The organism is Microlunatus speluncae (genome assembly GCF_009299835.1).
GTDB classification, from domain to species: domain Bacteria; phylum Actinomycetota; class Actinomycetes; order Propionibacteriales; family Propionibacteriaceae; genus Microlunatus; species Microlunatus speluncae.
In genome coordinates, this window is the sequence record NZ_VKCZ01000020.1 from 284,449 (window position 1) to 738,138 (window position 453,690).

General features: G+C 69.8%; 419 protein-coding genes, 1 tRNA gene, 2 pseudogenes and 1 riboswitch (2 of these 423 cut by a window edge). Of the genes and pseudogenes, 229 read left to right on the top strand and 193 right to left on the bottom strand.

What is annotated here, in order from left to right; all coding sequences use genetic code 11:
• The 3 genes from FNH24_RS26795 to FNH24_RS26805 all read left to right on the top strand — a co-directional run.
• Positions 1–496 carry the final stretch of an ABC transporter substrate-binding protein gene (locus FNH24_RS26795; RefSeq protein ID WP_161606332.1) on the top strand. 782 nt of this gene lie to the left of the window's left edge, so 496 of the gene's 1,278 nt are visible here — the last part of the coding sequence; its start codon lies off the left edge, out of view; the stop codon is at positions 494–496.
• Positions 497–638: 142 nt separating this feature from the next.
• Complete coding sequence (locus tag FNH24_RS32515) at positions 639–827, top strand: mycothiol transferase (RefSeq protein ID WP_152365302.1); 189 nt, start codon at positions 639–641, stop codon at positions 825–827.
• Positions 828–893: 66 nt separating this feature from the next.
• Positions 894–2,180, top strand: coding sequence for an ABC transporter substrate-binding protein (locus FNH24_RS26805; protein ID WP_152365303.1), 1,287 nt, complete (start codon positions 894–896; stop codon positions 2,178–2,180).
• Between the two features lie 9 nt (positions 2,181–2,189).
• Here FNH24_RS26805 and FNH24_RS26810 read toward each other — a convergent pair whose 3' ends face one another.
• The 3 genes from FNH24_RS26810 to FNH24_RS26820 form a co-directional block, all read right to left on the bottom strand.
• On the bottom strand, positions 2,190–5,834 hold the full coding sequence (locus FNH24_RS26810; RefSeq protein ID WP_152365304.1) for a bifunctional glycosyltransferase/CDP-glycerol:glycerophosphate glycerophosphotransferase: 3,645 nt from the start codon (positions 5,832–5,834) through the stop codon (positions 2,190–2,192).
• A gap of 106 nt (positions 5,835–5,940) precedes the next feature.
• The gene (locus FNH24_RS26815) at positions 5,941–7,056 is read right to left on the bottom strand and encodes a glycosyltransferase (protein WP_152365305.1); all 1,116 of its coding nucleotides are present in this window, start codon (positions 7,054–7,056) and stop codon (positions 5,941–5,943) included.
• Positions 7,053–9,800 (bottom strand): CDP-glycerol glycerophosphotransferase family protein, encoded by a 2,748-nt coding sequence (locus FNH24_RS26820; RefSeq protein WP_152365306.1) that lies wholly within the window; start codon positions 9,798–9,800, stop codon positions 7,053–7,055. The genes FNH24_RS26815 and FNH24_RS26820 overlap by 4 nt, the downstream gene beginning before the upstream one ends.
• Positions 9,801–9,980: 180 nt before the next feature.
• On the opposite strand from FNH24_RS26820, the gene FNH24_RS26825 reads away from it, so the two are divergent.
• Both FNH24_RS26825 and FNH24_RS26830 read left to right on the top strand, forming a co-directional pair.
• Positions 9,981–11,024 (top strand): alpha/beta hydrolase family protein, encoded by a 1,044-nt coding sequence (locus tag FNH24_RS26825; RefSeq protein WP_152365307.1) that lies wholly within the window; start codon positions 9,981–9,983, stop codon positions 11,022–11,024.
• Positions 11,025–11,078: 54 nt separating this feature from the next.
• Positions 11,079–11,423, top strand: a complete 345-nt coding sequence (locus FNH24_RS26830; protein WP_152365308.1) for a cupin domain-containing protein — start codon at positions 11,079–11,081, stop codon at positions 11,421–11,423.
• Positions 11,424–11,438: 15 nt separating this feature from the next.
• On the opposite strand, the gene FNH24_RS26835 is transcribed toward FNH24_RS26830, so the two are convergent.
• On the bottom strand, positions 11,439–13,043 hold the full coding sequence (locus FNH24_RS26835; RefSeq protein WP_246187085.1) for a molybdopterin-dependent oxidoreductase: 1,605 nt from the start codon (positions 13,041–13,043) through the stop codon (positions 11,439–11,441).
• Positions 13,044–13,137: 94 nt separating this feature from the next.
• On the opposite strand from FNH24_RS26835, the gene FNH24_RS26840 reads away from it, so the two are divergent.
• Entirely contained in the window at positions 13,138–14,559 is a 1,422-nt protein-coding gene (locus FNH24_RS26840; protein WP_217428560.1) for an MFS transporter, read from the top strand.
• Between the two features lie 2 nt (positions 14,560–14,561).
• Positions 14,562–15,242 (top strand): ArsR/SmtB family transcription factor, encoded by a 681-nt coding sequence (locus tag FNH24_RS26845; protein WP_152365309.1) that lies wholly within the window; start codon positions 14,562–14,564, stop codon positions 15,240–15,242.
• Between the two features lie 7 nt (positions 15,243–15,249).
• Here the strand turns inward: FNH24_RS26845 and FNH24_RS26850 are convergent, their stop codons facing one another.
• Positions 15,250–17,949 carry a beta-N-acetylhexosaminidase family protein gene (locus FNH24_RS26850; protein WP_152365310.1) on the bottom strand — a complete coding sequence of 900 codons (2,700 nt, stop codon included), beginning with the start codon at positions 17,947–17,949 and terminating at the stop codon, positions 15,250–15,252.
• A gap of 231 nt (positions 17,950–18,180) precedes the next feature.
• Here FNH24_RS26850 and FNH24_RS26855 point away from each other — a divergent pair, with 231 nt between their 5' ends.
• On the top strand, positions 18,181–18,753 hold the full coding sequence (locus tag FNH24_RS26855) for a hypothetical protein (RefSeq protein WP_152365311.1): 573 nt from the start codon (positions 18,181–18,183) through the stop codon (positions 18,751–18,753).
• 26 nt (positions 18,754–18,779) lie between these two features.
• Here FNH24_RS26855 and FNH24_RS26860 read toward each other — a convergent pair.
• Positions 18,780–19,190 (bottom strand): annotated as a pseudogene (locus FNH24_RS26860) (phosphotransferase); the annotation flags it as partial.
• A 240-nt stretch (positions 19,191–19,430) separates the two neighbouring features.
• On the opposite strand from FNH24_RS26860, the gene FNH24_RS26865 reads away from it, so the two are divergent.
• Together FNH24_RS26865 and FNH24_RS26870 are read left to right on the top strand one after the other, a co-directional pair.
• Positions 19,431–21,329: an ATP-binding cassette domain-containing protein gene (locus FNH24_RS26865; protein WP_152365313.1), complete on the top strand. Its 1,899-nt coding sequence runs from the start codon at positions 19,431–19,433 to the stop codon at positions 21,327–21,329.
• A complete protein-coding gene (locus tag FNH24_RS26870) occupies positions 21,326–23,110 on the top strand; it encodes an ABC transporter ATP-binding protein (protein WP_152365314.1) in 1,785 nt (594 codons plus the stop codon). Before FNH24_RS26865 ends, FNH24_RS26870 begins: the two co-directional genes overlap by 4 nt.
• Before the next feature lie 390 nt (positions 23,111–23,500).
• On the opposite strand, the gene FNH24_RS26875 is transcribed toward FNH24_RS26870, so the two are convergent.
• The 3 genes from FNH24_RS26875 to FNH24_RS26885 all read right to left on the bottom strand — a co-directional run bounded on the left by FNH24_RS26875 (position 23,501) and on the right by FNH24_RS26885 (position 28,020).
• Positions 23,501–25,498 (bottom strand): ABC transporter ATP-binding protein, encoded by a 1,998-nt coding sequence (locus FNH24_RS26875; protein WP_152365315.1) that lies wholly within the window; start codon positions 25,496–25,498, stop codon positions 23,501–23,503.
• A complete protein-coding gene (locus FNH24_RS26880; protein WP_152365316.1) occupies positions 25,495–27,234 on the bottom strand; it encodes an ABC transporter ATP-binding protein in 1,740 nt (579 codons plus the stop codon). Before FNH24_RS26880 ends, FNH24_RS26875 begins: the two co-directional genes overlap by 4 nt.
• 111 nt (positions 27,235–27,345) lie before the next feature.
• Positions 27,346–28,020: a TetR/AcrR family transcriptional regulator gene (locus tag FNH24_RS26885; protein ID WP_152365317.1), complete on the bottom strand. Its 675-nt coding sequence runs from the start codon at positions 28,018–28,020 to the stop codon at positions 27,346–27,348.
• A gap of 302 nt (positions 28,021–28,322) precedes the next feature.
• Between FNH24_RS26885 and FNH24_RS26890 the strand changes: the two genes are divergently transcribed.
• Positions 28,323–29,003 carry an HAD family hydrolase gene (locus FNH24_RS26890; protein ID WP_217428561.1) on the top strand — a complete coding sequence of 227 codons (681 nt, stop codon included), beginning with the start codon at positions 28,323–28,325 and terminating at the stop codon, positions 29,001–29,003.
• Between the two features lie 45 nt (positions 29,004–29,048).
• On the opposite strand, the gene FNH24_RS26895 is transcribed toward FNH24_RS26890, so the two are convergent.
• The 3 genes from FNH24_RS26895 to FNH24_RS31765 form a co-directional block, all read right to left on the bottom strand.
• The gene (locus FNH24_RS26895; protein WP_152365318.1) at positions 29,049–29,243 is read right to left on the bottom strand and encodes a DUF5302 domain-containing protein; all 195 of its coding nucleotides are present in this window, start codon (positions 29,241–29,243) and stop codon (positions 29,049–29,051) included.
• A gap of 32 nt (positions 29,244–29,275) precedes the next feature.
• On the bottom strand, positions 29,276–30,082 hold the full coding sequence (locus FNH24_RS32040; RefSeq protein WP_217428562.1) for a YbjQ family protein: 807 nt from the start codon (positions 30,080–30,082) through the stop codon (positions 29,276–29,278).
• 67 nt (positions 30,083–30,149) lie between these two features.
• Positions 30,150–30,839 carry a hypothetical protein gene (locus FNH24_RS31765; protein ID WP_170304529.1) on the bottom strand — a complete coding sequence of 230 codons (690 nt, stop codon included), beginning with the start codon at positions 30,837–30,839 and terminating at the stop codon, positions 30,150–30,152.
• 104 nt (positions 30,840–30,943) lie between these two features.
• Between FNH24_RS31765 and lysS the strand changes: the two genes are divergently transcribed.
• From lysS to FNH24_RS26945, 7 genes are all read left to right on the top strand, one after another.
• Complete coding sequence (lysS, locus tag FNH24_RS26915; RefSeq protein WP_152365319.1) at positions 30,944–32,452, top strand: lysine--tRNA ligase; 1,509 nt, start codon at positions 30,944–30,946, stop codon at positions 32,450–32,452.
• Complete coding sequence (locus FNH24_RS26920; RefSeq protein WP_246187087.1) at positions 32,449–32,970, top strand: NUDIX hydrolase; 522 nt, start codon at positions 32,449–32,451, stop codon at positions 32,968–32,970. Before lysS ends, FNH24_RS26920 begins: the two co-directional genes overlap by 4 nt.
• 61 nt (positions 32,971–33,031) lie before the next feature.
• Positions 33,032–34,603 carry an ABC transporter substrate-binding protein gene (locus FNH24_RS26925; RefSeq protein ID WP_152365320.1) on the top strand — a complete coding sequence of 524 codons (1,572 nt, stop codon included), beginning with the start codon at positions 33,032–33,034 and terminating at the stop codon, positions 34,601–34,603.
• Positions 34,600–35,577 carry an ABC transporter permease gene (locus tag FNH24_RS26930; protein WP_217428563.1) on the top strand — a complete coding sequence of 326 codons (978 nt, stop codon included), beginning with the start codon at positions 34,600–34,602 and terminating at the stop codon, positions 35,575–35,577. The genes FNH24_RS26925 and FNH24_RS26930 overlap by 4 nt, the downstream gene beginning before the upstream one ends.
• Positions 35,578–35,623: 46 nt before the next feature.
• A complete protein-coding gene (locus FNH24_RS26935; protein WP_152365321.1) occupies positions 35,624–36,544 on the top strand; it encodes an ABC transporter permease in 921 nt (306 codons plus the stop codon).
• A 19-nt stretch (positions 36,545–36,563) separates the two neighbouring features.
• Complete coding sequence (locus FNH24_RS26940; RefSeq protein WP_246187131.1) at positions 36,564–37,511, top strand: ABC transporter ATP-binding protein; 948 nt, start codon at positions 36,564–36,566, stop codon at positions 37,509–37,511.
• Positions 37,511–38,473, top strand: coding sequence for an ABC transporter ATP-binding protein (locus FNH24_RS26945; RefSeq protein WP_217428564.1), 963 nt, complete (start codon positions 37,511–37,513; stop codon positions 38,471–38,473). The genes FNH24_RS26940 and FNH24_RS26945 overlap by 1 nt, the downstream gene beginning before the upstream one ends.
• Before the next feature lie 3 nt (positions 38,474–38,476).
• On the opposite strand, the gene FNH24_RS26950 is transcribed toward FNH24_RS26945, so the two are convergent.
• Positions 38,477–38,983: a DUF4395 domain-containing protein gene (locus FNH24_RS26950; protein ID WP_152365324.1), complete on the bottom strand. Its 507-nt coding sequence runs from the start codon at positions 38,981–38,983 to the stop codon at positions 38,477–38,479.
• A gap of 105 nt (positions 38,984–39,088) precedes the next feature.
• Here FNH24_RS26950 and FNH24_RS26955 point away from each other — a divergent pair, with 105 nt between their 5' ends.
• Entirely contained in the window at positions 39,089–39,553 is a 465-nt protein-coding gene (locus FNH24_RS26955) for a PaaI family thioesterase (RefSeq protein ID WP_152365819.1), read from the top strand.
• Positions 39,554–39,588: 35 nt separating this feature from the next.
• Here FNH24_RS26955 and FNH24_RS26960 read toward each other — a convergent pair whose 3' ends face one another.
• Positions 39,589–40,164, bottom strand: a complete 576-nt coding sequence (locus tag FNH24_RS26960) for a GNAT family N-acetyltransferase (RefSeq protein ID WP_152365325.1) — start codon at positions 40,162–40,164, stop codon at positions 39,589–39,591.
• A 128-nt stretch (positions 40,165–40,292) separates the two neighbouring features.
• Here FNH24_RS26960 and FNH24_RS26965 point away from each other — a divergent pair, with 128 nt between their 5' ends.
• Positions 40,293–41,291: a TIGR01777 family oxidoreductase gene (locus tag FNH24_RS26965; protein WP_152365326.1), complete on the top strand. Its 999-nt coding sequence runs from the start codon at positions 40,293–40,295 to the stop codon at positions 41,289–41,291.
• Positions 41,292–41,542: 251 nt separating this feature from the next.
• On the opposite strand, the gene FNH24_RS26970 is transcribed toward FNH24_RS26965, so the two are convergent.
• Genes FNH24_RS26970 through FNH24_RS26980 form a run of 3 tightly spaced genes read right to left on the bottom strand, consistent with a single transcriptional unit; the run spans position 41,543 to position 44,424 of the window.
• Positions 41,543–42,631, bottom strand: a complete 1,089-nt coding sequence (locus FNH24_RS26970; protein ID WP_152365327.1) for an S-adenosylmethionine:tRNA ribosyltransferase-isomerase — start codon at positions 42,629–42,631, stop codon at positions 41,543–41,545.
• Positions 42,628–43,314 carry an SDR family oxidoreductase gene (locus tag FNH24_RS26975; protein ID WP_152365328.1) on the bottom strand — a complete coding sequence of 229 codons (687 nt, stop codon included), beginning with the start codon at positions 43,312–43,314 and terminating at the stop codon, positions 42,628–42,630. Before FNH24_RS26975 ends, FNH24_RS26970 begins: the two co-directional genes overlap by 4 nt.
• 54 nt (positions 43,315–43,368) lie before the next feature.
• Positions 43,369–44,424 carry a LacI family DNA-binding transcriptional regulator gene (locus tag FNH24_RS26980; RefSeq protein WP_152365329.1) on the bottom strand — a complete coding sequence of 352 codons (1,056 nt, stop codon included), beginning with the start codon at positions 44,422–44,424 and terminating at the stop codon, positions 43,369–43,371.
• Positions 44,425–44,532: 108 nt separating this feature from the next.
• Here FNH24_RS26980 and FNH24_RS26985 point away from each other — a divergent pair, with 108 nt between their 5' ends.
• Positions 44,533–45,990, top strand: a complete 1,458-nt coding sequence (locus FNH24_RS26985) for an aldehyde dehydrogenase (NADP(+)) (RefSeq protein WP_152365330.1) — start codon at positions 44,533–44,535, stop codon at positions 45,988–45,990.
• On the opposite strand, the gene FNH24_RS26990 is transcribed toward FNH24_RS26985, so the two are convergent.
• From FNH24_RS26990 to tyrS, 3 genes are read right to left on the bottom strand one after another with little or no spacing between them, the layout of a single operon-like run.
• Complete coding sequence (locus tag FNH24_RS26990) at positions 45,943–46,401, bottom strand: type II toxin-antitoxin system VapC family toxin (protein WP_152365331.1); 459 nt, start codon at positions 46,399–46,401, stop codon at positions 45,943–45,945. The two genes, FNH24_RS26985 and FNH24_RS26990, sit on opposite strands and share 48 nt — an antisense overlap.
• Positions 46,398–46,676 carry a type II toxin-antitoxin system Phd/YefM family antitoxin gene (locus FNH24_RS26995; RefSeq protein ID WP_152365332.1) on the bottom strand — a complete coding sequence of 93 codons (279 nt, stop codon included), beginning with the start codon at positions 46,674–46,676 and terminating at the stop codon, positions 46,398–46,400. Before FNH24_RS26995 ends, FNH24_RS26990 begins: the two co-directional genes overlap by 4 nt.
• Before the next feature lie 27 nt (positions 46,677–46,703).
• Positions 46,704–47,918, bottom strand: a complete 1,215-nt coding sequence (gene tyrS / locus FNH24_RS27000; protein WP_152365333.1) for a tyrosine--tRNA ligase — start codon at positions 47,916–47,918, stop codon at positions 46,704–46,706.
• A gap of 164 nt (positions 47,919–48,082) precedes the next feature.
• On the opposite strand from tyrS, the gene FNH24_RS27005 reads away from it, so the two are divergent.
• Both FNH24_RS27005 and FNH24_RS27010 read left to right on the top strand, forming a co-directional pair.
• On the top strand, positions 48,083–48,625 hold the full coding sequence (locus FNH24_RS27005; protein ID WP_152365334.1) for an HIT family protein: 543 nt from the start codon (positions 48,083–48,085) through the stop codon (positions 48,623–48,625).
• A gap of 71 nt (positions 48,626–48,696) precedes the next feature.
• On the top strand, positions 48,697–49,365 hold the full coding sequence (locus tag FNH24_RS27010) for a class I SAM-dependent methyltransferase (protein ID WP_161606334.1): 669 nt from the start codon (positions 48,697–48,699) through the stop codon (positions 49,363–49,365).
• 220 nt (positions 49,366–49,585) lie between these two features.
• Here the strand turns inward: FNH24_RS27010 and FNH24_RS27015 are convergent, their stop codons facing one another.
• Complete coding sequence (locus FNH24_RS27015; RefSeq protein ID WP_246187088.1) at positions 49,586–51,292, bottom strand: YibE/F family protein; 1,707 nt, start codon at positions 51,290–51,292, stop codon at positions 49,586–49,588.
• A 51-nt stretch (positions 51,293–51,343) separates the two neighbouring features.
• Here FNH24_RS27015 and FNH24_RS27020 point away from each other — a divergent pair, with 51 nt between their 5' ends.
• Genes FNH24_RS27020 through FNH24_RS27035 form a run of 4 tightly spaced genes read left to right on the top strand, consistent with a single transcriptional unit; the run spans position 51,344 to position 54,518 of the window.
• Positions 51,344–52,285: a DUF3152 domain-containing protein gene (locus tag FNH24_RS27020; RefSeq protein WP_161606335.1), complete on the top strand. Its 942-nt coding sequence runs from the start codon at positions 51,344–51,346 to the stop codon at positions 52,283–52,285.
• Between the two features lie 18 nt (positions 52,286–52,303).
• Positions 52,304–53,080, top strand: a complete 777-nt coding sequence (locus FNH24_RS27025) for a YaaA family protein (RefSeq protein ID WP_152365337.1) — start codon at positions 52,304–52,306, stop codon at positions 53,078–53,080.
• Positions 53,077–53,556, top strand: coding sequence for a GNAT family N-acetyltransferase (locus FNH24_RS27030; RefSeq protein ID WP_152365338.1), 480 nt, complete (start codon positions 53,077–53,079; stop codon positions 53,554–53,556). Before FNH24_RS27025 ends, FNH24_RS27030 begins: the two co-directional genes overlap by 4 nt.
• On the top strand, positions 53,550–54,518 hold the full coding sequence (locus tag FNH24_RS27035; protein ID WP_246187089.1) for a DNA-3-methyladenine glycosylase family protein: 969 nt from the start codon (positions 53,550–53,552) through the stop codon (positions 54,516–54,518). Before FNH24_RS27030 ends, FNH24_RS27035 begins: the two co-directional genes overlap by 7 nt.
• Before the next feature lie 80 nt (positions 54,519–54,598).
• Here the strand turns inward: FNH24_RS27035 and FNH24_RS27040 are convergent, their stop codons facing one another.
• From FNH24_RS27040 to FNH24_RS27050, 3 genes are all read right to left on the bottom strand, one after another.
• On the bottom strand, positions 54,599–55,474 hold the full coding sequence (locus FNH24_RS27040; protein WP_161606336.1) for a hypothetical protein: 876 nt from the start codon (positions 55,472–55,474) through the stop codon (positions 54,599–54,601).
• Positions 55,398–55,976, bottom strand: a complete 579-nt coding sequence (locus tag FNH24_RS27045; protein WP_152365340.1) for a SigE family RNA polymerase sigma factor — start codon at positions 55,974–55,976, stop codon at positions 55,398–55,400. The genes FNH24_RS27040 and FNH24_RS27045 overlap by 77 nt, the downstream gene beginning before the upstream one ends.
• A gap of 352 nt (positions 55,977–56,328) precedes the next feature.
• A complete protein-coding gene (locus FNH24_RS27050; protein ID WP_161606337.1) occupies positions 56,329–57,318 on the bottom strand; it encodes a phosphotransferase in 990 nt (329 codons plus the stop codon).
• Positions 57,319–57,436: 118 nt separating this feature from the next.
• Here FNH24_RS27050 and FNH24_RS27055 point away from each other — a divergent pair, with 118 nt between their 5' ends.
• Positions 57,437–58,198, top strand: a complete 762-nt coding sequence (locus FNH24_RS27055; protein ID WP_152365342.1) for a PIG-L deacetylase family protein — start codon at positions 57,437–57,439, stop codon at positions 58,196–58,198.
• Positions 58,199–58,236: 38 nt separating this feature from the next.
• Here FNH24_RS27055 and FNH24_RS27060 read toward each other — a convergent pair whose 3' ends face one another.
• Entirely contained in the window at positions 58,237–58,962 is a 726-nt protein-coding gene (locus FNH24_RS27060) for a DinB family protein (RefSeq protein ID WP_170304532.1), read from the bottom strand.
• Between the two features lie 195 nt (positions 58,963–59,157).
• Here FNH24_RS27060 and FNH24_RS27065 point away from each other — a divergent pair, with 195 nt between their 5' ends.
• Positions 59,158–59,709, top strand: a complete 552-nt coding sequence (locus FNH24_RS27065; protein WP_152365344.1) for a DUF805 domain-containing protein — start codon at positions 59,158–59,160, stop codon at positions 59,707–59,709.
• A 100-nt stretch (positions 59,710–59,809) separates the two neighbouring features.
• On the top strand, positions 59,810–60,634 hold the full coding sequence (locus tag FNH24_RS27070; RefSeq protein ID WP_152365345.1) for a class I SAM-dependent methyltransferase: 825 nt from the start codon (positions 59,810–59,812) through the stop codon (positions 60,632–60,634).
• A gap of 136 nt (positions 60,635–60,770) precedes the next feature.
• On the opposite strand, the gene FNH24_RS27075 is transcribed toward FNH24_RS27070, so the two are convergent.
• From FNH24_RS27075 to FNH24_RS27090, 4 genes are all read right to left on the bottom strand, one after another.
• Complete coding sequence (locus FNH24_RS27075) at positions 60,771–61,532, bottom strand: phosphotransferase (protein WP_161606338.1); 762 nt, start codon at positions 61,530–61,532, stop codon at positions 60,771–60,773.
• Positions 61,533–61,893: 361 nt separating this feature from the next.
• Positions 61,894–63,339, bottom strand: coding sequence for an ATP-binding protein (locus FNH24_RS27080; protein WP_152365822.1), 1,446 nt, complete (start codon positions 63,337–63,339; stop codon positions 61,894–61,896).
• A 46-nt stretch (positions 63,340–63,385) separates the two neighbouring features.
• Positions 63,386–64,081 carry a response regulator transcription factor gene (locus tag FNH24_RS27085; protein WP_152365347.1) on the bottom strand — a complete coding sequence of 232 codons (696 nt, stop codon included), beginning with the start codon at positions 64,079–64,081 and terminating at the stop codon, positions 63,386–63,388.
• Positions 64,082–64,110: 29 nt separating this feature from the next.
• Positions 64,111–64,752 carry a TetR/AcrR family transcriptional regulator gene (locus FNH24_RS27090; protein ID WP_152365348.1) on the bottom strand — a complete coding sequence of 214 codons (642 nt, stop codon included), beginning with the start codon at positions 64,750–64,752 and terminating at the stop codon, positions 64,111–64,113.
• 174 nt (positions 64,753–64,926) lie between these two features.
• On the opposite strand from FNH24_RS27090, the gene FNH24_RS27095 reads away from it, so the two are divergent.
• From FNH24_RS27095 to FNH24_RS27130, 8 genes are all read left to right on the top strand, one after another.
• A complete protein-coding gene (locus tag FNH24_RS27095; protein ID WP_152365349.1) occupies positions 64,927–67,647 on the top strand; it encodes an MMPL family transporter in 2,721 nt (906 codons plus the stop codon).
• A 17-nt stretch (positions 67,648–67,664) separates the two neighbouring features.
• A complete protein-coding gene (locus FNH24_RS27100) occupies positions 67,665–70,421 on the top strand; it encodes a YhgE/Pip domain-containing protein (RefSeq protein WP_152365350.1) in 2,757 nt (918 codons plus the stop codon).
• 182 nt (positions 70,422–70,603) lie between these two features.
• Positions 70,604–70,712, top strand: a riboswitch (TPP riboswitch).
• Between the two features lie 46 nt (positions 70,713–70,758).
• Positions 70,759–71,406, top strand: a complete 648-nt coding sequence (locus FNH24_RS27105) for a YkoF family thiamine/hydroxymethylpyrimidine-binding protein (RefSeq protein ID WP_152365351.1) — start codon at positions 70,759–70,761, stop codon at positions 71,404–71,406.
• Entirely contained in the window at positions 71,387–72,019 is a 633-nt protein-coding gene (locus FNH24_RS27110) for an ECF transporter S component (protein WP_217428565.1), read from the top strand. The genes FNH24_RS27105 and FNH24_RS27110 overlap by 20 nt, the downstream gene beginning before the upstream one ends.
• Positions 72,009–73,790 (top strand): ABC transporter ATP-binding protein, encoded by a 1,782-nt coding sequence (locus tag FNH24_RS27115; protein ID WP_161606339.1) that lies wholly within the window; start codon positions 72,009–72,011, stop codon positions 73,788–73,790. Before FNH24_RS27110 ends, FNH24_RS27115 begins: the two co-directional genes overlap by 11 nt.
• Entirely contained in the window at positions 73,787–74,572 is a 786-nt protein-coding gene (locus tag FNH24_RS27120; protein ID WP_152365353.1) for an energy-coupling factor transporter transmembrane component T family protein, read from the top strand. Before FNH24_RS27115 ends, FNH24_RS27120 begins: the two co-directional genes overlap by 4 nt.
• A gap of 509 nt (positions 74,573–75,081) precedes the next feature.
• A complete protein-coding gene (locus tag FNH24_RS27125) occupies positions 75,082–75,654 on the top strand; it encodes a hypothetical protein (protein ID WP_152365354.1) in 573 nt (190 codons plus the stop codon).
• 78 nt (positions 75,655–75,732) lie between these two features.
• Positions 75,733–77,142, top strand: a complete 1,410-nt coding sequence (locus FNH24_RS27130) for a hypothetical protein (RefSeq protein ID WP_152365355.1) — start codon at positions 75,733–75,735, stop codon at positions 77,140–77,142.
• 1 nt (position 77,143) lies between these two features.
• Here the strand turns inward: FNH24_RS27130 and FNH24_RS27135 are convergent, their stop codons facing one another.
• The 3 genes from FNH24_RS27135 to FNH24_RS27145 form a co-directional block, all read right to left on the bottom strand.
• Positions 77,144–77,695, bottom strand: a complete 552-nt coding sequence (locus tag FNH24_RS27135; RefSeq protein ID WP_152365356.1) for a hypothetical protein — start codon at positions 77,693–77,695, stop codon at positions 77,144–77,146.
• Positions 77,696–77,867: 172 nt separating this feature from the next.
• Positions 77,868–78,425, bottom strand: coding sequence for a dihydrofolate reductase family protein (locus tag FNH24_RS27140; protein WP_152365357.1), 558 nt, complete (start codon positions 78,423–78,425; stop codon positions 77,868–77,870).
• Positions 78,426–78,429: 4 nt separating this feature from the next.
• On the bottom strand, positions 78,430–78,990 hold the full coding sequence (locus tag FNH24_RS27145) for a dihydrofolate reductase family protein (protein WP_152365358.1): 561 nt from the start codon (positions 78,988–78,990) through the stop codon (positions 78,430–78,432).
• A gap of 101 nt (positions 78,991–79,091) precedes the next feature.
• Here FNH24_RS27145 and FNH24_RS27150 point away from each other — a divergent pair, with 101 nt between their 5' ends.
• Positions 79,092–79,601, top strand: a complete 510-nt coding sequence (locus FNH24_RS27150) for a winged helix-turn-helix transcriptional regulator (protein WP_152365359.1) — start codon at positions 79,092–79,094, stop codon at positions 79,599–79,601.
• A gap of 20 nt (positions 79,602–79,621) precedes the next feature.
• Here the strand turns inward: FNH24_RS27150 and FNH24_RS27155 are convergent, their stop codons facing one another.
• Positions 79,622–80,110, bottom strand: a complete 489-nt coding sequence (locus tag FNH24_RS27155) for a low molecular weight protein-tyrosine-phosphatase (RefSeq protein WP_152365360.1) — start codon at positions 80,108–80,110, stop codon at positions 79,622–79,624.
• Positions 80,103–80,492, bottom strand: coding sequence for a phage holin family protein (locus tag FNH24_RS27160; protein WP_152365361.1), 390 nt, complete (start codon positions 80,490–80,492; stop codon positions 80,103–80,105). Before FNH24_RS27160 ends, FNH24_RS27155 begins: the two co-directional genes overlap by 8 nt.
• Before the next feature lie 292 nt (positions 80,493–80,784).
• Between FNH24_RS27160 and FNH24_RS27165 the strand changes: the two genes are divergently transcribed.
• Both FNH24_RS27165 and FNH24_RS27170 read left to right on the top strand, forming a co-directional pair.
• Positions 80,785–81,426 (top strand): HAD family hydrolase, encoded by a 642-nt coding sequence (locus FNH24_RS27165; RefSeq protein WP_152365362.1) that lies wholly within the window; start codon positions 80,785–80,787, stop codon positions 81,424–81,426.
• On the top strand, positions 81,416–82,414 hold the full coding sequence (locus FNH24_RS27170; protein ID WP_152365363.1) for a phosphoribosylaminoimidazolesuccinocarboxamide synthase: 999 nt from the start codon (positions 81,416–81,418) through the stop codon (positions 82,412–82,414). Before FNH24_RS27165 ends, FNH24_RS27170 begins: the two co-directional genes overlap by 11 nt.
• Positions 82,415–82,423: 9 nt before the next feature.
• On the opposite strand, the gene FNH24_RS27175 is transcribed toward FNH24_RS27170, so the two are convergent.
• A complete protein-coding gene (locus FNH24_RS27175; RefSeq protein WP_152365364.1) occupies positions 82,424–83,038 on the bottom strand; it encodes an MBL fold metallo-hydrolase in 615 nt (204 codons plus the stop codon).
• Positions 83,035–84,120 (bottom strand): S-(hydroxymethyl)mycothiol dehydrogenase, encoded by a 1,086-nt coding sequence (locus FNH24_RS27180; RefSeq protein ID WP_152365365.1) that lies wholly within the window; start codon positions 84,118–84,120, stop codon positions 83,035–83,037. The genes FNH24_RS27175 and FNH24_RS27180 overlap by 4 nt, the downstream gene beginning before the upstream one ends.
• Positions 84,121–84,799: 679 nt before the next feature.
• Here FNH24_RS27180 and FNH24_RS27185 point away from each other — a divergent pair.
• Entirely contained in the window at positions 84,800–86,026 is a 1,227-nt protein-coding gene (locus FNH24_RS27185) for an FAD-dependent oxidoreductase (protein WP_152365366.1), read from the top strand.
• A gap of 10 nt (positions 86,027–86,036) precedes the next feature.
• Here the strand turns inward: FNH24_RS27185 and FNH24_RS27190 are convergent, their stop codons facing one another.
• On the bottom strand, positions 86,037–86,492 hold the full coding sequence (locus FNH24_RS27190; protein ID WP_152365367.1) for a carboxymuconolactone decarboxylase family protein: 456 nt from the start codon (positions 86,490–86,492) through the stop codon (positions 86,037–86,039).
• Between the two features lie 80 nt (positions 86,493–86,572).
• Between FNH24_RS27190 and FNH24_RS27195 the strand changes: the two genes are divergently transcribed.
• From FNH24_RS27195 to FNH24_RS27205, 3 genes are all read left to right on the top strand, one after another.
• Positions 86,573–87,502 carry a sigma-70 family RNA polymerase sigma factor gene (locus FNH24_RS27195; protein ID WP_246187092.1) on the top strand — a complete coding sequence of 310 codons (930 nt, stop codon included), beginning with the start codon at positions 86,573–86,575 and terminating at the stop codon, positions 87,500–87,502.
• Positions 87,503–87,573: 71 nt separating this feature from the next.
• Positions 87,574–88,722, top strand: coding sequence for an aldose epimerase family protein (locus tag FNH24_RS27200; RefSeq protein WP_152365368.1), 1,149 nt, complete (start codon positions 87,574–87,576; stop codon positions 88,720–88,722).
• 2 nt (positions 88,723–88,724) lie between these two features.
• Positions 88,725–89,426 carry an Imm52 family immunity protein gene (locus FNH24_RS27205; RefSeq protein WP_152365369.1) on the top strand — a complete coding sequence of 234 codons (702 nt, stop codon included), beginning with the start codon at positions 88,725–88,727 and terminating at the stop codon, positions 89,424–89,426.
• A 38-nt stretch (positions 89,427–89,464) separates the two neighbouring features.
• Here the strand turns inward: FNH24_RS27205 and FNH24_RS27210 are convergent, their stop codons facing one another.
• The 5 genes from FNH24_RS27210 to FNH24_RS27230 all read right to left on the bottom strand — a co-directional run bounded on the left by FNH24_RS27210 (position 89,465) and on the right by FNH24_RS27230 (position 94,766).
• Positions 89,465–89,707 (bottom strand): hypothetical protein, encoded by a 243-nt coding sequence (locus FNH24_RS27210; protein ID WP_152365370.1) that lies wholly within the window; start codon positions 89,705–89,707, stop codon positions 89,465–89,467.
• Positions 89,704–90,396, bottom strand: coding sequence for a DUF2306 domain-containing protein (locus tag FNH24_RS27215; protein ID WP_152365371.1), 693 nt, complete (start codon positions 90,394–90,396; stop codon positions 89,704–89,706). Before FNH24_RS27215 ends, FNH24_RS27210 begins: the two co-directional genes overlap by 4 nt.
• Positions 90,393–91,076 (bottom strand): hypothetical protein, encoded by a 684-nt coding sequence (locus tag FNH24_RS27220; RefSeq protein WP_152365372.1) that lies wholly within the window; start codon positions 91,074–91,076, stop codon positions 90,393–90,395. The genes FNH24_RS27215 and FNH24_RS27220 overlap by 4 nt, the downstream gene beginning before the upstream one ends.
• Before the next feature lie 134 nt (positions 91,077–91,210).
• Positions 91,211–93,967 (bottom strand): winged helix-turn-helix domain-containing protein, encoded by a 2,757-nt coding sequence (locus FNH24_RS32520; RefSeq protein WP_152365373.1) that lies wholly within the window; start codon positions 93,965–93,967, stop codon positions 91,211–91,213.
• A 25-nt stretch (positions 93,968–93,992) separates the two neighbouring features.
• Positions 93,993–94,766 carry a CPBP family intramembrane glutamic endopeptidase gene (locus FNH24_RS27230; protein ID WP_152365374.1) on the bottom strand — a complete coding sequence of 258 codons (774 nt, stop codon included), beginning with the start codon at positions 94,764–94,766 and terminating at the stop codon, positions 93,993–93,995.
• Between the two features lie 322 nt (positions 94,767–95,088).
• Between FNH24_RS27230 and FNH24_RS27235 the strand changes: the two genes are divergently transcribed.
• A complete protein-coding gene (locus FNH24_RS27235; RefSeq protein WP_152365375.1) occupies positions 95,089–96,927 on the top strand; it encodes an ABC transporter ATP-binding protein in 1,839 nt (612 codons plus the stop codon).
• Positions 96,924–98,804, top strand: a complete 1,881-nt coding sequence (locus tag FNH24_RS27240; RefSeq protein WP_152365376.1) for an ABC transporter ATP-binding protein — start codon at positions 96,924–96,926, stop codon at positions 98,802–98,804. The genes FNH24_RS27235 and FNH24_RS27240 overlap by 4 nt, the downstream gene beginning before the upstream one ends.
• 71 nt (positions 98,805–98,875) lie before the next feature.
• Here the strand turns inward: FNH24_RS27240 and FNH24_RS27245 are convergent, their stop codons facing one another.
• Positions 98,876–99,400: a cobalamin biosynthesis protein gene (locus FNH24_RS27245; protein ID WP_152365377.1), complete on the bottom strand. Its 525-nt coding sequence runs from the start codon at positions 99,398–99,400 to the stop codon at positions 98,876–98,878.
• Between the two features lie 172 nt (positions 99,401–99,572).
• Between FNH24_RS27245 and FNH24_RS27250 the strand changes: the two genes are divergently transcribed.
• The 3 genes from FNH24_RS27250 to FNH24_RS27260 all read left to right on the top strand — a co-directional run bounded on the left by FNH24_RS27250 (position 99,573) and on the right by FNH24_RS27260 (position 106,333).
• Positions 99,573–105,101 (top strand): ATP-binding protein, encoded by a 5,529-nt coding sequence (locus FNH24_RS27250; protein WP_152365378.1) that lies wholly within the window; start codon positions 99,573–99,575, stop codon positions 105,099–105,101.
• Positions 105,101–105,523, top strand: coding sequence for an MmcQ/YjbR family DNA-binding protein (locus FNH24_RS27255; RefSeq protein ID WP_152365379.1), 423 nt, complete (start codon positions 105,101–105,103; stop codon positions 105,521–105,523). The genes FNH24_RS27250 and FNH24_RS27255 overlap by 1 nt, the downstream gene beginning before the upstream one ends.
• Before the next feature lie 135 nt (positions 105,524–105,658).
• Positions 105,659–106,333, top strand: coding sequence for a potassium channel family protein (locus tag FNH24_RS27260; RefSeq protein ID WP_246187093.1), 675 nt, complete (start codon positions 105,659–105,661; stop codon positions 106,331–106,333).
• Between the two features lie 1,018 nt (positions 106,334–107,351).
• Here FNH24_RS27260 and FNH24_RS27265 read toward each other — a convergent pair.
• Positions 107,352–107,618 carry a hypothetical protein gene (locus FNH24_RS27265; protein ID WP_152365380.1) on the bottom strand — a complete coding sequence of 89 codons (267 nt, stop codon included), beginning with the start codon at positions 107,616–107,618 and terminating at the stop codon, positions 107,352–107,354.
• 159 nt (positions 107,619–107,777) lie between these two features.
• Between FNH24_RS27265 and FNH24_RS27270 the strand changes: the two genes are divergently transcribed.
• Positions 107,778–108,719, top strand: a complete 942-nt coding sequence (locus FNH24_RS27270; RefSeq protein ID WP_152365381.1) for a phosphotransferase family protein — start codon at positions 107,778–107,780, stop codon at positions 108,717–108,719.
• Between the two features lie 11 nt (positions 108,720–108,730).
• On the opposite strand, the gene FNH24_RS27275 is transcribed toward FNH24_RS27270, so the two are convergent.
• The 4 genes and pseudogenes from FNH24_RS27275 to FNH24_RS32525 form a co-directional block, all read right to left on the bottom strand.
• Positions 108,731–109,696, bottom strand: coding sequence for a permease prefix domain 1-containing protein (locus FNH24_RS27275; RefSeq protein WP_152365382.1), 966 nt, complete (start codon positions 109,694–109,696; stop codon positions 108,731–108,733).
• 1 nt (position 109,697) lies between these two features.
• Entirely contained in the window at positions 109,698–110,033 is a 336-nt protein-coding gene (locus FNH24_RS27280) for a PadR family transcriptional regulator (protein WP_152365383.1), read from the bottom strand.
• A gap of 278 nt (positions 110,034–110,311) precedes the next feature.
• Positions 110,312–111,085 (bottom strand): uroporphyrinogen-III C-methyltransferase, encoded by a 774-nt coding sequence (cobA, locus tag FNH24_RS27285; protein ID WP_246187133.1) that lies wholly within the window; start codon positions 111,083–111,085, stop codon positions 110,312–110,314.
• Positions 111,065–111,370 (bottom strand): annotated as a pseudogene (locus FNH24_RS32525) (precorrin-2 dehydrogenase/sirohydrochlorin ferrochelatase family protein); the annotation flags it as partial. The gene cobA and the pseudogene FNH24_RS32525, both read right to left, overlap by 21 nt.
• Before the next feature lie 188 nt (positions 111,371–111,558).
• Between FNH24_RS32525 and FNH24_RS27290 the strand changes: the two are divergent.
• Positions 111,559–112,305: a hypothetical protein gene (locus FNH24_RS27290; RefSeq protein WP_152365385.1), complete on the top strand. Its 747-nt coding sequence runs from the start codon at positions 111,559–111,561 to the stop codon at positions 112,303–112,305.
• Positions 112,306–112,682: 377 nt separating this feature from the next.
• Here the strand turns inward: FNH24_RS27290 and FNH24_RS32045 are convergent, their stop codons facing one another.
• Both FNH24_RS32045 and FNH24_RS27300 read right to left on the bottom strand, forming a co-directional pair.
• Complete coding sequence (locus tag FNH24_RS32045) at positions 112,683–113,531, bottom strand: phosphotransferase family protein (protein ID WP_217428566.1); 849 nt, start codon at positions 113,529–113,531, stop codon at positions 112,683–112,685.
• Between the two features lie 58 nt (positions 113,532–113,589).
• On the bottom strand, positions 113,590–114,054 hold the full coding sequence (locus tag FNH24_RS27300; RefSeq protein ID WP_217428567.1) for a hypothetical protein: 465 nt from the start codon (positions 114,052–114,054) through the stop codon (positions 113,590–113,592).
• A 71-nt stretch (positions 114,055–114,125) separates the two neighbouring features.
• On the opposite strand from FNH24_RS27300, the gene FNH24_RS27305 reads away from it, so the two are divergent.
• From FNH24_RS27305 to FNH24_RS27345, 9 genes are all read left to right on the top strand, one after another.
• Positions 114,126–114,740, top strand: coding sequence for a TetR/AcrR family transcriptional regulator (locus FNH24_RS27305; RefSeq protein WP_152365386.1), 615 nt, complete (start codon positions 114,126–114,128; stop codon positions 114,738–114,740).
• Between the two features lie 62 nt (positions 114,741–114,802).
• The gene (locus FNH24_RS27310) at positions 114,803–116,302 is read left to right on the top strand and encodes a glycosyltransferase family 39 protein (RefSeq protein WP_152365387.1); all 1,500 of its coding nucleotides are present in this window, start codon (positions 114,803–114,805) and stop codon (positions 116,300–116,302) included.
• Between the two features lie 190 nt (positions 116,303–116,492).
• Positions 116,493–118,325 (top strand): ABC transporter substrate-binding protein, encoded by a 1,833-nt coding sequence (locus FNH24_RS27315; RefSeq protein ID WP_152365388.1) that lies wholly within the window; start codon positions 116,493–116,495, stop codon positions 118,323–118,325.
• Positions 118,326–118,362: 37 nt separating this feature from the next.
• Positions 118,363–119,394, top strand: coding sequence for an ABC transporter permease (locus tag FNH24_RS27320; RefSeq protein ID WP_152365389.1), 1,032 nt, complete (start codon positions 118,363–118,365; stop codon positions 119,392–119,394).
• Positions 119,391–120,299, top strand: coding sequence for an ABC transporter permease (locus FNH24_RS27325; protein WP_152365390.1), 909 nt, complete (start codon positions 119,391–119,393; stop codon positions 120,297–120,299). Before FNH24_RS27320 ends, FNH24_RS27325 begins: the two co-directional genes overlap by 4 nt.
• The gene (locus tag FNH24_RS27330; protein WP_152365391.1) at positions 120,299–121,978 is read left to right on the top strand and encodes a dipeptide ABC transporter ATP-binding protein; all 1,680 of its coding nucleotides are present in this window, start codon (positions 120,299–120,301) and stop codon (positions 121,976–121,978) included. Before FNH24_RS27325 ends, FNH24_RS27330 begins: the two co-directional genes overlap by 1 nt.
• A 54-nt stretch (positions 121,979–122,032) precedes the next feature.
• Positions 122,033–123,250: a metal-dependent hydrolase family protein gene (locus FNH24_RS27335; protein ID WP_217428568.1), complete on the top strand. Its 1,218-nt coding sequence runs from the start codon at positions 122,033–122,035 to the stop codon at positions 123,248–123,250.
• 93 nt (positions 123,251–123,343) lie between these two features.
• Positions 123,344–123,979, top strand: coding sequence for a nucleotidyltransferase domain-containing protein (locus FNH24_RS27340; RefSeq protein ID WP_152365392.1), 636 nt, complete (start codon positions 123,344–123,346; stop codon positions 123,977–123,979).
• A 53-nt stretch (positions 123,980–124,032) separates the two neighbouring features.
• Complete coding sequence (locus FNH24_RS27345) at positions 124,033–124,380, top strand: hypothetical protein (protein ID WP_152365393.1); 348 nt, start codon at positions 124,033–124,035, stop codon at positions 124,378–124,380.
• Here FNH24_RS27345 and FNH24_RS27350 read toward each other — a convergent pair.
• Entirely contained in the window at positions 124,338–125,357 is a 1,020-nt protein-coding gene (locus tag FNH24_RS27350; RefSeq protein WP_152365394.1) for an EamA family transporter, read from the bottom strand. The genes FNH24_RS27345 and FNH24_RS27350 overlap by 43 nt on opposite strands.
• An 82-nt stretch (positions 125,358–125,439) precedes the next feature.
• Here FNH24_RS27350 and FNH24_RS27355 point away from each other — a divergent pair, with 82 nt between their 5' ends.
• Positions 125,440–125,982 carry a CGNR zinc finger domain-containing protein gene (locus FNH24_RS27355; protein ID WP_152365395.1) on the top strand — a complete coding sequence of 181 codons (543 nt, stop codon included), beginning with the start codon at positions 125,440–125,442 and terminating at the stop codon, positions 125,980–125,982.
• Positions 125,983–126,004: 22 nt separating this feature from the next.
• Here FNH24_RS27355 and FNH24_RS27360 read toward each other — a convergent pair whose 3' ends face one another.
• Entirely contained in the window at positions 126,005–126,790 is a 786-nt protein-coding gene (locus FNH24_RS27360) for an endonuclease I family protein (RefSeq protein WP_152365396.1), read from the bottom strand.
• Between the two features lie 409 nt (positions 126,791–127,199).
• Between FNH24_RS27360 and pdhA the strand changes: the two genes are divergently transcribed.
• From pdhA to FNH24_RS27375, 3 genes are read left to right on the top strand one after another with little or no spacing between them, the layout of a single operon-like run.
• On the top strand, positions 127,200–128,324 hold the full coding sequence (gene pdhA, locus FNH24_RS27365; protein ID WP_246187094.1) for a pyruvate dehydrogenase (acetyl-transferring) E1 component subunit alpha: 1,125 nt from the start codon (positions 127,200–127,202) through the stop codon (positions 128,322–128,324).
• Positions 128,321–129,298, top strand: a complete 978-nt coding sequence (locus FNH24_RS27370; RefSeq protein ID WP_152365398.1) for an alpha-ketoacid dehydrogenase subunit beta — start codon at positions 128,321–128,323, stop codon at positions 129,296–129,298. Before pdhA ends, FNH24_RS27370 begins: the two co-directional genes overlap by 4 nt.
• 15 nt (positions 129,299–129,313) lie before the next feature.
• Positions 129,314–130,762: a dihydrolipoamide acetyltransferase family protein gene (locus FNH24_RS27375; protein WP_152365399.1), complete on the top strand. Its 1,449-nt coding sequence runs from the start codon at positions 129,314–129,316 to the stop codon at positions 130,760–130,762.
• Here the strand turns inward: FNH24_RS27375 and FNH24_RS27380 are convergent.
• The 5 genes from FNH24_RS27380 to FNH24_RS27400 are packed head-to-tail and all read right to left on the bottom strand — an operon-like array spanning position 130,756 to position 134,014.
• A complete protein-coding gene (locus FNH24_RS27380; protein WP_152365400.1) occupies positions 130,756–131,190 on the bottom strand; it encodes a type II toxin-antitoxin system VapC family toxin in 435 nt (144 codons plus the stop codon). The two genes, FNH24_RS27375 and FNH24_RS27380, sit on opposite strands and share 7 nt — an antisense overlap.
• Positions 131,187–131,426: a FitA-like ribbon-helix-helix domain-containing protein gene (locus FNH24_RS32740; protein ID WP_152365401.1), complete on the bottom strand. Its 240-nt coding sequence runs from the start codon at positions 131,424–131,426 to the stop codon at positions 131,187–131,189. Before FNH24_RS32740 ends, FNH24_RS27380 begins: the two co-directional genes overlap by 4 nt.
• Positions 131,427–131,481: 55 nt before the next feature.
• Positions 131,482–131,802 carry a hypothetical protein gene (locus FNH24_RS27390; protein WP_152365402.1) on the bottom strand — a complete coding sequence of 107 codons (321 nt, stop codon included), beginning with the start codon at positions 131,800–131,802 and terminating at the stop codon, positions 131,482–131,484.
• A complete protein-coding gene (locus tag FNH24_RS27395; RefSeq protein ID WP_152365403.1) occupies positions 131,802–132,731 on the bottom strand; it encodes a DUF6772 family protein in 930 nt (309 codons plus the stop codon). Before FNH24_RS27395 ends, FNH24_RS27390 begins: the two co-directional genes overlap by 1 nt.
• A 2-nt stretch (positions 132,732–132,733) precedes the next feature.
• Positions 132,734–134,014: an MFS transporter gene (locus FNH24_RS27400; RefSeq protein WP_217428569.1), complete on the bottom strand. Its 1,281-nt coding sequence runs from the start codon at positions 134,012–134,014 to the stop codon at positions 132,734–132,736.
• 140 nt (positions 134,015–134,154) lie between these two features.
• Here FNH24_RS27400 and FNH24_RS27405 point away from each other — a divergent pair, with 140 nt between their 5' ends.
• The 3 genes from FNH24_RS27405 to FNH24_RS27415 are packed head-to-tail and all read left to right on the top strand — an operon-like array spanning position 134,155 to position 136,523.
• Positions 134,155–135,114 (top strand): DUF6772 family protein, encoded by a 960-nt coding sequence (locus FNH24_RS27405; protein WP_152365405.1) that lies wholly within the window; start codon positions 134,155–134,157, stop codon positions 135,112–135,114.
• Between the two features lie 9 nt (positions 135,115–135,123).
• Positions 135,124–135,456, top strand: coding sequence for a hypothetical protein (locus tag FNH24_RS27410; protein ID WP_152365406.1), 333 nt, complete (start codon positions 135,124–135,126; stop codon positions 135,454–135,456).
• Between the two features lie 23 nt (positions 135,457–135,479).
• Complete coding sequence (locus tag FNH24_RS27415; RefSeq protein ID WP_152365407.1) at positions 135,480–136,523, top strand: LacI family DNA-binding transcriptional regulator; 1,044 nt, start codon at positions 135,480–135,482, stop codon at positions 136,521–136,523.
• 51 nt (positions 136,524–136,574) lie between these two features.
• On the opposite strand, the gene FNH24_RS27420 is transcribed toward FNH24_RS27415, so the two are convergent.
• From FNH24_RS27420 to FNH24_RS27430, 3 genes are all read right to left on the bottom strand, one after another.
• On the bottom strand, positions 136,575–137,690 hold the full coding sequence (locus FNH24_RS27420; RefSeq protein WP_152365408.1) for a DUF4282 domain-containing protein: 1,116 nt from the start codon (positions 137,688–137,690) through the stop codon (positions 136,575–136,577).
• Between the two features lie 49 nt (positions 137,691–137,739).
• On the bottom strand, positions 137,740–142,020 hold the full coding sequence (locus tag FNH24_RS27425) for an ExeM/NucH family extracellular endonuclease (protein WP_161606340.1): 4,281 nt from the start codon (positions 142,018–142,020) through the stop codon (positions 137,740–137,742).
• Positions 142,021–142,157: 137 nt separating this feature from the next.
• Positions 142,158–143,042 (bottom strand): LysR family transcriptional regulator, encoded by an 885-nt coding sequence (locus tag FNH24_RS27430; protein ID WP_152365410.1) that lies wholly within the window; start codon positions 143,040–143,042, stop codon positions 142,158–142,160.
• 87 nt (positions 143,043–143,129) lie between these two features.
• On the opposite strand from FNH24_RS27430, the gene FNH24_RS27435 reads away from it, so the two are divergent.
• From FNH24_RS27435 to FNH24_RS27445, 3 genes are all read left to right on the top strand, one after another.
• A complete protein-coding gene (locus FNH24_RS27435) occupies positions 143,130–143,645 on the top strand; it encodes a hypothetical protein (RefSeq protein WP_217428570.1) in 516 nt (171 codons plus the stop codon).
• On the top strand, positions 143,642–145,228 hold the full coding sequence (locus FNH24_RS27440; RefSeq protein ID WP_152365411.1) for a multicopper oxidase family protein: 1,587 nt from the start codon (positions 143,642–143,644) through the stop codon (positions 145,226–145,228). Before FNH24_RS27435 ends, FNH24_RS27440 begins: the two co-directional genes overlap by 4 nt.
• 143 nt (positions 145,229–145,371) lie before the next feature.
• On the top strand, positions 145,372–146,004 hold the full coding sequence (locus FNH24_RS27445) for a DsbA family protein (protein ID WP_152365412.1): 633 nt from the start codon (positions 145,372–145,374) through the stop codon (positions 146,002–146,004).
• Positions 146,005–146,039: 35 nt separating this feature from the next.
• On the opposite strand, the gene FNH24_RS27450 is transcribed toward FNH24_RS27445, so the two are convergent.
• The 3 genes from FNH24_RS27450 to FNH24_RS27460 all read right to left on the bottom strand — a co-directional run bounded on the left by FNH24_RS27450 (position 146,040) and on the right by FNH24_RS27460 (position 148,901).
• Positions 146,040–146,552 carry an HNH endonuclease signature motif containing protein gene (locus FNH24_RS27450; protein WP_246187095.1) on the bottom strand — a complete coding sequence of 171 codons (513 nt, stop codon included), beginning with the start codon at positions 146,550–146,552 and terminating at the stop codon, positions 146,040–146,042.
• Between the two features lie 4 nt (positions 146,553–146,556).
• Complete coding sequence (locus FNH24_RS27455) at positions 146,557–147,831, bottom strand: DUF222 domain-containing protein (protein WP_152365414.1); 1,275 nt, start codon at positions 147,829–147,831, stop codon at positions 146,557–146,559.
• A gap of 173 nt (positions 147,832–148,004) precedes the next feature.
• The gene (locus tag FNH24_RS27460; RefSeq protein ID WP_152365415.1) at positions 148,005–148,901 is read right to left on the bottom strand and encodes a GntR family transcriptional regulator; all 897 of its coding nucleotides are present in this window, start codon (positions 148,899–148,901) and stop codon (positions 148,005–148,007) included.
• A gap of 133 nt (positions 148,902–149,034) precedes the next feature.
• Between FNH24_RS27460 and FNH24_RS27465 the strand changes: the two genes are divergently transcribed.
• Complete coding sequence (locus FNH24_RS27465; RefSeq protein ID WP_152365416.1) at positions 149,035–150,444, top strand: amidohydrolase family protein; 1,410 nt, start codon at positions 149,035–149,037, stop codon at positions 150,442–150,444.
• A gap of 93 nt (positions 150,445–150,537) precedes the next feature.
• Here the strand turns inward: FNH24_RS27465 and FNH24_RS27470 are convergent, their stop codons facing one another.
• Entirely contained in the window at positions 150,538–152,391 is a 1,854-nt protein-coding gene (locus tag FNH24_RS27470) for an acyl-CoA dehydrogenase (RefSeq protein ID WP_152365417.1), read from the bottom strand.
• A 433-nt stretch (positions 152,392–152,824) separates the two neighbouring features.
• Here FNH24_RS27470 and FNH24_RS27475 point away from each other — a divergent pair, with 433 nt between their 5' ends.
• Entirely contained in the window at positions 152,825–153,340 is a 516-nt protein-coding gene (locus tag FNH24_RS27475) for a DUF1697 domain-containing protein (RefSeq protein ID WP_152365418.1), read from the top strand.
• A 6-nt stretch (positions 153,341–153,346) separates the two neighbouring features.
• Here FNH24_RS27475 and FNH24_RS27480 read toward each other — a convergent pair whose 3' ends face one another.
• Complete coding sequence (locus tag FNH24_RS27480; protein WP_152365419.1) at positions 153,347–153,754, bottom strand: VOC family protein; 408 nt, start codon at positions 153,752–153,754, stop codon at positions 153,347–153,349.
• A 54-nt stretch (positions 153,755–153,808) separates the two neighbouring features.
• The gene (locus FNH24_RS27485; RefSeq protein WP_152365420.1) at positions 153,809–154,225 is read right to left on the bottom strand and encodes a helix-turn-helix domain-containing protein; all 417 of its coding nucleotides are present in this window, start codon (positions 154,223–154,225) and stop codon (positions 153,809–153,811) included.
• Between the two features lie 61 nt (positions 154,226–154,286).
• Between FNH24_RS27485 and FNH24_RS27490 the strand changes: the two genes are divergently transcribed.
• A complete protein-coding gene (locus FNH24_RS27490; RefSeq protein WP_217428571.1) occupies positions 154,287–155,366 on the top strand; it encodes a DUF4037 domain-containing protein in 1,080 nt (359 codons plus the stop codon).
• Here FNH24_RS27490 and FNH24_RS27495 read toward each other — a convergent pair.
• Positions 155,336–156,004, bottom strand: a complete 669-nt coding sequence (locus FNH24_RS27495) for a nucleoside/nucleotide kinase family protein (RefSeq protein ID WP_152365422.1) — start codon at positions 156,002–156,004, stop codon at positions 155,336–155,338. The genes FNH24_RS27490 and FNH24_RS27495 overlap by 31 nt on opposite strands.
• A gap of 100 nt (positions 156,005–156,104) precedes the next feature.
• On the opposite strand from FNH24_RS27495, the gene FNH24_RS27500 reads away from it, so the two are divergent.
• Positions 156,105–156,716: a hypothetical protein gene (locus FNH24_RS27500; protein WP_152365423.1), complete on the top strand. Its 612-nt coding sequence runs from the start codon at positions 156,105–156,107 to the stop codon at positions 156,714–156,716.
• Positions 156,717–156,826: 110 nt separating this feature from the next.
• Here the strand turns inward: FNH24_RS27500 and guaB are convergent, their stop codons facing one another.
• Positions 156,827–158,335, bottom strand: a complete 1,509-nt coding sequence (guaB, locus tag FNH24_RS27505; protein ID WP_152365424.1) for an IMP dehydrogenase — start codon at positions 158,333–158,335, stop codon at positions 156,827–156,829.
• 599 nt (positions 158,336–158,934) lie between these two features.
• On the opposite strand from guaB, the gene FNH24_RS27510 reads away from it, so the two are divergent.
• The gene (locus tag FNH24_RS27510) at positions 158,935–160,305 is read left to right on the top strand and encodes a cryptochrome/photolyase family protein (RefSeq protein ID WP_152365425.1); all 1,371 of its coding nucleotides are present in this window, start codon (positions 158,935–158,937) and stop codon (positions 160,303–160,305) included.
• A 3-nt stretch (positions 160,306–160,308) separates the two neighbouring features.
• Here FNH24_RS27510 and FNH24_RS27515 read toward each other — a convergent pair whose 3' ends face one another.
• Both FNH24_RS27515 and FNH24_RS27520 read right to left on the bottom strand, forming a co-directional pair.
• A complete protein-coding gene (locus FNH24_RS27515; protein ID WP_161606341.1) occupies positions 160,309–160,971 on the bottom strand; it encodes a pentapeptide repeat-containing protein in 663 nt (220 codons plus the stop codon).
• 113 nt (positions 160,972–161,084) lie between these two features.
• Positions 161,085–161,981 carry a phosphotransferase family protein gene (locus FNH24_RS27520; protein ID WP_161606342.1) on the bottom strand — a complete coding sequence of 299 codons (897 nt, stop codon included), beginning with the start codon at positions 161,979–161,981 and terminating at the stop codon, positions 161,085–161,087.
• Positions 161,982–162,186: 205 nt separating this feature from the next.
• Between FNH24_RS27520 and FNH24_RS27525 the strand changes: the two genes are divergently transcribed.
• The 3 genes from FNH24_RS27525 (at position 162,187) to FNH24_RS27535 (ending at position 166,502) form a co-directional block, all read left to right on the top strand.
• Positions 162,187–163,227 (top strand): phosphotransferase, encoded by a 1,041-nt coding sequence (locus FNH24_RS27525; RefSeq protein WP_161606343.1) that lies wholly within the window; start codon positions 162,187–162,189, stop codon positions 163,225–163,227.
• 88 nt (positions 163,228–163,315) lie between these two features.
• Complete coding sequence (locus FNH24_RS27530; RefSeq protein WP_152365429.1) at positions 163,316–165,619, top strand: asparagine synthase-related protein; 2,304 nt, start codon at positions 163,316–163,318, stop codon at positions 165,617–165,619.
• 178 nt (positions 165,620–165,797) lie between these two features.
• The gene (locus FNH24_RS27535; RefSeq protein WP_152365430.1) at positions 165,798–166,502 is read left to right on the top strand and encodes a DedA family protein; all 705 of its coding nucleotides are present in this window, start codon (positions 165,798–165,800) and stop codon (positions 166,500–166,502) included.
• Positions 166,503–166,592: 90 nt separating this feature from the next.
• On the opposite strand, the gene FNH24_RS27540 is transcribed toward FNH24_RS27535, so the two are convergent.
• The gene (locus FNH24_RS27540; protein ID WP_152365431.1) at positions 166,593–167,420 is read right to left on the bottom strand and encodes a hypothetical protein; all 828 of its coding nucleotides are present in this window, start codon (positions 167,418–167,420) and stop codon (positions 166,593–166,595) included.
• 34 nt (positions 167,421–167,454) lie between these two features.
• Positions 167,455–168,102, bottom strand: a complete 648-nt coding sequence (locus FNH24_RS27545) for a class I SAM-dependent methyltransferase (RefSeq protein WP_175047926.1) — start codon at positions 168,100–168,102, stop codon at positions 167,455–167,457.
• Positions 168,103–168,246: 144 nt separating this feature from the next.
• Here FNH24_RS27545 and FNH24_RS27550 point away from each other — a divergent pair, with 144 nt between their 5' ends.
• From FNH24_RS27550 to FNH24_RS27565, 5 genes are read left to right on the top strand one after another with little or no spacing between them, the layout of a single operon-like run.
• Positions 168,247–168,816 carry a GNAT family N-acetyltransferase gene (locus FNH24_RS27550; RefSeq protein WP_152365432.1) on the top strand — a complete coding sequence of 190 codons (570 nt, stop codon included), beginning with the start codon at positions 168,247–168,249 and terminating at the stop codon, positions 168,814–168,816.
• On the top strand, positions 168,806–169,342 hold the full coding sequence (locus FNH24_RS27555) for a GrpB family protein (protein WP_152365433.1): 537 nt from the start codon (positions 168,806–168,808) through the stop codon (positions 169,340–169,342). The genes FNH24_RS27550 and FNH24_RS27555 overlap by 11 nt, the downstream gene beginning before the upstream one ends.
• A gap of 55 nt (positions 169,343–169,397) precedes the next feature.
• Entirely contained in the window at positions 169,398–169,838 is a 441-nt protein-coding gene (locus FNH24_RS27560) for a VOC family protein (protein WP_246187096.1), read from the top strand.
• A gap of 53 nt (positions 169,839–169,891) precedes the next feature.
• A complete protein-coding gene (locus tag FNH24_RS31615; RefSeq protein ID WP_161606344.1) occupies positions 169,892–170,536 on the top strand; it encodes a nucleotidyltransferase domain-containing protein in 645 nt (214 codons plus the stop codon).
• Between the two features lie 16 nt (positions 170,537–170,552).
• Positions 170,553–171,695 carry a DUF2332 domain-containing protein gene (locus FNH24_RS27565; RefSeq protein ID WP_161606345.1) on the top strand — a complete coding sequence of 381 codons (1,143 nt, stop codon included), beginning with the start codon at positions 170,553–170,555 and terminating at the stop codon, positions 171,693–171,695.
• Positions 171,696–171,714: 19 nt separating this feature from the next.
• Here FNH24_RS27565 and FNH24_RS27570 read toward each other — a convergent pair whose 3' ends face one another.
• Both FNH24_RS27570 and FNH24_RS27575 read right to left on the bottom strand, forming a co-directional pair.
• A complete protein-coding gene (locus FNH24_RS27570) occupies positions 171,715–171,894 on the bottom strand; it encodes a hypothetical protein (protein WP_152365435.1) in 180 nt (59 codons plus the stop codon).
• A 9-nt stretch (positions 171,895–171,903) separates the two neighbouring features.
• Positions 171,904–172,449, bottom strand: a complete 546-nt coding sequence (locus FNH24_RS27575; protein ID WP_217428572.1) for a DUF6624 domain-containing protein — start codon at positions 172,447–172,449, stop codon at positions 171,904–171,906.
• A 415-nt stretch (positions 172,450–172,864) separates the two neighbouring features.
• Here FNH24_RS27575 and FNH24_RS27580 point away from each other — a divergent pair, with 415 nt between their 5' ends.
• The 4 genes from FNH24_RS27580 to FNH24_RS27595 all read left to right on the top strand — a co-directional run bounded on the left by FNH24_RS27580 (position 172,865) and on the right by FNH24_RS27595 (position 175,295).
• Entirely contained in the window at positions 172,865–173,569 is a 705-nt protein-coding gene (locus FNH24_RS27580; protein ID WP_152365436.1) for an HAD family hydrolase, read from the top strand.
• Positions 173,570–173,580: 11 nt separating this feature from the next.
• Entirely contained in the window at positions 173,581–174,117 is a 537-nt protein-coding gene (locus FNH24_RS27585; RefSeq protein ID WP_152365437.1) for a mycothiol transferase, read from the top strand.
• 74 nt (positions 174,118–174,191) lie between these two features.
• Positions 174,192–174,947, top strand: a complete 756-nt coding sequence (locus tag FNH24_RS27590; protein WP_152365438.1) for an SAM-dependent methyltransferase — start codon at positions 174,192–174,194, stop codon at positions 174,945–174,947.
• An 18-nt stretch (positions 174,948–174,965) separates the two neighbouring features.
• The gene (locus FNH24_RS27595) at positions 174,966–175,295 is read left to right on the top strand and encodes a nucleoside triphosphate pyrophosphohydrolase family protein (RefSeq protein WP_152365439.1); all 330 of its coding nucleotides are present in this window, start codon (positions 174,966–174,968) and stop codon (positions 175,293–175,295) included.
• Positions 175,296–175,697: 402 nt separating this feature from the next.
• Here FNH24_RS27595 and FNH24_RS27600 read toward each other — a convergent pair whose 3' ends face one another.
• Complete coding sequence (locus FNH24_RS27600; RefSeq protein ID WP_152365440.1) at positions 175,698–176,099, bottom strand: FAD synthase family protein; 402 nt, start codon at positions 176,097–176,099, stop codon at positions 175,698–175,700.
• Between the two features lie 161 nt (positions 176,100–176,260).
• On the opposite strand from FNH24_RS27600, the gene FNH24_RS27605 reads away from it, so the two are divergent.
• The gene (locus FNH24_RS27605; protein WP_152365441.1) at positions 176,261–177,157 is read left to right on the top strand and encodes a transglutaminase-like domain-containing protein; all 897 of its coding nucleotides are present in this window, start codon (positions 176,261–176,263) and stop codon (positions 177,155–177,157) included.
• Between the two features lie 94 nt (positions 177,158–177,251).
• On the opposite strand, the gene FNH24_RS32530 is transcribed toward FNH24_RS27605, so the two are convergent.
• Positions 177,252–179,858, bottom strand: coding sequence for a helix-turn-helix transcriptional regulator (locus FNH24_RS32530; RefSeq protein ID WP_161606346.1), 2,607 nt, complete (start codon positions 179,856–179,858; stop codon positions 177,252–177,254).
• 121 nt (positions 179,859–179,979) lie between these two features.
• Here FNH24_RS32530 and FNH24_RS27615 point away from each other — a divergent pair, with 121 nt between their 5' ends.
• Entirely contained in the window at positions 179,980–180,582 is a 603-nt protein-coding gene (locus FNH24_RS27615; protein WP_152365443.1) for a dihydrofolate reductase family protein, read from the top strand.
• Here FNH24_RS27615 and FNH24_RS27620 read toward each other — a convergent pair.
• Complete coding sequence (locus tag FNH24_RS27620; RefSeq protein WP_152365444.1) at positions 180,575–181,612, bottom strand: ABC transporter substrate-binding protein; 1,038 nt, start codon at positions 181,610–181,612, stop codon at positions 180,575–180,577. The genes FNH24_RS27615 and FNH24_RS27620 overlap by 8 nt on opposite strands.
• 82 nt (positions 181,613–181,694) lie before the next feature.
• Between FNH24_RS27620 and FNH24_RS27625 the strand changes: the two genes are divergently transcribed.
• Positions 181,695–182,585 (top strand): siderophore-interacting protein, encoded by an 891-nt coding sequence (locus tag FNH24_RS27625; RefSeq protein WP_152365445.1) that lies wholly within the window; start codon positions 181,695–181,697, stop codon positions 182,583–182,585.
• Between the two features lie 180 nt (positions 182,586–182,765).
• Here FNH24_RS27625 and FNH24_RS27630 read toward each other — a convergent pair whose 3' ends face one another.
• On the bottom strand, positions 182,766–183,734 hold the full coding sequence (locus FNH24_RS27630) for a helix-turn-helix transcriptional regulator (protein ID WP_246187097.1): 969 nt from the start codon (positions 183,732–183,734) through the stop codon (positions 182,766–182,768).
• A 54-nt stretch (positions 183,735–183,788) separates the two neighbouring features.
• Here FNH24_RS27630 and FNH24_RS27635 point away from each other — a divergent pair, with 54 nt between their 5' ends.
• Entirely contained in the window at positions 183,789–184,907 is a 1,119-nt protein-coding gene (locus FNH24_RS27635; protein WP_152365446.1) for an epoxide hydrolase family protein, read from the top strand.
• A gap of 108 nt (positions 184,908–185,015) precedes the next feature.
• Positions 185,016–186,158, top strand: coding sequence for a Gfo/Idh/MocA family protein (locus FNH24_RS27640; protein WP_152365447.1), 1,143 nt, complete (start codon positions 185,016–185,018; stop codon positions 186,156–186,158).
• A 343-nt stretch (positions 186,159–186,501) separates the two neighbouring features.
• Here FNH24_RS27640 and FNH24_RS27645 read toward each other — a convergent pair whose 3' ends face one another.
• From FNH24_RS27645 to FNH24_RS27675, 7 genes are all read right to left on the bottom strand, one after another.
• Positions 186,502–187,518, bottom strand: coding sequence for a LacI family DNA-binding transcriptional regulator (locus FNH24_RS27645; protein ID WP_152365448.1), 1,017 nt, complete (start codon positions 187,516–187,518; stop codon positions 186,502–186,504).
• On the bottom strand, positions 187,518–189,647 hold the full coding sequence (locus FNH24_RS27650) for a GMC oxidoreductase (protein WP_152365449.1): 2,130 nt from the start codon (positions 189,645–189,647) through the stop codon (positions 187,518–187,520). Before FNH24_RS27650 ends, FNH24_RS27645 begins: the two co-directional genes overlap by 1 nt.
• Complete coding sequence (locus tag FNH24_RS27655) at positions 189,625–190,500, bottom strand: carbohydrate ABC transporter permease (RefSeq protein WP_152365450.1); 876 nt, start codon at positions 190,498–190,500, stop codon at positions 189,625–189,627. Before FNH24_RS27655 ends, FNH24_RS27650 begins: the two co-directional genes overlap by 23 nt.
• The gene (locus FNH24_RS27660) at positions 190,497–191,453 is read right to left on the bottom strand and encodes a carbohydrate ABC transporter permease (RefSeq protein ID WP_152365451.1); all 957 of its coding nucleotides are present in this window, start codon (positions 191,451–191,453) and stop codon (positions 190,497–190,499) included. The genes FNH24_RS27655 and FNH24_RS27660 overlap by 4 nt, the downstream gene beginning before the upstream one ends.
• 16 nt (positions 191,454–191,469) lie before the next feature.
• Positions 191,470–192,801: an ABC transporter substrate-binding protein gene (locus FNH24_RS27665; protein WP_152365452.1), complete on the bottom strand. Its 1,332-nt coding sequence runs from the start codon at positions 192,799–192,801 to the stop codon at positions 191,470–191,472.
• 241 nt (positions 192,802–193,042) lie between these two features.
• A complete protein-coding gene (locus tag FNH24_RS27670; protein WP_152365453.1) occupies positions 193,043–193,432 on the bottom strand; it encodes a VOC family protein in 390 nt (129 codons plus the stop codon).
• A 783-nt stretch (positions 193,433–194,215) separates the two neighbouring features.
• On the bottom strand, positions 194,216–194,518 hold the full coding sequence (locus FNH24_RS27675) for a hypothetical protein (RefSeq protein ID WP_152365454.1): 303 nt from the start codon (positions 194,516–194,518) through the stop codon (positions 194,216–194,218).
• A 395-nt stretch (positions 194,519–194,913) separates the two neighbouring features.
• Here FNH24_RS27675 and FNH24_RS27685 point away from each other — a divergent pair, with 395 nt between their 5' ends.
• The 8 genes from FNH24_RS27685 to FNH24_RS27720 all read left to right on the top strand — a co-directional run bounded on the left by FNH24_RS27685 (position 194,914) and on the right by FNH24_RS27720 (position 202,156).
• Complete coding sequence (locus FNH24_RS27685; protein ID WP_161606347.1) at positions 194,914–195,462, top strand: MarR family winged helix-turn-helix transcriptional regulator; 549 nt, start codon at positions 194,914–194,916, stop codon at positions 195,460–195,462.
• 11 nt (positions 195,463–195,473) lie between these two features.
• The gene (locus FNH24_RS27690; protein ID WP_161606348.1) at positions 195,474–196,382 is read left to right on the top strand and encodes an arginase family protein; all 909 of its coding nucleotides are present in this window, start codon (positions 195,474–195,476) and stop codon (positions 196,380–196,382) included.
• Complete coding sequence (locus FNH24_RS27695) at positions 196,379–196,714, top strand: DMT family transporter (RefSeq protein WP_152365457.1); 336 nt, start codon at positions 196,379–196,381, stop codon at positions 196,712–196,714. The genes FNH24_RS27690 and FNH24_RS27695 overlap by 4 nt, the downstream gene beginning before the upstream one ends.
• Positions 196,707–197,117, top strand: a complete 411-nt coding sequence (locus FNH24_RS27700) for a DMT family transporter (protein WP_152365458.1) — start codon at positions 196,707–196,709, stop codon at positions 197,115–197,117. The genes FNH24_RS27695 and FNH24_RS27700 overlap by 8 nt, the downstream gene beginning before the upstream one ends.
• A 32-nt stretch (positions 197,118–197,149) precedes the next feature.
• Positions 197,150–197,758 (top strand): TetR/AcrR family transcriptional regulator, encoded by a 609-nt coding sequence (locus FNH24_RS27705; protein ID WP_152365459.1) that lies wholly within the window; start codon positions 197,150–197,152, stop codon positions 197,756–197,758.
• Positions 197,742–200,321, top strand: coding sequence for a PEP/pyruvate-binding domain-containing protein (locus tag FNH24_RS32050; RefSeq protein WP_152365460.1), 2,580 nt, complete (start codon positions 197,742–197,744; stop codon positions 200,319–200,321). The genes FNH24_RS27705 and FNH24_RS32050 overlap by 17 nt, the downstream gene beginning before the upstream one ends.
• The gene (locus FNH24_RS27715; protein WP_152365461.1) at positions 200,314–200,898 is read left to right on the top strand and encodes a DNA-3-methyladenine glycosylase; all 585 of its coding nucleotides are present in this window, start codon (positions 200,314–200,316) and stop codon (positions 200,896–200,898) included. Before FNH24_RS32050 ends, FNH24_RS27715 begins: the two co-directional genes overlap by 8 nt.
• 262 nt (positions 200,899–201,160) lie before the next feature.
• Positions 201,161–202,156, top strand: coding sequence for an SH3 domain-containing protein (locus tag FNH24_RS27720; protein ID WP_152365462.1), 996 nt, complete (start codon positions 201,161–201,163; stop codon positions 202,154–202,156).
• A gap of 71 nt (positions 202,157–202,227) precedes the next feature.
• Here the strand turns inward: FNH24_RS27720 and FNH24_RS27725 are convergent, their stop codons facing one another.
• The 5 genes from FNH24_RS27725 to FNH24_RS27745 form a co-directional block, all read right to left on the bottom strand.
• Entirely contained in the window at positions 202,228–203,526 is a 1,299-nt protein-coding gene (locus FNH24_RS27725; protein ID WP_246187098.1) for an RNA polymerase sigma factor, read from the bottom strand.
• The gene (locus FNH24_RS27730; RefSeq protein WP_152365463.1) at positions 203,523–203,864 is read right to left on the bottom strand and encodes a YciI family protein; all 342 of its coding nucleotides are present in this window, start codon (positions 203,862–203,864) and stop codon (positions 203,523–203,525) included. The genes FNH24_RS27725 and FNH24_RS27730 overlap by 4 nt, the downstream gene beginning before the upstream one ends.
• 12 nt (positions 203,865–203,876) lie before the next feature.
• Complete coding sequence (locus tag FNH24_RS27735; protein WP_152365464.1) at positions 203,877–204,500, bottom strand: dihydrofolate reductase family protein; 624 nt, start codon at positions 204,498–204,500, stop codon at positions 203,877–203,879.
• 87 nt (positions 204,501–204,587) lie between these two features.
• Complete coding sequence (locus FNH24_RS27740) at positions 204,588–205,469, bottom strand: transglutaminase domain-containing protein (RefSeq protein ID WP_152365465.1); 882 nt, start codon at positions 205,467–205,469, stop codon at positions 204,588–204,590.
• A 58-nt stretch (positions 205,470–205,527) separates the two neighbouring features.
• Entirely contained in the window at positions 205,528–206,124 is a 597-nt protein-coding gene (locus tag FNH24_RS27745; protein ID WP_152365466.1) for a hypothetical protein, read from the bottom strand.
• A gap of 790 nt (positions 206,125–206,914) precedes the next feature.
• Between FNH24_RS27745 and FNH24_RS27750 the strand changes: the two genes are divergently transcribed.
• Complete coding sequence (locus FNH24_RS27750) at positions 206,915–208,855, top strand: HNH endonuclease signature motif containing protein (protein WP_152365467.1); 1,941 nt, start codon at positions 206,915–206,917, stop codon at positions 208,853–208,855.
• 103 nt (positions 208,856–208,958) lie between these two features.
• Here the strand turns inward: FNH24_RS27750 and FNH24_RS27755 are convergent, their stop codons facing one another.
• Positions 208,959–209,693 carry a DUF6081 family protein gene (locus tag FNH24_RS27755; RefSeq protein ID WP_152365468.1) on the bottom strand — a complete coding sequence of 245 codons (735 nt, stop codon included), beginning with the start codon at positions 209,691–209,693 and terminating at the stop codon, positions 208,959–208,961.
• Between the two features lie 152 nt (positions 209,694–209,845).
• Between FNH24_RS27755 and FNH24_RS27760 the strand changes: the two genes are divergently transcribed.
• Positions 209,846–210,328, top strand: coding sequence for a hypothetical protein (locus FNH24_RS27760; RefSeq protein WP_152365469.1), 483 nt, complete (start codon positions 209,846–209,848; stop codon positions 210,326–210,328).
• 73 nt (positions 210,329–210,401) lie between these two features.
• Here FNH24_RS27760 and FNH24_RS27765 read toward each other — a convergent pair whose 3' ends face one another.
• Both FNH24_RS27765 and FNH24_RS27770 read right to left on the bottom strand, forming a co-directional pair.
• Positions 210,402–211,538, bottom strand: a complete 1,137-nt coding sequence (locus tag FNH24_RS27765; RefSeq protein WP_152365470.1) for a serine hydrolase domain-containing protein — start codon at positions 211,536–211,538, stop codon at positions 210,402–210,404.
• A 33-nt stretch (positions 211,539–211,571) separates the two neighbouring features.
• Positions 211,572–212,081: an SRPBCC family protein gene (locus FNH24_RS27770; protein WP_152365471.1), complete on the bottom strand. Its 510-nt coding sequence runs from the start codon at positions 212,079–212,081 to the stop codon at positions 211,572–211,574.
• A gap of 149 nt (positions 212,082–212,230) precedes the next feature.
• On the opposite strand from FNH24_RS27770, the gene FNH24_RS31780 reads away from it, so the two are divergent.
• The gene (locus FNH24_RS31780; RefSeq protein ID WP_170304534.1) at positions 212,231–212,386 is read left to right on the top strand and encodes a hypothetical protein; all 156 of its coding nucleotides are present in this window, start codon (positions 212,231–212,233) and stop codon (positions 212,384–212,386) included.
• A gap of 91 nt (positions 212,387–212,477) precedes the next feature.
• Here the strand turns inward: FNH24_RS31780 and FNH24_RS27775 are convergent, their stop codons facing one another.
• The gene (locus tag FNH24_RS27775) at positions 212,478–213,215 is read right to left on the bottom strand and encodes a M50 family metallopeptidase (protein WP_246187099.1); all 738 of its coding nucleotides are present in this window, start codon (positions 213,213–213,215) and stop codon (positions 212,478–212,480) included.
• Positions 213,216–213,220: 5 nt separating this feature from the next.
• Entirely contained in the window at positions 213,221–214,789 is a 1,569-nt protein-coding gene (locus FNH24_RS27780; protein ID WP_152365472.1) for a deoxyguanosinetriphosphate triphosphohydrolase family protein, read from the bottom strand.
• A gap of 109 nt (positions 214,790–214,898) precedes the next feature.
• On the opposite strand from FNH24_RS27780, the gene FNH24_RS27785 reads away from it, so the two are divergent.
• From FNH24_RS27785 to pgi, 3 genes are all read left to right on the top strand, one after another.
• Positions 214,899–215,456 (top strand): hypothetical protein, encoded by a 558-nt coding sequence (locus FNH24_RS27785; RefSeq protein WP_152365473.1) that lies wholly within the window; start codon positions 214,899–214,901, stop codon positions 215,454–215,456.
• Complete coding sequence (locus FNH24_RS27790) at positions 215,449–215,757, top strand: transcriptional regulator (RefSeq protein ID WP_152365474.1); 309 nt, start codon at positions 215,449–215,451, stop codon at positions 215,755–215,757. The genes FNH24_RS27785 and FNH24_RS27790 overlap by 8 nt, the downstream gene beginning before the upstream one ends.
• A gap of 783 nt (positions 215,758–216,540) precedes the next feature.
• A complete protein-coding gene (gene pgi / locus FNH24_RS27795) occupies positions 216,541–218,214 on the top strand; it encodes a glucose-6-phosphate isomerase (protein ID WP_152365475.1) in 1,674 nt (557 codons plus the stop codon).
• A gap of 310 nt (positions 218,215–218,524) precedes the next feature.
• Here pgi and FNH24_RS27800 read toward each other — a convergent pair whose 3' ends face one another.
• Both FNH24_RS27800 and FNH24_RS27805 read right to left on the bottom strand, forming a co-directional pair.
• Complete coding sequence (locus FNH24_RS27800; RefSeq protein ID WP_281351105.1) at positions 218,525–219,361, bottom strand: hypothetical protein; 837 nt, start codon at positions 219,359–219,361, stop codon at positions 218,525–218,527.
• Between the two features lie 86 nt (positions 219,362–219,447).
• Entirely contained in the window at positions 219,448–220,098 is a 651-nt protein-coding gene (locus tag FNH24_RS27805) for a SanA/YdcF family protein (RefSeq protein ID WP_217428574.1), read from the bottom strand.
• Between the two features lie 32 nt (positions 220,099–220,130).
• On the opposite strand from FNH24_RS27805, the gene FNH24_RS27810 reads away from it, so the two are divergent.
• A complete protein-coding gene (locus FNH24_RS27810; protein ID WP_152365836.1) occupies positions 220,131–220,919 on the top strand; it encodes an Fpg/Nei family DNA glycosylase in 789 nt (262 codons plus the stop codon).
• Between the two features lie 53 nt (positions 220,920–220,972).
• Here the strand turns inward: FNH24_RS27810 and FNH24_RS27815 are convergent, their stop codons facing one another.
• The 5 genes from FNH24_RS27815 to FNH24_RS31835 all read right to left on the bottom strand — a co-directional run bounded on the left by FNH24_RS27815 (position 220,973) and on the right by FNH24_RS31835 (position 226,287).
• Positions 220,973–222,901, bottom strand: coding sequence for an amylo-alpha-1,6-glucosidase (locus FNH24_RS27815; RefSeq protein WP_152365476.1), 1,929 nt, complete (start codon positions 222,899–222,901; stop codon positions 220,973–220,975).
• Between the two features lie 116 nt (positions 222,902–223,017).
• Entirely contained in the window at positions 223,018–223,842 is an 825-nt protein-coding gene (locus FNH24_RS27820; protein ID WP_152365477.1) for an aldo/keto reductase, read from the bottom strand.
• Between the two features lie 77 nt (positions 223,843–223,919).
• The gene (locus FNH24_RS27825; protein ID WP_152365478.1) at positions 223,920–224,867 is read right to left on the bottom strand and encodes a sucrase ferredoxin; all 948 of its coding nucleotides are present in this window, start codon (positions 224,865–224,867) and stop codon (positions 223,920–223,922) included.
• Positions 224,864–226,003 carry a JmjC domain-containing protein gene (locus FNH24_RS27830; RefSeq protein WP_246187100.1) on the bottom strand — a complete coding sequence of 380 codons (1,140 nt, stop codon included), beginning with the start codon at positions 226,001–226,003 and terminating at the stop codon, positions 224,864–224,866. Before FNH24_RS27830 ends, FNH24_RS27825 begins: the two co-directional genes overlap by 4 nt.
• A gap of 14 nt (positions 226,004–226,017) precedes the next feature.
• Positions 226,018–226,287: a hypothetical protein gene (locus FNH24_RS31835; RefSeq protein WP_161606349.1), complete on the bottom strand. Its 270-nt coding sequence runs from the start codon at positions 226,285–226,287 to the stop codon at positions 226,018–226,020.
• A gap of 171 nt (positions 226,288–226,458) precedes the next feature.
• Between FNH24_RS31835 and FNH24_RS27840 the strand changes: the two genes are divergently transcribed.
• Entirely contained in the window at positions 226,459–227,091 is a 633-nt protein-coding gene (locus tag FNH24_RS27840) for a methyltransferase domain-containing protein (protein ID WP_161606350.1), read from the top strand.
• Here FNH24_RS27840 and FNH24_RS27845 read toward each other — a convergent pair.
• Entirely contained in the window at positions 227,088–227,669 is a 582-nt protein-coding gene (locus tag FNH24_RS27845; protein WP_152365481.1) for a hypothetical protein, read from the bottom strand. The two genes, FNH24_RS27840 and FNH24_RS27845, sit on opposite strands and share 4 nt — an antisense overlap.
• A gap of 42 nt (positions 227,670–227,711) precedes the next feature.
• On the opposite strand from FNH24_RS27845, the gene FNH24_RS27850 reads away from it, so the two are divergent.
• Positions 227,712–228,704, top strand: a complete 993-nt coding sequence (locus FNH24_RS27850; RefSeq protein WP_161606351.1) for a UbiA prenyltransferase family protein — start codon at positions 227,712–227,714, stop codon at positions 228,702–228,704.
• Here the strand turns inward: FNH24_RS27850 and FNH24_RS27855 are convergent.
• Positions 228,688–229,299, bottom strand: a complete 612-nt coding sequence (locus tag FNH24_RS27855; RefSeq protein WP_152365483.1) for a diacylglycerol/polyprenol kinase family protein — start codon at positions 229,297–229,299, stop codon at positions 228,688–228,690. The genes FNH24_RS27850 and FNH24_RS27855 overlap by 17 nt on opposite strands.
• Positions 229,296–229,805, bottom strand: coding sequence for an AAA family ATPase (locus tag FNH24_RS27860; protein WP_161606352.1), 510 nt, complete (start codon positions 229,803–229,805; stop codon positions 229,296–229,298). Before FNH24_RS27860 ends, FNH24_RS27855 begins: the two co-directional genes overlap by 4 nt.
• 97 nt (positions 229,806–229,902) lie before the next feature.
• Here FNH24_RS27860 and argS point away from each other — a divergent pair, with 97 nt between their 5' ends.
• A complete protein-coding gene (gene argS, locus FNH24_RS27865) occupies positions 229,903–231,540 on the top strand; it encodes an arginine--tRNA ligase (protein WP_152365485.1) in 1,638 nt (545 codons plus the stop codon).
• 128 nt (positions 231,541–231,668) lie between these two features.
• On the opposite strand, the gene ppgK is transcribed toward argS, so the two are convergent.
• From ppgK to FNH24_RS27895, 6 genes are all read right to left on the bottom strand, one after another.
• A complete protein-coding gene (gene ppgK / locus FNH24_RS27870; protein ID WP_152365486.1) occupies positions 231,669–232,454 on the bottom strand; it encodes a polyphosphate--glucose phosphotransferase in 786 nt (261 codons plus the stop codon).
• 9 nt (positions 232,455–232,463) lie between these two features.
• Positions 232,464–234,842, bottom strand: a complete 2,379-nt coding sequence (locus FNH24_RS27875; protein WP_152365487.1) for a PH domain-containing protein — start codon at positions 234,840–234,842, stop codon at positions 232,464–232,466.
• Positions 234,843–234,857: 15 nt separating this feature from the next.
• A complete protein-coding gene (locus FNH24_RS27880; RefSeq protein WP_152365488.1) occupies positions 234,858–235,349 on the bottom strand; it encodes a PH domain-containing protein in 492 nt (163 codons plus the stop codon).
• 45 nt (positions 235,350–235,394) lie between these two features.
• Entirely contained in the window at positions 235,395–236,078 is a 684-nt protein-coding gene (locus FNH24_RS27885; RefSeq protein ID WP_152365489.1) for a DUF1707 SHOCT-like domain-containing protein, read from the bottom strand.
• 143 nt (positions 236,079–236,221) lie between these two features.
• Entirely contained in the window at positions 236,222–236,575 is a 354-nt protein-coding gene (locus FNH24_RS27890; protein ID WP_152365490.1) for a VOC family protein, read from the bottom strand.
• A gap of 37 nt (positions 236,576–236,612) precedes the next feature.
• Positions 236,613–237,416, bottom strand: coding sequence for a MerR family transcriptional regulator (locus tag FNH24_RS27895; protein ID WP_152365491.1), 804 nt, complete (start codon positions 237,414–237,416; stop codon positions 236,613–236,615).
• Positions 237,417–237,512: 96 nt separating this feature from the next.
• On the opposite strand from FNH24_RS27895, the gene FNH24_RS27900 reads away from it, so the two are divergent.
• Positions 237,513–237,586 (top strand) — tRNA-Gly (locus FNH24_RS27900).
• A 152-nt stretch (positions 237,587–237,738) separates the two neighbouring features.
• On the opposite strand, the gene FNH24_RS27905 is transcribed toward FNH24_RS27900, so the two are convergent.
• The 4 genes from FNH24_RS27905 to FNH24_RS27920 form a co-directional block, all read right to left on the bottom strand.
• Entirely contained in the window at positions 237,739–238,191 is a 453-nt protein-coding gene (locus FNH24_RS27905) for a YybH family protein (protein WP_152365492.1), read from the bottom strand.
• Positions 238,192–238,319: 128 nt separating this feature from the next.
• Entirely contained in the window at positions 238,320–239,174 is an 855-nt protein-coding gene (locus FNH24_RS27910) for a DMT family transporter (RefSeq protein ID WP_152365493.1), read from the bottom strand.
• A 7-nt stretch (positions 239,175–239,181) separates the two neighbouring features.
• Positions 239,182–240,255, bottom strand: coding sequence for a glycoside hydrolase family 130 protein (locus tag FNH24_RS27915; protein ID WP_152365494.1), 1,074 nt, complete (start codon positions 240,253–240,255; stop codon positions 239,182–239,184).
• A gap of 74 nt (positions 240,256–240,329) precedes the next feature.
• Entirely contained in the window at positions 240,330–241,151 is an 822-nt protein-coding gene (locus FNH24_RS27920) for an LLM class flavin-dependent oxidoreductase (protein ID WP_152365495.1), read from the bottom strand.
• A 78-nt stretch (positions 241,152–241,229) separates the two neighbouring features.
• Between FNH24_RS27920 and FNH24_RS27925 the strand changes: the two genes are divergently transcribed.
• The 6 genes from FNH24_RS27925 to FNH24_RS27950 all read left to right on the top strand — a co-directional run bounded on the left by FNH24_RS27925 (position 241,230) and on the right by FNH24_RS27950 (position 247,810).
• On the top strand, positions 241,230–242,906 hold the full coding sequence (locus tag FNH24_RS27925; RefSeq protein ID WP_161606353.1) for a glycoside hydrolase family 32 protein: 1,677 nt from the start codon (positions 241,230–241,232) through the stop codon (positions 242,904–242,906).
• Between the two features lie 192 nt (positions 242,907–243,098).
• A complete protein-coding gene (locus FNH24_RS27930; protein WP_152365497.1) occupies positions 243,099–243,728 on the top strand; it encodes a M15 family metallopeptidase in 630 nt (209 codons plus the stop codon).
• Positions 243,725–244,867, top strand: coding sequence for an alanine racemase (gene alr / locus FNH24_RS27935; protein WP_152365498.1), 1,143 nt, complete (start codon positions 243,725–243,727; stop codon positions 244,865–244,867). Before FNH24_RS27930 ends, alr begins: the two co-directional genes overlap by 4 nt.
• Positions 244,864–245,820 carry a D-alanine--D-alanine ligase family protein gene (locus FNH24_RS27940; RefSeq protein WP_152365499.1) on the top strand — a complete coding sequence of 319 codons (957 nt, stop codon included), beginning with the start codon at positions 244,864–244,866 and terminating at the stop codon, positions 245,818–245,820. Before alr ends, FNH24_RS27940 begins: the two co-directional genes overlap by 4 nt.
• A gap of 71 nt (positions 245,821–245,891) precedes the next feature.
• The gene (locus tag FNH24_RS27945; protein WP_152365500.1) at positions 245,892–247,145 is read left to right on the top strand and encodes a sensor histidine kinase; all 1,254 of its coding nucleotides are present in this window, start codon (positions 245,892–245,894) and stop codon (positions 247,143–247,145) included.
• Positions 247,145–247,810 carry a response regulator gene (locus FNH24_RS27950; RefSeq protein WP_217428616.1) on the top strand — a complete coding sequence of 222 codons (666 nt, stop codon included), beginning with the start codon at positions 247,145–247,147 and terminating at the stop codon, positions 247,808–247,810. The genes FNH24_RS27945 and FNH24_RS27950 overlap by 1 nt, the downstream gene beginning before the upstream one ends.
• A 74-nt stretch (positions 247,811–247,884) precedes the next feature.
• Here FNH24_RS27950 and FNH24_RS27955 read toward each other — a convergent pair whose 3' ends face one another.
• On the bottom strand, positions 247,885–248,436 hold the full coding sequence (locus tag FNH24_RS27955; protein ID WP_246187101.1) for a TetR/AcrR family transcriptional regulator: 552 nt from the start codon (positions 248,434–248,436) through the stop codon (positions 247,885–247,887).
• Positions 248,437–248,526: 90 nt separating this feature from the next.
• Between FNH24_RS27955 and FNH24_RS27960 the strand changes: the two genes are divergently transcribed.
• Positions 248,527–250,044: an MFS transporter gene (locus tag FNH24_RS27960; RefSeq protein WP_161606354.1), complete on the top strand. Its 1,518-nt coding sequence runs from the start codon at positions 248,527–248,529 to the stop codon at positions 250,042–250,044.
• On the opposite strand, the gene FNH24_RS27965 is transcribed toward FNH24_RS27960, so the two are convergent.
• Positions 250,045–250,695, bottom strand: a complete 651-nt coding sequence (locus FNH24_RS27965; protein WP_152365504.1) for a hypothetical protein — start codon at positions 250,693–250,695, stop codon at positions 250,045–250,047.
• Positions 250,696–250,978: 283 nt separating this feature from the next.
• On the opposite strand from FNH24_RS27965, the gene asnB reads away from it, so the two are divergent.
• The 4 genes from asnB (at position 250,979) to FNH24_RS27985 (ending at position 255,309) form a co-directional block, all read left to right on the top strand.
• Positions 250,979–252,868 carry an asparagine synthase (glutamine-hydrolyzing) gene (asnB, locus tag FNH24_RS27970; protein WP_152365505.1) on the top strand — a complete coding sequence of 630 codons (1,890 nt, stop codon included), beginning with the start codon at positions 250,979–250,981 and terminating at the stop codon, positions 252,866–252,868.
• A 149-nt stretch (positions 252,869–253,017) separates the two neighbouring features.
• Entirely contained in the window at positions 253,018–253,536 is a 519-nt protein-coding gene (locus FNH24_RS27975) for an NUDIX hydrolase (protein WP_152365506.1), read from the top strand.
• A gap of 124 nt (positions 253,537–253,660) precedes the next feature.
• A complete protein-coding gene (locus FNH24_RS27980; protein WP_217428575.1) occupies positions 253,661–254,377 on the top strand; it encodes a GH25 family lysozyme in 717 nt (238 codons plus the stop codon).
• An 11-nt stretch (positions 254,378–254,388) separates the two neighbouring features.
• Positions 254,389–255,309, top strand: a complete 921-nt coding sequence (locus FNH24_RS27985) for a nucleotidyltransferase domain-containing protein (RefSeq protein WP_152365508.1) — start codon at positions 254,389–254,391, stop codon at positions 255,307–255,309.
• A gap of 489 nt (positions 255,310–255,798) precedes the next feature.
• Here FNH24_RS27985 and FNH24_RS27990 read toward each other — a convergent pair whose 3' ends face one another.
• Entirely contained in the window at positions 255,799–256,761 is a 963-nt protein-coding gene (locus FNH24_RS27990; protein WP_152365509.1) for a phosphotransferase family protein, read from the bottom strand.
• A 133-nt stretch (positions 256,762–256,894) separates the two neighbouring features.
• On the opposite strand from FNH24_RS27990, the gene FNH24_RS27995 reads away from it, so the two are divergent.
• Complete coding sequence (locus tag FNH24_RS27995; protein WP_152365510.1) at positions 256,895–257,614, top strand: GNAT family N-acetyltransferase; 720 nt, start codon at positions 256,895–256,897, stop codon at positions 257,612–257,614.
• Here the strand turns inward: FNH24_RS27995 and FNH24_RS28000 are convergent.
• The 4 genes from FNH24_RS28000 to FNH24_RS28015 all read right to left on the bottom strand — a co-directional run bounded on the left by FNH24_RS28000 (position 257,603) and on the right by FNH24_RS28015 (position 260,396).
• A complete protein-coding gene (locus FNH24_RS28000; protein ID WP_152365511.1) occupies positions 257,603–258,058 on the bottom strand; it encodes an HIT family protein in 456 nt (151 codons plus the stop codon). The genes FNH24_RS27995 and FNH24_RS28000 overlap by 12 nt on opposite strands.
• Positions 258,059–258,086: 28 nt before the next feature.
• Entirely contained in the window at positions 258,087–258,686 is a 600-nt protein-coding gene (locus tag FNH24_RS28005) for a ribonuclease FAU-1 family protein (RefSeq protein ID WP_152365512.1), read from the bottom strand.
• Positions 258,687–258,840: 154 nt separating this feature from the next.
• A complete protein-coding gene (locus FNH24_RS28010; protein ID WP_152365513.1) occupies positions 258,841–259,392 on the bottom strand; it encodes a dihydrofolate reductase family protein in 552 nt (183 codons plus the stop codon).
• Positions 259,393–259,457: 65 nt separating this feature from the next.
• Positions 259,458–260,396 (bottom strand): hypothetical protein, encoded by a 939-nt coding sequence (locus FNH24_RS28015; RefSeq protein ID WP_152365514.1) that lies wholly within the window; start codon positions 260,394–260,396, stop codon positions 259,458–259,460.
• A 117-nt stretch (positions 260,397–260,513) separates the two neighbouring features.
• On the opposite strand from FNH24_RS28015, the gene FNH24_RS28020 reads away from it, so the two are divergent.
• The 6 genes from FNH24_RS28020 to FNH24_RS28045 are packed head-to-tail and all read left to right on the top strand — an operon-like array spanning position 260,514 to position 269,537.
• Complete coding sequence (locus FNH24_RS28020; protein ID WP_246187102.1) at positions 260,514–261,494, top strand: ABC transporter permease; 981 nt, start codon at positions 260,514–260,516, stop codon at positions 261,492–261,494.
• Positions 261,494–262,390, top strand: a complete 897-nt coding sequence (locus FNH24_RS28025; RefSeq protein WP_152365515.1) for a carbohydrate ABC transporter permease — start codon at positions 261,494–261,496, stop codon at positions 262,388–262,390. Before FNH24_RS28020 ends, FNH24_RS28025 begins: the two co-directional genes overlap by 1 nt.
• A gap of 20 nt (positions 262,391–262,410) precedes the next feature.
• Positions 262,411–264,084: an extracellular solute-binding protein gene (locus FNH24_RS28030; RefSeq protein ID WP_152365516.1), complete on the top strand. Its 1,674-nt coding sequence runs from the start codon at positions 262,411–262,413 to the stop codon at positions 264,082–264,084.
• Complete coding sequence (locus FNH24_RS28035) at positions 264,081–266,363, top strand: family 78 glycoside hydrolase catalytic domain (RefSeq protein WP_152365517.1); 2,283 nt, start codon at positions 264,081–264,083, stop codon at positions 266,361–266,363. The genes FNH24_RS28030 and FNH24_RS28035 overlap by 4 nt, the downstream gene beginning before the upstream one ends.
• The gene (locus FNH24_RS28040; protein WP_152365518.1) at positions 266,360–268,345 is read left to right on the top strand and encodes a family 20 glycosylhydrolase; all 1,986 of its coding nucleotides are present in this window, start codon (positions 266,360–266,362) and stop codon (positions 268,343–268,345) included. Before FNH24_RS28035 ends, FNH24_RS28040 begins: the two co-directional genes overlap by 4 nt.
• 31 nt (positions 268,346–268,376) lie before the next feature.
• Complete coding sequence (locus FNH24_RS28045; protein WP_152365519.1) at positions 268,377–269,537, top strand: ROK family transcriptional regulator; 1,161 nt, start codon at positions 268,377–268,379, stop codon at positions 269,535–269,537.
• Here the strand turns inward: FNH24_RS28045 and FNH24_RS28050 are convergent.
• From FNH24_RS28050 to FNH24_RS28080, 7 genes are all read right to left on the bottom strand, one after another.
• Positions 269,534–270,379 carry a phosphoribosylaminoimidazolesuccinocarboxamide synthase gene (locus FNH24_RS28050; RefSeq protein ID WP_152365520.1) on the bottom strand — a complete coding sequence of 282 codons (846 nt, stop codon included), beginning with the start codon at positions 270,377–270,379 and terminating at the stop codon, positions 269,534–269,536. The two genes, FNH24_RS28045 and FNH24_RS28050, sit on opposite strands and share 4 nt — an antisense overlap.
• Positions 270,380–270,395: 16 nt before the next feature.
• Entirely contained in the window at positions 270,396–270,827 is a 432-nt protein-coding gene (locus tag FNH24_RS28055; RefSeq protein ID WP_152365521.1) for a TIGR03668 family PPOX class F420-dependent oxidoreductase, read from the bottom strand.
• Positions 270,824–272,272: a S10 family peptidase gene (locus tag FNH24_RS28060; RefSeq protein WP_246187103.1), complete on the bottom strand. Its 1,449-nt coding sequence runs from the start codon at positions 272,270–272,272 to the stop codon at positions 270,824–270,826. The genes FNH24_RS28055 and FNH24_RS28060 overlap by 4 nt, the downstream gene beginning before the upstream one ends.
• 70 nt (positions 272,273–272,342) lie before the next feature.
• The gene (locus FNH24_RS28065; RefSeq protein WP_152365523.1) at positions 272,343–273,722 is read right to left on the bottom strand and encodes an extracellular solute-binding protein; all 1,380 of its coding nucleotides are present in this window, start codon (positions 273,720–273,722) and stop codon (positions 272,343–272,345) included.
• A 164-nt stretch (positions 273,723–273,886) separates the two neighbouring features.
• Positions 273,887–274,714, bottom strand: a complete 828-nt coding sequence (locus tag FNH24_RS28070; RefSeq protein WP_246187104.1) for a carbohydrate ABC transporter permease — start codon at positions 274,712–274,714, stop codon at positions 273,887–273,889.
• A 3-nt stretch (positions 274,715–274,717) separates the two neighbouring features.
• Complete coding sequence (locus FNH24_RS28075) at positions 274,718–275,695, bottom strand: carbohydrate ABC transporter permease (protein WP_217428576.1); 978 nt, start codon at positions 275,693–275,695, stop codon at positions 274,718–274,720.
• A 147-nt stretch (positions 275,696–275,842) separates the two neighbouring features.
• Positions 275,843–276,625, bottom strand: a complete 783-nt coding sequence (locus FNH24_RS28080; protein ID WP_217428577.1) for a sulfite exporter TauE/SafE family protein — start codon at positions 276,623–276,625, stop codon at positions 275,843–275,845.
• A gap of 200 nt (positions 276,626–276,825) precedes the next feature.
• Between FNH24_RS28080 and FNH24_RS28085 the strand changes: the two genes are divergently transcribed.
• Complete coding sequence (locus FNH24_RS28085; RefSeq protein WP_161606355.1) at positions 276,826–277,743, top strand: phosphotransferase family protein; 918 nt, start codon at positions 276,826–276,828, stop codon at positions 277,741–277,743.
• Positions 277,744–277,770: 27 nt separating this feature from the next.
• Positions 277,771–278,427 (top strand): Type 1 glutamine amidotransferase-like domain-containing protein, encoded by a 657-nt coding sequence (locus FNH24_RS28090; protein ID WP_161606356.1) that lies wholly within the window; start codon positions 277,771–277,773, stop codon positions 278,425–278,427.
• Positions 278,428–278,463: 36 nt separating this feature from the next.
• On the opposite strand, the gene FNH24_RS28095 is transcribed toward FNH24_RS28090, so the two are convergent.
• The 4 genes from FNH24_RS28095 to FNH24_RS28110 are packed head-to-tail and all read right to left on the bottom strand — an operon-like array spanning position 278,464 to position 280,280.
• Positions 278,464–278,814 carry a cupin domain-containing protein gene (locus FNH24_RS28095; RefSeq protein WP_152365527.1) on the bottom strand — a complete coding sequence of 117 codons (351 nt, stop codon included), beginning with the start codon at positions 278,812–278,814 and terminating at the stop codon, positions 278,464–278,466.
• A gap of 41 nt (positions 278,815–278,855) precedes the next feature.
• Entirely contained in the window at positions 278,856–279,404 is a 549-nt protein-coding gene (locus FNH24_RS28100; protein ID WP_152365528.1) for a P-loop nucleotide/nucleoside kinase family protein, read from the bottom strand.
• 19 nt (positions 279,405–279,423) lie between these two features.
• Positions 279,424–279,930, bottom strand: coding sequence for an SRPBCC family protein (locus tag FNH24_RS28105; protein ID WP_152365529.1), 507 nt, complete (start codon positions 279,928–279,930; stop codon positions 279,424–279,426).
• Positions 279,927–280,280: an ArsR/SmtB family transcription factor gene (locus FNH24_RS28110; protein WP_152365530.1), complete on the bottom strand. Its 354-nt coding sequence runs from the start codon at positions 280,278–280,280 to the stop codon at positions 279,927–279,929. The genes FNH24_RS28105 and FNH24_RS28110 overlap by 4 nt, the downstream gene beginning before the upstream one ends.
• A gap of 100 nt (positions 280,281–280,380) precedes the next feature.
• On the opposite strand from FNH24_RS28110, the gene FNH24_RS28115 reads away from it, so the two are divergent.
• The 3 genes from FNH24_RS28115 to FNH24_RS28125 all read left to right on the top strand — a co-directional run bounded on the left by FNH24_RS28115 (position 280,381) and on the right by FNH24_RS28125 (position 283,211).
• The gene (locus tag FNH24_RS28115) at positions 280,381–281,340 is read left to right on the top strand and encodes a sigma-70 family RNA polymerase sigma factor (protein ID WP_152365531.1); all 960 of its coding nucleotides are present in this window, start codon (positions 280,381–280,383) and stop codon (positions 281,338–281,340) included.
• A 7-nt stretch (positions 281,341–281,347) separates the two neighbouring features.
• Complete coding sequence (locus FNH24_RS28120; RefSeq protein ID WP_152365532.1) at positions 281,348–281,836, top strand: GyrI-like domain-containing protein; 489 nt, start codon at positions 281,348–281,350, stop codon at positions 281,834–281,836.
• A gap of 166 nt (positions 281,837–282,002) precedes the next feature.
• Entirely contained in the window at positions 282,003–283,211 is a 1,209-nt protein-coding gene (locus FNH24_RS28125; protein ID WP_152365533.1) for an MFS transporter, read from the top strand.
• On the opposite strand, the gene FNH24_RS28130 is transcribed toward FNH24_RS28125, so the two are convergent.
• Positions 283,212–283,571 (bottom strand): HIT family protein, encoded by a 360-nt coding sequence (locus FNH24_RS28130; protein ID WP_152365534.1) that lies wholly within the window; start codon positions 283,569–283,571, stop codon positions 283,212–283,214.
• A 60-nt stretch (positions 283,572–283,631) separates the two neighbouring features.
• On the opposite strand from FNH24_RS28130, the gene FNH24_RS28135 reads away from it, so the two are divergent.
• The 3 genes from FNH24_RS28135 (at position 283,632) to uppS (ending at position 286,007) form a co-directional block, all read left to right on the top strand.
• Positions 283,632–284,639: a hypothetical protein gene (locus FNH24_RS28135; protein WP_152365535.1), complete on the top strand. Its 1,008-nt coding sequence runs from the start codon at positions 283,632–283,634 to the stop codon at positions 284,637–284,639.
• Between the two features lie 85 nt (positions 284,640–284,724).
• Complete coding sequence (locus tag FNH24_RS28140) at positions 284,725–285,231, top strand: GNAT family N-acetyltransferase (RefSeq protein ID WP_246187105.1); 507 nt, start codon at positions 284,725–284,727, stop codon at positions 285,229–285,231.
• A complete protein-coding gene (gene uppS, locus FNH24_RS28145) occupies positions 285,228–286,007 on the top strand; it encodes a polyprenyl diphosphate synthase (protein ID WP_152365536.1) in 780 nt (259 codons plus the stop codon). Before FNH24_RS28140 ends, uppS begins: the two co-directional genes overlap by 4 nt.
• A 196-nt stretch (positions 286,008–286,203) precedes the next feature.
• Here the strand turns inward: uppS and FNH24_RS28150 are convergent, their stop codons facing one another.
• The 4 genes from FNH24_RS28150 to FNH24_RS28165 form a co-directional block, all read right to left on the bottom strand.
• On the bottom strand, positions 286,204–286,665 hold the full coding sequence (locus FNH24_RS28150; protein ID WP_170304535.1) for a YdeI/OmpD-associated family protein: 462 nt from the start codon (positions 286,663–286,665) through the stop codon (positions 286,204–286,206).
• 16 nt (positions 286,666–286,681) lie between these two features.
• A complete protein-coding gene (locus tag FNH24_RS28155; RefSeq protein WP_152365537.1) occupies positions 286,682–288,064 on the bottom strand; it encodes an alkaline phosphatase PhoX in 1,383 nt (460 codons plus the stop codon).
• A gap of 608 nt (positions 288,065–288,672) precedes the next feature.
• Positions 288,673–289,716, bottom strand: coding sequence for a class I SAM-dependent methyltransferase (locus tag FNH24_RS28160; RefSeq protein ID WP_152365538.1), 1,044 nt, complete (start codon positions 289,714–289,716; stop codon positions 288,673–288,675).
• A gap of 2 nt (positions 289,717–289,718) precedes the next feature.
• On the bottom strand, positions 289,719–290,735 hold the full coding sequence (locus tag FNH24_RS28165; protein WP_152365539.1) for an adenosine deaminase: 1,017 nt from the start codon (positions 290,733–290,735) through the stop codon (positions 289,719–289,721).
• 127 nt (positions 290,736–290,862) lie between these two features.
• Between FNH24_RS28165 and FNH24_RS28170 the strand changes: the two genes are divergently transcribed.
• From FNH24_RS28170 to dcd, 4 genes are all read left to right on the top strand, one after another.
• A complete protein-coding gene (locus tag FNH24_RS28170; protein WP_152365540.1) occupies positions 290,863–291,717 on the top strand; it encodes a siderophore-interacting protein in 855 nt (284 codons plus the stop codon).
• A 205-nt stretch (positions 291,718–291,922) separates the two neighbouring features.
• Positions 291,923–293,275, top strand: a complete 1,353-nt coding sequence (locus FNH24_RS28175; RefSeq protein WP_152365541.1) for an FHA domain-containing protein — start codon at positions 291,923–291,925, stop codon at positions 293,273–293,275.
• A gap of 68 nt (positions 293,276–293,343) precedes the next feature.
• Positions 293,344–295,041, top strand: coding sequence for an RDD family protein (locus FNH24_RS28180; protein WP_152365542.1), 1,698 nt, complete (start codon positions 293,344–293,346; stop codon positions 295,039–295,041).
• Positions 295,042–295,110: 69 nt separating this feature from the next.
• Positions 295,111–295,686: a dCTP deaminase gene (dcd, locus tag FNH24_RS28185; protein WP_152365543.1), complete on the top strand. Its 576-nt coding sequence runs from the start codon at positions 295,111–295,113 to the stop codon at positions 295,684–295,686.
• Positions 295,687–295,756: 70 nt separating this feature from the next.
• On the opposite strand, the gene FNH24_RS28190 is transcribed toward dcd, so the two are convergent.
• Positions 295,757–296,542: a DUF4097 family beta strand repeat-containing protein gene (locus FNH24_RS28190; RefSeq protein WP_152365544.1), complete on the bottom strand. Its 786-nt coding sequence runs from the start codon at positions 296,540–296,542 to the stop codon at positions 295,757–295,759.
• Complete coding sequence (locus FNH24_RS28195; RefSeq protein ID WP_152365545.1) at positions 296,530–297,189, bottom strand: hypothetical protein; 660 nt, start codon at positions 297,187–297,189, stop codon at positions 296,530–296,532. The genes FNH24_RS28190 and FNH24_RS28195 overlap by 13 nt, the downstream gene beginning before the upstream one ends.
• A 106-nt stretch (positions 297,190–297,295) precedes the next feature.
• Here FNH24_RS28195 and FNH24_RS28200 point away from each other — a divergent pair, with 106 nt between their 5' ends.
• Entirely contained in the window at positions 297,296–298,720 is a 1,425-nt protein-coding gene (locus FNH24_RS28200) for a dihydrolipoyl dehydrogenase family protein (protein ID WP_152365546.1), read from the top strand.
• A 176-nt stretch (positions 298,721–298,896) separates the two neighbouring features.
• Positions 298,897–299,370, top strand: coding sequence for a carboxymuconolactone decarboxylase family protein (locus tag FNH24_RS28205; RefSeq protein WP_152365547.1), 474 nt, complete (start codon positions 298,897–298,899; stop codon positions 299,368–299,370).
• A 19-nt stretch (positions 299,371–299,389) separates the two neighbouring features.
• Here the strand turns inward: FNH24_RS28205 and FNH24_RS28210 are convergent, their stop codons facing one another.
• Positions 299,390–300,607, bottom strand: a complete 1,218-nt coding sequence (locus FNH24_RS28210; RefSeq protein ID WP_152365548.1) for an MFS transporter — start codon at positions 300,605–300,607, stop codon at positions 299,390–299,392.
• A gap of 87 nt (positions 300,608–300,694) precedes the next feature.
• On the opposite strand from FNH24_RS28210, the gene FNH24_RS28215 reads away from it, so the two are divergent.
• Positions 300,695–301,270 carry a CGNR zinc finger domain-containing protein gene (locus tag FNH24_RS28215; protein WP_152365549.1) on the top strand — a complete coding sequence of 192 codons (576 nt, stop codon included), beginning with the start codon at positions 300,695–300,697 and terminating at the stop codon, positions 301,268–301,270.
• A 72-nt stretch (positions 301,271–301,342) separates the two neighbouring features.
• Here the strand turns inward: FNH24_RS28215 and FNH24_RS28220 are convergent, their stop codons facing one another.
• Positions 301,343–303,532 (bottom strand): (Fe-S)-binding protein, encoded by a 2,190-nt coding sequence (locus FNH24_RS28220; RefSeq protein WP_170304543.1) that lies wholly within the window; start codon positions 303,530–303,532, stop codon positions 301,343–301,345.
• Positions 303,533–303,746: 214 nt separating this feature from the next.
• Here FNH24_RS28220 and FNH24_RS28225 point away from each other — a divergent pair, with 214 nt between their 5' ends.
• The 9 genes from FNH24_RS28225 (at position 303,747) to FNH24_RS28265 (ending at position 313,413) form a co-directional block, all read left to right on the top strand.
• Entirely contained in the window at positions 303,747–304,730 is a 984-nt protein-coding gene (locus tag FNH24_RS28225; protein WP_152365551.1) for a hypothetical protein, read from the top strand.
• A 124-nt stretch (positions 304,731–304,854) separates the two neighbouring features.
• A complete protein-coding gene (locus tag FNH24_RS28230; RefSeq protein WP_152365552.1) occupies positions 304,855–306,522 on the top strand; it encodes a peptide ABC transporter substrate-binding protein in 1,668 nt (555 codons plus the stop codon).
• Between the two features lie 38 nt (positions 306,523–306,560).
• The gene (locus FNH24_RS28235; RefSeq protein WP_152365553.1) at positions 306,561–307,565 is read left to right on the top strand and encodes an ABC transporter permease; all 1,005 of its coding nucleotides are present in this window, start codon (positions 306,561–306,563) and stop codon (positions 307,563–307,565) included.
• A 12-nt stretch (positions 307,566–307,577) separates the two neighbouring features.
• Positions 307,578–308,516 (top strand): ABC transporter permease, encoded by a 939-nt coding sequence (locus tag FNH24_RS28240; RefSeq protein WP_152365554.1) that lies wholly within the window; start codon positions 307,578–307,580, stop codon positions 308,514–308,516.
• Positions 308,517–308,625: 109 nt separating this feature from the next.
• Positions 308,626–309,621, top strand: a complete 996-nt coding sequence (locus FNH24_RS28245) for an ABC transporter ATP-binding protein (protein WP_217428580.1) — start codon at positions 308,626–308,628, stop codon at positions 309,619–309,621.
• A gap of 249 nt (positions 309,622–309,870) precedes the next feature.
• On the top strand, positions 309,871–311,202 hold the full coding sequence (locus FNH24_RS28250) for an ATP-binding cassette domain-containing protein (protein WP_161606357.1): 1,332 nt from the start codon (positions 309,871–309,873) through the stop codon (positions 311,200–311,202).
• Entirely contained in the window at positions 311,199–311,864 is a 666-nt protein-coding gene (locus FNH24_RS28255) for a hypothetical protein (RefSeq protein ID WP_152365556.1), read from the top strand. Before FNH24_RS28250 ends, FNH24_RS28255 begins: the two co-directional genes overlap by 4 nt.
• Positions 311,861–312,502, top strand: a complete 642-nt coding sequence (locus tag FNH24_RS28260; protein ID WP_152365557.1) for an ABC transporter permease subunit — start codon at positions 311,861–311,863, stop codon at positions 312,500–312,502. The genes FNH24_RS28255 and FNH24_RS28260 overlap by 4 nt, the downstream gene beginning before the upstream one ends.
• The gene (locus FNH24_RS28265) at positions 312,502–313,413 is read left to right on the top strand and encodes a glycine betaine ABC transporter substrate-binding protein (RefSeq protein ID WP_152365558.1); all 912 of its coding nucleotides are present in this window, start codon (positions 312,502–312,504) and stop codon (positions 313,411–313,413) included. The genes FNH24_RS28260 and FNH24_RS28265 overlap by 1 nt, the downstream gene beginning before the upstream one ends.
• Before the next feature lie 293 nt (positions 313,414–313,706).
• Here the strand turns inward: FNH24_RS28265 and FNH24_RS28270 are convergent, their stop codons facing one another.
• The 4 genes from FNH24_RS28270 to FNH24_RS28285 form a co-directional block, all read right to left on the bottom strand.
• Positions 313,707–314,711, bottom strand: coding sequence for a DoxX family protein (locus tag FNH24_RS28270; RefSeq protein WP_152365559.1), 1,005 nt, complete (start codon positions 314,709–314,711; stop codon positions 313,707–313,709).
• 96 nt (positions 314,712–314,807) lie between these two features.
• Positions 314,808–315,767, bottom strand: a complete 960-nt coding sequence (gene ligD / locus FNH24_RS28275; protein WP_152365560.1) for a non-homologous end-joining DNA ligase — start codon at positions 315,765–315,767, stop codon at positions 314,808–314,810.
• Positions 315,768–315,851: 84 nt separating this feature from the next.
• Positions 315,852–317,171, bottom strand: coding sequence for an MFS transporter (locus tag FNH24_RS28280; protein WP_161606358.1), 1,320 nt, complete (start codon positions 317,169–317,171; stop codon positions 315,852–315,854).
• 408 nt (positions 317,172–317,579) lie between these two features.
• Complete coding sequence (locus tag FNH24_RS28285; protein ID WP_152365562.1) at positions 317,580–318,467, bottom strand: aminoglycoside phosphotransferase family protein; 888 nt, start codon at positions 318,465–318,467, stop codon at positions 317,580–317,582.
• A 110-nt stretch (positions 318,468–318,577) separates the two neighbouring features.
• On the opposite strand from FNH24_RS28285, the gene FNH24_RS28290 reads away from it, so the two are divergent.
• A complete protein-coding gene (locus FNH24_RS28290) occupies positions 318,578–320,275 on the top strand; it encodes a bifunctional 3'-5' exonuclease/DNA polymerase (RefSeq protein WP_152365563.1) in 1,698 nt (565 codons plus the stop codon).
• Positions 320,276–320,346: 71 nt separating this feature from the next.
• Here FNH24_RS28290 and FNH24_RS28295 read toward each other — a convergent pair whose 3' ends face one another.
• Complete coding sequence (locus tag FNH24_RS28295) at positions 320,347–321,702, bottom strand: FAD-binding oxidoreductase (RefSeq protein ID WP_152365843.1); 1,356 nt, start codon at positions 321,700–321,702, stop codon at positions 320,347–320,349.
• A gap of 63 nt (positions 321,703–321,765) precedes the next feature.
• On the opposite strand from FNH24_RS28295, the gene FNH24_RS28300 reads away from it, so the two are divergent.
• On the top strand, positions 321,766–322,779 hold the full coding sequence (locus tag FNH24_RS28300; protein WP_152365564.1) for a helix-turn-helix transcriptional regulator: 1,014 nt from the start codon (positions 321,766–321,768) through the stop codon (positions 322,777–322,779).
• A 721-nt stretch (positions 322,780–323,500) separates the two neighbouring features.
• Here the strand turns inward: FNH24_RS28300 and FNH24_RS28305 are convergent.
• Entirely contained in the window at positions 323,501–324,388 is an 888-nt protein-coding gene (locus tag FNH24_RS28305; protein WP_152365565.1) for a LysR family transcriptional regulator, read from the bottom strand.
• 122 nt (positions 324,389–324,510) lie between these two features.
• On the opposite strand from FNH24_RS28305, the gene FNH24_RS28310 reads away from it, so the two are divergent.
• The gene (locus FNH24_RS28310) at positions 324,511–325,533 is read left to right on the top strand and encodes an aldo/keto reductase (protein WP_152365566.1); all 1,023 of its coding nucleotides are present in this window, start codon (positions 324,511–324,513) and stop codon (positions 325,531–325,533) included.
• A gap of 249 nt (positions 325,534–325,782) precedes the next feature.
• Here the strand turns inward: FNH24_RS28310 and FNH24_RS28315 are convergent, their stop codons facing one another.
• Positions 325,783–326,259, bottom strand: a complete 477-nt coding sequence (locus FNH24_RS28315) for a hypothetical protein (RefSeq protein WP_152365567.1) — start codon at positions 326,257–326,259, stop codon at positions 325,783–325,785.
• Between the two features lie 93 nt (positions 326,260–326,352).
• On the opposite strand from FNH24_RS28315, the gene FNH24_RS28320 reads away from it, so the two are divergent.
• The gene (locus FNH24_RS28320) at positions 326,353–327,084 is read left to right on the top strand and encodes a class I SAM-dependent methyltransferase (protein ID WP_152365568.1); all 732 of its coding nucleotides are present in this window, start codon (positions 326,353–326,355) and stop codon (positions 327,082–327,084) included.
• 161 nt (positions 327,085–327,245) lie between these two features.
• Here the strand turns inward: FNH24_RS28320 and FNH24_RS28325 are convergent, their stop codons facing one another.
• Positions 327,246–328,229 (bottom strand): Gfo/Idh/MocA family protein, encoded by a 984-nt coding sequence (locus FNH24_RS28325; RefSeq protein ID WP_217428581.1) that lies wholly within the window; start codon positions 328,227–328,229, stop codon positions 327,246–327,248.
• 97 nt (positions 328,230–328,326) lie between these two features.
• Positions 328,327–328,971 (bottom strand): response regulator transcription factor, encoded by a 645-nt coding sequence (locus FNH24_RS28330; RefSeq protein ID WP_152365570.1) that lies wholly within the window; start codon positions 328,969–328,971, stop codon positions 328,327–328,329.
• A 77-nt stretch (positions 328,972–329,048) separates the two neighbouring features.
• Between FNH24_RS28330 and FNH24_RS28335 the strand changes: the two genes are divergently transcribed.
• Positions 329,049–329,813, top strand: coding sequence for an alpha/beta hydrolase (locus FNH24_RS28335; protein WP_152365571.1), 765 nt, complete (start codon positions 329,049–329,051; stop codon positions 329,811–329,813).
• A gap of 28 nt (positions 329,814–329,841) precedes the next feature.
• Here the strand turns inward: FNH24_RS28335 and FNH24_RS28340 are convergent, their stop codons facing one another.
• Complete coding sequence (locus FNH24_RS28340) at positions 329,842–331,167, bottom strand: sensor histidine kinase (protein WP_161606359.1); 1,326 nt, start codon at positions 331,165–331,167, stop codon at positions 329,842–329,844.
• A gap of 324 nt (positions 331,168–331,491) precedes the next feature.
• Between FNH24_RS28340 and FNH24_RS28345 the strand changes: the two genes are divergently transcribed.
• Positions 331,492–334,272, top strand: a complete 2,781-nt coding sequence (locus FNH24_RS28345) for an ATP-binding protein (RefSeq protein WP_152365573.1) — start codon at positions 331,492–331,494, stop codon at positions 334,270–334,272.
• On the opposite strand, the gene FNH24_RS28350 is transcribed toward FNH24_RS28345, so the two are convergent.
• Both FNH24_RS28350 and FNH24_RS28355 read right to left on the bottom strand, forming a co-directional pair.
• Positions 334,233–334,598 carry a hypothetical protein gene (locus tag FNH24_RS28350; RefSeq protein ID WP_152365574.1) on the bottom strand — a complete coding sequence of 122 codons (366 nt, stop codon included), beginning with the start codon at positions 334,596–334,598 and terminating at the stop codon, positions 334,233–334,235. The genes FNH24_RS28345 and FNH24_RS28350 overlap by 40 nt on opposite strands.
• A gap of 254 nt (positions 334,599–334,852) precedes the next feature.
• Positions 334,853–335,461, bottom strand: coding sequence for a hypothetical protein (locus tag FNH24_RS28355; protein WP_152365575.1), 609 nt, complete (start codon positions 335,459–335,461; stop codon positions 334,853–334,855).
• A 228-nt stretch (positions 335,462–335,689) separates the two neighbouring features.
• On the opposite strand from FNH24_RS28355, the gene FNH24_RS28360 reads away from it, so the two are divergent.
• Positions 335,690–337,591, top strand: coding sequence for an ABC transporter ATP-binding protein (locus FNH24_RS28360; protein ID WP_246187135.1), 1,902 nt, complete (start codon positions 335,690–335,692; stop codon positions 337,589–337,591).
• Between the two features lie 712 nt (positions 337,592–338,303).
• Here the strand turns inward: FNH24_RS28360 and FNH24_RS28365 are convergent.
• Entirely contained in the window at positions 338,304–339,491 is a 1,188-nt protein-coding gene (locus FNH24_RS28365) for an ROK family transcriptional regulator (RefSeq protein WP_152365577.1), read from the bottom strand.
• A gap of 281 nt (positions 339,492–339,772) precedes the next feature.
• On the opposite strand from FNH24_RS28365, the gene FNH24_RS28370 reads away from it, so the two are divergent.
• The 6 genes from FNH24_RS28370 to FNH24_RS28395 are packed head-to-tail and all read left to right on the top strand — an operon-like array spanning position 339,773 to position 346,063.
• Positions 339,773–341,482: an ABC transporter substrate-binding protein gene (locus tag FNH24_RS28370; RefSeq protein WP_246187106.1), complete on the top strand. Its 1,710-nt coding sequence runs from the start codon at positions 339,773–339,775 to the stop codon at positions 341,480–341,482.
• 18 nt (positions 341,483–341,500) lie between these two features.
• Positions 341,501–342,487, top strand: coding sequence for an ABC transporter permease (locus FNH24_RS28375; protein WP_152365578.1), 987 nt, complete (start codon positions 341,501–341,503; stop codon positions 342,485–342,487).
• Between the two features lie 12 nt (positions 342,488–342,499).
• Entirely contained in the window at positions 342,500–343,384 is an 885-nt protein-coding gene (locus FNH24_RS28380) for an ABC transporter permease (protein ID WP_152365579.1), read from the top strand.
• A complete protein-coding gene (locus FNH24_RS28385; RefSeq protein WP_152365580.1) occupies positions 343,381–344,349 on the top strand; it encodes an ABC transporter ATP-binding protein in 969 nt (322 codons plus the stop codon). The genes FNH24_RS28380 and FNH24_RS28385 overlap by 4 nt, the downstream gene beginning before the upstream one ends.
• The gene (locus tag FNH24_RS28390) at positions 344,346–345,197 is read left to right on the top strand and encodes an ABC transporter ATP-binding protein (RefSeq protein ID WP_152365581.1); all 852 of its coding nucleotides are present in this window, start codon (positions 344,346–344,348) and stop codon (positions 345,195–345,197) included. The genes FNH24_RS28385 and FNH24_RS28390 overlap by 4 nt, the downstream gene beginning before the upstream one ends.
• A 20-nt stretch (positions 345,198–345,217) precedes the next feature.
• The gene (locus FNH24_RS28395) at positions 345,218–346,063 is read left to right on the top strand and encodes a LacI family DNA-binding transcriptional regulator (protein ID WP_152365582.1); all 846 of its coding nucleotides are present in this window, start codon (positions 345,218–345,220) and stop codon (positions 346,061–346,063) included.
• Between the two features lie 11 nt (positions 346,064–346,074).
• On the opposite strand, the gene FNH24_RS28400 is transcribed toward FNH24_RS28395, so the two are convergent.
• From FNH24_RS28400 to FNH24_RS28410, 3 genes are all read right to left on the bottom strand, one after another.
• The gene (locus FNH24_RS28400) at positions 346,075–346,770 is read right to left on the bottom strand and encodes a DUF899 domain-containing protein (RefSeq protein ID WP_152365583.1); all 696 of its coding nucleotides are present in this window, start codon (positions 346,768–346,770) and stop codon (positions 346,075–346,077) included.
• Between the two features lie 86 nt (positions 346,771–346,856).
• A complete protein-coding gene (locus tag FNH24_RS28405; RefSeq protein WP_152365584.1) occupies positions 346,857–347,402 on the bottom strand; it encodes a GNAT family N-acetyltransferase in 546 nt (181 codons plus the stop codon).
• 39 nt (positions 347,403–347,441) lie between these two features.
• The gene (locus FNH24_RS28410; protein WP_152365585.1) at positions 347,442–348,398 is read right to left on the bottom strand and encodes a hypothetical protein; all 957 of its coding nucleotides are present in this window, start codon (positions 348,396–348,398) and stop codon (positions 347,442–347,444) included.
• Between the two features lie 151 nt (positions 348,399–348,549).
• Here FNH24_RS28410 and FNH24_RS28415 point away from each other — a divergent pair, with 151 nt between their 5' ends.
• Entirely contained in the window at positions 348,550–349,485 is a 936-nt protein-coding gene (locus tag FNH24_RS28415; RefSeq protein WP_152365586.1) for an aminoglycoside phosphotransferase family protein, read from the top strand.
• On the opposite strand, the gene FNH24_RS28420 is transcribed toward FNH24_RS28415, so the two are convergent.
• The 6 genes from FNH24_RS28420 to FNH24_RS31625 all read right to left on the bottom strand — a co-directional run bounded on the left by FNH24_RS28420 (position 349,486) and on the right by FNH24_RS31625 (position 357,277).
• Positions 349,486–351,546, bottom strand: coding sequence for a GMC oxidoreductase (locus tag FNH24_RS28420; RefSeq protein WP_217428582.1), 2,061 nt, complete (start codon positions 351,544–351,546; stop codon positions 349,486–349,488).
• 292 nt (positions 351,547–351,838) lie between these two features.
• Positions 351,839–353,395, bottom strand: coding sequence for a sensor histidine kinase (locus tag FNH24_RS28425; protein WP_152365846.1), 1,557 nt, complete (start codon positions 353,393–353,395; stop codon positions 351,839–351,841).
• A 67-nt stretch (positions 353,396–353,462) separates the two neighbouring features.
• Positions 353,463–354,197, bottom strand: a complete 735-nt coding sequence (locus FNH24_RS28430; RefSeq protein ID WP_152365587.1) for a response regulator transcription factor — start codon at positions 354,195–354,197, stop codon at positions 353,463–353,465.
• 106 nt (positions 354,198–354,303) lie between these two features.
• Positions 354,304–356,460, bottom strand: a complete 2,157-nt coding sequence (locus FNH24_RS28435; protein ID WP_152365588.1) for a hypothetical protein — start codon at positions 356,458–356,460, stop codon at positions 354,304–354,306.
• A gap of 62 nt (positions 356,461–356,522) precedes the next feature.
• A complete protein-coding gene (locus FNH24_RS28440; protein ID WP_152365589.1) occupies positions 356,523–357,035 on the bottom strand; it encodes a DoxX family protein in 513 nt (170 codons plus the stop codon).
• Positions 357,036–357,124: 89 nt separating this feature from the next.
• Complete coding sequence (locus FNH24_RS31625; protein WP_161606360.1) at positions 357,125–357,277, bottom strand: hypothetical protein; 153 nt, start codon at positions 357,275–357,277, stop codon at positions 357,125–357,127.
• On the opposite strand from FNH24_RS31625, the gene FNH24_RS28445 reads away from it, so the two are divergent.
• Positions 357,276–357,920 (top strand): LysE family translocator, encoded by a 645-nt coding sequence (locus tag FNH24_RS28445; protein WP_152365590.1) that lies wholly within the window; start codon positions 357,276–357,278, stop codon positions 357,918–357,920. The two genes, FNH24_RS31625 and FNH24_RS28445, sit on opposite strands and share 2 nt — an antisense overlap.
• 12 nt (positions 357,921–357,932) lie before the next feature.
• Here FNH24_RS28445 and FNH24_RS28450 read toward each other — a convergent pair whose 3' ends face one another.
• A complete protein-coding gene (locus tag FNH24_RS28450) occupies positions 357,933–358,694 on the bottom strand; it encodes a DUF1345 domain-containing protein (protein ID WP_152365591.1) in 762 nt (253 codons plus the stop codon).
• Positions 358,695–358,902: 208 nt separating this feature from the next.
• Here FNH24_RS28450 and dnaK point away from each other — a divergent pair, with 208 nt between their 5' ends.
• The 6 genes from dnaK (at position 358,903) to FNH24_RS28480 (ending at position 365,865) form a co-directional block, all read left to right on the top strand.
• A complete protein-coding gene (dnaK, locus tag FNH24_RS28455; RefSeq protein WP_152365592.1) occupies positions 358,903–360,801 on the top strand; it encodes a molecular chaperone DnaK in 1,899 nt (632 codons plus the stop codon).
• Positions 360,798–361,532: a nucleotide exchange factor GrpE gene (gene grpE, locus FNH24_RS28460; protein WP_152365593.1), complete on the top strand. Its 735-nt coding sequence runs from the start codon at positions 360,798–360,800 to the stop codon at positions 361,530–361,532. The genes dnaK and grpE overlap by 4 nt, the downstream gene beginning before the upstream one ends.
• Before the next feature lie 70 nt (positions 361,533–361,602).
• Positions 361,603–362,766, top strand: a complete 1,164-nt coding sequence (gene dnaJ, locus FNH24_RS28465) for a molecular chaperone DnaJ (protein WP_152365594.1) — start codon at positions 361,603–361,605, stop codon at positions 362,764–362,766.
• 6 nt (positions 362,767–362,772) lie between these two features.
• Positions 362,773–363,192 (top strand): heat shock protein transcriptional repressor HspR, encoded by a 420-nt coding sequence (locus tag FNH24_RS28470; protein WP_152365595.1) that lies wholly within the window; start codon positions 362,773–362,775, stop codon positions 363,190–363,192.
• Positions 363,193–363,321: 129 nt separating this feature from the next.
• The gene (locus tag FNH24_RS28475) at positions 363,322–364,293 is read left to right on the top strand and encodes a GlxA family transcriptional regulator (protein WP_152365596.1); all 972 of its coding nucleotides are present in this window, start codon (positions 363,322–363,324) and stop codon (positions 364,291–364,293) included.
• 207 nt (positions 364,294–364,500) lie between these two features.
• Positions 364,501–365,865 carry an FAD-binding oxidoreductase gene (locus FNH24_RS28480; protein WP_152365597.1) on the top strand — a complete coding sequence of 455 codons (1,365 nt, stop codon included), beginning with the start codon at positions 364,501–364,503 and terminating at the stop codon, positions 365,863–365,865.
• 37 nt (positions 365,866–365,902) lie between these two features.
• On the opposite strand, the gene FNH24_RS28485 is transcribed toward FNH24_RS28480, so the two are convergent.
• Entirely contained in the window at positions 365,903–366,652 is a 750-nt protein-coding gene (locus FNH24_RS28485; RefSeq protein ID WP_217428583.1) for a TetR/AcrR family transcriptional regulator, read from the bottom strand.
• A gap of 112 nt (positions 366,653–366,764) precedes the next feature.
• Between FNH24_RS28485 and FNH24_RS28490 the strand changes: the two genes are divergently transcribed.
• The 3 genes from FNH24_RS28490 (at position 366,765) to FNH24_RS28500 (ending at position 369,069) form a co-directional block, all read left to right on the top strand.
• Positions 366,765–368,138, top strand: coding sequence for a serine hydrolase domain-containing protein (locus FNH24_RS28490; protein ID WP_152365599.1), 1,374 nt, complete (start codon positions 366,765–366,767; stop codon positions 368,136–368,138).
• Between the two features lie 113 nt (positions 368,139–368,251).
• Entirely contained in the window at positions 368,252–368,431 is a 180-nt protein-coding gene (locus FNH24_RS28495) for an antitoxin VbhA family protein (RefSeq protein WP_152365600.1), read from the top strand.
• Positions 368,428–369,069 (top strand): Fic/DOC family protein, encoded by a 642-nt coding sequence (locus FNH24_RS28500; RefSeq protein ID WP_170304536.1) that lies wholly within the window; start codon positions 368,428–368,430, stop codon positions 369,067–369,069. The genes FNH24_RS28495 and FNH24_RS28500 overlap by 4 nt, the downstream gene beginning before the upstream one ends.
• A gap of 23 nt (positions 369,070–369,092) precedes the next feature.
• Here FNH24_RS28500 and FNH24_RS28505 read toward each other — a convergent pair whose 3' ends face one another.
• Together FNH24_RS28505 and FNH24_RS28510 are read right to left on the bottom strand one after the other, a co-directional pair.
• Positions 369,093–369,659: a phage tail tip lysozyme gene (locus FNH24_RS28505; RefSeq protein WP_152365601.1), complete on the bottom strand. Its 567-nt coding sequence runs from the start codon at positions 369,657–369,659 to the stop codon at positions 369,093–369,095.
• 188 nt (positions 369,660–369,847) lie between these two features.
• Entirely contained in the window at positions 369,848–370,480 is a 633-nt protein-coding gene (locus tag FNH24_RS28510) for an SGNH/GDSL hydrolase family protein (RefSeq protein WP_152365602.1), read from the bottom strand.
• A gap of 106 nt (positions 370,481–370,586) precedes the next feature.
• On the opposite strand from FNH24_RS28510, the gene FNH24_RS31630 reads away from it, so the two are divergent.
• Together FNH24_RS31630 and clpB are read left to right on the top strand one after the other, a co-directional pair.
• On the top strand, positions 370,587–370,754 hold the full coding sequence (locus FNH24_RS31630) for a hypothetical protein (protein ID WP_161606361.1): 168 nt from the start codon (positions 370,587–370,589) through the stop codon (positions 370,752–370,754).
• Positions 370,755–370,851: 97 nt separating this feature from the next.
• Positions 370,852–373,428: an ATP-dependent chaperone ClpB gene (gene clpB / locus FNH24_RS28515; protein ID WP_152365603.1), complete on the top strand. Its 2,577-nt coding sequence runs from the start codon at positions 370,852–370,854 to the stop codon at positions 373,426–373,428.
• Between the two features lie 75 nt (positions 373,429–373,503).
• Here the strand turns inward: clpB and FNH24_RS28520 are convergent, their stop codons facing one another.
• Positions 373,504–374,976: a hypothetical protein gene (locus FNH24_RS28520; protein WP_152365604.1), complete on the bottom strand. Its 1,473-nt coding sequence runs from the start codon at positions 374,974–374,976 to the stop codon at positions 373,504–373,506.
• Between the two features lie 218 nt (positions 374,977–375,194).
• Between FNH24_RS28520 and FNH24_RS28525 the strand changes: the two genes are divergently transcribed.
• From FNH24_RS28525 to FNH24_RS28535, 3 genes are read left to right on the top strand one after another with little or no spacing between them, the layout of a single operon-like run.
• Positions 375,195–376,139, top strand: coding sequence for a DMT family transporter (locus FNH24_RS28525; RefSeq protein WP_161606362.1), 945 nt, complete (start codon positions 375,195–375,197; stop codon positions 376,137–376,139).
• A complete protein-coding gene (locus FNH24_RS28530; protein WP_152365606.1) occupies positions 376,136–377,920 on the top strand; it encodes an ABC transporter ATP-binding protein in 1,785 nt (594 codons plus the stop codon). Before FNH24_RS28525 ends, FNH24_RS28530 begins: the two co-directional genes overlap by 4 nt.
• Complete coding sequence (locus FNH24_RS28535) at positions 377,917–379,665, top strand: ATP-binding cassette domain-containing protein (protein ID WP_152365607.1); 1,749 nt, start codon at positions 377,917–377,919, stop codon at positions 379,663–379,665. The genes FNH24_RS28530 and FNH24_RS28535 overlap by 4 nt, the downstream gene beginning before the upstream one ends.
• A 448-nt stretch (positions 379,666–380,113) precedes the next feature.
• On the opposite strand, the gene FNH24_RS28540 is transcribed toward FNH24_RS28535, so the two are convergent.
• Positions 380,114–380,368, bottom strand: a complete 255-nt coding sequence (locus FNH24_RS28540; RefSeq protein ID WP_152365608.1) for a hypothetical protein — start codon at positions 380,366–380,368, stop codon at positions 380,114–380,116.
• A 128-nt stretch (positions 380,369–380,496) separates the two neighbouring features.
• Between FNH24_RS28540 and FNH24_RS28545 the strand changes: the two genes are divergently transcribed.
• The 5 genes from FNH24_RS28545 to FNH24_RS28565 all read left to right on the top strand — a co-directional run bounded on the left by FNH24_RS28545 (position 380,497) and on the right by FNH24_RS28565 (position 385,216).
• Positions 380,497–381,408 (top strand): transketolase, encoded by a 912-nt coding sequence (locus FNH24_RS28545; RefSeq protein ID WP_217428584.1) that lies wholly within the window; start codon positions 380,497–380,499, stop codon positions 381,406–381,408.
• Complete coding sequence (locus FNH24_RS28550) at positions 381,405–382,373, top strand: transketolase family protein (protein WP_152365609.1); 969 nt, start codon at positions 381,405–381,407, stop codon at positions 382,371–382,373. Before FNH24_RS28545 ends, FNH24_RS28550 begins: the two co-directional genes overlap by 4 nt.
• On the top strand, positions 382,366–383,169 hold the full coding sequence (locus tag FNH24_RS28555) for an SDR family NAD(P)-dependent oxidoreductase (RefSeq protein WP_152365610.1): 804 nt from the start codon (positions 382,366–382,368) through the stop codon (positions 383,167–383,169). Before FNH24_RS28550 ends, FNH24_RS28555 begins: the two co-directional genes overlap by 8 nt.
• Positions 383,170–383,360: 191 nt before the next feature.
• Positions 383,361–384,383 carry a sugar-binding transcriptional regulator gene (locus FNH24_RS28560; protein WP_152365611.1) on the top strand — a complete coding sequence of 341 codons (1,023 nt, stop codon included), beginning with the start codon at positions 383,361–383,363 and terminating at the stop codon, positions 384,381–384,383.
• 80 nt (positions 384,384–384,463) lie between these two features.
• Positions 384,464–385,216, top strand: a complete 753-nt coding sequence (locus FNH24_RS28565; protein ID WP_152365849.1) for a spermidine synthase — start codon at positions 384,464–384,466, stop codon at positions 385,214–385,216.
• 7 nt (positions 385,217–385,223) lie between these two features.
• On the opposite strand, the gene FNH24_RS28570 is transcribed toward FNH24_RS28565, so the two are convergent.
• The gene (locus FNH24_RS28570; RefSeq protein WP_152365612.1) at positions 385,224–385,586 is read right to left on the bottom strand and encodes a hypothetical protein; all 363 of its coding nucleotides are present in this window, start codon (positions 385,584–385,586) and stop codon (positions 385,224–385,226) included.
• Between the two features lie 63 nt (positions 385,587–385,649).
• Between FNH24_RS28570 and FNH24_RS28575 the strand changes: the two genes are divergently transcribed.
• A complete protein-coding gene (locus FNH24_RS28575; protein WP_152365613.1) occupies positions 385,650–388,847 on the top strand; it encodes an AfsR/SARP family transcriptional regulator in 3,198 nt (1,065 codons plus the stop codon).
• Here the strand turns inward: FNH24_RS28575 and FNH24_RS28580 are convergent, their stop codons facing one another.
• Entirely contained in the window at positions 388,848–389,678 is an 831-nt protein-coding gene (locus tag FNH24_RS28580) for an ABC transporter permease (protein WP_152365614.1), read from the bottom strand.
• Entirely contained in the window at positions 389,675–390,679 is a 1,005-nt protein-coding gene (locus tag FNH24_RS28585; RefSeq protein WP_152365615.1) for an ATP-binding cassette domain-containing protein, read from the bottom strand. Before FNH24_RS28585 ends, FNH24_RS28580 begins: the two co-directional genes overlap by 4 nt.
• Before the next feature lie 90 nt (positions 390,680–390,769).
• On the opposite strand from FNH24_RS28585, the gene FNH24_RS28590 reads away from it, so the two are divergent.
• Positions 390,770–391,516 carry a hypothetical protein gene (locus tag FNH24_RS28590; protein WP_152365616.1) on the top strand — a complete coding sequence of 249 codons (747 nt, stop codon included), beginning with the start codon at positions 390,770–390,772 and terminating at the stop codon, positions 391,514–391,516.
• A 2-nt stretch (positions 391,517–391,518) separates the two neighbouring features.
• Here the strand turns inward: FNH24_RS28590 and FNH24_RS28595 are convergent, their stop codons facing one another.
• Genes FNH24_RS28595 through FNH24_RS28605 form a run of 3 tightly spaced genes read right to left on the bottom strand, consistent with a single transcriptional unit; the run spans position 391,519 to position 393,352 of the window.
• Positions 391,519–391,932 (bottom strand): PIN domain-containing protein, encoded by a 414-nt coding sequence (locus tag FNH24_RS28595; protein WP_217428585.1) that lies wholly within the window; start codon positions 391,930–391,932, stop codon positions 391,519–391,521.
• Positions 391,929–392,159 carry a CopG family transcriptional regulator gene (locus FNH24_RS28600; RefSeq protein WP_152365617.1) on the bottom strand — a complete coding sequence of 77 codons (231 nt, stop codon included), beginning with the start codon at positions 392,157–392,159 and terminating at the stop codon, positions 391,929–391,931. Before FNH24_RS28600 ends, FNH24_RS28595 begins: the two co-directional genes overlap by 4 nt.
• Positions 392,160–392,188: 29 nt before the next feature.
• Positions 392,189–393,352 carry a pyridoxal phosphate-dependent aminotransferase gene (locus tag FNH24_RS28605; protein ID WP_281351107.1) on the bottom strand — a complete coding sequence of 388 codons (1,164 nt, stop codon included), beginning with the start codon at positions 393,350–393,352 and terminating at the stop codon, positions 392,189–392,191.
• A 140-nt stretch (positions 393,353–393,492) separates the two neighbouring features.
• Here FNH24_RS28605 and FNH24_RS28610 point away from each other — a divergent pair, with 140 nt between their 5' ends.
• The 12 genes from FNH24_RS28610 (at position 393,493) to fbaA (ending at position 404,790) form a co-directional block, all read left to right on the top strand.
• Entirely contained in the window at positions 393,493–394,254 is a 762-nt protein-coding gene (locus tag FNH24_RS28610; protein ID WP_246187107.1) for a class E sortase, read from the top strand.
• Between the two features lie 9 nt (positions 394,255–394,263).
• Positions 394,264–394,815 (top strand): orotate phosphoribosyltransferase, encoded by a 552-nt coding sequence (pyrE, locus tag FNH24_RS28615; RefSeq protein ID WP_152365618.1) that lies wholly within the window; start codon positions 394,264–394,266, stop codon positions 394,813–394,815.
• A gap of 70 nt (positions 394,816–394,885) precedes the next feature.
• Positions 394,886–395,686: a LemA family protein gene (locus FNH24_RS28620; protein WP_152365619.1), complete on the top strand. Its 801-nt coding sequence runs from the start codon at positions 394,886–394,888 to the stop codon at positions 395,684–395,686.
• 32 nt (positions 395,687–395,718) lie between these two features.
• Entirely contained in the window at positions 395,719–396,669 is a 951-nt protein-coding gene (locus FNH24_RS28625; protein WP_343031915.1) for an aldo/keto reductase, read from the top strand.
• A gap of 297 nt (positions 396,670–396,966) precedes the next feature.
• Positions 396,967–397,833 carry a DUF2510 domain-containing protein gene (locus FNH24_RS28630; protein ID WP_152365620.1) on the top strand — a complete coding sequence of 289 codons (867 nt, stop codon included), beginning with the start codon at positions 396,967–396,969 and terminating at the stop codon, positions 397,831–397,833.
• 62 nt (positions 397,834–397,895) lie between these two features.
• Positions 397,896–398,531, top strand: coding sequence for a TrmH family RNA methyltransferase (locus FNH24_RS28635; protein WP_152365621.1), 636 nt, complete (start codon positions 397,896–397,898; stop codon positions 398,529–398,531).
• A gap of 139 nt (positions 398,532–398,670) precedes the next feature.
• Positions 398,671–399,030, top strand: a complete 360-nt coding sequence (locus FNH24_RS28640) for a YciI family protein (RefSeq protein WP_152365622.1) — start codon at positions 398,671–398,673, stop codon at positions 399,028–399,030.
• A gap of 8 nt (positions 399,031–399,038) precedes the next feature.
• Complete coding sequence (locus tag FNH24_RS28645; RefSeq protein ID WP_246187109.1) at positions 399,039–400,274, top strand: RNA polymerase sigma factor; 1,236 nt, start codon at positions 399,039–399,041, stop codon at positions 400,272–400,274.
• 649 nt (positions 400,275–400,923) lie between these two features.
• On the top strand, positions 400,924–401,727 hold the full coding sequence (locus FNH24_RS28650; RefSeq protein ID WP_246187110.1) for a GntR family transcriptional regulator: 804 nt from the start codon (positions 400,924–400,926) through the stop codon (positions 401,725–401,727).
• 97 nt (positions 401,728–401,824) lie between these two features.
• Positions 401,825–403,006 (top strand): sialidase family protein, encoded by a 1,182-nt coding sequence (locus FNH24_RS28655; RefSeq protein ID WP_152365624.1) that lies wholly within the window; start codon positions 401,825–401,827, stop codon positions 403,004–403,006.
• A gap of 98 nt (positions 403,007–403,104) precedes the next feature.
• Complete coding sequence (locus FNH24_RS28660) at positions 403,105–403,638, top strand: hypothetical protein (protein WP_152365625.1); 534 nt, start codon at positions 403,105–403,107, stop codon at positions 403,636–403,638.
• 126 nt (positions 403,639–403,764) lie between these two features.
• On the top strand, positions 403,765–404,790 hold the full coding sequence (gene fbaA / locus FNH24_RS28665; protein ID WP_152365626.1) for a class II fructose-bisphosphate aldolase: 1,026 nt from the start codon (positions 403,765–403,767) through the stop codon (positions 404,788–404,790).
• 78 nt (positions 404,791–404,868) lie between these two features.
• Here fbaA and FNH24_RS28670 read toward each other — a convergent pair whose 3' ends face one another.
• Positions 404,869–406,164 carry a helix-turn-helix transcriptional regulator gene (locus FNH24_RS28670; protein ID WP_152365627.1) on the bottom strand — a complete coding sequence of 432 codons (1,296 nt, stop codon included), beginning with the start codon at positions 406,162–406,164 and terminating at the stop codon, positions 404,869–404,871.
• Here FNH24_RS28670 and FNH24_RS28675 point away from each other — a divergent pair.
• From FNH24_RS28675 to FNH24_RS32745, 4 genes are all read left to right on the top strand, one after another.
• Entirely contained in the window at positions 406,154–408,145 is a 1,992-nt protein-coding gene (locus tag FNH24_RS28675; protein ID WP_152365628.1) for a hypothetical protein, read from the top strand. The two genes, FNH24_RS28670 and FNH24_RS28675, sit on opposite strands and share 11 nt — an antisense overlap.
• 93 nt (positions 408,146–408,238) lie before the next feature.
• Positions 408,239–410,521 (top strand): putative sodium/potassium/calcium exchanger, encoded by a 2,283-nt coding sequence (locus FNH24_RS28680; RefSeq protein WP_152365629.1) that lies wholly within the window; start codon positions 408,239–408,241, stop codon positions 410,519–410,521.
• Positions 410,522–410,729: 208 nt separating this feature from the next.
• Positions 410,730–411,734 carry a magnesium transporter CorA family protein gene (locus tag FNH24_RS28685; protein ID WP_152365630.1) on the top strand — a complete coding sequence of 335 codons (1,005 nt, stop codon included), beginning with the start codon at positions 410,730–410,732 and terminating at the stop codon, positions 411,732–411,734.
• A gap of 41 nt (positions 411,735–411,775) precedes the next feature.
• Positions 411,776–412,537, top strand: coding sequence for a DUF3151 domain-containing protein (locus FNH24_RS32745; protein WP_217428586.1), 762 nt, complete (start codon positions 411,776–411,778; stop codon positions 412,535–412,537).
• Between the two features lie 13 nt (positions 412,538–412,550).
• Here FNH24_RS32745 and FNH24_RS28695 read toward each other — a convergent pair whose 3' ends face one another.
• Positions 412,551–413,798, bottom strand: coding sequence for an MFS transporter (locus FNH24_RS28695; protein ID WP_246187136.1), 1,248 nt, complete (start codon positions 413,796–413,798; stop codon positions 412,551–412,553).
• 76 nt (positions 413,799–413,874) lie between these two features.
• On the bottom strand, positions 413,875–414,231 hold the full coding sequence (locus FNH24_RS28700) for a YciI family protein (RefSeq protein ID WP_152365632.1): 357 nt from the start codon (positions 414,229–414,231) through the stop codon (positions 413,875–413,877).
• A 172-nt stretch (positions 414,232–414,403) separates the two neighbouring features.
• Between FNH24_RS28700 and FNH24_RS28705 the strand changes: the two genes are divergently transcribed.
• From FNH24_RS28705 to FNH24_RS28715, 3 genes are all read left to right on the top strand, one after another.
• Positions 414,404–414,742: a YciI family protein gene (locus tag FNH24_RS28705; protein ID WP_152365633.1), complete on the top strand. Its 339-nt coding sequence runs from the start codon at positions 414,404–414,406 to the stop codon at positions 414,740–414,742.
• Positions 414,739–416,007: an RNA polymerase sigma factor gene (locus FNH24_RS28710; protein ID WP_152365634.1), complete on the top strand. Its 1,269-nt coding sequence runs from the start codon at positions 414,739–414,741 to the stop codon at positions 416,005–416,007. Before FNH24_RS28705 ends, FNH24_RS28710 begins: the two co-directional genes overlap by 4 nt.
• Positions 416,008–416,074: 67 nt before the next feature.
• Positions 416,075–416,584, top strand: coding sequence for a hypothetical protein (locus tag FNH24_RS28715; protein WP_152365635.1), 510 nt, complete (start codon positions 416,075–416,077; stop codon positions 416,582–416,584).
• A 251-nt stretch (positions 416,585–416,835) separates the two neighbouring features.
• On the opposite strand, the gene FNH24_RS28720 is transcribed toward FNH24_RS28715, so the two are convergent.
• A complete protein-coding gene (locus FNH24_RS28720; RefSeq protein ID WP_152365636.1) occupies positions 416,836–417,189 on the bottom strand; it encodes an MmcQ/YjbR family DNA-binding protein in 354 nt (117 codons plus the stop codon).
• Between the two features lie 99 nt (positions 417,190–417,288).
• Here FNH24_RS28720 and FNH24_RS28725 point away from each other — a divergent pair, with 99 nt between their 5' ends.
• Positions 417,289–418,020 (top strand): class I SAM-dependent methyltransferase, encoded by a 732-nt coding sequence (locus FNH24_RS28725; RefSeq protein ID WP_152365637.1) that lies wholly within the window; start codon positions 417,289–417,291, stop codon positions 418,018–418,020.
• Here the strand turns inward: FNH24_RS28725 and FNH24_RS28730 are convergent.
• The 4 genes from FNH24_RS28730 to FNH24_RS31845 all read right to left on the bottom strand — a co-directional run bounded on the left by FNH24_RS28730 (position 417,972) and on the right by FNH24_RS31845 (position 420,544).
• Positions 417,972–418,454 carry an NUDIX hydrolase gene (locus tag FNH24_RS28730; protein WP_161606363.1) on the bottom strand — a complete coding sequence of 161 codons (483 nt, stop codon included), beginning with the start codon at positions 418,452–418,454 and terminating at the stop codon, positions 417,972–417,974. The two genes, FNH24_RS28725 and FNH24_RS28730, sit on opposite strands and share 49 nt — an antisense overlap.
• Positions 418,455–418,741: 287 nt before the next feature.
• A complete protein-coding gene (locus FNH24_RS28735; protein WP_152365639.1) occupies positions 418,742–418,999 on the bottom strand; it encodes a hypothetical protein in 258 nt (85 codons plus the stop codon).
• A 5-nt stretch (positions 419,000–419,004) separates the two neighbouring features.
• On the bottom strand, positions 419,005–419,853 hold the full coding sequence (locus tag FNH24_RS28740) for a hypothetical protein (protein ID WP_152365640.1): 849 nt from the start codon (positions 419,851–419,853) through the stop codon (positions 419,005–419,007).
• Between the two features lie 52 nt (positions 419,854–419,905).
• On the bottom strand, positions 419,906–420,544 hold the full coding sequence (locus tag FNH24_RS31845; RefSeq protein ID WP_161606364.1) for a hypothetical protein: 639 nt from the start codon (positions 420,542–420,544) through the stop codon (positions 419,906–419,908).
• A 219-nt stretch (positions 420,545–420,763) separates the two neighbouring features.
• On the opposite strand from FNH24_RS31845, the gene FNH24_RS28750 reads away from it, so the two are divergent.
• From FNH24_RS28750 to FNH24_RS28760, 3 genes are read left to right on the top strand one after another with little or no spacing between them, the layout of a single operon-like run.
• The gene (locus tag FNH24_RS28750; RefSeq protein WP_152365641.1) at positions 420,764–422,050 is read left to right on the top strand and encodes an adenylosuccinate synthase; all 1,287 of its coding nucleotides are present in this window, start codon (positions 420,764–420,766) and stop codon (positions 422,048–422,050) included.
• Positions 422,047–422,715, top strand: a complete 669-nt coding sequence (locus tag FNH24_RS28755; protein WP_152365642.1) for a hypothetical protein — start codon at positions 422,047–422,049, stop codon at positions 422,713–422,715. The genes FNH24_RS28750 and FNH24_RS28755 overlap by 4 nt, the downstream gene beginning before the upstream one ends.
• 37 nt (positions 422,716–422,752) lie before the next feature.
• Positions 422,753–423,799, top strand: a complete 1,047-nt coding sequence (locus tag FNH24_RS28760; protein ID WP_152365643.1) for a LacI family DNA-binding transcriptional regulator — start codon at positions 422,753–422,755, stop codon at positions 423,797–423,799.
• 389 nt (positions 423,800–424,188) lie between these two features.
• On the opposite strand, the gene FNH24_RS28765 is transcribed toward FNH24_RS28760, so the two are convergent.
• The 4 genes from FNH24_RS28765 to FNH24_RS28780 are packed head-to-tail and all read right to left on the bottom strand — an operon-like array spanning position 424,189 to position 428,593.
• The gene (locus FNH24_RS28765) at positions 424,189–425,463 is read right to left on the bottom strand and encodes a glycoside hydrolase family 32 protein (RefSeq protein ID WP_152365644.1); all 1,275 of its coding nucleotides are present in this window, start codon (positions 425,461–425,463) and stop codon (positions 424,189–424,191) included.
• Entirely contained in the window at positions 425,460–426,257 is a 798-nt protein-coding gene (locus FNH24_RS28770; protein ID WP_152365645.1) for a carbohydrate ABC transporter permease, read from the bottom strand. The genes FNH24_RS28765 and FNH24_RS28770 overlap by 4 nt, the downstream gene beginning before the upstream one ends.
• A gap of 54 nt (positions 426,258–426,311) precedes the next feature.
• Positions 426,312–427,202 carry a carbohydrate ABC transporter permease gene (locus FNH24_RS28775; protein ID WP_152365646.1) on the bottom strand — a complete coding sequence of 297 codons (891 nt, stop codon included), beginning with the start codon at positions 427,200–427,202 and terminating at the stop codon, positions 426,312–426,314.
• Positions 427,202–428,593, bottom strand: coding sequence for an extracellular solute-binding protein (locus FNH24_RS28780; protein ID WP_152365647.1), 1,392 nt, complete (start codon positions 428,591–428,593; stop codon positions 427,202–427,204). The genes FNH24_RS28775 and FNH24_RS28780 overlap by 1 nt, the downstream gene beginning before the upstream one ends.
• Positions 428,594–428,770: 177 nt before the next feature.
• On the opposite strand from FNH24_RS28780, the gene FNH24_RS28785 reads away from it, so the two are divergent.
• The 3 genes from FNH24_RS28785 to FNH24_RS28795 all read left to right on the top strand — a co-directional run bounded on the left by FNH24_RS28785 (position 428,771) and on the right by FNH24_RS28795 (position 435,352).
• Complete coding sequence (locus FNH24_RS28785; protein WP_152365648.1) at positions 428,771–429,448, top strand: alpha/beta fold hydrolase; 678 nt, start codon at positions 428,771–428,773, stop codon at positions 429,446–429,448.
• Positions 429,449–429,618: 170 nt separating this feature from the next.
• On the top strand, positions 429,619–432,996 hold the full coding sequence (locus FNH24_RS28790) for a glycoside hydrolase domain-containing protein (RefSeq protein ID WP_161606365.1): 3,378 nt from the start codon (positions 429,619–429,621) through the stop codon (positions 432,994–432,996).
• A gap of 148 nt (positions 432,997–433,144) precedes the next feature.
• On the top strand, positions 433,145–435,352 hold the full coding sequence (locus FNH24_RS28795) for a discoidin domain-containing protein (protein ID WP_152365650.1): 2,208 nt from the start codon (positions 433,145–433,147) through the stop codon (positions 435,350–435,352).
• A gap of 25 nt (positions 435,353–435,377) precedes the next feature.
• Here FNH24_RS28795 and FNH24_RS28800 read toward each other — a convergent pair whose 3' ends face one another.
• Complete coding sequence (locus FNH24_RS28800) at positions 435,378–436,280, bottom strand: helix-turn-helix domain-containing protein (RefSeq protein WP_152365651.1); 903 nt, start codon at positions 436,278–436,280, stop codon at positions 435,378–435,380.
• A 64-nt stretch (positions 436,281–436,344) separates the two neighbouring features.
• On the opposite strand from FNH24_RS28800, the gene FNH24_RS28805 reads away from it, so the two are divergent.
• The 4 genes from FNH24_RS28805 to FNH24_RS28820 are packed head-to-tail and all read left to right on the top strand — an operon-like array spanning position 436,345 to position 440,841.
• Positions 436,345–437,682 (top strand): glycoside hydrolase family 36 protein, encoded by a 1,338-nt coding sequence (locus tag FNH24_RS28805; RefSeq protein WP_152365652.1) that lies wholly within the window; start codon positions 436,345–436,347, stop codon positions 437,680–437,682.
• Positions 437,669–438,661 (top strand): carbohydrate ABC transporter permease, encoded by a 993-nt coding sequence (locus FNH24_RS28810; protein ID WP_246187111.1) that lies wholly within the window; start codon positions 437,669–437,671, stop codon positions 438,659–438,661. Before FNH24_RS28805 ends, FNH24_RS28810 begins: the two co-directional genes overlap by 14 nt.
• 11 nt (positions 438,662–438,672) lie before the next feature.
• Positions 438,673–439,497, top strand: coding sequence for a carbohydrate ABC transporter permease (locus tag FNH24_RS28815; RefSeq protein WP_152365653.1), 825 nt, complete (start codon positions 438,673–438,675; stop codon positions 439,495–439,497).
• Positions 439,498–439,521: 24 nt separating this feature from the next.
• The gene (locus FNH24_RS28820; protein WP_152365654.1) at positions 439,522–440,841 is read left to right on the top strand and encodes an ABC transporter substrate-binding protein; all 1,320 of its coding nucleotides are present in this window, start codon (positions 439,522–439,524) and stop codon (positions 440,839–440,841) included.
• Positions 440,842–441,259: 418 nt separating this feature from the next.
• On the opposite strand, the gene FNH24_RS28825 is transcribed toward FNH24_RS28820, so the two are convergent.
• From FNH24_RS28825 to FNH24_RS28835, 3 genes are read right to left on the bottom strand one after another with little or no spacing between them, the layout of a single operon-like run.
• Complete coding sequence (locus FNH24_RS28825) at positions 441,260–441,706, bottom strand: DinB family protein (RefSeq protein ID WP_152365655.1); 447 nt, start codon at positions 441,704–441,706, stop codon at positions 441,260–441,262.
• Positions 441,707–441,735: 29 nt separating this feature from the next.
• Entirely contained in the window at positions 441,736–442,734 is a 999-nt protein-coding gene (locus FNH24_RS28830; protein ID WP_152365656.1) for an ABC transporter ATP-binding protein, read from the bottom strand.
• A gap of 6 nt (positions 442,735–442,740) precedes the next feature.
• Entirely contained in the window at positions 442,741–443,793 is a 1,053-nt protein-coding gene (locus FNH24_RS28835) for an ABC transporter ATP-binding protein (protein ID WP_425486916.1), read from the bottom strand.
• Positions 443,794–443,938: 145 nt separating this feature from the next.
• Here FNH24_RS28835 and FNH24_RS28840 point away from each other — a divergent pair, with 145 nt between their 5' ends.
• The 7 genes from FNH24_RS28840 to FNH24_RS28870 are packed head-to-tail and all read left to right on the top strand — an operon-like array spanning position 443,939 to position 451,911.
• Positions 443,939–445,147 (top strand): dipeptidase, encoded by a 1,209-nt coding sequence (locus FNH24_RS28840; RefSeq protein ID WP_152365657.1) that lies wholly within the window; start codon positions 443,939–443,941, stop codon positions 445,145–445,147.
• The gene (locus FNH24_RS28845) at positions 445,147–446,790 is read left to right on the top strand and encodes an ABC transporter substrate-binding protein (RefSeq protein ID WP_217428587.1); all 1,644 of its coding nucleotides are present in this window, start codon (positions 445,147–445,149) and stop codon (positions 446,788–446,790) included. Before FNH24_RS28840 ends, FNH24_RS28845 begins: the two co-directional genes overlap by 1 nt.
• Positions 446,791–446,794: 4 nt before the next feature.
• Positions 446,795–447,751, top strand: a complete 957-nt coding sequence (locus FNH24_RS28850) for an ABC transporter permease (RefSeq protein WP_152365658.1) — start codon at positions 446,795–446,797, stop codon at positions 447,749–447,751.
• Positions 447,748–448,629, top strand: coding sequence for an ABC transporter permease (locus FNH24_RS28855; protein ID WP_152365659.1), 882 nt, complete (start codon positions 447,748–447,750; stop codon positions 448,627–448,629). The genes FNH24_RS28850 and FNH24_RS28855 overlap by 4 nt, the downstream gene beginning before the upstream one ends.
• 9 nt (positions 448,630–448,638) lie before the next feature.
• Positions 448,639–449,931 (top strand): M24 family metallopeptidase, encoded by a 1,293-nt coding sequence (locus FNH24_RS28860; protein ID WP_152365660.1) that lies wholly within the window; start codon positions 448,639–448,641, stop codon positions 449,929–449,931.
• Positions 449,932–449,956: 25 nt separating this feature from the next.
• Positions 449,957–450,868, top strand: coding sequence for an alpha/beta fold hydrolase (locus FNH24_RS28865; RefSeq protein WP_217428589.1), 912 nt, complete (start codon positions 449,957–449,959; stop codon positions 450,866–450,868).
• Positions 450,869–450,876: 8 nt separating this feature from the next.
• Positions 450,877–451,911 carry an Lrp/AsnC family transcriptional regulator gene (locus FNH24_RS28870; protein ID WP_217428590.1) on the top strand — a complete coding sequence of 345 codons (1,035 nt, stop codon included), beginning with the start codon at positions 450,877–450,879 and terminating at the stop codon, positions 451,909–451,911.
• 4 nt (positions 451,912–451,915) lie between these two features.
• Here FNH24_RS28870 and FNH24_RS28875 read toward each other — a convergent pair whose 3' ends face one another.
• Entirely contained in the window at positions 451,916–452,341 is a 426-nt protein-coding gene (locus FNH24_RS28875) for a PPOX class F420-dependent oxidoreductase (RefSeq protein WP_217428591.1), read from the bottom strand.
• A gap of 66 nt (positions 452,342–452,407) precedes the next feature.
• Between FNH24_RS28875 and purD the strand changes: the two genes are divergently transcribed.
• Positions 452,408–453,655 carry a phosphoribosylamine--glycine ligase gene (purD, locus tag FNH24_RS28880; protein WP_152365663.1) on the top strand — a complete coding sequence of 416 codons (1,248 nt, stop codon included), beginning with the start codon at positions 452,408–452,410 and terminating at the stop codon, positions 453,653–453,655.
• Positions 453,655–453,690, top strand: the beginning of a protein-coding gene (gene purB / locus FNH24_RS28885; RefSeq protein ID WP_217428621.1) for an adenylosuccinate lyase. Its footprint extends 1,398 nt past the window's final position; 36 of the gene's 1,434 nt are visible here — the first part of the coding sequence; it begins with the start codon at positions 453,655–453,657; its stop codon lies off the right edge, out of view. Before purD ends, purB begins: the two co-directional genes overlap by 1 nt.

Consider the following 453,690-nt stretch of genomic DNA (forward strand, 5'->3'; position numbering starts at 1 on the left):
GACCACCGGGTTCGCGATCTTCTGGTCCAATCAGCTCGCCGCGCTGACCAAGGCGGCCGGGACGGAGATCGCGATGCTCCGGCTGCCGACTGTCACGGGATCGTCGGCGGACCTCAAGGCCTGGTATCGGCCGTCGATGTTGTGGTCGGCGTCGAGTCGTTCCAAGCATCCGGACGAGGCCGGCCGGCTGATCGACTGGTGGGTGAACAGCGTCGAGTGCGCGTCGATCTGCCTGGACGAGCGCGGCTATCCGGCCAGCACCGAGGTCGCCGCGGCGATCTCGGCCAAGCTGACTCCGGAGGGCCGGCGGGTCGCGGAGTTCATCGCGGCCGTGGAGCCCGAGCTCGGTGACACCCCGCCCGCTCCGCCGCCGGGCGGTGGCACGGTCCTCGGCGACATCCTGACCCGGGTCCACGCCGACGCCCTGTTCGGCAAGATCAACGCCAAGGCCGCGGCCGACCAGCTGCTCACCGAGTCCCAGTCCGCCCTGACCTGACGGCGCTCGACCCCGGACCCGCAAATCGGGGTGCGGGATCGACCGGAAACGGCTGGGATGGGGCGATGACGTGGATCGCTCCGGAGGTGGAACTGCTTCGTGAGCGCCCGATCCGGACCAAGCCGACCGGGATTACGCGACCTTGCTGGCGGAGTGGGAGTTGTGTCGGGCGGCGGCCGCCGGGCAGCCGCTGGACCGGACGTTCAGCCATCATCGCTACGGCGAGCTGTCGCTGCGCTGGCTGTATCTCCATCTGATCCGGGAGTACGCGGGTCACCTCGGTCACGCGGATCTGCTCCGGGAGCGGATCGACGGCCGCACCTTCGACTGAATATTGACCCAGCTCTGCATCGTCATTACTCTGACTGAGAAACCACTTTCTCAGCGTGGAGGAACGATGGCAGAAATGACTCGGCGGGCCCTGCTCGGAATCACCGGTGGGCTGGCGGCGGCCGGCCTGGCCGGCTGCGGCCGCAACAGCGGCGCCCCGACGAGCGGAACGACGACGTTGCAGTTCGGCTGGTGGGGCAACGAGTTGCGTAACGCCCAGACGAGCCAGGCGATCGCCGCCTACCTCGAAGATCATTCCGAGCTGGCGATCGATCCGTTGCCGGCGGAGTTCTCCGCCTACTGGGAACGGCTGGCGACGCAGACCGCGGCCAACGACGCGCCGGACGTGATCCAGATGGCGGACGGCTTCATCGGCGACTACGGCTCCAAGGGTGCGCTGCTCGATCTTGCTGATCTTGTCGACACCTCGAAGTTCGGCCCCGGGACGCTGGACTCCGGCCGGGTCGACGGCAAGCTGGTCGGGATCAACGCCGGCATCAACACGCCGGTGATCATGGCCAACCCGAAGGTGCTGGAGCGGGCCGGCGTCGAGCTGCCCGATGATCAGACCTGGACCTGGGACGACTATCGCGATCTTGCTGCCGAGGTGACCGCGAACTCACCGAAGGGTACGTTCGGCACGGCGAGCCCGTTCAGCGACAAGACGATGCAGGCCTGGTTGCGGCAGCACGGCGCCGACCTGTTCACCGCCGACGGGCAACTCGCCTTCACCGCGGCGGATCTCGAGCCCTACTTCGCCCTGCTGCAGAGCTACGTCGACGCGAAGGCGCTGCCGCCGGCCGAGATGATCACCGAAGAGGAGGGCCGATCGCTGGAGCAGTCGAGCCTGGCCGAGGGCCGGACCGGCTTCGCGATCTTCTGGTCCAATCAGCTGGCCGCGATCAGCAAGGCCGCCGGCGGGGAGGTCGCGATGCTCCGGTTGCCGAGCGTGACCGGGAAGGCAGCGGACCTGAGGGCCTGGTATCACCCGTCGATGCTCTGGTCGGCGTCCAGCCGGACCGAGCACCCGGATCAGGTCGGTCAGCTGATCGGCTGGTGGGTGAACAGTGTCGATTGCGCGTCGATCTGCCTGGACGAGCGCGGCTATCCGGCCAACACCGAGATCGCCGCCGCGATCGAGTCCAAGCTGACCCCGGAGGGCCGGCGGGTGGCCGAGTTCATCGCCGAGCTGGAGCCCGCTCTGGGCGACACCCCGCCGGCGCCGCCGCCCGGCGGCGGCACCATCCTCGGCGACGTGCTGGGCCGGGCGCACGCGGACGTCCTGTTCGGCAAGATCACCGGCAAGGCCGCCGCCGAACGTTTCGCCGCCGAGTCCCAGGCCGCCCTGGCCTGAGTCGGTCCGTCACGGCAACTGCGTGAGAGCGATTTCTCGGGCTGAGGTGTCGGATTTCTGCTCGAACACCGCCTCGACCAGCCGGGCGGCGGCGTGGCCGTCGTCCAGGTCGAGGTAGGTCTCGCGGAACTTCTGGTACGCCTCCCGGTGTTCGACCGCGACCTCGTCCAACCGGCGCAGGGCGGCGGCGGTCTCCTCGGTGCTGCCGACAAACGGCCCGGGCGCGGTCGGCTCGAAGTCGAAGAGCCAGCCGCGGGTCTCGACGTACCGCTCCAGGTCGGGGACCAGGAAGATCATCGGCTTGCCGGTCAGGGCGTAGTCGAAGCGGAGCGAGGAGTAGTCGACGATCGCGGCGTCCGAGGCGAGATACAGGTCGGCGACGTCGGGATAGTCCGACACGTCGATCACCCGGTCACCGGAGAACCGGCTGCCGGCCCGCGCGTTGAAGGCGTGTCCCCGGACCAGCAACACGAAGTCGTCGCCGAGCGACTCGGTGAGTTGATCCACCTCGATGAACCGCACTGCCTCGGCCGAGGTGTCGTTGGTGGACAGGTAGTCGCGGAACGTCGGCGCGTAGAGGACGGCGGTCTGCCCGTCGGCCACCCCGAGCACCGAACGGACGGCGTCTCGCCGCGGACCGGTCCCGGGCGTCAACAGCACGTCGTTGCGCGGGTAGCCGATCTCCAGCACCTCGCCGTCGTACCGGAAGTCGCGGCGCAGCAGCGGGGTGGCGTAGCGGGCGGGCGAGACGAGATAGTCCCATTCGGCGGCCCGGCGATCGAAGGTCTCGATCCGGACCCGGCTCAACCCGAGGTTCTCCCAGTGGGCGTGGCCCATCACCTTGAACGGATATCCGTGGAAGGTCTCGATCACCTTCTGGCCGGGCGACTTGACGTGGTAGATCGGCTGATGGGTGTTGTCCATCACGAACTCGGCGGTCCGCAACAGCCGGTAGTACTCGCGGCTTTCGAAGATCACCGGAATGCCGCCCTCGGGCACCGGCACCGAATGATCGGTCACGGTCCAGTGGACCTGGATGTCGCTGTCGCGGCGGCGCAGCTCGGCGTGGGTGGCGCCGGCGTTGCAGGCGGTGTTCTCGCCGTAGTACGAGCGGAACAGGGCCACCCGGGGTGTCACCGTCGGCTCGAGCGCGGCGTGCCAGTCCTGCAGTTGCCGTTGCTGCCGCGCGCCGCGCTCCGTCAGGGCCAGCGGGCGCACCACGACCAGCATCAATTGGTTCCGGGGCGTTCGCTCGACCCGGAGGTGCAGCTTGTCGCCCAGGACGTTCTGCGGCAGCCGGCTGACCAGCTCACGGCCGAGGTCGACCTGGATCCGGTCCTCGGCGCCGCCGGTCACGGCCAGCCGATACCGGCCCAGCGGCAGCGGCAGGCCGTCCTCGGGCCACAGCCGGGCGCCTCCCCACCGATCGGCGGTCAGCGGCAGCCGGACCGAGCTGCGACCCGGCTGGAGTTCGACGGTGCCGGCCACGGTGGTGGCCGCCCCGGCCAGCTCGAACCGGGCCGCCGGCACGGCGCGCCCGGTCACGTCGCTGGTGACGGTGAGCTGCGGCCGCCCGGTCTCGGGATCCTCGTCGACCTCGAGGTCGACGATCTCGATCATGGTCTCGGCGAGGTCGACGCCGAGGTTGCAGGCCCGGGTACGGAAGGTCCGCGGCCCGACGCCGTCATGCACGGGCACCGGCACCGACTCCGGCCAGACGATCGGGCTGGCCGTCCCGGAACTCTTCACCGCCCGGACCAACCACGCCTCCGGCCGGTCGTCCTCGGCCAGCTCCGGCAGCGTGAAGGAGGCGGACAGCTGATGGTCGGCGTCCCGCCGCAGGGCGACCTCGACCACCTCGCCGGCCGACCGGTGGGTCAGCCGCAGCGTCCGGTAGCCCCGGCCGGTGACGCTGAGCTCGGTCCGCGGCCCGTCCTGACTGATCGCGCTGAGCACCAGCGGCGGCTGGCTCAGCCCGATCTCCAGGTTGCGGGCGGTGAAGCGCGGGGTCAGCCGGATCCGGTCCTCGATCAACCGGCTGAACGGATAGCTGGCCGACCCGCCCTGAGCGCAGCCGGCCAGCCGGCCCACCGCGGTCAGTCCGGCCGCCTCGGCGGTCAGCTCCAGCTGCCACGCGGACCGCCGGCGGTCGCCGATCAGCGCGGCCGACGTCCGCAGGTCGATCCGGAATCCGGCGGACTCGTAATCGCACCAGCGCTGCTTGGAGATCCGGCTGACCTCCGGGTCGGGGCGCGGGTCGACCGCCAGCTCGATCCGTTCGCCGGTGCCGAGGTCGACCAGGGCCGCGGTCAGCCGGACCGGATAGCGCGCGTGGTCGACGTTGTTGACGTACGCCCAGCCCTCGATGGTCAGCGTCTCGGCGTCGCTCCACCAGAGCCGCCGCACGGCGGTGACCAGCTTGCGCTGCCGGGGGAGCAGCTCGAACCGGCTCCGGGGGATCGGCGAGTCCTGGTCGTCATAGTGCGGCAACCGGGCGTAGAGCCGGCCGTCGACGATCTCGGTCGGGCTGTTGGCCAGGTTGCCGCCGCCGCCGTCGAAGAACTCGACCACCTGATCCCGCTCGCCACGCAGGACGAGCTCGTAGCCGATCCGGTGCTGCGGCGGAATGGCGGCCCAGATCCAGTCGTCGTCACCGCCGGACTCCGACGTCCGGGCGATGGTGAACATCCGGTGCAGGCCCGCGGTCAGCAGGTCCCAGTACTCGTCGTCGCCGCGCCCGACCGCGGCGATGGCGAAGGTGAAGTCGTTGCCGAGCAGCTGCGACAGCCGGTGCGACGCCAGGTCCTCGGTGCCGTACTGGAGGTAGTGGTCGAGGGCCGCCTCCGCCGCGGCGAGCCGGTGCCGGAGGTCGTCGGCGGTGCCGAGCTGCTGGCTGATCGAGGAGCCGTCCTCCCGCGCCCGCCAGCCGAGGAAGGTCCGGTCCAGGACGTCGATCGCGTCGGCGACCGCGTACGCCTTGGCCAGCACCGGCTGGTCCTCGTACTTCACCCCGACCGGGAACTTCAGCTCGTGCCGGTGCCAGAACTTCTGCCGGTAGAGCTTGGCGCAACTGATCGTGTTGGCGATCACGTCCGGATAGTCCGCGGCCCTGATCCCGACCTGGCGGCGCTGGTGGATCTGGGTGATCCACGGCGCGGCGGACCAGCGCCGGGTCGAGTTGAACCGGTAGTAGCCGAAGACGGCGAAGTCGGATCCGGAGCGGTCCAGTTGCTGCACCGTGGCCGCGCAGGCGTCCGGCGCCAGGACGTCGTCGGAGTCGACGAAGCACAGGTAGTCGCCCCGCGCCTTCGCCACGCCGGCGTTACGGGCCGCGCTGAGCCCGCTGTTGCGGGGTTGGCGGATGATCTTGATCCGCCGATCCACGGCCGCATAGCCGGCGGCGATCTCCATCGAGGAGTCCGGCGAGCAGTCGTCGACCAGGATGATCTCGATGTCGGGCAGGGTCTGGGCGATCAGGCTGTCCAGGCAGGCCGCGATGTAGGCCTCGACGTTGTAGACCGGGACGATGATGCTGACCCGCGGCCGGACCAGCGCCGGTGGCGCGTGCCGCCGGAGGGTCCGAACGACCCGTACCCGCTCCCGTCCCGCTCGATCCCGGACACGTCGCAATAAGCGTGCCAGCCTGGTCTTCACCCGTTTCCGAACCTTCCCGACTTGCTTTCCCCGGCCGTCGACCAGGCATCCTAGTGCCCCCGTGCTCGTGCCCCCGTTGCACTGCGGTCAGCGCAGTGCACTGCGGTCAGCGCAGCGCGGTGCGCATCAGGTCCTCCCAACGGTCGGCGATCGGTTCGGGCGCGTACTGCTCCGCCTCGGCCCGGGCCGCGCTTCCGAGCCGGGTGCGCAGGTCGGCGTCCTCGATCAGCTCACCGAACGCCGCCGCCAGCGCGTCGACGTCGTTCTTCGGCACGATCCGTCCGGTGGCGCCGTCCCGGACGATCGCCCGGATCCCGGGCGAGGAGTCGTACGTGACGGTCGGTACGCCGGCCATCGCGGCCTCGATGATCGAGATCGGCAGCCCTTCGGTCTGGGAGGACATGGCGTGCAGGCTGCTCCGGGCCAGCACCCCGCCGACGTCGGCCGCGATCCCGTCCAGGGTGACGACGTCGCCGAGGCCGAGCCGGTCGATCAGCTCTCGCAGCAGTGGTTCCTTCGGTCCGGCGCCGTAGAGCCGGAGCCGCCAGTCCGGATGTCGCTCGGTCACCGTCCGCCAGGCCTTGATCAGGTGGTCCAGCGACTTCTCCGGGCTGTACCGGCCGAGGCTGACCACGACCTTGTCCCGATCGCCGTCCCGGGCGTCGTTCAGCGGCACCGGGTTCGGCATCGCGATCACGTTGTTCAGCCCTGCTCGCCGATAGCTGACGGTGTCGGCCTCGGTGAGGCAGCAGAACTGGTCGACGTCCTTGAAGATCTTCTTGATCCGGCGCAGGTCGCGGCCGGACTCGGCGGCGTGGAAGGAGCCGTGGTACTGGCCGATGATCACCGGCCCGGTCCGGTCCCGCGGGTTCAGCCCGCCGGCGATCATGATCTCCATCGGCCAGACGTGACAGCAGATGATCAAGTCCTCCGGACCCCAGTCGGCCTTGACCGCCGCGAACCGTTCCAGCCCGTACGCGTGCGCGTCGAGCTCCGGATCGGCGTCGCGTTCGGCCTGGGTCGGAAACAGCACCGTCTGTTGCCAGTCGGCCGGCCGGATCAGCGGATAGTTGCCGCGCGGTTGCTCGACGCCGAGCAGCCGGATCTCGTAGCCGCGCCCGGCCAGCGCCCGGCCGAGCACCGTGATGAACGACGACACCCCGCCCAACCGGTCCGGATCGGTGGCGACGAACCAGACCCGGCGGATCCCGGTGCCGGTCATCGGTCTAGCCCCAACAGGAACCGGGCGGACCGCTCGGCGGCGTGGCCGTCCTCACCGGAGCAGAACCGCTCGAAGAACTCCTTGCGACGGACCCGGTAGCGGTCGTCGCCGGCGGTCCGGATGCCCTCGGCGAGCTGGTCCGCGGAGGTGACGAACGGTCCCGGCGCGATCTCCTTCAGGTCGAGGTAGGTGCCCCGCTCGTCACGCGTGTAGTCGTCGTAGTCGTAACAGAAGAAGAGCATCGGGCGGCGCAGGGTGGCGTAGTCGAACATCACCGAGGAATAGTCGGTGATCAACAGGTCGGACGCCAGATAGAGCTCGTTGATGTTGTCGACGTCGGACACGTCGAGGCAGTACGGCGCCAGGTCGCGGCCGATCTCGACCCGGTTCAGGTAGTGCGCCCGGACCAGCAGGTAGTACTCCTGCCCCAGCTCCTCGCGCCACCAGTCAAGATCGAACGGCAGCTGGATCGCGCTGGACCGGTTGGCCAGCGCCTTCCGGAACGTCGGTGCGTAGAGAATGATCTTGCGATCCGTCGGCAGGTCAAGCCGCCGCCGGTACTCCTCGGCCAGGCCGGCGTCCGTGACCAGGACGTCGTTGCGCGGGCTGCCGTACCGCAGCAGCCGGCCGCGGTAGCCGAACGCCGGGACGAAGGTCTTCTCGAAGTGCTCGTTCGGCACCACCAGCGCATCCCAGCGGTTCGCCCGGTCCACGGTGCCCTGCTTGGCCGCCGCGGATCGCTTGGCGAAGTTGGGCTCGTCCAGCCCCATCGTCTTCAACGGGGTGCCGTGCCAGGTCTGCAGATAGCGCTGGCCGGGTCGTTGCCAGAAATAGGTGGGCAGCGACTGGTTGTCGATCAGGAACTCCGACCGCGCCAGCGCCAGCACGTAGCCGAGGCTGTTCTTGATCACGGTCGGGAACGGCACCTGTTCGGAGGGGAATCCGGGCTTGGTCACCCAGATGATCTTGAGGCCGGGCCGGAGCCGGCGCAGCTCCTCGACCACGTAGCGGGGATGGTCCCAGCCGCTCTGGCCCATGTGCGACTCGACCAGCACGGTGTTGCGGTGCAACGGCAGGCGCTGCAGGCGGGGGAAGTTCGCCACCACCCATTCCCGGCTGGGCTGCCGGTCGAGATCGAGCCGCGGCAGCCGGGTCCGGACCCGGTTGCCGGCCCCGGTCAGCAGCCGGTCGACCTGGCCGCGACGACCGCGGGCGGGCTGCAGCCGCAGCCCGACGTTGCCGCCCTTGGTCCGGTAGAGCCGATAGCCGCGCCGCAGCAGCCGCTGGGCCTGGCCGCCGGCCGGGATCGGCCGGGTCAGGGCGCGGCTCAACCGGTGCCGCAACAGTCCGACCGTCTCCCGGTCGTCGACCAGGAACCGCAGATACAGTCCCCAGACCTGCGGCCGGTCCCAGGCCAGCCCGGGCGGGAAGGCGAACTCGGCCTCCCACTCGAGCGTCTGGTCGGGCCGCGCGGTGAAGGTGAGCGGGACCTCGAACCGACCGTCGGCGTTGCGCCGCTCGGCCAGCACCGACCCGGTCACCGTCCCGGCCAGCTTCCGCAGCGGGTCGTGGGTGACGCCGCGCAGGGTGACCCGCCCGCCCCGGCGGACGACCGAGGTCAGCATGTGATTGAAATGGACCGCGCGCAACGGGCGGTCGGTGAACCGCGGATCCTCGATCCGCAACAACCGCTCGGCGACCGACCCGGGCTCGGGCGGGGTGAAGCCGGGGACGGCCGGCTGCCAGGACCGGCCCTGGTCGTCGGTCACGATGCGCCCGGCGAGGGTGCAGTCGCGGCGGCGATACATCAGGGCCTGGCGCAGCCCCTCCGGCTGGTCGAGCAGCACCATGGCCCAGGCCGCCCGGAGCATCGGCGGTGCCTCGTCGAACGCGTCCTCCGGCGCGGCTTCGACCAGCGGGCGCAGCGTCGCCAGCCGCTGCCGGCGGTCCGGGCCGGACAGCTCGTAGGCATCGCCGAGGAAACCGATCAGCGGGCCGCGGATCAGGTCGCCGATCCAGCTCCCGGCCAGCCCGGCGACCGCCGGATCGTCCGACTCGGCCAGGCCGATCAGCTCCGCGACCAGGGCGGACACCTCGGCTTCGGCGCCGAGCCGAGCCGGCCCGGCCTGGTAGACCAGCTCGGGCACGTGCCCGATCCGGGCGGCCGCGCGATAGCAGTGGGCCAGCAGGGCGTGACGTCCTTGGCCGTCGGTGGCCTCGATCGCCCGGCGGAGCAGGTCGGTGCCGATCAGCCGACCGGTCAGCCGCCGGTCCCGGCCGAGACCCGGTTCGTCGGCCAGCGTCGCGGCGCCGCGCGGCCGATCCAGCTCGGCGTCCGTGTCGGCGCTCGCCGACGGCTCGACCCGGCCGATGACCAGCTCCGTCCCCGGGGCGGACTCGGCCGCCAGCAGCAGGTTCTTCGCGGCGTGCAGTTCCAGCGAGCCGCCGGGATCGACGAAGATCACGAACCCGTCCCCGGCGTGCTCGGCGACGGCCCGCTCGACCGCGAGCGGCTGCTCCGCGGTTGCCTGGTCAACGGTCAGATCGAGCAGCTCGGCCCGCGGCTCGGCGGCGATCAGCTCGGTCAGCGCCGGCCGGTCCTCCTCGGTCCGGAGCAGCACGACGATCCGCTCAGTGCGCAGGGTCTGATCGGTGATCGAGGCGAACGACCGCCGCCGCCCATCCGGACTGGGGTCGGGGTCGAACACCACGGTGACGGTGCCACCGGACGGGGCCTTGCTCATCGATCTCCTCGGATTTCGTACCTGGTTCGACGTCGGTTCGATCGAGGTCTACCTGGTCACTGAATCAAATCAGCCTCCCACAGATCCCGGCCCCGCCCGCCCGGACCACCGGCCGCGGCTGTCGCGGTTACAGTGGGAGAGCGGTTTCTCAGGTCCACGACGGAGGTGCAGGGATGATCGATGGTTGAGTTCAGCGCCGAGGAACTGCTCGCCGACCTCGACCGGTCGGCCGCCCGACGCCGGGCCGAGCTGGGCGCCGGCCCCGACCACGGCCAATTGATCAAGGAATATCTGCACCGGCTCGCCGAGCCGTTCGCCGGCCGGCGGCTCGCGGCGGCACCGACGGTCATCGAGCAGGTCGAGTGCGACGGCTATCGCCGGGACCGGATCGAGCTGTCGACCGTGGCCGGGCTGCGATTCCGGGCCTATGTCCTGGTCCCCGGCGGGCCGCCCGGTCCGTGGCCGACCGTGCTCGCGGTGCACGGTCACGGGTACGGCAGCCGACAGCTCTGCGGCCTGCTGCCGGACGGCAGTCCCGACCCGGATGATCATGACGGGCATCACCACTTCGCCGTGTCGCTGGTGCGGCGCGGGTTGCTGGTCGTCGCGCCGGACGTGGTCGGCTTCGGCGAGCGCCGGAGCGCCGCTGATCAAGCCTTCGATCCGGAGGCCGGCAGCGCCTGTTACCGGCTGGCCACCGCCCTCGCGATGGGCGGGGCGACCCTGACCGGACTGCGGGTCGCCGAACTGCTCGGCGTGGTCGACCACCTGGCCGACCGGGACGAGGTCGACCCGGAGCGGATCGGCATCGTCGGGCACTCCGGCGGCTCGATGCTCTCCATGATCATCTCCGCCCTGGATCAGCGGATCGCCGCCACTGTGCTCTGCGGCTATCCGAACACCTTCGCCGGCTCGATCCGCTCCGTCCGGCACTGCCTCTGCAACTACCTGCCGGCGTTGCAGCCGCTCGCCGAGCAGCCCGACCTGCTCGGCCTGATCGCGCCCCGGCCGCTGTTCCTGGAGTCGGGCGCGCGGGATCCGATCTTTCCGCGGGCCGGCTTCGAGGAGGCGGTGCTTCGGGTCGGCGCCGCCTACACCGCGGCCGGTGCCGCCGATCGCTTCGGCGCCGACCTGCACCCGGGCGGTCACGAGGTCAGTGGCCGGCGCGCGTTCGACTGGCTGGCCGACGCCTTGACCGGCCGGTTGGCGTTCTGGCCCGGCTGACCCTCCGGCCGGGAACGTCGGCGGGGCCGCGGGTTGTCGATTACCCTCGGGCGCATGGACGGCTTCGTGATCACCCGGGCGGACGGCGGCGACGACGGCGAGAACTGGGAGCAGAACTACACCCAGCTGCCGGGCAACGCCAACATCTCGATCATCCTCGAGTCGACGACGGCGGAGGGTGTCGGACCACGGCTGCACAAGCATCCGTACGCCGAGACCTTCATCATCCGGCGCGGCTCGGCCACCTTCACCGTCGGCGAGGAACAGCTGGTCGGGAAGGCCGGCCAGGTGCTCGTCGTGCCGGCCGAGGTGCCGCACAAGTTCAAGACCAACGCCGGCGGCTACGAGGCCGTCCACATCCACGCGGGCAGCGAGTTCGAAACCGACTGGCTCGAGTGATCAGCGGCGGCGGAGTCAGCTGACGTTGATCGAGACCGTGTGGTAGCCGGAGGCGCCGTCGGGGGCGGGTGGGGCCGACTGTTCGGTCTGGACCTGGCCGGTGGCGTCGGTGGCGCGGACAGTGATCATGTGGTTGCCGGGGCTGGCTGACCACTCGTAGGACCACTGGCGCCAGGTGTCCGGGCCGGTCACGTCGGCGATCCGGGCCTCCTGCCAGGCATCGTTGTCGATCTTGACCTCGACCCGGCCGATCCCGGTGTGCTGGGCCCAGGCGACGCCGGCGATCATGACGGTGCCGGCGGTCACGCCGCTGCGCGGGGTGTCGATCCGGGACGCGATCTTGATCGGGCCGAGGGCCGACCAGCCGAGCGGGGTCCAGTAGCCCATGTCCGCCGCGAAGGTGGTCACCTTCAGCTCGACCACCCACTTCGTCGCCGAGACGTAGCCGTACAGGCCGGGCACGACCATCCGGACCGGGAAGCCGTGCTCCACCGGCAGCGGCTCGCCGTTCATGCCGATCGCCAGCAGCGACTGCCGGTTGCGATCGGTCAGCACCTCGAGCGGCGTCCCGGCGGTGAAGCCGTCCTGGCTCTTGGACAGCACCATGTCGGCGCCGGCCTTCGGGCGGGCGGCGGCGAGCACGTCGCGGATCGGATAGCCCAGCCAGCGGGCATTGCCGATCAAGGAACCGCCGACCTCGTTGGAGACGCAGCAGAGGGTGACCAGGTGCTCCTCCAGCGGCTTCTGCAACAGCTCGGCGAAGCTGATCGTGATCTCCCGCTCGACCATCCCGTAGACCCGCAGCGACCAGTTCGCCGGGTCGATCCGCGGCACCTGCAGCGCCGTGTCGATCCGGTAGAAGGCGTCGTTCGGAGTGACGTACGGCGTCAGGTCGGGGATCCGGAGGTCGGCCCCGGCGGGCACCGGGGCGGCGGGCCGGGAGGGTGCCGGCAGCAGCACCCTGTCCCGGGCTTCGGTGATCGCCTGAGAAGCGCCGGCCAGGGCTCGGCCGGCGACCGTGCCGACCGCGCCGAGGGCGGCGACCAGGATGGTGCTGCCCAGCAGGTTGCGGCGCCCGGCCGAGACCGGGCCGGTCTGCCGCGGCCGCAGTGAGGCCAGCAACGCCCGCAAGATCAGATACGCGACCACGCTGCCGATGATCATCGGGACATACGCCAGCGCCGAGTCCGGACCGCGGGCGCCGATCGCGAACAACGCCAGCCCGGCGAGCACCGCGACCGGCACGATCCCGGCGAACCGCACCCGTAGCTCGGACCAGCCGGCGAGGCCGGCCACGGCCAGGCTGACCAACGCGATGATGATGATCAACACCGGCTTGTCTGCGGTGCCCAGCACGGCCTTGCCGAAGTTGATCATCGGGCCGGGCAGGGTGGCGATCACGGCATCGCCGACCGCGACCAGCGGCGAGCCGTCGGGAGCCAGCAGTGCGGCGCCGAGCTCGGCGATGCCGAGCCCGAGCAGTCCGGTGGCGAGGCCGACCAGCACCGCGGTCCCGCCCCGTGCGGCCGGTGCCGGTCCGGGTGGTCGCGACCCGGGCCGGGGCGGCTCGGCGGGCCGGTGTTCGGTCGCCCGAGACTCGGTGTCTCCTGCGGTGGTCACCTCTCCATGGTGCGCCCGGGCGCCCGACCGGGCAATGCCGGGGCGGCCGCCGTTACCGTTTGACAATATCTCTTATTCTAACGATCCTTGGATTATGAGTCAGAAGGTGATGCCCGAACGCGGGCCGATCGGTGCCGGCGACCGCTGGCGGGACCTGTTCGGACCCGGAGCGCGCGGGCCGGTGACCGTCCTCGCCGGCGGCGTCTCGTTGTATGCGATCAACGTTTATCTGACCACCAGCCTGCTGCCGAGCGCGGTCGCCGAGATCGGCGGGATGGAGCTCTACGCCTGGGCGATGACCAGCTTCCTGATCGCCTCGGTGATCACCTCGATGCTGGTCAGTCGCACGCTGGCCCAACGCGGCCCTCGGCACTCGTACTGGATCGGGTTGGGTCTGTTCGGGGCCGGCAGCCTGGTCGCGACGCTGGCCCCGAGCATGCCGGTGTTGTTGGCCGGCCGGGCCTTGCAGGGTCTGGGTGGCGGGCTGCTGGCGGGCCTGGCGTTCGCGGTGATCAGGCGGGTGCTGCCGGAGCGGCTGTGGAAGCGCTCGTACGGTCTGCTGTCGGCGATGTGGGGCATCGGCAACATCGTCGGCCCGATCCTGGGCGGCCTGTTCGCCCAGCTCGGGGCCTGGCGGGGCGCCTTCCTGTTGTTGGCGGTCGGTTCCGTCGCGCTGGCGCTGCTGGCCCGGCGGGCGATGCCGAACGACTCGACCGGCGGCCGGCCGGGCCGGATCCCGATCCCCTCGTTGGTGCTGTTGACGCTGGCCGCGACCGCCGTCAGCATCGCCTCGATCGCCGGACTGTCGCCGATCATGATCGTGTTGATCATCGTCGCGGCGGTCCTGATGATCGGATTCTTCCTGGTGGAACGGAACGGATCGACCCAGGTGCTGCCGGCCGGGACGTTCCGCCGCGGGTCGGTGCTGATCTGGATCTACCTCAGCGTGGCCGCGCTCGCCGTCACCTCGACGGTGGAGGCGTTCCTGCCGCTGTTCGGCCAGCGGATCGGCGGCCTGTCACCGCTCGGTGCCGGCCTGCTCGGCGCGTCCCTGTCCTGGGGCTGGAGCTTCGCCTCGATCCTGAACAGCGGCATCTCCCACCCGGGGGCGACCAGGGCGGCGCGGATCGCCGGGCCGATCCTGGTGGCGGTCGGGCTGGCCGGCTACACGGTGCTGCAGGTCGAGGCGGCCGGGCCGGTCCGGATCGGCCTCTGGTTCGTCGCGCTGTTCGTGGCGGGCTCGGGCATCGGCATGTCGCTGGTGCACTGGCTGCCGGCGGTGATGTCGAGCTCGAGCGACCCGGCCGAATCGCAACAGGCCGCGGCCGGGGTGAACACGGTCCAGTTGATCGCGAACGCGTTCGGCTCGGCGCTGGCCGGGCTGCTGGTCGGCGTCGGCGGTCCGGGGATCATCGGATCGGCCCACGCGTTGGGCTACGGCTACGCTGTCGTCGGCGTCCTGGCCTTGGTGATCGGGCTCCGAGGATTGCGAGCGGCGTCGTCGCGGAGGGGATGATCATGAACCGACCGGAACCGAGTGAACTGCAGGACAGCGGGGTCTACGAACAGCTGGCCCGGCTCGGCAAGGCGCTGTCCAATCCGGTCCGGCTGCGGCTGCTCGACCTGCTGGAGCAGGGCGAGCACACGGTCGAGGAGCTGGCCCGCGCGGCCGAGCAGCCGGTCAAGAACACGTCGGCCCAGTTGCAGCAGCTCCGCGCCGCGCAGCTGGTCGAGACCCGCCGGGAGGGGGTCCGGATCCACTATCGGCTGGCGGGCCGGAAGGTGTCGAAGTTCCTCGGCGACTTCCAGGGCTTCGCCGAGGAGACGCTGGCCGAGATGAAGGTCGAGCTGGCCGAGCTGAGCCGCCAGCCGGGCGGGCTGCAGCGGATCTCGATCAAGGAGTTCCGGCAGCGGCTTCGGGACGATCAGACGGTGATCATCGACGTCCGCGCGGCCGAGGAGTTTGCCCGTGGCCACATCCCGGGCGCGGTCTCGATCCCGCTGGCCGAGCTGCGGCAGCGGATGGACGAGCTGCCCGATGATCATGACGTGATCGCCTACTGCGAGGGCCCGTACTGCTTCGCGTCCGGCAAGGCCGTCGATCAACTGGAGCGCGCCGGCTTCCCGGTCCGTCGGCTGGATGGCGGCCTGGCTCGCTGGGTCCGTTCCGGCGGCCGCCTGCAAGCCACCACCCCCTGAGACCGGCTTACGGGCGGCCCCAGGTGGTGGCGGGGTCGGCGTGGACCACGTAGTAGGGCTGGTTGGCGAGGTCGGTCGCGAGGCCGGGGTGCGGCCAGGCGGCGTTGGCGGCGAGGATCTCGAAGAAGTACTGCACCGGGTACGGGCCGCCGGTCAGCTCGGCCGGAATCGATCCGCTGAAGGTGTCGCCGTCGCGATCAAGGTCGACCACCTGGTAGGCGAGCGCCTGGTTCACCGGCCGAAAGCGCAGCCGCACGCCGGTCACCCGGTCGTCGTCGGTCCGCCAGCTGACCGGCAGGGCCGCGCCGGGCTCGAGCCGCTCCGGCGGCGTGTGGCGTCCGAGCGGTGCCGGCGCGGTGATCAAGGACGCCTCGACGCCGTCCGGATCCACCCGGCCGTCGTCGGGCGTCGCGGCCAGCTCCCGTTCCAGGGTAGCCAGATCGGCCGCCAGCACCGGCCGTCGGGCGGCCCAGGCGCCCCGGGAATAGTCGGTCTGCCCGAACGGAAGATCATCGACGTACGGCTCGGCCGCCGTGATCACCGCCTCCCAGGCCGTGATCGCCGTCCGGTAGTGATCAACGGCCCGGGCCAGCATCGGCCGGCCCAGCGAGCGCAGGGCGTAGGCGACCCCGGCCCGCAACGAGGCGGCGAAGTGCCGGGCCAGCCCGGCCTGGATCCGGATGTCGGTGGCCATGATCACGAACTCCGGATCGCCGGTGTCGGGCACGGCCGCAGCGGCTGCGGCGAGACGCACCAGCGCGGTGTCGGCCAGGTCGTCCAGCCGGGCCGCGATCTCGATCGGTGTGTGCTTGCCGCGCCGGCGACCGGCCAGCACGTCCGCGGCGAACTCGTCCACGCCGTAGATCAACTCCGGGTCCAGCGGGCTGACGTTGCCGAAGCCGTACGGCGGGATCATGTCGAAGTCGGAGCTGGCCGGCCAGCCGTGCTCCTCCCGGAACGGATCCGAGACCGGGCCGGTCCGCGGGACCAGCGGCACCGGGGTCGCCACCTCGGGCCAGTAGACGTTGCAGGCCGTCGACGGCGCGTGCGCCACGGTGATCAACGGCAACACTCGGGCGGCCGCACCGAGCGCGTCGGTGATCATGGCGGCCGCCGCGCCGAAACTGCCGCGCAGTGATCGGGTCAGCTCCTCGACCGGGGTGTCGGGCTCGTAGCCGGCCCGGCCGAGCAGTCGATAGGTGTAGCGAAACTTGCGCCAGTCGTCGCCGGCCGCCTGCAGGGCGGGGTCGCGATAGAGCGCGCGGCTGGTCCGCGGCCCGCCCGGCGAACCGGTGGCCGAGCTGTCCTTCTTACCGAAGAACGACAGCGGCTCGAACCACTCCAGGCCGAGCGCATCGGCGAAGCTGCCGTGCCGGCCGTAGCCCGCGGCCAGTGCCGGATCGCCCCAGAGCAGCACCCGCTGGGTGCCCGGCCAGACCCGGTGCAGCAGCGAATACGGCCGGTCGGTGTGCGCGAAGTCGCCGTACCCGTAACGGGTGAAGCTGCGCTGGCTGGTGGTCTGCGTCCCCCGGGCCCGGGCGTCCGGATGACCGGTCCCGCGGGCGGTGGCCGGCCCGGGATCGCTGCGGCGACGGCCGAGTCGCTCCTTCTCCCGGATCGACGCCTGGTGATACGGCAGCCCCTGGTGCTCGCCCCAGTGCTTGGCCGACAGGGTCAGCGGGAGGCCCAGGTCGGTGGTGATCGCCAGCAGGTCGTCGCCGACCCCTTTGGCATGCAGGTCGAGGCCGATCGTCCGGCCGACGTCGGGCAGCCCGCCCAGCACGACCCGCCAGAACTCGTGCGTCGGCTCCGGCACACCGCCCTCGAAGTGCACCCGGAAGGTCAGCCGGCGGACGTCCGGCACCGCGGTCAGCAGCGTTTTCAGCGCCGCGCGGCAGTAGGGCGCATGACTCTCGGCGTCCAACCCGGTGATCGGCCAGCGCTCGGTCTCGGCCGCCGGGTCGTAGCGGTAGGCGTGGTTCCACAGCCCCAGCCCGAACTCGATCCCGCGCCGGGTCGCCTCGGCGCCGATGAACCGCAACGTCGCCAGGTTGAGGTCCCGCTCCGCGTCGTCGACCCCGGCGGCCCGGACCTCGTAGCCGGGCACGTCGAGCAGGAACGGGTAGGCGAAGCACAGGTAGTTGTCGGCGACCCGGCGGTCGATCAGATAGTCGTAGCCGGTGCCGAGACCGAGGTTGAACCGGTTGAACCGCTGCCCGGCGAGCTCGGACAGATACTCGGTCCAGAACGCCCGGTCGTGCAGCCAGGCCAGGTCGGTGGCCGCCGAGGTGAAGATCCGGGTGATCGCGCGGACCGGGTTGTACGGCCGCTCCAGGTAGTCCCGCAGTTCGCGGAAGGCGGCCGGCACGTCGTCGGCGTACCGGGCGAGATCGGTCAACTCCTGCAGTGCGTACCCGAGACCGCGGTCGTCGGACCCCGTGATCGTCACCGTCGCGCCGTCGCTGCCCATCGCGAACGACTCCGGCGTCGCCGCGAGCTCCGCACCGTGCCGCTGCCGCCACCGGGTGACCAGGGCCCGGGCCGGCTCGCTGTCCGGTGGACAGATCAGCAGCCGCAGTTCCGGCGGTGATCCCGACGCGGGAGTCGCGATGCCCCGCTCCAGCAGCGTGGCCGCCAACTGCTCCTCGGCCCACGGCGCCACCGGCCCTCGATCGAACTGGTCAAGGATCATCGTCGGCCCGGGCATCCACGGCTCCTTCGATCTGCGGACTCAAGATTCCGTTGTGTGGAGTCGACACTAGGTTGCGGGCGCGCGCTGCGGGCTGCACGTTCCGGTCCTCGGTCCGGGAGTGTCGCGAAAGCTCTTCGTACGGGGTATTGCCACGCGGTAATGGCCGTTACCGACCAGTACGAAGAGAAATCGCGACAACGCCCGTGGGAACCCGCAGTCTCTGGCACGCTGCCTCCAGGAGGCGAGATGGCGGGATCACCGACTTCGGTCAGGACGACCATGATCATGGCGGCCGCGGCTCTGCTGCTGAGCGGCTGCACGGGGCTCGCCGACCCCGACCCACCCGATCCGACGCCGAACGGGACCGCGTCCGCGCCGGCGGAGAGCGGCAGCCCGAGTGCCCGCGCCGCCAAGCCCTACGACGAAGATCGACAGTGGGGTCGGCATCGCTGGTCGGACGGGCTCGAGCTGGCGGTCGTGGACTGGCAGGACTGTGTGCCCAGCGGCAACGCGCAGCCGAAGGACGTCGAACGCGCCGTCGTAATCACCGTCCGGGCCAGCAACGGCGGCACCAAGCCGTACGAGCCGGACGATCAGCAGCTGAGCATCGGCGCAATGGTCGACGGAAGGCCGGCGGTCGAGGTCAACGATCGCGGCGGTCCCTGCTCGAGCAACCTGTACGACTTCGGGGGCCTCGACCCGCAGGAGGAGAAGGACTTGACGATCTCCTTCGCGGTGCCCGAGGCCGGAGGTGCCCTCCTGCTCGAATTCCGGCCGATCCTCGACGGCGAGGCCTACACCGGCCGGATCGATCTCTGAGCCTGCCGGGCCCTGCCGTCCGCGGGTCACTCGGCGGCGATCACCCCATGGTGGACGAGCATCCGGCGGGCGTCGTTGAGACCCTTCCAGTTCTCGGCCTCGTCGTCGATGCCGGTGAGGTCGGACGTCGCGAGTCGGATGGAGAAGACCATCGCCTGGATCGCTCCACGGAATCGGCGGAAGGCCGGGCGGTGGGTCTGGAATTCCTCACGCCGGTCGGCCGGGACCCGATCGAGGTAGGCCGACCAGAAGGTCTGCGCCGCGTCGAAGCCGCCGAGATACATCTCCACCGACGCCAGATCGAACAGGGCCGGACCCCGCTCCGACCCGGTCCAGTCGATCAACCCGACTGTGCCGGTCCGGTGATCATGGAAGAAGGCCTCGGGCGTCGGGTCGACGTGCACGATGCCCCAGGTCAGCGGTGGCAGTCGGTCATACTCCGCCCGTACGGCTCAGGGGACGAGGGCCCCGAACCTCAGCACCTGATGCGCCGCTCAGGTCGTGCCACTGAGCCTGTCGAAGGGTCGAGGTGATCATCACTCAACGGACCACAACGCACCATAGCGGTCAACTTGGCCGCGACTACCCGGCCAAGTTGACCGGTATATCGGTGAAGGGACGGAGCTTGCCGGATTAATCCGGTGCGCATGGCCGCGACCGCGCTCTAGATTGCCTTCGTGACCGCGGACGACGACGTGCCCTCGGACACCGAATCGCTGCGGGCCAGGCTGTGGGGGTCCGTGTCGCGCACGGTGATCTATGTCCGCCTGTTGTGGGCGGCGGGTCCGGGCTGGGCCGCGGCGGCGTTGCTGCTGACGGTGGCGAGTGCGGCGACGTCGACGGTGTTGCTGGTGGCGATCGGGGAGCTGGCGAACGCGCTGGTCGCGGCGGTCGGCCAGGGCGCGGGATCGGTGGCGGCCCAGGGGATGTGGTGGCGGCTCGGGCTGGTGGGCGGGTTGCTGCTGCTCGGGCCGGCGCTGGGGGCGGCGCTGGGCTGGGTGACCGAGGTGGTGACGGCGCGCTACATCGTGCACGTGCAGACCCTGGTGGCCGAGACCGGGGTCCGGCCGCCGGGACTGACGGAGCTCGATTCGCCCGGATTCTCGGGCCGGCTGGAGTCGGTCGTCGCGGCCACCCGGGACTGGACGTTCTGGTTCGGCACCCAGAGCACCTGGTCCGTGCTGAGCGTTCGGCTCGGCGGCGTCGGGGCGTTGGTGATCTTGCTGTCCTGGCGCTGGTGGGTGGGGCTGCTGGTGGTCGGCGCCTTCGTGATCGTTTCGCGGAGCTTCACCCGGTGGATCGAGTCGTCGTTCGATCAGGTGCTGACCACGGGGTCGGCGGACATGCGGCGGGCGAAGTACGCGCGCGGACTGCTGGTCGAGCCGCCGGCCGCGAAGGAGGTGCGGATCTTCGGCCTGACCGACTGGCTGGTCGAGCGCTACCGCTCCCACTGGTTCGCCGCGATGACCGAGCTGTGGCCGAAGCGCCGGGTCGGGCTGCGGCCGGTCTACCTGGCCTGCCTGGCGATGGCGGTGGTGATCGGCGGCGCCCTGGCGCTGCTGGTCTGGGACGTGTCGACCGGAGCGGTCGGGGTCGGCGGCGTGGTCACGATCGTGCCGGCCATCTTGGCGTTGGAGGCGTTCGGGATCCTCGGTGATCAACAGACCTCGCTGACCCAGAACATGACCACCGCGGCCGCGGCGGCCAGGCTGCGCGAGCGGGTCGGGCTGCCGCCGACCCGGCCGGCCCCCGAGCTCGGGGCGGCCCGGAGCACCCTGACCGCGCCGGCCGAAGTTGATCTTGAGGCAGTCAGCTTCAGCTACCCGACCCGTGATCAACCGGCGCTGAGCGCGGTCAGCCTGCACATCCCGGCCGGCCAGTCGGTCGCCATCGTCGGGGTGAACGGGGCGGGCAAGTCCACCATCGTCAAGCTGCTCTGCGGCCTGTACGAGCCCGATCGCGGCCGGGTGCGGATCGGCGGCCTGGACCCGGCCGACCCCGGCGCGGCCGGCCGGGTGGCGGCGATCTTCCAGGACTTCGTCCACTACGAACTCCCGCTGCGGGACAACGTCGTGCTCCGTGCCTCGGCCACCGAGCCCACCGAGAACCACGAGCAGGTCCGGGCCCGGGCGCTGCGCCGGGCCGGTGGCGATGCCGTCCTCCAGACTCTGCCCGACGGCTGGGACACGATCCTCTCGCCGGAATACGAGGGCGGCACCGAGCTGTCCGGCGGCCAGTGGCAGCGGGTCGCGCTGGCCCGGGCATTGGCCGCGGTCGAGCAGGGTGCCGGCCTGTTGATCTTGGACGAGCCGACCGCCGCCCTCGACGTGCGCGCCGAGGTGGCGCTGTTCGACACGGTGCTCGACGTCGGCCGGTCGGTGACCACCATCCTGGTCAGCCATCGGCTCTCCGGGGCCCGGCGGGCCGACCGGATCGTCGTCCTCGACCCGGAGCGCGGCATCGTCGAGGACGGCAGCCACGACGAGCTGATCCGGGCCGGCGGCGAGTACGCCACGATGTTTACGTTGCAGGCCAGCCGATTCACCACGCCCGACGGGGCGGGTGATCAAGAATGAAGCAGCACCCGTTGCGCGGCCTGGGCCTGGTGCTGGCGATGTCGTTCACGGTCAGCCCGCGGCTGGCCGTCCTGACCTTCGGTGAGCTGGTCGGCAAGGTGCTGTCGGCGCTGGTCCCCTTGTTCATCGGGATCTTCGCGGCCGGTGCCGTCGCCGGTGATCTTCGCCAGATGCTGCTGGCCGCCGCCGCGCTGGTCGGCTCGACCGCGGTCAACAACTACCTGCAGGTGGTCGGCACCAGCGCCCGGGTGGACCTGATGGAGCGGGTCGGTTTCGCCTTCGACGAGAAGATCGCCCGGATCACCGGTGAGAGCGAGACCGTTGATCATCTCGAGTCGCCGAAGTACCTTGATCAACTGCAGATTCTCCGCGACGAGGGCGATGCTCTCGGCGCCGCGTACAACATGACGCTCAACATCGTGAACACCGTGGGCTACACGGTGACGATCCTGATCGTCGCCGGCACCGCCGACTGGCGGCTGCTCGCGCTGGCCCTGTTCGGCGCCCCGCGCCTGTTGGCTTCCAGCCTGCTGTCGCGGTGGGGCCGGCAGGCGGAGGAGCAGGGCGCCGCGCCGAGCCGGCTCGCGCGACACCTGGTCGATCTGACCACCACCCCGACGCCCGGTGCGGAGCTCCGGGTCTTCGGCCTGCAGCGGCGACTGGTCGCCCGGACCCGCGAGGCCCTGACGGCGTGGCGCCGGCCCGGCATCCGGCTCGCGGGCCGGGCCGGCTGGCTGGACGCGGCCTTCTCGATCCTGTTCTTCGGCGCCGCCGCGGGCCTGCTGGTCTGGATGACGTCCGACGTGCTCGGCGGCAGCGCGACCATCCAGTCCCTGGTCGTCGCGCTCACCGTCGTCCGCAGCCTCGAAGGCGTCAGCGGCACCGTGTCCAACACCGTGCAGGGCCTGCTCCGGGTGGTCCGCAACACCGATCGCTATCTGTGGCTGGAGGGCTACGCGGCCGAGGTCGCCGGCCGGCACCAGGGTCGCGCGCCGCTGCCGGCCGCGCTGACCGGCGGCCTCCGGCTGGACCGGGTGTCCTTCCGATACGGCGGTGCCGAGCGGGACAGCCTGTCGGAGGTGACCCTCGACCTCGCCCCCGGCACGGTGATCGCGGTCGTCGGCGAGAACGGCGCCGGGAAGTCCACCCTGGTGAAGGTCCTGGCCGGCTTGTACGAACCCACCGCCGGCCGGGTCATGATCGACGGGGTCGACCTCGCCGATTACGACACCCCGGCCTGGCGGCGGAACATCGCGGCCGCGTTCCAGGACAACGCCCGGTTCGAGTTCACGGCGGGCACGGCCATCGGTCTCGGGGACGTCACCGCGCTGACCGACCGGTCTCGGATCGATCGGGCGGTCGAGATCGGCGCCGCCGGCCCGGTGCTGGCGGCGCTGCCCTGGGGCCTCGACACCCAGCTCGGCACCAGCTGGGACGACGGCGTCACCCTGTCCGGCGGCCAGTGGCAGCGGCTGGCGATCAGCCGGTCGATGATGCGCCCGAGCCCGCTGCTGCTGATCCTCGACGAGCCGACCTCGGCCCTCGACGCGGCCACCGAACACGAGCTGTTCGACCGCTACGCCGCGGCCGCGCGCCGGGCCCGCGAACGCAACGCGATCACCCTGCTGGTCACCCACCGCTTCTCGACCGTCGCGGCCGCCGATCTGGTGGTGGTGCTGGAACACGGCAAGATCACCGAGCTCGGCAGCCACGCCGAGTTGATCGCCGCCGGCGGCCACTACGCCGAGCTGTACGAGCTCCAGGCCGCCGGCTACCGCTGACTCCAACGTTGCCCCAACCGGTCGGACGGCATGCATCGGTGCCCTGTCGGATCGGCCTACCGGCGGGGAAGACGCGCCAAGGACGGGCGGGTCAGGGTTCGGGTCCGGAAGTCGCCACAGGTAGAGAAACGGTCCGGTCGGGGGCGGGTTGGGGGTGCGGAAGTCGCCACAGGTAGAGAAATGTCCAGCCCGGCCGCCTAACCCAGGAAGCGCCATCACCCACCCGTCCTTGGCGCGTCTTTCGGGCCGCCAGGCCGAGAACCGGACAGGCGCACCGACTGGCTTGCCCCTTCGACAGGCTCAGGACATGCTTCGACCGGCTCACGGGACGAACGAGCGGACCCGGCGCCCGATGGGGCGCCGGGTCCTGAGCTTGCTACTTCGGGTTGATCAGCGGCGCATCGCGGGCACGGCGGCGGCCGGGGCGCCACCGCCCTGGCCGTCGGCCTGGTCGTCGACCTCGATCGCTCCGGCGAACTGCGAGTTGTAGAGGTCGAAGTAGTGACCGCGACGGTCCAGCAGCTCGTTGTGCGTGCCCTGCTCGACGATCGCGCCGTGCTCCATCACCAAGATCACATCGGCGTCGCGGATGGTCGACAACCGGTGCGCGATGACGAAGCTGGTCCGGTCGGCACGCAATGCCGACATGGCCTGCTGCACCAGCACCTCGGTCCGAGTGTCGACCGAGCTGGTCGCCTCGTCCAAGATCAACAGAGCCGGATCGGCGAGGAACGCCCGGGCGATGGTGAGCAACTGCTTCTCACCCGCGCTGACGTTGCTGCCTTCCTCGTCGATCACCGTGTCGTAGCCGTCCGGCAACGAGTGCACGAACCGGTCGACGTAGGTCGCCTCGGCGGCCGCGATGATCTCCTGCTCGGTCGCGCCCGGTCGGCCGTACGCGATGTTGTCCCGGATGCTGCCGTGGAAGAGCCAGGTGTCCTGCAGCACCATCCCGATCTGGGAGCGGAGCTGGTTGCGCGGCACCGAGGCGATGTCGGTGCCGTCCATCGTGATCCGGCCACCCTTGAGCTCGTAGAACCTCATGATCAGGTTCACCAGGGTCGTCTTACCGGCACCGGTCGGCCCGACGATGGCCACGGTCTGGCCCGGCTCGGCGGTCAGCGACAGGTCGGTGATCAGCGACTGCTCCGGCTCATAGCTGAACGACACGTTCTCGAACGCCACCCGGCCACGGGCCGGGGCCAGCTCACCGGTCGCCTCCGGCGTCTGCTCCTCGGCGTCCAGCACCTCGAACACGCGCTCGGCCGAGGCCACTCCGGACTGCAGCAGGTTGGCCATCGACGCGACCTGGGTCAGCGGCTGGGTGAACATCCGGGTGTACTGGATGAACGCCTGCACGTCGCCCAGGCTGAGCGTCCCGGTGGCCACCCGGAGGCCGCCGACCACCGCGATGATCACGTAGTTCAGGTTTCCGATGAACATCATCGACGGCATGATCGTGCCGGAGACGAATTGGGCACCGAAGCTCGCCTTGAACATCCGCTGGTTGCGGTCGCCGAACTCGGTCTCCACCTCCTTGGACCGGCCGAACACCTTGACCAGGGTGTGGCCGCTGAAGGCCTCCTCGATGTGGGCGTTGAGCTCACCGGTGCTCTTCCACTGCTCGACGAACAGCTTCTGCGACCGCTTGCCGATCAAGGTGGTGATCACGATCGTCACCGGTACGGTGATCAGCGCGATCAGCGCCAGCACCGGGGAGACGACGAACATCATCACGATCACGCCGATCACGGTCAGCAACGCGGTGAGCAGTTGGCTCAGCGTCTGCTGCAGCGACTGGGAGATGTTGTCGATGTCGTTGGTCACCCGGCTGAGCAGCTCGCCCCGCGGCTGCTTGTCGAAGTAGCGCAGCGGCAGCCGGTTGATCTTGGCCTCGACCTCGCCCCGCATCCGATAGATCGAGCGCTGGATGGCGCCGTTGACGATGTAGCCCTGGAACCACAGCACCAGCGAGGCGATCAGGAAGAGCCCGACCCCCAGCGCCAGGATCTGCGCCAGCCGGGCGAAGTCGACGCCCGCGCCGGGGATGATGTCCAGCCGGGCCGCGACGTCCTGCGGCACCTGCGCCGGCGGCAGCTTGCTCAGGAAACCGGCGAAGATCACGTCCGTCGCGGCGCCGAGGATGACCGGCCCGACCACGTTCATCACGATGCCGACGATGGCCAGCAGGATGGCGCCGGTGAGCAGGAAGCGCTCCGGGCCGAGGTGGCCGAGCAGTCGCTTCAGCGACGGCAGGAAGTTCATCGACTTCTCGGTCGGCTTGGGTCCGGGCGGGCCGAGGCTGGGCCCGGTCGGCCGGTACTTGGGCCGCTCGGGCGCCTTGGCCTTCGGTTGTTCCGAGATCTCGGTGTTGGTGTCTTCGGTCATGCCGCAGCCTCCTCGGCGCTCAGCTGGGAATCGACGATCTCGGCGTAGGTCGGGCTGGTGGCCAGCAGCTCGTCGTGGGTGCCGCGGCCGACGACGGCGCCGTCCTCCAGGACGATGATCACGTCGGCCTCGGCGATGGTGGCGACCCGCTGGCCGACGATGATCACCGCCGCGTCCCGGGTCTCGGCGCGCAGGGCCGCGCGGAGCCGGGCGTCGGTGGCGACGTCGAGCGCCGAGAAGGAGTCGTCGAAGATGTAGATCTCCGGCTTCTTCACCAGCGCCCGGGCGATCGCCAGCCGCTGCCGCTGACCGCCGGACACGTTGGTGCCGCCCTGGCTGATCGCCGCTTCGAGCTGGTCAGGCATCTCCCGTACGAAGTCCTCGGCCTGAGCCACGCGGAGCGCGTGCCACAGCTCCTCGTCGGTCGCCTCCGGGTTGCCGTACCGGAGATTGCTGGCGACCGTGCCGGAGAACAGGTACGGCCGCTGCGGCACCAGTCCGATCTTGGACCAGAGGGTGTCGCCGTCAAGATCACGGACCTCGGCGCCGTCCACCGTGACCGATCCGCCGGTCGCGTCGAACAACCGGGGGATCAGCGAGATCAGCGTGGTCTTGCCGGCACCGGTGGAGCCGATGATCGCGGTTGTCTGACCCGGGCGCGCGGTGAGCGAGACGTCCCGGACCACCGGATGATCGGCCCCCGGGTAGGTGAACGTGGTCCGCCGCAGCTCGACCTCGCCGTAGCGCTCCGCCCTCAGCGGGATCGGGTTCGGCGACATCTCGACCGACGATTCGGTGTTCAGCACCTCCGAGATCCGTTCGGCGCAGACGATCGCGCGGGGCGCGATCATCAGCATGAAGGTCGCCATCATCACCGACATCAGGATCTGGATCAGGTATGTCAGGTAGGCGGTCAGCGAGCCGACCTGCATGGCTCCGCTCTCCACCCGCTGGGCGCCGAACCAGAGCACCGCGACGCTGGACAGGTTCATGATCAACATCACGATCGGGAACATCGAGGCGAACAGCCGGCCGACCGCGATCGCGGTCCCGGTCAGCTCGCCGTTGGCCTTGTCGAAGCGCTCGATCTCCTGCGGCTCGCGGACGAACGCCCGGACCACCCGGATGCCGGTGATCTGCTCCCGCAGCACCCGGTTGACGGCGTCGATCTGGGTCTGCATCACCCGGAACAGCGGGCCGAGCTTGCGCACCACCAGGCCGATCGAGACGGCCAGCACGGGCACCGCGACGGCCACCAGCCAGGACAGCCCGACGTCCTCCCGCAGCGCCATCACGATGCCGCCGATCATGGTGATCGGGGCCATCACCAGCAGGGTGCAGGTCATCAGCACGAGCATCTGCACCTGCTGCACGTCGTTGGTGTTGCGGGTGATCAACGACGGCGCGCCGAAGTGGTTCAGCTCGCGGGCGGAGAACAGCAGCACCCGGTCGAAGATCGCGGCCCGCAGATCCCGGCCGAACGACATCGCCAGTCGCGCGCCGAGGTAGGTGGCGCCGACGGCGGCGACGAGTTGTACGGCACTGATGGCCAGCATCACCATGCCGGTGCTGGTGATGAAGCCGGTGTCGCCCTTGGCCACGCCGTTGTCGATGATCGAGGCGTTCAGGCTGGGCAGGTAGAGCGAGGCGACGGTGCCGATCAACTGGAACAGCACGACACCTGCGACGAGAGGCCAGTAGGGCCTCAGATAGATCCGGAGAAGCTTGATCAGCATCGGGGCCCCCGCGGGAACGTGGAGCGAAGCGGAGCGTTTTTGTGGGGTGATTTCATGAGCGTCCTTGGAGTTCGGTGGTCGGTCGTGGAGCGCGGACGCGCGACGAGGGGGTCAGGGACATGTCTGGGCTCCCGGTTGGGAGAGGGCTTCGAAGGCGGTGGCCAGGTCGACCCGCTCGCCCGGTGGGCCGGTGGCGTCGATGCCGTGCAACAGCAGGTCGACGATCGCGGCCGGATCGGTGGCCTCGGTGGAGGTGCCGTGCATCCAGTTGATCATCGGGTGCGACAGCGCGAACACCACCGAACGGAGCAGGTGCGCCGCCGCCGGGGCGTCGACCAGGAGCTGATCGTCGTCGCTCCCGATCAGGTCGATGATCGTCTCGTTCAACAGCGTGTTGTCGGCGATCATCTTGTCCCGGAACTTCCGGCGTTCGTCGGCCTTGGGCTCGGCCGGCGGGCCGAGCGCATGCATCAGGGTGAAGCTCTCGATCATCCGCTGCTGCATGATCCGGGCGGCCTCGATCAGCCGCTCGACCAGGCCGTCGTCGGGCGGGATGCGGAGGATCCGTTCCCGGGTCACCTCGGAGCTGAACGCGCGCTCCAGGACGGCATCGATCAGGGCCTGCTTGCTGTCGAAGACGCGGAAAATCGTGCCCTCGGCGACGCCCGCCGCCTCGGCGATCTGCTTGGTGCTGACGGCGCGACCGTGCTCACGGAGCAACGGCTCGGTCGCGTCGATGATCATGGCGCGGCGGTCGTCCGCGGACATCGGATTGGCTCTGGGCACGAACCGAGAGTATATGAGTGAGTACTCACTCACAACTGGAATTCGGAAGATTCTTGCAGCGGATCGACACTACGCCCGTCGTCAGCACCCGCGCACCCGACTTTCCCCCGGACCCACCCCACACCGAGTTGTCAGAACTGAGTAGCCCCCTGGCACAACTCAGTTCTGACAACTTGGTGGGGGTGGTCCTCGTCGTGGTGCGGTGGGGTCACCTTCGGCAGGAGCTGGGTGAGGGTCCCCGGTTCGCCGGCGGCTGATTCAATGATCGGGTCGGGTGGGTCGAGGAGAGAAGGAGCGGGCGAGTGGGGCAAGGCGTGCAGGGGCTGGCCGGCCGGCGCTTCGCGGGGGTGATCTTCGACCTGGACGGGACCTTGATCGACTCCACCCCGGCGGTGATCCGGTCCTGGACCGCCTGGGCGATCGAGTTCGGGTTCACCGCCGCCGACCTGGCCGGCTTCCACGGCGTACCGTCGGCCGACGTGGTGCGGCTACTCCTGCCGAAATCCCAACAGGAGAAGGCGATCGCGCGGATCGACGAACTCGAGTTGACCGATGTCGGCGACATCGTGGTGCTGCCCGGTGCGGCTCAGGCGCTGCTCGATCTGGCGACCGCCCGGACCGCGATCGCGACCTCGGCGAACCGGATCCTGGCCAAGGCGCGGATCGGCGCCGCCGGGCTGCTGCCGCCCACCGTGATCATCACCATCGACGACGTGAAACGCGGGAAGCCGGAGCCGGACCCGTTCCTCGAGGCGGCCCGGCGGCTCGACCTCGATCCGGCCGACTGCCTGGTGGTGGAGGATGCGCCCAAGGGAGTGCAGGCCGCGCGCCGTGCCGGCTGCGCCACGCTCGCCGTACTCACCACGTCGCCGGCCGAGGAACTGGCTCAGGCCGACGCGATCATCCCCGACCTGTCCACCATCCGCTTCGCCACCGCCAATGACGGCACCATCACCCTGACAACCCCAAGTTGTCAGACGTAGACCACGCTCTGGCGTGGTGTGCGTCTGACAACTCGGGGTTGGGGGTCAGCCCGTTTTGCGGCGGAAGGTGCGCTTGGCCTCGATCTGACCGTGCGGCTGGACCTGGGGGTCGTTGCTGTCGATGTGGTCTTCGCCCTGGCGGGCCTGCTTGGCCTCGAGTGCCTCCCGGAACTTCCGCTTGGTCTCGCTCTCGGCCCCGCCCGCCGGTTGCTTGGACTTCTTGTTCTTGTCGGCGCTCATGGGTCAATTCTTACCAGTCGCGGCCGTGACGGCTAGCCGGCGGGCGGCCAGGAGGACGGCGGGTCCGGACGCTTCAGGGTGGTGGCGTCGGACTCGGTCGCCGACCGGGCCGAAACCGGCGTGATGTGCTCCGCCGGCGAGCCCAGCGCGGCGGAGGTCGGGGTGCCGGCGCTCCCGCCGCCCGGGCCGGTGTCGTCGGCGGCAGCCCGGAGCGGAGTCGCCTCGGCCTCGTTCCGGTCGTGATCAGCGGCCTCGGCGGGGTCCAGCTTCACCGCGGTGCCGTACGCCGAGACCTCACTCAGCGACTGGGTGATCTCGCTGGAGTCGAAGCGCAGCCCGACCACCGCGTCGGCCCCGGCGGCGGTCGCCATCTCGATCATCCGGCCGACCGCGTCCTGCCGGGACCGGGTCAGTAGCGCGACGTAGCTCTCGGCCGGGTTGGCGGTCCGCAGTTCGCGCGGCAACTCCCGGGCCCGGGCGACGACGCCGACCACCTCGCCGAGGATCTCGGTCACCGCGCGGCCGGGCACGGTATCGGTCGTGCTGACCGGGATGGATCGCTTGATCAACTCCGGCGGCTGTGGTCGCTCCGGCTGCTGCGGCCAGGGCTGCTGTTGCTGCTGGCCGTAGGGCTGCTGACCGTACTGCTGCTGGCCCGGCTGTCCCTGTTGTCCCCAGCCGGGCTGCTGCCCGTACTGGCCGGGCCGCTGCTGCTGTTGGCCGCCGTACGGCTGCTGCGGTTGTTGGTACGGCTGCTGACCGCCGGGCTGCTGCGGGTACGGATTCGGCTGGCCGTACGGGTTCTGGCCGTAGGGCGGCTGCTGGCCGTAGTTGCTCATGCGGCCAAGATAGTGGTCCGGCGAGCCCTGCGGCCATGCTTCACCGAGGCCGGTTAGGAGGGTGCTCCTAGCCGGCGATGGCGGACACGATGCCGACCACGATCAGCAGCAGGATCAGTGCGACCGGGATCGAGATGATCACGATCCACGCGACCATGCCCGGTCGCGGCTGCACCTCGTACCCCATCCGGCCGGAGCCGAACGTGACCACCGGGCCGGTGTAGTGCACCTCGACCGACTGACCGGGCGGGATGTCCAGGGTCATCGACCCCGGCCCGAACTGCCACATGTAGTTGGAGGAGCAGTCGATCTGGTGGTGCCCGGCATGGGTCGGATAGAAGTTCTGACCCCAGCGCGCCGTGGCCTGATGGCCGTTGATCCGCACGATCGGGCTCACCATCTGGTCGGCGAGCAGTCCGAACGGCTTACGCAGGTTGACGATCAGTTGGGATTGACCGACCGGCTGTTGCGGCTGCTGGCCGGGCTGGGGCTGCTGCCCGTAGCCGGGCCCTGCCTGCTGTCCGTAACCCGGAGGGCTCTGCTGCTGTCCGTAACCCGGAGGGCTCTGCTGCTGGCCGTAGCCGGGCGGGGCCTGCTGCTGCCCGTAGGCCGGAGGGCTCTGTTGCCCGTGGGCCGGTGGACTCTGCTGCCCGTGGCCGGGCGGAGCCTGCTGCCACTGGCCGGGTGCGTTCTGCTGTCCGGGGCCGGGCGGGGTCGGCTGCCCGTAACCCTGCGGGCCATGCGGTGGTTGAGCCATGGGGCCACAGCGTAAGGGGTGCGGTGGTCAGCCGGGTGAACCGCCGGTCCGCAGCGGCGACAAACCCCGCGAAACCGCCCGATGACCATCGCTACGCTGTCCCGGTGAGCCACGAGAGCGACGTCGAGGAATCCGAGCAACAGCAGATCCGGACCCAGAAGCGGGCCGACCTGCTGGCCGAGGGGATCGCCCCCTATCCGGTCGCCGTGCCGCGCACTCACACCCTGGGCCAGATCCGCAAGGACTGGGCCCACCTGAGTGCCGGGGAGGAGACCGACGACGTCGTGTCGATCACCGGCCGGGTGATCTTCGTCCGCAACACCGGCAAGCTGTGTTTCGCCACCCTGCAGGAAGGCTTGTCCTTCGACGATTCCGGGGTACGGCTGCAGGCGATGCTGTCGCAGGCCGAGGTCGGCGAGCAGGCGCTGGCGGACTGGAAGCGGATCGTCGATCTCGGCGACTTCGTCTCGGTCACCGGCCGGGTGATCTCGTCCAAGCGGGGCGAGCTGTCGGTGCTGGCGACCTCGTGGCAGCTGGCCAGCAAGGCGCTCCGGCCGCTGCCGACCCTGCACAGCGAGCTCTCCGACGAGTCCCGGGTCCGCCGTCGTTATGCCGACCTGATCGTCCGCGAGGAGGCGCGCGACATGGTCCGGACCCGGGCGATGATCATGCGCAGCATCCGGGAAACCCTGCACGAGGGGGGATTCCTGGAGATCGAGACCCCGGTGCTGCAGCTGTTGCACGGTGGCGCCCATGCGCGCCCCTTCGGCACCCACCTGAACGCCTTCGACATCGACATGACGCTGCGGATCTCGCTCGAGCTGTTCCTGAAGCGGGCCGTCGTCGGCGGCATCGAGCGGGTCTACGAGATCGGTCGGATCTTCCGCAACGAGGGGATCGACTCCACCCACAGCCCCGAGTTCACCATGCTCGAGGCGTACGTGGCCTGGGGTGATCAACGCACCGTGGCCGACCTGTTGCGCAAGATCATTCTCGACATTGCCGACAAGCTCGGCAGCCGGGTGGTGCAAACCGCGGCCGGTCCGGTCGACCTCGGGGTCGAGTGGCGCTGGCTCGGGGTCTATCCCGGGCTGTCCGAGGCGCTCGGCGAGGAGGTCACACCGGACACGACGGCCGAGCGGCTGCGGGAGATCGCCACCGAGCGGTCGATCCCGTTCGAGCCGGCCTGGAACGCCGACAAGCTGATCATGGAACTGTTCTCCGAGCTGGTCGAGCCGACGCTGATCCAGCCCACCTTCATCCACGATCTGCCCGCGTCGAAGGAGCCGCTGGCCCGGCCGCACCGCAGCGATCCGCGGCTGATCGAGGCGTGGGATCTGATCATCGGCGGCACCGAACTGTGCACCGCGTTCTCCGAGTTGATCGATCCGGTGATCCAGCGGGAGCGGCTCTATCAGCAGTCGCTGGCCGCGGCCGCCGGCGATCCGGAGGCGATGCAGCTGGACGAGGACTTCCTGACCGCGTTGGAGTACGGGGCGCCGCCGATGGGTGGCCTCGGAGTCGGCATCGACCGGTTGGCCATGTTGTTCACCGGGGCCGGGATCCGGGAGACGATCTTGTTCCCGTTGCTCCGGCCGGAAGCGCAGCGGTGACCGGATCAGCCAGCGCAGCGGTGACCGGAGCGGCCGTTCAGCGATTCACGGTCGTCCCGGCCGCGTACCTGATCTTCCGGCGCGGCGAAGAGGTGCTGCTGCAGTACCGGTCCGGCACCGGCTACCGCGATGATCACTGGGCGATGGCCGCGGCCGGGCACGTCGAGGCCGGGGAGTCGGTGCTCGCCGCCGGGGTCCGGGAGGCGGCCGAGGAGCTCGGTCTCGTCGTCCGGGAGTCGGACCTGATCCCGCTCTGCACCCTGCACCGGACCAACGACGACCCGGCCGACCGACGCGGCACCTACGAGGACGAGCGGTGCGACTACTTCTTCGTCGTCACCGCCTGGCAGGGCGAGCCGGTGATCATGGAACCGGAGAAGGCCGGCGACCTGCGCTGGTTCGGCCTGGACCGGCTGCCGGAGCCGGTGGTGCCGCATGAACTGATGGTGCTGGAGGCGCTCCGGGACGAGTGCGCCGGCGGCCCGCGGGTGCCGCCGATCATGCTGCACGGCTGGTAGGGCTTGCCACCTCCGGCGGTTCGGTGGAGAGTGTCCTGACCTCGAAAGGTGGCCCCCGATCATGCCTTCGCCCCGTACGTCCTCGCGCCCGACCTCCGTCTGGGCGCCGGTCGCCGCCCTGACCCTGCTCGCCGTGACCGCGCTGGCCGCCTGCTCGCCCGGGCCGGCCGGCGGAGGCACCAATCAGCCGGGCGGTGATCAGGGCGGCGGTGCGCTGGTGGTCGGCGTGACGTCGGACCCGGACACCCTGTTTCCCTGGAAGGCGACGCAGTTCCAGGCGATCAACGTGGTGCAGAACCTGTACAGCACGCTGACCGAACTGGACACCAACCTCGAGGTGGTGCCGGGGCTGGCCGAGGAGTGGCAGACCGCGCCGGACGGGACGTCGATCACGTTCCAGCTGCGGGACGGGATCAAGTTCGCCGACGGCTCCGAGCTCGACTCGGCCGACGTCAAGGCGTCGCTGACCCGGATCCAGGACGAGAAGACCGCCGCCGTGGCCGCGGCCACCCTGGCCTCAGTGACCGGCATCGAGGCGCCGGATCCGGGCACGGTCACACTCGAGCTGAGTGCGCCGGACGCCGGCCTGCTGTCCGGCCTGGCCAGCATCAACCTGGCGATCATCTCGACCGAGGACAGCGAACAGAGCCTGACCACCAAGGCCAACGGCAGCGGACCGTTCACCCTCGGCGAGCGGGTGCCGAGCGAATCGCTGACCCTGCAGGCCAATCCCGGCTACTGGGGCACCGCGCCCAAGATCGACTCGGCGGAGTTCCGGGTGATCCCGGACGAGGCCTCGATCGTCTCCGCGCTGCAGTCGGGCAACGTCCAACTGGCCGTGTTCGACGACCCGCTGGTGGCCAAGACGGCCGAGTCCGGTGACGTGTCGTTGATCAAGACGCCGCAGTTGAGCTACCACGCGCTGCAACTGAACGCCCGCCGCAAGCCCTTGGACAACAAGTTCGTCCGGCTGGCGATCCAATGCGCGATCGACCGGCAGGCCGTCCTCGACACCGCGGCGATGAGCGAGGGTGAGGTGACCGGCCCGATCACCTCGCCGGCCTACAAATCCGATCCGAACGCCCGGCCCTGCCCGCAGCGCGACCTGGCCAAGGCCAAGGACTACCTGGCCCAGGCCGGTCACCCGGACGGGTTGACGATCAAGACCATCGTCTCCCAGGGCGAATACGCGACCTCGGTCGCCGAAGCGCAGGCGGTCGCCGCGCAGCTGGCCGAGGCCGGCATCACGCTGACCATCGAGCCGATGGAGATCGGCACCTTCGTCGACCGCTGGGTCGCCGCCGACTTCGACACCGCGATCGCGCTGAACGGCGGCCGCCCCGATCCCGACGGGATGTACGGCCGCTACTTCACCAGCACCGGGAACCTGAACAAGGTCGCCGGCTTCGCGTCGCCGGAGTTGGACGCCCTCTTCGCCGAGGGCCGGGTGAGTCAGGACGAGGCGAAGCGGAAGCAGCTCTACGCCGACGTGTCCCGGCAGCTGGAGGACAACGCGGTCTGGATCTGGCTGTTCACCAGCTTCAGCTACACCGCCACGACCGGCGACGTCGGCGGGTTCACCCCGATGGCCAACGGATCGATGCAGAGCCTGCGCGACGTCACCTTGAAATGATCATGCTGCGCCGGCTGGTCCGGCACTCGATCGCGCGCCGAGTGATCGAAATGGTGCTCACCCTGCTCGGCGTCGCCGTGCTGGTGTTCATCATGCTCCGGGCGATCCCCGGTGATCAGATCACCGCGTCGCTCGGCACCGAGGCGGCGGCGCTGACCCCGGAGCAACGGGACGCGCTCGCCGCCTACTACGGCATCGACCAGCCGCTGCCGGTGCAGTTCCTGTCCTGGTTGGGAAATCTGCTCACCGGCAACCTCGGCGTCTCCCAGCGGACCGGGCAGACCGTGCTGGACATGACGGCCCACGCGTTGCCGATCACGGTCGAGCTGGGGGTGCTGTCGCTGCTGGTCGGATTGATCATCGGCGTCCCGCTGGCCATGATCAGCGCCTCCCGGCCGGATTCGCTGCGGGACGGGGCCGGGCAGGCGGTCGGCCTGGCCGGGCTGAGCATCCCGGCCTTCCTGCTCGGCTCGGCGCTGCTCGCCGCCTCGGCCCGGTTTCTCGGCTACAACCCCAACGCCGAACGCTTCGCCACCCTGCTGCAGGACCCCGGCCGCAATCTGCAGCAGCTGCTGATGCCGGCTCTGGTGCTCGGCTTCGGCATTGCGGCCCCGATCATGCGGACCGCCCGGTCGGCGCTGCTCGAGGTCCGGGCCCAGGACTTCGTCCGGACCGCCGAGGGCAAGGGTGTGCCGCCGGGACGGATCCGGCTCCGGCACGTGCTGCGGAACGCCCTGGTGCCGATCGTGACCATGACCGGCATCCAGTTCGGCTATCTGCTCGGCGGCGCCGTCGTGGTGGAACAGATCTTCTCCGTCCCCGGCATCGGCCGCCAGGTGCTGACCGGGATCAACCAGAAGGAGTACGCCGTCGTCCAGAGCACCGTGCTGGTGATCGCCTTGGCCTTCGTCCTGGTCAACCTCGCCACCGACGTGCTCTATCGCATCATCGACCCCCGGGTTCGGGCCGAATGATGACGCACTCCCGTTCGTTTCCTGAGCCTGTCGAAGGGCAGGTTCGATGAGCGTCGAGGGGTCGGCCGCGGCCGAATTGGAGGTGGCCGTTGGTGCGGCCGCGCGAGGTCGGGGCTCGCTGTTCGGGCGGCTGGCGCGGAGCCCGTCCGGGCTGGCCGGTTTGATCATCACGGTGATCGTGATCATGGTCGCGCTCGGCGGGTTGCTGGGCCTGTTCGGCCACGATCCGGTCGCCCAGGATGCGCTGGCGCGGCTCCGGCCGCCCTCCGCGGAGCACTGGCTCGGCACCGATCAGTTCGGTCGGGACGTCTTCGTCCGCTCGGCCGTCGGCGCCGCCAACTCACTGCTGGTCGCGGTCACCGCGGTGGCGATCGCGACCGTGCTCGGCACCGCCGGCGGAGTGCTGGCCGGCTACTTCCGCGGGCCGGGATCGCGATCCGTCCTCGGCCTGAGCAACGTCCTGTTCGCGTTCCCGCCACTGCTGCTGGCGCTGGCCCTGGCGTCGGCGTTCACCCGGACCTGGTTCACGGTGGCCGTTGCGATCGCGATCGTCTATCTGCCGATCTTCGTCCGGGTCACCCGGGGGCCGGTGCTCTCACTGCGCGAGACCAACTTCGTCCGGGCCGCGGTGGTGCTCGGCTTCGGCGTGCCGCGGATCCTGATCCGGCACGTGCTGCCCAACCTGGCGGCGATCGTGATCGTACAGGTGACGCTGTCGCTGTCCTGGGCCGTGCTGACCGAGGCGGCGCTGAGCTTCCTCGGCCTCGGCACCCCACCGCCGGCGCCGTCGCTCGGCTCGATGGTGCTGGAGGCACGCTCGCTGGTGACAGCGGCCTGGTGGACCATGGCCGCGCCCGGCCTGGTGATCGTGATCATGGTGGTCGGGCTCAACCTGCTCGGCGACGGTCTCCGAGACGCCCTCGACCCCCGACTTGTCAGAACTAGGGGACGTCATGACGTGCCCTAGTTCTGACAATTCGGGGTTGGTGTTGCGGGTGGAGGATCTTGCGGTGGCGGCCGGTGGGGTGGAGATCATCCACGGCGTGGATCTGACGTTGCGGCGCGGCGAGACCGTCGGCGTGGTCGGCGAGAGCGGCTCGGGCAAGTCGGTGACCATGCTGGCGGTGATGCGGCTGCTCGGCACGCTGGCGATCACCCGGGGCAAGATCGAGTTCCAGGGTCGTGATCTTGCTCGGCTGGGTGAGGCCGAGCTGCGCTCACTGCGCGGCCGGGAGCTGGCCATGGTCTATCAGGACCCGATGACGTCACTGAACCCGTTGATGCGGGTCGGCGCCCAGGTGACCGAGGCGCTGCTGGTGCACGGGGTGGCCAAGGAGGAGGCCCGGCAGCGTTGCCTGGAGCTGTTCCGCCGGGTCGGCATCCCGGATCCGGAGCGGACCGTGCGGGCCTTTCCGCACGAGTTCTCCGGCGGCATGCGGCAACGGGTGGTGATCGCCATGGCCCTGGCCCTGCGGCCGGCGCTACTGATCGCCGACGAGCCGACGACGGCGCTCGACGTGACCATCCAGCAACAGATCCTGGCCCTGGTCGCCGAGCTGCAACAAGAGCTCGGGATGACCACGATCTGGGTCACTCATGATCTTGGGGTGGTGGCCCGGCTGGTCGAACGGGTGATCGTCATGTACGGCGGGCGGATCGTCGAGGACGCCCCGGTCCGGGACCTGTTCGCCCGGCCGCAGCACCCGTACACGGAACGGCTGCTGGCCTCGCTGCCCAACCCGGCCGACGAATCCCGGCCGCCGCTGGCGCAGATCCCCGGCCGGCCGCCGGCGCCGGGTGATCATGACCCCGGCTGCCCGTTCCGGCCCCGCTGCGCCCAGGCCCGTCCGGAATGTACGACCAACCCGCCGCTGACCCGGCGCGGCAACACCCGGGCGGCCTGCTGGGTCCCGGTCGAGGAATGGGTCCGCTGATGCTCGAGGCGATCGAACTGATCAAGCGCTTCCCGGTGCGGGATTCGAGCGCGGAGGTGCACGCGCTCAACGGGGTCTCGCTCACCGTCGCGCGGGGCGAGACGCTGGGCATCGTCGGCGAATCCGGCTGCGGCAAGTCGACGCTGGCCGAGGTGCTGGTCCGGCTGCAACAGCCGACCTCCGGCCGGGTGATCTTGGACGGCGTGGACCTGACCGCGCTGCGCGGTGCGGAGTTGCGCCGGCAGCGGCGGAAGATCCAGCTGGTCTTCCAGGACCCGTACTCCTCGCTGCAGCCGCGGCAGACGATCGGCCGGACCCTGACCGAGGTGCTGCGGGTGCACCGGATCGGCGCGACCGCCGCGGCGCGGGCGGGCCGGATGCGTGAGCTGCTTGATCAGGTCGGGCTCGCGCCCGGGCATGCCGATCGCTACCCGCACGAGCTCTCCGGCGGTCAGCGGCAGCGGGTCGGCATCGCCCGCGCCCTCGCGGTCGAACCGTCCGTGCTGCTGCTCGACGAGCCGGTGTCGGCGCTGGACGTCTCGGTCCGGGCCGAGGTGATGAACCTGCTGGCCCGGCTGCGCGACGAGCTCGACCTGGGCTTCCTGTTCATCAGCCACGACGTCGCGATGGTCCGCCAGCTCAGCGATCGGGTGGCCGTGATGTATCTCGGCCGGATCGTCGAGCAGGGTCCGTGGCGGCCGGTGCTGGACGCCCCGATCCATCCGTACACGTCGGGATTGCGAGGCGCGGTGCCGATCCCCGATCCGGCGATCGAGCAGCCGATCACCGCGACGGTGATCGGCGAAGTGCCCAATCCGGTCGATCCGCCGGCCGGCTGCACGTTCCATCCGCGCTGCCCGTTGGCCGAGGAGCGCTGTGCCGAGGAGGAACCGAGCCTGACCGAGCTGGCGGCCGATCATGCCGCGGCGTGCCATGTGATGGCACGGCGCTTGATCAACTAGCGATCAGCTGCGGGTGATCACCGAGCCGGTGCCGTACCGGCTCCAGACGTCGTTGCAGGCCTCGCAGGCGCTGGCCGGGATGATGCCGACCCGCATCAGCAGCGCGAACATCCAGCAGCCGGCGCAGAACCCGACCACCGACTCCAGGGTGGCGAAGATCAACAAGATCACGATCAACACCGTCGCGGCCGTGGTCAGGCCGAAGGCCAGGCTGAGCACCGCGGCGACTGTGGTCAAGATCAACCCGATCGCCTGGGCGAACCGTTTCGGCGGGCCCGGAACGAACTTCGGCAGCCCCAGTCGTGGCGCGATCACCTGCGTCGCCAGCCGGCCGAGCAGGCTGAACCGCGGACCGGACGCGACCCGAGCCGCGAATCCGACTGCCAGCAACACGATCAACCAGGGCCAACCGGTGATCAAGGTCAGCCCGGCCAGCAGGACCACACCGCCCGCAACGACCCGCGCCGCCTTCTCGTTGACCGGATTGGGGAATTCCCACACCGACGCCATGGAATAACCCTAGGGCGATCCCGCGGCCGCCGACCAGGCGTCCGGTCCGTGAGACACCGGTCTCGTTCGTGGTCGTACGGACCCCTGATGACGGACCGTGCAGGGATGACCGAGCGACCCGACCTGACGCAACGGACCGGCCCCTTCTGGGACGGCGTGAACGGACGGCTGCCGATCCCCCAGGCGGCCCTGACCCTCGGCTTCGAGTTCCTCGACGCCGATCCGGACCAGGGCACGATCGAGCTCGCCTTCACGGCGAGCGACGCGTTCACCAACCCGGCCGGCAACGTGCTCGGCGCCTTCGTCGCGGCCATGCTGTACGACACCCTGGGGCCGGCCCTGCTGGCCACCCTCGAACCGGATCGGTTCCAGGAGACGCTCGACCAGACCACCCATTTCCTCCGGCCGACCCGCCCCGGCCGGCTGCTCGGGCACGGCCGGGTGCTGCGCCGGGCCGGCGACATCGCCCATCTGGAAGCCACCCTGACCGAACTCGACGGCACCCTGATCGCCACGGCCACCGCGACCGCCCGGGTCATCCCCCTCACCGACGCCCGCACCGCCGTCTGATGCCCCACTTGTCAGAACTGAGTTGTGCCATGGGGCTACTCAGTTCTGACAACTCGGTGTTCGTCGCGGAGGAGGCCGTAGATGGCGCCGTCGTGGAAGGTGCCGTCGTCCTCCCAGGAGTAGGACCGGCGGAGGCCGTCGCGTTGGAAGCCGAGCCGGCCCAGCAGCCGTACCGACTCGTGGTTGTCGGCGATCGTCTGGGCCTCGACGCGGTTGAGCCCCATGGCGCCGAATCCGAACCGCAGCATCGCGTCCAGGGCCTCGGTCGCGATCCCACGCCCCCAGTAGTCCCGGCGCAGGTCGTAGCCGATGTCGGCGCGCCGGTGGCCCCGCTCCCAGCCGGCGAAGCCGAACAGCCCGACGGCGCGGCCCTCGTCCCGCAACGTGACCGCCCACGGGATTCCCGTCCGGCTCGCGTACTCCTGGCGTAGCTCCTCGATCAGGGCGGCGGCCTCGGCCACCGCGCGCATCGGCTCGGAGTTGTACTTCTGCACCACCGGGTCGCTGCGCCAGACGAACAGGTCGGCGGCGTCGTCGGGGCTCAGTTCGCGCAGCACCAACCGGTCGCTGGTCAGCGTCGGAAAGGTCGAGAAGTCGAAGACGTCACTCACCCCGGGTGCCTCCTGTGGTCGCCTGTCGACAGCCTGGCAGACCGGTGACTGCGCGGACAGCACCAAGGACCATTTGAGCGGTCGCTCAAAAGCTGGGCTAAGCTTGGGGTACGGACGGAGAGGACCAGATGAAGATCATCATCCCCGGTGGCAGCGGGCACCTCGGGCGCATCCTGGCGGCCGAGCTGGCACGGGCGGGGCACGAGATCGTCGTGCTGACCCGGCAACCGCCGACCGACCGCATCCCGGGCATCGTCGAGCGCGGCTGGGACGGACGGACGCTCGGCGCCTGGGCCGCGGAGCTCGACGGCGCCGACGCGGTGATCAATCTGGCCGGGCGCAGCGTCGGCTGCCGCTACACCGCGGCCAACCTGCGGCAGATGATGGACTCCCGGGTCGAGTCGGCCCGCGTGATCGGTCAGGCCATCGCGGCCGCCGCCCGGCCGCCGGCGGTCTGGCTGCAGATGAGCACCGCGACGATCTACGCGCACCGCTTCGACGCCGCCAACGACGAGGCCACCGGCGTGATCGGCGGTGCCGAGCCGGGCGTGCCCGACTACTGGGCCTACAGCGTCGACATCGCCCGAAACTGGGAGGCCGAGCAGGACCGGGCCGACACTCCGGACACGCGGCGGGTCGCGCTGCGCACCGCGATGGTGATGAGCCCGGGCCGCGGCGGCGTCTACGAGATGCTGCGGCGGCTGGCCCGGCTCGGCCTGGGTGGTCCGGTGGGCGGCGGCCGGCAGTACGTGTCCTGGATCCATGATCATGATCTGCTCCGGGCCGTACTGTTCCTGCTCGACCGCCCCGACCTGGTCGGCCCGGTCAACCTGGCCTCGCCCCATCCCTTGCCGCAGAAGGAACTCATGCGGGTGCTGCGGCGGGCGATCGGCCAGCCGATCGGCCTGCCCGCGACCCGCTGGATGGCCGAGCTCGGCGCCTTCGCCCTGCGCGTCGACACCGAGCTGCTGCTGAAGAGCCGACGGGTGGTGCCCCGCCGCCTCCTCGACGCCGGCTTCACCTTCGACTTCCCCGACTGGCCCGCAGCCGCAACTGACCTAGAACGCAAGACCCCGCCGACCCGTCACATCCGCGGCCGTTCTGGCGGCGTGTCGCAGCGGTTGTGACGGGTCGCCGGGGTTGGAGGTCGGGGCCAGTAGACGCTTGATTCGGCTCGGAGCGCCGGCTTCTCGGGAGGTGGAAGGGCGGTCGGGTGCCGGTGGACGGCCGGCAGCGACGGCAGAAACCTGGTCGCCCGCGTCCTCAGCTCGATCGGCAGGATCACCCACCGGCATCGCCAGGTCTGCCCTTCGACAAGCTCAGGGAACGGAACAAGCGGTGCGGCTTCGTCGTTCACGGCCGCCGGGCCGCGCGCCGATCAAGCCGAACGGTGTGGGATGACGGGGAGCAGGAGGGAGGAGTCGCCGAACTCGTGCCAGAGATAGCCGCGGCCGACGGCGGCGTCGTAGGCGCGCTGGGTCAGGTCGGGGCCGGCGACCGCTTCCACCAGCAGCAGGTGGGAGGCGTCGGGGTTGTGCCAGCCGGTGATCAAGCCGGACACGGCCCGGACCGGGTGGCTGGGGGAGATGATCAGATCGGTCCAGCCCATCCGCGGCCGTACGGTCCCGTCCGGATCGACCGCCGACTCGACCGCCCGGGTGGCGGTGGTGCCGACGGCGATCACCCGCCGGCGCCGGGACCGGGCGGTGTTGATCATCCGCGCCGTGGCGTCGGGCACGGAGAACCACTCCGGCATCGGTGCCTCGCCGGCCTCGGTCGAGGAAACCGTGGTGTGCAAGGTGATCGGCGCGAACTGGACGCCGGCGGAGATCAGCCGGGTCACCAGTTCAGTGGTGAACGGCCGGCCGGCGCTGGGCATCTCGGCCGAACCGGGTCGCAGTGCGAACACGGTCTGATAGCTGGCCATCGGATAGGTGCGCTTCAGATAGCCGTAGCTGATCGGCCGGGCATGATGATCAAGATGCGCCTGCGTCGCGACCGGAGTGTGTACGGCTCCGCGCCAGAGGCGATTGCCGACGCCGGTCGGCGACGAGCCCGGCTCCGGATACGGTTCGATCAGGGTCACCGTGCCGCCGGAGGTCAGCGTGATCACCTCACCCGCCTCGCCGTCGAGCACCGGCGCGGCGGCGTCCGGGTGACTGCGCAGTTCGATCACCCGGCGGCCGTCGGCCAGCCGGTTGGCGATGTGCACCACGACCGGGCCGTGGCCGGCTCGCTCGGCGTCCAGCTGGCCGGGCAGGGTGCCCGAGTTGTTGATCACCAGCAGGTCGCCGGGCACCAGCACGTCACCCAGCTCGCGGAACCGGAGATGATCGATCCCGGCGGAGCGGGCGACCAGCAACCGGACCCCGTCGCGGGTCAGGCCGCGCAGCTCCGGCGGCTCCGGGGCGGTGCCGTCGTCGGTGACCTGGAACGTCGTCCGCGGATGCTCACGCAGGATGCTCACCGGTCGGCCCCGATCAGCTCGGTCGCCCGATAGCGGCCGCTGGCCGGGCGGTCGCGGATCAGTTGCAGGAAGGCGGGAGTGATCGTCTCCGGCAGCGGCCGGTCGCTGATGTCTTCACCGGGGAACGCGGCCTGGTGCATCGCCGTCCGCAGGTCGCCGGGGTCGATCGCATACCAGCGCCGGTCCGGCTCCTCCGCGGCCAGGGTCAGCGTCAGGTGATCCAGTGCCGCCTTGCTGGCCCCGTAACCACCCCAGCCCTCGTAGTGATCGGCGGCGGCGTCGGACGAGATGTTGATGATCGTCGCGTCCGGCGCGAGATGGGGCCGGGCGCTGTTGATCAACTCCAGTGGGGCGACCAGATTGACGGCCAGGATGCGCTCGAAGGTGGCTCGGTCCAGATCCCGCAGCTGCGGCTGCGGGCTGCCGCCGAGCTCGCTGGCGTTGTTGATCAACACGTCGACCGGGCCGTCGGCGGCGGCCAGCGCGACCAGCCGGTCCCGGTGGTCCGGATCGGTGACGTCGCCGGCGAGCTGCCGGACCCGGCCGCCGAGGTCGGCCGCGGTGGCGGCCAGCGCGTCGGCGGTCCGGGCGGTGATCGTGACCGTGAACCCGGCACCGAGGAGTTCCGTGGTCAGGGCCCGGCCCAATCCGGCGGAGCCTCCGGTGATGATGGCGTTCGGCATGGTGTCCTCCTTGTGCTGGGAGGATCCAGTATTGAACTTGAAGTCAGCTTGAGATCAAGAGCGAACGCCGGGAGTGCTCTCCCGGATCACCACCGACGACTTCGCGGTCCAGGCGATGCTCATCTCACCCGCCGGGCCGGTCGGTGCACTCAGCGCGTGCCGTACCGCTTCCCGGCCGATGTCGGCGAGCGGGATCCCGACCGTGGTCAGGCCCGGGGTCACGTCCTGCACGGTCGGGATGTCGTCGTAACCGGCCACCGCGATGTCGATCCCCGGCCGCAACCCGGCCGAACGCAGTGCCGACATCGCGCCGACCGCCATCACGTCGTTGACCGCGAAGATCAATTCCAGGTCGTCCGTGCCGTCCTTGATCAACTCAAGGGCGCCGGAGTAGCCACCGTCCCGGGTGAACTCGGTGCTGATCACCCGGTGCTCCGACAGCTCGACCCCGTGCGCGGCCAGGCCATCGCGGAAGCCACGGGTCCGTTCGTTCGAGGTCTCCAGGGCATCGCCGCCACGCAGCACCGCGAACCGCCGATAGCCGAGCTCGGCCAACGCTTCGGCGAGGTGCCGGGCGCCGGCCACGTTGTCCATCGCCACGGTGCGGAACGGCAGCACCGGCTGACTGATCATGATCACCCGGCCGCCGGACCGCTCCAGCGAGGCCAGCTCCTCGATCAGCGCCGGCTGGTCGGGGTTGTCGGCGATCCGGCTGCCGGCGACGATCATGATCCGCGGCCGCTGGGCGGCCATGGTGCGGACCAGGTCGAGCTCGCGGCCGGCGTCCCGGCCGGTCGCGGCCATGGTCACCGCGAGCCCGGCGACGTCGGCCGCCTCGATCACGCCGGCGGCGATCCGGGAGAAGTACGGGTCGGACACGTCGCCGACCAACAGCCCGACGGTGGAGGTGGTGCCGCGGGCCACCGCCTGCGCGGCGTAGTTCGGCTTGTAGTTGAGTCGTTTCGCGGCAGCGAGCACCCGGGCCCGGTAGTCGTCCCGGACCCGGCGAGCGCTGCCGTTGATCGCGCGAGAGGCGGTCGCCAACGAGACGCCGGCCTCCCTGGCGACATCGTGCAGCGTGATCGGGCTCGGCCCGTTCGGTCGCGGCATGGGGTCATTGTTGCAGTCAGGACGCCGCGAGGCCGGGCAACGCGGCCAATGAAATGATGGTGGCGCAGGCTGACCGGGATCGAATCGTCGTCCCAGGAGAGGGGACCCATGTCAGATCGTCCGCCCATCACCCAACCCGGACTCGACCAGGCACTACGCTCCGCCGCGCGCGCGGCGACCGCGCTGGCCACCGCCGAACCGGCCACCCGGGCGAGCTGGCTGCGGGCGATCGCCGACGAGCTCGACGCGCACTCCGACGAGCTGGTGGCGCTGGCTCAGGAGGAGACCCGGCTGCCGCAGGCGCGGCTGGCCGGCGAGGTCAAGCGGACCACCTTCCAGCTGCGCTTGACCGCCGACGCGGTTGAGGAGGGCTCCTGGCTCGAGGTCGCGATCGACCACGCCGATCCGGACTGGCCGACCGGACCGCGGCCCGACCTGCGCCGGGTGCTGCGGGCGCTCGGCCCGGTGCTGGTGGTGGCCGCCAGCAACTTCCCGTTCGCCTTCAGCGTCGCCGGCGGGGACACCGCCTCCGCGCTCGGCGCCGGCTGTCCGGTCGTGCTCAAGGTGCACCCGGGCCATCCGCGACTGTCCGACCGCACCGGTGAACTGGTGCTCGCCGCCCTGGCCGAAGCCGGAGCGCCGGCCGGCACGTTCGCGCTGATCAGCAGCGAGGAGGATGCCCAGGCGGCGCTTCGCGACCCGCGGATCAAGGCCGGGGCCTTCACCGGATCGATCCGCGGCGGCCGGGCGCTGTTCGACATCGCGGCCGGCCGGCCCGACCCGGTGCCGTTCTACGGCGAGCTGGGCAGCGTCAACCCGGTCTTCGTCCTGCCGTCCGCGCTGCGCCGGCAGTCCGAGACCCTGTCCGGCTTCGTCGGCTCGTACACGCTCGGGGTGGGTCAGTTCTGCACCAAGCCGGGCGTGCTGTTCGCGCCGCGGAGCCAGGGCATGCTGGACGAGTTGGCCGAGCTGGTCGGCGGCGTCGCCCCGGCCCGGCCGCTGAACGACCGGATCGCCCAGGGCTTCACCGGCCGGCTGGCCGAGCTGAGCGAGCTGTGGCAGCCGGTCCGGGAGGGTTCGCACGGCGAGGACGGGCTGACCCCGTCCCTGTTCGCGACCACCATCGACGAGGCGCTGAACGATCTGGACGGCCTGTTCGAGGAGGCCTTCGGGCCGGCCTCGGTGGTCGTCGGCTACGACGATCCGGCCGAGCTGGTCGCGCTGGCCCGGCGGCTGCCCGGCCAGCTGACCGCGACCGTGCACGGCGACGAGGACGACCCGGTCGCCCCGGAGCTGCTCGGGGTCCTCGCCGCCCACGCCGGCCGGGTGATCTGGAACGGCTGGCCGACCGGCGTCTCGGTCACCTGGGCGATGCAGCACGGCGGCGGCTGGCCCGCGACCACCGCCTCGGTGCACACCTCCGTCGGCCCGACCGCGCTGCGCCGCTTCGTCGCACCGGTCGCCTTCCAGGACGTACCGGAGGCGCTGCTGCCGGCGGCCGTCCGCGACAGCAACCCGCTAGGCATCTGGCAGCGGATCGACGGCAAGCTGACGCCGCCCGCCTGACCGCTGGGCGCCGTCGGTCCCCGGTGCGATCACCTCGAGCCCGGTAGCCCTGGCGGCCTCGCCCAGTCTGCGGTCATAGGTGAGGACGGCAGCGACGTCGAGGCGTATCGCTGCCTCCAGGTGCAATGCATCGAGGGTGCGCAGATAAGGCATAGGCAGGAATCCGGCGCCGCGGTAGACAGCCCGGTCCAGTGCTGCGAGAGCCACGCCCTCGAGGATGCGGCTCACGTCCGGTTGCTCGAGCCCCTCCCGGATCGCCACTCGGCGCAATTCGGTCTCGAGCAGGTCACTGGAGACCAGCGTTGCCGGAGTCCGGTCGAGCCAGTCCAGGAGCGCTTGGCTCTCGGGCTGGTCGATCAGGAGCGCGCCGAGGGCGGACGTGTCAACATAGACGACCGGAGGAGCTGTCACAGTCGGTCCTCGCGCAGATCGTCGAGGATCGCTGCGTTGTCGCGGCCGGTCTTTCGCTCGATGGCCAGGGCTGCCCAACCGCCCTTGCGGCGTGCCGGACGAGCGATCGCCAGGGTCGGGGCGGGTGCGTCGAGCGGCACGATCCGGCCAACCGGCACTCCGCTGTTGGTCAGGACGAACGAGTGGCCCTCACTGACCGCGCGAAGAACGCGGCCGGATTCGTTGCGCAACTCTCGCTGCGAAAGGCTTTCAGGCCAAGGTTCGGCGGCGCTCATGCGACGAGCGTAGCACGCGTGCGACACCTAGCTCCCCGCTCGGCGCCGAAGTCGCCGCCGGTCCCGCTTGCCGAGCTTGATCACGTCGCCGGTGCTGATCGAGATCGACGCGTCCGGATCGGTCAGCTTGGTGCCGTTGACGGAGACACCGCCCTGGGTGATCAGCCGCAGCAGCTCGCTCCGGCTGGCTTCCGGCCGGGCCCGGCGCAGCAGTTCGATCACCGTGAGTTGATCATGATCGAGGGCGAGCGTCGGCAGGTCGACCGGTAGCTCACCCGCCGAGAACAGGCTGAGGAAAGCGGATCGTTCCCCGGCGGCCGTGGCGGCGCCGTGGTAGCGGGCGACGATCGCCTCGGCCAGATCGAGCTTCGCGTCCCTGGCCTCCCGGCCCCCGGCCGCTGCCCGCCGGGCGAGCTCGGCGACCCGATCGGCGGGTAGGTCGGAGTAGATCGTCGCGTAGGTCCCGATCAGCGGATCCAGCAGCCGCATCAGCTTGCCGAGCTTGTCGGTCGGGCTGTCGATCAGGCCGACGTAGTTGCCGAGCGACTTGGACTGCTTCGGTCCACCGTCCAGCCCCGGCGTGATCTTGGTCGTGATCACAGCCTGTGGTTCGGCGCCGAGGCGTTGTTGCAGGTGCCGGCCCATCATCTCGTTGTAGAGCTGATCGGTGCCGACGATGGTGAGATCGCTCTCCAGGGCGAAGCTGTCGTAGCCCTGCAGCACCGGGTAGATCAACTCGTGCCCCGCGATGTCCATCCCGGCGGCGATCCGCTCGGCGAACATGTCCCGCGCGATCAACCGGCCGTGAGTGACCAGGGCCAGCACGTCCAGCAGTCCGCCGACGCCGAGCGGCTCCAGCCATTCGGAGTTGCGGCGCACCTCGAACAGGTCGTCGTCGGATCGCAGCACAGTGCTGACCTGATCAAGGTACGCCGCCGCGTTCCGATCGATCTCCTCCCCGCTGAGCACCGGCCGGGTTTCGGACCGGTCGGTGGGGTCGCCGATCCTGGTGGTCACGTCGCCGAGCAGGAAGATCACCCGGTGACCGCGATCCTGCAGGTAGCGCATCAGCCACAGGTTGACCGCGTGGCCGAGATGAAGATCGGGAGCGGTGCAGTCGACGCCGTACTTGATCCGCAGCGGCCGGCCGGACTCGAGCCGTTGGACGAACGTCTCCCGGCCGACGATCTGTTCTGTGGTCCGGGCGAAATGATCAAGGATGTGCTGTGCTGCTGAAGACATGGGATTCCCTCGGTGAGCCGGATGATCAAGGATCGGGGACGGCTCTGCGGAGGGCGCCGGACGGCTAGGAGCAGGACGACAGGACCGGAGCTCCTCCCAGAGCCCGGCTATAGTCGATCGCTCGCTGCGGCACGGGCCGACCATAACATGCGACGGAGGATGCGGTGGGCGTCGACGACGAGCGGCCGGATGGCTACTCCGACCGGGAATGGCGGGACTGGCAGCGGCGCCGCGGCAACCGCGATGCCGAGGTGCGGCGGCTGCAGGCGGCCGGGCAGTGCTACCAGTGCCATGATCAACTCCTCGGCGGGACACTGCTCGGCCGGGACACCGTGATCGCCCGCCGTGGCCCGGTGCAGGCCGCGCTGTCGGCCGACCCGCGGGCCCCCGGCCACACGATCGTCGGCTGGCTGCCACACGTGCAGGACTTCCTCGGCTTGGACGAGGCCGAGACCGCGACGCTTTTCACCGCCGCCCGCGAGGTCGGACTGGCCCTGCGGGAGGCGGTCGGCTGCGAGCGGGTCTACCTGGTGACCATGTCCGACGGCGAGCTCAACCACCTGCATCTGCAGCTGATCCCGCGCTACGCCGGCACCCCGATCGGGTCCCGCCGGCTGCTCGATCCGCGCCGGCCGCTACGCGGGGCGGCCGAGCTCACCGCTGCCGTACGCACGCGCCTCGGACCCACCTGGACCGCGCCCTCCTGACCGGATCGGCGAGGCTCGACGAGCGGGAAGTTGATCTTGGTTTGAGGTGGGATTCGGGTAGGATGTTGATCATGACCTCGACGATCTCCCGGTACGACGACCATGCCGACTGGTATGTGGATTACACCCGCGAATGGGGCTCGGCCGCGACGGATTTCCTGCCCGAACCGCTGGTCGGGCAGCGAATCCTCGACCTCGGCTGCGGCTGGGGACAGCTGAGCCGGGTCCTTGCCGACCGAGGTGCCCGAGTGACCGGCGTCGACCTCTCCGAACGGCTGCTCGGGCGGGCGCGGGAGCTCGAGGCGGAGCGGCCGGCCGGCATCGAGTACCGGCACGGCGACGCGACCCGGGCGGATTGGTGGGACGGCGTCGGGTTCGACGGGGCGGTCTGCAACATGGCGCTGATGGACATGGACGACCTGGCCGGCGCGCTGTCCTCCGTGGCGACGGTGCTGGAGCCGGGCGGCTGGTTCGTCTTCACCCTGTTCCACCCGTGCTTCCCCGGTCGCCCCGGTGACGGGGCGACGCTGTCCAGCTGGCCGCCGGAAGGCGGCTACGCGACCGAGGGCTGGTGGAGCACCGAGCAGACCGGCGTCCGTGGCCACGTCGGCGCCAACCACCGGATGCTGTCGACGTACCTCAACGCCGTGCTTGCGGCCGGCCTGGAGTTCGTCCGCTTCACCGAACTCGGTGACGACATCCCGCAACGGCTCGTCGTCCACACCCGCCGCCCTGCCTAGCCCACTTGTCAGAACTGAGTTGTGCCAGGACACAACTCAGTTCTGACAACTCGGAGTTAGGAGGGCGGTGTCAAACGGTGGCCGCTGCGAGCGGCGCCCGGGCACGCACTGGACAGCGTTGTCGTCGGTCGACGTAGAACACCGCTACGCCTCCCTCCTCCGCCTTGTCCAGCACGCACCCGGGCACCGCTCGCAACGACCACCGTTCGACACCACCCTCCTAGCGCTTGCTGCCGCCGCCCTGGGTGTCGTCGTCGGACTCGCGGAGATGGGAGAAGTCGCCGAACTCGGCCTCCTCCTTGGCCTCCCGGGCTCGGCGGGAGCGGCCGTGGTCGGTGTCGCCGCGGCGGAACAGCCGGCCGATCGCCGTCTGCGTCATCGTCGACTCGACCTCCGGCTCGCTCGCGCTGGGCGCGGTCCGGCCGGACTGAGGCTCCTCCCGGCCGGTCTGGGACTCCTTCCGGGCGGCGCGGCTCGCGCCGGCGCCACGGTCGGCGCGCCGGCCGGGAGCCGAGGGAGCGGAGCGGACGGCCCGGGTGGTCTCGGTCTTCGGGTCTGCCGCGCTGGGTGATTCCGCGGACCGGGCCGCCGTGCCCGGCGACTCGGCCGACCGACCGGACCGGCCGGTCCGGGCCGAGAACGGGGTGGCCCGGGAAGCCCGGGGCTTGGCGGGGCTGGCCGGAGTGCCGGAGCCGGCGGGCGCCAGGGCGGCACCGCCGGAGCGATCGCTGACCCGGACCACGGCGACGCCGATCACGGTGGTCAGCGGTACGGCCAGGATCAGGCCGATCGAGCCGATCAGGGTCCGGATCACCTCACCGGCAAACTGCTCGGTCTGCACCACGTCGATCAGCGGCCGCTGATAGATCACGATCAGCAGCAGCACCGGCAGCACCGCGCCGGCGGTGGCGAAGGCGATCGTGTAGACGGTCGAGGCGATGTGGTCCCGGCCGATCCGCATCGCCCGGGAGAAGAGGCGCTTCCGATCCGGGTCGGCGTCGGCCAGCTCCCAGACCGCGGAGGCCTGGGTGATCGTGACGTCGTTCAGCACGCCGAGCCCGGCGATGATGATGCCGCAGATCACCACCGAGGTCAGTTGCATGTTGGGCGCCGTCGCGGCCAGGACATAGTCGTCCTCTGCGGAGACGCCGGTCAGGTGCGCCCATTCGGTTGCCATCCAGCCCAGGAACGCGCTCAGCACCAGGCCGAACAGCGTGCCTAACAGTGCTGTTGTGGTTCGCGCGCTGAAGCCGTGCGCCGCGTACAGCACGACGAACATGATCGCCGCCGACCCGATCAGCCCGACCAGGATCGGATTCGACCCGGACACCAGGGCCGGGAACATGAACTTGATCAGGATGAACCCGGCGAATGCCAACCCGATCAGGGACGCGAAGCCGCGCCATCGCGCCACCGCGACGACCAGCACCGCGAAGATCAGGGCGAACACGGCCAGCGGCAACGTACGTTCGAAATCGGAGAACTGATACGCCGGTGGTTGCCCGCTCTCGGCCGGCACCCGCATCAGTTTCAACTTCTGCCCGATCGAGACCCCGGACTTGTAGATCGTGTCCGAGACGGCGATCTGGACGGTCTGCCCCTGCTCCGGCCCCTCGCTCAGCTCGACGGCGAGGTCGGCGCAGACCTGGGTGCTGCCGCCGGTCACCGAACCGGGCAGCCCCTCGCAGGAGATCTCGGTGATGTTGGTGACCTTGCCGGTGACGAACGTGATGTCCGGCGGATTCGCGAGGCTCGGATCGATCTTGGATTCGACGTCACGCGGCCAGAGGAAAATCAGCCCCGCGATGGTCCAGATCAGCAGCGGAATCAGGACGACCACCATGATCCGCAGGGCCTTGCGGTGCCGATCCTTGTCGGTCTCCGTCAGCTCCCGGTCATCGTTGTGGTGAGTATGTGTGTCCGTCACGCTCTCCGCCTTGTGTCGTGTCTCAGACGCACGACACTAGTCTTAGTCCCCGTGAGCCAGATTCCGAAGGGTCAGAAGAACGCTACCCGGTCGAGTTGGCCCACTGCGAAACGCGATGAAGGTCAGGGCTGGCCGCGGGACGACTGGGATCACGACGATGACCGGTCCGACTCCCGGCGCTATGTCGACACCCAGTCGCGCAGGGGGCCGATGGTGATGGTGTGCGCCGTCCTGGTCTGGTGTCTTGCGGTCACGATCGGCATCGTGGCGTGGGCCAACCGGGCCGAGCCGAGTGCCGGTGCCGGTCCGCAGAGCGCCCTGCCGCCGGGAAGTACGCAGCCGTCCCAGCCCGTGGCGTCGAGCCCGGGCGACGCGGAGTCCGTACCGGAGCCGGATCGGTCGGACCGGCCCTCCCGGGACGCGCCGGACGAGGAGGACGAGGGTCCGGTGATCCCGGCCGCCGGCAGCGGGACCTACGTGCGGCAGCAGCAGAGTGCGGAGCCGCGGACGGACAGCGGGCTGGTGATCACCTACGACGTACGGGTCGAGAAGGGCCTGCCGTTCGACGTCGACGAGGTCGCCAGCACGATCCACCAGATCCTGAACGACAAGCGGTCCTGGACCGGCACCGGTGAGTGGCGGTTCGAGCTGGTCGGGCCGGGAGAGAAGGCCGACCTGCATGCCTACCTGGCCACGCCGAAGACCACCGACAAGCTGTGCGCACCGCTGCTGACCGGCGGTGAGGTGTCCTGCCGCAACGGCGACAAGGTGGTGCTGAACGCGAAGCGCTGGGCCTTCGGCGCAGAGGCGTACGGCAAGGACGTCACCAACTACCGCCGCTATCTGGTCAACCACGAGTTCGGTCACGCGCTCGGCTTCGGCCACGTCGACTGCCCGGGCGAGGGCAAGCCGGCGCCGATCATGATGCAGCAGACGAAGGGACTGGACGGCTGCAAGCGCAACCCGTGGCCGGCCGGGAACGACGACGACTGAGCCGCTGGGACCGCTGAGATGTTGATCTTGCTGCCGCCCTCGGAGGGCAAGGCGGCCCCGACCCGACGCGGCCGGCCGGTCGAGCTGGACCGCCTGTCGCACCCCGAGCTGACCGACGCCCGGCTCGCGGTGCGGGACGCGTTGATCAAGGTCAGCGGGCACCCCGACGCGCTGCGGCTGCTGGACGTCAGCCCGGGGCTCGCCGCCGAGGTCGACCGCAACACCCGGCTGGAGACCGCGTCGGGACTGCCGGTGGCCCGGGTCTACACCGGCGTGCTGTACGACGCGCTCGACTACGCCGGGCTGTCGGCCGCGGGCCGGCGCCGGGCGAATCGGGTGGTCCGGGTGCAGAGTGCCCTCTGGGGCCCGGTCGGGCCGACGGACCGGATCGCGCCGTACCGCTTGTCGATGGGGGTTTCGCTGCCCGGGCTCGGGTCGCTGGCCCGGCACTGGCGGTCCCGCCTCGGGCCGGTGCTGGGCCCGCTGGCCGGGACCGGCGCGGTGATCGACTGCCGTTCGTCGTCCTACACCGGGGCCTGGCAGCCGGGCCCGGACGCGATCCGGCGCTATGTCGCGATCCGGCCGTTCACCGAGATCGACGGCCGCCGGGTCGCGATCTCCCATCAGGCCAAGCACACCCGCGGGCTGGTGGCCCGGTTGCTGCTCGAGGCCGACAGCCGGCCGCGGACGCCGCAGGCGGTGGCCGAGCTGGTCGGCACCGAGTTCCGCTGTGAACTGGTTGATCATGGTCGGCGCGGGTTCAGCCTGGATGTGATCCACGGAGCGGTTCCATGATCAGCTTGCGCCGGCTGGACCAGCGGGACCGGCGCGCGTTCGAGGCGTCCGGGATGTTGCCCGGGCCGGCCGACGGGCTGCGCTGGCATCCGGAATATCCGACCGAGAACACGATGATCGGCTACCGGTTGTCGCTCGACGCCGGCCAGCCCGAGCCCGACGCCACTCCCTGGTGGATGTATCACGTGGTCCGTGACGGCGAGGTCGTCGGCAACATCGGCTTCCACGGCCCACCGGACGAGCACGGCGCGGTCGAGATCGGCTACGACATCGTGGAATCGCTGTGGGGGCAGGGAATCGCCTCCGGCGCCTGCGCCGCGATCATCACCATCGCCCGCGCGGCCGGTGCCGTCGTCGTGTTGGCCGAGACCGAGCCGGGCAACCTCGGCTCGCAGCGGGTGTTGATCAAGAACGGCTTCCGGACCGAGTCGCCCGCCGGCGACGATCCGGCGGTGAGATTCCGGCTGCGATGGTGAGCCCCGATCTGGTGACGTCGGCCGCCACCCGGACCGTCGTGCTGGACTTCGAGGTGATGCTGGATTCGATCATGCTCGGGTTGCGGCGCGGGCCCGGAGATCCGACTCACCGCCGAGTCGGCAACGGCTGGCTGCGGGCGTCCCGTACGCCGCTGGGGCCGGTGTTGATCATGCTGAGTCCGGCCGGAGCGACCGCCCGGGCCAAGGCGTGGGGCGACGGGGCCGACTGGGCGCTGGAGCAGCTGCCGCGGTTGCTCGGCGGGCTGGACGATCCGTCCGGGTTCCGGCCGCTGCCCGAGCATCCGCCGCTGGTCGAGGCGCAGCGGCGCTTCCCGCAGTTCCGGGTGGGCCGCACCGAGCTGGTGCTGGAGGCGCTGGTCCCGGCCTGCCTGGAGCAGGTGGTCACCGGCAAGGAGGCGTTCCGGGCCTGGCGGCTGCTGGTCGGTGAGTTCGGTGAGCTCGCGCCCGGCCCGGCGGCGGATCCGGAATCGCCGGCGTACCGGATGCGGGTGCCGCCGGCCCCCGAAACCTGGGCCCGGGTGCCGACCTGGCGCTTCCTGGCCGCCGGGGTGGAGCAGCGCCGAAGCCGGCCGCTGGTCCGCGCCGCCGGCCGCGCGGCGGCCCTGGAACGTACCCTGACCAGGAGTAACGCCGACGCGGACCGGGCCCTGCGCAGCCTTCCGGGGATCGGCCCGTGGACCTCGGCCGAGGTACGACAACGGGCCCACGGCGACGCCGACGCCTGGAGCATCGGCGACTATCACGTCGGCAAGGCGATCACCTGGGCGCTGACCGGGCAGAAGCTCGACGACGACGCCTGCACCGAACTGCTCGAGCCCTACCGCGGCCACCGGTTCCGGGTCCAGTCCCTGCTCGGCCTGGCCGGCCTCCGCCCACCCCGCCGCGGCCCCCGCTTCACCCTCCCGACCCACACCCCCTACGCCACTCGCGGCAAAAGCTGAAACACCCCGACTTGTCAGACTCTGGGCACGCTATAGCGTGCCCTGCTTCTGACAAGTCGGGGTTGGGGTTGGGGTTGGGTTTACAGCTTCAGGGTTAGGCGGGGGTCGGTGGCGATCTTGAGCAGGTCGTCGGCGTCGAACGGGAAGCCGTCGATCGGCTTCAGGTAGTTGTTGGTGAAGGACTGGTCGGCGATCACCAGCACCGCTTCGCCGTCGGTCCGCTCGATGATCACCGCGAAGCCGTTCTCGAAGGTCGCGACCCGACCCGACTTGACGTTGTCGTGCCCGCTGACGTCGATCGTCTTGCAGCTCCAGGTGCCGCCGCAGTCCATCACGCTGCCCTCGAGTGCCTTCAGATCGGACCCCACCTCGACCTCGATCCGCCCGCCGCCCTTACCGTCCTCCCAGCCGAACTTCGAGCCCAGATTCCAGCGCACCTCGCGACCGTCATCGCATTCGAGCCCTCGATGCCCGCTGCTCGACCCCTTCTGCAGGTGCCGAAGCTCCGGATCGAGGGCCCGTACGGCCGCCTCGTAGCCCTTGCGCAGCCGGATCTCCGCCGAGTCCTTCGGCCCCGGCACAGGCTTGCCGGTCGAGTAGCCCTCGCCGGGCATCGACTTGGCCATGTCCGCGCAGGTGTATTCCCAGGCCGGTGGCTTGGCCGCGGGCTTGCGGACCGGGGTCGGCTTCGGGGTCGGCTGCGCGTACACGGTGGGATCCGTGCCACCGGTCACCGCGCCGCCGAGCAACGGGCCGGCGAACTGCGCGGCCACGATCACCGCCACGGTGCCGAGCACCAGGCCACCGGCCACTCGGAGTCGTGATCGCCGGACCGATTGCTGGGCCCGGGCCAGGTCGGCGGCCGGGTCGACGTCGCCGTCACCGGCCCGATCGGAAAGCTGGCGCAACTCCGTGCTCAGCGCTCGTTCGGTCTCGTCGTGTGGGTTGTGCATCATCGTTCTCCCGATCCGTTGGTCGCGCCAGGACCGCCCGGAGCGCGCGCAGCGCATCGAAGGTCTGGCTCTTCACCGTCCCCGAGCGCACGCCCAGGTCCGCTGCGGTCTCTTCCACCGAGAGACCCCAGTAGTGGCGCAGCAGCACCACGCGGCGCTGCTTCACCGGCAGGGCGCGCAGTGCCGCCCAGAGTTCGGCCGAGTCCTCGGCCGAGACCCCGGCGGGCTCGGCGGCCCGGTCGATCAGCTCGACGCCGGTACGCTCTCGCCGCCAGGGCAGCCGGGCCTCGTCGACATGACTGTTGACGATGGCCCGCCGGGCGTAGGCCTGCACATTGCCGGCCCGGTGCACGCGGTGCCAGCTCCGGTACAGCCCGATCAGCGCCCGCTGGACGATGTCCTCGGCCTGATGCGTACCGCCACAGAGGAGGTACGCGAGCCGGAACAACCGTGGTCGTTCGGCAGCGACGAAGGCCGTGAACTCGGCGTCCCGACTCGGCCGCATCCCGTACTCCCGTCAGTCATCCGCCCTGGCCGCCGGGCCTTTCGCGCCCGACCGCCCTGTTCACTTCCTAGACGGTGCCCACCTCGGATCGGTTGGGTCAGGTCAGAATCTCAGGTTGCCGCCACTCCCGGTAGCTCCGGCGAGCTCGGCCCTGCTGCGCGCCGGGGTGGGCCACGGAAGTCGACCCTGGTCGAGTTACGTGCACCGTTGAGGCCTTACGGGGTGCGGAAGTCGACCCCGGTCGAGAAACGTACGGGCCAGGGCGTGGGTTGGGCTGCGGAAGTCGACCTCGGTCGAGAAACGTACGGGCCAGGGCGGGGTGGGGCTGCGGAAGCCCTCAGCGGTCGAAGGATCAGGCCAGCTGTTCGCGCAGCCGGGCGGCGAGCCAGGGGACCTGGTCGATCCGCTCCAGCGTCCAGCGGAACCCCGGATGGTCCAGCGGACGGCGGCCGGCCGCCACGCGGCCGCCGAAGCCGACCGCGGCGGCGACCAGCAGTCGGAAGGCCATGGCCTCGGGCAGGGCGTCGAGGTCGGCCTCGGTCAGCCGCACCTGCTCGCGGTAGCCGGCGGCGACCGCCGCCAGCCGGGCCGGATCGAACGGCACCGGCGGCTCGGAGATGAACCCCCGCGCGCAGGACAACGCCAGGAACGCCAGATCGATCACCGCGGGTCCGGGACCGGCGGCGTCCCAGTCGATCAGCGCCACCGAGCCCGCGGGCGTCAGCACGCTGTTCCGGGGATGGGCGTCGCCGTGCAGAAACACCCTGGTCAGGCCGTCGTTCGGGTCGCTGCCGAAGCTCCGGCCGGCGTAGCAGGCGTCGACCAATCGTTGCCAGAGCGCGCGGTCGGCCGCCTCCACCCGGTCGGCGACCGGCTCCAGCCGGCTCAGGCCGAAGCGGAGCTCGTTGGCGGGCAGCATCACGGCCCGGTCGATCCTGGGCAGGCCGGGCGGCGGTTCGCCGGCGACCGTGGTCGCCGCCTCGCCGGCCCGGTGCAGCCGGCCCAGCGTCGCGGCCAACCGGCCCAGTGGCACCGGCGAGAACGGGGTCGGCTCGCCCGCCACGTAATCCATGATCAACAGCTCGAGCTCGTCCAGCGGGGTGATCAGCCGGCCGGAACGATCCGGGATCACCCGCGGGCCGGGCACCCCGGCGCGGCCCAGGGCCGCCAGCACGGCCGCGTATCGTTCCAGACCGCGGCCGATCCGGATCACGGCGTGCCGGTCACCGGCGATCACCCGGAACACCGGATGATCATCGGAGAAGCGGCTGATGACCGGGTCGGGCAGTTCGTACCGGTCCGTGATCAGCTCACGCAGCCGTTCCGGGTCCGGGGTGATCACCCGACGAGCCAATCCGAGATCGCGGTGCGCGGCAACTGAATAGGGTGGCCGGAACGAGCTCGGAGGTGATCATGAACGAGGTGCTGCTGGATTCGTTCCGGCACAACAGCGTCCTGCGGTGATCTTGGATCATGGGGCGATGCGGTTTCCTTTGCCGAACGGTCCGAGGTCCCGGATCACCGCCGTCTTCGCGCACCCGGATGACGAAGCCTTCTTCGCCGGAGCGACTCTGGCCGGCTATGCAGCCGCGGGCTGCGACCTCCACCTCGCGACCTTGACCGGCGGCGAGGCCATCGGCCCGGCTCAGCTGCGCAACTACGCGCAGGCGGCCCGGTTGCTGGGCGCCGCTGAAGCCCGCCAATTGCGGCCGGGGAGGTGGCAGGACCTTGGCCGAGCAGGGGCGCCGCGTTCGCCGGCGGCCGCGCCGCTCACCGACATCGTGACGGCGATCGAGGAGTTCCTGCGGGAGGTCCGCCCGGACGTACTGATCACGACCGATGGCGACGGAGTGACCGGACATCCCGACCACCGCCGGGCGCAGGAGGCGGTCCTGGCGGCCCGAGGGCCGGTCCCGGTCGTGCTCGCGAGCTGCGTGCGCGGTGCCGATGTTCGAGCGGCAACGTCGCGGCTCAGCGCACTCGCGCCCAACGCGACGATCGGCTCCGGCGGGATCCGCGGTGTCGAGTTCGACCCGCTCGAAATCGAACCGACCGCTACGGCGATCCAGTCGCGGGCGGCAGCACTGGACACCTACTATCCCGGCCTCGGTTCACGACCGTTGTCTGAGCTGGTGGACCTGGCCGGCCCGGTCGGCGACGGGCTTGTCCTCCGCGCGGTCGCCGAGGCGGCTCAGCACCGCGAGTACTTCCGCGAGGTCTAGTGGCGTGGTCAGGAGCGACAACTGTCAGGCGATCGGAATCAGGTCAGGGGTGGCGGTGCACTCGTGATCAAGTCGAGGTCGCGGACGCAGAATCTGTGGTGCTCGAAGGTCTCGTTGAGCACCGTGCCGAGACACCGCCGCACCGAGCGGCCCCTGGCGTACGGCGGCCAGACGTCGTCGGGTGGCACCGGCGCAAGCGTGTCGAGCTGCTCGGCGGTGGCGTCGTCGAGCCAGCCGTCGAGTTCGGCTGCCTGTGCGTTGCGCACGCTGATGACCTCGTCCAGGGTCGGATCGAGCGAGAGATCAATCCCGTGCGCATCACGGTAGGGCTCGACGGCCGGCCCGATGCCCATCGGCGAGAACAGCTCCGTGGAGCCCAGGCAGCAGCGACGGAACCACGAGTCGTGGACGAAGATCAGATGGCGCAACGTCTGGACGGCCGACCACTCGTCGTTCACGCTGCGGCGTTCGATGCCGGGCGAGCGGCGGATTCGCTCAATCGTGGCGGCCCAGTCGGCGTGGAGTTGACGAGCTGCCTGGCGCAGATCGGCTGGATCCTCGGAGCGGAGCAGCGCGCGCACCGGATGGCGCCGGTCGAGCTCTGCTTCGACGTACCCGGTGACCTCGACTCCGTTCACCACGAGGTTGGTGACGAGTCCGTCGATCGTGGCGTTCTGCATGACGACGCCGACCAGGCGTGCCCCGGTCAGATCGCACTCGCGGAACTCCGCTCCGCCCAGGTCCTCGTCCAGATATCGCGTCATTCTCCGCATGCTAGGTCAGCGCACCGACAGTGAACGGACGCTCCTGGGTTCGTCAACCGGGGATCTGGCCAGTCCCCGGCCCACGGCCGCTATGGGGCCATCACGATCAGTCGCTGCCGCGGCGGGGGAGATCGGACCGCCCGATCGTTACGTTGCCGGACTCAGGCAACCACGATCGGTCTACGGAGCTGCGCCATGGACGAGCGAACGAACACCACGCCGACCCGCCGGGTCGCGATCTGGATCTCGGATCCGGTCGACGCGCCGTTGTACGGCTGCACGTTCGGGCAGGCCGTGGGCCGGTTCTTTCGCCGCTACGCCGGCTTCTCCGGTCGATCCAGCCGCAGCGAGTACTGGAAGGTCAATCCGCTGATCGGCGGCATCCTGCTCTTCGGTCAGCTGGCCGCCACCGGCGGGTTCGAGGAAGCTCACACCGTGACCAAGGTGATCATCGTCTCGGCCCTGGTGCTCGGGGTGGTGACGTTCGTACCGTCCCTCGCCCTGTTGGTCCGCCGGCTCCACGACGTCAACTTCTCCGGCGGGTGGGCGGTGCTGGTGTTCGCCCCGTCGCTGATCTTGGCCGCGATCCCGTTCCTGGACGTCGATGTCGGCTTCTTCACCGTGCTGCTGGGACTCGTCTCCGTGGTCGGTGGACTGTTCGTGCTGATCCTGCTGCTGCTGGACAGCAATCCGGTCGGCGCTCGGTTCGACAACGCGATCCAACGCTGGGTGCGACCCGGACCGTAGCAGCTCGCACCGGGCCGGAAGCAAGATTCACTCACGGTTCGGTTACTTGCCTGGCGCGGATTAGGAGGCGTACGGCGCGAGGGGTGTACCTTGCTGACTCATGTCAGTGCGGAGCGCCTGGGACTCGACCCTCTTTCTCGGAGCCGCGGAGTTCTACGAACTGGGGCGATTGCCCTACGCCGAGAACCTCGCCGGCGCGTTCCGGGCTGCCCTCGGCGCGGACGGTTCCGGTCGATTGCTCGACGTCGGTTGCGGGCCGGGTTCGATCGCGTTCCGGCTGGCCGGCGTCTACCGCGAGGTGGTCGGGCTCGATCCCGATCCCGGGATGATCTCCGAGGCGTCCCGTCTCGGCCGCGAGCGCGGGGTGGACAACGCCCGCTTCGTCCGGGCGGTCGCCGAGGACCTGCCGTACGGGCTGGGCGAGTTCGACACGATCACCTTCGGCGCGTCCTTCCACTGGATGGACCGCGAGCTGGTCGCCGACGCGGTGCGTTCGATGCTGCGGCCCGGTGGCATGGCGGTGCAGATCGATTCCGGCCCGCTGGCGGACGGTCCGGCCGGGGCGTTTCCGGCGCCGCCGCAGGAGCTGATCCGGGATCTGGTGCGGCACTACCTGGGCCCGGAGCGCCGGGCCGGGCAGACCTACGGCTTCGTCTCGCCCTCCGATGAGCGCGAGGTCTGGCGGGCGGCCGGCTTCGTCGCGGTCGCCGACGTGCGGGTGCCCGACCGGCGGATCCTGACCCGGACGATCGACGAGGTGATCGCCGGCACCCTGTCGCTGTCCAGCTCGGCGCCACACCTGTTCGAGGACCGGCTGTCGCAGTTCCGCAACGACCTGCGCTCCCTGCTCGAGGCGGCCTCGCCGTCCGGCCGGTTCAGCGTCCCGCTGGCCGACAACACGCTGCACATCTGGCGCCCGGCCTGACCCGGCTCTGACCAGTTCGGGCCGGTCAGACGGCACGGCTCCTGGTCAGCTCGGCGGCCCGCTGACCGGAATCCAGCACTCGTTCGCGAAATGGGCCGGGAATGGGTCGACTCCGCCAACGGTTGCTGGATTTCGGTCAGTACGGCTCGAACAACCGGTCCTCGGCGACGTCGAGGTGCCAGTCGACCACCTCGGGCGACTCGAGCTGCAACGCCCAGTGCAGTTGATAGAGCATCCGGTGCGCCCAGTAGCGCCGTAGGTCCGGCGCCTTGAGCCGCGCGCTCAACACCCGATCGAGCCGCTCCGCCGCCGCGACACTCGCCGGAGCCGGATGATCGGACCGCAGCGCCCATTCCAGGTCGAACCGCGTCTTGACCAGGGCGAGGTGCCGGTCGCCGCGATAGGCGCCGAGATTCCAGTCGACGATGCCGGTGACGGCGCCGGTGTCGTCGACCAGCACGTTGGGCGGCGTGAGGTCGATGTGGACCAGGTCGTCGCCCGGCAACTCGCCCGGGAGCTCCCGGCCGACGGCCCGGATCGCGGCCAGGATCCGCCGGCTCCGATCGGAGTGGCCGGCCAGCACCTCATGTCGCGGGTACGGATCGCCGCTCGCGGTCAGGCAGAGCGGCAGGCTCGGCACGTCCGGCCGGTCGGCCAGCAGGTGGGCGAACCGGTCGTTGAGTTCGATCATGGCCTCGACCACCGCCGGGGTGATCTTGGTCGGCGGCGACCCCGGCAGTCGCTGCTGCACCACGAAGACGTCCTCGCCCACGGCCACGACGAGGTGGTGCCGCGGGACCGGCAGTCCGCGGCTCCGGGCCAGGTCGAGCACGGAGGCCGTACGTCTAGTGGCGTGGTCAGGACGTTCTGTGACGTTTGCCGGCGCCCAGGCACGCACCTCGCGGCGTTCTCCTCGGTCGATCTATGACCCGATAGGTCTTCCTCGTCGGCCTTGCGATGCACGCACCTGAACACCGGCAAACGTCACACAACTTCCTGACCACACCACTAGCCTCGGCCAGCGAACCCAGGTAGTAGGTGACGACCCCGGCCGCACCGTCGGGCAGCTCGACGAAGATCGCCCCGCCGAGTGTCCCCTCGTCGGCCCGCCCGGTCCGCACCAGCCCGGCCCCGGTGTGCGCGTTGATCGTGTCGACCACCGCCCCGTCATCCACAGGCTCCACCTTTCCACAGCCCCCCGAAGCCGAGTTGTCAGAACTGAGTTGTGCCCTGGCACAACTCAGTTCTGACAAGTCGGCTCAGGAGGAGGAGGAGGACGAGGAGGAGGAGTTGCGGCGGTTGGTCGGGTCGGTGGCGGCGAGGCCCTCGAGGGTGGTGGAGCCGGGGAGGCGCATGGTGAACTCGGCGCCGCCCTGGGCCGATCGGCCGGCGACGACGCGGCCGCCGTGGCGGTGTACGGCCTGGGCCACGATGGACAGGCCGAGGCCGGTGCCCGGGGTGTTGCGGGAGGTGTCGGAGCGGTAGAACCGGTCGAAGACGTACGGCAGGTCCTCTTCGGCGATGCCCGGGCCCTGGTCGGCGACGCGGAGCCGGTCCCCCTCCAACTGCACCCGGACGGTGCCGCCGGGCGGGCTCCATTTCACCGCGTTGTCCAGCAGATTGGTCACCGCGCGCTCCAGGGTGTCCGCCTCGCCGATCACATAGAACGGGTTCAGCTCGACGTCGAAGGTCAGGCTGCGCCCTTCGGTGGGGCCCACGCCCCGGGGCCCACGTCGGCGCACCCGGTCCAGCGCCGCGTTGACCACGTCCCGGAAGTCGATCGGCTCGGGCGCCGGGATCACCCGGTCCTCCCGGGCCAGCTGCACCAGGTCGCCGATCAGGGCGGTGAACTCGGCCAGCTGGGCCGAGACGTCGTGCAGGATCTCGGACCGGTCCGCGCTGGTCAGCATCCCGGTGCCGGCGTCGGACACCAGCAGTTCGATGTTGGTCCGCAGGCTGGTCAGCGGCGTCCGCAGCTCGTGCCCGCTGTCGGCGATCAGTTGCCGCTGCCGTTCCCGGGACAAGGCCAGCGAACGCAGCATCCGGTTGAACGACTCGGCCAGCCGGCTGATCTCATCGTTGCCGGCGGCGACCTCGATCGGCTTCAGCTCATCGGTGACGGCGACCCGTTCGACGGCCCGGGTCAGGGCGCGCACCGGCCGCAGGCTGGACCGGGCGATCGCGGCTCCGGCGGCCGCGGAGATGATCACTCCGGCGCCGCCGAAGATGATCAACACCAGCCAGAGTGAGCTGAGCGCGTCCCGGGTCGGCTGCAGCGGCCGGCCCAGCACCAGGGCGTACGCGTCGAGGCCGTTGATCGGCACCGCGACGATCCGGTACGGCTCACCGGCCGTCGTCTCGCCGGTCCGGGCCGACGGTTCACTGTGCAGCCGGGCGACCGCGAACTCCTTCGGGCCGAGGACGAGCCGGGTCTGCTCGCCGGGCAGGTGGAAGGTCTTCTTGTCCGCCCGGACCACGGTGACCGCCATGCTGCCGACCCGCAGGCCTTCCTCGGTCAGCCCGCCGAGGCGCTGCGGATCCCGGGCGACGATCGCGGTCAGGTCGTTGGCGATCTCGATCAGCTCGACGTCGACGGCCCGGTAGAGCGACAGCCGGATGGTGACGTAGCCGGCGATGCTGCTGACCGCGACGGCCAGGGCGACGGCGACCGAGGTGAGGTAGGCGACCCGGCTGCGCAGCGGCAGCTTGCGCCACTTCTTCCTCAGCGGGTCGACCACGAGGCCTCCATGATCACGGCGGGGTCTCGCGGAGGACGTACCCGACGCCGCGGACGGTGTGGATCAGCCGCGCCTCGTGCTCGGCCTCGGTCTTGCGGCGCAGGTAACCGATGTAGACCTCGAGCGAGTTGGCCGTGGTCGGGAAGTCGAAGCCCCACACCTCGTTCAGCAGCCAGCTGCGCTCCAGCACCCGGCGCGGATGCTCCAGGAACGCCTGCAGCAGCGCGAACTCGGTCCGGGTCAGGGTGATCGAGCGCGGCCCGCGGAGCACCTCGCGGGTGTGCGTGTTGAGGATCAGGTCGGAGAACGCGAGGCTCTGCTTCGACGGGTCGGACGACTCGGCGGTGGTGCCGGCCCGCCGGACCAGTGCCCGCAGCCGGGCCAGCAGCTCGTCCAGCGCGAACGGCTTGACCATGTAGTCGTCGGCGCCGGCATCCAGCCCGTCCACCCGGTCGCCGACCGCGTCCCGGGCGGTCAAGATCAGGATCGGGACGTCGTTGCCGGCCGCGCGGAGCATCTGGGTCGCTTCCAACCCGTCCACCCGGGGCATCATCACGTCCATGATCACGGCGTCCGGCCGGACCGCGGCCAGCCGGGCCATCGCCTCGGCACCGTCACCGGCGGTGCTCACCTCGTAGCCGTTGTAGGTGAGGGAGCGCTTCAGAGAGTCGCGAACGGCCTGATCGTCGTCGACTACGAGGATGTGCATCGTCTAAGAGTGCCAAACGCTTCCGCCGGTCAGGACACGACCGGCCGGGTGATCGCCCGGATCAGCAGATGAAGTGGCCCCAGATCGGGTTTGGTCTCATCCAGGGCCGCCAGCACATGGGCGTGCTGGTGTACGGCGGCGCACAGGGTCACGGCATCGCCGACGGGGATGGTGAACTCCTGGCCGACCTCGTGCAGCAGGTCGTTGATCAAGACCCCGATCCGGGCCAAGCACTCGTCCTTGTACGCCGCATACTGCCGGCGGACGCCCGGTTGCCGCGCGGCATAGAGCATCAACTCCTGCTGGATGAAGATCAACTCGGGGTCCGGTTGCGCCGCTCCCTGCAGTACGTCGAGGGCCGGCGCGATCAGGGCGTCGATCGAGTCGTCGGCATGCCGCGGCAGGTCGGCGATCTTCGCCAGCGCCACGTACTGCTGCTCGACCTGGCGCCGCAGCAGCGCCATCACCAGCTCGTCCTTGTCGGCGAAATTGGAGTAGAAGGCGCCCCGGGTGAAGCCGGCGGCCTCGGAGATCTCCTCCACCGACGCGCCGATGATGCCGCGCGCGGCGAAGACGCCGACCGCGGCGGCCATCAGCTTGTCCTGCGTCTGCGCCCGCCGGGCCGTCAGCTGTGGGCTGGGCTCGGCCCGCTCGGCTCCCGCCTCCGACATCTCTGCTCCCCCCTTCGACAGGCTCAGGACACGCTTCGACAGTCCAGGACCCTACCGGTCGGATCCGGCCGCGTGTGGTGACGATCACGACCGCCGGACTTTTGAATACACTTCTGTATTCAGTACATTACTGTATCGAACGTTGTTCCTGGCGGTTCAAGACGGGGGTGGGACATGTCGACACTGCTGTACCGGCTCGGTCGGTACGCGGTCCGGCGCCGGCTCACCATGCTGATCGCCTGGCTGGTCATCCTGGCCGCGGTCGGCGGCCTGGCCGGGCTGCTCGGCAAGTCGTTCGACGACGCGTTCACGCTGCCCGGCACCGAGTCCCAGGCCGCCCTCGACTCGCTCTCCCGCACCTTCCCGGAGGTCAGCGGCTCGGCCGCGCGGATCATCGTGGTCGCGCCCGAGGGCGAATCGGTCCGTGATGCCGCTGTCCGGGATGCGATCGAGGACAGCGTCGACCGGATCGACGACCTCGACCTGGTCAAGTCCGTGGCCTCGCCGTTCGACAAGAACATCGACGGCGCCATCTCCGACGACGACAGCGCCGCGATCGTGTCGGTGCAGTTGGAGGGCGCGGCCGCCACGATCCCGGAGGACGTCCGCGAAACGCTGAAGCACGAGGCCGACTCGATCGCCGCCGCGGTGCCCGGCTCGACCACCTCGATCGGCGGCGAGGTGTTCAGCGAGAACATCCCCAAGCTGACCCCGACCGAGGCGATCGGCGTCGTGATCGCGTTGATCGTCCTGTTCTTCACCCTCGGGTCGCTGCGGGCGGCCGGGATGCCGCTGCTCACCGCGGTGCTCGGCGTCGGCATCACCATGGCGTTGATCTTCGCCGCCACCGGCCTGGCCACGGTCTCGTCGACGACGCCGATGCTGGCGCTGATGCTCGGCCTGGCCGTCGGGATCGACTATGCGCTGTTCATCCTGTCCCGGCACCGTGATCAACTCGCCGCTGGGATGGCGGTCGAGGAATCGATCGCCCGCGCGGTCGCGACCGCCGGCTCGGCCGTCGTCTTCGCCGGGCTGACCGTCATGATCGCGCTGGCCGGCCTGGCCGTGGCGCAGATCCCGTTCCTCACCGTGATGGGCATCGCCGCCGCGATCGGAGTGGCGATCGCCGTCGCGGTCGCACTGACCCTGCTGCCGGCGCTGGTCGGCTTCGCCGGTGAGGCCTTGCGGCCCAAGGAACGGAAACGCCGGAAGAGCCGCGCCGCCCGCGCCGCCGAGCCGGCGGAGGGCACCGAGCCGGCCGAGATCCCGGCGCCGGCCAAGCCGTCGCTGGGCGCTCGCTGGGTCCGGCTGGTGACCAAGGTCCCGGTGATCACCGTGGTGATCGTGGTCACCGGCCTGGCCGTGATGTCCTTCCCGGCCAAGGATCTGCAGCTGGCCCTGCCGAGCGACGGCGCCGGCGCTCCCGGGGCGCCGGCCCGGGTCACGTACGACCTGATCAGTGATCATTTCGGGCCCGGGCACAACGGGCCGTTGATCGTCTCGACCACCATCGTCACCTCCGACGACCCGCTCGGCGTGATGGACGGCATCGCCGACAAGCTGCGCGCGCTGCCCGGCGTCGCCGAGGTGCCGCTGGCCACGCCCAACCAGAACGCCGAGGTCGGCATCGTCCAGGTGATCCCGGAGACGGCGCCGGACAGCGATGAGACCAAGGACCTGGTGCTGCGGATCCGGGCGCTCAAGGCCGAGATCCAGGAGGAGTACGGGGTGACCATCGCGGTCACCGGCTACACCGCCGTGGCGATCGACGTCTCCGACCGCCTGGGCAACGCGCTGCTGCCGTTCGGCGTGCTGGTGGTCGGCCTGTCCCTGGTGCTGCTGACGATCGTGTTCCGGTCGATCGCGGTGCCGATCAAGGCCACCGTCGGCTATCTGCTCAGCGTCGGCGCCTCGTTCGGTGCGACTGCCGCGGTGTTCCACTGGGGCTGGCTGTCCGGGCCGCTGAACGTGCACCAGACCGGCCCGGTGATCAGCTTCCTGCCGATCATCCTGATGGGCATCCTGTTCGGCCTGGCGATGGACTACGAGGTCTTCCTGGTGTCGCGGATCCGCGAGGATTACGTGCACGGCGGCGACGCCCGGGCCGCGATCGGGACCGGCTTCACCGCCTCGGCCAAGGTGGTGACGGCGGCCGCCGTGATCATGTTCGCGGTCTTCGCCGCCTTCGTGCCGGAGGGTGAGGGGGCGATCAAGGCGATCGCGTTCGGGCTGGCCGTCGGTGTGTTCGTCGACGCCTTCCTGGTCCGGATGACCCTGGTGCCGGCGGTGCTGGCGTTGCTCGGCAAGACGGCGTGGCGGTTGCCGCGCTGGCTCGATCGGCGACTGCCGACCTTCGACGTGGAGGGCGAGGCGCTGGCCCACCAGCTCTCGCTCGCCGACTGGCCACGGCCCGACGATGATCACCTGATCTACGCCGAGGGGATCCGGGTCGGAGCCGGCGATCCGCTGTCCATCGCCGTCCGGCCCGGTGACCTGTTGATCATGGACGGCCCGGACGCCGCCGCGCGGCGGTCGCTGCTGCTGACCCTGTCCGGCCGGATGAAACTGCCGGCGGGTCGGGTCAAGGTGGTCGGCCTGGTGTTGCCGAGCCAGGCCGGCGAGCTGCGGGCCCGGACGGCCGTGCTGGACGGCGCCTGGACGGCGGCCGAGCTGGACGAGGCGGTCCGCAGCCGGGCGGAGTTGATCTTCGTCGACGGTGAGGGCAGCCCGGACGGCCGCGCCGTGCTCGGTGATCAGCTGGAGCTGTTGCGCGAGCTCGGCCGGGCGCTGGTCTGGTCGGTGCCGGACCGGGCCCGGGTCGAGGACCTGGTCGGCGGCCCGTACAGCTATCTCACTCTCGGTCGGGAGCATGACCTGACCCCGACCCACTCCTGATCAAGGAAGAACCGACGATGTTGAAACTGGAACGAGTCAGCTCCGGCGGCCGGGTGCGGCCGCTGGCGATCATCGGCCTGATCCTGATCCCGTTGATCATCGCCGGCGGCATGCTGCTGGCCACCTGGGACTCCGACGCCCGGCTGGATCGGGTGCAGGCGGCGATCGTCAATCAGGACGAGGCGGTCAAGATCAACGGGCAGACCGTGCCGCTGGGCCGGCAGCTGGCCGGGGCCCTGGTCGACGGCGATCCTGATGACCCGGATCTGCCCAACTTCGACTGGGTGCTGAGCGACGAGGAGGATGCGGCCGACGGCCTGTCCTCCGGTCGCTATGCCGCCGTGGTCACCATCCCCGAGTCGTTCTCGGCCGACGCGACGTCGTACTCGAAGAACGACGGGGACCAGGCACGGAAGGCGACCCTGCAGGTGGCCACCTCGCAGGTGGCCGGGATCGCCGACCCGGTGGTCGGCCAGGCGATCGCCGCCGCCGCGCAGAGCGGGGTGAACAAGCAGCTCACCGAGGAATACCTGAAGAACATCTACGTCGGCTTCAACGACACCGGCAAGCAGTTCGCCGAGGTGGCCGACGCCGCCGGGCAGCTGTCCGACGGGTCAGGCGACCTGGCCGACGGCCTGAAGCAGACCAAGGACGGCACCGGTCAGCTGGCCGATGGGCTGGGTCAGCTGGACACCGGGGCCAGGGGTCTGGCCGACGGGGTGCGGGAACTGGACAGCGGGGTCGGCGACTTCGCCGAAGGGGCCGGCGAGTTGGCCCGGCAGACCGCCCAACTGCCGGACCAGGTCGGGCAGCTCGCCGGCGGTGCCCGGAAGTCGGCCGACGGCGCGGGTGAGCTGGCCAAGGGGACCGCGGCGAGCGCCCAGGGCGCGCGGCAGTTGGCTGCCGGGAGCCGGGAATCGGCTGGTGGGGCGGAGAAGCTGGCCGACGGTGCGAAGCAGACCGCGGGCGGCGCCGAGGATCTCGCCGGAGGCATCCGGCAGTCCGCGGCCGGGGCCAAGGAACTGGCCAAGGGCGCGCGGGCGACCGCCGACGGCACTGAGCAGCTGGCCGGCAACGCCCGGAAGTTGGGCGAAGGGGGCGAGCAGCTCGGGGCCGGAGCGAAGGACGTCGCCAAGGGCGCACGCGACTTCGCCGCGGGGACCGAGCAGCTGGTCGGCGGGGCGGAGGACAACGCTGCGGGGGTGAAGAAGTACGCGTCCGGAGTCGCGGACTATGCCGACGGGGTCGGTGGACTTGATCAAGGTCTGAACCAGTATCAGAGCTCGCTGGAGAAGTTGGCCGCCGATTGTCCGGCGGACCTGACGAAGGAGGAGTGTGCCGGGTTCAAGCAGGGCATCGGTGCCGCGCTCCAGGGCCTGAAGAAGAAGCAGGGTGACAATCCGAGCCTGATCGGGCTGTCCGGTCGACTGGCCGAGCAGGGGCCCGGGCTGGCGCAGGGTGGCGAAGAACTGGCCGCCGGCGCGGCCGAGCTGGCCAAGGGCCTGGCCGGGCTGCCCGCGGGGGCCAACAAGCTCGCCGCCGGGATCGAGGAGTTCACCAAGCCGATCCAGCAGTTCGCCGGCGGCTTGATCAAGTTGGCCGCCGGGGCTGATCAACTCGGCGGCGGTTCGGGGCAGGTCGCCGACGGGATCACCGGTCTCGCCGGTGGCCTTGATCAACTCGCCGACGGTGGTGATCAACTGGCCGGTGGAGTCGGGCAGCTGGCCGGCGGAAACCAGCAGCTGGCGGTCGGCCTGGACAAGCTGGCCGACGGCGGCGAGGGCCTGGCCGACGGCAGTGATCAACTCGCGGCCGGCACCAAGTCGTTGGCCGGCGGCCTTGATCAACTGGCCGACGGCACCGACCAGCTGGCCGGCGGGATGCCCGCGCTGTCCGACGGGATCGGGCAGCTGGCGGCCGGTGCGGCGGACCTGAAGTCCGGCACCGCGCAGCTCAGCGACGGCGCCGGCCAGCTGGCCGACGGCACCGGACAGTCCGCCCAGGGTGCGGCCGACCTGCACAGCGGGATGGTCCAGCTCGCCGACGGCGGGGCCAAGCTGGCCGACGGCACGAAGCAGTTGGCCGACGGGCTGGCCGACGGCGCCGAGCAGGTGCCGACCTACGACAAGTCGTCGCGGACCGCGCTGGCCGACGTCGTCTCCACCCCGGTCACCTCGGAGCGGCCCGAGCAGGCCTTCGCCGACAGCGCCACCACGACCTTCCTGGCCGTGATCGCGCTCTGGATCGGCGCGCTGGCCACCTATCTGATCGTCCAGGCGGTCAGCTCCCGGGTGCTCACCTCGATGAAGTCCTCGGTCCGGATCGCGTTGGAGAGCCTGCTGCCGGGCCTGATCATCGCCGCGATCCAGTCGGTGATCCTGGCGACCATGCTCAAGGTGCTGCTCGATCTGTCGGCGGCCCAGACGGCCGGGCTGATCGGCTTCACCCTGCTCGGCGGCGCGGCGTTCGTCGCGGTCAACCACGCCCTGGTCGCCTGGTTCGGCGGCGTCGGCCGGTTCGTCTCGGTGATCATGGCGGTGCTCGCCACCGCCGGCGCGATCACCGCCGCCGTGCCGCCGATCTTCGACGTGATCCGACCCGCCCTGCCGCTGACCCCGGCCCTGGACGGGATGCGGGCGATCGCCACCGACGGCCCGGGCGCCGGTGCCGCCGCGGCGGCCCTGCTCGGCTGGCTCGTCGTCGGCGTCGCGGCCGGCTTCCTCGCCGTCGCTCGCCGCCGGATCCTGCGGCCGCTCGCCGTACCGGCGACGTAGCGGTCCGTTCCCTGAGCCTGTCGGACCGTTCGTTCCCTGAGCCCGTCGAAGGGTAAGCCCGATCCCTACCCCGAGCCCAGATCGAACGGCATCACGGCTGAATCTGCCCTGCCCTTCGACAGGCTCAGGGAACGAATCCCGTCGGGCTGGGCGCGGACACGGGGATCGCTGCTGTTACCGTGGGGGCAGTGCACGGGAGTCCGGTGAGCCGGGCTGAGAGGGAGTACTCCAACTCCGACCGTTGAACCTGATCTGGATCATGCCAGCGCAGGAAGCGATGCAGGAAGGGAACACCGTGTTCCCGCCCTCCCGTGCCAGGACGCAAGGGGGAGGAAGCATGTCCGAGACCACGGTTCCTGCTGTTGATCAACGCGATGATCCGCTGCGGTTCGGGGTTGGTGCGCGGGTCACGGTGGCGGTGATGACCGACCGGTACGTCGACGTGATCATGGACGCGCTGCGCCGGGCCGACGCGACCGGGCTGGTGGTGCAGACCGGCGACGTCAGCACCTACCTGGGTGGCGCCGAGCCGGAGCTGCTGCGCTACCTGACCGAGCTGTCGGCCGCGATCGCCGAGTCCGGCGAGCACGCGGCGATCACCGTCCACCTCTCCCGGGGCTGCCCGGGCGAAGTGATCTGCGAACTGCCGGGCGGGGCCGGGCCGCGGGCCGTCGAGGTGGCGCCGGGCCGGGTGACGGGGCGGTACGCGGCCGCCGAGTGGGCGCTCTATCCGTTGGCCGACGACGTCCGGGCCGGGGTCGAGCCCGATCACATGCGCGACATCTACGCGGCGATCGAGCTGGCCAAGGACAACGGGACGTTCCGCGCCTCCGAGCACTTCGTCACCCGGCTGGAAGGCGATCTTGGCACGGTGCTGGCCACCGTGTTCGCCGGCTGGACCATGGTCGGTCGCGGCGTGCAGCACGTGACCAGTCACCTCACCCTCTCGGTCAACAGCCCGAGTCATGATCATGTCGCCGGCTGAGCCGGCGGGCCGGCGGCGGCTGCCGCTGCGCGACATCGTGTTGCTGGTGATGCTCGGGGTGGTCTTCGGCTTCCTCTACTGGGCTCTCGTCCAGGGCTGGAACCTGCTGGCGGTCGCGATGGGCCCCGCCGGTGATCTTGCTCAGCACGTGCTGCTGGGCGGCTGGTTGCTGGTCGCGCCGATCGCGATCGCGATCATCCGGCGGCCGTTCGTCGGGATCATCGCCGAGGTGATCGCCTCGGTGGTCGAGGTGGTGTTCCTCGGCTCGGCCGTCGGTCCGCTGCTGGTGGTCGCCGCCGCGCTGCAGGGTGCCGGCAGCGAGCTGCCGTTCGCGTTGACCCGCTATCGGCGGTTCGGCTGGCTGACGTACGCGCTGTCCGGGCTGCTCGGCGCGGGCTTCGTGTTCGTCTTCTCCGCGTTCCGGTTCGGTTGGTTCGGCCAGGATCTGCTGCTGCTCCGGTTGGGGCTGCAGCTGTTGTCCGGCATCGTCCTGGGCGGGCTGCTGGCCAAGGTGATCATCGGTGCCCTGGTCCGCACCGGGGTGCTGGACCAGTTCGCGATCGTCCGTGAGGACGGGTCGGCGCGACCGGCCACCGTCCGTCGTGAACGGTGATCATCCGGTCGTCGCGACCGCCGCGCTGACCGCCGTCTATCCGACCGGCGACGGCATCGGTCCGGTCGACCTGACGATCGACGCGGGCGAGTACGTCCTTGTCCTCGGCCCGTCCGGATCGGGTAAGTCGACCGTGCTGCGGATGCTGCACGGCGCCGTCCCGCAGGCGATCCACGCCGAGGTCACCGGCGAGGTACGGATCGCCGGCCGGCGGGTCGCCGACGCCGGCGTGGCCGACCTCGCCGAGCTGGTCGGCGTCGTGGCCCAGGATCCGGAATCCGGCGTCTGCCTGCCCGACGTGGCCGACGAGGTCGCCTTCCCGCTGGAGAATCTGGCCGTCGACCCGGCCGCGATCGGTCCGGCCGTCGACCTCGCGCTGGCCCGGGCCGGGGCCGGCGGGCTGCGCGACCGGGCCACCGGAGAGCTGTCCGGTGGAGAGTTGCAGCGGATCGCCCTGGCCGCGGCGATCGCTGCCCAGCCGCGACTGCTGCTGCTCGACGAACCGACCTCGATGCTGGACGCCGCCGGGATCGACGCGGTCCGCCGCGCCATCGCCGGCGCCCGCCGGTCCACCGGAGCCGCCTGCGTCGTGGTCGAACACCGGCTGGACGAGCTCGCCGATGATCATGGCGCCGATGATCATGGGGCCGATGATCATGGGTTCGGCGGACTGCCGGGACGCTGGATCGTGATCGGCCGGGACGGCCGCGTCCGGCACGACGGGCCGCCCGGCGCGCTCAGCCGCGCCGACCTGCGGGACCTGGTCGGACAGGGCTGCTGGCTGCCGATCGACCTCGAGCTGCGCGCCCTCCTCGATCACGGCCCTGATGATCAAGATCCGGTCGGCGTCGGAGCTGATCATGGTCGCGGCCTCGATCACCCCGAGATCCTCGAGACACTGCTGAGCTCCGGCCTGCCCTGCGACCGGCTCGGGGAACGGTCCGGGGCTCCGTCCTCGGACGGGGATCGTACGGGCGAGCGGCTGATAGCGCGGGCGGTGGTGGTGGGGCGAGGCTCGCGGTCGCGGCGGCGGGTGGTGCTGGCCGGGGTCGACCTGGAACTGCGGCCGGGGGAGACGGTGGCGTTGGTCGGGGCGAACGGGAGTGGCAAGTCGACACTGCTGACCTGCCTGGCCGGGCTGGAGCGGCCCGACGCGGGCGAGGTGTCCGGACCGCGGCCGGGGCTGGTGTTCCAGAATCCTGAGCACCAGTTCGCTGACGCCACGGTCCGGGCCGAGCTGGCCTTCGGGCTGCCGGAGTCGGAGGCGCCACGGGTGGCGGCGATGCTGGACCGGTTCGGGTTGACCGGGGTGGCCGACCACAACCCGTACCGGCTCTCCGGCGGCCAGCAGCGCCGGGTCAGCCTGGCCGCGATGCTGCTGCACGACCGTCCCTTCCTGCTCGCCGACGAACCCGGCTTCGGGCTCGACCGGCAGGCGACGATCACCGCGCTGCGCACCCTCCGCGACACCGCGCGGGCCGGCCGCGGGGTGCTGTTCTCCAGTCACGATCTGCGCGCCGTCGCCGGCTACGCCGACCGGGTGCTGGTCCTCGGCGCCGGCCGGCTGCTGGCCGACACCACCCCGCTGCGTCTGCTCCGCGACAGCGCCCTGCTGACCGAGGCGCGACTCCGGCCGCCCCGGCTGCTCCGCCGTCTCGCCGACCGGGTCACGACGGACGCCGATCTCCGCGCGATCCTGCAGCACCTGGACACGCTGGCCCTCCGGCTGGCCGCCGGGGTCGGGGCCGGGGCGAACGGGGTGTTCCGATGAGCCGGACCATCCCGGCCGGAGCGGGCGACGGGGCCACCGGGAGTTGGCTCGCGCGCCGAAATCCGACGGTCAAGGTGGCGGTGTTGCTCGCCGTGTCGCTCGGCACCCTGGGCCTGTTCGATCCGGGTCCGCTGGTCGCGCTCTACCTGCTCGCCGTCGCGGCAGTCCGGCTGGCGGCGCGGGTCGAGTGGCGGACGCTGCTGCTCGGCCAGGTGCCGTTCCTGCTGTTCGGGATCGGCCTGGTCGCCGTGAACGCCCTCAGCCGGCCCGGCCCGTCGCTGCTGCCGGACGGGCCGCTCCGGATCACCGCCGACGGGCTGACGATCGGGGTCGCGCTGGCGCTGCGCGGCCTGGTGATCGGGGTGCTGACGATCGGGTTCCTGGCCAGCACGCCGCCGCGGGAGCTGATGGTGAGCCTGATGAGGCAGGCCCGGCTCAGCCCGCGCTATGCGTACGCCATCCTCGCCGGGCACCGGATGCTGCACGCGATGCCGAGCCGGTGGTCGACCATCCGCGCGGCCCACGCTGTCCGCGGTCCGGCGCGGCGGGACGGTCGGCCGCGGTTCGGCCCGGTGGAGTTCGGCCGGGCCGCCTTTGCCCTGCTGGTGGCCTCGATCCGGTCCTCCGAACGGATCGCGCTAGCCCTGGAATCCCGCGGCCTCGGCGACGGACCGCGGACCGTCTGGCGTCCGGTGCCGCTCGGTGGTCGAGACGCCCTGCTCGCGGTGATCGTGCCCGTCACCTTCCTCCTCGTCGTCCTGGCTCAACTCCTGCCGCTGTAGCCCGGCCCCTCCCCGACCGATCATCCGGCCGGGAACGCGGCGCGCTCTCCGAGAACCCTGGTGGTGCGGAACTCGCCACAGGTAGAGAAATGTGCGCTCTGGGGCCTGGCTGGGGTGCGGAACTCGCCACAGGTAGAGAAACGCACCTGCGCGTAGGGCCGAGGGCCTGGTTGGGGTGCGGAACTCGCCACAGGTAGAGAAACGCACACCTGCGCGTAGGGCCGAGGGCCTGGTCGGGGTGCGGAACTCGCCACAGGTAGAGAAATGTGCGCTTGGGGGCCTGGTTGGGGTGCGGAACTCGCCACAGGTAGAGAAGCGCACCCTGCGCGCTGGGCCGAGGTCTGCGTTCGATCCGGCCGGGAACGCGGCGCGGTGATCATGGTGTCGGTTCACCCGGGCAGGGGAGCCGACTTCGTTCGTCGGAGGGAGGCCCTGGTCGGCGGCGACGGGCAGGCTGGAGGCCGAGGGTGCCGGATTGCCATGATCGGGACCCGATGACAGGAGACGACATGATCAACGCGCCGGCACCGGTGAAGCGGGCGGCCGCCCCGACTCGGGGCCTGCGCCGGGTGGCCTGGGCCGCGGCCGCCTGGTGCGTCGGCTTCGCCGCGGTGAACCTGATCCAGGACGCGTCGGGGCGGTTCGATCACGGCGCGCTGGTCGACTACGCCGCCGGTCTGGCCGTGATGGGCTGGCTGGTCGTCGCGCTCAAGCTGCTCGGTGCCGCGGCCGCGTTGCTCACCGTCCACGAAGGCCCGCGATGGGTCCCGGCGCCGCTCCGGCTGCTGCTGATCTGGGGCGCGTTCGCCCTGCTGGCGCTGTATTCGGCGGGCAACCTGGTCGAGGCCGGCTATCTGCTGATCACGAACCCCGGGCTGATCACCGGACGGTCGCTGGGCTATGTCGCCTTCTTCCTCGCCGGCGCGGCCGCCTTCGGCGCGCTCGCGGTCTCGTATCGGCGCCGGACCGGGCAGGGCCGTCGCCTGATCATCGTCGGGGTGGTCGGGGCACCCGTGCTGCTCGGGCTGCTGCTCGTGGTCGCCCCGGCGATCCTGGCCGCGGCCGGGCTGTTGCCCGGCTGACCGGAGCGCGCCACTACTGACTCACGGCACTAGGGTCGTCACGGCACAGAGTGCCGGACCGGCCCGAGGAGGATGTGGATGAGGCGACGGTGGATCGCGATCCCGGTGGCGTTGATCATGGTCGCCCTGGCGGCCTGCGGCCCGGAGGACAAGCCCGGCGCTCCGGTCACCCCGGTGGCCTCGGACACCGCGGCACCGACCCCCAGCGCGCCGCCGCCGCAGAGCCACGACCTCACGCTGGCCAAGAAGTTCGCGCCGCTGGTCCGGCTCGGTGCGGCCGAGGAGTTCCTGCCGATCGATGCCGTCACCTTCATCGACCGGTCCGAGCTCCGCTGGAACCGGAAGGCCGGTCTCGTCTGCCCGGACCAGAAGGTGGACAAGGATCCGACGGCGCAGAAGCTGGCCGACCCGGCGAGTTACCGGACCCGGCGGACCGCCCCGCGCGTCTGCACGGGCCGGGTCGGCGACGAGTTCAACACGACCGAGAAGACCCGGCCGTACACCAACGACAAGCTCGGCGCCGAGGGCTACTTCCTGGACGCGGACAACGACGTGCACCAGGACGGCAGCGCCTCGGCCCCGGCCTACGTCGAGTACGTCGACGGGAAGGATGCGGGCAAGCCCGGCTGGACCGGCTACGTGTACTGGTTCTTCTATCCCTACAACCGCTGGACCAACCCGATCGGCGGCTTCGGCGGCAACCACGAGGGTGACTGGGAACGGGTCACCGTGGTCATCGATCCGTCCGGGAAGGCGGACGGCGTCGTGTTCTCCCAGCACCGCAAGAAGTGCCGGATGGCGTGGCCCGAGGTCGCGGGGAAGGACGGGCACCCGGTGGTCTACGCCGCGGTCGGCACCCACGGGTCCTACCCGGTCGGCGACGCGCGCTACGCCATGCACGTCGAACCGCTGCCCGACCAGGAGGTGCTGGAGGACGAGACCAGCACCAAGGGCGAGCAGTGGAAGACCTGGGACACGCTGCGCGAGGTCAAGGCCGAGCCGTGGTGGGGCTACGGCGGCGGCTGGGGCGAGGTCGGCAGCGGCATCCCGAAGCTGAGCGAGCTGCAGACCGGTCCGGCCGGACCGAGCACGTACAAGAGCATGACGGCCGAGGCCTTCAGCACCGACTCCTGCCCGAAGCCGGTCTCGGTCGGGGCCAAGCCGACCGCCGATCCCAAGCTGGCCGCGGTCAAGCGGCTGGAGGAATACCTGCATGCCGTCGGTCGCGAGGACGCCGAAGCGGCCTGCAAGATCTCCGTGCCGGAGTCGCGGCCGCTCTGCCGGATGGCGCTGCCGATCGCGTTCGGGGAGCTGAGCAAGAAGGAACGCTCCGCGTTGAAGACCGCCACCGTGGACCTCGGCAAGGTGCGGAAGGCGGCGAAGGATCGCTACGAGATCCCGACCGACGCGATCCCGGCCGACGTCGGCGGCTCCGAGGGCACGTTCGTGATGGTCCACCGCGACGGCGAGTGGTACCTGACGGAATGACTCAGCGGAAGGAGCGCAGCGCGGCCGGGAAGGCGGTCGGGCTGAGGTAGGTGCTGCTGGACAGCTCGAGGGCGAAGCCGTCGACGGGACGGCTGAACTCCCCGCGATACGGCAGCACGACCAGTTCGTGCAGCCCGCGCCGCCAGGCCCCGGCCAGCTCCTCGACGTACTTGCCCTCCGGGCTCTCCTGCGCGGCCCGGCTGCGGTCGGAGTCGATCAGGGTCGTCTTCCAGGCGGTGAAGGCGTCCCGTTCGAAGTAGGTCCCGAGCTCCATCGGCCACAACGGCGGCTTCCCGATCCGGGTGAACAGGCCCTGCATCGTGCCGGAGTTGCGGCAGCCGTCGAGCCGGTGCCGCCAGGCCCAGAGGTCACGCCAGTTGCGGTCCCAGGCCGCATCCCAGTCGGCCCGCTGCTGCCGGGACAGCGGCCGGGTGCTCTGTGGCGGCTCCGGCTCGAGCTCCGGGATCCGGGTCGCCGGCTGCAGCCCGTACGCGGAGTGCAGGAACAGGAACTGCAACAGGAACTCGTCATCGACCGTGGTCGTGATCCTCATCTCGCTCGGCCACGGATCGTGCCAGGCCGCAGCATATTTCTCGGCAAACCGCATGGTCCCACCCCTCAATTCGACCAACGCTGTTCCCCGATCTGCCTATCTTGCGTCAGATTCGCACCGATTGGGAGGCCTGGCCGAAAGATCATGCGTGCGGGGTACGGCCGCCGGGCGATCAGCGGGGCCGGTAGCGCAGGTGCAACGTGCCGTTGCCGAAGCGGTGCACCAGGTCCAGGTCGAGGTCGAGGTGGACGCCGTCGGGGAGGTAGGCCAGCCCGCCGCCGACCACCGCCGGGACGGCGAACAGGTTGAACTCGTCGACCAGCCCGGCGCGGATCGACTCGGCGGCGAGGGTGGGCCCGCTGATCACCAGATCGTGGTCGACCGACTGCTTGAGCTCGCGCACCCGGTCGGTGGTCAGCCGAGGCTCGATCGTGGTCCGCGCGGTCGGCGCCTCGGTCAGGGTCGCGGAGAAGACGATCTTGTCGGCCGCCTGCCAGATGTGCGCGAAGTCGATCATCAGCGCGGTCTGCCCGGGCTCGGCGTCCAGCGTCTCCCAGCCGATCATCATCTCGTACATCCGTCGCCCGTAGAGATAGGTGCCGGCGCTGCGTTCATGATCATTGATGTAGCCGAAGACCTCGTCGTCCGGCTCGGCCCAGTCGAACTTTCCTTCCTGGTCGGCGAGATAGCCGTCCAGTGAGGCGATCGCGGTGTAGATCAGTCGTCCCATCGGGTCAGCCCTTCCGCTGGAAGCGCAGGTGCAGCACGCCGTTGGCGAACCGGCGCTCGGACACCAGGTCGAGGTCGAGCCGGACTCCCTCGGGGAAGAACCGGTTGCCGCCGCCGACGATCACCGGGCAGACGATCTGATGGATCTCATCCACCAGCCCCGCCTTGATCGCCGTCGCGGCCAGGGTCGGGCCGTCGACGGTGAGATCGTGGTCGCTCTCGGCCTTCAACCGCCGGATCTGCTCCGGGTCGAAACTGCGCTCGAGTCGGGTCCGTTGACTGGCCGTCTCGGTCAGCGTGGCCGAGTAGACGATCTTGTCCGCGGCCTGCCAGACCCGGGCATAGTCGTATATCACCTGTGGCTGGTCGGGCAGTTGATCGGCGGTCTCCCAGTAGACCATCGTCTGATACATCCGGCTGCCGTAGAGGTAGGTGCCGACGCCGGCGTACTCCTCGGTGACGAACGCGTGCACGTCGTCCTCGGTCGCGGTCCAGCCGAAGTCGCCGTTCGCGTCCTCTGCGTAGCCGTCGAGCGAAGTGATCATCGAATAGATCAGGCGGCCCATGGTGATCCTCTTCCTTCCGGGTCTGCTTGCGGGATGCAATCGGAAGAATCGTAAGCTAATATGATTGCAGAACGCAACTAGTCCTATCCGGAGGAGCGGACATGGCCGAAGGGCATCGATCGGGCTGCCCGATCAACCTTTCGCTCGAGGTGTTCGGTGACAAGTGGAGCCTGTTGATCCTGCGGGACATGATCTTCGGCGGGCGTCGGCACTTCCGCGAACTGCTGACCAAGTCGGACGAGGGGATCGCCTCCAACATCCTTGCCAGCCGGATGAAGCGTCTGGTCGAGACCGGCATGCTGACCAAGGCCGACGACCCGAGCCACAAGCAGAAGGCGATCTACAGCCTGACCGAAGCCTCGATCCAGCTCGTCCCGATCATGGCGGCGCTGGGCACCTGGGGCACCCGCTGGCTGGACGTCAGTGAGGAACTGTCGATCCGGGCCCGGCTGCTCACCGACGGCGGCGAAGAGTTGTGGGACCGGTTCATGGAGGAGCTGCGGGCCGAGCAACTCGGGAAGAAGATCACTCCCGCCCCGGACGGCAAGTCGGTCCGGGAGCGGCTGCAGGAGGCCTACCTCGAGGTCGTCGCCGCCCAGCAGGCTTCCTGATCTTGTTCCGATCGACTGGCTCAGGTGCGCGCCGAGGCGAGGTCGCGGGCTCGGTCGATGATGGCCGGCATGGCCGCCTCGACGGCGCGCAGGGTGTCGTCGAAGCCGGTTTCCTCGCCGTACCAGGGATCGGGGACGCCCGAGCCGGGCTCCGCGTCGGGATCGAAGTCGGTCAGCAGGGCCACGTCGACGTCGGGGTCGACGGCGTGCAGCTTGCGGACGTGCAGGTCCTCCATCGCGATCACCAGGTCGGCGCCGGCCAGCTCGGCGGCATCGATCCGGTGGGCGACATGATCATCGGCGTCGTAGCCGTGCCGCCGCAGGGTCCGGGCGGCGCGCGGATCGATCGGCGCGCCCAGCTCCTCGCTGCTGGTCGCGGCACTGGTGAACTCCACGCCGGTCAACCCCGCCTCGCGGGCCTGCCGGACGGCGACCCGCTCGGCCATCGGCGAGCGGCAGATGTTGCCCCAGCAGACGAAGATCACGCGGACCGGATCGCGGTCAGCCACGCCGGGCCTCGTTCTTGTCCTTCAGGAACGCGTTCAGGATGAAGCTGACGACCGATACGATCAAGGCGCCGAGGACGGCCCACCAGAAGTTGGACACCTGCCAGCCGAGCCCGACCAGGCCGGCGATCCACGAGGTGAGCAGCAGCATCAGGGCGTTGATCACCAGCAGGAACAGGCCGAGGGAGAGCAGGACGATCGGCGAGGTGACCAGGGTGAAGATCGGCTTCACCACCGCGTTCAGCACGCCGAAGATCAAGGCGATGATCAACAACGCGATCACCTGGTCGGTCAGCGAGTCGGCGGTCAGCGAGATGCCGGGCAGCAGCCAGGTGGCGACGGCGAGTGCGGCCGCGTTGGCCAGCAGGCGGAGAATCATCCTCATGGTTCGATCGTGGCACGTTCGGCCAAGGAGTGCCTCCGGGACGCGCGCGCCCGCACCCTGCGACCGGCTCAGGGTGCGATCAGGGTCCCCGACCCCTAGTGCCCCCCGCCAGGGATCCGTCACATAATTCGGCGCGCTGAAGCGGCGATCTGCCGCGTTGTCGTCAGTCGCCGTACGACCCGGTACGCCTTCCTCCTCCGCCTTGCAGCTCACCACTTCATCCCACCGACTTATGCAACGGATCCCTGGCGAGGGACACTGGCGGCAACGTCCGCCGGAAAGGATCACGAGGGTGAAGAAGTACGTGCTCTTCGATCATGACGGCGTCCTGGTGGACACCGAGTTCTGGTACTTCACCGCCGGCGAGCGCGCACTGGCCGACGTCGGCTTCACGCTGGACCGGGAGCAGTATCTGCGGGACATGCCGCAGGGCCTGGCCACCTGGGCCCAGGCCAGGGCGGCCGGTGTCGATGAGCAGACCATCAGCCGGCAGCGTCCGGTCCGGGACGCCTACTACCAGGAGTATCTGAGGACCGAGGCGATCGAGATCGACGGCGTGGTCGACACCCTGGCCGAGCTGTCCCGGCACGTCCGGATGGCCATCGTGACGACGTCCAAGCGGGTGGATTTCGACCTCATCCATGAGTCTCGGCAGATCCGGCCGTTCATGGAGTTCGTCCTGGCCCGCGAGGACTACGAGCACGCCAAGCCGCACCCGGAGCCGTACCTGGCCGGACTGGAGCGCTTCGGCGCCGGCGCCGCGGAGACGTTGGTGGTCGAGGATTCGGCCCGGGGGCTGAGCTCGGCCGTGGCGGCCGGCATCGACTGCGTCATCGTCCACAACGAGTTCACCAAGGCTCAGGACTTCTCCCGAGCCGGCCACCGGATCGAATCACTGAGTGAACTGAAGGAGATCATTCTTCATGCCGCCTGAAGGAACCCGACCGTCCGTCGACCAGCAACTCCTGGACCATTGCCTGACCGATGCGGAGTTCGAAGAACTGCCGGGCTTCTCGCGCAACAAGGTGCGGGACACCTACCGGCTGCCGGGCCGGCGCCGGTTGTTGATCTCCACCGACCGTCAGTCCGCCTTCGACCAGGTCCTGGCCGCCGTGCCGTACAAGGGCCAGGTGCTGACCCAGACGGCCCGCTACTGGTTCGACCAGACCGAGACGGTGTGTCCGAACCAGGTGATCTCCTACCCGGACCCGAACGTCGTCCTGGTCCAGGACCTCGACATGCTGCCGATCGAGCTGGTGGTGCGGTCCTACCTCACCGGGTCCACCAACACCAGTGCTTGGTCGCTGTACGAGCGCGGCGAGAGAATGCTGTACGGCCACGAGTTTCCCGACGGGCTGGTGAAGAACCAGCAACTGCCCGCGCCGATCATCACGCCGACGACGAAACCCGCCCAGGGCGGGCACGACGCGCCGATCACGGCAGCGGAGATCCTCGAATCCGAACTCGTGACGCCCGACCAGTGGCACGAGCTGGCGGAGAAGAGCCTGGCCCTGTTCGCCCGCGGGCAGGAGCTGGCGGCCGAGAAGGGCCTGATCCTGGTCGACACCAAGTACGAGTTCGGTCTTGATCACCACGGCACGATCGTGATCGCCGACGAGATCCACACGCCGGACTCCAGCCGCTACTGGATCGCCGACACCTATCGGCAGCGGTTCGAGGCCGGGGCGGAGCCGGACAGCCTGGACAAGGAGTTTCTGCGGCTGTGGATAGCCGCTCGCTGCGATCCGTACCGGGAGCCGATCCCGCCGATCCCGGCCGAGACCTTGATCGACTTCAGCAACACCTACATCGCCCTGTACGAGCGGTTGACCGGGTCGGAGTTCGAGCGACCCGACGCGCGGATCCCCATCCGGGCTCGGATCCGCGCCGCCCTGGCCGAGGCGCTGCCGGAGTATTTCTGACCGGGATGATCAAGCGTCGGCCAGGGCCGCCCGCTCCGCGCCGATCGTGGTGTCGTCGCCGTGCCCGGTCTTGACCACGGTCTCGTCCGGCAGCGCGAACAGCTTGGCCCGGATCGAGGCCACGATCGTGTCGTGGTCGCTGTAGGACCGGCCGGTCGCACCGGGGCCGCCGTTGAACAGGGTGTCCCCGGTGAACACGACGCCCAGCTCGGGGGCGTGGAAGCAGACCGCGCCCGGGGCGTGGCCCGGAGTGTGCAGCACGGTCAGCGTCGTGCCGGCCACCACGACCCGCTGCCCGTCGGTCAACTCGCCGTCCGGCTCGGTGTCGTGGGTCAGCCGCCAGACCACCAGGTCCTCTGGGTGCAGCAGCACCGGCGCCTCGAACCGCGCGGCCAACTCCGGCGCGAACCGGACATGATCATCGTGGGCGTGGCTGCAGAGCACGGCCAGCACCCGGCGATCACCGATCACCGCGGCGATGGCGTCGACATCGTGCGGCGCGTCGATCACCACGCACTCGGCGTCGTCGCCGATCACCCAGACGTTGTTGTCGACGTCGAAGGTCTGCCCGTCCAGCGAGAACGTGCCGGCGGTGACGGCATGATCAATGCGGACCGAGGTCACCAGACCACCACCGAGCGCAGCACGTCGCCGCGGTGCATCTTGTCGAACGCGGCCTCGATCCCGTCGATCCCGATCTCCTCCGAGACGAAGGCGTCCAGCGGCAGCCGACCCTGCAGATAGAGGTCGATCAACATCGGGAAGTCCCGGTCGGGCAGGCAGTCGCCGTACCAGCTGGACTTCAGCGCGCCACCGCGACCGAACACGTCCAGCAGCGGCAGCTCCAGCTTCATCTCCGGGGTCGGCACGCCGACCAGCACCACGGTGCCGGCAAGATCACGACCGTAGAACGCCTGCCGGTACGTCTCCGGCCGGCCCACCGCCTCGATCGCGACGTCGGCACCGAAGCCGCCGGTCAGCGCCTGCAGCTGCTCCACCGGATCGCCGGTCGAGGAGTTGATCACGTCGGTCGCGCCGAGCTCCTTGGCCTTGCTCAGCTTCCGATCATCGATGTCGATCGCGACGATCTTGCTCGCGCCGGCCAACCGGGCGCCGGCGATCGCGGCCGAGCCGACCCCGCCGCAGCCGATCACCGCGACCGTGTCGCCGCGACCGACGTTGCCGGTGTTGATCGCCGCGCCGAGGCCGGCCATCACGCCACAGCCGAGCAGGCCGGCGGCGGCCGGGCGGGCCGCCGGGTCGACCTTGGTGCACTGGCCGGCATGCACCAGCGTCTTGTCCGCGAACGCGCCGATGCCGAGCGCCGGGGACAGCTCGGTGCCGTCCTCCAGGGTCATCTTCTGCTCCGCGTTGAAGGTGGCGAAGCAATACCAGGGCCGGCCGCGGCGACAGGCCCGGCAAGTGCCGCAGACCGCGCGCCAGTTCAAGATCACGTAGTCGCCCGGCGCGAGATCGCGGACGCCGTCGCCGACCGCCTCGACGACGCCGGCCGCCTCGTGCCCGAGCAGATACGGGAAGTCGTCGCCGATGCCGCCCTCGCGGTAGTGCAGGTCGGTGTGGCAGACACCGCAGGCGCTGATCTTGACCACCGCCTCGCCCGGCCCCGGGTCGGGGATGTTGATCGTCACGAGCTCGGTCGGTGCCCCCTTGGCGCGGGCGATGACACCTCTGACTTGCTGCGGCACGACTGCTCCTCGGGAGTTCGCGATCGGGACGTCCCCGCATCGTATCCGGGCCCCACCGCGCGAGGGTTAGGTGTCAGGAGGTTCATTCCCTGTGCCCGTCGAAGGGAGGGCTTGGGTGCTCGTTCCCTGAGCTCGCCGAGGGGATGCTTCGGTGTTCGTTCCCTGAGCCTGTCGAAGGGCATGCCAGTCGGCGCTGTTCTCCCGCGGTTTCGGCCTGACGGCCAGGAAAGACGCAGCAAGGTCGGGCGGGATTGCGGTGGGTGGGGGAATCGCGGCCGGGCCCCGGTCGGTTTGGGGCACGCCATTCGGGGCGTCCGGAGGTGTTTCGGCTGCTCGGGGTGCTCTGGGTTCATCGAGTGTGACCTTTTCGACCTCGATTGTCGGTTCTCAGGTGGGAAACGTCACTCTCGATGAACGACACAATTCCTCGACGCCCGGCGGGTGCGGGACCGGTCGAGCATGGCAGCCGGCGGCAGCAGCCATCGCCGGAACCGGCGCCCGGGCGCGATGCGGACCGACCGCACCAACCCGCCCGCCTTTGATGCGTCTTTCCCGGCCGTCAGGCCGAAACCCGCGGGAGAAGGCGCGGTCTGGTCTGCCCCCTTCGACAGGCTCAGGGAACGAAACCCCGAGCTCAGCTCACAGGCACCGCACAGGTTGCGCCGGTAGGGTCGCGGAGATGGAGCAGACCGGGTGTGTCGTCGTCGGCGGCGGTCCGGGCGGCATGATGCTCGCCTATCTGCTGGCCCGGCACGGCGTCCAGGTGACCCTGCTCGAGGCGCACCGAGACTTCGACCGCGACTTCCGCGGTGACTCCTTGCATCCGTACACGCTGGAACTGCTGGACGGCCTCGGCCTCGCCGACGAGTTGCTCCGACTGGATCATTTCCCGGCCCGGCGGTTTCGGATGCACACGCCGGCCGGCACGATCGTGACCAGCGACTACGGCCGGCTGGAGTCGAAATACCCCTACGTCGCGTTGATGCCGCAGGCCCGGTTCCTCGACTTCCTGGTCGAGCGGGCGCTGGCCCTGCCGACCTTCCGGTTGATCACCGGCGCCCGGGCCCGGGAGTTGATCACCGACCCGACCGGCGTGGTCCGCGGCGTCGCCTGGTCAGGCAGTGGGGTCGCCGGCGACGGCGAGCAGCGGCTGGGTGCCCCGTTGATCATCGCCGCGGACGGCCGGAACTCCAAGCTGCGCAGGCTTTCCGGGCTGCCGCAGACCAAGCTCGGGGTGGGCAGCGACCTGCTCTGGTTCCGGCTGCCGCGGCGCCCGGAGGATCCGCCCGAGGCCGATGTCGATCTCTACTTCGGCCGCCGGAACTATGTCGGTCTGCTCGGCGGTGATCATGACTGGCAGCTCGGCTACACCCTGCCCAAGGGTGGCTACCCGGCGGCACGGGCGGCCGGCGTCGAACCGATCCGGGCCTTCCTGCGTGATCATGTCGGCTGGCTGGGGGAGCGGATCGAGCAGCTGACCGACTTCTCCCAGACCACCCTGCTGTCGGTCGAGATCTCCCGGCTGGACCGCTGGCACCGGCCCGGGCTGCTGCTCATCGGCGACGCCGCGCACGTGATCTCACCGGTCGGCGGAAACGGGATCCTGATGGCGATCCAGGACGCCGTCACGGCCAGCAACCTGCTCCGCGGGCCGTTGCTGGCCGGCGACGATCCGGTCCCGGACGCCGTCCTGGCGCAGATCCAGGCCGAGCGGATGCCGGCCATCCGCGAGGTCCAGGCGCAGCAGGCCGACATCGAGGGCCGGGCCAAGCAGGCCCGGGAGCGCGGTCGCCCGCTGATCCCGGGTCGGCTGCTCAAGATCGTCACCGCGTTGCCGGGAGCCCGGGCCCGGTCGGCGCGATCCAACGCGTACGGGCCCTACCCGCCCCGCCTGGTGCTGCCCTGACCGGCGCCGATCAGCCCCACTGACCCGGCTGCTGGCGGGTGCTGACGTTGAGCCGGTTGTACGTGTTGGTGGTGGCGATCCACAGCACCAGCACGGCCAGCTCCTTCTCGTCGTAGTGCTCGGCGGCGGCATCCCACACCTCGTCCGGCACCGGATCGGGCCGATCACTGAGCCGGGTGACCGCCTCGGTCAGTGCCAGCGCGGCCCGCTCGGCATCGGTGAAGTAGGGCGCCTCGCGCCACCCCGGCACCGTCGCCAGCCGTTGATCGGACATCCCGCTCTTCCGGGCCGCGCCGAAGGCCGACTCCAGGCACGGTGCGCAGCCGTTGATCTGGCTGGCTCGCAGATGGACCAGCTCCAGGGTCTCCCCCGGCACCCCCTGATCGCGGATCGACAGGGCGAGCGCGTACAACGCCTTGCCCGCGTCGGGGAAGAAGCTGGCCGGGTTCTTGATGCGTGGTTCCATGATCGTTTCTCCTTGGTTGTCACACGGACCCCGCTCGGTCCGTCAGGGCAGTGACGGATGCCGGCGAGAGGATGTGACAGATGCACGACGACAATCTGGGGATGGGTGAGCCGACCGACGAGCTGCTGGCCGCGGCCTTCGAGGAGAACCGGTCCCGGCTGCGCAGCGTCGCGTACCGGATCCTGGGGTCGACCGGCGAGGCCGAGGACGCGGTGCAGGAGGCGTGGCTGCGGCTGAACCGGTCCGCGGCGGAGCGGATCGACAATCTGGGCGGCTGGCTGACCACCGTCGTCTCCCGGATCTGCCTGGACCAGCTGCGGAGCCGGAACACCCGGCGCGAGGACTCGCTCGACTCTCGGCCGATCGAGCTGCCCACGGATGAAGATCACGGCCCGGAGCAGCAGGCGGTGCGGTCGGACGCGATGGGCGCCGCCCTGATGATCGTGCTGGACACGCTGGCCCCACCCGAACGGTTGGCCTTCGTCCTGCACGACCTGTTCGGGGTGCCGTTCGACGAGATCGGCCCGATCATCGACAAGTCGCCCGCCGCCAGCCGGCAGCTGGCCAGCCGAGCCCGGCGCCGGGTCCGCGGCGGCTCGGACCAGGACAGCGGTGACCGGGATCAGGCCCGGCAGACCGAGGTGGTCGCCGCGTTCCTCGACGCCACCCGCAACTCCCGCTTCGACCGGCTGCTGGCCCTGCTCGATCCGGACGTGGTGCTGCGGGCCGACGGCGTGGCCGTCGCGGCGGCCCAGCGGTTCGCCGATCGGGGCGCGCCGCGGATCGCCGCCGAACTGCACGGGGCAGAGGCGGTCGCCAACGCTCTCGCCGGCACCGCTCAGGCCGCGCAGGTGGCGCTGCTGGACGGCTTCGCGGGAGCCACCTGGGCGCCGAACGGCACGCCGCGGTCGGTCTTCGAGATCACCATCCGGGACGGCCGGATCGTCGCCATCGACCTGTTCGTGAGCCCGGACCTGGTCGAGTCGTTCGAGGTTGAGCTGCTGGCCTGAGCCGGGCATTGCCCGGCCCGGGCCGTGGGGTAGCGTCGCGGGGAATTGCTCACAGCGGGGAGGAGACTGCGATGTCGGAGCCAACCGGTCCCGAACTCTCGGACGTCGAGGGACCGAAGGACGACATCCCGACCGGCTCCGAGTTGCGTGGTGGTCGGCTCACCGTGTCGGACGAGCCGTTCGGCGAGACCGCCGCCGGCGAGGCGGTGCGGCGCTTCACCTTCGGCACCGAGGGTGGGCTGCAGGTGAGGATGCTGACCTACGGCGCCACCATCCAGTCGATCGAGCTGCCGGATCGTCGCGGCCGGCGCGCGGGGATCACGCTCGGGCTGTCGACGGTGGCCGACTACGAGGACCACAGCCCGTACTTCGGCGCCACCATCGGCCGCTTCGGCAACCGGATCGCTTCGGGGCGGTTCAGCATCGACGGCGAGTCCTTCCAGGTCCCGGTCAACGACGGCGACAACGCGCTACACGGCGGCACCACCGGCTTCGACAAGCGGATCTGGGACGCCACCCCGATCGACGAGGACGACCGGGTCGGCGTCAGCTTCCGCTACGTCAGCCCGGACGGCGAGATGGGCTTTCCGGGCACCCTGGACACCACCGTCGACTACACCCTCGACCGGCGGCACCGGCTGACCATCGCCTATCGGGCCAGCACCGACCGGCCCACGATCGTCAACCTGACCAACCACGCGTACTTCAACCTGGCCGGCGAGGGGGAGGGCACCGTCGAGGACCAGCTGCTGCAGGTCGCCGCCGGCCACTACCTCCCGGTCGGCGACGGCGCCATCCCGCTCGGCCCGCCGGCCCCGGTCGACGACACCCCGTTCGACTTCCGCCGGGCCAAGCCGATCGGCCGCGACCTGCGCGTCGGCCACGAGCAACTGCTCCGCGGTCAGGGGTACGACCACAACTGGATCCTGGACGACTACGAGCAGGGTCGGCTCCGTCCCGTCGCGGCCGCCTACGACCCGAAGTCCGGCCGCTGGCTGCGCTGCTGGACCGACGAGCCCGGCGTCCAGATCTACTCCGGCAACTTCCTCGACGGCACCTTCACCGGCCGCTCCGGCACCGTCTATCGCCAGGGCGACGCCTTCACGCTGGAGACGCAGCACTATCCGGACTCACCCAACCAGCCCGACTATCCGTCGACCGTGGTCCGACCCGGCACGCCGTACGAGACCACGACCGTCTTCCAGTTCGGCGTCGCCTGAGCATGCGGCAGTTGATCCGGGTCTTCTGGGGCCCCCGACCCGAACCGATCGAGTCCGTGACCGAGCGGTGGCGCCGGACCGTCGAGGAGCTGGCCGCGTTGCTTCCAGCGGCGAGCCGTTCCTGGGGCCGGGTCCATCCGGACCCGCCCGAAACGAAGATCATCCCGGATGCGGCGGGCCTGCTCGCCGCGTTGCGGGCGGTGCAGCAGGCACCGGACTGGTGGGAGGAGCTCGGCACCGGCCTGAGGCTGCTCGGCACCGGCGCACCGGGCTGGGAGGTCGAGGTCAGCGGGCTGGCCGGCGGTTCCGCGGAGTTCGTCCTGCAGTCCCTCGTCGTCGCCCTGCAATCACCCGGCGACGAGGCCCCGGCCGACCTCGGCGGCCGGCTGCTGACCCGGCTGGCCCTGATCTGGGAGCCGGACTTCGGCGACGCCACCGACGACGACATCCTCGACGCCCTCGAGGACGCCGGCTTCTCGATCGGCGACCCGTTCATCGGACGCTCCGGCTATCTCTCACCCGGCCGCGCCGCCCTCGTCCCCGATGCTCTCGGCGCCCGGATCGAGCCGCTGCCGGACGGCGGCGTCGTCCTGCACGTCGCAGCCGCGGATGATCAAGCTGTCGTCGTCGCCGCGAACGAACAGCTCCGCCGGGCCGGCGCGCTGGAACCGTTGCCGCGGCCCCTGGCCCGGCCTCGCCTCTGACGGCCGATGCTCGAAGCCGAGCCGGACGAGGCGGTGAATCAGCCGCGTCTCGGCCCGGCCGGATCATGATCGACGAGGTTGACGGAGAGCAGTGTTGCGCCGGAGTCGCGAAGGTGGGCCAGGATGCCGTGCAGGTGGGCCTGGTCGGTGACGGTGCCGGTCAGGGTGGTGCTGCCGTCGAGGTTGCGGATGATCATGAAATCGTCGAGCCAGGCGGCCCAGTGGTCGTCCAGGTGACCGGCGACCAGGAACGCGTACGTGCTCGATCCCGGGGTGATCATCGCGGCACCGTCGCTCGGGGCCGGCGGCGGATCGCGTACTCGGCGACGCCGAGATTGATCAACCAGCCTGCGGCCTTGGCCAGGTCACCGGTGAGTTCGCCGGTGCCGAAGACCGCTTCCGTGATGCCCTCGGTGAAGGCCTGGGTGCCGGCGGCGACCGCGATCGCGTACGCCCTGATCATCCAGGCCCGATGGGCGACGAGGTCGCGCCGACGGATGGCGACGAAGCCGAGGACCAGGCAGGCGGCGAGGGCGGCGCCGAAGATCAGGCGCAGGACATAGAGCAGGTCGCCGCTGCCGGGTTGGCGTTGGAAGGCGAGGGTCAGCCACAGCGCCGAACCGGCGACGAGCAATCCGGCCACGACCAGCACCCGGCCGCTGCGCCGGTGCCAGGCCGAATGCCGGCGGCGGATTCGCGGCACGAACTGGAGGATGCCGAGCAGCGCGTACGTCGCGGCGCCGACGATGTGCAGCACCAGCGGCAGCGGGAAGCCGGTGAACCGTTCGTTGGCCGGGATGATCGCCGGACCGCCGGCGAGTTGCACCAGTCGCAGCGCGCCGGTGGTCAGCGGGATGGCACTGAGCAAGATCAGGACGACCGGGACTGGCCAGCTGCGCGGGATGGTCGGCCGCCCGGCCGGCTCCGCTGATCGCGAAGCCGGCGGGCTGCCCAGCGGCCGACTGGTCATCGGACCGCGGGCTGGTCGACGCCGACGGCCGGCCGCTGGTTGATGATCTTGGACGGCCGGGTGCTCCGCCACAAGGAGAGGCCCAGTCCGATCAAGGCGACCGCGGTGGGCACGGCGAACGGCCGGTTGAACGCGTCCGGCAACAGTTGCAGCGCCAGCGTGGCGCCGGTGCCGACGGCGAGCAGGGCCGCGGCCCACCGCGCCAGCACTCGCGCCCGGAACAGGGCGATCCCGAAGAGGAGGCCGCCGACGATGTAGCCGATCCCGGAGAGCGTGAACACGACCTGCATCAGGCCGATGTCGCCGACCGGGGTGCCGCCACCGGCCGCGACCAGGATGTCCTCGACGTAGCCGGGAGCCGTCCGGGCGAGCGTCGGCAGCACGAACGCCGCGATCACCTCGACGACGAACATCGCGAAGTAGCCGAGACCGAACACCAGATAGCCGAGCAGGCCGAGGACGCCGGCCTGGCGGATCTGACGCAGATACATCCCGGTGATCCCGGCCAGCACCAGCATCGCCATGATCGCCTTGGCTGCGTTGCGGATGATCATTTCGGTGCCGACCACCGAGGCCAGCTCGAGCGGCGGGTGATTGACCTGGACGCCGAGGAAGATGGCGCCGGCGACGACGGCGCAGAGACCGGCGGCGCCGGTCAGGCGTTCGGAGTTGATGATCATAAAAGGCTCCCCCTGTGACTGTCGGACCGAGTCGTCCGGTGATACCGAGGACGGTAGGAACCGACGAGGTGAGGTGACATCACCAGATCGGGTGATCGAGGTGGTGATCTGTCCGGAAGGTCGGGCGCAGGACCCTAGAGCAGCCCGAGGTCGGCGGCCCGGAGGATCGCGGCCCGGCGGGTGTTCACCGCGAGCTTGCCGAAGATGTGCTTGGTGTGGGTCCGCAGCGTGTTCACCGAGACGAACAGTCGGCGGGCGATCTCCGGGCCGGTCAGCTCGGTGGCCAGCAGCCGGAGCACCTCCAGCTCCCGCTCGCTGAGCCGATCGTCGTTCGCCGCCGCCGATCGGACCGGCGGACGGTGGGCCGCCGCGCTCAGCAGCAGCTCGGCGTGGCCGGCCGACCCCGACTCCCCGCAATGCTCGGCAAAGTCCCGGAGCAACTCCAGCAGCGACGGGCCCTCGTCCAGGAACAGCCGCCGATAGCCGGCCGGCACCCCGGCCTCGAGCGCCGCGGCCAGGTCGGCGTGCGCCCCGGTCGGGTCGCCGCCCTCGCGCCGGGCGAGCGCGCGGACCAGCCGGGCCTCGATCAGGCTGCCGTCGCGCCCGGCGGCCGCGGCGTCCTCGATCACCCGGCCGAGCATCGCGATCAGCTCCGGCGGCGCCTGCCGGGCGTCGGCGCGGGCGGGGTCGAGCCGGCCCTGGGCGATCAGCAGCCGGGCGTACGTGAGCTGGTTGAACTCGCCCAGGAACCTCGGCCGGGCGGCGACCTCCAGCTCGTACGTCCGGGCCCAGTCCCACGCCTCGGCCAACCGGCCCTGGGCGATCCGGACCCTCGCCCGGGCCGCCGGAATCGGCCGCAGGTCAGGGAAGAAGCCCGGCCGGTAGAGCGGCTCCGCCTGCTCGAGCAACCCGACCGCGCCGTCGAGCTCGCCGCGCGCCCGGAGCAGCCCGGCCATGGTCGTGAACCACCGATGCCGGTTCTCCGGGAAGGAGGCGGCGTCGCCCAGCTCCCGCGCGAGCTGCAGCCGGCGGTCGGCCTCGGCCAGCTCGCCCTGCTCCCGGAGCACCTCGGCCAGCCCGACGTGCAGGTCGCCGGTCGCGGCCAGCGGCCCCGGCGCGAGCTCGGCCCGGGCCAGCGCCTGCTCGTAGCGGCGGCGGGCCTCGGCCGGCCGGCCCCGGTCGAGCCAGATGCCGGCGAGGACGACGGTCGCGCCGAGCTCGTCCACCAGTTGACCGGCCGCCCGCAGCTGCCCCACGGCCCGCTCGAACGTGTCGACGGCGGTGGCCAGGTCGCCCGCGGCCCAGGCGGCGAGGCCGAGGAAGCCGTACGCCGCACCGCGGGCCGGGTGGTCCTCCGGCCGGGACGAAGCCAACGCCCGGTGGGCGTACGCCACGGTCCCGGCGACGTCGCCCCGGGCCTGCGCGACCGAGGCGCGATAGACGGACACGGAAGCCGGCACCCCGCGCAGCTCGGCGTCCCGGGTCCGGACCGCCTCGACCAGCGGACCGGTGGGCCAGTCGACGGCGCCCCGGCTCTCCGCGGGCCGGGCCTCGGCCAGCTCGAGCCAGCCCTCGACGGCGTCCAGATCGCCCTCGGACAGCCGGGCCCACGCTTGGGTGACGGCGAGCAGCGGGCGGCGGCGGATGATCGGCTCGGGCACCGCGGCCAGTAAGTGCCGGATGGCGTACTCCCGGCGCTGCCGACGCAGCTCGGGCAACGCGAACTCGACCAGTTCGGCGGTCAGCTCGCCGTCGCCGCTGCGGCCGGCGTGCCTGACCGCGTCAGTGATCAGGCCGTGCTCGGCCAGCCAGCGCGCGGCGGCCGCATGCAGGGACGCCGATCGCTCCGGGTCCTGGGCCCGCAGCCGGGCCCGCAGCGCCTCGGCGAACAGGTGGTGATAGCGGAACCACTCGCCGTGGTCGTCGAGCGCGACGACGAACAGATTGCCCCGGTGCAGTCGCTCCAGGATCCGGCCGCTGCCGGCTCCGCCGGTGATCGCGTCGCAGAGCGGCCCGGTCAGCTGGTCCAGCACCGAGGTGTCGAGCAGGAACTGTCGTACGTCCTCGGGTTGATGATCAAGAACCTCCTCGACCAGGTAGTCCAGGACGAACCGGTGGCTGCCCGCGAACGCGGCGATGAACGCGTCGATCGGTCCCCGAGCGTTGACGGCGTGCTCACTGACGGCGCGGCCGCGCACGGAGAGTGCCGCCAACTGCAACCCGGCCGCCCACCCTTCCGTCCGGGCCTCGAGCGCGGCGACCTGGGCCGGATCGAGGTCGAGCCCCATCACCCGGTTCAGGAGCTCCTCGGCCTCGGCGGCGGTGAACCGCAGGTCGGCCGCCCGGAGCTCGAGCAGCTCGCCCCGGGTCCGCAGCCGGGCCAACGGCAGTGGCGGATCGGCGCGGGTGATGATCACCATCGTGACCTGGGGCGGCAATTGGTCGAGCAGGAACGTGACCGCCCGCTGGACCGCCGGCGCGTCGATCAGGTGATAGTCGTCCAGGGCGAGCACGGTCGGCCCGGCCAGCTGATCAAGGTCGTTGATCAAACTCACCAGGACGTCCTCGACCGGCCCGCCCCGGTCCCCCTCGGCCAGGGCCAGCGCCTCGGCCCCCAGCTCCGGACCCGTGGTCCGGATCGCGGTGATCAACTGGATCAGGAACTGGTGCGGGTCGGTGTCCCCGGCATCGAGGGAGAGCCACGCCACGGCCCGGCCGGTCTCGGCCAGCCACTGACTCATCAGCGTCGTCTTCCCGAACCCCGCCGGTGCTGCCACCAGCACCAGTCGCGGCAACGTGTCGGGCGCCAGCAGCCGCTCGGTCAGTCGACCCCGCGGCACCAACGGCCGCCGCACCCGCGGCAGCCGCAGCTTGGTCCCCACGACCGGCATTCCCTCACGGTAACGCGCGGATTTGTCAGAGGCCGGAGGAGAGGACGATCCGGGCCAGGATGAAGGCAATGCCGTTGTTGACGGCGTGGGAGATCACGGCCGGCCAGATGGAGCCGCTGCGTTCGTACAGCCAGGCGTGCACCAGGCCGAGCAGGATGGCGGCGGGGAAGACGGCGTTGATGCCGTGGGCGAGGCCGAAGACCCCCGAGCTGAGCAGCGCGGCGATCAGGAAGCCCCAGCGCCGGAGCCAGCCGAAGCCGATGCCGCGGAAGAGCAACTCCTCGCCGATCGGGGTCAGGGCGGCGCCGAAGAGCACCAGCAGGCCGAACTGCCACCACAGTCCGCCCATCGCGGTCTCGGCCATGCCCTGCTGCGGGCTGGAGTGATCACCGGTGATCGCGACATAGCTGACCACGACCACGCGATTGACCAGGAAGCCGGCCAGGCCACAGCCGGCGCCGATCAGCAGCCAGCGGGCGGCGGGCCGGACCAGGCCGATCGCGGCGGCCGACCGGACCCGGATCAGACCGGCGGCGACGGCGGCCAGACCGGCCGACACGGCCGCGGTGAGGACCACCAGCAGGGTCGGCAGGGCCTGGCCCGAGGTCAGGGCGTCTCGGCCGAATGCGACCAAGATCACACCGGCACCGGCGAACTGGACCGCCAGATAGATCAGGGTCGCGAGCAGCACCTCGGGCAGTCCGATCCGTCGCCCGGTGGCGTTCCGGCCGATGGCGATCTTGCTCTCGGGCGCCGCCTGTGGCAGCGGTCCGGCGGCTCCCTCCGGCTGCTCGATCATGCTCAGACCCTACGGCTCAGTAGGTAGCCGTGGCACCCCGTCAATGTGACTCCAATCACTGATCCATGATCTATCACCGTACGCAATGAATACCCCAAGGGTCGGGAATATTGCTTTGAGAGGGCACCTTGCATGAGGTTGGATAGTTACCACGGTTCGTAATCTGCTACGTACTTCTCTCACCGTTCGAGGACTCCCTTTCATGTCTGCCGACTTATCGGCCCCATCGTCCTGCCCGCCCGTCGACACCAACCAGCCGGAACAGCCCACCCGCACGGTGGCCCCGGCAGCACCGCCGACATCGCTCGATCGCCCGCCGCTGATGGCTCCCATCGGTTCCGGACGGCTCGGCCTCGGCAAGTCCCAGCCCGACGGCACCGAACGACGTAGTCGTGTCGTATCCCTGCTGCGGTTCCGGCCCTATCTCCGGCCGCATCTGTGGCGCTTCATTCTCATGATCATCTTCGCGGTGGCCGGGGTGGCCACCAGCATCGTCGTGCCGCTGGTCACCCGTGCGGTGATCGACGGCCCGGTCGCGCACAGCGACCGCCCGGGGCTCTACACCCTCGGCGTGGCCGCGCTGGCGATCGGCATCATCGAAGCCCTGGTCGTCTTCGGGCGGCGCTGGGTCGTGTCCAAGGGCACGCTCGGCACCGAGACCGCGGTGCGCACCGACCTGTACGCGAAACTGCAGCGGCTGCCGATGAGCTTCCACGACCGCTGGCAGTCCGGTCAGCTGCTGTCCCGGATGATGAACGACCTGTCGACGATCCGCCGCTTCATCAGCTTCGGCGCGATCTTCCTCTTGATCAACATCATCCAGATCGCCGTGGTCACCGGCCTGCTGCTCAACATGTACTGGCCGCTCGGCCTGGTGGTGCTGGCGGCGATCGTGCCGATCACCGTGATGTGCCTGAAGAAGGAGCGCGAGCTCACCCGGCTGTCCCGCAAGATGCAGGACGAGACCGGCGACGTCGCTTCCTCCGTCGAGGAGAGCGCCCACGGCCTGCGGGTGATCAAGTCCTTCGGCCGCTCCGAGCACATGTTCAAGAAGTTCGACGCCCGGGCGACCCAGCTGTTCGACACCTCGTACCAGCGGATCAAACTGCTGGCCAAGTTCCGGACCTTCCTCGAGGTGGTGCCGAGCGTCACGGTGATCATCGTGCTCGGGCTCGGTGCCCTGGCCGCGGGCCGCGGCGAGGTCACGCTCGGCACCCTGGTCGCGTTCATCACCATGCTGCTGTCGCTGGTCTGGCCGATCGCGGCACTCGGCCTGCTGCTGTCCCAGGCCCAGGAGGCGATGACGGCGGCCGACCGGATCGCGGAGATCTTCGACGAGAAGAACGAGATCACCGACGGCCCGAAGAAGCTGGCCCAGGTCCGCGGCGAGGTGAAGTTCGAGGGGGCCGCGTTCCGGTTCCCCGACGCCGACACCGACGTGCTGCACGACCTCAACCTGACCATCAAGCCGGGCGAAACCGTGGCCGTCGTCGGGGCCACCGGCTCCGGCAAGACCGCGCTCACCGCCCTGGTGCCGCGTCTGTACGACGTCACCGCCGGCCGGATCACCATCGACGGGGTCGACATCCGCGACCTCAAGCTGGAGCAGGTCCGGACGATCGTCGCCACCGCCTTCGAGGACCCCACCCTGTTCTCGATGTCGGCCCGGGAGAACCTGACCCTGGGCAATCCGGAGGCGACCGAGGCGCAGGTCACCCAGGCCATCGACGTGGCCCAGGCGCACTTCGTCTACGACCTGCCGTGGGGCCTGAACACGCGAATCGGCGAGCAGGGGATGAGCCTGTCCGGCGGTCAGCGGCAGCGGCTCGCGCTGGCCCGGGCCGTGCTGGCCCAGCCCCGCGTGCTGGTGCTGGACGACACCCTGTCGGCGCTGGACGTGCACACCGAGGCGCTGGTCGAGGAGGCGCTGAAGCGGGTCCTGGTCGGCGTCACCGGCATCGTCGTCGCACACCGCGCGTCGACCGTGCTGCTGGCCGACAAGGTCGCGCTGCTCAGCAACGGGACGATCAGCCACGTCGGCACTCACGCCCAGCTGCTGAAGACCGTGCCGGAATACCGCGAGCTGCTCAGCGCGGACTTCGACACGGAGGAGGAGTTGGCCGAGCGGGACCGGCTCGAGCTCGAGGAGGCCGTTCGATGACCGCCCTGAAGAGCAACGAGGACGCGCGCACCGCCGAGACCGAGGCGAAGTCCAAGCTCGCGGTCGAGGCCTGGCGCGGCGTCGGCGCGGAGGAGAACGAGGAGATCCAGGCCCGCGGCAGCGTCTTCCTGAAGCGCCGCAGCCGGGCCCTGCTCGGCAGCCTGCTCAAGCCGTACCGCAGGTTCATCCTGGTGTTGATCTTGATCGTGGTGGTCGAGAACGCCGCCCGGCTGAGCATGCCCCGACTGGTCCAGATCGGCATCGACCACGGCGTGCCGCCGCTGATGAACGGCGGCATGCCGACCGAACTGCTGCAGGTGCTCGGCGTCATGGTCGGCGCGCTGGTGTTGCAGGGCATCGCCCGGTCGCTGTTCCTGCGGCATTCCGGCCGGGTCGGCCAGGAGGTGCTGCTGGCGATCCGGCGGCGGCTCTACCGGCACTTCCAGAAGCTCGACGTGAAGTTCCATGATCGCTACACGTCCGGCCGGGTGATCTCCCGGCTGACCAACGACATCGACGCGATCATGGAGCTGCTGGCCGGCGGCTTCGACGGGCTGGTCACCGCCGTGCTCACCCTGGTCGGCGTCGCGATTCTGCTGCTGACGATGGATCTGCATCTCGGCCTGATCTGCCTGGTCGGGTTCCCGATCCTGATCTTCCTGGTGCGGTGGTTCTCGCGTCAGTCGCAGCTGACGTACCGCAAGGTGCGGGAGCACTCGGCGATGGTGATCGTGCACTTCATCGAGACGATGACCGGGATCCGCGCGGTCGGGTCGTACCGGCGCGAGCCGCGCAACCAGCAGATCTTCGAGGACCTTTCGGAGCGCTACCGCGACTCCAACCTGGTCTCGTTCCGGCTGGTGGCGATCTTCCAGCCGGGGATCAAGCTGATCGGCAACCTGACCATCGGCGCGGTGCTGCTGTACGGCGGCTACCGGGTGATCCAGGGCGACATGACGGTCGGTGTGCTGGCCGCGTTCCTGCTCTACCTGCGGATGTTCTTCGAGCCGATGCAGGAGATCAGCCAGTTCTACAACACCTTCCAGTCGGCCTCGTCGGCGCTGGAGAAGGCGTCCGGAGTGCTGGAGGAGAAGCCGGGCGTGCCCGATCCGGTCGACCCCAAGTCGGTCCGCAACTCGAAGGGCGAGCTGCACTTCGACGACGTGACCTTCGCCTACGTGCCGGAGCGTCCGGTGCTGCCGGGCCTGGAGCTGAACATCCCGGCCGGCCAGACCGTCGCGCTGGTCGGCACCACCGGTGCCGGCAAGACCACGATCGCCAAGCTGATGGCGCGGTTCTACGACCCGACCGACGGCCGGGTCACACTGGACGGAGTTGATCTTCGTGAGATCGGCAACGATGACCTGCGGCGCTCGGTGGTGATGGTGACCCAGGAGAACTTCATGTTCGACGGTACGGTCGCCGACAACATCGCCTTCGGCAAGCCGGAGGCCACCCGGGCCGAGGTGATCGAGGCGGCGCGGGCGGTCGGCGCGGACGAGTTCATCAGCGCACTGCCGCAGGGTTACGACACCGACGTGGCCAAGCGCGGCTCCCGGCTGTCCGCCGGTCAGCGCCAGCTGGTCGCGTTCGCCCGGGCCTTCCTGGCCGACCCGGCGGTGTTGATCTTGGACGAGGCGACGTCCAGCCTGGACGTGCCGAGCGAGCGGCTGGTGCAGAAGGCGCTGCAGACGATCTTGAAGGATCGGACCGCGGTGATCATCGCGCACCGGCTGAGCACGGTCGAGATCGCCGACCGGGTGCTGGTGCTGGAGCACGGCCGGATCCTCGAGGACGGCAGCCCCGCCGCCCTGACCACCCGGAAGGACGGCCGCTACGCCGCCCTGCACAACGCCTGGACCGAATCCCTCGCCTAACCCCAACCCCGACTTGTCAGACTCTCACCACGCCAGGGCGTGGTGAGAGTCTGACAACTCGGGGGTTTCGGCTATTTGAGGGCGTTGAGTTTTTCGGTGAGGTGGTCGGGGAGGTAGTCGGCTACGTCGCGGAGCGAGCTCGCGGAGCGGCCGAAGTTGGCGTACTTCTCGTCGCCGGTGCCGAGCTGGTCGGCGACGGTGTGGACGGCGCGGTAGCCGAGCAGGCCGGGGATGCCGAAGGCCGCGCCGTAGACCAGTGGGCCGACCATGCCGCGGGTGGACAGGGATCCCGGCTCGCTGTCCGTGTCCTCCAGGACGACCGCGGTCGCCACAGCCGTCGCCAGGGCGTGCAGCACGGGGCGCTTCCGGGTCAGCCGCTCGGCGACCACCCCGAGGGCGGCGACGGCCCCGACCAGGGCGCCGACATGCACGGTGCCCCAGCCGGCGTCGTCGACGTAACTTCGCTCCTCGACGGCGCTCGCGGCCTGCTGGAACGCGGCCGCCGGCTGGCTTCGGATGGGTTGTTCGATCAGTCGGCCGGCGACGTAGCCGAGGCCGAGCCCGATGGCGCGGGACAGACGCATGGACGCAGACATGATCGTCGATTCTGCCGCACCTCGGCCCCGACTGTGGGGAAGGCACAAGTCGGAGGGGTGAAAGTTGGTGGGGTCTGACTCGACGGCAGCGCCCCGAGCCTGGAAATGTGAGACTTTGGTCCGTTCGGTCGGCTTCGCCGGGCCGAATCGCGAGGTCAGGAGGCAACGCTCAGTGTTCAGGCGCATCGCCATCGTCAATCGGGGGGAAGCCGCGATGCGGCTGATCAACGCGGTCCGCGAGTTGAACGCCGAGCGGGGCAGCGAGATCGAGACGGTGGCGCTCTACACCGAGGCCGAGCGCACCGCGATGTTCGTCCGGGAGGCCGACCGGGCCTATCCGCTCGGACCCGCGGCGAACCGGCCCTACCTCGACCTGGCCCGGCTGGAGCAGGCGCTGACCGAGACCGAGGCGGATGCCGCCTGGGTCGGCTGGGGCTTCGTCGCCGAGGACCCGGCGTTCGCCGAGCTGTGCCAGCGGATCGGGGTCACGTTCATCGGCCCCAGTGCGGAGGCGATGCGGCACCTGGGCGACAAGATCGGCTCCAAGCTGATCGCCGAGGAGGTCGGCGTCCCGGTGGCGCCGTGGAGCCGCGGGTCGGTCGACACGGTCGACGACGCGATCACGGTGGCCAACGGGATCGGCTATCCGGTGATGCTGAAGGCGACCGCCGGTGGCGGCGGCCGCGGCATCCGGGTGATCGAATCCGACGCCGAGCTGAAGGAGGCCTATCAGCGCACCCGGGACGAGGCCGAGCGGGCGTTCGGCAGCGGCGTCGTCTTCCTGGAGCGGCTGGTCACCGGGGCCCGGCACGTCGAGGTGCAACTGATCGCCGACGGCCAGGGCACGGCCTGGGCGCTGGGGGTCCGGGACTGTTCGGTGCAGCGGCGGAACCAGAAGATCATCGAGGAATCGGCCTCACCGGTGCTCAGTGCCGAGCAGGTGGCCGAGCTGAAGTCGTCGGCGGAGCGGCTGGCGCTGAAGGTCGGCTATCGCGGCGCCGGCACCGTCGAATTCCTCTATCACCCGGGCGAGCGGCTGTTCGCCTTCCTCGAGGTGAACACCCGGCTCCAGGTCGAGCACCCGATCACCGAGCTGACCCGGTTCGTCGACCTGGTCCGGCTGCAGCTGCAGGTCGCGGCCGGCGAGCGGCTGACCGAGGAGCCACCGGCCGAGCTCGGCCACGCGATCGAGGCCCGGCTGAACGCCGAGGACCCGGACCGCGACTTCGCCCCGTCGCCCGGCCGGATCGCCCGGCTGGATCTGCCCCGCGGGCCGGGCATCCGGGTCGACACGGGCATCGGCGAGGGTGACACGATCCCGGCCGACTTCGATTCCATGATCGCCAAGATCATCGCGTACGGCCGCACCCGGGACGAGGCGCTCGGCCGGCTCCGCCGGGCGGTCGGCGACACCACGGTGGTGCTGGAGGGCGGGACCACCAACAAGAGCTTCATCCTGGAGCTGCTCGACCAGGCCGACGTGATCGACGGCAGCGCCGACACCGGCTGGATCGATCGGGTCCGCGACGAAGGCCGGTTGATCACCCACCGGCATTCCGGCGTGGCGTTGGTCGCGGCGGCGATCGAGGCCTACCAGGAGGCCGAGGAGGTCGAACGGCAGCGACTGCTGGAGACCGCGTTCGGCGGCCGGCCGCAGGTGCAGCACGAGGTCGGTCGGGCGATCGACGTGAAGCTGCGCGGCGCCGCGTACCGGCTGGTGGTGGCCCGGACCGGAGCCGAGCGCTACCGGGTCGCCATCGAGTCCGGCGACGAACTGCACACGGTCGAGGCCGAGCTGGAGCGCTACGACGGCTACGAAGCGCGGCTGGTCCTGGCCGGCCGGCGGTTCCGGTTGATCACGGCGACCCACGGCCCGGTGCACTTCGTCGAGGTCAACGGGGTGACGCACCGGGTCAGCCGGGACGAGGGTGGCGTGCTGCGGGCCCCGGTGCCGGCGCTGGTGGTGGCCACGCCGGTGTCGGTCGGCGCCGAGGTCGAGGCGGGCGCTCCGGTGCTGGTGCTGGAGAGCATGAAGATGGAGACCGTGGTGCACGCGCCGTTCCGGGCGATCGTGCGCCAGCTCGCGGTCGCTGCCGGGGCCCAGGTCGAGACCGGGGCGCCGCTGGTCCGGCTGGAGCCGCTGGCCGGCGACGCCGGCGCGGTCGTCGACACGGTCGCCGGTGTTGATCTTGAACTGCCGGAGCCGGTGGCGCGGCCGACCGCCCCCGAGCGGCTGGCCCGCGGCTACGACGAGCTGCGCAGCGTGCTGCTCGGATTCGATCTTGATCCGCGGGACGAGGGCCGGGCGCTGGCCGGCTACCTCACCGCCCGGGCCGAGTTGCCGGCGCCGCCGCTGGCGGAGGACACCGGGTTGCTCCGGCTGTTCGCCGATTTCGCCGACCTGAGCCGCAACCGGCCGGCCGCCGAGGAGTTGGACACCGAGCTGCGGGTGCACTCACCGCGGGAGCACTTCCACACCTACCTGAAGACGCTGGACGTCACCCGTGGCGCGCTGCCGGACTCGTTCGTCGAGCGGCTGTCCCGGGTGCTCGGTCACTACGGGATCACCGACCTGGATCGCAGCGAGCCGTTGGTCGACGCCGTGTTCCGGATCTTCCTGGCCCAGCAGCGCACCGCGCCCGACCTGCAGCTGGTCACCTCGCTGTTGCAGCGCTGGCTGGCCGAGCCGCGGCCGGAGCCGGAGCGCCGGGAGGAGGCGCACGCCGTCCTTGATCATCTGGTGCTGTCCACCCAGCTCCGCTTCCCGGCGATCGGCGATCTGGCGCGGTCGGTGCGGTTCCGCTGGTTCGACGCGCCGCTGGTCGACGAGGCCCGGGCCGAGGTGCTGGCCAGCGTCCGCAGCGAGCTGGCCGACCTGGCCGAGCACCCCGATGCGCCCGGCTATGCCGAACGGGTCGCCGCGTTGGCCACGATCCCCGAGCAGTTGATCAGATTCCTGGCCGAGCGGCTGGAGCAGGGCGTCGTGCCGACGACCGAGCCGATGCTGGAGGTGCTGATCCGTCGGCACTATCTGGAGTACGGACTGCACGAGGTACGGAACTCCCGGCACCATCGGCGTCCCTACACCACCGCCCGCTACGAGCTGGACCAGCGAAAGACCTATCTGGTCAGCACGATCGGCACCGTCGCCGAGCTGGCCGACCTGCGCAGCACCCTGGTCCGTGATCTTCGTTCCGCCGTCGCCGCCAAGCCGGCCGGTCATGAGCCGGTGGTCGATCTCTACCTGCACTGGCCCGAGGCGCCGACCGACGTGCAGGAGGCGTCGGACCGGCTGCGTGATCTTGTCGCCGCGCTCCCGATCCGCAAGCGGTGCCGCCGGATCGCGGTGGCGATCGCGCCGGGCGAGGGCCGGCCGGTGTTCTACTTCACCTACCGGCCGCAGCGGCGGACCGTCGTCGAGGACGACAACGTGCGCGGGGTGCACCCGATGGTCGGCCGCCGGCTCAACCTGTGGCGGCTCCGCGATTTCATGATCACCCGGCTGGACGCGCCCGAGGACGTACTGCTGTATCACTGTGTGGCCAAGGAAAATGCGGCCGACGAGCGGCTGGTCGCGCTGGCCCAGGTCCGCCAGTTCGCGGTGGTCCGGGACGACGAGGGCATGATCACCTCGCTGCCGCACGTCGAGCGGGCGATCACCAACTGCCTGGAAGGGATCCGCCGGGCCCGCACCGAACGCGGCGCTGCCGGGGCCAAACTGGACATGAATCACGTCTGGGTGACCGTCTGGCCGGCGATCGACGCCGAGGTGGCCGAGCTGACCGCGCTGGAGCGCAACATCACCCCGCTCACCGTCGGCGCCGGGATCGAAGAGGTGATGATCCAGGGCCGGGTCACCGGCTCGCACGGCGTCCCGTTGCCGGTGGTCGGTCGGTTCTACAAGCAGCCCGGCGCCGGCGTGCAGACCGTCGTTGAGCGGCCGCCGACCGAGCAGCTGAAACCGCTGGACGACTATGCGCAGAAGGTCGTCCGGGCCCGCCGCCGGGGCACCGTCTACCCGTACGAGCTGGCCGGCATGATCGCCGGCACCGGCGGCTCCTTCGTCGAACATGATCTTCGGCCCAACGGCACCCTGGCGCCGGTGAAGCGGCCGCGTGGCCAGAACACCGCGGGCATGATCACCGGCGTGGTCAGCACGCCGACCAAGCGGCACCCGAAGGGGATCAACCGGGTGGTGCTGCTGGGTGATCCGACGAAGTCGCTCGGGGCGCTGGCCGAGCCGGAATGCGCCCGGGTGATCGCCGCGCTCGACCTGGCCGAGAAGCAAAAGGTGCCGGTGGAGTGGTTCGCCATCTCGTCCGGTGCGCGGATCTCGATGGCCTCCGGCACGGAGAACATGGACTGGGTGGCCAAGGCGCTGAAGCGGATCGTCGAGTTCACCCAGGCCGGGGGTGAGATCAACATCGTGGTGGCCGGGATCAACGTCGGCGCGCAGCCGTACTGGAACGCCGAGGCGACCATGCTGATGCACACCAAGGGGCTCTTGATCATGACCCCGGACAGCGCGATGGTGCTGACCGGCAAGCAGACCCTGGACGTCTCCGGCGGCGTCTCGGCCGAGGACAACTTCGGTATCGGCGGCTACGACCGGGTGATGGGGCCGAACGGGCAGGCGCAGTACTGGGCCCCTGATCTGGCCGGCGCCCGCGACATCCTGATGGCGCACTACGACCACAGCTACGTGGTGCCGGGGGAGCGGACCCCGCGACGGGCCGAGACCACCGATCCCCATGATCGGGACGTGACGGTCTTCCCGCACGACCCGGCGGACGGCGGCTTCCGTACTGTGGGGGAGATCTTCTCGGCCGAAACCAACCCGGACCGGAAGAAGGCCTTCAACATCAGGACCCTGATGCGGGCCGTGGCCGATGCCGATCACCCGGCGCTGGAACGCTGGGCCGGGATGGCCGACGCCGAGATGGCCGTGGTGCACGACGCGCGACTCGGCGGCTTCGGAGTCTGCCTGCTCGGCATCGAGTCGAAACCCGTGCCCCGGCAGGGATTCCCGCCCACCGACGGCCCGGACACCTGGACCGCCGGCACGCTGTTCCCAAGATCATCGAAGAAAGCGGCGCGGGCGATCAACACGGCCAGTGGCAACCGGCCGCTGGTGGTGCTGGCCAACCTGTCCGGCTTCGACGGCTCGCCGGACTCGATGCGCAACCTGCAGCTGGAGTACGGCGCGGAGATCGGCCGGGCGATCGTCAACTTCCGCGGCCCGATCGTGTTCTGCGTCGTCTCCCGCTATCACGGCGGCGCCTTCGTCGTCTTCTCCAAGCAGCTCAACCCGTCGATGACCGTGCTCGCCGTCGAGGGCGCGTACGCCTCGGTGATCGGCGGTGCCCCGGCCGCCGCGGTCGTGTTCGCCGGCGACGTGAACGCCCGCACCGCGGCCGATCCCCGGGTGGTCGAGCTGGAGTCCAAGATCGCCGCCGCGCAGAGTGATCAGGAGAGTGGCGCCTCCCTGACCCCGGTGGATCGCGCCACCCTGGCCGCCGAGCTGGCCGAGGTCCGGTCGGCCGTGCGAACGGAGAAGATCAGCGAGGTCGCCGACGAGTTCGACCGGGTGCACAGCAGCCGCCGCGCCGTCGAAGTCGGCTCGGTCGACGCGGTGATCGCCCCCGAGGAACTCCGACCCCAGTTGATCATCGCGATCGAACGAGGGCTGCGCGGGAACTGATGTCGTCCGCGCAGCGAAAGGCGACCCTCGAGGATCTGCACGCGATCGCCTCGGGAATGCCGCATGCGGTCCGAGGCCAGGGTGGTCGCGGGCAGGAGATCTACTGGGTCGGCCAGAAGTCGTTCATCATTCTCGGTTTGCCCAAGGTCGATGCCTTCGACCCGGCGACCGGCGAACGGCTCCGGGACGTGATCGTCTTCCGGGTGCCGTCGGAGGGCGACAAGGCAGCTCTGCTGCAGGACGGATCTCAACCGTACTTCACCACTCCGCATTTCGATCGCGGGATGTCGGTGCTGATCCGAGCCAGCCGGCTCGGCGAGCTCAGCCGGGCCGAGTTGACCGAGTTGATCCAGGAGGCCTGGCTGAGTTGTGCATCGGCCCGCAGAGCCGCTGCCTGGCTCCGGCACCACGAGCTGCGGTGATCCGACTCGGTCGTGCGGACCGGTCTGATCGAAACGTCTCGTGACTTGGTACCTGGCGGATTCGCCCCCGATTCATCGGTTGGCTGGAGGCTTCTTGCCGGGTCCTTGGCGCCCGGCCCCACTAACCTCAGCCGGGTGAACCTACGCGTGGCTGTCGATCAGATCCGTCGGCACCCGTCCGCGGTGCTGCTCGCGGTCCAACTGATCGGCGTGCTGATCTATCCGTACATGGACGACTCGACGCCCGGACGGCTGGCGTTCGAGACGTTCGGTCTGTTGGTGCTGCTGCTGGCCGTGCTGTCGGTACGCGAGCTGCCCGGCCCGACCTGGTTCGTCGTGTCGCTGGCCGGTGCCGCGGCTGGGCTGGCGATCGTCGACATCTTCTGGCACAACGTCGCGGTGCAGGCCGTGTCGGCGGTGCTGCACGCGATCTTCTACTTCTGGGCGACCGCGACCCTGCTCGGCTACATGCTGCGCGACCGCAAGGTGACCACCGACGAACTGTTCGCGGTGGGGGCGACGTTCACGCTGGTTGCCTGGGGCTTCGCGTACCTGTTCCTGCTGCTGCAGATCCTGCAGCCCGGCTGCTTCATCGCGGCAGTGAACTCGGCCGACCCACGCACCTGGACCGAGCTGCTCTTCCTCAGCTTCACCACCCTGTCCAGCACCGGCCTGTCCGACATCATCCCGATCACCGCCCAGGCCCGCTCCGTCGTCATGCTTGAGCAACTCGCCGGCCTCGGCTACGTCGCCCTCGTGGTCTCCCGCCTGGTCGCCCTGACCACCCTCCGCACCCGCGGCGACACCTGATCCCGGTTCCTGATCTTGACCGTGGCCCCGGAGCGTGGGTCGCGGCGGTGTGTGGGAGTCGACCGTGGTCGAGAAATGACCGGGCACGGGGCTGGATCTGCGTGCGGAAGTCGACACCGGTAGAGAAATGAGCACTTACCGGGGACCAGCCGGGTCAGGAGCCGGGAGTCGACTCTGGTGGAGAAGCATCGGGTTCCTGGCCGGTTCGAGGGCGGAAGTCGACACAGGTCGAGAAAGTCCGGGTGCTGGGCTGGTTCGGGTGCGGAAGTCGACCGTGGTGGAGAAACGTCCGGGCACGGACTGGTACGGGGTGCGGAAGTCGACCGTGGTCGAGAAACGACCGGGCACGGGCCGGAGCTGGGTGCGGAAGTCGACACAGGTAGAGAAACGACCGGGTACTAGCCGGGATCTGTGTGCGGAAGTCGACACAGGTAGAGAAATGAGCACTTACCGGGGGCCGGCCGGGTCGGGATACGGGAGTCGACTCTGGTGGAGAAGCGATCGGGATCCTGGCCGGTTCGAGGAGCGGAAGTCGACACAGGTAGAGAAACGCCCCGGGATCGGCGGATCGGGATTCGTGCCGAGGGACCTCGGACGGACGTCGGGCGACCGAGTGGGGCCGGCACCATGATCATGAAGGCTCGAGGCGGCGGCGTGCCCTCGAAGACGATCAGGATGTCACCGGCATCGGCCGACCGCGGATGCCTTGCAGCTGGGCCCGCGCTCAGGACCCAGCACCGCGTTGAGGTAGGTCGACAGCATCCGGTGATTGGCGCCGACGTGACCGCGGACGCCGGTCTGCTCGGTGGTCCTGCAGGCTGGGCCAGCCAGCGGGTGACGGTCGGGTTGAGGTTCTGCGGGCTGAAGAGCCCGTCCAGCACCATGGCCGCGGCGCCGCCGACCACGGCTCCGCCCACAAGATCGCACTCACCTACCCCTGAAACCCCACCCCGAGCCGACTTGTCAGAACTGAGGTGTGCCAGGGGGCTACTCAGTTCTGACAAGTCGGGGGGAAGGGTCAGCCGAGGCGGTGCTTGGCCTTCTTCATGCCGCGCTTCAGGTCCTTGGCCAGGTCGTCGCCGGTCTCGGTGAGCACGTCGACCGCGTCCTCGGCCTTGGCCCGGCCCTCCTGGATCAGGTCGTCGATCGCGCCGACGAGCTGGCTGTAGCGCTTGTTGCCCTTCGCGTTCCGGGTGGCGAAGCCGACCACCGCGGCCGCCAGGGCCACGATGACCCCGAGGACCAGCCAGCCCGGCATGCCGCCGTTCTTCTTGGATTCAGACACCGCAGATTCCTCTCTCTCACGCCGGATCGCCGTGCTGGGCCGATCCGCCTTGACCACGATGAGATTAGCCCCGTACCCACTTCCGACCTGGGGAACCGCCTGCCGACCGGGTTACGTGTCATCGAGCCGCCTGCGGGGCCTCGGGTAGCGTGGCACGCCATGTCACCTGCAGCGCCGGCGTTGGCCGAGATCGCGGAGCGGCACGGCGTCGCCCCGGCCGCCGTGACCGCGGTCCAGTCGGGCGGCGAGGCGAACCACGTCTACTTCCTCGGTGACCGGCTGGTGCTGCGGATCGCCCGGGACCGGCCGGCCTTCGTCGCCGATCTGGTCAAGGAGGCCATGATCATTCCGGCGGTACGGGAGCTGGGGGTACGGACGCCGGCCATGATCGAGTTCGACGACAGCGGGACCGTCACCGCGACGCCCTACCTGGTGCTGGAACGCGCTCCGGGCGGCCGGCCCGAGGTGCCCGAACGGCCGACCGATGATCACTGGGGTCGGCTCTATCGGGAGGTCGGCGCGGAGCTGGCCGGGCTGCACCGAGGAGCCCCGCACCCCGCCGGATCACCACTCTCCGGCCGGTCCGAGATCCGGGTGGACAGCCGGGAGGATCCGCGGGACGGGATCCCCGCCCTGGCCGCCGCCGGGCAGCTGAACGCCGCCGACGTCGACTGGTTGATCACCTGGTTCGACCGCCTCGCCGCGATCCGGCCCGATGATCATCAACGGACGCTGATCCACGGCGACCTGTCGCCGACCAATCTGCTGGCCGACCCGGCGACGGCCGCGCTGACCGCGATCATCGACTGGGGCGACGCGGCCTGGGCCGATCCGGCGACCGACTTCGCCAAGTTGCCGCTGCGTGCCGTCCCGTACGCCCTCGACGGCTATCTCGCCGCCCTCGGCGTCGGCGATCCGGAAATTGCCCGGGCCTGGGCGTCACGGATCCTGTGGCAGCACCTGAGTTGGGCGATCAACCGGCTCGGCAGCGAACCGGCCGCCGGCGCACCCCACTGGAGTGCGCCGCCGGCCAGTCGCCTGCTGGATCTGTTGCGGTTCTTCCTGACCGACCCACCCTCGCCCTGGTCGGCCCTGCGCTGATCCCGGCCGGATCAGTGATCAACAGCGGTGCGATCACGATCCTGGCGTACGGTCTTGATCACTCCGTCGGCCGCGCTCCAGACGGCGATCACGATCATGATCACCACGCCGATGGTGGTCGTGGTCTGCTGCGCCGACGCGGCCCGGTCCGGCGCCACCGCCTGGAAGAAGGCCGGGTTGAGCAGGCTGCCGGTGGTGAGCAGCACCACCCCGACGACACCGGCCACGACGGCCAGCAGGGCGTTGACCGCGGCCAGCGCCGGCGTCCACCGGCCCCGCCGGTAGAGCACGATCCCCAGCGCCAGGCCGGCGACGGTCAGGACCAGCAGGATGCCCAGCCAGAGCGGCCATCGGGTGGGCTCCAGCACCGGGAGGCCAACGCCGCCCTGTTGCACGAAGCCGGCGAAGCGGTCCCAGCAGACCGCCGCGATCATCACCACCGCGAAGATCAACGAGGCGACCACGTCGGCGAGACCGAGCCCCTTGGGCCGGGGTTCCGGCAACGCGTCCAGCGACCAGCCGTCGCGTGATCGCCGGGTCCCGGTGCGTTCCACGATCACGAAGACGAGCGTGGTCCAGAACCCGAGGTGGACGCCGACGGTCAGGATCGACGTGACGATGGAGGCGATCACCTCACCGACATTCGCGCCGCTGAGCACCCGGCCGAGCGCGATGCCGGCCGCCGCGATCGGCAGCACGATCAGGAGCAACAGCTTCAACAGCCGCCACCAGTCGAGGTAGTACTCGGGGCCGATCAGGTGCAGCGGGCGGTCGACGTAGCCGGCGGCCAGCCGTTCGGGATCGCCGAGCCCGGTCAGCACGGCCCGTTCGGCGGCCTCGGGCGGTTCACCGTTCGCCGTACGCGCCTCGATCGCATCCTCGATCGAGGCCCGCAGCTCGGCCTCCAGCTCGGCCCGGCCGGACTCGGGCACGGAGCGGGTGGCGGCCAGCAGATAGCGGTCGGTGTAGTTCGTCATGTCAGTTGTCCTTCGGCAGAGATTGGATGGCGGTGCTGAGGGAGTGCCAGTCGGCGGTCAGTTCGGCGGCGAGCTGCCGGCCGTCCGGGCTGGTGCGATAGAACTTGCGCGGCCGGGCCTCGTCGGTGTTCCACTCGCTGGCCAGGTAGCCCTGCTTCTCCAGGCGACGGAGCAGGGGATAGAGGGTGTTCGCGTCGACCGTGAAGCCGCGCTCGACGAGCTCTTCCAGCAATCCGTAGCCGTAGCCCGGATCGCGCAACAGCTGCAGGCAGGCGAGGACGACCGTCCCCCGCCGCAGCTCCTGGAGATGCATCGCCAACACGTCGCCCGTTGTCATGTCGAACACAATACTGTGTGTCACACACTATCGTCAATGGCGCATCATAGGTCTACGGACGATTAGGGGATCGTGGCTCGTCAAACGGCGATCGCGACGATCATGGAAAGAGCCGGCGACACGATTCGTCCGGCCGGGGCGACACGAGTCGCCAGCAGCCCTGAAGTTGTAGTACTGTCCTGCTCGGTTGCCGGAGGGCACGAACCCCCGAGCGTTCTCTCCGGCAACCACCTTCAATATCTCGGCCGGTTGCGACGGCCTTCCTCAGCGAATGCCGATCAGGCGAATTCGAGCCCGGCCACGGCACCGATCACGGTGATCGCCGGCGGCCTGATCCCCGCAGTCACCGCCCGCTCGGCGATGCCGGCAAGATCACCACGGACCACCCGCATGCTCGGCAGGCCGCCGTCGGCGATCGTGGCCGCGGGCAACCCGGCCGGCATCCCCTGCTTGATCAACTCGGCGGTGATCGCCGGCAGGGTGGCCACCCCCATCATGATCACCAAGGTGGTGCCGCCGCGGGCCAGCGCGGCCCAGTCGAGGGTGCTGCTCGGGTGGCCGGGTGGCACGTGGCCGGACACGACGGTGTAGCCCTGGACCAGATCCCGGTGGGTCAGCGGCACCCCGGCCAGCCCGGGCACGCCGGTCGAGGCGCTGACACCGGGAATGACCCGGATCGGCACCCCGGCCGCCAAACAGGCCTCCCACTCCTCGCCGCCGCGGCCGAAGATGAAGCCGTCGCCACCCTTCAGCCGCACCACCAGTTGGCCGGCCCGGGCTCGGTCGACCAGAAGTTGATCAATGGTCTCCTGCCGGGTTGTCCGGCCGCCCGGCACCTTCCCGACATCGATCACCTCGGCGTCCGGCCGGGCCTCGGCCAGGCTGGCCAACGGGGCCAGTCGGTCGGTCAAGATCACGTCGGCGCGGCGCAGCGCCGCCAGCCCGCCGACCGTGAGCAGGTCCGGGTCGCCGGGCCCGCCGCCGATCAAGATCACCTCACCGGTCCGGGTCGGCCCGGCGTCGCCGTGGTCCGGCCGGCTCGAGCGGTGCATCGGCCGGCCCAATCGGCGGCAGCGCTCGGCCAACTGCCGATCGAGTTCATGATCATCGTTCGCCGCGACGACCAGCGCCGCCGCGCCGATCGCACTGTCGGTCACCGGTCCGCGGTGCCAGGCGAGCAGCTCGCGGTCGGCCAGATCCTCCAGGCTGGCGACCACCTGCTCGGCCGCCACGGTGATCTCGGCCGACGCCCGCTGCAGCTCGGCCACCACGGTCAACGCGGTCGGCCCGCCGCCCACCACCAGCACTGAACAGCCGGCCAACTCGAGCTCATGCACGCTCCGACCGTACCGGGCGAGCCCCGGTGCTGCGCGTTGCCGGCCTGCTCGGGGTCGACGCGACCCTTGTCGGCCGCCGCGACCGCTGCGGTGGTCGCGCCGGCCGGTATCAGTCGCGGCAGCGGCTTGCGACCATCGCGGGAGCCGGCGACGGCGGCGCGGCGCGGGCGTGGCCGTAGAGTTCTGCCGTGGACGACGACGCGGGCTCCGGACGGCGCCGACGCGGGCCGTCGCGGGTGCTGCGGATCGTGCTGGTCGGGATCCTCACGCTGGCGTTCGCGGGCGTCCTGCTGGTGACGGTCCGCTGGCCCGCCGTGTCGGCCGTGACCTGCCCGGAGTGTTACGGGATGCAGCCGTTGACCTCCGACATCTACGTCGAGCGTGACCTGCCGCCCGCCGAACGCGAGCGCGTGGTGCGGGTGCTGACGGCGGCCCGGCAACGGATCTCGGCGTTCTACGGCCCGGCCACGACCGCCCCGCGGATCCTGGTCTGCACCACCACGAACTGCTACCGGCGGATCGGCGGCGGCGGCGAGGCCGGCGTCGCGGTGCTGAACCGGGCCCTGATGCTCGCGCCGCGCGGCGTCACCGAGGTGATCGCCTCCCACGAGCTGTCCCATGTCGAGCTCCGGCAACGGCTGCGTGGCGCAGGGGTGCCGCAGTGGTTCAACGAGGGCCTGGCCGTCGTGGTCTCCAATGATCCGCGCTACCTCCGGCCCGAGGGCGCGGGGGACCGGTGCCGGGTCGAGCCGGCCGGCCCGCTCCCGGAGACCCTGGACGCCTGGCTCAAAGCCGGCGCCGCCGACGACCGCGTATACGCCCGCGCCGCCTGCGCCGTCGACCGCTGGGCCCGCGCCCGCGGCGGCCGCGCCGCGATCACCGACCTGATCGAACGCCTGGCCGCCGGCGAAACCTTCACCCACGCCACCCGCTGACCCCCGCGCCCGGCCGGATCTGGCCCGGGTTGGTGCGTTTCTCTACCTGTGGCGAGAAATGGGCGGGATCGGGCCGGAATCGTGCCCACTTCTCTACCTGTGTGGAGAAACGTCCGTCGCGGTCGGCTGGCTGGCTCCGCGCAGGCGTGGTTCGGCCCGGCTTGGTGCGGTTCTCTACCTGTGGCGAGAAATGGGCGGGATTGGATGGAGTTGGGGCTGATTTCTCTACCTGTGTGGAGAAACGTCCGTCCCGGTCGGCGGTCTGGCCCTGCGCAGTCGTGAGTTCGGCCGGGGTTGGTGCGTTTCTCTACCTGGGCGGAGAAACGTCCCTCCCGTCCACGGCGGCGTCACCCAGACGGGCGAGGAGGGGCGGGGGTTCAGGGGTAGGCGCGGATCCGGGCGACGTGGGATTCGGTGAGCCAGGGGACGGCGGGGTTGCCGACGCGTGGGGCGAGGTCGATCAGCATGGCGGCGCCGGCCCAGCGGCGGAAGTCGGGGTCGAGGTCGTCGGCGGCGTCGTAGCCGGTGCGCCAGGCCGCGATCGCCCGGTCGAGCAGTGGGGCCAGGGTGCCGTCGGGATCGGGGGACAGGGCCAGGATCGACTCGGTCCGGGCCCGGTCGTAGCGCGGGTCGCCGAGCGTCGCGTTGGCCCAGTCGAGCACGGCGACGATCTTGTCGTCGCGGACCAGGACGTTGAGCGGGTGGTAGTCCAGGTGCAGCAGCCGCGGCTCGCCGACCTTCAAGGCTCGGAGCCGCTGGTCGACCGCGTCGCCGGTGCTGCGCCGCTCGATCCAGTCGGGCCCGCGGTCGGGCAGGTCCGGGCCGGTCAGCTCGTTGATCATCCGCTGCAGCCGGCCGAAGTCGATCATCAGCCGATCGCGTACGTTCTCGTCGGTGGCGGGATCGAGCAGCGCCTCGGCCAGCGGCCGGCCGGCCACCCAGTCCATCAGGTAGGCGGGCCGGTCGGCGTCGACCGCCGTGGCCAGCACCTCGGGCACCGGGATGGCGGTGCCGGCCAGCGCGCGGAAGATCGCCACCTCCTGCTCGGCCTGCTCCCGGCGACCGTCGCGGAGCACCCTCAGGGCGTACGCCTGATCATCGACGGTGGCCCGCCAGAGCAGCGCATCCGCGCCGCCGGTGACCGGCTCGACCGCCGTCGGCTCCGCCAGGCCGAGCCGGCGCAGCACGGCCGTGGGGTCGACGGAGTCCGGGGAGTCGGCGGGCATGGATCCGACCTTAGTCGCCGCCGAGGGGGACGTTCGCGTTTCGTTCCCTCCGACAGGCTCACGGTACGGGAGCATGTCCGATCCGCAGGGCGCGAAGGCCGCAGGTGATCATTTCGCCGAGCAGGCCGATGCCGATCGAGAACGGATAGGAGCGGGTCTCCGGGTGGACGCCGAGTTGGCCGCCGGCGTACCCGAGACCGAAGCTGACCGCGGTGCCGAGGATCCAGACCGTGAGCGTCGGCCAGGTGTAGCGCTGATGCAGCACCCCGTCCCGGACGAAGAGGCCGCTGGTGCCGCCGCGGATGGCGCCGAAGACCAGGCCGACGACGATGCCCAGAGCCAGCCAGGCCAGGTCGATCCCGGTCCAGCCGGTGACCTTGGTCAGGCTGTACGCGCCGATGCCGATCATGATCAACGGCGTCGCCACGAGGTCCTTCGCCACCAGGGGCTCCCCGCGGAAGCGGCGGACGATGGTGTAGATCACCAGACCGATGATCGCCACCGGGATCAGCAACTCACGCACCAGAGGTTCCTTCCAGGATTTATCACAGTCGAGATATAAACAGATTAGCACAAGTGAGATAAAATAGGCGGATGCCGAAACTGGTCGACCCGCAGCAACGCCGCCGGCTGGTGATCGACGCCTTCTTCCGACTCATCCGCGACGAGGGGATCGAGCGCGCCTCGCTGCGCAATGTCGCGACCGAGGCCGAGCTCAACATCGGCTCGGTCCGGCACTACTTCGACGACTACGACGACCTGCTCACCGCGGCCGTGGACGAGTTGGTGGACCGGATCAGCGCCCGGCTGCTGGCGCACGTGGATCGGCTGCCGCCGCCCGGCGACACCGCGGGGCGCTATCGGGTCGCGCTGGACATGCTCGAGGAACTGCTGCCGCTGGACGAACGGCGTCGGGCCGAGACGACGGTCTGGCTGACCCTGGCGGAGCGGTCCCGCACGGTGCCGGCGCTGCGGCCGGCGGCCGAGCGGCTGTTCGAGGGCACCCGGACGATGATCAAGCGGATCGTCGACCGGGCCGGCGTGGACCAGCCGGCGATCAGGGTGGAGACGATCGCCAGTCTGATCGACGGCCTGGCGTACAACGGGGTGCACTTCCCCGACCGGCTCAGCTCCCGGCGGGCGCGGCAGGTGCTGAAGCTGCACCTGGAGACGCAGCTGAACCATAGGATCGGCACCAGCACGGACTGAGCTCCGGGCCGTCGGGGCGAGCTGACTGCTCCCGACCCAGCTTCCGAGCCCGTGGGAGTGCGATGCGACCCCGAGGTCCCTGGATCGTCGCCGGCCTGCTGTTCGTCGTGCTGATGGTGCTGGCGTCGAGGTACGGCTTCCATCGCGACGAGTTCTACTTCATCGAGGGCGGCCGGCACCCGGACTGGGCGCAGCCGGACAACCCGATCCTGATCCCGCTGCTGGCCACGGCCTGGCACGACCTGGTGGGCGGCAACCTGATCGCGTTCCGGATCCTGCCCGCGCTGGCCGGCGCCGGGACGATCCTGATCGCCGCCGCGACCGCCCGGCAACTGGGCGGCACCGACCGGCAGCAGACCATCACCGCGCTGGTCACGGCGCTCAGCTCCTTTCCGATGGCGATCGGGCACCTGTTCTCGATCTCCACCTTCGACCTGCTGCTCACCTCGGCGGTGATCATGCTGCTGATCCGGGCCCTACGCACGCCGGACCGGCTGCCCGGCTGGCTCTGGCTCGGCGTGATCACCGGGATCGCGCTGGAGGTCAAGGTGTTGCCGGCGCTGGTGCTGGCCTGCTGCCTGGCCGGGTTGCTCCTGCTCGGCCCGCGCGCGCCACTGGCCCGGCCCGGACCCTGGATCGCCGCCGGGATCGCGCTGCTGCTCGCGGCGCCGAACCTGATCTGGCAGGCGGTCCACGGCTTCCCGATGCGGGAGATCGCGGCCAACATCGCGGCCGGCGGCTCGGCGTCCTCGGCCGACCGGATCATGATCATCCCGATGCACCTGCTGTTGATCGGACCGCTTTTGTCGGTCTTGGCGATCGCCGGGCTGGTCGCCACGTTCGTCGTCCCCCGATTGCGTGATCACCGCTGGGTCGCGCTCGCGTACCTGCTGTTGTTGATCATCATCGTGATCACCGGCGGCAAGCCGTACTACCAGGCCGGGCTGTTTCCGGTCGCGCTCGCGCTGGGCGTGATCGCCGTCTCCGGCTGGCTGCTCCGGGTGGTCTGGCGTCGGATCGTGGCGATCGCGCTGCTGGTCGTCGTCAGCGTGCCCACGGCGGCCTTCTCGCTGCCGGTGGCCCCGGTCGGCTCGACCGTCTTCGAGATCGCGGCCGCGGTCAATCCCGACTCGGCCGAGACCGTCGGCTGGGACGACTTCACCGAGACGGCCGTCCGGGTCGCCGCCCGGATCCCGGCCGCCGACCGGGCCGACGCGATCGTGCTGGCCAGCAACTACGGCGAGGCCGGATCGCTGGCCCGGGCCCGGCGGCTCGACCTGTCGACGCCGGCCGGCCCGGCCGGAGCGCTGCCGCCGATCTATTCCGGGCACAACGCGTTCGGGGCCTGGGGGCCGCCGCCGGCCGCGGTCCGGACCGCCGTCGTGATCGGCGAGTTCGACCAGGCCGAGCTCGACCGCTGGTTCTCCCGCTGTGAGCCGGTCGAGGAGTTCGCCTCGCCGCCCGGCGTGGACAACGAGGAGGACGGCGCCCCGTTCCGGCTCTGCACCGGGATGCTGCGGCCCTGGCCCGAGCTGTGGCCGGAAGTACGCCGACTCGGCTGACACCCGGCCCGCCGACCTGGTTAATCTGACCTCGGCCGACGGTGGGTCGAGCCCGGTTGAGGGTTGGAGTCTTCCCTGAACTGTCACGCGTGTGTAAATCTTCACCCCGGATCGGTAGAACCTGCTGCCGGACCGCGCCGGACGACATAGTTTGTGCTGAGTTCTTCGACGTTCTTAAAAGGGGCCGGACATGAATGCCAAGCCGAAACGGCTCGCGATCGCGCTGCTGGCCGCGCTCGCGATCCTGCTGCCGATCTCGCTCTCCGGACCGGGGGTGCAGCGGGCCGTCGCCGACGAGCCGACCACGGCTCCGGCGATCAAGGTGGCGATCACCAGCGACATCGACACGCTCAACCCGTTCCTGGCCATCCTGGCCACGAGCACGGCGATCCTGCGCTTCCAGTACGAGAGCCTGGTCACCTGGGGCAAGAACAACGAGCCGGTGGCCGGCCTCTCCGACAAGTGGGAGACCTCGCCCGACGGCAAGACCTGGACCTTCCACATCCCCGAGGACCGGAAGTGGTCCGACAACACGCCGCTGACGGCGGAGGACGCGGCCTGGACGTTCAACGCGATCAAGAGCAACGAGAAGCTGCAGCAGGCCAACGGCGGCCTGGTGGAAAACGTCGCCTCGGTCACCGCGAAGGATCCGCAGACCCTGGAGATCGTGCTGGCCGCCCCGCAGGCGGCGAACCCGGGCGGTGAGCTGCCGATCGTGCCCAAGCACGTCTGGGAGAAGCAGGACGCGGCGACGTACGAGAACGACACCGACACGGTCGGCTCCGGGCCGTACCTGATCAAGGCCTACGCGCAGAGCCAGACCGTCGAGATGGTCGCCAATCCGAACTTCTGGCGCGGCCAGGCCAAGACCGGCGGCATCACCTGGGTCTACTACAAGAACGGTGACGCGGCCGTGCAGGCCCTGAAGACCGGCGAGGTGGACGTGATCAGCGGCATGACAGCGGCCCAGTTCAAGTCGTTGGACGGGCAGGCGGGGATCAGCACCGTCACCGGCGCCGGCCGCCGCTACTCCTCGATCGCGATCAACCCAGGCGCGATCGACAACGAGGGCAAGCCGTTGGGTGACGGCAATCCGGCGCTGCAGGACGTCAACCTGCGCAAGGCGATCATGATGGCGGTCAACCGGCAGGAGCTGCTGGACAAGGTGATCCAGGGTCTGGGCAAGCTCGGCCAGACCGAGATCCCGACCGTCTACCCGAACTACTACGGCTTCGCGCCGGGCGTCGAGGCGTTCCCGTTCGACCCGGCCGCGGCCAACAAGCTGCTCGACGACTCGGGCTATCAGAAGGGTCCGGACGGGATCCGGCTGGACAAGCAGGGCAAGCCGTTGAAGCTGCGGCTGATGGGCCGCAACACCGAGCCGTCGCACCAGCTGATCGCCGACTTCCTCAAATCCTGGCTGAAGGACATCGGGATCGAGATCACCGTCTCGATGGTGACGCCGCAGCAGGTGAACGACGACTCGACGCTGGGCAAGTACGACCTCTACTTCACCGGCTGGGGCATCGGACCTGATCCGGACTTTCAGCTGTCGATCAACCAGTGCAGCTCCCGGCCGGCCGCCGACGGCTCCGGCGCGACCAGCGAGAACAACTGGTGCGACCCGGAGTTCGACAAGCTCTACAAGGCGCAGCACACCGAGCAGGACCCGGCCAAGCGAGGCGAGCTGGTCAAGCAGGCGTTCAGCCTGATCCACGAGTCCGCGGTCAACATGGTGCTCTGGTACGCCGACAGCCTGGAGGCCTACCGCAGCGACAAGTTCGACGGCTTCGTCCGGCAGCCGGAGGGCCAGGGCCCGATCACCGGCCAGAACAGCTACTGGGGCCTCTACAGCGTGCAGCCGGTCGGCGCCAACGGCGACGGCTCCGCGGGGTCGAACGGAGCCTCGGGCGGCCTGCCCGGCTGGGCGATCGGCGTCGGCATCGCGGTGCTGGTGGTGATCGCCGGCGGTGCCGTCCTGTTGGTGCTCCGGAACCGGCGCACCGCCGAAGACCGCGAGTGACAGGGGTGATGATCGACTTCAACGGGTCCGTGGCCCGATGAGCATCACGCCGGCCGGCGAATCGCTGGTCACCGAGGAGGAGGCGCCGCGCGGCTCGACCCTGCCGCGCTATCTGCTGGTCAAGGCCGGCGGCGCCTTGATCAGCCTGGCGATGGTGGTCGTGCTCGGCTTCTTCTCGTTCCGGATCCTGCCCGGCTCCGACCCGGCGATCAACATGACCCGGGGCCGCCGGGTCAGCGCCGAGGAGGTGGAGCGGCTCCGGCACGAGTTCGGGCTGGACCAGCCGTTGATCATCCAGTTCTTCGACTTCGTCGGGGACCTGTTCCGCGGTGATCTCGGCTGGTCCTACGTCTACAACCGGCCGGTCAGCGAGTTGATCATCGATCGGCTGCCGGCGACCCTGTTGTTGACCGGCACGGCGGCGCTGTTGTCGATCGTGCTCGGCCTCTGGATCGGGCAGCGGGCGGCGTGGAAGCGCGGCAGCCTGTTCGACAAGGGGCAGACCGGGCTGGCGCTGATCTTCTGGTCGGTGCCGACCTTCTGGCTCGGTCTGCTGCTGTTGTTGATCTTCGGTGGTGGGTTGCGGCTGTTCCCGGCCGGCGGCATGGTCACGCCGGGCACCGACGCAACCGGCCTGGCCTACGCGGTCGACGTGGCCTGGCACCTGGTGCTGCCGGTGATCACGATGGTCGCCGTCGTCTACGCCCAGTACCTGATGGTGATGCGGGCGTCGGTGCTGGAGGAGATGACGTCGGACTACCTGACCACGGCCCGGGCCAAGGGCCTGTCGGAGGACAAGGTGCGGTCCCGGCACGCCGTGCCGAACGCGCTGCTGCCGACGGTGACGTTGATCTTCCTCACCGCCGGCGGACTGATCGGCGGCGCGGTGACGGTGGAGACCGTGTTTTCCTGGCCGGGCCTCGGCTTCCTCACCTTCAAGGGTCTGGACGCCCCAGACCTGCCACTGCTGCAGGGCACCTTCGTCGTCTTCTCCGCGCTGGTGATCGTGATGAATCTGATCGCCGAGCTGGTCTACCGACTCCTCGACCCGAGATTGAAGGCGGCATGAGTCAATCCACGCAGGAGCGACCGCGGACCAACGCGGCGGCCGAGCGCCGGCGGCAGCAGGCCAAGCGCAACTGGGCCGAGTTCGCTCGCACCCGCTCCGGCCTGATCGGGGCGGTGCTGCTGCTGGCGGTGATCATCCTGGCGGTGCTGACGCCGATCCTGGTCCCGATCGAGACCCTCGACGTCACCAAGATCACCGCGGACCAGAACGAACCACCGTCGGCGGCCCACCTGCTCGGCACCGACCCGGCCGGCCGCGACGTGCTCGGCATGCTGCTCTGGGGGTCCCGGATCTCGCTCCTGGTCGGCTTCGCCGCAACCGCGGTGTCCATGATCATCGGCACCGTGGTCGGGATGGCGGCCGGTCACTTCACCGGCGCCCTCCAGGCGGTGATCATGCGGATCATCGACTTCTTCCTGGTCATCCCGGGCCTGGTGCTGGCGATCGTGCTGTCCTCGGTGCTCAGCCGCGGCGTCTGGACGATCATCATCGCGATCGGCGTCACCAGCTGGGCCGGCACCGCGCGGGTGGTCCGGTCGCAGACCCTGACCATCGAGGCCCGGCCCTACATCGAGCGGGCCAAGGCGCTCGGGGCCGGAGACGGCCACCTCCTCGGCAAGCACGTGCTGCCGGCGGTGTTGCCACTGGTGCTGGCCAATACGACCCTGACCGTCGGCTCGGCGGTGATCTCGGAGTCGACGCTGAGCTTCCTCGGCCTCGGCGATCCGGGCACCGTATCGTGGGGCTCGATGCTGAAGACCGCCCTGGACACCGGCGCCGCGACCGCCGGCTACTGGTGGTACGTGATCCCGCCCGGCGTCGCCATCGTGATCGTGGTGCTCTGCTTCACCCTGGTCGGCCGCGCCCTGGAAGCCGTCTTCAACCCGACGCTGCGGAGCCGTTGATGGCCGCCGAGCCGGATGGTGGCGGCGGGCCCGCGCTGGAGTGGCGGGACGTCAAGATCGCGTACCGGACGGCGCGGGACGCCTCAGGCGAGATCGTCGCCGTCGACGGGGTCTCGCTGCGGATCGAGCCGGGCGGGACGGTCGGCATCGCCGGGGAGTCCGGCTGCGGCAAGTCGACCCTGGCCCTGTCGGTGCTGCGGCTGCTGCCGCGCAACGCGGAGATCACCGGCGCGATCGAGCTGGCCGGCGAGGACATCACGACGATGCGGTGGGGCCGGCTCCGGGCCGTCCGCTGGACCGAGGCGTCGATCGTCTTCCAGGGCGCGATGCACTCGCTCAACCCGGTCCGTACCGTCGGCCGCCAGATCGCCGAAGCCCTCGAACTGCACGGCACGTCGTCGGCCCAGGCCCGCGACGCCCGGGTCCAGGAGTTGCTGGCGCTGGTCGAGTTGCCGGCAGCCCGGGCGCAGTCGTATCCGCACGAGCTGTCCGGCGGGCAGAAGCAGCGGGTGATGATCGCCATGGCGCTGGCTTGCGATCCGGACGTGATCATCGCCGACGAGCCGACCACCGCGCTGGATGTGGTGATCCAGGCCCAGGTGCTGGAGGTGCTCAGCGGCCTGGTCCGGGACCGCAAGCTCACCCTGCTGATGATCAGCCATGACCTGTCGGTGCTGGCCGCCGTGTGTGAACGGATCGTCGTGATGCGGGACGGCAAGATCGTCGAAGAGGGCCCGGCGGCGCGGGTGATCGCCGAGCCGCGACACCAGCACACCAAGGAGCTCGCCGCCGCCTTCCCGGTGATCGGCGACCCCAACTCCCGGCTCAAGGTCGGCCGCACCGCCGAGTTGTCAGAACCCAGGAGCCCCGGGGCACAACCCAGTTCTGACAAGTCGGCGCCGGTGTTGGAGGTTGCGGACCTGGTGGTTGATTTCCGTGCTCGGGGACGGCAGACGCGGGCGGTTGATCATGTGTCGATGGAGTGCCACGCGGGGGAGATCGTCGCCCTGGTCGGGCAGTCCGGTTCGGGGAAGACGACGCTGGCGCGGACGATCTTGGGCCTGCAGCAGCCGACCTCCGGCCGGATCTCGTACGCGGGCAAGCCGATGCCGACCGACCGGGCCGGGCTGAAGGCGTACCGGCGCACGGTGCAGTTCGTGCTGCAGGACCCGAGTGCCTCGCTCAACCCCAAGCACAGCGTGTACGAGGCGGTCGCGGAGGGAATCCGGATCCACCGGCTGCCGGGCGACGAGCGGGACCGGGTGGCGACGGCGCTGACCCAGGCCGAGCTGACGCCGCCGCAGCGCTACCTGTCGGCGATCCCGCAGGAGCTGTCCGGCGGCCAACGGCAACGGGTGGTGATCGCCGGCGCGCTGGCGCTGGAGCCGTCCTACCTGGTCGCCGACGAACCGGTGGCCAGCCTGGATGCCTCGGTCCGCGGTGAGATCCTGGCCCTGCTGTTGCGGCTGAAGCGCGATCTCGGACTCGGCGCGTTGGTGATCACCCACGATCTCGGGCTGGCCTGGAACATCGCCGACCGGGTGCTGGTGATGCACCAGGGCCGGATCGTCGAGTCCGGCCCGGTGGAGCAGGTGCTGCTCGAGCCGCAGCACGACTACACCCGGACCCTGCTCAGCGTCGTGCCGTCGAAGTTGGGCGAGGCCGAGAGCGGTCGATGATCACCGGTCGCCGCGAGCCCGCACCGGAGCCGAGCTGATGGAAAGGCGTTGATCATGGCCGACCTGTTGATCACCAACGGCGCCGTGCTGGACGTGGTCGCCGGCGACTATGCCGAGGCCGACGTCCGGATCGCCGACGGCCGGGTCGTCGAGGTCGGCCCCGGGCTCCGTGCCCCCGACGTCTCGACGATCGATGCCCGCGGGCGATTCCTGATCCCCGGACTGATCGACGCCCACGTGCACGTGATCGCGGCGACCGCCGATCTCGGCTCGCTCAGCACCTGGTCGCCGAGTTACGTCGCGCACCGGGCGGCCGGGCTGATGGGCGCCATGCTGGACCGCGGCTTCACCACGGTCCGCGACGTCGCCGGCGCCGACTTCGGCCTGCATGACGCCCAAGCAGAGGGACTGTTCCGCGGGCCGCGGCTGTTCTTCGGCGGCAAGGCGCTGAGCCAGACGGGTGGGCACGGCGATCCGCGGCCGCGCGGCGGTCACGTCCACGACCCGCATCCCTGCTGCGCCGGACTGTCCCGGCTGGCCGACGGCGTCGACGGGGTCCGGGTCGCGGCCCGGGACGAGCTGCGCCGCGGCGCGCACCATCTCAAGATCATGGCCTCCGGCGGGGTGGCCTCACCGACCGACCGGGTCGACTCGGTGCAGTATTCGATCGAGGAGCTGCGGGCGATCGTCGACGAGGCCGAGGCGGCGAACCGTTACGTCACCGCCCACGCCTACACCGCGCGGGCGATCAACCGAGCGCTCGAGGCCGGAGTGCGGTGCATCGAGCACGGCAATCTGCTGGACGAGAGCTCGATAGCGCTCTTTCGTGATCATGACGCCTACCTGGTGCCGACCCTGGTCACCTACTGGGCGCTGCACCGCGAAGGGACCGAGCATGGCCTCAGCCAGGACAGCTGGGCCAAGGTCGCCGACGTGCTCGACGCCGGGCTGCGCGGACTCGAGCTCGCCGTCCGCGGCGGCGTGCCGCTGGCGTACGGCACCGATCTGCTCGGCGGGATGCAGCGGCACCAGGCGCGCGAGTTCTCGATCCGGGCCGAGGTGCAGCCGCCGATCGACGTGATCAGATCGGCCACCGTGATCGGCGCCGACCTGCTCCAGCGCCCCGGCGAGCTGGGCGTGATCGCCCCCGGCGCGTACGGCGACCTACTGATCCTTGATCGCGACCCGCTCGTCGACCTCGGGGTCCTCGCCGAATCCCGGGTCGAAACCGTGATCCAGGGCGGCCGGATTGTCGCCGCCACTGACGCCTGAGTCTGAAGGACCAGCTGCTGTTATGTCAGCAGATTGGCTGGAAAATCAGCAGTTCTGCTGATATTATGGCAGTCGAGTTTGGGAGGTTGACACGTGCTGCTACAGCACCCCTTCGAAGTCATCACCACCGCAACTGAAGGCCCGGTCTTGGAAGTGCTGGCGGGTGCCGAAAGCTGGTTCACGATCGCCCAGGTGTGGCGGCTGTCCGGGGTGCGAAGCAGGGATCAGGTGCGCCGGGTGTTGGCGCGCCTGGCCGGCACCGGGATCCTCGACGAGGAGAAGGTAGCCAGCTCGCTTCGATACCGACTCAACCGGGAGCACCTGGCGGCTCCGTCGATCGTGGCGATCGCGTCGATCCGGCAGACCCTGATTGGGCGTCTCAGGGAGACGTTGGCGCCTGCCGCCGGCTTGGTCTACGCAGCGTTGTTCGGCTCTGTGGTGCGTGGGGACATGCACCGGACCAGCGACATCGATGTCTTCCTGGTCCGGGTCGATGGGCCTCACTCGGATGAGGGCGACGACGGGACATGGGAGGCGTGGGTCCGGGGCCTCGAGGCCACGATCACTCGGTGGACGGGGAATCCCGTGAACGTCTTCGTGATGCTCGAGTCGGAGGTCCGTGCAGCGGGAGACACTGCCGCCGTCGCCAGCATCGTCCGGGAAGGGGTAGGCCTCTACGGCGGCGCATCCTGGTTGTCCACGGCCGTAGGCAAACTGAGGGTCGAATGATGAGCGGGAGAACCAGGAGCTGCGATGCGGCTGATCGACAGGGCCGGATGCGAGTGGCCCAGCAGTTCTCGCTGGCTGCGGAGCTAATCGAGGAGTTCACGGGGGAGCCGGGTGAGGGCACCGTGAACAACGCGTACGTCACTCTGTGCGTCCACAGCGGGATCGCGGCCGCCGACGTCCTGTGCTGTGCGCGGCTAGGCGAGTATTCGCGGGGTGAGGATCACAAAGCCGCAGTTGCCTTGCTGAACAAGGTCGACAAGAACTTGGGCAACGCCCTTGCACGCTTGCTGGCCTTGAAGACCGCTGCCGGCTACCAACCGTTCAGTCTGGCTCGTCAGCACGTCATCACGGCCAGGCGTCAATCAGAGTTGCTCTTGGCCGCGGCCCGCGATCTTGGCTGAGCTGAGCCCGGCCATATCGACGACGATCGTCGATGGGGCCAGCGAAATCCTTGCACGGTGGCGATTCCGGCGATGACCAGAGCGCCGCCGATCAACTGGGACGGACTCAGTCGGTCGGCCAGCAGCACGGCGGCGAAGATCACTGCGAAGATCACCTCGGTCAATGCGACGAAGGAGGCGACCGAGCCACCCAGCCGGCGGACCGCGACGATGCCGGTCAGGTAGGCGGCGACCGCGGTGATCAACACCAGCAGCAGCGCCGGGACCCACCACGGCAGGTCGGCGGCCGGCAGGCTCACCGGAGCGGTGTTCGCGGTCATCGGCAGCACGCCGAGACCACCGGCGGCCATGATCATGGCCGCGCCGACGCCGGTGCCGACTGTGGTCATCATCAGCGGCGGCACGGGCGTGCCGCCGGCGCCCTCGTCGCCGAGGATGAAGTAGCAGCACAGGCAGACGGCGGCGCCGAGTCCCCAGAGCAGGCCGAGCGGATGCACCGTGGCCCCGCGGAAGACGTCGAGCACGAAGATCAGTCCCAGGATCGCTAGCCCGGCGCCGACGAACCGGCGCGGCGCCGGCCGGGTCCGCGTCCGGGCCCAGTGCCAGCCGATCAGCAGCACCGGCGCCGAATACTCCAGCAGCAGCGCGACGCCGACCGAGACGTACTGCACGGCGCTGAAATAGCAGAGCTGGGCCAGCGCCATCGCCGTCGTCCCGTACGCGATCATCCGCAGCCCCTGGCGCCCGGTCGGCCGGCCGTACCGGCGGAGCAGTAGCAGGCAGGGCAGCAGCAGCACCAGGAACGCGCCGCCGATCCGGACCGCGACGATCGCCGCCGGCGACCAGCCGGTCTCCAGCAGCGGCTTGGCCAGCGAGCCGGAGAGGCCGAACGCCATCGCGGAAAACAGCGCCAACGGCAGCGCGGACCGCGAGCCGTGCAGGCGGGGCTCGACCGGACGTGCTTCGGTGGTGGACATGGGGCGCCTACCCTGGATCAATGTAAGGGGTAAAACTGAGCTATGGCAGTGACACTAGTTGGGCCGAATGTCAGGAGTCAAGATGATTTTTGCCCATGACACGGAGACGATTCTGCGCGCCGCCGCCCGGCTGGTGAACAGCGACAGCCCGACCAGCGGCGACCTGCTGACCGAGCGTGCCCAACTGGACGAGTTCCTGGCTTCGGAGGGCTACTCCGGCGAGATCCTCGGCACCGTCGCCGAGCTGACCCGGGTGCGCGCGCTGCGGCCGCGACTGCGCCGCTTCTGGGACGTGCCCGACCGCGACGAGGCGGCCGCCCTGGTGAACGAACTGCTGGTTGAGGCCGACGCGCGCCCGTACCTCTCCCGGCACGACGAGCTGGACTGGCATCTGCATCTGACCAGGGACGATCAGCCGCTGGAGCACCGGATCGCCGCCGAGACCGCGATGGCCTTCCTCGACCTGATCCGGACCGACGAGTGGGCTCGAATGAAGACCTGCGGCGCGACCGACTGTGCCGACGTGCTGGTCGACCTGTCCAAGAACCGGTCCAAACGCTTCTGCGACGGCGGTTGTGCCAACCGGATGCACGTCACCGCCTACCGAGCCCGCCAGCGGGGCTAGGGCCTAGCTCGAAACCCCGACCTCACCAGATGGCGTCGGCCCACTCCGGGTGATCGATGAACGGATTCCGGTTGTGCTGGTAGTCGGCGTAGACGAGGTCGTTGCGCCGGGTTTCCGCAGCCGACACCGGATCGGCGTCGTTCCAGGTGAGTAGCACCGAGATCCGGCCGTGGAAGGGTGCGGAGCCGTTGCCGACCTCGTCGTTGAGCTCGAGATCGGCCCTGCCGTCGTCCCCCTCGTACCGGACGGCCATATAGAACAGCATCCGCGCCACGTCGCCCTTCACCACGTCCGGCGGCTCGAACGAATCGCCGTCGCGGCGGCAGCCGGCGCACTCGTCGACCGCCGAGCCGCCGAGGTCGAAGTCGAGGTTGCCGCGGTCGGCGTTGACCGAGACGTCGGCCGGCCGCAGATGGTGGATGTCGGTCCCCGGTCCGGGCGAGGTGCCGAAGTCGCCGTGGCTCTTGGCCCAGGTGTGCTCCCGGTTCCAGTCGTCCGGATCGCCGCCGTTGGACGATTTCGGCACCGAGCGCCGGGAGTAGAGCTCGATCACGTTGTTCGCGTTAGCCGGATCCTCGTCGGTGCGCTTCAGGGCATCCCAGACCTGGTCGTAGGACAGTTGGGTGTTGCCATCGATGATGTCGTGCAGCGCGGACTTCAGGGCCACGCCGGTCAGGCCGTCGGCCGCGTCGTAGTAGCCGTCAGGCTCCGCCGCCTGGGCTTGAACAGGTGGTGACAGGGCCGGCGCGACGAGGCCGGCGAAAGTAGCGAGGATGACAACCAGGGCACTCCGCATGGTGTGGTCCATACCGCAGTCTCGACAGATCCCGGGCCGACACGCCAGCCCTTCGTGCAGGAGGGCGGTGTTAAACGGTGGCCGCCGCGAGCGACGTCCAGGCACGCACTGGACGGCGTTGTCGTCGGTCGACGTAGAACACCGCTACGCCTCCCTCCTCCGCCTTGTCCAGCACGCACCTGGACGCCGCTCGCAACGACCACTGTTTAACACCACCCTCCTAGGACATCAGAGTAGTTTTCACCGACGCGCTGACCACGATGTACGTTGTGGGCACGGTCGCGATCGACGCCACACCCAGCAAGATCGGCGACCCGGTTCCGCGGCCGCGGAACCCCTCAAGTTCACCCGGACACGGCCATCCCGCGACCGGGTGCCGGCAAGCACGGATACCGACGTGTCCCGACGAGAGGATGTACGAGTGACCGAGGTCAGCGACGCCGACGTCGAGCTGGTCCAGCTCCTGACTCCAGAGGGTGCGCGGATCAGTCATCCCCGTTACGCCTTCACCGGCGATGACGAAATGATCAAGGGCTATTACCGCGACATGGTGATCACCCGGAAGATCGACACCGAGGCCACAGCCCTGCAGCGGCAGGGCGAGCTCAGCCTCTGGGCCTCCTGCCTGGGCCAGGAAGCCGCCCAGATCGGCTCCGGCCGCGCGATGAACGATCAGGACTTCGTCTTCCCGACCTACCGCGAGCACGGCGTCGCCTGGTGCCTGGGCGTCGAACCGGCCAAGCTGCTGGCCATGTTCCGCGGAGTTGATCTTGGTTCCTGGGACACGGTGCAGACCCGGTTCCACCTGTACACGATCGTGATCGGCGCGCAGACCCTGCACGCCGTCGGTTACGCCATGGGCGTCGAGCGCGACGGCCACGTCGGCACCGGCGATCCGTCCCGGGACACGGCGGTGATCGCCTACCTGGGCGACGGCGCCACCAGTCAGGGCGACGTCAGCGAGGCCATGGTCTTCGCCAGCTCCTACAACGCTCCGGTCGTCTTCTTCTGCCAGAACAACCAGTGGGCGATCTCCGAGCCGATGGAGCGTCAGTCCCGGATTCCCTTGTATCGCAGGGCTGCCGGCTTCGGCTTTCCGGGCGTACGAGTGGACGGCAACGACGTGCTGGCGGTCCAGGCGGTCACTGCCGAGGCGCTGGAACGGGCCCGCTCCGGCAACGGGCCGACCTTCATCGAGGCCTACACCTATCGGATGGGCGCGCACACCACCGCCGACGACCCGTCCAAGTATCGGCTCAGCGCCGAGGTCGAGCACTGGCGGCTGAAGGATCCGATCGAACGGGTCCGCGCCTACCTGACCCGATCCGGCGTTGTTGATCATGAGTTCTTCGAGGCTGTCGACGAGGAGGCGCAGCGGGTCGCGACCGAGCTGCGCCGGCTCTGCCTGACGATGCCCGACCCGGAGCTGGCCGAGCTGTTCGATCAGGTCTACGCCGACACCACGCCCTACCTGAACGAGCAGCGCGCCGGTTTCCAGGAATACCAGGCCTCGTTCGCCGAGGCGGCCGACGGGGGGCAGGCATGACCAGGATGAGCATGGCCAAGGCGTTGAACGCCGGCCTGCGCCGCACCCTCGAGGCCGACCCGCAGGTGGTGCTGGCCGGGGAGGACATCGGCAAGCTCGGCGGCGTGTTCCGCGTCACCGAAGGACTGCAAAAAGACTTCGGCGAGCACAGGGTGATCGACTCGCCGCTGGCCGAGGCCGGCATCATCGGCACCGCGGTCGGGATGGCGCTGCGCGGCTATCGGCCGGTCTGCGAGATCCAGTTCGACGGGTTCGTCTTCCCCGCCTTCGACCAGATCGTCAGCCAGGTGGCCCGGCTGCACTACCGGTCCGGCGGCCGGCTGAAGATGCCGATCGTGATCAGGATTCCGTACGGCGGCGGCATCGGCTCGGTCGAGCACCACAGCGAGTCGCCGGAGGCCTACTTCGCGCACACGCCGGGGCTGAAGGTGGTGACCTGCTCCAACCCGATCGACGGCTACTGGATGATCCAGCAGGCGGTCGCCTCGGACGACCCGGTGATCTTCCTCGAGCCGAAGCGGCGCTATCACGAGAAGGGCGTCGAGGTCGACGAGAAGGCCAGCCCGCCGCCGCTGCACTCCGCGCAGGTGGTCCGGCCGGGGCGCGATGCCACCCTGGTGGCGTACGGGACGATGGTGAACGTCTGCCTGGACGCCGCCGCGGCCGCCGCCGAGGAGGGCCGTGATCTTGAAGTGATCGATCTCCGCACCATCGCTCCGCTCGACCTCTCCAGCACCGTCGAGTCCGTGCAGCGGACCGGCCGGTTGATCACCGTGCAGGAGGCCCCGCTCAATCTGGGCGTCGGGTCGGAGATCTCGGCCCGGATCACCGAGCAGTGCTTCTATTCGCTGGAGGCTCCGGTGATCAGGATCGGCGGCTACGACATGCCCTATCCGCCCAGCCGGGTGGAGGAGGACTATCTGCCCGATCTTGATCGGATCCTCGATGCTGTCGACCGTTCCCTGGCCTACTGAGGAGGTGGCTGCTTCATGAAGAACTTCCTGCTGCCCGATCCCGGCGAAGGCCTGGTCGAGGCCGAGATCGTCACCTGGCGGGTCAAGCCGGGTGATCAGGTCAAGATCAACGACATCCTGGTCGAGGTGGAGACCAGCAAGTCCCTGGTCGAGCTGCCCAGCCCGTTCGAGGGAACGATCAAGGAACTGTTGGTGCCCGAGGGGCAGCTGATCGACGTCGGCACTCCGATCGTCAGCATCGACGACGGCAGCGGCGACGCGGACGACGACGACAAGCCGATGGCCAACCTGGTCGGCACCGGACCGAAGAAGTCCGCCACCCTGCGCCGGCCGCGAAAGGCCGGCGCCGCGTCGGCCGAGCAGGGCCCGGTCCAGGCCCATGATCAACTGGCCGCGGCGTTCGACACCGACGTCCCGGTGTCCCGGCGCGCCGACGAGCAGGCCCCGCTGCAGCCGGACCGCGCCGAGCCCAGCGGCGATCCGCTGCCCGCCCCCGGCCCGGCCCCGGCCGAGCCCGCGCCGATCGGCGGCGCCGTGCTGGCCAAGCCCCCGGTTCGCAAGCTGGCCAAGGATCTCGGCCTCGACCTGGCCACGATCACCGGCACCGGCGACGGCGGCGTGATCACCCGCGCCGACGTCGAACAGGCCGCCCAGGCCCCATCGTCCCCTGAGCCGGCGACATCGTTCCCTGAGCCTGTCGAAGGGCAAGCCCGATTCGTCGGGGTGGCCAACTACGACGGAATCGGCACGCCGATCACTGAGGAGCGGATCCCGATCAAGGGGGTGCGCAAGGCGACGGCCGTGGCGGTGACCTCGTCGGCGTTCACGGCGCCGCATGTGAGCGAGTTCGTCACCTGCGACGTGACCGCGACGATGGAGCTGCTGGATCGGCTGAAGCAGCGGCGTGATCTTGGTGAGGTCCGCTGGACCCCGCTGGTCCTGGTGGCCAAGGCCGTCCTGCTCGCGCTGGGCCGGACGCCCGAGATGCATTCGACCTGGGACGAGGCCAACCAGGAGATCGTGCTCCGCCGCGGCGTCAACCTCGGCATCGCCGCGGCCACCCCGCGCGGGCTGCTGGTGCCCAACCTCAAGGGCGCCCACGCCGATGATCTGGTCACCCTGGCGCACCGGATCGATCAGCTGGTGAAGGTCGCCAAGGAGGGCAAGACGCAGCCGGCCGACACCAGCGGCGGTACGTTCACGATCACCAACATCGGCGTCTTCGGGATCGACGCCGGCACCCCGATCCTCAACCCCGGGGAGGCCGGGATCCTTTGCATGGGAGCGATCCAGCGCCGCCCCTGGGTCGTCGGTTCGGGTGCCGAGGAACGCATCGAGCCCCGCTGGGTGACCACCCTCGCCGTCTCCTTCGACCACCGCCTGGTCGACGGCCAGCAAGGCTCCACTTTCCTCGGCAACGTCGCCACCCTCCTCTCCGACCCCACCCAGGCGCTGCTCTACTGAGGTCGACCGGTGCGATCGAACGGGTTGATCACCTGGAGCCCGGCGGCAGCGAACGGGGCCACGTCGCGCGTGGCCACCCCGAAGTCGTGGGTAGCAGCGATGGCGGCGATGTACCCGTCCGTGGTGGCGATCGCATGCCCTCTGGCGCGGGCGTACGCGCGCAACCTGGCATAGTGCACGGTCGACGGCTCGTCGAATGAAAGGAGTCGCCCGGCGAACATCGGCATGACCTCCTGCTCGAATCGGTCGGCCAGTGTGCTTCGGCGCCTTCCTTGAGGCAGCGCCGCGATGTCGAAGCGCAATTCGGCGACGGTGATGGTGGTCAGGAAGAGCGTCTCGAGCACCTGCTGGTTCAGCCAATCAGCAACGGCCGGATGCGGCTCGGGTCGTAGGGGCTCCGAGAGGACGTTGGTGTCGAGGATGATCATTCGAAGGTGGGTGGTTCGCTCGCCCGCGGATCTCGGAGATCGTCGAGCTCAACGCCACCCGCCTCTTGCCCGATCCGAAGGAGCACCGATCCAAGGTGCACCCGATCCGAGGGCGCCACCGCGCTCTCCAGGATCGCCCTGACCTCCGCTTCGGTGCTCCGGTGATGACTGGCCGCCCGCGCCTTGAGGGCACGATGCGTCTCTTCGGACAGGTTTCGCACTGTTATGGCAGCCATGACCCACCACCCCTCATCTGATATCAGTCTAGCTTTGTTGATATCACGCGGGGGTTCAGCCCTTGAGGACGAGGCGGATGGTGAGGGTGCAGCGGGTGGTGGTGCCGGCTAGGCGGAGGAAGCCGCCGAAGTGGGTGAGGCGGGCGAAGGTGGCGCCGGGGCCGGTCAGGGAAAGGGTGGTGCCCTCGTCGAGCCAGCGGATGCCGTCGGCGCTGAGCTGGACCCGGAGGTCGATCCGGGCGTCGGCGGGGGTCTGGTCCTCGGCGGTGATGAAGTAGATGGCCTCGTCGGCCCAGCCGCATTCGTACGGGAAGGTGTCGAAGTCGCCGGTGAACTCCTGCCGGAGGTCGGTGACGCTGGTGGCGAAGGTTCGCATCAGTGATCACCTTCCCGGGCATAGGAGATCAGCACCGAGTCCAGGTAGAGGTTGACCCGGCGGTCGGTGTCGGCCTCGACGAAGAAGACCGGATTGATCAACTGGCCGATGTTGGCGTACGGGTCGGCCAGCGTCGGCCCAGCGCCGGGCGGAAAGGTGTAGCTCCGCGGGCCGCAGCGGAAGCCGGCGTAGCGGCGCTCGGCCAGGTCGATGGTCAGCGACAGCGGCATCCAGTTGATCTTGTCGTCGGTCTCGTTGTAGATCAACGGCTGCGGGTCCGCGTCGAGCCAGGTGGTCGCCGCCGTGCTTCCGTCCGGCTCTCGGATCCCGAACCACTGCGGGTCGATGCCGGCGCGGTGCCAGCCGGGCCGGCCGTAGTTCCAGGCCCGATCGTCGGCGTCGGTGCGGGAGTAGAACTGCCAGCGCCGGACCGGTTCGCCGTCGGCCGCGTTGACGTACCGGACGCCGGGCATGAACCGGTGATCATCGTCCTGCAGATCGATCATCAGGCCGAACGCGCGCATCGCGTCGATGGCGAAACCGGGCCGGTCTTGATCCGTCGTGTACGCGAACAGGCCCTCGACCCGGAGCAGCCGCGCCTCGGCCGGCCGGGACAGCCGCTTGATCGCCAGGCTCATGCTGCCGCCGGCCGGCGGCTGATCCGCCGCGGCCGCGGCGCCGCGGGTGGCCAGCTTCAGCGAGTAGATCCCGGTGGCCGACCCGTGACTGCCGGCGAACGGGAACGTCGCGCTGCTGATCATCACCGAACCCCAGTGCTGCAGGTCGACGGTGTCGTCGTGCACGGCGAAGCCGGGCCGGACGAAGTTCGGCCGCAGATCGAGCCAGCCGGACGGACCGTGATCGAAGTCGTCGGCGGCCAGGATCCGTGGCAGCGGTTCGAAGTAGCCGGAGTAGGCGGGGGCGGTCATGATCACCTCAGGCTGGTGACGGTGGACGTGACGGCCGGATCGTCCGTGCCGGGCCCGACCCGGGGGAGCTTCGCGGTGCCGGCCGCGCAGATCAGGCACAGCACGGCACAGTAGATGCAGACCAGCCACGGGGCGCCACCGAGGGAGCCGGTCAGGGTGGCCGCCAGGAACGGCAGGGTGCCGCCGATCAGGGCGCCGGTGATCTCCCGGCTGAACGTCACCGAGGTGTAGCGCACCCGGACCGGGAACAGGCTCGACATCATCGCCGCCTGCGACGCCAGCGTCATGTCGCAGCACAGGGTGAAGATCATCACCAGCGCGGCCCAGATGATCACCGGGGTGCCGGTGTCGAGCATGAAGAAGAACGGGAAGAACAGCACCGCGCCGGCCAGCGAGCCGATGATCATGATCGGCTTGCCGCCGAACCGGTCGGACAGCCAGCCCGCGGTGGGGATGGTGATCACCTTGAGCAGGTTGGCGATGATGATGCCGACCAGACCGACCCAGGACTGGGCGCCGACCGAGGTGGCCAGGTAGCTGAGCGCGTACACCGAAGGCAGGTAGCTGAGCACGTTGGGCGCGATGCTCATCAGCATCGCCAGCGGGATCCGCGATCCGCCGAGCCGGAACATGTCGGTGAACCGGGACCGAGCGACGCCGTGCTCGGCGACCGCGCCGGTGAACTCGGGGCTGTCGGTGACCCGGAGCCGGATCAGCACGCCGGCGATCGCGACCCCGATGCTGAGCAGGAACGGGACCCGCCAACCCCAGCTGAGGAACGCCTCCTCCGACATCAGCGCCTGCACCCCGAAGAAGACGGCGGTCGCCACCACCGAGCCGACCGCGTTGCCGACGCTGGCGATCGAGGCGTTCAGGCCGCGGTGCTTCGGCGGCGCGTGTTCGGCGGAGAGCAGCATCGCGCCGGCGTACTCACCGCCGGCGCCGAGGCCCTGCAGCACCCGCAGCGCGACCAGCAGCACCGGGGCCAGCAGGCCGATCGAGGCGTAGGACGGCAGACAGCCGATCAGCAGCGACGAGACCGACATCAGCAGCAGCGTCACCAACAGCATCTGCCGGCGGCCGAACCTGTCGCCGAGGATGCCGATGATCACGCCGCCGATCGGCCGGGCGAAGAAGCCGACGGCGAAGGTGGCGAGGGAGGACAGCACGCCGACCGTCGGATCCTGGCTGGGGAAGAAGACCTTGGGCAGCACCAGCGCGGCGGCCGTGCCGTAGAGCGAGAAGTCGTACCACTCCAGGGCGGTGCCGACTGTCGCCGCCATCGTCGGGAACTTGATGCGTCTGGTCCGGGCCGCCATCGCTGCCTTCCTCGTCCTGGGTGAGCTTCGCGGCTCAACGTACGACTCATTTCGAACGGAAGTCAATATTTCTACACTTCTATAACGTGATGTAACGTGACGGCATGAGTTCCTCCTCAGTGGATGTGGCGACCCTCCGGCAGGCCTTCCGCAGCGCGGATCCGGCGCTGTCCCGGTTCAACCCGCTCGCCCGGATCCTGTGTCACGACGACTTCAACACCGGCCTGCACGGCTGGGTCGAGCTCGGCGGCAACTACAACGGCACCGGCGACTACGCCTCGCTGGACCGGCACTTCCGGGACTTCCGGCCGCCGCAGCTCTCCTCCTGCGACTTCTTCGACGTCGGCACGCACGGCGCGATGTCCGGCACCTACGCGATGAAGCTGGCCACCCGGCCGCACCCCGGGCACACGGCGACCGCGATCCGGCGGCTGACCATGAGCGGTCGCGGGCTGCTGCAGATCGAGGCCTACCTGGCGTTCAAGACCGAGGCGACGGTCGGCGGCGACGAGGCCGAGAACGCGTTCGGCGACATGGCCTGGGACGGCAACCAGCATCCGTCGGAGGCGCAGTTCGGCGCGTTCACGGTGGCCACCGACCTGTGCGGCGACGGCGGCCTGCGCTATCACAACGTGGCCCGCTACCAGAACGCCGACGCCGACGGCCGGTTGCTGCGGCAGTGGATGTATCCGACCGTGCCGGAGCCGACGCCGCGTGATCATCATCAGGGTCGGGTCGACTTCCCGTACGCCGCCGACTTCACCGCGCCCGATCCGGACGACTGGCAGGTCTTCGGTGAGCCGCAGGAGTTGTGCGTCAACGAGGTGCCGACGAAGGTCAATTGGCACTACCTGCGGTTCTTGATCAACACCGAGACCCGGAGCAACGTCGAGGTGCAGCTGAACGACCGGGTGATGGACTGGCGCGACGTGCCGGTGCCGCCGTATGAAGATCGCTACGGCTCGCTGGAGAACCTGCTCAACTTCTACTTCTCCGTCCGTACGCTCTCGGGCAAGCGCAACTTCCTCTTCCTCGACTCCCTCGTCATCTCCGCGGATTGGTGAGCAACAACTATGCGTGAATCACAGACGGCCGTGCTGGAGCGCGGCGCCGAGCTCCATGATCAACTACTGACCGAGCCGTTCGAGACCGCCTGGGCCGGCGAGGCGCGCTGGTTCGTCCAGTTCCTGCAGCCCGATCCCACGGCGGAGATCACGATCACCCCGCAGGTCTCGCCCGACGGGCTGGCCTGGGTCGAGCACGAGGCGTTGCCGGTGACCGTGGCCGGCGACGGACTGATCACCATCCCGCTGAGCGACTTCGGCCACTGGCTGCGGCTCGAGGTGCGCCGATCCGGCGGCACGACGCCGCCGCTGATTCGCGTCTACCTTGCCCTCAAGGAATAATCCTCAGCCGAGAAGGGAGACAGATGACGGGCCGGCGTACCACCCTGGGTGATCTTGCTGCGGGCCTCGGCCTGTCCACCAACACGGTCTCCCGCGCACTGGCCGGGAAGGACGGCGTCAGCGACCGGACCCGCTCGCTGGTGCTGGACGAGGCCCGGCGGACCGGCTACCTGCCCGTCCCCGAGTCGGGCCAGCCGGGCCGGCCGGAGCCGCGCTCCCGGACCGTCGCGGTGACGATTCCGTCGGCGACGCACACGTTCTCCGCCGAGCTGATCGGCGCGATCGAGGCCGGCGCCCGGTCGGCGGGCTACTCGCTGGACATCTTCACCACCGAGGAGAGCGAGCGGGAGGAGCAGCAGATCGCCCGCCGGATCGTCGACAGCGATCTCGCCGGGGCGATCGTGATCCCGGTCCAGGGCCGGCCCGAGCCGTGGGCGGACGTGCTGGCCGCGGGCGTGCCGCTGGTCGTGGCCTCCCGGGAGGTGCCGGAGCTGCCCTGCGACTTCGTCACGGCCGACAACGTCGCCGGCAGCTACGCCGCGGTCAGGCATCTGCTCGCCCAGGGCTGTCGCCGGATCGTCCAGTTCGAGGAGGACCTGGCGATCAGCACGATCGGCAATCGGCGGGAAGGGTACGCGCGGGCCATGGCCGAGGTGCCGGACGCGGCCGGGGAAACGATCTTGGTGCCTACCCGGCGGTTCGAGACGGCCGAGCCGCGGTGGCGGGCCACCGAGGCTCATCGTGCCTGCCTGACGCTGCTGGACCGCCAGCAGCCGTTCGACGCGATCGTCGCCGGCGATGATCATTTCGCGCTCGGCGCCCTGGCGGCGCTGACCGAACGCGGTCTCCGGGTGCCCGATCAGGTGCGGCTGGTCGGCTACGGTGATCATGCCTACTCGCCGTGGCTGAACCCCGCGCTCACCTCGGTCCGGATCCCCACCAGGCTGATCGGCGAACTGGCCGTATCCCTGCTGCTGAAACGGATCGGGGGCGATGCCGGGGCCCCGGTCCGGCGGCAGCTCAAGCCGGAGTTGATCATCCGCCGGTCCAGCGTCGCCGCGGGCTGAGACGGCACAACGCCGCGACCCGGAGTCGGGCCGCGGCGTTGCTGAGGTTGATCAGGAGGCGGAGTCGTCGTCTTCGTCGGCGAGCTTCTCCCGGACCACGCGGATGTCCGTCGCGGTGCGGACGTTGGCCACGGCCGCCTCGAGCCCGACCCGGAGGATCGCGATCCAGAACAACACCGGGATCCAGCCGAAGATCAAGGCCAGGATGCCGAGCACCGGATTGCTGTCGCCGGTGATTCCGGCCCCGACCGCGCCGATCGTGAAGCCGCCGACGATCGACATGATCCAGTAGAGGACGCCGACCACGATGCCCGCCAGGAAGACGATCTTGGCGATGCCGGGCGTCGCGTACTTGGAGAACGACAGGTCGAAGATCGCCGAGATCGGATTCGCGTCGGCCGGCTTCTGCAGGCCGCCCTGTTGCGGCGGCTGATAGCCGTACTGCTGCTGACCCGGCTGCTGGCCGTACTGCTGTTGATCACCGCCGTACTGCTGTTGCTGCTGCCCATACTGCTGGGGCTGCTGCTGCTGGGCGCCGCCGTACTGCTGGGCCTGGCCGTACTGGGGCTGCGGCTGGCCGTACTGCTGCTGCCCGTACTGCTGCTGACCCTGCGGCGCGCCGTACTGCTGCTGCGGCGGTTGCTGCTGCTGTTGATTGCCCCAGCCGAACTGGCCGGGCGCGCCGAGCTGCTGGGTCTCCTCCGGCACGGAACTGGAGGCCGGCGACCCGGTCGGGGAACCCCAGGACTGCTGACCCGCGGCGCTGGGCTGCGAGCTCGCCTCCGGCGCGGGACCGGACGTCGGGGAGCCGGCCGGCGATCCCCAAGGCGCTTGGCTCGGCGCACTGGACTGCGACCCCGCCTCGGGCGCCGGTCCGGAACTGGGCGAGCCGGTCGGAGATCCCCACGGGTCCTGGCTCGGGGCGCTCGGCTGCGACGTGGCGCCGGGAGTCCCGGGCTGGCCGGATCCGGGCGGCGGGGACAGCACCGTGGCGTCCGGATCCGAGGCCGAGCTCGCCGACTCGTAGGCCCGAGCGGGATGCGGCTCGCCCTGATCCGCGCCCTCCGGCCGGCTCGGCGTCGGCTGGCCGAAGGCCTGGCTCGGATCGTTGGCCGGCGTGGACTCGGACTGACCGCGCTCGGACGGATCTCCTGGCTGTTGTGACATGCCTCCCACTATCTCCTAGTTGTCGCCGAAGGGCTAGGACCGGCGCGGCCTACGAGTCGCCGGCCGACTGACGCCGACGGACCACCGAAGTGATCACCAGTGCGGCACCGCCGAGCACGGCGATCCCGGCGATGATCAACAGCGCGAGACCGATGTTTGAGCCGGTGTTCGGCAGTGCTCCGTCGTCGTCGCCGGGGTTCGGCGACTGACCGTCGTCAACGCCCGGTCCGCTCCCGGCGGCGGTGATCACGATCGTCACCGTGGCCTGGAAGTCGCCGGACCCTGCGACGATCTTGTGCTCGCCCGGCGCGGTGTCCGCCGGAATGACGGCGGTCAGGCTGCCGGCGCCGTCCGCGTCGATCGCCAGCATCCCCAGCTCCATCGGCTCGGAATGCAATGTGACCGGCACGGTCGATCCGGCCTCGAAGCCGGTGGCCTCGACCTCGATCTGATCACCCGGCGCCGCCTGTCCCGGTCGTACCGTGATCTTGGGCTCGTCCGCCGGCTCCGATCCGCCGCCGGTGATCGTCACCGGCAGGGTGATCGTGGTCTCGGTCGGAGCCGCAGTGATCACCAGCGTCGCCGGACCCGCCGGCACGCCGGCCGGCACCTCGATCGTCAGCGTCGCGGCGCCGTCGGTGACGGTGGCAGTGCCGACGGTTTGATCACCGATCTTGGCCGTCAGCGCCGTGTTGGCCGGAGCCTCCGCGCCGCTGAAGTCGATCGTGTTGAGCGGGCCGCCGGTGGTCCGCTCGGTGCTGCCGACCTGCAGTTCGTACGCCTCACCGACCGCGAGTTCGCTCGGGATCGGCGCCGCGGCGACCGCCCGCTTCGCATAGGACGGGCTGAGCGGCGAGGCCGCCTTCACGAACTCGGTCCAGGAGTCGAGATCGATCAGCCCCGAGTCACGCTTGTCGGCGGCATCGGCGAGCACGTGGAAGTTGTCGCCGCCCGCCGCGAGGAAGCTGGCCGTGCCGATCCGATAGGTCGCCGCCGGGTCGTACGGCTGGCCGTCGATCATGATCGACGTGATCCGCTCGCCCTGGGCCTGCGACGCGTCATAGGTGTAGCTGACGTTGTCGGACACGCCGAGCTGCAGATACGGCCGGGACCCGGTGAACGGCGAACCGTCGGCGTTGGTCTGCCACTGCTGCTCGAGCAGCGTCTTGAACTGGGCGCCGGTCAGATCCAGCGTGACCAGCGTGTTCGCGAACGGCAGCACGGCCGCCGCGTCGGAGTAGGTGATCTCTCCGGCGTCGAGATCCTCCCGGTTGCCGCCCGGGTTCTGGATGCCGATCTGGGCGCCGCCGCGCTGGGGGTCGGACAACTGCTCCCGGAACATGTTGGCGACCAGGTCGCTGATCGTCGACTCGGCGGCCCGGTCCTCGAGCGTCCCGTCGTCGGTGGCGACCGTGCCCCGGGTGATCGGAGCCGTGGCCTCGCCGATCACCACGCTGCCGAGCTCGTCGGCCTTGGCCAGCGCGTCGGCGACGATCTCGGAGATCTTCTTGACCCGCGGGTAGGTGTTGATCAACTCCTCGTTCGGCGTCTCGGTGATCGCCAGGTTCTCCACCGTGTACGAAGCGACCGCCCCCGACTCGTCGAAGCGCAGCGTCACCTTGCCCAGCAGGGCACCGTAGGACTCGGCCTGCAGGATCGGCCGGGTCTTGCCCTGCACCCCGGGGATCGGGCCGTCCCAGGCGTAGGCCTGGTGGGTGTGACCGGTGAAGATCGCGTCGACCGCGGCCGAGGTCTGGTTGACGATCTTGGCGAACATGCCGCCCTTGGACACCTCGTCGGCCAGGGTGCCGTTGGGCTCACCCTCGACCGCACCCTCGTGGTATTCGGCGATGATCACGTCGGCCTCGCCGTTGGCCTCGTCGCCGTCGGACAGCTGCTGCGCGACCCGATTGACCGCGTCCACCGGATCCCCGAAGTCGAGGTCGGCGATGCCATCGGGCGAGACCAGCGAACGGGTCTCGGCCGTGACCGTACCGATCACGGCGACGGTGCGGCCCGCCTTCTCGAACGTCGCGTACTCCGGCAGCGCTGGAGTCTTGGTGCCCCGCTGATAGACGTTCGCACCGAGGTAGTCCCAGTCGGCCCGGTCGTCGACCCGGCCGGTCAGGTCGGCGAAGCCTTTGTCGAACTCGTGGTTGCCGACCGCCGAGGCGGCCAGCTCGGCCGCGTTCAGCACGTCGATCGTCGGGTTGTCCTGCTGGATCGAGGAGGCGAACAGTGAGGCGCCGATGTTGTCGCCGGCGGACAGGAACAGCGTGTTGTCCTCGCCGGCCTGCTCGCGCTGCTGCTCGATGGTGCCGAACACCGCGACGGTGTTCGGCGACTCCGCGGCGATCCGGCCGTGGAAGTCGTTGATGTTCAGCAGGGTCAGCTCGGCCGGCCCCTCGGCACCCGCGGCCAGGCCCATGATCACCGGATCATGATCACTGGAGCGCCGGGCGTCGTCGTCGTAGTAGTCGATCGCCGTGGCGCCGAAGGTGGAGTATTCCAGCGCCGCCGATTCGCCGGCGTTGATGTTCCAGACGGCGGCCTCGGACTTGCGCTCGGCCAGCGCCGAGTTGATCAAGATGTGGTCCAACGACCCGGCCAGACCGGAGAAGTTGTACGAATACTGATCGGCCGGCGCGGCCTCCTCGAAGCCCGCGGCGGCCAGCCGCTGCAGCGGGTCCTCGCGGGTGTAGGAGTTGAAGTCGCCGATCAGCGCGACGGACTCGGTGTTCGCCGCCTGCTGCAACTCGGGCAGCCATTCCACCAGCGCCGTGGCCTGCCGGGTCCGGTCGCCGTTGAAGGCGCCCTGACCATCGCCGGAGTCGGCGTTGTCGCCGGTCGCGTCGGAGCCGCTGCTCTTGGACTTGAAGTGGTTGACCACGACAAGGGTCGGCTCGCCGCCTCCCGCTGCGGTGAAGCTGGCCGCGATCGGAGTCCGGGCATTGGCGAACGCCCCGCCGTCACCGGCCGCGGAGCCGAGCGCGTACGCCTTGCCGTTCAGCTCGACCTCGGCCGGCTGATAGATGATCGCGTTGGTGATGAAGTCCTGCTGGTCGGTCGGCTGCAGCTGATCGGAGGAGGGGACGAACGCCCACTTCTCCGACCCGGCGGCCTCGTTCAGGGCGGCCACCAGGGTCTTCGTCGCCTCGTCGGCGTCCTCGCCGAGCCGGGCCGAGTTCTCGATCTCCATCAGGCCGGTGACCGAGGCGTCGAGTTCGTTGATCGCGGTGACGATCTTGGCCTGCTGCCGCTGCAGATCCTCGGCGTCCCAGGCGCCGCGGACGTCGCAGTCGAAGGTGACGTTGGGTCCGTCGGAGCCGGCCGGCTCGTTGCCCTCGCAGTCGGCCCGTCCCTCGCCGGTGGTGGTGAAGTAGTTGAGCACGTTGAACGACGCGATCGTGAAGTCGCCGCCGACCTGCGGCGCGTCCGGGGTCGCGGCCGGATCGATCTCGGCCACCTCATCGCCGGCCGCGATCGGCCCGACCGGGTTGAACTTCCACTTGCCGTTGCGCCAGTCGATGATCACCGGGGCGCTGAGGCGCAGCGTGTCGCCGACGGTGACGCCCTCGCCGGTCTTGAGATAGGGCAGCGTGTCGTCGGAGCCGAACTGCCGGTTGGTGCCGTCGTCGAGGTTGACCTGGATGGCCCGGTTGGTGGCTGCCTGCGCGGCGGCCTCGGCCGAGCCGGGCCGGCCGGCGTCGGTCGGCTGCACCGGCAGTTCGCCGCCGGCGGCCAGGCCGAGCTCGCCGTACGGGAGCAGTGGGTAGGTGTCGCTGACCAGGAAGTCCTCGTCGCTCGCGTACAGCATCGACTCGTAGTTCTCGCGCTGCGCGGCCGTGTCGGCCCAGGCCGTGGTGATCGGCTCCGGATCGGCCAGGTTCGGCCGCGGGACCACCTTGACGTCGCGCGCGGCGGCGATCGCGAGCTGGGTCAGCCCCTGGTATTCGCCGGCGGTGCCGGTCACCTGGACCTGGTCGCCGACCTCGACCGCCCGGAACGTCACGTTGCCGGTGTAGACGAAGATCGCGTCGGAGCCGGCGGCCGGATCCTTGTCCTCGCCGCCGCTGCCCGGTGCCTGGATGACGAAGCCGTTGAAGCCACGGTCGTCCTTCGGATAGACCGCGGTGACCACCGCCGGCTCGGTCTGCACGACCTGCCCCTTCAGCGGGGTCTCGGCTCCCGTGCCCTGGATGTCGGCGATGGACACCGGCTCGGCCGCGCCGGCGGGCGGCGGACTGATCAGCAGCAGGCCGAGTGCGAGCGCCACGGCGAGCAGGGACGAGAGGGTGATTCGGGCACGAGAGTAGTGACCTGACAGCACTGAAGCTCCTCCGAGCGACCAGGCCCGCCGCAGCGAGGGTGGGCGGGCATTCCCTGGGACAACCTCTCGCGGTCCGGCCGGCTTCGCAACCCGATCCGGGGAAATTCGCCCAGCCGTCATTTGCCGCCCGCCGGGCATCACGCCGTCGCTGCGCGGAAGAACCGGACCGCGTGTTCCAAGAGCTCTCGTCTCGCCGGCGAGACGTAGGCGTCCTCGCGCCAGACGACGGACAGCGTCCGGAAACTGTCCGGATGATCCAGCCGTACGGCCACGGCCGACACCCGTGGCTCCGCCGCCCGGGCCATCGCGGGGGCCAGCCCGATCCCCAGCCCGGCGTCGATCAGGTCGACCATCACGGTCGGCTCGTCGCACTCGCAGACGATGTCGGCCTCGACCCCGGCGTCGACGAGCAGCCGGTCGGTCAGCACCCGGAGCCAATGGCCCGGCCGGTTCACGATCAGCCGCTCGCCGGCCAGCTCGGCCACGGCGACCCGGTCCCGGGATGCCAGCCGATGCGTGGCGGGCAGGGCGAGCAGGACCTCCTCGCGCAGCAGGGCCCGGGACCGCAGCTCCGGGTCGGTGAGCGGCTGGGAGGCGAAGGCGAGGTCCAGGGTGCCGTCCCGAAGCTGCCGGACCATCGCGGCCGGTGCGGCCTCGGCCAGCCGCACGTCGATCTCCGGGTGATCGGTCAGGAACGCCGTGAGCATCGGGGTCAGCCTGCGTAGCGTCTCCGTCGCGATGGACACCCGCCCGTGCTCGAGACCGACCGCGTCCGCGAGCTCGCGGCGCCCGTCGTCCAGTTCGGCCAGCGCGCGATCGACCCGGCGCAGGAAGGTTGCGCCGAAGGAGTTCAGTCGGAGATTGCGGCCCCGGCGGTCGAACAGCCGGACGCCGAGGTCGGACTCCAGCCGCTTGAGCACCCGGCTCAGGGCGGGTTGGGCGATCCGGAGCTGGTCGGCGGCGCGGCTGACGTGCTCCGTCCGGGCCACAGCCTGGAAGTAGCGCAGGGCGAGCAGATCCATCAGTCCATCTTATGGCCCGGTGGTTATGAATCAGTCTCCGAACTGGTCTTGGACGCCATGGATGCCGCCTCCCTAACGTCGTGGACTGTGCGAACCTCAGCGAACGATCCGGCCGTCCTGAGCCCGGCCGTCCCGAGCCCGGACAGCCCGAGCCCGGAGGGGGCCGGGCGTGGGCGGCGTCGGGCCGGCGCCCGTGGCCTCTGGTGGGCTGTGCGAATCGTCGCCACCCTGCACGGCGTAGCTGTCATCGGCCAGCCGACCTTGGCCGGCGCCTACCTCGGCGGCAACTACGACATGCTCGTGCTGCACGCCCGCGGTGCCGACCTGGTGACCTCACTGAGCTTCTTGCAGTTGATCCTCGCGGTGCTGCTCTGGATCCTCGGCGGCCCGCGCTGGCCCACCCTGGCGACGCTGCTGCTGGTCACGGCCGAGACCGCCCAGTACTTCGCCGGGTTGGCCGGCGCCCTGGAGCTGCACGTCCCGCTCGGCGTGGGCGTGGTGACCGGCTCCCTGTTCCTGATGATCTTCCTCTGGTGGCCGGCGACCTCTCGTTCCCTGAGCCGGTCGAAGGGCAAGCCTCATGATCAGGAAGCGGATCGGTGAGCGGTCGCCTGTCACGCCGCCGCTTCGCTGCCCTCGCTGCGGCCGCCGGGATCACGCTCGGCGGCAGTGTCGCCGGCTCGAAGCTGCTGGCCGCCGGCGCCGGGACCGGCGAACTGCTGCGCAGCCGAGTGCCCCGGCCCGCGCCGTTCCAGCGTCCATTGACGATCCCGCCGGTCCTCCGGCCGATCCGCGACCGTGATGATCAAGATCATCCGGCCGACGTGTACGAGATCGTCCAGCGGCCGGCGACGGCGGAGATCCTGCCGGGCCTGCCGACCGAGATCTGGGGCTATCAGGGCATCTTCCCCGGGCCGACGATCGAGAGCCGCAGCGGCCGGACCACGATCGTGCGACACCGCAACGAGCTGCCGGTGCCGACCGTGGTGCATCTGCACGGCGGCCACACCCCGCCCGAGTCCGACGGCTATCCGACCGATCTGGTGCTGCCGGTCGACGGGCTGGGCCCCGCCCGGCCGGGGCACCACGCGATGAACGATCCGGGCGCGGTGATCCGCCGGGGCAGCGCCGACTATGTCTATCCGCTGCGCCAACGTGCCGCCCTGCTCTGGTACCACGATCACCGGATGGACTTCACCGGCCCGGCGGTCTATCGCGGCCTGGCCGGCCTGCACCTGATCCGGGATGCCGAGGAGGATGCTTTGGCGCTGCCGCCGGACGAGCTCGAGCTGCCGATCATGATCACCGACCGGTCCTTCGGCGAGGATGGCTCCTTCCGCTATCCGTCCATCGACCCCGGCCTGCGGTCGATCCCCGGCGTGCGGGATGACTTCGTCGAGGGCGTGTTCGGCGACGTGATCCTGGTCAACGGCGTGCCCTGGCCGACCCACGAGGTGGCGGCGGTCAAGCACCGGCTGCGGATCCTCAACGCCTCCAACGCCCGCCGCTACGACCTCGCCCTCGACCCGCCACCGCCGGGCGGGGCCGGCCTGGTCCAGCTCGGCTCCGACCATGGGCTGCTGGCCGGGCCGCAAGCCCATGATCATCTCCCGATCGCACCGGCCGAGCGTTACGACGTGATGATCGACTTCGGCCGCTATCCGGTCGGCTCCGAGGTCACCCTGATCAACCGGCTGGGCAGTGGCGGCACCGAGTTGATCATGCGATTCCTGATCACTCGCCGCGGCGTCGAGCACAGCCAGATCCCGGACCGGCTCAGCGAGCTCGAGCCGCTGACGCGGTCGCAGGCTGCGGTGACGCGCGACTTCCGGTTCCGCAGCGGCAGGCTGCACGACGGCCGCCGCGGCTGGCTGATCGGCAGCGAACCGTTCTCACCGACCCGGGTCGACGCGGCGCCGCGACTCGGCGACGTCGAGATCTGGCGCTTCATCACCGACCTGCACCACCCGATCCACCTACACCTGGTCAACTTCCAGGTCCTCTCCCGCGGGGGCCGGGAACCGTCACCGTTCGACGCCGGCCTGAAGGACACGGTCGACCTCCGCCCCGGCGAGGCCGTCGAGATCATCACCCGCTTCACCGGCTACCGCGGCCGCTACGTCTTCCACTGCCACAACGCCGAACACGAGGACATGGGCATGATGGCCAACTTCACCGTCGTCTGATCCGTCACTGAGCCGTCGGATCGGGCACGATGACGAGGTCGGTGGGCGGATACGACTGAGACCGGAGAGTGCGCGCTGTGGCTGATCAGTCCCGAGGTGGGCGGGTGATCGGCGGTCTTCGACGGTCTCCCGTTCTGGTGGCCATGGCACTCATCGGGCTGCTGGCGGTGGCGTCTCTCACCACCGGCAACCAGGACTGGAATGCCGAACGGGTCGATTACGGAGTGGAGCGCCGGACCGAGCGCGACGTCATGGCGATGGGCCGGGTCGACGCACCGGTGGTGCTGATCGGGTACGCCGACTACCAATGCCCGCCCTGTCGAGCGTTCGCCCGTGAGACGATGCCGCGACTCGTTGAGGAGTACGTCGACGCCGGTCTGCTGCGCTACGAGTGGCGGGATCTGCCGGTCTTCGGCGAGGAGTCGTTCGACCTCGCCGTGGCGGCGCGCGCCGCCGGCCGGCAAGGACACTTCTGGGCCTACCAGGCAGCGATGTTCGACGAGTCAGCCAACAGTGGGCAGCTGGACTCCGAGCGTCGCCGCTTGCACGACTATGCCTACACTGCCGGGCTTCCGGACCTGGATCGGTTCGAGCGCGACCTCGACGACGCGACTTTGGTCGATCAGGTCTATGCCGACGTCGACGAAGCGGAATCGATCGGCGTAACCGCGACCCCGGCGTTCGTGGTCGGGCAGAGGTTGGTGTTCGGGGCGCAGTCGTTCGATTACTTCCGGCAGGTGATCGACAGCGAACTCGTCCACGCCGGCGCCCGCTGACGCTCGTCAGTGCGCCGGTCAACGAGGCTGAGGTCTCATGCGGCGGCACGCGATGGCGAGCTGAGGTCGAAGAGGACGCCGACGGCGGCGTGGAGGTCGAAGCGTTCGCCGTATTGCTTGGGTTGGATGGGGCGGGCCTCGGGATGGTTGAGCCGGTCGATGTGATCAACCGGGTGGGGCCTGGTGAGGCGCTGGATCAGCCAGTCGGCCGAAGGTGTGCTCCAGGCGGGTTGATCGACGGGTTGTCCACTGGGCAGGGTGAACTGCCAGGGCGGGCCTCCCGGTAGGCCGGTCGAGCGGTGTGGGGCGGCGGGGTTGCGGGTGATCATGATCCGGCCCTCGTGGACGCAGGTGTGGTGGAAGCGGCAGAGCAGGATGAGGTTCGTCAGGTCGGTCGGGCCGCCGTCGGCCCAGCTGATCCGGTGGTGGGCTAGTGCCCTGCGCCCGAAGTTCGCTACATAATTCAGCGCGCTGAAGTGGCGATCTGCCGCGTTCTCCTCCGTCGCGGTACGACCCGGTAGCACTCCATCGTCGGCCTTGCAGCTCACCACTTCATCCCACTGACTTATGCACCGAACTTCGGGCGCAGGGCACTAGGAGGTGGTGGCTGCTGGTGCAGCCGGGGTATTGGCAGCTTTGGTCGCGCAACATCAGGGCTCGTCGTTGGGCTTTGGAGGCGAGTCGGCGGCCGTGCCCGAGGGCCAGGATGTCGCCGTGGGTGTCGATGATCGCGCCGAGGAGGGTGCCGGTGCAGAGGTGTCGGCGGGCGGTCTCGGGTTCGATCCCGCCGACCCCGCGGATGGTGCAGATTCCTTCCCGGAGGGACGGTCCGTCGGGAACGCGTCTGGTTCCGCCTACCGTGTCGGGTGTCATCGCGGTCGGGTCGGGGTCGGTCCGCGTCGGGCAGGTCGGTGGGTGTATCGGGAGGTCGTGTCCGGCTTCGGCCGCCGTGCTCGTGGTGCCGCCTCGGGCCCGGTCGATCCCCGCTGGGCGGACGGGCGGCGTTCCCGCGGGAACGTTTGCGTCGTTGCTGGGCGAGTCCGGGGTGGCGGGCCCTTCGTGCGGTGCGGGGTTGGGGTCGAGGAGTTGTTCGGCGGCGATCTGGATGATGACGAGGCTGCGGTCTTCGCCGGATTCGTCGTCGGTGGTGGCGGTGTTGAGGTAGTGCTGGCAGATGTCGCGCAGGGCGTCGGCGTTGACATAGCGCGGTGTGGCGTCGGCCGTGTCGGTGTCGGTGTCGTTTCGGGGTGGTGGGGTGGAGTTGAGGTCGCGGGCGCGGCGGAGGGCGGCCGCGACGATGGCGGCTTCGTCGGCTGGTAGTTCGCCGGTGAGTCCGGTCATGGTGTCGTCGCGGTTGATCAGTCGGAATCGACGGCGGTCGTGTTGGGCGATGCGGGTGCCGCTGGCGGCGCGGTAGCCGGCGATGGTGCGGGCGAGTTGGGACGCGGAGGTGGCGCGGGCCAGTTCGCAGAGGCGGGCTTCGTCCAACTGGTCGACCAGGCGGGTGGCTTCGCGGACTTTGGAGTAGGACAGTTCGCCGGTGCGGAAGGCGGCGGTGATGGTCGGCATGCGTCGTAGGGCGCGGGCGATGCGGACGTGTTCGCGGGCGACGCCGGGGGCCATGGAGCAGGAGTGGGCGATCCAGTGTGCGACGGATTTCACACCGGACAGGTAGCCGAGTCCGCCGCGGGCGTCGAAATCGCCGATCAGTTCGAGTAGGTGGCAGGACGCGACGGCTTGCTGGGCTGCCCGGGCGCAGATCCTGCCGGCCAGGGCTTCGGCCGCGGCCTTGTCGAACGGCTCCGCATCATGATCAACTTTCGACATTGCCTGACCCCCGTATCGCCTTGCCTACTGACCAGGACGCTAGCCACGACGACTGACACTCTCGGCTGCACAGCGAGGATTCCGCAGGGAAGCGATTCGCCGCAGGATCGAGCGTCGGCGTACGTGCAGAGTGATCGTGACCCCGAGCGCGAAGGTGCCGGCAGCCGACCGCGCTACCGGTGGCCGGCGGCAAGCCCGTCCAGATAGTGCCGTAGGGCGAGTTCGAACACCTCGTCCAATCCCTTGAGGCCGAAGGTGGCAACGGGAAGGGCGGCGAGCTCCGCCAATCGCGGGAAGTCGCTTCGGAGCACCTCGGTGGCCTGGCCGTCGATCGTCTCCCACCATTGCGCGTTCGCCAGGCGGGTCTCCTGCACTGCGCGGTGTTCGTGCAGTGCGGTCAGCGCGAGGCCATGGACCAGGGCGGGCAGGGCCAGTGCGGATCGGACCCGGGTCGCTGGATCGAGGTCGAGGTCGGCCAGCGCCTCGAGGGTCCACTCGGTGTGCAGCATCGCCTCCGGCGCGAGTGGTGGGCGGGTCACCAAGGTCAGCTCGGCCAGCCAGGGATGCGAGCGGTACAGCTGCCATTGCAGGCGATAGACGGTTTCGACTCGCTCTCGCCACCCGGCGGGCATCGGGTCGGGCAACGGATTCGCGCCGAAGACGGCCCGCACCATCAAGATCTCCAAGGCCTCGCGGCCCGCGACATGGCGATACAGCGACATCGGCGTCACCTTCAGCACCCCGGCCAGGCGGCGCATCGACACCGCCGCCAACCCCTCGCGGTCGGCCAGGCGCACCGCGACAGCGACGATCCGGCTGCGGGTCACCGCGGCAGGCCTGGTGCCCCGGTCACCGCGGACCACTGTCCCGGAGCCGGGCCGGGTGATCACCACCCCCTCGTCCCGGAGCGTTGCCAGCGCCCGGCTCGCCGTCGCCATGGCCACACCCCACTCGCGGACGAGCTGCCGCGTCGACGGGACCCGATCACCGGGCTGCAGGTCGCCGTTGGTGATCTTGTCGCGCAAGGCGGCGGCGATGCGTTGCGACGGCTGGTCCTTCGGTCCGGGCATAGTGCGATGGTACTAGTGCGCTTGCCGTCGTCGCGTACGTGTACCTGCGGTGCGAGTGAGCCGAGAACGCTTTTGGAGAAAGAAGTGCACTAGGAGTACTCGGCGGTTGATAGAGCGTCAATACGCTGTAGACATGAACCGATCAGACCTCCAGGCCTACGTCGGCGCCACGGTGATCGATGCGACCGGCGCCCCGCCCCGCCCGGACCAGACCGTGCTCGTCGTCGACCAGATGATCAAGACCGTGGGACCGGCGGCGCAGGTCCCGATTCCGGACGGCGCCCTGGTGTACGACCTCGCCGGCAAGTATCTGATCCCGGGGCTCACCGACATGCACGTGCACAGCGAGTCGGAGACCGACGATCCCCGGCACTTCGCCGGCCTGTATGTCGCGAACGGCGTGACCGCGGTCCGCGAGATGTGGGGGAGGCCGAAGCTGCACCGGATCCGCCAGCTGATCCGGTCCGGCGAGGTGCTCGGCCCCCGGATGATCATCGCCAGTCCGTTGCTCGATGGCGATCCGGGCCTGTGGTCCGACGTCCCTGACGCTCCCGTCATCATGATCAACACGGCGGATCAGGCGCGCCGAGCCGTGGCCGAGTCGATCGAAGCGGGAGCCGATTTCATCAAGGTGTATTCCCGGCTGTCCCCGGAGGCCTACCGCGCCGTGCTCGCGGAGGCGGGGCGGCGGGACGTCCCGGTCGCCGGTCATCGGTCGGACCAGGTCCCGTTCGTCGAGCAGATCGAGTCCGGCCAGCGGTCGTTCGAGCATCTCTTCGGCGGCGTCTGGCCCGCCAGCTCGACGGATGCGGACCGGCTGGAGGCGGCGATGGCGGCGATCGAGACGGCACCCGAGTTCCACCTCGGCAGCTGGCTGCGGCAGATCTCCCGGGTGGAGTGGGACGCCGTCGCCCGGCACGACCCCGGCGCGGCGACCTCGGTGTTCGAACGGCTGGTCGCCGCCGATGTCGCCATCACGCCGACCCTCGCGGTGCATGCGGTGATCGACCACCCGGAGTCGGTCCGGCTCGATGATCAGCGGATGGACTACCTGGTGCCCGGCACTCCGGAATCCTGGGCCTTCCTCACCCAGCAGATCTACTGCGGCGGCGGCCGGACCGTCGAGGAGACCGCGCGGCATCGAGAACTGCTCACCTGGCGACGCGCAACAGTGGGCGCCATGGCCGAGGCCGGGGTCCGGCTGCTCGCCGGTACGGACTCGGTCGGCCCGGGGTTGTTCCCCGGAGCCAGCCTGCACGTCGAGCTCGAACAACTCGTCGCCTCCGGCCTGTCACCGCTGCACGCCCTGCAGTGCGCGACCGTCGAGCCGGCCCGGTTCCTCGGCCGCGAGCAGTGGGCCGGCACCGTCCAGCCCGGCCGGGTGGCCGACCTCGTGATCTTGGACGCCGATCCCCTGGCCGACATCAGCAACACCCGACGGATCCACTCCGTCGTCGTCGACGGCCACTACCTCGACCCCGTGGCGCGGCGCCGACTGCTGGCGACCGTGCACCGGATCGCGCACGGTGATCAACGGGATTAAAGCGATCGAGGACCCACCAGACAGCACCGAGCGGGGCGTCTCCTTCACTTCGGGGGGATGAAGGAAGCTTGAAACGTCCCCGCCCGGTGGGTCCTAGAAGGCCGAGTCTGGCAGGTCCATGACCGCGTTGTCGGTGCCTTCGGCAATTGCCCGCTCGGCGGTCAGCTTGGGCAGGGTGGTGCGGGCGAACCAGCGGGCGGCGGCGACCTTGCCCTCGTAGAAATCCCGGTCGGCCGGCTTGAGGTCGCCGGACAGCGCGGTCAGGGCCACCTCGGCGCCGCGGAGCAGCAGCCAGGAGCAGATCAGGTCGCCGACGGCCATCAGCAGCCGGGTGGTGTTGAGGCCGACCTGATAGAGGTCGCGCGGCTCGCCGGCGGCGGAGGACTGCAGCTTGGTGATCATGGCGGCGACGATCGAGCCGATGTCCTCGAGACCCTTCTGCAACAGCTCGCGCTCTTCCTTGAGCTGCCCGTTGCCCGCCTGGCCGGCCGCGAAGGTCCCGATCTCGGCCGACAGGGCACCGATGGCGCGGCCCTGGTCCTTGATGATTTTGCGGAAGAACAGGTCCTGGCCCTGGATCGCGGTGGTGCCCTCATAGAGGGTGTCGATCTTGGCGTCGCGGACGTACTGCTCGATCGGGAAGTCGGCGATGAAGCCGGAGCCGCCGAAGGTCTGCAAGGACTCGGTGCCGAGCAGGACCCAGGAGCGCTCCGAGCCGTAGCCCTTGAGGATCGGCAGCAGCAGGTCGTTCAGTCGCTCGGCCGCCTCGTCCCGCTCGCCCGCGGCCTTGGCCAGCGCCACCTTGTCCTGGATGCTCGCGGCATACAGCACCATCGCCCGCATCCCTTCCACCGCGGACTTCTGGGTCATCAGCGACCGCCGTACGTCCGGATGGTTGATGATCGCGACCCGCGGCGACGCCTTGTCGGTCGCCTTGATCAGATCGGGGCCTTGGACCCTGGCCTTGGCGTAGTCCAGCGCGTTGAGATAGCCGGACGACAGGGTGGCGATGGCCTTGGTGCCGACCAGCATCCGGGCGTGCTCGATGATCTCGAACATCTGCTTGATGCCCTGATGCACCTCGCCCAGCAGCCAGCCCCGGGCCGGCGTGTCGCCGTCGCCGAAGGTGAGCTCGCAGGTGTTGGACACCTTGAGCCCCATCTTGTGCTCCAGGCCGGTGACGTTGACACCGTTGCGTTCGCCGGTCAGCTCGCCGGTCTCATGATCGAAATGGAACTTCGGCACGATGAACAGGCTGAGCCCCTTGGTGCCGGGCCCGCCCTCGCCCTCGACCCCGTGCGGCCGCGCCAGCACCAGATGGATGATGTTTTCGGTCAGGTCGTGCTCGCCGCCGGTGATGAACCGCTTGACGCCCTCGAGGTGCCAGGAGCCGTCCGGCTGGGGGATGGCCCGGGTCCGGCCGGCGCCGACATCGGAGCCGGCGTCCGGCTCGGTCAGCACCATCGTCGCGGCCCACTTCCGGTCGACGATGTGCTTGCCGATCAGCTTGTCCCGCTCCGTGCCGTTGCGCCAGACCGCGTAGCCCATGTGCGGTCCCTCGGCGTACATGTAGATCGACGGGTTGGCGCCGAGCACCATCTCGGCCAGGCCCCAGGCCAGGCTCGGCGGGGTCGGCTGGCCGTCGAGCTCGGTCGGCAGCACGACCCGCCACCAGTCGGAATCGATGTAGGCCTGGTACGACTTCTTGAACGACTCCGGCAGCGGCGCGGTCTGGGTCACCGGGTCGAAGACCGGCGGATTGCGGTCGCCGTCGACGAACGAATCGGCCAGCTTGGTCCGGGCGAGCAGATCGACCTCGGCCAGCATGGCCTCGGCGGTTTCTTGATCAAGCTCCGCGTACGGCCCCTCGCCCAGCACGCGTTCGGTGTGCAGCACCTCGAACAGGTTGAACGCGATATCGCGGACATTCGACTTGTAGTGAGACATGAAACCCCTCGACAGACGCAAGTTACCCACCAGTAACTAACGATTATGCTACTCGTCGGTAACCGGGGCAAGTCGTCGGAGCGAAGGCACAGCTTGATTCGCCGGGTGGGGCATCCCGCCCCACCCGGCGGCCACCCTCATTCAGGAGTGAGATCAGCACGGACGGGTAGCTCGGCCGACACTGGCCACGACATGTGGGTTGGTGGACTTACGAGCTTCGCCGATTGACACTCCTGACCTGCCGGATACCGGGGAGACACCCGGCAGAGAGAGAAGCTCATTCTAGATTTTGCGTCCGCTCCGCGATAGAGGTCGGCGGGCCCATTTTGTTGCCGTATAAGAGAAATCACGGCAAACGGTTCCCCGCCGGGACGGGCGCTGGCGGGGCGACGGTTCGGGCCCCGGTGTCGGCCGGACATGGTTCGATGGGCCCATGACGAGGTACGTCGCGCTGCTCCGAGGGGTCAACCTCGGCCGGCGCAAGGTGGCGATGGCCGAGCTGCGCGAGGTCGCCGAGGCGGCCGGCTTCACCGAAGTCCGCACCCATCTGAACAGCGGCAATCTGATCATCGAGTCCACCGGCGACGCCGACTCGGTCCGGACGACGCTGGAGCCGGTGATCGCCGAGCGGTTCGGCTTCGAGGTCCCGGTGGTCGTGCGGTCAGCGAAACAACTGCGTGCGGCCCTGGCCGCCAACCCGTTCGACGCCGCCAATCCGTCCCAGCTGATCATCACTTTCTGCGCGGCCAAGCCGTCGGCCGCCGCGGTGTCGAAGCTGCGTGCCCTCGCCTCCGATCAGGAGGAGTTGGCGGTGCACGGCCAAGAGATCTTCATCGACTACCGCGGCGGCCTGGCCCGGAGCAAGCTCGGCGCGTCCGGTGACCCCGGGACGATCGCGACGGGCCGCAATCTGCGAACGGTTCAGAAGTTGGTCGAGCTGATGGAATGACGCGGGCTACTTCGGCTGGTTGATCCGGATCGCGTTGCCGAACGGGTCGCGCAGACCGCAGTCGGTGCCGTACGGGCGCTCGGTCGGCGGCTCGGTGAACTCCACGCCCTTGGCGCGAAGATCTTCATAGGTCGCCTGGACGTCGTCGGTGGTCAGTCCGATCCAGCCGCCGCCGGCCCCCTTGGTGACCAGCTCGCGGACCTGCTCGGCGGTGCCCTCGTCGTGCGCCGGCGCGCCGGGTCGCTCGAGCAGCAGCTCGCGGCCGGGCTGGCCGGGGACGGCGACGGTGAGCCAGCGCATGAAGCCGAGGTCCTGGTCGGTGTGCACCTCGAAGCCGAGCTTGCCGACATAGAAGTCGAGGGCTTCGTCCTGGTCGAGGACGAAGATCGATGAAATCGTGATGGCGTTCAACATGTCTGTGAACCTACGGCCCGCCGGCCGCGACCTGCTTATCCGAAACTGCTCAGCTCAGGACAGACTGCTGGGCCGCATCCAGGCCTTGGCGAAACAGCTCGGCGCGGTGATCGCCGGCAGGCCCACGGTGCGGCGCCGGAACTCGGTCGGCGACTCGCCGATGATGTCGCGGAAGGTGCGGCTGAACGTGCCCAGGCTGGCGAAACCGACCTCGAAGCAGATCTCGGTGACGCTCCGGTCGGTCTCGCGCAGCAGCCGCATCGAACGTTCCACCCGGCGGCGCTGCAGATAGCGGTGCGGCGTCTCGCCGAAGGTGGCCCGGAAGGTGCGGATGAAGTACGCCTCGGAGACGTGCGCGATCCGGGCCAGGGCGGGGATGTCGAGCGGCTCGGCGTACCCGCGGTCCATCGCGTCACGGGCCCGCAGCATCCGCCGGTTGCTGTCCTCCGCCGCGCCGCTCACGTCGGCCATCCTGCCTGATCATCGGCAAATGCTGTTGTCCCCGGAACGGACCGTTCGCCACACTGGGCCGGTGCCAGCTGCCTTCCTGCCCGGTCTCGAGCTCTCCCGCCGCTACTACCGGGAGGTGGTCCGGCCGATCGTGGCCGAGGGTTTCCCGGAGTTGTCGTACGCGGCGGGGTTGATCGGTCACGGCTCGGAGGTGCTCGGGCTGGACACCGAGCGGTCCACCGATCATGACTGGGGCCCGCGGTTGTTGATCTTCCTCGCCGATGATCAGGCGGACCGGGCCGCGGAGCTGAAGGCGACCGTCGGCGACCGGCTGCCGGAGACGTTCCTCGGCTTCCCGACCGTCTTTCCCGAGGGCACGCACCGGGTCGCGGTCAGCGGGATCGGCGACTGGCTCCGGTGGCGGCTCGGGTTCGATCCGCGGCAGCGGCTGGAGACCGTGGACTGGCTCTCGGCGCCGACCCAGGTGCTGGCCGAGATCACCGGCGGTGCGATCTTCCACGACGGGCTCGGTGATCTTGGTCGGGTACGGGAGCAGCTCGGCTGGTATCCCGATGATCTCTGGCGCTATCTGCTGGCCTGCCAGTGGCAGCGGATCGGGCAGGAGGAGGCGTTTCCGGGCCGCACCGCTCAGGTCGGCGACGATCTCGGCTCGGTGATCATCGCCGCCCGGCTGGCCCGGGACGTGGTCCGGCTGTGCCTGCTGATGGCGCGCACCTATCCGCCGTACTCGAAGTGGCTCGGCTCGGCATTCGCCCGGCTGCCGATCGCCGAAACGGTCGGCCCGCGGCTGAGTGAGGCACTCGCCGCCCGGGACTGGCCGGCCCGGGAACGCCACCTGAACGCCGCCTACGTCGAGGTCGCCCGCGCCCACAACGCGCTCGAACTGACCGAACCGCTGGACCCGGAGCCGGTCCAGTTCTGGGACCGGCCGTTCTTCGTCCCGGCCGGCGAGCGGTTCACCGAGGCGCTGCGGGCGACGATCACCGACCCTGCCCTGCGCCGGCTGCCGCCGATCGGTGCCGTCGATCACTTCATCGACAGCACCGACGCCGTGAACCAGTACGAGGTGCGGGCCGCCGCCGTGGCCGCGGTGCTGCGTCAGGCCGGTGATCAGGAACCGGTGGCGGCCGAGACGGCCTGAGCGGTGATGATCATGGGATGCCTGGGGTCGGTGTTGTCGATCACCAGGTCGGCGCGCTGCCAAGGTCGGCAGGCTTCGAAGTAGAGGCGCTGACCCTCGACGTAGCGGCGTTGCGACGGGTGCTCCGGGTCCGGTGACCCGCCGTCGCGGCCCGCCATCCGGGCGACCGTGATCTCGAACGGCGCATCGAGGAAGATCGAGAAGTCCCAGCGCTCGACCAGCTCGTCGCGGTGCAGGAACAGGCCTTCCAAGATCACCACCGTGCCCGGCTCGGCCCGGCGGGGCGGCTCGTCGACGTGACAGTCGTTGACCAGGTCGGTCCACCGGCTCCGATAGGACCCGTCGCCGCCCGGGCCGAGCGGTTCCAGCACCAGGCGGTGCAGGGCCGGATAGTCATAGGTGTCGAGCCAGAAGCCGAGCGGTGAGTCCCGGCCGCGGCGGTGTCGCTCGGCCCGCGGCCGATGGAAGTCGTCGACGTGGATCACCAGACATGCCCGCCCCTGCTGGCGCAGCCGGGCCGCCACCGTCGCGGCGAACGTCGTCTTGCCGCTGCCGTCGACGCCGTCGATCGCGACCAGGGTGTAACCGTCGCCGGGAGGCGGCACCCGATCGGCGATCACCTCGTACGGATCGATCATTCCGTGCAGGCTAGCCAAAGGATTCGAAGCTCGGGTTTCCAGGGCCGGCCGGGGCGTTTCCCCGATGCCGGAGCCGGCGGCATGAAGCGAGCATCAGGTCATGATCAGGAACCGAGTCGCGCGAGCGATGTTCATCGTGGCGGCGACGGGTCTGCTCGTCGGGGCCCTGCTGATGCGCCCGCTGGCCGAAGGCATCGAGCCGGGACTGTGGTGGACGTCGGCCCACGTGGCGTGGTTGATCGGCTATCTCGCGTTCGTCCCGGTGCTGCTGGAACTGCGCGCGCTGGCGCGGCCGAGCCTCCTGGGCAACATCGTCGGGCTGGTCGGGGTGCTGGGTGCGCTGGCGATCTCGGTGCAGATGGTGGCCGACCTGGTCGCCGGTCTGCAGGCGGCAACCCGCGACGAGCTGCGCGCCGGGACCGGCGCCTTTCGAGCCCTGCCGGGGGTCGACCTCGCCGTCTATGGCGTCGGGCCGCAACTGCTCTATGTCGGCGTCCTGGGTCTGGTGTTGCTACTGGCTCTGCGCCGGACGATCCCGCTCCTGCCGGCGGTGGGCGTCGGCGTGGGCACGGTGCTGTATGCCGCGGGGATGATCGCCGGCCGCAACCCCGTCCTGCAGGTGACCGGGCTGGTGGTGCTGTGCGTGGGTCTGGTCGGCATCGCCTACGCCGGCCGACGGCAGACAGGGAAGGTCATCGCCTCGGCGCCCTGAAATCCGACCAGCAGATCGTCGCCGACTCCGGTCCGGCCGCGTGTCGCGGGTGCGGTCGGCGGCTGGCGGTCGAATTCCAGGGATTGCCGGGCGCGGACTTCTCAGCGGTGTCAGCGGCGGGTGTAGTTGGGGGCTTCCACGGTCAATTGGATGTCGTGCGGGTGGGACTCGCGCAGGCCGGCGGAGGTGATCCGGACGAACCGACCGCGCTGCTGCAGTTCCTTGATCGTCGCGGCGCCGGCGTAGAACATCGATTGCCGCAGCCCGCCGACCAGCTGGTAGGCGACGGCCGCCACCGGCCCGCGATAGGGCACCTGGCCCTCGACGCCCTCCGGGATCAGTTCGTGCTCGGCGGTGACGTCGTTCTGGAAGTAGCGGTCCTTGGAGTACGAGCCCCGGCGGCCACGGCCGGACAGCGCGGGGAGTGAGGCCATGCCGCGATAGGACTTGTACTGCTTGCCGTTGATGAAGATCAACTCGCCCGGCCCTTCGTCGCAGCCCGCGAGCAGTGATCCGAGCATCACCGTGTCGGCGCCGGCGACGATGGCCTTGGCGATGTCACCCGAATACTGCAGGCCGCCGTCGCCGATCACCGGGATGCCGGCCGGCCGGGCGGCGCGGGCCGCCTCGTGGATCGCGGTCACCTGCGGCACGCCGACCCCGGCCACGACCCGGGTGGTGCAGATCGAACCCGGACCGACGCCGACCCGGATCCCGTCGACGCCGGCCTCGACCATGGCCTGGGCGCCGCGGAACGTGGCCACGTTGCCGCCGACGAGGTCGACGCGGTCCGCCCGCGGCTCGGCCCGGAGCTTGCCGATCATGTCGAGCAGCGCCCGGGAGTGGCCGTGCGCGGTGTCGACGACGAGCAGGTCGACGTCCGCCTCGATCAGCGCCATGGCGCGCTCCCAGGCGTCGCCGAAGAATCCGACCGCCGCGGCGACCCGGAGCCGGCCCTGATCATCCTTACTCGCGTCCGGGTGCTGGTCGGCCTTGACGAAGTCCTTCACCGTGATCAGCCCGCGCAGTCGATCATGGTCGTCGACCAGCGGCAGCTTCTCGATCTTGTGTGTGGTCAGCAGCCGGAGCGCCTCGGCCCGGTCGATGCCGACCCGTCCGGTGATCAACGGCATCGGTGTCATCACCGCGCCGACCCGCCGGGACGGATCGGTTTCGAATCGCAGATCCCGGTTGGTGACGATGCCGACCAGCCGGCCCTCCTCGTCGACCACCGGGACGCCGGAGATCCGGTAGTGCGCGCACAGTTCCTCGACCTCGCGCAGGGTCGCGTCCGGCGCGATGGTGACCGGATCGTCGATCATGCCCGACTCGGACCGCTTCACCTGGTCGACCTGACGGGCCTGCTCGTCGGGCGGAAGGTTGCGATGGATCACCCCGAGCCCGCCGACCCGGGCCATCGCGATCGCCATCCGGGATTCGGTCACCGTGTCCATCGGCGAGCTGAGCAGCGGGACCTTGAGCTCGATGTTGCGCGACACCCGGCTGCTCGGGTCGGCGGCAGAAGGAATGACGTCGGACTCGCAGGGTTGCAGCAGGACGTCGTCGAAGGTCAGCCCCAGCGGGGCCGATGCGGGGTCGTTCGGTGCGGCTCCGGCCATGGCCGGCGGCTCCTCTCCTCGGGGTTTCGGGCGAGCTTAGACCTTAGTAGTAGTTAAGACAACTACTAGCTGTCCTTTCCTGAGTCTGTCGATGGGCAAGCCAGTGCGCGCCGTTCTCCCAGGGTTCGGCCTGACGGCCGGGAAGACGCATCAAGGGGCGGGCGGGTGTTTGCGGTCGGTCCGCATCGCGGCCGGACGCCGGTTCCGGCGGCGGCCTGCTGTCGTGTCCGACGGAGCCCGCACCTCGCCGGCCGGAGCAAACCCAGCGTCGGAATGGCTCCCCGCCGCCTGCAATGCCGACGGAACCCCCCGATCGTCCGAGCAGGCCCGACCCGACCCGTCACTCCGACCGACACCCGGCCGCGATTCCCCACCGACCGCTGCAACCGACAGGAGAGCGCGGTGCGGCTGGCCCCCCTTCGACAGGCTCAGGACAAGCTTCGACAGGCTCAGGACAAGCTTCGACAGGCTCAGGGAACGGAACCCGCCCGGCTCGGTTGCGGCGCGCCCATCGGTAGACCCGGGCTGAGGAACGAACACCCAAACGTCGCCATCGTCCAGGAGGCTGGGCGTGATCGGGATGGTCGTAGGTTGGACGGATGGATGACGAGGCGAAGCGGGCCGATATCGCGCTGATGTGGTTTCGGCGCGACCTCCGGCTGGCCGATCATCCCGCGCTGAGCCGGGCCGCGGAGTCGGGTCGGGTGCTGCCGCTGGTGGTGCTGGACCCGACCCTGCTCCGGGACGGGTCGCGGCGCCGGGATCGCTACCTGGCTTCGGTGGCGGCGCTCCGGGACACGATCGGTGGGGCGTTGGAGATCAGGACCGGCGATCCGGCGGAGGAGGTGCGCGCGGCGGCCCGTCGGGTCGGTGCGACCGCGGTGCACATCAGCGCCGAGACGACCCCGTTCGGGCGGCGGCGGGACGGCCGGGTGCGCCGGTCGCTGGCCGAGGCCGGCATCGAGTTGATCGCGACCGGGAGTCCGTACGCGGTCGGGCCCGGGGCGGTGCGGAACGGGAGCGGAGATCCGTACAAGGTGTTCACCCCGTTCTCCCGCGCTTGGCGGGAGCACGGCTGGGCCGATCCGGCGCCCGCGGCCGAGGTGGCCTGGCACACCGATGACGTGAAGTCGGAGCATCGGCAGCTGCCGGATCCGGATGATCATGAGGCGGGGGAGGTCCGGGCCCTGGATCGCTGGCGGGCGTTCCTGGACGAGCGGATCAACGACTACGAGACCACCCGTGACCGTCCCGATCTCGACGCGACCAGCCGGCTGTCGATCCCGCTGAAGTACGGCGAGATCCATCCGCGGACGATCTTGGCCGATGTCGGCGCCGAGTCCGGCCGGGGCGCCGCCGCGCGGGAGAAGTTCGTCGCCGAGCTGTGCTGGCGCGAGTTCTATGCCGATGTGCTGTGGCATCGGCCGGAGTCGGCCTGGCAGGACCTGCGGCCGGAGTTCGGCTCGATGGAGTATGCCGATCCGGATCAGGTCGCGGACTTGATCACCGCCTGGAAGCAGGGCCGGACCGGCTATCCGGCGGTGGATGCGGCGATGCGGCAGCTGCTCGGCGAGGGGTTCATGCACAACCGGATGCGGATGGTGACGGCGAGCTTCCTGGCCAAGGATCTGCACGTCTGGTGGCCGCTCGGCGCCCGGCACTTCCTTGATCAACTCCTGGACGGCGATCTCGCCTCCAACAACCACAACTGGCAGTGGGTCGCCGGCACCGGCACCGACGCGGCGCCGTACTTCCGGGTGTTCAACCCGATCACCCAGGGCAAGAAGTTCGACCCGGACGGGCACTACGTGCGGCGCTGGGTGCCCGAGCTGGCTCACCTCGACGGCGCGGCGGTGCACGAGCCGTGGAAGGCCGAGGACGGCTACGCCGACGGCTATCCGGAGCGGATCGTCGACCACGCCGAGGAGCGCCGGGTCGCCCTGGCCCGCTACGAGCAGGCCCGCTCCTAAGGGCTAGTCGTCGATCACATTGAGTTGCAGGTGCCGGGCGAGCAGCGGCCCCATCCGCATCAGCTGCAGGTCGCTGATCGTCGCGCCGGCGATCCCGGCCAGGCCGTTGATCGTGGCGAGGTCGGCTCCGCGCAGGTCGACGTCGGTCAGCTTGGCGCCGTTCAGGCCGAGGGTGCCGACCTGGCAGTTGCGGAAGGCGAGCCGGGTCACGGTCGCGTCGTTCAGGTCGAGCTCGTCGATGCCGCAGTCGGAGATGATCACGTCCCGCCACTCCGAGCCGCGCAGATTGAGATAGCCGAGCTTGCTGTCGGTGATCGTCACGTCGCGCCAATTGGACTCGTACAGCTCCGCCGAGCCGATCCGCGACCGCGCGATGATCATCCTCCGCCAGGACGACCGTGGGCCGCGGAGCACCGGCGCGTCCACGTCGGACCAGCGCCCGCCGGTGAAGTGGGCCCCGCGCAGATTGGCGCCCATCAGCTGCACCTGGTCGAACTCGCAGCCGGTGAACGAAGCCGCGTCCAGGTCACGGTCGGTGAAGTCGGCCCGGACGTAACGCTCACCCTCCCGCATGTCGCCATCCAGCACGTCCCGGTGATCCGGGGTGGTCAGCTCGCCCAGCGTGACCTTGCTGATCTTGGGCGGCTTCGGCTCTTTCGGCTCCATGGCGATCACCGTACGCGGAGGGACTGACCGGAATCGACCCGACGTGAGGCGATGGGGGCCCATGTCGGGCCCCATCGGTCGACGTCGGGTCGATCCCGGACACCGCCCGTCGGTCAGTCGCTCCCGAGCCGGTCGTTTGCGATCGCCAGCCAGTGGTCGACGGCTCCCGGCCCGTGGTGCCGGATCATCCAGTCCACCTGCCGCAGAGCGAGGTGGGCGCGGTAGCCGCGCAGCGTGTCGGCCGGCACGGCGCTCATGATCAGCTCCTCCACCCGGCGCACCAGTGCGGCGTCGGCGTGCCGACCGGACAGGTCGAATGACAGCACGGTCAGCGCGAACCAGCGGTCGCCGCGGGCCGAGCCGTCCCAGTCGATCACGCCGGTGATCACGCCGTCGTCGTCGACCAGGACATTGCCCAGGTGATAGTCCAGGTGCACCAGGTCGTCGCCGGTGATCACGCCCGGACCGGACCGGCCGATCTCCTCGACCCGCTCGAGCAGCCGTCGGGTCCGGTCGTCGTAGTGGGCCAGGGATTCGTGCAGACAGAATCCCGGTCCGCTCTCGGCGAGGTGGAGCGAGGCGGGCTCGGCGTCGAAGTCGGCCAGCAGACCGGTCCAGTCCTCGGTCACCATGATCATCCGGTCCACCAGCCGGGCGTCCGGACGGGCCGGTGGTGTGCCGGCCAGCCGTTCCTGGATCACCACGTGGGTCCCGTCGACCGGCACGACCAGGTCGTAGCGCGGGACCGGAACACCCCTGGCCCGCGCCAACTCCAGCACCGTCGCGGTCCGCCGCAACCGCTCGCCCCACTCGTCGCTGTCGTCGCCGACGCTGGTCAGCACACTCTCGCGGCCGTCGGGCCAGCGCACGTACGCGGCGCCGACCTCACCGCCGGCGGCGGCGCCGACCAGTTCGAGGGTGATGCCATGCTCGGCCGCCAGCGCGCTGACCAGCCTGGCCGGGTCGAGCCGGGGGATGGGCGGCGGGATCTTCGCGGGATCTGAACTCATCGTTCCTCCAGATGTCGTCGGGTCGGATTTCACCCCACTGACATCGGCGATCGCGGATCGCATTCCACCAGGGGAGACAGGCTATCGGTCCCGTCAAGCTCCACCCCACGGCAGTGATCGAGCCGTCACTTGTGCTCCGACACGCCGCCAAAACGCGTGCACAAGTGCCGGGTCGGCGGTTTGGGCGGGGTGTCAGGATGCGGGGATGGGTTCAGACGTCTGGGTCGGACGGGTCGATCTGACGCGGGAATGGACGAGCGCGGAGTGGCGCGCGGCGGCCGAGGCCTGGATCGGCGAGCGGCTGGCCGAAGCCGGCATCGTGATCACCGGACCGATCGAGCAGCCGCGGGTGCGGCCCTGGTCGACTCAGCTCAAGGTGCCGACCGACCGCGGCCCGTACTGGTTCAAGGAGAACAACCCGGCCATGCGGTTCGAGGCCGAACTGGTCGCCGAGATCGCGCGGCTGGCACCGGAGCGGGTGATCGTCCCGGTTGCCGTCGAGCCCGGCCGCGGCTGGATGCTGGGCCCACACGGCGGCCGCACCGTGCGGGAGGCCGGCGCGACGGACGAACGGACCTTCACCCGGATCCTGACCGAGTACGCCGACCTGCAGCGGATCCTCGGCGACCATCGCGACGCTCTGCTCGACACCGGGCTGCCCGAGCTGGAGCCGGCCGACACCCCCGACCACGTCGACCGCCAGGTGGCGACGCTTGCCGAGTTACCCGCCGATCACCCGCTGCACGCCGACGCCGGGCTGAAGGATCGTGCGGCCCGGCACCGGTCGGTGATCCAGGGCGCGGCCGAGTGCCTGGCGGAGCTTCCGCTCCCGTCGACCGTGCAGCACAACGACCTGCACCAGAGCAACACGTTCGCGGCGCCGGCGGGCGAGGCACTGCGGTTCTTCGATTTCGGTGACGCCGTGTGGAGCCATCCGTTCGGTTCGCTGCACGTGACGGTGGTGGCGCTGAGCCGGGAGTGGAACTGCGCCGAGGACGACCGGCGGATCGTCCGGCTGATCGACGCCTATCTCGATCGGTGGGCCGACCTGGCGCCGCTGCCGGAGCTGCGTCGGCTGATCGGCCCGTCGATGGTGATCGGCCGTCTGCATCGTTACAACTCCTGGCACCGGCTGCTGGCGTACCTGCCGGAGGAGATGATCGAGGGCAAAGTCGGCTACCTGAATTCACTCCTGTGTGGTTCCGAGCTCACCTCGGAATGGGTCGCCCACGCCGGGCCGCGTTAAGGTCGAGCAGCCGGACGCTTGGATAGGATCGTCCGGCTCCCCGGGCAAACCCGGGCCGGAACACCACCCCTGAAGAAGGACATATCGCATGATCGCGTTGGCCGGTTCGTACCACTGCGCCGAGCTGACGTCGTCGGACGGAACGATCGAGTTCAGCGGCCGGCTGCGGGGGACGGCCGAGCTCGTGGCCGCGATGCAGCAGGCCGACGCCGATGCCGCGCCGGAGGCCGGCGCCGACGACGCCACGCTGGCGTTGCAGGCGTACCGGATCTGGGGGATCGACGGCTTCCGTCGCCTCGCCGGGACGTTCGCGCTGGCGGTGCTGGACGCCGACCGGCTGGTGCTGGCGCGGGATCCGCTCGGGGTGGAGCAGCTCTACTTCCGGCGCGAGGCCGACGGGCACCGGATCCGGTTCGGCTCGACCATCGCAGCCGTGCTGGCCGACGGACCGGTGCCGACGCCGTCCGCGCGGGTGGTGCACCGCTATCTGTCCACCGGCGCGCTGGACGACGAGCCGGCGACCTTCTTCGAGGGCGTCGAGCGGGTGCTGCCGGGCGAGGCGTTGATCGCCGAGCCGAGCGGGGTCCGGCGGCAGGCGTTCCTGCGGACCAAGTCCGAACTGCTGCGGGCCCTGGGTGCGCGGCCGGGCGATCCGGATCCGGCGGCGGAGTTGCGGCGCCGGTTGCAGGATTCTCTCGGTACGCCGGAGCAGCCCGTGGCTGTGATCCCGACCGGGCCTGGCTCGACTGCCCTGTCCGGGTTGGCCGACCGCACGCTGGTGCCGGAATATCCCGACCACACCGAGGCGGCCGTCGAGGCCCAGCCCGGCCGGATCCGGCTGACGGCCGACCAGTTCAAGGCCGACTGGTCCGACTTCATCCGGGTCGAGGAGGAGCCGACCGGCTCGGCGGCCGCCTACCTGCACTACCGGCTGGCCCAGGACGGCGCGGACTACAACACCCTGATCGGTGCCGAGGGCGCGGCCCAGCTGCTGCTCGGCGCCGACCCGGCATCGAATCCCGTGGCGGGCGCGGTCCGGTTGGTCGGTTCGGCGGTCCGGGGCGGCGTGCGTACGGTCACCCGGGCGGCCGGTGGCCGACGGCCCGAGCTGGCGATCAGCCTGCTGTCGGACGAGCTGCGGTCCCGCTACTCCGACGAGGGCCCGGCGCCGCTCGCCGCCGAGGCGACGCTGCTCCGGGTGGACGCCCTGACCACGACCTCGCTGCCGTACCGGCTGCGCTCGCTGGCCAAGACCGCCGGCCGGTTCGGCACCCGGTTCGCGCTGCCGTACCTCGAGCTGGACACCGTCCGTTGGCTGCTCGGCCACGACGACGAGACGCTCGGCGCGCTGCTCGGCGGGACCCGGCAGGGGGCGGCCGAGCCGCCGCAGGCCGACTGGCTGATGCGGATCAAGAACACCGTGTACGACGTGTTCATGAGCGAGTCGTTCGCCAACCGCGGCTACTTCGATCAGACCGCCGTGGTGGAGGCGTTCGAGGCGTTCATCAAGCGGCCGAACAGCTCCGCCGCCGCCGTCTTCTGGCGCATCCTCAACGTCGAGCTGTGGTGCCGGGAGTTCTTCGACGCGGCGCAGCCGGCGCCGGAGGTCAGGATCAAGACCGACCTCGAGGCCAACGACGGCAAGGCGCTCGACCTGGTGCTGCCGGACGGGACGTCGGTCCGGCGCTACCCGCTGCGGACCGAACTGTTCAGCGCCAGTGACGACCTGACCAGCCGGGCAGTCAGCCGGGTGGGCGAGTTCTTCGAGACGCTGACCGGCACCGACGAGCAAGATCATCTCGCCGCGACCACCGGCCGCTGGTATTTCTTCATCAGCGAGAAGATCGTCGCCATCACCCAGGGCCGGTCCATGTTCGTCTGGGACATCAAGGTGAGCTGGGCGGCGCGGGTGCTGTCCCGGTTCGTCGTCCGGACCCCGACCGGAATCGGCCTCGGCTCGCCGTTCACCATGCAGCTGGCGATCGGAGAGGCCGGACTGCCGCGGATCCTGTTCGCCTCCGCGGGCAGCGTGGTCGGCAAGCTGGCCGGGAAGCGCGGCGTCTTCTACGACCTGGTCGGCAACAACGTGCGGGCGATCGACGGGCCGACCGAATACTCCGCGTACCCGTCGAACGTGTCGGCCAAGCTGCCGCCGAAGGACCCGGACCAGGTCGCCGCGGCCCTCACCGCCGCGATCCGGCCGATCCTGCCGGAGCCGTACGCGAGCACCTTCGGCGGCACCGTCGTGATGGACGCGAATGATCTTGGCCGCAACGCCCTCGGTCAGGACGTCCCCGGCGAGCCGAAGAAGTACGAAGAGATGTTCGCCGACAACCCCCTCGGCCAAGGCAGCCAACAAACCCCCCTAGCCATCGTCTTCGAACGCCCCTGACAACCCGCCGACCCGGCACTTGTGCACCGGTTTTGGCGGCGTGTCGGTGCACAAGTGACGGCTCGATCGCGGTGCTCAGGGCAATCCCTGGGCCACCTCTCCGGGTAGGGCTAACCCGACAACGATCCGGGTGACTGCCTCAATGTGCTGACCGGCGGTTTTGCGTTGGATAGTTGACATGGAGACGCTGACCGATTTCATCTTGGGCGCCGCTGGTTCCCCGTGGATCTACCTGCTGGTGGTGCTGGTGGCCTGCATCGACGGGTTCTTCCCGCCGGTGCCCAGTGAATCGGTCGTCGTGGCGCTGGCGGCGGTCGGTGTCGCGACCGGTCAGCCGTGGGTGATCGGGGTGGCGGTGGTGGCCGCGATCGGCGCGATCGCCGGCGACAACATCGCCTTCTGGATGGGACGGAAGCTCGGCGTCGGCCGGTTCGCCTGGATGCGGCGGCCGAAGGTGGCCAAGGTCTTCGACTTCGCCCGCCGGCAGCTGCAGCACCGCGGCGCGTTGTTGATCTTGACCGCCCGCTACATCCCGGTCGGCCGGGTCGCGGTGAACATGACCGCCGGCGCCACCGGCTTCTCCTGGAAGCGGTTCTTCCCACTGAGCATCCTGGCCGGCACCTCCTGGGCCGTCTACTCGATCGCGATCGGTGCGCTGGCCGGTCACTGGGTGAAGGACAACCCGCTGCTCGGGGCCGGCATCGCCATCGTCGCGGCCATGATCATCGGCTTCGTGATCGACAAGATCGTCGGCCGGGTGACCGGGCGCCAGGTCCGGTTCAACGAGGTCGAGGCCGAGTCCGACGTCACGGAGTCGAGCAGCAAGGGTTCGCCCGAGACGCGGGATGCCGTGCCGGCGATCGCCAAGCCGCTTGAGTCCTGAGCCGGCAGCTGCCGCGGCAGCGAACGCCACCTCAGCCGGATCGCCGGCCGGGGTGGCGTTTCGGTGTTCAGGACCTACGCCGGTGCGGGCTCAGGATGTACGGCGGTGCAGCGCGGTGACCCGGGCGCGGATCTCGGCGACGGTCTTGGCCTGGCTCCGCTCGTCGGCGGTGACCTGCTTCAGCTCCTCGGTCAGCGCGCTCTGTCGCTCGCGGAGCTCGGTCAGCACGGCCGAGGCCGCCTCCAGTTCGCCGTTCGCCTCGTCGAGCTCGGCCTGCAGGGCCGCCCGTTCGGCCTGTTCCTTCTCGGCCCGCTCGCGTTCGGCCCGCTCCTGCTCGGCCTTCTTCCGGTCGGCCGGATTCTTCGTCGTCGGCTTGGCGGTCTCGTCCTTCGACTCCGCCGGGGCGCTCTTCTCCCGCGCGGCCGGCGGCACGGCGGTGAGGGAGAGCGGGCCGAACCCGCCGTAGGCGACGACCTGGTGGACCCAGCCGTTGCGCAGCAGTTCGGCGAACTCGGGATCGGTCCAGGCGGCCTGCAGGGTCGACGACACCTCCTGCAGGGCGGAGTCCGTGGTGCTCTGGCCGGCCTCGGTGGCGAGCTCGGCCGCCCGGCGGGACAGCTGGCGCGCGGCGGTCGAGCGCTGGGTGTTGAGCTCGCGCAGTTGATCACCCTGCAGGTTCTGCTGCGCCTCGGTCATGGCGACACCGAGCTCGAGCCAGGACTCGATCCGGTCGGGCTCATGATGGGCCAGCAGGTTGACCAGCCAGGCCGACTTGGTCGGCTTGCGCAACGCCATCACCTGCTTGGCCAGCTCCTTCTCGCCGGCCTTCTTGGCCTGATCGGCCAGCTCCTTGCGCCGGGCGACGAACTCCTCGGGCGCGCCCGCGTACAGCTCGGCGGCTATCTCGGAGAAGTCCACGGCCCGATTGTGTCAGCCCGATCCGGTCTGCAGGTCAGCCGTGCCGGATGGACGCGACCCAGGCAGCGGCGCCGTCCGGGTGGAATCTCGTCTCGAACCGGTCGGCCTCGATGGTGTCGACCTGCCAGCCCGATCCCGGGCCGAAGGTGCCGCGCAGCTCGTCCCGACTCACCCGGCGCGGGCCGCCGGTGCCCGGCTCGGCGTCGCTGAAGCAGAGCAGGTGCAGGGTGGCGCCGGGTACGGTGACCGCGGTCAGGCTCGCCACATAGAGCAGCCGCTCCTGATCATCGAACGTGTGGAAGAGCCCGCAGTCCAGCACCGAGTCGAAGGTGTGATCAAGATCGAGTCGGAGTGCGTCGGCGATCAGGAACGTGGCGTCGAGCCGACGCTCGGCCGCCTTCCGCCGCGCCTCGGCCAGGGCGGTCTCCGCCACGTCGACACCGACCGTCGACAACCCGAGTGACGCCAGGTGCAGCGCGTTCTCCCCGGTTCCGCAGCCGGCGTCGAGCACCCGGCCGGTGAAGGCGCCGCGAGCGGCGAGCCGGACCACGGCGGGCTGTGGCCGGCCGGTGTCCCACGGTGCCGGACCGTCCTGGTACGACGTGTCCCAGGGCCGCCCGGTCAGCCGCTCGTGCAGCGTCGGCGCCCGATCACCGTCCGGGTCCGTCGTCGGCTCGGTCATGACAGTGACGCCTCCCGTTTCCGAGGTCGGGACGAGTTGATCATGACTCGCGGCGGTTGTCCACCGGTGCCGAACCCAGCCGTCGGCGATCCGTAGGCAGGAAAAGGGCTGGTCCGAGTGCTGCGGGGGTGCGACGATCACCGGGTGACGCGCACCGCCGACGGTCCCGCGGACGTCCACTCGATCCGACGGGTGGCCGACGAGGCCGAGCTCCGAGCCGTCTTCGCCTTCCTGGCACCGTTGTTCGCGGCCGATGTCGGCGGGGACGGGGACTTCCGGCTCGAACGGCTGCTCGAGCGGTTCAATGATGATCAAGCTCTGATGCTGGTGGCGGTGGACGCGGACGAGGCGTTCCGCGGCGCCGCTCTCGGCTTCCGGGACGGCCCGAGTGGTGTGAAGCTGCAGGCCCTCGCCGTCGATCCGGCCCATCGTCGCCGCGGGATCGCCTCCCGCCTGCTGGGAGACTTCGAGCAGGTCGCGACCGGCCTGGGAGGATCATCGATCTTCCTCGGCATCGAGCGGGCGGCGAGGGCGTTCTATGAGGCGAACGGCTATTCCGGCCGCGGCACGGTGCTGCGCAAGAGCCTGACCGGCCGCGCGCTGGCCGAGTCGCCGTCCACCCGGCAAGATCGCCTGGCCGCCCTTCGCGCGGCGCGAGCACGACGACTGGCCACCCCGGTCTCCGAGTCGGAGCCGCTGAACCGTGACCGCTGAACGGAATCTCGTCGAGGTGGTCGACTGGACCCCGGAGTGGCCCCAACGGTTCGCGCGGGCTCGCGGTGAACTCGTCGCTGTGCTTCCCGACGACGTGACGATCGAGCACTTCGGTTCCACCAGCGTGCCGCGACTCGCGGCGAAGCCGATCATCGACATCCTGGCGGTGACCGACCGGCCGGCGGGGGAGACCGACGGAGCCCTGGCATCCCTGGGATTCTTCGCCATTCCGCGGTATTTCACCGACGATCCCGATCACCGGTGCTTCGGGCGCAACCGGGACGGTCGGCGGGCGGAGAACCTCCATCTGTTTCATCCCCGATCGCCGCACCCCCAATGGAACCGGGATTTCCGCGACTATCTGATCGCCCGGCCGGACGCCGCCGATCGCTACGGGAGGGTGAAGCGGGCGGCGGCGATCGTCCATCCCGGCAGCCGTGCGGACTACAGCGACGAGAAGCTGGCGATCATGCGGTCCCTGGCCCGCGAGGCACGGGACTGGGCCGCCGCGCGGACCAGGATCTGACGACGATCAAGGCTTCATGATCATTGCCCGCTGACGTACCGTGCTGGGAGGAATCATGATCGAGCAGCGACCTGGAGGTCTCGTGTCCGGCTATCCCGTACTTCTGCACACCGCCCTCGACGCCCGGGACTGCCGAGGGCTGGCCGAGTTCTACCGGGAGCTGCTGGGGGTGCGCTACCGGCCGGGCGACGAGCCGCCCACCGACGGGTCGGTGGACGAGGCCGACTGGCTGGTCCTGGTCGACGCCGACGGGCGTCGCGTGCTGGCCGTGCAGGAGAAGGCGGACACGACGCCACCGACTTGGCCGTCGGAGGAGGTGCCGATGCAACTGCACCTGGACTTCCGGGTGCCGACGGTGGCGGAGCTGGAACGGCATCGGGATCGCGCGATCGGTCTCGGCGCCGCCGTCCTGTTCGACCGGTCGCAGGATGGGGGCGAACCGTTGTACGTGCTGGCGGATCCCGCCGGCCATCCGTTCTGCCTGCTGGTCCAGTAGCCGACGTCGGAAACTCCGTTGTCTCTCGGCCGGCGGTAGGTGATGCTCCGGAGATGACAGCTGATCTTGATCCCGGTCCGTCGCTGCCGCTGCCCGCTCCCCTCGTGCGTGCGGCCGAGCGGTTCGCCGGCTATGACCGTGAGTGGTACGTGTGCGGCGGCTGGGCAACCGACCTGCTGCTGGGCCGGCAGACCCGCGATCATCTCGATGTTGATCTTGTGGTCTGGCAACACGATCAGGCAACCCTGCGGTCCCACCTGGAGGGGTGGCAGCTGCTCGGTCACGACAACGCCGTAGCCGGCGACTGCCCCGATCAGTGGGACGGGCGCCGGCTCGAGCCACCCGCTCACATCCATGCCAACACCCCGACCATGGCCGGCACGGAACTGGACATCCAGATCTGCGAGCTGGCCGGCGACGAGTGGGTCCTCGCCACCGAACCGCGGATCACGCTGCCCCGGTCGGCGTGCCGCGGCGAGGCCGCCTGGGGTGACCTACCGGTGGTCTCCGCGGCGATCATCGTCTACTACAAGGCGATCCCGCCCCGCTGGCGGACCGACCCGCGGCCGGCCCGGCGGCCGCACGACGAGGCGGATTTCCTGGCGCTGCTGCCGACACTGTCCCGATCGCAACGCAGTTGGCTACGGCACGCCATCGCGGCCGATCAACCGGACCACGACTGGCTGCGCCGGCTGTGAGCGTAGAGTCCTGACGGTGACCGTCGAGGATCTCCGAAACCTCTTCCGCTTCTTCTCGACCACGCAGTGCCGGGGGCGATCCGCCGTCTACCAGGAGCTGGCCACCCGAGTCGCCGACGATGATCAACTCCTGCAGCTGGTCATGATCGCGCCGCCGGCACAGCGTCGGCCGAGTCTGCTGTTCGCCTCGGTCAACTGGCTGCTGGCCCGAGATCCGGATGCCCCGCTGCGGCGCTACTACCCGATCCACGGTGGTGATCAAGGAGTCGACGAGGAGCTCTATCCGATGTTCGCCGACTTCTGTCGGGAGCATCGCGCCGCACTGGCGGAAGTGCTGGCTCATCGATCCACCCAGACCAATGAGGTCCGGCGGTGTGTCGCGCTGCGGTGGGGCCTGAGCCGGCTGGCCGCGCGCTGGCCGGGAGCGGTGCACCTGGTCGAGGTCGGGACGAGTGCGGGGCTCAACCTGTTCTTCGACCGCTACACGTACCGCATCGGCGGGCGCGAACTCGACGGACCCGACTCCGACGTCGTGATCGCCACCGAACTGCGCGGACCGGCGGATCGCCTGGCGTGGGCTGATCGGCCGAGCCCGATGATCTTGCGGCGACTGGGCCTGGACCAGGCGCCCGTTGATCTTGCCGACGAGGAAGCACGCCGCTGGCTGGAGGCCTTCGTCTGGCCCGAACACCGGTCCGAGCTGGCGACGTTGCGGGCGGCGATCAGCACCTTCCGGGCCAGCGATTCGGAGCTCGCACTCGTCCGCGGCGACGCCCTCACCGACACCGCCGCGTTGATCACCGAACTGCCGGGCGACGAACCGGTGCTCGTGTTCACGGCGACGCTGCTGAGCTATCTGTCCGCCGTCCAGAGCCACGCCTTCGTCGAACAGTTGGAGTTGGCCGCCCGGCACCGCCGCGTCGCCTGGGTGTTCGCCGAGTCCGCGGCCCTGGTCGCCGGTTCCGGCGTCAGCACCCCCGGGCTCGCGGGGCCGCTGGCGAAGGCCGCCGCCGTCTGCGCGGTCGGCGTGAGCTTCCGCGGCGATGGTGATCAGGAGGAGGACGTCCTCGCCCTCGCCGACCCGTACCTGCGCTGGGTCGCTCCCGCCCGGACCGACGATGACGACTTCGCCTGGGCCGCGGCGGAGGGCCTCTACTGACCGTCCGCGCCGGGACTCCTCACCCCAGCACCTGCTCGACCTCGGGCTGGTTCCAGCCCTCTTCGGGCAACGTCAGTCGGGCGGCCAGGGTGGGCAGGACGACCACGGCGATCAAGGCGACCAGCGCGATCGTCCAGATCACGACGCCGACGCCCCGCTGCAGGTGCAGCAGGTCGTGATTCGGGTGGGTCGCCGCCATCGGTTGAGCCTACTCCGGCCCGTCGACGACTGCCTGGACCGATCTGCGGTAGTCCTCGAACGGTTCGAGGCCGACCGAACGCCGTCGTTCGTCGAGCTCGTCCGGTGCCTCGATCGGCCCGGGTGTCCAGCGGCCTTCATGATCAACCCGCCCCTGGGTGCCGTAGCGCTGGGGTTCGCCGGCGGCCGTCCTGACCCGATCGTCGAGGTAGGCAAGATCGGCACGGGTCGCCTCGCCCGCGTCGCAGGCCTGACGCAGCAGCGCCAGACAGTCGCGCTGGAACTCCGGATCCTGGTCGGCGTGCTGCGCCAACAGCCAGGCCGCGTGGGCGCCGGCGACGCCGACCAGCGAGGCTCCGGGCCAACCGTGCTCGGCGATCACCGCCGCGAGCCACGTCCGGTTGTCGGCGTCGACCGATTCCAGCCTGGCCTCGTCGAGGCCCGCAGGCCAACCGGTCCGCACCTCTTGATCGAGCCCGAGCCGACGCGCGAGTTCGGCGGCCAGCTCGGGATCCGAGACGACTTCGTCCCGGCCCTTCATCGAGTCGTTTCCCATCTCCAAAGTCTGCAGCAGCGAGTGCCCCGATCGTTCATGATCTTGGTTCATGATCTTGGTTCGGGTTCGGGTTCGGGTTCGGGTTCGGGGTTCCGGGGCTACGGCTGGGTTGCGCATCCAGCCGAGGTCGGTCTCGGAGCCGGGTTGCCGCGATGTCACGTCCGCCGGGGTTCAGCTGATCGGTCGTGGACCTTGATGAGGGGGTGGTCGGCAGGCCGGGCTGGCGCACTGGCACAAATCGGGGGCGCAACGCCTCGCGGGACCGGAAATCGCCGGGTGGGACCAGGTTGCGCCCCCGATTTGTGACGGTGCACCCCGAACATCCCGCCTACCGCTTCAGGACGAACGTTCCGGTTGACCGGCCGAACCTGGCGCCACCAAGATCACGAACGATCGAGGCTAGAGTTTGGGAGCGATGGCACGATGTGAAGCGGTTCTGTTCGATCTGTTCGAGACTTTGGTGACGGAGTTCGATCCCGACTGGCGACCGCCGGCGTCGCCGGCCGAGCGGCTCGGCCTGCCGGCGGAGGCCTTCGCTCGCGTGTGGCGGGCGCGCCATGCCGCGCGGATGACACGGGAGCTGGATTTCCGCGACGTCCTGCGGGAGAGCTGCGCCGCCGCGGGAGTGCAGGTCGACAGAAGGCGCGGCAAGATCATCGAAGACCTGTACGCCGAACGCCTGGCAGCCAAGGCCAGGTCGTTGACCACCGTCGACCTCGGCATCCTGCGTGCCCTTGATCAACTTCGGGCGGGCGGCCTCAGGATCGGGCTGGTCAGCAACTGCGCGGTCGAGGAGGTCGCGGCCTGGTCCGCCAGTCCCTTGGCGGCTCGGTTCGACGAGGTCGCGTTCTCCTGTCGAGTTGGTTGTGCGAAGCCGGATCCGGCGATCTATCTGCGGGCCTGTCGCGGGCTCGGAGTCGTTCCGGATCGGGCCGCGTTCGTCGGTGACGGGGGCAGTGACGAGCTCGCCGGCGCGACGGCCGTCGGCTTGACCGCCCATCGGGCCCGGTGGTTCCTTGATCAGTGGCCGGCCGAGCGGCGCGACCGCGATGTCCAACGTGGGCAAGGATTTCCGGCGATAATGGAACCGGCCGAACTGGTCGCCGCCTTCACCGACTAGGAGTGGACCGGATGGACTATCGCGACATCCGCTTGGACGACTGTCCGAACGGAAGCGAGGGGGAGCTGATGCTCTTCGCCCTCGACCGGGTTCATCGCGAGTTCGCGTGGAAGACCGGCGGGCTCGACGCCGAGCAACTGCGGCGCCGCCACCCACCGTCGAAGCTGACCCTGGCCGGACTGATCAAGCACCTGACCGGAGTCGAGTCGGGCTGGACCGCCCGAGCCGTCGGCCCCTCCTACGAGACGCCGTGGGGCAAGGTCGACTGGATCGCGAATCCGCGCTGGGACTTCGATTCGGCGGTCACCGACGATCCGGAGGAGCTCTACGCGACCTGGTACGCCACCATTGAACGGTCCCGCCGCACCTGGGCCACCATGATCAACAACGACGGGCTCGACGTCACCCTGCCCTGGGGCGGCGACGACTACATCGTGAACCGCCGCCGCGCCCTCACCGACATCCTGGAGGAGAACCTGCTGCACACCGGCCACGCCTCGATCATTCGGGAAGCGATCGACGGACTGGTCGGCAACGGCCCGCCCTGACGAAATCTGGTTGTCCGGGACGGCTTGAGAGACCAGACTCGGACCGCATCGATCCTGGCGAACGGAGTGAAGTCTTGCGGCCCGAGTTGTTGTCCCTGCCGGAACGGTTTCCGCGATCGTCGACGTACGACCCCGAATGGTTGCTGTCGCTGGACATGGGCCCGAATCCCTTGTGGCAGTTGGAAGAGCTATGGGACGAGCTCGGGCTTCGGCCGGGTCAGCGGGTGCTCGACATCGGGCCCGGGCGCGGCGCGACCGCGGTGTTCCTGGCCCGCGAGGCCGGCGTCACGGTCGACGCGCTCGACCTGTGGATCCCGGCCGAGGAGGCCGCCGCGAACTATCGGGCGGCCGGCGTCGACGATCTGGTCACCCCGCTGCACGGCGATGTCCGTACCGTTGAACTGCCGGAGGCGGGCTATGACGCGATCGTCAGCCTGGACGCGTGGGAATACTTCGGCTCCGACGTCTACTTCCTGCGCCGGCTGGTCGCCGCCCTCAAGCCGGGTGGGGTGCTGGGCTTCGCCACGCCGTCGTTGCGCGACGACCCGTACCTGATCGATCCGCTGCCGGTGCTCGCCGACGTGGCCGGGTTCGAGGTGCTGACCTGGCATCCGGCCGAGTGGTGGGCGAAACACACGGCGATGACCGGCGGGCTGGTCGACGTCAAGGCGTGGGTGCCGCCGGACAGCCTGGACCTGTGGTCGCGCTGGGACGAGGCGGTCGGCGGGGAGTCTCCGATGCGATCGGTGATCACCGCGTACCGGGAGTTGGGTGGCACCACCCCGCCGGCGCTCGGCCTGGTGCATGTGGTCGGTCGTCAGCGACGCTGACCTCGATACCTTGGCTCCATGGAATGCGACGACTACCAGCGTGCGGCCCTGCGCACGGCCCGCGATCCGGAGGCCAAGGACGAGTTTCTGCACCTGGTCCTCGGCCTGGTCGGTGAGTCGGGCGAGATCGCCGAGAAGGTCAAGAAGTGGATCCGGGACGAGAACAGCGACCTGACCAAGCTCGACCGCGACGATCTGGCCGCCGAACTCGGCGACGTCCTGTGGTACGCGGCGGTGCTGGCGAACTACCTGGGGTTGTCGCTCGATGACGTCGCGCAACGCAACGTCGACAAACTCGCGGACCGGCAGCGGCGCGCGGTGATCGGCGGTTCCGGAGATCGTCGCTGAACCGATGGGGTAGGGACTGCCGCACGACCCTTGGTGATCATGATCAAATGTGTGAAAATAGGTGTAGGCCCCGGTCCAAGTATGAGTTGGACCGGGGCCTACTGGGTGATCGGCCATGTGACGCTGACTGATCATCAGAAGTCTTCCGTGTCCCGCGGTTCGTCACCCCCGACGCGGCGGGCCGAGGCCCTCCGTTTGAACACTTCCCTCTTCTGATCCCGGGGCCTTGCGGCTTCCGGTGAGTAAGTTCTACACCCGCCGCAAGGGGTCCGCAACCCTTCTGAGCAAGAATTTTCCGGCGATCCGTCATCCACCGGTTGATCCACAGGAACCGGCCGTTTACCCACCGTTTCAGGCGGCTGTCCACACGTCGTGCACAGCGGCCTGGGGATGAACCGCCGGTCAGGCGATGGTGGTGATGTGCTCGATGATCGCCGTGGTCGAGACCGACGGCGTCCGGGGCAGATAGACGACCTTGCAGATGTCGTTGAGATGATCGAACTTGCCCGACCAGTCGTCGCCCATCACCAGGATGTCGGCCCCGTGCTCCTCGACGTACTGCCGCTTCAGCTCGAGGCTCTCCTCCAGGAACACCCCGTGGACGGACTTCACGTTGGAGATGATCTCCATCCGCTCGTCCTGGGTGAACACCGGCCGCCGACCCTTCTTGGCTTGGTTCAGCTGATCCGACGAGACGCCGACCAGCAACCGGTCGCCGAACTCGGCGGCCCGGTTGAGCACCCGTACGTGACCGACGTGGAACACGTCGAATGTGCCGAACGTGATCACTGTTGTGCCCGCCATGGAAACGCCCTTCGCTTTCGTGTACGCCTTCGCTCTCGCAAACGCTTCGCTTTCGTAAACGTCCGCTCAACTCTACGCGAATACCGCGCGACGGCCCGATGACGTCGCCGAGCGGACCGGGGATTGGACTCTGACACCGTGTCAGGGCGCAGGATCGGGCCATGAGCACTTCTCTCTCACCCGAACGCTTCGCGGCTCACTCCGCCTACAGCGATCCGGGCCGGCACGCCGCGCTGCTGCGCGAGCCGGACGGCATCGACGAGGTCTGTGCGGTCGCGCGCAACCTCGTGTTCCACTATCGCGGCGAGGCTTCGCTGCTGCGCGACGATCGCCGCGACGAGATCCATTCCCGCTGGGTCTCGGTCATTCTCGACCTTGATCAAGAACGGCATCCGGGCCCGCTGGCCGGGCCGCGGCCACCGGGCGACCGGGTGGCCGGCTGCTGCCGTGATCATTCCCTGCTGACGGTGGCGATGCTGCGCGAGCAAGGTGTTCCGGCCCGGACCCGGGTCGGCTTCGCCGGCTACTTCGAGGCTGGCTACCACCATGATCACGTCGTCGCCGAGTGGTGGAACGGCACCCGCTGGCAGCGGGCGGATCCCGAGCTGACGCAGGAGAATCACGCGTTCGACGTGCGCGACCTACCGACCGGTGAGGGGACGCCGTTCGAGACCGCGGCCGAGGTCTGGACCGGCTATCGGGCCGGCCGGATCGACGCCACCCGCTATGGCGTCATGCCCGACTCCGAGTTCTCCGGGCCGGGCTTCGTCCGGTTGTACGTGGTGCAGGAGGTCAATCACCGCTACGGCAACGAGCTGCTGCTCTGGGACGGCGTCGGGGAAGGGATCGACGACGAGCTGGCCGACGAGCTGGCCCGGCTGCTGATCGAGGCGGACGGCGGCGACGCCGAGGCCGAGGAGCAGCTGGAGCGACGGTTCCGCGAGGATCCGCGGCTGCGGCCGACGGACACGGTGGTCCGGTTCTCGCCGTACGGCGACCCGCCGGTGACCGTTGACCTGGCGGGCGGCCCACCGGTCCGGCCGGAACCGGCGCGATGAGCGCGCCCTGGAATTCGACCGCCAGTCGGCGTCCGCCGGGCGACACGCCGCCTTCCGGCGCTCCGACCGGCGACTGGTGGTCGGATTCCAGGGCTCAGGAGGCGAGCCCGGCGGTGGCGGCGCTGCGCGCCAGCTCGGTCCGGTTGGCGATGCCGAGCTTGGCGTACACGTGGGCGAGGTGGGTCTTCACCGTGCCCCGGCCGATGAACAGTGCGGCGGCGATCTCGGGATTGCTCAGCCCCCGGACCGCCAGCTCGACCACGGATCGTTCGGCCGGCGTGAGGCTGGCCCAACCATCGGCCGGGCGGTCGGCCCGGCCCCGCGCCCGGAGCGCCCGGTCGACCGCCTGGTCCAGACCGAGGGCCCGGCCCCGGTCGAGCCCGACGGCGAACTCGGGACCGGCGGGAAGGTCGGGCGGTCCGGCCCGGAAGCCGGTGTCCCGGCGCGCCCGATCGGCGGCACCGTAGAGGATGGCGGCCCGCTCGGGGGAGCCGGCCAGGGCGGCCAGGGATTCGAGGCTGTCGATGGTGTCGAGGACCAGGCCGTGCTCCCAGCGCAGCCGAAGGGCCTCGCGGTGGGTCGCTGTGGCGCCGATCGGGTCGGACGCGGCGCGGAGCCGGGCGCGTTCGGCCAGGTGATCGGCGCGGATCGCCGGCATGGACTCGAGGATCGGGGAGGCCGCGGCCCGATCGAGCAGGGTGGCCGCCGCCGTGACCTGGCCGAGGGCCCGGCGCGCGGCGGCCTCCGCCAGGTGCAGGTCGGGGGTGTGGCCGAAGCGGTCCCGGTCGCACCAGCGCACGGCCGCCTCGGCGTCACCGCTCCACAGCGCGACCCGGGCCCGGGTTGCGTACCAGCCGGGAATGTACGGCTCTTCGCCGGCGCGATCGATCAGCCGCTGCAGTCCGGCCAGCCGGGCCTCGGCCTCGACCAGGTCGCCGCGGAAGGCGAGGATCCGAGCCAGCCCCCAGGTCGCGACGCCGACCCGGCCGAAGTCCTGCAGCGGTTCGGTGACCCGCAACCCGTGCCGAGCGGTGTCCTCGGCCCGGGCCAGGTCGCCGACGGCGGCGTGGCTGAGGGCCAGGGCGCACAGCCCGGTGCCGGCGATGCCGCGGTCACCGCGGGCGAGCAGGCCGGGGGTCGAACGGCCGAGCCAGTCGATTGCTTCGGCGTGGGCGTCGTGCAGGGCGGCCACCAGCCCGACCAGCGTCCCGCCGCCGTCGCGGGCCAGGCTGTCGTCGTGCGCCACGGCTTCGTCATGGCAGCGCAACGCCAGTTCCCGGGCGTCGTCGAGGTCGGAGCCGAGCCGGCCGATCGCCACCTGCAACCGGGCCAGCCGCGCGGTCGCCAGGTCGCCGGCCGCCAGGCTCAGCTCCAGCCCCTGCTCCGCCGCCGCGGACTCGGCGTCGGGCTGCACCATGTCGGCGACCAGGGACAAGGCGACCAGGACCCGGGCCTGCAGGGCCAGGTCGCGGTCCGGCTCCATCGCCGCGGCGCGCCGGAGCAGGCCATAGCCGGCTCGGTCGCCGGTCAGATGCCACCACCAGCCCGCCGCCGCGCAGAGCCGCCGACCGAGGTCGGGATCGCCGCCGGCCAGGCACCACTCCGCCGCCGAGGCCAGGTCGGAGCGGAACTCGCGTACTCGCTCCCGCCAGGCGTCCTTGTCGGTGGACAGCAACGGCTCGAGGCCGGTCAGCAGGTCGAGCTGGATCCGGGCGTGCCGGTGCCGCAGCGCCTCCTCCTCGCCGGCCTCGCGGAGCCGGGCCAGAGCGAACTCGCCGACCACCCGCAGCAGGTGATGCCGGGACCGTGGTCCGCTGGTGTCACAGACCACCAGCGACTTGTCGATCAAGCCCTTCAGCGCTCGCAGTTGATCTTCCGCCTGCCCGTCGGCCAGCATCCGTACGGCGTCGAGGCCGAATTGCTGGAACGGTGCCAGCCGGCGCAGCAGGAGCTGTTCGTCGGCGGTGAGCAGCCGATGACTCCACTCGATCGAGTCGGCCAGGGTGCGCTGCCGGAACGGCGCGCTCCGCCCGGCCCCGCCGAGCAAGGGATGGCCCGACTCGTTGATCAACAGTTCCGCGATCTCCTGCAGGGCAAGGGTTTCCGACCACGACGCTGCGAGCTCCAAAGCCAGCGGAAGCCGGTCGAGATGATCACAGATCCGTCGTGCGGCGACGCGTGCCTCCGGTGACACCGAGGCGGTGCCAGCCCGGTCGAGGAACAGCTCGATCGACTCCTCCAAGATCATCGGCGGCAGTCGCCAAACCCGCTCGCCGGGCAGGCCGAGCGGCTCCCGGCTGGTGGCCAGGATGGTCAGGTCGGGGCAGTGGCGCAGCGCCGACTCGGCGAAGTCCGCGACTGCCCCGCGCACCTGCTCGCAGTTGTCGATCACGATCAGGGCCGGCCGATCACTCAGCGCGGCGACCACGGCGGCCGGATCGCTCTTCGACCTCGGGGTGGCGACCGCTTCGGCGACCCGCGGCACCACATCGTCGCTGGACGTCTCCTCCGACAAGTCGACCCAGATCGTGTCGGCGAGGCCGGCCTGCCGAGCGGCCCGGATCGCCAGCCGGGTCTTGCCACAGCCACCGGGCCCGGCCAGCGTCAGCAGCCGGGCGGCGGCCAGGGCCCGGCCGACGGCCTCCAGCTCGGTGGCCCGGCCGACGAACGAGGACAGCTCCCCCGGAAGACCGACCGTCATGGCTGGGAGTCTGCCATCCCCGCCGGGAAGATCGGCCACCTGGCAGATGTAGCCCGGTCCGTGCGCCACCAGGATCGAATCACTGCCGAACAGCGCAGGAAACCAGGAGAGGATCACCGAGATGACCGAGCAGCAGACCGCCGACCGGACCGTCGTCGCCAACTTCAGCATGTCGCTGGACGGCTACGTCACCGGGCCGGGCGGACCGACCGACATGGGCTGGGTGGCCCGCCACGCGGTGAGCGACCAGGCCCGCGACATCATGACCCGGGTGGTCAACGGCACCACCGCCGTGCTCGGCCGGCGCAACGCGGAGGGCTTCCGTGGCTACTGGGTGCCGGTCGGCCAGGACGAGAACGCCGATCCGCGGGACCGGGCGTACGGGCAGTGGATCGAGCGGGTCGAGAAGGTGATCTTCTCCACCACCCAGACCGAGACGGACTGGAACAACGCGCGGATCGTCAACGACGACCCGGCCAAGATCATCCGCGAGCTGCGGCAACAGCCGGGCGGCGACATCATGATCAACAACAGCCTGAGCCTGATCCGGGCCCTGCTCGCGGCCGACGAGGTGGACCGGTTGATGGTGATGCTCTGCCCGGAACTGTCCGGTGGCGGGGTGCGGATGTTCGAGGACGGCTTCGCCTCCACGTCCTGGGGGCTGTCCGATGTCAGCAGCACCGACACCGGCGCGCTGAACCTGATCTACGACCGGCTCAGGTGAGGCGGGAGTAGAGGGGGTCCCAGAGGCGGAGGCATTCGTGGGCGGCCAGGACCGAGCCGGAGTTGAGCCGGGAGTCGGTGTAGCCGACCCGGCCGGCGCGGACCGCGGGCAGTCGCTGCCACAGTTGATCCTGCTCCAGCTCGGCCCGGATCTGTGGCGTGTTGGCAACGACCATGATCACGTCGGCCGGGGCCAGCCGGTCCAGCTCCTCGGTGCTGAACTTGACGTAGGCCCCGTCCGGTCCGTACGGACCCGCACCCTGCTTGGCCTCGTCCAGGAAGGGCAGGTAGCGGCCACCAAGATCACGATGGGTCCGCGCCGGCAGGTAGAAGCCGTCGGCGTTGGACGAGGAGAAGGTGCCCTCGTTGCCGGCCTGGATCACAGCGGCCACGGCCGTGCCGACCGCCGAGTGCTTGGCCCGGAAGTCGGCCAGGGCGGTCTCATAGTCGGCGATCGCCCGGTCGGCCTGGGCACTCCGACCGGTCCAGCGACCGGCGTCCAGCAGGCCGGTGCGCCAGTCCAGCCGGTCGATCTCGACCGGGATCAGCGGTGCGAACGGGGCCAGCCCGTCCTTGACCTGATCAAGGTTCATCGCCCGGCCGATGATCAGATCCGGCCGCAGCGCCAGCACGGCTTCCACGTCAGTCTCGCCGCCGGGGATGATCGTGATGCCGGCCGGGTCGAAGTCGAGGTACGGAGCGATCGTGTCCCCAGCGCCGAAGGCGTTGCTGCCCAGGCCGACCGGCCGCGGCAACTCCAGCACCAGTGAGACCTCCAGATCCTGCCGGCCCTCCAGGACGACCAGTCGTTCCGGAGCGCTGGGCACCTGGAAGGTTCCGTACGGGGTTTCCGCGGTGAGCGTCGTCCCGGCCGACGGGCCGGCCGGCCCGGCGTCGCCCTGGCGGCAGCCGGTGAGCAGTGCGGCGCCGGCGGCCGTGGTGAGGAACCCGCGCCGGGTCAGCTGAGCGACGAGCTCGTGCCAGCGGGACTCGACGTCGATCAGGCTCGGGGCAGGTCGGGTGGTGATCATCGAAGCCTCTCCGGACCGGCACGGACGTCCTGGCCCGCGACAGCAGGATAGGCTAGCCTTAGTTATCAGTCGAGGGGGATCCATGAGCAGGCACGCCCAGTTCCACGAAGCGATCGTGACCGGCGCCGAACGGCTGACGCCGAACATGGTCCGGATCCGGTTCGGCGGAGTTGATCTTGGCCGCTTCGTCAGCAGCGGGCAGGCCGACGAGCGGCTGTCGGTGATCTTCCCGCTGCCGGGCACCGATCGACCGCCGAGACCGACGCTGAGCAACGGAATCTACGGCTACCCGGACGACGCGACCCGGCCGCCGATGCGCAGCTACACGGTGCGGCGTTGGGATCCGGTTGCGGCCGAGATGATCATCGACTTCGTGGTGCACGAGGGCGGCGTCGCGGCCCAGTGGGCGCTGGCCGCCGCGGTCGGCGACCGGGTCGGGATGACCGGCGCCGACGGCTGGTACGGGCCGCCGGTGGACGCGGGCTGGCAACTGCTGGTGGCCGACATGACCGCACTGCCCGCGGCCGGCCGGATCGTCGAGGAGCTGCCGCCCGGGGCCCGGGCGCACGTGATCATCGAGGTGATCGATCCGGCCGACGAGCAGCGCTTCGAGACCCGCGGCGACGTCACGTACCAATGGCTGCACGGGACCGGTCACGGCCGCACCGAGAGCGCGCTGCCGGCCGCGGTCCGGGCCTTCCCGCTGCCCGACGGGCCCGGCTATCTGTGGTTCGCCGGCGAGGCGTCGGCCTCGCGGACGGTCCGCAAGTACGTCCGCGGTGAGCTGGGCTGGCCGGCGAGCCGGTTCGAGATCCTCGGCTACTGGCGGGTGCGCAAGGAGGAGTGGCTGGCCCGCTTCGATGTCGTACGGGACGAGATGAAGTCGGCCCTGGCGCATGCCAATTCCGTTGGCAGCAACAAGAACGAGGCCCGCGCACTCTACGACGAAGCGCTGGAACGCGCCGGCCTCTGACCCTTGTTCCGTTCCCTGAGCCTGTCGAAGGGCAGGCCCATGATCATCGGCACCGGCTGCCACGCGATCACCTGGTCTCGCCCTTCGACAAGCTCAGGGAACGGAACAGGCGCCCTTCGACACGCTCAGGGAACGGAACAGGCGCCCTTCGACAGGCTCAGGGAACGGAACAGGCGAAGATCATTCGCCGATCGCACGGAGATAGCGATGGGCGACGGTGCGGAGTTGATCAACCAGTTCGGGCGGGTCGGTGACGCGGAAGTCCAGGCCGAGCATGCCGATGTAGACCGAGACGGTCTCGACGCTGTCGGCGCCGGTGACCAGCACGCAACGCTCGTCGTCGATCTCCTCGACCAGCCCGACGGCGGGATTGATCCGGGCCAGCACGGTCGCGGCCGGTGCCAGCACCATGATCCGGACGTGCACCTTCCAGCCGGTGGCGGCGACGTCGCGCAGCACGAAGGCGGTGTAGTCGCCGCCCGGCAGGGGCACCGGGGCGAAGCGCCGGCCGGTGGCCATCCGTGGCTCGATCCAGTCCGCCCGAAACGTACGCCAGCGGCCCGACTCGCGGCCGACCAGATACCAGCGGCCCTGCCAGGCGACCAGCCGGTACGGCTCAACGGTGAGCGGCAGCTCGGTGCCCGGGTAGTCGAAGCGGACCAGTTCCCGGTCCCGGATCGCCGCGGCCAGGGTGGTCAGCAGGTCGGCATCAACCTCCGGATCGGGATCGGCCGTGTCGGTGTTCCGGGGGCCCTGGCTGGTCGCCTGGTGGATCGCGGTGACCCGCCGCTTCAGCCGGTTGGGCAGCACCTGCTCCAACTTGGCCAGGGCCCGGGCGCTCGCCTCTTCCGTGCCGCCGACCCCGGTGGCGGCCCTCAACCCGAGCGCGACGGCGACGGCCTCGGCGTCGTCCAGCAGCAGCGGCGGCAGCTTGCCGCCGGCGCCGAGCCGGTAATGCCCGGTCGAGCCCCGGACCGCATCGACCGGATAGTCCAGGTCGCGCAGCCGAGCGATGTCGTTGCGGACCGTCCGTTCGCTGACCTTCAGCCGCTGCGCGAGCTCCGGACCCGTCCAGTCCGGCTTGGCCTGGAGCAGGCCGAGTAGGGCCAGCAACCGGCCCGCCGTGTCGGCCACGAAATCCTCCAGCATCTTTTTCTTCAAACAGGAACGAAACGTGCCTGATGAGGATCCAGAGTAGTGCTCATGACGAACCACACTCCGTTCACCGTCCAGATCCCGCAGACCGACCTCGACGACCTCCAGGCCCGGCTCGAGCGGACCCGGCTGCCGCAGGCCGCGCCTGGCGATGATTGGTCCTACGGCACCCCGAACCACTACCTGGCCGAGACCGTCGCCTACTGGCGCGACGAGTTCGACTGGTCGGCACAGGAGAAGCGGCTGAACGAATTCCCGCAGTACCTGACCGAGATCGACGGCCAGACGATCCACTACCTGCACGTCCCGTCCGCGGTCGAGGGCGCGAAGCCGGTCTTGCTGGTGCACACCTACCCGGGCTCGTTCGCCGACTTCCTCGACGTGATCGGCCCGCTGGTCGACCCCGAGGCGCACGGCGGCAAGGCCGAGGACGCCGTCTCGGTGGTGGTGCCGTCGATCCCCGGCTTCGGCTTCAGCACCCCGCTGGTCGACGGCGGCTGGACCCTGGCCCGGGTGGCCAAGACCTTCGACACGCTGATGCGCGAGCTCGGCTACGAGTCGTACGGGGTGCACGGCAGCGACGCCGGCGCGATGGTCGCCCGCGAGCTCGGGCTGCTCAAGCCGGAGGGCTTCCTCGGCCTGCATGTGCTGCAGCTGTTCTCCTTCCCGAGCGGGGATCCGGCCGAGTTCGAGAACCTCGGTCCGGCCGACTACGCGGCGCTGGAGTTCATGCAGTGGTTCCAGTCGGTCGGCGGCTACAACGGGATGAACGCCGCCCGGCCGCAGACCATCGGCGCCGCCCTGGCCGATTCCCCGGTCGCCCAGCTGGCGTACTCGGAACTGTTCGAGTCCTTCGGCAACGGCACCAGCCTGGTCACCAAGGACCAGCTGCTGACCCAGGTCTCGCTCTACTGGCTGACCAACACCGGCGCGACCGCCGCCCGGTTCTACTACGAGGAGGCTCGGGCCGGCGCCGAGCCGCAGGTCAACCAGGCCCGGACCGGGATCGCCGTCTTCGCCTCGGACTTCCAGACCATCCGCGCCTTCGCCGAGCGGGACAACTCGGCGATCGAGCACTGGGCCACCTACCCCGAGGGCGGCCACTTCGCCGCCCTGGAGCGCCCGGCCGACGTGGCCGCCGACATCCGGACCTTCTTCGCCGGCTGACACACGACGGGCGAGCCCGCCGGGAGAGTGGTCCCGGCGGGCTCGTGCCGTCCATGATCATGGTAGGCCGGAAGACGGACGACGGTGTCGCAAAATAAGATGACCGCCATGGCGACGAGGCGAAAAGTAGCGATTCTTGGGGCCGGCATGATCGGCGAGGTGCATCGACGGGCGGCCGTGCTGGCGGGGGCCGAGGTGGCCGGGGTGATGGCCTCCACGCCGCAACGATCACGGGAGGTTGCGGATGCCTGGGGGGTCGAGACCGGGTACGCGAGCATCGACGAGGTGGCCGCGTCCGACGTCGAGGCGGTGCACATCTGTACGCCGAACAGCTCCCACGTCCCGTACTCGATCCAGCTGATGGAGGCCGGCAAGCACGTCCTGTGCGAGAAGCCGCTCGGCACCGGGCTGGCCGAGGCGCGTGAGGCCGCGGCGGTGGCCGAGCGGACGGGCATGATCAACACCATCCCGTTCACGTACCGCTTCCATCCGATGGCCCGCGAGCTGCACGCCCGGGTGCACGGCGACGAGTTCGGCGCGGTCAACCTGATCCACGGCAGCTATCTGCAGGACTGGATGCTCAACCCGCTGGCCAGCGGCTGGCGGGTCGATCCCCAAGCGGGCGGCGCATCCCGGGCGTTCGGCGACATCGGCTCGCACTGGTGCGACCTGGCCGAATGGGTCACCGGTGACCGGATCGCGGAGCTGGTCTCGACCACGTCGATCACCATCCCGAAGCGGCCGGCGGCGACCGCGGCCTCGTTCAGTGCGGTCGACGGCGACGCCGCCGAGTTGGTCGACGTGACCACCGAGGACAGCGCGTTGATCTTGTTCCGGACGGTGAAGGGGATCGCCGGCTCGGCCGTGATCTCCCAGCTCAGCGCCGGCCGGAAGAACCGGCTCTGGATCGAGGTCGACGGCGGGAAGCAGAGCGCCGTTTTCGATCAAGAACTGCCCGAGCAGCTGTGGATCGGTGAGGACGCGCAGACCACCCTGCTGGTCCGCGATCCCAACCAGGGTTCGGCCGAGCAGCGCCGGCTGGCCGGGCTGCCGGCCGGTCACGCCGAGGGGTACGCGCAGTGCTTCGAGCACTACGTCAACGACTCCTACGCCGCGATCGACGCCAAGACGTCCGGCACCGGGGAGGTGCCGCCGGGCCTGCCCACCTTCGCCGACGGTCTCCGCGCCGCCGAGATCTGCGACGCCATGCTCCGCTCGGCCGCGGAGAAGTCCTGGGTCTCGGTCGGCTGATCCCACCGTTCCCTGAGCCGCAGGCGTCAGTATCGAAGCGCCGCGCGACTGCTACCGGCCGACGCGAGCACTACAACAGTCGCGTGGGCCGATAGGGGTCGCGTCGCCTGCCTGGAGACCTTCTTTTGCGCCGAAGGGGGTAGGTCCGGGAGCTAGGGCCGGCCATGATTCCCGCGGTCGCGCCAACCCGGCGGCCGGCCGCGATTCTCGCCGGTCGCGCCAACCAGCCCGCCCTTGATGCGTCTTTCCGGCCGTCAGGCCGAACCCCCATGAGAGCCATCGGATGGTTTGCCCTTCGACAGGCTCAGGGAACGAACGGGCCGGCTCGGGAACCGAACAACGATCACGGGGCGGCGGTGCTGCCGCGGACGACGAGGTCGATGGCGAGGTCGACCCGTGGGGCGGGGGCGGTGTCGTCGAGGTCGAGGACCATCTGGGCGGCCTGCCGGCCCATCTCCTCCAGTGGCTGGCGGATCGTGGTCAGCGGCGGGCCGGCCCAGCCGGCCATGGTCAGATCGTCGTAGCCGATCACCGACAGGTCGCTCGGAATGGACAGTCCGGCCAGCCGGGCCGCCTCGTAGACGCCGAACGCCATCAGGTCGTTGGCGGCGAAGATCGCGGTCGGCCGGTCGGGGCGGTCGAGCAGTTCCTGACCGCCGTGCAGCCCGCTGTCCCGCTCGAAGTCGCCGGCGACGATCAGTTCCTCGCAAACTGGTGCGCCCGCCTCCTCCATCGCCGCCCGGAAACCGGACAGCCGGGCGCGGGAGCACATCGTGTCGATCGGCCCGCCGACGACGCCGATCCGGCGGTGGCCGAGGGAGAGCAGGTGCCGGGTCGCGAGCAGCCCGCCGTTCCAGTTCGCGGAGCCGACCGAGGCGACGTCCGGCGCCGGGTCACCGGCGGGATCAACCACCACGAAAGGGATCCCGCGGGCGCGTAGCTGATGGCCCTGCGCACTCGTGACCCCGGACAGGACGATCACGATGCCGGCCGGGTTGCGGGTGACTGCGCCCTGGACCCACTCCGGGCCGGGGGCGGAATGATCACCGCTCTCGGTGACGACGACGCCCAGCCCGCGAGCGCGCGCGACCTGTTGCACCCCGCGCAGGATCTGCAGCGCCCACACCGTGGAGAACTCGGCGAACACCAATTCGATCAAGGGTGCGGCCTCCCGCAGGCCACGGCGCTGATAACCGTGCCGGTGCAGCAGGGCCTCGACCCTGGCCCGGGTCGCCTCGGAGACACCGGCCCGGCGGTTCAGCACCTTGGAGACGGTCGAGGTGGACACGTCCGCGGCGGCGGCGATGTGGGACAGGGTCGATCGCTCGCTCATGCCGTCGACCGGCTCCGGTGCCGCCATCACGTCGTCTCCTCCCCGGTACGCACCCGTCGGTGCTGCGGCCAATCCTGCACCAGGTGCTCGGCCACCCGGAACGCGTTCGCGACGATGGTCAGGGTCGGGTTCACGCTGCCGTTGGTCGGATGCAGCGAGGAATCGCAGACCACGATCCGGCGGCTGCCCCAGAGCCGGCCGTACGGATCGGTCGCGCCGTCCCGCGGATCCGCGCTCATCCGCAGGGTGCCGCAGGAGTGCTCGCCGGCCGCCGACGCCGTCCCGCCGCGGGTCTGGCGCTCGATCTCGCGGGCCCCGGCCGCCTCGAGCCAGCGGGTCCCGAGCGCGGCGAGCCCGTGCTCGACCTCGACCGAGGCCGGGTGGACGTCCTTGCGCAGTCGCGCGCCGGGTCGGCCCCAGCGGTCCCGGAGTTCGCGGGCCAACGTCACCCCCGAGGTGGCGGCCGGGATCTCCTGGCCCATGCCGAACACGCCGAAGGCGTACGGACGCCCGTCCCGCATCCACCGCTTGTGCCCGGCGCCCCAGCCCGGCACTCCGGAGCCAACCGGGTCGAGCGCGCTGGTCAACGGCAGCACGCTCATCAGGTCGACGATCACGCCGCCGCCCCACGGGATCGAGTCGGCGTGCACATGATCAAGGGTCGCGATCGAGTGCCCGGGGCCGAGGCCGTTCTTCACCGGCTCGTCGACCAGGGCCTGGATGCCGACGAACCGGTGATCATGGAGGTGTCGGCCGACGTGATCGTTGCCCAGCCCGCTGGCGAGCAGCAGCCGGGCCGACTCCACCGCGCCCGCAGCCACGACCACCACCTCGGCCCGCACGGTCTGCCGGCGCGGCGAGCCGGAGGCGCCGGTGATCAATTCGACCGACGCGCCGCCGGGCTGATCATGGATCGAGATCGCCTCGGCGTCGACGATCAGCTCGGCCGCGCCGGTGTCGAGCGCGCGCGGGAGGAACGTGTTGTGGGCACCGTTCTTGGCGTCGACCGGGCAGGCGTGGCCGACACACTGCGAGCAGCGGACACAGGCGGCGCGGCCGTGCGCCGGGACGCTGTTGATCGCCAGCGGGATCGGGCCCCAGCCCCAGCCGAGCCGGTCCGCGGCCGCGCCCAGCAGCTCCCGGGCCGGCTCGCTGCCCATCGGCGGCATCGGATAGCCGCCCGACCGCGGCGTCCGCCGGGTCAGCGCGCCGGTCGCCCCGGCGACGCCGAGCTCCTGCTCGGCCCGGGTGTAGTAGGGCTCCAGTTCCTCGTAGCCGAACGGCCAGTCGGCCAGCGTCGCACCCGGCGGATTGCCGTAGTGGCTGGCCATCGCGAAGTCCTCCGGGAAGAACCGCCAGGCCATCCCCTGCCAGATCCGGGTGCCGCCGCCGTAGGCGTACGCGTTCAGCCCGTAGGCCCACATGTCGTCGTCGCCGTCGACCACGCGCTCGGCCCGCGGACCGAGATCGGCCAGTCGGGGATGGCCGGTCCCGGGGCCGACGACGGACCGGTAGACGGCGTTGCGCTTGCCGTGCAGATGATCACCGCGCAGCGCCTCGTTGCTCCGGGCGGCGGCGCGCTCGACGATCAACACCGTGTGGCCGGCCCGGGCCAGCACCTGGGCCGCGACCCCGCCGCCGGGGCCGGATCCGATCACGATCGCGTCGTAGTGCGGCTGCAGCGACGCCGGATCCAGGGGCCGGGGCGGCTCCGGCTCGACCGGCCGCACGCCGTCCGGGACATCCTTGAAGTCGATCATGGTGAGCCCGGCCGGTCGGTGCCAGTCGCCGGCGGGCAGGCGGCTCTGCGCGTAGTAGCCCTCCCAGCACAGCCGGCGCAGGGCCGCCAGGTCGGCGCCGAGGCCCGGGTCCTGCTCGAGCCGGCCGAGCACCGCGTCCTGATCGGTGATCGGCAGCGCGCCGAAGCCGTGCCGATCCAAGGCCGCGATCAGCCGGGTCAGACCCGGCCCGGCCCACTGCAGCTCGGCCCCGGCCTCGCGCAGGTAGCGGCCCACCCCGCCGGCCCAGCCGCCGGGCCATTCGTCCTCGGGGATGATCCGGTCGATCGCGGCCCGGAGGGCGGCCGAATCGATGATCCGCGACCAGGTGGGCCCGGCGTGATCATCCGCGGGATCACCGCCCGGCGAGGGCGCCACCGATGCCTCCGACGCTGAAGTATTTGTTGAGCGCGGCGAACAGGATCACCGGCGGCAACATCATGATCACCGCCACGGCCATCACCGGACCCCAGTTGGTCGCGTTCTGCTGGAAGAACGTCTGCAGCCCGACCGGCAGGGTGTAGTTGACGTCGGAGCGCAGGAACACGACGGAGATCAGATAGTCGTTCCAGGCCAGCAGGAAACAGAAGATCGCCGTGGACAGGACGCCGGGCAGCGCGTTGCGCAGGACGATCCGCAGGAAGCCGCCGAAGAGCGAGCAGCCGTCCATCCAGGCCGCCTCCTCCAGCGAGATCGGGATCGAGTCGTAGTAGGCCGCCATCATCCAGGTCGCCACCGACAGCGTGGATCCGACGTAGATGATCGTCACCCCGCCGAGGTTGTCCACCAGGCCCAGCATCGAGAACAGCATGAACAGCGGGATGACGGCGGTGACCACCGGCAGCGACTGGACGATGAACAGCGTCAGCGAGTAGCCCGACACCAGCCGGTTCCGCACCCGGGACAGCACGTAGCCGGCCGGCGCCGCGACGGCCAGCGAGATGATCACCGTGACGATGGTGACGCCGAGGCTGTTCTCCAGCCAGTAGTCGACGTTGGTCTGGCTGAAGACCATCGCGAAGTTCTCCAGCGTGACGCCGGTGGAGGTGCTGCCCAGCCCGGGCAGCACGGAGAGATAGACGACCGCGGCGATCGGAATGATCACGACGGCGGTGATCACCAGAACCAACACGAACCGCCACCACTGGCCGCGTGCCTCGGGAGGCACCTTGCGGTTCGGCCGGGCCGGCGTCGGCTCGCGTACGGCCGGGGTCGGATCGATGCGGGTCATTCGATCTCCACCTTCCTGATCTGCCGATAGAGCAGCACCGAGATGATCACCAGCACCAGCGTCATCAGGAACGCGATCGCGACGCCGGGGCCGGTCTGGAAGTTCTGGAAGACGGTCCGATAGGCCATCACCACCAGCGAGGTGGTCGCGTTGACCGGGCCGCCGCCGGTGAGCAGGAAGATCGTCGGGAAGTCGTTGACGCAGAAGATCGTCATCAGGATCCAACTGATGTACGTCGATCGGGAGATCAACGGCATCGTGATCGACGTGAAGGCCTGCCACCCGGTCGCGCCGTCCACCTTGGCGGCCTCGTACACCCCGGTGTCGACCGAGGCGAGCGCCGAACTCATCATCATCATCATGAACGGGAAGCTGATCCACACCTTGAACACGCAGACCGTGATCTTGGCCAGCAGTGGATCGGCCAGGAACAGGACGTTACCCAGCCCGATCGCCTCGGCCAGGATCGGCAGCGGGCTCTGCGGCGTCGCGACCAGCCAGTTCCAGGCCGTCGCCGACACGACGACGGGCACCACCCAGGGCAAAAGCAGCAACACTTTGAACAGGCCGCCGGCCGGGATCCGGGTCCGCAGCAGCATCGCCAGGGCCAGACCGACCAGCCAGCTGCCGAAGACACCGGTCACCGTGAAGATCACGGTGAACAGGGCGGAGCTCCAGAAGTCGGGGTTCTGCAGCACACCGACGTAGTTGTCCAGCCCGACGAACTTGCCGAGCCCGATCAGGTTGCCGCTGCGCACCGACTGCATGCCCGCATAGAGCAGCGGATAGAGATTGATCAACAACAGCAAGATCAACGACGGCAGGGCAAGCAGCAGCAGAGTGATCGCCGAGCCACGACGGCCGCGGCGCCGCGGGGCGGGCCGGCCGGACCCGCCGATGCCCACGCCGCGGTGGGCCCGCTCGAAACGTTGCGCCAGGGTCGATCCGGACATCTCGGATCCCCGCCCGTCAGCCCTGGGCCTGGATCGCCTTGACCGTCGCGCCCTGGAGTTTGGTCAGAGCATCCCGGGCCGTGGTCTTGCCGCCGAGGACGGACTGGGTGAACGTGTCCATCGCCGGGGTGCCGTCGACAGTGGTCACGCCGAGGAACAGGGCATCCGAGCCGGGCGCGGCCCAGGTCTTGGAGATCGGCTGATATTCGGTGATCGCCTTGACTGCGTTGGCGTCCTTGCGGAAGCCCTCGGTCTCGGTGATCGACTTCAGCGGCGGCAGCCCGATGCCGGTGTTCTGGGTCCACAGCGGCGCCATGTTCTTGAAGTAGTAGGTGAGGAAGGCCTCCGACGCCGGCTGGCTCGGGGTGTTGGTGTACATCATGATGTTGTTCGGGAAATACAACATGCCCTTCGTGCCGGCCGGGCTGGTCAGCGGGCTGCCGACGGTCAGCTGCTCGGCGATGTCGCCGCCGACGTTGTTGGCCAGGCCGGCGGTGTCGAAGCCCATCCCGTACTTCTGCGCCTTCCACTGCGACTGGGCGTTGTCGCTGGTGTAGGTCGGGCTGGCCGGATCGACGTAGCCCTTGTCGACACACTCCAGCACGAACTCGATCGCCTCGACGTTGGCGTCGGTGACCATGTCCGGCTGCTGGTCGGCCCCGAACAGGCCACCGCCGTTGTTGATCATCCAGCTGACCAGGATGTGGCTGCCCGTGAACGCGCCTGCGCCGGCCGCGGTGCCGTAGCCGTACACGCCGATCTTCTTCAGCGCCGCGCAGGTCTCGAGGAAGCTCGGCCAGTCCTTCGGTGCCTCGGCATCGGCCTTCTGCAGCAGGGTTTTGTTGTACCAGAGCACCCGCATGTCGAGGTTGTACGGGACGGCCGCGAACCCCTTCTCGACCTTCATGGTGTCGATCAGGCCGGGCAGGAAGTCGTCGTAGAGCCAGTCGGCCTTCCAGGACTCGAGCAACCCGTCGGCGTAGGCGATCTTGCCCTGCGCCTCGAACTGGAAGGCCTGGGTGCCGCCGCCGGAGCTGACCGCCGGGCCGGTGTTGGAGGCGACCGCGGAGGAGAACGTCTGGGTGAAGTTGGCCCACTGGATCACCTGATAGGTGGCAGGGTTCAGTCCGTTGGCCGGTTGGTAGGCCTTGGTGATCTTCTCGTCCTCGACGTTGAACTCGGTGTTGCCCCAGGGCATGTTCCAGAACTTGATCGGCGTCGCGCCGCCGGCGCCACCGTTGTCGGCGGCCCGGTTGCAGCCGGCCAGGGCAGCGGCGAGGCCGACCCCGGAGGCGACGCCGAGAAAACCGCGGCGGGAGAGAGCGGAGCGTGCGCTGGGAGCTGCCATGACCTGTCCTTCCGAGCCCGCTCGACCAGGGCGGGCCGCTGTTCAACACTGAACGAAAAGTATCGTGAGATCACGAAACAATTCGTGCTCGATCTGCTCAGAATGCGCCGAGGTAGTTGGAATGTCAACCACCTGCATGCCAGAAACCCGAGCCATCGTGGCGAAGGCTCGGGTCGTGGCAAACAGTCTAGCTAGGAAGAATTTCTACACGCCGGCGAAAACATTCGGGGCCGTCGAAAGGTCAGGACTGCCAGAGCGCCAGGCAGAAGGGATGCCCGGCCGGATCGAGCAGGACCCGCCAGGTCTCGCCCGGCTGCTGCTCCGGCACGGTCGCCCCGAGCTCGACGGCGAGCTTCTCGGCGGCCGGGATGTCCGCGACCTTGAGATCGAGGTGGAACTGCTTCTCGCTCCGGTCGTCGGGCCAGGCAGGCGGCGTGTAGTGGTCGACCTTGCCGAAGCCGATGGCCGGGCCGCCGCTCTCACTGGTGAGCATGGCGGCGTTCTCGTCCTGGTAGGCGACGGTCATCCCGAGCAGCCGGGAATAGAAGGCGGCCAGCGGTGTCGGGTCGGCACAGTCGATGGTGAACATGGCCACGCTGGCCGGAGCCGGGGGTAGTTGGTGTTCGGTCATGGCGCCGAGTCAACCGCGTCCGGAGTCGGTCGGATTGGACGAATCCGACATCCGCGGCAGTCGGCTGGCGGTATCGCCGCTTGCGCGTCCGGCTTGGGCGGGGGCTGTTCGCCGGGATAACGGGTACGAACGTCAACGGCAGCCGGAGTTCGTGCAGGGCAAGCGCCAAACGCAGCACCGCTGGATGACCACGATCTTGCGCCAGAACCCATGACCACGGTGCCGCGACCGTGACGAAGAACTCGGAAGCCAGTTGTCGGAAGGCCAGCGATTCGCGGTCACTGAGGTCGGACATTCGGATCGGTCCTTCACCGCGAACCCGATGAAGGAATGCCGACTCGTCCGCAGTCAGCGGGAGGCACAGGTCACGCAGGGTGTCGAAAATCCTGTCACCGGTGATCTCGCCGAAGCCGGGTTGAAGCTTCAGTCTGAGCGTCGCGGCCATTCGGATCGAACCTAGTCAGTCGGAACGGTGAGTCGGCGGTATATCGCGAAGCGCCGCTTTCGCCGCCTAGTCTGTAGATTCAGTGCGACGTCATGGTTGTTCCGTAGCTCGACGTCGCATTAAGGACCGAGCCTTCGACGACCGGTGCGTCGACCAGGAGGACCGACCCATTGAGGTTGGCGATGGCCGAAACGATCATGGCGCCACCGATCGCCGTCGCAATGGAAGGGCGCTCCGCTGATGGGATGGCGGAGTAGTTGTCGCACCTCCATGACTGTCGCTGTGAATCCCGGCCCCGAACGACAATGAAGACTTGTCGGCTTGGAGGATTGCCTACCCTACGAGCGGGAGCGCAAGGCGACCGCAGCCGCAGCACAGAGTGCAACAGTCAGCGGAACTCCGAGCAGGAGCACTATGATCCCGCCAGGATCCAAGGACCAAGATGGTGGGATCTCGCTTCCCAGAACGGTTACCAGGTTGGGGACGGCAACGTCCTCACGATTCTTGAAGGCGCGATCTGAAGCCACCAGAAAGAGGATGAAGGCGATCGCTGTCGCGATGCCGATGCCGATGCAGAAGACGAGTGTGAACACCTTTATCACGCTGCCGTTCGGGCTGCTGGCGACAGCAGGGCTGTTCATGTGAGGATCCTTTCTATCATCCGGCTCGCGTCTGGAGCGAGGTCTCGATCGGGACCTGTGATTTGCCAGTCCTCGCAGGATAACTTCAAGGAGAGTGTGGACCTCCGGATCCAAGCCACTGAACGGCTCGTCGAGGAGCAGCAGTCCTGGTCGACCCAGCTCGGCGACAAGGTGCAATTTCTTGCGCATGCCGTGGGAGTAGGTGCCTATCCAGTGAGATAAGCGGGTAGTTCTAGTGTATCCGGCACGAATTTAAGACAGGTCTTCGCGCTGGTGCTCGACGCATCTTGATCAGCGATCATGATTTCTCCGTTGTCTTGGGTGGCGACGCCGAAGTGTCGGTGATGAACACCGACACTTCGGATCCCGCGGCCAGGTTGCTAGCATATAGATGCATGAGGTATGAGTCGCGGGTCGTGAATCTGCTGGGCGCGATCGTGGTCGGGGCGCACGACCGGCTGGCCGAGGTCACCCAGCGGGCCGCGGGGCGCACCGGGGTGACCGCGGCCGCATTGGCCACGCTGGCCCAGTATCCGGGGTTGACCGTGGAGCAGTTGCGGCGCTGCTTGGGCATCAGCCAGCCCGCGACGGTCCGGACGGTCGATGCCCTGCAGGCGGGCGGACTGCTGGTCCGAGGGCCCGGAGCGGACCGCCGGTCCCTGGCGCTTCGGCTCACGCCGGCGGGGCTGGAGCGGGCCGGCCAGGTGCTGCGGGCGCGGGCCGAGGTCCTCGATCCGCTGCTCGACGGGCTGGGGGACGCGGATCGCCGGGCGCTGGAGACGGTGCTGGAGCACCTGCTGGATCGGCTGACCACCAGCGCGCGACGGGCCGACGAGATCTGTCGGCTGTGTGACCTCGGTGCCTGCCCGCCGGACCGCTGCCCGGTCGAATGCGCCGGCCGGCGACACGAACGCGTCGACCAGGATTCAAGAGACACGCCCTAGGAGCGGAGATCATGATCGACATCATCGAAGTGCCCTTCAACTCGGCCGGCACGGCCGACAGCGTCGCCGGTGGTCCCGCCGCGCTGCTGCACGCGGGGATCGAGCAGCGGTGGCGGAAGCCGACGGCGATCGGCCGGGTCGGTGAGGTCGACGTCGGTGCGCCGTCCACCGTCCGTGACCCGGCGAGCGGACTGCTGGCCCTGGACTCCTTGATCACCATGACGGCAGCGGTACGAGACGCGGTGCGACGATCCTTGCGCGGCGATCACTTCCCGCTGGTCCTGGGCGGCGACTGTTCGCTCCTGTTGGGGACGATGAAGGCCGTCCAGGACGTACGGGGCGCCGCCGGACTGCTGTTCGTCGACGGCCACGAGGACGCCTGGCCACCACGCCGGAGCACGACCGGGGAGGCGGCCGACTGCGAGCTCGGTCTGGCCCTCGGGCTGCATCGTGACGGTCTGCCCCCGGCCCTGATCGCCCAGCTTCCCGACCTCGCCGCCGAGCACGTGGTCGCGCTCGGACCTCGTGATCAGGAAGAGATCGCCGCTCACCGGGCGGCCTCCGTCGCCAAGATCATCAGGCTGCACCGGGACGAACAGCTCCGCGGCCGAGCGGCCGGACCGGTCGGCGACGCGGTGCAGCGGTTCCGCAGCGCGGGGCTGTCGTGGTGGCTGCATGTTGATCTTGACGTGCTGACGACCGAGGCCCTGTCGGCGGTGGACTACCGCCAGCCCGGTGGCCTGACCTGGGCCGAGCTGCGCGCGATCACCACGGCCGGGCTGGCCGACGGCTGCCTCGGCCTGTCGCTGACGGACTACAACCCCGACCTCGATCCCGGCCGGCACCAGGCCCGCGCCATCGTCGACTACCTCGTCACGGCGTTCGATCAGGACCTCGTCGCCGCGGCCGCGGCGCGATGAGCTGGCTGCTGCTGGTGCTCGCGATCGGAGGGGATGTCGTCGGCACCGTCGCGCTCGACCGGGTCGCCGCCAGCCGGCGCCGCCGGGATGCCGTGGTCCGCTTCGTCTTCGCCGCCGCGGCCTACCTGATCGGCCTGTGGGCCTTCGCCCAGGCGCTGCGATCCGTGCCCACCGCAGTCGCCGACGCGATCTTCTTCGCCGGCGCCACCGCGGTGATCGCCGTCGTCGGCGTGGTCCGGCTCGGTGAGGTCGTCACCGTCCGCAAGGTTGTGGCGCTGGCCTTGATCATCATCGGCGTCGCGGTCCTCCGGCTGGGACCCGGCCATGGCTGAATCCGCACCGCAGCAGCGGACCGGCGGGAATGATCATCGGCACGGCCGGCGCCGCTTGCTGGCGTGGGGCGCGCTCTTCCTTGCCATCACCCTGGACGTCGCGCAGGTGTTCGCACTCGAAGCCTCCGCCGGCTTCACCAGCCCCCTGCTGACCTCGGCGGCCGTCCTGGCCTTCGTCGCCGAGCTCGTCCTCTTCACCCTCGCCCTGCGGCACATCCCGCCCACCAACGCCTACGCGCTGCTCGGGTTGAGCACCGTGGCCGTGTCCGTCATCAGCATCGGCTGGCTGGGGGAACAGGTCACCATCGTCAAGGCCGTCGCGCTGGCCGCCGTCATGGCCGGCGCCGCGCTGCTCAACTCCGACGCCAGCTCCCGTGATGAACGTCGCATGAACACTGGTTGACCTCCGGCTGAACAAATGTTTAGCCTAGTGGGGTGGAGATCGACTCGGCAGCCGCGCGGATCCGGGAGGCGGCGATCGACCAGTTCGGCCGGACCGGCTTCGCCGGCACGACGGTGCGTGCGATCGCCGCCCGGGCGGGGGTCTCGCCGGCGTTGATCATGCATCACTTCGGCACCAAGGACGGGCTGATCGAGCACTGTGACGGCTACGTGCTCGCCCACGTGGAGCGACTGCGTGGCGACTTCCTGCGCGGCGAGACCAAGATCGACTCGGTCACCGGCTATCTGGCCGACCGGCCGGAACTGTTGCCGATGACCCGCTATCTGAGCCAGGCCCTGATGGCCGGCGGCGCGGCCGGCCGGAGCGTGTTCGACCGGATGATCGACGTCGCCCGGAGCAATCTGGAGACCGGCATCGAGGTCGGACGGATCCGCCCGACCGACGACCTGGAGGCGCGCGCGGCCGTGCTCGCCGCCTGGAACGCCGCGGTGATCATGCTCGGCGACGCGATCGCCGCGCGGCTCGATGCGGACAACATCCTCGACCCGGCGATCGTGGACCGGGTCCAGGCCACGGCCCTGGACATCTACACCCGCGGACTGTTGATCAATGAGGAGAGCCCTGATGACGTACGTTCGTGATCTTGCCGACGCCGGCTCGGGCCTGGCCGAGGTGGGCGGCAAGGGCAACTCCCTGGCGGCCATGATCAGCGCCGGATTCGACGTGCCGGACGGCTTCCAGGTCGTCACCGACGCCTATCGGGACTTCATCGATGATCATGGGTTGCAGGAGCCGATGGCGGCGATCCTGACCGAGGTGACCACGGCCGACCCGGCGTCCGCGACCCGGGCCGAGGCGTTGATCGGCGAGCTGTTCGCCGCGCACCCGGTGCCGGCTCCGGTGGCGACCGCGATCGAGAAGGCGTACGCCGATCTCGGCGCGCCGCCGGTCGCGGTCCGGTCCTCGGCCACCGCGGAGGATCTCGACTCGGCCTCCTTCGCCGGCCAGCAGGACAGCTTCCTCAACATCCGCGGGCCGGAGCAGCTGCTGGTCGCGGTGCGGGACTGCTGGGCCTCGCTGTGGACCGACCGGGCGATCGGCTACCGGGCCCGGCACGGCATCGACAGTGATCAGGTCGCGCTCGCGGTGGTGGTGCAGCGCCTGGTCGAGGCCGAGGCATCCGGCGTGATGTTCACGGTCGACCCGGTCACCGGGGCGACCGACCGGGTGGTGATCAACTCCGCCTGGGGGCTCGGCGAGGCCGTGGTCAGCGGCGCCGTCACCCCCGACGTCTATCGCGTCGACCGGGCCGATCGTTCCGTGGCCGAGACCGTGGCCGAGAAGACGATCATGACCGTGCTGACCGAGCGCGGCACCGAAGAGGTGCCCGTCCCGGAGTCGCGGCGCACGCGGCCATCGCTGACCGAGGAGCAGGCCAGGGCGCTGGCCGACCTCGGGATCCGGCTGGCCGCCTGGGCCGGCGCCGAGCGCGACATCGAATGGTGCCGCACCGGCGACCGGCTGCAGATCGTCCAGTCCCGGCCGGTCACCACGGTCACCACGGTCGCCGCGGCCGCTGTCGTACCGAAGAGCGGGCCGGACCCCTGGAACGACGCCAAGCAGGAGCGCCAGCTCTGGGCCAACACCAACGTCGGTGAGGCGATGCCGGACGTGCTCACCCCGGCCTCCTGGTCGGCGGTGCGGCTGTTCCTCGACGCCACCATGCCGACGGTCACCATTCCCGGACTCAAGGGGTACGGCCGGATCGCCGGCCGGATCTATCTCAACCTGTCGGCCCAGGCCGGGTTGCTCCGGTCGATCGGGATCGGCACCGGGCGCTATCGGTCCATGGTGAGCTCGGTCTTCGGCCGGATCCCGGACCGGTTGCCGATCCCGGTGCTTCGCCGGAGCCGGATCCGGGTGCTGCGCAGTCTGATTCCGATCGTGGTCCGGTTGCGCGCCGAGGTCCGGCGCAACGCGCCCAAGATCGCCGAGTTCGGCGCCGAACACCCCGCTCTGTGCGAACGCCGGCGGGCCGAGATCGCCGCGGTCGAGGACCCCGCCGAGCTGGCCCGGCTGTGGCCCGAGGTGCTGCGGCCCGAGCTGGACCGGGCCAGCGTGATGCTCACCGCCGCGACCCGGGCGAGCGGCGGGGCGCCGATCTCGACGCCGGCGAGGCTGGCCAAGCTGGTCGGTGAGTCGGATGCGGCCGCGATCACGTCCGGGCTCGGTGCGTCGGCCGGTGAGCTGGCGAGCCTCGGCCTGGTCGCCGGGCTCGAGAAGCTGGCCACCGGCGAGATCGACACCGAGACCTTCAACCGGACCTATGCCCATCGTGGTCCGAACGAGTTCGAGCTGTCCGTGCCGCGGCCGGCCGAGGATCCGCACTGGATCGAGAGCCAGTTGGCCGAACGCCAGGGGGCGCCCGGCTTCGGTGACCTGATCGGACGGCAGGAGGAGCAGCAGCGGGCGGCCTGGCACCGGCTCGATGCGGCCCACCCGAAGGAGGCCAAGCGACTCCGGCCGCTGCTCGATCGCTGGGCGCGGATGAGCCGGGACCGTGAACTGACCCGGACCGAGGTGGTCCGTTACTTCTGGGTGATCCGCGCCTTCGTGCTCCGGGCCGGCGAACTGACCGGGCTCGGCGACGACGCCTTCTTCCTCACCCTGGACGAGCTCGTCGCCGTCCTCAGCGGCGCTCCGGTCGATCGGACCATGATCACCGAGCGCCGGGATGCCTACGACCACTACCGGGCGTTGCCGGCGCCGCCGAGCTTGATCATCGGCCCGTTCGATCCGTACGCCTGGGCCCAGCAGCCGAGGCGCCGGACCGATGTCTATGCTCCCGGCTACGACGACGATCATGACGCCGGCCCGATGATCACCGGGTTCGCCGGAGCCGGTGGCGTCGTCGAGGGCGTGGCCCGGGTGATCGACAACCCGGACCAGGGTGATCAGCTGCGGACCGGCGAGGTGCTGGTCACCTCGATCACCAACGTCGGCTGGACTCCCTTGTTTCCCAGGGCGGCGGCCGTCGTCACCGATGTCGGCGCGCCGCTCTCGCACGCCGCCATCGTGGCCCGCGAGCTCGGCATCCCGGCGGTGGTCGGCACCGGCACGGCGACGATGCGGATCAGCTCCGGCGACCGGGTCAGGGTCGACGGGTCGGCGGGCACGGTCGAGGTCCTGTCCAGCCGTGGTTGATCTTGCTCGGCCGGTGGAGCAGGTCGCGCCGCTGCTGCTGAACGCGATCTTCCGGCACGGCGAGGTGGCGGTGCGGCTGACCGAGGTCGAGGCGTACGACGGCGCCAACGACCCGGCCTCGCACGCCTTCCGTGGTCGTACCCCGCGGAACGCGATCATGTTCGGCCCGCCGGGCTTCCTCTATGTCTACTTCTCCTACGGGATGCACTGGGCGGCCAACGTGGTCTGCGGCCCCGACGGCCGGTCGTCGGCGGTGCTGCTGCGGGCCGGCGAGGTGGTGGACGGGATCGAGCTGGCCCGGTCCCGCCGGCCGCCGACGATCCGCGACCGCGACCTGGCCCGCGGCCCCGGGCGACTCGCTCAGGCCCTCGGGCTGACCAAGGAGCAGCTGGGCAGCGACCTGTTCGGGCCCGGGCCGGTGACGCTGACGCCGGCCTCCGTGGCACCGGCCGGGATCGCCTCCGGGCCCCGGGTGGGGGTCTCGGTTGCGGCCGATCGGCCGTGGCGGTTCTGGATCACGGGCGATCCCTGCGTGTCGCCGTACCGAAGGAGCCCACGAGCCCCCGCTCCGGGCTGATTTCGGACCACTCAAAGCCGCCGGAATCGGCTTTTTTCAAGGGATTTCGCCCGAAGGGTTTGGGTACCGGCCCGGAGTGTGCTTAGACTGCCAGCGTTTGGTAACGGTTTGATAAACGCAGGAGGCAGTTTTCGTGGTACGTCCCCGCCGCGCGGTGCGCCCACCCATGATCGTCCGGATCGCCCGCATCGGGATCCCGGCCATGGTGGCGGCAGCACTGGCAGCGGGTGTCGCAGTGGCCTTCTGGCCGAAGGCGGAATCGGTGACCGCAGAGCCACCGCTCCCCTCGGCCGCCAGCCCACTGACCGGCACCCGAGAGGACCGGCCCGACCGGAGCACCGACCGACCGTCGACTCCGCCGACTCGGGATCAAACTGCGGACAAGAAGGCTAAGGAGGAAGCGGCCAAGAAGGCTGCGGCGGAGAAGGCCGCGGCGGAGAAGGCCAAGAAGGACGCCGCCAAGAAGAAGGCGGAAGCCCAGGAGAAGGAATCGGGCGACGACTCCGAGGGAGCGGGGTCGCAAAAGTCCGACGGTGACGATGCCAAGAAGGAATCGGACACCGGCTCGGAGGAGAAGTCGGGGGACTCGGGATCCGAGAAGGACGCCGGGGACACGTACCGGGCGCCGACTGATTGGGAGGTCGTCGGCGACCGGTACGTGACAACGGCGCTCAACCTGCGCGTGCAGCCGTCGTCCGACGGCGAGATCGTGAAGGTGTTGCCCGAGGGCGAGAAGGTCGAGGCCACCTCGACCAAGGAGGGCGACTACACCCTCGTGATCTACTCCGACGACCCGCGCTGGCTCGCCACCGAATACCTGTCCAAGACCAAGCCCGAGCCGCGGGAGGACGACAGCGACTCCTCCGGGAGCGACGAGTTCTCGATGGAACCGTGCCCCAGCGGCTCGAAGATGGAAGAGGGCCTGACCGAAGACGGCATCCGGGTGCACCGGGCCATCTGTCACCAGTTCCCCTCGGTCAAGGACTACGGCGGCGTCCGGTCCGCGGCGTACGGCTACCACGGCTCCGGCCGCGCGGTCGACGCCATGGTGGACGGCGATCTCGGCTGGGAGGTGGCTCGCTGGGTCCGCGCCAACGCCAAGAAACTCGGCGTGATGGAGGTCATCCACGCGCAGAAGATCTGGACGGTGCAGCGGAGCAGCGAGGGCTGGCGTTCGATGGAGGACCGGGGCTCGGCCACGGCCAACCATTACGACCACGTCCACGTGTCGGTCTATGGTTCGTCCGGCACCGGCTAGTCGCGGACGCTCTGGCAGGTCTGAATCCGAAGACCTCCGGGACGGCGTGGGTGATCACACACCCAGGCTCGTCACCGGGGGTCTTCGGCTTTTCCTGGTGGCGTGGTCAGCTCGGCCAGGCGGTCGAACAGGAAGCGGCGCTCGGCCTCGTTGTCGGCCAGCCGCAGCGCCTCCCGATACAGCGGTACGGCCTCGTCGGTCCGCCCCAGCCGGCGCAGCAGGTCGGCCCGGATCGCCGGCAGATAGCGATAGCCCGCCAGCCGAGGATCGGCAGCCAGCCGGTCGACCTCGCGCAGGGCGGCCGCCGGGCCGTCGACCATGGCGACCGCGACCGCCCGGTTCAGCGCGACGACCGGTGACGGCCAGCCGGCGAGCAGCGCGTCGTAGAGCTCGACGATCTGCGGCCAGTCGGTCTCGGCGTAGCTCGGCGCGCTGGCGTGCAGGGCCGCGATCGCCGCCTGCAGTGCATACCGGCCGGGGCGGCCGCCACGCAGGGCCTCGACGATGAGCCGGTCGGCGGCCGTGATCGCCTCCCGATCCCACAAGGTCCGGTCCTGATCCTCGAGCAGCACCAGCCGTCCGTCGGGGGTCGTCCGGCCGGATCGCCGGGCGTGGTTGACCGTGATCAGGGCGAGCAGCCCGGTCACCTCGCGCTCGTCCGGCATCAGGTCGCGCAGCAGCCGGGCCAACTCCAGGGCGCGGACCGCGAGGTCGGTCCGGGCCAGGTCCGATCCCGACGGGGCGGTGTGCCCGGTGGTGAACAGCAGATAGATCACCGACAGCGCCGCGGTCAGCCGATCCGGCAGCTCTGCCGCCGTCGGCATCCGGAACGGGATCCGGGCGGTGGTGATCTTCTTCTTCGCCCGGGTGATCCGGGCCGCCATCGTCGACTCGGAGACCAGGAACGCGCGGGCGACGTCGGACGTGCTCACGCCGCAGACCAGCCGCAACGTCAGCGCCACCTGTGCCTCGGCAGCCAGGGCCGGATGGCAGCAGAGGAAGATCAGCCGCAGCCGGTCGTCCTGGACCGGATCCTCGGCGACCGCGGGCTCGGTGTCGTCTGCCGTCTCGGCCGGGTCGGTCTCGGGCTCGACCAGCAGGTGCAGCTTCGAGCGCAGGGTGCGGGCCCGACGCAACGCGTCCAGCGCGTTGTGCCGGGCCGCCGTGGTGAGCCAGGCGCCGGGACGATCGGGAACGCCGATCCGGGTCCACGCGGCCAGCGCGTCGGCGTAGGCGTCCTGCACGCATTCCTCCGCGAGATCGAGGTCCCGGGTGACCCGCACCGTCGAGGCGAGCACGGCGGCCCACTCCCGACGGTGCGCGTCGGCGACGGCCCGGCGGACCGTCGCCTCCTCCTGGACCGGCCTCACACCACTTGGAAGTCGAACAGCGGCCGGACTTCGACGCCGCCGGCCACGATCGGCGTCAGCCTGGCCAGCTCGAGCGCGTGATCGAGGTCGCGGGCCTCGAGCAGGAAGATGCCGGCGATCGCCTCCTTGCTCTCGATGAACGGGCCGTCGGTCACCAGGTCGCCGCGGAGCGAGGTCGAGGTGCTGGTCGGCTCGAAGGCCAGCCCGGCATAGATCCGGCCGCCCTGCTCGGCCACCCGGTCGGGCAGCGCCTCATGCGCCGCCATCACCTCGGGCGGGATGTCCGCCACCCCGCCCGGGGTCTCCTGCTCGTACATGAACACTGCGTACTGAGGCATCTGTCGCTCCCGTCAGTTGTCGAACTCGGCGCCGTAGAAGCCGGTACGAAGCTCGCCGGCGCGGCGGTAGGTGCTCATCGTGACACCGTTGGCGGTGGTCCTGGTCTCGACCAGGCCGAGGCTGCGCGGCATCGTCCCGGCGCCGAACAGGCGCTTGCCCGAGCCGATCAGCACCGGAAACACCTTCAGCTCGAGCTCGTCGACCAGATCGTGCCGGAGCAACGTCTGGATCAGGTCGATGCTGCCGTGCACGTGGATCTCACCCTCGCCCGGCTGCCGCTTGAGCTCGGCCACCGCTTCGCCGACGTCACCGGTCAGTACGGTCGAGTTGTGCCACTCCGCGGTCTGCACGGTCCGCGACGCGACGTACTTCGGAATCTTGTTCCAGCGGGCGGCGACCGGGTTGTCGTCGCCGACCAGCGGCCAGCTCGCGGCGAAGATGTCGTACGTCCTGCGGCCCAGCAGCAGCGCGCCGACCCGTTCGAGGCCGGCGCCGCTCTCGGCCAGCATCTCGTCGATGTACGGCACCATCCAGCCGCCGTGCTCGAATCCGCCGTCCCGATCCTCGTCGGGCCCGCCGGGCGCCTGCATCACTCCGTCGAGCGAGCTGAACGCCGCGACCACCAGTTTGCGCATCAGATACTCCTTCCCTTCGATTTGGGACTACTACTGAGTCCGGCGAACGGGGAGTGGAGAATCGACAGCGCGGTGGGGGAGACTTCCTCAGGACCGGATGCGCGGTGTGAGTTCGACGGTGATCGGTGGCTCGCCGTACGGCGAATACTGGGTCACCGTCGTCGCCGGCTGGAGCCTCGGATCGGTCCGGAACCTGTGCTCCAGTTGATCTTCGGCGCTAAGGTCACCGGCGTCGGCGGCCAGCAGCAACCGGGCGAGCTCGTCGGCGTCGGTGTCGGTGATCCCGGCCGCGACGTCGTCCCAGAGCAGCGCCTCGTGCCCCTGCCGGTGCAGGAACTCCATGATCACGTACGTCCGGACGAAGCCCGCACCGGACAGCTCGGTATCCCGGGCGACGCCGTAGTTCGTAGGGTCCAGTCGGCCGGCGCGACAACCGGTCCAGACCTCGGCGGCGGTCTCGAAGAGCTCACCTTCACCGGTCGGCAGGTCGCGGATGTCGAACGACCGGGTCCCCGGCGCGAGCTCGGGATCGAACCGCTGCCACCGGCTGCCGTTCCACCAGTCGGCGACGACATGATCACCGCGGAAAGTGGGATCGGAGCCGGAATCGAAGTAGCCGGTGAAGCCGACCCGACTCCGGGCCGGGACGCCCCGCTCCCGCAGTGCCGCGACCGCGAGCAGGACATGATCACGACAGCACCCTGCCACCCGGTCGTCGGGCGGTCGCGGTGTCAGCAGCGAGCCGGGGTGCCGTTCTTGATCAAGATCCAGGACGGCGGCGACCCAGCGCGAATTGATCTCGCCCCGCCGATCATCCTGAAGCAGGTGCGCCTCGGCACGATAGTGCAGCACGAGATTGCTGACCACGAAGGAGATCTCCTCGATCCCGGACAGCTCCCGGAGCAACGCCCCGTGCCGTCCCGGATCGGAGAAGGCAGAGTGTCGAGCCCATCGTTCTCGAGTGTCCATGAGGCGATCCTCCCTTGATTTCAAGGGACATTTCAGCTCGTACGGAAGAATCGGGTGATCAACGCCGCTGGGACTCGGGACCGTTGTCGCGAGCGCCGGAACCGTTCCCCGGCTGTTGCCCACGGGCTCGGCGCTGCGCCAAGGCCTGTTGGCCCGCGGCACTGCAGCTCGGGCCGAGGAGCCCACGGGCAACGTGGATGTCGAGCACGTCGGCGACGTCGGAGGCGGCCTGCTGGACTCGTCGGCTCAACGCCTCGGTGACGGTCGAGCCATCCGGGAGCTGGTCCAGGGCGGTCCGGAGGTCGCGGAGTTCACCGGTCAGGCGACTGTCGTCGCCGAGCAGCCGGAGCGCTTCGGTCGCGCTCTGCGGCACGGCTCCGGTGATCAAAGCGGTCAGCACGCTGCACAGCCGGCCGACCGGCTTCCGTAGCTCGGCCGGGTCTCGGCCGTCGAAGTAGCCATGATCGAAGTAGGTCGCCAGGACCAGCAACGACTCCCGCCGGCCTGGTCCCGGGTGCGTGGTGGCGGCGTCGTATCCCACGCGAATCCGCTGAGCCGGTGTGACTTCCGCAGATCGCGGGTCGGCGGCGAACCGGTCGGCGTCGATCACCTTCAGATCGACCTGGTCCTGCCAGGGCTGCGCAGCGAGGGCCACCCCACATTCCTGTTGCGCTGCCAGGTCTGTGGCACCCTCGGCGCCCGAGCACAGTCCGAGGACGTCGATGTCGCTCGACGGCCCGGCTTCGCCGCGAGCCTGGCTGCCGTGCAGGAACGGCCCAGGCGGCTCGACTCGAAGCGAACGGTCACCGGCGCCAACAATCGGGCCAACTCCGTGATCAAGGTCGTGTCCGCCATCTCGGCCGAGAGTACCAACCGTCCGTCGCGGTGCCGTTGCGGTCGCTGAGCCCTAGCCTCGATCTCTCATGATCTTGGTTCGGGTTCGGTGTTCAAGGGCCGTTGGTCCGAGGTGTCGCGGTCAGAGGTGTGAGAAGTCGCCGCCAACGATCCACGGAGCCCGGACTGCGGGGCCGCGGCTGGTTTGCGCGTCGAGTGGGACTGTGTCCCGGCCGTCCGGCGCCGCTCGAGCCGGGTGCCGTCTCACTCGACGACCTCATCCAGCCGCACCGGCACAAATCGGGACCGCAACGCGCCGTGGGACCGGAAATCGCCAGGTGGGACCGGGTTGCGCCCCCGATTTGTGACGGTGCGTCGTCAGGACGGCTGCCTCGTCTACACAGGGAGTGCCTCGGTCGGCTCCTCGGGGCCGCCGACCATCCCGCTTGTCTCTTCGGGAGCGGCCGCAGTTCGTTGGCCCGAGACGTGCCTTCGCGCCAGTTGTCCACAGGGTGCGATCGCTCGGGCGCGGCTGTGGGCAACGTCCGTCGATTCTCCATGAAATATGGGATTCTCTGGTATTCGCCTGTCTGTTCGAATATGATGTGATCATGGACTCGGGGACCACCACAGACACCACGCCGGTCGAGCATGCGCTCGGCGGCGTGGAGGTCGCGGTTGCCGAGTTGATCACCGTGCTACGGCAGGGCGGGCTTGATCATCATGATCAGGCCGGGCTGCTGACCCTGCTGGATCGGGCCGAGACCGTGCGGAAGCAGTGGCAGGCCGTCGACGCCGAGATCCTGGCGGTCTGTCGGGACCGGGGGATCGCGGAACGGGAATGCCAGCGATCGATGGCGAAGGTGTTGGAACGGCGCTGTCTGATCAATCCGGGTGAGGCCCGGCAGCGGGTGAAGGCGGCCGAGGCGGTCGGGCCGCGGGAAACGCCGACCGGGATGCCGTTGCCCCGGCTGCGTGACCAGGTCGGTGCCGCGATGGTGGTCGGGGTGATCGCGGCCCAGCAGGTCGCGCTGGTCAACGACACCCTCGAACAGCTGGACCAGGCCGGGATCGAGCCCGAGCTGGTCGGGCAGGTCGAGACCGAACTCGTCGAACACTGCCGCCAGTACGGGCCCAAAGAGCTGAAACAGCTCTGCCAGAAATACCTCGACACCTATGATCCCGACGGGCCCGAACCCAACGAGCAACGCAACGCTGAGCGGCGGTCGTGGCGGATGCACACCACTCGGTCCGGAGCCGTCGTCGGGGAATTCCGACTGACCCCGGAAACCGGAGCCAAAGCCCAAGCGATCTTCTCCTCCCTGGCCGACCTCCGCGCCAACACCACCGGCCGCACCGCTGGCGGCACCGCCGGCGGGAAGGTCGCCAAGGACCCCCGCAGCCACGGACAACGCATGCACGACGCCTTCGACGACCTCTGCTCCCGCCTCCTCCGAGCCGGCGGCCTCCCCGACTCCGGCGGCACCCCAGCCACCGTGATCGTCACCATCGACCAGATCGACCTACTCAACGACCTCGCCGAAGCCGGACTGTTCAAACCCACCAGCGCCACAGCCGGGTTCGAGGTCCCGTTCAGCGGCACGTGCCCGACCTGCGGCCAACAACCGTCGCAGACCGCGCCGGCCTCGCCGCCCCGAACCGGTGATCACGACCCCAACCGGACCCAGACCCGTGCGCAAGATCAGGAGCGGAAGCAAGAGCAGCAACGTGATCCGGTGGCGCGGTCGCAAGACCTGCAGCCAGAACAGGCAGCTCGGGACCTAGAGCAAGAGCCGGCGCCGGGAAGACAGGAGCGGGCCGAGCAGGGCGAGCAGGAGCGGGCCGAGCAGGGCGAGCAGGAGCGGGCCGAGCAGGGCGAGCAGGAGCAGGGAGAGCGGGGAGTGCGGGAGCAGGGAGAGCGGGGAGTGCGGGAGGAGGCGCCTGTTCGTTCCCTGAGCCTGTCGAAGGGCAAGCCCGATGCTCCCGCCCCTTCGAAAAGATCGAGAACCGAAGATCATCCGGCCTGCCCTTCGACAAGCTCAGGGAACGAACACGCACACCCCGGGCCCCGACGGCCGGGACGGGTCAGACGGTCCCGACCGAGACACGGCATCACCAGCCACGGCATCCACCTCACCGTGCCCGAACTGCTCCGACTGGCCGGCGAAGCCGAGATCTACCCCGTCGTGCTCACCAACCACGGCAAACTCCTCGACTTCGGCCGCACCCGCCGAGTCGCGAACAAGCACCAGACCCTTGCGTTGATCGCCCGCGACGGCGGCTGCTCCTTCCCCGGCTGCCAACACCCACCCGAATGGTGCGAACGCCACCACATCCTGCCCTGGCACCAGAACGGCCTCACCAACCTGCGCAACCTGACCCTGTTGTGTTCCTACCACCACCGCCACTTCCTCGACTGCGGCTGGCAGGTCCGACTGAACGATGACGGTCTGCCGGAATGGATCCCACCCCACTACCTCGACCCCGCCCAGACACCCATGATCAACAACCGGATCCTCGCCCGGATCCACCAATCGCCACTCTTGACGTGAGGCGCGGAGACTGTCCCGTACGGGCCGGTACGAGTTCCGCTCCCGACCAGCTTGGAGGGCAGTGCCCAAGAAGGTCATTTACCGCATGATCGACTTCGACAGGTCAGGTCGTGATGCCCCGGACTCGGAAGTCGCGCCAGCGCGCATCCAGACCCTGGTCGCTGAGCGAGCGGCTCCGGCCGTTCCGGATCGGCAGCATGGTCCAGATGCCGAAGCCGAGGCACAGCCGCTGCGGGATCAGGGTGCCTTCCGCCCGAAAGATCACCTGGCCGTCGACGGTCCAGGTCGCGGTCGAGTTGGCCGCGTCGAGCGTGATCTCGCAGGTCCGCAGCCGAGTGAAGTCGTCGTCGAAGTCCTCGTACGGCGATTCGATCACGTGATAGAACGGGTCGGCCGCGCCCCAGGCACCCAGCTGTTCGTGCAGCGCGAGGACCCGGGTCGAGGTGCCGCAGACCGCAAAGACCCGCCGACTCTCCTCGACATCGAAGACGTGGAAGGCGGCCATGGCCCGGCGATAGTCGGCCGGGTCGCCGCCGAGGTTCTTGATCGCGAGCTCGACGGCAAACGTCACCGGCCGGTCCGGCGGCAGGTCGAACCGACCGGTCGAGAAGATCAGATACTTGGGGCTGTCGCCGGTCTGGAACTCGTCGTCGGCCAGCGAGAACCGCGGAATGGTGACCCGCACCTCGCCCTCGCCGACGGTCACCCGGGCCTCGGGGTCGATCGGCAGGTGGACCTGCCCGCCCGGCCGCGGCATCGGCATCGGCTGCCACCGGGCCGGGTCGAGCTCCGGCCCGCGGAGCTCGTCGTACGTGGTGAAGCCCTCGTCGGTCGGCATGCTCTGTCCTCTCGTCGCCACTCATTTCCCAGACCCCCGGAACCGCGGAAACGTGACGGGACCGCCGGGTTGAGTCAGGAAGTTGTCCGGTCACCCGGAGCGAGGGCCCAAATTCCTTGTGTCTCTCGTCACAAACTGCCTATCGTTCAGGTGTGGGATGGCTGGTGATCGGTTACGTGCTCTTCGCCGGCCTGTTGTTAGGACTGGCGGCCCTCTGGTGGGCTGCGAGCCGATGGCTCCGGCAACGCCGGGTCCGGCTCGACTCGGGATCCGGTCTGTCCGATGACGACCTGATCGAGCGGGTCGCCGAAGCGGTACGACAGCGGGCCGAGCATCGTCGAAACGTGTCCGCACTCCGGCACCAGTGCGGCATCCCGATCGAACGACTGGCCGCCGACCTGCGCCGGCTACGCCGGATCATCGCCGCCGACGCCGCCCGTTCGGCCGCCCATCAGCTCGGCAACCGGCTGGCGTACGACCGGCTGCTGATCCAGTGCTGCGAAATGCTCGGCATCGTGCACGAGCTGGACCGCGAGACCGGCGGCCACGACCGCGACATCGAGCGGCTCCGGGTCGAGGCCGAACTCGAACGCGCCGGCCTGATCCTCTCCACCGGCTACGGCCGCGCAGCCTGACTTATCCACACCCCGGTCGCCGAGTTGTCAGAAATGAGTAGCCCTATGGCACAACTCATTTCTGACAAGTCGGTCAGGGGAGGGTGAGGAGGGCGTCGGAGAGGGTGGCGCGGAAGGGGTTCATCTCGGACCAGTCGCGGGACGGGTGGACCCGGTTGGTGAGCAGCACGAGGACCAGGTCGCGCTGCGGGTCGATGCTGATCGAGGTGCCGGTGTAGCCGGTGTGGCCGATCGCCGGCGACTCCGCGAGCCGGCCCATGAAGCCCGTCTGGCCGATCCGGAATCCCAAGCCCTGTTGGAAATCGGGGTTCAGGCCGTCCGGCAGTTGCGGTCGGGCCATCTCCTGCAACGTCGCGGCGCTCAGCCCGAGGCCGGACTCGCCGCCGGCCAGGCCGGTCAGCACGGCGCGGCCGAAGATCAACAAATCGCCCGCGGTGCCGAACAGGCCGGCGTTGCCGGCGATCCCACCGAGCGAGGCGGCGTTCTCGTCGTGCACGATGCCCCGGCTGTCCTGCGCCGGCTCGTCCGGGCCCGCGGGCGACAGGTCCGGTGACCAGGCGATCGGCCGCATCTCGGTCGCCGCGATCTGTTCCCGGCCGATGCCGGCCTGCAGCGGCCGGTAACGCGTGTTGGCCATCCCCAGCGGGCGGCAGATCCGGTCCAGCACGGCCTGCCCGAGATCCAGGCCGGTCATCCCCTGGAAGAGCAGCGCCAGGTTGAGATAGCCGATGCAGGAGTAGCAGAACCGGGTGCCGGGCTCGGCCTCGAGCGGGGAGTCGAGCACGGCGCGGATCCGGGCATCGACGTCGGGCTGGTCCCAGAGCCGCTGGATCGCGGCCAGCCCGCTGGTGTGGGTCAGCAGTTGTCGTACGGTCACCGCGGACCGGGCCGGATCGGACCAGTTCTGGAGGTAGTCCGCGACCGGGGCGTCCAGCTCGAGCTCACCCTGTTGCACCAACTGCATGATCAACACGGCGGTGAAGAGCTTGGTCACCGAGGCGAGGTCGTACCAGGTCTCGGTGGTTGTCGCGGTCCGCTGCTCGGCCGGCACCGGGGTCCCGGCGAGATCCGCGTACCGATAGCTGTCGCCGGCCGCGAAGACCGTCCGCTCGCCGCCGCGGTCGATCCCGCAGACGGCCCCGGGGAAGAGTGGTCGGGGCTCGGTGTCGATCCCGCTCCGGAGCAGCCGGGCCAGCGGTTCGGTGTCCATGATTTCGACCCTATCCGGAGCCGATCCGCGCTCTCAGTCCGAGTCCGCCTCGGCGCCACGGACGGCGGCCAGGACCTCCGGATCGGTGCAGCCGCGGGCGAATCCGGCGATCCGGCGCCGGATGTCCCGGCCCAGCAGCCAGCTGCCGACCGGATGCAGCAGCGGCCGGAGCCAGGCCGGCCGGCAGCTGAACGTGTACTTCCAGGTCGCCTCGGTGCCGCCCTCGCCGTCGGCCACGAACCGCCAGCCGCCGCCGAACGTCTCGAAGAACCAGGGCCCGCGATCCATCGTCATGCCGACGTTGCCGACGTCGCGGCTCGGCGTCGGCGGGGCGTAGGAGACGTACCGGCTGATCATGGACAGGCCGTGCCGGGACCGGGTGAAGGTGCGAACGCCGCGGTCGGCCCGGGTCGCACCGTCGAGGAAGTGCTGTCGCCGGATGAACGGATCCCAGCGCAGCCGGGTCTCGCCGGTCGTCTGGGACACGGCGAACGCGACCGCAGGGCTCACCGCGATCCGGATCCGGGCTTCCACCTGCGGCATTGTTTCCCTTTCAAACAGGGGTTCTGGCTGTGGTCAAGGTCATAGCCCGAGGCCCGCGGCGCACTTGTTCGGCGAGGTAGACTTATTTCGAAATCGAAAGTTTCGACGCCGAAGCTGCCACCAGAGCAAACCCCCCGAAAGGACCCAGCATGTCACGCCTCGCGAAGGCTCTCCGAAGCCGCCGTGAGATCAATCGGACCCGCCGCGAGATCAACCGGGCCATCTACAGCGCCGCTACGCCGGCGATGCGGGATGAGCTGATCATGGTCGCGCAGCGCAACGGCGTCTTCACTCCCCACCGCTGACCCAGAGCTACTCCCCCTCCCCCTGAAGGAAAGGGCTTCCGGCATCCCAGCCGGAAGCCCTTTTCCTGTATCAAGGGGCGAACAAGGCTTGTCAGCGGACCAGGGCGCTCGCGCGGGCGGCCAACTCCGGTAGCAGGAAGGCGATGCCGAGGATCAGGCCGGCGACGTTGGCCAGCAGGAAGAAGACCGACCAGGCCAGGGCCGGGATCGGGGTCAGGCCGGCGAGCTGGTCGGCGTCCGAGGCGGTCGCCTGCCGGCGCCGGCGTTGTCGCATCAGTTCGATCACCGGCTTGGGCGCGGCGATCAGCAGCAGCCAGGTGATCAGGTACGCGATCCCGGACTGCACGGTCGGCGGCGCGAACCAGGTGATCGCCACCAACGCGGCGCCCAGTCCCAGGATCACCAGCAGGCCATAGAAATTCCGGATCTGCACCAGCAACAGCGCGAGCAAGATCAACATCAGCCAGAGCAGTCCGACGCCGCGGCCCGCGGCCAAGAGCAGGGCGGCGCCGATGCCGAGCAGGGCCGGCCCGAGATAGCCGGCGGCCAGCATGATGATCATGCCGGGCCCGGACGGCCGACCGCTGGACAGGGTCAGCCCCGAGGTGTCGGAATGCAGCCGGATGCCGTGCAGCCGGCGCCCGGTGAGCAGCGCCGCGACGCCGTGCGCACCCTCATGGGTCACGGTGACCAGCAGCCGGGTGACCGGCCACACCGGCCGGATCACCACCGCCAGCAGGGCGATGCCGGCGATGACCATGATCACCTCGGCCGGCGGGGCGGGCTGGACCGAGAGCGCGCGCCGGAAGATCTCCTGAACGATCTCCACGATGCTCAGAGCGCCCCGGTGCTCCACAGCACCCCGCTGCCGCCGGACAAACGCGACGAGAAGGCGATCGCCTGCTCGTCGGTCAGGCCGCTGACGAAGTCGATGATGCCGCGGCCGCGCCCCATCCGGACCAGCTCGGCGTCGCCGGTCCGACCGCGCACCCCGTCCGGTTCACTGACCCGGCGCGAACCTTCCAACCAGCCGGGCTCCTCCTCGGCCACCCGCCGGTACGCGCCCGTCGCCACCCGGACCAGGTCGAGCAGCCGGCGCGGCGCCCGGGCCGCGTCCAGCCGGTCCGACAGCCACTCGTCCAGCGCGGCCACCAGCCGCTGCAGGATCTCCGCCTGGCCGCGTTGGAACATGGCCAGGTCAGGCCGGTCGAGGATGAAGTACTGATGCACGAATTTCAAGATTGACACCTGATGCCAAGCCTCCGGGGACAGGTTGACCCAGCCCGCCCGCAGCGTCGGGGCCGGGTCCAGCCGGACGGCGCCGATCAGGTGGTCGATCCAACGACCGGTGAAGCCGGAGATCGCCCGGTCGGCCGCCATCGAGCCGTCGTACGGAGAAGCGAGGACACCGTCGACGAACTCCTCGCCGACCCGGATCACCCCGGCCTGGAACAGTTCCTCGTCGAACACCCAGCGGTCCCGCTGCCGGAGCCGGCGGCGCAGCCGCTCCAGGCCGGCGCCGGGAGCGCGGTCCAGCCGGTCCAGTTGATCATCGCCGAGCCGGTCGAGCTGATCCCGATCGTTGACCCAGGCCCGGAACTCGGCCGACACCGGCGAGAACTGCAGCACTCCGGAGCGGTGGAAGTCCTCGACGTCGTGCAGCGAGTAGGCGATGTCGTCGGCCAGATCCATCACCGAGCACTCGACGGTCTGCTGCCCCGGCCCGAGCATCGGGAACGCCGCCCGCGCGGCGAGCAGCTCGGGCAGATCGATCACGTACGCGGAGAACTTCCCGGCCCCCGGTCCGTCGCTGCCGATCCGCGCCCCGCGGGGCAACACCGGCCAGTCGGTCGGATGCGGATCCGGCACCGCGAAGCGCCCCCAGGGGTACTTCAGCACGGCGGCCCGCACCGCGGCGGTCAGGTTGAGCCCGTCATCGCCGGGCCCACGCACCTCCAGCTCGGTGATGATCCGGAACGTCTGCGCGTTGCCCTCGAAGCCGTCGTGCAGCCCGAACCGCTGCCGGGCCAACCGATCCAGTACGCGCTCGCCCAGGTGTCCGAACGGCGGATGGCCGAGATCGTGCGCGCTGGCCGCCGCCTGGACGACGACCTGGTCCAGCCCGCCGAGATCGGCGAGCAGCCCGGCCGGCTCGGCCCGGGCCACCTGGTTGGCGATCGCCCGCGCGACGGCGGTGACCTTGATCGTGTGCGACAGCCGGTTGTGCACGACGCCGACCGTCGCCGCCGACGTCACCACCTGGGTCACTTCGGCCAATCGGGAGAAGGCCGGCGCGAACCGGATCCGTTCCAGGTCGGTGCGAAACGGCGACTCCGCCACCGGCGCCCCGTCCCGGGCATCCTGCTCCGGGCGGGCCCGTTCGTGCCGCGGATCCGAGGTCATACCGAGGAAACCTACTGGGCATCCATCCACCGGTGCCGTCCGCCACATACTTGTCCAGGAGGAAACAATCGGCTACTTTCCTAGTAGGCAAGTAACTGAGGAGGCGACGATGGAACCAGGAGCGGCGGCTGACGCGCTGGGGATCTTGCGCGACGGACAGCGCCACGTCCGGCAGGAGGAACGGCGGCAGCAGTGGCTGCTGCTCGGGGTTCGCGCGGCGACGACCGTGCTCTGGATGGGGCGCAAGGACATCCGCGACCCGGTGCGCCGGCGGCTGGCCGGGGCTGGAATGGCGCTCGGTCTGGTCGGTCTGGCGGTGTGGGAGTTCGATCGGTCGAAGGTGTCGACGCTGTGGTCCGAGCGGTTGGTCGAGCAGCGCCCGGATCTCCCCGAAGGAGAGACCGAACGACGCGATCCGGACCCGAACGCCGAGCACCCGCCCGCGGGTGAGTTGCTGCGCGAGCTGTTCTCGTCGTTGAGCCCGAGGCGGAAGCGGCTACTGGCGGCGAGCACCGCGGTGGGCCTGGCCCGCCCCTTCGTCGTGGCGGCCTTCCGGCGGAGCGGGATCAGATATCCGCATCTCGCTGCCGGCGGTGTCGCCGCGGCGATGTCCACCGCAGTGGGGGTGATCGGGATCCTGACCCGACCGGCGGCCGACGGTGACTGAACCGACCAGCGGACTGCACGACCTGTTGCTCGACCCGACCCGGCTGCGCATCGTCGCCGTGGTGGCGCCGGCGACGCAGGTGGAGTTCCGGCTGGTCCGCGAGGCCACCGGGCTGAGCGACTCGGCCCTGTCGAAGCAGTTGCGGGTGCTGAGTGAGGCGCGGATCGTGGAGTTGGAGAAGCGCCGCACCGGCCCGGCCCGATCCCGGACCTGGATCAACCTGACCGTGGCCGGCCGCGAGGCGCTGACCGCCCACATCGCCGCGCTGACCGAGATCGCCGGCCAGCCCCCGCCGACCTGAATCCGCCCCTACCCTCACTGACCCTGTCGCCACTTCGTTCCCTGAGCCTGTCGAAGGGCAGGGCCAGATGGGTGCCCTTTCGGTTTCGGCCAAACGGCCGGGAAAGACGCGCCAAGGAGCGGGCGGGTCAAGGCGGTCCGCCGCGTTATGCGGCCGGGCGCCGGTGTTGGCGGTGAATGTCGCCGGCGGGGCATCGACTGTGACGTTTCCCGCCTGTTCGGTGCCGATCGAGTCGGGAAACGTCACAGTCGATGATCCCGGCCACAGCACAACCGGTACCCGGCCGGAAGTTCCCAGAAATGCCGCAACCCGCCCGTCCTTGGCGCGTCTTTGGTCCTCGGCGTGCACCGAGCGGACTTGCCCCGCCGACCTCGAGCGACCGAAGCCTGTCGGCTCGGGTCCATTCGATGGGGGCACAGGTCCCGCGACCCGGACCCGAGACGGGGCTTGCCTGGTTTGCCCTTCGACAGGCTCAGGGAACGAAGGGCGACAGGCTCAGGGAACGAAGGGCGACAGGCTCAGGGAACGAAGGGCGACAGGCTCACGGAACGAACACTCCGGCCGACTGTGCCCGTCCGCCGACCCGACCGACACCGCCGATCCAAGATCATCAGTGGATCCAGGCTGAGCCTGTCGAAGGGCGGGCCAGATCAGGTTGGTGAGGCCCGCCGACCGAACTCCTCGCTTGCCCTTCGACGGGCTCAGGGAACGAACATCTGGGCGGTCTGAGCTGGAACTCAGGGCAGCGGCGGGTCGCCGAAACGCTTTGGCAGGATGGCGCTCATGAACGCACCGGTCGACCCGACCCAGACCGACGCCTGGCGGACCCTGTCCGACCTGGCCGAATCGCTTCAGCCCGATCTGCGGGGCTGGTTCGCCGACGACCCCGGGCGGGTCGAGCGGCTGAGCCTGCCGGCGGCCGACCTGTGGGCTGACCTGTCCAAGAATCTGATCACCGACGAGGTGGTCGCGGCACTGCTGGCGCTGGCCGAGCAGGTCGGGCTGACCGACCGGATCGAGGCCATGTTTGCCGGTGAGCACATCAACGTCACCGAGGATCGGGCGGTGCTGCACACCGCGCTGCGCAAGCCGGACGGTGATCAACTCGAGGTCGACGGTCACGAGGTGGTCGGCGAGGTGCACGCCGAGTTGGCCAAGGTCTACGCGTTCGCCGAGAAGATCAGGAACGGCAGCTGGACCGGGGTCACCGGCAAGCCGATCAGCACGGTGATCAACATCGGCATCGGCGGTTCTGATCTTGGTCCGGTGATGGCGTACGAGGCCCTGCGGCCGTACGTGCAGGACGGGCTCGAGGCCCGCTTCATCTCCAACATCGACCCGACCGACCTGGCCGAGAAGACCCGCGGCGCGGATCCGGAGACGACGCTGTTCATCGTGTCGTCCAAGACCTTCGGCACGCTGGAGACGCTGACCAACGCCCGGCTGGCCAAGGCCTGGTTGCTTGATCGACTTCGGGCAACCGGCGCGATCGGCGACGGCGATGATGCGGCCAAGCAGGCCGTGGCCAAGCATTTCGTCGCGGTCTCGACGGCGCTGGACAAGGTCGAGGCGTTCGGCATCGATCCGGCCAACGCGTTCGGCTTCTGGGACTGGGTCGGCGGCCGCTATTCGGTCGACTCGGCGATCGGCACCTCGCTGGCCGTCGCGATCGGCCCCGAGCGGTTCGCCGAGTTCCTGGCCGGCTTCCATGCCATCGACGAGCACTTCCGCAGCACCGAGCCGGCCCGCAACCTGCCGATCCTGCTCGGCTTGATCAACATCTGGTACGGCAACCACCTCGGCGCCGAGACCCACGCCGTGCTGCCGTACGCGCAGTATCTGCACCGGTTCCCGGCCTACCTGCAGCAGCTGACGATGGAGTCCAACGGCAAGGGTGTCCGCTACGACGGCTCACCCGTCGCGACCGACACCGGCGAGGTGTTCTGGGGCGAGCCCGGCACCAACGGCCAGCACGCGTTCTATCAGCTGATCCATCAGGGCACCCGGCTGATCCCGACCGACTTCATCGCCTTCGCCAACCCGAGCCATCCGCTCCGCGACGGCGACACCGACGTGCACGAGCTGTTCCTGGCCAATTTCTTCGCCCAGACCGCCGCGCTCGCGTTCGGCAAGACCGCCGACGAGGTCCGGGCCGAGGGGACCGCCGAGGCGATCGTGCCGGCCCGGGTGTTCACCGGCAACCGCCCGTCGACCTCGATCATGGCCCCGGCCCTGACCCCGGCCGCGCTCGGCCAACTGATCGCCCTCTATGAGCACCTGACCTTCGTCCAGGGCGCGATCTGGGGCATCGACAGTTTCGACCAGTGGGGCGTCGAGCTGGGCAAGCAACTCGCCCAGCAAGTCACCCCCGCCGTCGCCGGCGACGCCGAAGCCCTGTCCACCCAAGACCCCTCCACCCGCTCCCTGATCACCTACTACCGCTCCCACCGCACCTAAAAATCCGCCGACCCGTCACCTCCGCGGCCGTTTTGACGGCGTGTCGAAGCGGAGGTGACGGGTCGATCTCGGTGGTGGAGCGGCGGGCCGACGATCAAGGGTCGGCGGGGGAGCGACGCCCTCAGTCTCGGGGGCTGTCGGTTCGGCCGGGGTCGGGGAGCTTGGTCGCCCGGAGCTCGGCCAAAAGCCGCAGGATCAACGGTTGGGCGGGGAGCCCACCCGACCCCGGCTCCCGGATGAACACGCGGGAGCCGGGGATCCAGAGCGAGGCGACGGGCTTTCGTGACTCATCCCGTTCGCCGGGCACGACTCAGTCCCGTGGTTCCGGATCGTCGTCGGATTCGGCGCGCAGCCGGTCGACGTCGTCGTCGGACAGGTCGTCGCGTTCGGCGCGCAGGTTGTCGACGTCGCGATCGGTCAGGTTCGGGCCCTGGGCCCGCAGCTTCTCGACCTCGGACATCGCGTCGCGCAGGCCGGACAGCCAGCTCTCCGTGTGTTCGCCGACCAGCTTGACCGCCCAGGCCAGGGCCTCGGAGCGGGAGCGGGCGACGCCGGCATCGACCAGCGTGTCCAGCACCCGGCGCTCGGGCTGCCGGAGCCGGGTCATCACCGGCACGGAGATGTGGGTGAACAGCACCCGGACGTCCCCGAGTTCGGCGCCCCAGGACACCTTGCGCCCGTAGCGGGCCTGAGCCTCGTCGGCGATCTGCATCCGGGTGCCGCGGGTCTCGGCCCGGTGCCGGCTGATCCGCCCCTCGGCGGCGGCCTCGTCGGTCGTGTCGTCGGGCAGCGTGCCGATCACGAGGATCTCCTCGCGGTCGACGCTGACATCGACGTCGCTGAACCAGCCGTCGGGCAGCCGGCCCTCGAACCAGGCCTGGGCGTCGTCGGCCGGCGGCAGGTCGACGTTCTGCCAACCTCCCGGTCGACCGAAGCCGCGCCCGCGCCGTTCGCCACGTCGTTCGCCACGCTCACGATGCCGACCCCGCGGCCCGTCTTCGGGCTCCTCGGCTGTCGGGTCCTCTGCTTCGCCGCGGCGGCGTCCCCGCCCGCGGCCTTCGCCGGCACCACGCCGGCGGTCGTCTCGTAGTCCGGGGCCGCCGCGGCGTTCCCGCGCGCCCTCGTCCCATGGTGAGTGCCAGGTCATCTGACTCTCCTCTCTGTCTTACGTGATTACAGCATTACACGCTTGCATGTGTATGTCAAACCTGATAGTGCGGATCGGGAGGTGGTTCAGCGGGCGGGATGGACCGGATCGCGGCGGCTGATCAGGTCACCGGCGGCCTTCAGGTACGCGAGCTGCTCCCGGGCCGTGCCGATCAGCCAAGGCCGGCGGAACCGCCGGACCGAGCTGTCGCCGACGCCGTGGGCGACCAGGCCGAGGCGTCGGGCGATGCCGATCGCGCGCGGCAGGTGATAGGTCTGGCTGACGATGATCAACTCCGAGCAGCCGTAGGCCGTGCGGGCCCGCAGACAGGAGTCGTACGTGTCGAGGCCGGCCCGGTCCACCAGCAACCGCTCGGCCGGGACTCCGGCCGCGAGCAGGTAGTCGATCATGGCGCCCGGCTCGTCGTACTCGGGCCGCACGCCGTCCCCGGACAGCAGCAGCCGCTCGACCTTGCCGGCCCGATAGAGCCGCAGCGCCAGGTCGAGTCGCGCGGCCAGGAAGGACGACGGATGCCCGTCGGGATGCACCTTGGCGCCGAGCACCAGGGCCACCGGCGCGGTCGGCACGTCGGCCACCGAGTGCAGGTGGCGACCGGCGCCGCCGCGGACGTACCGGATCGTGGCCAGCAGCCCCAACCCGCCGACGATCAGCCCGCCGAGGGCCGTACCGCCGATCCTCAGCAGAATGGAACGAGCCGATGAGGCGGGGTTGTTCACGAAATCCACCGTAGACGGCGAGAATGGCTGACATGCCTGAGGGCGACACGGTCTGGCTGGCCTGTCGACGGCTCAACGCCGCGCTCGCCGGACGCAAGATCGCGCGCGCCGAACTCCGGATCCCGAGCCTGGCGACGGTCGATCTGAGCGGGAGCCTGGTCCTCGAGGTGGTGCCGCGGGGCAAGCATCAACTGTTCCGGTTCGAGGACGGGCGGACCCTGCACAGCCATCTGCGGATGGACGGCAGCTGGCGGATCTTCCGCTCCGGCCAGTCCTGGCGCGGCGGGCCGACGCATCAGGTCCGCGCCATCCTGATCACCGAAGATCACGCCGCGATCGGCTATCGACTGCCGGTCCTCGAACTGTTGCCGACCGCCGAGGAAGATCGCGTCGTCGGGCACCTCGGCCCCGATCTGCTCGGCCCGGACTGGGATCAGGCCGAGGCCGTACGCCGGATCACGGCCGATCCCCGCCGCACCATCGGCGAGGCGCTGCTGGATCAACGCAACCTGGCCGGGCTCGGCACCTTCTATCGGGCCGAGATCTGTTTCCTGCAAGGGGTTCACCCGCGCACGCCGGCCGGCGACGTCGCCGAGCTCGATCGGTTGGTCGACCGGGCGCAGTGGTTGATCATGGCCAACCGCGACCGGCCCGAGCAGTCCAGCACCGGCGATCTGAGATCGGGCGGCCGCAGCTACGTCTACGGCCGCGCCGGTCAGCCGTGCCGCCGCTGCCGCACCATGATCAGGACCGAGGAGTTCGGCCCGCCGGGGCAGGACCGGCGCAGCTACTGGTGCCCCAACTGCCAACCCGCCCCCTGATCGCCGACTTGTCAGAAGTGAGTTGTGCCCCGACACAACTCAGTTCTGACAACTCAGCTGGTGAGGTGGGGGAGGGCTTCGGCGACGGTCACGGCGGCGGCCGCGGACCAGGCTTGAGGTCGGCAGGCTGCCGGGTACGGGACCGGGCGGCCCTCGCCGGACCACAGCTCGGGCACCCGTTGATCAAATTCGACCGAGGCGCGGAGCAGGCCCTCGACCAGACCGGCGGCATGCTCGGCCAGCCCGGCCCGGACCAGGCCGTTGATCACGATCGCCGTGTCGTGCGGCCAGACCGAGCCGCAGTGATAGCTGAGCGGGGAGTAGCCCCCGTCCTTGATCGACATCGTCCGCAGGCCGAGGCCGGAGTCGAGCTCGGGGACGGTGACCATCCGGGCCACCTGGCGTTCCTCGTCCGGATCGAGCAGCCCGGTGCCCAGCAGATGGCCGATGTTGCTGGTCAGCGAATCCACCCGGCGCTTCTCGCCGTCGAGGGCCAGGGCGGGGAACCGTTCGCCGTCGCGTTCGCACCAGAAGGCGGCCCGGAAGGCGGTCGCCAACTCCTCGGCCCAGGTCCGGTAGCGCTCCGCGCCCAGCAGGCCGAGCGCGTCGAGCAGGTCGGCCCCCTTGGTCGCGGCCTCGTACGCGTAGCCCTGCACCTCGCACAGCGCCACCGGCCCGACGGCCTGGGTGCCGTCGGCGAACCGGACCGCGTCGCCGGAGTCCTTCCAGCCCTGATTGGCCAGGCCGCGGCCGCTCTCGTCGATGTATTCCAGGAAGCCGTCGCCGTCGGCGTCGCCGTAGTCGATCACCCAGGTCAGGGCGGCGACCAGGGCCGGCGCCAGCGTGCGCAGCTCCTCGGTCGGCAGCGCGCCGGCCTGCCAGCAGTCGTGCAGCAGGCAGATCCACAACGGGGTCGCATCGATGGTGCCGTAGTAGCGCGGCGGCAGGGTGCCGTGATTGTGACCGGGGGCGTCCCGGCGCAGCTCGTGGATGATCTTGCCCGGCTGCTGGCCGGTCGCCGGGTCGACCACCGTGCCCTGCATCCCGGCCAGGGTGCGCAGGGTGCCGAGGGCCGGCCGATGATCAAGCGGCAGCAGCAGCCGGGCCGTCCAGACGCTGTCCCGGCCGAACAGGGTCAGATACCAGGGTGCGCCGGCGGCGAAGAACGTGTCCGCCGGGGCCTGGGGTAGGGCGATCCGCAGGCCGTCGAGATCGGCCAGGGCCAGCGCCAGCCAGCGGTCCAGCCGCGGCTCCGGATGCCCGGACAGCCGGGCATCGACGGCCCGTACCTGATCTTCGACGGCGATCCGCGCATCGGTCGGCGCGATGATCACCGGCTGCAGGTCGGTGAACTCCGCCCGCCAGGAGCGCTCGACTGCGCCGCGGGCGGGGACGGTGACCGGCCATTCGATGATCATCGCGCGACCGTCGGGGGTGCGCCGGAGCCGACCGTCGGCCGCGGTGATCATGGTCGAGGTGCGGTCGTCGGCCCAGGTGACAGAGTCGTCGTCGGGCTCCGGCAGCTCGATCGTCGTCGTCTCGGACCCGGACCGGACCAGGGCCATGCCGGCCAGGTCGGTCGCCAGCCGGAGCCGGATCACACAGTCGACCGACTGGTCGAGCACCGAGGAGATCCGGATCCGTTCCGTCATCGCACCGGGCACCACGGACCGCTCACGATCGACGCGGAGCTCCGGATCGGGCGTCGGGGCGGACAGTTCGCGGAGCAGCCCGGTGAAGGTGGCGGAGTGGCCGCGGTTGTCCAACGCGATCGACTCGGCCGCCGAGCCGGAGTCGTCCGACCCACCGGGCGGCCCGACGGTCACGGTCGCCTCGCTGATCACCCGGCAGTCCGCGTGGAACACCCCGTGGGCCGTACGCGGATCGGCCCGGAGATCACCGTCCGCCGCGGACAGGACCTGGGTCGGCGCCGCGACCAAGATCACCAGTTCGTGCAACAACGGATGCAGCCGTTTCGCCATGTCCCCATCTTCCCCGAAACCAAAGCCGACTTGTCAGAACTGAGGCTTGCTAGAGCCGGCATCAGTCCTGACAAGTCGGCCGAAGGTGACCTACTGACTTATCGACGCACCGACGGTCAGTTGAACTCGTCCGGGTGCGGGTTGTTGCGGCCGTCGACGTTCACGGCGTCGACGGCGGCGACATCGTCCGCGGACAGCTCGAAGTCGAAGATGTTGAAGTTCTCCTCGATCCGGGCCGGGGTCACCGACTTCGGGAAGACGATGTAGCCCTTCTGGATGTGCCAGCGCAGGATCACCTGGGCCGGCGTCCGGCCGACCTTGCCGGCCAGCTCCTGGATCTGCGGGCTGGCCAGGTCCTTCGACAATCCGAGCGGGCTGTACGACTGCGTGACGACGCCCAGCTCGGTGTTGACCGCGACCAGCGGCTCCTGGCTGAAGGTCGGGTGCAGCTCGATCTGGTTCACCGTCGGGACGGTCGAGCTCTCCGCGACCACCTTGCGAAGATGATCTTCCTGGAAGTTGGAGACGCCGATCGACCGGCTCCAGCCCTTGTTCTTGATCTCTTCCAGCGCCAGCCAGGCCTCGAGGTAGTTGTCCTTCGCCGGAGTCGGCCAGTGGATCAGGTAGAGATCGACGTACTCCAGGCCGAGCTTCTCCAGGCTGGTCTGGATCGCGGCCAACGCGTCGTCGTGGCCGTGCTTGTCGTTCCACAGCTTGGTGGTGACGAACAGCTCCTCGCGCGGCACGCCGGACTCGGCGATGGCGCGGCCGACGCCCTCCTCGTTGCCGTAGATCGCCGCGGTGTCGATGTGCCGGTAGCCGACCTCGAGCGCCTTGCTCACCGAGCTCACGATGTCGTCGGTCGAGACCTGCCAAACCCCGAAGCCGAGCTGCGGGATGGTGTTGCCGTCATTCAGGGTGATCGTAGGCACCTGGCTCATGACCGTTGCTCCTTCTGTCGCTCGTGCTGAACAGCGAGTATTTCCGATCCGCGATACGGAAGTGACCCGGGTGTCGATCAGGTCGCCGCCGGCCGCACAGCCAGGATCGTATGCACCGCCGGCCGGTTCCGTTTGATCGCCCGGCAGGTCAGGAGCTCCGGCTCGCCCGCGGTGGTCAGCACCTCAGCGATCCAGTCGCCGGCGCCGGTGACCGCGAACCGGCAGCGGGTCAGTCGGCCGTCCGCCTGGTCGGTGATCTCCCGCCGGAGCAGTCGTACGGCCTCGATCCGGTGCTCGTCGCTGGCCCGGCGGACGGCGATCTCGGCGGCCTGGACCGGGGTGGCGAACCAGCTGCGGCCGCGTAGATGATCAAGCTCGAGCTCGCCGGCGAGCAGGCGGTGGGCGACCGAGACGGCCGCGACCGGGGTCAGCCGGCCGAAGTAGAAGCCGCCGGGCAGGGTGACCAGGTTCGCCGCGTAGCGGTCGCCGCCGACGTGCGAGCACTCCCAGGTGTGGTCCGGCAACGCCGCGGCCAGGGCCGCCGCCACCGGCCGGCCGTAGCTGGCGCAGCAGGTGTCGTGCCGGCCGTGGGTGCAGACCGCGAGCACCGGCTCGGGATGATCTTGGAGACCGAGTCGCTCACCGCGACTCAGCGCGTCCAGGTCGAGGTCGGCCAGCGCGCCGTAGCCGTCGAGGGTCGTCGTCTCACACCACGCCCGGTCGGGTCGGGTGTGGGCCACGAAGATCCGCGGCCGGGCCGTCGCATGGCCACGGCGCCGGCGGAAGCGGCGGATCAGCAGCGCCCGGACCCCGGTCCGGCCGGCTTCGCGGCGCAGCCGGGCCAGCACGGCACCAGGCAGCCGGGAGTCCTCGAGCGCCTCGGTGCCCCAGGGTCCGTCGTGTTCGATCAGCAGGAAGGCGCGGATGCCCGAGGCCGTACCGGCGAGGCTTTCACCGCGGGCCTGACTGCGCGGCGAACAGTCGGTCTCCGGTACGGCGGCGGACACGTTCTCCTGATTGATCATCGATCGAGTTCGAGCAACCCTTCGATGATCAACCGCCGGCACAGCACCAGCGCACTCTCCGGGTCGAGGTCCAGGTCCGCGGCCCGGAAACGGTCGTCGAAACCCAGCAGTTGATCGATCACCGGCCGCAGCCGGCCCGGCACATCCAGTTCGCGATCACCGAGCAGCAGGACCAGGCGATCACCGCGCGGCTCGGGCACGCACCGGCTGCCCGGCCGGCGACGCAGCGTCGTGGTGGCGATCAGGCCGGCCAGCTCGAGTCCGTCCAGCAGTGCACCGCGCAGCCGCGGATTGCGCCCGGTCAGGAACCGGTGCACCTGACCGGTCGCGACCTGATCGGCGTCGGCCTCACCCAGCCGGCGGGTCAGCTCGGTGATCTTGGTCGCCAGCGGACCGGACAACCGGCTCGGGTCGTCCGGATAGCCCGCGGGCAGGTGCTCGTCGTCCATCCCGGCCAGAGTTTCGGTGATCACCTCGGTGAGCAGCCCGCGCCAGGTGAGCTGGTTGATCCCGATGGTGACGTGCAGCGAGACGCCGTCCTCGGCCCGGGCCGCGTGCGGCGTGCCGGTGGGCAGATACATCACCAGCCCCGGCGTGAACCGGACCTGCTCCGGCACCCGCTCGCCGGCCTCGTTTCGATCATGGATCTCCCACAGTTTGCTGCCGTGGGTCTGGAACACGAAGACGTCGTGGGTGTCGGAGTGCACCGCGAACCCCTGCGCGCCGGGCGGCGTGAGGTAGGCGTTGGCCTGGCAGGGGTGGCCCAGCTCCGTCTCCAGGGCGCCGATCAGCTCGGTCAGCGGCGGCCAGTAGCGGTGCAGGCCCTGGAAGACGATGGTCGCGCCGTCGCGGAAGAGTCGCAGCGTCCGGCGGACGTCGATCAGCCCGGTCAGCGGCTTGCCGGCGATGGTCGCACCCTTGCGGGTGTAGCTCGCCTCGGGCAGCACGGCCCCGTCCCGGGCCAGCCGGAGCTGCGGCGTACGCATCGCTGAACTGGTGATCAACTTGTCGGCGTCGTCCAGGGACAGGCGATCGACCAGCGACTCCGGGTCTCGGTCGTACCGGCCGACGCGGTGCGCCCAGACCTTCTCGGAGAAGGTCTGGGCGTCACCGGTCAGTAGCTCAAGCGCGTCCACTCGGTGCGTCTCTCTCAGCCGTCGGTTCCGTCGCCGTCACCGCCGGCACCATCGGTCCCGTCGTCATCGCTGCCCGCGCCGTCGGTTCCGTCGCCGTCACCGCCCGCGCCGTCGGTGCCGTCACCATCGCCGCCCGCGCTGTCGCCGGTGACCCCGTCGGTCCCGTCGCCATCGCCGCCGACTCCGTCCGTGCCGTCGGCATCCCCGCCGCCGGGGCCGGTGCCGGAGCCTGCGCCGGTCACCATGTCATCGTCGTTGAGCGGATCACCGGAATTGGTCGTCATCGCACCTGCCTCCTTCAGTTGGCCGTTGTTGGGTCAGCCGCTTAGTACCCAACCTCTTGCCTCATGACACTACTGCCGGTTGATCGATTTCGCGCAAGCCCTGTAGCGCGAACAGTTCGTCGCCATAATGTGTCATCGAAACCAGCGGCGACCGGTGATCAGGAGGCGCGAGTGAGCGGTCAGAGCCGACCGGACGGTCCCGACATGATCACGATGTTCACCGACGCCTACCGCGTGGCCGGTGACGGTGGGGCGAGGCTGCCCTGGGACTGGTCGGCCCCGCACCCGCACCTGGAGCGATGGGCGCGCGAGCGCCGCACCGCCGGAACCGGACGGTCCGCGATCGTCGTCGGTTGTGGGTACGGAGACGACGCCGCTTTCGTTGCCTCGTTGGGCTTCCGGACCACCGCCTTCGACTTCGTCGCCGCCGCGATCGAGGGCGCTCGCCGGCGTCACCCGACGGTGGATCTTGATCTTCGGGTGGCCGACCTGTTCGCGTTGCCGCCGCAGTGGGCCGGCGCCTTCGACCTGGTGGTGGAGAGCCTGACCGTCCAGTCGATCCCGCCCGCGCGGCGGGCGGAGGCCGTCGCCGCGATCGCCCGGCTCGCCGCGCCCGGCGGCACGGTGCTGGTGATCGCCTCGGCCCTGGAGGACGAGCCGGACCGGGCGGGGCCGCCGTGGCCGCTGGACCGGGCCGACGTGGAGCGCTTCGCCGAGCACGGGCTCGAGCCGGTGATGATCAATCGTTGGGAGCGACCGGACCGGGTCCAGTTGTCACCCTGGATCGCCGAGTATCGCCGCTAGAGGCACTTCGAGTTGGAACGGGTGCACTGGATCGCGTAGCCGGCCATCGAGAACAGGAATGCGATCCAGCCGAGCCCCAGGGCCAGGCAGGCCAGGGTTGCGACCGTCGCGGCGACGGCGACGCCGGGCAGGCCGCCGCGCCGCACCAGTTCGGCCGCCGCAGACACGCCGGGCAGGTCCGGCTGCTCCCGCACCAGGCCCTCCAGGTAGCGGAACCGGGCCCGGCCGGTGGCCGTGAGCGAGATCAGCAGGCCGATCAGGATCAGCGCGACCAGGACCGGCACCCCGAAGAAGAACAGACCGATCAGGGCATACCCGGCAGCATCGGTCGCCCGGGGTTCGATCAGGCGAGTGATCACCTGCAGGCCGGCCAGCCCACCGACCAGCAGAAACAGGGTCACCACCACGAACGTCAGCACCGGCCGCGGGCCGGCCCGGGTCGCGTCGAAGCCGGCCAGGATCGCCGGGTTGCCGCCGAGCTCCTGCCGCGCCTTCAGCTGGTGGTTCCGGGCGATCAGGTACGGCGGCAACAGCAGGGCGAGCACGAGGAACACCCCGAGGACCAGACCGATCTCCATGCCCACATGCTGCCACGCCCGGGGTCGTGCTTAGGTTGGATCGTGGCCGACCCCGCGCGTCGTCGTGCACCGCTGCTGTGGCAACTGCTCCGACCCGGCACGGCGATCTTGATCCTGCTGCAGGCGCTGCTCTGCCACCTGTTGCTCGGCCTGCCGGCGCCGCACCCGGTGGCCGCGTTGGGCGGGGTGCTGTTGATCGCGTTCTGGTACGCCCACGCGGTCGCGATCAACGACCTGAGCGATGTGGCGGCCGACGCGATCAATCTGGCCGGCGCCGGCGACCGGCCGTTGATCAACAAGTCCGCCTCGACCCGGACCGTGTGGGTCGCGGCCTGGATCCTGTCCGGGGCGGTGATCGTGCTCGGCCTGGTGTTGTCGCCGTGGCTCGCCCTGGCCGGGCTGATCATGGTGCTGCTCAATCTTGCCTACTCGCTGCCTCCGGTGCGGCTGTCCGGTCGCGGGGTCGCGTCCCAACTGTTGTTGCCGATCGGCTACGTGATCTTCCCGGCGGTCGTGGTCTGGGGCATCGCCGGCCAGTCGGCGGTCTCCTGGCGCGGGGTGCTCGGCGTTGCCGGCCTCTATCTGCTGTTGGTCGGCCGGCTGTTCCTCAAGGACATCCGTGACGTCGAGGGTGATCGCCGGACCGGCAAGCGGACCTTCCTGGTCCGGCACGGGCTTCGGATCACCCTGGTCGCCGCGGCGGTCGCCCTGACCGCCGGCGTGCTGATCATGCTGCTGGCGATCGTGCCGCCGCTGCGCTGGGCCCTGATCGCGGCCGCGGTGATCACGATCGTCGCCGAGCCGCTGCTGTTGATCACGGTGTACGCCGAGCCAGAGCTGGACCGGCAGTTGCTCCTGGTCGGACTGGTCGGCCGGGTGGCGAGCCTGTGGACCTTCTGCTGCACCATCGCGCTGGCCGTGACCCAGTGGGGCTCGGTGCCGTGGTGGCAGCAGGAGCTGGTGACCGCCCTCGGCGTGATCATGTTCGGCGCGTCGGCGTACCCCTTCGCCGAGGAGCTCAGGCGAGCGCGCTGAGCAGAGCCGCCGTGACGATCGGGACGGTGAGGTTGTCCGTCCCGCGCGGGCTGATCAACTCGGCGAGTGCACCGACGACGGCGACCACCGCCGCCGGGCCAAGCCCGGCCGGCAGTGCGACCAGGAACGCGATGGTCAGGAACGCCGCGCTGCCGCCGGCCGTCCGGCCGAGGATCAGCCGTCGCAGCGGGAACCGCCGACCGATCAGGTGCGCCGCGGTGTCGGCCAGGCCGAGCACCAGCACGGCCAGCACGAACGGGGCCGTCCCGGTCGCGATCAGGGCGGCGCCGGCCACGCCGATCCCGAACAGCAGCTCACCCCAGGACCGCTCCGCCCGCGCGCTCAGGCTGCGCAGCGGCAGGAACCGCCGGGCCAGCACCAGCGCGACCGCGAAGAGCACGCCGATGATCACGTACCAGCGGTGGTCCAGCCAGAGACAGGAGATCGCCGCGATCACCGCCGAGCCGACGTGCGCGGTCTTGCGGCTGACCTCGGCCGGCGGCTGCCAGCGGCGGGCGACGTATTCGTTCAGCAGCAGGAACCCGGCCAGCAGCAGCACCGTGATCAGCACACCGGGCAGGGCGTCCGTGATCATGGCCAGAGCTCCAGGATCCGCCGCACGCAGACCTCGACCGGATCGCGGGTGTCCAGGACCTGATCAGCCAACCGGCGGCCCAGCTCGATCTCCGCGGCGAGCACCTCGGGTTCCGCCCGTTCCAGATCACCGCGCCGCTGCAGCCGGTCGATCAACTCCGGCACCGGCGCTTCGACAGCGACCACCTGCAGGTCGGGATGCAACTCCCGGAGCCGGCCGAGCACCACGGCCCGGAGACACGTGGCGACCGGGACGTCGCCGTGATCCAGCTGGGGCAGCGCGTAGTCGTACCCGTAGTGCTGATGCACGCCCAGCGCCTCGGCCCGGTGGAGGGCGAACTCGGCGGGCGTGACGAACTGGTGGGTGTCGGACGTCTCACCGGAGCGGCGGGGCCGGGTTGTGATCGTCCTGACGGCGCGGAGCTCCGGGAGCTGCTCGGTCAGGGCCCGCAGCAGGGTCGACTTGCCGGCGCCGCTGGGCCCGATCAGCACGAGGGCGGGAGGCATGGCGGCACTGTACGGGGTGGCACTGCAGGGGGTGGCGCGGTGGGGCGGCGGCAAACCCGGAGGAAGCCGGCGGCCGGGAGTGGAATACTGGACGATCGTGTCATCCATTCCCACTCAGCTGAGCTCCGCGGTCGAGGCGATCACCGGCATCGACCCCGAGCTCCGGCCAGCCACGAAGCCGCAGTTCGGTCACTTCCAGTCGAACGTCGCGCTGCGCCTGGCCAAGGCCGAGGGGAAGCCGCCGCGCGACGTCGCGGCCCGGATCGTCGAGACCCTGGACGTGTCCGCGTGGTGCGAGCCGCTGGAGATCGCCGGGCCCGGCTTCATCAACTTCCGGATCAAGGCCGACGTGCTGGCCGACGAGGCCGGCCGGCAGTTGACCGATCCGACCCTCGGCGTGGTGCCGGCCGACCAGTCGCAGCGGGTGGTGATCGACTACTCCGGGGCCAACGTGGCCAAACAGATGCACGTCGGCCACCTGCGGTCGACCGTGATCGGCGACTGCTTCAACCGGGTGCTGACCGCGCTCGGCCACACTGTCATCCCGCAGAACCACCTCGGCGACTGGGGCACCCAGTTCGGCATGCTGGTGGAGCAGATCCTCGAGGAGGGGCTGGACGCGACCACCTTCGACCTGATCAAGGCCGAGGAGCTGTACCGGCGGGCCAATGCGCACTTCAAGGACGATCCGGCCTTTGCCGACCTGGCCCGGAAGCGGGTGGTCGCGCTGCAGGCCGGCGACGAGCAGACCCTGACCATCTGGCGACAGTTGATCACGCTCTCGGTGGCGGGGTTCAACGGCGTCTATGCCCGGCTCGGGGTCAAGCTGACCGACGATGATCTTGCCGGCGAGTCGACGTACAACGACGATCTGGCCGTGGTCGCGGCCGAACTGGAGGACAACGGCACGGCGGTGATCGACGACGGCGCCCTCTGCGTCTTCGTCGACGGGTTCCCTTCGCCGATGATCATCCGGAAGACCGACGGCGGTTACGGCTACGGCATCACCGACCTGGCCGCCGTTCGGCACCGGGTCCGGGACCTGGCGGCCGAGCGGATGATCTATGTCGTCGGGACCGAGCAGACGTATCACTTCAACCAGGTCTTCGCGGTCTGCCGCAAGGCCGGCTACCTGCCCGACGAGGTGCGCGCCGAGCACGCCGGCTACGGGCTGATCCTGGGCGCGGACGGCAAGCGGCTGCGGACCCGGGACGGCGGCACGATGAAGCTGGTCGACCTGCTCGACGCGGCCGAGGAGAAGGCGTCACCGCCGATCGCGCTGGCCGCGATCAAGTACGCGGACCTGTCCAGCGGGCTGCAGAAGGACTACGTCTTCGACGTCGACCGGATGGTCAAGGCCCAGGGCAACACCGGCCCCTACCTGCAGTACGCCCACGCCCGCTGCTGCCAGGTGCTGCGGAAGGCCGAGGCCGAGGGGATCCACGAGCCGACCAAGATCAGCCTGCTGGCCGAGCCGGCCGAGCAGACCCTGGCCCTGCAGCTGACGAAATACGGCGAGACCGTCGCCGAGGTCGCCGAGACCCTGCAGCCGCACCGGCTCTGCGGCTACCTCTACGACCTCGCCGTCGCCTACACCGACTTCTACGAGCGCTGCCCGGTGCTGAAATCCGAAGGCGAGATCCAGCACTCCCGCCTCGCCCTCTGCCGGGCCACCCAGCGCGTCCTCGCCGCCGGCCTCGACCTGCTCGGCATCGAAGCCCTCGAACGCATGTAGCCGTTCGTTCCCTGAGCCTGTCGAAGGGCAGACCACATCGTCTCGCACTGAACCGGTGCGTCATCGGGCCTGCCCTTCGACAGGCTCAGGGAACGAACAAGCCGGCAGGCCCAGGTGCGAACCGACGCTCAGGTGGCGCGGGGGATCGGGTCCGGGTGCTCCTCGGCGTCGTGCGCGAGCCAGGCGGCGCCGATGATGCCGGCCTTGTTGCGGAGCTCGGCGGGAACGATCTTGGTCTTCAGATCCAGGTGTGGCAGGAACTCGTCGGAGTCCTTGCTGACGCCGCCGCCGACGACGATCAGGTCCGGCCAGAACAGGGCCTCGACCACCTCGTAGTAGCGCTGTAGCCGCTTGGCATAGTCCTGGTAGGACATGCCGGTCTTGTCCTTGATGCTGGCGGCCGCACGGCTTTCGGCATCGTGACCGTCGACCTCGATGTGGCCGAGCTCGGAGTTCGGGATCAAGACCCCGCGATAGATCAGCGCGCTGCCGATGCCGGTGCCGAGGGTGGTCATCAACACCAGGCCCGGATGGCCCTTCGCGGCGCCGTACTGCACCTCGGCCACCCCGGCCGCGTCGGCGTCGTTGACCAGCACGATGCCGCGGCCGAGTTGATCTTCGAAGATCTGCTCGGCCGGGGCGTCGATCCAGGACTTGTCGATGTTGGCCGCGGACCGGGTCTGGCCGTGGGTGACCACCGCCGGGATCGTGATGCCGATCGGGCCGTCGCCGATCTGGTCGGCGAAATGATCAACGATCTCCTTGACCACGGCGGCCACGTTCTTCGGCGTCGAGTGCTGCGGCGTCTCGATCCGGAGCCGCTTCGTGGCGAACTCGCCCACCGTGAGATCCACGGGTGCGCCCTTGATCCCGCTGCCGCCGATATCGATACCCAGCACTGGTCGTTCGGTCATGCGGGGAGCTTAGCCTCGATGGCTGAGGTCGCGCCGCAGCTGTTCCACACACCAGGAATAGATCGCCGGATCGTCCGCGAAATAGAAGGCGTAGAAGCGGCGGTAGACCTCGATCCAGTGCCGCGCCTCGTCGCCGAGCCGGGCGACCGCAAGGTCGGTCAGCCACGCTTCGTCGTCGGCACTCGCGGTGCCCGGCTCGAGCCCGAGGAAGGCGATCGCGCCGGCGACGTCGAGCAGCGGATCGGCGGCCAAGGTGTGCGGGCTGAAGTCGACCACGCCGGTGATCGTCGCGGAGCCGTCGTCCTCCCGCCGGACCAGCACGTTGCCGGGGAAGTAGTCGCCGTGCACCAACGCCGGCCAGCCCTGCCGCTGGGCCAGTTCGGTGAACAGTTGCTGCCACCGCTCGGCCAGGTCCGGCAGATCGGCCTCGAGCTTCGGCCGCACCGGGCCGACGGTCCGGTTCAACTGGGCGGCCAACACGTCGGACAGGCTGCCGTACTGCCGCGGCGCGTCCGGCCCGATCAGCTGGGCGAAACCGGCCACCGGCACCGGGAGCCGCTGCAGATCCATGGCCGCGGTCAGGTAGCGCTCCAGCGTCACCCGCCGGGCGTCGGGGTCGGGCCCGGAGGCGAGATAGCCGCGCAGCTCCTCACCCTCGATCCGCCGCTCGACCGTGTAGCGCCGACCGGCGAACTCGCCCGCGTCCAGCACCTGCGGGACGGCGTAGCCGAGGTCGACCCCGGCCCACAGGTCGGTCAGCGCGCGGCGCTGAGCCGTGACGTCCGGCCCGGCGCCGGGCGACTGCAGCCGCAGCACCCGCTCGTCGTCCAGGGCGAAGACCCGCGACTCCGAGCCGCCGCCGAGGTAGGCGTCGGCGGTGATCCGGAACCGGTCCAGCACGGCCAGCTCGCCGCGCGGATCGGCGACGCCCGACTGCCCACTGGTCTGCTTCCGCAACCGATCGGCCTCCCGAGCGGTACGGGCCCGGTCGAGCTGGGTCAGCGCCAGCTGCCGGGCGGCGTCCTGATCAACCTGCCGGGCGACGGCGTTGACCGGGCCCTTCGGGGTGTCGACGTGCACGTCGGCGAGCCGCAGTCGCCGTTGCCACGGGCCCTGCTCGATCCGTACCGACTGGTTCTTGGCGTGCGGGACGATGTCGCGGTGGTGGGTCATCCAGCCGTGCTCGGTGATCAACACCCGGTCGTCGAAGCCGTACTTGAGCGTCCAGAAGTTGAACCAGGCCAGCCAACGGGAGCGACGCGGCGAGGGATGCAGCTCGATCGCCGCGAGGTCGACGCCGGGTAGCACCCGGTCGAGCGCAACCGCCAACTGATCGCGGGTCGCCACCGGGAGCAGCACGTTGGTCGCGTTGTCCTGGTTGTTTTCGCCCTCGCCGGAGCCGTATCCGAGGATGTCGACGTCGACCCGCCACCAGCCGAACTTCTTCCACAGCAGGGGTTGCGACACGGACAGGCCCTGGATCCGGTCCAGCGGCACGGACTGGCTGGTCAGGTTGGTCAGGCCGCGGGTGATCCTCAATCCCCGGGACGAGTCGGCCAGGGTGAAGTTGAACATGGAGATCACCCGGCGGCTGATCAGCGAGACCAGGCCGATCACCGCCGGCAGCAGACCGGGCAGCGCGTAGAGGACCCAGCCCATCACCGAGGTGAAGATCAACGCGCCGATGGTGAAGAACGCGGTGATCAAGAACTCGCTGGAGAGCAGGAAGCTGGCCACCAGCATCTGCGGCTTGACCACCACCAACGGGCGATCGGACTGGCTCGCGTCGGTCAGCGCGCTGGTCGTCTGCCCGTGCTCGTCGCTCTCGATGCTGGTCTGCTCGCCATGGGCCCGGACCAGCAGATAGTCCCGCAGCCGGTTGGCCTTGGCCCGGGCCAGATAGCGCAGCTTGATCGTGTTGTCGCCGGCCCCGACCTCGAGCCGGAGCTCGACCAGGCCGAACAGTCGGGCGGCGAACGGCTGGATGATGTCGACCGACTGCAGCCGCTCGAACGGCACCTTCTTGGAGCTCTTGAACAGCGCCCCGGTCTCGACCCGGAGCTCCTCGTCGTCGATGACGAAGCGGGTGAAATACCAACCGACAAAGCCGATCGCGGCCGCCAGCACGACCGCGATGGCGATCACCAGCAGGATCCAGCGCAGCTCCGGCAGGACGAATCCCCGGCCGTTGGACGAGTCCGGGATCAGCTCCCGGCCGCCGTACACGATGATCGCGACCAGCAGGATCCAACCGCGGATGAACGGCGTCAGCGGGTGCGGGCGCTCGGTCTGCTTGACCTTCGGGGCACCCTCGACCACCGGCGCCAGCTCCTGGGCCGGGGCGGGGTCGGTCGCCTGCTGATCATGATCTTGGCGGGACTCGGTCATCGGTGATCCTCGCGATCACAGACCGGACGCATGAGCCTCGCCCAGCTGGGTCAGCGTGTCCCGGAGACGGGCGGCCTCGTCGGGCACCAGGCCCGGGATCGTCGCGTTGGTGGAGGCGCTGGCGGTGACCAGGGTGACGTGGGCCAGGCCGAACGCCCGCTCCAGCGGCCCGGACTCGACCTCGACCAGCTGCATCCGCCCGTACGGCACCGCGACCAGGGTCCGGAACATCACGCCGTGGGTGATGTAAAGATCATCTTCGCGCTCGACGTAACCCCAGGAGCGGTAGTGCCGCTCGATCAGGATCCACCGCGGGACGGTGAACGCGAGCCCGACGACGGCGACGATCAGGCCGATCCACCACACCTGCGGCAGCAGGACGGCGAAGATCACCGCGGGGATCACGAACACCGCGGCCGCGATCGCCGTGGTGATGCGCCGCAACGTCCGGTACGGGGGTGCCAGCCGCTTCCATTCGTACTGTGGCGGCGCGAAGAGGTCATCCATAGCGCACCAAGCCTAGTGGGGCGTCGTCAACGATGTCCCGCCGTGTCACTGACCCTTCTTCGACTTCTTCGGGCCCTTGACGCTGACCCCGCCGAACAGGCTCAGCCCCTTAAGCACGATCACCGGCGCGCCGGGCACCGGATCGCCGAGTCGGCTGATGTCGGTGCCGCCGAAGACGCCCGCGGTCTGGTCCCGGACCTCGACGCCGTCGGGCACCAGCACGTCCATGCCGCCGAAGCACCAGAGGCCGAGGATCTCCACCACCGGGCTCTCGAAGGTGGCTTCGCGGAAGTCGAGCTCGACGCCGCCGAACACCGCGATCGCCGTGCTGGAGCGGCGGACCCGCCACTTTCCTTTGCGGGTGGAGCCGCCGAAGATCGCGATCATCGTGTCGCGCTCGTCGGTGGAGCCCGAACGGTCGATGCTGAAGCCGTGGTCCGGCTGCTGTTGCGGCAGCGGCGACGGAGTGGTCGGCACCAGGTCGGTGGTGATCGGGACCAGGTCGGTGGTGATCGGGACCAGGTCGTCGAAGGTGCGCGCGGTCATCGCCTGCTCGAGGCGTTCCTCGTACTCGTCGTGCGTCAGCCGGCCCTCGGAGAAGGCGGTGCCGAGCAGCGTCGCGACCTGCTCCCGATCGGAGTCGGAGGCCCGCAGATTGCCGCCGGCGATGGGCCCGACGTGCTGCGGTTCCCGGCCGGTCGGCTCGGGCAGGTTGTTGCTTGCGGTCACTCTCGTACCGTAACGCGTCGGGTCGAAGGATCGGCCGGTCCGAGGGGCCGTCCGGTGGGGAACCGGGGCGATCCCCGAGGGCGCCTACATCATTGTGGTCAGTTCGACGCCAGGACGGGGCCGAACTGACCACAATCCTGTCGTCAGTGCGGGCGGCCGATGTCGAAGACGTTGCCCTCCGGATCGGCCAGCGTCACCCACGCCGTGCCGTACTCCTCGAACTGGCCGACCTCGGTCGCACCGAGGGTGACGGCGCGGTCGGCGGTCGCCCGGAAGTCGGCGGAGACGAAGTCGATGTGCAGCCGGTTCTTGCCGGTGCGCGACTCCGGGACAGCGAGGAACATCAGGTGCGGCACGCCGTTGGCTCCGGCGAGCTGAGCCATGTACTGGTTTCCGCCGGGCTCGATCGGCCGGTCCAGTAGTTGCGAATAGAAGGTGGCGAGGAGCTGCGGGTCAGCGGCGTCGATGACGAGCTGGCCCAGGGTGAGTTCGGACATGGTGGATCCCTTCGAGCTGGTTCTGGTGAGTGGAGCGTCAGGCCGCGATGGGCCAGCACAGCCGGGTGAGGAAGTCGGCCGGGTCGGGCACGTCGCCCGGCCCGGTCAGGTAGATCTCCCGCACCGGCCCCGGCGCCAACCGCTCGTGCTCGGCGACGTAGCTGCCCAGGGCGGCATAGGTGCGGTCGATGTCGGCGAACGAGCCGCGGTGCTCCGTGACCGCGAACCGGCCGCCGGTCAGCGTGAGCTCGGTCAGGCCGGCCGGTGCCGGGCCGGTGATCGGCAGGTAGGCCATCACCTCGCCGACGTCGTCGGTGAAGAACGAGTTGTCGTACGTGGCCGCGCCCGGCCCGGCCGGCTGCATCCCGGCGGCGGCGAGTGACCCGTAGAGCCGCCCGTAGGCCTCCTCGCACCAGGCACCGATGTCGTCCCGGGTGACCCGATCGATGATCGCCGCGACCCGCTCCGCCGGCTGATCCCGCCGGCCGAACTCGTACCCGATGGTCGGCTGGGACAGCAGTCGGCGCAGCGACCCGACGATCTCCCGGGTCCGGCTGAGCTCGGCCTCCATCCGGCGCAGATGCTCGGCGATGATCGCGTTCCGCGACGCGTCGGACTCGGCCCGGACGACGGTGCTGATCTCGGGCAGCGGCATGTCCAGGTGGCGCAACCGCGCGATCAGCAGGGCGGTCGGCACCTGATCGATCCCGTACCGCCGATAGCTCGTCGCCGGGTCGATCTCGTACGGCTCCAGCAGCCCGATCTCGTGGTAGTGCCGCAGCATCTTCACGCTGAGATGGGTCAGCCGGGAGAACTCCCCGATCGGTACCGATGCGCTCATGGGCAGCACCTTGCACCCTCCGACAGTGGGAGGGGCAACCCGTCACCCACCGAGTTGGCCAGACTGCTCCCCGCCCCAGTACACTGCTCGGGCAACGCGGATGTAGTTCAATGGCAGAACATCAGCTTCCCAAGCTGAGAGTGCGAGTTCGATTCTCGTCATCCGCTCCAAGCTCGAAACCCCTAGTGGCAGTCCAATCGCGGCCAGGCGTTCTAATCGAACCTTGTGATCAGCCAGTTTGCGTGCCTTCAACGTGCCCCGAACTGCGCGCCTTCGCCAGCCGGCCCGTGTGCTCCTGACCCCACTCGGCGATCACGCGGCGCTAATCCTGGATGAGGGTGGAGGTCGGGCGGGGTGCGGTGATCGGGTCGGCGTGGCGGTGGCAGATCTTCCAGGTGCCGTCCTCGCGGCGGAAGATCACAGTGACACGGAGTTCGTGGGTCACTGGGTCCTCGCCGCCGGTGAGGCGGCCCTCGAAGTGTTCGATCTGGACGACGTAGCCGAGGTCCGCGGTGGCGTAGCGGGAGATTTCGTCGAAGCGGCTCGTCACCTCGTCGAAGTGCAGCGGGGCGCCCTGCTGGAAGTTCGCGGCCGCGTTGCGTGCGACTTCGCTGACGCCGGCGGGGCCGCGGCGCGGAGGTCCGAGGGGGTTGGCGAGGGTGACGTCGTCCCGGTCGGACATGAAGCTCAGGGCGGGCGTCGGGTCGCCGGTGATGAAGACGCGCAGGGCGTCGCGGTAGGCCGTGACGACCTCATCGAGTCCGTGATCAGTCATCCGATCCCCCTCACCTCGGTCGCATCGTCCCGAATGGGCGTCAAACACCCAAGGTAAGCCAGTTTTCAGTGTCACAAGGGAGAATGGTCAGATTGCGCGAGGCGAATCTCCGGCTCTCTTCGACAAGATCACGACGGCGACAGGTTGAGCAAACCGATGCCGATCAACACCACGACGGTGGCGGCGATCCGGGGGTGGCCGAAACGCTCCCGGAAGAGTACGGCGCCGATGATCGCGCCGACCACGATGCTGGTCTCGCGCAGCGCGGCGATCGGGGCCAGCGGCCCGCGGGTCTGGGCCCAGAGCACCAGCCCGTACGCGATCAGGCTGAGCACACCACCGAACGCACCCCGCACCCACACCGGCCGGACGGCAGGCCACAGCTTGCGCCGGCGGACCAGCACGGCCATGCCGAGCACGGCGATGCCCTGCAGCACCATCAGCCAGGCGATGTAGCCGATCGGGCTGCCGGACGCGCGGACGCCGACCCCGTCGACCATGGTGTAGGCCGCGATGCAGACGCCGGTGCCGACCGCCGCGGCGACCGCCGGCACGTGCAGCCGGGCGCCGCCGCGACCGAGCAGGGCGACCGCGACCAGCCCGCCCGAGACGATGATCACGCCGGCGATCTGCGGGCCGGCGAGGTGTTCGCCGAGCAGGACCGCCGCGGCGATCGCGACCAGCAGCGGTGCCGTCCCGCGAGCGAGCGGATAGGACTGGCCGAAGTCGGCCAGCCGGTAGGACAACATCAGCAGCAGGTTGTACGCCAGGTGCAGCAGCACCGAGATGCCCAGGGACGGCCAGCTGGCCGGACCGGGCGGCGGCGCGACGAAGATCAACACGGCGCCGCCGACCGCTCCGCCGGCGGCGACCAGGGCGAAGGCGGCCCAGCGGTCGGTGATCGCGTGCGCGATCGCGTTCCAGCTGGCATGGGCGATCGCAGCGATGCAGACCGCGACCGTCACGCCGAGGGACAAGGTCATCGACGGCTCAGCCGGCCGGAGGCAGCAGTTCGCCGTCCAGCCGAGCGACGCCGATCTTGGAATCGGCCATCCCGTAGAAGACGTAGTGCACGCCGTCGATCACCTCGATGGCGGTCGGGAAGACGACGTTGGGCACGATGCCCTCTCGTTCGTCCTCGGTCTCGGCCGCGAGCAGTGGCTCGGTGGTCCGGCGCCGCACCAGCCACGGCCGATCGGCGTCGAGGATCATCGCGCCGGCGGCATAGTTGACGCCCGGCTGCTGATCCACGCCCGGGGCCAGCCGACCGGCGACGCCGTGGTGGATCAACAACCAGCCTTCCGGCACGCGCAACGGCGGCGGGCCGGCGCCGATCTTGAGCTCCTCGAACGTCTCTTCGGGCAGCGCGACGACCCGGTGCTGCCGCCAGTATGTGAGCGACTGAAGATCATCGTCGGACTCCCGGAGCGGGATGAAGGAGATCCAGATCCCGGGCCGCGGATCGGCCAGCCCGGCCGGCGGCCGGTCGCCCTGACCCGGCTTGATCGCACCGAGATCCCACATCGGCCGGTGCAACACGGCCAGGCTCGGCTCGCCGTCCGGCCCGGTGACCGGCTCCGGGAAGAAGACGCAATCCTTGTTGTGGAAGAGATTCAGGTCGGTGTCGAGCTCGTCGTCGTAGCCGAACAGGACCGGTCCGAGCCGGCGCCACTGCCGAAGATCATCGGAGACCGCGAGCGCGGTCCGGGGGCCGAGCGGGCCGTAGGCCACATAGGTCATCACGTGCACGCCGAGCGCCGGGACGAACGTGACCCGCGGGTCCTCGGTGCCGGCGTTGCCCGCCCCGCGTTCCCACGCCCGGTCCGGTGCCAGCACGACACCCTCCCGCTGCACCCCGACGGGGACACCGTCCTCGATGATCAGCCGGGCCAGCCCGACCCGGGACACGTTGCCCGCCGCGACCAGCCGCGGCAGCAGGTAGGGCGTCCCATCGGGTCCCCGCCCGGTGGCCGGATTGAGCACCCCTTCGACCTCGTCCGGGTTCCCCGGCTCGGGGCTCATGATCACGCCGACCCGGGTGAGCCGGCAGCCGAAGTCACTCATGTCGCCCCGATCAGTTCCATGCGCGACGATCTCCGTTCAGGTGGCTGATGTTGACAGCCACCCTAGATCGGGAGCTAGCGCTGCGGCCCGGCGCGCACCAGATCGTGGACGGCCGCGAGATCGAGGGCGTGCGGATCGAGATCGGTGAGCAGCCAGGTCGCCCCGGCCGCGACATACGGCGCCGGGTCGGTCTCCGGCTCCAGCGCCACGACGAAGTCGTACGGCGCGGTCGGATCCTCGCGCAGCGCGGTGACGGACTCGACGGCCTCGGCGAGTTGGTCCGGATGGGTCAGGTTGACCGGGAAGAAGCCGTCCCAGGCCGCCGCGCGACGGCGCGGCCGGATCTTCCCGGGGAAGCCGGCGACCCACACCGGGATGCTCGGCTGGGCCGGCCGGGGCAGGAACTCGAGGCCGTCCACGGTGTAGTGATCACCCTGATGATCAACACGCTCGCCGGACCAGGCGCGGCGCAGGATGGTGAGCGACTCGTCGAGCATCGCGGCTCGGGTCGGCTCGTCGTTCTGCTCGCCGGTCCGGGAGTACTCACCGCCGAATCGATCACTGCCGACCCCGACGCCGAGCACCAGCCGACCGTCGCTGAGCAGGTCGAGCGCCGCCGTCTCGCGGGCCACCCGGACCGGCCGCCGGCGCGCCAGCGGCGACACCATCGGGCCGATCCGGAGCCGGCTGGTGACCGCCGCGATCGCGGACAGCGGCACCCACGGATCGAGCACGGCCCGCACCGGCTCCCGCCAGTTCACGTGGTCCCAGACGAAGAATCCGTCCCAGCCCGCCTCCTCGGCCGCCACGGCGAGCCGGAGCACGGCCCGCGGGTCGGCGAGGTCGTCGAACAGCGGCAGCCAGACCGCGGAGTTGATCACCGTCTCGGAACTCATGGGATGACGGTACGGCGACCGGGTCGATCTGAACAGCGATCCTTTCCGATGCTGATGATCGCGTCCTACGATGTTCCCGTGCTCGACGACATGATCATTTCCGCTGCAACCGTCGACTGGGCCGGGACGGCCGACGGCACCCGCGAATCGGCCGAGTTCGTGATCAGCCGCGACTACCTCACGTTCACCATCGCCGGCAGCGACTACGAGTTCGTCAGCTGCCTCGACCTGATGATCGACGGCGCGATCGTCCGCAGCGAAACCGGCCGTCGCTCACCCACCCTGGAGCCCGCGACCTGGCGGGTGAGCGACCTTCGAGGCCGGACGGCGCGACTGCGGCTCGTCGACCGCGCCGCCGCCGAAGGGGGACGGATCGAGGTCGGGCCGATCACGCAGACCGACCGGCCCGCCGTCCCGCCGGTGACGGTCGAGCCGCTGTACCGGGAGGCGTACCGACCGCAGTTCCACTTCACGGCCAGACAGTGGGCGATGACCCGGCTGAATCCCCAGCAGCGCGAGGAAGGCTGGCTGAACGACCTCAACGGCCTGGTCTTCTACGACGGCGAATACCACCTGTTCGCCCAGCGGTGGAACAAGTGCTGGATCCACGCGGTCAGCGAAGACCTGGTGCGCTGGACCGAGCTGGAGCCGGCCTTCTTCGAGGAGGCTCTGGGCACCGGCGTACAGTCCGGCAGTTGCGTGATCGACTACCAGAACTCCTCCGGCCTGAGCCCGGATCCGGCGATCCCGCCGATGGTGGCGTTCTGGTCCCGCTGCGACAACCGGTCCCAGTGTCTGTCCTACAGTCTTGATCATGGCCGGACCTGGACCCACTATGCCGGCAACCCGATCTTCGATCGCCCGGAACGGGACCCGATCGTGTTCCGTGATCACCGCCGGGATCGGTGGGCGATGGTGCTCTACGGTGATCAGCAGTATCACGTCCTGACCTCGGACGATCTGCTGCACTGGACCGACACCGGCCAGCCCATCGCCGACAGCTTCGAGTGCCCCGACCTGTTCGAGCTCCCCGTCGACGGTGATCATGAGCAGAGCCGATGGGTGCTGGTCCGCGGCGACGGACAGTATTCGGTCGGCACCTTCGACGGCGAGCGATTCCAGGCGATCAGCCCGGTCCGCACCGTCGATCTCGGCGAGAACTTCTATGCGACCCAGAGCTGGGGCAACACCGACACCGGCGACGGCCGGCGGATCCAGGTCGCCTGGATGCGGGACGGTGTCTTTCCGGACATGCCGTTCAACCAGCAGGTCAGCTTCCCGTGCGAATTGAGCCTGCGCAGCACTCCCGACGGGCTTCGGCTGCACCGCCGGCCGATCCGGGAGCTCGAGACCCTGGTGCTGGCCCGCGACCTGCCACCGGGCGGCACCCTCGAAGCCGACGAACCCTGGGAGCTCGAGCTCGGCTCGGAGCTGGCGTACGTCCAGCTCGGACTTCGGCTCGAAGCATCGGCCAGGCTGATGATCACCACGGCCGGTCAGTCGATCACGCTCACCCGGGACGCGGTGATCGTCGCCGGCCGGCCGACGCCGTTGACCCGGCCGGTGACCGAGATCGCCCTGCTCCTCGACCGTACGTCCACCGAGATCTTCGTCAACGACGGCGAGCTGTCGATCACCCGGTGCCGACTGCCGGCCAAGCCCAAGATCAACTTCCGGGCCGAGCACGGCGCGGTCCGGTTCGAATCGGTTGACCTCGCCCAGCTGACCTCGGCCTGGCCCGACGACGGCCGCTGATCGGGGAATCCGCCGCCGGGTCTGACCGGTCGGAAGTTCCCCGTTCCGCCAACGATCGTGGGAGCTCCGACTCCGGGTGGGTCACGTGTGTCACGACACTATGACCGGGGACCAGCGGCCTCATCCTCGCGGGCAGCAGTTCGGCACTCGCGGTGGAGGCCGGCGGCGGGGTCGGATTCCTAGCGTGACGTCATGACGATCCTCCTCTCCGACCCGCAGGTCCACGACGTCCCGGTCCACGACGACGGCGAACCGATGGTGCTGCTGGACGCGTCGTTCGGTCCGGCCTACGCGGCGGTGCGGGCCTCCTTGGCACAGCGGCTGCTGCTGGCCCGGGACCGGCTGCCGGCCGGTGTCGGTCTGCGCGTCGCCGACGGCCACCGCTCGCTGGCCGACCAGCAGGCGATCATCGCCGGCTACGCCGCCCAGCTGTCCCGGCTGCATCCGGGCGTCGACGCCGACACGCTGGAGCGGCTGACCAGTCGCTTCGTCGCCCCGGTCGCGGTGGCCCCGCACGTGGCCGGCGCCGCGGTCGACATCACCCTCGCGTCCACCGTCGATGGCCGCGAGCTCGACCTCGGCACGCCGATCGACGCGACCCCGGAGCAGAGCTGTGGCGCCTGCTACTTCGACGCCCCGCAGGTGACCGGCCGGGCCCGGGCCAACCGTGACCTGCTGGCCCGGGTGCTGTCCGGCGTCGGGCTGGTGAACTACCCGACCGAGTGGTGGCACTGGAGTTACGGCGACCGCTACTGGGCGCTGGTCACGGGCGCGCCGGCCGCCCGCTACGGCCCGGTCAGCGCCCGACTGGTCCTCGCATGACGGCCCTGTCCGAGCTGGCCCCGCCCGCCACCGCCCGGGAGGCCAGGCCGGCCGACAGATCCGCCCTGCTGACGGTCGACCTGGCGGCCGTCGCCGGCAACGTCCGGACGATCGCCGCCAGCACCGACGCCACCCTGATGGCCGTCCTGAAGGCCGACGGTTTCGGGCACGGCGCCGTCGCCGTCGCCGAGGCCGCCTTGGCCAACGGCGCCACCCGGCTGGGCGTCACCGGCATCGGCGAGGCGCTGGCGCTCCGGGCTGCCGGCGTGACCGCTCCGGTGCTGAGCTGGCTCAATCCGGTCTCGGCGCCGTTTCGGGAGGCGATCGCCGCCGACGTCGAGCTGGCCGTGCCGGGGCTGCCGCACCTCAACGCGGTGATCCAGGCGGGGCGCGGCGCCAAGGTGCATCTGCAACTCGACGTCGGGATGGCGCGCGACGGCGCTGCGCCGGCGGACTGGGCCGAGCTGTGCGCGGCGGCCCGGGCGGCGGAGAAGCGGCGGCTGATCCGGGTGGTCGGGGTGATGGGCCATCTCGGCTGCGCCGACCGACCGGGCGATCCGTGCAACGCGGCCAGCCGGGCCCGCTTCGAGTGGGGTGTGCAGACCGCCCGGGACACGCGGCTGCGGCCGACCCAGTTGCATCTGGCGGCGACGGCGGCCACGGTGACCGATCGGCGCAGCCACTACTCGATGGTCCGGGTCGGCGCTGGGCTGGTCGGCATCGACCCCTCGCGGACCGTACGGCTGCGGCCGGCGATGACCCTGACCGCACCGGTCGTGTCCGTCCGGCAGGTCCGGGCCGGCACGCTGGTCGGCTACGGCCACGCCTGGACCACGCCGACCGCGACCCAGCTGGCCCTGCTCCCGCTCGGGTACGCCGACGGACTGCCCCGGGCCGCCTCCGGCCGAGCCGAGGTCCTGGTCCGAGGCCGGCGCCGGCCGGTCGTCGGCGCGATCTCGATGGACCAGACCGTGGTCGACCTCGGCCCCGACCCGGTCGACCCGGGCGAACCGGTGACCGTCTTCGGCCCGGGCGACGGCGGAGAACCGACCGTCGCCGACTGGGCCGAATGGGCCGGCACGATCGAGCATGAGATCGTCACCGGCATCGGGTCGCGGGTGCCCCGGAGGCTGCGATGAGCCGCCGGATCGCCGTGATCGGCGGCGGCCAGAACTGTGAACACGAGGTCTCGCTGGCCTCGGCGGCCGCGGTCGCCGACGCGCTGACCGAGGCCGGCTACGCGGTGCTCCGGCTGAGCATCGACCGGCGCGGCGGCTGGCGGGTCGAGCCCGGCGGGGCGATCGACCTGGCCGACGCGGTGCGGGTGCTGCGCCGGTGCGAGGTGGCCGTGCCGGTCGTGCACGGGCCGCACGGCGAGGACGGCACGCTGGCGGCGCTGTGCGAGCTCGCCGGCGTCCGCTATGTCGGCTCCGGCGTCCGGGCCGGCGCGCTGGCGATGGACAAGTGGGCGACCAAGCTGGTCGCCGCCGAGCTGGGCATCGGCACCGCGCCGGGCGTGCTGCTCGGGCCCGCGACCGCGCCGGCGTACCGCTGGATCGGGCCGGTCGTGGTCAAGCCGGTGGCCGCCGGCTCCAGCCGGGGCGTCACCCTGGTGACCGAGCCGGAGCGGCTGGAGCCGGCGCTGGCCGCGGCCTTCGCGCTGGACGACCGGGTGCTGGTCGAGGACGTGATCATCGGCCGGGAGATCGACCTGGCCGTGCTCGGCCGGCCCGATGGCTCCCGCGATGTGGCGCCGAGCCTGGAGATCGTCGCCGATGGGCTCTTCGACTACGCCACCAAATACGGCGGGCGCGCCGACTTCCGGATCCCGGCCGGGCTCAGCGAGGCCGAGCGGAAGTCGCTGGCGGAGGCGGCGGTGGCGATGTTCGACGGGCTCGGCTGCGCCGGGGTGGCCCGGATCGACTTCTTCCTCACCGAGGACGGTCCGGTGCTGAACGAGGTCAACACGATGCCCGGGTTCACCGCGGAGTCGCAGGTGCCGAAGATGTTCGCCGCCGCCGGGCTCTCGTACCCGCAACTGTTGAGCCGGCTGGTCGAGGACGCGTTGACCGGGTACGCATCGACCGCGTGAAGGGCGGTGCCGGCGATGGCCGGTGACCTACGCTGCCTGTTTGTGGAGCTCTCCGCTGATCGGCCGGCCGGATGACCGCCGTCGCCCGGCGCCCGGCCCGGCACGGCGCCGCCCACTGGGTGCCGGACGTCCTGGTCGGTGTCGTCGTCGCCCTGCTCGGCCTGGCCGAGATCGCGACCACGCCGGTGACCGTTCCGGACGAGCGAGCGTCGATGCTGGCGGTGGCCGTCGTGACCGGCCTGACCGTCGGCCTGATCCGCCGGCTGCCGGGCCTGGCCCTGGCGCTGGTCTGGCTGACCTGCTCGGTCCAACTGCTGACCGACACCGGTCTGATGCTGGTGCAGCTGTCGGTCGCCCTGGTCGCGTTCGGCACCGCTCGCTGGGGCCGCGCCGCGACGGTGTGGCTGAGTGGACTGTCGATCCCGGCAGCCGCGGTGATCGTGCTCGTCATCGTGTACGTCGGCGGGCTCCGCGGCCTGGCCCAGCTGGCCGGCAACAAGCTCCTGGTCGACGCGCTGCGCGAGCTGGGCACCGTCTGGCAGCTGACCGCGGCCGGCGTCGGCGTGCTGACCCTCGGCGCGCCGTGGCTGATCGGTCTGGTGCTGCGGTTCGGCGCCCGGGCCGAGGAGTCGCGGGTGTCCCAGGCGGTGGCCGAGGAGGACGCCGCCCGGGCGTTCCGGGAGACCGAGCAGGCGCGGGAGATCGCCCGGCTGCGGGAGGAGCAGGCCCGGCTGGCCCGCGACGTGCACGACGTGGTCGGCCACTCGCTGGCGGTGATCTTGGCCCAGGCCGAGTCGGCGCAGTATCGCGACGATGCCGACACCGCCCAGTTCAAGATCACCATGGCCAACATCGCCACTTCGGCACGGACCTCGCTGCGTGACGTCCGCCAGGTGCTGTCGGAGACCCAGCAGGGCAGCAGCCAGCACGGCGGGCTGGACACCCTGATCGGTGGCGCCCGGTCCAGCGGCCACGAGGTGGTCACCTCGGTGATCGGCACCGCGCGTCCGCTGCCGCCCGAGTTGGCGGAGGTGGCGTATCGGGTGCTGCAGGAGATGCTGACCAACGCGATCAAGTACGGTGACCGGGATTCTCCGGTGGCCGTCGAACGAGAGTGGGGCAACGCGTTGCGGATCGAGGTGCGAAACGTCATCGGTGATCATGGATCGACCGGGACCAGCGCCGGCGGCGGCCAGGGGCTGGACGGGATGCGCCGGCGGCTGGAGTCGATCGGCGGTCAGCTCGAGCTGCGGCGCGCCGACGGTTCGGCCGGAACGACGTTCATCGCGACCGCCTGGCTGCCGATCCGAGCCGGCACGCGATGATCACCGACGACATCTCGGTGCTCCTGGTCGATGATCAGGAACTCTTCCGCGAGGGCGTCCGGGTGATCATCGACGCCCAGGACGGGATGGCCGTGGTCGGCTCGGTCGGCGACGGGCTCGAGGCCGTCCGGGTCGTCGACGAGCTGCAGCCCGACGTCGTCCTGATGGACATCCGGATGCCGGAGATGGACGGCGTCGAGGCGACCCGGCAGATCTTCCTGCCCGAACGGGTCGCCCGCCGCGCCAAGCCGGTCCGGGTGGTCGTGCTCACCACCTTCAACCTCGATGATCGCGCCGCGACGGCGATCCGGCACGGTGCCAGCGGCTTCCTGCTCAAGGACACCACCCCGCTGCAGTTGCGCGACGCGATCCGGACCGTGCACGCCGGCAACGCCGTCCTCGCGCCGCAGGACCTGTCCACTCTGCTGGACGGCAACCTCCGGCCGCGCACCCCACCTCCACCGCCCTTCCTGTCCCTGACCGACAAGGAACGCGAGGTCTTCGCCGCCGTAGCCCGCGGCCGCTCCAACACCGAGATCGCCGCCCTCGTCTTCGCCAGCGAGTCGACCGTGAAGACCCACGTCGGCGCGATCCTGCGCAAACTGGAGCTTCGTGATCGGGTCCAGATCGTCGTCTTCGCCCACGAGCACGGCTTGATCAGCTGACCGATCGCCAGAGCGTGCTGATCATGATCACCCGGGATCGGGTTGGTCGCCCAGCGATCCCCGAGGGGCCGAGCTCAGTCCCGTCCGGCGAGGGTCCGGATGGATTTCGCGAGCTGCGCGCCGGTCGGCAGCGAGTCGCGATCGATCAGCGCCTGCATGCTCAAGCCGATGATCATGGAATGCACCAGCGATCCCAGACCACGGGCCGTTTCGGGGTCGACCTCGTCCCGGTCGATTCCCAGCGCCAACGCGGCGAAGGCCACTCGAGCATCCCCGTGGACCCGCGCCAGAGCTGATCGGATGTTCTCGTCGTGGGCGGCCTTGGAGAGACTCTCCGCGCTCGCCACGAGGATCTCGCGCTGTTGATCGATGGCGTTGACCAGGGTGTCGATGCAGATCCGGAGGCGCTCCGCGGGACTCCCGGCGGCGGCCGCGCGTAAAGCGTCGTCGATCAACGCACCCCACTCGCCTTGGGCCAGCACGGCCGCTTCGGTCATCAACGCGTCCTTCGACCCGAAGTGGTAGCCGATCGAGCCCAGATGTGACCCCGAGGCGGCGGCCAGGTCGCGGGCCGTCGTGCGGTCGTATCCCTTCTCGACCAGAAGCCGCCGCGCCGCGGCCAGCAAGTCATCCCGTTGGCTCACGCCGTGATCCTAGTGAGGCGTCGTCGCGGACCGGGGGTTGACCCGTGTTTTGGACGTACGTACGATCTAGGAGTGAATCAGGCCGGATCGCAGGCAGCAACCCGCAGGAGGTGGGCGGGCCTCGCCATCCTGCTGCTGCCCGCTGTGCTGACCTCCATGGACATCTCGGTCCTCTTCGTCGCCGGTCCGACCATCACCGATCAGCTTCGGCTGACTCCGACCCAATGGCTATGGGCGATGGATCTCTACGGCTTCGTCATGGCCGGGTTGTTGATCACCATGGGTGGTCTGGGCGACCGGTTCGGGCGTCGCCGACTGCTCCTGATCGGCGGGCTCGGCTTCGGGGCCGCCTCGGTGCTGGTCGCGTTCGCTCCCACGGGCGAGCTCTTGATCGCGGGTCGTGGCCTGCTGGCCGTCGGTGGTGCGGCGCTCGCACCGTCGACGTTGTCCCTGATCCGCGAACTCTTCGTCCTCGACCATGAACGTCGACTGGCGTTGGGCGCCTGGACCGCGGCCTTCGCCGGTGGGGCGGTCTGCGGCCCGATCGTCGCCGGCATCCTGCTTGATCACTTCTGGTGGGGCTCCGTGTTCCTGTTGAACGTGCCGGCCATGCTGCTGCTGCTCTGCCTGGCGCCGATCTTGGTGCCGGAGTCGCGCGTGCGTTCGCGGACGCGGTTCGATGTCGTCGGCGCGGGAACATCGCTGCTGACCGTCCTGTGCCTGGTCTTCGCCCTCAAGCGGGTGGTGCTGCACGGGTTCGACCCGTCGGCGATCGGGGCGGCGACGATCGGCCTGGCGAGCATGATCATCTTCGTGCTCAGGCAACTCCGGACCACCGATCCGCTGATCGACGTGACCCTCTTCCGATCACGGCCCTTCTCCGTCGGCGTGGTCGCCAATGTCGTGGTCGCCGCGACGACCGGTGGGGTCGGAGTGCTGGTGTTTCCCTATCTGCAGGTGGTTCACGGCCTGAGCCCGTTCTGGTCCGCCGTGTGTGGATTGCCCTGCCTCGCCGGGTCGTTCCTCGGTGCCGCCGTGGCGGCACGCCTCGCGCCGCGGCTGCCGACGGGTCCGGCGATCAGCCTGGGGCTGGTCTGCTGCGCGATCGGTCTCGCCGGTTCCGGGTTGACCGCCGGCAGCCCGACCTACGGTGGATTTCTGGTCGGGTACACGATTCTGATCTTCGGCTGCGGCCTGACGGCGACGTTGGCGACCTCGGTGGTGATCGGACAAGCGCCGGAGACCGGCGTCGGTGCGGCGGCCGGGCTCTCCGAATCGAGCAATCAGCTGGGCACGGGGCTCGGCATCGCGGTCTTCGGTGTGTTGGCGACCGCCAGTTATCGGGAGAACATGGATCCAGCGAACGATCCGTCGGCGGCGCGATCACTCACGGACGCGATCGTTGCCGCCCAGACTCTTTCTGATCATGAAGCCGGGGCACTGTTGCACCGGGCGCACGCCGCCTATGCCGCGAGTCTCGAGGCCGTCGTCCTCGTCGCGGCGCTCGGCACCGGTCTGCTCGCCGCGGCTCCGGCTGTGCTGCTGCACCGGTCGCGCGGGCGGACCGACCTCGGCGGACCTAGCGCGTGATCAACTGGCCTTCGCCTTGGCCTTCTGGCGCCCGTTGGGCACCACGCGCTTCGGGCCCTGCTGCTCGGCCCGGGTCGGGTAGGTGACGATCAGGTGCTCGTACCAGTTCTTCGGCATCGGCTTGGCCGACAGTTCCTTGATCCGGTTCTCGCCGACCTGCAGCAGGAAGCCGGACATCCGCTTGCACTCGCCGGCCCACGCGTCGAACTCTTCCTGGCTGTCCAGGATCGGGCAGGCGCCGACGACCTTGACGATCCGCGCGGTCGCGTCGCTCACCGGCCCCGGCGTGTACAGCCGGGCGGTCGCGTACGTCTCCATCACCGACGACTGGGCCTCGGTGAGCGCCAGGGCGACATCGACGTTGGACTGTCGCCCGAGGGTGGCGTCGGCGCGGAGCAGCATTGCCCGCCGCGAATACTCCTGCAGATCGTTGAACAGCGCCACGCAGGTCTCCCGGGTCCGGCCGATCTCGTCGATCGTCACGGCGCGCGCCTGCTGGTCCCGACCCCGGGCCAGATCGAACTTGCGTTGCGCGGAGGCCGCCCGCCAGGCGCTCGCCGCGCCGACGACGCCGCCGACCAGGACCGCGATCAGGAGAGTCCACCACGGCGCGTCGGCTTGCGACAGCAGCGTGAACATGTCCCCCGGCATGCGGAACACAGTACGGCGCTACCCCCTTGCTCGTCTCCCCGGCCGGTGCCTGTCTTACGTGGCAACCACGTCGCGACCCCCGTTCGGTGCAACATCGGCGGGCTCGGCTGCGTGTAGTCGCCGAATCGGGACTCGTTGCGCGGCAACCTTTCCCGGCTCTGCTCCGTAGGGAGGCAAAGCAGTGCGGGCTGTCGTCGTCGTATCGGTTACTCCATACGTCCGGGCAACGCCGCACTTCCTTGACTGGGTCAACGTACGGTCGTCGGCGGGAACGGGGAAAGACATGTGTGGAATCGCGGGCTATGTCGGGTTGCGGGCGGAGCAGGGTGAGCCGTTGCTGCGGATCCTGGCCGACGCTCAGGCGCATCGGGGCCCGGATGGGGCGGGCTGTTTCGTGCACGGGACCGTCGGGCTGGCACACCGCCGGCTCGCGGTGATCGATCGGATCGGCGGGGATCAGCCGTTTCGCTGGGGTCGGTACGTGCTGAGCTACAACGGCGAGGTCTACAACTTCCGCGAACTGCGGGACGAGTTGCGGCGGCTGGGCCTGGTTTTCCGGACCCGCAGCGACACCGAGGTGGTCGCGGCCGCCTGGGCGACCTGGGGCGTCGCGGCGCTGGACCGGTTCAACGGGATGTTCGCCCTCGCGGTGACCGACACCGAGACCGGTGAGACGGTCCTGGCGCGGGACCAGTTCGGGATCAAGCCGCTCTATCTGGCCTGCGCGCCCGGGCGCGTGCTGTTCGCCAGCGAGCTGAAGCCGTTGCTGGCCACCGGGCTGGTCGACCGGCGGCCGGACGAGGTGACCCTGTTCCGCTATCTGCGCTTCCGGGTGCACGACGACACCGACCGGACGTTCTTCGCCGGGATCAGTCGGCTGCTGCCGGGCGAGCTGGCCCGGATCTCGCCCGACGGCACGGTGGTGCGGCAGCCGTACACCTCGCTGCCCGCTCAGTTGCGGGAGGCGGCGGCTCAACCGGGACGGCCCTACGGACCGGCCGCCGCCGAGGAGTTCGCCGCCATGTTGCAGGCCGCGATCCGGCGTCGGCTGGTCGCGGATGTGCCGGTGGGTACGGCCCTGTCCGGCGGCCTGGACTCGTCCACGGTGGTGGCGACGGTCAACCGGCTGCTGCTCGACACCGACGGCGAGGTGGGCCCGATCGGCCACCGGCAGCAGTCGTTCTCCGCGGTGTTTCCGGGCGAGCTCAACGACGAGGAGCGCTACGTGGACGCGGTCGCGGCCCGCTGCCGGTCGCTCACGGTGCACAAGGTGCGGCCGTCGCCGGTCGGGTTCCTGGCCGACCTGGAGGATTTCGTACGCACGCAGGAGGAGCCGACCATCTCGACCGGGCCGTATGCGCAGTACTGCGTGATGCGGACCGCCGCCCAGCACGTCACGGTCATGATCGACGGACAGGGCGCGGACGAGCTGATGGCCGGCTACGTGCCGTACTACCTGGTCAAGCTGCGCGAGCTGCGCCGGCTCGGTGATCATCGACAGTTGATCATGGAACTGGCCCGCGCTCAGGACGTGCTCTGGCGACTCGGCCGGTTCACCGTGCGGGATCGGCTGGCCGGTCGGGCCGCCGTCTCGGCCGGCTCCGTGCTCAGTGCGGATTTCCAAGCACAGCACGGAGATCAGCAGTTGATCACCGTCATCGACGACCTGAAGGCACGGCTCGAGAACGACCTGTTCCGGACCAGTCTGCAGTCCCTGCTCCGGTACGAAGATCGCAACACGATGCGCTTCTCGATCGAGGGCCGGGTGCCGTTCCTGGACACCGAGCTGGTGCGGCTGCTCTGGTCCCTGGATTCGAGCGCGATCCTGCACGCCGGGTGGAACAAGCGGGCCCTCCGCGACGCCGCCCGGCCGCTGCTCCCGAGCTTGATCACCAAGCGTCGGAACAAGATCGGCTTCACCACCCCGGAGTCCACCTGGTTTCGCGCGATCGGTCCGCGGCTGCGCCGGATCCTCGCCAGCGACTCCTTCGGCAGCCGGCCCTACTTCGACCAGGCCGCGGCCCTGGCCGCCTTCGACGCCTTCCTCGCCGGTCGGGCCGCGGCCGAGACGATGCTCTTCTGGCGGATGATCAACGTCGAGCTCTGGCTGCGCGAGTTCGTCGACGTGCAGCAGGCCTGGCCCGCCGCGAGTTCGGCGTTGGCCGCCGCCTGACCACCGATCGCCCCCGGCCCGTCGAAGGGTGGGCGAGCCGGCGTGTTCGTTCTCTGAGCCTGTCGAAGAGCAAGCCAGATCGGGGTGTTTCGTACCCGCAGCCCGCCGCAAGGCCGGCGAGGGCATTGCCCGCCTGCGAAACTGCCGGGATGGAGTCCTCGCCGCCAGCCGTCCCGGGCGAGCCGATGCGTTTCCGCGGGAACGCATCCGACTGGCTGATCGCCTGGCATTCGGCGGACGCCATGCTGGCCGGCACGTCCAACGGAGCGGCCGGGATCTGCGTCGCGGGCGGCCGGTTGGTGCTGATCAGTCCGGACAACGTGCACTGGGGATTCCCGGCCGGCAGGCCCGAGGGTGACGAAACGCCGGCAGAGACCTTGCGTCGCGAACTGCACGAGGAGGCCTGTGTCGAAGTCCTCTCGGCCAGGCTGCTCGGCTTCGCCCGGAGCGAGTGTGTCGGCGGCCGACTGCACGGGACGGTCCTGGTCCGTTCCTACTGGCGGGCCGAGGTGCGGATCGGGCCGTGGGAACCCGAGCACGAGATCCGGCATCGGCGGATCGTGCCGGTCGAGGAGGCGATCCAGGTGGTCCGGGATCCCGACCATGTGGCGAGCAGGATCTCGCACCGCGCGCTGACCGAAGCTGGTCTAGTCCGGGTCGCAGATTGATGTGACTTGGTTCACTTCTGGGTCTAGGCAAGTCCACGTCCGTGCCGTAGGTTCCATTCCGGGGGGATGGTAAATCTCAACCTAAGGAGTGGGCATTATGGGAAGTGTTCACCTACGACGTTGGGTGCGGACTGCGGCGGTTGCCTTGGCTGCGGTCTCACTCACCTTCACGTTCGCGCAACCTGCGCAAGCGGCACCGGCCGGGTTGCCCGGCATCGACGTGTCGCACTGGCAGGGCTCGATCAACTGGACGGCGGTCAAGAACGCGGGCATCAAGTTCGCCTACATCAAGGCGACAGAGTCCACGAACTACAAGGACCCACGGTTCAACGCCAACTATCCCAACGCACACGGCGCCGGGGTCATCCGCGGCGCGTACCACTTCGCTCGGCCCAACGGCGATCCGACGGCGGACGGCGCGGCCGAAGCGAACTACTTCGCCTCCAACGGAGGAGGCTGGAGTGCCGACAACCTGACCCTTCCCGGCGCGCTGGATCTCGAGGGCTCGTGCACCCTCGGCCAGGCCGCCACCCGCACCTGGGTCAGGAGTTTCTACAACACCTACAAGGCCCGCACCGGCCGGGACGTGGTGATCTACACGTCGCGCAGCTGGTGGAATGCCTGCACGGGCGGCACGAGCGAGTTCGCGCCGCTGACTCCGCTCTGGGTGGCCAGCTGGACATCGGCGTCCAGCCCGACCATGCCGACCGGGTTCGGTGGCTACACCTTCTGGCAGTGGACCGATTCGGGTTCGGTGTCAGGCATCTCCGGAGCGGTTGACCGGAACGTGTTCAATGGCAGCGACGCCAGACTGTTGGCGCTCGCGAACAACACGCCCTGAGGGAGGGGTCGATGGGCCCTGAGTTGATCGATTCGACCGGTGATCATCGGTGTGACGCGATCACTCAGGGCCTGATCGGCATCATCGACATCGCCTTCCCCGATCGACTCCGCGGGGTCTATCTGCGCGGCAGCCGGGTCGGCGGCACGGCCGTCGAGGGCAGCGATCTCGATCTCTTCGCGATCTTCAAGGGTCAGTTCGCCGATCGGGCCGAGTTTGACCGGGCCCGCCGGCTCGTTGATCATTGCGCGCGGCTGAGCCCCGTGCTGCTGGAGGTGATCGTGCTCGGCGAGCAGGTGCTGACCCATCCGCAGGCGATCAGTACGGCGCTGAACCTGAAGCTGGCCACCCGGCTGCTGTACGGAGGGGACCTCCGGCCCGGGCTGCCGGACTTCGACGCGGCCGGCTATCTGCGCTCGGTGATCCACACCCCGCTGAACAGCTACCTCTTCCCGGATCAGCGCACCGAGCCGCTGCCCTTCCCGCTCTGCCACATCGAACCCGATGGGCCGTTGTTCGGATTCGACCGGTGGCCGACGCCGGATGTGGAGGGCATCGAGCGGCCGAGCACGAAGTTGCTCGTCGCGACGGTCGGCTGGACGGCCACGGCGATCATCGCGCTCCGCACCGGCCGGTACGTCCGCGACAAGGGTGACTGTGTCGCGCAATATCGCCAGTACGTGGGCGACGAATGGGCCGAGCTGGTCACCCGGACCCATGACCTGTGCCGCAACCACTGGCACTACCGGATTCCCACCGATGATCATGACCGGCGCACCCTGCGCGAACTCTGCGACCGGACCCTGCAGTTCCAGAACCACTTCCTGGCCTTGTATCGCGACTTCCAGCGCGCCGAGCTCGGCTCCGGCGACCCGGACCGGCAACGGCTGGCCGAGCAACGGCTGGCGCAGATCGCCTACCCGCCGTCCTGATCGATTCTCGACCGCGTGTGACCGAAATCCAGCGCCAGTCGCGGGATCACACCGCTCGGGACCGGTCCCGGCGAACGCGCGCTGGATTCCGGTCACCAGCAGCACCCCGGCCGCGCAGCGAGTTGATCAAGCCTTGGGCCGGAGCGACGGGAATCAGCCCGGCGCCGGGCCGCTTCGCGCCCATTCCGTCGGCTTCGCGGCAGCTACAGAGGGGGCGAAGGCAGGAGAAAGGGGGCGAAGGGGCAGGAACGGCCGGAAGCAAAGCGCAGCGGTCCCGGGTGATGGTCAGGCTGGGCCGCTGATGCACACGCGCTGATACTCCGGGCGTCGTACTGTGGAAGCTGCCGGGCTTCAGGTTCGCGGACGCTCTCCGATCGTCCCGCCCGCAGCCCTTCGCCGGCCGCATCCGATTCCACTCCAGCCGACCATCCCGCGCTCAGCCTCGCCGAGACGTCACTCGTGCACCGACACGCCGTCAGAACCGGTGCGTTAGTGACGGGTCGGCGGGTGGAGGGTGGCCAGGGCTCGGCGGAGTTGGGCGACGTTCTGGTCGGTGCCGTCGCGGTCGCCGATCGTCACATGGTGGGCGATGTGACCGATCTGCAGGGAGACGGTGGCGGTGGCGATCGTCCGCCGCAGGTCGTCGTCGAGTTGGCGGCCCTGACCTTCGAGGATGGTGGCGAGATCGTCGGGGGCGAAGGTCGTTGACAGGTAGGCGAACTCGCCGAGGGCCGAGCCGCCGTGCCACATGCCCCAGTCGATCAGGCAGCTCACGCTGTGGTCGGCGGCGACGAAGACGTGCTCGGGGCTGAGATCTCCGTGGCAGAGCACGAAATCCGCGGCCGGCGGATTCAACGACGGCTCGAGGGCCGCCAGGGTCTGCTCGAGTTCGGTGGGGGTCAGTCCCGCCGCCGCGAGTCGATCATGCTCGGCCCGACGGTCCCGGATGTAGCCGTGCCGGACGCCGGCCGGGTCGGGCCACCGGCCGTCGTCGTCGGGTCGCCACACCCCGGGGGTGCGGATCTGATGGAGCCGATCGATCACCCGGCCGAGATCGGTCAGCACGGCTCGGCGTTCGGCCGGGCCGAGCGAGGGCAGGAGTTCCTTGAGCTGCCGGCCCGGAGCCGGCGTGATCACCATCGCGGCCCGCGGTCCTCGTTCGTCGGGCACCTCGTCGACCCCGATCACCTCGGGCACCGGGACACCATGATCACGGGCCTGGGCCATCGCCCAGAGCTCGTCGTCGAATCCGCCCGGTCTGCGCCGGATCCGGACGAAGACCCGGGTCGACGGTTCAAGATCAACTCGGTAGACCTCGTTGTCGTAACCACGGACGATCCGTTGTGTGGCTGCGACCTCGGATCCGGTGACCCGATGGACCAGCGCCGCGACCTGTTCCCGCGGCGTCGCGAACTGTGCATGCAGATGTGCCAGGAATCGCGACTCCGTCATGGCACCATCGAGTCACACCGAGTCGCCGCCCGCAAAGGGTTTTCCGAGGATTGACGCCGCTCGGAACGGTGCACGAAGGTGTGTGGTGTTCACCGTCGGACCTTGGGGGCAAGGAATGGCAGACGTTCGATTCATGACCAAAGAGCTGTCGAAGAAGACCTGGCCGGACTACGAGCGGTTCTTCCACGGCAACGGTCGCGGCAGCTGTGGCTGCATGCTCTATCCGCGCGGTCGACCCCTGGCGGCACCGCGTGCCACCGACCCTGGCAGCAAACAGCTGCCCAGCCGTGATCTTCGCCGGGAGCAGAGTCTGAGCGAGATGCGGGGCCTGGTCGAGGGTGGGCGGGGGCACGGGATCCTGGTGTACGGAGAGGGGCAGGTGGTCGGCTGGTGTCAGTACGGCCGGGTCGAAGATCTTCCGGTCGCGCCGACCAAGCGGACCCCGGACTGGATGCTGGCTGCGGACCCGACCTCGGACTGGCGGATCACCTGTTTCCTCACCCTGCCGGGATATCGGCGGCGCGGTGTGGCAACTCTGGCGCTCGCGGTGGCCGTGCAGTCGATCCGTCAGCGCGGCGGCGGCTGGATCGAGGCGCGGCCGGTCGTCCACTGTCATTACGATCCCGAACTGGGCAAGGCGCGGCGAACCTTCGGCCCGCGATCCCGGGAGGTCGCCGAGCACCTCGAGCTCTGGCCGGTCCAGAACGTGCCGCGAGTCGGCTGGGTCCGGGCCGCCGAGTCCGGTGGCAAGACCGCCCCACACCGCGGCACGATGTCGATGTTCGAACGGCTGGGCTTCACCGTCGCCGGCCGGGACGGCGAGACCGGCGTGCTGATGCGGCTACACGTCTGACGTCGGCCAGGCGGCGCGGATCCGGTCGGCGTAGGTGCGCATCCGGTCGGCGTCGACCCAGTCGCCCCGGGTGCCGTAGAGGCCGTCGTCGCGGAAGCGCGGAAAGACGTGCAGGTGGTAGTGCCAGACGTCCTGGTTACCGGCCGGCTCGTTGTGCTGCCGGGTGGATACGCCCGCGCAGTCGAATGCGGTCTTGAGCGCGAGGGCGGTGTCCCGGATCGCTTGCTGCATAGGGGTTCCGAGGTCGGCCGGCAGGTCGTAGACGTTCTCGTGATGATCATGGGGCACGACCAGCGCGCTGCCCGGGTTGTTGGGCCACCACTTCGGGTTCAGCCGCACCGTGACCCGCTGATAGCGGCGCAGGATCTCCAACGGCCGGGTGGCCCGAGCCGGGTCCTCGCGGCAGAACGGGCAGTCGTAGTCGGCCGGCTCGTGGTTGTACATCCCCCGACGGTAGCCGGTCGCAGAATGATCAACTGGGCCAGGTGACCGGTGGGCCGAACGGGGCGGGGAGTTCGGTCAGCGGCTTGATCGCGGCCGGCGGGAAGTCGGTCCAACCGGCCTGGGGGTAGCGGTCGGCATGCAGATGTCGATCAAGGAACCGTTGCCAGCGGCGCAGGGCATCGACCGCCTGCGGGACGGTGATCTTGCCGCCCTCGATCGCGTCGCCGAACTCGTCCAGATCGAGCATCCGGTGGTGCCGGGCATCGGCCGGGATCATCACGTCGATGAACAGGTCCCGCAGCACGAAGGTGGTCGGGTCCGGCTGGTCGACCGTGATCAGGTCGACGTACCAGGTGCCTTCGTCGGCGGCCGGGACCTCGACCCGGTTGCCGTTGCGGAGCGTGGCCTTGCGCCAGCAGGGGATGTTGAGGCTGACGCCGAGGTCCAGCAGGACGAAGGTCCGTTGCAGGCTGGTCCGGTCGGGCCAGGGCTCGAACCGTTCCGGGGCCGCCATCTCGTACGCCAGCACGTTGTCCAGGCGGACGCCGGGTAGCGGACCGAACAGGTCGTCCGGATCGTGTTCGTAGCCGCCGCAGTGAACCTCGACCGGTTCCGGCTCGTTGATCACGACCGGAACGGTAGCAGTCGTGGAGGTGCCGGCCCTGAGCCTGTCGCGGGTGGCCCGCTCAGGCTTGCCCTTCGACAGGCTCAGGGAACGTTGGGTGGGTGTGAGCTCAGGCAACTGTCGGGTGGGTGGGAGCTCAGGGAACGTTGGGGAGTGATCAGGCGGCGGCGGGGCCGAAGACCAGGTGCAGCACACCGTTGTCGTATGCCTCGGAGTTGATCAAGGACAGCGGCAGCTTGTCGGTGCCCTCGGGGAACAGTCGGGCGCCGGTGCCGAGCACGACCGGGTAGGTCAGCAGGTGCAGCTCGTCGATCAGGCCGTCGGCCAGCATGGCCCGGACCAGGGTGCCGCTGCCGCTGACGTACAGATCGTTCTCCGCCTTCAGCTTCCGGATCACGTCGGGGTCGTAGCCGCCGATGACCGTCGAGTTCTGCCACTGCGACTCGGGGTCCTCCAGCGTCGACGAGACGACGTATTTCGTGCTGTCGTTGAAGAAGGCGGCGCCCGGATCCTCCTCGGCCGTACGGTCCTTCCAGGCCGGGGCGAAACCCTCGAAGGTCGTCCGGCCGAGCAGCAGCGCGTCGCTGCCGGCGGTGATCGCGCCCATCCGCTCGAACATCGCGTCGGTCCAGCCGTACTCGAAGGTGAAGCTCGGATCCTCGAAGCTGCCGTCGAGGCTGATGAACTCGTGTACCCGGATCTTGCCCATGATCGGTTTCTCCTCGGTGTCTTTCAAGTGGTTACGTGGGGTGAGACCGGGGGTGGATCAGAAACTCATCGGCTCGGCTGCGAATTCTCCAAGCCGGCGAGGTCGACCAGCTCGAGATCGTGCTGATCCTGGGCCAGCGCCGCGCGCAGCGGCCGTTCGTGTGAGCTGCCGACGATGGCGAGCAGCCGGCCGCCGGGGATCAGACCGGATGCCTCGCGCAGCCGGGCTGCCATGGCCAAGTTCCGAGTGCGCCACTGGGCCAGCCGGGCCCGCATCGCGCCGGTGGGGTCCGGGAAGGTGACCCGGCTGCCACTTTCGTTCTGCTCCAGGTATTCGGAGAACTCGGGCGTCGTGACGCCGACCCACTTCAACCAATGATCATGATCGGTGTCGTTGCCGGGCGGCCGGGTCGTCGTCAGGTTGGCATGCTTCCACCAGGATCCGTCGGTCGAGGTCCAGTCGTCCGGCATCCGATCGAGGAGACCGACCCCGGCGTGATCATCAAAATGGATCAGCTCGCGGTGACCGAACTCGCGGGCCAGCGCGACGCCGACCCGGACCCGCTCCGACGGCGAGGTCTCCAGCCGGGCCAGGAACGAACGGGCCGGCTCGCGAAGATCGGCCTCGCGCCACGGCAACAACAGCGCGTTGTCGGGCTCGCGGGCCAGCAGCCAGCCCAGCACCCGGTCGGTCAGTGACGACTGCGGATCGGTGGCCACCCGCCGGGCCTGCCACACGGACCACGGCCGCTCGCCGGCCACGGCTGCCGCCCCGGTCCGGGCATCGGGCGCGCCGCCGACCGAGAAGTCGGCGAAGGCGCCACCGCGCTCCTCGTACTCGACCACGAGGTGCCCGGGGAGGTTCTCGATGCCGATCAGGTCCGGGCGCCAGGCCCGGAGCAGGTCCCGGCCGCGGGCGATCGCCGCGTCCGGCACCTCCGCGCTGAGGTGTGCCACCCCGACGATCAACAACTGCGTCGATCCCGACCCCCGAAGACGAATCATGATCAGACCGTAGCGGAACAACTTCGACCCAGAAACGAAACTGAGATATGTAACCACCTTGACTAACTGGTTCGGGCTCGGGTTTGATGAGCGGAAGGCGAGGGAGAGGGCGGGTCGTTGGGACAGGGAGTGCTGTCGGCCGAGCCGACGAAGGCCGCGGCCGACGCGGTGGCTGAACCGGTGGCGGTGCGCCGCCGGCGGACCTTGCAGCGGCGGCTCTGGCAGGCCCGCTGGTGCTATCTGTTCATCCTGCCCGGCCTGGTCTATTTCGTGATCTTCCGGTACGTCCCGCTGCTCGGCAACGCCGTGGCCTGGCAGGACTACAGCCCCTTTCTCGGGTTCGAGGGGAGCCCGTGGGTCGCCTGGGACAACTTCGCCCGGTTGCTCACCGATCCCGAGGTCGCGAACGCGTTGATCAACACGCTGTGGCTGAGCGTGCTGCAGATCGTCTTCGCCTTCCCGGCGCCGCTGCTGCTGGCCCTGTTGCTGAACAGCATCCTCAGCGACCGGATCAAGCGGTTCGTCCAGTCCGTCGTCTATCTGCCGCACTTCATCGGCTGGGTGATCGTGGTGTCGATCTGGCAGGCGTTGTTCGGCGGCACCGGAGCGATCAGCGAAGTGCTCTCCGGGCTCACCGGCAGCTCGGTCAATCTGATGACCAATCCGGACACCTTTGCGCTGTTGATCACCTCCCAGGTGATCTGGAAGGAGATCGGCTGGGGGACGATCATCTTCCTGGCCGCGATGGCGCTGGTGCCGCTGGAGCGGTACGAAGCGGCCGCGGTGGACGGGGCCGGCGGCTGGCGTCGGATCTGGCACATCACGCTGCCCGGGATCGCTCCGGTGATCGTGTTGTTGTTGATCTTGCGCCTCGGCTCGGTGCTCACCGTCGGCTTCGAGCAGATCATCCTGCAGCAGGACGCGGTCGGCGCCGACGTCGCCCAGGTGCTCGACACGTTCGTCTACTACCGCGGCGTGCTCGGTGGCGACTGGGGCCTGGCCACCGCGGCCGGCCTGGTCAAGGGCCTGGTCGGCACCGTGCTGGTGCTCGGCGCCAACTGGCTGGCCAAGCGGCTCGGCGGAGAGGGGGCGTTCTGATGAGCGTTGCCGCTCGCGTGACCGAGGCGGCCGCCAAGCCGGAGTTCCGGCCGCGCTGGAACCAGCCGACCCTGACGTCCACGGTGGTCAAGGCCGTCGTCCTCGCGGTGACCGTGGTGGTGATGATCTATCCCTTCCTGTACGTGATCGCGCAGAGCTTCGCCGCTCCGCCGGGTGAGGGCACCGGCTTCTCGCTGGACGCCTACGCGTCGGTGCTGTCCGGCGGCATCGTGGTCCGGGCCCTGCTGGTCAGCATCGGGGTGACCGTGGTCGGCACCCTGCTCAGCGTGGTGCTGACCATCCTGCTCGCGTACGGGCTGATGAACACCCGCGAGGTGCCCGGCGGCCGGGTGATCTTGTATCTGGTGCTGTTCACCATGCTGTTCGGAGCCGGGATCATCCCGAATTACCTGCTGGTGAAGGAACTCGGGTTGCTGGACAGCTACTGGTCGCTGATCCTGCCCGGCGCGATCAGCGCGTTCAACATGGTCGTCATTCGCAACTTCTTCCAGGGCATCCCACGCGAGCTGATCGAGTGTGCCCGGATCGACGGCGCCAATGACTGGCAGATCCTGAGTTTGATCATGGTGCCGCTGTCCAAGGGCGTGATCGCGGTGATCGCGCTGTTCTACGGTGTCGCCTACTGGAACGACTTCTTCAGCGCGATGATCTATCTCAACGACACCGCCAAGTGGCCGGTGCAGTTGGTGCTCAACCAGTACGTGCTGCAGGGGACCCCGCTGACCCAGCTGCAGAATCCGGCCGCGCCGCCACCGCCGGCCAAGTCGGTGCAGATGGCGGTGGTGGTGCTGGCCACCGTGCCGATCCTGATCGTCTATCCCTTCCTCCAACGGTTCTTCACCAAGGGCGTCCTGACCGGCGCGGTCAAGGGCTGACCAACAAGCAGGAGATTGCCATGATCAACAATTCGTCGTCACCCGGGCTCACCCGCCGGGGCGTCCTCGGGCTCGGTCTCGGTGCCGGCGCCGGACTGGCCGCCCTGGCCGGCTGTCGTACCCAACCGACCGGGCCGGCGCCGGGCTCGGAGCCGACGGCGAAGTTCCGCGCGCCCAACTTCGTGCCGCCGGACCAGGTGCCCGGTGCCATGATCAGCGACATCGACGGTGTCTCGCCGGCCTACAGCCAATACCCACGGGAGCAGCAGAAGTCGGTCGCCGAGACGCCGGGCAGCGGCGGCGAGGTGTCGACCTTCCAGGTCCTGTTCCAGGCGCCCCCGCCGTCGGACAACCCGTGGCTGACCGAGTTCGACCGCCGGCTCGGCGCGCGGCTCAAGGCGACCTTCGGCGCCGGGGATTCGTACGGCCAGAAGGTGCAGACGCTGATGGCCAGCGGTGATCTTCCGGACATCGCCTTCGTCGAGCGCAGCGCGGCGCCGGCGGTGGTCAAGCCGATGCAGCAGGGCGCGTTCACCGATCTGAGCGACGTGCTCGCCGGATCTGGCATCGACCCGTACCCCAATCTGGCCCGGATCCCCACCTATGCATGGAAGAATTCCAGCATCAACGGCAAGATCCTCGGCGTCCCGCGGCCGCTGCCGCTGGTCAACGGCGTGACGATGTATCGCGCCGACTGGGCCGCCGACCTCGGCTTCACCGCGCCGCCGCAGAACGCCGAGGAGGTGAAGGAGCTGCTGGTCGGCTTCACCAAGGGTGATCATCGCGGCAAGGCCAAGGGCGACACCTGGGGCCTGGCCACCCTCGGCAACGGCGTCAGCTGGGCCGACCAGATGTTCCGGGTGCCCAACAACTGGCGGCAGAACGACGACGGCACGTTGATCAATGTGATCGAGACCGACGAGTACGAGGCGGCGCTGGTCTGGCTGGTCGACCTGTGGCGGGCGGGTGCCTGGCATCCCGACGCCGCCACCCTGCCCACGCTGGACTCCCAGGATCTGTTCATGAGCGGCAAGATCGGTCTGATGCCGGCCGGGATCGCGCCGCACTACCGCAGCATGGTGCCGACGCTGCGGAAGAACGACCCGGCGGCCGAAGTGGTCGCGGTCAGCGCCCCCGGTCACGACGGCGGCGACCCGGTGATCCACCAGCAGGGCGGCTACTTCGGCATCGCCGCGATCCCGTCCGAGGTGGGGCAGGACGACCAGCGGCTCGAGGAGCTGTTGCGGGTGATCAACTACTGGTGCGCCCCGTTCGGCAGCGAGGAACACACCTTCATCAACTACGGCATCGAGGGCCGGCACTTCAGCTACGACGACCGCGGCACGCCGATCGCCGTCGACGGTGATCGGCCGCTGACCGAGGTCGCCGGACCGTCCTTCCTGGTGCAGCCGCTGGAGGCGGTGTTCTTCTTCCCCGGCGACGACAGTGCCGCGACCGAAGCGCAGCAGAACATCGCCAAGGCGGTGCCGCTGTCGATCGAGGACCCGACCCGCAGCCTGATCTCCGAGACGGACATCCGGCAGTCCGCGGCGCTCGGCCAACTCAACGACGACTATCTGTACGGCATCATCACCGGGCGGCGGCCGCTCAGCGAGCTGGCCACCTGGCGGGAGCGCTGGCGGAGCACCGGCGGCGACGCCATCCGGAAGGAATTCGAGGCCGGCCTGGCATGAGCGTCCCGACTTCGCCGCAACCCGATCGGCACGGCCCGCTGTCCCGGGGCGCGGTCTGGATCACCGCGGCCGCCTGGCAGGCGGATCCGGCCGGCCCGCTGCCGGTGCTCGGCACCGACTTCCGCTGCCCCGACCGGCCGACCTCGGCGGTGCTCCGGATCGCCGGCCTCGGGGTGTTCGCCGCGTCGATCAACGGCTGTCCGGTGTCGCCCGATCTGCTCGAGCCCGGCTATGCCGACTATGCGCAGCGGGTCGACTACTGCAGCTACGACGTGACCCACCTGCTGTCGGCCGGCGACAACGTGCTGGTGATCGAACTCGGCCCGGGGATGTATCGCTCGCAACGCCTCGACGACCGTTGGACCAAGATCAAGAGCAACTACGGGGATCTCGCCGCCTGCGCCGCGCTGACCCTGAAGTACGGCGACGGCGGCGTCGAGGAAGTGATCAGCGGCCCCGGCTGGGGCGGGACACTGGGCCAGACCAGGTCCTCGAACTGGACCGGTGGTGAGGATTTCGACGCCCGGGTCCGATTGGACACCTCGGTCGACGGGGTGCCGGACTGGCCGCGGGCCGTGGTCGCCCGGACGCCGCCGAAGCTCCGGCTCAGTGCGAAGACGGCGCCGCCGTTGCGGGTCCGGGAAGTGGTCGACCCGATCGGCATCCGGCCCGACGCCGGCGGCAACCAGGTGATCGACTTCGGCGTCAACTTCGCCGGCTGGGTCGAGCTCGATCTGCCGGCCGACAGCCGAGTCACCCTCCGGCCCGCGGAACTGCTGCACGACGACGGCACCATCGATCCCCGGACCGAGGGCTGGGATCCCGTCTATCACACGGTTTCCACCGGCTCCCGGCCGCTGACCTGGCACCCGCGCTTCTGCTACAACGGCCTGCGCTATCTGGAGGTCGGCGGGCTCGACCGGCCGCTGCGGGCCGAGGACGTGCGCGGCCTGGTGATCTCCGCGGCCGTCCGGGCCACCGGCGACTTCGCCTGTGCCGATCCCAGGATCACCGACCTGCACCGGATCGTGCACCGGGCGGTCACCTCCAACATGTATTCGGTCTTCACCGACTGCCCGCACCGGGAGAAGCTCTGCTTCCTGGAAGAGCTGCACCTCGCCTTCCCCGTGCTGCAGTGGAACTACGACGTGCAGGCGATCATGATCAACACCCTGCAACTGGTCCGGGAGGCCCAGGCGGCGGACGGACACCTGCCGCTCTACGTGCCGGAGTGGGACCCGTTCCCGGACCCTTGGCGCGGCGACGTCAACTGGGGCGGCGTGATCATCATGCTGCCGTGGCTGCTGCACCGCGGCTACGGTGATCGGCGGGTGCTGCGGGACAACTACGAGGCGATGACCCGCTATGCCCGGCACCTGCTCGACGCCCGGGTCGACGGCCTGCTGACGTACGGGCTCGGCGACTGGGACGGGCGTGACTTCCGGTCGGTCCCGCTGGTCGGCACCGCGACCCTGGCCCGGCTGCTCGCCGTGCTCGGGCAGGTGGCCGACGAGCTCGGCCAGGCCGGGGACGCCGCCTGGTGGCGGAACGAATCGCGGCTGGTCGCCGACCGCGTCCGGGCCGAGTTCTGGAACGAGCGAGAGCTGACCGTCGGCGAGGACAGCATCGGCGAGGTCGCGATCGCGCTGCGGTACGGCATCGTGCCGGAGGACCGGACGGTCGCGGTGCTGGACCGGCTGGAGCAGCGGATCATGGCCGCCGGCTACGTCGTCGACCTCGGCGAGGTCGGGCTGCCGGCCATGATCGAGATCCTGGCCGCCCATGATCGACACGAGACGATCTTCCGGTTCGCGGTGCAGTCGGAGCAGCCCGGTTACGGCTACCTGCTGCGGCACGGGGCCACCTCGCTGACCGAGACCTGGGACGGGCCGACCTACGGGATCAGCCAGAACCACTTCATGCTCGGCGCCATCGACGATTGGTTCTACGCCCATCTGGCCGGGCTGCAACAGACGCCGGACAGCCGCGGCTTCCGCGAGTTGATCATCCGGCCGCGGCCATGTGGCGGCCTCGGCTCGGCCCGGGCGGCCTACCGGACCGACCGCGGCACCTTCGCCGCCGAGTGGCGGATCGAGGCGGGCGAGTTCCGGCTGGAGGCCGAGGTCCCGCTCGGCTCGAGCTGCCTGATCGAGACCCCGGACGGACACCGGGAGAGCGTCGGCAGCGGTCGACACGTGATCATCCGACCCTGGGCCGAGGCTGCCCCGTCGACCGGCGCGGGCCGCGACGCCGATCGTGCCCTGGAGGAAACCTCATGACCAACCTCGCCGAAGCACCGAGCCCGGACCGGGTGATCACCGACCCGGCCGCCGACCCGACCGACCGGCCGGCGACGCTGCCGTCGCTGCGGCACTGGACCGACGGGTCGGGCCGGCTGACCCTCGGCCGACCGGGCGTGATCAGCTGCTCCGGCCCGGCGGCGACGGACGTCGCCGAACTGCTCGCCGGCGACCTGGAGCTGTTCCGGGGCGCGCGCCCCGCGATCAGCGCCGGCGACGGTGCGGACGGTGGGATCCAGTTGATCATGGACCCGCGGGCCGAGCTGCCGGCCGAGGGCTATCGGCTGGAGATCGGCGACGCGGTCCGCGTCGTGGCCGGCACCCGGTCCGGACTGCTCTACGGCTGCCAGACGATCGGCCAGCTGCTGAAGCAGGATCCCGAGCGCCGGTCACTGCCGCGCGGCGAGGCGATCGACTTCCCGCGCTGCGCCGTCCGCGGCCAGATGATCGACGTCGGCCGCAAGTTCCTGCCGCTGTCGTACCTGCGGTCGGAGATCCGGCGGATGGCCTGGATGAAGCTCAACAGCCTGCATCTGCACCTGACCGAGTGGAACGGCTTCCGGTTCGAGAGCCTGGAGTTCCCGGGGCTGGCCTCGGCCGAGCACTACACCCAGGCCGAGCTGCGCGAGCTCGATGCGTATGCCGCCCGCTGGGGCGTGACGATCGTGCCGGAGATCGACCTGCCCGGGCACGCGGTCTGGCTCACCCGCTATGAGCCACGGCTGCGGTTGCGATCACCGGGCCTCGACCGGGCCGGCTGGCCGGGCGGTCGCGGCGGCGGTTGGACGATGGACGTGACGTCGGACTTCGCGCGCGACTTCGTCCGGCGGTTGGTGATCGAGGTCGGCGGGGTGTTCAGCGGCGACGTGGTGCACATCGGCGGCGACGAACTGCCGCTGCAGACCGCCGAGCAGCAGGACCCGGTGCTGCTCGAGTACGCGCGGTCGCGGGGGCTGCGCTATGCCGGCGACGTGCTGGTCGACTTCATCAATGATCTTGCCGGAGCCCTGCGTGAGCACGGAAAACGGGCCGAGATCTGGGAGTGGTGGAACTACGGTGATCAGCCGATGAGCATCGCCCCGGATCGGGACATCATGATCGACAAGTGGCTGGACGGCGACCCGGCCGAGCTGGCCCGACAGGGCTATCAGACGGTCGGCGTCAACTGGGGCGGCAACTACGTCACGCCCGGCTACAGCACCACCCCGAACGGCACGTCGCCGCAGGGCTTCGAGGGCTACATGCCGGCCGAACGGATCTACGTCGACGACGACTATCCGCAGGGGGAGCGGTTGTTGGGCTATCGGCTCGGGCGGTGGATGGACAAGTCGGAGGCCAGGAGCACGGCCTGGGTGCACTTCTTCTCCCACCGCCCGTTGCAAGTGCTCGCCGACCGGACCTGGGGCGGCCCGTCCGCCACCTCGGCGCCGGGCTTCTATGCCAAGGCCGACGCGATCGGCGGACCCGGCGACGCGCTGACCGCCGTCCCGACGCGGGCCTGCCGCATCGCCCGCGCGAGCAGCGAGGAACTCGACGCTGAGGACGGCGCGGTCCGGCACCTGCTGGACCCGGATCCGTTGACCCAGTGGGTGACCCGCTATCGCAACGATCTGATGATCACGCCGCATCAGGTGGTGATCGATGTCGGGGCCGAGCGCCCGCTGGCCGGGGTCGAGCTGTGGCCGCGCCAGGACGGCCGGGTGATCGACGAGTTCCACCACACCAAGGCCCGGCCGCGCGGGGTCCGGATCGCCCTGAGCGCCGACGGCACGGACTGGTCCGAGGTCTGGTCCGGCGAGCTGCCGAACGAGCAGCCCGCCCAGGCCGTACGGTTCCCGGTGACGCCGGCCCGCTATCTGAAGTTGATCATCGACAGCGACTGGGACAACCTGTTCGTCACCGCGATCGCGTACCTGAGCGTGTTGCAGGGGCCGTTGACCGCCTATCGTGAGGTTCCTTGATCGTCTTCAGAACGGAAGGGCTGGGCGTGCAATGCGGGCTGAGGAGACGTCCCCACCGACGTTGACGCTCAAGCAGGCGATCGACGTCTACGGCGCGGAGACGTCGCTGCTGCGGCACCTGAACCGGAACGAGGTGCTGCGCTTCCTGCGCACGTCCGGCGAGGCGCACGGGATCTCGGCGGTGGCCAAGGGTACGGAGCTGTCCCGGCCCACCGTCGATCTCGCCCTGCGCGACCTGACCGAGCGCGGGCTGGTGATCGAGTCGGTGCAGCACCCCAGCTCGCCGCGGGGTGGCCGACCGGCGCGGGAGTATCGGTTCGACGCGCGGTCGGGTTGTGTCGCGGCGGTCACCGTGACCAACCACGAGGTGCTGGTGGTGATCGCCGACCTGCGTGATCAGGTGCTGGACGAGCGGCGCATCCGGTTCGCCGACCTCAACGCGGAGCCCGATCCGCCCGCCGGCCTGCGGGCCGCGGTCGATGACGCCCTGGCCGGCTGCGCCCTGCCGCCGGAGCGGCTCCGGGTGGCGGTGATCGGCGTCCGCGGCATCGTCTCCGACGGTGGCGTGATCCTGACCTCCGGAGAGCTGCCATCCCTGGTCGGCGAGGACGTGCACCGCCGACTCCGAGACAGCTTTCCCTGCCCGTTGCTGGTGGAGAACGACGCCAACCTGGCCACCCTGGCGGAGTTCAGCGCCCTGAACGGGCCGAGCAACGTGGTCGGCCTGCTGATCGGCGAGGGGATGGGCTGCGGCCTGGTGCTGAACGGCGAGCTCTATCGCGGTGCGCACGGCGCCGCCGGCGAGTTCTTCGGCGACGACCGGTCCCGGGCCTGGTCCGCGACCAATCAGGCGATCCGGCACCACGCGAAGGATCACGACCTGACCTTCACCGAGGTCTTCGTCGCGGCGCGGCAAAAACGCGGCCGGGCCCGGACCCTGGTCACCCGGTACGCGACCGACATCGCCGAACGGGTCGAGGGACTGCTGGTGCTGGACCCGCCGGTGATCGTCGTCGGCGGCGAGATCGTCGAGGCGGGCGAGGTGTTCATGGACGCCTTCCGCGCCGCCCTGGCCCCGGTCCTGTACAGCGACACCAAGATCATCTACTCCGACCTCGGCGCCGACTGCCTCCGCGCCGGTGCCCTCCAGGTCGCCGCCAACTGGACCGCCCACCACCTCTTCCAGGTCTAAGCCGACGTGAGTGCGCCGGGCCAGGTCTGGCCGGTGAGTTGCTCGTAGATGGCGAGGTAGCGGGAGCGGGTCAAGGCCGCGATCTCGTCGGGGATCTCGGGGCCGGGGTAGGTGCGGTCCCAGTCGAGCGAGGCGGACCAGTTGCGGACGACCTGCTTGTCGTAGGAGTCCTGCACCCGGCCGCGCTCGTACGTGCTTGCCTGCCAGAACCGCGAGGAGTCCGGGGTCAGCACCTCGTCGCCGAGGGTGAGCACGCCGGCCGGGTCGAGGCCGAACTCGAACTTGGTGTCGGCGATGATCACGCCGCGCTCCCGGGCCAGCTCCGCGCCGCGGGTGTAGAGCTCGACGGTGAGCCGCTCCAGGTCGGCGGCGGCCTGCTCGCCGATCAGGGCCACCGCGTCGGCGCGGGTCATCGGCTGATCATGACCCTCCTCCTCCTTGGTGGTCGGGGTGAAGATCGGCTCGGGCAGCCGGTCGGCCTCGTCCAGCCCCGGCGGCAGGGCGATGCCGGACACCGTCCCGCTCTCCCGGTAGGAGACCAGGCCGCTGCCACTCAGGTAGCCGCGGGCGATGCACTCGATCGGGATGATCTCGAGCCGGCGGCAGCGGATCGCGCGGCCGCGCCACTCCTCCGGTACGTCCTCGCTGATCACGTGATTCGGCACCAGGTCGGCGAACTGGCGGAACCACCACAGCGACAGCTGGGTCAGGATCGCGCCCTTGTCCGGGATCGGCGTCGGCAGCACGACGTCATAGATCGACACCCGGTCGGAGGCGACCAGGATCACGTCCTCGCCGTCGGCGTAGACCTCGCGCACCTTGCCCCGTCGAATCAGTTCCACGGCAGAGATTCTGGCATCAGCGCCCGGCCGGGTCCGAGGCGGTCCACCCGGACCAGCGGTCCACGGCGATCAAGATCACCGGGCCGCCGGGCGGATCGGTCCGGTAGTGCGGATACTTCCGGACCAGGTCGGCGACGGCCGCCTCCCGCTCCGCGCCGTCGGTCAGCACCGTGGCGGTGCCGTCGACCCGGACCCACCAGAGCCGGGTCCAGTCCGCCTCGTAATGATCAGCGAGGACGGCCACCCGCGGGTTGTCGGCGATGTTGCGCAACCGGCGCAGATCGTAACCGGACTTGGGTTTCTGGTCGATGCCGATGATCACGATCTCGCCCCGCACGGCATACGTGATCGGCACCAGATGGGGCTGCCCATCGGCTCCCGTCGTCGCCAACCGGGCCACTTCGGCCCCGGTCAGCAGCGCCCGACAGGTGCCGACGTCGAGCCTCATCCGCTGACGAAGGCGGCCAGGTCGGCCGACTGCTGCAGCCGGATCGGCTCGTTCACATACATCATGTGGCCGGCCTCGTAGTAGGCCCATTCGATCCGCTCCCGGGCCTCGGCCGGCAGCTTGAGATGGGCGAAGACGTGCTCGGCGGCGAAGTGTGGCGTCGCGCCGTCGTAGTAGCCACAGGACACGTGCACCCGCAGGTGCGGATTGGCCCGCATCGCCCGGGCCAGGGCGGTGCCGACCTCGACCGACTCGCCCTCGAACTCCTTGTAGGACCACGGCTGCACCTTGGGCGTCAGCAGGTTGTAGGCGACATCCGTGGAGTAGCCGAGCTCGGTCCGGACATAGCCGTTGAGCGCCGCCGAATACGGCCCGGTGATCGCGGCCAGCGACGGGTCGTAGTCCATGTGATCACCGTTGTGATCGATCGGCCAGCCGGCGAACCGCATGTCCAGCCGGCCGACCACCTGGCCGCGGTCGCGGAGCAGTTCGGCGCAGAACGCGTGCAGGCTGACCCGGAGATCGGACCGGTCGACATAGTCGGGATCGAGGCCGGTCAGCGCGGCGAACCGCTGGATCAGGTCGCTGCGTTCGCCGACGGGCAGCCGGTTGCCCCGGCCCAGGCCGTACCAGAGCGGACCGGCGGCGAACTCCTCCGCCTCGGCCACCCGTTCGCGCAGCGAGCCGGAGACCTTGCCGTGGTAGTGCGCGGTCGCCGTGAACGTCGGCAGATAGAGCGCGTACGGAAGATCATTCCCGGCGCTGTAATGCACCGATCCGAGGTCGAGCACCGAGGAGATCAACATCAGGCCGTTGACGTACATGCCCTCGTTCTCGGCCAACCGCGCCGCCAGCGCCGCCGCCCGGGTGGTGCCGTAGGACTCGCCGGCCAGGAACTTCGGCGACAGCCAGCGCCCGTTCCGCGACGCCCAGAGCCGGATGAATTCGGCGACCGACTCGATGTCGCGGCCGTAGCCGTGGAAGTCGTCGGCCTGGTGTCCCTCACTGGTGCGCGAATAGCCGGTCGTCACCGGGTCGATGAAGACCAGGTCCGACACGGTGAGCAGCGTCTCGAGGTTGTCGGCCAATCCGTACGGCGGCGGGGCCAGCTCGCCGGCGTCGCCCATGATCACCCGGCGCGGGCCGAACAGGCCGAGATGCAGCCAGACCGACGACGATCCCGGGCCGCCGTTGAACGCGAAGGTGACCGGCCGGGTCGCCGGATCGGCGCCCTCCACGACGTAACTGGTGTGGAAGATCTGCGCCCGCGGCTGGTGCCCGGCGAACTTGCCCTCGGTGATCACTTCCTCGCGCAGCACCACCCGACCGGTGGTGGCCGTGTAGTTCAGCTTCGACCGGCCGCTGCCGATCTGGTGCTGGGTCGCCACCAGATCGTCGGTCGGCTCCGGCTTCTTGCCCTGATCGGCTGCGGGTGCGTCGCTCATGGTGGTCATCATCCCAGAGACGCCAGTTCCTCAGCACGCAGCGCGTGCTGAGGAACTGATCAGTGCAGCCTCAGATCTTGGGCGCTTTGCCCGCCAGCTTCAGCTTTCCGATGATGCCCTGGATCTGGGTGTTGGCCGCCTCCATGGTCTTGGGGATGTCGGCGCCACGCATCGACTTCTCCATCGCCTGACCGAACGCCTCGGCGACAGTCCAGTCGTACTGGGGTTCCAGCGCCGAGGCCGGCAGCACCTGATCCTGGATGATCTTGCGCCACGGGTTGACCGTGTCGGCGTCCGGAGCCTTGGACACCGCGTCGATCAAGGACGTCCGGGTCGGGAACTTCGAGTAGCCGGTCGCCTTGAAGTAGTCCAGCATGGTCGCCGGATCCGGACCCGCCAGCGCCCAGAGGAAGAACTTCGCCGTCGCCTCGATGTTCTTGGACTTGGCGTCGATCATCCACTTCATATTGCCGTTGGTCGCCGGAGCCGTGCCGGTGCCGTCGTGGGTGGGGATCGGGGCCACGCCGACGTTGTCGCCCAGGCCCTTGAACTCGTCCAGGATCTGGCTGATCGCCCAGGACCCGTTGATCATCATCGCGGCCTTGTTCTGGCCGAACGGGGTGGAGTCGTTGGCCGCGCCGAGCGACTGCCGCGGGATCACCTGTTGATCGAAGAGATCCTTGTAGAGCTGGGCGAGCTTCTGGTACGCCGGATCGTTGGCCTGCGCGGTCGACCAGTCGTCGCTGATCGGCAGATGCCCCGCGACGTTGCGCTGCCAGGGCCAGGACTGCCAGCCGAAGTCGCCGCCGGTGACGCCCATCACCAGGCCGAACCGGCCGTCCGCCTTGGTCTTGGCGCCGAAGTCGACCAGCTCGGCGAAGCTCTTCGGCGCCACCTCGGGATCGAGGCCGGCGGCGGAGAAGAAATCCTTGCGGTAGTAGAGGACGGTCTGCGGCTCGAACAGCATCGGGTACGCATACCGCTTGCCGTTCACCGTGACCAGGTTGCGCGCGGTCTCGGTCAGGTCGTCCCAGGACTCCTGCGGCAGCAGGTCGGTCAGATCGGCCAGCTCGCCGTTCTCCACCTGGACCCAGACGTTGTTGCCGACGCCGATGTACATGTCCGGGGCCTTGCCGGCGGCCTGCGCGGCCTTCAGCTTCTGCTCCCACGCATCGCCCGGCACCTGGGTCAACACGACCTTGACCTCGGTCTGCGCGGCGTTGAACTGTTGGACCATCTTCTTGTACCAGGCGTCCTCACCGTTGGTGAGCTTGGCCTGCCAGAACTGGACGGTCGTGGTCGATCCCGCCGAGGGCGGGTTCTGGGCCTCGGACGCGGACTGTCCGGGGGTGCCGGAACCGCAGCCGGCGAGCAACGCTCCACCGCCGACGGCCGCGCCGGCGGCGAGCAGGTTCCGGCGGGTCAGCAGGTGCTGAGCAGGCGTGGTCACAGGCACTCCTTCGTGATGGCGGGACGGATCGGACCGGTCCGTCGGGCTGCTATGAAATCGTTTTCGAGTCTCACTATCTGTCCTTCCTCGGGTCGCGTCAAGTTACAAATCCACAACGCGCCCTGAGCTGATTTCCCCCAACGCGCCCTGAGCTTGTCGAAGGGTTATTTGAGGCCGGCGATCTTGATGTTGCTGATGATCCGGCGCTGGAAGATCATCACCAGCAAGATCACCGGCAGGGCGGCCAGGAACGAGCCGGCCATCAGCAGGCCGCGCTCCGGCGCCCGTTCGGAGCGGAAGTTGGCCAGATACTGCTGGATCTGAAACAGCTCCGGGCTGGTGATGGTCATGATCGGCCAGACGTAGGCGTTCCAGTACGCCAGGAACGAGATCACGCCGACCACGACGAAGGCGGGCTGGGACAGCGGCAGGAAGATCCGGGTGTAGATCCGCCAGCGGCCGGCCCCGTCGATCATGGCCGCCTCCTCCAGCGCGGTCGGGATCGACAGGTAGAACTGGCGGATGAAGAACATCTGACCGGCCGAGGCGATGCCGGGCAGGATCAGCACGGTCAGCGTGTCCAGCATCTGCAGCCGGGTCACCATCACGAACGAGGTGAGCAGGATCGCCATCGACGGCACGAACATGGTGCCGATCGACAACACCCAGAGCAGCGGCTTGAAGGAGAACTCGAGCCGGGCGAAGACGTACGCCGCCATCGAGTTCACCGCCAGCGTGCCGACGGTGAAGATCACGGCGCCGACGAAGGTGACCAGCATCGCCCGCTGGAAGTCGGGGTCGGTGGCGATCGTGGTGTAGTTCGACCACAGCCACTCCGTCGGCAGCAACCGGAACGGGGTCGCGGTCACCTCACTGCTCGGCTTGAAGCCGGACAGCACCATCCAGAGCAGTGGAAACAGGGCGAATGCGGCGAACAGCAGGCCGACAGCGACGCGGGCGACGCGGACCGGGGTGGGACTCTTGACGGCCACCGATCAGCCCTCCTGCGTCTTCTCGGAATTGATGAAGCGGAAGATCAACACCGACACCAGGCCGAGCACGACGAACAACATCAGCGCCGCGGCCAGCGGCTGGCCCTGCCGCTGGTCCTGGGTGAAGTGCTGGAAGATGTAGAGGTTCGGCATCATGGTCGAGTTGAGCGGGCCGCCACCGGTCATGATCAACGGCAGCTCGAACTGCTGGATCGCGCCGACGCTGCCCGCGATCAGCAGGTAGATCAGCACGTTCTTCAACATCGGGATGGTGATGAAGAAGGTCTGCTGCCACCAGGTGGCGCCGTCCAGCGACGCCGACTCGTAGTAGGAGTCGGGGATGTCCAGCATCCCGGCGAGCATGATCAACGCCGTTACGCCGAAGCCGATCCAGACGGCCGGCACGGCCAGCGACGGCAGTGCGGTGGCCGGGTCGCCGAGCCAGGGGATCGGCTCGAACTGCCGGAACGGGCTGATCAGCAGATCCAGGAACCAGTTCAGGATGCCGCCGTAGTAGTCGAAGATCAACACGAAGACGATCGAGGCGATCACCCCGGAGATGATCGTCGGCAGATAGATCGATGTCTTCACGAACGAGGCGAGCTTGCGGCCCATCCCCTTCACCACCGCGGCGAAGATGTAGGCCAGCACCAGCCCGACCGGCACCACCAGCACCATGAACAGGATGCCGCGGACGATCGACTGCACGAAGATCTCGTCGCTCAGCACGTTGGCGTAGTTGTCGAGGCCGATGAAGGTCGACGGCAGGTAGAAGGAGAAGTCGAAGAACGACAGGTAGGCGGCCTGGAAGAACGGGACGATGACGAAGATCGCCAACAGGATGATCAGCGGCGCCAGCATCAGGTAGGCGATGCGGTTGGAGCGATGCAGCCGGCCGCGGCGCCGGGGTGCGGGAACGGCGTCCGGGGCCGGTTCGAGCTCGGCGGTGCCGGACGGGCGGCTGGGGATTGCGGTTGCCAACTGACACTCCTCGGCAATGGTCGGAACGGCCCGACGATAGGTGATTGTAATCGATTTCACAACTGGGTTCGGCCGTTGCCGGGGCAACCGGTCCGGTCACGATTCGGCCACCCTAAGAGCGGCTCAGGACCGCCTCAGGGCGACGGCTCAGCTGAGCAGCAGCCGGGCGATCGCCACCACTCCGAGGATGACGATGATGGTGCGCAGGGCGATCGGCGGCAGCTTGCGGCCGACCGAGGCGCCGATGAAGCCGCCGACCAGCGTGCCGGCGGCGATCAGCCCGGCGGCGGGCCAGCTGATCCGGTCGAACGCCACGATCGTGTACGCCAGCGCGGCGACGATGTTGACGCCGAGGGCCAGCACGTTCTTGAGCGCGTTCAGCCGCTGCATGCTCTCCGGCATCAGGGCGCCCATCACCCCGACCAGCAGGATCCCCTGGGCCGCGGTGAAGTAGCCGCCGTAGATGCCGATCAGGAAGACGAGGAAGATCAGCAGCACGGTCTTGGGCCGGGACAGGCTGCTCCCGTCGTCGCCGGCCGCTTCGGCCCGGCGCCGGGCCCAACCCTGGATCCGCGGCTGCAACACGACCAGGATCACCGCCATCGCCAACAGGACCGGGACGATGATCTTGAACACGGTCGGCGGCAGGTGCAGCAGCAGCCAGGCGCCACAGACCGCACCGAGCAGGGACGCCGGGAGCAGTTGCAGGACGCGCTTCCGCTGGCCGCGCAGCTCGCGACGATAGCCCCAGGAGCCCGACGCGCTGCCGGGGACCTGCCCGATCGCGTTGGACATGGTCGCCACCACCGGCTCGTAGCCGAAGGTGATCAAGGTGGGGAAGGTGATCATGGTGCCGGATCCGACGACCGCGTTGATCGTGCCGGCGCCAACCCCGGCCAACAGGATCAGCAGGATCTCCACGGGGCTCACCCGCCCGACCCTACGAGACCTCGGCCCAGCCCCAGAATCACCCCCCACCCATCGGGACGCCATCCAAATCCCGCCGACCCGTCACCAATGCACCGGTTTTGGCGGCGTGTCGGTGCACAAGTGACGTCTCGATGAGACCGGGCGGGGTGCGGGAGAAATCTGATCGCGTCCGGCCAGCGGGAGATCTAGGGTTCATCCTCGTGGGAGATCCAGCGCAGTCCGTACGCGAGCCTGAGCCGACGCCGCAACTGACTGCGGCCGAGATCGGGAAGCTGGCTGAGCGTGCCCTCGGCACGACGGTCGACGCGTTGACGCCGCAGGCGGGCTCGGTCGGCAACCAGAACTTCCGGCTCGACACCGGGCGGGGCCGGTTCGCGCTGAAACTGGCCGCGGACAGCGAGCTGGCCGCGGAGCGCTGGGGCCTGGAACGCGCGGCCGAGGTCGCGGTGCCGGTGCCGCGGGTGGCCGCCGCCGGGCCGCTGCCCGGTGACCGGGGCTTCTTGATCACCGAGTGGCTGGTCGGCCGACCGGCCGACCCGGCGACGGACCGGGCGGCGCTGGTCGAGGCGGGCCGGGCGCTGCGCCGACTTCATCAGGTCACCGGGCCGGGCCATTGGCGGGTCGAGGTGGTGTCGGGGACGACTCGAGGGAGCCACGATTCCTGGGCCGGAGTGATCGATTCCATCCTGGCCGGCACGGACGATCTGGTCCGGCACGACGTGATCACCGCGTCCGTCGCGGAGCGGCTTCGGTCGGCGGTTGCCGATCACCGCGACGCGATCGCGTATCCGGGCGAGGGCGTCCTGCTGCACTGCGATCTGAAGCCCGCGCACCTGTTCGTCGCCGACGGGCGGCTGGTCGCGATCATCGACTGGGGCGACACCGCCTACGGCGATCCGCGCTGGGACCTGGCCCGGCTGTCCCATTCCGGCGACGCGCTCTTCGCTCCCGTGCTCGAGGGGTACGGGCTGGTGCTCGACGCCGACCTGGCCCGCACCCTCGCGTGCTACCGGGCGATCCTGCGCCTCGACGCCCTGCACTACGAACTGATGGCGGGCGGGGACTGGTTCGACGTCTATCGGGCCACGCTCGACGAGTGGCTCGCTTCGTTGTCCTGACCCGATCGCCCTGGAAGGCTGCTGCCCGTGCGCCTCTATCTGTCGTCGTTCCGGATCGGTGATCACCCGGACCGGCTGATCGAGCTGACCGGTGCCAATCGCCGGACGGCTGTGGTCGCCAACGCCGTTGATCACCTGGCGCCGGCTGACCGGCAGCGGAGCGTCGCGGCGGAGCTGACGGCGCTGCGGGAGCTCGGGCTGGATCCGGTCGAGCTCGACCTGCGCCGGTTCGCCGGGGCGCCGGACGCGTTGCGGGGTGAGCTGGCCGGGGTCGGGCTGGTCTGGCTGCGCGGTGGGAACGCCTTCGTGCTGCGGCACCGGCTGGCCGACTCCGGTCTTGATCAGCAACTGCTCGACGGCCTGGCGACGGACCGTTTCGTGGTCGGCGGTTACAGCGCCGGCAGTTGCGTCCTGGGCCGCTCGCTGGCCGGGCTGGAGGAGTGCGATCCGATCACTGACCTGGCGCAGGTCGCTCCCGGGGCGCCGGTGATCATGGACGGCCTCGGCCTCCTCGACGGCACCGTGGTGCCGCACCTGGCCTCCCCCGAACACCCCGAATCGACCGTATTGACGGCGGTGGCGGCGAAGCTTCGCGCCGACGGCCGGAAGATCATCGAGCTCCGCGACGGCGATGTGCTGTTCGATCGCGGTGCCGGCCCGACCCTGCTGCCGCGTTCGCGCTGAACTCTTGGATCGTCGGCGCCGAAGAGAATCCGGGCGTCAGTCCAAGATGATCATGAGGGCTTCGAAGCCGGTGTCGGTGCGGCTGGAGTGCCCGGATCCGATGGTGTCCTCGACCAGCAGCAGATCGCCCGGCCGGCCGATCACGGTCTCACCGGAGGCAGTCACCTCGCATTCGCCGGAGAGGACCACCATCAGGCGCCGGCCGGCCTCGGGCTGCTCCGGATGACCGCCGCCGGCCGGCGCCCGGACCACCAGCGAGCCGGTCGCCCGCAAGGGCGTCGAGACGCTCAACTCGCCCGGCTCCGGCACGTCCGGCCACAGGTCCGGTTTCCAGTCCTCGAATCGGGCCGCGCCGCCCGGTCCGGCGTACAGCCGTCGCATCGTCATAAGTCACGATAAGGCGGATCCGGCGGCCGCGCCGGCGAAAGTCAGTCGCGGGCGGCGGCGAAGGCGATGATCTCCGGCAGTCCGGGGCGGTAGCCGTCGGAGCTGTCGACGTCGAGCGTCGGCACGTCCAGGGTGATCGGGTCGAAGTCGAGGGTCCGGGTGCGTACCTCCTCGAGATGAGCAAGATCACCATGAGCCGCGCCGCGGAGGCCGTTCTCGTCGAACCGGCGCTGGATCCGCTCCGCGGCGGTGTCCGGGTCGACCAGGCAGCGGACCAGGCTGATCCGGGCCAGGTCGAGCAACGGGGTCAGGCCCGGCCGCCACAGCTTGTCCTGGAATGCCGCCTCGGCGACGACGGTGATCCCGGCCCGGAGCAGGTATTCGACCGTGCCGAAGAAGGCCGGCAGAGTCTTCAGATTCAGCTCGTCCACCGGCCCCGGGACGAAGCCGGGATGGGCGTGCACCATCCCCTCCTTGAGCTCGTCCCGGCAGATCGCCGGGCAGCCGACGCCCTGTGCGACCAGATGGGCGAGGGTGGTTTTGCCGGAGCCGGGCGGTCCACTGACGACGATCAAGGAGGGGGAGGCCATTCCCCGATTCCTAGCACAGTCAGCCGGAGACGGGAACGAGGCCTTCGAAGTAGGCGCGCTGGGCCGGGAAGTAGTCGTTGAAGTCCGGGTTCACGCCGCCGGTCATCGAGGCCAGGAGTTGATCAAGGTAGTACTCCCAGCCCGGCCCGACCTCGCCGACCATGGCGGGGTCGATCCGGTGCATCACGAACCGCAGCTCGGCGGTGTCGCCGGCCGCGGCCAGCTCCAGCGAGAGGTCCCACGTGCCGGCCTGGTCGAAGGTCAGCACGCGGAGCCGGCGCGGTGCGTCGCACTCGGTGATCTTGACGTCGGTCCAGGGCGTCTCGTCCTCGAAGCCGAGCCGGAGCTTGATCGTTTCGCCGATGGCGCCGGTGCCCTCCCAGTGGCCGATCCAGCGCGCGGTGCGCTCCGGTTCGGTGATGCTGGCCCAGGCGTCGTCGACCGTGCCGGGCAGCACCCGGGTCAACTCGAGGTCGTGGCCGTCGCCGGTCGGGATCAGTCGGCCGGTCGGGGTCGGTGCGTTCATGCGGTTTGCTCCTTCGTCTCGGATCGGGTGGAGGTACGGCGTTCCCGGCGGGTCCGGGCGACCTCGGTGGCCAGGGCGTCCAGGTGGGACGGCAGTCCGGGCCCGAGCAACCGGGCCAGATAGTCGGCGACCTCGACCAGCGGCTCCCGGCGCAGGGTGTAGATCCGTTGCCGGCCGTGCACGTTCGCCTCGATCACGCCGCACTCGGCCAGGATCCGCAGGTGCTTGCTCACCCCCGGCCGGCTGATCGCGAAGTGTTCGGCGATCCGTCCGGCCGGCAGCGGCGATGCCTGCAACAACACCAGGATCTCCCGCCGGACCGGATCAGCAATCGCCCGCGCTCCCTCCATGCCGAAAGCGTAACCGATCGGTTACGCATTGTGCAATCGTCGGCATTGGCGAGCCGGTCGGGTCGGGGTGAGTGTCGGTGGGGCGTGCGAGGATTTTGGGGTGGCTGAGTTTTCCGAGGGGGAGCTGGAGCAGCACCGGGTCGGGCTGACCGGATTCTGTTATCGGATGCTCGGCGGGGCGGGCGAGGCCGAGGACGCGGTGCAGGAGACCATGCTCAAGGCGTGGAAGGCGGCCGAGGACTACGATCCGGGCCGCGCGGCGTTGTCCACCTGGCTCTACCGGATCGCCACCAACGTCTGCATCGACCTGACCCGGGGCGCACGCCGGCGGGCGGTCGCGATGGATTTCGGTCCGGCGGCGACGGGGCCGGAGATCGGGCCGGCGCTGCCCGGCCGGTGGGTCGAGCCGATGCCGGACGCGCGGATCCTGCCCGACGATCCCGCCGAGCTGGCCGCTCAGCGCGAGTCGGTCCGGCTGGCGTTCGTCGCCGCGCTGCAGCAGTTGCCGCCCCGGCAGCGGGCCGTGTTGATCTTGCGCGAGGTGCTGGCCTGGCCGGCGGCCGAGGTCGCGACCCTGCTCGACACCACGGTCGCCTCGGTCAACAGCGCCCTGCAACGGGCCCGGGCCGCGATCCGCCGGCCGGTGCCGGCCGCGCCGCTGGACGACGAGCACCGCGCCCTGCTGGACCGCTACGTCACGGCCTTCGAGCGCTTCGACGTCGACACCCTGACCGCGTTGTTGCACCAGGACGCCACCATGTCGATGCCGCCGTTCGCGTGGTGGCTGCAGGGCCGGGCGGCGATCAGGTTCGTGCTGGAGCGCTCCGACGGCGGCTGCCACGGTGCGCGGCTGCTGCCGACCGGCGCGAACGGCTCGCCGGCCTTCGGTCAGTATCGTCCGAATGGCGACGTGTTCCGGCCGTTCGCGCTGGTCGTGCTGGAGCTGTCCGGTGGCCTGATCGTCAACACGATCACCTTCCTCGACGCGGTCGACGACTTCCCGCGGTTCGGTCTGCCGGCCGAACTGCGCGCCGATGAGTTTCCGGTCCGCCCGTCGTAGAACGGTCATGATCAACGAACCGAGAGTCGAAGACCGCTCCGAGCAGCCGTACGTCAGCATCCGGACCCGCGCGAATTTCACCGAATGGGGTGGGGTCAACGCCCTGATCGGCGAGGTCCAGGACTGGTTGGCCGCGCGCGAACTGGCCCCGGCCGGGCCGCCGCTCTACCGCTATCACCTGATCGGCAATCTGACCGACCGCTTCGACGTCGAGGTCGGCTTTCCGGTCGCTGCGCCGGTGGCCGGGGACGAACGGGTGATCACCGGCGCCTTGCCGGCCGGGCGCTATCTGGTGCTCGAGCACCGCGGCCATCCGGACTCGATCGGCGGATCCCACGCAGCGCTGGTCGACTGGGCCGAGGCCCACGGCGTCGCGCTGACCGGAAGCCCGGATCGGCTGCGCTGGGGGCTGATGTTCGAGTCGTACGTGACCGATCCGGCGGAGGTGCCTGAGCCGGGGCAGTGGGTCACCGAGTTGGTCTACCAGGTGGCCTGATCGGATCTCACGCCGCGACCCTCGCCTGATCATGGGTGGTCGCGGGCCGTACCGTTGACCGGGCCGAGATCGTGGGCAGGGGCTTGCCCTTCGACAGGCTCAGGTGACGAACAGGCACGGGACTTGCCCTTCGACGGGCACCGGGCCCGAAGTGGACGGGTGATCGATGGGCCGAGGGCGCGGGTCGGCGGTCTCCGTCGTCCTCGGGTCCCGGTTCTTCCGATCCGCCGTGATCGGCCTGTTCTTCTCCGGCATCGGGGTGTCGGCGGTGATCCCGCAGCTGACGCTCTTTCTGGTCGACGAGCTGGGCGCTTCGCTGCCGGTGGCCGGACTCTATTACCTGACCAATCTGGCGGCGCCGTTCGCCGGCTATCTGGTCGGCCGGGCGTCGGATCGGCAGCAGGACCGGCTGATCATGTTCCGGATCTGCGCGGTGGTCGGCGCGGTGGGCTGGCTGGTGATCGGTCTGGCGCAGGCGATCTGGGTGCCGTTCGTGGTCAGCGTGCTGGCGCTGAGCGTCGGCGGCGCGGCGATGGGTCAGCTGTTCGCCGCCTGCCGAGACGAGCTCAGCCGCAAACCGACGCCGGTCGACAACCAGGTGATCGCGCTGGTCCGGATGGCGTTCACCGCCGGCTGGGTGCTGGGGCCGGTGCTCGGCAGCTGGTTCGGCAGTGCGGTCGGGCTGCGGCCGATGGTGTTCGCCACCGCCGCGTGCCTGGTGCTGCAGGTGATCCCGCTCGGCCGGCAGCGGGTGCCCCGGTTCGTCCGCCCGGTCAGCGCCGGCGATGCGACCGCCGGCCCGGCCCGGCTGCTGCCGTTGTTGATCTTCATGGCGCTGACCGTGTGTGCGATGGCCGGGGACACGATCAAGTTCGGCTACCTGCCGATCTACATGGATCAGCAGCTGCACTTCTCGCCGTTCCTGCGCGGCGCGGTGATCGGCATCCAGCCGCTGCTGGAGTTCCTGTTGATGCCGGTTGCTGCCCGGTTGGCCGACCGGTTCGGCCCGCTCAAGGTGCTGCCGGTCGGCGTCGCGTTCGGGGTCCTCGGCAACCTCGCGTACGCCACCAGTGACGCGGCGCCGGGTCTGTTCGTCGGGCAGTTGCTGGTGGCCGTGCACTGGGCCTGCCTCGGCGTGCTCGGCGTGACGATCGCCCAGGAGCTCTATCCGGAACGGGTCGCGACCGCCTCCGGACTGTTCATGAGCGCGATGCCGATCGCCGGTGCCGTCGGCGGGGTGATCGGCGGACTGGGCGTCGCGACGTACGGCCTGCCGCGGGTCTTCTTCCTGCCCGCCGGGATCGCCTTGATCGGCTGTCTCGGGATGATCATGCTCGGCCGCTGGCAGCAGCGGCGGGGCCGGCCGCAAGTTTGATCACGGCCCGGGCCGGAGGGCCGGACCCGACGAGACATGCACGTGTAGGTGCTTGGAATCCTGGTAGTCGCCGAGATTGGTCAGCACCCGGGCCGCACCGAGCCGCTCGGTGACCTCGGCCGCGACCGACCGGATCACCGCCAGCAGTTCCCGCAGGTCCGCCTCGTCGGCCGCGGTCACGGTGATCAGCGAGGCCAGATGGCGCTTCGGGATGACGACGACGTGCTCCGGCCAGAACGGCCGGGTGTGCTGGAAGGCGAGCACCCGCTCGGTCTCGGCGACGACCCGGAGCTCCGGGATCCGGCGCAGCGCGACGTCGCAGTAGAAGTCGTCGCCGGCATAGTCGGTCAGCTCATCCATCGGGGCAGTCTTCCACTCCGCGGCTATCCTGAACCGCGTTGTCGACAGGGTGGAGCGGGAATGCGCGGACCGGCGAGGCGATTCGTCTCGGCCATGATCATCCTGCTGGTGTTGATCATGAGTGGGGCCTGCACTCCCCAGGAGTCGCCCGCCGTGCGCCCGTCGGCGGACCGCTACCAGCCGGCGGATCCGGTCGGCGAGGACAGCGAGGCCCGGCCGGTGCCGCCCGGTGCGGCGACGACGCTGACCGCACCGCTGGTGGGGCTGGGCGCCTTCTGTGCCCAGATCCGGAGCAACGCCGAGGGCCGGGCGATCTGGTGTCGCAACGTCGACGCCGACGATCCGTGGGTGGCCCAGTTCCTGTTCGACGCCGAGGATCGGCTCGCCTGGGGCTGGATCCCGATGCCGGGGTCGCGCCGGAGCGATCCGTACCGGTTGTCCGACCTGGCCGGGGCCGCGTTCGGCGCGCTCTGGCCGGGCACCGCCGACCGGATCTCCACCGAGGTGGTGCAGTTCGTCCGGGAGAACGAGGCCCGACTGGGCCGGCCGAAGTCGGGCGAGGGGTCCTTCCGGCACACCTGGCGCGATGGTCATGCCGCCTACTCCGTGGCGGGCCGGGACGGGCTGATCGTCGCCGGGCGCGACGCCGAGGTGTCGCGTTGGCCCTCCGACGCCGGGCACTACGGCAGCCGGATGAGCGTCGCGGTCGGTGACCTGCAGCAATCCGGCTTCGATTGCCACTATCCGGGGCAGACGTCGTGCCAACGCGGGAACAGCGCGTTCCAGGTGTCGCTGCGCGGCGACCGGATCATCACCGCGGATTTCATGATCTTCGGCAACGAGACGCTGGCCGACACCTTTCCGCGCGGGCTGACCTTCCTCACGCCGGCCGTGCGGCCGGAGGTGGCGGCCCGGATCGAGCAGTCCCGGAAGGCCCGGACCGATTTCCTCGGGGTCGTCGCCGGCACGCTGCTCGCCATCGACGCCGCGCCGGTCCCGCCGGTCGGCGGCACGGTGCCGGTCGAGGTCCGGGTCGGTGCCCCGCTGACCGGCACGTTCCCGATCTGACCGAAATCGACCCGACGTGCCCGGATCGAAGCCGAATCCGGGGCCCTGCGGGCGAAGTCGGGTCGATTTCGGTCAGGATGGGCGGGTGACGCTCCCGATGCCCGAACTTCCGCCCGCCATCCGACCCGCGGCCGAGGCCGACGTGCCCGACCTGATCCGGCTGATCAAGGAACTCGCCGACTACGAACGCGAGCCGGACGCGGTCAAGATCACGGCCGAGCAGCTGGAGCGACTGCTGTTCGGCCCCGATCCGCGGGTCTTCGCGCTGGTCGCCGAGCACGAGCAGCGGGTGGCTGGGATGGCGATCTATTTCCTCAACTTCTCCACCTGGGAAGGGAAGTTGGGCATCTATCTGGAGGATCTCTACGTCAGCCCGGAGACCCGCGGCACCGGCCTGGGCAAGGCGCTGCTGCAGTCCCTGGCCGCGATCGCCGTGGCCCGCGACTACGCCCGCTTCGAATGGGCCGTGCTCGACTGGAACCAGCCGGCGCTCGACTTCTACCGCGGCCTCGGCGCTGTACCGCTGGAGGAGTGGACGGTGCACCGGCTGCACGGAGACGCCCTGGCCCAGATCGCCAAGCCGTACGCATGAGCGCGGCCGGCGCGCTGCTCCGGCGGGCCTATCTGTCCGGGCTGCGGCGCGAGTTGCGCAGGCTGCCCCGGCCGCGGCACATCGCGCTGGTGATGGACGGCAACCGGCGCTGGGCCAAGCAACAGGGCTTCGACAACCCGAGCGTCGGCCACGCCCACGGCGCCGAGCACGTGGACACACTGCTCGGCTGGTGCGATCGCTACGGCATCGACCAGGTGACGATCTTCGTCTGCTCGACCGAAAACCTGCAGCGCCGCCCGGCCGAAGAGGTTGACTTCCTGCTCGACGCGATGGAGCGGGTGGTCACCGACCGCGCCACCCGGCCGGACAACGGTTGGGCGATCGAGCTGATGGGCCGGCTGGACGTGCTGCCGGACCCGACCCGGAACGCGCTGAAGCGAGCCGCCGAGGCGACGGCCGAGCTGACCGGCAAGCGGCTGGCGCTGGCGATCGGCTACGGCGGCCGGCAGGAGATCGCCGACGCCGTCCGCGAACTGCTCTGGGACGCCCGGGCCGACGGCACCTCGCTGGCCGAGCTGGCCCAGCGGGTCGAGGCGAGCGATCTCGCTGCCCGGCTCTATGCCCCGACGATGGCCGGGGTCGATCTGATCATCCGGACCAGCGGCGAGCTCCGGCTGTCCAACTTCCTGCTCTGGCAGAGCGCGCAGGCCGAGTTCTCCTTCTGCGACACGCTCTGGCCCGGCTTCCGCGAGCTCGACTTCGCCCGCGCCCTCCGCGACTTCGGCCGTCGCCGCGCGCTCGATCCGGATCAGTGAGTGCGATCCGGCCTCGACTCCGGCCCGGTTCAGCGGCTGAGCGCCGGTTGGGGTGCGGAAGTCGACCCTGGTGGAGAAATGTTCGGGCCGGGGCCGGTTGGGGGTGCGGAAGTCGACCCTGGTCGAGAAACGTTCGGGCCGGGGCCGGCTCGTGGTGCGGAAGTCGACCGTGGTCGAGAAACGTTCGGGGCCGGGGCTAGGGCCGTTCCTTGATCCCCGCCTCGAGCAGCCGGACGACCTCGGCGATCCGTTCGGGCCGCAGCTCGGGACGCCGTTTGGTGGCGTCGATCCAGCGCAGATAGCCGCGTCGATAGAACTGGGCCAGCGAATCGAAGAACGCCCCGGCCGCCGGGGAGGCGTCCAGGGCGGCGGCGACGTCCTCGGCGAGGTCGGCCCGCTGCGGTCCCTCCGGCGCCAGCGCCACCGTCACCTCGGTGCCCGGTTCCGGGCCGCAGCGCAGCCAGGCGGGGCCGAGCAGAAAGCCGCGCTCGCCGTCCTGTTCGGTGATCACGGCCCGGACCCGGATCCCGTTCACGGTGCCGGCCACGTGATGCACGGGCTTGGCCGACCAGGCCGCATCCGGGTCGAACGGCACCGGGACGAACATCCGCCCCTGCCCGCCCGACCGGCTGGCCGCGGTGTAGCGCTGCTCCTGCATGGTCCGATCCTGCCAGTCAGCGTCGCCGCCACGGCCCGGTGATCGCGAACGTCGTGCCGGGGTTGTAGCAGTTGACGTACATGGTCCGGGCGTTGTCGGCGAAGCTGACTCCGGTCAGCTCGGCGAACTTCGGCTCGGCAGCGGTGCCGACATTCTGCCGGTTGCGGCCGAACAGGTACGGCTCGCCGGCCTCGGTCACCCCGATCAGATAGTTCTCGCCGTCGCCGTCCTCGCAGACCATCAGCCCGCCGTACGGGGAGACGCAGATGTTGTCCGGCGTCTGGAAGAGTTGATCTTCGGCCGTGTCCGGATCGCGGCGGAAGATCACCGCGAGCCGGAGCAGGTTCCGGTCCGGCTGGTAGTGCCAGATCTGCCCGTCATGGGTCGCCTCCGAACCGTCGGACAGCTTGGCGAAACTGGCCGAGAAGAAGACCCCGTCCTGCCCCCACCAACAGCCCTCCAGCTTCTGCGAGTGCGTCATCGGGCCGCCCGCGAAATCCTGGAACCGGATCCCTTCGCTGCTGGCCAGGGGATCGGGCACCTCGACCCATTCGACGTCGGTGAACTCGGTGCCGGCTTCGCTGACGGTGGACAGGTCGGCGACGCCGGGCACCCGCAGCGCCTCCAACAGCCCGCCGGCCCGCAGACTGCCGTACCCGCCCATCGGCTTGTTCGGCGAGAACCGGTAGAACAGCCCGAACGGGTGATCGAAGGAGTCCTCGGTCTCGTAGACCCGGCCGGTCCGCGGGTCGACCGCGATCGCCTCGTGCGGATAGCGGCCCATCGCGGTCAGCGGCACCGGATCGGCGTTCCGGGCCCGGTCGAACGGGTCGATCTCGAAGATGAAGCCGTGGTCCTTGGTGTAGCCGTCCTCGCCCGCCCGCTTCTCGGTCTCCTCGCAGGTCAGCCAGGTGTGCCACGGCGTCTCGCCGCCGGCGCAGTTGACGGCGCTGCCGGACAGGCTGACGTACTCCTCGGCCACGGCGCCGCGCGGCCCGAGCACCAGCGTCGTCGTGCCGCCGGCGCCCTCCGGGTCGTACGTGTGCGAGCCCCGCGGCACGTGGTGCGGCGCCGAGGGATGGCATTCGTGGTTGCGGACCAGCCGGTCGGCCGGCCGGCCGACGCCGCGGCCGAACACGCCCATCCCGTCGGCCCGGCTCGGCACCAGCCCCTCACCCGAGCGCAGTTCGTCGCCCTCCCGGCTGAGGATCCGGTACGAGAAGCCGCGCGGCAGATCGAGCACTCCGTCCGGATCCTCGACCAGCCGCCCGTAGCCGCGCTTCGGCGGCGCGGCCGCCGCGGTCCCGGTGAACAGCGCGGCCAGCGAGCCCTGGAACGCCAGCGACACCCCGGCCACCGCCGTCCCCTCGGCCAGCAGCCGGCGGCGGGAGAGAGTCATCTCGAGCCTCCTCGACGAGTTCGATCCTCCCGCCCCACCCTGCTCGGTCGGCACGGCCGGGGCAAGGCCTGTTCGCTCCCCGAGCCTTGTATCTTGTCCCGTTCTCTGAGCCTGTCCACGGGCGGGCCAGACACATGCCCCCTTCGGTTTCGGCCTGACGGCCGGAAAGACGCGCCCAGGACGGGCGGGTCAGGGCCGTCCGCCGCGTTCTGCGGCCGGGCGCCGGTGTTGAGCGGCGAAAGTCGCCGGATGTGCATCGACTGTGACTGTGTCCCGGCCGTTCGGTGCCGGTTGAGCCGGGAAACGACACACAGTCGATGATCCCGTCCGCCGCGCAACCGGTACCCGGCCGGACGTTCCCAGGAACCGCCGTAACCCACCCCTCCTTGGCGCGTCTTTGGGTTCTTGGCGTGCACCGAGCCGACTTGTGCGGCCGGCCGACCTCAAAGCGACCGAAGCCTGTCGGCTCGGGTCCGGACTGTCGCGAAAGCTCTTCGTGCCGATGGTTTCCACGTGGCAATGGCCGTTATCGCCCCGCACGAAGAGGTTTCGCGACACCGCGACCAAGATCATCGGTGGATCCGGGCTGTCTCAGGGAACGAAGAGGATCAGGGGTTCGCCTTGACCGAGCGGGTGACCAGGTAGTCCCGATCCTGGGTGATCACCTCGGTCGGCCCGACGGATCGGCGGAGGGCGGAGCGGTAGGGCAGGTGAGTGTTGTAGACCAGCCACAGTTCGCCGCCGGGGCGGAGCACCCGGCCGGCGTCGGTGATCATGGTCAGCGCGGTCGAGCTGTCCTTGGCCGTGCCGCGATGGAACGGCGGATTGCAGACGATCAGGTCCACCGACTCGTCGGCCACCTCGACCAGCCCGTCGCCGCGCCGGACGTCGATCCGGTCGGCGGCGCCGTTGGCCGCGGCGGTGGCGACGGCCGACCGGACGGCGGCCCGGGAATGGTCGATCGCCGTGATCTTGGTCGCGGCGTCGAGCCGGGCCAGGGCGACGGCGAGCAGGCCGGTGCCGCAGCCCAGGTCGATCGCCGATTCCGCCGCCGGAAACCGGGGCGCCTGGGCGAGCAGCAGCCGGGTCCCGGCGTCGAGGGACGCACCGGCGAAGACCCCGCCGTACGCGACCACCTCGAGCCCGTCGACCGCCGCTCGTCGCGGCTGGGGCTCGGGGCCGGGCCGAGCTCGGGCACCGACCAGGGCTCGGGCCTTGCCCAGCCCGAGCGAGCCGCGGACCTCGCCGAAGTGCCGTTCCAGCACGCCGTTCATCGAGCGGTTCAGGTGCTTCACCCGGCCGCCGGCGATCAGCACCACCTCGGGATCGCTCGCCCGGGCGACGGCGCCGGCCAGCAGTTCGAGCGCGTCCAGGCCCTTCGGCAGCCGGGCCAGTGCGAGCCCGGCTCCGGTCGTGGCGAGACCAAGATCATCCGCGGCCGTCACCCGGAGGCCGGCCCGGTCGGCGGCGGCCCGGCAGGTCTGCTCCTCGTCCAGCGCGTCGCAGTGCAGCCGGAGCTCGGCCTCGGGCCACCGCTCGGCCGCCGCCAGCAGCAGCGACCCGTCCTGATCATCGATCACCACCACGGTTCCCGGATCGATCCCGATCCGGTCCGCCTCGGCCATGATCACCCGTGACACCTGGTCGGCCATGATCAACTCGCCGTCGTCAGATAGGCGTCGATCTCGGCCACCAGCTCGTTCTTCCCGGCCGGGTCCAGGAAGCTGCACCGGACCGCCGTCCGGGCCAGCTCGGCGACCCCGTCCCGGTCCAGCCCGAGCAGGTCGGCCGCGATCTCGTACTCGCGATTCAAGGTGGTGTTGAACATCGGTGGGTCATCGGTGTTGATCGTGACCACCAGCCCGCGCTCGACCATCCGGGTCACCGGGTGTTCGCCGATCGCGGCGATCACTCCGGTCGCGACGTTGGACGTCGGGGAGACCTCGACCGGGATGGCCTGCTCGGCCAGATGATCAAGGAGCCGCTCGTCCTGGACACAGGAGGTGCCGTGGCCGATCCGTTCCGCCCCGAGCGAGTTCAGCGCGTCCCAGATCGTCTCCGGACCGGTGGTCTCGCCGGCGTGCGGCACGCTGTGCAGCCCGGCGGCGATGGCCCGGTCGAAGTAGGGCTTGAACTGCGGCCGTGGCACGCCGATCTCCGGGCCGCCGAGCCCGAACCCGACCAGCGCCTCCGGGCCATGATCAAGAGCGATCGCCAGCGTCCCCTCGGCCGCAGGGATCCCCGACTCGCCGGGGATGTCGAAGATCCAGCGCAGCCGGATCCCATGATCACGTTCCGCCGAGATCCGGGCGTCCTCGATCGCGGCGACAAACTCCTGCTCCGGGATCCCGCGGATGATCGACGTGTACGGGGTCACGGTCAGCTCGGCGTAGCGGACGTTCTGCGCGGCCAGGTCGGCGGCCACCTCATACGTCAGCATCCGTACGTCCTCGGCGTCGCGGATCAGATCGACCACGGACAGATAGACGTCGATGAAGTGGGCGAAGTCGGAGAAGGTGAAATACGCCGCGAGCTCGGCCGGATCGATCGGGACGACCCCCGGATAGCGGGCCGCGAGCTCGGCGACGATCCGCGGCGACGCCGAGCCGACGTGGTGGACGTGCAACTCGGCCTTGGGCAGGCCGGCAATGAAGCCAGAGAGATCGGACACGGGCACCAGTGTGCTGCGCCGCCGCCGGGCGCGCCGGCCCGGGCCTGTCCCGAATCGAGGGATGGGCCCGGGCCACGGCCGGCCGAGGCAGGTAAGGTCGACCTAACCAAATGTTGGGGGAGGACCGTTGAATCAGCAGCAGACCCGGCGCAAGCGGGTGGCCCGGACCGCCGTGGTGAGCCGTACCGAACAGCTCGCGCCGTCGATGGTGCGGGTGATCTTCACCGGCGAGGAGTTGCGCCAGCTGCCCGAGCTCGAGTTCACCGACCACTACGTCAAGCTCCTGTTCCCGCCGGCCGGCGCCGACTACCGGTGGCCGTTCGACCCGGACGAGTTGCGGGAGACCGAGCCGGCCGAGTTGTGGCCGGTGACGAGGACGTACACGATCCGGTCCTACGATCCGGACAGCAACGAACTGGCGATCGACTTCGTCGTGCACGGCGACGAAGGTCTGGCCGGACCCTGGGCCGCGGCCGCGCAGCCGGGCGACCAGCTGGGGTTCTACGGCCCGGGCGGTGCCTACGCGCCGGATCCGGAGGTGGACGCCCATCTGCTGGTCGGCGACGAGGCCGCGATCCCGGCGATCGCGGCGGCGCTGGAGCGGCTGGCCCCGGATGCCCGCGCGGCGGTCTACCTCGAGGTCGCCAACGCGACCGAGGAACTGCCGCTGCGTGAGACCGAGCAGATCACCGTCACCTGGGTGCATCGCGACGCCGAAGGTTCCGACTACGGCGTCGCTCTGGCCCGGACGGTCCGCGCGGCCGGGCTGCCGGCGGGCCGGGTGCAGGCATTCGTGCACGGCAATGCCTACCTGGTCCGCGATCTGCGCCGTTATCTCTTCGTCGAGCAGGGGATCGAGCGTTCCCTGGCGTCGATCTCGGGTTACTGGCGGACCGAATACACCGAGGATCGGTGGCAGTCGACCAAGGGCCAGTTCGTCCAGGAAATGGAGGCCGCGGAGCAGGCCGCGCTGGTCAGCTGAGCGGTCTCTTGCTCCCCGTTTCGCCCCCGGACCACCGGGAGCGGCTTTTCATCCCCTGGTAACGCGTGGACAATAGGCACGATCATGCCCGGTCGGAGCACTGGTGGGGACTCCGCTGGTTACGGGCGGCGATCGGGGGATCCGGTGCGGCGCGTCGTGTTTCAGGCGCCTGCCTGCCGGTGAACGGCAAACGATGGGAGAGCACGTGTCCAACACAGCTGGGTCCGTTCGTGCGACGTACGGGGGAGTCGAGGATCACCACTCCTCCTCGTTCGGCGACCAGGACAGCGGCCAGGTGAGCCGATGGCGGGCGGCGTACACGCCCGGCGACTGGGTCATCCTGTCCGGCCCGACCTCGCTGGTGGTGCTGGAGCCGTCGTCGATCCGGCACGGATCGCTGATCAACACGCTGTGGGCCGAGGTGATGAGCTCCTCGTCCCTGGCGGATGTTGCGGAACGCCTGGCCGGCTACCGGATCGACGACATGGCGAGCTTCGCCGCGTTCTTCTGGTCACCGGACGGGATGCGATCGCTGGTGCGCGGCGGCATCTCGGTGATGAATCTGGGCAACGGCAAGATCGTGGCCGACGGCTCCGGCGTGCAGACCTGGCGTGAGGTCGGGCTGGAGGACGTCGAGCAGGTCCGGATCGAGCTGGCCCACGACGGCGACCAGACCCTGCTCGAGCTGCCGCTGGTGGTCGGGGTGGTGACGGCGTCCTCGATCACTCTCGACGCCGGCGCCGACGCCCAGGTGATCTCGCCGCAGGCGGCACCGACCCAGGGCGCCGAGGATCTCGGCCGGCAGCCGGATCTGGAGTCGGAGAACGCCGACACCGAGGTGATGGCGGCCGAGTCCGCGCAACAGAACTACGGCTACGTCGACAACGGCCAGGAGTACGGCTTCGACGACCAGTACGCCGACGCCCAGGACTGGCAGCAGGACGAGCCGGACCTCGAGCCGACCCGCCGGGTCAACGACCAGTACCGCGAGGAGGAGCCGTACCTCTCCGCCGCCGAGGCGGCCGGGGTCTACGCGGAGGAGCCGCGGGGCCGGCGGGTCGCGTCGGCCCCGGATGCGGACCTGATGGCGGGCGAATCGCTGATCATGGCCGTGCTCTGCGTGCAGCAGCACAGCAACCCGCCGGAGAGCATCAGTTGCCGGGTCTGCGGCGACCGGGTGCCGCACCAGAATCCGCGGCTGGTCACCCGCCCGGCCCTGGCCACCCTGCGCGGCGACAACGGGGCCGAGGCCGACCTCGACGTGCCGGTGGTGATCGGCCGGGCCCCGAGCGCGGATCGCAGCACGGTGGAGAATCCGCGGTTCCTGACCGTGCTCAGCCCGGGCCACGACATCAGCCGGACCCACGCGCAGGTCGAGCCCGACGGCTGGGAGATCGTCGTCACCGACCTGCATTCGACCAACGGGACCGCGGTCGTGCTCGGCGGACCGGAGATCGTCCGGCGGCGGCTGGCTCCCGGCGAATCGATGGTGGTTCCGCTGGGAAGCGTTCTTGAGCTGGGGGATGGCGTGAGCGTTGCTATCGATTCGCCCTCCTAGGCCATAGGTTGTCGTTACAACCAATAGGTTGTGGTTTGACCACCAGTCAGTCGGGATAGGAGCCGCAGATGGGATCGCCGCAGCCAGTGCCGGCGCCGGGTTCGGGCCTGCCACCGGGCGTCGAGTCGGGTGACATCGGCAAGCGGGTCGTCGCCTATCTGATCGAGTGGGCGGCTCCGGCCGTGATCGTCTGGGCGCTGTCGCTGATCGGTGCGCTGGCGCAGAACGTGATGGTGTCGCTGATCATCAGCCTCGTGTCGTTCGTCGCGGTGATCGGCTGGGTCGTCTTCGTCTGGTGGAGCTACGTCACCAAGGCCGCCGGTCCGGGCAAGCAGCTGATGGGCCTGCAGGTCGTCGGGTTCTCCGACGGGCGCCCGCTCCCCTGGGGTCGGGTGATCCTGCGCTGGCTGATCACCGGGGTGATCGCCGGCACCGGGGTCGGCGCCATCGTGTTGATCATCCTCGCGGTGCAGAACCCGCGCCGGCAGTCGCTGGCCGACCAGGCCGTCGACTCCGTGGTGATCAAGGAACGGCAGTTGGCGCCCAAGCAGGTGCCGGGTCAGCAGCAGGGGTCGGTGCAGCCGAGCCAGCAGTCTCCGGCCGCGCCCTACCAGGCCGGCCCGGCCGGCCCGACCGATCGCGGGTTGTTCCCGCCGCAGGAGCACAGTCAGCAGACCCCGGTGCGCTACGGCCAGTCCGACCGCTACGGCCGGGAGCAGCAGGGGGCCGCGGCGGGCGGCTACGGCGATCAGTCGCAGCAGAGCCCGTACCCGCGGCAGGATCAGTTCGGCGGCCAGGACGAGGGTCGCTACGGTCAGGATCAGTACCAGCAGGGACGGTCCGACTCCGGCCGGAGTCAACCGCGCCAGGGCCAGTACGGGCAAGATCAGTACGGCCAGGATCAATACGGCCAGGACCAGCACGGGCAGGATCAGTACGCGCAGAACCTGTACCGGCCGGACGAGCAGCAGGACGCGTACGGGAGCGCCCGGCAGACCCCGAGCCAGTATCCGCAGGATCAGTACGGGCAGCAGCCGGGAGCGGGCCAGTACGGCCAGGACCAGTATCAGCAGGGCCAGTACGGTCAGGATCAGCACGGTCAGGATCAGCACGGTCAGGATCAGTACGGCCAGGATCGGTACCAGCAAGATCAATATCAGCAAGATCAGTACCAACAAGATCAATATCAGCAGGACCAGTACCAGCAAGATCAATACCAGCAGGATCAGTACGGTCAGGACCAGTATCAGCAGGATCAGTACGGCCAGGACCGTTACGGGCAGGATCAGCGTGGCTACGGCCAGGGCGGGCCGGCCGGCTCCGGCGTGACGCCGGTCGCGGCACCCATCCCGGGCGCCACCCAGTTCCCGGCCGCGCCACCGCCACCGGTCTCCGGGGGCAGTGCCGCCGACCACCACGATCCGCGGCCGCTGGACCAGGGCTGGCGGGCGTCGCTCGACGACGGGCGGGAGATCGAGGTCAGCCGGCTTGTGCTGATCGGTCGCAACCCGCAGGCCCGGCCGGGCGAGGAGGATGCCCAGCTGATCAAGATCTCCGACGAGACCCGGACGGTGTCCAAGACGCACCTGGCGCTGGGGGTCGACGCGGGCGGCATGTATGTGATGGACCGGGGCTCGACCAACGGCTCCACCGCCACCGATCTCGACGGCCAGAGCCGGCCCTGCGCGCCCGGCGACGTGGTCCAGGTCGACGCCGGCACCATCGTCTCGTTCGGTGATCACTGGCTCGAGGTCCAGCGGCCCTGACGTCGATCCGTCGAGCCGGTTCGCGGCCCTGGCGCCGCGAGCCGGTCGTTCGTCGATAGGGTCCTGGCTATGTTGCTGTCGGATCGCGACCTCAAGGCCGAGATCGAGTCGGGCCGGATCGGGCTGGACCCGTACGACGTGGGTCTGGTGCAGCCGTCCAGCATCGACGTGCGCCTCGACCGTCACTTCCGCGTGTTCGAGAACCACCGCTATCCGCACATCGACCCGGCCGAGGAGCAGCCCGAGCTGACCCGGCCGGTTGAGGTCTCCGGCGAGGATCCGTTCATCCTGCATCCGGGCGAGTTCGCCCTCGGCTCGATCTTCGAGCTGGTCACGCTGCCCGACGACGTCGCCGCCCGGGTGGAGGGCAAGTCGTCACTGGGCCGGCTCGGCCTGCTCACCCACGCCACCGCCGGCTTCATCGACCCCGGCTTCTCCGGCCACGTCACGCTGGAGCTGTCCAACGTCGCGACTCTGCCGATCAAGCTCTGGCCCGGCATGAAGATCGGCCAGCTCTGCTTCTTCCGGCTCAGCTCGCCGGCCGAGCACTCGTACGGCTCGGAGCGCTACGGCTCGCACTACCAGGGCCAGCGCGGCCCCACCCCCAGCCGCTCCCACCTCAACTTCCACCGCACCCCCATCTAAACCCCCCGAGTTGTCAGACTCTCACCACGCCAGGGCGTGGTGAGAGTCTGACAACTCGGGGTTTGGTGGGTCAGTCGCGGGCTCGGGAGATGTCGATCTCACCCGAGGCGGTACGACAGCGGAGGGTGACGTACGGCTGACCCTCGGTGGGCTGCTGGCTGGGGTCGAGGTCGATGCTGATCTCGCCGGTCACCGTGTTCAGGTCCAGCCAGGCCGGCAGTCCCTCGGCGACGCCGACCGCGATCGAGCCCGAGGCGGAGCGCAGGTCGACCGAGCCGGTGGTGGACGGCACGCTGATGTCGCCGGACCCGGTCGAGCCGGTGAGCGCCGCCGACCGGAGGCGCTCCAGTCGGATGTCGCCCGAGCCGGACTTCGCGGACACCGGGCCGGTCGCCTCGCGGATCGAGATGTCGCCGGAGCCGGTGGTCACCTCCGCACCCTCGTGCACCCGACTGACCGCGACGTCGCCCGACCCGGACTTCGCCGACAGGTTGACGGCGGTGCCGACGGCGATGTCGCCCGACCCGCTGGCGAGCCGTCCGGAGCCCAGGTCCGCGTTGATCACGATGTCACCCGACTGGGTGTTGACCGAGATGTCGAGCCCGGCCGGCACCTCGAGGAACAGATCGGAGTTGGAGCCGCGGCCCCAGGACTCGGGGGCGGTGATCACCAGCCGGTCGCGCCGCTGCTCGACCCGGAGGGCGGTCGGATCGTCGGCCTCCCAGTCGTCGATGGTGCATCGGATCTGATCGGAATCGGCTGCGGCGTTGATCAGCACGTCGCCGCGGCCACGCTGCTCGACCGAGACCGAACTCACGCCGCTGAAGGTCTGCTCGAACAGGCTCACTGGACCCACCCCTGGACGTTCTGTCCGCCGGGGCCGGAGCGGCCGGGCCGACCCTCACGGTGCCGGGTCTTGCCCGGGCCGAACGGTCCACCCGGACCGAACACTCCGTGCGGTCCGAAGACGCCGTTCGGGCCCAACGGGCCGTCCGGTCCGAACACGCCCGCGGGCGGCCCGGGCGGGCCCGGCGGGTGCGGCGGCCGGCGACGCTCGTTCAGCGCGTCCATGATCGCCCGCTGCAGCCAGGCGTTGGTCGAGATGCCGTCGGCGTCGGCGAACTCGTCCACCTTGGTCTTGACCGAGGCCGGCAGTCGGAGGCTGATCCGGGCGACCGGCTCGTCCTCGTCGATCACGGGTTCCTCGGGCTCGGCCGGTTCTTCCGCGGTCGGGGTGATCATCACCGGCTCGGCCGGCGCGCTCGGCACCGAGACGGCGAACTCGGGGTCGCCGCCGACGATCCGGACGTCCACCGAGGCCGGGGCGAGGTCGGCGCTGATCGTGCTGGCCGCGTCGGACAGGGCCTGGATCAGGGCCAGGCGGGTGGAGGAGTCGATCGCGGTGCCGAGGCGCTGCGCGACTTGCTGCGTGTTGTCATCGGCCAGTGCCGCGGCGTTCTTGACGCCCTCGCGGACCGAGGCCAGATACGGTGAAAGGTCCATGACGCCACTATGACACCACAGTGACGTCAACTCAAGCCGAGTTGTCAGAACTGAGTTGTGTCATGGCACAACTCAGTTCTGACAAGTGGGTGGAAGGATGAGGCTCATGAGTGATGCCAACGAGTATGACGTCGTGGTGATCGGGGCCGGGCCGCCCGGGGAAAACGTGGCCGGCCGGGTGGTGGAGGGCGGGCTGTCCGCGGCGATCGTCGAGGCGGAACTGGTCGGCGGCGAGTGCTCGTACTGGGCCTGCATGCCGAGCAAGGCGCTGCTCCGCGGCACCGAGGTGCTGACCGAGGCCCGGGCCGTCGCCGGCGCGGCCGCGGCGGTGACCGGTGAGCAGGACGTCGCCGCGACGCTGGCCCGGCGGGACTCCTTCACCTCGCACTGGAAGGACGACGGTCAGGTCAGCTGGCTGGACGGCGCCGGGATCGCCCTGCATCGGGGTCGGGGTCGGCTGTCGGGTCCGCGGCAGGTCACGGTCGAGGGCCCGGACGGTGCCAGCACGATCCTGACCGCGCGGCAGGCCGTCGTGGTCGCGACCGGTTCGGTGGCGTCGATCCCGCCGATCGAGGGCCTGGCCGACGTCGAGCCGTGGACCAGCCGCAACGCCACCTCGGCCCAGCAGCCGCCGGCGTCGCTGGCGATCATCGGCGGCGGCGTCGTGGCCTGCGAGATGGCGACCGCCTGGAACGCGCTCGGCACGACGGTGATCATGCTGGTCCGGGGGGAGCGACTGCTGGACCGGCTCGAACCGGAGGCGGGCGAGGCCGTCGCCGCCGCGCTGCGGGAGAGCGGGGTGGAGATCAGGACCGGCGTGCAGGTCGACGCCGCGCGTCGCGAAGGTCCGGAGGTCCGGCTCAGCGTCGGCGGCGAGACCGTGATCACCGAGCAGGTGCTGGTCGCCGCCGGGCGCACGCCGGCGACCGGTGATCTTGGCCTGGACACGGTCGGGCTGCAGCCCGGCCGCTACCTGACCGTGGACGACACCTGCCGGGTGACCGGGGTCGAGGACGGCTGGCTGTATTCGGTCGGCGACGCCAACGGCCGGAATCTCCTGACCCATATGGGCAAATACCAGGCCCGGATGTGCGGAACGGCGATCGTGCAGCGGGCGGCCGGTAAGCCGGTCGATGATCAACCGTGGGGTACGGCCGTCGCCACCGCTGATCATGATGCGACGCCGAGCGTGGTCTTCACCGTGCCCCAGGTCGGCGCGGTCGGCCGGACCGAGGAGCAGGCGAAGGCCGCCGGGCTCCGGGTGCGGGCGGTCAGCTACGAGATCGGCAACGTCGCCGGCGCCTCGCTGTTCGCCGACGGCTACGCCGGCACGGCCAAGATCATCGTGGACGAAGATCGCCGGGCCCTGGTCGGTGCCACCTTCGTCGGCCCGGGCATCGCCGAACTGCTGCACTCGGCCACGATCGCGATCACCGGCGAGGTCACGATCGACCGCCTCTGGCACGCCGTCCCCTCGTACCCGACGATCAGCGAGGTCTGGCTCCGCCTCCTCGAAACCTACGGCCTCTGACCCCTCCTGAACACCCCGACTTGTCAGAACTAGGGGACGCCAGGGCGGCCCCTAGTTCTGACAACTCGGGGTTGAGGGGGGGTTGGGGTGGGGTGTAGGTCACAGTCGGTTGATGTCACATCGGCGCGTTCCGATCGGTCCTTGAGGGTGTAAGGAACTACGAGAGGGAGTGCACGATGGAAGCACGGCTGAATATTCACGGCAGCGCGGTCGGCGGGAAGGTCCTGAAATACATCACCTCGGCCGGGCGGGCGGCGGAGGACGGGATCGTACCGGCGGCCACGGCCGAGCTGGTGAAGATCCGGGCCAGTCAGATCAACGGCTGCGGGTTCTGCACCGACATGCACACGAAGGACGCCACGGCGGCGGGGGAGACGCAGCAGCGGCTCAATCTGGTCGCCACCTGGCGCGAGGCGACGGTGTTCACCGAGGCCGAGCGCGCGGCGCTGGAACTGGCGGAGGAGGGCACCCGGCTGGCCGACGCGGCCGGTGGGGTCCCGGACGAGGTGTGGCAGCGCGCCGCCAAGCACTTCGACGAGGAGCAACTCGCCGCCCTGGTGGTGCAGATCGCGATCATCAACGCCTACAACCGGGTGAACGTGATGATCCAGCAGCCGGCCGGCTCCTACGTCGTCGGCCAGTTCGGCTGACCCACCCGAAGCCGACTTGTCAGAACTGAGTTGTGTCCTGGCGCAACTCAGTTCTGACAAGTCGGCGGGTGAGGGCGAGGGTGAGGAGGAGGGCCGGTACGGAGAGCGCGGCGCCGACCAGGGTGACGCCGGTGAGGCCGAGCTGGCCCAGGGCGAGGCCGCCGAGTCCCGCCCCCACCACGATCCCGACATTGAAGCCGGACACGGCGAGCGACAGGGCAAGATCACCGCCGGGCCCGGCCGCCCGAAACAGGGCCACCTGGACCATCGGGACGAACGACCACGCGGCCAGCTGCCACAGCGGCACCAAGATCATCGCCGCCACGGCGGTCGAACCCGGCACGATCAAGATCAACGTCACCGTACTCACGGCGGCGGTCACCACCAGCGCCAGCCGGAGCCGGAGATCGGCGAGCCGGCCGCCGAGAGCGGTGCCGGCCACGGCCGCGGCGCCGGACAGCACCAGCAACCCGTTCAAGGCTGCCCCGTTCAGCCCGGCCCGATCCTGCAGCAGCGGCATCAGATAGGTGAACACCGCGAACGAAGCCGCCCAGAAGATCATGATCAGGGCGAGCGCCATGATCACCTCGCGGCCGGCCAGCGCGGCCAGCCGCCGGCGCAGCGAGGGTCCCTGCTCGACCACCGGCGCCCGGATCGCGAGAGCGATTAGGAGCAGCGCGATCACGGCCGCCCCGGCCAGGCCGCCCAGCACGACTCGCCAACCGATCCCGTGGCTGAGCACGCTGCTCAACGGCACCCCGATCGCCGAGGCGGTGCTGACCCCGGCGCCGACGGTGGCGATCGCCCGGGCCTGCCGCTCCGGCCGGGCCAGCCGCGCGGCTGTCGCCACCGCCGAGGCCAGATAGAGCCCCATGGTCGCGCCGCTGATCACCCGCGACGCGAGCAGGATCGGGAAGCTGGGGGCGACGCCGGCCAGCAGCTGGCCCGCCGCGTAACCGATCAGCGCGCCGATCAGGATCCGTCGCTGGTCGAACCGGCCGAGCAGGGCGGCCAGCAGCGGAGCGCCGACGGCCAGCGCCAGCGCGTTGACGGTGACCAACTGTCCGGCGAGGGCGACCGAGACGCCGAGGTCGGTCGCGATCTGTGGCAACAGGCCGACCGGCATCAGCTCCGTACTGGCCACCACGAACGCGCCCACGAAGAGAGCCACCGCCGGACTCCGCCGCCACAGCCGGGCGGTCCGGTCGTCGGGCGGTGCGGTCAGAGTCGAGGTCACGAGAACTCTTCTCCAGGTCCGTAACTGGTCATCTATTTATACTGGTTACGGACCCGGCTATTGTCAATAGCTGGTTATGATGGAAGCATGAGCGACAGTTGGCCGGGCCACCGGGATCCGTCGACCGCCCCGGGCTCGCTGCGCCTGATCGAGGACCTGATCAACAGCCGCAGCCTGGTCTACGGCGCGGACGACCTGACCGGTCCGGATGAGCTAGCTCGCTGGCTGTCCGAGCGCGAACTGCTGACCACCGCTGCCCAGGTCCGGCCGGCGGATCTGCGCCGCGCCGTGATCATCCGCGAGGGGCTGCGGGCGACGATCGCGCGGCGACTGGGCGGGCCGGACGCGGTCACCGACCCCGAGCCGATCGCCGCGCTCGACCGGCTGGCCGGCGACCTTCCGTTGACCGTCGCGCTGGATCCGGCGACCGGGCCACGGCTACGGCCGCGCGCCACGCAGCCGGTCGACGCGGGCCTGGCCCGGTTGCTCGGCGTCGTCGCCGAGGCCGCGCTCGACGGCAGTTGGCAGCGGCTCAAGGTCTGCCACAACCCGGCCTGCCGCTGGGCCTACTACGACCACTCCCGCAACAAGTCCCGCACCTGGTGCTCGATGGAGACCTGCGGCAACCAGGCCAAGGCCCGCGCCTTCCGCCGCCGCCACTGACCCAACACCCCGAGTTGTCAGACGCACACCACGCTCTGGCGTGGTCAGAGTCTGACAACTCGGGGTGTTGGATCAGGGGCGCTTGACGGATTCGAGGAGGAGTTGGGCCACGTCGAGGACCTCGATCGACTCCGGGGCCGATTGATCGGCCTGCTTGGCGGCGAGGCCGTCGGTCAGCATCACTCGGCAGAACGGGCAACCGGTGGCGATCGCGCCTCTGCCGCCGTGATCAACGCCGTTGGTTGCGGCCAGGGTGGCGACGGCCTCGTCGGTGCGGTTGGCGTTGATCCGGGTGCCGATGGTCTCCTCCATCCACATCCGGGCGCCGCCGGCGCCGCAGCAGAAGGAGCGCTGTTTGTTGCGCGGCATCTCGGCCACGGTCGATCCGGGGATGGCGTCGAGCAGTTCCCGCGGCGCCTCGTAGATCTCGTTGTGCCGGCCCAGATAACACGGATCGTGGTACGTGATCGTCCGGCCGGCGACGGAGCCCTCCGGCGGCGCGACCGGAGTCAGCTTGCCCTCGCGGACCAGCCGGTTGAGCAGCTGGGTGTGATGCACCACCTCGAGCTCGCGTACCGGACCGTCGGGGGCGACCTGCGGATACTCGTTCTTCAACGTGTTCAGGCAGTGCGCGCAGGTGGTGATCACCTTGCTCGCCTTCGCCTCGGTCAGCGTCGCCGCGTTCTCCAGTGCCAGCTGCTGGAATACGAACTCGTTGCCCGCCCGCCGCGCTGGATCCCCGGTGCAGGTCTCGCCGTTGCCGAGCACCGCGTACGACACGCCGGCCAGCTGCAGCAGCTCGGCGACCGCGCGGGTGGTCTTGATCGCCCGGTCCTCGTACGCGCCGGCGCAGCCGACCCAGAACAGGTACTCGACGCCGGTCAGGTCCTCGACGTCGTTGCCGACGACCGGCACCTCGAAGTCGAGGTCCTTGGCCCAGTCCATCCGCTTCCGCGGGCTCTGGTTCCACGGATTTCCCTTGCTCTCCAGGCCCTTGAACAGCCCGTTCAGCTCGGCCGGGAACTCCTCCTCCATCATCACCTGGTAGCGCCGCAGATCCATGATGTGATCGACGTGCTCGATGTCGACCGGGCACTGCTGCACGCAGGCGCCGCAGCTGGTGCAGGACCAGAGCACGTCCGGATCGACGATCCCGGCCAGCCCGTCGGTGACCTGGATCGGCCCGACCAGCGGCCGCGCGGCCTCGTTGCGCAGCTCGGCCGGCAGCGTCTCCCGGGCGGCCTCGGCGGCTTGCAGATAAGGCGCCTTGGCGTACGCGTGCTCGCGCAGGCCCATGATCAACAGCTTCGGCGACAGCGGCTTCTCGGTGTGCCAGGCCGGGCACTGCGACTGGCAGCGGCCGCACTCGGTGCAGCTGGTGAAGTCGAGCAGTCCCTTCCAGGTGAAGTCCTCGATCTTGCTCACCCCGAGCGGGGCGTCCTCGTCCAGCTCCTCCAACTGCTCGAAGTCCAGCGGCTTGCCGTCGACCATGATCGGCTGCAGCGCTCCCAGCGCCGGCTTGCCGGAGGACTCCCGCTTGAACCAGATGTTGGGCCAGGCGGTGAACCGGTGCCAGGCCACGCCCATCGTCGTGTTCAGCCCGATGGTGATCATCCAAGCCATCGAGATGATGATCTTCAATGCCGCGATCACCACGATCGCGGTCTCCAGGGCACTCGCCGACAAGTCGGCCGGCAACAGCCAGAAGGTCAGCGGGAAGTGGACCACCGACGTCTCGGCGCCGAGCAGCCGATACTCCAACCCCCGCAGGGCGATGACGCACAGGCCGATGGCGAGGATGGTCAGCTCGACGTAGACGGCCTGCCAGGTGCGGGAGCCGAAGAAGCGGGACTGCCGACCGCGGTTGCGCAGCGCGAACCGGATGATCATCAGGAACAGGATGCTGACGACCATCACCCAGGCGATGAGCTCGCTGACCCATTCGTAGACCACCCAGTGGCCGATCAGCGGCAGGGCGAAGCGTTGATCGAACAGCTGCCCGTACGCGGTGATCAGCGTGAAGAAGAGCGCGCCGAACCCGACGAAGACAAACCAGTGCGCGATCCCGATCTTGGTCCACTGCAGCATCCGGGTGTGCCCGAGCGACTCGGCGAGCAGGTGCTTCCACCGCTCCGCCGGCGCCGTAGAGCGTAGTCCGGCGACCGGTCGGCCGAGCCTGACCACCCCGACGATCGCCGCGATCGCCCGACCGAAGACGGTGACGCCGACGACCGAGACCGCCAGCGCCAGCACGATGGCCATGATCTTCACTCGGCACTCCTCGGGGGCCTGATCCGGTGATCCGCGGCGCACCCGAACTGCGGCCCCTGGGCCCGCCGATAGAGCACACCTTACTGGTCAGTAACCCCGGCGCCCGGACGCCGGTGGCGTTCCGGGCTGCAACCGGGCAACGCTAGAGTCCGAGTCGCCGTTCGCTCATCGATCGGCGACCTGACTGGGAAGGATGCGCGTGCCGATGGGAAAGCCCAATCCGCTGCTGGTGATCCTGACCGCGATCTGGCGGCTCGGCATCGCGATCTGCGCCTTCAGCGGCTGGTGGTTGTACGGCCACGATCCGGCCGAGCTGCCGTTCCTGACCCAGAGCGGCAACCTGCTGGTGTCGATCGTCTACCTCGGCCTGGCCGTCTACTACCCGGTGGCCAGCCTGGCCACCGGCAAGGAGCCGGGATCGGGCAAGCTCCGCGGCGCGATGACGCTGCTGATGATCGTGGTCGGCTGCACCTATGTGGGCGTGATGGGCGGCGACATCGGGGAGCCGAAAGATCTGCTCACCCACGTCGTGACGCCGTGGCTGGTCTTCCTCGACTGGTGCTTCGTCGGCCGCAGCCAGAACCGGACCCGCTGGTGGCACCCGTTCCTCTGGATCATCGTCCCGGGCGTGTGGCTGATCGGCTATTCGATCACCGGCGGCTACCGCTGGGTGCGCGGCAGCTCCCCGCTCTACGGTTTCGCCGATCCGCGGGACGGCGACTACGGCGCGATCCTGATCGGGCTGGTGTTCGCGACGATCGCCGGCGGCTATCTGCTGTACGGCATCGGCAAGCTCAAGGGCGTGCTGTCCCGGGCGGTCCGCGGCGAATCGGCCCCGACCCGCGGGCCGCAACCCGGCCCGCGGCCCTACCCGGGCCAGCAACCGCCGCCGGGCCGGCCGCCCTACGGGCAGCAGCCGCCGCACCAGCAGCCGCCGTTCCACCCGCAGGCGCCGCAGTACCAACCGCAGTCGCAGTATCAACCGCATTCGCAGTACCCGGCCCAGCCGCAGCCGTACCCGCCGCAGCAGTATCCGCCCCAGCCTCAGCCGCAGTTCCCGCCGCAACCGGCGCCCCCGCCGTACCCGCCGCAACAGTCGCCCCATCCCCAGCAGCCGCCGAACCAGCCGGCGCCGTACCCCCAGCAGGGCCACCCGACGCAGCCACCGCCCCCGCCGCAGCGGTGGTGAAGCCCGGCCCGATCTGGGGCGCCGCTACGGCCGGGTAACAAAGTTCCAGGTTGGCCGTGGAGTGGGCCGAATCGTGGCATGATCCGACTCACCCGTGACAAGGACGCCGACCGGGAGGACCACGATGGCGCTCAGCCTCCGCCCCACGATCAAGACCTCATTGGCGGCACTCGCCGCTGCCGCGCTGCTGTTGACCGGCTGCGGCGGGGGAGGCGGCAACCAGGGCGGCGGGCAGGATCCGGCCGAGCCGAAAGTGGTCCGGCTGGCGCTGACCCAGGACGTCGACACCCTGCTGCCGATGGACTCCAACGTGGGCGACAACATCGCCGTGCTGGACGTGATCTACTCCGGACTGGTCCGCTACAAGCCGGACACGACCGAGCCGTACAACTATCTCGCCGCCGACATCGCCTCCGATGATCAGACGGTCTGGACGATCAAGATCAAGGAAGGCTTCACCTTCCAGAACGGCGAACCGGTGGACGCGGCCGCCTTCGCCCGGGCCTGGAACTACGCGGCGTACGGCCCCAACGCGGTCTCCAACAACTACTTCTTCGAGCGGTTCAAGGGCTACGAGGAGATGCAGGGCGAGTACGAGGAGGACGACGAGGGCAAGGTCACCGTCACCAAGGAGCCGTCGGCCAAGGAGCTGTCCGGCGTCGAGGTGGTCGACCCGCTCACCCTCAAGGTCACCCTCAACGGCCCGTTCGTCGGCTTCTCCACCATGCTCGGCTACACCGGCTTCTTCCCGGTCGCCGAGGCCTGCATCGCCGACGTCAAAGCGTGCGCGGTCAAGCCGATCGGCAATGGGCCGTTCCAGGTCGAGAAGTGGGACCAGGGCGTCAGCCTGGCGGCCGACAAGTGGGCCGACTACAAGGGTGAGGAGACGCCGAACTACGACCGGATCGAGTGGACCGAATACTCCGGCTCCTCGTCCTGGCCCGACTTCCAGGCCGGCGACCTGGACACCGGCGCTCCGCCGCCGGCGGAGTGGCAGAAGGCCAACAACGACCCGGACCTCACCGCGCGCAAGGTGGAGCGGCCGGGCGCCGGGCTGACCTACCTCGGATTCCCGCTGTACAAGGGATCCCCGTGGGACAACATCGAGTTCCGCAAGGCGATCTCGATGGCGATCGACCGGAAGTCGATCATCGAGCAGGTGCTGCCCGGTCAGGCCGTGCCGGCCGACAGTTGGGTGGTGCCGGGCGGTGTGCCCGGCGGCGCGGCCGGCACCTGCGAGTGGTGCAAGTTCGACCCCGAGGCGGCGAAGGCGGCGCTGGCCAAGGCCGGCGGCTGGCCGGCGGGCAAGACGCTGACCATCTCGCTCGGCCAGGACGACACCCAGGAGCAGTACTTCCGGGCCATCGGTGATCAGATCAAGCTCAATCTCGGCATCCCGTACGAGCTCGACCCGACGCCGGACTTCTTCTCCCGCCGCTCGGCCCGCAACTTCGAGGGAGCCTTCCGTAACAATTGGTTCCCCGATTACCCGCTGAACGAGAACTACCTGGCTCCGGTGTACGCCAGCGGTGACGCCGAGAAGGGCAACACCAACTTCGGCTACTACAACGCCGACTTCGAGAAGTTGATCTCCGAGGGTGATCAGGCGGCGGACATCCCGCAGGCCGTGGCCAAGTATGCCGAGGCGGAGAAGGTGCTGGCCGGGGACTTCCCGACGGTCCCGCTGAGCTTCGCGCTGGCGGTCACCTTCCACAGCGACCGGGTCGACAACGTGGTGATCGATCCGTTCAGCGGATCGACCAAGCTGCGGCTGCTCAACTACGTCGGCTGAGCTGACGGCTCGGTTGATCACCGGGAAGCGGCAGAGGCTTGGGTAGCTACATCGTCCGGCGCGTGCTGCAGGGCATCGGCTCCTTGATCGGAGTGATGCTCCTGCTGCATCTGCTGATGACTGCGGCGATCCAGCTGAACGGCAATCCGGCGCTGGCGTTCTTCGGCGACCGGGTGCCGTCCAAGGCCCAGCTGGCGGCGGTGCAGGAGCGGTTCGGGCTGGCCGACCCGTGCTACGAACAGCTCGGCAATCCCTGCCTCGGGCCGTTCGTGCACCGGATGGGCGGCTACCTGACCGGCGACTTCGGCACCAACCACCGCGGCCGGGAAGTGCTCGACATCGTCGCCACGGCGGCGCCGAACACGCTCCGGCTGTTCCTGGTCGTCACGATCACCTGGATGCTCGTCGGGATGCTGCTCGGCTCGGTCGCGGCCCGGTATCGCGGCCGGGCCCCCGATCACTCGATCCGGTTCATCAGCATCCTGATCGACGCCTTCCCGGTGTTCGTCACGTTGCTGGTCTACAAGTTCATCGTGACCGTGCCGGTGAGCAACTGGATGAGCGCGCAGTTCGGCGACGAGAGCATTCCGGCGCTGCTGTTCAAGCCGTCCTTCTCGGCTGATCATCCGTGGGCGACGGTGATCATCCCCGGACTGCTGCTCGGGCTGGTCGGGGCGGCACCGTTCCTCCGGCTGGTCCGGGCCAGCCAGCTGGAGAACTACAACGCCGATCATGTCCGGACCGCCCGGTCGAAGGGGCTCGGCGACGGCCATGTGACCGCGTACCACATCGTCCGCAACTCCTCGATCCCGGTGATCACGGCGGTCGGTTTCGTCTTCGCCGAGGCGTTGGCCGGGGCGGTGATCACCGAAGGCATGATGAACATCTACGGCATGGGCGGCGTGCTCTGGGACGCGGTCCGCGACAGCGAGGTGTCGGTGGTGATCGGCGTCGTCTCCATCCTGGCCGTGGTCACCATCGTGGTGATGTTCGTCGTCGATCTTCTGTACGCCGCCCTCGATCCCCGGATCCGCTATGACTGAGGGGGTTTCGCCATGACCGATCTGGCAACGTCCGCGGCGATCGCGGCCGAGACCGGCGGCCCGGCGCGGCCCGGGCGATCACTGTGGTCGGATGCGTTCCGCCGGATGCGGCGCCGGCCGGATGTGATCATCGCGACCGTGGTCGGGTTCTTCTTCCTCCTCGTGGCGATCTTCCCGACCCTGTTCACCGCGACCGATCCGCAGCGCTGCGACATCTCGAAGTCGCGGGTGTTGCCGCAGGGGTTCGGCGCCGAGTATCCGTTCGGCACCAACCTGCACGGCTGCGACGTGCTGGCCCAGCTGGTGCACGGAGCGCGGCCGTCGCTGCTGCTGGCGTTCACCGTGGTCGGTGCCTCGTTGATCATCGGGTTGTTGCTCGGCACCCTGTCCGGCTTCTATCTCGGCTTCGTCGATGCGGTGATCTCCAGGGTGCTGGAGATCTTCCTGGTGATCCCGTTCCTGCTGGCCGCATTGCTGCTGCTGTCGCTGTTCCGCAATGTCGATCTTGGTGGCGGGCAGGTGGCCTCGATCATCCAGCCGGCGATCGTGCTGACCGCGTTCGGCTGGATGGGTTACACCCGCTATGTCCGGGCCAGCGTGCTGGAGACCAAGAACCTCGACTACGTCACGGCCGCGCGATCACTCGGCGCCTCCGATCTGCGGCTGATGTTCTCCCACATCCTGCCGAACGCGATCGGGCCGGTGACCGCGCTGGTGCCGACCTCGATCGCCGGCGTGATCGCGACCGAGGCCGTGCTGGCGTTCCTCGGCATCGGCGTCCGGCCACCCGCGGTCAGCTGGGGGATCATGATCTCCGACGGAGCCGAGTGGTTCACCGGCGGCTTCCCGCACCTGCTGCTGTTTCCGCTGGGCTGCCTGCTGGCCACGATCCTCTCCTTCGTCGTCATCGGCGACAACCTCCGCGACGCCCTCGACCCGAAGCTGAGGTGACCCGTGCACCCCCAGCACCACCACAAACGCGGCAGTACGGACGATCCGCGGCAGTTGCAACGGCCGCGGATGAGTGCAACTGCCGCGTTTGCGGGTGGAGAGGTGTGCCGTGGGCAGCGGTGAGGTGTTGCTGGAGGTGGATCGGCTGGCGGTCGAGTTCCGGACCGAGGACGGGTTGGTGCGGGCGGTCAACGGGGTGTCGTTCTCGGTCGAGGCGGGGCGGACGCTGGCGATCGTGGGTGAGTCGGGGAGTGGCAAGAGCGTCACCGCGCAGGCGGTGCTCGGGCTGCTGCAAACGCCGCCGGCCCGGATCGCCGGCGGCGAGATCAGGTTCCGCGGCACTGACCTGCTGGCGCTCAGCCGGCATGATCATCGGGCCATCTGCGGCGAACACATCGCGATGGTGTTCCAGGACGCGCTGGCCGCGCTGAACCCGGTCTACAGCGTCGGCTTCCAGCTGACCGAGGCACTGGTCGCCCGGCGCGGCATCTCCCGGCGCACCGCGCGGCGGCGGGCCGTCGAGCTGCTCGACCTGGTGCAGGTGCCGAACGCAGTCCAACGGGTGAAGGAGTATCCGCACCAGTTCTCCGGCGGGATGCGGCAGCGGGTGATGATCGCGATGGCGCTGGCCCTGGAGCCGGAGGTATTGATCGCCGACGAGCCGACCACCGCGCTCGACGTCACCGTGCAGGCGCAGATCATGCGGTTGCTGGCCGAGATCCAGGCCGAGCGGTCGATGGGCCTGATCCTGATCACTCACGATCTTGGGGTGGTGGCCGACGTGGCCGACGAGATCACGGTGATGTACGCCGGCCGGGCGGTCGAGCAGGCCTCGGTCGAGGACCTGTTTGCGGCCCCGGCGCATCCGTACACGCAGGCGTTGTTGCGGTCCATCCCGCGGGTCGACCGGAAGGGTCAGAAGCTCGAGGTGATCGCCGGCCGGCCGCCCGAGCTGACCCGGATCCCGACCGGTTGCGCCTTCCATCCGCGTTGCCGCTTTGCCGCCGACGTCTGCCGCATCGACCCGGCACCGCCCACCGAACCGGTCGGCGACGGCCGCCTCTCCGCCTGCCACTTCGCCGCTGACGTCCTGGCGGGACGCTGAGCGGTCCATGGGCGATAGCAGGCGGGGCGGGCGGAGTCCAGCCGACGGACCGTGCCGGTGGTACGGATCCTGAGCCACGCCGGGCTGGTTCCACTGATTGTCAAGCGGTCACCTCTAGCCTCGGATTCGTGGCTAAGTCTGCCCCCGTGGCCACAGAAAACTTCCCCGAACGGTTGGGCAGAGTAGTTGGTGATCGTTGTGATCGAGTTCGAATCGGTTAGTAGGCCGCCCAAGCGCGGCTCGGATCCGGTGACCGAGGTCACCTTCGCGGCCCACCAGGACCAGATCACCGTGCTCCTCGGCGAACCCGGCTCCGGGACCAGCACGGTCCTGCGCATGATCAATCGCCTGATCGAGCCGGTCGAGGGCCGGATCATGATCAACGGCAATCCGCTCAAGTCCCTGCGCCGGAAGGCGTTGCGCCGCACCCAGGGTTTCCTGCTCCGCGAGGGCGGGCTGTTTCCGCACCGGGACGCGGTCGACAACATCGCGATGGTGCCGCGGCTGAAGGAGCACGGCCGGGGCAAGGCCCTGGTCGAGGCGGGCGACCTGCTCCGCGCGGTCGGCCTGGACCGGGCCACCGGCCGGACGAGGCCGTCCCGGCTGACCGCCGACCAGCGGCAGCGCGTCTGCCTGGCCCGCGCCATCGCCGGCGAGCCGACCGCAGTCCTGCTGGACCATCCGTTCGGCGATCTGGATTCGGGTGACCGCGTCGCGATGCAGGGGCTGCTCCGCCGGTTGCACGCCGAGCGGTCCTTCACCGCGATCGTCGCCACCGACGACGTCGACGAGGCGCTCGCGCTGGCCGACCGGCTGGTCGTCTTCGCGGGCGGCCGGGTGATCGACTCCGGCCCGCCGGAGGCCGTGCTGGACGCCCAGAACCCGTTGGTCGCCGAGATCGTCGGGGCCGAGCGCGGCTACCGGGCGCTGGCGTACGCGACGACGATCGGACTGCCGCTGCAACGGGTCCCGGTGGTCCGCGACCCGGCCTCGGCCGATCCCGGCGCCGGCGCGACGCTGCTGGTCGACAACGACGCCAAGCCGCTCGGCTGGGTCGATCCGGACCAGTCCGGTGCGGTGCTGCCGCTCGGTGACGTCTTCGATCCGGGCAGCGGCTCGCTGCAGCAAGCGCTGAACGCCTCGCTGACCTCGCCGGTCGGGCTGGCCGTCGCCGTCACCCGGGGCACCGGGCGCTACGCCGGAGTGCTCAGCGCGGCGGAGATCGTGGCCGCCGCCGTCGAGCAGCGCACCGCCGCCGTCCGGGCCGGGATCGAGTCCGCCGTCGTCGAGTCGGCCGCGGCCATCGACACCGAAGAGGTCGCCGCCGCGCCGCCGGAGCCGACCAGTCCGCGCTCGCCCGAGGTGCTGGCCGCCGACGCCGATCAGGACCCGGCCGACGAGACGGCCGAGGACACCGTCGTCACCCCGGCCGCGGACGTCGCCGAGGCCGACGCCAAGCCGGGGACCACCGTCGCGCGCCGGGCGCAGTCGGCCGTGGACAAGGTCCGCGATGGCAAGGACGACGAGCCGAAGACGGACACCGAGGACCGTGAGCCGGTTGCCGCCGGGGGCGGACGGTGAACTGGGATTGGGTGGTCCAGAACGTCGCCTATCTGGGCACCCTGATCGCCGGGCACGCCATCGTGCTCGGGTTGTCGCTGGCCGCCGGCGTGCTGATCGGCGTCCCGCTGGGCTATCTGCTGGCCAAGCTCCGGGTCGGCCCGGTGGTCGCTCCGGTGCTCGATCTGCTCTCGTACGCCTCGCCGTTCGGGCTGTTGCTGATCGCGCCGATCCTTCGCGGTACGGCGATCGACGACCGGGTCAACCTGGTGCTGGCCTTCGGCACCCTGGCCATCCTGCGGATCTGCCGGTCGGTGCTGGTCGCGCACCGGCGGAACCGACCGGCCGCTCCGTATGCTTACCTCAAGGCGGCCGGGCTCGGCGCCGGCACCCGCTTCCGGCTCGACTTCACCTACCTCGCGCCGCGGGTGCTCGGCACCATCGGCCGGGTCGCGGTCGCCACGGTGGTGCTGACCACCGTCGGCGGGGCCATCGTCTCGGCCCGATTCGGGCCGGGCGGTGAGCTGGGCAGCCTGATCTATCGCGGCCTGGACGCGCGTGATCTGACCCAGGCGGTCACCGGACTGGTGCTGGTCGCCGTGCTGGCGATCCTGGTCGACCTGATCTTCCGCGGCCTCCGGCGACTCGCCGCCGCGGAGCCGATCGCGGAGGTGGCAGCATGAATCTCACCGGATACCTGTTCGACCCGGCCAACTGGACCTGGACCAGCACCCTGGTCAACGCCCTCGGCGTGCACGCTCTGGCCAGCCTGGCCCTGCTCGTCGCCGGAGGGCTGCTCGGTCTCGCTCTCGGTTGCCTGTTCGGGGCGTTCCGCGGCAGCCGGCCGGTGCTCCGGGTGATCTCCTGGCTCGGCGCCACCGTGCCGGTGCTCGGTCTGCTCGGCGTCGGCGTGATCATCTTCGGCGGCGGACTGCCGGTGCTCGGCGCCTGCCTGCTGCTGTTGATCACCCTGGCCGTGGCCGGGACGACCGCCCGCGCCCTGCGCGCCACGGACCAGCCGGTGATCGAGTCCGGGCGCGCGATGGGACTGTCCCGGCTGGCGATCTTCGTCGGTTATCGGCTGCCGTTGCTGCTGCCGCGCCTGCTGCACACGCTGGCCCGGGTCGGCGCGGCGACCGTGACGATGCTCGCGGTGGCCGGGATCGTCGGCGCGCCGGGGCTCGGCGCAGTGATCAAGGTCGGCTTCGACGCCGGTTATCCGCAGGTGTTCGCCGGTGCGGTGCTGCTGATCGGCCTCGGCTGGCTGTTCTACCTGATCTTCGCCGGACTGGGCCTGCTGGCCCGGCGACGCGTCGCCTGATGATGAAGACCCAACGCATCGTCCGGCCACTGGCCGCGCTGCTGCTGGTGTTGATCATGGCCGGCTGCAGCCTGTCCAGCGACCCGCTGCGCAGCAGCGGCCAGACCTCGGCCGCCCCCGATCTGGTGGTCGGAGCGCCCGAGACGGCCGAGGGGGCGGTGCTGGCCCAGCTGTACGCCGGTGCCCTGCAGACCAAGGGAATCACGGTCGGCATCGAGCCGGTCGGTGAACGGGTCGACTATCTGCAACAACTGCGCGGCGGCACGATCGCGCTGGTCCCGGACCACACCGGCGCCCTGCTCACCGAGCTGAAGCCGGACCAGGCGGCCAGCACTGCGACCGAAGTCGATGATCAACTGCCGGCGGCCGCCGGCGCGGACCTGACGGTGATCACTCCCGCCCCGGCCACCGCCCAGACGGTGTACGTGATCACGAAGGCGGTGTCCGACCAGCGCAAGATCACCACGCTGGACGAGCTCGCCGCGATCACCGCCGGCACCGTGCTCGGCGGGCCGGCCGGGCTGGAGCAGCAGAAGTACGGGCCGGCCGCGCTGACCGCGATCTACGGGATCACGTTCGCCTCGGTCAAGGCCTACCCCGACTCCACCGCCCTGGCCCGCGACCTCGGCACCGGCACCATCTCCGCCGCTGCCTTCGCCGCCAACGACCCGGTCCTGGCCGGCGACAGCTTCGTCCGCCTCGCCGACCCGGAGTCCATGGTGCTGCCGCAGAACATCACCGCCGTCGCCGGCCCAGCCCTCAAGGCCAACCCGACCGCCATCGCCGCCATCGAAGCCGTCCACGCCGCCCTGACCACCCAGGAACTCACCGTCCTGCAGAGCCAGGTCGGCAGCGGCACCCCCGTGGAACAGGTCGCCGCCGATTGGCTCAAGGCCAAATCCCTCGCCTAACCCCCGTCGGGGTGTGGAGGTCGGGGGTGTTCGTTCCCTGAGCCTGTCGAAGGGCGCCGGTGGATGTTCCTTCGCTGGTTGGTGTGGAGGTCGGGGGTGTTCGTTCCCTGAGCCTGTCGAAGGGCGCCGGTCGATGCTCCCGCGCTGGATGATGCGGAGCCGAGGCTCGTGTTCCTCCCATTGACCTCATCGCGGGGCCTGGGGTGAATCTGGTCTGCCCTTCGACAGGCTCAGGGAACGAACACCAGCCGGCCCAGGGCGCATCGACCGGAACGAACGGGCCGGCGGAAGGGTCAGCGGTTGACGGGGCGCTGGGCGTCCCAGGAGTAGTCGCGGTCGAACAGGAAGCGGCGTTCGGGGTCCGGGGTGAGGACGAGGTCCTGGTCGTCGCCGGTCAGCCTGACGGTCCCGTCCGGCGCGGGCGCCCAGCGCAGGGAGAGGGTCGTGGCCGGGTCGTCCGGCGCCCGGGTGTCGCCGCGCAGCGGCGGGTCGAGCTCGATCCGGACGGAGTCGGGTCCGGAGTCGCGAACGGTGCCGATCAGCAGGTCGCCGTTGGCCAGCCGGATCGTCGCCCGGGCCTTGCCGCCGGCGATCCACTGGCCGAAGGCGACCTGTTGCCACCGGGTGTCCCGGGCCAGCTGCGCCGCCGGCTCGGCCCGATCCTCGGTGACCCGATAGACGCCGGCCAGCGGATGACCCTCGGTCGGCATCGGGAAGGACAGCCGGAACAGCACGCCGGAGGCGATGATCACGGCGATCGCCAGCACCGGGGTGATCACGTTGAGGACGGTGCCGACACGACCGGTGACGATGGTCGGGATCGGTCCCCGGGGAATGGCGCCGGAGCCGAACCCGGCCCGGAGAAACCGGCTCACGTACGGGATCGCAGCGACGGTGGCGCCGATCGCGAGGGCCAGTGACAGCTGCTTCACCGGCACGTCGTAGGCCTGGTTGAGCAGGAAGACGAATAACATGTCGAAGGCGGCGATCACGGCGCCGACCCCGGCGGTCCGGCGCCACAACAGGAGCGCGGCGGCGAGCACCTCGGCGACCCCGGACAGCACCTGGAACGGAACCGAATAGCCGACCATCCGCCAGAGCAGGCCCATCGGGCTCATCTCGCCGTAGTTGATCAAGGCGTCGCCGTAGTCGGCCCGGCCCATCTGAATCAGGAAGACCTTGGACCAGCCGTAGACCAGCAGATAGACGGCCAGGCCGAGCCGCAGCAGCAGGTGCGCCGACCAGGCGATCCGGACCGGCCAGCTCGGGGACGGACGTTCGGTCAGCTCAGAAGTCACGGGTCCGATCCTGGCAGCGGGTCCGGACCGCCGCATCTGACCGGCGTCACAAGATCATGATGAATCCGTCATACCGGGTGTCGACGGAGCGTGAGCTCAGGTCGCGGGCGCGTCCGCGGCCGGTGGCGGCTCGGCGTCGCGTTCGTCCCGCTCGGCCCACTGCAGAAGTTGATCAAGGCTGTAGATCGTGTCGTCGAGATCGGCATGCAGGTCGCCCAGCTCGGCGTAGCGGGCCGGCATGGTGGCGATGGTGAAGTCCCGCGGATCGGCCTGGTCGATCTCGTCCCAGCGGACCGGGGCGGAGACGATGCCCTCCGGCGTGCCGCGGACCGAGTAGGCGCAGGCGACGGTGTGATCACGGGCGTTCTGGTTGTAGTCGACGAAGACCGAAGCCGGGTTGCGGTCCTTGCGCCACCAGGTCAAGTCGACCAGCCCGTCGGCCCGCCGCTCCACCTCGCGGGCGAACGCCCAGGCAGCCCGGCGAACATCCGCGAACCCGTACACCGGAGCGACCCGGACATAGATGTGGATCCCCTTGCTGCCGGACGTTTTCGGGAATCCGGTCGCGCCGAGCTCGGCCAGCACCTCGCGGGTGACACCGGCGACCCGCTGCACGTCGGCGTAGGTCGCCTCGGGGCCGGGATCAAGATCGATCCGCCACTCGTCGGGCTGCTCGACGTGTTCGCTGCGCGAGTTCCAGGGATGGAACTCGACCGTCGACATCTGCACCGCCCAGATCACGTCGGCCGGATGATCAACACAGAGCTCGTACGCGTGCCGGCCGGACGGGAAGTCGACCCGGACCGTCTGCAACCAGGGCGGGGCGCCGTGTGGCACCCGCTTCTGGTGCACCTTGTCGCCGTCCACGCCGTCCGGGAACCGGTGCAGCATGCACGGCCGGTGGTGCAGCGCGTTGACGATGCCGTCGGAGACCGACAGGTAGTACTGCGCCAGGTCGAGTTTCGTCTCACCCCGGGCAGAGAAATAGATCCGGTCCGGGTTGCTGATCTTGACCACCCGGTCGCCGATCTCGAGCTCGACGCGCTCCACCACCATGTCCCCGACCCTAACCGAGTTGTCAGAACTGAGTTGTGCCCGGACACAACTCAGTTCTGACAACTCGGTGGGGATGGGGCGGATTTACTCGCGGAGGCGAGTGGCCAGGCCGCGGCCGGCCAGCAGGATGGCAATGCAGCCGAGGACCGCGATCACCGAGGTGACTAGCCAGGGCAGCGCCGGCGTGGCGGCGAAGGTGATCGCGAAGGTGCCCGGAGCCGCGATGGTGGCCAGCGCGAACGAATACTGGAACACCGACAGATAGCTGGCCCGCGCGGCCGCCGGAGCGGCGTCCGAGGCCAGCCCCATCGACACCGGCGCGTGGGTCAGCTCGGCCACCGAGTAGATCAACACCGAGATGATCAAGCCGGGCACGATCAGCCACAGCGGGGCCAGCCCGAGCGTGGCGGTGACCGCACCCCAGACGGCCCAGATCAGCCCGGCCACGACCAGCACCCGGATCCGGCGGAACCGTCGCGTTGCCCGCACCGCGATCCCCTGGCAGGTCGCGCCGAGGATCGTGTTCAACGCCAGCAGCGGCCCGATCAGCCAGGCCGGCGCGTCCAGCCCCTCGACCACGTACAGTGGCAGCCCGACGCCGAGAACCGTGCTGCAGAAGGCGAACAGGGTGTTCGCGGCGATCAGCAGCAGGTACGGGCGATCCCGGTGCACACCCCGCCGCGGTTGATCATCGGCCGGCGGCGGGACGATCTTCGGATGGCCCGGATCGCGGGCGAGCAGCACGGCCGCGGCCACGAAGCTGGCAGCGTTGACCGCCAACGCGATCAGGTACGGCAGCGATCCCGACATGATCAACAACGCGCCCGCCAGCAACGCGCCGACGGCGAACCCGACGCCCTGGGTCATCCCGGACAGGGCAAACCAGGCGTCCTTGCCGGACCGGCGCTCGTTCTCCGGCTGGTCGTACGCGGCGGCCGCCTCGGCACCGTCGGCCGCGTCGGCGATCAACGAGAACACCGAGGACCAGAAGGCTCGACCGCCGACCGCGTTGAGCAGGCAACAGGCGATCAGGATCGGCAGCGCCCGACCGGCCGGCACCGCGGCGAGCAGCAGGCCGGCGGTGCCGACCGCCTGCAGGAGCAGGGCGAAGATCACGATCGTCCGCGGTCCGACCCGGCCGGAGATCGCGGCCGACAGGGCGGGCACGGCGAGCGAAAGCACTCCCGACGCGGTCACCACGATGCCGGCGGTCGCCACCGGCAGCCCGGCAACGGTGATCAGATACAGCAGCACCAGCGGCCCGGCCAGGCCGGTGCCGATCGCGTCGACGCAGAGCGCGACGACGAGGGGGACGTGGCCCCGGATCGAGGGCAGACCCAGCAGCCGGGTCAGCGTGGGACGGGTCTTGGATCGAGAGTTTTCGGGCAGCGACGAACGGCGCATGGAAGATGCCTCCGTGTCAGTGCCCACTCGTCCGCTTGTTGTCTCTGGACGCCTCCGGCGCCTGCGCGAAACGAGACCACTCCACCGGGATCGATCCCGACTACAGTTGGGGCTGTTTGCAAGGTTTTCCCGATCGTACGACAGGGTCCGCGGGCTGTCGACCGGCATGAGTGGGGAATCCGTCGCCGGGTAGTCCCGGCCGGATCCTCCCCAATCCCGCCGGGGATCCGGCCCGAAATCTCTTCGGCTCGTTGAGGATCCTCTTTGCCCTTCGACAGACTCAGGGACCGAGCAAGCGTCGGTGGGTCCCCTCGAAGGTGCGGGCAGGGTTTGGGGTTTCGTTCCCTGAGCCCGTCGAAGGGCAGGCCGGATGCGTCCGCCGCTCCTCAGACCCAGTCGCGGCGGTGATCAGCGACCGGCCAGCCAGCGTTCGGCGAGATGCCGGGCGTGGTGATGCATCCGGTCGGCGGCGACGGAATCGTCCTCGCGGAGGTGGACGGGCCAGACGAAGAGGACAGTCGCCAGCCCGGACGCGACGACCGTGCGGTCCAGTTCGACGGGGTCGAGGCCACGGAGCTCGGCGTACAACTCGATCATGTCGGCCAGCGGCACGGTCGCGCCCGAGGGCGTAGCCCGGCCGGCGGCGAAGGCCAGCTCGCCGCCGGGGCGGCCGATGCCGGTCGACTGCCAGTCGACCCAGATCAGTCCGTCGTCGTCGACCAGCAGATTGTCGGTGTGACAGTCACCGTGGTTGAAGCACCGCGGCACCGTGCGGGCGGCACTGATCAGCGACTCGGGATCGTCGAAGAACGGTCGGAAGAGGTCGGCCTCACCGGGGCGTCGCCAGAAGCTCCGCCATCGCTCCGGATCGCTGCCGGGCACGATCCCGTCCGCGCCGTGGCGCCATTGACCGCCGGGCGGCTTCGGCGTCTCGTGCAGCACGGCCAGATCCCGGGCGAGGGCCAGCCACAGCTCACGGGTCCACCGCTCCGCGGGCCTGATCGACGCGTGCGCCGAGAGCAGGATCGCCACGCACTCGTCGGATCGATGGTGGCCGAGAAGCTCGGGGGTCCGGACGCCGACCTGGGCCCGCAACGTTCGGTAGAACGCGAGCTCGCGTTCGGCCGCGGTCCGATCCCAGCCGGACCGGGAGAAGGTGATCTTGACCACCGCCGGGGTCCCGTCGGCTCGGGTGGCGCGGCGCACCTGGGAACCCGACAGCCCGCCGTCAAGCCCGTCCGCGGCGATGGTGACGGCCAGTCGTGCGGCCACCTGCTCCAGCTCCGCCGCCGTCATGCTCGGGACCTTAACCGGCCCGTCCGACACTTCGCCAGGGTTCGCCGCAGACCCACCGGGCGGCCGTCGATCCGGGACGGTGTCGGTGCCGCGCCGTAGAGTCGGCGACCGTGGAGGAGATCGCGGTCGCGGTCGAGGACGACCGGGTCGTGCTGCAGGGGCTCGACGGCGCGACGCGGCAGGAGCTGGATCGCGACGAAGCACCGGTCCGGTTCGCCGAGCTGGAGCGGTCGGGCGCGCGCTGGATCTGGGCCGAGACCAAGGACCTCTATCCGGAGTTGCTGCGGGCCGGGATCCGGCTCGAGCGCTGCGTCGACCTCCGGCTCGGCCACGCGATCCTGGCCCGGTCGACCTATCTCACCGAGCCGCCGGCCGCGACCGACGAGTTCTGGCACCGGTCGCCGGCCGACCTGGCCGAGGACGAACAGCCGACCCTGCTGGCCCGCCCGGTCGAGCGGGCCGATCTTGATCAGGTGATCGCGGAGCACCGCCGGCAGACCGAGGCGGTCGCCGGCTCACCGCACCGTGGCCGGCTCCGGCTGCTGCTCGCCGCCGAGTCGGCCGGCGCCCTGATCGCCGCCGAGCTGCATCACCACGGGCTTCCGTTCGACGTGGCGGTCCATGATCGACAACTGACCGGGTTGCTCGGACCCCGGCCACGGTTCGGCGGCCGGCCGGCCGTGCTGGAGGGCCTGCTCGGCGAGGTCCGGTCCGCGTTGCGGCTGCCGAGCCTGAATCCCGACTCGCCGCCCGAACTGCTCCGCGCGCTGCACACCGCCGGGCTGGATGCGACCAGCACCCGGCAGTGGGAGCTGTCCAAGCTCGATCACCCGGCGATCGCACCGCTGCTGACGTACAAGAAGCTGTCTCGGTTGCTCGCTGCCAACGGCTGGGGCTGGGCCGATCAGTGGGTGCACGATGGCCGGTTCCGCCCCGACTACGTGCCGGCCGGCGTGGTCACCGGGCGCTGGGCCACCCGCGGCGGCGGGGCGCTGCAGATCCCGAAGCTGCTCCGCGGCGCGGTGACCGCCGATCCGGGTTGGCGGCTGGTCGTCGCGGACGCGGCCCAGCTGGAGCCGCGGGTGCTGGCCGCGATGGCGAGTGATCATCGGCTGGCCCGGGCCGCGCGTGGCGGCGATCTCTATCAGGGCCTGGTCGACGAGCGGGTGGTCGAGACGAGGGCCAAGGCGAAGGTGGCCATGCTCGGCGCCCTGTACGGCGCGACCACCGGCGAGTCCGGCCAGCTGATGCCGCGGCTGATCCGGGCCTATCCGCGGGCCACCGGGCTGGTCGAGGACGCCGCGCGGGCCGGCGAGCGGGGTGAGGTGGTGACCACCTGGCTCGGCCGGAGCTCACCGCCGCCGGGGGAGTCCTGGGCCCGGGTGCAGTCGGCCGCGAGCGACGCCGAGGCCGGGCCGGCTGAACAGCGGCGGGCGCGTCAGCAGGCCCGTGACTGGGGCCGGTTCACCCGCAACTTCGTGGTCCAGGGCACCGCCGCGGAGTGGGCGCTGTGCTGGATGGCCGATCTGCGCAATCGGCTGGCCGGGTTGGGGCCGCCGGAGCAGCGACCGTACCTGGTCTATTTCCTGCACGACGAGATCATCGTGCACACCCCGGATTCGCTGGCGGAGCAGGCCGAACAGGCGGTACGGGAAGCCGCCGCGACCGCGACCCGGCTGATGTTCGGCAGCTTCGAGATCGACCTGGCCCTCGACCTGGCGACGGTCACCAGCTATGCCGAGACCGAACCCGCGGCCGATCCGGTCGAACTGCTGGACGCCGAGGAAGAGCCCGCCGTCCTCGACTGACTCCCAACCCCGACTTGTCAGACTCTCACCACGCCAGGGCATGGTGAGAGTCTGACAAGTCGGGGGTTGGGTTACGCCGACGGGGGGATGTTGGCGTTGTAGCGGAACACGTTGCCGGGATCGACCCGTGACTTGATCTTGGTCAGTCGGTCCCACGCGTCCGGGTCGAAGGCTGCCCGGACGTCGTCCGGGCCGGCGGTTCCACCGAGGAAGGTGAACAGTCGGCCGGCGCTGCGGCCGGACAGTTGTGCCAACACCCGGCCCTGGTGCGCCGCCACCCGGTCCAGCTCGGCCGGTTCGGGGTCGGCGGACGACAGCCCGTTGATCATGGCCGCGCTGAAGCCTGCGGTGCGGTTGCCGACCGCGTTGGGTACGGCCGGCGGCTGGGCCAACGCGCCGCCGAGGTGACGCAACTCGAACACGGTCGGCACCGCCGCGCCCGGGCCGACGGCGGTGACCAGCTCCGTGATCATCGACTGATCAAGATCACTCAGCAGGGTGCTGCGGTTGCGGTGCGGTGCCGGGTCGGTCGGGTCGTTGTTGATCGTCGCGATCTCCGCGTACGGCAGCACCCGGAACCCGCCGAGCAGCGGCTCACCGATCGCCTGCAACGGTCGGACCAACTCCTCGGCCTGGTCGGCCGGGCCGGTCGAGGTGACCCGGATCGACAGCACGTGCCGGCCCCGGAGCGGCGGCGGCAGCACCGGCAGATCGGGCAGCGGCACCATCACCGCCGTCGAGGTGATCTCGTCGGGCACGGTGTCCAGCCATTCCCGCCAGGCCTTGAGTCCGCTCTCCAGCAGCGGCGTGTCGAAGAACAGCGACCCGCCGAACAGGTGCGGCTGCTCGAACAGTCCGATCTCGATCCCGGCGACGACGCCGAAGTTGCCGCCGCCGCCTCGGACCGCCCAGAAGAGGTCGGGATCGCTGTCGGCGGTGATCATGGTGCGCTCACCGTCGGCGGTGATCAACTCGATCCGGTGGACATGATCAGCAGCGAACCCGTAGCGGCGGGCGATCGGGCCGATCCCGCCGCCGAGGGCGTACGAGATCACGCCGACGCTGCGCGCGTTGCCGGCCAACCCGGCCAGGCCGTGCGCGGCGGTGGCTGCGACGACCTCGTCCCAGCGGGTGCCGGCGGCGACCCAGGCGGTGCGCCGCTCCGGGTCGACCTCGACTCCGGTCAGCCGGGTGGTGTTGATCAACAAGCCGCCGTCGGTCCGGCCCGGGGTGCCGTGTCCGGTGGCCTGGACGGCGATCGGCAGCCCCTGGTCGCGGGCGTAGCGGACGGCGGAGGTCAGTTCTTCGGTGTCGCTCGGGGTAGCGATCAGGTCGGGCCGCAGCGGCCGGAAGGTCTGGAATCCGGTCCGGTGGTCGTCGTACCCGGGATCCCCGGGCCGGATCACGTCGATGGTGTCGGTGGTCATGCAGGCGATCCTAGGAAGCCTTGAGGACAGATCGTGTCCGCAAGGTGAAAGAATCTTGATCCCATGGATGTCACCGACCGCTCGCTGGCCCTGCTCGCGCTGCTGGCCGCCCGGTCGGCCTGGACCGGGGCCGAGCTGACCGAACGGCTCGACGTCACGCCGAGGACGCTGCGCCGCGACATCGCCCGGCTGCGCGTGATCGGCTACCGGATCGACAGCACGACCGGCACGGCCGGCGGCTACCGGCTCGCCGCCGGCACCCGGCTGCCGCCGCTGGTGTTCGACGACGAGGAGGCGGTGGCGATCGCGGCCCTGCTGGGTCAGGCCGAGGCCAGCCCGATCGAGGGCATCGAGATCGCGGCGGTCCGGGCCCTGGGCAAACTGGAGCAGGTGCTGCCGCGCCGGCTGCGGGGCCGGGTGGCCGCCGTTGCCGCGGTGGCCCGGACTCCCGCGTCGAGCCCGGTCGGCGCGACCGGGGTGCGGCGCTGGCAGGCGCCGATCGACAGCGAGGTGCTGGCCCGGCTCGCGCTGGCCAGCCGGGACGGCGAGGTGATCGGCTTCGACTACCGGGATCGAGCCGGCCGGGCGACCCGGCGCCGGGTCGAGCCGCACCGGGTGATCACCGGCTTCGGCTGGTGGTATCTGATCGGCTTCGATCTCGACCGGGCCGACTGGCGCACCTTCCGGCTGGACCGGATCGACCGACCCGCCGGCACCGGTCAGACCGTGCCGCCGCGGCCGCCGCCCGAGGGTGGCGCGCAGGCGTACCTGTCCAGAACCCTGGCCGGAGCTCCGTACCGGCATCGGGTGATGATCATCATCGCGACGACGGAGGAGGAGATCCGGTCCCGGGTCGGCTTCCTGCTGCCCAGCCGGATCAGCCGGCTCGATGATCAACGGCACCAGGTGGACTTCGGTGCCGATGATCTTGGTGACGTGCTCACCGTCGCGCTGGCCCTGATCAGCCTCGGTCGGTCGTACGAACTCGACGGCACCCCGGAGCTGATCACCACCCTCCGACAATCCGCCGCCACCCTCGCCGACCACCTCCCACCCGAAGCCAGCCGCGACCGCTGATCGCCGCCGCGACCTTTGCAGCGTTCGCGGCTGCCGATAGGGGTCGCGGCTGGGGTGAGGGTCGCCGCTGGGTCGAGGCTCGGGCCGCCGCGGGCTCGGGGCCGGCGGGCAGTAGGGGGTCGAGTCGGCCACCGGCTTGCCGACCTGGAGCAGGCGCCGGAGGGGACTCGGGCAGCGGCGCACGCGACTGTTGATCACTACCGCGACCTTTGCAGCGTTCGCGGCTGCCGATAAGGGTCGCGGCTGGGGTGAAGGGTCGCCACTGGCTGGAGGGTCGCGGCTTGGGCCGTCGCGAGCTTGGGGCCGGCAGGATGCGGGTGGACTCGGCCACCGGCTTGCCGACTTGGAGCCGGCGGAGGATTCGGGCAGCGGCGCACGCGACTGTTGATCGCCGCTGCGACCTTTGCAGTGGTCGCGGCTGCCGATAGCGGTCGCGGCTGGATGAGGGTCGCTGCTCGAGTCGGTCAGGCTCAGGGATTGGCGGGCCAGGTGAGGGGTGGAGTCGGGTGATGGGGGGACTCGGCTCGGCGCGCGACTGTTGATCGCCGCCGCGACCCTTGCAGCGGTCGCGGCTGCCGATAGGGGTCGCGGCTGGGGGCCGTCGGGCTCAGGCGCCGGCGGGCTGAGTGAGGGGTGATGGGTGGCTCGGGCTTAGGCGCGCGCGACTGTTGATCGCCGACGCGACCCCTGCAGCGGTCGCGTATGCGGAGAAGGGTCGCGGCTAGGCGGCGCCGGTCGGGGTGAGGGCGGGGTCGGCGAGGAAGGCGCGGGCGGCGGCGCTGGGGCGGCGGCCGGCGGGGGTGGCGACGGCGAGTTCCCAGATCGGGGCCGGGTCGGCGAGGGGGACGAAGCGGGCCCGGGTCCGCTTGTCCCGGAAGCTTGTCGGGACCAGGGCGACGCCGAACCGTTCGGAGACCAGGTCGAGCAGGAAGTGGACGTCGTTGGCCTCCAGCGCGACCCGGCGTTCGATCCCCTCGGCGGCCAACACCCGGTCGGTCAGGTCCCGGGTGATCCAGCCGGGATTGAAGTCGACGAACGTCTCCTCCTTCAGGTCAGTCAGCCGGACCACCGGCTCGGCGGCAAGCGAATGATCGGGCGCACAGGCCAGCAGCAGCGGCTCGGCGGACAGCGGGCGCAGCGCGGCACCGGCCGGCTCGGTCGGCGGGATCGAGACGAAGGCGACGTCAAGATCACCGCCGCGGACCTGGTCCAGCAGGTCGGTCGAGCCGGACTGCCGGAGCCGCAGCTCGACGCCGGGGTGGGCGCGGTGAAACCGGGTCAGTAGGGCCGTGACATCCAGGCCGCCCAGACATTGCAGGGTGCCGATCGCCAGTCGCCCGGTGACCACGCCCTGGACCGCGGCGACCGCGTCCCGCGCGGCCTCGGCGGCGCCGACGGTGTGCCGTGCCTCGGACAGCAGCGCCCGGCCGGCGTCGGTCAGCTCGACGCTGCGGGTGTTGCGGATGAACAGTTCGGCGCCCAGCTCACGTTCCAGGGTCCGGATCGCGGTCGACAGGCCGGACTGGGCGACGTGCACCCGCTGCGCGGCCCGGGTGAAATGCCGTTCCTCGGCGACGGCGATGAAGTAGGAGAGGTGGCGGAGTTCCATGAGCGACCTTGATCCGAGATGGTGATCAGTGAGATCCGATTCTTCTGTTGGACAGGATAAAGCCAGGGCCGCAGGCTGGGTACGTTCACACCTTTCACGACCTAGCAGGGGAGCAAGCACTGATGGAGTACCGCACGCTCGGCGGCACCGGGACGATCGTCTCGACGCTCTGCCTGGGGACGATGACCTTCGGCCGGGAGAGCGACGAGGAGGTGTCGCACGCCCAGCTCGACCGCTTCGTCGAGCAGGGAGGCAACTTCGTCGACACCGCCAACGTCTACGGCCGCGGAGTTTCGGAGGAGATCGTCGGCCGCTGGCTGGGCAAGCGCGGCAGCGCGGTCCGGGACCAGCTGGTGATCGCCACCAAGGGCCGGTTCGCGATGGGCGACGGCAAGAACGACCTCGGACTGTCTAGGACCAACCTGACCCGCGCCCTGGACGCCAGCCTGGCCCGGCTCGGCGTCGAGACGATCGACCTCTACCAGGCGCACGCGTGGGATCCGATCACGCCGATCGAGGAGACGCTGCGCTTCTATGACGACGCGGTCCGGGCCGGCAAGATCCAGTACGTCGGGGTGAGCAACTTCCTCGGCTGGCAGCTGCAGAAGGCGGCCCTGCTGGCCGAGCTGCGCGGCCTGCCGAAGATCGTCACTTTGCAGCCGCAGTACAACCTGCTGCAGCGCAGCCTCGAGTTCGAGCTGACCCAGGTCTGCGAGAACGAGAACATCGGCATCCTGCCCTGGTCGCCGCTGGCGGGCGGCTGGCTGACCGGCAAGTATCAGCGGGACAGCACGCCGACCGGTGCCAGCCGGCTGGGCGAGGACCCGGGTCGCGGGATGGAGGCGTACGCCAAGCGCAACGCCGAGGAGCGGACCTGGCAGGTGATCGGCGCCGTCGAGGAGATCGCCAAGGCCCGCGGCGCGTCGATGGCCCAGGTCGCCCTGGCCTGGCTGAACGACCGCCCCGCGGTCACCTCGGTGATCTTGGGCGCGCGGACCATCGAGCAGTTGGACGACAACCTCGGCGCCGCCGGCCTGCACCTCTCCGAGGCGGAGACCAGCACCCTGACCGAGGCCAGCCAGCCGATCGTCGACGACTACCCGTACGGCATCCCCGGCGCCAACCAGCGCTCCCGCACCCTCTAAGAACCCCGCCGACCCGTCAATGTCACCCCACGAAACGTTCCGCTTCGCTCCACGTTCCGCAGGGACCCCGAGCATCCGTGGCCGTTGGCGCCTGTCCTGAGCCTGTCGAAGGGCGGCGTGTCGCAGCGGATGTGACGGGTCGGCGCGGTGGCGGTGCGTGCTCTCGGGCGGCAGGTGACCGGAATCCAGCGCTCGTTCACAGAACCGGGCGATTCAGCGGCGGTACGTCCAACGAGCGCTGGATCGCGGTCACTCCGCGGGAGGAACGACGATCCGGTGTCCGGCCCGGACGGGCAGGCCGCCGGCGCGCGGCCCGGCCGCGGTCCGGCCGGCGGTGAGCAGTAGCAGCGAGCCGGTGATCACCAGCAGGATGTGCGCGGCCCGGACCAGCGGGAAGTACGGCGATGTGGCGGCGCCCAGCGCCTCGGTCAGCCCGGCGCCGGTGCCCAGTTCGCCGATCAGTGGCACCAGCAGCGACCCGGTGCCGAGCACGCCGAGCAAGATCAACACCAGCCAGCGGGCGATCCGACTTCCCCGCCAGGCCAGCCCGATCAGGACGAACGCGACCAGATAGACCGCCACCCGGACCTGGATCTGCGGCGTGGCGTCCGGCGATGGTCCGGTGACGGCGAAGCTGGCCACGGCGATCGCCAGCTCGGCGACGCCGGCGAGCACGGCCAGGGTGAGCAGGACGCAGGCGGGCCCGAGCCTCGATGATCTGTTCATGATCATCAGCCTGGTCGAATCCACCGGCCGGGGCGATGAGGCAGACCGGCCGATCGATCCGGGGGCTATCCCCACCTTCACTACGCTGGGCCGGTGCCGAACTATGACACCCGCATCGTCGAGCTGTACGACGTCGATAACGGGGACGGACCCGACCATGATTTCTACCGTCAGCTGGCCGACACTCTCAATGCCCGTACCGTGATCGATCTTGGTTGCGGGACGGGGCAGCTCACCGTCACCCTGGCGACTCCGGGCCGCGAGGTGGTCGGGGTCGACCCCTCCTCGAACATGATCAACTATGCCCGGGCTCGCCCCGGTGCCGAGCGGGTGCAGTGGATCACCGGTGACTCCCGGGACCTGCCGCCGGGCCGGCACGACCTCGCGTTGATGACCGGCAATGTGGCCCAGCACATCCTCGACCCCGACTGGCCGCGGACCCTGTCCGACCTGCACCGGACGCTCCGACCCGGCGGCACGGTGGCCTTCGAGACCAGGAATCCGGCCGGCCGGGCGTGGCAGCGGTGGGTCACTCCGGAGGCCGAGGCGACGACCAGGTCGACCCCGTTCGGACTGCTGCGGGAGTGGCTGGAGCTCGAGATCGGGGATGCCGGAGTGATTACGATGATCGCGCACAACGTCTTCGAGGAAACGGGCGAGCACGTCGTCGAGCGCGAGTCGTTGGTCTTCCGCGACCGGGCGACGGTCGAGCGGCAGCTGGCCGCCGCCGGCTTCGCGGTCGAAGCGACCTGGGCCGGCTGGGATCGCAGCCCGCTGCGCAGTGACTCTCCGTTGATGATCTTCCAGGCCACGAGCCGCGGCTGATCAGCACGGTTCACGCCTTGCGGGTCTCGATCCGTCGGGTCCGGAGGGCGATGAGCCGGTCCCGGGCGACCTGCCCGAGAGTTCGCCCAACCTCGTCGAGACGTCACTTGTGCACCGACACGCCGCAAAAACCGGTGCGTTAGTGACGGGTCGGCGGAATTTTAGGTGGGGTGGCGGAGGGGGAGGTTGGCGGCGCGGTAGATCGCGTCGATCACGGTCATGGTGGCGACGGAGTCCTCGGGCGGAGTGAGGATGGGGGTGCCGTCGCGGATGGCGGCGGCGAAGGCGTCCAGTTGGTAGGCATACGTGGGGCGGCGGGAGAAGCGTTCGGTCCGCCGGTGATCACCGGTGCGGACCGTGAGGCGGTGGAAGAACTGGGGCGCGTACGGATTGATCACCCGCAGCTCGCCGTGCTCGCCCACCACCCGGGCCGACATCCGCAGCACGTCGCGCGACCACATCGAGCAGGTGATCGTCCCGGTGTGACCGGCGGGGAACCGCAGCTCGGCGCGCATCGCCCGGTCCACCCGCGGGTCGCGCAGTTCGGCCGTCGCGGTGATCACCTCGGGCTCGCCGCCGAGCAGCCGGGCCAGGTGCACGGCATAGCAACCGGCGTCCATCAGCGCCCCGCCGGCCAGGCCGTAGTCGTAGCGGATGTCGGAGAACCGGGGCAGCGGGAAGCACATCGCCGTCATCACCCGGCGCAGCGGGCCGAGCTCACCGGACTCGATGATCTCGCGCAGCCGCCGGGCCAGCGGGTGATACCGGTAGTGGAACGCCTCCATCACCACCAGGCCCGACTCGCGGGCCGCCGCGGCCACCACCCGGGCCTCGTCGGCGTTGGCGGTGAACGGCTTCTCACACAGCACGTGCTTGCCGGCGGCGAGGGCGGCCAGGGTCCAGCGCCCGTGCAGCCCGTTCGGCAGCGGGTTGTAGACGGCGTCGAGCTCCGGGTCGTCCAGCAGAGCCTGATAGTCGTCGTACGCCATCGGGATGCCGTGCTTCCGGGCGAACGCCTCGGCCCGCGCCCGGTCCCGCGCCGCAACCGCCGCCACCTCGACCGCCGGATCGTCCCGGGCCGGCCCGATCAACGCGGCCGGCGCGATCCGCGCCGCCCCCAACACCCCGATCCGCAACCGCCGCACCCGCAAATCCTCCCACCCCAGCCGACTTGTACCGGCTGAGCGGCATCTGGCCCCCCTTGGACCAGACAGCGCCCAGCCGCTACAAGTCGGGGTGGGGTCAGCGGGATTTGAGCCAGGCGAGGACGGCCAGGACGCGGCGGTTGTCGGAGCCGACGTCGGGCAGATTGATCTTGCTGAAGATGTTGGAGATGTGCTTCTCGACCGCGCCACCGGTGATCACCAGTTCCTTGGCGATGGCGGAGTTGCTGCGGCCCTCGGCCATCTGGGCCAGCACCTCGCGCTCCCGGGCGGTCAGCGCCGCCAACGGATCCGACCGGCGGGCGACCAGCAGCTGGGCCACCACCTCGGGGTCGAGCACGGTGCCGCCGGAGTTGATCGTCTGCAGTGCCTCGGCCAGCGTGTTCAGCGAGGTGACCCGGTCCTTCAGCAAATAGCCGACCCCGCCGCGGCCGTCGGACAGCAGCACGTCGGCATAGGACAGCTCGATGTAGGCCGACAGCATCAGGATGCCGAGCGCGGGGTTCTGCTCCCGCGCGGCCACCGCCGCCTTCAGCCCGTCGTCGGTCATCGTCGGCGGCATCCGTACGTCGACGATGGCGACATCGGGCCGGTGCTCGGTGGCCGCCGCGATCAACGACGGGGCGTCGTCGACGGCGGCGACGACATCGCAGCCGACCTCGTCGAGCAGGCGGATCAGGCCCTCCCGGAGCAGGACGGAATCATCGGCGAGTACGACGCGCATGCCCTAACTGTGCCAGCACCGGGCCGAGCTCACCTCCTCCGGCCGCAACCGGTAGCGTTGGCCGGCGTCGAGGGGGAATGATCATGCGATCCGAGGAACTCCGATTCGGGCCGGCCGAGCGACAGGTGGTCGACGTCCGGCTGCCGGAGCGGCCGACCCGCACCGTCGGGCTCTATTACATCCATGGCGGCGGTTGGTATGCCGGCAAGCGGCAGGACTTCCACGGCCATCTCGATCACTTCGCCCAGCGGGGCTTCGTGGCCGCCGCGACCGGCTACCGGATCGAGGAGAGCGCCGGCTACCGGGACAAGATCAACGACGTCACCGCCGGCCTGGCCGCGTTCCGCGAGTGGCTGGCCGACCAGGCGACGGAGGTCGACCGGGTCGTCGTCCTCGGCAGCTCGGCCGGGGCTCACCTGGCCACCATGGTGGCGCTGCGCTCGGCGGAATCCGATGATCAGCGGAGCCCGATCGCCGGCTGTGTCTCGGTCAACGGTCCCGGCACGTTGGTGCCCTGGCCGGAGCTGGACGGCAACATCCGGACCAAGATCGACTGGCTGCGAGCCGACGGCAGCAGCCTGGACGAGCTCTCGCCCGATCGGCGGGTCCGGGTCGGCTGCCCGCCGTTCCTCTTCCTGCTGGCCGAGCACGAGCATCTGTTCCCTCATGATCAGGTACGAAGCCTGGCCGGACTGATCGAGCAGCACGGCGGCTGGACCGAGACCGCCGTGGTGCCGGAGACGAAGCACGGCTTCGTCTACACCCTGGGCGGCCCGGCCCAGGACCGAGCGCTGGAGCTGATCACGGCCTTCCTCGACCGGATCAGCCCCAGCTCCCCCTGATCAGCTCCCGCCGATCAGGGCCCGATGATCAGCGCAGCTCGCTCGCGGCCCGCTGATCCTTCGCGTTGACCGGCACAGTCGCGGTGATCATGGTCGGCCCGCCGATCGGTGACGAGACGATCAAGGTGCCGTCGACGCCGGACAGCCGGTCGCTCAGGCCGGCCAGGCCGTGACCCTTGGCGACGCTCGCGCCGCCGACGCCGTCGTCGCTGATGGTGATCACCACGATGCCGCCGACCCGTCGGATCTCCACGGCGCAGCCGGTGGCGGCGCTGTGCTTCTCCTTGTTGGCCAGGGATTCGGCGACCACGAAGTAGACCGCATTCTGGGCCGCGTCGGACAGCGCCCGGGAGTGATCAAGCTCCTCGTCGATGTCCACCGTGGTGGTGATCATGCCGCGCGCGGCCAGGGCGGTCACCGCGGCCCGCAGGCCGTGCTCGGCCAGGATCGGCGGCGCGATGCCGCGGGACAGGGTGCGGATCTCGGCCAGCGCCTCCTGGGACTGTTCCATCGCCTGGCGCAGGATCTGCCGGGCCGACTCGGGATCGGTGTCCAACCGGCGATCGGCGGCGCCCAGGTCCATGCCGAGCCGGACCAGTCGCTGCTGCGGCCCGTCGTGCAGGTCTCGCTCCAGCCGGCGCAGGGTGTGCACCTCGGCCTCACCGGCGGCGGCGCGGCTGGTGGTCAGTTCGCTGACCTGCTGCCGCAGGTGGGAGGCCTCGTCGACCAGCAGGCCGCGGCCGATCGCGGCCTGCAGTCCGACCAGGCCGCGGAGCACGAACGGGGCGGTGACCAGGAAGACCACGCCGAGCACACTGTTCAGGGCGATCTCGGGCAGATCGCCGGGGAAGCCGAGCAGCCAGGCCAGGCCGCGGCGCTCGCTGTCGTCGGGCAGATACCGGCTCCAGAACCAGAAGGTCAGCCCGGCCGGCCCGGCCACCACCCACGGGATGGCGATGCAGAAGCTGGTCGTACCGATGATGAAGGCGATCGGAATGTGCAGCAGATCCCGCCAGGACTGGGCCGACCGGAGCCGCCGCAACTTGCCCCAGAATCCCTTCCGGCCGACCGGATAGACCGGCCGCCGCAGCTGGTAGCCGGCTCCGGCCAACAGATTGCGGTGGAACTGGGCGAAGCCGCCGGCGACGACCAGGCAGGCGGTCAGCACGAACAGCCCGAACACGATCGGGATGGTGCCGGCCCCCGCGCTGAACATCGGCACACAGACGATGAACCCGAACAGGGCGATGAAGAAGCCGCCGACGATGCAGGCGAGATCCCGGCCGGACTGCCGGATGATCCGGGCCAGTCGGGTGCTGCCATCGATCGGGGACGGCTCGGTGGTGTCACTCATGTCGAGTCCATTCTGGGGGTTGGCGCCGAGCCCGAGGGTGTCTACCGGTTCGAGGGCGCCGCCGGTTGTGATCATGGCACCAGCCTGCCGTCGGCGACCCGGGCCGGCCCAACCGGCAGACCGGCCGATTCGGGGTGGGGGAATCCCGACCATCCGCCCGTCCCGGGCGACTCAGGACAGTGCAGAAATAGTGCAGGGTGGCCCGGAATCGGTCCCCGACCGGTCGTCGCGGGGTAACAGGGCCTGTACGGGTCATGCTTCCGCCCCCTAGGTTGGGCACCCGTAGTTCCCTTCCCGACCAGACTGCGGAGTGATCTCGAACACATGCTGGCTGCGGATACGTCTCAGCACCACCTTGTCGGCCGACGGCAGGAGCGCCAGATCCTGGCTGACTTCATCGGCACGCCCGAGGCCCGGGTGCTGGTCGTCTCCGGCCCGGCCGGCATCGGCAAATCGTCCCTGGTCGAGGCGGCCCTGGTCGACGCCGAGGTCGAGCTCGACGTCACCCGGATCCGGTACACCCCCAGCGACGAACCCTTCCGGACCGCGCTGGATCTGATCCACGGGCTCGGCCTGCGCCGCTTCGCCCGGGGCGGCGGCGACGCCGCGCTCCGGCTGTTCCGCTCGCTGGTCCTGCCCGAGGACGGCAGCGAGGCGGACTGCGGCCGGGTGGTCGACCGGCTGTCCGGCTTGATCAGCAAGATCGGCCGCGGGGTCCGGCGGCGGTCGGTGATCGTGCACGAGAACTTCCATCTCAGCGATCCGGCGACCGTCGAGCTGTGCTGCGAGGTCCTGCGCCGGGCCGACCTGTGGCCCTGGCTGCACCTGGTGGTGGTCGACTCGACCCTGGCCGAGCGGCTGAGCCGGCACCCGACGATCGAGCTGGGTGGACTCGACCACCAGTCCTGCCGGGCGCTGGTCGCCGAGACGACCGGGGCGCCGGTCGCGGCGGCGGTGGCCGACCAGCTCCGCCGGCTCAGCAACGGCAACCCGACCCTGCTCCGATCCCTCGCGGTGCAACAGACGCCGGACCGGCTGGCCGGCGCCGCGCCGCTGTCGGTCGACCTGGGCGCGACCGGCGAGGCGACCCGCTGGGTGGCGGACCGGACGGCCGGGCTGGCGCCGTCGGAGCTGGCCCTGCTGGCCGTACTCGCCGATCACCGGCGGATACCGGCCGAGGTCGTCGCCGAGCTCGGCCCCGACGCGGCCGCCGCCGCGGCGCGGCTGGCGCACCACGGATTGCTGCGGTCCGACGGCACCGGCTGGCTCGTCCTCGAACCGTTGGTCGCGCACTGGGCCGAGACCCAGGCGCGGCCGGCCGAGCGCGAGCGCTGGCACCGGCGCACCGGCGAGGCCTTCGGCCGCACCGGCGACCGGGCCGCGGTGCTCGGTCACCGGTCGCGGCTGCCCGACGAGCCGGCGGAGACGTTCCAGCGGCTGGCCGCCGTCGGCCGCCGGCTGCTGGCGGACGGCGAGAGCGAGGCGGCGACCCGGCTGCTCGACGTGGGGCTGCAGCGGCCGCCGGCCGGCTCGGTGGCCGAGCTGTCCGCGCTGCGGGCCCGGGCCCGGCTGGAGCAGGGGTTCGTCGAGGCCGCTCTGGCCGACACCGACACCGGGCTGGCGCACGCCGTGGACCCGCACACCGAGCTCGCCCTCCGGGTCACCGAGCTGGAGGCGCGGAGCCTGTCCGGCGAGCACGACCCGAGTCCGCTGACCCCGGACCGACTGCCGGGCCGGTTCGGCTCTCCCGCCGGAGAGTACGACTGGCTGCTGCTCCGGGCGGCCCACCTGAATGTCGCACTCGGCGCGCTGACCGAGGCGACCGCGATCCTGGACCGGGTCGAGGCCGCCGCCGACGCGCCGCCCGCGCTGCGCCGGGTCCGCGACGTCGTGGCAGCACTGATCGCGGTCCGGGCCGGCGGCGCCGGTACGGCCTCGGCGGTCGGACTGCTCCGCGGCGGGCTGCCGGAGGACTGCCCGGCGGGCTGGTCGGCGCTGGTCGCCGACATGGCCGACGTGCTGCTCGCCGCCGGCGAACCGCGGGCGGCCCGGGATCTGGTGGTGCCGCAGCTGACCGACCCGAGCCGGCACTCGATGCTGGCCGAGGTCAACCTGACCGCGCGGCTGATCGCGGTCGACCTCTGGGACGGCCGCTATCCGGTGGCCGACCGGCGGATCGGCGAACTGGTCCGGCGCTACCCGCCGGCCGGTGGCATGCTGCCGCTGGCCGGCGCGGCGGTACGGATCCGGGCCGCGCTGGGTGAGCCGCCCCGAGCCGAGGAGGCGGTCGCCCTACGATCGCGGCAGCCCAGCGCGCCGGGCCTGGCTCCGTTCGACGCCGACCTGGGTCAGGCCTTCCTGATCACCGGTGATCACCGCCGGGCCGCGACCCTGTTGGACGGCGCCCTCCGGTCCTGCGCCCCGTTGCGCCGGCCGGCGGCCGCGGTGCGGGCGGACCTGATCGAGGCGCTGGTCGCCCTCGGTCGCCACGACGACGCGGTCGCGGTGCTGCGCGGGCACTGCCAGGATCTGGACCCGGGCAGCGCCCGGACCGGTGCGCTGCTGGCGCGCTGCCGGGCCCTGACCGCGGCCCCGGAGGCGGCCGACGCCGCCTTCGACCAGGCGCTCGAGCTGTGCACCGACGAGGTGCCCGAGGTCGATCGCGGACGTACCCTGCTCGCCCGGGCCCGCAGTCGGCTGGCGGCCGAGGACCGGGATCGCGGCCTGCGGGATCTTCGCGGTGCGCGCGACCTGATGGGGCTGCTGAAGCTGGAGGGCTGGGTCCGGCACATCGACCGGCTGGCGCAGAGGCACGCGGCACCACCCCTGGTGCTGGCCCCGCCGGTGCCGGCCGATCCCTGGCGGGGCGTCGTCCGGGACAGTGACCGCGAGCTCCTGGTCGGTGTGGCGACCGGGCTCACTCATGATCAACTCGCCCGGAACAGCTACGTGTCGCGGCGGACGATCGCCAACCGGCTGAAGACCCTGTACGACCTCGTCGGCGTCGGCAGCAAATCGGAGCTGGTGATGCTGGTGATGCGCAACCCACCGACCTGGATGGGTGATCAGGTTCGGGAGGGACCGCCGTCGACCGAATCGGCGTGATCGGCGTCGAGCTCGGCCGCGGTCCGGGGAAAGGTCCAGGCCTCGATCAACTCGAGCCGGTCCAGCAGCTCATGCCGTGACCGGTAGCGCAGGGCGTCGGTGGGCCGGTCGAACTGCAACGGCCCCTCGACCACATACCCGCCGGCAGCATGATCGACCAGGACACAGGCGCCGGTCGCGAACAGCCGCGGATCGGGCCGTCGGCCCCGGTGGCACCACTCCCAGGCCCGGTGGTCGTCGATCGACCGCCAGCCGCGGCTGAGCAGGATCGCGCCGAGCACGGAGTCCGTGTCCTGATCGGTGGTGTGAGTGTCCCCGATCGACAACTGCCGCTCCTCCCGAAGTTCTGCGGTCAGGTCGAGTTCTCACCGTAACGCGCATCTCGGGTCTTCGGGCGGGGTGTGGAAAAACGACGAAGGTGTGACCGGCTGATCATTACCTCGGGGAGTGAGTTCCGAGGCCGACCCACAGCCGGTCACACCTTCGTCTTCTATCTTTCAAGCTCCCCGATCGGTGCCCGGGTCACTCCTGCAGAGCGTGACCCGGGACGACGATGCGAGGTGTCGTGGGGCGAGCGAACTCAGTTCTCCTGAACGGAGTCCTGGCTGCAGGCGCGAACGAACTCGGCCGAGTTGTCGTCGGACAGGATGCCGACCAGACCGCTGACCACACCGGCGCCACCGACCGCGTTGATCGGGACGTCGTTGTTGCAGACCTGGAACGGGCCGACGTTGTTGTCGCTGATCTCGACCAGCGAGCCGCCGGAGCCCATCTCGTACCAGGTGGCCTTGTCCAGCGTGACCGGGCCCTCAGCGTCGTTGTACTGCGAGTTGACCTGATCGCAGTTGCGGATCTCGGTCAGCGAGTTGCCATCGGAACCGAGGATGGCGAACAGGCCGGAGGCGTCCACAGCGCCACCAACGGCGTTGATCGGGACGTCGTTGTTGCAAGCCTGGAACGGGCCCAGGTTGTTGTCGGTGATCTCGACCAGACCGCCGCCGGCCTTCTGGACGCCGTACCAGCGGGTGCCCTCGTCGCCCGGGGCGAGCGCGGTCTTGGCCTGGCCTTCGTCCTGGCTTCCACCGAGGAGCCCACCCAGGATGGGCAGCTCCGGCAGGCCCGGAATGATCTCGGCGCTCGCGGTCGAGGCGGCGCCAACGGTCAGGAGCGCGGCAGCAGCCGCGGTCACTGCAACCCTACGGAAAACAGACATGCAGAGTGAGCCTTTCAGGGGGGTACTTAGGGGGATGACTTCCTTGCGCTCCCAAGCTAGGGAAGGCTCATCGGTCTGGCCACGCCGAATGCAACGATCCGCCCGGCTCTGCACGTTTTCTGCACACATTGCATTCCCGGGCCCCCGAACCCGCGGGTCATTGACCTCAACCTCTGTTGAAGTTCTACATTGTTCCGCGTGAGCATGGAGATCGTTGCCTGGAACTCGTTGTACAACGCGATGCACGCCGCCCAGGACCGGCGTCCCTTTTCGATGGCGACCCTGCGCCGGATCTTCCGGTTCGTCCGGGGTCATCGCGCACAGTTGATCGGCTTCGTCGCACTCAGCGTGGTCACGGCCGTGCTGGCCGTCGCGACCCCGCTGCTGGCCGGCCAGGTGATCGATGCGCTCTTCGCCGGCACGGCGTTCGCGGTGGTGTTGCGGCTCGCGATCATCATCGCGGTGATCGCGATCGCCGAGGCCGGGTTCGGGATCGTGACCCGGCTGCTGTCGGCCCGGATCGGTGAGGGTTTGATCTTGGACCTGCGCCAGGCCGTCTACGACCACGTACAGAAGATGCCGATCGCGTTCTTCACCCGGACCCGGACCGGCGCGCTGGTCAGCCGGTTGAACAACGACGTGATCGGCGCCCAGCGGGCCTTCTCCGAGACCCTGTCCGGAGTGATCGGCAACATCGTTGCGGTCGTGCTGACCTTGATCGTGATGCTCAGCCTGTCCTGGCAGGTCACCGTCTGCGCGTTGATCTTGTTGCCGATCTTCGTCCTGCCGGCGCGGCGGATGGGGTCGCGGCTGGCCCGGCTGGAGCGCGAGGCGGCCAACCACAACTCGGTGATGAGCACGACGATGACCGAGCGGTTCTCCGCACCGGGCGCGACCCTGGTGAAGCTGTTCGCGCAGCCGGAACGGGAGTCGGCCGAGTTCGGCGCCCGGGCCGCGCGGGTGCGCGACATCGGCGTCCGGACCGCGATGGTGCAGGTCGTCTTCGTCACCGCGCTCACCCTGGTCTCGGCGTTGGCCCTGGCGCTGACGTACGGGCTGGGTGGGTTCTTCGTCCTGTCCGGGTCTCTGGAGGCCGGTGCCGTCGTGTCGCTGGCCCTGTTGCTGACCCGGCTGTACGCACCGCTGACCGCGCTGGCCAGCGCCCGGGTCGAGGTGATGAGCGCGCTGGTCAGCTTCGACCGGGTGTTCGAGGTGCTGGACCTGAAGCCGTTGATCACCGAGAAGGAGGAGCCGGTCGAGCAGGCGCCGGACGGCCCGGTGTCGGTCGAGCTGGACGGCATCGACTTCGCCTATCCGTCGGCGGACAAGGTGTCGCTGGCCTCGCTGGAGGAGGTCGCGGTGCTCGATCCGCGGGCCGGCGCCCAGGTGCTGCACGAGGTGTCGTTCCGGGCCGAGCCGGGCCAGATGGTGGCCCTGGTCGGGTCCTCCGGGGCGGGCAAGTCGACCATCGCGCAGTTGATCACTCGTTTGTACGACGTCGACGGCGGCGCGGTCCGGCTGTCCGGCGTAGACGTCCGTGATCTTTCCTTCGCGGCCCTGCGCTCGACCGTCGGCCTGGTCACCCAGGACGGCCATCTGTTCCACGAGTCGATCCGGCAGAACCTGCAGCTGGCCAAGCCCGGCGCGACCGACGACGAGATCTGGAGTGCGCTGGAACGGGCCCGGCTGCGGCCACTGGTCGAGTCGCTGCCGGACGGCCTGGACACGGTCGTCGGCGAACGCGGCTACCGGCTGTCCGGCGGCGAACGGCAACGGCTGACCATCGCCCGGCTGCTGCTCACCGGCCCGCGGGTGGTGATCTTGGACGAGGCCACCGCCCACCTCGACTCGACCTCCGAGGCCGCCGTCCAGGCGGCGCTGGAGAATGCCCTGGAAGGCCGCACCGCGATCGTGATCGCGCACCGCCTGTCCACCGTCCGCAACGCCGACCAGATCGTGGTCCTGGAGGCCGGCCGCGTCGTCGAGCGGGGCCGGCACGAAGAACTGCTGGCCGTCGGCGGCCGCTACGCCGAGCTCTACGCGACCCAGTTCGCAACCTCGCCCACCTCCCCCGCCGAAACCCCAACCCCCACCCCCGCCGTCTGACGCCGAACCCCATTAACCCCGCGACCGCTATCGGGCCGCGCGACGGCTGCAGGGGTCGCGCCGACCGACAACGGTCGCGTCGCGTGCCCGTGACCGCCGATGGGACTCCACTTCCGGGCCGCGACCGCTTTCGGCCCGCGCGACGGCTGCAGGGGTCGCGCCGACCGACAACGGTCGCGTGGCCGCCTCTCCCTGCCGACGCGGGGACGCCCAGATCCCGGGCCGCGACCGTTGGCCCGCGCGACCGCTGTAGGGGTCGCGCCGACCGGCAATGGTCGCGTCGCGTGCCTGCGACCGCCGATGGGACGCCGCTTCCGGGCCGCGACCGGTATCGGCCCGCGCGACGGCTGCAGGGGTCGCGCCGACCGGCAAGGGTCGCGTCGCGTACCCGCGACCGCTATCGGCCCGCGCGACCGGTATCGGCCCGCGCGACCGCTGTGGGGGTCGCGCCGACCGGTAATGGTCGCGTCGCGTGCCCGCGACCGCTATCGGCCCGCGCGACCGCTATCGGCCCGCGCGACCGCTGTGGGGGTCCCGCCGACCGGAAACGATCGCGTGGACCCCGACCATCCGCCGACGAGGCGCGCCCGATTCAACGCCCGCGGCTGACGGCAATGATCAACACCACGGTGCGATCACCATCAACCAGCTGGAGAACCGCAGCAATGTGTCGGCGAGTCTAACTTAAATTGCTGAACGAAGATCGGGACTATCAGTCCGCGAGGCTGGCCTGCAGCACCAGCGCCGCGGCACCGATCGCCGCGGCCTCCAGGTCCAGCGCCGACAGGGTCACCGTGACCGGGGGCGTGCCCGGGCGATGCACCTGGGCGAGCCAGTCGGCGATCACCCGTTCATAGATCCCGCCGGCCTCGGTGAAGCCCGGGCCGGACAGGAAGATCTGCTCCAGGCCGAGCACCGTGACCAGGTTGGCGATGCCGACGGCCAGGGCCGCGGCGGCGTCGGTGATCGCCGCGACGCAGGTCCGGTCGCCCTGCACCGCGCCCCGCGCGATCCGGCTGTAGTCGGCGGCGAGGTGGGCCGGGCTGCCGACCAGGCCGAGCCGGGCGGCGTGGGCGCCGTTGGTCAGCACGTGGGCGACGACAGCGGCGGGGGCGGCCAGGACATCGACGCAGCCCCGGGCGCCGCACGGACAGGGCGGGCCGTCCCGGTCGATCGACATGTGCCCGAGACTGCCCCGCGGGACCGGGTCCTGGGCCCGGCCGTTCAACACCAGGCCGGCGCTGATCTGGTCGGACAGGTAGACGGTGGCGAAGCGGGCCTCGGCCCCCATCGATCCGGTCCACAGCTCGCCCATCGCCGCGCAGGTGGCCTCGTCCCGGACCACGACCGGGCGGCCGGCGGCGGCGCGGATCCGCTGCACGGTCGCGCCGATCGGGGTCGCGGCTGACTGAAATCGGCCGCCGAGCGAGGGGTCGGGGTCGGTCGGTGGCGGCCAGGGCGCGGCCCCGCCGGGCGCGTCGGCGATCCCGACGCCGGCGACCGAATCCGGGGCGATGCCGACCGCCCGCAGCGCGCGGCTCAGCCGGTCGTCGATCACCTGCTCCAGCTCGCCCTCGGCCGGCATCGGGGTCACCGCTTGACCGACCAGGGCGCCGGCGAAGTCGGTCAGTGCGATCGTCATCCGGACCCGGTCGAAGCTCAGCCCGACCGCATACCGCGAGGCCGGATTGAGCTGCAGCAGCGTCCGCCGCTTGCCGCCGGTCGAGGCCGAATGTCCGCGCTCCACCAGCAGGGCGCCGGCCAGCAGTCGCTTCACCACGTTGGTGATCGTCGCCGGGGTGACGCCGAGGTCCTCGGCCAGCTCCAGCCGGGTGACCACGCCGCGCTGCCGGGTCAGGTCGAGCACGGCACCGTCCAGGGGGCGTCGGGTACGGCTCATCGGGGTCCCCGCGGCGGAGTCCGGGGGAGCGGAGCGGAGGAGGGGGCCGTCGTGGGGTGGTTCATCCGGCACGCCTCCTTCGGGTCCTGTCGACAAACCCTTGCACAGTACGGGGCGGCCCGGCTCCGACCGGGCCGAGGTCGCTGTTCGGCCACGGTCCGGGGCGAATCGTTGACAATCCTCGCTCTCGGACTGCAAACTACCGCAAGTTTATTCATTTGCTTAAGGAAGTGTCCGACGTCGGGCACCTCCTGGTTCATCGACGCACCTGGGGAGAGCGGATGTCACGCACGACTTTGCCGATCAAGGGACTGGTCGCCGCCGCGGTCGCCCTCTGCCTGACCGTGGCCGGCTGCAACGCCGGCTCCAACCTCGAGCAGCCGCCGGCCGCCTCGGGCTCGTCCACCGCCGGTGCGAGCAAGCCGGTGATCACCGTCGGCGGCGGCGCCGGCCCGTTCGCGGAGAACTTCAACCCGTTCTCGCCGAACGTGATGACCCTGGTCCAGGGCGTGATCTATGAGCCGCTGTTCTACTTCAACCAGCTCAAGCCGATCGACCAGGAGCCGGTGCCGGTGCTCGGCACCGGCTACACCTGGAACGCGGACGGCACGAAGCTGACGATCGAGATCCGGTCCGGGGCGACCTGGAGCGACGGCAAGCCGTTCACGGCCAAGGACGTCGCCTTCACCTTCAACCTGATCCAGCAGACCGAGGAGCTGAACACCTCCGGCCATTCGCCGAAGGCCAAGGAGCTCAGCGAGAGCTCGGTCGAGATCGAGTTCGATCAACCGTCCTTCGCCGAAGGGGCGAACGTGCTCGGGCGGACCTACATCGTGCCCGAACACGTCTGGTCCAAGGTCTCCGATCCGGTCACCGAACCGAACGAGGAGCCGGTCGGCACCGGGCCGTTCATGCTCGACACCTTCACCCAGCAGTCGTACGCGCTGAAGGCCAACCCGACCTACTGGCAGCAGGGCAAGCCGGCGATCGGCGGCGTCCGGGTGATCACGCTCTCCGGCAATCAGGCCGCCACCGACAAATACCTGGCCGGCGAGATCGACTACCAGAGCGCGGCGATCCCGAACCTTGATCAACTGATCAAGAACAAGCCGGAGCTGTCCTACATCAACACCGGCACCGCCCAGGCCGCGCTGTTCACCTGCGCCAATCCCGAGCTGGGTTGCACCGGGCCGCAGATCGATCCGGCGGTGCGCAAGGCGATGTATCTCGGGATGGACCGGGAGCAGCTGTCCAACCTCGCCTTCTACAAGCTCGGCAAGCCGGTCACGCCGGCCTTCGCGCTGCCCGACCGGGACCGCGCCTTCATCGACCCGAGCATCGCCGACGCGCCCTGGACCGCCGATGTCGCGGGGGCGAAGGCGGCCCTGGAGGAGGCCGGCTACCAGCTCAAGGACGACGTCTACGCCAAGGACGGCAAGCCGCTCAAGCTGACGGTGAAGGTGGTGTCGGGCTGGACCGACTTCATCACCGCGATCGACACGCTGAAGCAGCAGTTCGCCGCGATCGGAATCGAGCTGGTGCCGCAGCAGGTCAGCGTCAACGAGTGGAACAGCGCCAAGGCGACCGGCAAGTTCCAGCTGGTGATCGACTCGCTCGGCCAGGGTCCGGCGCCGGATCCGTACCACGTCTACAACAACTTCTTCGGCACCGAGAGCACGGTCAAGGTCGGCGAGAACGGCAACCCGTACGGCAATTCGTCCCGGTTCTCCAACCCGGCGGTCGATGCGGAGCTGCGGAAGGCGGCCGGCACCAACGACGTCGAGGTGAAGCGGCAGGCCTACTTCGCGATCCAGAAGATCATCTCGGCCGACCTGCCCTACGTCCCGCTGCTGATCGGCTCGACGCTGACCGAGTTCAACACCAGCAAGGTCACCGGGTTCCCGACCACGGACAACCTGTACGCGTTCCCGGCGGCGTGGGCCGCACCGGACAACGCCCAGGTGCTGATGAATCTGGTCCCGGTCGGCTGAGCACGAGGAACCGCCTCCGTGTATGTGATCAGAAAGCTGGGGTTCTATCTGGTGGCCGCCTGGGCGGCGGTCACCCTGAACTTCCTGATTCCGCGGGCCCTGCCGGGCAGCCCCGTGGACGCCATGCTGGCCAAGCTGGCGCTCCGCGGGCCGGTCAGCCCGGAGACCCGGAAGTCGATCGAGCTGATGTTGGGGGCCGACACCCAGCAGTCGCTGGCGCAGCAGTACGTGGACTATCTGTCCGGGCTGTTCCGCGGTGATCTCGGGGTGAGTGTGACCTTCTTCCCGGAGCAGGTCGCGCCGGTGATCGCCAACTCGCTGCCCTGGACGTTGTGGCTGGTCGGCCTGTCCACCGTGATCACGTTCGTGCTCGGCGTCGGCATCGGCATGTTCGCCGGCTGGAAGCGCGGCACCTGGCTGGACGCCCTGATCCCGTCCACCACGGTGCTGCAGTCGATCCCGTACTTCTGGCTGGCGCTGGTCTTCGTCTACATCTTCGCGGTCAACCTCGGCTGGTTCCCGATCAGCGGCGGCTACGACGTCAACCTGGTCCGGCCGGCGTTCGACCTGCCGTTCATCGCCAACGCCACCTACTACGGCATCCTGCCGGCGCTGACCATCGTGTTGTCGTCGATCGGCGGCTGGCTGCTGGGCATGCGCAACATGATGGTCTCGACGCTGAGCGAGGATTACGTGCTGACCGCGGAGGCCAAGGGTCTGTCGCCGACCCGGACCATGATCACCTACGCCGCCCGCAACGCGGTGCTGCCGAGCCTCAGCGGCTTCGCCATCTCGCTCGGCTTCGTGGTCTCCGGCTCGATCGTGGTGGAGACCGTGTTCAGCTATCCGGGGATCGGGTTCACCATGCTGCAAGCCGTGCAGAACAACGACTACGCGCTGATGCAGGGCCTGTTCCTGGTGATCACGCTGTCCGTGCTCGGTGCCAACCTGCTGGTCGACCTGATGTACGGCTTCATCGATCCCCGCACCCGGTCCGGACACTGAGAGGAGGCGGGCATGATCAAGAGTTACCTCAATCGCAAGTCGGTCGTCGGCCTCGCCGTGGTGGTGGCGATCTTCCTGTTCGGGATCGTCGGGCCGTTCCTGGTCCAGGACCCGCTGGCGATCAACAACATCGGGATGGCGCCGCCGAGTGCCGATCACCTGCTCGGCACCACCCAGACCGGGCAGGACGTGTTCGCCCAGCTGGCCTACGCCACCCGCGGGTCGTTGATCATCGGGGTGCTGGTCGGGGCGATGGCGCTGTTCCTCGCCTTCCTGTTCGGCGTGCTCGGCGGCTACGCCGGCGGCTGGCTGGACGAGGCCTTCTCGCTGTTCACCAACGTGGTGCTGATCCTGCCCGGGCTGCCGCTGATGATCGTGATCGGCTCGTACGTGCCGCAGAAGGGGATCCTGTTGATCTCGGTCGTGCTGGCGATCACCTCCTGGGCCGCGAACGCGCGGGTGCTCCGGGCGCAGACCCTGTCGCTGCGCAGCCGCGACTACGTGCTCGCCGCCCGGGTGGCCGGGGAGAACCCGGTCCGGGTGATCGCGGTGGAGATCCTGCCCAACCTGTTGCCGGTGATGTCGTCCGGCTTCGTCTTCGCGATGATCTGGGCGATCCTCGGCGAGGCCGGACTGGCGTTCATCGGGCTCGGCGTGGTCGGCACCCAGACCTGGGGGTCGATGCTGGCGTACGCGCAGAACGGGCAGGCGTTGACCCTCGGCGGCTGGTGGTGGTTCGCCCCGCCGGGCGCCATGATCGCACTGCTCGGGATGGGCCTGGCCCTGATCAACTTCGCCATCGACGAGGTGATCAATCCGCGGCTGCGGACCCAGCACCTGCATCTGAAGAAGAAGCCGGCCCGACCAGGCCGACGCGCGGCGGAGGTGGCGGCATGACCGCCGTCCCGGCCGGTGGCCGCCGGGCCGCCCCGACGGCCGAGCCGACCGCGGACCCCACGGCGGACCGGGAGGTCACCGCGGTCGAGGCCTCGCTCGATCTCGGCCGCCCGGTGATCGGCGATCCGGTGCTGACAGTGCGGGACCTGACCATCGACTATCTGGTGGCCGAGCCGGTGCACGCGGTGAAGGCGGCGACGTTCGAGTTGCGCCAGGGCGAGATCCTCGGCCTGGCCGGCGAATCCGGCTGCGGCAAGACGACGCTGGCGTACGGCCTGAACCAGCTGCACCGGCCACCGGCGGCGATCACCGCCGGCTCGGTGATCTTCCACGACGCCGACTCCGGCCGGGACATCGACGTGCTCGCGCTGGCGGGGAAGGAGCTGCGGAGCTTCCGCTGGTCCAAGGTGTCGATGGTCTTCCAGGGGGCGATGAACTCGCTCAACCCGGTGATCAGCGTCCGGGCCCAGCTGACCGACGTGATCGCCACCCATCGGCCGGAGCTGGGCCGGGAGGATCGGCTGCGCCGGGCCGAGGAACTGCTGGAGCTGGTCGGGGTCGACCCGCGGCGGATCACCTCCTTCGCCCACGAGCTGTCCGGCGGGATGCGGCAACGGGTGATGATCGCGATGGCCCTCGCCCTCGACCCGCAGCTGATGATCATGGACGAGCCGACCACCGCGCTGGACGTCGTGGTGCAACGGGAGATCCTGCAGGAGATCCTCCGGCTGCGGCAGGAGCTCGGCTTCGCGGTGGTCTTCATCACCCACGATCTGCCGCTGCTGTTGGAGATCTCGGACCGGATCGCGGTGATGCGCGGAGGTGAGATCGTCGAGCTGGCGACCGCCGAGGACCTCTACTTCGAACCGCGACACGACTACACCCGGACGCTGTTGTCGTCGTTCCCGTCGCTGACGGGCGAGACCGGCGACTTCGTCCGGGCCGGCTATCAGGAGCGATCATGAGCGCAACGCTGGCCGTCCGCGAACTGTGCAAGGATTTCCGGCTGCGCAGCGGGCTGCGGGTCAGCACCCTGGCCGCGGTCCGCGACGTCTCCTTCGAGCTGATCTCCGGCCGGACCGTCGCCCTGGTCGGGCAGTCCGGGTCGGGCAAGTCGACCGTGGCCCGGATGATCACCCAGCTGGAGCGTCCGACCTCGGGTCAGCTGCTGCTCGACGGACGACCGGTCGGTCGGCGCGGGGCGGCACTGCGGCGCTACCGGGCCGAGGTCCAGCTGGTCTTCCAGGACCCGTTCGCCTCGCTGAATCCGTTCCACACGATCGGCCACCACCTGGAGCGGCCGCTGCGGATCAGCGGCCGGGCCACCGGCCGGGCGGCCCTGCGCGCCGCCGCCGTCGAACTGTTGGAACGGGTCAACCTCACACCGCCGGAGCAGTATCTCGACCGGCGACCGCACGAGCTCAGCGGCGGCCAGCGGCAGCGAGTCGCGATCGCGCGGGCGCTGGCGCCCGGGCCGTCGGTGCTGGTGGCCGACGAGCCGGTGTCGATGCTCGACGTGTCGATCCGGCTCGGCGTGCTCAACCTGCTGGCCCGGCTGCAGCGGGAGGAGGGCCTGGCGCTGCTCTACATCACCCACGACCTGGCCACCGCGCGGCATTTCTCCGACGAGATCCTGGTGATGTTTCAGGGCCGGGTGGTCGAGCGCGGCGCCGCCGACGAGGTGATCCTCAATCCGCAAGCCGACTTCACCCGGGCGCTGCGCAACGCCTCGCCGGAGCCGGCGATGAGCCGTCGCTTCCTCGACGAGGCCCGCCGCCGCGGCGTACCGATGCCCGACCATGTCCGCGGGTGAGGAGCAAACGGGATACAACTGTGGTTGTGCCGACCTTCGGGATGACCGTGCAGCGCAACGGCTGGACGCCGCGCAGCGAACACTTCTACAACCGGCTCGAGTCCGGGCTGGAGGAGGAGTTGATCCGGCACGGCCACACGGTGATCGTCAAGATCGTCGCCGACCGGGACGAGGAACGGGCCACCTTGGTCCGCTGGGCCGAGGACGGCTCGGTCGATGCCGTGGTCTGCAAGGACATCACGGTCGACGAGGACCTGGAGCAGGAGCTGCAGTCGCTCGGTCTCCACTACGCGGTGCTCGGTGACTCGAACCAGCCGCTCGGCCCGAACGCGGTGACCGTGGACAATGCCGGCGCGTTGCGCGAGGTGCTTGATCACCTCCGGGCGGCCGGCCACCGGCAGATCGACTGGCTCAGCGGGCCGCAGGCCCAGTGGCAGACCCACACCCGGCTCGGGGTCTTCGACTCCTATGTCGCCGACGGCCGGATCGAGGGCCGGGTCAGCGCGGCCGAGTACGACGAGGAGCGGTGCCGGGAGCTGGTCGCCGCCGCGATGATCCGGGACCGGCCGCCGACCGCCTTCGTCCTGGACGGCGGCCATCTCGCCAGCGTCGCCGTCGAGGTGTTGCGCAAGCTCGGCTTCTCGGTCCCGGCCGACGTGTCCCTGGTCTCCTGGGACGACTCCCTGGCCTGCCAGCGCGCCGTCCCGCCCGTCTCCGCCCTTGATCATCATGTCGAGGAGCTCGGCCGCGGCGTGGCCCGCTGCCTGATGGACGCCGTCGCCGGTCGCCCCCGCCGCGAAGCCGGCCCCCGCCCCGACCTCGTCGTCCGCGCCTCGACCGGATCAGTCGCCGTCCCCCGAGCCTGACGGACGGTTCCTCAGCCCTCCCGGCCGTCGACCTCGTACCGGTCGTGCAGGCGCATCCACTCGTACGGCGGATCCTGCGGCCGGCCGGGCGGCGTGTTCTCCCACGACTCCTGACGGCCGAACGGCGTCAGGTCGAGCAGGTCGAAGACGACCATGAACGGCTCCTCGCTGCGGGCGTAGCCGATCCAGGTGTGGAAGATCCGGGCACCGTCGCGCAGGAAGACGCTCATGCCCTGTCGTTCCTCGCCGTCGACGGTGACCCCGAAATCCTCGTTGAAGGTCGTGCGGCCGGATGAAACCCAGGGATAGGACCAACCCATCCGTTTCGCGAACCCGGTCAGCCGGTCCACCGGGGCCCGGGAAACCATGGCGAAGGAGGTGCGCCGGGCGTGCAGGTGGGACAGTGGGCCGATGTGATCGGCCATCATCGAGCAGCCGTCGCAGCCCGCGTCCCAGTCCGCCCCGTACATAAAGTGCTGCAGGAACAGTTGCCGCCGCCCGTCGAACAGATCGAGCAGCGTGACCGGCCCGTCGGGACCGTCGAACGTGTAGTCGGCGGTGATCTCGACCATCGGCAGCCGTCGTCGCTGCGCGCTCACCGTGTCCTTCAACCGCATCAGCGCCTTCTCCTGCAGCAACAGGGTGTCGCGCGCCTGCTGCCATTCCTCCCTGGACACGATCGGCGGGAGCCCGGACTGATCATTCATGGCCGGATCATCGCAGGCGCGGGTGACAGAGTTGGCCTGGGCTGCCGAGGTGGAGCACGAACTGCGCGATCGTCCCCTGCGACGGCTCAGGACAATGATTTGATCAAGAGCTCGAACTGCAGGTCGTCCCGGCGCGGGATGCCGAACCGTTCGTCGCCGTACGGGAACGGCGACAACTCACCGGTCCGGCGGTAGCCGCGCCGCTGGTACCAACCGATCAGGTCGTCCCGGGCGGTGATCACCGTCAGCTGCATGGTGCCGACGGCCCAGCTCTCGACCGCGATCCGCTCTGCCTGCTCGAGCACCGTCCGCCCGAGCCCACCGCCCTGCTGGCCCGGATCGACCGCAAACATGCCGAAGTACGCGGCATCACCGCGGTGCTCCAGTTGGCAGCAGGCGACGATCAGTCCGCCACGCTCCGCGATGATCATCCGGCCGGCCGGGGAGTTGATCACCGCCCGCACACCCTCGGGATCGGTCCGCTGCCCGTCCAGCAGATCAGCCTCCGTGGTCCAACCGGCCCGACTGGCCTCGCCGCGATAGGCAGACTGGATCAGCGCGACCAGCCGGTCCACATCGGCACCGGTCGCGTCGCGGAAGCTCAACCCCGTGCCGACGGAGACGTCATCCATCCGAACTCCTCCGGTCCAAGCAGTCGAGTCTGGCCGAGCTCACCTCGGGCACCAGTCCTTCGCCGGCCCGCAGTCGTTGCCCTGCACGGCGATGATCTTGCCGGCCGCGTCGACCCAGACCCGCTGCTTCGGTGCGTCGACCCCGATGCCGTACGACAGCGTCGGTTCGCCGCCGCCGGGCGGCCGCATGATCCGCCAGTCCCAGGCCTGGCCGTCGAGCTTGGCCTTGGCCGGGATCGAGTCGAGCAGGTCGAGGGCCAGGGTCGGATCGACCGTCGTCGGATCGAAGATCGACTTGCTCGGAAACAGGGCGTCGGTGACCGAGGCCTGCGGCGCGGTCGTCGGATAGCGGATCACCCGCATCCCCTTCTCGGACCCGGCGACGTTGAGATCGACATGGACGAAGTCATTGAATCCGCCGACGCTCTCGGCCTGGTTGCCGTAGCTCGCGACGATCTCCTCGATCGCCCGGACGACATCGGCGGGGACATCGTCACTGAGCTCGGCGACCCGGGCGGAGCCGTCGAGCAACAGCCCGCCGGACTGCTCGGCGCCGGAGGCCCAGAGCTGGAGCCGCCCGACCTCGTCGACCCGGAAGGTGAGCCCGTCCTCCGGTGGTCGCAGCAGTTTCTCCCACTGCGGCAGCCGGTCCAGGTGAAGGTCGGCCAGCGGGACCGACGTCGGTGGATCAACCTCGGGATCGAGCTCCTCCGGCGAGTGCGGCTCCTCCCAGCCGGTCTTCTCACTGAAGTACTGGTACCCCCGGACCACCCCGTCGGAGGTCAACAGGTCGACCGCCAGTGCGCCCTGCTGGATCCACAGGCGGCGGAAGTGATCACGTCCGGTGGCGGCGATCAGCTTGTCGAGGCGGTCGACGACCCAGTCCGTGCTGGGCAGGATTCCCTGCGGCTGAAGGAATCCGGGCACGCATCCCGCAGCCAGCAGTCCGGTCCCGAGGATCGCGGTGCCGAGCAGGGAACGTCGCGTCAAGCTCACCCGGCGACTGTAGCGGTCGCGGTGGCACCGGGCGCGGGACCCCGAGCCGGGTCACGGCGCCGCGTCAAAACCGAGGAGCGCGCCGGCGAAGCTTCGGGGAGGATGGCCTCGATCCGATTGCCCCCGACCGATGAGAGAAGGCGTACCGAGCATGAACCCCACTGTGGCCCGTGACGAGGTGCCCGACCTCGGCCCGGTCCCGACCCGTATTCCGGTCGACGAACGCCTGGTGCGCGAGTTGATCATGACCCAGTTCCCGCAGTGGTCGGAGCTGCCGATCCGCCGGGTGGCCGAGGAAGGGTGGGACAACCGGACCTTTCATCTCGGCCCGGAGTTGATGGTCCGGGTGCCGAGTGCGTACGAATACGGGCTGGCGGTGGAGAAGGAGCAGCGCTGGCTGCCGGTGCTGGCGCCGCAACTGCCGCTGCCGATCCCCGAGCCGGTCGCGCTGGGGGAGCCCGGCGCCGGCTATCCGTACCACTGGTCGGTGTATCGCTGGTTGCCGGGTGACCCGGTGAGCCGCGACGCGATCACCGACCTGACCGGGTTCGCGACGGCGTTGGCCGACTTCCTGCTGGCGCTGCGGGCGATCGATGCCACCGACGCACCCGGACCCGGCCTGCACAACTGGTTTCGGGGTGGCACCCTGCTGACCTTCGCGGCGCAGCTGGAGGAGAACCTGATCACGCTGGCCGGCTTGATCAACACCGAGGTCGTCACCGAGATCTGGCGGCTCGCGCTGGAGTCACCCTGGGACGGCGTCCCGCTCTGGTTCCACGGTGACGTGGCGTCCGGAAACCTGCTGCTGCGCGACGGGTCATTGGGGGCGGTGATCGACTTCGGCACCTGCGGCGCCGCCGATCCGGCCTGCGACCTGACCATCGCCTGGACGCTGCTGACCGGGGAGAGCCGGGCCGCGTTCCGTGATCGCTTGGCCGTGGACGAGGCGAGTTGGGCCCGTGGGCGGGGTTGGGCGCTGTGGAAGGCCCTGTCCGGCTATGCGGGGGCGGTCCGTGATGATCAAGCCGAGCCGATCGAGTCCCGCAGCGTCCTGGAGGAGATCGTCGCCGATCACCTCGCCCGATGATCAACGCACGACGTCGTGGGCGATCCGGAGCGAGTTGGCCAAGATCGTCAGCACCGGATTGACCCCGCCGTTGGTGACGTGGGTGGAGCCGTCGACCAGCCGGACGTTGTCGTGGCCCCAGACCCGGCCGACCGGGTCGGTGACCGAGGTCCGGGGATTACTGCCCATCCGGCAACTGCCGGCCTGATGCTGGCCGCCACTCGGCCCGCTCGGCCGGCCGCCGCGTGGCGCGATCACCCGGCTCGCGCCACTGGCGGTCAGCCACTCCGCCGCCCGTTCGGTGAGGAAGTCGCGGCCGCGGACGTCCTCGGCGTGCAGCGTCCCGCTGAGCCGAGCCACCCGGCTGCCGTACCGGTCGGTCACCGTCGGGTCGAGCCGGATCCGGGAGTCGGCGGTGGTGAGCTCCTGATACGGCCCGACCACGCGCAGGATCCGGCGCAGCCAGTGCCGCATGCCATCGCTCGTCGCGCGCCCCTGCGGCGGGATGACGCCCATGCCGACCAGATAGTCGTACGTGCTCGCCGGGGTCGGCACGAACTCCTCGGCGATCATGCCGCCGCCGATGATCCCGTCGTTGCCGTGCCGGAAGTCGCAGCTGGCGATCGCCGGGCCGGGCCCGACCAGGTCGTTGATCTCGTCGTCGAACAGCCCGAGCGCGCCGCCGTACGGGTGACCCTGCAGTTGCCGACCGACCTGATCGTGATCATTGCCGAGGCCCGCCGGTTCGTGATCATGGGCCGAGTTGAGCAGCAGCCGGGCGGTCTCGATCGCCCCGGCGCCGAGCAGGAACTCCGCCGCGGCCACCTCGCCGTGCCAGAGCCCGCCGCTCGGATGATCACCGACCAGGGCCACGGCGATCACCCGTCCGGTCGGGTCGGTGATCAGCCGCTGCACCGTCGTGCCGAGCAGGACCGAACAGTTGCCGGTCGCCACCGCCGCCGGGATCGCGGTGTTGTGGGTGCCGCCCTTGGCCTCCACCGGGCAGGCGAAGCCGACACACTGGGAGCAACGCCGACAGCCCGGCCGGCCGCCGTGATCTTGTGAGTTGATCAACAGCGGCACCGGCACCGTCGACCAGCCGAGCCGCTCGGCGCCGGCCGCGAGCCGGTCGCCCGGCCGGTTGCCGGCAATCGGGGGCATCGGATACTCCCGGCTGCGCGGGCCCGCCCACGGGTCACCGCCGCTCGCCCCACTGACGCCGAACCGCCACTCGGCCTCGCTGTAGAACGGCTCCAGGTCGGCATAGCTGATCGGCCAGTCGGCCAGAGCGCTGCCGTCCGGGATCCCGTAACGGCTGGCCATCCGGAAGTCGTCCGGCGCGAACCGCCAGGCCTGCGCCCCGTAGACCCGGGTGCCGCCGCCGAGCGTGTGCGCGTTGCCGCCCCACCCCGAGTCGCTGGGCCCGACCTCGGTGACCGTGCCGCCGATCTCGAGCGTCCGCGGCCAGCCGCCGCCACGCAGATCGGTCAACCGGTCCAGCCCGAAATTGACCCGTGGGTTGCGCAGATGATCACGGCTCAGCTCGGCCACCGGCGGCGCCGTGCCCGCCTCGATGATCAATACCGACCGACCGGACTCCGCCAGCACCTGCGCCGTCGCCCCGCCACCCGCCCCGCCGCCGACAACCACCGCGTCGTAGCGCGGCCGAAGCTGCGCCGGCGTGATCCAGCCCTCCTGCCCGTACGAGATCGTCGGCAACGGATCGGGCCAACCGTCCGCCGCCGCGGCCGACCAGCCGACCTGGGACCAGGCGTGCGGCGTGCTGTAATAGTGAGCGTTGATCAGCCGGGCCAGCCAGGGATAGCGCGGATCCTGCTCGGCCAGGCGCTCCAGCACCGCCAGGCGTTGATCATGATCGAGCGCGATGAACCCGCGACCGTGCTCTGCGTTGGCCAGACCATCGGCCTGGTCCAGGACGGCCTCGACCTCCGGCCCGAGCTCGGCGCGCTCGTTCCGTTCGACCTCCTGGAGGAAGCCGACGACATCCCAGGGTCCGGGATCGTCAGTCCCGATGATCGTCTCGGCAACAGCGGTGAGCAGTCCGGCCCGATCGTTGATCATCCCCCTATCCTCTCCCGCCCCCTGGCCGCCGCGTCGCCGGGAGTGCCGGATTCGGGACGGAATCCCGGGCGTTCGGACCGCGGCCGGCCGCGGCGCAGAGGATCGGGGAAGATCGAGCCGGGTGTACCCGGCTGCGGATTCCCCAATGAGGCCGGTAGCACTACGGCTGAGCAGAGGTAGGGGGTTCGGAGCCGTTGGGAGGTCTGGATCGGCCCAGCCTTCGGTGCTCCGGATGGCTACTGGGCGGCCTCCTGCGTCCGCGCGCTTCGAACTCCGAACGGTGGACTCTCCTTCAGGGCGAGTTGGGTGCCCCCAGGTGTGGGGTGGGCCGGACCGGCAGCGTGATCGTGAATTCGGTGTGGCCGGGCTCGCTGGACACCGAGACGGAGCCGTCGTGGGCCTCGACCACGGCGGCGACGATGGCGAGGCCGAGGCCGGTGCTGCCACCCTGGGCGGCGCCGGCGGTACGGGCGCGGCTGACCTCGGCCCGGGTGAAGCGCTCGAAGACGTGGTCGCGGATATCGGGCGGGATGCCGGGGCCGTTGTCGCGGACGGAGATCATGAGTTGATCGTGTCCCGGGGTCAGCCGGGTCTGCACCACGGTGCCGGCGGGGGTGTGGGTGCGGGCGTTGGCGAGCAGATTGACCAGGACCTGGTGCACTCGGTGCTGATCGAGCATCGCCTCGACCGGCTCGGGCGGCAGGTCGAGCTCCCAGCGGTGATCGGGGCCGGCGGCCCGGGCGTCGCTGACCGCGTTGATCACCAGCTCGGACAGGTCGGTCAGCCGAAGATCGAGTTCCGGCCGGTCATCCAGCCGGGCCAACAGCAGCAGATCTTCGACCAGCACCGACATCCGGCCGGCCTCGGCGTCGATCCGGTCCAACGCGTGGGCGGTGTCCGGCACGAGTTGATCACGGTCCCGGCGGGTCAGTTCGGCGTAGCCGCGGATGGCGGCCAACGGATTGCGCAACTCGTGCGAGGCATCGGCCACGAACCGCCGGACCTTGGTCTCGCTCGCCTGCCGGGCGGTCAGCGCGGCGTCGACGTTGGCCAGCAGGTGATTCAGGGCCTGGCCGACTCGGCCGACCTCCGACACCGGGTCGGCATCGGCCGCCGGCACCCGGACCCCGACCGCGACCTCGCCGCGATCCAGGCGAAGCGCCGACACCTGTTGGGCGACCGCGGCGACCCGGTTCAGGGGTCGCAGGCTGCGGGTGATCAACGGCCGCGCGACCACCCCCGCCCCGACCGTCGCCAAGATCACCAGGATCCCTTCCACGATGATCAAGTTGGCCAGGGTGCGATCCACCGCGCCGGCCGGGATGCCGGTGACCAGGGTGAACTGCCCGCCGGGCAACAGCGAAATCTCCTGCGCGATGATCCGATAGCTGCCGAGCCCCGGCAGCACCACCGACCGCGGCTGCCGGTCGGCGGCGACCTCGGTCAGTGCCGCCGCCGCGGCGGACGGGAGCTTGCGTCCCCGCTGATCGGTGAGCAGCTTGCTGTCGGCGTACTTTCCGTCGTCGTGCAACAGCACATAGAAGGTGCCGTCCGGCTGTCCGCCCGGGGTCAGGAGCAGGCTTTCCGGGCCGGGCTTGAGCATCCCGGCGACATCCTGGAGTTGGCCGTCCAGGGTCTGCAGCAGGAGTTGGCGCGTGGCCAGCGCGGTGATCATCGCGAGGGCGATGGCGACGCCGGCCACCAGGGCGACGACCCGCAGCACCAGCCGACGGCCGAGAGTTCCCTGGGCCGCGCCGAACACACCCGTCGGGACCGGCGGCGGTTGGGGTCGTTTGGGTGGCCCGGCAGCGGCCCGACCGGGATCAGTCGGCGCGACTTCGCCGGACATGATCATCACCACCCATCGACCCGAGGACCATGATCAGTTGCGGACGACGGCAGCGTACCGACAGCACTCAGGCCGCGGGCCGCAGCACATAGCCGGCGCCGCGCATGGTGTGGATCATCGGCGTCCGGTTGGCGTCGATCTTCTTGCGCAGATAGGAGATGTAGAGCTCGACCACGTTGGCCTGACCGCCGAAGTCGTAATTCCAGACCCGGTCCAGGATCTGTGCCTTGCTCAGCACCCGGCGCGGATTGCGCATCAGATACCGCAACAGCTCGAACTCGGTCGCCGTCAGATGGATCTCCTCACCGGCCCGGGTCACCTCGTGGCTGTCCTCGTCCAGCGAAAGATCACCGACCACCAGCAGCGAATCGTTCCGCGACTGGGCCGCGCCGGAACGGCGGAGCAGCCCGCGCAGCCGGGCGATCACCTCTTCCAAGCTGAACGGCTTGGTGACGTAGTCGTCGCCGCCGGCGGTCAGCCCGCTGATCCGATCGGCCACCGCGTCCTTGGCGGTCAGGAAGATCACCGGCACGTCCGGCAGTTCGGTACGGATCCGGCGCATCACCTCGAGCCCGTCGAAGTCGGGCAACATGATGTCGAGCACGATCGCGTCCGGCCTGGTCTCCCGGGCCACCCGGACCGCCTCCGACCCGGACGCGGCGGTCGCTACCTGCCAGCCCTCGTACCGCATCGCCATCGAGAGCAGCTCGGTCAGGCTGGGTTCGTCGTCGACGGCGAGGATGCGGATCGGCGATCCGTCCGCGTGGACCAGGGACTCCCGGCCCGTTTCGGTTGCTGCCATGCAGTCAGCGTGACACGCACAGCCGCGACTCAGCTATGCCAAACCTGTGGGAAACCTGTGCATCCCCCAGCCGAGTTGTCAGAACTGAGTTGTGTCCTGGCACAACTCAGTTCTGACAAGTCGGGAGGGGGTTGTGGATAACGGCGTAGACGGTGATGCCGGAGAGGTCGAGCTGGTACGAGGTCGCGGCCGTGGACTGGTCGGTCGGTACGGATGGGTCGGTTGGTACGGATCTGTCGGTCGGGACGGATCGGTCGGTCGGCACAGGGCGGCCGGTGGTCCCCAGCTCCGGACTGAACATGTGCGGCTCGGTCCAGCCGTCGACCCCGTGCAGGGTGACGGTGATGGCGTCGACCGGGTTGTCGGAGGCGAGGTGTTCGAGCACCGGCCGTTCCCCCCGCTCCAGCGCGGTGGGATGCGGGACGCCGCGCAGCCGCAGGTTCAGCACGTGCAGCGCGAGTCCCTGCGGATGCCGCCGCAGCCGGACGGCCCAGCCCGAGTCGGCCGGCGTCACGGTGACGGTCGGCGCGAGCAGGCCGAGGTCGAGCAGCTCCCGGACCGGGTCGTGGGCCGGCGCGGCCTCAGCGGCGATGTCCAGCGACGGCTCACCCCGCCCGTCCCGGCCCGGCCCCGGGTCGCCCGGCCTGGGATCGGGCGGGGTCGGATCGGGCGGGGTCGGATCGGCGAGGACGTGCAGCCCGGGTCGCGCCGCGGCCAGCCATTCGTCCAGCAGAGCCTGTTCGCGCGGTGTGCCGTCGGCCTGATGCGTCCCGTACGGTCCGCTGACCCAGACCCGCCCGCCGCCGGCCAGGTGGGCGGTGATCGCGGCGTGCAGCCGATCGGATACGCAGGCCGCGCCGTCCAGAATGATCGGCGTCGGATCGGCCGCCCCGTCCTCGAGCTCCGCCGGTCGGATCAGCCGATAGCCGACCTGATGCCGGACCAGCGCCGCGGTCCAGTCCCGGATCCGGTCCCACTCCTCGCGACCCTGGTCGTCCCGCCAGCCGGCGGTCCGCGCGTAGGTGTCGTTGAGCAGCCGGACGTCGACGACTTCGGTCGCCGGCAGCGGATCCAGCGGGCTGACCGCGAGGCCCCAGCGGTTGATCGGGCCCATGATCTCGGCCTCGCCGAGGGCGTCCGGAGGAGCGAGTTCGAGCCGTCCCGGGATGGTGCTGGACCAGGTCGAGGTGCCCCAGAACCGGGCCAGGGCCCAGCCGAGCAGGCCGCCGTCGTGCCCGAAGGTGTACGTCAGCGCGAGCACCGGCACCCCGCCCCGCTGCCGGCCCAGGTCGCGCTGCTGCACCGCCTCGGCCTCGAGCCGGAGCCAGGAGGCGCCGTCCAGACCGAGTCCGACGTTCTCCAGCATCAGCAGGTCGACGTGCGGCAGCAGTCGTTCGAGGTTGAGGGCGCGGCCGCCCAGATCCATCGGGCCGGTGCTGGCGCAGCAGGTCATCAGCGGCCGGTCGCCCAGCACCTCCTTGATCATTGCGAGGTGATCGACCATGGTCTGCTCCCGCATCGCGATCCACGCCTGGAACCGCCGGTCGGCGTAGTTGCCCCACCGATAGGGATGGCGGCTGGTGTCGCCCCAGAACGAATGATCATCCAGCGGCGGCAGCCGCAGTCCGAAGTCTCGGAGGTAGCGCTCCCGGCAGTAACGGCAGCCGCACGAGGCGACCCCGCCGTAGTCGGCCATGTCGTCGACCTCGAGCCCGTCGACGTCCACCTCGGCGAGCAGCCGGGTCAGATATTCCCGATGCATGGCGAGGAAGCCGGGATGGTTGGAGCAGAACTGCTCGGTGTCGTACGGGGTCGCGTACGCGGCGCTGCCGTCCCGGACGTCGACGGTACGAAGATCATCGAACCGGTGCCCGGCGTACTCCTGCAGCGGCGCTGCGACCGCGTCGGGATAGAGCAGCACGTGGTGCCGGTTGCTGCGGTGCAGGTGTTCCCGGCCCTCGGCGCCGCGCGGCCGGGCGACGATGTTGCAGCTGTAGTGATCGAAGAAGCGGATGCCGACCCGGTGCAGTTCGTCGGCGACGTCACCGAGATAGCCGTGCAGGGCGCCGAACATCGTGGAGAAGTCGAAGCGGGTGTGGCAGCCGTAGTTGATCGCCAGGTCGACGCCGGCCGCGGCCAGCGAATCGGCCCGCCGCCGGATGTCGTCCCGGACCGAACGGTTGGGCCACTGCAGCTCGTTGATCGTGGTCCACCAGGAGACCGCTCGCCGCGGATACCACGTCTGCCAGTCGATCGAGGTCATCGGTGAATCATCCATGATCATGAAATCCGGTCCGACCCCGGCCGGTGATCATGGATTCCGGATTACGGCCCGGAATACGGTCCGGGTGCCGTGGTGGGGGTGTCGTCGTAACCCTGATCCTGCTCCGGTTCGTCGACCTTCTCCCGCCGGAACAGGCGGTCGATCGAGGCCCGGCCGGCGCCGAAGACGAGGAAGATCAACGCCAGCAGGCCGACGACGATGCTGTTCATCATCTTCTCGGTGACGGCGAACTCGGGCACGTTGGCGGTCAGGAACTGGTAGCCGTACCAGTTGGTGTAACAGATGATCAACACCTGCTGCACCAGCACCGCCGCGGCGATCAACGGGGTCAGTGCGCCGACGATCAGGAACAGCCCGCCGACCAACTCGAGGATGATCGTGACCCAGACGATAACCTGCGGATACGGGGTGCTGAACTGGGCCAGATAGTCGATCTGGCTCTGCGGCCCGACCACCTGCCAGCGTCGCCAACCGTGCACGATCAAGATCGCGCCCAGCCCGATCCGGGAGATCAACAAGACGATGTCGCGCAGCACCTGCAAGGTCTTCGCCATGACGTCAGCTCCGTTTCGCCGAACCTCTCTGGACCGACCCTATCGGCCGCCGACCTCGGCCGGACAGACCTGGCGTACCGGCGCGGCTCTCACCAGCTGAAGCGCTCCGGATGCTGCTGGGCCTCCGCCCGGATCTTGGCGAGTTCGCCGGCGAAGACGGTCGCATGCCCGGCCGGGACCGGGCCACCGATCGGCGATTGGCTCTGGAGCCGGCCGCGGTCCGCGTCTTGACTGGGACGCATGATCTCCCTCGCCGCGGTGGCCGGCGTCGCCGCGATCGCGCTCGGCCTGGTGCTCACGCCCGGGCCGAACATGATCTATCTCGTCTCCCGCAGCATCACCCAGGGCCGCCGGGCCGGCCTGGTCTCGCTGGGCGGGGTGGCGCTCGGCTTCGCCGTTTATCTCGCGGCGGCGACCCTGGGTCTGACCGCGATCTTCGTCGTCGTGCCCGAGCTCTATCTGGCGCTCAAACTGGCCGGAGCCGGCTATCTGGCCTACCTCGCCTGGAAGACACTGCGGCCGGGCGGCGGCTCGGTCTTCCAGCCGCAGGCGCTGCCGCCGGACTCGCCGCGCAAGCTGTTCCTGATGGGTCTGGTGACCAATCTGCTCAACCCCAAGATCGCGATCATGTATCTGGCGCTGATCCCGCAGTTCATCGACGTCGCGGCCGGCCGGGTGTGGCTGCAGAGCCTCACCCTAGGCGCGATCCAGATCGCGATCGCGATCACCGTCAACGGGCTGATCGTGCTCGCCGCCGGCGCCATCGCCGGGTTCCTCGGCCGGCGGCCGACCTGGCTGAAGGTGCAGCGCTACCTGATGGGTACGGTGCTCGGCCTGCTCGCGATCAAGCTCGCCACCGACAAGGCCCGGCCGATCACCCCGTGACCGCCGCCGGGGTCAGCTCGTCGCCGAGAGCAGCAGGGAGACCAGCAGGGCGATGATCACGGTGTTGAAGACGAACGCGACCACGCTGTGCGTCGACACCACCCGGCGCATCCGGCGTTTTCCGATGGTGACGTCGGAGGTCGAGAACGTGGTCGTCACCTGGATCGCCAGATAGAGATAGTCGACGAACTCGGGCGGTCCCTCCTCTTCGGCGTTCGGGAAGTCGAGGCCGCCGAAGTTGCTGTTCTCCCGGGCATAGTGGACGGCATAGACGACGATGATCAAGGTCCAGGACGCGGCGACGACGAGGAACGCCAGCGCGATCACCGCCGGCACGCCACGCAGCTCGGGTAGGGTCGCCGAGATGATCACCGCGCCGACCGCGACCACGCAGAAGCCGACCGCCGCGGCCGGGCCGCCGCTGCCGGACATCAGCTCGTGCAGCCGGCGCCGCTGTCGTCCCGCGTTGTCCTCGCGCAACCAGCCGGCCAGGGTCCGGCCGTCAGGCGGCCGCAGCGTGCGCAGGGTCAGGCCGAGATAGATGACGCAATAGATCGTCCAGGCGCAGAAGTAGATCAGAACGAAGTAGTCGCGGCGCAGCAGCACTTCGGCCGGGATCGCCTCGGTCAGCGTCCCGATCGCCGCGAACGCGACGGCGCCGACCATGACCAGGACGGCCATCGCGGTGGTGCTGATCCAGGTCCGCCGGACGTCGTCGACCATCCGGGGCGCCGGCGGGCTGTCCGGCGAGGCGTCGGCATCGGGCGGTGGCATCGGGCAACTCCCAGGTCCGGTACGGGCTCCGGCGAGAGCGTACCCAACCGGCCCGGGGAACGGATCCGGCGCGAGGGTTGAGTCTCCTCCGCTCAAGACATTTGTGTCGGAGACCACGTCGATGCATAGTTGAGTCCGATCGACTCAACAACTAAGTTGAGCGGCGAAGACTCAAGCATCGCAAGCGGTTCACACGGAGGAATCAACCATGGCTCGTGCAGTCGGTATCGACCTCGGGACGACCAACTCGGTTGTCGCGGTTCTCGAAGGTGGCGAACCCACCGTCATCCCCAACGCCGAGGGCTCGCGGACGACGCCGTCGGTCGTGGCCTTCGCGAAGGGCGGTGAGGTGCTGGTCGGTGAGGTCGCCAAGCGCCAGGCCGTGACCAACGTCGACCGCACCATCCGCTCGGTCAAGCGCCACATGGGCACCGACTGGAGCGAGAAGATCGACGACAAGAACTACAAGCCGCAGCAGATCAGCGCCTTCGTGCTGCAGAAGCTGAAGCGCGACGCCGAGGCCTACCTGGGCGAGCAGGTCACCAACGCGGTGATCACCGTCCCGGCCTACTTCTCCGACGCGGAGCGGCAGGCGACGAAGGAGGCCGGCGAGATCGCCGGGCTGACCGTCGACCGGATCATCAACGAGCCGACCGCCGCCGCGCTGGCGTACGGCCTGGACAAGGGCGACACCGAGCAGACCATCCTGGTCTTCGACCTCGGCGGCGGCACGTTCGACGTGTCCCTGCTGGAGATCGGCGACGGCGTCTTCGAGGTGAAGGCGACCAAGGGCGACAACCGGCTCGGTGGCGACGACTGGGACAGCCGGGTCGTCGACTGGCTGGTGAAGCAGTTCAAGAACAAGAACGGGACCGACCTGTCCCAGGACAAGATCGCCCGGCAGCGGCTGCAGGAAGCCGCGGAGAAGGCCAAGATCGAGTTGTCCTCGGCCAGCGAGACGCAGATCAACCTGCCGTACATCACGCTCGGCGAGTCCGGTCCGCTGCACCTGGAGGAGAAGCTGACCCGGGCCGAGTTCCAGCGGCTGACCCAGGATCTGCTCGACCGCTGCCGCTCGCCGTTCAACGCGGTGATCGAGGACGCCAACTTCTCGGTCGGCAAGATCGATCACGTGATCCTGGTCGGCGGTTCGACCCGGATGCCGGCCGTCGTCGACCTGGTCAAGGAGCTGACCGGCGGCAAGGAGCCCAACAAGGGCGTCAACCCGGACGAGGTCGTGGCTCTCGGCGCCAGCCTGCAGGCCGGCGTGCTGAAGGGCGAGGTCAAGGACGTCCTGCTGCTCGACGTCACCCCGCTGAGCCTCGGCATCGAGACCAAGGGCGGCGTGATGACCAAGATCATCGAGCGCAACACCACGATCCCGACCAAGCGGTCCGAGGTCTTCACCACCGCGGACGACAACCAGCCGTCGGTGATGATCCAGGTCTATCAGGGCGAGCGGGACTTCGCCCGGGACAACAAGTCGCTCGGCAACTTCGAGCTGACCGGTCTGCCCCCGGCCCCGCGCGGAGTGCCGCAGGTCGAGGTCGCCTTCGACATCGACGCCAACGGCATCGTGCACGTCCACGCCAAGGATCTGGCCACCGGCAAGGAGCAGTCGATGACTGTCACCGGCGGCTCGGCGCTGGGCAAGGACGAGATCAACAACATGGTCAAGGAGGCCGAGTCACACGCGGAGGAGGACCGGAAGCGCCGCGAGGCGGTCGAGCTCCGGAACGAGGCCGACGCGCTGGTCTTCCGGACCGAGAAGTTGATCAGTGAGAACGCCGACAAGATCGACGACGAGGTGAAGAAGCCGGTCGAGGAGGCCATCGCCGAGACGAAGACCGCGCTCGAGGGCGAGGACAACGACAAGGTGAAGGCCGCCGTCGACAAGCTGAACCAGACCAGCGCCGCGCTGGGTGAGGCCATGTACAAGGCGGCCCAGGCTTCTCAGCAGTCCGAGGGGGCCGCGGCCGGTGCCGACGGTGCCGAGGGCGCGGCTGCTAGTGATCAGAGCGGCAGCAGCAACGGCAGCGATGACGACGTTGTCGACGCCGAGATCGTCGACGAGGACAAGCCGAGCGACGCGAGTGATGCCAAGTGACTGATCCCGATCGCCGCGCAGAGCAGGGCGAAGAGGAGCCGCAGGGCCCGGTGATCCGGGACAAGCGTCGGATCGATCCGGACACCTTCCAGGTACGGGAGCAGCAGCAGACCGCGGCTCCCGCCGCCCCGGCCGCCACCGCGGCGGCCGGGGAGCCCGATGCCGGTTCGGAGCCGGCGGAGGAGTCACCGCAGAATGGTGAGGTGGCAAACCTGAAGGCGTCCCTGGCCGAACGCACGGCCGACCTGCAGCGGCTGCAAGCCGAATACATCAACTACAAGCGCCGGGTGGAGCGGGATCGCGAGCTGGTCCGCGCGGTCGCGGTCGAGAATGTCTTCCGCGATCTGCTCGGGGTGCTGGACGACATCAAGTCGGCCCGCGAGCACGAGGAGCTGACCGGCGGCTTCAAGGCGGTCGCCGAGGAGCTGGCCCGGGTGGCCGGGAAGTACGGCGTCGAGGCGTTCGGCAGCAAGGGCGACGCGTTCGACCCGCACATCCACGAAGCGCTGATGCACGTCCCGGCGCAGCCGGACTCGCCGGCGAGCGACGGGCCGAGCTGTGTCGAGATCCTGCAGCCGGGTTACAAGATCGGCGACCGGGTGCTCCGCCCGGCCCGGGTGGCGGTGGCCGATCCGCCGGAGTCGTCCGCTCCGGTGGCCGCGGCGGCCGAGCCCGAGACCGTACTGGATGATGATCAACAGTCAGCTGATGATCAACAGCCGGGTGCATGATCAACCGGGCGGTTGATCACGTCGCCGATCGCCGGATGATCTTGAACAGGGTGAGCGAAGGAGGGCGTCCGTGAGCACGAAGGACTGGCTCGAGAAGGACTATTACAAGGTCCTGGGCGTTTCCTCCGACGCCAAGCCGGAGGAGATCAAGAAGGCGTACCGCAAGCTGGCCCGGGAGAACCATCCCGACGCCAACCCCGGCAACGCGGAGGCCGAGCAGCGGTTCAAGCAGGTCTCCGAGGCCAACGACGTGTTGGCCGACACGGCCAAGCGCAAGGAGTACGACGACGCCCGCCGGCTGTTCGGCGGCGGGGGTTTCCGGTTCCCGCGCGGCGGCCAGAGCGGCGGGCCGTCGGTCGACGATCTGTTCCGCAATGCCTCCGGCGACGGCGGCATCGGCGATCTCTTCGGCGGCCTGTTCAACAACGCCAACCGCTCCCGCACCACGACCACCCGCGGCCCGCGCCGCGGCAGTGACGTCGAGGGCGAGGTGACGATCGACTTCAACGACTCGATCGACGGCGTCACGGTCGGCATGCAGATGGTGTCCGACGCGGCCTGCGCCGGCTGCCGGGGCACCGGCGCCAAGGCCGGGACGGTGCCGCGGGTCTGCCCGACCTGTGAGGGCAGCGGGATGCAGACGTCGACCTCCGGCGGCGTCTTCGCCGTCACCGAGCCGTGCCGCGACTGTCGCGGTCGCGGCATGGTGGTCGACGATCCCTGCCCGGTCTGCCACGGCTCCGGCCGGGGCAAGTCGACGAAGTCGATGCAGGTCCGGATCCCGGCCGGCGTCACCGACGGGCAACGGATCCGGCTGAAGGGTCGCGGCGGTGCCGGCGAGAACGGCGGTGCCGCGGGCGACCTCTACGTCGTCGTCCACGTCCGGCAGCATCCGATCTTCGGGCGTCTCGGGGACAACCTGACCCTGACCGCACCGGTCACGTTCCCCGAGGCGGCGCTGGGGGCCGAGATCGAGGTGCCGACGCTTGGTGCCGCTCCGGTCCGACTCAAGATCCCGGCCGGTACGCCGAACGGGCGCACCTTCCGGGTCCGCGGCCGCGGCTCGACCAAGCGGGACGGCTCCAGGGGCGACCTGCTGGTCACCGTCGAGGTGGTGGTCCCGGACCAGCTCGACGACGCGGCCCGGCAGGCCTTGGAGACGTACGCCAACGCCCTCGGCCCGTCCAATCCCCGGGCCCAGCTGCTGGCCGAGGCCGCGGGGACCGGACGGTGATCGTCGATGACCGCCAATCTTCCCCAACGGATCGACAACGACGCGCCGGTGTTCGTGATCTCGGTGGCCGCCGGCCTGGCCGGGATGCACCCGCAGACCCTGCGTAGCTATGACCGGATGGGCCTGGTCTCGCCCCGCCGCACGGCGGGGCGCGGCCGGCGCTACTCGGCCCGGGACATCGCCAAGCTGCGGATGATCCAGCGGCTCAGCCAGGACGAGGGGATCAACCTCGAAGGCATCCGCCGGATCCTGGAGCTGGAGACCGAGGTCGAGGAGCTGCGCGCCCGGGTCAACGAGCTGGCCACCCTGCTCGCCGCCGACCGCGCCGTCTCCTCCGCCCGCCGCGTCTTCACCGCCGACCCGATCGGCGGCGTCCGCCTCGGCCGCTCCGGCCGTCGCCCACCTCGCGCGCTGCCGAGCCGCTGACCGGTTCTGGGGCGGGCCGCGGACGGGGGATGGTCGCAGAGTCGGTCCGCAACCCAAGCCGGGGCTAGTGGCACGAAGCGTGGGGTGCAGGTCGTGGACGACGCGGGCCGGGAGTGTGATGCTGGACTGATGAAGTCCCGCTCCGTCACGTTCGTGATCTTCGAGGACCATGATCAACTCGACCTGACCGGGCCGTACGAGGTGTTCGCGGAGGCCGGCTACCGGTGCACCGTGGTGGCGCCCGAAGCCGGGCCGGTGCGGTCCGATCTGGGGCTCTCGATCGTCGCCGACCGGGCTCTCGCGGGCACCGATCCCACCTCCGTCGACACCTTGATCGTCACGGGTGGCCGGGTCCGGTCGGTCCGCCAGAACCGTGAACTCATCGACTGGATCGCGGCCGCGGCCGGGAAGGCCCGCCGGGTCGCCTCGGTGTGCACCGGGACGTTCCTGCTCGCCGAGGCCGGGCTGCTGGACGGGCGGAGGGCGACGACCCACTGGGCCGAGGCGTCCCGGCTGGCCGCGGACTACCCGGCGGTCACGGTCGACGCCGACGCGATCTACGTCAAGGACGGGCGGATCTGGACCTCGGCCGGCGTCACCGCCGGGATGGACCTTGCGCTGGCCATGGTCGAGGCCGACCTCGGCCGCGCCGCCGCGCTCGACGTCGCCCGGACCCTGGTCCTCTACCTGCGGCGACCGGGCAGCCAGTCCCAGTTCAGCGTCCCGCTGTGGTCGTCCCAACCCGACAGCGACGTCATCCGAACCGTCGTCGACGCCGTCCACGCCAAGCCCGGCGACCGGCACAGCATCGAGGATCTCGCCGCCCTGGCCGGGCTGAGTCCGCGGCATTTCCAGCGCCGCTTCACCCGGGAGGTCGGGATGCCGCCGGCCGGCTACCTGGAGCGGGTCCGGATCGAAGCCGCCCAGCAGGCGCTGGCGGAGACCGAGCTCACCCTCGACACCATCGCCCGCCGGTACGGCTTCGGCACCGGCGAGACCCTCCGTCGCTCCTTCCACCGGCTGATCGGGATCGCACCGTCGGACTACCGCGACCGCTTCGGTACGACCGCCCGTCGCCCGCCCTCGACCCTGGTCGACTAGGGCGTCGAGTGGAGACGAATCCCGACCCGAGATCGCCTGTCCGGCCGGGAACGTCACAGTGGGCGCGCGTCTTGCGGCGCCCGGCGCGGATTCACCGGAACCGGCCCGGCCGGGCGGTCGGACCGGGATACTGAGCGGGCAGGGCAGCCGACCGCGGCAGATCGGCGGCGGCAGGCCCGACCAGGACGCTCCGGAGAGGAACCACCGATGCCCCCGACCGTGACGAACCTTCAAGATCAACTCCGGGGCGCGGTGCTGACCCCGGACAGCCCGGATTATGACCGGGCGCGCACCGTCTGGAACGCGATGGTCGATCGCCGGCCGCAGCTGATCGTGCGCTGCGCAAGCCCGGACGACGTGGCCACCACGATCCGGTACGGACGCGAGCACGGCCTCGAGCTCGGCGTCCGCTGCGGCGGCCACAGCATCGTCGGCCACTCCATCCCGGAGGACGGGCTGGTGATCGACCTGACCCCGATGAACCAGGTGACCGTCGATCCGGCGACCCGCCGGGCCACGGTCGCCGGCGGATCGCTGCTCGGAGCGCTCGACGTGGCCGCCCAGCAGCACGGCCTGGCCACCACGGCCGGCAACGTCTCGCACACCGGCGTCGGCGGCCTCACCCTCGGCGGCGGGATGGGCTGGCTGGCCCGCCAGCACGGGCTGACCTGCGACAACGTGGTCTCGTTCGAGGTGGTGACCGCCGACGGCCGCACCGTCCGGGCCGATGCGACCGAAAACCCCGAGCTCTACTGGGGCCTGCGTGGCGGCGGCGGGAACTTCGGCGTCGTCACCAGCTTCGAGTTCCGGCTGCACGAGGTCACCGATCCGGCCGTCCAGGCGATCCTGACCTTCCCGCTCGACTCGGCTGCTGCCGCGTTCCGCAACTGGCGCGACCTCGCCCGGGACGTGCCCCGGTCGGCGACGATGACGGCCTGGGTCGGCGACGTCGACGACGCCCCGGTGGTGAGCCTCGGCTTCGTCTGGGTGGGGGATCCGGCGGGAGCGGACGAGCTGGTGACGCGGTTGCGGTCGATCGGCCGCCCGGTTGACGAGCAGTTGCGCCGGATGTCGTACCTGGAACTGCAGCAGATGGACGACTATGACCTCGAGGCGCCCTCGCACCGGCGCTACTGGAAGGGGCAGTACTGCCGCGAGCTGACCGACGCCGCGATCGAGGCGTTCATCCTGCGCGGCTCGCCGGACGGCAGCGGTCAGGGCCTGCCGTACGCCAGCCTGCAGGCGTACGGCGGCGCGATCGCGGACGTGCCCGACGACGCCACCGCGTTCAGCCAGCGGGAGACCTTCGTCGAGTTCGTGTCCGCTTCCCGCTGGACCGATCCGGCCGAGGACGAGGCGCGGATCGCGGCCTCGCGCCGGTACGGAGTCGCGATGGCCCCGTTCGCGAGCGGCTATTACGTCAACGCGCTCACCGACGAGGGCGCGGCCGGCGTCCAGGGCGCCTACAGCCCGGCCAAGCTGGTCCGGCTGACCGCGCTGAAGGACGCCTGGGACCCCGACAACGTCTTCCACCTCAACCACAACATCGTCCCCACCCCGACCCCCTCCTGAGCCGAGTTGTCAGAACTGAGTTGTGCCAGGACACAACTCAGTTCTGACAAGTCAGTCGTTGCTGGAGGCCGTCGAGCATCAGGTCGAGTCCGTAGCGGAAGTAGTCGTCCTGGAGTTGCGTCGGGGATTTGGCCTCGTTGGCGCGCAGGCTCGCCACCACCAGCGGGTGGGCCTCGGCGGTGGCCTCGACCGCCTGCTTCAGGCTCTCCCGCCAGCCCTCCTCGCTCTGCCCGCTGTGCTCGCGCAGCGACTGGTACGCGACCTCGCTGGTCGCCATCCCGGTGACGTAGGCGACCAGCGCGCTCATCGCCAGATCGGCGGCGGCGGCATCCAGGCCGGCCGAGCCGAAGACGGCCAGGAGCCGCTCGGACTGCCGGCCGAGGTTCGGGCCGAGCCGGGCCAGCCCGACCTGGCCGAGCACCGACACCACCCACGGATGCCGCAGCGCCATCGCGCGCAGGCTGCCGGCGGCGGCCACCACGGCGGGCCGCCAGCCGTCCGGGCCGGGCGGCTCGGGGATCTCGAGCTCGCCGTAGACCTCGTCGACCACCAGCTCGATCAGTTCGTCCTTGTTGGATACGTGCCGATAGAGCGAGGCGGCCCCGGCATCCAGCCGGGCGCCGAGGGTGCGCATGCTCAGCGCGCCGAGTCCCTCCTCGTCCAGCAGTCGGAGCGCGGCGGCGACGATCTGGCCCTGGCTCAGCGCCGGACGGTCCCGGCCGCTGCGTTTGGTCCGGGTCCAGACGGACGGGACCGGATGCTCCGCGGTGCGGCGGTCGGTCGGCACGGTGCTCCTCTCGGCGATCGGCTGGGCGCCATCGTACGCGCTTGCGCACAGTGGTCGCATCTGCGTACAGTGTTCGCATCAAGGGAACAATGTACGCAACGAGGAGACTCCGATGACTTTCGATCGTGATCACTGGCAGCGGCGCTTCGACACCCTGCGCCAGGCCCATCACGTGCCCGGCGCCGCGCTGGCCGTCCTGGCCGACGGCGAGCTGCACGAACTGGCCGGCGGCGTGCTGCACCGCCGGACCGGGGTCCCGGTCACCCCGGGCGCGATCTTCCAGTCCGGCTCGGTGGCCAAGGTCTACACCGCGACGATGATCATGAAACTGGTCGACGACGGCCGACTTGATCTTGAAGCCCGCGTCGTCGACGTGCTGCCCGAGTTCGGCACGCCCGACCCGGAGGCGACGAAGTCGATCACCGTCCGTCAGTTGCTGTCGCACACCGGTGGCGTCACCAACGACTTCAATCTCGACACCGGCCGCGGGGACGACTGCCTGGAGAAGTATGTGGCCGCCGCCCGCGAGGTGTCGCTCGACCTGCCGCCCGGCGTCACGGTGTCCTACGGCAGCCTCGGCTATGTCGTGCTCGGCCGGCTGGTCGAGGTGATCACCGGGACCACCTGGGATCAGGCCCTCAAGGATTTGATCTTCACCCCGCTGGGCCTGCGGCAGTCGATGTCGCTGCCCGAGGAGGCGCTGGCCCACCCGGCGGCGATGAGCCATCTCGGCGAGCCCGGCACCGACCCGGATCCGGCCCCGCACTGGGATCTGATCCCGCGCGCGTTCGGCCCGGCGGCCCGGGTCCTGGTCTCCGCCGGCGACCTGGCCCGGCTGGCCAAGCTGCACCTCGACGGCGGGGTGGCGCCCGACGGTCGCCGGCTGCTCGGTGCGGAGACGGTCGCGGCGATGCAGCGGCCGGAGGGGAAGACCAAGGACAAGTGGACCGTCGGCTCCGACGCCTGGGGTCTGGGCTGGACCCTCTACGACTGGACCGGTGCCCGCGGTTTTGGTCACGACGGCGCCGCGATCGGCCAGTACGCCTACCTGCGGGCCTTTCCCGATGCGGGCATGGTGGTCGCGCTGATGACCAACGGCGGCGGTGCCCGCCAGCTCTACGCGGACTTGTTCCGAGAGCTGTTCGCCGAGCTGGCCGGGCTCTCCATGCCGGACCCGTTCGAGGCGCCCGAGCCGGCACCCGCGGTGGACCTGGCGCCGTTCCTCGGCACGTATCGCCGGGAGGGCGTGGACATCACGATCAGCGAGACCGACACCGGCGGGCGGATCCGCTATGCGTTCACCGGCACCATGGCCAAGTTGTCGCCGCCGATCGAGGGCGACCTGCTCCCGGTCGCGCCGGACGTCTTCGGCGCCACCGGCGCCGGCCCGTCCTTCAGCGAGGGCCTGATGCCGGTCGTCTTCAGCCGGATCAACGGCGACCTCTACTGCTTCGTCGGCATGCGCGCCACCCCGAAAGTCGCCTAAACCCCCCGAGTTGTCAGACTCCCACCACGTCATAGCGTGGTGAGAGTCTGACAACTCGGGGTTGGGCGGGCGTAGAATTCGGAGAAGTTGGGAAGGTGAATTTGGTGGCTGGGTTGGCGAACCGAGATACCGTACGCCGTCGGCGGGCGATCGCCGATGCGCGGCGGACGTCGGAGCTCGAAGGGTCCCGCAGCACCGACGAGACCCGGGCCGACCAGGACGCGTACGTCCGAGGCGAGATCGACATCGATCAACTCGGCCAGCGGGTTCGCGCTCGCTACGGTCTCGCTTGACCCAGCCGGCGCCGTGGACGGTCGGCGACGACGAGGACCATTGGTACGGCTACCTGATCCCGCCGGACCACCTGGTGCTCCGCAACCTGGTGGGCGCGACGACGGCCGAGGCGCTCGAGGCGGCCGAGAACGACCTGCTGGAGTATCGGCTGGCGGAGCTCCGCGAGCACCCGGAGCTGGTGCCCCGCAGCTACGACCTTGATCATCTCTGTGGCCTGCATCGCCAGCTCTTCCAGGACGTCTACGCCTGGGCCGGCGAACTGCGCACAGTCGGCCTGGCCAAGGGTGAGGGCGATTCGTTCATGCCGCCGCACGGCATCGGCCGGCCGGTCGCCGACGCGGCGGCGCGGATCGTCGAGACCGAGCTGCTGCGCCGGGTGCCGGCCGCGAAGCTGCCGGCCGAGATCGCTTCCCTGTATGACTTCCTGAACTTCGGCCATCCGTTCCGCGAGGGCAACGGCCGGACCCAGCGGGAGTTCTTCGCGCAGCTGCTGGCCGAGTCCGGCCGCGGCCTGGCCTGGGACCGGATCGAGATGCGTGAGCTTCATTCGGCCTGCGACTTCGCCCGCAATCGCGGCGACCTGTCCTACCTCAGGGAGATCTTCGAGAAGATCCTGACCGGCCAGCCGAGTTACTGACCGGTCAGGACCCCGCCGCGAGCTCAGGTGTAGAGGTTGTAGGCGTCGGTGGCGTACGCGATCCGGCGATCGGTGTGGCAGGTGCCGCAGCCCTCGTACTTGTCCTGGAACGCGATCACCGCGGCGTTGATCGTCGTCGCGGCCCGCAGCTGCGGCAGCCCGTAGTAGGAGAACTCGCTCAGTTCGTACCAGATGAAGTCGAGCTGGACCTGCAGCCCGTAACGGTCCACGCCGGCGTTGTTGGCGAACTCGACCAGGTTGTCGCCGGGGTAGGTGTCCCAGCGGCCGCCCGCGCTCCACTGGGCCAGCCCGCGGCCGGGGCCGCCGCCGATCTGGTGGATGGTCGGGTCCATGTAGGACTCCTGGTCGAGGTTGCCGACGACGCCGGCGGCCTGGATCGGAGTCAGGCCCTTGCCGACGAAGTAGTTGAAGGCGGCCTCCTCGTTGGCGCGGATGACGCCCGCGGCGGCCTCCTGGACCGGTTGGGCGCTGGCGGCCGGCGCTGTGACGGCCGAGCCGATCAGGGCCAGCACGAAGGCGCCGGCGACGGCGAGACTGCGGAATCGGAAGTTGATCCTGCTGTGGGGCATTGGGGGACCTCCTGGTCATCGTTGGTCGAAGAGTTGACCCCCGAGTTACCCGTTACCCTTCCGTGATCAGGTCTCGATCCTGCCAGGTTCGTCATGAATTGTCGAGACCTGGGTCACAGTTGGAGAATTTTTACCTGGCGTGGGCGCGGTAGCCGCGCAGCGTGTCGGCCGGCACGTTCATCCCGGGATCAGAACAGGCGGAGTATCGCTTCGGCGACCAGGCTGTGGCCCTGCTCGTTCGGGTGGTTGACGTGGGACATCAGGTCGGCCGGGTCGGTGCCAGCGGCCGTCGCGGCGAGGAACGCCGCCGTGCTGTCGGCCACCGGCAGCCCGTGCCGCTCGGCCAGGTTGCGGACCTGATCGGCGTGCCGGTTGAGGTCGTCGGCCGGGTCGGTCAGGTCTGATCGGAGGTCTCCGGTGGGGGTGAGCAGGACGACCTTGGTCCCGGCGGCGACCGCCGCGGAGATCATCGAGGTCCAGGCTGTCTCGGCCTGTTCCAGCCCGATCGAGCGATCGTTCAGGGCGTAGTCGAGGAACAGCACGTCCGGCCGGTGGGCCACCACGGCGTCGAACCGGTCCGCGCCCTGGGCTGAGTGTTCGCCGCCGATGGCGGTGACGATCGCGTTGATCACCGCGTACGGATAGCGCCGCTTCAGTCCGTCCTGGACCAGGCGCGGATAGGCCAGGTCGGTCCGTACGTCCGGGGTGTCGAAGTAGCCGGCCGGCACGCTGTGGCCGTGGAAGATCAGGTTGACCGTCCGGTTGTCCGGCCAGGCCCGGGTCAACTCGGCGCGGATCGGGTCCAGGTAGTCGCTCGGCATGCCGGGGCCCTTCGTCGGTTCTCGTCGGTGGAACGGCGGTGCGCAAGGATGGATCGCCCGGACCGAAGGATGCCGTATCGGTGTCCATCAACTGCGAGGAGTCCCCATGTTTCCGCTGATCGGACCGACCGAATTCATCATCATCCTGGTGATCCTGCTGATTATCGGCGGCGGGGTGGCGCTGGTGGTACTGCTGGCCCGGGCGGGGCGGGAGCGGCCCGTCGTGCCGCCTCGGCCGCCGACGCCGCGCCCGGATCCTCCGTCCAAGAGTTGAGTGGATCACGCTCAACCGTGTTGAACCGGGACCGACGGCAGCCTAAAGTTGAGCCCGGAAGACTCAACTAGGTCGTTCACAGGAGTGCAGCCCCGGCATGGACACGAACAAACTCACCACCAAGAGCCGCGACGCGATCTCGGCCGCCCTGCGCAACGCGCTGACCTCGGGCAACCCCAACGCCGAGCCGCAGCACCTGCTGCACGGGCTGCTGATGGTGCCGGACAACACGGTCGGCCCGCTGCTCGCCTCGGTCGGCGCCGACCCGCTGGTGGTCGACGCGGCCGCCCGGGGAGCGATCGCGAAGCTGCCGTCGGCCAGCGGGTCGTCGGTCACTCAGCCGCAGGTCTCCGGGGCCCTGGCCCGGGTGCTGGCCGACGCGGAGACGCGGGCCGAGCAGCTCGGCGACTCCTTCGTCGCGACCGAGCACCTGCTGATCTCGCTCGCCGCGGTCACCTCGGACGCGAAGAAGATCCTCACCGATCTCCACGTGTCCGCCGACAAGCTGACCGGTGCGTTCAACGAGAGCCGCGGCAGCAAGCGGGTGACCAGCCCGGAGGCGGAGGGTACGTCCTCGGCCCTGGAGCAGTACGGCGTCGACCTCACCGAGAGCGCCCGCGAGGGCAAGCTCGACCCGGTGATCGGGCGGGACGCCGAGATCCGCCGGGTGGTCCAGGTGCTGGCCCGGCGGACCAAGAACAACCCGGTGCTGATCGGCGAGCCCGGCGTCGGCAAGACCGCCGTGGTCGAGGGCCTGGCCCAGCGGCTGGTCGCCGGCGACGTGCCCGACTCGCTGAAGGGCCGCCGGTTGGTCTCGCTCGATCTGTCCTCGATGGTCGCCGGGGCCAAGTATCGCGGCGAGTTCGAGGAGCGGCTGAAGGCCGTGCTGACCGAGATCCGCGACGCCGAGGGTCAGATCATCACCTTCATCGACGAGTTGCACACCGTGGTCGGGGCGGGCGCGAGCGGCGACTCCTCGATGGACGCGGGCAACATGCTGAAGCCGATGCTGGCCCGGGGCGAGCTGCGGATGATCGGCGCGACGACGCTGGACGAATTCCGGCAGCGGATCGAGAAGGATCCCGCGCTGGAGCGGCGGTTCCAGCAGGTGTTCGTCGGCGAGCCGAGCGTGGAGGACACGATCGCGATCCTGCGCGGCTTGCGGGAACGGTACGAGGCGCACCACAAGGTGGCGATCACCGACACCGCCCTGGTCGCGGCGGCGTCGCTGTCGCACCGCTACATCACGTCCCGGCAGCTGCCGGACAAGGCGATCGACCTGATCGACGAGGCCGCCTCCCGGCTGCGGATGGAGATCGACTCCTCACCGGAGGAGATTGATCAACTTCGCCGCGGCGTGGAGCGGATGAAGATGCAGCAGTTCGCGCTGGAGAAGGAGCTCGATCCCGGCAGCGCCGAGCGGCTGCAGCGGCTGCGCGAGGAGCTGGCCGACGCCGAGGAGAACCTGCGCGGCCTGGAGACCCGGTGGGAGTCGGAGAAGAAGGACCTGAACCGGGTCGGTGAGCTGAAGGAGAAGATCGACGAGCTCCGCGGCGTCGCCGACCGCGCCCTGCGCGACGGTGATCTGGTCCGGGCGAGTGAGCTCAGCTACGGCGAGATCCCTGCCCTGGAAAAGGAATTGGAGTCCGCCAGCGAGGCCGAGAAGCAGACCAAGCCGATGGTCTCCGAAGAGGTCGGCGCGGCCGACGTCGCCGAGGTGGTGTCCAGCTGGACCGGCATCCCGGTCGGCCGGCTGCTGGAGGGCGAGAGCGAGAAGCTGCTGCAGATGGAGGACCGGCTGGGCGAGCGGCTGATCGGCCAGCGGAAGGCGGTCGGCGCGGTCGCGGATGCGGTCCGGCGATCGCGGGCCGGCATCTCCGACCCGAACCGGCCGACCGGCTCGTTCCTGTTCCTCGGCCCGACCGGTGTCGGCAAGACCGAGCTGGCCAAGTCCTTGGCCGAGTTCCTCTTCGATGACGAGCAGGCGATGATCAGGATCGACATGAGCGAGTATTCCGAGAAGCACTCGGTCGCTCGGCTGGTCGGTGCCCCGCCCGGCTACATCGGTTACGAGGAAGGCGGCCAGCTGACCGAGTCGGTCCGCCGTCGGCCGTACTCGGTGATCTTGCTGGACGAGGTGGAGAAGGCGCACGCCGAGGTCTTCGACATCCTGTTGCAGGTGCTCGACGACGGCCGGCTGACCGACGGCCAGGGCCGTACCGTCGACTTCCGGAACGTGATCATGATCTTGACCTCCAACCTGGGTTCGCAGTTCCTGGCCGACCAGACCCTGGATGCGGATTCCAAGCGCAATGCCGTGATGGGCATCGTCCGCGGCGCGTTCAAGCCGGAGTTCCTGAACCGGCTGGACGAGGTCGTGCTCTTCGATGCGCTCGGCACCGAGGAGCTGGCCAAGATCGTCGAGATCAACCTGCACCGGTTGAACGAGCGGCTGGCCGACCGCCGGATCGCCGTCGAGGCGACCCAGGGCGCGAAGGACTGGCTGGCCATGACCGGCTTCGACCCGGTCTACGGCGCCCGTCCGCTGCGCCGGCTGATCCAGTCGACGATCGAAGATCAACTGGCCCGCCGCGTGCTGGCCGGCGAGATCGGCGACGGCGCCACGATCACCTTCGACGTCGACGACTCCAACGACGGCCTGGTGATCACCTGACCCACACCCCAACTTGTCAGAACTAGGGCACGCTCTGGCGTGCCCTAGTTCTGACAACTCGGGGTTGGGGCGCGCCTAATCGAGGTCGAGGAGTTGGAGGCGGGTCGAGCCGGAGTGGCTGATCAGCAACTGGGAGTATGCGACCACCCGGACGGACCCGGTCAGTTCCTTGGTCCGCGGCGTGCCGGTCTGGTCGTAGCCCCGGACTCGACCGGAGGCCTGGCTCACCCAGACGTAGTCGATCAAGCCGACCTCGGCCGCGACCGCGTCGTCGGGCAGGGCCGTCGGGCCGATGGTGACCTCGCCGTCGTCGTCGAGGGTCTGTAGCTGCGGACCGCCCGATGCTCCGCCCGCGCCCGACGCGGGCACCACCCGCCAGGCCAGGGGCCCGCCGAGCCTGGGCGCGATCCAGTCGGCCCCGGCCGGCGACACCGGCGGCAACGGATGGGTGTGGCCGGAGGGGCCGCTGATCCAGGTCCGTCGTGCCGGTGCCGGGCCCCGGCCGGCGTCACCGACGTCGGCGACGATCAACCCGAAGCCGCCGATGCTGCTCCAGCGCACACTGGTCGAGTCCGGCATCGACCACAGCCGGGATCCGAGCACGGCGTCCACTCCGACCGGGACCCCGCCGGCCGCGCCCGGCCGGGACGACCGCTCCAGGCCGATCACGACGTCGCCGTCGATCACGGTCTCGGCCGCGAATCCTTCGATCCGCCACCGCACCCAGCCCATCGCGGAGTCGTACGCGATCGTCTGCGGCTGCCGATCCGGCGACTCCCACTCCAGGTCGGCGAGGTAGTTGCCGGCGACACCGAGGGTGACCAGCACCGTGCTCGAGGTGGCGCCCACGACCTCGAACTTCTGGAATCCGGAGGTCTGGGGCCGATCGGTCCGCGGAGCGGCGCCGCGGACCGGCGCGGTGTGCCAGACCTGCCGGCGATCGGCCAGCGAGAAACCGACCAGACCGTGCTCGCGATACGGCTTGAGCTCCTTCGCCGGGCACTCGTGGCCGCCATCGCGGCAGGATCCGAGGTGGTACGGCAGGATCAGCATCCCGTCGGCCAGGCGCTCGACCGCCCAGCCGGCGCGTTGGCTGAGCCGTGCGGTGGGACGGTCCGCGGAGTCGAGCCGGAACTCCCGGGGCAACTGGCCGGCGCGCCAGCGGACCTTGCCGTGATCAGCATCGATCACCACCGATTCCTGGTCGTTCCGCGTCTTCTCCCACCCGGTGATCACCAGCGAGCCCGCGATCACCTCGGCACTGTCGATCTCGGCCAGTGGCTGGTCGTCGTTCTGCCACAGTTCGGTCAGCTCGAGCGGCGGCTTCCCAGGGCCGGCATAGGGAGTCGGCACCGGCGCTGGGGCGGGTTCCGACGAAGCCGGTACGGGAACCGGGTCGGTCGGCCGCGGCGGCCGGGTCGAGACGCAGCCGGCCAGCAGCAGCGTCACGGCGGCGATGATGATCATGGTGCGGAGGACCGGGCCGTGGCCCGGGACGGGCTCGCGCGGCGTCACCATGATCAACTCGTGCCCCGCCGCAGTGACCATGCCAGCACCCTAGGAATTCGACGGGCGACTCGGCCACCGCGGGAGGACGTCAAAAGGCAATGCGCCCATTGCGATCCCGCTGCAACCCCGGCCTGTCAGAACTAGGGCACGCTCTGGCGTCCCCTCGTTCTGACAACTCGGGGTCTTCGTGGGGGATGGCGCGTTTCGTGGGATACGTGTCGTGGACGCCATGGGGTCTCGGGGCGCAGCCTGGGGGCATGAGAGCCAGTGTTTCGGTTGGCCCGAGTTCCGGCGGGCTCGAGCTGCTGCCCCGGCCGGCCGCCGGCCGCGTCCGCTGGCTGCTGTTCGCGGCCGCCCTGGGCTGGGGTCTGGCCACCACGGGGACGAAGTTCGCCCTCGAGGGTTTCGACCCGATGACCATGCTGACGATCAAGCTGCTCGCGGCCGTCGCCACCCTGTGGATGATCTTGCTGCTGCGCGGCCGGTGGTCCGCTCGCGGCCTGTGGCGGGCCGCCCTGCTCGGCGTCTTCGAGCCGGGCCTGGCCTACGGCGGGTTGACCTTGGCGCTGGCGTACACCTCGGCGGCGAACGCGGCGGTGATCTCGGTCGCCGAATCATGCTTCGTGCTGGCCCTGGCCTGGCCGGTGCTGCGCGAGCGGCCCGGGGCCCGGGGCCTGCTCGGGACCGCCATCGCCGCAATCGGAGTGCTGTCGTTGGGACGGTTCGATGTCGCCGCCGGCTTCAACGTCGGTGACGCCCTGGTGCTGGCCGCATCGGCCGCCGCCGCGGCCTACGTCGTGCTTGCGGCCCGCACCGTCAGAGCCCAGGACCCACTGGTGGTGACGACGATCCAGTTCAGCTTCGCCGGCACGCTGACGGCCGCGGTCACCGTGATCCTCTGGGCGACCGGCCGCGTCGAGCTGCCGGTGGCGGTGCCGGTCCGCTACTGGGTGGTCACGGTGATCATCGGCGGCCTCTGTTACGCCGGCAGTTTCGTGCTCTACAACCACGCCATCCGTACGGTCTCGGTCAGCTCGGCCGGCGCTGTGCTCAATCTGGTGCCCGTGATCGGCGTCCTCAGCGCCGCCCTGCTGCTCGCGGAGCCGCTCACCGGCTGGCACCTGCTCGGCACCGCTTTGGTGACCATCGGCGTGTTCCTGGTGCCGGCGGCTCCGACCGACCCGAAGAGAAGGCGATCATGATCACCGCCGCGACCGGCCCGGACCCGGCGGTGCTGTCGTGGTCGTCGGTTCGCCGGCTGTTCGACGTCGTGGCGGACGGCCGCCGGGCGCAGCTGGCGGGACTCGGCCTGCTGGTGCTGCTCGGTGCCGTGCTGCCGTTGATCGGGCCGCAGCTGGTGCGGCTGTTCATCGATCAGGCGGTGGCGGGCAGCCCGCTGTCGTGGTTGGCCTGGATCGCGGTCGGCTTCCTGGTCGCCTCGCTGCTGCACCGGGTGGTCGGGATCTTCGTCGGCTATGCGACGACGCAGGTCGCCTGGGCCGCGACGAACGCGCTGCGGGAACGGGTGGCCCGGCACGTTCTCGATCTTGATCTGGCCTTCCACGACGACCACTCGCCGGGCGAGCTGATCGAACGCACCGACGGGGACGCGAGCGCGCTGTCGAGCTTCCTGTCCTCGTTCCTGAGGTATGTGGTCGGCAGCCTCTTCACCCTGCTCGGGGTGCTCAGCCTGGTGCTGATCGAGGACTGGCGGATCGGGCTGGCCCTGGTGGTCTACGTGCTGATCGCGGCCGCGGTGATCATGAGCCTGCGCAACTTCGCGATCCCGTCGGCGATCGAGCGCCGGGCCGCCTCGGCCGAGCTGTTCGGCGTGGTCGAGGAGGAACTGCACGGGGCCGAGGACCTCCGGGCCAACGCCGGTGGTTCCTACGCCCTGCACCGGTTCCGGACGACGCTGGCGCGGTTCATCCGCGCCGGCCTGCGCTCCTCGGGGACCAGCCGGACCACCTGGGTGATCACCGGGGCAGTGTTCGCCGCCGGCACGGTGCTCAGCCTCGCGGGTGGCGTCTGGCTCTACCAGGCCGGCTCGATCACGCTCGGCGCCGTTTACGTCCTGTTCCGCTACACCAGCCTGCTGCGTGATCCGCTCGACGCGATCGCCGAACAACAACAGCTGGCGCAGGAAGCCATCGCCGGCTTCAGCCGGATCCAGCAACTGCTCGCGCTCGAGCCGTCGATCCGCGACACCGGACGATCTGCCGGGCCGGCCGGTGCCGGTGCGCCCTCCGTACGACTTGATCACGTCGGCTTCGCCTATCCGGGCGGCGCCCCGATCCTGCGGGACATCGACCTCGCTGTGGAGCCGGGCGAGGTGCTCGGCCTGGTCGGCCAGACCGGCAGCGGCAAGACCACCCTGGCCCGGCTGCTGCTGCGGCTGCTGGATCCGAGCCGGGGCACGGTCCGGCTCGGCGGGGTCGACCTGCGGGAGATCCCGCTGGCCGAGCTCCGCGGCCGGATCGCCCTGGTCACCCAGCACGTCCAGCTGTTCCACACCACGGTGCGCGACAACCTCACCCTGTTCGGGACCTGCCCCGCCGCCGATGACGCGGTGATCGACGTCCTGTCCGACCTCGGCCTCGAACCGTGGCTGCGTTCGTTGCCGGCGGGCCTGGACACGGAGCTGGGTCCGGGCGGCACCGGGGTCTCCGCCGGCGAGGCGCAACTGATCGCCTTTGCGCGGGTCTTTCTCCGTAATCCCGGTCTGGTGATCTTGGACGAGGCCACCTCCCGGCTCGACCCGGTGACCGAGCGACAGGTCGAACGAGCAGTCGACAGTCTGCTGACCGGCCGGACCGCCGTGATCATCGCGCACCGGCTCGACACCCTCGACCGAGCCGACAGGATCGCCGTCCTGGACGCGGGCCGGCTGGTCGAACACGGCGACCGGCAGGCGCTCGGCGCCGATCCGACCTCGCGCTTCGCGCACCTGCTCCGCGCCGCCCGAGCCGGAGCCCTCAGATGATCAACCAACCGACATCGCCGCCCTCGCCGTGGCTGGTCGCGGCGCGACTGGCGCTCTACCGCCCGGTCCTGTTCGGCCTCAGCTTCGGGCAACTGGCGACCTGGGACAGCCTGCTGCTGGTGACCGGTTGGCTGTTGCAGCAGGTCTTCGACGCGCTGACCGGTGATCGTCCGGCCGGACTCGACGTCTTCAGCATCATCGCGCTGCTCGCGGCGGCCGAGGCGGCCCGGCTGCTGGTCATGTGGACCGGCGTCGTCCGGACGAAGACCTCGCAGCAGTTGCGCGGCCTGCTCCGCCTGAATCTGCTCCGCGCGCAGCTGCACAGCGGCGGCGGCGAGGCCGGGCCACCGGCGACCTCGCCGGGGGACGCGGTCAGCCGGATCCGCGACGACGTCGACGACTTCCAGGCCTTCCTCGAAACGATCATGAACGTCGCCGCTCACGTGATCCTCACCGTCGGGTCGCTGACGATCATGCTGCTGGCCGAACCGCTGATCGCTCTCGCGGTGGCCCTACCGCTGTTGGCGGTGATCGGCGTCACCCGGCTGGTCCGACGTCGGATCGGAGTGGACCGGGCCGCGTTCCGGCAGGCGACGTCGGCCGTGACCGCCTTGCTCGGCGAGACCTTCGGCTCGGTCCTGGCCGTGAAGTCGGCCCACGCCGGCGACGGGATCGTACGCCGGTTGGCGACGCTCAACGAGCGCCGGCGCCGAACCGGGCTGCGTGATCAGGTGCTGACGTCCGCGCTCGGCGGGTTCAACCGGATCACCGTCGACCTGGCCATCGGCGTCGTCCTGCTGCTGGCCGTGCACGCCCTGCGGAACGGCTCCTTCACCGTGGGCGAGCTCGCGCTCTTCGTCGCCTATCTGGGCCATCTGGTCTGGCTGCCCTACTACGCCGGTCAGCTCCTCACCCGGCATCGCCAGGCCCGCGTCGCTGTCGAACGCATGACCACGCTGCTGCCGGCACACTCCGCCCCGGCGCTGGTACGACACCGGCCGTTGCACCCGGTCGACGAGCCGGCCGGTCCCGGTCCGGTCGCGGCGGCGCCACCGCTGCGCCGCCTCGCTGTCACCGGGCTCACCGCCGTCCATCCGTCCGGCCGCGGTGTGCACGACGTCGAGTTGATCATCGACCGTGGCTCGTTCACCGCCATCACCGGGACGGTCGGCGCCGGCAAGACGACCCTGGTCCGGGCGCTGCTCGGCCTGCTGCCCAGCCGGGCCGGCACGGTGAGCTGGAACGGCGCCGTGATCGACGATCCGGCCGCCTTCTTCACTCCGCCGCGGTCCGGCTATGTGCCCCAGGTGCCGCTGCTGTTCAGCGAGACCCTGCGCAACAACCTGCTGCTCGGCCGCGACGACGCCGAGCTGGACCGGGCGGTGCGGACGGCCGCCCTGGACCGCGACGTCGCCACGTTGCCGGCGGGCCTCGACACGGTCATCGGGGCCCGCGGGGTGCGGCTCTCCGGCGGTCAGGCCCAGCGCGCCGCGATCGCCCGTGCGCTCACCGCCCGGCCTCAGTTGTTGATCTTGGACGACGTGTCCAGCGCCCTCGACGTCCGGACCGAACGCGAGCTCTGGGATCGCCTGTCCGGCACGGGATTGACCCTGCTGGCGATCACCAACCGCCCGGTCACCCTCGCCCGGGCCGATCAGGTGGTCCACCTTGATCACGGACGGATCGACCGGGTTCGGGCCCGGGAGCCACTCCTGGCACCGGGTCGGGTGACCCTGGTGTCCTGAACCGACCCCGCGGCCCACCTGCGTGATCCCTCGGTTGGCCCGGCGAAAGACGAAAGACGCGCCAAGATCGGCGGATTGTGCCGGGCTCGAGTCTCTGCCGCCAGCCTCCGGAGGGCTGCCGGAATCGGCCCCCGCCCGATCGGGCGGTTCGCTTGGCGAGTGGACGCGTTGGCCAAGCCGTTGGGCGAAATTCGTGGCCAACGGGTCCACTCGCACTCGGCAGATCCTGATCACGCCGCGCTCGGCTGGGCACCGGGCAGACGGTCGACCGGATCGACTGTGTTCCGCTCGGGTCGCCGTCCTTGGTGCGTGTTTCGTCCTGTCGCCGAAACAGCCGGTGAGAGTGGATTGATCATCGGTTCCGCCCCCTTTGACAGGCTCAGGACATGCTTCGACAGGCTCAGTGAACGAACACCCGAGCGTCAGCGTCGGCCAGCACGCCCCGGTCTCAGTCGACGGAGAAGCGCTCCCAGGCGGCCTGACGACTGATGCCGAGAGCCTTGCCGATCTCGGCCCAGGTCACTCCCTGGCGGCGGGCCAGGTGGACGGACTCGGTCAGGGTTCCGTCGAGTGACTTGATCCCTTCGGTGATCCCGGTGATCACCTTCAGCGGCTCGGACCGCCAGTCGCCGGTGATGCCCAGTGTGACCTCGACGTGCACCGGCGCGTCCGAGGTGTCCTCGTGTTCCGTGATCTTCAGCATGCTGTCAAGAGTCCCTGACGCCGCGAGATCTGTCAAGTAGTCCTGACAAGGTGCCGGTCCGGTTGACAGTGATCGAGGACCCATCAGACAATGTGAGCAATCCGTTCAGTAGTGAATAGGTATGCCATATGGAATCTCTGAAGCCCGCTGCCGAGCAGCGACAGCGCTGGATGGACCTGGGCCGGCGGCTGGATCGGGCCGATGACGCCCAGTGGGCGGAGCTGATCGCGGCGGCCGCGACGCGGACCCGGCGCCGGGTGGTCGAGATGATCGCGGCGGCGGGGGCCGGGCACATCGGTGGTGACTTCTCGGTCACCGACATCTTGACGGTGCTGTTCAACGGCGTGCTCCGGATCGACCCGGCGCGGCCGGACCAGCCGGAGCGTGATCATGTCATTCTGAGCAAGGGACACTGTGCGGCGGCTCTTTACGCCACCCTGGCCTCCTGCGGCTACTTCTCCCCGGCCGAGTTGCCGACCTTCATGGCTCCGCTCAGCCCACTCAACGGCCATCCCAACCGGGTCAAGGTGCCCGGGGTCGAGACGAACACGGGGCCGCTCGGCCACGGGTTGCCGGTCGGGGTCGGCACGGCGCTGGGCACCCGGCTGGCCGGCCGGGATTCTCGGACGTTCGTGGTGCTCGGCGATGGGGAACTGCAGGAGGGCAGCAACTGGGAGGCGATGATGGCGGCCAGCCACTACGGGCTGACCGAGTTGGTGATCATCATCGACCGGAACCGGCTGCAACAGGGGGCCCGGACCGAGGAGACCAACCGGCTCGACCCCTTGGACGACCGGTTGGCCGCATTCGGCTGGGAGGTGCGTACGGTCGACGGTCATGATCATCGGGCGCTGCGCAGCACGCTCACTCCGGCCGGTCGCGATCGCCCGGTCGCGGTGATCGCGAACACGATCAAGGGCAAGGGCGTTTCGTTCATCGAGGACCGGGTCGAGTGGCATCACAAGGTGCCGACCGACGAGCAGGTACGGCTGGCGCTGGCCGAGCTGGCTCAGGCCGCCGAGGAGGAGGTGCCGGCATGACCGCGCTCAGCGTCGCGACCGATGCCCCGGTGTACGACAACCGGTCGGCGTTCGCCGAGACCCTGATCGAGCTGGCCGAGCGGGACCCGCGGATCGTCGCGGTCTGCAACGACTCGGTCGGGTCGAGCAGTCTCACCGGCTTCAAGGCCCGCTTCGCGGACCGGTTGATCAACGTCGGCATCGCCGAACAGAATCTGGTCGGCGTCGGGGCCGGCCTGGCCAACGCCGGACTGATCCCGTACGTCTGCGCGGCGTCACCGTTTCTCACCGGCCGGGCCTTGGAGCAGATCAAGGCCGACGTCGCCTACAGCGGCCACAACGTGATCTTGTGCGGGATGAGCCCCGGGATGGCGTACGGCGAGCTCGGCCCGACGCACCACTCGGTCGAGGACCTGTCCTGGCTGCGGGCACTGCCCGGGCTGGACCTGATCGTGCCGGCCGATCGGCGGCAGACCGCCGCCGCGGTCCGGCAGGCAGCGGAGCACCCGCGGCCGACCTTCATCCGGGTCGGCCGGTTCCCGGTGCCCGACGTGACGCCGGCCGGTTCGGCGCTGGAACGCGGCCGGTTCCAGCGGCTCCGGGAAGGGGCGGACGTGACGCTGATCGGCATCGGCACCCTGGTCTCCCGGACGCTGGCCGCGGCCGACCTGCTGGCCGCCGACGGGGTTTCCGCCCGGGTGCTCAACGCCGCCTACCTGGCGCCGCTGGACGTGGCGGCGATCGAGCACGCGGCGGGGGAGACCCGGGCGATCGTGACCGCCGAGGAGGGCAACCTGGCCGGCGGGCTCGGCGCCGCCGTGGCGGCCGAGGTGGTCCGGCTGGATCGCCGCCGCCGGGTCCCGGTGCGGATGCTCGGGCTGCGCGAATTCGCGCCCACCGGCAGCACCGCCTTCCTGCTGGACCATTTCGGACTCACCGCGAGCGGGCTGGCCGCCGCGGCCCGGGAGGCTCTTGATCATGACTGAACCGGCCAGCCCGATCTTCGACGGTCACTTCTCCGGCCGGACCGTCCTGGTCACCGGCGGTGCCCGCGGCATCGGTCACGGCATCGCGACCGCGTTCGCCCGGGCCGGCGCGGAGGTGATCATCGTCGACCGGGATGATCACGTCCGGCAGGCCGCCGAGCAGGGCCGGGCCGACGGACTGAAGATCACCGCGGCGCAAGCCGACGTCACCTCCGAGTCGGAGGTGAAGGCCGTGTTCGAGCGAGTCGCGGCCACGACCGGCCGGCTCGACGTACTGATCAACAACGCCGGCGTGATCACCATCAACGAGCTGGAGAACACCGGCCTGGAGGATTTCAACCGGGTCCTGGCGGTGAACACGACGGCGGCCTTCCTCACCGCCCGGGCGGCGCTGCCGCTGCTCCGACAGCGTGGCGGCGTGATCTTGAACGCCGCGTCGGGCCAGGCCCGGCAGGGCTTCATCTACACACCGGCCTACGCCGCCAGCAAGTTCGGCATCGTCGGCCTGAGCCAGTCCCTGGCCAAGGAGCTCGCCGCGGACGGCATCCGGGTCAACTGCTACTGCCCGGGCATCGTCCGCACCGACATGTGGGCCTACAACGACCAGGAGTGGGGCCGCCGGCTGGGCGACTACGCCCCCGGTGAACTGATCGAGGAATGGATCTCCGAGATCCCGCTGAAGCGACCGGCCGAGGTCGCCGACGTGGCCAACCTGCTGCTCTTCCTCGCCTCCGACGCCGCCGGCTACATCACCGGCCAGGCGATCAACATCGACGGCGGCATGTTCATGAACTGAGCCGGTTGAACTGCCGGATCCGAACCCTGACCGGCACAAATCGGGGGTGCAACGAGCCGCGAGTGCCGATTTCTGGGGCCGAGACCGCGTTGCGCCCCCGATTTGTGACGGTGGCTGAGTGGTTCGCGGGCTGATTCACCGATCGCCGTGGGTTCGGTGGGGCGAGGCCCACTCCGGATACGCTGAGGAGCATGCTCGATCGTCCCGCGTCGCCGCGCACCCGGTTGAGCACCGACCGGCTCGCGCTGCTGACCAAGATCGCGCGGATGTATCACGAGCAGGGGGTGCGCCAGCCGGAGATCGCCAGTCGGCTCAGCATGTCCCAGTCCCGGGTGTCCCGGTTTCTCAAGGAGGCGGCGCAACTCGGCATCGTCCGCACCGTCGTGGTCGCGCCGTCCGGGGTGCACACCGACGTCGAGGACGAGCTGCGGCAACGCTTCGCGCTGACCGATGTCGTGGTCGCCGACTACGACGGCGACTCCGAGTCGACCCTGCTGCTGGCGCTCGGTGCGGCCGGTGCGGCCTACCTGGAGACCACGCTGACCGGCTCGGACCGGATCGGGATCAGCTCCTGGTCGGCCACCCTGCTGGCCACCGCCGAGGCGATGCGGCCGAGCACGATCTCGACCGCGACCGACATCGTCCAAGTGATCGGCGGCGTCGGCGATCCGCGGGTCCAGGTCAACGCGACCCGGTTGACCGAGCAGTTCGCCCGGGTCACCGGGGCGACACCGAAGTTTCTGGCCGCGCCGGGCATCGTCGGGTCCCCGACGGTGCGCGACGCGTTGATGCAGGACCCGTTCATCGCCGAGCTGACCCGGGAGTGGGACGCCCTCACCGTGCTGCTGGCCGGCATCGGCAGCCTCAGCCCGTCCCCGCTGCTCCGGGAGTCCGGGAACGCGATCTCCGACTCCGAGTTCGACTCGCTGCGGGCGGCCGGCGCGGTCGGCGACGTCTGCCTGCGGTTCTTCGACGATCTCGGCCAGTTGATCACGACCCCGCTGAACGACCGCGTCGTCGGCATCGCCAGCGAGCAGCTGCGGGCGGTGCCGCGGGTGATCGGGATCGCCGGCGGGGAACGAAAGGTCGAGGCGATCCGGGCCGCCGCGTCGGGCGGCTGGATCGACGTCCTGATCACCGACCTGCGCACGGCCCGGATGATCATCGCCGAGCCGCCGGCCGCGACCCGGCCACTGACCCGGGATCGGGTGTGAGCGAGCTGCAGCTCCGGCCGGGCGCGGGTGGGGTGAAGCTGATCCGCGACCTGGCCTACCCGCGGGCATACACGCTGCGGATGGGTTTCACCGATCAGTCCTACGTCGACCTCGACGACCCGCTCCGGCTCGAGTTCGACTACATCCAACGGATCGCGGACGCAGTCGACGCGCACGCCCTGCCCGGGAAGCGACTCCGGGTGGTGCACGTCGGCGGCGCGGCGATGACCCTGCCACGCTACGTCGCGGCGACCCGGCCGACGTCGGCCCAGATCGTCCTCGAACCGGACCAGGAGCTGACCTCATTCGTCCGGCAGCACCTGCCACTGGACAAGCGGAGCGGGATCAAGGTCCGGGCCGCCGACGGCCGGACCGGGGTGGCCGAGCTGCGCGACGACTACGCCGACTTGATCATCGTCGACGCGTTCGTCGGGGCCCGGGTGCCGGCCGAGCTCGGCACGGCGGAGTTCTTCGCCGACACCGCGCGGGTGCTGGTCGACGACGGAACGGTCATGATCAACATCACCGATCGATCGCCGCTCGGCTATGCCCGACGGGTGCTCGCCGCGATCCGGACGGCGTTTCCCGAGACCGTCTTCATCGCGGAGTCCTCGACCCTCAAGGGCCGCCGCTTCGGCAACATCTTGATCTTGGGATCTCCGCTGCCGCTGCCGGTCGGACGGCTGGCCGAACGGGCCGGCAGCGCCGCCTTCCCGTACCGGGTGGTGCACGGCGACCGGCTGGATCAGCTGGCCGGCGCCGCGGAGCCGTACACCGATGCCTATGCGGAGGAGTCGCCGGCACCGCCGGACGGCCTGACCCACTTCAGCTGAGGCCGGCTCAGCCGAGCTCGCCCTCGATGCTGCGGATCGTCTCGACCACCTTCTCGGCACGGCTGCGGCCGAGGGCGGCGGAGTAGGTGTTCCGGGTGCCCTGCCAGGCCTTGCCGAGCATCGACGAGCCGAGAATGATCACCTGCACCCGCCGCGAGCCGTCGTCCTCGCGGACGAAGAGCTGGATGCACCACCGGGTGATCAGGTTCTTGCCCGCCGCGTAGGCGGCGTAGACATCGGGCTGTCCCGCGCCGATCTCGATCGGCCCGAAGGTGGCGTCCGGGTTGCCGGATCTGATCACCCGCCGGAAGACCGTCGCGATCTGATCAACGGTGAGGCCCGTGTCGACCTCCACGCTCTCGTACGCCATCGGGCAACGCTATCGTCTGCGCAGTCCCGGCCGTTACCCGCGCCGCAGCCTAGGCTGTCCTCCGTGCAGTACGCCCTGGCCGTCCTCGACGGCGTCCGCTGGCAGGGCGAACCCGTCCCCGGGATCCGGCCGCAGACGCTGCTGGCGGCCCTGGTCCGAGGCGGAGGCGGAGCGGTCGGCGACGGCCTGTTGATCGAGGAGATCTGGGGCGACGAGCCTCCGGCCGACGCCACCAAGGCGTTGCAGGTGCTGGTGTCGCGGACCCGGGCCGCCTGCTCGGCCGAGCTGATCACCCGAGGTCAGGCCGGCTATCGGCTCGGCGTCGCGGCCGGCGCGGTGGACGTCCTGGCGCTGGCCGACGCGGTGGTCCGGGCCCGGGCCGCGCTGGTCGGCGGCGCCACCGCGGCGGCGCTGCAGCTGGCCGAGGAGGCACTGCGGATCCCGGTCCAGGACGCGGATCCGGCGCAGCCCGAGTCGCTCAACCTGCTCCGCGCCGCGGCCCGGCGGCACCGGGCCGAGCTGGCCGCCGTGCTCGGCCAGGCCCAGAGCCGTGGTGGTGATCATGCCGCCGCGGTGGCGACCCTGACCCCGCTGATCGACGCGGTCGCGGTCGACGGCGGGATGGACGAGCAGGTCCTGGCGGCCCTGCTGCGCAGCGAGGCAGCGGCCCGCGGGCCGGGCCCGGCCCTGGAACGGTACGAGAGCTATCGCCGCGACCTGGCCGACCGCCTCGGCACCGACCCCGGCCCGGAGTTGCAGCGGGTGCAGAGCCACCTGCTGGCGTTGGACCGGCCGGTCCGGGAAGGCCTGCACTTCGACCCGACCCGGCTGATCGGCCGGGACGACGACGTCCGGGCCGTGCTCGGGCTGCTCGGCACCGGCCCCGCCGGAGCGGGATCCGTCGAGCACCGGGTGGTGTCGATCCTCGGCCCGGGCGGGCTGGGCAAGACCCGGCTGGCGCACGCGGTCGGCCGCGCGGCGTCCCAGCCCGTGGTGCACCTGGTCGAGCTGGTCGGCATCGCCGGCGACGACGAGGTGATCATCGAGGTCGCCTCGGCGCTCGGGGTGCGTGACTCGGTGGCCACCTGGCGGGCGCTGACCCCGGAGCAGCGGACCGATCTGCGGTCCCGGCTGTCCCAGAAGCTCGCCGGCGCGCCGACGTTGTTGATCATCGACAACTGCGAGCACGTGATCGACGGCGTGGCCCGGCTGGTGTCGTTGTTGATCACCAACCTGCCCGAGCTGTCGGTGCTGACCACGACCCGGGCGCCGTTGGGCATCGCCGCCGAACGGGCCTACCCGCTGGCGCAGCTGAGCCGGTCCGACGGCGTTGCCCTGTTCCGGGAGCGGGCCTCGGCGGCCCGGCCGGACGCGCTGCTGGACGACGCGGCGATCGGTGCCCTGGTCGAGCGGCTGGACGGTCTGCCGCTCGCGGTGGAGCTGGCCGCCGCCAAGATCAGGGTGATGTCGGTGGTCGAGATCGCCGTGCGGCTGACCGACCGGTTCGGACTGTTGCGCAGCCGGGATCCGGCCGCGCCGGACCGGCACCGCACCCTGGAGGCGGTGATCGACTGGTCGGCCAACCTGCTCGACGAGGACGGCCGGACCGCGTTGCGCCGGCTGGCGTCCTTCCGCGACGGCTTCGGCCTCGACGGTGCGGGGGCCCTGATCGGCGGCGACTCGCTCGGCCGGGATGTGGTCCTGTTGCTGGAGGAGCTGGCGGACCAGTCCTTGATCACGGTCGAGGAGGGTTCGACGATCAGATACCGGATGCTGGAGACGGTCCGGGAGTACGGATTGCTGCAGCAGGGCCGGGTCGGCGAGAGCGAGACGGTGGCCCGAGCGTTCCGGGCCTGGGCAGTCGCCCTGTGCCGGGACCTGTTCGAGACGCTGTTCAGCACCGAGCAGTACGCCACCGTCGATCAGCTGGCGATCGAGGAAGGCAACCTCAACGAGGCGCTGCGGCAGGCGATCACCGACGGTGACGCCGATGCCGTAGTGGTGATCATGGCGGCGATGGGCGGGTTCTGGTGGATCCTCGGTGATCATCAGCGGATCGTCGGGATGCTCGGCGGGGTCCAGGGCCTGCTCGAGGGCTACGACCCACCACCGCACCTGGCCGACGCCGCCCGGGCCACGGTGGCCAGCCTGCTCACCAACTCGGTGATCTTCTACGCCGACGATTCCGTCGACGTCAGCATGGACCTGCTGAAACGGCTCGGGCCGGGCGAGGGCAACCCCAAGGTCGCCGCCCAGTGCCGCAACGTCCTGCTGCTCGGCCTGGACCTGACGGTGCAGGACCGGATCCATCGGCTGGTCGAGGCGACCCGTTCCGATGATCGTGATCTTGCGTTACAGGCGAGCCACTGGCTCTGTCACCTGGCCGAGAACGAGGGCGATCCGCAGACCGCGATCGCCGCCGGCGAGGCCGGGCTGCGGATCTGGCGGCCCAGCGACGGTCCCTGGCTCCGGGCGGTGCTGCTGAATGCGCTGGCCGAGCTGCACCTCCAGCTCGGTGACTGGCGCAGCGGTGAGCGGTTCGCCGCCGAGGCGTTGCCGATCATGGAACGGCTGCACGCCAGCGACGACACCGGCCATCTGCGCGGGCTGCTGGTGATGACGGCGATCTGGGGTGGCCGGCTTGATCACGCCGCCGACCTGCTGGCCGAGCTGCGGGAGCAGCAGAGCCGGTCGCTGTTGCAGGGCGGCGACACGGTGGTGGCCACGGCCGACGCCGAGCTCGCCTTCGCGCGGGGCGACATCCCCGCCGGGCTGGACGAATACCGCCGGGCGCTGCCGCGGATGCGGGAGTTCCGGATCCCGGGCTACGGCAGTCCCGAGCACGCGCCATGGCTGCTGTTCACCGAGTCGGCCGCGCTCTGCGCCTATCACCGCTACGGCGCCGACGACGAGGCCGACGCGCTGTACGACGCGCTGCTCGGCAAGCTGCATCGCTACCTCGATCCGCCGGGCGGCTTCACCGACTATCCGGTCGTCGGCACGGTGCTGTTCGCCCTCGGTGCCCGACGGTCGGTCGACCGGCCGGACCTGGCCGCGCGGCTGCTGGCGTACGCGCAGGCGTTCACCGTGGTCCGCACCCTGCCGTCGACCAACGCCGAAGCGGTGGTCGAGACGGTCGAGCGGCAGCGGCCCGGCCTGCTGGCCAAGCTCGAGGCCGACCTGGCCGGCCGGATGCCGCGCGATCTCCGCGACCAGGTCGGTGACCTGATCACGGAGATCAACGCGGAGCGCAAGGCTTGATCAGAGCTTGCGCTTGTACGACCACACCGACAGCGGGGCGAAGACGGCGATCACGATGGCGAAGCCGAGCAGGGCGAACGCGACCTCGATCGTGACCGTCCCGGTGTTGGCCAGGTCGCGGGCGGCGGACACGATGTGCGAGACCGGGTTGAGGTTGACGAACCACTGCAGCCAGGTCGGCAGCGTGTCCACCGGGACGAAGGCGTTGGACAGGAAGGTCAGCGGGAACATGATCATCATCGAGATGCCCTGCACCGCCTGGGCGGACCGGGCGATGGTGCCGACGAAGGTGAACGCCCAGGCCAGCGACCAGCTGCCGATCATCACCAGCAGGATGGAGCCGATCACGCCGCCGACGCCGCCGCCGGGCCGGTAGCCCATCGCGATGCCGGCCGCGAACGTGAGGGTCGAGGCGATCGCGTACCGCACCAGGTCGGCGACCATCGGCCCGGCGAGCGGAGCGATCCGGGCGATCGGCAGGGCCTTGAACCGGTCGAAGACGCCCTTCTCCATGTCTTCCCGGAGTTGCACGCCGGTGGCCATGCACGCGGTCAGCGCGGTCTGGGCCAGGATGCCGGGGATCAGCAGCGGCAGGTAGGAGCCGACGTCGCCGGCGATCGCGCCGCCGAAGATGAACGCGAACATCGCGGTGAACAGCAACGGCTGGATGGTGACGTCGAAGAACTGCTCCGGATTGCGGCGCATCTTCTTCAGCGCCCGCCAGGCCATGGTCAGGGTCTGACTGATCGTGTCGGCGAGGTCGAGGTGGGCTCGCGGGGCGGACCGGGGTCCGGTGACCGCGACGGGCGGAAGATCAACAGTGGTGGTCATCGGGACAGCTCCAGGAGTGCGTCGGTGTCATCGGATTCGTCGTCGTTCGGGGTGGCCTCGTGGCCGGTGAGGGTGAGGAAGACCTCGTCCAGCGTGGGCTTCTGGACACTGACCGAGGCGATCGAGACCTGGGCGTCGCGGAGCGCGATCAGGATCTCGGCCGCCCGGTCGGCGTCGGGCAGCGCGACGTTGATCGCACCCACCTCGGGGGTCAGCACCGGCTCGGAGCCGGTGGCCCGGGTGATCACCGTGCTGGCCGTACCAAGATCATCCGCGTCGGTCAGCCGCAGTTGCAGGGTGGAGTTGCCGACCGAGGACTTGAGCTCGTCCGGGGTGCCCTGGGCCACCTTGCGGCCGCGGTCGATCACCGCGATCCGGTCGGCCAGCTGGTCGGCCTCATCCAGGTATTGCGTGGTCAGCAACAAGGTGCAGCCGCTCGCCACCAACTCCCGGATGGTGTCCCACATCTGGCCGCGGGTGCGCGGGTCGAGACCGGTGGTCGGCTCATCGAGGAAGATCAACGGCGGCCGGGTGATCAGGCTCGCGGCGAGATCCAGCCGGCGCCGCATGCCACCGGAGAACTGGGCCAGCGGCCGGTTCGCTGCCTCGGTCAGCCCGAACTGATCCAGCAGCCGGTCGGCGATCTTGCGGGCCTCGGCCGAGCCGATCCGCTGCAGCCGGGCGAACAGCCACAGGTTCTCCCGGCCGGTCAGGTTCTCGTCCACGGAGGCGTACTGGCCGGTGACGCCGAGCAGTTGGCGTACCTGATGGGGATGCCGGCGGACGTCGTAGCCGAAGATCTCGGCCTGGCCGGCGTCGATCCCGATCAGGGTCGCCAGCATCTTGAGCACGGTGGTCTTGCCGGCGCCGTTGGGCCCGAGGACGCCGAAGATCTCGCCCGGGTGCACCACCAGGTCGATCCCGTCCACGGCGCGATTGCTACCGAAGACCTTGACCAGACCCTCGGCGTTGACGGCGAGTGACGGAGCTGAAGAGTTCATGGCGCCGATGCTCCGCCGGCCCGGTTTCACGGTGCCATCACGCCGGTATCAGCCGGTCGCCGGGCTCCGCGGCGCGCGTAGGGTGAATCCATGACGCAGCCAGGGGGCAACGCGGGCTCGCCGTACGGCGGCTACGGCGGCGCCCTGCAGAACTACGGCCAGAGCCCGGCGGAGCAACAGTTGTCGCCGGACCAGCAGCCGACGATGCCGATCCCCACAGTGGACCAGCAGCCGACGATGCCGATCCCCACGGTGGACCGGCAGGCGCCGCCGACCCGGATCGATCCCTACGTCGGCCCGCCGCTGCCGCCGCCGGTCCCGGCGCCCGGCCCGGCGATGCCGTACCAGCCGGCGCCGATGGCCGGTGCCGCCTTCCCCGGGGTGTACGGGGCGCGGACCCGGCCGCCGATCCAGCGGCCCGCGGTGATCGCGATGTCCGCGACCCTGGCGGTCACCGCCTCGCTGCAGTGGATCTGCGGCCTCAGCTTCGCCTGGCTGATGGCCGCCGTCGGCGCCCAGAGTCTCGGCACCGATGGGATCGACGGCGCGCTCTATCACATGCTGCAACGCTTCCACTACGGGATGATCGACGGCCTGGCCTGGCCGCTCTACCTGTTTCCGACCGCCGCGTTCGTCACCGGCTTCCTGGTGCTGATCCGCCGGCCGTGGGCCCGGATCGTGCACTCGGCCGTCGGAGCAGGGGCCTTGGCCTGGTCGGCCTGGTGGCTGTACGAGACCTCGCTGCTGTGGTGGATCGCCCCGGCCGTCTACATCGCCGTCGCCTGCCTGATCCTCTGGCTGCCCGCCGTCACCCGCTGGTATCGATCGGCGCCCTGAGGTCAGTCAACCTGCTCGACCCTGACCGTGGAACCAGCCAGGAGAAGCCGCAGGTCACCGGGATCGGAGGTGAGGACCACGACCGGATCGGGAAGCGTCATGGCGGTTGCGGCAACGATGGCATCCACCGTGAGGTCTCTCGGCTTGCGGCGCCTTGCGGCGGTCGCACGGAGCCGCCCGGCCCCGTAGCCGACCTCGGCCGTCACCTCCAGCAGTCGGATCGCCTTGACCACTCGGTGCACGTTCGCATCTCGTGGCGAACCGTCGGTGACCTCGGCCAGGGTGACGGTTGACGCGTACAAGATCGAATCGGTACGACGCGCAACCGTCGCCCACGCCTGCATCCGGCGATCGGCGGACGCCAGGGCGGAGAGCGCCTCTGCGTCCAACAGAATGGATTGCGGACGGACGATCACCGAGCGAGTCGGTCCATGATCGTGGAGACCTCGGCCTCGTCGACCTGACCGTGATCGGCCGTCATCCGCGTGATCGCATCGTCCAGCGCGTCCCGCTCGAGCTGGCGAGCCACCGCCCTGGCGACATAGGCGGAGAAACCACGTGAACCGACGCGGTCGCGGACGCCCTCCGAGGTGCCGACCGGAATCGTGATGGAGTGCTTCTCGACGCTGGGGTTCGTGCTCATGCATCAATCCTACTCGAAGTAGGACAGGGTCATGGGGTGAAGTGGCGGAGCCGGGTCACGGCCTCGTCCATCACCCTGGCCGACTTGCAGAAGGCCCAGCGCACGTAGGGTCGGCCGGCCTCGACGTCGTCGTAGAACACCTGGTGCGGGATGGCGACAATGCCGCAGTGGCCGGGAAGATCACGACAGAACTCGACCCCGTCGGTGTAGCCGAGCGGCCGCACGTCGGTGGTCATGAAGTACGTGCCGCGCGGGATCACCGGGTCCAGCCCGATCCCGCGTAGCCCCTCGGCCAGATGATCACGCTTGTCCTGCAGTTCCTGGCGCAGCCCGGCCACCCAGGCGTCGCCCTCGTTCAGCGCCTTGGTGATCGCCGGCTGAAACGGAGCCCCGGAGACATAGGTCAGGAACTGTTTCACCGCGGTCACCTCGGTGATCAACTCGGCCGGCGCCATCGCCCAACCGATCTTCCAGCCGGTGGCCGAGAAGGTCTTGCCGGAGGAGGAGATCCGCACCGTCCGCTCCCGCATCCCGGGCAGCGTCGACAGCGGCAGGTGCTGGGCGTCGTCGTAGATCAGATGCTCATAGACCTCGTCGGTGATCACGACCAGGTCATGCTCGACCGCCAGCCGGGCGATCAGGCCGAGCTCGTCGGTGTCCAGCACCACGCCGGTCGGATTGTGCGGTGAGTTGATCAACAACGCCTTGGTCCGCGGCCCGATCGCCGCCCGCAACTGTTCGGTGTCCAGCCGGAAGTCGGGGCCGAACACACCGACGCCGACCCGGACGCCGCCGGCCAGCTCGATCGCCGCCGCATAGGAGTCGTAGAACGGCTCCAGCGCGATCACCTCGTCGCCGGGATCGACGAACGCCAGGATCGCCGCGGCCAGCGCCTCGGTCGCCCCGGTGGTGATCAAGACCTCGGTCTCGTGGTCGTAGTCCAGGGCGTAGTGCCGGCGGGCATGATCGGCGACGGCCCGCCGCAGCTCCTCGATGCCGCGGCCGGGCGGATATTGGTTGATCCCGTCGGCGATCGCCCGGCGCGCTTCCGCCAGCATGAAATCCGGCCCGTCGGTGTCCGGGAACCCCTGGCCGAGATTGATCGATCCGGTCCGCACCGCGAGGGCCGACATCTCGGCGAAGATCGTCGGTGCCGACGAGGCGACCCGGGACGCTTTCCAGGCGGTGGACACGTCGCGAGCCTACGCGGCGAGCGCTTGATCGGCCGATCGGCCGTCCGGACTGCCGAGACGGCGGGCCCGCGGTGAGTGCCGCCGGGCCGCATTCGGGCGCGCCTGGCATGTGCGCCGATGACCGGGCAGAATGGCCCGTCGTGAGCACCTTGATGGATGAGTTCGGACGAGATGAGGATCCGGACGACGGCGGGCGGCAGGTGGACACGAAGGCCCGGCGATCGGCCGGTGGGCCGCGGAAGTCGAAGCGCGGCATGTCCCCGTTCACTGCGGTGGGACTGCTGCTGTTGATCGTGGGCGTGGTCAGCCTCGGCTGGGTCGCGTACCAGTACTTCGGCACCAACGCGGCCGCCGAGCAGGCCTTCCAGGACGAGAAGGGTCAGCTGCGCCAGGAGTGGGAGCAGAAACCGGCCGCTGACACCGAGGAGAAGGTGAAGGGGTCGGTGATCCCCGGCAAGGCGATCGCGCTGCTCCGGGTCCCGGCATTCGGCAAGGACTTCGAGGTGCCGATCCTGTCCGGCACGGACGAGGGGACCCTGAGCCGCGGCATCGGGCACTTCGAACCGACGGCGATGCCGGGCGAGGTCGGCAACTTCGCGATCGCCGGCCACCGGATCACCCACGGCCAGCCGTTCGCCAAGGCGCTGGAGCTGAAGACCGGCGACGAGATCATTGTCGAGACCCGGGACGCGATCTACACCTATTCGATCGACACGCCGCCGAAGGACCTGACCGTGAAGTCCAGCGAGACCTGGGTGACCGATCCGGTGCCGGGCAGCAAGGGCAAGAAGCCGACGAAGGCCGGGATCACCCTGGTCACCTGCGAGGACCTGTTCCACTCTCCCGACCGGTCGATCGGCTTCGGTCACCTGATCAACACCGAGCACAAGAACAAGGACTGAGTAGCGCGCGTGTCTACCGCTGATCGCGGCGTCCTGATCGACGCCATCAACCGCCTGGCCGTGGTCCGGGGTGAGGTCACGTTGTCCTCCGGCAAGAAGGCCGACTACTACGTCGACCTGCGCCGGGTCACCCTCGACGGGGCGGCCGCGCCGGTGGTCGGGCGGGTCTTGCGCGACCTGGTGGCCGACTGGGACTTCGAGGCCGTCGGCGGGCTCACCCTGGGCGCCGATCCCGTGGCCACCGCGATGCTGCATGCGGCGGCGGCCGAGGGTGAGCGGCTGGACGCGTTCGTGGTCCGCAAGGCGGAGAAGGCGCACGGCCTGCAACGCCGGATCGAGGGCAGCGAGGTCAAGGGCCGCCGGGTGCTGGCGGTCGAGGACACCTCCACCACCGGCGGCTCGGTGATGACCGCGGTCGACGCGCTGCGCGAGGCCGGGGCCGAGGTCGTCGGCGTCGCGGTGATCGTCGACCGCGACACCGGGGCCCGGGAGCGGATCGAGGCGGCCGGATTGCCGTACCGGTTCGCCGTCGCGGTGACCGACCTCGACGTCGGCTCCTGAACGCCGCGGATTCTCCTACGCCAGCCACTACCCTGGTGATCCGGTCACGCTCTAGCGCGAGGGAGTTCCGATGGGTACCGCCATCGTCGTCATCGTCATCATCCTGGTCATCGTCGCCATCGTCGCGCTGGTGGCGATCGGGTCCTACAACGGCTTCGTCAAGGGCCGGAACCTGATCCAGGAGTCCTGGCGACAGGTCGACGTCGAGCTCAACCGGCGCTACGAGCTGGTGCCCAACCTGGTCGAGACCGTCCGCGCCTATGCCGCGCACGAGCGCAACACGCTGGAGGACATCACCCGGCTCCGCAGCCAGGCGCAGCAGCTGTCCCAGTCCGAGGGTGCGTTGCCGAGCCAGCAGCGGGCCCAGGTGGAGGAGGCGCTGTCCGGCGCCGTGCACGGCCTGATGGTCAGCGTGGAGGCGTACCCGGACCTGAAGAGCAACCAGAACTTCCTCGAGCTGCAGCGGCAACTGGCCGAGACCGAGGACCGGATCGCCGCCGGCCGCCGCTTCTACAACGCCAACGTGCGGGCGTACAACACCAAGATCGACTCGGTGCCGAGCAACATCATCGCCGGCATGTTCAAGTTCGAGAAGGCGACCTACTTCGAGGTCAATGACGCGGCCGTGCGGCAGGCGCCGGACGTCAGCTTCGGCGAGATCGCCTACCGCGGTGATCAACAACAGGGCGCGCCGCAGCAGGGTCAGTTGCCGCAGCAGTCCTCGGGCCAGCAGTTCAGCGACCCGAACCAGCTGCCCAACCCGCAGTCCCAGCAGTCCCCACCGCAGCAGTTCCAGCAGCAGTATCAGCAGCCGCCGCAACAGCAGCAGCCGCCGCAGCAGTGGGGTAACCAGCAGCCGCCCCAGCAGTAACCGGTTCCGCCGGCGTTGAGAGAATGGCCGGCGTGACCTCACAGATGACGTACCGCCAGCTCGGCGGGTCGGGCCTGACCGTGTCCACCGTCGGCCTCGGCTGCAACAACTTCGGCGGCCGGATGGCCGATGATCAAGTTCCTGATGTGGTGGCGGCGGCGATCGATCACGGCATCACGCTGTTCGACACCGCCGACGTGTACGGCAACCAGGGCGGCTCGGAAACCCAACTGGGCAAGGCTCTCGGGAAGCGCCGGGACCAGGTGATCATCGCCACCAAGTTCGGCGGCGACATGGGCGGCTCCAACGGCCCGGACTGGGGCGTCCGCGGCTCCCGGCGCTACATCCGGATCGCGGTGGAGAGCAGCCTGCGCCGGCTCGGCACCGAGTGGATCGACCTCTACCAGATCCACCGGCCCGATCTGCTGACCCCGATCGAGGAGACCCTCGCCGCCCTGTCCGAGCTGGTCACCGAGGGCAAGGTGCGCTACCTCGGCAGCTCCAACTTCGCCGGCTGGCAGGTGATCGACGCCGACTGGACGGCCCGGTCCGGCGGCTACGAGCCGTTCATCTCGGCCCAGAACGGCTACAACTGGCTGAAGCGCGACATCGAGTCCGAGCTGGTGCCGGCGCTGGACCACACCGGCCAGGGCCTGCTGCCGTACTTCCCGCTCGCCTCGGGCCTGCTGACCGGCAAGTACCGCCGCGGCCAGGCCGCCCCCGACGGCACCCGCCTGGCCGGCCGTCCGCAGCTGCTGGAAGACGCCGACTTCGACACGATCGAAGCGATCGAGGCCTTCGCCGCCGACCGCGACCTGACCATGCTGCAGGTCGCCATCGGCGGCCTGGCCGCCATGCCGACGGTCGCCTCGGTCATCGCCGGCGCGACCACCGCCGACCAGATCGCCGCCAACGTCGCCGCCGGCCTCTGGCAACCCACCGACGAAGACCTGGCCGAACTGACCCGCCTCACCACGACCTGACCCCAAAACCGCCGACCCGTCACATCCGCGGCCGTTTTGGCGGCGTGTCGACGCGGATGTGACGGGTCAGCGGATTTGGGGGAGCTGGCCGGCGAGCTTGGGGAGCGGGTCGGCGGACGGGTACGGGTCAGCTGGATGGGTCGGCGGGATGGGGACGGGTCGGCGGGATGGGTCGGGTGGCCGCCCTGGAATCCGACCACCAGATCGCCCGCGGTGCCCGCGCACCCGGTGTGTCGCGCCCCTGTCCGGAGCTGGTGGTCGAATTCCAGGGCAGGTCCTTCGACCTAGGCTCGGTGGATGACGACCGCGCCCGGCTGGTATCCCGATCCGGGTGGCCGGGCCGGTCACTTCCGCTACTGGGACGGACGGAACTGGTCGGCCGCGACGACCACGCAGCCCAGCGCCCAGCCTCCGATGCCGGCCGGTTCGTCGCAGTCCGGACCATCGGCTCCGACAGACCCGGCGCCGCCGCGCCGCAGAGCAGGTCTCGGCTGGCTGCTCGCCCTGGTCGGTGTCGGCGTCGTCGTGATCGCGGTCGTCGTGGTGCTGGCGGTCCGCAGCCTCGGATCCGCCGGGCCCGACCCCGACCCGGGCGGACAGCCGACCGCCGACCTGTGCCAGACGGCGAGCGCCGCCGGCCCGACCGCGCCGCCGCCCGCCGGAGAGCGGGTGATCAGCGGCCGGCTGTCGGTGATGCGGATGCCGCCGCCGTTCGAGGCGCCGAAGTTCGACCAGCGGGTGCCGTTCGGGCACGACGTGCAGAGCCAGGATGCAGCGGTCGAGACCAGCGCGGACGGGACCCCGACCTGGCAGGCCGGGGTGTTGATCGCTCGGCTGCTGGCCGGCGACGGATTCTACGGACCGGAGCAGGGTGCGAAGCTCGTGGTCACCTGCATCCTCGGCGTCTTCTACGGCAACACCGTCGTCAACCGAAACGACGTGGCGGACCAGGCGACGACGGTCGACGGCCACGACGCCTGGCTGATCGAATCCAAGCTGACGTTCGATCTGGCCGGTGTCCGGGCCAAGGGCGAGTTGCTGATCGTCACGGTGGTCGACGTCGGCGAGGGCGAAGCCGGCCTGTTCTACGCCTCCATCCCCGATACCACCCCCGAGCTCGTACCCCCGGCCCGTAAGGCCCTAGCCGACCTCCGCATCACCTGAATCCCGAGTTGTCAGAACTGAGTTGTGTCCCGGCACAACTCAGTTCTGACAAGTCGGCGAGAATGCGGGGCGTGACGGAGGATTTCACGGATTCGCCGGGGGTTGGGCCGCATCCGGAGCCATGGCCGGACGACCCACGGCTGGATCCGGAGCTGCTGGCCGCGGGCGATCGGCGCAACGTGATCGACCGCTACCGCTACTGGCGGCTGGACGCGATCGTGGCCGACCTTGATCAACAGCGGCACCCGCTGCGGGTGGCGATCCAGAACTGGGAGCACGACTTCAACATCGGCTCGATCGTCCGCACCGCGAACGCGTTCAACGTCGCCGGGGTGCACATCGTCGGCCGGCGACGCTGGAACCGCCGCGGCGCGATGGTCACCGACCGCTATCTCACCGTCGAGCACCACGCCGGAGTCGGCGAGCTGGCGGAGCGGATGACGGAGCTGGACACGACCATGATCGGCGTCGACAACCTGCCCGGATCCACGCCGCTGGAGCGGACCGAGCTGCCGGAACGGGCCTGCCTGGTCTTCGGTTCGGAGGGGCCGGGCCTGACCGAGGAGATGATCACCGCCTGCAGCGGACTGGTCGCGATCACCCAGTTCGGCTCGACCCGGTCGATCAACGCCGGCGCGGCCGCCGCGATCGCCATGTATCACTGGTCCCTGCGCTGGGCCGCGCCCTCGTCGTCGTGACCCGACCCCGGGCGTAGTCGGTCGGCGAGCCTCCCGAGATCCGGGTGGAAAAGTTCCGCCGGATCGTTGTCGATTTCTCCCGGCGGCGTACGTGGAGCAGGTGTCAGAATCAATCGCACCCGCTCACGGGAGGATCATCATGAAGTACGTCCTGATGTACAGCAACCGGCCGGATCTCGACGAAGCGGTCCCGGCCGAACGCCAGCAGGAGGTCTATCAGGCCATCTACGGCTGGTTCGAGAAGCACGGTGCCGTGTTCACGGATTCCGGCGCCGAACTGCAGGGCCCGGAGACCGGGACCACGGTGAAGTCCAGCGGCAACGGCAGTGCGCCGCTGGTGGTCGACGGGCCCTTCATCGAGGGCAAGGAGAACATCGGTGGGTTCTCCGTCATCGACGTGCCGGACCTGGACACCGCGATCGCCATGGTGAAGGAATGGCCGAGCCTCGGCTTCCCCGGTGTGGCGGTGGAGATCCGGCCGATCGTCGATCGCATGTGAGGTCGGCCGTGCCCGACCCCGATCCCGATCGGGTCGCGGACGTCGAGCTGGCCCGGCTGGTCCGGGCGGAGTCGGGTCTGATCGTCGCCCAGTTGCACCGCCGCCTCGGTGATTTCGATTGTGCCGAGGAGGCGGTGCAGCTCGCGATCACCGACGCGCTGCGCTCCTGGCGGCGCACCGGTCCGCCGCCCAACCCGGGTGGCTGGCTGGCCACGACCGCCCGGCGGCGGGCAATCGATCTGTTGCGCCGGAAGGCCCGGGAGCAACGGCTGATCGACGATCTCGGTGTCGACGAACCGATCGAGTCCCTCTTGCTCGAGCCCTCGCCGGCCGAGCACCCGGACGAGCGGCTGCCGATGCTGTTCGCCTGTTGCCATCCGGCGCTCAACGTCGAGGCCCGGATCGCCCTGACCCTGCGCGCGGTGGTCGGCCTGACCACCGACCGGATCGCGCGCTCGTTCCTGGTGTCCACCGCGACGATGGCGCAGCGGCTGGTCCGGGCCAAGCGCAAGATCACCGTGGCCGGGATCTCATTCGGCATCCCGGACCATGATCAACTCTCGTCCCGGCTGGACGACGTGCTGACCGTGGTCGCGGTGGCCTACAACGAGAGTTATCTGAGCACCGATGATCAAGGTCTGGCCGGCGACATGTTGTGGCTGGCGGAGCTGGTCGCCCGCGAGCTCGTGGACCAGCCGGAGGCCTGGGGGCTGCTGGCCCTGCTCACGTTGCAGCAGGCCCGGTCGGCGACCAGGTTCGACGCCGAGGGCCGGCTGGTGCTGCTGTCCGATCAGGACCGGGGGCGCTGGGATCGGGCCATGATCGACAAGGCGGAGCGGATCCTTGACCTGGCCGCGCATGCCCGCCGGCCGGGTCGCTTCCAGTTGCAGGCGGCGATCGCGGCCTGCCATGCGGTCGCGCCGTCCTGGCCGGAGACCGACTGGCTGCAGATCGTCACCCTCTACGACCTGCTGTTGCGGCACGACCCGTCGCCGGTGATCCGGCTCAACCACGCCGTCGCCCTGAGCGAACTGTCCGGTCCTGGCACCGCCCTGACCGAGGTCGACCGACTGGCCGACCGGCTCGACGAGTACTACCTGATGCATGCCGTCCGCGGCCGCCTGCTGCACCGGCTCGGCCGGCACGACGAGGGCGTCGCGGCCAATCGCCGGGCCCTCCACCTGGCCGTCAACCCCGTCGAGCAGGAACTGCTGCGCGCCCGGCTGGCCGAGTTCGACGTCTGAGGCGGGCCGGTGCCCGGAGCGTTCGTTCCCTGAGACCTGTCGACCGAGCCCAGTCCGACTGCCGGTGTGCGCCGAGTGGACTGTGTGGCCAACCTCAGGTCAGGACTCCGCGGCCAAATCGTCCACTCGAGGAGTGCGGTAACGCCGATGTCCGGAATCGACCCGACGTCGCCAGAAACTGACCGAGATCGCGCAGATTCAGTGACGTCGGGTCGATTCCGGTCACGCGGCCCGAACCACTACGACCCAAGCCGCGCACCCAATCCCAGCCCGGCCGCGAGATCTGGCCGATCATGCCAATCCGCCCGTACTGGTCGCGTTCTTTCCGGCCGCAGGCCGAACACAGAGAAGGGCGCCAACTGGCCTGCCCTTCGACAGGCTCAGGGAACGGACGCCCGCCGTCACGCGCCCACAGAGCCGAACAAGATCATCGGTGGATCCGAAGACCGCCCACCTGCGAGGTCCGCGAGATCATCCTGGTGGTCCGATCCGTGCCGAGCCTGATCAGGAGGCGCCGGGGTGACGTTGACGTGAACCTTGGGCGGGCCTGAGCCCGCCCTGCTTGTGGTGGCCGAAACGTGTCCGTAATACTGGACTGGTATTGACTGGTCTACCAGAGGAGCACGATGCGAGCGACCCGGTCATGGACGTGAGGTCCCCCACGCAGGAGGCCGACGCGACCGGCATGCTGACCCCGGCCATGGACATCGGCCGCTACCGGATCGACCGGCCGATCGGGGCCGCGACCACCAAACGGGCTCAGGTGCGCGACATCCTGGAGCGGCTGATCGACGCCGAACTCCATCCGGGCGACGCGATCCCTTCGGAGCGGGCGCTGGTGGTCCGGCTGGGTGTCAGCCGGGTGACCGTGCGGCAGGCGATCGCCGATCTCGTCGAGGCCGGGGTGCTGGAACGGGTGCACGGCAAGGGCACCTATGTCACCGGGCCGCAGGTCGACTCGAGACTGCACCTGACCTCCTTCTCCCGGGAGATGCGGGACCGCGGTCTGATCCCGGCGACCGTGGTGCTGTCCGCCGCCGACGAACCGGCCGGCGACGACGTCGCGTACGCGCTGCGGATCCGGCCCGGCCAGCCGGTGATCAGGGTCGAACGGCTGCGCACCGCCGACGGCACCCCGATGGCGTACGAGGTCGGCTACTACCCGGCCGCCCTCTTTCCCGGCCTGCTCAAGCGCGAACTCGGCACCCTCTACGACATCTTCGCCAGCGAGTACGGCGTCGTCGTCACCAGCGGCGAGCAGACAGTCCGGGCCGAATCGGCCGACGCCCACCAGGCCCGGATCCTCGGCATCGCCCGTCGCGCCCCACTGCTGGTCCAGGAGCGGGTCACCCACGCCGGCGACCGGGTGATCGAGCTGTCCACCTCCTGGTATCGGGCCGACCGCTACCGGATCCACATGGCGATCACCCCGCGCGGCGCCCGCGAGAACTGATCATCGTTCCAGGGGAGCGAAACACCCGTATCCCACCGTGTCTTTAACGTTGTAACGTGTCCTCAGCCTGATCCAGGCCCACGAGAGGATGCCAACGATGACACCCCGCCCGACCTTGATCATCCTGTTCACCGCCCTGCTGGCGCTGGCCTTCGGCCCGGCCCTGCCGGCGGCTGCGGAACCGGCTGCCGGCCCGGAGACGCTGGCCACCGGAACCCCGCTCTACAACGCGACCAGCATGTATCCGCGCGCGATCCGGCTGCAGCACGGCGACGCGGCCGGCCAGATCCTGGCCAGCGCAACTACGTTCACGGCGCGCGGCGGGGAGGTGGCGATCTTCCGCAGCACCGACGATGGCGCCAGCTTCAAGCACGTCACGCTGATCCCGGCGGCGCAGGGATTCGGCAAGCCCGGCCTGTGCTGCGGGTCGATCTTCGAGCTGCCGCGGGCCGCCGCCGGGATGCCGAAGGGCACGCTGCTCTGGTCCGGCACGATGGGTCAGGAGGCCCGGCCGATGCGGACCGGCCTCGACGTCTGGCGCAGCGACGACGCCGGCGACACCTGGCGCCGTCTCGGCACGATCACCACGTCGACCCACGACGGCGGCACCTGGGAGCCGGAGTTCTCGGTCGACGCCGGCGGCCGGCTCGCCGTCTACTTCGCCGAGGAGACCGCCGACCATCCGCGGGACCAGCGGCTGGCCCGGATGACCACCAAGGACGGCGTGACCTGGGGCAGTAAGCGGTATGTCGTCGAGACCCAGCCCGGCCTCGGCCGCGCCGGGATGCCCAACGTCCGCAAGCTGCCGAACGGCAACTACCTGATGGTGTACGAGATCTGCGGCGCACCGGGCCAGTACGACTGCGCCGTCTACACCCGCCTGTCGCCGGACGGCAGCCGCTGGGGCGATCCGTACGGCGGGCATCACCGAGTGGTCAGCACGAAGGGCAACTACTTGGTGGCGGCGCCGACCTTCACCTGGGCTCCGGACGGGACCCGGGACGGCCGGCTGGTGGTCGTGGCCCAGCAACTCAAGAACCCAGACGGCACGCCGGCCGCCGGAAACGGCAGCACCCTGTTCGTCTCCGACGGCAATCCGGTCCGGCCGTGGCGCGAGGTCCCGGCTCCCGTCGCGGTGCCGGACCCGTTCACCCATCCCTGCCCCAACTATTCCTCGACCCTGCTGCCCGTCGGCTCGGCCGGGTCCGTCCTGGAGATCGCTACCGACTTCGTCGGCGGTGACTGCCGCGCCTTCTTCGCGACCGGCCCGACCGGATGATGTCGCCGATCTGACGATGGTTGGCCGGAGTTGCCGTTTCCAACGGCGGATCACCCAACGAGTGTCAGATCTGCGACACCCGCTGTCAGAATGTCCGGATGACCGAAAGCAGCGTCGAGGCGCTCGCCGTCCCCTATGACACGCAGGCCGCGGACGAACGGGTGGCCCGGCGCCGCCAGCAGCTCCGGATGCGGCTGATCAGTCTCGGCATCACCGTGGTGGTCATGATCGTCTTCTACCTGTGGCAGGGGCGGTCGATGAGCGGCGGCCTGTTCATCGCCGGCTATGTCCTGGTCTTCGCGGTGGCGCTCGGCTGGCTCGCCTTCTGCTGGATCGGCCTGCGGATCGCCCGGCAGGAACGCGCCGAAGTCGGTCAGGGCACCGCGCTGCGGATCGACCGGGTCGGGGTCGAGCTTGCCGGCACCTTCGCGGCCTGGCCGCAGATCGTCGGGCTGGCCGCGGTCAAGGGCGGCTTCCTGCGGGCCGAGCGGTTGCAGCTGAACCGGACCGACGGCGAGCCGGTGTCGGTGGCGTTCGAGGCCATGCCGGTCCGGCCGGCGACCATCGACCAGACTGCCCGGGCCTACTCGGCCGGCCGGCACGGCGTCGACCTCTCCGAGCTCGAAAGCTGAGCGCATTCGCGGGAGTTTCGCCTGAGCCTGTCGAAGGACCACCAGGGGCACCGGTATGGAACGGGCCGGGTCGGCTCTGACAGACTGCGGGCTGATAGCACACGTACGGCTAGAAAGTGGTGACCGATGCCCATCGCATCCCCCGAGGTTTACGCCGAGATGCTGCAGAAGGCGAAGCAAGGCGCCTTCGCCTACCCGGCGATCAACATCAGCTCTTCCCAGACCCTCAACGCCGCGTTGCAGGGATTCGCCGAGGCGGGCTCGGACGGCATCATCCAGGTCTCCACCGGCGGCGGCGAGTACGCCTCCGGGCCGACGATCAAGAACATGGTCACCGGAGCGGTTGCCCTCGCGGCGTACGCGCACGAGGTGGCCAAGAACTACCCGATCAACGTGGCCGTGCACACCGACCACTGCCCGAAGGAGAAGCTGGACGGGTTCGTCCGGCCGCTGCTGGCGATCTCCGAGGAGCGGGTCGCGCGCGGCGAGAACCCGCTGTTCCAGTCGCACATGTGGGACGGCTCCGCGGTGCCGGTGGAGGAGAACCTGTCCATCGCCGAGGAGTTGCTGGCCCGGACCAGCAAGGCCAAGATCATCCTCGAGATCGAGGTCGGCGTGGTCGGTGGCGAGGAGGACGGCGTCAGCCACGAGATCAACGAGAAGCTGTACACGACGGTCGAGGACGGCCTGCGCACCGTCGAGGTGCTCGGCGCCGGTGAGAAGGGGCACTACATCACGGCCCTGACCTTCGGCAACGTGCACGGTGTCTACAAGCCCGGCGCGGTGAAGTTGCGGCCCGAGGTGCTGAAGGAGATCCAGGACGAGGTCGGCGCCAAGATCGGCAAGGAGCGCCCGTTCGACCTGGTCTTCCACGGCGGCTCCGGCTCGACCCTGGAGGAGATCCAGGCCGCGGTCGACTACGGCGTGATCAAGATGAACATCGACACCGACACCCAGTACGCGTTCACCCGCCCGGTCGTCTCGCATATGTTCAGCAACTACGACGGGGTGCTGAAGATCGACGGCGAGGTCGGCAACAAGAAGGCCTACGACCCGCGGGCCTGGGGCAAGGCCGCCGAGGCCGGCATGGCCAAGCGCATCGTCGAGGCCTGCGAGCATCTGCGCAGCGCCGGGACCTCCCTCAGCTCCTGACCCGCACCCCCTGCCTTTTCGCCGACTTGTCAGAACTGAGTTGTGTCATGGCACAACTCAGTTCTGACAAGTCGGCGTTTAGTCGTTGCGGAGGGTGTGGCTGGGGGCGATTCCGTAGGTCGAGCGGTAGAGGGCGGAGAACTGGCTCGGATGGGGAAAGCCCCAGTGGGCCGCGATGGCGGTGACGGTGGTCTGCGTCGGGTCGGCCGCCTTCAGTTCGCGGTGGGCCTGATCGAGTCGGGCCCGGCGCAGGTAGGTCATCGGCGAGATTCCGTAGTGCCGGCGAAAGGCGTATTGCAGGGCCCGGATCGTGACGTGCGCCGTGGCGGCGATGTCGGACGCGCTGATGTCCTCGCCGAGATGGCTGTCGATGTAGCCGACCGCGCGCCGGATCACTCCGGAGTTGATGTCGGCCCGATCGTGGCGCGGCGGCGGGGTGTCGGACCAGGTCGTGTTCGGGAAGCAGGCCAGTGCGGCGGCCGCGATCATGCGACTCAGCTCGCCCAATAAGAGAGATCCGGGATCAGGTTCCGGACCATTCAGCGTCGTTTCGGTCAGCGCGATCGCTCCGGTGAGCACCGACGCGGCGACCGGATCGGCGGGATCCAGATCGAGAAATTGCGGTGGATCGAAATCGCCGGCCACGGCGGCGAGATCCTGCCGATTGATCTCCACCCATTCAAGATCAACATCGTCCGTCCGACCTCGACAGGCGACGTCCGGGTCGGCGGTGAGGAAGCAGTCGTTTTTCCTGTAATAGTTGTTGTTCTGGCCATTGATCAACTCGCGGCCGAAGCCGCCGTTGATCACTCGGCCGATCAGTAAGCGTCGATCACCGTCGGTCGTGCTGGTGATCGACGACGTGTGGCTCATTCGGGCCAGAAAGAATCGGCCGCGACTCCAGACCGCGTCCCGGAAGGTGAACTCCGCCGGATTTCCGATCAGCTCGATGCGGGCGTCCACGTAAAGGTCGCGCAGGTAGTGCCTGACCTCGTCGACATTCGTCGTCTCGTATCGCGTCGGTTGGGCGATCTCCCCCGTGCTCACCATGCCTACATCTCCCCCGTGAGTGCAGAAACTTGTCTCGACTCGCCGGCGTGCTGGAGCCGAACCTTGCTCGGGAACCGAACGTGACCAGTCGCCTGGAGCGAGCCAGGAATGGCACCACGGGGGTGGCAGCGCCTCGTGGGTACGAAGATACGCCGGATTTCGTTTTCCTGCTAAGGAACTTCGCGAATGATGCTGCCCGGGATGTTGCCACCGTGATCGACTCGGGCTTGTGACTTGGGGGCGCGCTGATGTCATGCGCCGACGATCTGTCGTCGGCGAGGCTGCTGCCGCGCCGATCCTCCGCTCTGCGGCGATGATGATCATGGTCCTCGGCTTCGGTCTGGCCCTGCTCGCCGCGACCGCCGACTCGGCTCGGGCCGACGATCGCGACCCCGACGACGACCGTGGCGGCTCGGTGCTCGGGCAGCTCGTCGGTTCGCTGGATCGGCTGGTCGGATCCGCCGGCGACGACGCCGACGAGAAGCCGGCCGGCGCGACGAAACCGAAGTCGGAGAAGCCGAAGGAATCCTCGCCGAAATCCAACGCTGCCAAGGAATCCGGCGATCGGCCCGCGGCCGATTCGAAGGCGTCCGGAGGCGGCGACCAGGACTCGGAGCCGCCCGCCCGGAGCCGCGCCCGCGGTGGTGAGAAGGCCGAGGACTCGGGCCCGGCCAAGGCCGCCCCACCGGCCGACCGCGGCGCCGCCGACCCGGGTCGGCAGCAGCGCAAGGCCGATCGGGACGGGACCGGCCCGAAGCAGGCCGCCCCGCCGTCGAAGCGGGCCGACGACGCCGCTCCGAAGAGCGGAGCTCCGAAGCAGGGCACCGCTCCGAAGCAGGGCGCCGCTCCGAAGAAGCACCAGAACGACCGGGACACTGCGGATTCCGACCGCCCGGCCAAGCCGGAACGATCACGAGCAGGCGGATCATCCGCCGACAGCGCCGGAGATGATCAAGGTTCCGGGCGGAAGGACGATGCGACGGCGGACCGGTCGGAGCCGACAGCGAAGGCCCCGGCCGCCAAGCCGGAGCGGCCGAAGGTGGCCAAGTCGCCGGGCGAGCAGCGAGCCGGGCTCGGTTCGCTGCTGTCCGGGCTGAGCAAGGCACCGGCCAAGCCGGATCCGGAGGACTCCCAGGGAGAGAAATCCGACTCGAAGGCTGAGTCGGACAGCCGGTCGGGCGGCGCCGTGGAGGAGGCTGCTGGGGCAGCCCCGGCGCCGTCCCGATCGGCCCTGTCGGACCTGCTCGGTGACGCCCTGCCGCTTGGTGACGCCCTGCCGCATGGTGACGCAAGGCCGAGCGGAGAGGCCGTGCCGTCGGAAGACCCCGCACCGGTCCAGGACCTCGTGCCGCTCGATCGGGTCGCCGGGCCGGTCACCGGCCTGCTGCGCCCGGTCGCCCGGACGGTGGAACCGGTCGTCGCTTCGGTCACGCCGGTCCTCGATCCCGCGGCCGAGGTGATCAAGCCGGTCGCATCGGTCCTGGCGCCGGTGACGAGCTCCGTCGCGCCGATCTTGGAACCGGTCGCGCCGGTCGTGCGCTCGGTGGCGCCGATCTTGGAACCGGTCGCTCCGATCGTGCGGCCGCTCGCCCCGATCCTGGATCCGCTGGCCCCCATCGTGAAGCCCGTAGCGCCGATCCTGGAGCCGCTGGCGCCCATCGTCGACCCGGTCGCCCCGATCGGGAACGATCCGGTCGGACCGGGCGGCCCGCCGCCGGGCGGCACGGTCGAACCGGATCCGCCGGCCGTCGATCCGACGCCGCCGATCGTCGATCCGGCGCCGGGGCAGGATCCGCCGCAGCAGCAGGATCCGGGGGCCGCGACGCCGACAGTGCCGGCCGGTGCGCCGGCACCTGTCGCCGACGATCCGGCGGCCGAGCTCGTACCGGCTGAGGCCGACCCGGCTGCGGCCGCCACCGATCCCGTACGCGAACCGGCCGCCTCCCGTGGCAGCGATCCGGGGTTGATCATGAACCCGGAATCGACGAGCTCGACGGCACCCGTACAGCCGAAGATCATCACCGACTGCACCGACTGCACCGACGCAGCGCCGGACGCCGGACCGAGCGCCGACGATCCTCAGGGCCCCAGCGACGAGAGCTCCGATCCGTCCGGGTCCGGAGCACCCCTGGCACCCCGCGCCGCCGCTGACGGTGGCTCGGCTTCGCCGACTGCGGGACAGACCGGCATCGCCGGTTACCTGGCGGTCGAGCCGAGTGCGGCCCGACTGGTGCAGGCGGATTCTGCGCACCACACGCATGGCAACTCAGCCTTGTTGACGGCGGCGAAGCATCGCCCCGGCTGATCTCTGATTGATCACCCAGTGGCCCGGATCCCGGGCCGAACCGCGGAACCGGTGGTTCCGCGTTCCCTCAGATCAATCATTCAGGAGATCAGCATGTCTGCACGAAAGAAGCTCTTACGTGCCTTGGCGCTGTCGACGGTCGCGGGAGGATTCTGGCTCTTCGGCCAGGGTGTCGCCCAGGCCGAAGACACCGGGGTACTGAACAACCTCAAGGGAACAGCCAGCTCACTGATCAGCACCCTCGGCGGTGACCGTCAGGGCGCGAAGCATGATCAGGACAAGGGCGACGGCAAGAAGGATCACGGGCCGTCGGATCGTGGCGGCAACGCCAAGTCGGACACCAAGGGTGGCGACTCGGGCGATGCCAAGGCGAAGTCGAACGGCGACTCCTCGGCGCGTGGTGGAAAGGGTGGCGACTCCGGCGACGGGGGCGACGCCTCGTCGAAGAACAAGGCTCGGAGTGGCGACTCGGGTGACTCCGGAGACTCCGGTGACACCGGGGGCAACTCCTCCTCCAGCAAGGCCGAGAGTGGCAAGTCCGACCAGGGCGGCCACGACAAGTCCAAGCGCGACAAGCATGACAACGACAAGGGCGATCGGAGCAAGGGCGACGCGAAGTCGGAGTCGAAGGCCGGCTCGGGCGATTCCGGTGACACGGGATCGACCGGAGACACCGGTGATGCTTCGAACCACTCCAAGACCCGTGGCGGAGATTCCGGCAACGGTGGTGACGGTGGCGACGCCTCTTCCAAGGTGAAGTCCAACAACCACGCGAAGTCCGGGTCGTCCGACACGAAGTCCGAGACCAAGTCCGGTGGTGGCAAGCACGACAAGGATCACGGCTACGGCAAGGGCAAGGGTGATCACGACAAGGGTGATCACAAGTCGGATCGCGGTGGCAGCGCCAAGTCGGACACCAAGGGTGGCGATTCCGGCGATGCGAAGGCCGAGTCGAACGACAGCTCTTCCGCTCGCGGTGGCAAGGGCGGCGACTCCGGTAACGGGGGCGACGCCTCGTCGAAGAACAAGGCTCGGAGTGGCGACTCGGGTGACTCCGGAGATTCCGGCGACACCGGGGACAATTCCTCCTCCAGCAAGGCCGAGAGTGGTCATGCCGACAAAGGGAAGTCCGATCACGACAAGGGCAACCACGACAAGTGCAAGCACGACAAGGGCAAGCACGACAAGGGCAAGCACGACAAGGGCAAGCACGACAAGGGCAAGCACGACAAGGGCAAGCACGACAAGGGCGATGCCCGTGCTGACTCGAAGGCCGGCTCAGGCGACTCCGGTGACACCGGTTCGACCGGGGACACCGGCGATGCTTCGAATCACTCCAAGACCGCTGGTGGCGATTCCGGCGACGGTGGTGACGGTGGTGATGCCTCTTCGGAGGTGAAGTCCAACAACCATGCGAAGTCCGGGTCCAGCGACACGAAGTCCAGCACCTGGTCCGGAAATGGCAAGGGTGATCACAAGTCGTCCGGTGGCAGCGCCAAGTCGGACACCAAGGGTGGCGATTCCGGCGACGCCAAGGCCGAGTCGAATGACAGCTCTTCCGCTCGTGGTGGAAAGGGCGGCGACTCCGGTGACGGTGGCAATGCCAATTCCAACAACAAGGCGCGGAGTGGCGATTCGGGTGATTCCGGAGATTCCGGCGACACCGGCGGCAACCAGTCCTGGGCTGTCGCCATCTCGATCTTCGGAGATGCCACGGCGATCTCCCGGGCTGATTCGGGCGATTCGGGTGACACCGGATCGACCGGTGACACGGGTGACGCCTCCAACCACTCCGGGACCAGTGGGGGCGATTCCGGCGACGGTGGAGACGGCGGGAATGCCTCCTCGGAGGTGAATTCCGGCAACAACGCCAAGTCCGGATCGACCGACACGAAGTCCGACACCAGGTCCGGAAACGGCAAGGGCAGCCAGGCCGGTTCCAAGACCGCTGGTGGTGATTCGGGAGACGCCAAGGCCGCGTCGAACGACTCTTCCTCCGCTCGTGGCGGAAGTGGCGGCGATTCGGGAGACGGCGGCAACGCCAATTCCGAGAACGAGGCGCGGAGTGGTGATTCCGGCGATTCCGGAGATTCCGGTGACACCGGCGGCAACCGCTCCAAGGCGTTCGCGCTCTCCATCTTCGGCGATGCGACCGCGATCTCCAGCGCCGATTCCGGCGACTCCGGTGACACCGGTTCGACCGGTGACACCGGCGACGCCGCCAACCACTCCTGGACCGGCGGCGGCGATTCCGGCGACGGTGGAGACGGGGGCAATGCCTCCTCGGAGGTGAACTCCGACAACCAGGCCGAGTCCGGCTCGACCAACACCCGCTCCGTTCTGGGTGGGGGTCTGGTGGCGATGCTGCTGGGTTGATCGGCAAGCTGATCAAGATCCTGGTCGTCCGGGAACGGATGATCAGCGGGTGAGGTAGTTCCTCACCGACGAGGTGTCGGTGGGTGGTGGCTCTTGACCGGCCACCACCCACCGGGGCACGCCCACTGAAACACCCCGAGTTGTCAGACTCTGGGGCCGCTATAGCGTCCCCAGAGTCTGACAACTCGGGGTTGAGTAGGGTGCGAGAGTGAGTGACGTGGGTGAGGTGGGTGTGGGGCCTGCGCCGCTGAGCCGGGTCTGGTCGGGCAGCCGGGTCATTGCCGAGAACCTGGACGGCGATGATCTTGGTGACGTGCTCGAGCTGCACTCCGGGTCGTCCGCCTGGTGGGTGGTGCCGCGGGAGGCCGACCTCGATGTCCGGCTGCAGTCGCTGGCTCGGGAGCTCGACCTCGACACGGGCGCGATCCACGACCTGCTGGCGACCGACCGGCGGGCCAAGTTCGAGACCTTCGGCGGCACCCAGTTGTTGATCACCAACCTGATCACCGTCGATCGCGCCACCGCGGCCGTCGAGGCGCAGCCGATCTCGATGGTGGTCACCGATCGGGTGCTGATCTGCCTGGCCGTGCCGGAGGCTGCGACGCGGACCGCGCGGGTGCTGGCCGGTCACGGCCAGCAGCTGGCCACCGGCGGGGTGGGCGAGGCGTTGCAGGCGCTGGTCAAACTGGCCGTGCAGAGTCAGGCCGAGGCGATCGAATGGCTGGAGACGGCGAGCGACGACCTGGCGAGTGCGCTGTTCGACGAGCGGCCGCTGGACAAGAACGAGCAGCTGTGGGCGTTCAAGCTGCGCCGGGCGCTGACCCAGGTGCGCCGGGTGGCCCAGCCGACGCTGGACGTACTGACCGATCTGACCCAGACCGGTGATCAAGATCGGGAGCTGACCCGGCGCTGGACCCTGTTGACCGAGCGGCAGGAGCGGGTGGTGCACGCCTCGGACGCGGTTCGCGACGCGCTGGCCTCCGTCTTCGACACCAGCCTGGCGCTGTCCAACCAACGGATGAACGCCGACATGCGGCGGCTGACCGGCTGGGGCGCGATCATCGCCGTGCCGACCCTGGTCAGCGGCTTCGCCGGGATGAACGTCGGCATCCCGCTGGACGGCACCCAGGCCGGGCTCTGGCTCTATCTGGTGATCATGGTCGTGACCGCCGTGGTGCTGTTCATCCTGTTCCGCCGGTACGACTGGATCTGAGCCGGTAGGGTGCCCCGGCACGGTGGGATACATTAATCCGGATGAGTACGGATCACACGCACCAGAACCTGTTGGCCGCACCCGGCACAGGTCCGGCGCCGACCCAGCTTCCGGCCGATCCGGCCGTGGCCCTGCTGGCCGAGAACGGCCGGGAACGTTTCATGGAGATCGTTGCCGCGAATCCGTCATCCAGCCTCTGTTGGGCCCTGCTCGCTGAAGGATCGCTGCGGATCGGGTCGAGCGAGGGCGATGTCGCCGCCTACGCCTACGCCCGGACCGGCTACCACCGCGGGCTCGACGCGCTGCGTCGGGCCGGATGGAAGGGGGCCGGGCCGGTTCCCTGGGAGCACGTACCCAATCGCGGGTTCCTGCGTGCCCTGTGGGCGCTGGCCCAGGCGGCCAAGCGGATCGGCGAGGCCGAGGAGTACGAGCGCTGCGCCCAGTTCCTGCGGGATTCCTCCGAGACCGGATACGCCGAGCTGACCCAGGCCAAGGAGCAGAAGCCCGCGCCGGTCGTCCCGGAGCGGGCCGCCCCGGAGCTGGCCGCCGCGGAGCCGGTCGAGACCAAGTCGGTCGAGACCAAGTCGGCTGAGACCGCCACGGAGCCGGCCACAGCCGAGCCGACGGCAGCGAAGCCGGCGCCCGCGAAGTCGGCCGCCGCCAAGCCGGCCGCGGCGAAGCGGGCCTCGGTGACCCGGCGAGCCCCCGGAGCCAAGCAGTCGTCGGTGACCAGGTCGGCGGCCACGGCCAAGCAGGCGGCCGCCCAGTCGGCGGCCCGGGTCAAGCCGGCCTCCGCCGGCTGACCTGGCGCAGGCATCAGGCTTCGGCGACCGGCAGCCGGCGCAGGGTCCGCAGCGGACTGATCAGCGCCGCGCCCACCCCGATCAGCATCACCACGCTGCTGATCACCAGGGTGGCGCGGAAGCCGACCAGGGCGCCGAGGGTCCCGCCGAGCAGTGCCCCGACCGGCTGCATGCCGTACACCAGGAATCGCCAGGTGGCCTGCGCCCGAGGCAGCAGTTCGGGCGGGACCATGACCTGCCGGATGGTCTGCTGGTTGATCCCGTACAGCGACGGTCCCCAGCCACGCAGGAGTTGCGCGGCGATCAGGATGCCGAGCAGCAGCACCGTCGGCCCGGCCGCTGTCGCCATGACCAGGCCGGCCAGGCTGGCCAGGACCATCCCGGCGATGAACGCCGGGCCGTTGCCGAGCCGGGCGGAGATCGGGACGCCGACGACGGCACCGACGATTCCGGCCAGGCCGGCGACGGCGATGACCAGGCCGACCAACCCCGGCGACAGGGCGAGGTCGCGGACCAGGAACAGCACCACGATCACGCCCTGCAGCTGACCGGCCAGTGCACCGACGGTCGCCGCCACGGTGGTCGCGCGCAGCACGGGCTGAGCGAACACCACCCGTAGTCCCTCGAGCATGTCGCGGACCAGCGGTTGCCGCTTCGGTGGTGTCACGGTCGGTCGGCCCGGAGCCGTGATTCGCGCCTTGGCCAGGGCCGACAGCAGGAACGATGCCGCGTCGACGGCGATCGCCACCGGCGCGGTGAGCAGCTGGACCAGGACGCCGCCGAGGGCGTTGCCGCTGGTCGCGACCACCGAGTTGCTGAGGACGAGCGCACTGTTGGCGGGCAGCAGTTCGCGGCGGGGGACCAGGGTGGGGGTGAACGACTGGGCCGCGATCGCGGTGAACAGGCCGCAGGTCCCGGTGATCAGGACGATGACGTACAGCTGCCACATCCGCAGCAGCCCGGTCGCGGCCAGCACCGGAACCGCGACCAGCGCCGCCGCGGCCAGCAGGTCGGCACCGACCAGCACCCGGCGGTACGACAGCCGCTCGACCCACACCCCGGCCGGCAGCCCCAGCACCAGATGCGGCAGGAACGACGCCGCCCCGAGCAGCCCCATCTCGACCGGCGACGCTCCGAGCAACACCACCGCGGTCAGCGGCAGTGCAACCGTCGTCACGCTCGACCCCAACAACGAGATCGAACTGCCGCCGAACAGTCGCCGGAAGTCGGCGTATTCGACCAGGACCCGCCACTGCGCCATCACCGGCCCAGCGAACCGTCAGAGCGTGATCGGGGTCAATCAAATCTGCTGGAGGCAAAGCCGCTGCCGATCATGATCAGCTTCCGGGGGACGCCACGAATCCGCCTTCGGCCACCGGCCGGACCTCGACGCCGCCGCCTTCCTGACAGGCCGGATTGAGCCGGGCGATCGCCAGCGCCGCGTCGAGATCGGGCGCTTCGAGGAGATAGAAGCCGGCGACGATGTCCCGGTCGCCGAGGTAGGGCCCGTCGGTGATCGTTTCGCCGTGGACGGAGGTGGCCAGGTCGCGTGGGGTGAAGGCCCAGGCTGCGACCATGGCACCGGTCCGTTCGAGTTCTTCGGCATGCCGGTCGCAGGTCTCGGTCTCCGCGGCGGTGTGGTCCGGCCGGTGGGCGGAGTCGTTGTTGTAGATCAGGACTGCGTACTGGGCCATGGTGGACCACCAATCTGTCGTGAGGTTCGGTCTGACATCACTACGTCGTACGGGCGCCGAGAACTGGACAGCCTCGCGGCACTTTTCTTTCGGGAGGCAGCAGCTGAGCGAAGATGAGGCTCGTCGTCCGTGGTTCGCCGGCTCGCAGAACTGTCCCGAAGGGATCAAGATCATGACTCAGTACGCAGTGCTGATCTACAACAACGACTCCGCCCACCGGCCCGGCCACACCGCCGAGGAGACCGTCTCCAGTGATCAGTACGCCGACGAGTTGGAGCGGTCGGGCGCCCTGGTCGCGGCCTGGGCGCTGACTCCTCGGCAGCACGCGACGTCGGTCCGCGGCGACCTGGTGACCGACGGCCCGTTCGTGGAGGCCAAGGAGATCGTGGTCGGCTTCTACGTCCTCGAAGCTCCGGATCTCGAGGCCGCGCTGGCGATCGCCCGGCGCAACCCGGCCTGCCGGGAGGGCGGCGGGGTCGAGGTGCGGCCGATCGCAGCCGGCGGATCATGAACCGGATTGATCAAGCCGAGGTCGAGGCGGCGATCGTCGACGCGCATCGCCGGGAGTGGGGCCTGGTGCTCGCCGCGACGATGCGTACCGCCGGTGATCTTGATCTGGCCGAGGAGTGTGTGCAGGACGCGTACGCCGCCGCATTGCAGAGCTGGCTCCGCGACGGGATCCCCAGGAATCCCGCGGCCTGGCTGACGACGACGGCCCGACGACGAGCGGTGGATGCGATCCGGCGGCAGCGTACGTTGCGCTCGAAGTTGCCGCTGCTGCTGGAGGTCGAGGAAGCGGCGCCGGACGAACCGTCATCGGAGGGCGACGATCCCGACGGGACCGTGCCGGATGAGCGGCTCCGGTTGATCTTCACCTGCTGTCATCCGGCTCTGGCTCCGGAGGCCCAGGTGGCGCTCACACTGCGGCTGGTGTGCGGGATCTCGACGGCGGACATCGCCCGGGCCTTCCTGGTGGCGGAGCCGACGATGGCGAAGCGGATCAGCCGAGCGAAGGGAAAGATCTCCGCCGCCGGGATCCCGTACCGCGTCCCGGGCGCGGCCGAACTGCCCGACCGGCTGCGGCCGGTGCTGGCCGTGCTCCACCTGCTGTTCACCACCGGGCACACTTCGCCGACCGGGACGACGCTGATGCGGGTCGACCTGGTCGATCGGGCCATCCAGCTGACCCGGGTGTTGACCTCCCTGATGCCCGACGAGCCCGAAGTGCAGGGCCTGCTTGCCCTGCAGTTGGTGACCGACGCGCGCCGAGCCACCCGGTTGGCTCCGGACGGTCGGCTGCTCAGGCTGGAGGAGCAGGACCGGTCCTGGTGGGACCGGGCGGCGATGGCCGAGGCACACGAGTTGATCATGAAGCTGCTGCGGGGCGGGCGAGTCGGCCGCTACGTGCTCCAGGCGGCGATCGCCTCGCTCTATGCGCGAGCGTCCTCGTACGAGGAGACCGACTGGGCTCAGATCGTCACCCTCTATGACCGGCTGCTCGAGGCCTGGCCGTCACCGGTGGTCGCGCTCAACCGGACAGTGCCGTTGGCGATGGTCGCCGGCCCGGCCGTCGCCCTGGCCGAGGTCGAACGGCTCGAGGACCGTGGTGGGCTGTCGGAATATCAGTACCTGCCCACGATCAAGGCGGACCTGCTGTCCCGCCTCGGCCGCCCGGCCGCGTCGGCCGCCGCGTACCGCCGGGCGTTGGAGTTGATCGACAACGAAGCCGAGCGGGCATACGTGATGGAACGGCTTGCGGAGGCGGAGCTGGACTGAAGTCGGGCGAGCAGTCGGTCGGCCAGCTTGATCTGAGGATGCTGACAACTCGACGATGATTGGTGCCATGGATTCCGACACCGCCAGCCCCATCGCGGGGCCGCTGAGCTGGGTGCTGGCGTCCATCGCTGCCATCGTCGGAATCGCACCGCTCCTCGCCTTGGGGTTGGTCATCCCCCCGCAACTGATCGTGCCGGTGGCGGCGCTGGCCGGCGGCCTTCTCGCGGGACTCGTGTCCAGCTGGATCCGCAACGCCTTCACGTCCGACTCGAGCAGCCGCCTCCTCACTGTTGTCGGGGTGACCGCGGCGGCGGCGCTCGTCGTCGCGGTGGGCATGTTCCTCTGTCTCATGTTCCTGCCGGTGCCGATCATCGTCTATCTCCTGATTGCGGCACTGATTCTCGGCGGGGTCGCCGCCTGGGCCGCATGGCGCTTCCGGTCTCCCAACCGCAACCTCGGCCGCGACGCCCTTGTTTCACTCGGGCTGCTGGTCGCCGGTGCCCTGGTGATCATGGCCGTGCTCTTCGGCTTCTGCGGCACGCTCCTCACGTGCAGCGCCTACTCGGGGCCTACCTGACCCACCACCCCGAGATCCGAGGTGTGACTTCGCAGGTCACACCGTGCGGGCGAAAGCGAGGCCCGGTTTCCTTCTCCATGACGAGAGAGGTGCTGAGCATCGGCGGACTGCGTGGTGGTCGCGGACGGCGAGTTGCTGATCAACGTCGACTGCAGCGAGTGACCGAAATCCAGCACTCGTTGAGGGAACCGGTCCTGGATCGGCCGAATATGGCGACTGGTGCTGGATTTCGGACACCCGCCCGGATCAGCTCAGCGGGGCAGGGTGTCTCGGACCGCGCGGGTCAGGCCGGCGACCACGAGTTGGTAGGAGTGGTCGATCAACTCCCGCAACTCGTCGGCGTCGACCGAGCCGTCCAGCGCGATCGTGTTCCAATGCCGCTTGTTCAGGTGATAGCCGGGTCGGATCGCGGGATGACGGGCCCGCAGTTCCAGGGCCAGGGCGGGGTCGCATTTCAGGCTCATCGTCGCTGGGTCGGCGCCGAGCGGGACCAGGGCGAAGATCCGGCCGCCGACCTTGAACACCGCGACGTCCTCGCCGAACGGATAGTCCTCGATCGCTCCGGGCAGCGAGCCGCACTGCTCCAAGACCTCGTCACGCCTCACTCGCCGAAATCTATCCGGAATCTGCTGCCGGCAGAGGAGCCGTGCTTCCGGTTTGGCCGTGCTGCCAGGATGAAATGACCCGAGGGAAGGCGGCCGAAGATGGCGCGGTACGACGGACAGGCGGACTGGTACGAACTGAACAACCGGGATCGCTCCAGCCGCAACCTCGACCCCCTGCGGGAGTTGCTGGGTCCGGGCACCGGGCCGTGCCTCGACCTCGGCTGCGGCACCGGTCGCTACGCGGAGTTGATCAAGGACACCGGTCGTACTCCGGTCGGGCTCGACCTGTCCAGTGATCAACTCCGGCATGCCCGGCCGCGATTCCAGGGCCGGGTCGTGCTCGGCGACGCGCAGCGCCTGCCGTTCACCGATGCGGTGTTTCCGACCGTGCTCGCGGCGTGGATCTCCACCGATGTGGACGATTTCGGTCAGGCGTTGCGGGAGATCGCCCGGGTCCTGGTGCCCGGCGGAGTGCTGGTCGGCTTCGGTGCCCACCCGTGTTTCAACGGTCCTCAGGTCGCCGTCGAGGGGCAGACCCGGGTGATCCATCCGACCTATCGCGAGTCCGGCTGGCACACCTCGGCGCCCTGGTGGGGTGAGGACGGGATCCGGTCCCGGTTCGGGATGCGGCACCTGACCCTGGCCGACTACTGGAACGCCATGATCAACAGCGGCCTGACCGTCGACCGGGTCGTCGAACCCGACCGCGGCGACGACATCCCCTTCTCCCTCGGCCTACGCGCGCACCGCCCACCGCTGATCCCGCCGGACCGGGCGACCGCTCACCAGGGCAGCGATCGCGGCCGCGACCACTCCGGCGCCGCGAGATAGTCGACCAGCAGCCCGGCCAGACCACCGGGCACGATCGGCTGATCGGTCCGGACCAGTTCGGGAAGCGGCCACCACCGATGATCGCCCAGCGCCGCGCGCTCGTATTCCGCCATGGCGTCGGTCGAAACCCGACTCTCGGCGACCCTGGCCAGGAAGAAGTCGTCCCGCATCGGCCCCGACAACGTGCCCAGCGTGCCGAACCCTTCGGCGTAGGCGATCGGCACCAGCCGTTCCTCGTCCAGTTCGATGCCGGTCTCCTCGGCGAGCTCCCGCACCGCGGCCCGGCCCACGGACTCACCCGGCTCCAGCCCTCCGCCCGGCACGAACCAGGCCCACTCGAGGCCCGGAATCTCCGACCGGAACCGGGATCGCAGCAACAGCACCTCGTCGGCCGGGTTCAACAGCACCACCCGCGCAGCTCGCCGCACGTACATGACCCCACAGCCTTCCACGCACAATTCCCGAAGTGATCGCCGGTTCGTTCGCTGAGCTGGTCGAAGGGCAGGCCCGATGCGGATCCTGGACGGATCGGGGATCATCGAGCTTGCCCTTCGACAGGCTCAGGGAACGACCGAGGCCCGGCTCTTCAGTTCTGGGGAACCTCCGGCCGGGTCTGACCGGTAGCAGATTCCCCAATGACCGGGTCGGCGACCGGCCGGACCGAGGGCACTGGTGGGGCGAAGGTCGGCTGGCAGGTTCAGCAGGGATCGACCGAGGTCGATCACCGCATCGGGGATCGGTCGCCAGCGACCGGTAGGCCGGCGACCGCGTCGAGGTGGGCGGCGCAGAAGTAGAAGTGATCGTTCGGCCGGCCGTTCGGCGTCGTTGGTCCGAACGGATGGCCGGTGGCGACCAGTCGCACGTTGATCCGGTGATCAACGCGCAGCAACTCCAGCAGCCGGCGCAGCCGCGGATCGACCCTCGGGTCGGCGAGATCGCCGAGGGCCTCTGGTGTGCCAGTCAGGTTGGCCGATGTCATCGGGGTCAGCCTGGCGAATCGAGTTGATACCGGTGCAACCGGAGGCCGCGGTAGCGCGCGGCCATGATCGTTTCCGGGACGGTCCAGACGGCGCGCGGGCTGCACCAGGCTTGCGACGGCTTGCTCAGGGCATACCCGTCGCCGATGGTGACGGCGGCGTGTTCGGCGGTGCCGGCCGAGTTGCGCCAGACCAGGACGACGCCCGGGTGATGATCATGATCCCGGCGGTGGATCGGGGTGGTGCGGTTGACGAGCCATTGTTCGAGCGGTTCCTGCAGGACCCGCTTGGTCGCCGCGCCGGGCACGCCGGCGGCGGCCAGCACGGTGCCGAAACAGTTGGGACCGGAGCCGGCCGGATAGGTGCCGGCGAGGTCGGGCGCGGCCGGCAACAGCCGGGCGGCCGCGGTCCAGGCCGAGCTGCGGATCTCGCGGTGCCGGCTGGGTCGTACGCCCTCGTCGACGTAGTCGAGCACCGGGCGATCACCAACCCGGGCCAGCACGGTCGGCCACCAGACGATCCGGGTGTCGGTCAGGTGAGCGCCGACCCGGCGTTGCGCCGACGGGCTGAGCTCGCGCAGCCGACCGGTGGCCTCGCGCTTGAACAGCAGGGCCCTCTTGATCTTCAGCGGCAGCTCGGCGAACTCGGGTTCGGTCAGCCAGATCCGGTTCCCGGAGTAGAACCAGAAGGTGTCCCGCACCTCCAGCGTGGGCTTCACCCGGCGGCCGGCCGGCACCAGCTCCGGGTCCAGCCCGACGAGTCGTTCGGTCGAGAACGGCTGCACCTCGGGCGCGAACCAACCGCGCCATCGCTCGAGCAGGTCGGTCGAAACGTTGATCCCCAAGACGCGCGCCACCGGGTCACGGTATCCGGCCCGCGACCCTCGTACACCCGGATTTCGGTGCCGATCAGCCCCGACCCGACCAGCCGTCCGGATCGGTGGCTCGGATGATCACCTCGATGCCCTGATCACGGAGCTGATCGATGATCATCCGAGCGAACCGGCGAAACGTGTCGTCGGCGGGCCACTGATCGACATCGATCAAGATCGACCCGGTGCCCCCTCGATCAAGGTCGGCCGGACCCGTGGCGTCACCGAGCGCTGCCCGCGGCGACGGCCCGGACCCCAGCAAGCCGGCCGCCGGGCGACCCCGCGCGGCCTGGTAGGTGATCGAGGCCAGCTCGTCCAGCGACGGGACGACGAAATAGCCGTCCACGCCGGCCTCGGCGGTGCGGGCGACCGGCCCGGCGAAGTCGGCGTCGAAACGCGGATCGGTGAACTCGGTGACCAGGATCCGCGCCCCCGGAAACAGGCGCCGGAGCCCGCCGATCAGTCTCGTACTGACCGCCGGGATCAGGACCAGATCGGCGGTGTCGCCCGCCTCCCGGATGTCCCGCACCACGTGCCCCGGCCCCAGTCGCTCGGCCAGCGCCTGCCGCGCCTCGACGCTCAGGTCCATCGCTGTGACCACGATCACCGGGCCGGCCTCGCGCACCTCATCGCCGGCCTCCTCGGGCCGCTCCCGATGCCGTTCGAGCTCGTTCATCCCCACCCCGCCATTCGTCCGGAATCCCGCCCGGTCAGGGACGCGACCCGCGCGCCGGCCCTGTCCGTACCCCGTCAGTGGAGCACATCCGAACGGCAGTTCGGTACAGTGTCGACGCACGGAGTCCCTCTCAACCGTGCGCCGCCGACCTTCGGGCGTCGGCCTTTCCGGGGGACCCACGCTGCAGTGACAGCATCGGTTGTAAAGGCGGTGATCAGGATGCCTGGCATCGTTGTCGTCGGAGCCCAGTGGGGTGACGAGGGCAAGGGCAAGGCGACGGACCAGCTCGGCGATCGTGTCGACTACTGCGTCCGATACTCGGGTGGCAACAATGCCGGACACACGATCGTGGTCAACGGGGAGCGGTACGCACTGCACCTGTTGCCGTCCGGCATCCTGAACCAGAACTGCACCCCGGTGATCGGCAACGGTGTCGTCGTCGACCTCGACGTCCTGTTCCAGGAGATGGACGGGCTGGCCGCGCGCGGCGTGGACGCCTCCCATCTGATGGTGTCGGCCAACGCCCACATCATCGCCTCCTTCCACCAGACCATCGACAAGGTCACCGAACGGTTCCTCGGCAAGGCCAAGATCGGCACCACCGGCCGCGGCGTCGGCCCCGCCTACGCGGACAAGGTGAACCGGATCGGGCTGCGGATCCAGGACCTGTTCGACGCCTCGATCCTGCGCCAGAAGGTCGAGGCCTCGCTGGAGCAGAAGAACCACCTGCTGGTGAAGGTCTACAACCGGCGCGCGCTGGATCCGGTCCAGGTGACCGAGCATCTGCTCTCCCACGCCGAACGGATCGAGCCGCACGTCGTCGACGTCAGCCGGGTGCTGAACGACGCGCTGGACCGGAGCAAGGTGGTCCTGTTCGAGGGGGCGCAGGCGCACCACCTCGATGTTGATCATGGGACGTATCCGTACGTGACCTCGTCCAACCCGATCGCCGCCGGCGCCTGTGTCGGCGCCGGGGTCGGGCCGACCCGGATCGACCGGGTGGTCGGCATCGCGAAGGCGTACACGACTCGGGTCGGCGAAGGCCCGATGCCGACCGAGCTGCTCGACGCCGACGGCGACCGGCTGCGTGAGGTCGGGGCCGAGTTCGGCACCACCACCGGCCGGAAGCGGCGCTGCGGCTGGTTCGACGCGCTGGTGGTCGAGTCGGCGACGCAGGCGAACGCGTTCACCGACATCTTCCTGACCAAGCTCGACATCCTCACCGGCTGGGACAAGGTGCCGGTCTGCGTCGGGTACGAGGTCGACGGCGAGAAGCACGACACGATGCCGATGTCGCAGTCGGATTTCCATCACGCGAAGCCGCTGTATGAGTTCCTGGACGGCTGGACCGAGGACCTGTCCGGCTGCCGGTTCTTCGGTGACCTGCCGAAGGCGACCCAGGCGTACGTCCGCCGGCTCGAGGAGCTGTGCGGCACCCGGATCTCCGGGATCGGCGTCGGCCCCAGCCGGGAACAAGTGATCGTGATCAACGACCTGCTCGGATGACACGTCGCTCGGCCGCCCGGCCGATCGTGATCATTTCCGGCATCACCGTGATCATGGCGGCCGGGGCGACGGCGCTAGCTGGTCAGGGCGGCATCGCCTTCACCGCTTCGTCGTCGATCGCGCAGAGCGTGATTTCGATCGGCGTGCCGATGGTGACCGCTGTGCTCGGCGCTCGTTGTCGGGGCCGGGCCCCGCTCGCGGTCGCTCGGCTGCTTCCGTACGTGATCGGCTTCGCGGTGATCATGGCGGCGGTCGGCGTGTTGATCACCGTCGTCGTCACCGCCGCCGCCGGTGGCACCTGGGGCCTGGCCGGGCCGGCCGTCATCGGGTCCTTCGTCGCCCAGTCGGTGGCGGCCCTGATCGGTCTCGGCCTCGGCACCTTGATCGGCCGGCCGGTCATCGCCGACCTGATGACGATCATCTTGCCCTTGGGCCTCTTGTTGCTGCTGGGTCTGATCGCTCCGGCCGCGCAGCCGTGGCTGACCCCGTTCCCCAACGCGTCCCGCTGGTGGTCCGGCACGATGGCCGTCGACGGCCTGCCGCCGTTCCTCGTCATGGTGCTGCTCTGGGGCGTCGTCCTCAACGCCGCCGGCTGGATCGCCCAGTCCCGGCGCCGGCCGGAACCCACCGCGGCGACGGAGTCTCAGCCGGTCACCGCCGATTGAGCGCCGAGCCGCGCGGAGAGTTGGTTACGATCCGGGCATGGGGCGGCGGCGTGGTGCAGGCAAGCAGCCCGCTCGGGCCACGTCTCAGGATGTCGCCGACCGGGCCGGCGTATCCCGCAGTGCCGTTTCGCTGGTGCTGAACGGCCGCGGGGCGGGCAACATCGCCGAGGACAAGCAGGCGGCGATCCGGCGCGCGGCCCGAGAGCTGAACTACTCCCCGAACTCGGTGGCGCTCAGCCTGCGCAATCAGCGGACCCGCACCATCGGACTGGTCACCGACGAGATCGCGACGTCCGCGTTCGGCGGCAAACTGCTCCGCGGCGCGACCGACACCGCGATCGCGGCCGGCTATCTGTTGCTGGTGATCGACACCCAGGGCGATGTCGGTCAGGAGGAGCAGGCGTACGAGCTGCTGCTCGACCGGCGCGTCGACGCGCTGATCTTCGCGGCGATGAGCATGCACCCGCACCCCGCCTCACCGGCCATGATCAACATCGCGTCGGTGCTGGCCAACTGCTACGAACCGGACGGGCGGCTGCCGAGCGTCTGCGCCGACGAGGTCGAGGGCGGCCGGACCGCGGCCCGGATCCTGCTTGATCAAGGCCATCGCGACATCAGACTGCTCGCCGGGACCACCGACGTCGACGCCGCCCGACTGCGGATCGACGGCTACCGGACCGCCCTGGCCGAGGCCGGTGCCCCGGTGCCGGAGCCCGTAACCGCCGGGTGGACGATCGAGGCCGGCTACGCCGCGGCGATGCAGGTGCTGGACCGGCCCGACCGCCCGACCGGCGTGCTCTGCGCCAACGACCGCTGCGCCGTCGGCGTCGCCCTGGCCGCCGCCCAACTGGGCCTGTCGGTCCCCGAGGACCTGTCCATCGTCGGCTACGACGACGACGAGAACATCGCCCCCGCCATGCACCCCCTGCTGACCACCGTGCAACTCCCGCATCGGGCGATCGGCGAGACCGCCACCCGCCTCCTCCTCGACCACCTGGCCGACCCCGCCGCCCCCTCCGCCGCCCCCCTCCTCCTCCCCTGCCCACCCGTCCTCCGCGATTCCGTAGCCCCACCCCGCCCCTGAAGCCGAGTTGTCAGAACTGAGTAGCCCTATGGCACACCTCAGTTCTGACAAGTCGGCTGGGTTGGGTGGGTGTCGTGAGGCCGGGAGGGGGTGTGCGCTCCCACCCACACCGAGTTGTCAGAAGTGAGTAGCCCTATGGCACAACTGAGTTCTGACAAGTCGGCTGGGTTGGGTGGGTGTCGTGAGGCCGGGAGGGGGTGTGCGCTCGCACCCACCCCGAGTTGTCAGAAGTGGGTAGCCCTATGGCACACCTGGGTTCTGACAAGTCGGCTGGGTTGGGTGGGTGTCGTGAGGCCGGGAGGGGGTGTGCGCTCGCACCCACCCCGAGTTGTCAGAAGTGAGAAGCCCTATAGCGCACCTCAGTTCTGACAAGTCGGCTGGAGGTGGGGTCAGGGGAGGGCGTGGCGCCAGGCGGTGAGGTCGGGGGCGAGGGTGTCGACGTGCCAGGTGGAGTCGGCGGTCGGGTAGGCGCGCAGGGTCTGGGGCTGTTGGCCCTCGACGTACACCTCGACCATGCTCCCGTCCACCAGGACCCGCACCTCCGCCGACTTGTCAGAACTGAGTTGCGCTATAGGGCTCCTCACTTCTGACAAGTCGGAGAGGGTGAGGGTGAGGGGGTGGGTGGGGGTGAGGGTGGCGGTGAGTTCGAAGGCTTGTTCGCGGATCGGGTGGGTGGGGTCGAGCTCGGAGCGGCGGAGAGCGGTCAGTTCGCGGGCGGGGCGGCTGAGCAGGACTCCGTCGACGACGTTCAGTTCCCGCGGGTACGTGAGCACGCTGGCCCAGCCGACCGCGTCGATCTGTTCCTGGGTGCGGCCGAGCTCGCGCGCGAAGCCCCAGAGCAGGGTGCGGTCCGGCAGCGCGACCAGCTGCGGCGCATAGAAGCTGCCGTCGACATCGAGCTGCCCACCCGACTCCGGCACGAACCGCAGCCCCGGCCCGTCGGTGATCAACTCCCCGACCAGATAGCTGACCGAGTTGGCCCGCGGACCGCTGGCAGTGGAGTCCCAGAGCGAGACGATCAACACCCAGCGGCCGTCGATCAGGGCCAGGTTCGGGCACTCCCAGATCTCACTCCGCGCGACCTCGCGGACCAGCGGATCGGAGTAGTCGAGGAGGGCACCCAGCTCGGTCCAGTCGTCCAGCCGATCAGCGCCGTAGAGCAGGATCGACGGCTCGCCACCGGCCCGGCCGGCGCCCTGGATCACATAGCGCCGACCCTCGTGGACGAAGACGAACGGATCGCGGACGTCGGAGATCGCCGGATCGTTCGGCGGCGCCATCACGCCATGATCATCCTGGGTCCAGGTGATCAGGGACCGATCACTCCGGGCCAGCGCGGCCTCGGCGTTGCCGGCGTGATCATGGACGGCGGTGTAGATCGCGGTCGGCACGCCCCCGTCGTCGACGATGCAGCCGGTCCAGCAGCCGTTCTGCGAGATCGTGCCGGCCCGCCGGACCAGTCCGGGCGGGTGCTCGGCCCAGTGCAGCAGGTCGGTCGAGCTGACGTGCCCCCAGACGATGTCGCGATGCCGGGGCGAGTCGGGGTTGTACTGGAAGAAGACGTGATAGCGGCCGTCGATCCGGCACACGCCGTTCGGATCGTTCAGCCAACCGGCGGCGGGCCGGATGTGCAGGCCGGGGAAGGTCGGATCAGAAGAGGTCACTTGCTGGCTCCTGCGGTCAGGCCCTCGCGCAGCGGTCGCTGGCCGAGGACGAAAACGATCATGGCGGGAATCATGGAGATCACGACTCCGGCAAGCACGGTGGACATGCTGCCGGTGCCGAGCCGGCCCTGGAGTGAGACCAGGCCGAGCGGCAGGGTGAAGTTCTGTTCACTGATGGTCATGATCAACGGTCGGAAGAACTCGTTCCAGTGGGCGTTGAAGGCCAGGATGCCGACGATCGACAGCCCGGGCAAGGCCAGCGGTGCGTAGATCGAGGCGAAGGTACGGAACGGCCCGGCCCCGTCGAGCGCCGCCGCCTCGGCCAACTCGGCCGGCAGGGTCAGGAAATACTGCCGCATCAGGAAGGTGCCGAAGGCGGTCGGCAGCGCCGGCAGGATCAGGGCCAGCAACGTGTCCGACAGCCCCATGCCGCGGATCAGCATGAACACCGGCACGATGGTGACCTGGATCGGCACCATCATCGTGGCCAGCACGACGCCGAAGATCACCGCGGAGCCACGGAACGGCACCCGGGCGAAGATGTAGCCGGCCAGCGCCGCTGTGAACATCTGCCCCAGCGCGCACAACCCGGTGACCAGCACGCTGTTCCAGATCAGCAGCCCGAGGCTGACCTGGCTCATGACGTCGGTGTACGCGGCGAAGCCGGCCGGTCCGCCGTCCCGCGGAAAGATCGAGGTCCAGACGGTCCAGACCACCGGCCCGAGGGTGAAGAACGTCGCGATCGCCAGCACCGCGATCCGGCCGGCCAAGCCGGCCCGGGAGAGCCTGTGCATCACGCACTCCTCACTGATAGAAGACGCTGTTCCTGTTGGTAGAAGACGCTGTTCCTACTGGTAGAAGACGAAGGGACGACTGAGCCGGAACTGGATCGCGGTCGCGGCGATGATCACCAGCATCAGCACGATGCCGATGGCCGAGGCTCGGCCGAACTCGAGCTGACGGAACGCCGACTCGAAGATCACCATCACGGCGGTCCGGGTGGTGTCACCCGGGCCGCCGCGAGTGAGCACGTACGGCTGGTCGAAGATCTGCAACGCGCTGATGATCGCCATCACCGACGCGACCAACAAGGTCGGACTGATCAACGGCAGGGTGATGCCGCGGAACTGCCGCCACCCGGTCGCCCCGTCGATCGCCGACGCCTCGTACACGTCGCGGGGGATCGAGGCCAGCCCGCCGATGAACAGCAGGAACGAGAAGCCGAAGTTCTGCCAGACATAGATCGCGATCACCACCGCGGCCGCCCCGCCCGGGGTGGTCAGCCAGCCCACCGCCGGCAGTTGCAACGCCTGCAGCACCTGATTGACCAGGCCGAAGTCCTCGTTGAACAGGTAGGCCATGATCAACGACACCGACGCCGCGGACAGGATCAGCGGGAAGAACAGCGCGGACCGGAAGAACGCGCGCCAGCCGTTCGGGATCCGGGACTGGACCAGGACGGCCAGCCCGAGCGAGACCGCCAGCTGCAGGGTGACCGCGATGATCACGAAGCCGAAGGTGTTGAGGAAGGCGATCCGGATGGTCGGGTCGGTGCCCAGGTCGGCGAAGTTGGCCAGACCGACGAACTCGGGGGCGGAGATGATGTCCCAGCGGAAGAAGGCGAGCACGACCGACGCGACGATCGGCAGCAGCGTGAAGACCGCGATGCCGATCAAGGTCGGGGCCAGAAACACGACGGCCAGGACGGCACGGGCACGGCGTGGTGATCGGGTCGACATCAACGTCCTCCCAGGGCTCGTTCAAGATCACGGTGCATGGTGTCCAGGGCCGGCCGGACCGCTGCCGGCGGGCCGTTGAGGGCGCCGAGGACGTTCTTGATCAAGGCAGTCTCGACCGCGGCCTGCTGGGGCGGCGCGGGGATCGGACCGGTGGTCGGGAACCGATCCAGGGTGTCGTAGAAGACCCGCCAGTGCCGCGGTCCGGTGCCCGCGTAGAAGGCCTCGTCGACCAGTGATCGCCGGGTCGGGGTGGTGCTCGGCTCCGGGATCGACAGCCGCATCCCCTCGGCGGAAGCGCAGAATTTGATCCACTCCCAGGCTTCGTCCTTGCGTCGTGAGGTGCGCAGCATGGAGTAGCCGGCCGCGCCGAACTGATGCCGTTGGGTACGCCAGCGGGGGAAGAACGCGACATCGAACTCGTCCGGCCCCATCCCGCCCTCGGCCAGCCCCTGGGCCCAGAAGCCGCCGGCCGGCGTCATGCCGATCACCCCGCTGGCGAACCGGTCGGCGACCTCGCTGCCGCCGCCGGACGCCGGATTGGAGCCCAACCCCTCGGCCACCATGGCGCGGAGAAACTCGAACGTCTCGGCCACCCGCGGATCCTCGGCGTTCGAGGCCGTCCATCGGTAGCCGCCACTGCGCTCGGTCGCGCTCGGGTCGTCGGGGTAGAACCGCGGCCAGAACCAGTCGCCGCCCGGCCACCGGCTCTCGACCAGGAAGCTGGTGTCGTTGACGTACAGCCAGGGGACGACCCCGCCCCAGAGCCGGTTGGTCCAGAAGTACGGGCGGAACGTCGACGGCGCGGCCCGGCGCATCGCCCGCAGCGTGTCCAGGAAGTCCTGCTGGGTCCAGTCGTCGGCCGGCCGGCCGAGCCCGGCCCGGCGCATCGCCTCGGTGTTGTAGTAGATGTTCGCGGCGTTGAAGTCGATCGGCAACTGATACAGCTGGCCCTGATACATGAAGCTCTCGATCAACGACGGGTGCACGTCGGCGAAGTAGTCCCGCAACTCCGCCTCGTCCCGGAGCACGAACTCGTCCAGCGGATGGGCCAGCCGGTCGGCGAACAGGTGGGCTCCCTCGGTCGCGACCACACAGACGTCCGGTGGTGTGCCGGCCGCGACCAGGGTCAGGATCTTGGCGAAGAAGTCGCCCCAGTCGGCCCCCTGGACGGCGATCACCGAGACGGCGATCTCGGGGTGCTCCCGACGGAACGCCTCGACCAGCCCAGCCCGTCCCGCGGCGTCCTGCGCCGTGCCGAAGATCGCGACCGTGAGTGCGTCGGCGTTGCGGCCGGGGATGTCGGCGGCGGTCAGCCGGGGCCACGACAGCGCGGTGCCGACGACGCCGGCGCCGAGCACGCCGATCATGGCGCGGCGAGTCAGATCCGGCATCGGACGTCTCCCTGGTTATGGATGCACGAGTTGCGGAATATTAAGAACTAACACGTGTGAGGTCAGATCTAGACTGCTCTCGCTCAGCCTGGCTGTCAAGGCTTGGTCGCTCGGTCCGGGGTAGAGTGCGCGAGGTCGGCAGCGGTGCCGTACGACTCCCGAGTGAGGATGATGATCATGGCCGATCACCTACTGATCCCCGGCGCCGACGGTCGCTCGTGGTACTGGCATCGGCTGGTGCCGGAGCTGGAACGCCGCGGTCACCGGGCGGTCGCGGTGGAGTTGCCGTTCGCCGCGGAATCGACCCTGGACGACTATGCAGCGGCGGCGGTCACCCAGGCCCTCGCGGCCGGCGCCGACGGCGGCTGGGTCGTGGTGGCGCAGTCGCTCGGCGCCTTCACCGCACCGCTGTTGTGCTCCCGGATCGCCGTCGATCAGTTGGTGCTGCTGAACCCGATGGTGCCCGGCCCCGGAGAAACCGCGGGCGACTGGTGGGACAACACCGGGCAGGACGAGGCCCGGCAGGAGGCGGCTCGCCAGGATCACCGACCGGCCGATTTCGACGTGGTCCGCGACTTCTTCCACGACGTGCCGCCGGAGATCACCGAGCGCGCGTTCGCCGACGCCGAGGTGGCCGCGCTGGACTCGGTCTTCGGGCAGCCGTGGCCGCTCGCGGCCTGGCCCGAGATCACGACTCGGGTGATCCAGGCCACCGATGATCGCTTCTTCCCGCTCGAGTTCCAGCGGCGGGTGGTCCGGGAACGGCTCGGCATCGAGCAACTCGAACTCATCCCCGGCGGCCACCTGAGCGCACTGAGCCGGCCGGCCGAGGTCGCCGCTGCGCTGGCTCGGTGATCAACAACCGCACTGCGACAGCCGGACGGCTCGGGCATCCCTGACCGTACCCACTGATCGCAGTGGTCTACCCGGATCCCTGGACTCCGGCGGCGCCGACCGGATACCAATTCCAAGAGCCCTGCCACGCAAGGCCGGCCGGGGACACGGGGATGCGAGGAGGCGTGCGGATGCGCAGGTGGAGCGGGTTGGTGTTGATCATGGGGATCGTGGCCGGGCTGGCCGTTATGTCGCCGCCGCGGGCCGCGGCCGCGGACGAGGTGTTGACCAGCGTCTGGACGGCGACCTCGTACGACAACGTGTTCGCCGCCGACGTCGCTCCGCGGGACGCGACCACGGCGATCGAGCTGCTCGCCGCCCGCAACGAGTTCGAGTCCGGGCAGGTGCTGATCCGCAAGACCGCCGACTTCACCATCGAGGGGGTCGAGTTCAGCGACCTCGCCGGCCCGGGCACGCTGTCCGCCGACAATCTCGACTACCGCTTCGTCGAGTTCGAACAGCTGCCGGCCAACTCGGCCTTCGGCGGCGGCCGGCAGCCGGTGACCAACCCGATCCGGAAGGCCCCGGACGCCTTCCCTGATGCGCTGAGCAACGATCCGACGATCGAGGTGCCGGCCAACACGACGCAACCGATCTGGATCCGCGGGTTCGTGCCGAAGGACACCAAGCCGGGCGAATACCGGGGCACGGTGTTGGTGATCACCAGCCAGGGCACCAGCAAGATCGATCTCACCCTCACGGTGGCGGCCGCGACCATCCCGGACGCCGGCCGGAGCAGCTTCACCACCGACCTATGGATGCTGCAGTACGGATCGTTGTCCTGGGACGAGGGCGACGGTGACACCATCGAGATCTTCTACGGCCACAAGAGGCTGAGCCCCGTGTGGTGGCAGCTGATGGGCGAGTTCGCCAAGTCGATGAAGGAGAACCGGCACAACAACCTGCCGGTCAACCTGGTTCAGCTGTTGATCGGCGGTGGCAGCAAGCCGGACGCCGGCGGCAAGTTCACCTTCGACTGGTCGGTGTTCGATCAGTTCGTCCAGTTCTTCGACGACAGGGGCGTGGTCAAGCAGCTCGAGGGCTTCTGGATGGCCGGACCCAACGTGCACGGTGACCCGTACCCCCAACTCGAGGTGATCAACAGCGAGGGCCGGCGCGACTACGCGCATTGGGACAGCACCGAGGCGACCAGCTTCGTCGATCAACTCGTGCCAGCACTGCGTGATCACCTGAAGGAGAAGGGCTGGCAGGACAAGTGGTGGATGCACGTCGGTGACGAGCCGAGCGGGCCGGAGACCCTGAAGATGCAGGTCGGCCTGGCCGCGAAGTACCGCAGCCACTGGCCCGAGGTCCGACTGGCCGACGCGGTGGTCGACTTCGGCTCGGTCGAGACGGTCGGCAAGCACCAGACGTTCCTGATCCCGAACGAGTTGATCTTGAACGAGCACGAGAAGTATTACGCCGACCAGGTCGCGGCCGGCAAGGACGTCTGGCTCTACAACTGCAACGTGCCCACCTGGAGCTATCTCAACCGCTTCATCGATCAGCCGGTCTGGCATCAGCGCGCGACCATGTGGTACGCCTACAGCCGCGACCTCAGCGGCTATCTGCACTGGGCGTTCAACAACTGGCAATACAAGATGCAAGATCAGGAAGTCCGCGGTGACGGCTGGATCACCAAGCCGGACAAGAAGAACAACAAGCTCAAGGGCACCATCCGGCTGGAGTCGCTGCGCGACGGGCTGGAGGATCGGGAGCTGCTCGAGCTGGTCGGCAAGCAGAACCCGACCCTGGCCAAGGATCTGGCCGGCAGCCTGGTCAGCACGGCCAACCGCTACAGCCGCGACACCGCTTACATGCAACGGATCCGGGCCCTGCTGGTCCGCGCCGCCGCGGGTGAGGATCCGGTCCGGCCGGACGAGCAGACCGGTCGGGACGGGGTCGGCGTGATCGATCTCGGTGCCCAGTATCAGGTCGACGGCGTACGGCTGCGCAACGCGAAGTCGGGCGCCACGATCGAGACCTCCTTCGACGGCAAGCGCTGGAGCAAGGCCGTGAGCACCAAGCGGCCGGTGGAGTTCGCCGGGCTGAACGCCAAGGCCCGTTACGTTCGGGTCACAGCGAGTCGGCTGACCGGATTCACCGTCGCCGGGGCCGAGTTGGCGCGGCCCAATCTGGCCGGCGGACGGACCTATCAGAAACCGGACGGGGTGAGTGGCGATTACGCCGACACCGCCGATTCCGAGGCGACGGACGGCCTGCTGGCCGGCCATTTCGACGACCAGCGGTCGTTTGCCTACGACCTGCCGGCCGACTCGACCGAGGACTACGCCGTCGTCGTCGATCTCGGTGATCAGCGATCGGTGGATCAGGTCAAGATCCATCGCTACGAGGAGTACGACGCGGCCAAGTACGCCCCCGACGGCATCACGGTGGCGATCAGCGCCGACGGCAAGACGTACCGGCAGAAGGGTGTCTCGACATCGCCCAGCCGATACGGTGTCTGGTACGACGTCCGGTCCCCGGTCGACCAAGCCCGCTACGTCAAGATCACATACCGCAAGGCGGCCGCGGCGAACGCCGACATGATCTTCCTGGACGAGATCGAGGTCTACGGCCCGGCGGACGGGCTGACCAACCTGGCGGCCGGGGCGAGGTACCAGAAGTCCGCCGAACCCGATGATCCGTTCTATCGCGACGATCGCGGCCGCGAATCGACCGACGGCGTGATCGCCGGAGACGGCCGCGACGGCGTCGGCTACGCGTACTACCTGGGCGGTGAGGAGTCGCGCCGCACCGTCTCGGTCACGGTCGACCTGGACGGGCCGAAGTTGATCTCCGAGGTGCAGCTGCAACGCTACTTCGACGGCTTCCACCAATACCAACCCGACCGGGTCAAGATCGCGATCAAGCCCACCGGCGGTGACTTCAAGCAGGTCGGCGACCTGGCCTGGCCCACCGGCACCTGGTATCGCGCGGCCTTCGATCCGGTGGAGGCGACGGCGGTCCGGATCGACGTGACCAAGGCCGACGGCAGGTTCGCCGACTATCTGTTCCTGGACGAGCTCGCGGTGATCGGCGACCCGGCCGAATCCCCGTCCAATCTGGTCGCCGGTGCCGATTACACCCGGAGCGCGGAGTTCCAGGACCCGAGCTACGGCGACGCCGGTCACGAGTCGACCGACGGCGTCCTCGCCGGGCACTACAGCGACGGCGAGTCCTATGCGTACTACTTCACCGACAGTGGCCCGGAGCGGACGATCATGATCGACTTCGATCTCGGCCAGGCCCGGACGATCAGCATGGGCCGGTTCCGGCAGTACTTCGACGGTGAGCACGACTACGCCCCGGACAAGGTCACCCTGCTGACCAGTGACGACGGCCAGACCTGGACCGAGCGCGCCAGCACCGACACCGCGGCCGAACGTTGGTTCGACCTCGGCTTCGCCCCGGTCGACGCTCGCTACGTCCGGTTCGCCGCGACCAAGAAGCCCGGCTACTTCGCCGAATACATCTTCGTCGACGAACTCCAGATCTTCGGCCGCTGATCTTTGTTCCCTGAGCTTGTCGAAGGGCAAGTCAGGATCGCCCAGCCCTTCGACAGGCTCAGGGAACGGAACAACGGTGGCGGATCGTGCACGAGGACAGCACGATTCTGTGTTCCCGTGGCAACCTCCACGGCCTAGCGTTCGGCAGGTGAAGCCGACGCTGACGGCGCTGCTGGTTGCGGCCATGGTCCTGCTCCTGTCTCCGCTGCCGGCCCGGGCGGCCGACCGGCCGATCCCGGTGCAGGTGCTCGGGATCACCGACCTGCACGGCTACCTGGACCCGGCGCACAACCAGAAGGTGACCGGGCCGAACGGTCCGATCGACGTCGGCGGTGCTTCCTACCTCAAGGCACACCTTGATCGACTCCGGAGCGACCAGCCGAATTCGTTCCTGGTCGGCTCCGGTGATCAGTTCAGCGGCTGGCCGGACTACACCCAGGCGTTCTCCAACGAGCCCACGATCGAGGTGCTGAACGAGCTCGGGATGGACTTCGACGTGGCCGGCAACCACGAGTTCGACCGCGAGTTCCCGTTCCTGAAGCGGATGGTGTCCGGCGACTGCTACGGCAAGCCCGGGTTCGACAGCTGCTTCAGCGACTCGACCGGGCAACCGTTCGCCGGCACCGGGTACGGCTATCACGCGGCCAACATCATCGATCCGCAAACCAGGCGGACGGTGCTGCCGCCGTACTGGATCAGCGAGGTCCGCGGGCCGAACGGCAAGATCATCCCGATCGGCTTCATCGGGCTGACCCTGCCCGGCACGTCGGAGGAGTGGCTGTCCATCGGCGGCGGCGGCTTCGAGTTCACCGACCTGGTGACCGGAGCCAACCGAGCGGCTGATCAACTGCAGGCCAAGGGCGTCGAAACGATCATCGTCTCCGCCCACGACGGCGGCCAGCACGGCGGCCTCTACAACGAGTGCAAGAACCCGACCGGCCCACTGTTCGACGCGGCCCGGACCATGTCTCCCGCGATCGACGCGATCTTCGGCGGGCACTGGCACACCCAGTTCAACTGCATGATCCCCGACCCCAACGGCGACCTGCGGCCGGTGATCGAGGCGGGCGACAACGCCAAGCTGATCGGCGAGGTGCAGCTGTCGATCGACCCGGCCACCGGTGATGTGATCCGCGAGGCCACCCGGGCGACGAATCATCCGGTGACCAAGGACATCGCCCCAGACCCGACGATCGAGAAGATCGTCTCCTACTGGCTCGAGAAGTGGCGGGCGCGACAGGACGAGCCGCTGAGCAGCATCACCCGCGACTTCGAGTTCTCGACCACGGTGGAGAGCCGGATCATGAACCTCGCCGCCGACCTCTACCTGGCCGAGGCCAAGCACCGGCGGCGCGGCAACGCCGACCTGGCGCTGGTGCCGTCGGACATCGGTGTCGACGTGGTGCCGCAGGGTCTCAGCTACGCCCCCGGTGCGTCGCCGGCCGACGCGCCGGGCCGGGTGCTCTACGGCGAGGCCTGGCCGGTCTTCGGCATCTCGCCGATCACCACGGTCAGCCTGACCGGCACCGAGCTCGATCGGGTCTTGGAGGAGCAGTGGCTGCCGCCGGCCTACGGCTGCAGTCGGTCCACCGCGCTGGCGGTGTCCGGCAACGTCTCGTACCGCTACGACGAGGGGAAGCCGCCCGGCCAACGGGTTGATCCGGCGGAGGTGTTGATCAACGGCCAGCCGCTGCGTGAGTTGCGCACGTATCGGGTGGCCACCTCCCCGGTGCTGCTGCTGCACGGCCGTCAGCACGGCTACCCGACCGTCGAGGAAGATCACGAGGACATGGTCCGTGCCCCGCTGATGGGCCAGGACGTCTTCCTCACCTACCTGCGCACGCACTCGCGGCTGGCCGACCCGGGCCTCGGCCGGGTGACCAAGATCGCCGGCACCCCACCGCCGGCCGACGGGCCGTTCGGGCCGTTGAAACTCCTTCCTCAGCAGGAGATCAAGGCGACCGCGACCAGTCAGGGCAACGCCGCGCACGGGCCGGCCGGCGCGGTCGACGGCAAGTGCTCCACCATGTGGCATTCCGCCTGGGCCCCGCACGCTCCGCTGCCGCAGTCGATCACTCTCGATCTTGGTCGGACGCGGGCGATCGAGGCCCTGGTCTACACCCCGCGGCAGGACGCCGACGTGCCCAACGGCCGGATCTCGGAGTACCGGATCGAGGGCAGCACCGACGGCCAGACCTACACCACCATCGCCACCGGCACCTGGGACGGCACCATCGAGGCCAAGCTCGCCAGGTTCGCGGCCGGCACCCAGGCCCGCTACGTCCGCCTGGTCGGCGTCGCCGGCGGCGCCGACTACGCCGCCGCCACCGAACTCAACCTCGCCCTCACCCCCTAACAAACCCACAGCCCGGGTCGGCGGTTTAGACGGGGGAGGAGGTGCGGCGGAAGGCGGTGGGGGACTGGCCGAGGCGGCGGGCGAACTGGCGGCTGAAGTAGTGGGGCGAGTCGAAGCCGACCGAGCGGGAGATCTGGGTGATCGACAGGTCGGTTGCGGCCAGCAGTTCGGCGGCGCGTTGCAGGCGTAGCGCGAGCACGACGTTCATGATCGAGTCACCGACCTGTTCCTTGAACAGATGGGCCAGCCGGGAGACCGACACCTGGGCCAGGGCGGCGAGCTGGGTCAGGGTGTGACTCTTCGCCGGGTCGGTGGTGACCGCGTCCAGCACCAGTTGGACCCGGGAGTCGAGCTGCCGGGTGCCCTCGCGCAGGCTGCTGATCGCCACCAGCAGCACCTCCTCGATCCCGTTCAGCGCCAGCTGGGTGGCCAGAGTTTGATCAAGCAGGTGCAGGTACGTGTCGCCGGTGGGCGAGAGGCCTGCCCGCTGCGCGTCCAGATGCAGCCTGGTGAACGCGGAGACGACCCGGTCGGTCTCCGACGGTCGCCGTAACCGGACGTGATGCAGTCCGGGCAGCGTCTCGGGCAGTGCGAACCAGGAGTGCCAGTCCCGTCGCGGCTGGAAGTGGGCCCACCAGTTGTCCCAGTGCGCGCCGACCGTCGCGTAGTCGTGCTCGGTGCCGGGCCGGACCAGGGCCAGGTCGCCCTGCCGCAACGCCAGGGTGTTGTCGCCGACCTTGAACCGGCCGGCCCCGGCGACGGTGTAGACGAGATACCAACTGCCGACCCCCTGCGGACGGACGACGCGATAGTCCGGTCCGCTGTGGAAGTGGCCGGTCACCAGCCGGCTCGGTGGCGGCGTCTCGCTGTACAGCTCGATCAGGAGCTGGGTAGCAAGATCGTGCTCGAGTTCAGCAGGGTCGGTCATGGTGGTCTCCCCGGATTCCGCTCTAGGTTGAGCAACATCCTGCTAGCCGAGGAGCACCGAGTCCATGCCTTTCGCGCCGATCGCCGAGATTCCGTACGAGTCCGGGGCCACCCGGATCTACGAGCACGGCTGGCAGTCCTGGAGCCCGAGCGGCTGGTATCGGCCGGAGCAGCAGCCGCCGCGGGCGACCGCGCCGAACCACCAGGTGATGGCCTACCGCCCGGTGGCCAACCGCACGGTCGAGCCACTCGCCGCCGGCACCTTCCAGGGCGAGGGGATGCTGGCGGTGGCGACCGGTGACGAGGTGGTCGTGTTCGCCGCGCCGACGCCGGATCGGGTGCCGACCATCCGCTGTGAGCCGCGGGCCGGCCGGTTGTTGATCACCGCCGACGGCGAGGTCGAGACCCTGCGGGGCACCTCGCCCGACCCGGATCGCGTGCTGGCCGCGTGGGCGGACGGGTTCGGCCGCCGGCACGGTGCGGTCGACACCCAGGTCTTCGGTCCCGGTTGGTGCAGTTGGTACGCGTACTGGGGCAAGGTCACCGAGCGGGACGTGATGACCGACGTCCGGGCGTTCGATGATCATCAGCTCAGCGTCGACCTGGTGCTGTTGGACGAGGGCTACCAGAGTGAGATCGGCGACTGGCTGACCACCCGGGACGACTTCGGCTCGACCGTGCGACTGGCCGCGGACATCCGTTCCTCCGGCCGCCGAGCCGGCATCTGGGTGGCGCCCTTCCTGGTCGGAGCCAAGAGCGAGGTGGCGCGGCTGCACCCCGAGTGGCTGGTCGGTGCCGCCGACGCCGGGCACAACTGGCAGCAACAGCAGTTGATCTTGGATGTCACCCATCCCGGCGCGGCCCGGCACGTCACCGATGTGTTCACCGAGCTGTGCCGCCAGGGGTACGACCACTTCAAGCTGGACTTTCTCTATGCCGGCGCGATCGAGGGCCGGCGGCACGAGCCGGTGGACGGGATCGAGGCCTATCGCGCCGGGCTGACCTTGATCAGGAGGGCGGTCGGCAGCAACCGGATCCTGCACGGCTGCGGCGCGCCGATCCTGCCCAGCGTCGGCCTGGTCGACTGCATGCGGGTCTCGCCGGACACCGATCCGCTGGTCGAGCCGCCGAGCGGCGACATCAGCCAGCCGGGCCAGCGCGGCGCGCGATCGACCTCGCGGGCCCGCGACTTCCTGCACGGCCGGTTCTGGGCCAACGACCCGGACTGCCTGATCGTCCGGCCGGAGATCCAGGCCCGCGAGGCCTGGGCCGATCACATCGCCGCCTCACCCGGCCTCCGTCTGGCCAGCGACCCGATCGCCGCCCTCGACGACTGGGGCCTGGCCCGGACCCGCGAACTCCTGATCGCCAGCTCATCGGACCCGGTCGATGTCGATCACTGATGCACGTTCCGAAGGTGTTCGTTCCCTGAGCCTGTCGAAGGGCAAGCCCGATGATCTTCCGCCGGGCGAGACTGCCACCCAGCCGCGGCGCTTCCGCCGGCCCAGCCGCGTGCGCCAAGGCCTGACCGGCTATGCGATGCTCGCGCCGAGCATGATCGGGATCCTCGGCTTCCTGCTCGCGCCGGTGTTGATCGTGATCATCGTCAGCCTGTTCGACTGGAAGCTGCTCGGCACCCCGAAGTTCGTCGGCCTGAAGAACTACGCCGAGCTGCTCGGCGACGCCGACGTCGGCCACTCGCTGCTGGTGACGATCCTGTACGTGCTGATCTGCGTGCCGGGCACGACCATCCTGTCCCTACTGCTGGCGACGCTGGTCAACCGGAAACTCAAGGGAATGAAATACTTCCGGGCCCTGCTGGTGATCCCCTGGATGGCCGCCCCGGTCGCCCTCGGCCTGGTCTGGGGCTGGATCTTCGACCCGGCCCGCGGCGCGATCAACGCCTTCCTGGCCCTGTTCGGTCTCGAGGGCCCGGCCTGGCTCGCCACGCCGGAGCTGGCGCTGCCGGCCGTCGCCGCCGTGCACGTCTGGCAGTTCGCCGGCTACAACATGCTGTTCTTCCTGGCCGGGCTGCAGAACATCCCGGAGAGCCTGCGCGAGGCGTCCGCGCTGGACGGCGCCTCGGCGGTGCGGCACTTCTTCACCATCACCCTGCCGCTGCTCCGGCCGACCCTACTGTTCGTGTTGATCACCAACGTGATCGGCTCGTTCCAGGCGTTCGACACGATCTACGTGATGACCGAGGGCGGGCCGGGCGACAGCACCGAAGTGATCACCTACCACATCTATCGAGAGGCGTTCCTGAAGTTCGACTTCGGCTACGCGTCGACGGTGTCGGTCGCGCTGTTCCTGATCATCCTGGCGGTCAGCCTGGCCCAGTTCGCCTACTTCGAGCGTCGCACGACGTACGACGTCTCGTGAGGAGCCGAGGAATGTCTCGATCATCGATTCCGGCCAGCGTCGCGGCGTACGCGATCCTGGTGGTCGGCGGCCTGTTCGCCGTCTTCCCGTATCTGATCACCGTGCTGACCGCCTTCAAAGGCCCTGGTGAGTTGTTCGCCACCCTGCCCTGGCAGCCGAGCTGGCCGCCCAGCCTGGACGCGTTCGGCCGGCTGTTCGACTCCGGCTTCGGCAACTACCTGCTGAACACCGTGTTGATCACGGTCGTGATCGTCGCCGGCCAGTTGATCTTCGGCACCCTCGCCGCGTACGCCTTCGCCCGGATCCCGTTCCCGGGGCGGGACGTGCTGTTCTGGGTCTATCTGTCGACGATGATGGTGCCGGCCGTCGTCACCATGATCCCGCTCTATCTGATGATGCAGCGGCTCGGCCTGATCGACACCTGGGCCGGCCTCGCGCTGCCGACCGTCTTCGGCACCCCGTACGCGATCTTCCTGCTCCGGCAGTTCTTCCGCAGCATCCCGACCGACCTGGAGGACTCCGCCCGGATCGACGGCGCCGGGTTGGTCCGCACCCTGGTCTCGATCATCCTGCCGCTGTCCAAGCCGATCCTGGTCACCGTCACCACCTTGGCCGTCGTCGGCAGCTGGAACAGCTTCCTCTGGCCGTTGATCATCACCAGCAGCCAGGACAAGCGGCTGCTGTCGGTCGGGATCGCCTTGTTCAAAGGCGAGATCGGGGTCGACTACAACGCGATCATGGCCGGCAGCCTGATCGCACTCGCACCGCTGCTCGTCCTGTTCGTCTTCTTCCAACGATTCATCGTCCGCTCCGTCGCGGTCACCGGCCTGAAATAGCCGGCTCTATCAGGAGGCACTCACATGTCACGCACCTTCCAGCGCCGCACGCTCCTCATCGGAGCCGCCGGCACCGTGGCCCTGTCCGCCTGCGGCAATCAAGAGCCCACCGGCACCCCGGGGGAGAAGGTCGAGCTGGTCTACCGGCTCTGGGACGAGCAGCAGGAGGTGGGCTACCGGGACGTGTTCGCCGCCTTCACCGCCGATCACCCGGACGTCACCGTCCGGATGGAACTGCTGCCCTGGGACCAGTACTGGACCAAGCTCACCGCCGAGCTCGCCTCCGGCAACGGCCCGGACGTGTTCTGGCTGACCAACGACCGGCTCCCCGACCTGGCCTCCAAGGGTGTCCTGGCGCCGATCGATGATCAACTGAAGACCGCCGGGATCGACCTGGCCAACTATCACTCGAATGTCGCCCAGTCCTTCCGGTGGGAAGATCAGCAGTACGGCATGCCGAAGGACATGGGCGTCGTCGGCCTGCTCTACAACAAGGATCTGTTCCGGGCTGCCGGCGTCGACGAGCCGGGCGAGCTGGAATGGAACCCGGGCGGCACCGGCACCTTCGAGGAGCTGGCCCGGAAGCTGACCGTGGACCAGGCGGGCAAGACCGCCGCCGAGGCCGGGTTCGATCCGACCAAGATCAAACAGTGGGGCTGCCTGTCCTGGAACCACGGCCAGACCACCTGGCTGAACTGGATCGCCTCCAACGGCGGCCAGGTCCGTGATCCCGGTGGGCAGTTCACCTACGGTTCGCCGAAGTCGGTGGAGGCGCTGCAGTGGGCCCGGGATGTGATCTTCAAGTGGCACCTGTCACCGGACGGCACCCGGACCAACCCACCGACCGGCCAGGCCACCGAGATGTTCTATCGCGGTGAGGTCGCCATGTTCGACGCCAACAACGCGCTGCTGCCGTTCGCGCTGCCCGAGGTGAAGTTCGAGATCGGCGTCGCCACGCTGCCCAAGGGCCCGGCCGGGCGCACCGTGGTGATCAACGGCCTCGGCGAAGTGGCCTACTCCGGCTCCAAGCATCCGGAGGCCACCATGAAGCTGATCACCTTCCTCGGCTCCGAGCGGGCCCAGAAGATCATGGGCGACGCCGGCTACATCATCCCGGCGTTGAATGACGCGGGCGCCGGCTACGTCGACTTCTGGAAGGGCAAGGGGATCGACGTGCAGCCGTACCTCGACTCGGCCGCGGGCAACACCGTCAACATGCCGGTCGGAGACGATTGGCTGGCCAGGGATCCGGAGATCAACAAGGCCGCCTCCGACCTCTTCCTGAACCAGCTGCCCGTTGCCGAGATCGCCGCGAAGATGGACGAGATCGCCAACGGTTCGTAGCTTGTCCGTTCCCTGAGCCTGTCGGCGTGTTCGTTCCCTGAGCTTGTCGAAGGGCAAGCCAGACGGGTGCCGCCCCATCGGGTTTCGGCCTGACGGCCGGAAAGATGCGCCAAGGATGGGTGGGTCATGGCGCTGCCTGGGAACTGCCGGCCGGCCGCCGGTTGCGCCGTGGCCGGGATCATCGACTGTGACGTTTCCCGGCTCGATCGGCACCGAACGGGCGGGAAACGTCACAGTCGACGCGCAGTCGGCGACTTTCGCCGCCCAACACTGGCGCCCGGCCGCCTGACGCGGCGGGCCGCCTTGACCCGCCCGCTTCTTGGCGCGTCTTTCCGGCCGTCAGGCCGAAATCCGGAGGGGGCAGCATCTGGCTTGCCCTTCGACAGGCTCAGGGAACGAAGATGCAGACGTCCCTTGTTCAGCGGCCGGTCTTGCCATCGAGCTGTTCGCGGATGATGTCGGCGTGGCCGGTGTGCTGGGCGGTCTCGGTGATCACGGCCAGGATCGCCCAGCGGAGATCGCGGGTCTTCCCGTTGTGGGTCAGGGGTGCTGTGGGATCGCCGATCTCGCGGATGATCACGTCGCTGGCCTCGCAGGCGGCCCGGTAGTCCGCTCGGAGGGCGCGCAGCGACACAACCGGATCGACCTGCATCGATCGCTTGCCGCGACTGGGCTTGCGGCCGGCGACGATCTGTTCGATCCACTTCGCCTCGACGAAGGTCAGGTGCTGGATCAGGCCGGCCAGGTTGGTGCCGGACGGGACGGTGCTGCGCCGGGCGTCGGCCTCGCTCAGCCCGGCGAGCTTGTCCAGCGCGCTCGTACGAAGTCCGTGCAGGGTGGCGAGCAGCGCATCGAGCTCACTCATGATCACAGCGTGACACGGGAAGCCGTGGCTCAGGAGACGTTGAGCGGATCGAGTTGTTCGGCGTGGTGGCAGGCGCTGAGCCGATCGCTGTCACCGGCCGGGATCCGCAGCTCCGGCACTACCGACCGGCATTCGTCGGTCGCCAGCCAGCAGCGCGGATGGAAGCGGCAGCCGGCGGGTGGGTCGACCGGCGACGGCGGCTCACCGGACAGCGCCCGGCGGCGGCCGAGCTTGCCGCGTTCGGCCCGGCTGGCCGGCGGGGTGGCCGAGAGCAGGGCCTGCGTGTACGGGTGCCGCGGGCGCTGATAGATCTCCTCGGTCTCACCGAGCTCGGCGATCCGGCCGAGATACATCACGGCCACCTGGTCGGCGATGTGCCGGACGACGGAAAGATCATGCGCGATGAACAGCACGGCCACCCCGAGCCGGGTCTGCAGGTCGCCGAGCAGATTGATCACCTGGGCCTGCACCGACACGTCGAGGGCCGAGACCGGCTCGTCGCAGACCAGCACGTCGGGATCGAGCGCCAACGCCCGCGCGATGCCGATCCGCTGCCGCTGCCCGCCCGAGAACTGGTGCGGGAACCGGCCCATCATGCCCGGATCGAGCCCGACCAGACCGAGCAACTCGGCCACCCGGTCGCGTCGCTGCCCGGCCCGGCCGGTCCGGCCGGCGGCCAGCGGTTCGGCGACGATGTCGAGCACCGTCATCCGCGGATCCAGCGAGGTGTACGGATCCTGGAAGATCATCTGGACACCTTGCCGGAGCAATCGCCGGTCCTTGCTGCGACCGGCCGTCACGTCGGTGCCGCGATAGCGCAGGACCCCCGAGTCGGGGCGATCCAGGCCGACCAGCATCCGGGCCAGGGTCGACTTGCCGCAGCCGGACTCGCCGACCACGCCGAGCGTCTGGCCGCTGCGCAGCTCGAGGCTCACCCCGTCCACCGCGGACACCCGGGACCGGCTGAAGGCCGAGCCGGTGGGAAAGCTCCGGACCAGCTCGGACGCTGCCAAGATCACGTCAGCCACCACTGATCAACGACCTCCCGTGATCAGTTCCGCGGTGATCAGCTCGCCACTGATCAATTCGTCGGACCGGTGACAGGCGGCCAGCCGACCCGGCTGCGGCTCGACCAGCAACGGCCGCTGCTCCCGACAGATCGGCAGCTGCACCGGACACCGGGGATGGAACGAGCAGCCTGGTGGAGTCTGGGCCGGGTTGGGTGGCGACCCGGGAATGGCGAGCAGCGGAGCACCCCGTCCGGCCGCCTGCGGCATCGACCGCAGCAGCGCTGCCGTGTACGGATGCGCCGGCCGGTCCAGCACCCGGTCCGCATCGCCCGCCTCGACCACCCGGCCGGCGTACATCACCGCCAGCCGGTCGGCGACCTCCATCACCACGCCAAGATCATGCGTGATCAACAGGATTCCCATGCCCAGTTGCTCCCGCAGCCGGTCGAGCAGGTCCAGGATCTGGGCCTGCACCGTGACGTCGAGGGCTGTCGTCGGCTCGTCGGCGATCAACATCCGCGGCTCCAGGGCGATCGCCATCGCGATCAGGATCCGCTGCCGCATGCCGCCGGAGAACTGGTGCGGGTAGTCGTTGATCCGCCGCTGCGGCGTGGGGATGCCGACCAGCCCGAGCAGCTCGATCGCGTGCGCCTTGGCGGCCGCGCGCCGTTCGCCGCGCCGGACCCGGAACAGCTCGCCGAGTTGATCACCGATGCTGAGCACGGGATTCAGCGCCGACAACGCGTCCTGCATCACCAGGCTGATCACGGTGCCGCGCAGGCCGCGCCGCGTCCGTTCGTCGAGCGTGGTCAGGTCGTGCCCGGCCAGCAGTAGTTCGTCGGCGGTGGCGTGGGCGTTGTCTTCGAGCAGACCCATGATCGCCCGGGCGGTGACCGACTTGCCGGAGCCGGACTCGCCGAGCAGGGCCACCGTCTCACCGGCGGCCACGTCGAGGTCGACCTCGCGGACCACCACCGCGTCGCCCCCGCTCGCGGCGAACGTCACCCCGAGGTTGCGGACGCGCAGCACCGGGTCGGGTCGAGGCGTCTGCACGGGACTCATCATGACACGGCTCATGTTACCGATTTGTGTCAACTCTGGAGCATTTGTGCCGAGATTCATCAAAAAGGTTGACATCTGTGCCGAGGACTACGCACGCTAGCCGTCGTGGTGCCAGATCGTGCGCCACCGATCGCAAGCACGACGAAGGAGCGAGTCAACCGTGCTGGAGCCCGCCAAGCGCTACACCGGCTACAAGGCCTACGACTATCTCGAGCCCGGCAAGGACTTCCGGGAGTTCGATTACGCCAAGCAGATCAACCGGGTCCCCGAATACGCCGGACTGGACCTGTCCGACGACCAGACCGCCCGGACCAAGCGACTGCTGGCCGACGAGCTGGTGATCTCGCTGCATGATCACGTCCAGGTCTTCCCGGAGGACCTGGGTCAGCTCCGCGAGCACATCCGTCAGGGCCGCGAACCAACCGGCTATGAGGGCTTGTCCCGGTCCGGCCTGACCGCGGTCTTCGACAACGGCATGGACGGCACCTGCTGCATCAGCAGCGACGCCGGCTGGAAATACACCGACGTGCTGTTCGACCTCGGCGTCCGGATGGCCGACCTGGCGCACCAGGACTTCGTGATCAAGGCCGAGACCGTCGCCGACCTGGAGTACGCGCACCAGACCGGCCGGCTGGCCCACGTCTTCGCCCTCGAGGCGTCGACCATGATCGAGAACGAGGTCGACCGGCTGGATGTGCTGTACGGGTTCGGCGTCCGGCAGATGGGCATCGCCTACTCCGAGGCCAACACCCTGGGCAGCGGGCTGAAGGAGCGGCGCGACGGCGGGCTGACGTACTTCGGCGAACGGGCGGTCGAGCGGATGAACAAGCTCGGCATCGCGATCGACATCTCGCACTCCGGCGACCAGACCTGCGTGGACACGATCAAGGCCTCGACCAAGCCGGTGTTCATCACCCATGCCGGCGCCCGGTCGGTCTGGCCGACCAACCGGATGAAGACCGACGAGACGATCGTCGAGTGCGCCAAGCGCGGCGGCGTGATCGGCCTCGAGGCGGCGCCACACACGACCCTGTCGCCGCAGCATCCCCGGCACTCGCTGGAGTCGGTGATGGACCACTTCGTCTACTGCGTCGACCTGGTCGGGCTGGAGCACGTCAGCTTCGGCCCGGACACCCTGTTCGGTGATCATGTCGGGCTGCATCACGCGTTCGCGGGCAACCTGTCCATCGGGCAGGCGCACGCCGGCGTGGAGTTCGAAGAGGTCGAGTACGTCGACGGTCTGGAGAACCCGGCCGAGGAGTTCTTCAATATCATCGGCTGGCTGGTCAAGCACGACTACTCCGACGACGAGATCCGAGCCGTCGTCGGCGGCAACACGCTGCGGGTTCTCAAGGAGGTGTGGATCTGATGAACCCCCGTCCGTCCGGACCGCTGGCCCGGCGACTCGCCCTGCTGGCCGGCGCGGCCGCGATGATCATGGTCGCCGCCTGCGCGCCGACGGCCCCGACGGACGGCGGTCCGTCCGGTCCCGGGTCCGGCGCGGTCAGCGATCCGACGCTGACCATCGCGACAACCACCGACGTGGTCAACTTCAACCCGTTGATCGGCAACAGCCGCAGCGACTACTGGATCACCAACCTGATGTATCCGCATCTGCTCGGCATCGCCGACAACGGCAGCAAGACCGCCCATCTGGCAACCGAATGGGGCTACGTCGACGCGACCACCGGTTTCTACGAGATCCGGGACGACTTCAGCTGGAATGACGGCACCAAGCTGACCGCCGAGGACGTCGCCTGGACCCTGAACGCGGTGAAGAAGGACAAGCCGTCCGGCACCTTCTACGGACAGCTGGCCAACTTCACTTCGGCCGAGGCGGTGTCGCCGACCAGGGTCGAGCTGAAGCTGGCCAAGCCGGACACGTCGATCATCGACGAGATCGGCTTCTGGGGAAACATCGTGCCCAAGCACGCGTTCTCCAAGGCCGAATCGGTGGCGACCTTCGCCAACGACGGTAAGGACGGCGGCTGGGTCAGCGCCGGCCCGTACCAACTGAAGACGGTCCAGGCCGGGCAGAGCTACACGCTGGACCGGGTCGAGCCGTATCCGCTGACCGACGGTGGCAAACCCCGCGCGAAGCAGGTCATCTACCGGGTCTACCCGGACGTGAACACCGAGATCCTCGCGTTGCAGAGCGGCGAGGTGGACGTGATCGCCAACGCGCTGCCGCCGGCCCAGGTGGAGAAGCTCCGGGCCACCCAGGGGATCAAGATCGCCGAGTCCAAGGGCCTCGGCTATGCCCACCTGACCTACAACATGACCAAGCCCGACCTGGCCAAGGTCGAGGTCCGGCAGGCGCTGGCGCACGCGGTGGACTACAACGCGATCCGCACCGTGGTGCTGCAGGGGCAGGCGGTCTCCACCGGCTCAAGCCCGCTGATGCCAGTGCTCGAGGACTATCACGACCCGTCGATCACCGAATACGAGTTCGACACCGCCAAGGCGCGGCAGTTGATGGAGCAGGCCGGTTTTCAGGCCGGGGCGGACGGGAAGTTCGAGCCGACGTTCCGAATGATCTATTCGCTGCAGGACGCGGTGACCGCGCAATGGGTGACGATGATCAAGGACTCGGCCGCCGAGGCCGGGATCAAGATCGAGTTGCAGGGTCTGGAGCGTAACGCCTATCTGGCCAAGACCGACAAGGGTGACTTCGACATCTATGCCGGCAACTTCGCGATCATGGACGACCCGGTGACCAACATGACGCTGACCTACCTGCCCGGTGGCGTGATCAACTACAGCTACGTGGACGACCCGGAGCTGAGCAAGCTGATCACCGACGCCGCCGTGACGCCGGACAAGCAGCAGAAGATCACCCTGATGCGCCAGGCGGCGAAGATCGTCCGGGACAACATGTACGACAACATCATGTACACCCAGAACCTCTACTTCGCCTACTCCGATGAATGGGACGGGTTCCAGGCCAAGCCGTCGGAGCTGTTGTCGATCGTCAATCCCGAGTCCGTGGCGAGCGCGACGAAGGTCAAGTAACTCGATGCTGAGGTTCGTGGCCGCCCGGCTCGGCCGGGGCGTGGTGACCGTCTGGTTCGCCGTGACCGTGACGTTCCTGATGCTCCGGCTGCTGCCGGGCGACCCGGCGCTGGCCCTGGCCAGCACCAACATGACCGCCGAGACCCGGGCGACGATCCTCGCGTCGTACGGGCTCGATCAACCGCTGCCGATCCAGTACGGCCTCTACCTCGGCCAACTGCTGCAGGGAAACCTCGGCATCTCCTTCACCCAACAGGTCCCGGTGCTGGACGTCTTGCTGGCCCGGTTGCCGTGGACCCTGTTGCTCACCGGCGCGGCGCTGGTGCTGACGATCATGATCGGGATCCCGCTCGGGGTGCTGGCTGCGTCCCGGCGCGGCGGCTTCCTCGATCGCGCGATCCAGGTGCTCGGCGTCACCGGCCAGTCGATCTTCGTGCCCAGCCTGGCCGTGTTCCTGCTGTTCACCTTCGGGCTGCGGCTGGGCTGGTTGCCGATCGGCGGCGCGTACGACACCGGCGTCTACGGTCTCGACTGGTACGGCAACGTGCTGCGCCACCTGATCCTGCCGGCGGCCTCGCTGATGTTGATCCAGCTCGGCTCGTACGTGCTGACGATGCGGTCGACCTTGATCGAAACCCTGGGCGAGGACTACATCACCCTGGCCCGGGCCAACGGGCTGTCGCCGGCCCGGGTGCTGTGGAAGCACGCGCTGCGCAACGCGCTGCTGCCGACCACCACCCTGATCGGGCTGCAGCTCGGCTTCCTGGTCGGCGGCGCCGTGCTGACCGAGACCGTGTTCGCCTACCCGGGGATCGGCCGCGCCATCTACGAGGCGGTGACCCAGCTGGATTACGCCGTGCTGCAGGGCGCGTTCCTGCTGCTGGCCGCGACCGTCGTCGCCGCGAACATGATCACCGACCTGATCTACGGACTGCTCGACCCGCGGGTGAAGGCACGATGACCGCGACGACGGCCACCGCCGAGCCGGTCGCCACCGACAGCCCCCGGGCCGGGATCGCGACCTGGCGGGCCTTCCGGCGGGAGCCGCTCGGCCTGGCCGCGGGCGCGATCATGATCTTGTTGATCGTGATGGCGGTTGCTGCGCCGCTGCTCGCCCCGTACCCGGAGAGTTACGGCGTGAACGTGCTGCGGCCGCCCGGCGGAGCGAACTGGTTCGGCACCGACGCACTCGGCCGGGATGTCTATGCCGAGGTGGTCTGGGGCAGTCGGCAGAGCCTGCTGGTCGCGTTCGCCGCGTCGGCGATCGCGATCGTGATCGGCACCCTTCTGGCCCTGGTCGGCGCCTACCTGCGCTGGCTGGACAAGATCATCAGCGTGCTGGTCGACCTGGTGCTGTCGCTGCCGGTGCTGCCGTTGATGATCTTGGTCGCGGCGTTGGTCGGGCCGAGCACGGGCACGATCATCGCGGTGGTGGCCGCCTTCTCCTGGCCGGAGGTGACCCGGATCGTCCGGTCGCAGGCGCTGACCGTGGTCCAGTTGCCGTACGTCGACGCGGCCCGGCTGGTCACCACGTCACCGGCCTGGATCATCGGCCGGCACGTGCTGCCGGCGGTCGCGCCGGTGATCGTCGTCTCGGTCGTGGTCACCGCCTCCCGGGCCGTCCTTTCCGCCGCCGGCCTGTCCTTCCTCGGCCTCGGTGACCCAAACACCTGGTCCTGGGGCCGGATCCTGTACGAGGCGCAGCAGTCCGGCGCGATGTCCAGCTCCTGGTGGCTCACCCTCTTCCCGTCCTTGGCGATCTTGCTCCTGGTGCTGTCCGCGACCTGTCTGTCCATCGCCTACAACGACGCCCGCAACCCGCGATCCCGGAAACGCTGAGGAGTGATCATGTCGGTCGATTCGTCCCCTGAGCCGTTTGGTTCGTTCCCTGAGCCCCTTGGTTCGTTCCCTGAGTCCCTTGGTTCGTTCCCTGAGCTTGTCGAAGGGCAGACCACGTCCACCTTCAACCAACGCCTGGCACCCGAGTTCTTCGACCGCGTCCAGGCGCGGGTGGTCGAGCGACTGACGGCGACGGGCTTGACGGCGATCTTGACCGACGACCCGGAGGACGTCGCCTACCTGACCGGCTTCTTCCACCACCCCTGCGAACGCCCGGTCGCCGTCTGGCTGCAGGCGGACGGACGCTGCGTCCTACTGCTGCCGGAGCTTGAACGCGAGCACGCCGAACTGCAGCAGGCCCGCGCCGAGTTCGCCGTCTTCGGCGAGTATCCCGGCGTCCGGCCCCCGTTCGGTGCCCTGGCCGGGGCCGTCGGATCGCTGCCGCCGGCGACCCCGGTCGGCTTCGGCAGCCAGATCAGCCACGCCCGGTTGACCGCGGCCCAGGAAGCGATGGGACCCGCCGACTGGCGGCCGACGACGTTGATCACCAAGGCGCGCTTCCGGAAATTCGACGAGGAGATCGCGCTGCACCAGGAGGCGGCCCGGATCACCGACCTGATGATCACCGGCGGTGTCGAGCTGATCACCGAGGCGGTGGCGGCGGGCGGCGAATTGCCCAGTGAGGCTGAGATCGCGGGCCACATCAGCAAGATCGGCACCGGCACCATGTATGCGGAGCACCAGGGCGTCGTGGTGGTCGAGATGCTCGCCGGCGGCCTGGTCTACGCCGCCGCCAACAGCGCCTACCCGCACGGCCTGCCGAGCGGCTACCGGCTGCGGCCCGGCGACACCTTCATGCTGTCCCTCGGCTGCGCGGTCGGCGGCCGCTACGTCGAGGGGGAGCGGACCTTCGTCCTCGGTGAACCGAGTGCCGAGCAGCGGGCGTACCACTCGATCATCGAGCAGGCTCAGCGAATCGGTGGCGAGGCGATCCGGTCCGGCGCGGAGTGCCGGGAGATCAACCGGACCTGCCTGGACGTGATCCGCGAGGCCGGATTCGGCGAGTTCCTGCGGCACCGGCAGGGGCACGGCATCGGGCTCGGCATGCACGAGCCGCCGTGGCTGGAGGACGGCGACCCGACCGTGCTGCAGCCGGGCATGATCGTTTCCAACGAGCCCGGCATCTACATCCGTGATCATGCCGGCTACCGGATCAGCGACAGCATGCTGGTCACCGCCGGCGGCTCCCGGTCGCTCACCGCCTATCCGCGAGATCTCGCCTCCTGCACCATCCCCGTCTGATCACCGACCGCAAGGAGCTACCGCCGTGTCCGGAACCGACACCACCGCCGAGTTCGCCCGCGCCGAAGGCGAAGCGGAGCTGATCACGATCAACGGCAACCGGCTCGCCGTCGAAGTCCTCGGCCCGGAGGACGCGCCGGTGATCATCACCCACCACGGTGCTCCGGGTCTCGGCTCCCGGGCCGAGCCGAAGGCCAGCTTCGGCCGGCTCGCCGACGCCTACCGGGTGATCACCTTCGACGCCCGCGGCTCCGGCCAGAGCGAGGGCAACGGCACCTTCAGCCACGAGCAGTGGGCGGCCGACATCGAGGCGCTGCGGGAGTGGTCCGGCGCCAACCGGATCTGCATGGCCGGCGGCTCGTACGGCGGCTTCATGGCGATGGAGTATGCGATCCGCTACCCCGACCGGGTCGCCGCGCTGGTGCTGCGCGACACCGCCGCCGACAACTCGCACTCGGAGCTGGCCCGGCAGAACGCCCTGGCCTCGGACCGGGTGACGGTCGACATGGCGAAGTTCGACCGGATCGACGCCGGACTGGTCCGGGACAACGACGACCTGCGGGACTGCTGGCGGGAGATCCTTCCGCTGTACGACTTCAATTACGATCCGTCGTCGGTGGAGAAGAAGGTCGCCGCGACCCCGTACCGCTATCAGGCGCACAACTACGCGTTCTCCACCAACCTGCCGGGCTTCGACCTGAAGCCGCAGTTGCCGGGCGTGACGGCGCCGACCTTGATCACGGTCGGTCGCACCGACTGGATCACCCCCGTATCCTGCAGCGAGACGATCGCCGGGCTGATCCCCGACTCCCGGTTGGTGATCTTCGAACGATCGGGGCACTCGCCGCAGATCGAGGAGGCGGAAGCATGGACGAAGACGGTGCGGGACTTCCTGGCCGAGGTCTACCCGGGGGTCGCGACTCCTACGACGAACTGACCGCGCCCGTGGAGCTGCGTACCATCGACGACCTGACCGAGCTCGACCGACGGATCATCGTCGCCCTGCAACAGAACGGGCGGGCCAGCTGGACCTCGATCGCCGAGATCATCGGGTCGTCGGTGCCGACGGTGACCCGGCGCGGGCAGCAGTTGATCACCGACGGCGTGGTCAAGATCACCGTGCTGCCGACACCGACCAGCTTCGGTCAGGTCGACATGTTCGTGGTCCGGATCAACTGCACGCCTGGCACCCAGCTCAAGGTCGCCGCCGAACTGGTCTCCCGTCCCGACGTCCGATTTCTCTCCCTGGTCACCGGCAAGTACGACATCGTCGCCGAGATCATGGTCCGCGGCGGCGCCTCGCACTACCCCGATCTGATCTCGCCGGTGCAGTCGATCGCCGGGATCGAGCGGTGGCGCAGCGATCTGCTGCTGCACGTCTACAAGGTCGGACACGACTGGAGCCGGCAACTGCTGGCGGAGCGGCTCGCCGTGCTGGAACGGGTCGAGGACGACACCGAGACCGACACGGACGATCAGCCGCCGGCCAGCACCCCGGCCATCTGCTCACCGGATCATTTCGACGACGTCGACTGGCAGATCCTGGCCACGCTGAAGCAGGACGGCCGGACCACGTTCAAGGCGATCGGCGCCGACCTGGGCCTGAACGAAAGCAGCGTGCGGCGCCGGTTCGAGCGGATGCGGCAGAACCGCTGCGTCGACGTGCTCACGCTGGTGCCGGCCGCGGCCCTCGGCATGGGCGCCGAGACGTTGTTGATCGTCAAGGTCCGGCCGGGCCACCTGGACGGCGTGGTCCGCGGCCTGGTCCCGCACTCCGCGGTCCGCTATCTGGCCGCCACCCTGGACCAGAACTCGCTCTTCTGCGAGGTGATCGCCGGCAGCAACGACGACCTCTACCGCTTCATCACCGAAACCCTGTCCCACCTCGACGGCGTCGAAGGCTGGGAAGCCAGCATGGAACTCCTCAACCCCAAACGCGGCTTCGCCGAAACCCCCTGGTGGCGCACCCAGGTCACCTGATCACTCAGCGGATTTTGGCGCCGTAGACGTGGTTGACCTTGAGGATCAGCAGGACGCGGCGGTCGGAGACCATCACCGAGCGGTACTCGGCCCAGTCCGGGTGCTCGCCGCCGGCCTTGCGGTAGTAGTCGACCAGGGCCTCGACCTCCGGTCCGTGCGGGTCGGTGCCGGGGCCGATCAGGGTCGCCGGACCCTCCGCGGTGGCCCAGGACCAGCCGTCGGGGCTGGTCACCTCGAGCGCGGCCCGCGGATCGCGGCGCAGGTTGGTCGTCTTGGCCCGGCCCTCGGTGATCGAGACCAGGATGACCTCCGCTTCGCGGTCGTAGTACGGCGTCACCGGGGACAACTGGGGCAGACCATCGGCCTTGATCGTGGCCAGGACGCCGATGCCGCTCTCGGCCAGAAGCGTGCGTGGGTTGAATTCCGTCACATCGGAATGCAAGCGCCGCCGATCGCCGGTTATTCCGCGACGAAGTCCGGCCGATAGGCTGGCGGCATGCGCGTCCTGATCATTGGTACCGGTGGGCGCGAGCACGCGCTCGCCCTGGCGATCGCTGCCGACCCCGCCGTGACCGAGGTGCACGCCGCGCCCGGCAACCCGGGCATCGCGGAGTGTGCCACCAACCATCCGGTCGATCCGCTGAGCGGGCCCGAGGTGGCCGCGCTGGCCACCCGGCTCGGCGTCGACCTGGTCGTGGTCGGGCCCGAGGCGCCGCTCGTCGCCGGAGTCGCCGACCCCGTCCGGGAGGCCGGGATCGCCGTCTTCGGACCGTCCGGCGCGGCGGCGAAGATCGAGGGCAGCAAGACGTACGCGAAGGAGATCATGGCGGCGGCCGGCGTGCCGACCGCCCAGGCGCGGACGTGTGGAACCGCGGCCGAGATCGAGGCCGCGCTGGACGAGTTCGGCCCGCCGTATGTGGTGAAGGACGACGGACTGGCCGCCGGCAAGGGCGTCGTGGTGACCGAGGATCGCGGCATCGCGGTCGAACACGCGCTGCGCTGCGCGCCGGTGGTGATCGAGGAATTCCTGGACGGGCCCGAGGTGAGCCTGTTCGCGATCACCGACGGCACCACGGTCCGGCCGCTGCGGCCGGCGCAGGACTTCAAGCGGGCGTACGACGACGACGCCGGCCCGAACACCGGCGGGATGGGCGCCTACACCCCGCTGCCCTGGGCGCCGGATGATCTTGTCGACGACGTGCTGGCCCGGGTGCTGCAGCCGACCGTGGACGAGCTGCGGCGCCGCGGCACTCCGTTCGTCGGGCTGCTCTACGCCGGGCTCGCACTGACCTCGCGCGGCCTGCGCGTGATCGAGTTCAACGCGCGGTTCGGTGATCCGGAGACCCAGGCCCTGCTGCCACTGTTGAAGACCCCGCTGGCCACTCTGTTGGCCGCCGCGGCCGCCGGTGAGCTGGCCGCGCAGCCCGAGCTCGAGTGGGCCGACAGGGCGGCGGTGACGGTCGTGCTGGCCAGCAACGGTTATCCGGAGTCGCCGCGCCAGGGTGATCAGCTGACGGTGGCCGAGCTGCCGGCTGGATCCCATGTGGTGCACGCCGGGACCGCCCTCGATGGTCAAGGTCGGCTGGTCAGCGCCGGCGGTCGAGTGCTGGCCGTGGTCGGCATCGGCGCCGATCTCGACGACGCCCGCGAGCTGGCGTACCGGGCGCTGACCAAGATCGAGCTCGAGGGCTCGTTCTACCGCCGCGACATCGCCGCCGCGGCCGCCGCCCCGGTAGGGAGTTGATCATGGTCCCGAACGTCCTGGCCCAGCGCTACGCC

Bases quoted from the DNA above. Each gene is read 5' to 3' on its own strand.
- FNH24_RS26805 (WP_152365303.1), top strand. From the start codon at position 894: ATGGCAGAAATGACTCGGCGGGCCCTGCTCGGAATCACCGGTGGGCTG.
- FNH24_RS26815 (WP_152365305.1), bottom strand. From the start codon at position 7,056: ATGACCGGCACCGGGATCCGCCGGGTCTGGTTCGTCGCCACCGATCCG.
- FNH24_RS26820 (WP_152365306.1), bottom strand. From the start codon at position 9,800: ATGAGCAAGGCCCCGTCCGGTGGCACCGTCACCGTGGTGTTCGACCCC.
- FNH24_RS26825 (WP_152365307.1), top strand. From the start codon at position 9,981: ATGGTTGAGTTCAGCGCCGAGGAACTGCTCGCCGACCTCGACCGGTCG.
- FNH24_RS26830 (WP_152365308.1), top strand. From the start codon at position 11,079: ATGGACGGCTTCGTGATCACCCGGGCGGACGGCGGCGACGACGGCGAG.
- FNH24_RS26840 (WP_217428560.1), top strand. From the start codon at position 13,138: ATGAGTCAGAAGGTGATGCCCGAACGCGGGCCGATCGGTGCCGGCGAC.
- FNH24_RS26845 (WP_152365309.1), top strand. From the start codon at position 14,562: ATGAACCGACCGGAACCGAGTGAACTGCAGGACAGCGGGGTCTACGAA.
- FNH24_RS26850 (WP_152365310.1), bottom strand. From the start codon at position 17,949: ATGCCCGGGCCGACGATGATCCTTGACCAGTTCGATCGAGGGCCGGTG.
- FNH24_RS26855 (WP_152365311.1), top strand. From the start codon at position 18,181: ATGGCGGGATCACCGACTTCGGTCAGGACGACCATGATCATGGCGGCC.
- FNH24_RS26870 (WP_152365314.1), top strand. From the start codon at position 21,326: ATGAAGCAGCACCCGTTGCGCGGCCTGGGCCTGGTGCTGGCGATGTCG.
- FNH24_RS26875 (WP_152365315.1), bottom strand. From the start codon at position 25,498: ATGACCGAAGACACCAACACCGAGATCTCGGAACAACCGAAGGCCAAG.
- FNH24_RS26880 (WP_152365316.1), bottom strand. From the start codon at position 27,234: ATGCTGATCAAGCTTCTCCGGATCTATCTGAGGCCCTACTGGCCTCTC.
- FNH24_RS26895 (WP_152365318.1), bottom strand. From the start codon at position 29,243: ATGAGCGCCGACAAGAACAAGAAGTCCAAGCAACCGGCGGGCGGGGCC.
- FNH24_RS32040 (WP_217428562.1), bottom strand. From the start codon at position 30,082: ATGAGCAACTACGGCCAGCAGCCGCCCTACGGCCAGAACCCGTACGGC.
- FNH24_RS31765 (WP_170304529.1), bottom strand. From the start codon at position 30,839: ATGGCTCAACCACCGCATGGCCCGCAGGGTTACGGGCAGCCGACCCCG.
- FNH24_RS26925 (WP_152365320.1), top strand. From the start codon at position 33,032: ATGCCTTCGCCCCGTACGTCCTCGCGCCCGACCTCCGTCTGGGCGCCG.
- FNH24_RS26930 (WP_217428563.1), top strand. From the start codon at position 34,600: ATGATCATGCTGCGCCGGCTGGTCCGGCACTCGATCGCGCGCCGAGTG.
- FNH24_RS26935 (WP_152365321.1), top strand. From the start codon at position 35,624: ATGAGCGTCGAGGGGTCGGCCGCGGCCGAATTGGAGGTGGCCGTTGGT.
- FNH24_RS26945 (WP_217428564.1), top strand. From the start codon at position 37,511: ATGCTCGAGGCGATCGAACTGATCAAGCGCTTCCCGGTGCGGGATTCG.
- FNH24_RS26950 (WP_152365324.1), bottom strand. From the start codon at position 38,983: ATGGCGTCGGTGTGGGAATTCCCCAATCCGGTCAACGAGAAGGCGGCG.
- FNH24_RS26955 (WP_152365819.1), top strand. From the start codon at position 39,089: ATGACCGAGCGACCCGACCTGACGCAACGGACCGGCCCCTTCTGGGAC.
- FNH24_RS26965 (WP_152365326.1), top strand. From the start codon at position 40,293: ATGAAGATCATCATCCCCGGTGGCAGCGGGCACCTCGGGCGCATCCTG.
- FNH24_RS26975 (WP_152365328.1), bottom strand. From the start codon at position 43,314: ATGCCGAACGCCATCATCACCGGAGGCTCCGCCGGATTGGGCCGGGCC.
- FNH24_RS26980 (WP_152365329.1), bottom strand. From the start codon at position 44,424: ATGCCGCGACCGAACGGGCCGAGCCCGATCACGCTGCACGATGTCGCC.
- FNH24_RS26985 (WP_152365330.1), top strand. From the start codon at position 44,533: ATGTCAGATCGTCCGCCCATCACCCAACCCGGACTCGACCAGGCACTA.
- FNH24_RS26995 (WP_152365332.1), bottom strand. From the start codon at position 46,676: ATGAGCGCCGCCGAACCTTGGCCTGAAAGCCTTTCGCAGCGAGAGTTG.
- tyrS (WP_152365333.1), bottom strand. From the start codon at position 47,918: ATGTCTTCAGCAGCACAGCACATCCTTGATCATTTCGCCCGGACCACA.
- FNH24_RS27010 (WP_161606334.1), top strand. From the start codon at position 48,697: ATGACCTCGACGATCTCCCGGTACGACGACCATGCCGACTGGTATGTG.
- FNH24_RS27025 (WP_152365337.1), top strand. From the start codon at position 52,304: ATGTTGATCTTGCTGCCGCCCTCGGAGGGCAAGGCGGCCCCGACCCGA.
- FNH24_RS27030 (WP_152365338.1), top strand. From the start codon at position 53,077: ATGATCAGCTTGCGCCGGCTGGACCAGCGGGACCGGCGCGCGTTCGAG.
- FNH24_RS27035 (WP_246187089.1), top strand. From the start codon at position 53,550: ATGGTGAGCCCCGATCTGGTGACGTCGGCCGCCACCCGGACCGTCGTG.
- FNH24_RS27040 (WP_161606336.1), bottom strand. From the start codon at position 55,474: ATGATGCACAACCCACACGACGAGACCGAACGAGCGCTGAGCACGGAG.
- FNH24_RS27045 (WP_152365340.1), bottom strand. From the start codon at position 55,976: ATGCGGCCGAGTCGGGACGCCGAGTTCACGGCCTTCGTCGCTGCCGAA.
- FNH24_RS27060 (WP_170304532.1), bottom strand. From the start codon at position 58,962: ATGACGCGATATCTGGACGAGGACCTGGGCGGAGCGGAGTTCCGCGAG.
- FNH24_RS27065 (WP_152365344.1), top strand. From the start codon at position 59,158: ATGGACGAGCGAACGAACACCACGCCGACCCGCCGGGTCGCGATCTGG.
- FNH24_RS27070 (WP_152365345.1), top strand. From the start codon at position 59,810: ATGTCAGTGCGGAGCGCCTGGGACTCGACCCTCTTTCTCGGAGCCGCG.
- FNH24_RS27085 (WP_152365347.1), bottom strand. From the start codon at position 64,081: ATGCACATCCTCGTAGTCGACGACGATCAGGCCGTTCGCGACTCTCTG.
- FNH24_RS27090 (WP_152365348.1), bottom strand. From the start codon at position 64,752: ATGTCGGAGGCGGGAGCCGAGCGGGCCGAGCCCAGCCCACAGCTGACG.
- FNH24_RS27095 (WP_152365349.1), top strand. From the start codon at position 64,927: ATGTCGACACTGCTGTACCGGCTCGGTCGGTACGCGGTCCGGCGCCGG.
- FNH24_RS27100 (WP_152365350.1), top strand. From the start codon at position 67,665: ATGTTGAAACTGGAACGAGTCAGCTCCGGCGGCCGGGTGCGGCCGCTG.
- FNH24_RS27105 (WP_152365351.1), top strand. From the start codon at position 70,759: ATGTCCGAGACCACGGTTCCTGCTGTTGATCAACGCGATGATCCGCTG.
- FNH24_RS27110 (WP_217428565.1), top strand. From the start codon at position 71,387: ATGATCATGTCGCCGGCTGAGCCGGCGGGCCGGCGGCGGCTGCCGCTG.
- FNH24_RS27120 (WP_152365353.1), top strand. From the start codon at position 73,787: ATGAGCCGGACCATCCCGGCCGGAGCGGGCGACGGGGCCACCGGGAGT.
- FNH24_RS27125 (WP_152365354.1), top strand. From the start codon at position 75,082: ATGATCAACGCGCCGGCACCGGTGAAGCGGGCGGCCGCCCCGACTCGG.
- FNH24_RS27130 (WP_152365355.1), top strand. From the start codon at position 75,733: ATGAGGCGACGGTGGATCGCGATCCCGGTGGCGTTGATCATGGTCGCC.
- FNH24_RS27135 (WP_152365356.1), bottom strand. From the start codon at position 77,695: ATGAGGATCACGACCACGGTCGATGACGAGTTCCTGTTGCAGTTCCTG.
- FNH24_RS27140 (WP_152365357.1), bottom strand. From the start codon at position 78,425: ATGGGACGACTGATCTACACCGCGATCGCCTCACTGGACGGCTATCTC.
- FNH24_RS27145 (WP_152365358.1), bottom strand. From the start codon at position 78,990: ATGGGCCGCCTGATCTATTCGATGATCACTTCGCTCGACGGCTACGCA.
- FNH24_RS27150 (WP_152365359.1), top strand. From the start codon at position 79,092: ATGGCCGAAGGGCATCGATCGGGCTGCCCGATCAACCTTTCGCTCGAG.
- FNH24_RS27160 (WP_152365361.1), bottom strand. From the start codon at position 80,492: ATGAGGATGATTCTCCGCCTGCTGGCCAACGCGGCCGCACTCGCCGTC.
- FNH24_RS27170 (WP_152365363.1), top strand. From the start codon at position 81,416: ATGCCGCCTGAAGGAACCCGACCGTCCGTCGACCAGCAACTCCTGGAC.
- FNH24_RS27185 (WP_152365366.1), top strand. From the start codon at position 84,800: ATGGAGCAGACCGGGTGTGTCGTCGTCGGCGGCGGTCCGGGCGGCATG.
- FNH24_RS27190 (WP_152365367.1), bottom strand. From the start codon at position 86,492: ATGGAACCACGCATCAAGAACCCGGCCAGCTTCTTCCCCGACGCGGGC.
- FNH24_RS27195 (WP_246187092.1), top strand. From the start codon at position 86,573: ATGCACGACGACAATCTGGGGATGGGTGAGCCGACCGACGAGCTGCTG.
- FNH24_RS27200 (WP_152365368.1), top strand. From the start codon at position 87,574: ATGTCGGAGCCAACCGGTCCCGAACTCTCGGACGTCGAGGGACCGAAG.
- FNH24_RS27205 (WP_152365369.1), top strand. From the start codon at position 88,725: ATGCGGCAGTTGATCCGGGTCTTCTGGGGCCCCCGACCCGAACCGATC.
- FNH24_RS27210 (WP_152365370.1), bottom strand. From the start codon at position 89,707: ATGATCACCCCGGGATCGAGCACGTACGCGTTCCTGGTCGCCGGTCAC.
- FNH24_RS27215 (WP_152365371.1), bottom strand. From the start codon at position 90,396: ATGACCAGTCGGCCGCTGGGCAGCCCGCCGGCTTCGCGATCAGCGGAG.
- FNH24_RS27220 (WP_152365372.1), bottom strand. From the start codon at position 91,076: ATGATCATCAACTCCGAACGCCTGACCGGCGCCGCCGGTCTCTGCGCC.
- FNH24_RS32520 (WP_152365373.1), bottom strand. From the start codon at position 93,967: ATGCCGGTCGTGGGGACCAAGCTGCGGCTGCCGCGGGTGCGGCGGCCG.
- FNH24_RS27230 (WP_152365374.1), bottom strand. From the start codon at position 94,766: ATGATCGAGCAGCCGGAGGGAGCCGCCGGACCGCTGCCACAGGCGGCG.
- FNH24_RS27235 (WP_152365375.1), top strand. From the start codon at position 95,089: ATGGCTCCCATCGGTTCCGGACGGCTCGGCCTCGGCAAGTCCCAGCCC.
- FNH24_RS27240 (WP_152365376.1), top strand. From the start codon at position 96,924: ATGACCGCCCTGAAGAGCAACGAGGACGCGCGCACCGCCGAGACCGAG.
- FNH24_RS27245 (WP_152365377.1), bottom strand. From the start codon at position 99,400: ATGTCTGCGTCCATGCGTCTGTCCCGCGCCATCGGGCTCGGCCTCGGC.
- FNH24_RS27255 (WP_152365379.1), top strand. From the start codon at position 105,101: ATGTCGTCCGCGCAGCGAAAGGCGACCCTCGAGGATCTGCACGCGATC.
- FNH24_RS27270 (WP_152365381.1), top strand. From the start codon at position 107,778: ATGTCACCTGCAGCGCCGGCGTTGGCCGAGATCGCGGAGCGGCACGGC.
- FNH24_RS27275 (WP_152365382.1), bottom strand. From the start codon at position 109,696: ATGACGAACTACACCGACCGCTATCTGCTGGCCGCCACCCGCTCCGTG.
- FNH24_RS27280 (WP_152365383.1), bottom strand. From the start codon at position 110,033: ATGACAACGGGCGACGTGTTGGCGATGCATCTCCAGGAGCTGCGGCGG.
- cobA (WP_246187133.1), bottom strand. From the start codon at position 111,085: ATGCACCGCTCGAGCCGGCCGGACCACGGCGACGCCGGGCCGACCCGG.
- FNH24_RS32045 (WP_217428566.1), bottom strand. From the start codon at position 113,531: ATGCCCGCCGACTCCCCGGACTCCGTCGACCCCACGGCCGTGCTGCGC.
- FNH24_RS27305 (WP_152365386.1), top strand. From the start codon at position 114,126: ATGCCGAAACTGGTCGACCCGCAGCAACGCCGCCGGCTGGTGATCGAC.
- FNH24_RS27310 (WP_152365387.1), top strand. From the start codon at position 114,803: ATGCGACCCCGAGGTCCCTGGATCGTCGCCGGCCTGCTGTTCGTCGTG.
- FNH24_RS27315 (WP_152365388.1), top strand. From the start codon at position 116,493: ATGAATGCCAAGCCGAAACGGCTCGCGATCGCGCTGCTGGCCGCGCTC.
- FNH24_RS27320 (WP_152365389.1), top strand. From the start codon at position 118,363: ATGAGCATCACGCCGGCCGGCGAATCGCTGGTCACCGAGGAGGAGGCG.
- FNH24_RS27325 (WP_152365390.1), top strand. From the start codon at position 119,391: ATGAGTCAATCCACGCAGGAGCGACCGCGGACCAACGCGGCGGCCGAG.
- FNH24_RS27330 (WP_152365391.1), top strand. From the start codon at position 120,299: ATGGCCGCCGAGCCGGATGGTGGCGGCGGGCCCGCGCTGGAGTGGCGG.
- FNH24_RS27335 (WP_217428568.1), top strand. From the start codon at position 122,033: ATGGCCGACCTGTTGATCACCAACGGCGCCGTGCTGGACGTGGTCGCC.
- FNH24_RS27350 (WP_152365394.1), bottom strand. From the start codon at position 125,357: ATGTCCACCACCGAAGCACGTCCGGTCGAGCCCCGCCTGCACGGCTCG.
- FNH24_RS27355 (WP_152365395.1), top strand. From the start codon at position 125,440: ATGATTTTTGCCCATGACACGGAGACGATTCTGCGCGCCGCCGCCCGG.
- FNH24_RS27360 (WP_152365396.1), bottom strand. From the start codon at position 126,790: ATGGACCACACCATGCGGAGTGCCCTGGTTGTCATCCTCGCTACTTTC.
- FNH24_RS27370 (WP_152365398.1), top strand. From the start codon at position 128,321: ATGACCAGGATGAGCATGGCCAAGGCGTTGAACGCCGGCCTGCGCCGC.
- FNH24_RS27375 (WP_152365399.1), top strand. From the start codon at position 129,314: ATGAAGAACTTCCTGCTGCCCGATCCCGGCGAAGGCCTGGTCGAGGCC.
- FNH24_RS27380 (WP_152365400.1), bottom strand. From the start codon at position 131,190: ATGATCATCCTCGACACCAACGTCCTCTCGGAGCCCCTACGACCCGAG.
- FNH24_RS32740 (WP_152365401.1), bottom strand. From the start codon at position 131,426: ATGGCTGCCATAACAGTGCGAAACCTGTCCGAAGAGACGCATCGTGCC.
- FNH24_RS27390 (WP_152365402.1), bottom strand. From the start codon at position 131,802: ATGCGAACCTTCGCCACCAGCGTCACCGACCTCCGGCAGGAGTTCACC.
- FNH24_RS27395 (WP_152365403.1), bottom strand. From the start codon at position 132,731: ATGACCGCCCCCGCCTACTCCGGCTACTTCGAACCGCTGCCACGGATC.
- FNH24_RS27400 (WP_217428569.1), bottom strand. From the start codon at position 134,014: ATGGCGGCGACAGTCGGCACCGCCCTGGAGTGGTACGACTTCTCGCTC.
- FNH24_RS27405 (WP_152365405.1), top strand. From the start codon at position 134,155: ATGAGTTCCTCCTCAGTGGATGTGGCGACCCTCCGGCAGGCCTTCCGC.
- FNH24_RS27410 (WP_152365406.1), top strand. From the start codon at position 135,124: ATGCGTGAATCACAGACGGCCGTGCTGGAGCGCGGCGCCGAGCTCCAT.
- FNH24_RS27415 (WP_152365407.1), top strand. From the start codon at position 135,480: ATGACGGGCCGGCGTACCACCCTGGGTGATCTTGCTGCGGGCCTCGGC.
- FNH24_RS27420 (WP_152365408.1), bottom strand. From the start codon at position 137,690: ATGTCACAACAGCCAGGAGATCCGTCCGAGCGCGGTCAGTCCGAGTCC.
- FNH24_RS27430 (WP_152365410.1), bottom strand. From the start codon at position 143,042: ATGGATCTGCTCGCCCTGCGCTACTTCCAGGCTGTGGCCCGGACGGAG.
- FNH24_RS27445 (WP_152365412.1), top strand. From the start codon at position 145,372: ATGGCACTCATCGGGCTGCTGGCGGTGGCGTCTCTCACCACCGGCAAC.
- FNH24_RS27455 (WP_152365414.1), bottom strand. From the start codon at position 147,831: ATGTCGAAAGTTGATCATGATGCGGAGCCGTTCGACAAGGCCGCGGCC.
- FNH24_RS27460 (WP_152365415.1), bottom strand. From the start codon at position 148,901: ATGCCCGGACCGAAGGACCAGCCGTCGCAACGCATCGCCGCCGCCTTG.
- FNH24_RS27465 (WP_152365416.1), top strand. From the start codon at position 149,035: ATGAACCGATCAGACCTCCAGGCCTACGTCGGCGCCACGGTGATCGAT.
- FNH24_RS27470 (WP_152365417.1), bottom strand. From the start codon at position 152,391: ATGTCTCACTACAAGTCGAATGTCCGCGATATCGCGTTCAACCTGTTC.
- FNH24_RS27475 (WP_152365418.1), top strand. From the start codon at position 152,825: ATGACGAGGTACGTCGCGCTGCTCCGAGGGGTCAACCTCGGCCGGCGC.
- FNH24_RS27480 (WP_152365419.1), bottom strand. From the start codon at position 153,754: ATGTTGAACGCCATCACGATTTCATCGATCTTCGTCCTCGACCAGGAC.
- FNH24_RS27485 (WP_152365420.1), bottom strand. From the start codon at position 154,225: ATGGCCGACGTGAGCGGCGCGGCGGAGGACAGCAACCGGCGGATGCTG.
- FNH24_RS27495 (WP_152365422.1), bottom strand. From the start codon at position 156,004: ATGATCGATCCGTACGAGGTGATCGCCGATCGGGTGCCGCCTCCCGGC.
- FNH24_RS27500 (WP_152365423.1), top strand. From the start codon at position 156,105: ATGATCAGGAACCGAGTCGCGCGAGCGATGTTCATCGTGGCGGCGACG.
- guaB (WP_152365424.1), bottom strand. From the start codon at position 158,335: ATGGCCGGAGCCGCACCGAACGACCCCGCATCGGCCCCGCTGGGGCTG.
- FNH24_RS27510 (WP_152365425.1), top strand. From the start codon at position 158,935: ATGGATGACGAGGCGAAGCGGGCCGATATCGCGCTGATGTGGTTTCGG.
- FNH24_RS27515 (WP_161606341.1), bottom strand. From the start codon at position 160,971: ATGGAGCCGAAAGAGCCGAAGCCGCCCAAGATCAGCAAGGTCACGCTG.
- FNH24_RS27520 (WP_161606342.1), bottom strand. From the start codon at position 161,981: ATGAGTTCAGATCCCGCGAAGATCCCGCCGCCCATCCCCCGGCTCGAC.
- FNH24_RS27525 (WP_161606343.1), top strand. From the start codon at position 162,187: ATGGGTTCAGACGTCTGGGTCGGACGGGTCGATCTGACGCGGGAATGG.
- FNH24_RS27530 (WP_152365429.1), top strand. From the start codon at position 163,316: ATGATCGCGTTGGCCGGTTCGTACCACTGCGCCGAGCTGACGTCGTCG.
- FNH24_RS27535 (WP_152365430.1), top strand. From the start codon at position 165,798: ATGGAGACGCTGACCGATTTCATCTTGGGCGCCGCTGGTTCCCCGTGG.
- FNH24_RS27545 (WP_175047926.1), bottom strand. From the start codon at position 168,102: ATGACCGAGCCGACGACGGACCCGGACGGTGATCGGGCGCCGACGCTG.
- FNH24_RS27560 (WP_246187096.1), top strand. From the start codon at position 169,398: ATGATCGAGCAGCGACCTGGAGGTCTCGTGTCCGGCTATCCCGTACTT.
- FNH24_RS31615 (WP_161606344.1), top strand. From the start codon at position 169,892: ATGACAGCTGATCTTGATCCCGGTCCGTCGCTGCCGCTGCCCGCTCCC.
- FNH24_RS27570 (WP_152365435.1), bottom strand. From the start codon at position 171,894: ATGGCGGCGACCCACCCGAATCACGACCTGCTGCACCTGCAGCGGGGC.
- FNH24_RS27575 (WP_217428572.1), bottom strand. From the start codon at position 172,449: ATGGGAAACGACTCGATGAAGGGCCGGGACGAAGTCGTCTCGGATCCC.
- FNH24_RS27580 (WP_152365436.1), top strand. From the start codon at position 172,865: ATGGCACGATGTGAAGCGGTTCTGTTCGATCTGTTCGAGACTTTGGTG.
- FNH24_RS27585 (WP_152365437.1), top strand. From the start codon at position 173,581: ATGGACTATCGCGACATCCGCTTGGACGACTGTCCGAACGGAAGCGAG.
- FNH24_RS27595 (WP_152365439.1), top strand. From the start codon at position 174,966: ATGGAATGCGACGACTACCAGCGTGCGGCCCTGCGCACGGCCCGCGAT.
- FNH24_RS27600 (WP_152365440.1), bottom strand. From the start codon at position 176,099: ATGGCGGGCACAACAGTGATCACGTTCGGCACATTCGACGTGTTCCAC.
- FNH24_RS27605 (WP_152365441.1), top strand. From the start codon at position 176,261: ATGAGCACTTCTCTCTCACCCGAACGCTTCGCGGCTCACTCCGCCTAC.
- FNH24_RS32530 (WP_161606346.1), bottom strand. From the start codon at position 179,858: ATGACGGTCGGTCTTCCGGGGGAGCTGTCCTCGTTCGTCGGCCGGGCC.
- FNH24_RS27615 (WP_152365443.1), top strand. From the start codon at position 179,980: ATGACCGAGCAGCAGACCGCCGACCGGACCGTCGTCGCCAACTTCAGC.
- FNH24_RS27620 (WP_152365444.1), bottom strand. From the start codon at position 181,612: ATGATCACCACCCGACCTGCCCCGAGCCTGATCGACGTCGAGTCCCGC.
- FNH24_RS27625 (WP_152365445.1), top strand. From the start codon at position 181,695: ATGAGCAGGCACGCCCAGTTCCACGAAGCGATCGTGACCGGCGCCGAA.
- FNH24_RS27630 (WP_246187097.1), bottom strand. From the start codon at position 183,734: ATGCTGGAGGATTTCGTGGCCGACACGGCGGGCCGGTTGCTGGCCCTA.
- FNH24_RS27635 (WP_152365446.1), top strand. From the start codon at position 183,789: ATGACGAACCACACTCCGTTCACCGTCCAGATCCCGCAGACCGACCTC.
- FNH24_RS27640 (WP_152365447.1), top strand. From the start codon at position 185,016: ATGGCGACGAGGCGAAAAGTAGCGATTCTTGGGGCCGGCATGATCGGC.
- FNH24_RS27645 (WP_152365448.1), bottom strand. From the start codon at position 187,518: ATGGCGGCACCGGAGCCGGTCGACGGCATGAGCGAGCGATCGACCCTG.
- FNH24_RS27655 (WP_152365450.1), bottom strand. From the start codon at position 190,500: ATGACCCGCATCGATCCGACCCCGGCCGTACGCGAGCCGACGCCGGCC.
- FNH24_RS27660 (WP_152365451.1), bottom strand. From the start codon at position 191,453: ATGTCCGGATCGACCCTGGCGCAACGTTTCGAGCGGGCCCACCGCGGC.
- FNH24_RS27665 (WP_152365452.1), bottom strand. From the start codon at position 192,801: ATGGCAGCTCCCAGCGCACGCTCCGCTCTCTCCCGCCGCGGTTTTCTC.
- FNH24_RS27670 (WP_152365453.1), bottom strand. From the start codon at position 193,432: ATGACCGAACACCAACTACCCCCGGCTCCGGCCAGCGTGGCCATGTTC.
- FNH24_RS27675 (WP_152365454.1), bottom strand. From the start codon at position 194,518: ATGAACAGCCCTGCTGTCGCCAGCAGCCCGAACGGCAGCGTGATAAAG.
- FNH24_RS27685 (WP_161606347.1), top strand. From the start codon at position 194,914: ATGAGGTATGAGTCGCGGGTCGTGAATCTGCTGGGCGCGATCGTGGTC.
- FNH24_RS27690 (WP_161606348.1), top strand. From the start codon at position 195,474: ATGATCGACATCATCGAAGTGCCCTTCAACTCGGCCGGCACGGCCGAC.
- FNH24_RS27695 (WP_152365457.1), top strand. From the start codon at position 196,379: ATGAGCTGGCTGCTGCTGGTGCTCGCGATCGGAGGGGATGTCGTCGGC.
- FNH24_RS27700 (WP_152365458.1), top strand. From the start codon at position 196,707: ATGGCTGAATCCGCACCGCAGCAGCGGACCGGCGGGAATGATCATCGG.
- FNH24_RS32050 (WP_152365460.1), top strand. From the start codon at position 197,742: ATGACGTACGTTCGTGATCTTGCCGACGCCGGCTCGGGCCTGGCCGAG.
- FNH24_RS27730 (WP_152365463.1), bottom strand. From the start codon at position 203,864: ATGCCTCAGTACGCAGTGTTCATGTACGAGCAGGAGACCCCGGGCGGG.
- FNH24_RS27735 (WP_152365464.1), bottom strand. From the start codon at position 204,500: ATGCGCAAACTGGTGGTCGCGGCGTTCAGCTCGCTCGACGGAGTGATG.
- FNH24_RS27740 (WP_152365465.1), bottom strand. From the start codon at position 205,469: ATGGACACTCGAGAACGATGGGCTCGACACTCTGCCTTCTCCGATCCG.
- FNH24_RS27750 (WP_152365467.1), top strand. From the start codon at position 206,915: ATGGACTCGGGGACCACCACAGACACCACGCCGGTCGAGCATGCGCTC.
- FNH24_RS27755 (WP_152365468.1), bottom strand. From the start codon at position 209,693: ATGCCGACCGACGAGGGCTTCACCACGTACGACGAGCTCCGCGGGCCG.
- FNH24_RS27765 (WP_152365470.1), bottom strand. From the start codon at position 211,538: ATGGACACCGAACCGCTGGCCCGGCTGCTCCGGAGCGGGATCGACACC.
- FNH24_RS27770 (WP_152365471.1), bottom strand. From the start codon at position 212,081: ATGCCGCAGGTGGAAGCCCGGATCCGGATCGCGGTGAGCCCTGCGGTC.
- FNH24_RS31780 (WP_170304534.1), top strand. From the start codon at position 212,231: ATGTCACGCCTCGCGAAGGCTCTCCGAAGCCGCCGTGAGATCAATCGG.
- FNH24_RS27780 (WP_152365472.1), bottom strand. From the start codon at position 214,789: ATGACCTCGGATCCGCGGCACGAACGGGCCCGCCCGGAGCAGGATGCC.
- FNH24_RS27785 (WP_152365473.1), top strand. From the start codon at position 214,899: ATGGAACCAGGAGCGGCGGCTGACGCGCTGGGGATCTTGCGCGACGGA.
- pgi (WP_152365475.1), top strand. From the start codon at position 216,541: ATGAACGCACCGGTCGACCCGACCCAGACCGACGCCTGGCGGACCCTG.
- FNH24_RS27800 (WP_281351105.1), bottom strand. From the start codon at position 219,361: ATGACCTGGCACTCACCATGGGACGAGGGCGCGCGGGAACGCCGCGGC.
- FNH24_RS27810 (WP_152365836.1), top strand. From the start codon at position 220,131: ATGCCTGAGGGCGACACGGTCTGGCTGGCCTGTCGACGGCTCAACGCC.
- FNH24_RS27815 (WP_152365476.1), bottom strand. From the start codon at position 222,901: ATGGCGAAACGGCTGCATCCGTTGTTGCACGAACTGGTGATCTTGGTC.
- FNH24_RS27820 (WP_152365477.1), bottom strand. From the start codon at position 223,842: ATGAGCCAGGTGCCTACGATCACCCTGAATGACGGCAACACCATCCCG.
- FNH24_RS27825 (WP_152365478.1), bottom strand. From the start codon at position 224,867: ATGATCAATCAGGAGAACGTGTCCGCCGCCGTACCGGAGACCGACTGT.
- FNH24_RS31835 (WP_161606349.1), bottom strand. From the start codon at position 226,287: ATGACGACCAATTCCGGTGATCCGCTCAACGACGATGACATGGTGACC.
- FNH24_RS27845 (WP_152365481.1), bottom strand. From the start codon at position 227,669: ATGGAGATCGGTCTGGTCCTCGGGGTGTTCCTCGTGCTCGCCCTGCTG.
- FNH24_RS27855 (WP_152365483.1), bottom strand. From the start codon at position 229,299: ATGATCACGGACGCCCTGCCCGGTGTGCTGATCACGGTGCTGCTGCTG.
- FNH24_RS27860 (WP_161606352.1), bottom strand. From the start codon at position 229,805: ATGCCTCCCGCCCTCGTGCTGATCGGGCCCAGCGGCGCCGGCAAGTCG.
- ppgK (WP_152365486.1), bottom strand. From the start codon at position 232,454: ATGACCGAACGACCAGTGCTGGGTATCGATATCGGCGGCAGCGGGATC.
- FNH24_RS27875 (WP_152365487.1), bottom strand. From the start codon at position 234,842: ATGACCGAGTCCCGCCAAGATCATGATCAGCAGGCGACCGACCCCGCC.
- FNH24_RS27880 (WP_152365488.1), bottom strand. From the start codon at position 235,349: ATGGATGACCTCTTCGCGCCGCCACAGTACGAATGGAAGCGGCTGGCA.
- FNH24_RS27890 (WP_152365490.1), bottom strand. From the start codon at position 236,575: ATGTCCGAACTCACCCTGGGCCAGCTCGTCATCGACGCCGCTGACCCG.
- FNH24_RS27895 (WP_152365491.1), bottom strand. From the start codon at position 237,416: ATGAGCGCATCGGTACCGATCGGGGAGTTCTCCCGGCTGACCCATCTC.
- FNH24_RS27905 (WP_152365492.1), bottom strand. From the start codon at position 238,191: ATGACTGATCACGGACTCGATGAGGTCGTCACGGCCTACCGCGACGCC.
- FNH24_RS27910 (WP_152365493.1), bottom strand. From the start codon at position 239,174: ATGACCTTGTCCCTCGGCGTGACGGTCGCGGTCTGCATCGCTGCGATC.
- FNH24_RS27915 (WP_152365494.1), bottom strand. From the start codon at position 240,255: ATGAGTGACTTCGGCTGCCGGCTCACCCGGGTCGGCGTGATCATGAGC.
- FNH24_RS27920 (WP_152365495.1), bottom strand. From the start codon at position 241,151: ATGAGTTCCGAGACGGTGATCAACTCCGCGGTCTGGCTGCCGCTGTTC.
- FNH24_RS27930 (WP_152365497.1), top strand. From the start codon at position 243,099: ATGACGATCCTCCTCTCCGACCCGCAGGTCCACGACGTCCCGGTCCAC.
- alr (WP_152365498.1), top strand. From the start codon at position 243,725: ATGACGGCCCTGTCCGAGCTGGCCCCGCCCGCCACCGCCCGGGAGGCC.
- FNH24_RS27940 (WP_152365499.1), top strand. From the start codon at position 244,864: ATGAGCCGCCGGATCGCCGTGATCGGCGGCGGCCAGAACTGTGAACAC.
- FNH24_RS27945 (WP_152365500.1), top strand. From the start codon at position 245,892: ATGACCGCCGTCGCCCGGCGCCCGGCCCGGCACGGCGCCGCCCACTGG.
- FNH24_RS27965 (WP_152365504.1), bottom strand. From the start codon at position 250,695: ATGCCGGGGGACATGTTCACGCTGCTGTCGCAAGCCGACGCGCCGTGG.
- asnB (WP_152365505.1), top strand. From the start codon at position 250,979: ATGTGTGGAATCGCGGGCTATGTCGGGTTGCGGGCGGAGCAGGGTGAG.
- FNH24_RS27975 (WP_152365506.1), top strand. From the start codon at position 253,018: ATGGAGTCCTCGCCGCCAGCCGTCCCGGGCGAGCCGATGCGTTTCCGC.
- FNH24_RS27985 (WP_152365508.1), top strand. From the start codon at position 254,389: ATGGGCCCTGAGTTGATCGATTCGACCGGTGATCATCGGTGTGACGCG.
- FNH24_RS27990 (WP_152365509.1), bottom strand. From the start codon at position 256,761: ATGACGGAGTCGCGATTCCTGGCACATCTGCATGCACAGTTCGCGACG.
- FNH24_RS27995 (WP_152365510.1), top strand. From the start codon at position 256,895: ATGACCAAAGAGCTGTCGAAGAAGACCTGGCCGGACTACGAGCGGTTC.
- FNH24_RS28000 (WP_152365511.1), bottom strand. From the start codon at position 258,058: ATGTACAACCACGAGCCGGCCGACTACGACTGCCCGTTCTGCCGCGAG.
- FNH24_RS28010 (WP_152365513.1), bottom strand. From the start codon at position 259,392: ATGGGCAAGATCCGGGTACACGAGTTCATCAGCCTCGACGGCAGCTTC.
- FNH24_RS28015 (WP_152365514.1), bottom strand. From the start codon at position 260,396: ATGATTCGTCTTCGGGGGTCGGGATCGACGCAGTTGTTGATCGTCGGG.
- FNH24_RS28025 (WP_152365515.1), top strand. From the start codon at position 261,494: ATGAGCGTTGCCGCTCGCGTGACCGAGGCGGCCGCCAAGCCGGAGTTC.
- FNH24_RS28030 (WP_152365516.1), top strand. From the start codon at position 262,411: ATGATCAACAATTCGTCGTCACCCGGGCTCACCCGCCGGGGCGTCCTC.
- FNH24_RS28035 (WP_152365517.1), top strand. From the start codon at position 264,081: ATGAGCGTCCCGACTTCGCCGCAACCCGATCGGCACGGCCCGCTGTCC.
- FNH24_RS28040 (WP_152365518.1), top strand. From the start codon at position 266,360: ATGACCAACCTCGCCGAAGCACCGAGCCCGGACCGGGTGATCACCGAC.
- FNH24_RS28045 (WP_152365519.1), top strand. From the start codon at position 268,377: ATGCGGGCTGAGGAGACGTCCCCACCGACGTTGACGCTCAAGCAGGCG.
- FNH24_RS28055 (WP_152365521.1), bottom strand. From the start codon at position 270,827: ATGAGGCTCGACGTCGGCACCTGTCGGGCGCTGCTGACCGGGGCCGAA.
- FNH24_RS28060 (WP_246187103.1), bottom strand. From the start codon at position 272,272: ATGAGCGACGCACCCGCAGCCGATCAGGGCAAGAAGCCGGAGCCGACC.
- FNH24_RS28095 (WP_152365527.1), bottom strand. From the start codon at position 278,814: ATGACGATGCGACGGCTGTACGCCGGACCGGGCGGCGCGGCCCGATTC.
- FNH24_RS28100 (WP_152365528.1), bottom strand. From the start codon at position 279,404: ATGGCCTCCCCCTCCTTGATCGTCGTCAGTGGACCGCCCGGCTCCGGC.
- FNH24_RS28105 (WP_152365529.1), bottom strand. From the start codon at position 279,930: ATGAACGCACCGACCCCGACCGGCCGACTGATCCCGACCGGCGACGGC.
- FNH24_RS28110 (WP_152365530.1), bottom strand. From the start codon at position 280,280: ATGGAGGGAGCGCGGGCGATTGCTGATCCGGTCCGGCGGGAGATCCTG.
- FNH24_RS28120 (WP_152365532.1), top strand. From the start codon at position 281,348: ATGATCAACGAACCGAGAGTCGAAGACCGCTCCGAGCAGCCGTACGTC.
- FNH24_RS28125 (WP_152365533.1), top strand. From the start codon at position 282,003: ATGGGCCGAGGGCGCGGGTCGGCGGTCTCCGTCGTCCTCGGGTCCCGG.
- FNH24_RS28130 (WP_152365534.1), bottom strand. From the start codon at position 283,571: ATGGATGAGCTGACCGACTATGCCGGCGACGACTTCTACTGCGACGTC.
- FNH24_RS28135 (WP_152365535.1), top strand. From the start codon at position 283,632: ATGCGCGGACCGGCGAGGCGATTCGTCTCGGCCATGATCATCCTGCTG.
- uppS (WP_152365536.1), top strand. From the start codon at position 285,228: ATGAGCGCGGCCGGCGCGCTGCTCCGGCGGGCCTATCTGTCCGGGCTG.
- FNH24_RS28150 (WP_170304535.1), bottom strand. From the start codon at position 286,665: ATGCAGGAGCAGCGCTACACCGCGGCCAGCCGGTCGGGCGGGCAGGGG.
- FNH24_RS28155 (WP_152365537.1), bottom strand. From the start codon at position 288,064: ATGACTCTCTCCCGCCGCCGGCTGCTGGCCGAGGGGACGGCGGTGGCC.
- FNH24_RS28160 (WP_152365538.1), bottom strand. From the start codon at position 289,716: ATGGCCGACCAGGTGTCACGGGTGATCATGGCCGAGGCGGACCGGATC.
- FNH24_RS28180 (WP_152365542.1), top strand. From the start codon at position 293,344: ATGGGATCGCCGCAGCCAGTGCCGGCGCCGGGTTCGGGCCTGCCACCG.
- dcd (WP_152365543.1), top strand. From the start codon at position 295,111: ATGTTGCTGTCGGATCGCGACCTCAAGGCCGAGATCGAGTCGGGCCGG.
- FNH24_RS28195 (WP_152365545.1), bottom strand. From the start codon at position 297,189: ATGGACCTTTCACCGTATCTGGCCTCGGTCCGCGAGGGCGTCAAGAAC.
- FNH24_RS28200 (WP_152365546.1), top strand. From the start codon at position 297,296: ATGAGTGATGCCAACGAGTATGACGTCGTGGTGATCGGGGCCGGGCCG.
- FNH24_RS28205 (WP_152365547.1), top strand. From the start codon at position 298,897: ATGGAAGCACGGCTGAATATTCACGGCAGCGCGGTCGGCGGGAAGGTC.
- FNH24_RS28215 (WP_152365549.1), top strand. From the start codon at position 300,695: ATGAGCGACAGTTGGCCGGGCCACCGGGATCCGTCGACCGCCCCGGGC.
- FNH24_RS28220 (WP_170304543.1), bottom strand. From the start codon at position 303,532: ATGGCCATCGTGCTGGCGCTGGCGGTCTCGGTCGTCGGCGTCACCGTC.
- FNH24_RS28225 (WP_152365551.1), top strand. From the start codon at position 303,747: ATGGGAAAGCCCAATCCGCTGCTGGTGATCCTGACCGCGATCTGGCGG.
- FNH24_RS28230 (WP_152365552.1), top strand. From the start codon at position 304,855: ATGGCGCTCAGCCTCCGCCCCACGATCAAGACCTCATTGGCGGCACTC.
- FNH24_RS28240 (WP_152365554.1), top strand. From the start codon at position 307,578: ATGACCGATCTGGCAACGTCCGCGGCGATCGCGGCCGAGACCGGCGGC.
- FNH24_RS28260 (WP_152365557.1), top strand. From the start codon at position 311,861: ATGAATCTCACCGGATACCTGTTCGACCCGGCCAACTGGACCTGGACC.
- FNH24_RS28265 (WP_152365558.1), top strand. From the start codon at position 312,502: ATGATGAAGACCCAACGCATCGTCCGGCCACTGGCCGCGCTGCTGCTG.
- ligD (WP_152365560.1), bottom strand. From the start codon at position 315,767: ATGGTGGTGGAGCGCGTCGAGCTCGAGATCGGCGACCGGGTGGTCAAG.
- FNH24_RS28280 (WP_161606358.1), bottom strand. From the start codon at position 317,171: ATGCGCCGTTCGTCGCTGCCCGAAAACTCTCGATCCAAGACCCGTCCC.
- FNH24_RS28285 (WP_152365562.1), bottom strand. From the start codon at position 318,467: ATGACGGCGGCGGAGCTGGAGCAGGTGGCCGCACGACTGGCCGTCACC.
- FNH24_RS28295 (WP_152365843.1), bottom strand. From the start codon at position 321,702: ATGACCACCGACACCATCGACGTGATCCGGCCCGGGGATCCCGGGTAC.
- FNH24_RS28300 (WP_152365564.1), top strand. From the start codon at position 321,766: ATGGATGTCACCGACCGCTCGCTGGCCCTGCTCGCGCTGCTGGCCGCC.
- FNH24_RS28305 (WP_152365565.1), bottom strand. From the start codon at position 324,388: ATGGAACTCCGCCACCTCTCCTACTTCATCGCCGTCGCCGAGGAACGG.
- FNH24_RS28310 (WP_152365566.1), top strand. From the start codon at position 324,511: ATGGAGTACCGCACGCTCGGCGGCACCGGGACGATCGTCTCGACGCTC.
- FNH24_RS28315 (WP_152365567.1), bottom strand. From the start codon at position 326,259: ATGAACAGATCATCGAGGCTCGGGCCCGCCTGCGTCCTGCTCACCCTG.
- FNH24_RS28330 (WP_152365570.1), bottom strand. From the start codon at position 328,971: ATGCGCGTCGTACTCGCCGATGATTCCGTCCTGCTCCGGGAGGGCCTG.
- FNH24_RS28335 (WP_152365571.1), top strand. From the start codon at position 329,049: ATGATCATGCGATCCGAGGAACTCCGATTCGGGCCGGCCGAGCGACAG.
- FNH24_RS28340 (WP_161606359.1), bottom strand. From the start codon at position 331,167: ATGAGTGACACCACCGAGCCGTCCCCGATCGATGGCAGCACCCGACTG.
- FNH24_RS28345 (WP_152365573.1), top strand. From the start codon at position 331,492: ATGCTGGCTGCGGATACGTCTCAGCACCACCTTGTCGGCCGACGGCAG.
- FNH24_RS28360 (WP_246187135.1), top strand. From the start codon at position 335,690: ATGGAGATCGTTGCCTGGAACTCGTTGTACAACGCGATGCACGCCGCC.
- FNH24_RS28365 (WP_152365577.1), bottom strand. From the start codon at position 339,491: ATGAGCCGTACCCGACGCCCCCTGGACGGTGCCGTGCTCGACCTGACC.
- FNH24_RS28370 (WP_246187106.1), top strand. From the start codon at position 339,773: ATGTCACGCACGACTTTGCCGATCAAGGGACTGGTCGCCGCCGCGGTC.
- FNH24_RS28380 (WP_152365579.1), top strand. From the start codon at position 342,500: ATGATCAAGAGTTACCTCAATCGCAAGTCGGTCGTCGGCCTCGCCGTG.
- FNH24_RS28385 (WP_152365580.1), top strand. From the start codon at position 343,381: ATGACCGCCGTCCCGGCCGGTGGCCGCCGGGCCGCCCCGACGGCCGAG.
- FNH24_RS28390 (WP_152365581.1), top strand. From the start codon at position 344,346: ATGAGCGCAACGCTGGCCGTCCGCGAACTGTGCAAGGATTTCCGGCTG.
- FNH24_RS28400 (WP_152365583.1), bottom strand. From the start codon at position 346,770: ATGAATGATCAGTCCGGGCTCCCGCCGATCGTGTCCAGGGAGGAATGG.
- FNH24_RS28405 (WP_152365584.1), bottom strand. From the start codon at position 347,402: ATGGATGACGTCTCCGTCGGCACGGGGTTGAGCTTCCGCGACGCGACC.
- FNH24_RS28415 (WP_152365586.1), top strand. From the start codon at position 348,550: ATGAACCCCACTGTGGCCCGTGACGAGGTGCCCGACCTCGGCCCGGTC.
- FNH24_RS28420 (WP_217428582.1), bottom strand. From the start codon at position 351,546: ATGATCAACGATCGGGCCGGACTGCTCACCGCTGTTGCCGAGACGATC.
- FNH24_RS28425 (WP_152365846.1), bottom strand. From the start codon at position 353,395: ATGTCCGGCGAAGTCGCGCCGACTGATCCCGGTCGGGCCGCTGCCGGG.
- FNH24_RS28430 (WP_152365587.1), bottom strand. From the start codon at position 354,197: ATGGCAGCAACCGAAACGGGCCGGGAGTCCCTGGTCCACGCGGACGGA.
- FNH24_RS28435 (WP_152365588.1), bottom strand. From the start codon at position 356,460: ATGACCTCGATCGACTGGCAGACGTGGTATCCGCGGCGAGCGGTCTCC.
- FNH24_RS28440 (WP_152365589.1), bottom strand. From the start codon at position 357,035: ATGGCGAAGACCTTGCAGGTGCTGCGCGACATCGTCTTGTTGATCTCC.
- FNH24_RS28445 (WP_152365590.1), top strand. From the start codon at position 357,276: ATGATCTCCCTCGCCGCGGTGGCCGGCGTCGCCGCGATCGCGCTCGGC.
- FNH24_RS31625 (WP_161606360.1), bottom strand. From the start codon at position 357,277: ATGCGTCCCAGTCAAGACGCGGACCGCGGCCGGCTCCAGAGCCAATCG.
- FNH24_RS28450 (WP_152365591.1), bottom strand. From the start codon at position 358,694: ATGCCACCGCCCGATGCCGACGCCTCGCCGGACAGCCCGCCGGCGCCC.
- dnaK (WP_152365592.1), top strand. From the start codon at position 358,903: ATGGCTCGTGCAGTCGGTATCGACCTCGGGACGACCAACTCGGTTGTC.
- FNH24_RS28470 (WP_152365595.1), top strand. From the start codon at position 362,773: ATGACCGCCAATCTTCCCCAACGGATCGACAACGACGCGCCGGTGTTC.
- FNH24_RS28475 (WP_152365596.1), top strand. From the start codon at position 363,322: ATGAAGTCCCGCTCCGTCACGTTCGTGATCTTCGAGGACCATGATCAA.
- FNH24_RS28480 (WP_152365597.1), top strand. From the start codon at position 364,501: ATGCCCCCGACCGTGACGAACCTTCAAGATCAACTCCGGGGCGCGGTG.
- FNH24_RS28490 (WP_152365599.1), top strand. From the start codon at position 366,765: ATGACTTTCGATCGTGATCACTGGCAGCGGCGCTTCGACACCCTGCGC.
- FNH24_RS28505 (WP_152365601.1), bottom strand. From the start codon at position 369,659: ATGCCCCACAGCAGGATCAACTTCCGATTCCGCAGTCTCGCCGTCGCC.
- FNH24_RS28510 (WP_152365602.1), bottom strand. From the start codon at position 370,480: ATGCCGAGCGACTACCTGGACCCGATCCGCGCCGAGTTGACCCGGGCC.
- FNH24_RS31630 (WP_161606361.1), top strand. From the start codon at position 370,587: ATGTTTCCGCTGATCGGACCGACCGAATTCATCATCATCCTGGTGATC.
- clpB (WP_152365603.1), top strand. From the start codon at position 370,852: ATGGACACGAACAAACTCACCACCAAGAGCCGCGACGCGATCTCGGCC.
- FNH24_RS28520 (WP_152365604.1), bottom strand. From the start codon at position 374,976: ATGGTCACTGCGGCGGGGCACGAGTTGATCATGGTGACGCCGCGCGAG.
- FNH24_RS28525 (WP_161606362.1), top strand. From the start codon at position 375,195: ATGAGAGCCAGTGTTTCGGTTGGCCCGAGTTCCGGCGGGCTCGAGCTG.
- FNH24_RS28530 (WP_152365606.1), top strand. From the start codon at position 376,136: ATGATCACCGCCGCGACCGGCCCGGACCCGGCGGTGCTGTCGTGGTCG.
- FNH24_RS28535 (WP_152365607.1), top strand. From the start codon at position 377,917: ATGATCAACCAACCGACATCGCCGCCCTCGCCGTGGCTGGTCGCGGCG.
- FNH24_RS28540 (WP_152365608.1), bottom strand. From the start codon at position 380,368: ATGCTGAAGATCACGGAACACGAGGACACCTCGGACGCGCCGGTGCAC.
- FNH24_RS28545 (WP_217428584.1), top strand. From the start codon at position 380,497: ATGGAATCTCTGAAGCCCGCTGCCGAGCAGCGACAGCGCTGGATGGAC.
- FNH24_RS28550 (WP_152365609.1), top strand. From the start codon at position 381,405: ATGACCGCGCTCAGCGTCGCGACCGATGCCCCGGTGTACGACAACCGG.
- FNH24_RS28555 (WP_152365610.1), top strand. From the start codon at position 382,366: ATGACTGAACCGGCCAGCCCGATCTTCGACGGTCACTTCTCCGGCCGG.
- FNH24_RS28560 (WP_152365611.1), top strand. From the start codon at position 383,361: ATGCTCGATCGTCCCGCGTCGCCGCGCACCCGGTTGAGCACCGACCGG.
- FNH24_RS28565 (WP_152365849.1), top strand. From the start codon at position 384,464: ATGGGTTTCACCGATCAGTCCTACGTCGACCTCGACGACCCGCTCCGG.
- FNH24_RS28570 (WP_152365612.1), bottom strand. From the start codon at position 385,586: ATGGCGTACGAGAGCGTGGAGGTCGACACGGGCCTCACCGTTGATCAG.
- FNH24_RS28580 (WP_152365614.1), bottom strand. From the start codon at position 389,678: ATGACCACCACTGTTGATCTTCCGCCCGTCGCGGTCACCGGACCCCGG.
- FNH24_RS28585 (WP_152365615.1), bottom strand. From the start codon at position 390,679: ATGAACTCTTCAGCTCCGTCACTCGCCGTCAACGCCGAGGGTCTGGTC.
- FNH24_RS28590 (WP_152365616.1), top strand. From the start codon at position 390,770: ATGACGCAGCCAGGGGGCAACGCGGGCTCGCCGTACGGCGGCTACGGC.
- FNH24_RS28600 (WP_152365617.1), bottom strand. From the start codon at position 392,159: ATGAGCACGAACCCCAGCGTCGAGAAGCACTCCATCACGATTCCGGTC.
- FNH24_RS28620 (WP_152365619.1), top strand. From the start codon at position 394,886: ATGGGTACCGCCATCGTCGTCATCGTCATCATCCTGGTCATCGTCGCC.
- FNH24_RS28630 (WP_152365620.1), top strand. From the start codon at position 396,967: ATGACGACCGCGCCCGGCTGGTATCCCGATCCGGGTGGCCGGGCCGGT.
- FNH24_RS28635 (WP_152365621.1), top strand. From the start codon at position 397,896: ATGCGGGGCGTGACGGAGGATTTCACGGATTCGCCGGGGGTTGGGCCG.
- FNH24_RS28640 (WP_152365622.1), top strand. From the start codon at position 398,671: ATGAAGTACGTCCTGATGTACAGCAACCGGCCGGATCTCGACGAAGCG.
- FNH24_RS28655 (WP_152365624.1), top strand. From the start codon at position 401,825: ATGACACCCCGCCCGACCTTGATCATCCTGTTCACCGCCCTGCTGGCG.
- FNH24_RS28660 (WP_152365625.1), top strand. From the start codon at position 403,105: ATGACCGAAAGCAGCGTCGAGGCGCTCGCCGTCCCCTATGACACGCAG.
- fbaA (WP_152365626.1), top strand. From the start codon at position 403,765: ATGCCCATCGCATCCCCCGAGGTTTACGCCGAGATGCTGCAGAAGGCG.
- FNH24_RS28675 (WP_152365628.1), top strand. From the start codon at position 406,154: ATGATGATCATGGTCCTCGGCTTCGGTCTGGCCCTGCTCGCCGCGACC.
- FNH24_RS28670 (WP_152365627.1), bottom strand. From the start codon at position 406,164: ATGATCATCATCGCCGCAGAGCGGAGGATCGGCGCGGCAGCAGCCTCG.
- FNH24_RS28680 (WP_152365629.1), top strand. From the start codon at position 408,239: ATGTCTGCACGAAAGAAGCTCTTACGTGCCTTGGCGCTGTCGACGGTC.
- FNH24_RS32745 (WP_217428586.1), top strand. From the start codon at position 411,776: ATGAGTACGGATCACACGCACCAGAACCTGTTGGCCGCACCCGGCACA.
- FNH24_RS28695 (WP_246187136.1), bottom strand. From the start codon at position 413,798: ATGGCGCAGTGGCGGGTCCTGGTCGAATACGCCGACTTCCGGCGACTG.
- FNH24_RS28700 (WP_152365632.1), bottom strand. From the start codon at position 414,231: ATGGCCCAGTACGCAGTCCTGATCTACAACAACGACTCCGCCCACCGG.
- FNH24_RS28705 (WP_152365633.1), top strand. From the start codon at position 414,404: ATGACTCAGTACGCAGTGCTGATCTACAACAACGACTCCGCCCACCGG.
- FNH24_RS28710 (WP_152365634.1), top strand. From the start codon at position 414,739: ATGAACCGGATTGATCAAGCCGAGGTCGAGGCGGCGATCGTCGACGCG.
- FNH24_RS28715 (WP_152365635.1), top strand. From the start codon at position 416,075: ATGGATTCCGACACCGCCAGCCCCATCGCGGGGCCGCTGAGCTGGGTG.
- FNH24_RS28725 (WP_152365637.1), top strand. From the start codon at position 417,289: ATGGCGCGGTACGACGGACAGGCGGACTGGTACGAACTGAACAACCGG.
- FNH24_RS28730 (WP_161606363.1), bottom strand. From the start codon at position 418,454: ATGTACGTGCGGCGAGCTGCGCGGGTGGTGCTGTTGAACCCGGCCGAC.
- FNH24_RS28735 (WP_152365639.1), bottom strand. From the start codon at position 418,999: ATGACATCGGCCAACCTGACTGGCACACCAGAGGCCCTCGGCGATCTC.
- FNH24_RS31845 (WP_161606364.1), bottom strand. From the start codon at position 420,544: ATGAACGAGCTCGAACGGCATCGGGAGCGGCCCGAGGAGGCCGGCGAT.
- FNH24_RS28750 (WP_152365641.1), top strand. From the start codon at position 420,764: ATGCCTGGCATCGTTGTCGTCGGAGCCCAGTGGGGTGACGAGGGCAAG.
- FNH24_RS28755 (WP_152365642.1), top strand. From the start codon at position 422,047: ATGACACGTCGCTCGGCCGCCCGGCCGATCGTGATCATTTCCGGCATC.
- FNH24_RS28760 (WP_152365643.1), top strand. From the start codon at position 422,753: ATGGGGCGGCGGCGTGGTGCAGGCAAGCAGCCCGCTCGGGCCACGTCT.
- FNH24_RS28770 (WP_152365645.1), bottom strand. From the start codon at position 426,257: ATGCACAGGCTCTCCCGGGCCGGCTTGGCCGGCCGGATCGCGGTGCTG.
- FNH24_RS28775 (WP_152365646.1), bottom strand. From the start codon at position 427,202: ATGTCGACCCGATCACCACGCCGTGCCCGTGCCGTCCTGGCCGTCGTG.
- FNH24_RS28780 (WP_152365647.1), bottom strand. From the start codon at position 428,593: ATGCCGGATCTGACTCGCCGCGCCATGATCGGCGTGCTCGGCGCCGGC.
- FNH24_RS28785 (WP_152365648.1), top strand. From the start codon at position 428,771: ATGGCCGATCACCTACTGATCCCCGGCGCCGACGGTCGCTCGTGGTAC.
- FNH24_RS28790 (WP_161606365.1), top strand. From the start codon at position 429,619: ATGCGCAGGTGGAGCGGGTTGGTGTTGATCATGGGGATCGTGGCCGGG.
- FNH24_RS28800 (WP_152365651.1), bottom strand. From the start codon at position 436,280: ATGACCGACCCTGCTGAACTCGAGCACGATCTTGCTACCCAGCTCCTG.
- FNH24_RS28805 (WP_152365652.1), top strand. From the start codon at position 436,345: ATGCCTTTCGCGCCGATCGCCGAGATTCCGTACGAGTCCGGGGCCACC.
- FNH24_RS28810 (WP_246187111.1), top strand. From the start codon at position 437,669: ATGTCGATCACTGATGCACGTTCCGAAGGTGTTCGTTCCCTGAGCCTG.
- FNH24_RS28815 (WP_152365653.1), top strand. From the start codon at position 438,673: ATGTCTCGATCATCGATTCCGGCCAGCGTCGCGGCGTACGCGATCCTG.
- FNH24_RS28820 (WP_152365654.1), top strand. From the start codon at position 439,522: ATGTCACGCACCTTCCAGCGCCGCACGCTCCTCATCGGAGCCGCCGGC.
- FNH24_RS28825 (WP_152365655.1), bottom strand. From the start codon at position 441,706: ATGAGTGAGCTCGATGCGCTGCTCGCCACCCTGCACGGACTTCGTACG.
- FNH24_RS28835 (WP_425486916.1), bottom strand. From the start codon at position 443,793: ATGAGCCGTGTCATGATGAGTCCCGTGCAGACGCCTCGACCCGACCCG.
- FNH24_RS28845 (WP_217428587.1), top strand. From the start codon at position 445,147: ATGAACCCCCGTCCGTCCGGACCGCTGGCCCGGCGACTCGCCCTGCTG.
- FNH24_RS28850 (WP_152365658.1), top strand. From the start codon at position 446,795: ATGCTGAGGTTCGTGGCCGCCCGGCTCGGCCGGGGCGTGGTGACCGTC.
- FNH24_RS28855 (WP_152365659.1), top strand. From the start codon at position 447,748: ATGACCGCGACGACGGCCACCGCCGAGCCGGTCGCCACCGACAGCCCC.
- FNH24_RS28860 (WP_152365660.1), top strand. From the start codon at position 448,639: ATGTCGGTCGATTCGTCCCCTGAGCCGTTTGGTTCGTTCCCTGAGCCC.
- purD (WP_152365663.1), top strand. From the start codon at position 452,408: ATGCGCGTCCTGATCATTGGTACCGGTGGGCGCGAGCACGCGCTCGCC.